We start from the raw sequence: 390513 nt of genomic DNA, 5'->3' as shown, positions 1-390513 counted from the left end.
ACATACGCGAACGAGCCGGACGCGAGTCGTGACGATGGTGATGTCGGCCACGTGCAAGCGTCCAGGAGCCTCGGTGGTGAACTGCCTGTTCACCAGGTCCGGCCTGCCGCCCGTGCCTCTGGCGGGTCGCGTGGTGATCGGGTTCCGTCCCCGACGCACCCCCTGGATCGTGAGGGAGCGCATGACGTGCAGCACCTGGTCACGCCCGATCCCACGCCATCCCCGGCGGATCAGCCGACGATGGACTTTCCGATACCCGTACACCGCCATGAACCGGTGCGCGTGGATCACCATGATGTCACGGGCCGGCGTCTCGTGACGAGCACGCATCCTGCTGGCGGCACGGGCTTTGACCTGCCGGTATGCTCTGGCGGTGAGAAACCCGCCAGCCAGCGCAGCCCGCGGGACCGTGCGGATCGGCCCGACCCCGAACCGGTGGCGATGAGTGTCGATGTACTCGACCATCAACGTCGTGTCGGGTCGAGCCGTGAGGCGAAAAAAGCCGACGCGCTCGACAGGATCTCGTTCGCCCGACGCAGCTGCGCATTCTCCCGACGCAGCCGCCTGAGCTCGCCGGACTCCTCGGGACCCGCCGTGCCTGCCGTATCAGCCTTGGCCTGCCAGCGGCGCAATGATTCCGCCGCCACACCCAGATCCTTCGCCACGCCCTGCAACGCCTTCGTCTCCGACGCGTAATTCTCCCGGGACTCGGCCAACAGCCTGACGGCCCGGTCCCTGAACTCCTTGGCATATCTCGTACTCATAATTCCATCATTCCTTATCTGGGGGAAATCAGGAACAAAACCCAGTCCATATCAAATGCTGCTGCCACTGTTGCGCGGTTGCTTGTATTGCATCCCATGGTGCGGCGAGTGGTGGGGTGTAGGCGAGGTCGAGATCGCTGAGCTGCGGGATGGTGAGGCCGGTGAAGATGGCGGTGGTGAGTATGTCGGATCGTTTGGCGATTTCCGTGCCGTAGGTGCCGACAATCTGAGCTCCGAGCAGTTGGCCGGTGGTGGGGTTCCCGGTGAGCCGGATGGTGATCGGATGGGATCCTGGGTAATAGGCCTTGTGGTCGTCGGTGGTGTAGGTTATCGAACGGGCAGGGATGTCGGCGTTATGGGCTTCGGTCTCGCGCAGACCGGTCCGGGCGGCAACGAGGCTGAAGACTTTGACGGCCTGTGTGCCAAGAACGCCTGCGAAGGTGGCGTTGCCGCCGACAGCGTTCTCGCCGGCGATGCGGCCTTGCTTGTGTGCGGTGGTGCCCAGGGGAAGCCAGGTGTCGCCAAGCAGGCGGTGCTTGGTGGTGACACCGTCGCCGGCCGCATAGATGTCGGGCAGGCTGGTGCGCATCTGGTCGTCGACTTCGATCGCTGCGCCTGGCCCTGTCGTGGCTCCGGCCATCGTGAGCAGGCTCGTGTTGGGGCGTATTCCGGTGACGGCGATGACGAGATCGGTGCTGATTTTCTGGGTGCCGGTGGGGTCGTCACTGATGACGACCGGGCCGCGTTCGCCGCGTTGGATGCTGCGTACACTGGTATTGAGGTGTAGGTGGACACCGTGGTGGACGAGCTCGCTGTGGACGAGGGATGCGAGGTCAGTGTCGAGGGTGGAGAGGACTTCGGGGCCGTGTTGCAGCATGGTTACGTCCAGGCCACGCCGGGTGAGGGCTTCTGCCATTTCGAGGCCGATGTAGCCGGCGCCGATGATGACGGCGCGGCGGGGATGCCGGGTGACGAGGGTGCGCTGGACTGCGTGCATCTGGTCGATGGTGTGAAGCTGATGCACGCAGTCTGCCGGGCCGAGAGCATCGGGACCGGTCAAGCCCGTGATGCCGGTGGCGGTGGGTCTTGCTCCGGTAGCTACGACGAGCCGGTCGTAGCTGATCGTTTCCTGATTTCCGTCGGGCTTGGTCACCGTGACCGTGTGCGCATCGGCGTTGATGCTGGTGGCAAGGGTGCCCAGTCGCAGGGAGAGTCCGGCTGCTTCGAGGTCGGTCTGGGTGCGGTGGGCGAGGTCGTGCCAGTCGGGCACGTCGCCGGAGAGGTGGTAGGGGATGCCGCAGATGGAGTAGTTCGGATACTGGTCTGCGACCACGAGGGTGACGTCGGTCTGAGGTTCGAGTTGTCGGGCGCGCAGGCCGGCCATGATGCCGGCGTCCGAGCCGCCGATGATGAGTAGTCGCATGGCGTGGTGTCCTTTGATGTCGTGGTTAGCGGGTGGAGGCGGAGCGCGCCAAGGGGGCGCTCTGGCTGAGACTGTGCAGACTGTCCTGCCCGATAGGGGGTGTGGGCAGCAGGGGAACGACGGCCATGCGTTCGGTGAGGTGCTGGACGTGTTTGATCTGGGGGATTTCCCCGTCTGCGACGGTGTGAAGGAATTCGGAGGTGGGGTGAGCGGCGGCAACGGAGCGGTTGACGATCCATGCCCAGGGGGTGATGGATGCTCGTTGGAGGTCGCGTTGCAGTTGCTCGGCTTCGAGGATTGGTGTCGTCTCGGGCAGGGTGACGATGATCATCTTCGTGTAATTGGGGTCCTGGAGCCGTGTCAACGGGGTGGCAACGAGATTGTCCCCCATCTGGCGGAGCATCTCGCGATGGTCAGAGCCGGTGGCGTCGAGCAGCAGGAGCGTGTGTCCGCTGGGTGCGGTGTCGATGACGACGATGCGATCATGTGCTTCGCGGATGGCTTCGGAGAACTTGCGGAAGACGGCGACCTCCTGGGTGCAGGGGGATTGCAGGTCTTCCATGAGTTGGGCGCGGCCCGTCGCGTCAAGGCGGGTTCCTTTGGTGGCCAGGACTTCGTCTTGATACTCGCGCAGAGCCTGATCGGGATCGATCTTCGCGATGGTGAGGTTCGCGACGGTGCCATTGAGCGTCTCGGTGAGGTTTCCCGCGGGATCGGTCGTGGTGAGCAGAACTTCGCGGCCGCGCTCGGCAAGGGCCACGGCGATCGCCGTGGCGACGGTCGTTTTGCCGACTCCGCCCTTGCCCAGCGTCATGAATAGGCCGTGGGTCTGCGCCGCCAGCTGGTCCACGAGGTCCGTCAGGGGCGGATAGTCCCTGGGGGGTTCGTGGGTGGGGTCGGCGGAATGTACGGGATGCGTGGGAGTGGTCGCGAAGAATTCGCGGAGCTGGTCGACTCCTACGATGTTGCGCGCGTGCAGCGTGGTCGTGGTGCGGGGCAGGTGGGCGAGGCGGCTGGGGAGTGTGGCGAGTTCCTTGTGCTCTTGGTCGCGGATCGCGGCGGCCAAGGGATCGTCGTCGAGATCGGGCATGAGGGCATTGATGAGTAGATGCTGGTTGCTCATACCGAGAGCGGTGAGTTCCCGGCTGGTGCGCTCAGCTTCGTGGATGGCCGAGTGTTGGGCGCGGGCGACGAGCACGAGCACGGTGCGGGTTGGGTCGGAGAGCGCATTGACCGTGGCGCGGTAGACGGTGCGGCGTGATTCGAGGCCAGCCATGGGGCCCAGGCAGGAGGTGTCGCCCTTGCCTTCGTCGATGAACTGGCTCCAGTCGCCGGGTAGCTCCAGGAGTCGGATGGTGTGGCCTGTGGGGGCCGTGTCGAAAAGCACGTGGTCGTAGCCGCTGGTGCGGTCGGGATCGGCGATGAGGTCGGCGAATTCGTTGAAGGATGCGATCTCGGTTGTGCAGGACCCGGACAATTGTTCGGTCATCGTTTGAATCTCACGCTCTGGGAGCAGGCCGCGTACCGGGCTGATGATCGATTCGCGGTATGTGGCGGCGGCGGTCTCCGGGTCGATCTCCAGGGCGTCGACACCGGGGGTGGTGTTCAGGGGCGTGATTCGGCTGCCGATTGGCTGGCCGAAGACCTGTCCGATGTTCGAGGCGGGGTCCGTGCTCACGAGCAGCACCGTTTCGCCTCGATCGGCCAGGGTCAGTGCTGTCGCGCAGGCCGCAGACGTCTTGCCGACGCCGCCCTTGCCGGTGAAGAACGCGAACTTGGGCAGCTGATCAAGAAATGCGGGATGAGTCATGGTCGGGTGTCTCCTTGTCGCGGCGCGGTTCAGCAGCAACCGGTGGCCCCTCCGCAGCATCCGGACTGTCCGGGAGTGACGTCAATGACGGGGAAGGTCGAGTTCTTGGTGATCCCGGCCATACGGAGCAACTGGTCGCGGGTCGGGTATGTTCCGGTGAGGACTGTCTGCCCGTCGACTTGGACGATGGGCAGGGCCTCGGAGCCGGTCGTGTCGAGGGCATTGCGGACCTGGAGGTTCGCGACGAAGTTTTCCGGATCCCTGGCGAGGTTGTGACGCGTGATCGAGATACCGGTGTCCGTGATGGCCGCGCAGTCGGCGGTGAAGGTAATGAGTGTGGCATCTGGTTCACTGCCACAGACCCCGGTGTTGCAACACATCGCCGATTCGTAGATGTCGATGCGAGGGGTCCGAGCCGTCTGAGGTGAAGTTGTATCCTGCATGAGTTTGTGATCATTTTCTTGTTCTCTGGTGTATCGATTGCTTGTCATGCTCATTTGACCTTGAACAGTTCCGAGTCTTCGTTGCTTTTCACGTGTGTTGGGAACAGGTGTGGTCGCAGCCATAGGGCGACGTAGACGAGGCCGAGCAGGGCGGGGACTTCGATGAGGGGTCCGACGGTGCCGGCCAGGGCCTGGCCCGAGACGACGCCGAAGGTGCCCACGCACACGGCGATGGCGAGTTCGAAGTTGTTGCCGGCTCCGGTGAACGCGAGGGTGGTGGTTTTCTCGTAGCCAAGGCGCAGGGCGTGACCAAGGATGAAACCGAGAGTGAACATGGTCGCGAAATAGATGACGAGCGGCGCCGCGATGCGGGCGACGTCCCACGGTTCACGCGAGATGCGTCCGCCTTGCATGGCGAAGAGCACGACCACGGTGAACAGCAGTCCCCAGGTGGCCAGTGGACTGATCCGCGGAAGGAACCGGCGCTCATACCATGCACGACCCTTAGCATGCTCCCCAAGCACTCGACTGGCCCAGCCGGCCAGCAGTGGCACGCCGAGGAACACGAGCACGGATTCGACGATCGCCCAGAATGAGAAACCGGCCGATGTTGTGGGCAGGCCGAGCCAGCCGGGCAGTATCTGGAGATAGAACCAGCCGAGACCGGCGAACGCGAGAATCTGGAAGATCGCGTTGAGGGCGACGAGAACGGCAGCGGCCTCACGATCCCCGCAGGCCAGGTCGTTCCAGATGAGTACCATCGCGATGCAGCGAGCCAGTCCAACGATGATGATGCCGGTACGGTATTCGGGCAGGTCGGGCATCAGCAGCCAGGCCAGTGTGAACATGAGGGCCGGGCCAACCACCCAATTGAGGGCAAGGGATGCGATGAGCAGCCTACGGTCGTGGCTCACCCGGCCCAGCCGGTTGTAGCGGACCTTTGCCAACGGCGGGTACATCATCAGCAGGAGGCCCACGGCGATCGGCAGGCTCGTGGAACCGAGTTTCACCGAGTCGATGAGCCCTGCCAGCCCCGGCCACACCCGGCCCAGGCTCACGCCCACGGCCATCGCCGTCAGAATCCAGACCGGCAGCAGCCGATCGGCTGCCCCGAGTCGTGCAGGGTTTCGTGGACGCGCGTCCACTGCGGGCGTACCCAATCCGGTCTCATGCATCGCACCCTCCTAACATAGACAATCATCTATATGACTAATCCTGACTCAACGTATGGACGTTTGTCGATATGAGTGGGAGACTGGAAGACATGACCGCCACGCAACAGAACCCTACGAACTGTCAGCAGGATGCCTGCTGCACGCCGACACCGACAGTGCTGCCTTGCCCTGCCAGGAGCCGCGACCTCGCGCGCATAATGAAAGCGCTCTCAGACCCTACTCGCTTGCAGCTCTTGCAGCTCGTTGCCGCTCATCCAGGGGGAAGGGCCTGCATCTGCGACCTCACTACACCGCTCGGCGTGACCCAGCCCACCGTTTCCCACCACATGAAGCTCCTGGCTGAATCCGGCTTCGTGACCCGAGAGCGGCAAGGAAAATGGACCTACTACACCATGAGGCCCGAGGCGCTCGATGACCTCGGGCAGCGCCTCGCCAACCTGAACCACCCATGCAGCTGAGACTTTCCAGACTGCCTATCCGCGCACTGTCCCAGCGAAGGCAGGAAACGATGGACAGATGCAACTAGCTAGTTATTTGGTCTTGGCTATTGTCAGCTCATTCCATTGTGGGTGTCCAATAGCCGAGCCGCTCTTGTTCATATTTGCTGTAGTGTTGGGTGTCTTTGGGTCTGGTTGGATATGTTGGTCCGGCCGGGAAGGAGCCAATGATGGCGATGACGTATTGTGACGAGTTCAGAGCCGATGTGGTGGCGTTGGTCAGGACGGCATGACGTGGGCGACAGGGCAGGCAGGATCTGGGTGTCTCGAAGTCCTCGCTGGGCAAGTGAGTGCAGGATGTCGAGCTTGTCGAGCGTGGCCTGTCGGGCATTCCGGAGGAGGGTCGGGCGTTGAAACGTATCCGTGAGTTGGAGATGGAGAACGAGATCCTCCCGCAAGGCAGCGGCGTATCTGTCGAAGGCGAATCTCGACCGCCCAAGATGATCCACCCGCTCGTCAGACGGCTGGCGGAGCGTCCCGAAGCTGGTCGCCCTGCCATGCCGGTCGTGCTGGCCGGGCGGGTGCCGGGTTTCTCGAAGCAGGCGTATTCCACATGGCGGGCCAGTCCCGTGTCCATGTCATAGCGTGAGGAGGAGAAGCTGCTCGCGCCGGTTCGTGCGATTCACGAGGACGATCCGTGAGTATTGGGTATCGGTTGATCGGTGACGGACTGTATGCCCGGGGCGTCGCGTGTGGCGCATCTGTTCGAAGCATCGGATCTGCTCCACGATCCCGCGCCGCTACCGCACGAGCAAGCCCGCCGGCCGGCCCGCGTCGGATGACCTCGTGCGCCGCCACTTCCATGCCAATGCTGCCAACGTCGTGTGGCTGACCGATATCACCGAGCACTGGACGGGCCGGGGCAAGCTGTATCTGTGCGCGGTCAAGAACGTGTGGAGCAACCGGATTGTAGGATGGTCCGTGAACTCCAGGATGCGTGCTTCCCTGACCGTCGATGCGCTCGAGGATGTCTGGCGGCGGAGTGGCAGGCCCTGTGACGTGATCTCGTGAGTATCGGTTCACGACCATTCGTTGGATTGAGAGCATCTACAGCCGTAGCCGACGACAACGCTCCTCAGGCAGGCTCACCCCGTGGAATACGAAACCATCTTCGCCAACGGCAACCAGCCAGCGGCATGACAACAACACAAGGAAAACTGTCAACCTATACTGCAACAAACCCACTACTATCGGGTAAGTATCGTTGCTGTTGGGCTGAATGACCTGTGCCAAGCTGTTGCATTGTAGCTCGTAATGTGTGCTCACATCTCTGGCGGCTGCGTCCTTGGCCCAGGGAGCAGAAACATACGCGAGCAACTGCGTTTCTGCTTCATCTTTGTACTGAGTGAAACTATCGTCGGTGTCCTCTGTCTCGTCATTGAAGGAGGCCATGCGGTCAAGATCCGACGATGGATAATTCACGGTGTGTTCGTGCGATGCCTGACCGTTGTTCAGATAAAAAACCTGCTGCACTCCCATCGATACGTCCGTGCCTTAGCGCAAGACGGTTTGAGCCTCCGGATATGTGTCATTCGTGAAATCATTCTCTGAGGCCTTATGGCAAGACCGACAGCAGAACTGTCATCGGTGAATGTGACTGGTTGAGAAGAATTCTGTGGAATACTCAGTTGCATCTGCCTGGATTTTGCCTGATAGCTTCCATTCAAGTAGTGCAACGATTTAGTGCTTTCGCGTGTGCTGGGCGATAGATTCTCTACAAGGTCTGAATCGTACTGAGTTTGTGGAGATGGCTCTGCTGCATTTGCAGTGATTGCCGATAACATGAGGGACACGGTGAGCGTAGTGACTCGCAGTAACCATTTTTGTGGGTTTTATCATTATTTCTCTCTCAAATAATTTAGGTACCCCTGTCTTGAGCGCACTCTTGGTGTTTTCGGAAATCGTATGCGGTTTAAAAAAGAGAAACCAATGATGCTTGCTCAAGACATTTCCAGCATATTCTCAAAATGTAGATGTGGTCAAATTTCTATGCGATTGTATGATTCGGATATCTAAAAAAGTAGTGCATACTCATGCGTCCAGAATTACGGACCACCCCGAGAGCGGGGGTGGATTGATGCCCGTCGATCCAGGGTCCTTGGCCCTGCCTCTCTTAAATGGTTAGAGGTGGGGTTTTCCTGCCACCTTCCACTCTGGCACAACCCGCTGCGGGTCAAACCGGATGCGTCCCGGCCCACGCCTCGCTTTCGCACCGGGGATCCAACAGCGTATCCCCGCCACTTCGCTCCCCGTGTTCCGATCCACACACGGCTTGACTCTCCGCTTCCTGTTGTGCCGCCATTCCAGGCGTCAGGAAAACAGTTGGGCAGTGAAAGGAACAGATAACGATGACGAACACGTTCTACGACGACTTCAAATCAATGACCGCCGAGAAGATGGCAGGGTCGATGGAGGACATGACCTACGTCTACAAGCAGACCAGAGTCCCCAAGGCACACTACGAGGAAAATGCTCTCTACCGGCGTGGAGCAGGTGATGGAGGCCAGCGTCGAAATCAATCTCATACAGCCCTACATCAGCATCATCAAGCAGATGATGAACGACAACCCCAAGAGCTTCTACAAGGCGCTGCTGTGCATCGACGCGAAAGTGACCATAACCAATATCCGTACCAGCGAATGGGAGGCACTGGAAGACATGTGGCAGGCGCACCAGTCGAAGGACGACCCCAACCACGGCGGTCACCTGCCCAAGCAGACCATCGACACGTTCAAGGACATAGCCAAGCACGGCCTCGACCGGCTCGGCAACGAGCTTGACGATGAACAGGAATAGCCAATCGTCACGTCAATCAATTGGAACAAACCAAGGAGGAATCATCATGGCAAGCACCTATTACCACGCTCAAGGTGTGGCAGACCAGTCGAGGAAAACGAAGCATGTGACGAACATTTCACATGCGAATGTCGCCGCTTAGAATCACCACAAGCCAGCAGCTCAGCACACACTGTGGGCGTAAGTCTTGGTAAGCCTGACGCAAACGAAACGGAGGGACTGTATTCGATGCGCCTTGATATCGAGGCGCGGAAAGCGCCGGTCGCCGCATTCTACAGTGACGTGAGGCTGAACCCCGAACAGGTTCCACACGGCTACTACAGGTATTCGATTCGTGAGACGGACGGGGGCAGCGGGGAGCCGGCCACCATCGAACGGCATGTGCTGGTGAACCATCTGATGGACATTCTCACCACGGAGAATCTGGACAGCCTCATCGAAAAAAACGACGGCTATCTGAACATCAGCGACTACGACTACGACGATTCACATTGCGTATCATTCCCCAAATCGATTCTTTCGCCACGATACTTCCACGACTGAGCGTCACACCCGCCGCACAACAACGGCGGGCACACCCCCACCGTCGCCATCGCGCGATGCAGGGGGAATGGAGCAGCCCACGGCTGCACTGACCATCGAAAGGAGCATCCGCCAAACGCGGACGCAGACACATGAAGGCGGCCGAACAACGTGGCCGCGTCCTCGATGCCTCAGAGAAGAGGCGAGGCATCGAGCAGGAGACGGAGCAGCCTTACGGCTGCGCTTTTCTGTTTTCTTTTTGACCGGTCGGCCATCGCCTTGGATCATATCGAAGTCGCGGAACCCGTCAACGCGACGCACGCGAGCAAGCTCGGAGCGTCGCTTATGACGGAACCCGCTTTGTTCGATAACGCTTCGCTTGACCAACCGGCCAAAAAGAAAAACAGGGGGGTAGAACTCATGAGCCGCACACTAAGAATCAGCATCGAGCAGCCATCAGAGAGCAACCATACATGGAACAAATGTGACACCTATGTGCATAGCGAGGGCATCGGCAACGATGACGCAGACCAAATTATCTCATCGATGGACACGATTGCGCCCGACGTGTGGCATCTGGAAAACGATTGCGGCGACGAGTGGGAAATCAGCACGGAACAATACGAACGACTGCAATCAGAGCATGAGAAATGCAGTCCATCACGGTTCACCCTTCCCGACTTGCCACAGACTTTCACCACCGATTACGTCACCGTTAGCATCAACTAAGGAGCAGCACATCATGACTACCATCATCAAAGCGAACAGTTTGGAACAGGCGAAGAGCAGACTCGAACGTGTCAGAAGCGAACGGGAATCGACCGAACAGGCGGCACGCGACGAGGCGCATGCGATACCGTTCGGACAGCCGAACATCGAGGGACGCGGCAACATCTACAAGCATGTGCAGCAGCAGTGGGACAGGACGCGCCGCCTCGCTGACGAGGAAGAGCGTGCAGCCGACCGCGTGGACATGCTCGAAATGGTCGAGAAGTTCAAGGAAGATAACGACCAGTTGCAGGATGTTCGCGTGGTGGGACGCACAGGCTGGGCAAGCGTGGGAGCCGCCACGAGCGTCAACAACCTTGACTATTTCAAAGGCAGGCTAGCTCAGATGATAGCCGACAACGAGGCAGTGAAAGCATGGAACAAGAACCACAGGGATGCGAAGCGTTGCACGTTCGGCAGCAAGATAACCGCCCTGAGAAAAAAGGTCGCCTATCTCGAAGCAGTGAAAAGCAAGGCCGACAGCACGCCCGTCAGCGAGCACAGCCAGCAGCTCATCGACAGTGGCAAGGTAAGCCAGTGGAAGAAGAAACCAATCTACTATTTCGTGGACGGGCTGCGCAAAGTCGCGTTGACCCTTGATGATAACGGTGACTTCCAGGAATCGAAACGCTACCCAGCATACGAGGACAGCGACCGCGAGACCGTGCAAAAACTCCTGGCACACTGAACCAGCCGGGCACTCCACAGTCAGCGTGGAGTGCCCAAGGCTCGCGTCCCGTGCGTTTCTCGCGCGCCACAGACAACGTGGCGCACTCCAAGCCGCTCTCGCCTACCGGCGGCAAGTGGAGCGGGTTCCACCCGCGCATTGGTGAGAGGAACGACCGTCAAAGGGGCGGTCGCATTAGTGTCTTCATGATCGTGGCTGCGCTTCGCTGCGCGTCTTTTTCGTCCCTTCTTGACTCATTCCACTGTAGCGCCGGTGCTGCCTCATGCAACCCGGATGCGTCGGCAAAGCCGGCCGCCGCGCACGGGCCTTCGGGCCTTCTCGCCACTCCGGTCACACGCCGCAGGCGTGTTCTCTCGTGCCGCTGCGGCTTGCATTCGTGCGCTCCACCGCATCCGTGGAAATCGTTCAAGAAGTTCCAAAAAAATGATTGGAACCACACAAAGAAAGAAGAAAACAATGCAATATCTCAACGACAGCCAAGGACACGCACTGACCGGCACCAACGGGTTCGACGAACCGATAACCTACACAGTCTGCCGGTTCCAAGCAGACAGTTCACTGGCACTGATGACAGTGTACAGAGACGAGATGGGCAACATGGGAGCCGACCCGGTAAGCGTCAACCTCATGGCATACGGCTACATTCCCATGCGCGGGCACACGTACATCAACGAAGAATACCTTCAACTCGTGCAACCCCTCATCGACGCCGAACAGGCAAGAATATGCGGCCACATTCATTACGGCCCCTACAATGCATCCGCAATGGACATGGAAATACTCATCGACAACATCGAGGAAATCGCAGACCAAAACAGTCAAGAAGAATAGAAGCACAAGCCAATACCAGCATGAAAACAGTGCAGGTCTTCACCCGTACTGAATAAGTAATGCCCCGCAAATGCGGGGCATTACTATTTGCCAATGAAGAACAAATCACGCATCATTATGCTCAAAAACAGGAGCATCCTCGTGCGAAGTCTGTGGACGCGTCGTATCGTCATCCCTGGCCTTTGGTATGGACTTGATGAAGCGTTGCACGTTTTTCGGCACGTCTGCCGACTCGAATATCTGTGATTCGCTGAGGTTGGGGTTTGATTTGAGTTGTTCCAGGAGTTGGTGTGCCTCTTCTGCGCGTTGCTTGATCTCACCAGTGATTTTGCTGAACCGGTCGAGACTTTTCTTCGTCGCATTCAGTTCGTTGTAAAGTTCCTTGATGGTTTCTTCCGCTGTTTTCGATGTCATCTCGGGCTCTCTTCTTATGGTGGGGATACTGCTTTCGGTGGTGTCGTCCTACCGACCCCACACGCGGATTTCAGTGGTGCTTTGAGTGTCAGTATAGCCGATAATGACCATAATGGGCACATTTATGATATTATTGGGCAGTAGCAAGCTAAGGTGAATGTGTACACATTCACGCTTGATCGCACTGTGGTGCGTGGCGATGGGATCCTGTCGGATCATCCACGGGCTTTGCCTGTGGTCGCTGCGCTGGCTCTTAAGGGGATGGTGATTGGCATGAGTGATGAACCGGAGGACGATCTTGCCGAGGCCATCACCGGCGCTGGTGGCGACGGGGCCAAAGAACGTGGACTGGACTTTCATATCCGGCTCAACGAGGTCGAGAAGGTCCGTCTCGTCGAGCATGCTGCGGCTTGGGCTTTGAGGTCCGGTCTCTCGGGTGGTCCGCAGCGGTTGAATCTTTCCATGTATGCGCGTGAAACGTTGTTGGCTCCCCATGTCGAGGAACAGGCTGTGACCAAGGGCGAGCTGGTCGACTTTCGGGACAAGGTGACAAGGCTTGCGACCCAGATCGCGAAGGTGGGCACGAACATCAACCAGGTCGCCCGGGTGGCGAACAGCCGGGGCGTCGTGCTGGACAGGCAGGTGCTGCGCCTGGTCGAGGAGATGCGCCCCTTACTGCGTGACTCCCAGAGGCTGGTCGACTTGATGATCGGGAAGTGCCTATGATCCCGAACATCACGCGCGGCAGTCGCATGCAGGGATTGATCCGGTATCTGGCCGGCAGTGGCCGGCATAACGAGCATGTGGATCAGCATGTCGTCGCCGGCGACGATTGGAGCGAGCTGTCCTTCACCGGTGTCGAACTGGACGCGTCCACAGTGAGCGAGCTTGGCTCGTATTTGGATAATGCGTCACGCCGGTTCGGTGAGCGGATGCGTGGCGGGAACGTGTGGCATTGCTCCCTGGCTATCAGCCGGGAGGATGGTGTGCTGTCCGATACGGAATGGCAGGCCATCGCCCACGAGTTCGTGGAGCGTATGGGATTCGGTGACGCGGACGGCACGAAGGGTGTGTGCCGTTGGGCCGCGATCCGTCACGGACGTTCGGGTGAGCATGGGGAGGGCAACGACCACATCCACATCGCGTTGAACCAGATTCGTTCCGACGGCACGAAGGCATGGGTGTGGCACGACTACCAGAAGGCGCAGGACGTGTGCCGTCAGCTCGAACGCGAACACGGCCTGGAGGAACTCGGTATCGACAAGACGAAGAGCGCCACCAGGGGATGGCAGCCGGGGGAGCGTGAGGCGCAGGCGCGCCGTCGAGCCCGTGCGAAGCTGCACGCCGAATCCCCGGAGACATCCTGGGGTGCGCTGCCCGTGCAGGAGCGCCAACGGTTGACGGCGATGCAGCTGACTGCCGACCAGCCGCGCCATGATCTGGCCAATCGGATCCGTGCCGCCGCCCAGACCTCACGTGACGAGGCGGGTTTTGTGCGTCGCCTGCGCGGTCAGGGCATCCTGGTCAGGCCACGGTTCGCGCAGGGCGGGAACGATGTGGTCACCGGCTATTCGGTCGCCTTGAAACCTCTGTACGGTGAGCGTCCAGTCTGGTATGGGGGAGGCACGCTCGCCCGCGATCTGAGGCTGCCCCGGCTGCGCGAGACGTGGACCGCCGATTCCTTCACCGCAGCCAGTGAGGCCGGTGACGAGTGGATGGCCGCGTTCAAGGGCAGGCGTGTGGCTCACCCACAACCTGGAGAGGTGCCACTCACCCCGCAGCGTGTGGCCGATGACATCGCGCGAATGAACCGCGCCCTGACGAGCATCGACCCCAACGACCGTGATACCTGGTCGCAGGTCGCCAGGAGCACGGCTGGGGCGTTCGCGTCCTGGTCCAGGGCGGTCGAGGCGACGCCCGGACCCATCGCGGAGGCGGCGCGGCAGATATCCAGGAGCGCGCAGACCTACCGGCCGGAGCAAACGCCCGCCAGGGTGCCGAGGACCGTCATGATGCACGCCGCACTGGCGTTGTCCACGCTGCAATCGAACGGCAACCCTGTCATGGCGCAGGCCATCATGTACCGGCAGTTGTTCTCCACGGTCCTGGCGATCCAACAGGCCATGCAAGCCAGGGGCGACGCCTATCATGCGCGCATCACCAAGGACGCCCTGCTCGGCGAATTGAGTGTCATAGCGAGCGGCTTGCCCATCCCCGACCAGACATCCCAGCCCCAGGCGCAGCAGCAGGTCGAACCCCATGCGTCCGCCGCCCGCACCGGCAAGGGCACGTTCAGCGAGGCGCAGTTGCAGGACCTCGTGCGCATCACGCACCCGGAAACCTCGGTGGCGGCCGGCGCGCTTACCGGCATCAGGACCAACCCACGTCCGCAACAGTCAGGAACCGACCGGGAACAGTCACACGGACGCTGAGACACAGCATAGGAAAGGACACGATCATGGACATGATGGAGAACGGCACCTCGGATGCGGAGATCGTCCAGGGGTCCACGGCACCGGTTCGCAGTACGGCGACGCTGGCTGGCATCGCACTGGAGGCCATGAGTGCCATGCGGAGTCAACATGACGAGCAGGCCGCAGACAGTGACGGCAGGGACAGCCGGGAGATCACCCAGAGGATCGAGGCGCTGCGCGCTTCAAGCCTAAGCGAGGTCGAGGCCGCGACGCCCGAAGGCTGGATCGACCAGGCATCACCGGAACGGATCGCGGACCTGGTGCAGATCACTGACACCTGGAAGGGCCGGGACGAACGGATGGAGGCGGCACGCCAGAGGATCGAGCAGGATGTGCTCGAACGCTACGGGGTGAGGATCGCGGATCATCCCGACAGGGCGTCGATCATCGACGCGATCAGCAAAAGCGACTCACTCAACGTGACGGCGGCCCTCCGTGACGGTCAGGCGGAGCAGCGGCGTGACGAGGCCGGGCAGAGCATGGCGCGCGTGGACGAGCTGGAATCGACGCTTGACACCGAACAATCCGACAAGCCTGGCGACGCGGTGCTGCGCGAACGTGACGAGAACGAGCGCGGGCAGGCCCAGGACGATGCAGGCATGGTCTTCGACAGTGCCGACCGGATCCAGGGTGAGGCCGACCGGATGCGCGCCGAGGGTGTTGGCGAGGATGAGATACAGGGGCGGATGCTGGTCGAGGTGTCGCACGGCCAGTCCGCCAGCCAGGCGCCGGTGGCCGGCAGGAACGCCGCCGCGAGGAAGGGAGGCAAGACGGCGTCCAAAGCCCGGGGTGTCAGGAAAGGGCGCGGGAACGTGCGTCAACAGGGTCTGTCCCGGTGAGTTTGGTTGGTGGCATCCTCCCGTCGGCGCGTTCGTCCCTGAACATGCCTTCGGGTGCTGGCGCGCAGGCCAGGGGTTCCTTCCCGTTGCTGCGGTCGCGGTCCTCGTCCCAGGTCGCTTTGAAGGGGCCGTCCTCGCTGAGGAGGATGCTCATGGTCGGGTCGCAGAAGTCCCGCCACCAGAAGGCCATGCCGATGGGGTCCTGCCGGTAGTATTCCCAGGTGCGCCAGAGTTCCGTGAGCCGTGATTCGGCTTCCTGGCTGTTCCACCAGGTGGCGTTCCAGTACGCGGATTTGCCGTTCACGTTGCGCCGGTACATGAACCGGAGCCATTGGGAGACGAATTCGTACACGTTGGCGTACACGAGCCGCGCCTCTGGCGCTTCGGGCGTCTCCTCCTGGGGTTCTGGCCCTTCGAACGCCGCGTCGAGCAGGTTGGCCGTCTCCTCACCCAAGCCCATGCTGCCGCTCCTTCTCCTGCTGTTCGATGACTTCCTTGGCGTCGGGCCTGTCCATCCAGGGTATGGTCCTCATGAGGACGGGGCGGTTGCCCGACGACATGAGCAGTGCGCGGCCCCTGGGCAGGGCGGCGAGGTCGTCGATGTCGAGGATGTGGTCGCGGGTGATGCTCATGGTCGAGCTGCCCTCGCCACGGCTGTAGCCGACCTGGCGGGACACGTACTCGTATTCGCCGAGCAGGCCGCTCATGGATCTGAGGAACGGTTCCTCCTTGACGCCGCCGATGTAGACGGCCATGTTGGCCGCGCTGTACATCTTCTCCATGCCCTTGTCCCCCCATGCCTGCTCGCCCTGGGACCAGGATTGCAGGAAGGTGAGGATGATGATGCCACGGCTGCCGTAGTGCGAGTACAGGTCGGGCAGTTCGCGCCACCGGCAGATGTTGGCCGCCTCGTCGAGCACCATGACCAGGGGGACGTGCAGCCGGCCGCCCTCGCGCCGTGCGCGTTCCTCGCCGGCCTCGGCGACGGCGGCCGTGATCGCGAGGGTGAGCGCACCGGCCGTTCCCACGCCCTCGCGGCTCATGAGGCACAGGGTGTCGTTCGATCCGACGAAGTCCTGCACGTCCAGGCAGGGCAGTCCTTCGCCGGTGTCGGTCACCAAGGCGGTGATCGTGGGGCTGGTGAGCACGCGGCAGAGGTTCTGTGCGGAGCCGTAGACGCCTTGTTTCTGCTTGTCGGGGTATTCGATGACGGCTTCCAGGCTGTCGGCGAGCAGCGGATAGCCGCCCTGGCGCAGGATGTCGACGGGACTGGTGTCGTTGGTGTTGGTCAGCCAATGCCATACCTGGGTGATCGGCTGGTCGGAGAGCGCGCAGGCGAGCAGCAGGTAGGAGAGCAGGCTTTCGGCCGCCGTGTCGAAGAACGCGTCCCTCTTCGCATTGGGGTCGGTGGTGGCGGCCGCGAAGTATCCGGCCATCTGCAAGGCCTTCGTGTCGTCGGTGACGTAGCTGAGGGGATTCCACCACCAGGTGCGCGCCTCGTCGCTGATATGCTGCGGGTCGAACGCCCATACCGTGCCCTTCACGGATCGTGGCGCGCGGATCGCCTGGATCACGTCGGGTTTGTTCGACGTGGCGACCACCGCGCCGGGGGCGTCGAGTATGGAGGGGATGACCAGGCAGGTGGTCTTGCCGGTCCTGGGGCCGGCGACCGTGAGCAGCGTGTCCTCCCAGGTCATGTACAGGGTCTTGCCGGAGGGGATGTGCCGGCCGAGCGTCAGGCCCACCGTATCGCCGGTCACGCCGAGGCGCTTGGCGACCCGGGCGACCTGTTTCCCGGTGAGGCTGGCGATGTCCCTGCCACGGCCGAGATACCTGGCCTTGTCGTCGATGCGGGTACGGCCGCCTGTGTGTGCTGCCCGGATCATCAGGAACAGGGCGATCAGGGCGGTGTACACCGCGATCTGCACGGCGACCATGATCCATCCGGCGACGCCCGGCCAGGCGATGGTCCCGTGGAACAGGCCCGACAGGAGCGTGCCCATGCCCACGTGCGGCATGTGGCGGTCTTGTATCAGCATGCCCAGATGCCATGCCACCCAGATGGTCCAGGCGGCGGCCGCCGCGACGCCGATGCCGCCCACTATGAGGATTGTGGTGTCGCTGCACGCCTGTGGCTGCGATCTGCGGTTATTCGATGCCATGTTCCGCCTCCCGGCCGTTCGTTCGCCGTGGCGCGTGCCACAGCAGGTTGGTGTCGTTCGGGTCGAGTTCCTGGCCGGTGAGCTTCAGGTGGAAGGGGATGCCGGGACGGCCGCCGACCTTGACGAGGAACTTGCCACGCCCGGGAGGATCGGACTCGACGCCTGAGCGTTCGTCCCAGGCGCCCGGGTCGCTCCATGATTTCAGAAGGTCCATCTCCACGCGGGACACGCTGATCGCCTGGTTCAGCAAGGGCAGCTCACCTTCGGGAAGGCCGCCGCACAGCACCATGCCGGAGCGTTCCACGAAGCCCTTGGCCTTCATCCGGTCCTGTGGCTCGGCCAGGGATTCGAGGTCGCTCATGGTGTGGGTGATCAGTGCCTGGCCGACGCCGAAGGTGCGGTTGAGCCTGGTTACCTGGTCCACGCGGTCCACCATGCCCGACCCGGAGCGCAGCGCGCTCCACAGCTCGTCGAGCACCAGGAAATAGTGGCGCAGCGGGGCCACGCCTTGCCTGGCGAGGTAGTGGTTCGCGTCCACGGCCGCGAACCCGGCGTCCCAGCAGGCCATGAGCGCGGCCGCGCGCAGGCTCTGGTCCACCTCGTTGATGGCGTGGATGTCGAACACCACGGGTCGTGTCGGGTCGATCTGCACGCTGGTGTGGTTGGAGAACATGTCGCCCATGTCGCCGCTGCCGGACAGGTCGATGAGCGAGGATTCCAGGTTCTCGGTGATGTTCCGGTATCTGGCGTCGTCGCCACGGTCCAACGCCACGGCGCGCACCTCCTGGGGGGCTTCGCGGATGATGCCGAGCAGGTCGCTCATGAGCGGCGAGCGGGTGGCGAACCGGTCGTCCAGCACGCGCAGCGCACGGTCCATGATGGTGCCCTCGCGCTGGGTGGGGCTGGTGCCGCGGCTGATGGTGATCAGGGCGCGCAGCATGTTGCGCCGTCGCGTGTGGATCGCGTTGTGCAGCTCCTCGCGCAGCGTGCCGGTCAGACTGTCCAGCGCGTGCAGCGCCCCGCCGGGGTCGAGCACGTTGATGGAGCCGATGCCGGGTCCCAGGGTGATGACCTGGCCGCCGAGCGCCTTGATGATGGGCACGTGCTCGCTCTTGACGTCGCCCAGGAACATGGTGATGACGCCCTGGTGGGCGTAGCCCACGGCCCAGCGGCGGATCACGGTCGATTTGCCCAGTCCCGGCTTGCCCAGGACGAACGCCGAGGGGTTGGAGATCAGATGGGCGCGCATGAACCAGTTGATCGGATCGCAGCACAGCGTCGAGCCGGTGAACAGCTGCTGTCCCATCGGCACGCCGATCATGGGCGTGCCCGCCCCGACGGAGAAGGGCCACAGGCCGCATGACTGCGCGGTGCTGGCCCTCCACTCGTTGGGGGCCTGCACCACCGTGCTCCATCCGCCTGCCGGCCCCTTGAATCCCTTGAACCGTGCGGGTGCGTGCATGTCTGCCATGATGCCCTCCTTAGAGCATGTCCGAATATTTGGCCGGCACCGCCTGGTACTGCCTGAGCGACAGGCCCAGGGGCAGGGCGGCGGCGAACGCGGAGTCCTGCGAGCCGTACACCGGTCGCAGTCGCAGCCTGGCCGTGGCCCCCAGGTTCTCTATCGCCGAGGCCACGTCGGCCCGGTCCTCGCCCTGGGCGTGACCGTTCAGGGTGACGGTGACCAGGCATGAGAAGTTCTCCAGGCCGGCCCCGCTGGATTCCTCCTCGGCGGTCTGGTTGACGGCCCTGGCGCGACGCCGGTCGCGCGCCTTCGCCTTCTTGGCGCTGTTGATCGCGTAGTCGGCCTGGTTGACGTCACGGTCCACGATGTCCGGCTTCCTCTCCGCCGGGATGGGTCGGAATATCCAGGTGACGCGTTTGCGCATGAGGTCCTGCCGTGCGGACAGGAGCCGTTTGAGGATGGTGGCCTGGACCACGCCCTTGGGGGTCATGGTCATTTCCCAGGTCTCGGAGACGCCGCTGTCGTGCCGGTAGGAGTCCCAGGACGCCTGGGTGGCCATCGGCCCGCAGTTTCTCCAGGCGAGATCCACGTCGATGCCCTGCATGTCGGCGAGGTCGAACTGCTGGGCCTGTTCGGGATCGTAGGCGATGCGCACGTAGCGGCACAGTTCCGCCGGTCCCATCGGTGTGCACGCCCCCGCCCCGGTCGCCTGGAGCTTGTGGATCAGGTAGGGCAGTCGCGAGGACAGCTCCGTGAGCATGACGTCCCTGCCGCGCCGGCGTCCGCCGGCCCTGCGGTCGGAATAGGTGTACGCCACGTATGCGTTCGCCTGGCTGGATCCCTGCGGGTAGGTGTCCACGATGCTGGTCATGACCGACGCCGCGAAATCGGGTTCGTTCACGTCCGCTTGGCCGGTGACCTCCTGGCGCAGTTGCAGGGGGTTCGCCGGGGAGGTCTCCACGGTGACCGTGTACTGCAACAGGCCCTGCTCGTCGGCCATGTCGGCCTTGCTTTGCGCCCATTCGGCCACCCACCGGTCCATCTGCCCGGGATCGACGAGATCCTCGCCGTTCGGCGAGGTGCGGATCACCAGCGTGTAGGTGTGCTGCCTGGGGCAGTGGATCACGCCGAAATCGCCGTTGGCCGACGTGGCGTGCAGCAGTTGGGTCCTGGCCAGCAGGCCGGGAAGGATCATGGACCCTTCGGGTCCGTATCCGAGTATTCCACCTCTGAACATGTGCTCTCTTTTCCATGTGGCCATCCACCAGCCGCATTTGACGATGATCTTCGTGGCGATGCTCTTGCCGTGCACGTCCTTCCTGCTGATCAGATACGCGAACACGCAGGTCAGCAGGAATATCGTGATCGCCGGCACATACAGGTTGAGCATCATGAACGGCAGGGCGAGGAAGATGCCGGCGAACACCAGGGCGCTGCCGAGCAGGCCGAGTCCGGGGATGATGCCCGGCGTCCTGGGTTCGATCCAGTTGCCGTAGGTGCGTGGCTTGTGGATGGGATTGTCGTGTGCGCTCATGCCTGGTCACCTCCCGTGGTCCTGTCGGGCACGCTGGCGGCACCGGACGCCTGGGGTGCGGCCGCCGGGGCGGCCGGCTGGGCCGCGCTGCCCGATGGTGTGGCCGCGCCCGCCGGGGCCTGGGAAGTCCCGCCGGAAGGTGCGGGAGCGGCACCGGACGGGGAGGATCCCCCCGTTTCGCCGCCGGCCTCCGATTCGATGGCACCCTTGGCCTTCTTGACGGCACCCGCAGCAGCGGAGACGCCCGCGCCGACGGGGCCCGCCGCAGCGCCGGCGCCAGCGGCCGCACCGGAAGCGGCGCCTGCACCAGTGGAAGCGGCACCGCCAGTGGCCGCACCGGAGGAGGATCCGCCGGCCGTCGACGCACCCGAAGGCGCGGACGTCGCGCCGGATGCCGGGGCTGGCGACGAGGAGGAGGATCCGGAGGACGCGGAGCCGCGGGCGAGCATCATCGCCCCGGTCGGGGCTGCCGCGGCTGCACCGCCGCCCCCCGAACCGGAACCCATCGCACTGACGGCGGGCACGGCGAACTTCATCAATGCGGGAAGGGCCACTATCGAGCAGACCATGAACACGAACCCCACCATCGGCCCGGCGATGGTGCCCGACTGGTCGCCGAATGCGCCGCCGCTGATCATCCAGAAGCAGGTCGCGTAGATGATCGACGCTACCGGCTTGTACAGGACGAACGCCACGAGCCATCCCAGGCTCTTGTGATACCAGTTCATGCCCCATTCCGTGTTGGTGTTGGCCGAAGCGAGCGGCAGGATCCCGACCAGCACGACCAGCAACCCCGAGCGCAGGATCATCAGCGCGATCTGCACCAGGCAGGCGATCAGGGACAGCAGGCCCAGGATGATGATGAGCAGCGCCCCTCCGGGCATCAGGCCGCTGATCTGCAGATCCTTGGTGATCGCCGCGTTGAAGTCGTGGTCGGTTGCCTCGTTGAGCAGCCATGTGGAGAACGCGTCGCCGGCGTTCAGGGCCAGTTGCACCAGGGTGGTGCCGGCACCGGCCACCACGATGAGCCGCACCAGCGATTTCAACGTGTCATCGGCCGGCTGCGTGTCCCTGGCCATCATGAGCCGGACCATGCCGACCATGACGCTGATGGCGGCCGCCACCAGCATGTAGAACCACAGGTGCGCCTGCAACTTGCCGACCACGCCGCCGACCCTGCTCGGCCCGGTCTGCAACACCATAGTGACCAGGGCGGTCGCCGTGCAGATGCCGATGACGGCGGCGAGGATCACGCCGAGCCGTCCGAACGCGTTCTCACCATCGCCCCTCCTCGCCTTCATGGCCCAGCGGGCGGCGAGCAGGATGATGGCGAACACCGCCATGACCAGGCTGATCCACTTCACGTATCCCACCGCCTGCATGATGCCGGCGGTGTCGCTGGGGTTCACGGCCTTCGTATCGCCGCCGGATATGGTCGGCGTGGGCACCTTCATCCACAGCGTGGCGAACGAGCTGACCGCGCCGCCGACCGCGTCGCTGACCAGGCCGGCGATGATGCTGAAGATGCCGCTGACGAGTTTCCCGATCGCCGTGCCGGCGATGTTCAACGGGTTGATGGCGGAGGCGACCTCGCCGATCTGATCGAGCCAATCCATCAGCCGCTCACCTTCCACTCCGTGTAGCCGGTGAACGAGGGGATCACGGCCGACGTGATGGGGATGTCCTTCTCACAGCGCAGCTTCCAGTCCCCGTCGGACCAGACGAGATGGTAGACGATGCTCAGATCCACGGACTGGCCGGCCGACGTGCCCACGAATCCCAGGTCCACGGTCGCCTCGCTGTCCGTGAAGTCCAGAATCCGGAAGCCTGCCGGCGTGCCACGCGAATCTGAGGCGCTGCCGACCGGGAAGGATCCGAGCTGGCGGATCTTCGCGGCCATACGGTCATACTGCGAGCCTTTCCCGAACAGGCTGATCGCATGCTCCGGGTCGCTCATGAGGTTCTGGTCCGTGGTCATGGCCGCGATGTTGGCCGCCGCGAACAACGCGCCCTGCGGGTCATGGGAGAAGCAGCTGCGCATGCCATCGTCCTTGACGACGCCGGGACCGTAGCTCTTCGCATACGGGTACGGCCACAGGGTCTGGTTCTCGTAACGCCATTCATCCACATGCGGTGTCGTAGTGAGGGTGGTGGAGTCGCCGGAACCCGGCAGACCGCAGACGCTGGGCTGCACGCTCGTGGCACCCGTCGACGTCGAGGACGGTGACACGGTGGATGACGATCCGGTGGAAGATGCCGCCGGCTGCCCTCCCCAGCCGCACCCGGAGGTCAGGGCGAGCGGGGCGAGCAGCAGCAGCGCCGTGATGGTATGCCGTCTCATTTAGAAGCCCCCCAGCCAGCCGACGACACTCGCGGCGAACGAGATGATGATGACCGCGATCAGGGCGATGCCCACCTTGTTGATGCCGTCGCTGTCCTCGCCACGCCTGGCGTGGATGGCCCACAGGGCCGCGCCCAGGATGATGGCGAACACGCAGATGATCAGGGCGATCCACTTGCCCAGGCCGATCAGCGTCATGAACTTCTCGCTTCCCGGAGGGGCCTGCGGCGCGGGATTCTGGAGGGCGAGAATACGCACCCCGGTCTGTGCCTCGGTCTGCGCCGTCCAATGGATCACATGATCCGTGATGGTCTGTGTTACCTGCATGATGATGCTCCTTGCTGATTGATTGCTGCTGTCCGTATGGTGTCGTGTGCCGCCGTGGCGGCCGGCTGTCGGCCGTATGCCTCTACACCGCTTCACCTCCTTTCACTGGGTGGATCCGTCGCGCCGTTCACAGTCCCGGATCCGAGCCGCCGATGTTGCCTTCATCACTGCCCGCTCCGGGCACGCTCCATGAAGGTGCCCCGCCCGACGAACCGGAGGAACCCGATCCCGTGGAGCCGGAGGTTCCGCGACGCGTCGAGGAACCCGAGGACGAGGACCCGGATCCCGATGTCTGGGAACGACGCTTCGACGGGGACGAACTTGAGGATCCGGACGAAGAAGGGGCCTGCGCCTGTGCGGCAGCCGCGTCGGCGGCCGCTTTATCAGCCGCAGTCTTGTCGGCCGCAGCCTTAGCGGCCACGCTGTCGTTCACGCCCTTGACCGGACCGGCAAGCGACGATTGCGCATCCTGGTACCGCTTCGCAGTCTTCACGCCCTTGTCGTCAAGTACCTTGTTCGCCGCGTCGATGGCCTGCTGCAACTTCACACGCGTCGCGTTGTCCGCGACCTTGCCATGCGACGAATCAAGCGTGCCCTGGGCCGCCTTCACCGCATTTGCAAGCGACGTCTTCGCATCCGCCAACGCCTTCGCATCACGCGACGCCACCACCGCATCGACAGCCACACCGATCGCCGATGTCCGGCCGTCGGCCGTGGCGGCCAGTGCGGTGAGCTTGCCTGCCAAAGCGGTGAGTTGTGCGGTGTCCATCCGCGTGGCACACTCGGGGGCTCCGCCGAGATCCGCCTGGCTGCGCGCCTGGCGCAGTGCGGTTACGGTGGCCGGGTCCCTGACCTGGCCCGTGTCGATGCGTGAGGCTGCTGCACTGTCCGTGAGGCTCCGTCGCAACGCATTCCGGGAGGCGGCGAGATCCTTGGACGCTCTCTGGCACGAGGTGAATGCCGCATCGTGCCTGCCGGAGACATACCAGCGGGAGGCCAAGACGCCCGCAGCCGTGAGCAGCAGCGTGCCGGCGGCGATGAAGGCCACGATGACCCGGCGTCGGCCGAACCGTCGTGTCGCGGCCTCGGGCCTCACCGCCGGTGCATCCGCGCCGGTGGGGGCCGCCGTGTCGGCTATGGCGTCGAGAAGATCATCGGTATCGTCGTCTGGTGCCGTTTCCTGGATGGCAGTGTCCGCTGGCGTCTCTTCGACCGGGGTGGTGTCGGTGACGACGCCCTGCCGGTCGATGTCCAGCATGGTGGTGTCACCGCTGCCGCTGATGGTCACCGTGAACGCGGTGCGTTGCAGCCTGGCGAGCAGGCGCAGTCTCGACACCGCCTGCTCGCGCTGCGCGTCCATGCCGGGGGCGTCGAGCGGGGAGTGCGTGCCGTTGATGCACAGATCGCCTTCCCGCTCGTCGATGCTCACCGTCACCGGGGTGGCCTGTTGGGTTGGCGTGCTCATTGCACGTCCTGTCTGGTCGAGGAGCCTTGCACCTGCCAGCGGCCCTCGGCGGTCCTGTACAGCAGCACGTCATCGGTGCCGCTCAGGGCCTGCGCCCTAGTGTTGTCCCGCCGGTGCGGGGTCATCGTCCAGTTGACGGTGATGGCATCCTGGTCGGATGTGGAGGGCACCCCGTCACGGCCCGTCGAGGTGATCGCGGTGCTGGTCCAGGAGCGGTGGATCGCCTCCTGGTTGAAGTACGCCTGCCCCTTGGCCTGGTCGGCGTCGTATGCGGCCTGCTCCTCTTGCAGTTGGCGCGTACCCCACAGCGCGGCCCGCTGTCCGGCATACGCGTCGGTCAGGTCCCGCGTGGCGTCCCAGGTGTGGACGGCTATCGTGTAGTCCCTGGCCACGGCCGTCGAATCATCCCATGCCGTGGCGTTCGGATCCGGAAGGATGCTCAGCCATTTCGCCTTGCCGCCGGGGATGGTCAGGCCTGCCGGTGCGGGCACCACCGTCGGCGCCGCCACCCCCTTGGGAGAGGCCGTGGCCGTTGAGGGACTGGCCGAGGGTTGCGTGAACCCGCATCCCGACAGGGCGAGCAGCAGGGTGAGTGCCGTGGCGGTGCGAGTGGTGGCGTGTTTCATCGAAGCTCCTTTAGTAGATGAACCAGACGCTGGACGAGGCGGCCTGGAGTTGCTGCGCGGTGAAGGTCCGCAATTGGGGGGCGCTCATGGACGACCCCGATTCGGACACCACGATGCCGCCGTCAGCGTTGATCTGCTCGACCAGCGCCACATGCCCGTAGATGCCCGACGAGCCGAACACCCCGGGCGCTATCGACATCGCCGCACCGAGCTTCGGCGAACGGCCGGTCGAATACCCCAGGGCGCGCGCCCTGCTGATCCAGAAGCCGCCGTTGCCCATATGCGCATCCACGGGCCGGCCGATGCTGGCGCGACGGTTCGCCACCCACCAGGTGCACTGCCTGGGCGGGTAGCCGCTCGGCCCGCCGTAATACGTGTCGGTGATGCCCATAGAGGCGATGTTGACGTGCCGTCCGTCGGCTTTCATGCTCAGCGCCGGCTTCAACTGGCCGGCGGCCGCACCTCCCGCATCGCCGGTCGCGCCAGACGTATCGGTGTACTTCGCCATCAGCGCGAGGATCTTCTGCACATACGCCTGCGTCTCCTGGAAGGCGGGTATGCCCTTGGCCCGCTGCACGGCACCGATCCCCGCGTTATAGGCCGCCAGGGCGAGTTGCAGGGTGTCGCCGGAGAACAGGCCCTTGGCCTTCATGCCGTCGATCTGCGCGGCCAGGCCGCACATGTAGTTGCCCTGGGTCCATATCGCGTCATGCGCGTTGAGGATGTCCGCCTTGCCGTCACCGTCGCCGTCCTTGCCGACGGACGCCCAGGTCGCGGGCATGAACTGGGCGATGCCCCTGGCCCCGGCGGGACTGCCCGCACCGGGATTCCAGTTGCTTTCGGTCTCGATCTGCGCCGCGATCACAGGGGCGGTGACCGTCTGGCAGACACTCCCCGCCTTGCGCACATCGGCCAAATACTGGTCCGGCACGTTGGATACCGAATCGCCGGTCTGCGTCATACCACCGCCCATAAGCAGCGAGACCATCAGCAGAGGCATCAGGATCAGCACCGGGACGGCCAGAACCGACACGATGGCGACGACGGCCGCATGTGCGCCGTGCCCATCACTGGTATCCATGAGATCCTCGATTCTCTGCTTGTCCTAATTCTTGAAGATGAAGGATGCCCCGCCCACTGGGGAAAGCAGACAGGGCAAAATATGGCCGGCTGTAACGATGCGCCAGCCTTCGTAATGACGGATGGGGAATCCGTCAGTCCTCCGCGTGGGAGGAAGTGCGATGATGTTGCCTTGCGGCTATGGCGTCAAGCTGCCGGTCTCCCAGGGCAGCAGCCCTGCATAGCGAGAGGACCATGAGCAGCATGAATGAGATTCCCACGGCGATAACGATCCACACCATGTTTCGTCTCCTTTCACAGGAAATTGTTGAGGATTGAGGATGGGATGCCTCGCCCGACAGAGCATCAGGCGAGGCAAGCGCCTGATCACCGGGCGTTACGAGGATCCTCATGCTTGCCGGTATCAGCCATGCGGCGGCGGGAGACGATGATTCCCGCGCCTGCGCCGGCGAACAGGATCACGGCCACAACCACCCAGAGCATGTCGGCACCGGTCTTCGCCAGGGACTTGGACGCGGCGGCCTTGACGTAGCCGTTCCAATCGTCCTTCGCGCTGATCGCAGTGTCATAGCACACCTTGTCCGGGTCGGCCGTTGGGTTCTTGCCGTCGAATGGGTCGGTGTCGATGACCGGGCAGTCGATGATCGGCTGCGCGGTGACCTTCGCACGATCCGTGTGATGGTCGTTGCTCCTGATGCCCTTCAACGTGCCGGTGACGTCCACCGACGCTCCGGGCTTCAACACGAGCGTGTTCCAGTTGGCCGGATACGTGAAGTCCACGACCGTGCCGGAACCTGTGATGGTCGCGTCCTTCAAGTCGATCTTCGAGAGACTGGCCTTGCCGGTGTTGGTGATATGGAACACGATCTCGGTGTCACCCGTCACATTCAAGGCATCGCTTGGCGTATTGCGATCCCCGGCCTTCATGCCGCTCTTCGCATCGTATTTCTCGATGCTGATGGAAGGCGTCTGATCAGGAGTATGGGTGACCACCACGTTCGACGGCCTGTCCTGGCCGTTGAGCGTTTCAACAAACTGGTTCTTCACGTCACCGGTCTTGATACGTTCCATCTGCACGTAGGCACGCCACCCCTGCTCACTGGTGTCGTTGGACGAGGCGATGGCGAGGTATCGAGCCGTGACGGTCACCGTGAGTACACCGTCCTTATCGGATGCGGTGAACAGGTCTCCACCGAACTTCGTGGAGTCCACGCCACTGCCGGCGATGCGACCGCCCTTCTCGGCCAAAGTCACGGCCTTGCCGTCCTGGTATTCGACCACATCCTTGGTGGCGTACACCGCCCACTGGCCGGTGTACCGGTCGTGCGACTGGTCGTAGTCATCCGTGATCCTCCAATCAGTGATCTCCTTGTACGCACGATTCGTATGCAGCGTAGAGCTGTCCAACTGGTAGAGGAACAGGTGGTTCAGGTAGATGCTCTGACCGTCGGCCGAAGCGCCTCCCACGTTGACCGTCACATCCTTGGAGGGGTTGATCTCTTTCAACGGGTTGCTTACGGTGTTGGTGAGCTTCTGCTCGTTGTTGGTGACCTGGATCGCAGTGTTCTTCACCGTGTAACCGTCCTTGACGGCCTTCACCGTCATCGGCAGCACGATCTGGTAGGTCTGTCCAAGCACCTTCTGGTCGATGGCGGGAGAGGCGAGCGGATCCAGCTTCTCGGTCGAATACGCCTTCAGGTCCGACGACTGCGGGTCGCCCAGCACGGTCTCGCCCGTGGCGGGAATGGTCGTGTCCACCGTCTTGAAGAAGGCGTACAGCACACCATCCTTCTCCTGGATGTTGAACTTGCCGGTCACGTCACTGCCCTGGGCGTCAAGCACCTGGATCGCCGTCGTGTCGAGCTTCAAATACTCCTGGTCATAATCATCGACCATGCCCAGACGCTGCACCACATACGCGGTGTTATCCAGCTTCGAGGCATCGAGGTTGACCCGATAGTAGATCCGGTCGCCCAGCACGGCGGTCTTGCCGTCGATGTTGATCTTCGCATCCTTCTGCGTGTCCTGCTTGGATGGATTGTCGTCGGGAGGCGTGTTCTCCACGATGTTCGACGGAGTGATGCTGTTGTTCAGCGTCAACTTCCACTGGTTGTCCACCTTCATGTTCGCCGGAGCATCCTTGGAGACCGTGCCCTCGAAGCGCACGATGATACGAGGATTCGAGCCGGCCTTCCAGTTGGCCTTCACCCAGGCGTCGGAGAATGCGATGCGAACCGTGTGCGCGGTGCCGTCCCAGGTGCCGGTGTACTGGCTCTTGGGGATGATATTGCCCGTGTTCAGGTCGGTGACCTCCAAGGTCTGCTTGTCCACGTTCAGATACTGGTCGTAACTGTCCGTCACACCCACGTTCGTCACCTGATAGGCGAGGTTCGCGGGAAGTTTCGGCGTGGTCTCAAGCTTGTATTCGACCTTCTGGCCGGGGAACACGGTCTTGCCGTCCACGCTGGACTGGTCGCCGCCCTGTGAGGACTCGGCAAGCACATCCTTCGTGACCGGTGGCACATAGCAGCAGATCTCAGGCTCGTTCGTATCCTCGGTCTGCGTGTTCACCGTTTCGGAACCTGCATTCGTCAAACCCGCGCCAGCGGTACCAGTCGATAGCGAGGAATACGTCACTGGCGATTCATCGCTGGGTGGATTGGTGCAGAACGTCAGCTCGTCGCCGGCGTTCTTGCCGAAGTCGGAGCGCACCTGCTTGGCACCCCCGCCATTGGCGAAATTGATGGTTCCTGGGATCAGCAGGGTAATCTGCTGAGCCTTCGCCAGACCCTTCAACGAAGCAAGGTAATCTGCCTTAGCTGTTGCAGTGGCAGTCGTACCGTTCACGGTGATGGTGAACTGGTCGGTCACGTCCGTGCCCGTGTTGGCGATGTCCGCGACACTGGACTGCTTCTCACTGCTCGCGTCAGCCGCATAAACTCGAATTTTCGAGGCGTCGGCCGCATCGAAGATGTAGTCAGCCTTCGCCCAATCATCCGTCAGAGTCAACTTCGTAGGAGCCTGGATCAGGTTCGCGGCAACCGTGCCGTTGACCACGGAACCGACCGTATCGCCGTCAAGGAAGGTCTCGGTGTCGGCACCGGTCTGGTTGCTTCTGGACGGGTCGATCACGGCCTGCCACTTGCCATCCACGTATTTGATCCAGGACTTGTCGGGGTTGGGACGCCAGGTCGGGAACGACTTGTCATCCGTGTTCACGCTCGGCTCCTGATTCCACTTGACCGAAGCCACATCATCGACCTTGGAGAAGTCAGGCTTGGCAACCGTCACATCGAAGCTGAACGCATAGGTGCGGTCCAACGGCATCTCGCCCCTGGACGCCGTACGCGCGGCGGTCACCGTGTTCGCGCTCTTATCCCAGGTGATCGTGAAATCGCCGGAAACGTCGGCACCACTCGTGGTATCCACCAGCTTGCAGTTGTCGATGGAATAGTTCACGCCATTAGGCGTGATCTTGTCCTGGATGGTCATCTCGTAGCCGCCGCGACCGGTACCGGTCGTGATCGTCGTGCGGTTCACCATCCGGTCGGCGGACGTGCCGTCCTCGATGCTCTTCGAAGGCTTCACGGGAGGCACCGCAGCCACGGGGAACGATTCGGCAGCCTCACGATCCGTGGTATCCACGGCAGCCTGCATCTTCCCCTGCCTGGCAACCTGCACGTCAAACCAGTACGTGCCTTCCTGCCAATGCGACACGCCAAAGTCGGAAGGCGTGAAATCGGGCGAGTTCTTCGAACCATCATTACTGATGGCCATGCTCTTCGTCACGCTTCTCGCGGCCACGTACCCGTTCCTCTGCCCGTCATAGTGCATGATGACCTTCGCCGTAAGGTTCTCGCTCAGCGAGGAACCACCATTAGACGTGGTGATCACGTCATGCACGGCAGCGGTGGAACCCACCTTCATCGAGGCGGCAGACGCCTGCTTGGTGGACACGGAAAGCTTGTATGCAACCGGTGGTTCGTCGCTGGAAAGGACGATGACAATGATTCCTGGTGTCTTCGCGGCCTCGCGTGCCACCAGAGCATTGATGGTGGTCACACCATCGGAGAATGGTGTGGTGGTCTGATAGGCCACGCCTTCATGTGAGTAGCTTTTACCCTGTGTCTCGGCATTCCAGGCAGAAGCCCATTGCGATGTAGTGAAGCCGCCTGTGCTGCCGGTGTACTTTCCGTCAGTGGAAACCGCACCAACGCTCACCAATCTGCAACCGGCATTCGTGTCACCGTTATGCTTGGTAGCATAACGAGACTGGCATTCACTGACCGCACTATTCAACGCTGTATTCGCTGACGCATCCGCAGGATGTGAAGCGTCGTTATAGGAAGTCAATCCCATCGCGGCCAACGCTATATCCACATTCCCTAGTGTGGGAGCACCATAACTGTCTTGGTAAGTGAAACTGATCTGACCGTTACCACCGGAACCTGTGCCGCCGCCACCTGATCCGCCGCCACCGTCAGCATACGCGGCAAGCGGTGAAACCGATGTGGAAAGTGCAGCGACCAAGGCAGCCGCTACGGTCGCTCCCTTCTTCCAATTCCTCATATTCTTCCCTTATCATTAAGGGGCAGCCCCTTATGGGTTGCCCTAACAGGCCCCTGCTATCGCGTTCATCCGGCAAAAGAGAACCGCGGTAGCGGGGACGCACTTGGTGTTCGCCGTGCGTGCGGACACGTCACGGCGTGGACAGGTCATCGTCGGTCGGCAAACCCAACCGTTGCAGTGCCTGGATGCCGGTGATGCCCATGTTCAACAGTTTGGCCAGGGTGACCGCGAGACCGTCGGGAGTGGCGTTCTCCTCGTCCCTGCGCAGCAAGGCGAGCACGTGCGTGCATTTCCAGGTGTGCGTGTGAACATGGCCGGATGGGTGGCGGGCCTTGACCGTGAGGTTGAGTTCAAGGCCGCGTCTGAGCCAGTTGCGGAAACTGGCATCCCAGTCGGCACTGACCTGTGCCGAGGAGAGGCAACGATCACGGAATTTCGCAAACTCCGCATCACAGTCCAGACCAAGGGTGGTGGCGAGAGCGTGGTGCGCACTATCAGGCCGCCAGTCGCCGATTCCGCTCATCGTGGGTCGGCGTCGACGGTGGGGAAGTTTCTCACCCGGGTTATTGGTCGGGTTATATGGTTCGTGCGCACCGTGTTGCATGTCTACGGGGCTGTGATTGCACCCCTGGACAGCGCTTGCTGCATCCCTGTGAACATCCACGGGTGCAGGATCTGCACCCGTAACGGTCGTGTCCTCCGCCCGGTGTCTCGTTGTTCGCAGGTTCAGGTCCCATACCGTGGGGCGATGATTGCCGGGCAGGTACGAGGCGAGCCGCTGGTCGCCGTGCCGTATCGCTCCGGACCGTTCCAGCAGGCGCAGCTTGTACTGCACCGTGCGGCGTGACACCTCGGCGATCCGGGACAGCGTCGCCAGGCTGGGGTAGGCGCCGGTGCCGTCGGGATTGGCGTAATCACCCAAGGCGATCAGGATCACCTTCGCGGTCGCGTCCTTGCCCGTGGGCGCCTCGTTCAACGCCCACAGCATGCTGCGCAGACTCATGAGCGTCGCCTGCGATGGATCCTCGTGGTGCTGCGCACCTCGACGAGCCGTTCGTCCAGATGCTCGATGCTGTCCGTAGATACCCGATACTGGCGTGAGGGCTGGCATACGCGCAGCACACCCTCCCTGCCGAGCTTGAGGATCTGGCGACGATCCATGCCCAGCATGAGCGACGCCTCACTCAGATTCACCCACTTCGGCACGAACCCGCCACCGCTACTCATGATCGGCCCCTTCTCCCGCAACCCCATGATGCGTGTCCGGCACCGGTGTGTCCGTCTCTTCGTCGGGGCTCACCAGTGTCTCGATGTCGACATGGAAGGCTCGCGCCAGCATCTCCAGCTCATGCACATCGAACGGTGACGTGGAGGGGAAGCGCAGCCGACGGATCAAAGTCACCCGAGGGATCCCCGTCAGCTGCGAGGCACGCAGCACGGAAGCGCCCGACCGGGTGATGACCGCCGCGACATGGTGCGCGACGAGTGTCGCGAAACTTGAACTGTCCATGAAAGACATGGTAATGCCCAAACAGGCAGCATGTCAATATCGGAAGTGCCCATATAGGACTTGATAATGACTGTTCAGTGTTATAGAGTGTCCATATGGACATGAACGAAGCTACAGCGAAGACCATAGCATCCGAACGATCGGCTGCGGGGCTGACGATCAAACGGCTCGCGGAACGCTCGGGCGTCCCCGAACGCACTTTGATCCGCATCCTCAAGAACGAGCGTGACATCAAGGTCACCCAACTCGCCCAACTCGCCGAAGTGTTCGGCGTCTACCCCCACGAACTCATCCAATCCGCCGAAGCGTTCATCGAACGCGACCAGCGCGGACCCGTCACCCTTGGGGAGCCGCAGCCCAGCGAACTGTCCGAAGCGGACAAGACAGCGTACGTGCTCAACAAGATAGGCAACCATGACGTCAGGCTCGCGGCATCGCACGACCCCAACAAATGGGCTGAGGCGGCAGGCGGCGATGGACGATAACAGGCGCATCCTCCCCGATTTCCTGCACCGGACATACACGCAGATCATCAACGACACCGAGCACCTCGACGTGAGCGTCGTCAACACCCTGCTTCCGGGGGATCTCACCGGAATATACGATGAAGCAACGAAGCTCATCCTCATAGACCAGCGGCTCATCAGCGCCCAGCAACGCTGCACCCTGGCACACGAACTCGTGCACTGGGAGCACGCCGATGAAACCTGTTCGGGAACCCTGGGCTCGAAGATCGAGCGGCACACCCGCATGGAAACCGCATCCAAGCTCATACGGCCGTGCGAATACGCCCTCGCCGAGAACGAATACGACGGCGACACCTACGCCATCGCCTGCGAACTGGACGTCACCGTGCAAGTCATCGAAGACTTCCGCAACTACCTCGCAATGGTCCCTGCCATGACAGACCGTCGGCAACAGGCATTTTGCCAAAGCCGAAGATCGACGGGTGGCATCTGACAGCCAGGGGAGGAATCAGCCTTGCTTCTTCGCTTGTTTGCCCGTTTCATGCCGCATCATGGCGGTGGAGAGTTGTGATGACAGCTGTTCGTTCTGCTTTCTGAGTTCCTGTATGCGCTGATCATTATCCTCTATACGGGAGCGCAGCGACTCGACGGTATCATCACCGGGAATGAGCGAGCCTACCTGGCGGGCGAGGTACCTTGACCGCGACTGGACACTGTGCTGATACCGCATCGCGGTCTGCGGATCCGAATGACCGGCCGCATCCATGATCTCACGCACCGTTGCACCCTGCTGGGCCAGCAACGTCAACGCCGTATGACGCAAATCATGGAAACGAAGATCCTTGCGCCCTGCCTGGATTCTGGCCTTGTCATACCAGCCTCTGAGCGTGTTGGGGTGCAACGGGGCTGAACTGTCAGTGACACCGGGGAAAATAAAAGCACCAGCTTCGGGACCGGTAAGGTCGACCAGCGTCTCCATCATTGGTTTCAATTGTGGGGGTATGCTCTCATCGCGTTCACTGTGCTCGGTTTTGGTGCTGCCAATAAGCTCCGGTCCAATGGTCTTGCGGCTCGTACGAATATGAAGCACCATATGGTCCAGATCGATGCTGCTTCTGGTGAGCGCGCAGATCTCGCCGATGCGAGGGCCGTTGCAGAATACGGCGATGTACACCGCCGCGCGATACCGTTCGGGCATGGCCTCGTAGATCATGCGTACCTGTGCGATCGTGGCGGGCACCGTCTCGGTGTTGCGACGCTGTGATGGTGTCATGATGGTGCAGGGATTCCTGGGAATCAGGGGGCTTTCCCCATCAGGTCCGGGACTGCTGGCGGATGCCAACACGCTCTTGAGCACTTTGAGTGCATTGATGCACATGCTGCGCTGCGAGTGATCCAACCCGTCCCACCACCGATCCACATCACGGCTCGTAATCTCGGCCAATCGGCGTTTGCCGAAAAACGGGAGGATATGGTTCGTCGCGTCCTTGCGTATCCTGTAGACCGTGCCTGCCTGGAGTTGGTCGCCCGACCGGGTACGCCGCAGACCCAGCCATTGTTCAAAGTATTGCGCGAAGGTCAACGAGCGACGCTGCTGTTCCCGAAGGATCTCCCTTTCAGGCTGCCATGAATGGGCGTCGATACGAAGCTTGGCGTCCCTGAGCCACACCAGTGCACCGGCCTCGTCTTCGATGTCGAAGCTGGCATACTGACGCTCCCTCAATCCAGGCCACTTATCAAAAGCCCAGAAGGGCGTCAGATAACTCGCCTCTATCCACGCGCTCGTCCGATTGCTCTTGTGCCGAAGCGTACCGAATCTCCGAGTCATAACATCCTCCTGCACCCGTGAACCATGCTGCTTTTACCACATGAATTACCACGCCAAACAGGAAACAGCAAGCGAAAACACGGCATTGCACGTCAAGACAGACCAACCGGGAAACCATGGAAGCACAAGGGGAAAACACTGAAATGGCAACAAAAAAGGCCGGTCACGACGGACCGGCCCTTTGATAACCGTGGAGCTAGGGAGAGTCGAACTCCCGACCTCTTCGATGCGAACGAAGCGCTCTACCAACTGAGCTATAGCCCCAAGTGGATGTTGTCTTGCTCGGCAGGACAACGGATGCTACTTTAGCGCAGGGGGTGCCCTTTCGCAATTCGGGTGGACGTCATCCTTCAGTTCTTTGCAGCATCGTCATCTGCCGGAGTGGTGGCGGATACCTCGTCCAAGCTTGGAAGTTCCTTGCTTTCCTCGGCTTCTTCGGCGGACTTGTTGTGCCCGAACTTGACCTTGAGCAGGCCGATGATCGTCGGTAGCAGGGAAACAACCAGAATGAGGATGATAACGACCTCAAAATGTTTCTGAACCACGGGAATGCCGCCGAAGAAGTACCCCAACAGTGTGAACAGCGTTGACCAAATCACTCCGCCGAGCACGCTGAAGGGCGTGAACCGGGCCCAGCGCATGCCGGATATGCCTGATATGAAGGGCATGAAAGTACGGATGAAGGGGAAGAAGCGGCCGAGGAACACGGCGATTGGTCCCCATTTCTCAATCATCTTCTCGGTTTTCGCGATGCGTTCGGGCGTCATGGCTTTGACTTTGCCGGACTGGATGATGCGTCGTCCGAAGAAGTGGCCTATGAAGTAGTTGCACTGGTCGCCGATGACGGGGGCCAGCCATACCACGGGCAGCAGAATCGAGAGCTGCAGTCCGCTGTTCGGGTCGTGTGCGAACACGCCCGCTGCGAACAACAAGGAATCTCCTGGGAGGAAAGGCATGAATACCACGCCGGTTTCGATGAAGATAATCAGGAAAATGAACGCATAGGTGGGTACCAACCCCAGTGATATCCATCCGGCAATCGCACCACGCGGGTCCTTGAGCAGTTCGAGCAGCCAGTTGATAAACCCCATATGAATATCCCATCAAACGAATTCGTGTGCTTCCGCACTCCAACAGCAAGGCCACAATACCAGCAAATGTATGAGGTTCCCTTCCTAATGCACACTAAATCCTGTTGCTTCTCCGCTTGTGTAGGGATTCCAAAGTAGGAACGGCTCTATACGCTCACAGAATGGCAGAACGACGGTAAGGGCACTTGCATGGAACTGTTGTGCCACCATCAATCCCTACACAAACGAAGCGAGCTGCCGGTAACCGACATTCAAGTGTGGAGCGCAGTGCTGAGCCGTTAATGGTACAGCACGGTGTGCTGTACGTAGACTCGGTGAGTAGCCGAACCGTTAAGGCCGAAGCGCTGTGCGCTTTGGCTAGGTGAGGTGAGCAGCCGCAAAGGCTGCGAAGGTAATCGCTTTGACGATTGCTCAGGCTGCGAAGTCAATCTCGTAGCGATGGTAAGAATAGCGTAGCGATTGCCATACGTCGCAACGCGAAACGCAACCTTTGAAAAGTCAGACGCGAGGGTACATGTGTGGTTTTCTGGCTGGTCTATATCCAGCTAGGGAACCATATGCTGAGCCGTGAAGCGTACAGCCCGGTGGGCTGTACGTAGGCGAAGTGAGCGTCTTTGCAGACGCGAGGGTACATGTGTGGTTTTCTAGCTGGTCTATATCCAGCTAGAAAACCACATATGTACCAGCCAGAATTCGTATGGCACGGGCATTGCGGTCCATATCGGGTAGAAGAACAGCGACACCAACGCGAGCGTTCCCAGGGCGGAACCGACTATCCAGTGATACGTGGAGGTTTTCACATTCTGTCGCAGCCAGTCGGCCATATAGCAGATGGCGAGCACGATCCATGGCAGGATTACGATCGAGTAGAAGGTGAAGGTGGTGCGGTGCAGATATTGAGCCCAGGGAAGCCACCCGCCGATGAAGCCGATGAGCACAGCCCAGATGCGCCAGTCGCCTTGGCGTACCCATGCTGCCACGACTATGCCGATCAGCACGCAAGCCGAGCCCAGCCACCACAGCAAGGGGTTGCCTAGGGATGTGACCGCACTGATGCATTTCGAGCCGGGGGCTATGGAGCACAGTCCTGGATGGTTGTTGAGCTCTTCCCAGTAGAAGCTTGTCGGGCGGGTTTGCAGCGGCCAGGTCAGCGGATTCGCCATGTAGCTGTGGGGTGTTGCCAATGTGGTGTGGAAGTCCCACATCTGTCGATGATATTCGACGAATGATCGCAATGTTTCGGGCAGCCAGGTGATGCCTTCGCCAGGATTCTCCGCCGCCCAACTGTGCAGATAGCTGTCTGAATGCATGAACCAGCCGGTCCACGAAGCCAGATAGGTGCCAGCCCATATCGGCAGCATCATCAGTCCTGTGGGGATGCCGTCTTTCCATAGTCCGGAGAGCAGCCACGAACGGTAGCCCGCCTTGCGTCTCTCCCAAGCGTCCCAGAGTACGGAGAGTACGGCGAAAGCCGCGAAAAAGTAGATTCCCGACCATTTCGTGCCTGTGGCGAGACCTAGCAGCACTGCTGCGGCGACGCGCCACCATGAGAAGAATATGGTGGGCCCGGTTTCGTTGAGGACGAATCGCATACCGCCCTTATGTCGTCCCCACTTGCTGGTGACGGGTATGAATTTCGCCGACCGTTTTTGCGAGTCGCTGCGATACGCCGCCTGCAGTTTGGCTACGCTGCGGTCTCTGTGTATCAGCAGGCACGCGAATGCGCATAGCGCGAAAATCATGATGAAGTTATCCAACAGCCCGGTCCGGCTCATGGTGATGCCCAGACCGTCTATGGAGAGCAGGAACCCCGCCATCAGTGCTACGGGGAGGTTATGGAACAGCCGCAGCGCAACACGGCACAACACGAGAATGGCAATGGTGCCGACCAATGCCGTCGAGAAGCGCCATGCGAAAGCGCTGTCTGCACCGCCGAAGAATTTCAGACCGATGGCTATCATCCATTTGCCTATCGGGGGATGGACCACGTATTCGGCTGTGGAAAGCCAACGGTCGGTGTCGCCTTGAGCGAACAACGTATCTATCGGGATATTCGCCGGACCGAGTGTTTTGGGCCAGTTTCTGGCCTCTCCGGTCATCAGCATGGTCCAGGCGTCCTTGACGTAATACGTTTCGTCGAACACCACGGAATGCGGCGATCCCAAGCGTATGAAGCGCAATGCGCCTCCGAACGTCGCCATCAGTATCGGCAGCAGCCAGCCCATCAGGCGCGGCCCTATCCAGCTCGGGTGTCGCAGAAGTCGCCATGCGTACGCCGGAGTTCTTTGTGAATTAGTATTTGCAAAGCCCATCACCATCAAGATTAGGGGATACTGGAGCTATGCAAACCGAGTCTGCCCAATCCACACAACAATTTGTACAAAACGATGCATCGTCGCGCGCGGGGGAAGCGTCGTCGGGTGCCGGAAATCATGGAGAAGCCGTCGCAGCGCAGTCGTCCTCGTCTCAATCTTCCTCCGGGCTGGTTTCTTCCGGGCTTGCCTCCTCAGTGTCGGCTTCTTCGGATGCGGTTACCTCGGAGTCGGAGGAATTCGGCAACGAGGCCGCCTCGGCTACGCCGTCGGCTTCACGGGCTCTGGTGCCGCAAGGAACGGTGGTGCTTGCCGCGACGCCGATCGGCAATGTCCATGACGCGTCGGCACGTCTTGTCGCGCTGCTCCAGGAAGCCGATATCGTGGCCGCTGAAGATACCCGTAGACTGTACGATCTGGCGAATCGTCTGGGTGTGCATGTCGGCGGCAGGGTGATTGCCTACCATGACCACAATGAGCGGGAGAAATCCGACGGGCTTCTCGATCAGGTCGAGCGTGGTGCATGCGTGCTGGTGGTGTCGGATGCCGGAATGCCCACCATCAATGATCCGGGACTGGCGATAGTCCGGCGTGCCATCGAGCGCGGCATACCTGTGACCTGCGCTCCGGGGCCGAGTGCTGTGCTCGATGCGCTCGCGCTTTCCGGTCTGCCGACGGACCGCTTCTGTTACGAGGGTTTTCTTCCTAGAAAGCATTCCGAACGTATGCAATATCTGAGAACCATGCAGGCGGAGCAGCGCACCATGGTGTTCTATGAAACGCTGCATCGTATCGGTGATTCGATGAAGGATCTGCAGGATGCCTTCGGTCCCAACCGTGCAATGGCGTTATGTCGCGAATTGACCAAGGACTATGAGGAGATTCGTCGTTCGACGATTTCGGGCATCGTGAAATCCATCGAGGAGAATCCGCCGCGAGGCGAGATGGTGCTTGTGGTCGCCGGGGCGTCTGAAGGTGAGGCCATGGCTGCCGCACCGGCTTCCTTGCCTGTGGAGGATCTCGCGGTGCTGTCCATCGACAGAGCGTTGGAGAACGGTCTGCGCATCAAGGAGGCCATAGCCCAGGTGGTCGCGGAGCATCCTCTTCCCGATGGTTCTTTGCCCAACAGAAAGGACATCTACTCGGCGGTGCTCGCGTTGAAGCATTAGTCGGTTTTCGTCATGCTGCCGTATTCGAGGGAATCCAGCAGCACCGACAGTGCGTGCGCCACCCCAGGTCCTCCCTGCTGTGAGAGGTATTCCATCAACTCGGGCGGCGCTGCAGGATTCGCCACGATCCACATTCTGAGCTGAGGGTGCAGGCGTGCGAATTCCCAAAGCGTTGCTATGGGCGTCTCGGGATTGCAAGCGGTGGATGGTATCGCCTGCAAGGGCGGTGTGGGCGGTGACAGTTGAGCGGGGTGGCCGTCGTCGGGTCGTCTTTGGCCGGGGGCTGCGTCGTGTCGCCGGTCTTCGATGCCGGGGCGGTCTATGCGTTCCGCGGCACAGTCGGCTGTGTCCTTGTTGCAGAGTTGTTTGAGTCGATTCGTCTGACGAGATGCCTGACTGTGTTCCGCTCCCGGTCCGAGAGGATTCCCGAGCCGTTCCCCGAGCCGCTGACCGAAGCCGCGCCCAAGCCATTGGCTTGGCCGCCGTTGCGCATCGTGTGGTGAACGGTGCTTAGTCATGGTCGTTCCATGTATCAAAGGTCGCTTTCATATCGGTGAAGATGGCTACACCTATGGCATGGCCGGGCCAGCGGGGGTTATCGTCCAGCATTTTGAGGCAAAAAGATGGCGTCAGCTTGTTGCGGTGGAGCAGCTTGAGGATGGTGCTTCGGATGTCGGCATCCTGGTCAGAGGGCTCGTCGCATGCCAGATCGCAGGCTGTGCGCAGGGGCGAGGTGACGAGCAGTCTGCCCATGCGTCTGAGGTGATCCGGCGGGGCGGCGCGGTTATACACGCGGATGAGCCGTCCATATATCGGTGCCCGATAATGCGAGCGGGAGATGACGTCGATGGTGTCGGGGAAGGTCCCGCCGTTCCATATCCATGCGGCGAGTGATGCGCATGCGGCCGAACCGGTAGGTACCAGTGCCGAGGCGATAGCTGCCCTGCCGAACAGCGTTCTCGCATCGGAGCTGAGAAAGGCGCTCTCATGACCGAGAGGGATGAGTATGCCCATGTCGCATAAGCGACGCATGCTCATCGGACCGGGGAGATCCCTGGTGAAGATCAGTGGGGACTTTGTCGGCGTCCCACTGCGAATTCGTGTGGTGCGAATCGGTGCGTTTGCGCTTCGGCGTGATGTTGTCTCCATGAAGGGAAGATACGTCAAAAAACGGTCGAGCATCGAAAATCCATGTTGATATGTGGAAATGTGGACAAGTTGTTCGTATTTATCGGCGTTGCCTGGCGGCAAAACCCATCCATGGGCCGGATGCAAAGCAGGATATCGAGAAGGAACCGGCCTGGAATCTGAGGCTTGGTGCGCAGGCATCCACCCCCGAGCACCATGGAGGCTTGCCGAGTGAACTTTGCTGTCCTCGCCGCCGCCAATAATCAAGGATTATGAGTCATATCCTTGTTTCCGTCGCATGGCCTTACGCCAACGGACCACGTCATATCGGGCACGTCGCAGGTTTCGGCGTCCCATCGGATGTCTACGCGCGTTACGAACGCATGAAGGGCAACGACGTCCTCATGGTGTCGGGTACCGATGAACACGGCACGCCGATTCTGGTTCAGGCCGAAGCCGAGGGCGTCACTCCGCAACAGCTGGCTGACCGCTATAACCGTGTTATCGCCAAGGATCTGTGCGATTTGGGTCTGAGCTATGACCTGTTCACCAGAACCACCACGGCAAACCACGAGCATGTGGTACAGGAGATGTTTACCCAGTGCCTTGCCAACGGCTATATATACAAGGACAAGCAGCAGGTGGCCATCTCCCCGTCCACCGGCAGGACACTGCCCGACCGGTACATCGAGGGGACCTGCCCGATTTGCGGCGCATCCGGCGCTCGTGGCGATCAGTGCGACAACTGCGGCAATGAGCTCGATCCGGACGAACTCATCAATCCCGTGTCCAAGATCAACGGCGAAACCCCGATTTTCGAGGAAACCGAGCATTTCTTCCTGGATCTGCCAGCATTGGCGGAAGCGAATCTGAAGTGGCTGAAAAGTCGTGAGGGGTGGCGTACCAACGTCATCAACTTCTCTATCGGCCTGTTCAAGGAAGTCAAACCGCGTGCCATCACGAGGGATATCGATTGGGGCATTCCCGTTCCGGTCGATGGGTGGATCGATAACCCGAACAAGAAGCTGTACGTGTGGTTCGATGCGGTTATTGGCTATCTTTCGGCTTCCATCGAATGGGCGCGCAGGCAGGGCGATCCGGAGGCGTGGCGTAAGTGGTGGAATGATCCCGAGGCTCCCGGTTACTATTTCATGGGCAAGGACAACATCACCTTCCATTCCCAGATCTGGCCTTCAGAGCTGCTCGCCTATGACGGTGAAGGTTCGAAGGGCGGCCAGAACGGCGACTTCGGCAAGTTGAACCTCCCCGAGGAGGTCGTCGCCAGCGAGTTCCTGTCGATGGAAGGCAAGAAGTTCAGCTCTTCACGCGGCATCGTGATATACGTCAAGGATATTCTCGCCCGCTATCAGGTCGATGCGGTGAGATACTACATTTCCATTGCAGGGCCTGAAAACTCCGACGCCGATTTCACCTGGGCCGAATTCGTCCGTCACAACAATGAAGAGCTTGCTGCCAGCTGGGGCAACCTGGTCAACAGGGTCGCCAATCTGCTGAACAAGGATTTCGGTCGAATCCCCGAAGTGGATTCTTCCACATTGCAGGATGAGGATAGAGCTTTGCTCGAGGTCACAGGCAAGGCTTTCGATACGGTGGGCGATCTTATCGAGCATCATCGTCAGAAAGCGGCGCTTAGCGAGGCGATGACGACCGTGGGGGCGATCAACCGGTACATCTCGGCCATGGAACCTTGGAAGATCAAGGATGACGAGCAGCGCCTGGCTGCCGTGCTGCATACCGCGGCGCAGGCGGTAGTCGATGCCAACACCCTTCTGGCGCCATTCCTTCCGCATTCGGCCCAGCGCGTGCATGAAACGATGGGCGGCACCGGAGTGTTCTCCCCATTGCCGCATATCGAGGAAGTCGAAGATCTGGATAAGCCCGGATTCCACTATCCGATCATCACGGGACGGTACCGCTTGGGTGAGAACGTGCATCCCTGGAAGCGCGAAGCGATAGTCGATGGAACGCCGATTGCCAAGCCCACGCCGATCTTCGCGAAAATCCCGAAAGAAGCCGTGCAGGAGGAGCTCGACCGTTTCCAGAGCGAGCTCGACGCCCGTCAGGCCAAGGAAGCCGAAAGGCTGGCGAAGGAACAAGCCAAACTGAAGGGCGGCGACAAGGATACGGTGAAGTAACCCTGTTTCATGCCGGGCGGCGGACGTGTTCTCCTGCCGCCCGGATGGGGCTGCCCGACCCTGCGTCGATGCGGACCGTGGCAGAGAACCATTACGCCATGATGGCCAGGATGCGCACATTGTGGTTACAAGATTCTCAGAGTTCTTTGAGGCTAACGCATCATATCTCCAAGAAAGCGTTGGTTATATAAGAGATGTCAGCAGATACCACGTTGGCGAGGTTCATCCCAGAACCCCATAATTGAACCCTTCTTCTCTCTTCTCTAAAGCCCGGTGGCTCCCTCCACCGGGCTTATCCTTTTTCTGACCCCGTTGTCTTTCCGCCCCATTGTGTTCCCGCACACGTCGTGCTTCTCCCAAAAGTTGTGCTGCTGCACCGTCCGTCCTGTACCTTGCGCCCCTGTATTCGACGTGCCCTCGCGCCGTGCGGAATGTGACGAAGACGTTTGGAATGCCTGACGACACGGCGTGGAAACACGCCGAAAGCCGAAGCGGTTGAAATGGATATTCACTCGCATAGAATGTTGCGAGCTTACGTATTCAACGGGGAATGTTTTGGGGATGATTCCAGCAGTTCCTTTGTGAAACGGGCGGGGAATCCCGGAGAGAACCGGGTAACGGAGAGCAACAAGGAACGCGAGGGTCCATCCCTGATGTACGTCGATCCCAATACCAATCAGCAGGCCGGCAACATGCGCTGGATACTGCCATACTGCAAGCCAGACCTTCCACGGATCGCCGCCGTGGTGGTGCTGTTCATCATCGACAAGGTGCTGGTGATGATCATGCCGCTGCTCGCGGGCATGATCGTTGACCAGGTCATCATTCAAGGTCATCATGACCGTCTGCCCCAACTGTGTTTCACGATGATCGCGGTGACGGCGGTACGTACGGCGGTCCGGTACGGATACCAGATGTTCATGGAACGTTTCGGCCAGAACGCCATCTACCGGCTGGTGTCCGATGAATACGAGAAGCTGCACAGCCTGGACTTCACCTACTTCAATCACACCAGAATCGGTGACATCATGAGCCGGATGACTTCGGACACCGATGCCATCCGCCACTTCCTGTCCTGGGTGACCTACAACGTCGCCGACTGCGTCATACTCTTCGTGGGTTCGCTCTGCGTCATGGTCACCATTGACTGGCGTCTGGCACTGGCTCTGGCCTGTGTGACGCCATTCCTGTTCTTCTTCACCCGGGCGCTGGCGAGCCACGCCCATCCGCTGTTCTTCGACATCCGCAACTCGCTCGCTCGTCTGAATTCGATGGTCGAGGAGAACATCGAAGGCAACCGTGTGGTCAAAGCCTTCGTCCGCGAGCCCTTCGAGACGGAAAAATTCGACGAGCACAACGACGACTACATGCAGCGCAATATGAAGCTTGCCTACAACAGCCGTCGATACATGCCGTGGCTCGACGGTTCCTCCTTCATGCTTCAGCTCATCATCCTGATTTTCGGAGGTTGGCTGGTCATCGAGAACATGATGACCCTCGGCGATCTGGTGGCCTTCGACAGCTTCCTGTGGATGATCGACGGGCCGGTACGTCAGTCCGGCTGGCTGATCAACGACATTCAGCGCTTCAACGCCTCATGCATCAAAATCCGTCGCCTCCTCACATCGCGTTCGCGTATCGTCGAGCGTCCGGACGCGGAGTCATCGGTGGAGCATGCCAACGCATTGCTGGCGAAAATCAGCCATTCCGACGTCAAAACCCCCGAACGCATCGGCGGCGAAATTCGTTTCGACCATGTCAGTTTCGCTTTCCCGGATGACCCCGAGACTCCGATTCTCAAGGATCTCGACTTCTTCGTCCCTGCAGGTTCGAAGCTGGGCATACTCGGCGAGACGGGTTCGGGAAAGTCCACCTTGGTGAGCATGATCTCGCGTTTCTACGATCCGACGGTCGGACATGTGCTGATCGACGGCATCGATGCCAGGGATTGGCCGCTGGCGACTCTGCGTTCCCAGGTCAGCATCGTCGCGCAGGATACCTTCCTGTTCTCGGACACCATCGGAGGCAACATCGCTTTCGGCGCCACCATCAGCGATGACGAGTATGTGAGCCGGGTTGCGGCCATCGCGGGTGCGGACGGCTTCATCCAGGGCATGCCCGAAGGGTACAACACCGTCGTCGGCGAACGCGGAGTGGGGCTTTCCGGTGGTCAGAAGCAACGTCTGAGCCTGGCTCGGGCACTTGCCGACGATCCCTCCATCCTGGTGATGGACGACACCACATCCGCCGTCGATATGGAGACGGAGGCCGAAATTCAGCGGCATCTCGGTGAGTTGGAAACCAAGAAGACCATCATCACCATCGCCCATAGAATTTCCTCCGTCAAGGATGCCGATCTGATCGTGGTGCTCGAGCACGGCGCAATCGTCGAGCAGGGGACGCATCAGGAACTCGTGGAAGCGCACGGGCGATATTGGGAGATCTACCGCAAGCAGCTTGGCTTGCAATCCGGTCAATCAGCAGGTTTCGAGGAGTAAGGCATGCAGATGGCACGACGACACAGTGCAAAAAGGCATGAGGCGGCCGCAGAGACCGCAGTGCACAACAATCAGCGCCGGAACACCTTCCGCGAGGATGAGGAGCTCGAAGAGCAGATCAATTTCCGCGACATCCTGCGCGTCGGGGTGTATCTGAAGCCATATCTCGGTCAGGTCGTCAGAATACTCGCCGTAGTGGTGCTGATGAGCAGCATCCTCGTCGCGGTCCCGTACCTGATCAAAATCATCATCGATACGGTCATTCCCAACAAGGACATTACCCAACTGCTGATTCTCGGCGGCGTTTTTCTTGCCGCCATAATCCTCTATGAGCTCTGCCTGAGGTATCGCACGGTTTCCATCACACGTGTGGGCCAGTTGATGCTCAAGGACATGAGGCGTGACCTGTTCTCGCATATCCAGACGCTCCCGTTCTCGTACTTCGACTCGCGTCCGCACGGCAAGATTCTCATCCGTGTGGTCAACTACGTGAACACCCTGTCGGATACCTTGAGCTCCGGTCTGATCAACGTCATCTCCGATGTGTTCACCTTCATCATCACGCTTGTGGTGATGGCGGTAATCGATTGGCGGTTGACGTTGTGGTCCCTGATACTCTTCCCCGTGCTCATCATCTGGGTCAGGGTGCTGCAGTATTTCCAACGGAAGGCCTACCAGAAGCTCTCCAACAAGCAGAGCAATCTCAACGCCTACATCCATGAGTCGATTGCCGGTGTGAAGACCACGCAGACCTTCGCCCGCGAACAGACCCAGTACGAGACCTTCCAGGAGCAGCAGGGAGAGGTTCGCAAATCCTGGATGACGGCCGTGCACATCCAGTTCCTGATGTGGCCGGGGGTGCAGAACATCTCCACGATGACCATCGCCTTCATCTACTATGTGGGCATTATGGGCTTCGGAGGGGTCAATGTCAGCACCGGCGTTCTGGTCGCTTTTGTCGGCTATGCGAACAACTTCTGGAATCCCGTCATCAACATCGGCAACTTCTACAACCAGCTCATCACCTGCTCCGCCTACCTTGAGCGCATCTTCGAGACCCTCGATGTGGTCCCCGAAATTCAGGACAAGCCGGGAGCGGCCACACTGCCGCAGATTCGCGGGAAGGTGGACTTCAACGATGTGGTGTTCAGGTACGAGGACGGCGGTCGCAACATCCTGAACCTGGTGGACTTCCATGTTGAGCCCGGTCGCACCGTCGCCTTGGTCGGCCCCACCGGTGCGGGGAAGACCACCATCATCAACCTGCTGTCGCGTTTCTATGACGTCTCGGAAGGTTCGGTGACCATCGACGGCTATGACGTGCGGGATGTCACTTTGGCGTCCTTGCGTCAGCAGATGGGCGTGATGCTGCAGGATACCTTCATCTTCTCGGGGAACATCCGCGACAATATCCGCTACGGCAAGCTGGACGCCACGGATGAGGAGATTCAGGCCGCGGCGAAGGCCGTGCACGCACACGAGTTCATCATGGAGATGCCCAACGGATACGACACCGTGGTCGAGGAACGCGGTGCCACGCTTTCCGCAGGGCAGCGTCAGCTCATCGCCTTCGCCAGAGTGCTGTTGGCCGATCCTCGTATTCTCATATTGGACGAGGCGACCAGCAATATCGACACGCGTACCGAAGAGGCGCTGCAAGCGGGATTGAATCATCTGCTGAAGGGCCGTACCTCCTTCATCATCGCTCACCGGCTTTCGACCATCGAGAACGCGGATGAAATTTTCTACATCGACCATGGGCAAATCGTCGAGCACGGTTCGCACGATGAGCTTCTCGCTCTGAAGCAGGCCTATTTCAGGCTCTACGAGTCGCAGTATTCGATGATTCGCGTGGCCAATGGTGGCGAGGAACTGCTCAAGGAGCGCTAGACACGGCATTCGTGGCCTTCTTGCCGTTAGTGCAAGGATGGCCACGGGTGTAGTGTGCGGGAAGTATGAGCAAGCATCATCGCAACCGCAGCTGGGCGCCTGCGCCTGAACCGTTGAACCCCGATATCGAGGTGGTGGACGATCACACCCATCTCGCCTCGGTCGTCCCCTTCGCGGAGTCAATGGCCAAGGAGGCTCGTGATAGGGGCCAGGCCGAGGTTCCGGTCCTGTCGGTCGACCGGATGCTCGAAGACGCCGCGACAGTGGGTGTCCGCAAAATCATCGACGTAGGGTGCGAGCTTCCCCATCTGCAAACCGCCGTTGACTTGGCGCTCGCCCATCCAGGGCAGGTTTGGACGGCGTTGGCTATTCATCCCAACGAAGCCGTGCTGCATGGACACCACGGTGCCGCCGGTCCGGATGGATTGCCGGTGCGATACCAGAGCTGGCACGATGTGGATATGGAACAGGCTGTGGCCGAAGTGCATCGACTGGCTCTCGCCTACCCTGAGCAGGTCGTGGCCATCGGTGAAACCGGCATGGACCTGTTCCGGACTGGTGAGGATGCCAAGGAGTTGCAGCGGCAGGCTTTCCGCGAGCATATCGCGTTGGCGAAGGAGCTCGACCTGCCGATGCAGATTCACGATCGAGATGCCCATCGCGAGGTGATGGAAACCCTGATACGCGATGGCGCCCCCAGGAAAACGGTGTTTCATTCATATTCAGGCGACGCGCAGATGGCCGAAGTGGCGAAAGAGCGAGGCTGGTATCTAAGCTTCTCCGGAACCGTGTCCTATAAGGGCAACGAAGGCATCAGGGAGTCGCTGGCAATCGTCGGGCTGGATCATGCCATGGTGGAGACGGATGCTCCATATCTGACGCCGATGCCGTATCGCGGGCGCACCAATGCGCCGTATATGATTCCCTACACCTTGAGAGCCATGGCGGATACGCTCGATATGCCCATAGACGCAGTTGCGGCGGCTACCAGGGAAACCACCCGTGAAGTGTACGGATTCTAGGCGTCAGCGGTGTCTCACCGTAGCTTTGTCAGCGAATCGTTCATAGTGATTCAGGCAGAGTGCCCCGGCATGACTTAGCCTGAGGGGAAATGCAAAAATCATTGGAATCCCAGTGCTTTGAGGCAACTGTGAAGTTTTCGGGTAGATAGTGTGCACCACTGGTGCTAACGTAATGCCGACGTGTGGAAAACATGTAGGCAGAGCGCTCGACCTGCCACTGGAGGAGTGTATGTCTAAGAAGAAGAACGAGGCACAGCCTTTTGACGGTGAGATTAGCACCGGAAATCAGGGGAATGCCGACGAATCCGACCACGACTTATCCCGTGAGGGCAAGGGGCCGTCTGGTGCACAGGGTGACGTGTCCAAGGCAACAGCCGGGGGCCATACGGCCACCGAGGATGCCGACGTTGCAGACGGTGCCGCTGTCGATGCCGACGTGAATCAATCCGCAGCGGCCGGAAAGACCGCTAAGCCGGTCGCCAAGCCAGTGGTGGAGGATTCCATCCTCCCCGCAGAGAGCATCACCAAAGCGCCGAAGGTCTCGCATCAGGCTCGTACCAGAGAAGAGCGCATCGCGCTAAAAGCCAAGCGCAAAGAGGCCATGAAGCTTGCCGCCCAGCGTAAGAAGGCTTCCAACAGGGGACCATTGGGACGTCTGTGGATCAAGATTCAGAGCTCGCCGGACAAGGTGAGCATTTCCATGGCCATCGTCGCTCTCGGTGTGGTGTATGGGGATATCGGTACCTCGCCGCTCTATATGTCCCAGACATTCCTGAGCGGTCAGGGCGGCATCGCCAATACCGACCGTCCTGCCGTGTTGGGCATGCTGTCCTTGGTGTTCTGGTCGATTACGCTGATCACCACGGTGAAATACGTGCTCATCGCGATGCGCATCGACAACAAGGGTGAAGGTGGCATTTTCGCTCTGTACAGCCTGGTGAGGCGTCATGCCAAATGGCTCGTCATACCCGCGATGCTTGGGGGAGCGGCCTTCCTGGCTGATTCCGTGCTGACTCCGGCGGTGTCCATATCCTCGGCAGTCGAAGGTCTGAAAACCCTCCCGGTGCTTGAACCGATCTTCAATGACAACGAGAATCTCACCCTGATGATTACCGTCGTGGTGATTCTGATTCTGTTCTCAGTGCAATCAAGGGGCACGGAGCGCATCGGCAAGGTATTCGGCACCGTCGTGATGATATGGTTCGCCTTCCTGGCCGTGGTCGGCATGGCGAATCTCGGGAACGACTGGACCGTGTTCGAGGCCCTCAATCCTCTCTATGGCATACGATTCCTCTTCAGCTCGGGTAACGTCGCAGGACTGGCCATTATGGGAACGGTGTTCCTTTCGACGACCGGAGCCGAGGCCTTGTACTCGGATATGGGTCATGTCGGACGTGGCAATATCTACATCACCTGGCCCTTCATCAAAATCGCCCTGGTGCTGAACTACTTCGGCCAGGGTGCCTGGATGCTCAACAACCGGAACAATCCGGACCTGAAAAACATTCAGAACCTCAATCCTTTCTTCCAGATGATGAATCCGAACGTCCGGTACGTCGCCGTGGTGCTTTCGGTGACGGCAGGCGTCATCGCTTCGCAGGCATTGATTACCGGTGCTTTCACGATGGTGTCCGAGGCCACCGGCCTGAATTGGATGCCGCATCTGCAGGTGCGATACCCTGCACGAACCCGAGGGCAGCTGTACATCCCCGTCGTCAACATGGTGCTATGCGCCGCGACCTTGACGGTTCTGGGAATCTTCAGGGATTCCGAACACATCGCCGCCGCATACGGTTTGGCGCTGACCATTACGATGATTACGACGACCGTGCTGCTTGGAGTGTACATATGGTTCAACGGCAGCAAGTTCTGGGCCGTGGTGTTCACCGTCGTCTTCATCGCGATACAGACGCTGTTCTTCCTCGCCTCCATGGCGAAGTTCCTGCACGGTGGCTGGTTCACCATGCTGCTCACCCTCGCCATATTGTTCATCATGTACACCTGGAACGAGGGCACCAAGGTCGAGCGCTCGCAGCGTCGGCATATGGCTCCCAAGGAGTGCCTGCCCGCTTTGGACATGCTGCACAACGATTTCAGAGTGCCCTATTATGCGGATAATCTCGTCTACCTGACTTCTGACACCGAGATGTGCCGACTCGACACCGACATCTTCTTCTCCATCTTCGCTGACCATCCCAAGCGCGCCAGAGCCTGGTGGGCGGTGTCCGTGCAGACCACGGACGATCCCTTCACACGGGATTATTCGGTGGAGAACTTCGGTACCAACTATCTGTACCGGGTGCGTATGCGTCTTGGATTCAAAGTCGACCAGAATGTGGCGACCTACCTGCACCAGATCATGCATGAGCTGATAGACAGCGGTGAGTTGCCGCCGCAGACCTCCGTGTACCCCAAGGTGGACGAGGACCCTCAGATCGGCACCATCAAGTACATTCTGATCCACAAGGCTCTTATGCCGGAATCAAAGATCACTACCGGCAGAACCATGGCTTTGCAGGTGAAATATGCGATTCGTCATGTGGCGGGGTCGCCGGTGAAATGGTTCGGTCTGGCTCCATACAATCCAATTGTCGAGGTTCAGCCGCTCTTCGTCACGACGCGGCGCGTTCCACGCCTGCAGCGGGTGGCGTTGCGCAGAACCAAACGCCAACAGGCCATGTTGCAGGAGGCCAAGAAAGAGGCCAAGGTCGATGCCGTGAAGGATCTGTCCAAGGTCTCCAAGGACGATGCGCAACAGCCGGCCAAAACCGAATAGGAACTCTTCGCCGAGAACGTGAGATATGACGACACGGCGAAAATTGATGCGTTAGAGTGAATTGATATGTGCAGATTATTGGGGTATGCCACCAACGGCATTAATCTGAGCCTGAAGGACATCATAGGCGAGACCGATGTGGCGCAGTTCCGCTCGGTTTCCAGAATTCACAACGACGGGTGGGGAGCATCCCTGTTGTCGCAGCCTCCGGAAGGGGCGCATCGACGCGATGGCGGGGCTCCCACGCCGGAGACCGCTTCGAATGTGTACCGTTCCACGGTCGCCGCACATTTCGATCCCACCTTCGATACGATGGTCGATTGCGGCGCTCGTGGAGGCCTCTATCATCTGCGACTGGCATCATCGAATCTGCCCCTGATACTGGAGAACCAGCAGCCGTTCTTCGCCAATGGTCTCAGCTTCATCCACAATGGGGATATCAGCGATGATGAGGGCCGCAACATCGTCGACAACAGGGATTTCGACATCGACGAGGACCTGCTGCTGGAAACAGGCGGCAAGAGCGATTCGGCGATATTCTTCTCGGTGGTCTTGCAGCACGTCGCGCAGGGATTGACCCTCGCGCAGTCGGTCGCCCAGGCGGTTGCGGACCTGCGAATCTTCTATCCGAAATCCTCGTACAACTGCATGGTGCAAAGTGCGGACGAACTGGTCTGCCTCAGAGCTTCGGGACGCACCGATACCCCGCCCCGCATCGCAGATATCTACGAACGCTATGATCAGTCCGACTATGTCGCCGACTACCGGGTGATCAGGTACAGGAACATTCGTGATGAGGCCGACGGCGCGTCCGGTGTGGTTGTCGCGTCGTCCGGCTTCGAGCAGCATTCCGAGGATGGCTGGCAGGAGTTGCACAACGATCAGATGCTTGTCGCATCCAATCAGACAGGCGAATATTCCTTGCGCGAATTGTGAACGCATCGGTGCCTGTTCCGTGTGGGCAATAGACTGTTTTTGAGTATGCGTTCGTGGATGCTGCCGTTGAGGGCTTCCCAAATGCGAGTACAACGAATGTCGTCGATTGAAAGGGTATGGCATGAGTGAAGAACTAGCGAATATCGGAGTTGTGGGTCTTGCGGCCATGGGCGCGAGCCTTTCGAGAAATCTGGCGCACCACGGCAATACCGTTGCCGTATACAATCGCCACTACTCACGTACCGAGGCGCTGATTGCTGAGCATGGTTCCGAAGGTAAGTTCATTCCTGCCGAGACGGTGAAGGACTTCGTCGCTTCACTGGCGAAACCCCGCACCGCCATCATCATGGTCAAGGCCGGTGCACCCACCGATGCGGTGATCAACGAATTGGCGGATGCCATGGAACCCGGCGATATCATCGTCGATGGCGGCAATGCCTATTTCGAGGACACCATCCGACGCGAGAAGGATATTCGCGCACGGGGTCTGCACTTTGTCGGGTGCGGCATTTCCGGTGGCGAGGAGGGCGCCCTCAAGGGACCTTCGATGATGCCAGGTGGAACCGATGAGTCGTGGAAGACTCTCGGACCGATTTTGAAGAGTATCGCAGCTGTCGCCGAAGGCGAACCGTGCGTGACCCATATCGGTACCGATGGTGCCGGTCATTTCGTCAAGATGGTGCATAACGGCATCGAGTATGCGGATATGCAGGTCATCGCCGAAAGCTATGACCTCTTGCGTCGCGGACTGGCCATGGAGCCTGCGCAAATCGCCGATGTCTTCGCCGAGTGGAACAAGGGCGACCTGAATTCGTATCTCATCGAGATTACCGCCGAGGTCCTTGGGCATACCGATGAGAAGACCGGCAAGCCGTTCATCGACATCGTCGTGGATCAGGCCGGGATGAAGGGCACGGGCACCTGGACGGTGCAGACCGCATTGGCATTGGGCACCCCCGTCACGGGTATCGGTGAAGCGGTGTTCGCTCGCGGTCTGTCCTCAGAGGCGGCACTCCGCGAGGAGGCGGCTGCCAAGGGTCTGGAAGGTCCTGATCCCGAGGGTGCATTCGCAGCGAAGTTCAAGGATGAGGACGCTCGAAAGGCCTTCATCGAGGATGTTCGTCAGGCGCTCTACGCTTCAAAGATCGTGGCGTATGCGCAGGGCTTCAACGAGATCGAGAAGGGTGCCAAGCAATACGGATGGAACATTGATCTTGGCGCGGTTGCGCGCATCTGGCGTGGCGGCTGCATCATCAGGGCGAAGTTCCTGAACCGTATCTCTGACGCCTATGATTCCTCCGAGACTTTCGGTTCCCTGCTCTTCGACCCCTTCTTCAAGAAGGCTGTGGCGAATGCGCAGGAATCATGGCGACGAGTGGTCGCCAGCGCCGCAGAAGCAGGCATTCCCGTACCTATGTTCTCCAGCTCGCTCGCGTATTACGACGGTCTGCGTTCCAAGCGTCTGCCCGCCGCCCTGATTCAGGGCCAGCGCGACCTCTTCGGTGCCCACACCTATGGTCGCGTAGACACCCCCGGTGCCTTCCATACCCTGTGGGCAGAACCGGGTCAGAAAGAGATTCAGGAAAACTGAAGTTCTTTCTGACGATGACAGCGCGGTGCGCTGTCCTCAGGTTCTGCGTGAGTGGCTTCCTGCGGAGCCGCGAGCAGTGATTGCGACCCCCGCATTTGCGGGGGTCTGTTGTTGCGGGGCCAGAACCGGGTCAGAAAGAGATTCAGCAAAGCAGCTGCGAAGAATCGCTGAAAGCGATTAATCAGCGAGGTACAAACGAAACTGTCATGTGAAACGTGGTAGGCGAAGTGAGCAGCCGCAAAGGTCGAGCCGTAAATGTATAGCACACTGTGCTGTGCGTAGACTCGGTGAGTCCCCAATAAGATAACTGCACTAAAAGGATAGCTTTGAGGGAGATTTCCGGGTCAAAAGCTATCCTTTTAGTGCAGTTAACGTGTTGGGTCTTTACACGCCACCATAAGAAGAGCCATTACAAGGACATTTCGAGAAATTCTTACTCCAGAGCTGTCCTTGTGATGCAGGTATCTATTTCACAGGCCGGTATCCGAGTTGGCTTCGTCGTCCAGAAGCCACAGCGTCTCTGTGCTGCCGTTGGCGAAGGAGCTGGGCACATGCGGGTTGTTCACCGATGACAGCGCGTTATGTACGGCTTCGGCCTTTCGCGATGACGATGCGAGAACCCATACCTTGCGACTGCTGTTAATCAGCGGCACGGTCAGGCTGATTCGCAGCGGCGGCATTTTGGGGGAGTCGGACACGCCGGTCACCAATACATCGGCGTCGTCGATGCATACCTGCGGGTGGTCCGGGAACAGGGAAGCAAAATGTCCGTCAGGTCCGACGCCGAACATGGCGACGTCGAAGTGCGGGCTGGCACCTAATTCCCTGATGATTTCCTCCTGATACGTCGCGGCGGCCGCATCCAGCAGACGGATATTTTCGGAGTCCCCGGCTACGGCGATCTCATGTTCGCTGCGCTGATCCGCGGGCATCTCGTGAATGTGTGATTCTGGAAGCAGCCCTTGAGCGACAAGGGTGCCGAACCAAGCCTCGCGTGCCTGTTTGGCGTTTCTGTCGTCGTGATCCGCAGGAACGAAGCGTTCGTCGCCCCACCACAGATGCACGCAACCCCAATCAACGGCCTCGTTCAGCGGGTTGCTGGCGATGTGCCTGAGTACGGCGTTGCCATCGGTGCCGCCCGTCAGTACGATGTCGGCACGATGCTGCGAAGCGATTCTGTCTCCGATTTCTATGAGCAGACGCGAAGCTGCAGCCGTGTGCAGCGATTCAGGATTGGGGTAGGTGACGGCCAGTCGTTGTGACATATGTTCAGATTTCTCCTGATTCCTGATTCCTGATGCGGTGATTGCATGATACGAAGCGCTTCATGGTCCCGTTGCGAATCATGAAGCGCTTCGTGCCGGAGCGGTTATTCGTGATCCACAAGTCCCCAGCCGCGGGTGATGACCTCGGCATAGACCTCGTCGGGGTCAAGCCTGCGCATTTCCTCGCTCAGGCATTCCTCAAGCGTTCTCATCGGCATGGCGACGTCCTGCTGTGATTCACCGGGCTGACAGATGGTGGCCTGATCTTCATAAGGCCGTTCCATGCTGAGCTCACCGTCCTCACGCTCGAAGAAGACGCCGGTGATGGCGTTCAGATCATCTTCACGCTCGATGGTGACCGGTACATCCAGTCGGACCGCGAGCCATGCGGCCAGCAGATCCAGTGGAATGTAGTGCGATTGCCCTTTGACCCGAACCGATTTGATAGGCAGATGCGGCGGCTGGTCGAGCATCGAGGCGAGCATCGCGCGCCATACGGTCAGGCGCGTCCACGACATATCGATGTCATGGCATGACCAGTGAGCTCTCAGCGCGGTGAAGGATGCATCCGGGTTGGAGGACCGTATCGCGTCGGTGATGCGGCTTCGGGCCATACGGCCTATCGGGTCCTTTGAGGGGTCCTCCGGGGCTTTTGAAGGCCACCATGCGACCACGGGTGCGTCAGGAACCAACAGCGGAATCACCAGGGTGTCAAGGTGTCGTTTCAATCCTCCGGTGGGTTTGAGAACGACGATTTCGCCTGCGCCCGCATCCGCGCCGAAGCGCACCTGCGCATCGAGCTTTGACTGTTGGCTTGAATCCGAACCGTCGGTGACGATGGCGATGACCCGGCAGGGATGCTCGCGGCTTGCGGCATTCGCCGTTTCCATCGACTCCTCGAGCTCATCCTCGGATGTGCTGATGAGCAGGGTGAGCACGCGGCCCAGGGCTGCCTCGCCGCGCTCCTCGTGCAGCGCGTCGATTTTCCGAGAGATTTCCGATGTTGCGGTATCGGGCATTTCGACAATCATGGCATCCTCCAGTGGTATCCATCACGAGCCAGCATCTCATCGGCCTGGGCCGGGCCCCAGGTTCCTGAACGGTAGGGTTCCGGCTGTCCGAGCGTGCTCCAGAAGTCTTCGATCGGGTCAAGGATGTTCCATGACAGGTTGACTTCCTCTGTGGTCGGGAAGAGGGGAGGGTCGCCGAGCAGCACGTCGAGGATGAGTCGTTCGTATGCTTCCGGCGAGGCTTCGGTGAATGAGCGACCGTAGCTGAAGTCCATGCTCACGTCACGGACCTCCATCGCGGTACCGGGTACTTTGGCACCGAATCGTATGGTCACGCCTTCGTCCGGCTGTACACGGATAACCACTGCGTTGGCGCCGAGTTCGCGCGTCGCCGTGGTCTCGAACGGGAGGTGCGGTGCCGGTTTGAAGGCGACCGCAATCTCGGTGACCCGCTTGCCCAGACGTTTGCCCGTCCGCAGGTAGAAGGGAACTCCCGCCCATCTGCGTGTATCGACGTCGAGGCGAATCGCGGCATAGGTTTCGGTTGTGGAGTCGCGGCTGATGCCTTTTTCATCGAGGTATCCCACGACCTTGTCCGACCCCTGCCATCCGGCGGAGTATTGGCCGCGAGCGGTGTGATCCGCGAGGTTCTTGGGCAGCCGCACCGCAGAAAGCACCTTGCGCTTTTCTGCGGTCAGGTCGGCGGCGGAGAAGGATACGGGTTCCTCCATCGCGGTGAGGGCCATGAGCTGCAGCAGGTGGTTCTGAATGACGTCGCGGGCGGCGCCGATGCCGTCGTAGTATCCGGCTCTGCCGCCGATGCCGATGTCCTCGGCCATGGTGATCTGCACGTGGCTGACGTAGTTCGCGTTCCATACCGGTTCGAACATGGTGTTGGCGAAACGCAGGGCCAGGAGGTTCTGTACGGTTTCCTTGCCGAGGTAGTGGTCGATGCGGAACACGGAATCGGGTTCGAAGACTTCGGAAACCACGCGGTCCAGTTCTTTGGCGCTGGCGAGGTCATGACCGAAGGGTTTCTCGATGATGACGCGGCGCCATGCGCCTTCGGTCGAATGCGACAGGCCGGAGTCGGCGAGTTGCTTGGACACGAGGGGGAAGTCCCTTGGTGGCACGGACATGTAGAAAGCGTGGTTTCCGCGGGTGCCGCGGTCTCTGTCCAGTTCGGACACGGTGTCGGAAAGGCGGGTGAAGGCCTCGGCGTCATCGAAGGTGCCGGTGACGAAACGCAGACCGTCATGGAGATGTTCCCATGTCTTTTCATTGAAGGGCGTGCGGCAGTGGGCCTTCATGTTCTCTTTGGCGAAGTTGGCGAATTCTTCGTTGTCCCATTTTCTGCGGCCGAAGCCTATCAGGCCGAACCCCGCTGGCAGCAACCCTCGATTTGCGAGGTCGTATACGGCCGGCAATAGTTTCTTTTTCGCCAAATCTCCGGTTACTCCGAAAATCACCAGAGAACAGGGACCTGCGACGCGCGGCATGCGCAAATCCCTTGGATCGCGCAGTGGATTGGACCAGGCCGGATCCGCTTGCATGTCGGCTGCAGTGCTCCGCTGGGCGGAATATTGTTCGCTTTCCGAAGTCCCCATGTCACCCCTTTTGCTCGTTGTACGCTCCGATTCTACTGTCTATGTCGTTTCGTCCAACAGAAAAATCGCATAGAGCGAGTATGGATGTGCGCAAGATCATCCGGTCGGCACATCGTCCGCTCGTCGTCCCTATCATGTGGATATGAGTACAACGCTTCCAAGTATCGAGGAAATCACTCAACTTCATCATCGTCTGGCTCCCTCGCAGGCCGCCTTTGATGTGGTGCACAGGCACTGTGAGATAGTGGCGCGGCTGGCGCAGGATATTGCGCGGGGCAACACCACCCGAGTGCCTGACGACCCGGTGTCGTCCGAAAGCTCCGTGTCTTTCGCGCCTTTGGTCAGGAAGGGGGATGTCGATGAGGAGCTGCTCAGGGTCGGTGCGCTGCTTCATGACATCGGCACCTACCGCGTATTCGATGAATCAAGCGATGGCAGTGTTCCCGGTTCCATTCCTCGCTTCGATTCGAAGCGCTACATTCTCCATGGTCTTATCGGCTACCGCATCCTTCTGGATGAGGGATACGGTGAGGAGGTCGCCGCATTCTCCAGAAATCACACCGGCGTAGGCATCACTCGTCAGGAGGTGGTCGAGCAGCATCTGCCGTTGCCTCCGGCGGAGTATCTCCCCACTACCGTCGAACAGGAAATCGTCATGTATGCGGATAAATTCAACAGCAAGTCTCATCCTCCCGCATGTATTTCAGTGGAACGGCAGACGAGGCGTGCGGCTCGCTTCGGAGAGGGCAATCTGCTTCGGTGGCATGCGCTTGTCGCAAGGTATGGGGTGCCAGACATCGAGGCGGTTGCCCTGGAATACCATATGCCCATCAAATAGCCGTGGTTGTCGGGCCGCTGTAAGGCCCTAATACGATAACTGCACTACAAGGACAGCTTTTCGGAGAAAAAACACCACGTTGCTGTCCTTGTAGTGCAGTTATCGCCTCGCATGCAACTAAGGCGTTTAATCTGCCTTGATGGCCTGCAGAATCCAGGAGATCTGAATCTTCGCCACTTCCAGATAATCGAGTCCGTAGAACTTGGTGAGTTCGTCCTTGTTCTTGAAGGTGAAGGACATGGTTCCCAGGAAGGCGTAATAATACGACACCACGGTCTCATGCGGGTCGAGGTTGGCCTTCACGCTGCCGTCGTGAAAGTTCTCGGTGAACATCTTGATGCTCTTGCCGGGGCGCCAGTTCGAGATATTGTAGGGGCTTTCCCAGAAGTCATCGGGTTTCTGGCTTGCCGTCGCAAAGATGGTGTGGAAGAGGTCGAAGAAGATCGCGAAGCTGGCGTCTTCCTTGAAATACTCATAATTCGCCTCCGCGTATGCCTGGAGACGCTCGAAGGTGGTAGTGGTATCTTCGAGTTTCTTGTTCAGACGGAGCAGAAGACCATCCATCTTCTCGAAGAAGATGGCCCATAGGATGTCCTCTTTGCATGAGAAATAGTTGTATACCGTGGCTCGGGTGATTTCCGCGCCGTCGGCTATATCGCCGATGGTGAAACCTTCCATGCCTCGTTCCATATACAGTTTTTCGGTGATGCGGATGATTTTGTCAGCCTGCTTCTTCTGATGCTGCACGTAACCTTCGGCCATAATTCCCCCTAGATGTCTTGTCGAGACGTTCCTGCGCGCCGTGCCCCCACTGCACGGATACTTCGTTACCCAGTAGTCTACAGACTATTGTCGATTTGACCGACTTTGTACTTCCTGGTCAATGTCGGAGACATTAGCCAATATTCTTAAAATCTTACTAATGCTAAGTTTTTTGCGCTCATAGCAATATACCAACTTGGCAGACTTTGTCCTAATTGGCGAATCGTGAGGCGTAACAACGTTTCATCCATGAATCCGGCTGGAATACCTGACTATCCGTCTCATCTCCGCCGGCGGATGACCCGGCTGGGTTGAATTCGTCCGGCAAGGAACAATCGGCAATCGCCTGCAGCAATTGGCCGGTTGCCTGCGCGGGGTAGGCGTACAGGGGGGTGCACCAAGTCGGCAGGGCTTCAAGCACCAGCGCCCTCGAATCGGAGCGGAAGGCGATGTTCATGACGACGCTGTCGATGTCCAGTCGCTTCGCGCCAGCCTCCGCCAGTTGCATGGCATGCTCGATATTGTCCTCGGTGAATGCAGCCCCATCGAACACGGAGATGATGTTGCGGCTTCCGACGGGTTGATGAATGCAATAGCCTTGGGCTGCGATGGCGCGTCCGCGGTGCACCACGACCATCCATTCCTCCGCAATATCGGGTACATGCGTACTGACGAGAATGTGCGAGTCGGCGGGTGCATGCGCCAACGCCTGCTGCAATACCGGAAGGTCGCGTTGCGCGGCAGGAAAATCCGGTACCCGCCCGTTGACGAGCTGAGACCAGGGAGCGCATCCACCCGGTGCCGTACTGTCGGCGAGACCCGAATCATCGTATGACCCCCAGTTCAGCACCGCGCCGACCGTGCTTTCGACGGCAGAACGACCGAGTAGCTCCCTACCGAGTCTCGTGGGCCAGTCCTTCTGTGGAGTCAGCATACGCAGCGGCGTTAGTCCATGAGAGGACATCCTTGCGTTCTGCGCCGTCAGGAAATCGGGTGTGCACCAGAGCGCGTCGCCGCATCGCACATCATCCAGAGGCCATAAATCGATGTGACGGCTTAGACTCCACTCACACGCTCTATCACGGCTCTTGGTAGTGATGAATGCGACATGGGCCTCCGCGAAGGCGTTCCAAATCCATTCCTGGTGGCAGGAGATAGTCAATTCCGTGTTGTCTGTGGACGTCATGGAGGCAGTCATCACGCTTGCTGGCACGAACAGCAAGAAGGTCGTTGAGGCCGGATGAGGCCGCAGATGACTGCGTTCTTCAATATGCTGGACATACCCCTCCTCGGCGGAACAAGAGATTCCGATGAGTTCAGAGTAGTCCACGGCATGCCGGTTTCGGCCACACCGGATTTGAAGCGCCGAAGAACCGCAGCGGTGCCATGCCGCTTTAACCGGCAGTGTGCGTCATGCCTGCACGTACCCTTACAGCGAAGTGTGAGCTCGGTCTCTGGTAGCGCCGACCTTCGGGTGATACATTTCCCACAGTGGAAATCTTGGTGCCTGGTAAACGAACGATCCCTCCTGATGGCACCTGTCGACGCGGTCTCCGGTGCCGCCTTGACATCGAGATACCGTGACCGACAGGAAGGAACAGGACGATGGCCGAGTCGATGGAAGCGATTATTGAGGCGAATGCGCGCGCAACCCCGCCCGCACGCCCCGGGCCGATGGAATTCGGTGTCATGAGCGTTTCCGACGTCACCAAGGACCCGGTGACCGGACAGGTGCCTTCCGAAGCGGCACGTCTGAAAGACACCATGCGACAGGCCATCGGGGCCGAGCAGGCAGGCTTTGACGTGTTTGCGATAGGCGAGCACCACAATCCCCCTTTCTGGTCGTCATCCCCCACGACCTTCCTCGCCGCGGTTGCCGCGCAGACGGAACGCATCACGCTGTCGACATCGACGACCCTGATCACCACCAACGATCCCGTCAACCTTGCCGAGCAGTATGCGGTGCTGCAGCATGTGGCGGACGGTCGGGTCGATGTGATGCTCGGTCGCGGCAACACCGCGCCAGTCTATCCTTGGTTCGGCAAGGACATCAGGCAGGGATTGGCGCTGGCCCTGGAGAATTACAACCTGTTGCATCGTCTCTGGCATGAGGACGTCGTCGACTGGTCCGGCCAGTTTAGGACCGCCTTGCAGGGGTTCACGTCGATTCCTCGACCGTTGGACGACGTTCCTCCATTCGTGTGGCATGGTTCGATAAGGACTCCGGAAATAGCGGAGCAGGCCGCCTATTACGGGAACGGTTTCTTCGCCAACGGGATTTTCTGGCCTGTCGATCACTTCCGCAGGCTCGTGGCCTTGTACCGCAGCCGTTTCGTCCATTGGGGTCATGGCACTGCTGCTCAGGCTGTGGTAGGGCTCGGGGCGCAGGTGTTCATCGACCGGCGCTCGCAGGATGCTCTCGAGACCTTCCGTCCGTATTTCGACCATTCGCCGGTGTATCGCGGTGGCCCGAGCCTGGAGACGATGGTCGAGCAGACCCCGCTGATGGTCGGCTCGCCGCAGCAGGTCGTGGACCGGGTGCTCGCCCAGCATGAAGTGTATGGGGATTACGCCCGTCAGATGTTTCTGGTCGATCACGGTGGATTGCCCGCCGAGCTTGTGCAGCGGCAAATCGACATGCTGGGGGAGTATGTGCTCCCGGAGTTGCGCAAGGAGATCGCCGCGGTGCGTGATCCCGGTGCCGTCGCCACGCCCTCGCACGCCGACATGATGCTGGCGAAATATGGCGACGGACCGGCAAGGCAGCCGAAACCCAAGGAAAACCGCGGTGACAATGTGACGGGCACGAGTCCGTACACGGATTCCGATCCCGCTCAACGCGTTGAGTTGCCTAGGATATTTGAGTAGTTAGGACGAAGGAAGTTTCATGAACGGCACAAAGAGCAGCAGACGACATATCACCGTGGTGAGTGCAGGGGTCGGCGAACCATCCACCACCACCAAACTTGCGGAAGGCATCGCGGAGAAAACCGCGCAGCAGCTTCAGCATGATGGTCATGCGGCACAGGTGAATGTCATCGAACTCAAAAACCTGGCGAAGGATATCGCCATCGCCTCGGTCAGTTGGCGGATATCCCCCGAATTGCAGGCTGCGTTGGATATCGTCGTCAACAGCGATGCCTTGGTTGCGGCAAGCCCGGTGTTCAAAGCCACATATTCAGGTCTGTTCAAGAGCTTCTGGGACATAGCCGCGCAGGATGCCCTGCTGGGAATGCCCGTAGCTGTGGTCGCCACTGCCGGGAGCGAGCGTCATGCCCTGGTTCCCGATACCTCTATGCGTTCACTGTTCGCGTTCATGCGTGCCATCGTCGTGCCGACCGGCGTGATGGCGGCCACTGTGGATTGGGGTTCGGACGGTCTGCTCAGCCGACAGACTCGCGTGGCCGCCGAACTCGCCAGCATGGTCACCGCAGAAGTCAGGAAGAGCATGCTGGCTGCCGTGGGTGACAGGTATACCAGAAGCGCGGTGGACCTGAATGTGGAACCGGAGCGTGATGACAGCGATACCGCCAGCGCCGACTCCGGTGTCCCGAACGCTCCGTCATTGGATTTCGACAGCGAGCTGATGAAGCTCGCCGCCGGAGGGCGTTGAACGACTCGGTTCAGAGTCGGACCTCCACGCCCTCCAGGGTGTTCTCCTTCGGTTTCCTGGAGATACGTGCAGCAATGATGGCGCATGCCAGGCCGCAGGCGGCAAGAACGGATAACAGCAGAAAATCGCTCTGACCGCCGACCAGCACGGCCTGCGTGGTATTCGGATTGCGTGATTGCTCGTGAGTGATGACCGCGGAGAGTGCAGCTGTTCCGAATGACCCGGCGAATTGCTGGAGCGTGTTGAAAAGAGCGTTGATGTCGCCCTTCTCCTTGGCTGCTACATGCTTCGCCGCGTCGGACATCGTGTTGCCGAAACTGAAGTTGAACCCGAATCGCAGGAAGGCATACAGGCACATCAGACTGACGGCGGTCAGCGAATGCGTGAACCACCAGAGCAGCAGCGATCCGAGCAGCATCGATGCATTGCCGAGAATCAAGGGGAGCGTGGCGCCTCTGCGGTCATAGATACGGCCGGCGATGGGGGATACGAAGGAGCCGATGAGTGAGCCGGGGAGCACGATCAGACCTGCACTGAGAGCGTCCATATGCAGGGCGTTCTGTACGAATATCGGAATCAGGAACGACATGCCGATATTCGTGAATTGAAGCAGGAAGAAGTTGCCCGCACGCAAGCCGAGGAAGGGTCGCTTGAGCAGTCTGAAATCCAGTATCCGTCTGCTGCCGTGGCCCATATGCCTGATGAAGAGGGCGATGCCCAGAACGGATATGCCGAGTGCAATCCACAGGCCGGGATCGTTCAGGCTTGGAGAGCCGAGTCTGTTGCAGCTTTCAATGAGGGCGACCATCACCACGGCCAGGGTGACGAAACCGTAGAAGTCGAATTTCTTGCCCAATGCACGAATCGGCAGGTCAATGGTGACCATGCCCAGAATCAGAGAGCCAAGAACTATCGGCAGTATGCACCAGAAAATCATCCTCCAAGACAGCAGATGGGTGAGCATGCCGCCATATGTCGGGCCGAGTGCCGGGGCGAATGAGGTGACCATGCTGGCGATGCCTACATAGGTGCCGAGCTGACGAAGGGGGACGGTCTCGAACACGATGTGAAACATCAGCGGGGTCGAGATACCTGTTGCCACGGCCTGCAGCAGACGGCCTATCATCAAGGGCACGAAGGACGGTGCTATTGCGCAGATCAGACTACCTGCGATGCACACGATGGCTGCGAGGATGAACAAGGTCCTGGGGTTGAAACGTTGAATAAGATACGAGGTCAGACTCATGACGATAGTCACCGTCAGAAGGTATCCGGAGGTGAGCCACTGAATCGTGCTCAGGGGCTTGCCCAACTCGGTGATCAGTGTCGGGAAGGCCACCGTCAGGGAGGTCTCGGTCAATATCCCGATGAACGTCAATGCGCCCACTGAAAGAATCGCCAATTTGGTGCGTCCTGACACGGTTTCTGTGCTCATGAATTATCGTCACTTCCTTCTCGTTCCCCATACGGCATGCTTCGACCGAGGCTCGTACGTAGACAGAGCCTCATGCGTTGGTGCGGGGCCTTCTGGTATTGCTGAACCTGCCGGTTTCGCCTGGGACAGCTCCGCCCGTATCGGTGTATTTTCCGTACGCGCAACGTGTGTTCCAGCGGAGACTTATCGCTCCGGGCTCTCCTCATCTAGGGGGAGTTCACGAACCGCGTTGGCGATTGTACGCCGAATCAGCGATTCCGTGTGGGAGTCGATGTCGGTGATTGCATAGGCGACCGGCCATGAAGCGCCGTCATCCAATCCGGCGCTGTCCTCAAATCCCAACGTTGCGTAGCGCATATGGAACTTCCCGGCGGGAAGCACGTGCATCAGCACTTTTCCGTTCCTGGTGAACGCGGGCATGCCGTACCAGAGTCTGGTTTTCAAATCGGGTGCGACCTCGGCGACGATGCGCGATACCGCCTGACAGATCGCTTTGTCGCTGTCGCTCATTTTGGCGATGGAATCGAGAACATCATTGGCCTCGATGGCCTCTCGCTCCTGCTTGCTGAGACGTTTTTTGCTCAGACGCAGTTCCCGAGCGCGGTCCTTGACCGCCTGGCGTTCTTCCGCGCTCAGCCCCGAGGTCTTGCCGTCGTTATCTGCAGTGGCCATGATGTTCCCCCGATGCCCGTGCTGCGAATCGGGTAGCGCATCGCAGCTGATTACCTCAAGTATTGCAGCAGCTGGCCTACATCCTGGACCAGAAGCTGAATATTCAGCCCTGTAAGAAGTATCACGACGAACCACGCGATGACGGCAAGCCACCAGGGGTTGGCGTATTCCTTGCCCATGATTTTCTTTGAGGAGGTGAACCAGACCAATGGCACCATGGAGATGGGCAGGGCGATGCAGAGGAACACCTGTGAATAGACCAGCAGGTTATCCAGCGAGGACTCCTTGCCGCCGAATACCATCGTGCAAATCAGCACGGGAATGATGGATATGACGCGTGTGACCAGACGACGCAGCCACATCGGAATCCGCATGCGGATGAAGCCTTCCATGACGATCTGGCCGGTCAACGTGCCGGTGATCGTCGAATTCTGCCCGGAGGCGAGAAGAGCCACCGCGAACAGGGTGCTCAATGCTCCACTGGCCACAGGACCGGCGATTGACTGGTCGCCCAGTGCATTGTAGAGGGATGTGAAGGTGTCGAGACCGTCACCGTGACCGAAGAACAGCGCCGCTCCAAGAACGAGCAGCAGGCAATTCACCAGGAAGGCTGCGGTCAGCTGAATGTTTGAATCCCAGGTCGCGAAGCGCAGTGCGTGTCGTACCTGAGAATCGTCCGTTCGGTCGAATTTTCGTGTCTGCACAATCGAGGAATGCAGATACAGATTGTGAGGCATGACGGTCGCACCCACGATGCCGAGTGCCATGGTGAGCTGACCGTTGCCGAAAATCTGCGCGTCCGGGATGAAGCCCTTCATCACGCCTGCCATATCCGGTTGAGCGAGCGTGACCTCATAGATGAACACCGCCATGATGACCAGAATCAACGAAACCACAATAGCTTCGATGCGACGGAATCCCACCTGCATCAGAAGCAGCAGAATAAGCACGTCGAAAACCGTCAGTGCCACGCCCAATACCAGCGGAATGCCGAACAGCAGATTCAATGCTATGGCCCCGCCGATGACCTCCGCCACGTCGGTGGCCATGACCGCGAGCTCGGTGCATATCCATAAAGTGATGCCGAGTTTGCGTCCGGTGTGCTTTCTGGTGGCCTGTGCCAGGTCAAGCCCTGTGACGATGCCGAGTTTGGCGGACATGTACTGCAACATCATGGCGATGAGGCTGGAAAGCAGAATAACCGACATCAGCAGGTAGCCGTACTGGGCGCCTCCGCCTATCGAGGTTATCCAGTTGCCCGGATCCATGTAGCCCACTGCGACCAGAGCGCCCGGGCCGGAAAAGGCCAGAAGGCTTTTCCAGAAGCCCGAGGATTGCTTGGGTATGCTGATGGAGCTGTTGATCTCCTCCAATGACAGACCATTGGCGGTTTCCACCAGGCCATGGCTCCGGGACGCCAACCCCTCACTCGTATCTGACACTGCCCTTGCCTTCTCTTCCGTAATTCACCAGTGTTAATTCACCAGTGGTAAGTTCCCGGTGCTCATTCCCCGATGCTTGTGCATCCATAAACTTTGAGCCCTCGAACATTTAACTTGTACGCATAGAATTATAGAGGGCTTCATGTTACAAGTCACGGGAAAGTTGTTGCGAGTCGCCGATTTCGCCACTGAAGGCATGTGGTATGCCTCACATCGGTACCGTGGACTGAATACACTGGAGTCTATGACTTTTCAAAGCCTCTCCTCCAATTCCCAGGACTATCTCAAGGTGATCTGGGATTTACAGGAATGGACGCATGAGCCCATCCAGCCGGCCGCGATAGCCAAGCGAACCGGAATGAAGCCTTCCACGGTTTCCGGAGCCTTGGGAAGGCTTGTCAGCAGCGGGCTGGTGCAGCATGCACCATACGGTGCGGTGACATTGACGGATCGTGGCGAACGTTATGCGCTGAAAATGGTGCGTCGCCATCGCTTGCTGGAGCTGTTTCTGGTCGACGCGCTGGGGTATCGCTGGGATGAGGTTCATGACGAGGCGGATTCCCTGGAGCATGCCGTTTCGGACATGATGATCACCCGCATCGACGCGGCTCTGGGCCATCCGAGCAAGGACCCGCATGGAGACCCGATTCCAAGTGAGGCGGGGGATATTCCGGAGGTGTCGAGTGGCCTGCTGTCGGAAGCGACACCGGGGTCGATCGTCCGTATAGAACGGGTCAATGACGAGGACCCCGAGTTGCTCAGATATCTGGAAGACGAAGGCTTCGGCATCGGTAAGGAAGTGCGCATCAAGTCCCTAGCCAGATATGCCGATTCAGTGAGTTTCTCATTGGTCGGAGGGCTTGAGGAAAGCGCCCCCATCGCACTTGGACTCCAGGCCGCAAGGCAGATTCGCGTGGTCCCCGTCGCTCAGCAGGCCTCTAGGTAATCGTCGTGCGCAGTTGCTCATGGACTTATAGATGTGTGATGTCGTGATAAGTGTTCCGCTTGGGAGCGCAGGTGCTACATGAGGGCAATGGTATTTTTTCAAGTGTGCGTGCCACTTTGAGATGATAACTGCATCAAAAGGGCAGCAACGCGGTAAGAATTCTCGGGAAAGCCGTCCTTTTGATGCAGTTATCGTATTCGGTGTCCTCTCCATGCCAAAAGGCGAAGAGCCGTAATGCACGGAGGTACACCAGTGACGTGTTCTGTAGCTGTGTATTCGATTTTTCTGCCGTGTGGCACGGATGAGCCAACTCATTGACAAGTGAGTGCTTAATCCAGAGTGCGAGGTGGTTAACCTGGGGCTCAATTATGTAATATATATATGTATTACAATATTATGTGTGGGAGGGTTCCGTGCAAGATGAGAACGAAGTGATAGTGCATCCGCGGATACATGACCGGCACAACGAGATTGAGGATGCGGATGTGCTGTCTGCTTGGAGGTCGGCTTTGCTCTCCGCCTCTAGGGCGGACGGCACTGGTACCTGGATCACGGTGGGGGTAGACGGCCGTGGTCGACTCCTCGAGATGATGTCCGTCCGCAACAACGATGGGCAGTGGCTCATCTACCATGCGATGACGCCACCGTCGAGGAAGACCATGAACGAATTGAACTCTGCAGGGAGGAAATCATGAGACGTGAAGAAATTAACAAGTTGTTTGGTGTGACTGACCAGCAGCTTGAAGCTATGGCCGAAGAATACGAGAATGGCACCTGGAAGGGGCGCGTCGGTCCCGTCGCGCCGGGAAGGCCGAAAGTATTCAACGAGGAACTGGAAACCATTTCCTTCCGGATTCCCAAGTCGCGTGTGCAAGAGATCGATAATAGAGCGAAAGCTTGTGGTGAGTCACGCTCACAGTTTCTGCGTCGCGCCATTGACCAGGCGTTGCCAGTCTGACAGCTGGCTGGGTCCCAACACGACTGGGTCCTAACTACCTGTGACGGTGTTCAGAGGGTAGCTCGAAAAGCCGTGAAGTCATAACGTCATAACGGCTTCCGCAGCCTACATCGCACTGGCCACGATGACATCGGCTTCGATGGTGATGCGGTCGAGCTCGCTCAGTTCAAGCGCCTGCTGATCGATATGAAACATCACCGGCGTCATCGCCATGAAATCTCTGAGCAGGGCATCATCGACTGCTGTCGTTGCGCTCACCCGAGTGGTATTCAGTATGCGCATATGCGCGCTGATGCCCTGCAGCACATCGTCGTTCGAATACCGGAGCTCCTTGCGCAGCCCGGCATCGACGATGGTCTTGCGTAGCTCCGCGACATGGTGAGGGCCGGGGACGATTTTCACCAGCGTGCCGCCCGGACGCAGAATACGGGTGAATTCGGCGTAGTTCGCGGGGGAAAAGACGTTGGTGATACAGTCCACGCTGCCGTCGCGCAGCGGTATGTTCGCAAGGTCGGCAGCCAGCCATTCGACATCGCCGCCACCACGGGAAGCGAGAGCGACAGCCTCGCGTGAGATATCGAAGGCTATGAGGTCGGTGCTGTTCAGGGTCTGCTTCGAAGGTACGGATGCGAGCCGTGCCTCAAGTCTCCGCATGTAGTGGCCTTCTCCGCACCCGGCGTCGACGACTCTCGGGGCATCGAATGAATTGGCGGACTCGGGGAGAAGCGACCGTGTCTGAGGTGCGGTTGCGGGGGAATTCTCCACGCTGTCGCAGCACGCTCTGATGACATGGTCATACATGCCTGCAGAGAATACGGCTGAACGATGCTCGAAGAACGATCGGTCGTACAGATCGCTCTCGTTGTTGCCGCCGCGCAGCATGGAGACGAAACCCTTGGAAGATATGTCGAAGGTATGGCGATTTGCGCAGCGCAGACTCGAGCGATCGAGCGTCAGCGCTTCATGGCATAGCGGGCACCGGTAGAGTGCCGGGTCATGGTTGAACTTAGCGATGCCGTGTCTCACCGGTGTCCCGCTTTCCATATCAGTCGCGCGCTGCGGATGGGTGCTGTATCGAGCAAAGTCCCGGTATTCCCGCAAGTCGGGACGTTGCTGCGGCTGCTCCCCACGAAGTTGTCCGGTGCTCGACGCGCCGCATTCCCCGCGAGGCTAGGCCTCGTATATTGTCTCACCATATTGGGCGACGTCATCCTGTGAAGTCAGCACGACGACGCAACGATCCTGTTCCTGTGCAAGCGAGGTCAACAGCTTCATCACAGTGACCGCATCCTGATGTTCAAGGCCGCCGCTCGGCTCGTCCAATATGAGTACCGTGGCATCGCAGCACAGTGTTCTGGCTATTTCAGCGCGTCTTCTGTCGAGTGCCGCCAATGAGCGCACCGGCTCGTTGATGCGTGCTTCGGGGAAGTCGACGCGGGCAAGCCAACCCTTGGCGATCACCGGTATTGGTTTGAGGAAGTTCCGACCCGAAGCCTCCATCGTGAGTACGAGATTCTCCAACGCGCTCAGCTCGTCCCGTGAAGCAAAGCGTTGCAGCATCACTCCCACGAGATGCCCCCGATATTCCGAAGCCTCCATCTCCGAGAGATTCTTGCCCCTGAACTCAACCGAGCCGGAGGTGGGAAGGACCAGGCCGCTGAGCAGACCTGCGACCGCCATACGAGCGTCGTCGGCGTCGGTCAGCACCGTCTGCAGACTTCCACCGTAAAATGGCCAGTCCACATCGTCCAGAATGGCAAAGCCGCTCTTTTGGGGAAAATAGGTGACCTTGTTCAATGACAGAACGGGGTATTGGTCTATCCGCAGCGTGCTTCTGCGATGAATCTCCGCATTGATGCGTGACGAGACCTTCATCAGGGGGTCGGAAGACGATTCTTCGGGAACATCGACATCCTTCGAATTCTTCAGCGATGCTGCTGCGGGGGAGTCTTCGGCCTGTGATGCGAGTTGCGCTGAATCCGAAGAGAGGATGTCGTCGGAGGACTTCGCATCGTCTGCTCGGCGTGCAGTGCCGGGATGGGATGGAGCTGGATGCGTTTGCGAGTCTCCAGGCTCCGCCTCGTTGTCCGGGTCTGTCCCGACGGTCAGCGGTCTGTCCTGCACCTGTTCCGAGCCTTCATCCGGGTTCGCCGACGCCGGATCCGGCACGGTACCGTCATCTGCAGGATCATCATCTTCGAAGACGATGGTGAAACTCACGGAAGGTGCATCCTCCTTCTGCGAGGACTCATCGGACAACTTCTCATCGGACGGCTCCTTGTCAGCCGACTGCGTCTGCTCGGACAACTCCGAATCGCCTTGCCCATCGGACGAGGACGCTGAATCGGGATTCCGGCTTTCGGCTGCCGGCGCTTCGGTGGATTCGGTCTGTATGGAGGGTTTTCCCTGTTCCGTAGGAGGCTCCTGCGTCGACGATTCCTGAAGCTCATCCTTCGTGTGATCGGTCATGACGGAATCCTTCCCTGTTGTGGGCTCGCTGTGCTGTGGTGAAGGTCTATCTGTCCGCGCGTCGGTTGTCGATGACGGGAGGTCCTCATGGATACCATCTTCTGATTGGCGATTCTTCATGCCGTGGCCTCCTCGCGCTTCATCAGCAACGTGCGCTTTCTGAACACGGTGATTCGTGCTATCGCGGCCACGATGCACACTCCGCAAAGCCCTAGCGCCGCAAGTGTCAGGGTTTTCCACACGCTGCCATCGGCGGTCGCCCGAACGATCTCATGTGCCGGAATCCAGCGTGAGACGAGCAGATTGAGTGCGTAGCCTCCACCAAGACCGACGGCCAGGCTCGGTATCACGATAATCAGCATTTCCACGATAAAGCGCCATGAAATCCTGACCTTGCCGAGTCCGACGGTCATGAGCATGCCGATCTCCTGTTGGCGGTGGCGAAGGGTGAGAACGCCGCATGCCAGAAGAACAAGGCAGCCGAGGGCCGACAGCCCGATAAGCCCGTACCTCGTCCACGAGGCGAGCTCGCTCAGCGGGGCCACGGCGGCATCGTAGGCCTTGAGACTCGAGGAGACCACATCGTAATTCTTGCTCAGGCCCGCCTTGCGAATGTTCTTCGTGAAGGTATTGAAGTCTTTCGGCGTGCTGAAACCGAATACCATATTCAGCTCATGCCCGGCGGTGCCTGGTGCGGTTTCGCTATCCAGGCCCATGCTCATGAAGGTGTAGTAACTGGTGTAGATGGCGTTCTCAGGATTCGCCGCGTCAGCCGAGGATGATGCTTTCGTTTCGGTGTTCTTGTAGATTCCCGAGATCTTCAGGGCATGTGTGGTCGTCGGTGTCTTGACATCGGCCACGGTGATGGTGTCGCCGACTTTGAGACCGTTCTTCGTGGCCAACGCCTGAGACACGAGTACCGTATTGCCGGCCGAAGTCTCCGAATAGTTGACGGCCTTTCCGGATACGATCGTGAATGCGCCGTTCGCCGCGTCCTTTGCGGAGGCTGGGGAGGAGAAGCCCACCACGGAAAGCGTCCCGCGACCGTCTGCGGCCTTGCCGTCTGTGGATGTTCCTGAGTTGCCGCTGACGACCTTGAAGTCTCCGGTGCCTGCCACGTCGGCGGATTCGTTGTAATCCGCGCTGAACTGCACGCCTGCGGCCTGCGCGTAAGTGATGTAGTCCTCCCAGCCCAAGGCGTATTTGGACCAGTCGACGGTCTTTCCGGCGTTCTCTTTCTTGACGTTCTCGCGGTTCACCTTCAACACCGCCGTGACATCCTGGGAGTCGTAGCTGGTGGTCGTCGCCGTGTTCTCCGCTTTGAGAATGGACAGACCGGTCAGCGATGCCATGGAAACGATGACGATGGTCAATGCGGCGAGTGTGCTGCGCCCCCGATGATGGCTTATCGTTGCCCAAGCTTCTTTCAGAACGAACATACCGTGTCTTCTCCATTGTCCGTGCGCCTCGCACCACATGCATCCGTATGTGTCGCAATGACCGCTCTTGACCGGCCGCCATCCCGAATCGCTTTGGGGCAACGCCGACCACTATCGTCTCACCTTTGACTATGAGGGTGTCAAGTGTGAGTTTTCTTGTCTGCTGCTTCAATAATGATGCTAGCAAGCTGAACATTGCCTGATTGCCACATCTGAAAGGGCCCGCCGGAACTCTTGCCCGCCACGAAGCTCGATGATGCGCTCTGTGGCTCGGGTAAATACAGGGCAGGGCCCACGTCCGGGACGTGGGCCCTGCCGGTTGCGCACATCATGGGTTCACGGTGTGCGGCTGCATGCAATGCAGATGAGTGGCGTCGGGCTATTCCTTCGCCGCAGTTGCCTTCTGCGCGTTCTTGCGAGCGGCCTTCTCGGCTTTTTCCGCTGCCTTGATGTCGTTGATGAAGTTGGCGTGCTCCTGTGCGGGCATCCAACCCTTGTCGACGACCTTCACCTGCCATACCCAGGCACCGGCAAGCAGCACAGCCGCGAAGATCATCAGGCCGATCGCGCCCCCGACCGTGCCGAGGTGGGCGATATTCCCGACGATGGTGCCGAACCAACCGAAGTCGGCGTCACCGAATGTGGAGTTGGCGATACCGAAGCTGCCCATGACGGTCATCAGGGCTGCCGGAAGGAAAGTGATCAGCATGCCGTTGATGAAACCGCCGACCACCGAGCCGATGCGTCCACCTGTTGCATTACCGAATACGCCTGCACCGCCGCCATCGAAGAAGTGAGGAACCATGCCGGGCAGAATCAACGCGATGCCCCACACGGGTCCAAGCCAGACCGCGATGATGACCAATGCCACCAGACCGCCGGCGAAGGAGGAAAGGAATCCGATCAGGGATGCGTTGGCTCCGAAGGGGAATACGATCGGGACGTCAAGGGCGGGCTTGGCGCCGGGGACGACCTTGTTCGCGATACCCTGGAATGCAGGAACCAGCTCGCCCAGAATGATGCGTACACCGTAGAGGATGATGCTGACGCCGATGCCGAACTGCAGGGCCTGAGCGAATGCGGCCATGAAGAACGCACCGTAGTTCGCCGGGTGCGACGGGAATATCGCGAATGCGGTCTTGGCTGGCAGAACGATGGCTCCCCAGATGGAGAACACCAGATAGAGCACGATCATCAATACGGTCGTGGAGACCATCGAGTCACGCAGGAAGTTGAGACCCTTGGGGAAGTTGATGTCTTCCGTGGAGCGCGACTTCTTGCCGACCTTGGTGCCGACGGCACCGGAGATGATGTAGCCCAGCGTGTTGAAGTGACCGATGGCGAGCTTGTCGTTTCCCGTCACGCGGTTCATGAAGGGTTGCGCGAAGGCGGGAAGCACGACCATCACCACCGCCATCAGCGCGGCGCCGACCAGAATGACGAGCAGCTGGTTGTCGGAGCCGAGACCGACGGAAAGCACGACCGCCAACAGCGTGGACATGAATACCATGTGATGTCCGGTCAGGAACACGTATTTCAAGGGTGTGAATCGTGCGAAGAGCAGCATAACGAGGAAGCTCAGCACGATGATGTATGCGGAGGTGGCACCGTACTGGCTCGAAGCCTGTGCGGTGATGACTTCGTTGGTGGGTACGACGCCCTGTGCACCTGTGGATTTGAGCACCAGGTCGCCGAAGGGCGACAGGGCACCGGTAACCACCGTGGCGCCTGCACCCAGGATGAGGTAGCCCATGGCCGCTTTGAGTCCGCCGGAGATGACCTGACCGGCGCTTCTCTTGAGCGCTATGAGTCCGATGACGGCGACGATGCCGATCAGATATGCAGGAACGTTAAGAATTTCCTGGCTGATAAAGTCCAGCACCTGTATGATTACGTTCATTTCTTTCCTTTTTCAGTTGTGGTCCGTGTCGTTGAGGGAGGGCCCGACGACGTGCAATTCCTTGCCCCCGCCGGGCCGACCGTGACCGCGTGCCCTTGCTAGTCGACGTATTTTTCGAGGATGTCCTTGACTTCCTGCTGGTCCATGAAGTTTTCGATGGTTTCAACAGGGACGTCGACGCCTTCAAGCTCGGCCGCGAGCTGTGGCGATGTCAGCACGAGATCGCTCTGATTGGCTGTGCCCTTGGCACTGCCGGCATCGGAGGTGGTGACATTGACATCAAGGTCCATATCGGCGGCGACCTGCTCGACGTTGATTTTCAGCAGCACCGATGTGCCGATGCCATTGCCGCATACGCATAGGATGTTCATGGTTTCTCTTTTCCTTGTTGGGTTTCAGCCGAGACGGACATCTCAGCCGTTGAGGATTGCTCGTATCTCGTCAGGTGTTCGGGCATCGCTGAGCGAGTTCTTGGATGCCGGGTTGGAGAGGGCCTTGGCGATTGCGGACATCACCTGAAGGTGCTCCTCCTCGTTTCTGCCTGCCAGACCGATCACCAGTGACACGGGGTCGTTGGCCTTGTTGCCGAACTCCACCGGCGTGCTGAGTCTCACCCAGCTCAGCCCGGTATGCAGCACGGCCTCTGAGGGCCGTGAGTGAGCCAGCGCGAGTCCGGGGGAGATCACGATGTACGGGCCCATCTTCTCCACGGTGGAGATCATTTCGTCCGTGTACGCGGCGGTTGTGAAGCCCGAGTCTTCAAGCCCTTTCCCGGCCAGCCGGATCGCGGCTTTCCAGTCCTCGGCGGGCTGGTCGAGCAGAAAAGCGGAATCGGGCAGAAAATCCTGCATTGTCGCTGTCATTGAATACCTCCTGAGTGTTCGTTGCACATGTGCTGATGTATGGGCGGAAGTGGTGCCGGCGGCGAATCAGTGCCGTGCCGTCGGATAGAATTCGCCGGAAAGCGCCCTGTTCGCCAGGTCTTGTGCTTCTTGCATGGTGTGGCCGGCAAGATTCGCCCTGACGTCGTCAAGGGCGAGAGGGGTCATCGACAGGGAGTTCACGCCGAGTCCGACCAGCGCAAGAGCCAGATCCGGGTCAGCGGCGGCCTCTCCGCAGACGCCCACCGGCATGCCGTGAGTGTTTCCGGCATCGGCTATCAGCTTGATGGCCCTCAGCACTGCCGGATGCCAGGCGGTTTGATACGATCCGACCGAAGCGAGCGTTCTGTCCGCGGCGAGAGTGTACTGGGTGAGATCGTTGGTGCCTATGCTGACGAAGTCGCTGGCCTGTGCGACCTCCTGTGCCATCAGCGCTATGGATGGTACCTCTGCCATCACGCCGACCTGCTTCAAGCYGCGTGCCTTGCCCAGAGTGACGAAATACTCGGCTTCGTGCTCGTCGGCGACCATTGGCGCCATGACCCAGAGGTCTGCATCCGTCTGGGCGTCCGCACGGGCAAGCGCCTCCAGCTGGTCATCGAGTATCTGACGATGGGTGCGCAGGGTGCGCAGACCGCGCAGGCCTAGCGCAGGGTTGGGCTCGTTCTCCGGAGTGAGGAAGTCGAGCGGTTTGTCCGCTCCGGCGTCCAGCATTCGAATTACTACTTTCCTGCCCGGAAAACGAGCGAGCAGTTTGGCGTATGCCTTCGTCTGGTCCTCCACCGAAGGTGCGGTCGAGGAAGCCATGAACATGAATTCCGTGCGGAACAGGCCTATCCCCTCGGCACCGTATTCCAGAGCGGCATCGGCATCCTCGGGTTTGGCGACATTGGCGAGTAAAGCGATGTGCCTGCCGTCTTTGGTGCTGCCCGGCTTTCCGCGAAGCAGGCGAGCATGCGCGGCATGCTGCTTATGGAGTTCTGCCTGCTGCAGTTCCTCATCGCTCGGGTCCACGGTTATCGTGCCCGTTGCGGCATTGACGATGACCCGGCTTCCGTTGGCCAAATTCGCCGCCTGCTCTGCACCTACGATGGCGACGATGCCCCTGGAACGTGCCAGAATCGCGGTGTGGCTCGTCGGACTGCCCTGAATGGTGATGATGCCGAGGGTTTTGTTCATGTCCAAGGCCGCCGTATCGGCAGGGGAGAGGTCGTCCGCCAGCAGGATAAACGGTGTGTCGCTTTGCGGAATTCCAGGCATCGGGGAGTTCGTCAACAGCGCTATCGCGCGCTGTCCCACGTCATGCAAATCGTTGGCACGCTCGGCCATGTATCCGCCAAGCGCGCGCAGTTTGTCCTCGAACTCGTTGAAGCCTTCGTAGACGGCGCGTTCAGGGCTCTTTCCCCCCTGCAATGCGGTATCTATCGATTGCCCGAGGGCCGGATCGGTCGCCATCTGCGAGAGCGCGGCGAGAATCGGTGCCGCATCGCTGCTTTCCTTGCTGTGTTGCGCCTGATCGGCCCGTTTCTGCAGATCCGCGCTGACCTCCTGCAAGACTCGTCTCACATCACTGCTTGCGCTTTCAAACTCTATGGTGGATGGACGAAGCTGGTCTGAAGGCACTTCCAATGCCGGTGCCATACGGAGAATATTCCCCACGGCCACCCCACGTCCAATTCCTGTACCGCTGATATTCATGCAAACCTCTTCTTCATGCCGGCAAGCACGTCGCCCAAATCTGCCGCGCTGCATCCGGACTGTCCCCAAACCTGTGTGTATATGGTCGCTGATGTCCTCGTTGCAAAGGTCACCTCAATGTATCTTTGAAACGTTGTAAATACTATGGTAAACGATTTCTGAAAAAGGTCAATCCGAGGTATCGTTTAGGCGTGTGCGAGCAAATCGCACGAATCGTTTCCTATACGAAGGAGTATTGATGACTACATCAAAGCGCATTATCACCATCGAGGATCCCGTCGGCATTCACGCCCGTCCCGCATCCGCATTCGCGCAAGCGGTGGCTGCGAGCGGATGTGAGGTGACGATTGCCAAACATGCGGGTGATCCCGGTGTGGACGCTGCCAGTGTGCTGATGGTGATGAGTCTCGGAATACAGCAGGGGGATGCCGTTGAGATAGTCGTTGAGGGGGACGACTCGGAGAAGGTGGCGGATGCTTTGGCCAAGACGCTGCTCGCAACAGAATAGGTATTAAGCTGTATGTGCCGCCATCAGATGGCATCGCAAGTAAATCCTTAGTTCTAATCCGGAGTGTGGCATGTCGCAGAGATCATCCAGCAGCGAGGCATCGATATCCAACGTTGCCGCGCTGGCTGGTGTCTCGACTGCCACGGTGTCCCGTGTGCTCTCCGGAAGGCGCAAAAAAGACGATGAGCTGAGTCGGAAGGTCAAAAGCGCCGCCGAACGCTTGAATTACTCGGTGAACTATGCGGCAAGTGCGTTGCGCAGCGATGTCACGAATATCATCGCCGTTGTGGTGCCCGATTTGAGCACGTCGATGTATTCGGGACTTGTACAGGCCGCGGAGGCGGTGATCAACGACAAGGGCAAGCAACTGGTTCTGGGCGTGGGCGAGAGCGCGCACGAACAGCGGCAGCGCCTGCACGATGTCGTCTCTCGTCATGTGGACGGCATTCTTATCGTTCCCCACGAGACGGAGTCGGTGGCAGGGCTGCTTGAGGAGATTGCCGAACACACGCCGGTGGTGCAGATGTTCGCCCAATCCTATTCGAACCACTTGGATTGGGTGGGGACCAGCAACAGTCTGATCATGCAGATGATTGCCGAGCATCTCAATGCTGCGGGAGCGCATTCGGTGGCGTATCTCGGCAACAGTACGGATTCGGTAGACGGCATGGGGCTGTTCACCGCCTTTCATATGCAAATGACGCTTTCGGGGCTGTCGACTCGTACGGAATGGATACGCTTCGGAGCAGGTGGCATGGATTACGGCTTTCAGGAGGCCAGCAGGATATTCTCCCAAGGAGACCAGTTTCCGGAATCCGTCATCTGTTCTGACGGTATGACGGCGCTCGGTGTGCTTGCTGCATGCCGAAGCTCCGGTATCACGGTTCCTGAACAGATAAAATTGGTGGTGCTTCAGGATTCCGAGCTCTGCGCCGAAAGTGGTCTAAGCAAACCCTCCTTCAGCGCGGTCGATATTCCCTGGCGGGATATAGCGCGGCATTCGATGGATTTGATTACCAAGGAGCACGAGAGCAAAGCCTGGCTGCCTACGCACTTGGAGGTCGAACCACGGCTGATTATCCGGGAATCCTCCCTCATCGCATCATGACACCGGTCGGGTCGTCCTCCCATGACACGATGGTGTTGCAAGGGACGTTTCATATGGGGGATTCACGTGATACTGGTCAGTTCATGTCTCGCAGGTTTCGCGGTGCGCTATGACGGGGCAGCTGCGAAAAACGACATCGCCGCATGGCTCGTCGAGCGCGGGCAGGCCATCGCCGCATGCCCCGAGGTTCTCGGAGGCTTCGGCATTCCGCGGCCTCCGGCGGAAATCGCTCCGTCCAAATCCTTTTCGTCAACCCGCAAGCATGTGGTGGAATGCACGGGCAAAGACGTCACCGAGGCATATGAGCTCGGTGCCGCAAGAGCATTGAAGATTATCCGGCGCAATAACATCACCGTCGCATTTCTGAAGGATCGCAGCCCGTCCTGCGGCGTCGACGTGATTTACGACGGGTCCTTTTCCGGAGTGAAAATACCCGGGATGGGTGTGGCTGCACGGATGTTCTCGGAAAACGGTGTCACGGTATTCCCCGACACCAGGCTCAGTGTGGACGCAGTGCTGCCCTACATCGATCCCGAACTGCGGGATGCTCTGAAGAGCGCATTTCCTCAGGGGAGCTGAATGCACGTGGTTGCGGAATCACGCGACCATGCCGTTTCAGAGTGGGTGGATGTGCGCCGGTCTACGGATGCCGGCCTTAGCTGTTGATCGTGACCTTGCCGACCATATGGCCGCTTTCGACCATGCGATGCGCTTGTCCGAGAGTTTGGGCGTCAATCGGGCTGAGCTGTTGGACCGATGTACTCCGTATGATGCCGCGGTCACACAGATTTGCCAGTTCATCGAGGATCTCATGCTGACGGATCATATCGGGCGCATGGTGTTTGGCCCTGGCGAACATGAACTCCCAATGCCACGACAGGGCCTTGTCCTTGAGCGAGTACCAGTCGAGACCGTGTTCGTCGTCGATGGCGACAATCTGCCCGAAAGGTCGCATCACGGCATTGAAGAGCGGAATATTGCCCTTGCTGTAGGCGCTGAACGTCCAGTCGACTCCGGCAGGTGCGATATCGCGGATAAGGGCGGCCGTATCGCCTCGGTGATAGTCGATCACGCTGTCGGCTCCCAAGGTCTTCGTCCACTGCTGCGATGCATCTTGGGACGCCATGGCGATGACATTGACCTTCGTCAATCGTTTGGCGAGCTGAATGACCATGGACCCGACGCCCCCGGCGGCGCCTACGACCAGTAGATTGCCGGTGCTCCGCTCATTCAGGCGCAGCTTGTCGAACAGCGCTTCCCATGCCGTCAGCCCCGTCAGAGGCAGTGCCGCCGCCGAAGCATCATCCAAGGTCTTGGGAGCATGGCCGACAATGCGTTCGTCCACCAGCTGATATTGTGCATAGGAACCGTCCCGTGTGATGTCTCCGGCGTACCACACTCTCTCGCCTGGATGGAAGATACTGGTCTCGGGTCCGGTCTCGAGAACCGTTCCGACCGCATCCCATCCGAGTATTCGTTGCTCCCCGCTGCGTAGACCCGATCGCATCTTCGTATCGACGGGATTGACGGAGATTGCCGAAACGGCAACCAGCACATCGTGATTCCGAGGATGACCCGGTGCGGGGACCGTGGCGTCGACGAGGGCGTCCGCGTTCCCCGCACTTCCGGTTGTTGCAAGCACCGCGTTCATGGTGTCGGGAATGTCATCAAGGCGATTGTTCATGTTGTTTCCCTTCTGTGGGGGCTGTTCGGATTTCGTTCTGCCGCTGAACTCGAATCATAGGTCGGTATGTCCGGTTACCTGCAAGGGGGCATGGCTACCCTGTGGTAACGGTGATGACATCCTGGTGGCCTGGCCGTTTCAAGCGTTCTGGGAGTCAGCGGATTCGAGTGCCAGTGCCTGGTCATAATGTGATTCCGCCCAGATGCGCAGTCCTTTCAAAGGTTCGACGGCGCTGCGGCCTTCGACTGTGAGCGAGTATTCGACTCGGGTGGGTACCTCGGCGAACACTTGTCTGTCGATGAGTCCCGCGTCCTGGAGTCTGCGGAGATTGGCCGATAGCACTTTGGAGGAGATGCCGTCCATACGACGTTTCAGTTCGCCGAATCTGAGTTCGCCGTCCTGAAGGCACTCGATCAGTAGGACGGCCCACTTTCCGGAAATCGCGTCCAGAAGCAAGCGGCATGGGCAGTTCCGTGAGTAGACGTTTCCGGATGTCTCGATATTTCCGGCTGCGCCTGGTGCCGAGCGCTTCTCGGCGCAATCCGATGCATGGTTCACGGTTCTCTCCTGTCATCCCTGTCATCGTGAATGGTAACTCATAGAAAGCAGATACCTATAGGTTACAGGGGTCGAAAGCATCAGAGCTGATCTGCTCACGGATAGGGAGATTCAATATGCATGCTGTTTGGTATTTGCTACCATTGCAGAGAATCAAGGGACGGTCACAGCGGCTTGCACAGGTGTGATCATTGGCCGAGGTTGTACCGTAATGGGGAAGAAGGGACAGCATGGCAGCAGCAAATCGACAGGATATCCTGCAATACCTGGCACAGCATGACATTCATGTGAATGCCGATATGCCGATGGTGTGGGCCGAAAAAGACACCCGTGGTCTCGGAGCTGCCCTGGGTGCTTTCGCGCAGCTTGCAGGCTCGCGCTACTTCGTCGCGGTATTCACTCCCGAACGCCTGATTCTGGTCAGAATGACCTTGGGCGGGAAGATCAACGCGGAAGAGCCCTTCATCGTATTCGACTCCGCAACGACGAAGGTCACGATGAAGAAGATGTTCCTGAATATGCAGTATCTCACGGTCCTTCGCACCGAAGACGGGCACAGGATGAAACTCTTGGCGTCCAATGCGAAAGGTGTGGAGAAGAGGGAGTTCAACAGATCATCCGAGGTCAAGGAGATGCTCGGCCTCCAAGACAGGCAGTAGAGTCGGCGGCATCTCGTGACCGTCGATGTTCGGGATACGCGATGCCGATGACAAGCATGTCCGGCATGTGGCTTCAGTAACACAGATGATTCGTGCTTTTCAGCCTGTCCATGTAAGCGGTGATTTCCGCATCGCTGAGTGAGGAATGCTCCTCGATGACCCTTCTGAGAGCCTGTTCGATGGAGCGCACCGCGGCTCTGCCATGGCCGCAAAGATAGATGAAGGCTCCTGATTGAATCAGTTGCCATAGCATGTCGCCTCGCGCGATCACCACGTCCTGGACATGCTCGGGTGCATTCCCGAAACGGGACCACGCGACGCTCAGTTCACGCAGCAGTCCGGAGTCGGCGTATTGCTCGAGTTCCGTGCGGTACAGATAATCCTCTTCGGGACTTTTGTTGCCGAGGATAAGCCAGTTTCGGCCGAATGATGCATGATGCAGCGAACGTTCCTGAAGAAATGCACGGTATGGTGCGATTGCCGAGCCCAATGCGATCATGACGATTTCGGCCGACTGGTTGGCAGGCAGACGGAAGCGCTCATTCGACAGCACCGCATAATCCATCGTGCTGCCCATGGGAGCTTTCGTCAGCATCCGTGAGCATTCACCGACCTGCCGCCTCCCATCGAAGGTGTATTCGACTTTTCTGACCGTGAGATCCACCAGACCGTCTGACGACTCTCTGATATTGGAGATCGAATACATCCTCCTGCATGGAGCCGAGAACACTTCCAGCACCGATTCGGGCGTGACGCGAATTAGTGCAGGGTAGTCCGTGAACAGGGCGTATGGCGGGTGACGTGCAGCGTATCCTCGTAGCCATTCATCGTCCCCGATTTCGGACTGCAGCTGTTCATTGCCGAACACCTCTGCATAGCGCAGAATAAGACGTGGCGTGGTTCTGGTAATGTCACGGGAGTTCTGCAGAGTGTGACGCAGTTCGGAGCTCACCTGCTCGCCGACGTCGGTGAAGACGTGCTCGATGAAGGATTTCACGGTGTCATCGGCGTTTCTGTAGGTGATGGCCAACAGGTCTCCGGGTAGATAGTCGGCATCATCAGACAGTCTGAGACGTACGCGGTACACATGTTTCCGCGCTTCAGGAGAACTGAGCAGCTCGCGCCCGACCAGCGTGGCTTTCGCACCTGTTTCATGAAGTGCGGCTTTCGCCGTGTGACCTTGTGAGGCGGCCGGTTCCCTGACGGCCACTGCCTCGTTCTTCTCCGCTCCCAACTCGTGGCGCAGCAGCGCTGTGACGGAGTCCACCCAGCCGGCCGCAGTCTCCTCATAATCGAAATCGCACTCGCCGTGGGCGAGCAATCGTGTGGCTCCAAGCTGCTCATAACGGGCGTCGAACTGGCGCGCCATAAGATTGTAATTCTCCGCATAGGCGCTGTCTCCGAGGCCGAGGACGGCGAAGGAGACCTGTCGCAGGGAGAATTCCCTCTTGCCCATGACCACGGCGTCGTAAAGGTCCTCGGCACCGTAAGGCGGTTCGCCCTCACCTTGCGTCGAGGTGACCATCAGCAGAATGTCTTCGCGTTCCAGTTCATCAAGGTCATAGTCGACAGCCTCGATCAATCGCAGCTGTGGGCAGAAAGCGGCTATGGAAGACTCCAAGGCTTCGCCGACATCCAGAGAGTTTCCCGTTTCGGAAGCTACCAGAATCGTAATGCGTCGTGTATCAACGACGGAATTCCCCATGACTCGACCTCTCAGTGTACGGATGCGCTGCCCTCGGCATCGCCCTTCTATGTCCCCTCATTACACGCAGAGGGATGCCGAATAATCAAGACTTGACATTCCGGCGAAGGGCTGTCCTGCCCGTATCCGACCGTTGCCGACGAGGTGGTCAGCCTGTCGGGACGCATGTTGTCTCAGGGTTTTAGGATGGCAGTATGAAATCGACGGCGAAGATGAATCACGACTCGAAAACCGCGGCGGACGTCCGCATCGAAACGCTGACCGCTCGGCGTTTCCCGCAGAAGGCCGAACTCCATGCCTTGACTTGGCGTGAAACATATCAGGGGATGATTCCTCAGGGTTTTGTGGATATGGTCACACCTGAATTCGCGCTCGCGGTGACGCGACGGCATGATCCTTCGCGCACGTTGCTGGCCTTGCAGGATGACAAGCCTATCGGTTTTGCCGAGTTCCTCGACGAAGCCGGTCCGGACATATCCACGCCCGAGGTCTCGGAACTTGGAGCGCTATATGTGCTTGGCGAGGTGCAGCACCAGGGCGTGGGAAAGATGCTGCTACAGGCTGCGCTTGATGCCATGCCCAGGCGGTATGCGGCCTTGAACGTCGTTCTCAAGAACACCAACGCCATCGCCTTCTACGAGCATATGGGTTTTCACTCGACCGGTCATATAAGCCTTGACGATTTCGATACTCCGATTCTCGAAATGACCAATGCCACGAACGCTGCACGTCAGTGAATTCCTCACTCCCACTCCGGGTTATGTCTCCCAACATCTCTCTGAGGAGCTAACTGCATCATAAGGCCAGCTTTTTCAGAGAATTACTGGCATATTGCTGCCCTTCTGATGCGGTTATCGCATTCTGCCCTGTTACGTCAGCACGTCGCTAACCTGAGAAACGCTGAGGGCTGGGACTGAATTTGTCTAGTCGACGAAGCTGTCATACAGTGTTGGTCAGCACGATACGCATGGTTGCGTATGCTGTGCACTATGCAACGGAAGATGTGGGTGGCGGAGCGGATTACGGATTCCCGCTGGCCTGCCACGTACGACTTCGCGGCGATGACGAGGAGGTGATGGCTGAGATGACTGTGACGGGTTTCATGAATGAGTGCGCCTTATGCGCCGTCCAGCTGCGTCATCATACCGAGCGTCTTGTCGGACGTTACCCTTCCATGTAGTTTGCTGTTGATTTTTCGGGAATAGACTGCCGCATCTCCGATATGCCGTCCTCCGATTGACGGTCGGGCGCTTTCCCTTTCTCTGTCTGTTGGCCCTGAGTGCCTTGCTTCCTCCAATCTGCGGAGGAAGGTAGAAGCATATCCCGGTTCGGACATTCCATGAGCGTACGCCTGTTTCTGGCGTGTATTCATCGTGCAGGTTCGACTGTTCTGTAAGTCGGGCCACCCCCTTTACATCATCGATGAGATATCGGTTTACCCAAATCGATGTATCGAAATCGGTGTACCCAAATCGATTTACCCAAAAATGGTGTGCATCATGTGAAGCGCACCATAACAAGCAAAAGAGCATTGCCATGAAAGCACCCGCATCATCGCGGAATCACGTCGCCGAAAACACTTCGGCGGCAACAACCCAACTGCCCGATGCCTCCCGGCACGGGGCCGGTTTGAACAGTACCGGTCTGAACACCAAATCGCCATTGTTCAAATTCACCATTCTCAGCATTTCACTCATCCTGGTGACCGGAACCTCGATTTCCCCGGCCTTGCCGTACATGGCAAAAACACTCGGGGTTCATTCGGACTCCTCCATAAACCTTCTGGCGACCGTCCCCCAGGTGTTCGTCCTGATATTTCTGGTGCTGTCACCGGCGATCTCGAAAAAAATCGGCATCAAGAAAGCCATTATTCTTGGTCTGTGCTGCATCGCCGCCTCCGGAATCGGGCCGATGCTCTCCAACAGCTACTGGCTGATTCTCGTCTCGAGAATGCTTCTCGGAGCAGGCATGGGCATGTTCAACTCCCTGGCCATCACCATCATCAACAGATTCTACGATGATGAGGAGGAATCCAGGATGCTCGGCTATCGAGGAGCCTGCGAGCAGGTAGGCGCCACGGTGGCGACTCTGCTTGTCGGATTCCTGCTCACCTTCGGATGGCATAGCGCATTCCTGATCTATATGCTCGCCATCCCGATCGCCCTGCTGTTCTGGAAAGTCATTCCCGAATTGCCGGAACCCGAAGAGCCGAAGAAGAGCGAACAGCGGCGCGACAATATCGCCACGTACTTCACTCCCGGCACGATGGCGCTGTTTTTCCTCGTATTCGTCATCGTGATGGTCAATATCATGGTGTTGCTGCAGATTCCACGTCTGGCGATCGCACAGCATATCATGAGCGCACAGGATTCGAGCATCGCGGTATCCATCGCCACGCTCGGTGGATTCCTCGGCGGCGTGGCATACGGCCGAATCTACGGCAAATTGCGTGGATACACCCTGCCCGCCTTCCTCGCTCTGTACGTGGTGGGGCTGGTGATGCTGTTCTTCGCCGCTAACAGCGCGATGCTGATTGCAGGAAGTCTCGTCGCAGGCTTCTGCGCCGCGACGACGATATGCGGTTTCAACATGATCGTGCTTCTGGTGCCTCCAAAAGCCCAGGCCGGTGCGAATACGCTGCTGCTGGTGGGATGCAATATCGGTTCCTTCCTCTCGACCTACGGCATCGCGCTCTCCCAGAAGGTGATGGGGTCCACGGCAACCGCACCTATCGCATTCTTCGCCATCGTTCTGGCCGTTATCGCTATGGTCAGCGTCGTGGCTGTCAACAGATCGAAAGTCAAGTTCTAATCAGGAAAGGAAGTCACCGCCATGGAGAATACGGTGCAAGGAAGCAACTACAGATTCACGCTATTGACGGAGCGTTTGATTCGTCTGGAATATTCGTCATCGGGAGTATTCGAGGATCGCAACACCCAATTGGTGGCGAACAGGGAATTCGGTCCCGTCGCTTTTGAGGTGCATCGCGACCGCAACGGCCATCAGGTCGAGATTGAAAGCAAGTATTTTCATCTGTATTACGATGGCGGCCCCTTCGCAGCCAGCAATCTGCACATCGATGCCAAATACCAGTACACGCTGCATGACAGTCGTTGGTATTTCGGCGAGCATGTGAGCGGCAACCTGGGCGGCACCAACCCCACATTGGACCTCGTCGATGGAGATACGCCGATACGTGACGGCATCATGAGCCGTGACGGTTATGCGTATCTGGATGACACGGACTCCTTCGCCCTCGAGGACAATCATTTCGTCCATCGCAATCCGGAGGAGGCCGACGGATATTTCTTCGCCTATGGTCGCAATTACCGGGAGGAGCTGTCGGATTACTATCGCCTGAGTGGCAAGACCCCTCTGATTCCGCGCTATGCGTTGGGAAATTGGTGGAGCAGATATTATCGGTACACCCAGCACGAGTATCTGGAACTCATGGAACGATTCGACGACGAGCAGGTGCCTATCAGCGTGGCGATGATAGACATGGACTGGCATCGCACGGACGATGTGCCAGCACGGTTCGGCAGCACCTGGACCGGGTATTCGTGGAACCGCAAACTCTTCCCCGATCCGTGGCGTTTCCTGCAGGAGCTGCGCAAACAGCACCGGCATGTTTCGCTCAACACCCATCCTGCCGGAGGCATCAGAGCTTTCGAGGATTGCTATCCTGCAGTGGCGAAAGAACTCGGTCTTGACGCGGCGAACGAGGAACCGGCCATGTTCGATCTGGATGACCCCTCGTTCCGCAAAGCCTATTTCGACCAGGTGCATCACCCGATGGAGAAGGAAGGCGTCGATTTCTGGTGGCTCGACTGGCAGCAGGGGTCCAGCCGCAGCAAGGACAAGGTCGAGCCGCTGTGGAATCTCAACCACTACCATTTCCTGGACAACGAGCGCTCGCATAATGGCGAGGGAATGATTCTTTCCCGTTTCGCAGGCCCGGGATCACACCGCTATCCCGTGGGCTTTTCCGGCGACACCGTCATCACCTGGGATTCGTTGAATTTCCAGCCGTATTTCACGTCAACCGCCACCAACATCGGATATACGTGGTGGAGCCATGACATCGGCGGACACATCTGGGGGAGCTTCGACCCTGCGTTGTCCCTGCGCTGGCTGCAGTTCGGAGTGTTCAGCCCTATCAACCGACTGCACAGCTCCGATAACCCCTTCTCCGGCAAGGAACCGTGGAAGTACCGTCAGGATGTGCGTGAATACATGGATGAGTATCTTCGTCTGCGCAATCGTCTGGTGCCGTATCTCGACAGCGCGAACGTGCGTACGCACAGCGAGGATCGCGCGCTCATCGAACCACTGTATTACCGTTACCCGGACAATGAGGAGAGCTACCTGTACAAGAACCAGTATTTCTTTGGCAGCGAGCTCATGGTCGCGCCGATCACCACGCCTCAGAACCCGAAGCTCAACGTGGGATTCGTCGATGCGTGGTTGCCCGAAGGACAGTGGATGGATATCTTCACCGACCTGGTGTATCAGGGTGACCACGAGGATGCGGATCGCACCCTCGTGTCGAGCACCAACCTCGAGGGACAGTTCACCACGGGGGAGACCGCCATACGGCTCGGACGAACGCTGCGAAACATTCCGGTGTTCGCGAAGCTCGGTGCGATAGTGCCAATGGCGGCGGATGCGATGCAGAATGCCGACCTGCTGCCGGAGCGTCTGGATGTGCATGTGTTCGGCAACAAGGACAACGAGTACACGATGTATGAGCATCTTGGACACAGCATCGCCACCACGACCATCAGCGTGCGTGGCGGAGTCGTCAGTGTGTCCGCCGAGGACCCGGACGGCATCATCCCTGACGGACGTCGTCTGACTTTCAAGCTGCATGCCTTCTCTCTCGACGGCAGCAACGAGTTCACCTTGTCTGCAGGGCAGAGTTTCGCCGGCAAAGCGGAGAACGATGACCGACAGCGCGACAGGGCGCGTGCACAGTTGCTGGAACAGTTGCAGGGGGCTGAAATCCCGTATGAGGAGAAGCGTGCAGTACTCAAGAAGATAGACGACGCCGAGTCGTCCCCACTGAATTTGGTGACCTACGCGCAGACGATCCCCGATGTCGACCTGCGCTCGATGGTCGTCGAATATGCTTCGCTGATCGCTTGAATACGTTGATGTAACTGGCTTATCAGGCAATGAAGGTGAGGGCGGACCGCTGGACGGCGGCCGCCCTCACTCGCTTTCGCCGAGCCGTGATTCGTGTGTGGAGGTTCGCTGTGACCGTGAGATATGTACCTGCACCAACAGGACAGCAATATGGTGGAAATTTCTCGAAATGCTGTCCTGTTGATGCAGGTATCCTATTGGTGCCTTGTATGCCGAACAAGCCAAACACAATACACGGGAATAATGCATTCGAGGGAGTAAACAAGAAAAGAAAACCCTGGAAAACGTTGGAATTGCAACGAAATCAAGGGTACTTGCGGAGGATACGAGATTCGAACTCGTGAGGCTGTTACACCAACACGCTTTCCAAGCGTGCGCCATAGACCACTAGGCGAATCCTCCATGCATGAGCCTTGGATGGAAGCGTGAACATCCATGCCGCGAACCATGCAACCTAAATAGGCTACCACGAGTCACGGATGAATGCTCAATGTGTCGGCGTGTGTGTGTCCAGGCGGCGATTCGTCGGCTAGTTCAGCGATGTTTTGAAATCGTAGGTCGAGCTGGCCGCGTCGAACACCGTGGGTGGATTGTACTTGGCGTCCGGAGTGTATCCCGTGCCTTTGGTGGCCTCGTCGAGGGCTTTTTTCCATGAGCCGTCGTCAACCATTTTCTTCAGTGCCGCATTGACTTTCTTCACGGTTTCGGTCTTTCCCTTGGGAATGCCCACGCCGTAACGTTCCTGTGAGAAGGGTTTGCCCACGACTTTCAGTTGTCCGTCACCTTTGGCGGCCGCGAGACCGGCAAGGATGATGTCATCGGTGGTCACGGCATCCACCGTTCCCGAAATCAGCGCCGTGGTGCACTCCGCGAAACCGCTTTGCTCCATCAGCTGCACCTTGTTGGCGTAATGATCCTTGATGACCTGGGCCGAAGTGGATCCGGTGACCGAGCACAGTTTCTTCCCGTCGAGTGAGTCCGGCCCGGTTATGGACTTGTCGTTTGAGCGAATCAGCAGATCCTGGCCGGCGACGAAGTAGGGGCCGCCGAAGTCGACGACCTTCTTTCTGTCGTCGGTGATGGAGTATGTGGCGAAGACCAGATCGACATCGCCGTTTTCGAGCAGGGTTTCGCGCTGTTTGGAAGGTGCTTCCTTCCATACGATCTCATTCGCGGAATATCCGAGTTCTTTGGCCACGTATTCGGCCACGCTGACATCGAAGCCGGTGTACTTGTCCCCGTCTTTGTATCCGAGGCCGGGTTGGTCAAACTTGATGCCGATGTTGATGGTGTGGTTCGAGGCGGTGCTTGAGGATGTGCTTCCGCAGCCGGCCAAGGGTGCAAGCATGAGTGCCGCTGCGGCCATGGCAATGATTTTGGTGCTGTTCTTCAATGGTGTCTCCCGATTCCCGTGTTCTGTGGCCGCATGGTGCGGTCTGAGCCTTCAGGCACGACCCTTATCTCGTTATCGCCCCGGTATGTGGAGCACGAGAACAATCGGTCCGAGCTGTGCGGCTTCGAAAAGTATAAAAATGAATTGTAAATAATGCATTAATGAATTTCTATGAATAAAAAAATGTGCAAAGTGGTGTATTGTGTGGAACGCATGCATCGTGCGCAAGTTAGGCTTCCCGGTACTTCGGAATGCGAAAGCCGCGGCGATGCACCTTTCAGGGCTACATAACGAGGGTGAGGATTCACATGGTTGCGAAATCGGCGACACTGGTAATGAATGAAATGATGCAGCGGGCCGTGGCGCAAGGGCGTTCCGTCATCAATCTCGGTTTCGGCGAGGCCGGGTTGCCGGTGCTTCCCGAGTTGCGAACAATACTGTCCCGGGACTCGGCAAAAAACGCCTATCCCGCCGTGCAAGGGTCGGCAGCGGTTCGCAACGCCATGTCCGGGTATTTCACCAGGCGAGGAATTCCCGCCGATGCCGCGCACTGCCTTATGGCTCCCGGTAGCAAGGCCTTACTTTTCGCGCTCCTGCAGGCCATCAAAGGCGATATCGTCTTGTCTCGGCCCTCATGGGTAACCTATGCCGCCCAAAGCCATATGCTCAACAAGCAGTGCATATGGGTGGATGCTCCTGATAGTGCGGGAGGGGTTCCCGATCCCGAGCTTCTGGTGTCGGCGCTTGAGACCGCTCGTAGAGACGGTCGCCACCCTACGGCGATGCTGCTGACCTCTCCCGATAACCCCAGTGGTACGGTTGCCGGCCTTGAGATCGTCGAAAGGCTGGTGGCGATAGCCAGAGAACAGGATCTGGCCATCATCTCCGACGAAATCTATCGCGATCTCGCCTATGACCAGATTCACTTCACCAGTCCGGCTGAACTGGCACCGGAACGGACATTCGTTACTACGGGGCTTTCCAAGTCGATGGCCCTCGGTGGTTGGAGAATCGGGGCGGCGCTTTTCCCTCGGAGCGTCTTGGGTGAGACGGTGATGGAAGAGGTAGTCGGCACTGCCTCGGAGATATGGTCCGGCATGCCGATATTCCTCGAAGGGGTGGCAGAGTATTGCTTCAGCGAGCCCTCCGACGTCCTCGATTGGGTACGGGCAAGTCGGCATCTGCACCAGCAGGTCTCCCAGGAGGTTCACGGCATCATGGTCGCTGCGGGAGCCGAATGTCGCGAGCCGTCGGGTGCCTTCTACCTGTATCCGACCTTCCAGGGTTCGCAATTCGCGCGAGAACTTGGCGTCGGCGATGATGATTCCCTCAGCCGCGCATTGTTCGAACGTTTCGGTATCGCAGTGCTGCCGGGCAGTGCCTTCGGTGACCTTCCCGAACGCATGGGTCTGCGTGTGGTGACTTCGATGATGTACGGCGCGGATGACGAAGCACGATTTGCGACATTAAGTATGGCCGATCCGCTGCAGGCGCCGAGCGTCAAAGCCGGATTGGAACGAGTCAGCGAGGTGTTTGTCGGCGTACCATCGAATAGATGAAGCAGAAGACACTCCACAAGGACACGCAGACAGGGTCGAATCCCGCCGCCGACTCTGTTGCCGGACCTCATCCAGATGCTTCGGCCGCGCGGCCGAGCAGCGCTGCGGAGGGCGGTCTCGAAGACAAAGGAGAGTGGACGGCCGCCGCTTTGGAAACCTTTGAAAGGAATCTGCGGCGTTTGCCGCTGACGCCATCTCAGCAGGCGCTCGCATCCGTGGTCCTGGACAATCCCGAAAGGGTCGCCATGTCGACTATTCATGCCTTGGCTGCCGACCTGAATGTCAATGAGTCCACAATCGCTCGATTCGCACTGGCGTTGGAACTCAAAGGATATGCGGAGCTCCGAAGCGTATGCAGGGCGTTGGCGCGCAATCATGCCGGCATGCTGTGGCGTTTCACCCACGCCGATGGCAAGGCATCCTCAGGAAACGCTGGTCTCGGTGGCGCCGGAGGGGAAAGAGATGGCGAATCCCAGTCCCGACGCGATGCCCTTGCCGCTCAGGACGGCGCGGCAATCGCCTCCAGCTTCGCGAGAATCGACGAGACTCTGTGGTGCAAGGCGGTGACGTTGCTCAGTTCCGCGGAGCATGTCTGTGTAATGGGTCTGAGACAGTCCCAGCCGGTGGCATCGATGATGGCGTATCTTCTCGCGCTGGTGCGCTCTGAAGTGCGCGAACTCTCTGCAGGCGGGGTCTCGCATGTCGACGCGCTGCGCGATCTCGGTTCCGGGGATTGCGTGGTCGCCATCGCGACGCGGCCCTGCAGCAATGACACGGTGAAGGTCGCCAGATGGGCCAGAGAACACAGTGTGCCGGTCATCGCCATCACCGATGAGGTGCTTGGTCCTCTGGGTGAGCTCGCCGATGATGTGTTGCTGGCGAACACCGACAGTGACGCCGTGCTTTCGTCCATGACAGCTCTGGTCTCGATTGTTCAGGCGCTGGCCAATGATGTGGCGGTTGTCGATATAGACAGCACCCGCGCTCATCTTGAGGAACAGGAACGTTTGCTGAACTTTTTCGAGGTCTACTCCAGGAAAAAATCATGACGCCGAGGTGACGTGCAATCGACGTGGGCGGCGACGGCTGTTCGTCCGGACTGCTCGGACGAACAGCCGTCGCCGGGACGCGAGTGTCGGCATGCGAGCGTCAGTTACAGCTTGCGCCCGAGCTCATCCGCTGCTCGCAGGGCGGAGGCGACATCGGCAGGCGTCACATCGAAGGGCATGTTTCCCATGGTGTCCGCGTCATCGCAGGCCAGCTCGCCGACTTTCAGCAGGTCCTCATCGCTGGCTTCGGCTACGCCGATATCCTCCAGGGAAACGGGAAGACCCACCTCGCGGAAGAATCCGTAGACTTCTCGAAGTTCCTCGACATCGCTGTTTTCCAGAACCATCTGAGCCAAAGTGCCAAAGGCCACTTTTTCGCCGTGCAGCATCGCATGGGTGCCTTCCAATGCCGTCAGACCGTTATGGATGGCGTGAGCGGCGGCAAGTCCGGAGCTTTCGAAGCCCAATCCGCTCAGCAGTGTGTTCGCTTCGATGATGTTCTCCAAAGCGGGGGTCCTGACGCCTTTCCGTGCGGCGGCAACGGCCTTCACGCCATCGGCGAGCAGAGTGTCGTGGCAGAGCTGCGCCAGAGTGAAGGCGGCGTTGGTCGCATGCCCGCCTGCCATGGTGAGCGCATTCGACTGCACGCAGGCCGCAGCCTCGTAATACGTGGCGAAAGCGTCTCCCAGGCCGGAAACGAGGAATCTCACCGGTGCCTTGGCGATGAGTTCGGTGTCCATGATGACCGCTTCGGGGTTCTTGGGCAGAGGCAGATAGTGGTCGAAGGTGCCATCCGGCGTGTAGACCACGGAAAGTCGCGAACAGGGAGCATCCGAAGAGGCGGCGGTCGGTACGATCATCACCGCTTTTCCGGCGAAGTGGGCCGAAGCCTTGGCCGTGTCCAGCGTCTTACCGCCGCCGATGCCGATAAGCGTGTCGTATCCCTCGGACTGGGTTTGGTGCTTGTCAATCTCTTCCGTGGAGCATTCCCCGCCGAATATCTCGATGCGGTAGTTCGTTCCTGAACGGTCGAAGCTGGAGACGATGTTCTCGTGATAGTGCTTGTCGATGAAGGGGTCAACGAGCAGATAGGCTCCGGTGCTGCCGATGCCCTCATATTCCCGTGCAAGCGTGGAGAGCGCATCCTCCTGCTGTATATAGCTTCCAGGTGAGCAGAGTACTTTTCGCATGTGTGATTCTCCTTTGAATCGTCGGGATGTTCGGGAGCGTTGCCTGCTGTCCTTCATGAGGGTGCCCCAACCGTCGTGGTACCAAGTATACCGAGGATTCTGCTGCCGAAACCCGGAGTGATTGGCGCCATCGTGGAATTCGGCTGGAGGGGACGATTCGCAGAGTCCATCGTGACCGTGGAGAAGGGGACGCCGCGGCAGTTCCCTAGAAACACTAGGAATTCTAGGATGAATGGCAGATGAATTCGGCGTGAAGAGGCACCAACATCAGATGAAATCTGTCATATCCGTGACGTGTGACCGCTGTGCTTCCCATATGGTGAATTCGGTTCATTGGGTTGAGTGTCTGCTGATCGGAAAACACCACAGGGTGAGGAAGCCGTTGTCCGAGAAATCGACGAGCCGATTACCCGGCTAGGTGAGTGTGCAGCAGGCAAGAGTCCCTTTGTGCCGAGGAGAATTTGCAGAGACGCGAAGGGAATCGCATGAATACGAAACTGGGAAGCATCATGGGTCGTGCGGCAGCCGTGCTGCTCACGGCGAGCATGACGATCGCAGTTGGATTGGTCACCGTCCAAGCTCAGGCCGCCACCAACGCTGATGCGGAAATTACAGGTGGAATGCCGGTGGTGATTACCGAGCTGGCTGTCAAAACGAGCAACGGAACGTACAAGGACGCAACCGACAAAGACGTACAGGTCAATATCGGCGAATACATCGAATTAAGCAATGTGAGTGACAAAGCCGTCAACATCAGCGATTTGAGCTTGCGTTACAACAATGTGGATTGGACCCCGGAAGCGTTTGACGCGGCCGCGCAGGATGCGGCAAAAGATGTGCAGATTCCGGCGCACGGCACGATCGTGCTTTGGGACAATTACTCTTTCGCCAGCATGGAGGGCATCACTCCACGTCTGACGACAGCCGAGGATTTCAGCAACTTCTGGCAGGCTAGGACCTCAAGCCTTCCTCATTTCACCATGGGGGCGAATCTCTTCACCATCGCCAAGGGCGCCGGCATGGCCAACGGTTCCGCGAGAAGTCTGGTACTCACTCAGAAATCGACGCAGGCAAGCAATACGGTGAAATACAACAGCAGCGGAGACACCGATACCACGCTGAACTATGCCTATGACGCACGAGGCGTGGGTACGCTGTCGAGCGGCAACGCCGCCACGCCGGGCACACTGCTGGCCGGTCAGATTCCCGCGAGCTGGCCGCAAGTCAGCAGTCGCACCGTCACGGTGACCGACGTGTCGGACGTCAACAGCGACGCGAAGGACAACCAGGTCATCAATCTCAAAGCCAAGGTAAGTTCCTCGGACGGACTGTCGAATATCGCCTCCGTGCGTCTCTTCACGAAAAGCAATGTGGATACCGACTTCAGCGATTCCTCATTCGACGGAACGCAGAACTCGGATGTGTGGTCCTTCGCCATTCCCGCCGGAACCCTCATCGGGAAAACCAGCGTGGAATATGAATTCGTGGCGACGGATACCGACGGGGTGCGCACCGTCGGCGCAGGTACGTCGATCGCCTTGACACCCCAGGAACAGAACAATTACGGTAAGGCGACCGTGCCGCTGGTCATCACGGAAATCATGCCGGACACGAAGAACGTGGGCGGTTCCGATGGCTTCGAGTTCATCGAGGTCACCAACATCTCCAACAAGAAGATCGACTACTCGGACAACTACACCCTCTACTACAACTACCCGGATCAAGGGGATTCCGGTGATGTGGAATGGCCGGCGAAACAAGGCGGCATCACCATCCCCGCAGGCAAATCCGTGGTGTTCTGGATCAAGAACGGGCCGAACGACGCGTTGACCGATACCGATTTCAACCAGGCTTTCGGTCTTGACGGCGACCATGCACTCACCATGGGCACCGACCTTTTTGAAATCCAGTCCGGTGGCATGGCGAACAACTCCGCTCGCGGGTTGAAAATCGAGACGAAGACGAAGACCTTGGTGTCGAGCGCGAACTACCCTGCGAACACCTCGAAGAATCTCACAGGCGATACGCACTCCCTGCAGTATGTGTATTCAGCCGGGGAAAGCGAAACGAAAATCGTCAGAAGCGACCAGGCGCCCACTCCGGGCTCCCTGCAAAGCGACGATATTCGCGCGACGGCCTACCTGTTCCCGTCCTCGGCATCGGTGGCGAGTGTGGTTGATAACACACCGACCAGCTTCACCACGGACCAGGACGTGAAGTACTCCTTTGAAATCACGTCATCGTCGGCTGTCAACCGGGTGACCTTGTACACCAGGCATGCGGGGGAGACGGAGTATGTCGCCCACAACCTCACGAAAACGGCCGGAAGTGACCTCTACGGATACACGGAGAACAACATCGACCTTATCCGTGTGAAGGCCATCGAATACTATCTTGAGTTTTCGGACGGCATCAACCCCGTGCAGAACAGCGGTCAGAAGACGATTGTCGGCGCCGATTACACGGATGCATCCGTACGTCTGAACGTCAAGGACGGCCAGTTCCTCCGTGGCAAAGTGACGCTGAGAGGTACCGGCACGAACAGCGAGAACAAGCCATCGCTCGCAGTGGACGGAACAACCGTGGAGAGCTCGCAGACGACGGACTCGCTCGAATCCGAACCCTATATCGCCGCAGAGATCACCCAGACTGACATATTCTTCTTCAACTCCTTCACCACCAAAACCACCATCTCGGGAACGCCGACGGAGGATGACTGGAAGAACAACGTCATCGGCAGTTTCGACGATGGAACTTACGGTGACACGCAAACCGTCTCCTTCCCGGTACCCCTCGAGCAGATTCATGACAACACTCTGTCGCTCTACATGAATGCCGGCACCAAATCGAGCGCCACCGACATTCTGGATGCCGCAGGGACCGTCAATTCCGAAAATGCGGACAACTACCTCGCTTCGAACATTCGTCTGGTTCTGCCTGACGGCACGCATCTTAAAGTCAGCAAGGCCGTTGCTGGGGTGAGTCCCGGTACCGAGGGCACGATCACCGAAAAGGATGTCACGGCTGAAGTCGCCGATTCGACGAAGCAGATCAAGATCGGTGACTCCTCAGGGCAGTACGAATACATCAGGCTCGATTTCACCATCGACAACTCCTCGGTGACCTCCAGGCAGTATCTCTGGGACACCACTACGGCACATGACGGCGAGCACACGGTCACCGCCAAATCGCAGGATGGCGATGCAACGGCGAAGGTCGTCGTGGACAACACCAAGCCCACGATAGAGCCCGCCATCACAGCCCAAGGCGGGGACAGCAACGTGCTGCGGGGCAGCATGGTCATCGATGCGACCGCGAAGGACGCCACATCGGGCATTCCGTCAGCCGGGGAGTCGGGCGCATTGAGCGCCACACTCAGTGATGGCGAAGGCGAGGCAAAAAACATCACCCTGCCGTACGACACTGCATCCGCGAAACTTTCCGCAGGGCTGCATACCGTGACCTTCAGCGTCGCGGACAAGGCGGGCAACCAGAGCACCAAGAAGGTCTCGTTCACCACATATGCAGAGAATCCGTCGATTCTTTCCCTGGACAGCACGGCCGGTACAAGTAAGCTCGACCCGACCCTGAGCGTCACCGCCAAGGGGAATCCGGACGATGCATTGAACGTCGAATTCTATGCCGGTGAGGAGTTCAAGCCCGGAAACCAGCAGCAGGTGAAGGTTGCCACGGGTACCACGACACAGTCCGGTCTGGCGGATGGCGCGAACTCGGAGCAGCTTGCGGACGGCGATGCCGCGAAACTTCAGGAATCGAATGACGGCAAGGTGGTGGAGACCACGGCCGCGAACAGCGGCTTCCCCTTCCAGTCCTTCACGGTGACGGTTCCTGCCCAGTACGAGCAGGATGCCGATGCCGCAACCACGCTTCGTTGGAACGGCAGTGCGCAGGCAGGTGCCGACATCTACGCCTTCGTGAAGAACACTGCCACAGGTGTCTGGGACCGGGTGGCCAGGGTGAGCGCGGATGGTGACGGCAACGCCAGCATCTCACAACGCGTGGCGAACGCCGACCATGTTCAGGACGGCAGGATGACCGTGGTCGTACAGAACGGTGCGGGATACGCCTCGGGAAACCTGACGGAGAACGATACGGAAAACACCAATCCAGAAGGGTTGCAAAGCCCCGTTTCGGATAGCACGTCAACAATTAACGGCGCCGACGGCAATCCTGTGGTGACCATGAATGACGATGCGATCTCTCAGGAAGACACCGCCCGCAGCGACTATGATTTCACCTTCGCTTGGGAATCGGATACCCAGTACTACAACGCCAACTATGACAACGACGGGTATTACCAGCATCAGGCGAACATCCACGATTGGCTGCTCAAGACCAGAAACGCCATGAACATTCAGTATCTCTTCCATACCGGAGACATCGTGGACAATGCCGAAATCCCGGAACAATGGGAGCGCGCGGATGAGCAGTACAAGAAACTGGATGATGCCAAGTTCCCCTACGGAGTGCTGGCAGGAAATCATGACGTGGACCACAAAAGCGAAGACTATGTCAACTACTCCAAGCACTTCGGGGCGAGCAGATACTCTTCGAATCCTTGGTACGGCGGCTCTTTGAAGGACAATCGCGGCCACTATGACTTGATTTCCGCCGGAGGTATCGACTTTATCGTCGTCTCCGTAGGCTGGGGAGTCGAGGACGACGAGATTGACTGGATGAATCAGGTGTTGGCGCAGTATCCGGATCGTGTGGCAATCCTGAACTTCCATGAGTATCTGCTCGCGTCAGGAGGCCTGGGACTCGTCCCGCAGGACATCTACAAGCGGGTCGTAGTGCCGAACGACAACGTCAAGATGGTGTTCTCGGGGCATTACCACAGTGCGCAGAAGACCGTATCCCGCATCGACTCGGACGGCGATGGCAAGGCCGACCGCAACGTGCTCAACCTGCTTTTCGACTACCAGGCCATGGACGAAGGCGGCATGGGATTCCTCAGACTGATGCATGTGAACACGAAAAACGCCACCATGGAGGTCAGGACGTATTCGCCTTCCATCCAGAAATATGGTTCGCAGACCGTTGCCTCCTCGTCATTCACACCCTCGGATGAGCAGTTCACCGTCGATCTGAAGGAATTGGGCGTGCAGCCGCAAACAGCGGACAGTTCGGCGAAGCGTCTGGCAACCGATGCCTTCGCGGCGGATCTGCAAGGCAGCACGCTCATAGCCTCAGCCAAGGCGGTTTCGGCAAGCGGCAGTGCCGAGCAGCAGCGTGTGGGCCTGGTCAGAGGTCTGAGCGATGGGGTGAAATCCTTGTCCGAAGGGAATGCCGATGCGCTCACCGCTACGGTGACCTGGAAGAATGCCTCCGCGGGCACTCACGGATGGTATGCGGTGGTGACCAACCAGTACGGTGGCTCGACGACCACTGCGGTGTCCTATGTCACTGCGGCAGGTAAGACCGCCGATGTCGAGCCCGGGGGAGGGGCCGGTGCAGGTGGCAACGGTGCAAACGGTGGTAATGGTACGAGCGGTGCTGATGGCATCAACGGTATTGACAACACAAGCGGAGCAGATGCACAGGAGAAAGCCCGCAAGTCCGTGACGGTGGTGAGGGGCGATCTGGCCCGGACCGGTGTGAACGCTGCGTTCCTGGCCATTGCCGTGGCCGTGCTGGCCGCACTCGGTGTCGGTCTGCGCTGGCTCAAAGCCGTGAAGCGGTAGCAAGCCTCAGCGGTTGTGACGCGGTGTTTCGTGTGTTGTCAATCGACGGGACACCGCATCACTGTATTTGGATCAGTGCTGCGCTGACGGAGTTTTCAGAAGATCAGGATTATCGACAGCTCGCATCCAGTCTGCTTTGCGGATTCCGCCCGTTCCGTTTGCTGCGGTTGTGTGAGTATTGTGGTGTGTGCAAGATTGTTGGACCGAATCGATGGCTGTCGGTGCAGACGGCGTACAGCGTATGGCGACAAGCTCATAGACAGGACGGATAAATGAAGATCGCAGTTGCTGGTACAGGATATGTTGGATTGTCGGTGGCATTGCTGCTGGCGCAACACAATGAAGTACATGCTTTGGACATCGTTCCTGAGAAAGTGGCCATGCTTAATGAAGGAATAAGTCCTATCGTTGATACGGAGATCACAGCTTTTCTCGACGGCAACAAAATCAGGAAAGAAGCCTCTTGGATTCTCAGCCACACTGGATGCGAAAGAGGCATACGAAGGTGCAGAGTTCGCGGTCGTCGCAACCCCGACGAACTATGATTCGCAGCAGAACTATTTTGATACGTCAAGTGTCGAGGCTGCGATCAGTGCTATCCGTGAGGTGAATGCAACCGCCTGGATTATCATCAAATCCACCATTCCTGTCGGGTACACCGAGCATTTACGTATTCGTCTGAGTGATGAACGTCTACTGTTTTCGCCCGAATTCCTTCGTGAAGGTCACGCTCTCTACGACAACTTGCATCCATCCCGCATCGTGCTGGGTGCTCCTGCCGACGATGGACAAGCTATCGAGGCAGCGCATGCTTTTGCAAATCTGTTGGAGCAAGGAGCCGATCCTGCTGAACTGTCGCGTCACAATGAGAATGGCAGTGTGGGTATACCGAAACTCGTCGTGGGCACCACCGAGGCTGAGGCAATCAAGCTTTTCGCCAATACGTATTTAGCGTTGAGGGTCGCATATTTTAACGAGCTGGATACCTATGCCGAAAGTCGAGGGCTTTCAACACGAGAGATCATCAACGGCGTATGCCTCGATCCGCGTATTCGTTCCGATTACAACAATCCAAGTTTCGGATACGGTGGGTATTGCCTGCCGAAAGACACCAAGCAACTGCTCGCCAACTACTCGGAAGTGCCGCAGAATTTGATTTCCGCGATTGTGGACGCCAACCGTACTCGTAAAGATTTCATTGCCTCCGAGATTGAAGATCGCATCCAAGGCATTGACAACCCGGTTGTCGGGGTCTATCGACTGACGATGAAATCCGGATCGGACAACTTCCGCCAATCCGCCATACAAGGAGTGATGAAGCGTGTCAAAGCTCGTGGCGTACAAGTCCTTGTATATGAACCAACCATGAAAGACAGCGAGTTCTTTGGCAGCGAGGTTACCAAAGATCTCGAAGATTTTAAGCGTCGCAGCTCCGTGATTGTGGCCAACCGATGGAATTCAGATCTTGCCGGAGCCGAAGCAAAGATATATACCAGGGATTTGTTCAAGAGGGACTGAGTGTGTCAGGGCGCTGATCGGATAACCGTTATTATGGTGAATGTCATTGGAGTAGAGAGAACGCTGCGTAGTTGATTGTTAAATGCGGTAGGGAGATAGTGGATGAGTGTTGTGCTGGGTGAATCACCTGACCTATATGATGGTAAACAGTTGGAGAAGTCAGACATAGCGGTGCTCATTCCCTGCTTCAATGAAGCAATAACGATAGGGAAAGTCGTCAAGGATTTTAGAACAGCATTGCCTCTCGCAACCGTTTATGTTTACGACAACAATTCATCAGACAACACAGCCGAAATCGCTGCAAAAGCTGGAGCTGTCGTGCGAAAAGAACCACGACAAGGCAAAGGGAACGTCGTACGCGCGATGTTCAACGAAATAGATGCTGACGCCTACATAATGGTCGATGGTGATGATACCTACCCTGCCGAGAGTGCACCTGAAATGGTGAAAAAAATCCTCGGAGGATACGACATGGTGATCGGTGATCGACTGAGTTCCACCTATTTCGAGCAGAATAAACGCGCATTTCATGGTTTTGGCAACAAGTTGGTGAGGTGGACAATCAATGCGATGTTCCACTCTGAAGTCCAGGACATCATGACGGGTTACCGGGCTTTCTCTAGGCAATTCGTAAAAACGTACCCCTGTCTCTCTAAGGGTTTTGAGATTGAGACAGAAATGACGATACATTCGTTAGATAAGAATGTGCGTATTTGTGAACTACCCGTGCAGTATCGGGATCGGCCTGAAGGTTCAGAAAGCAAACTCGATACCTTCGGTGATGGCATTAAGGTGCTTTCGACCATTTTCCATATGATTCGTGAATACAAGCCCCTTCCTTTCTTCGGTATCCTTGGCGTGATCTTCGGTGTTTGGGGTTTTGGCATATTCCTACCCGTGGTGTTTGAATTCTGGAGAAGCGGTTTGGTCCTGCGCTTTCCGACCTTGATCGTATCCGTGCTGCTTATGCTCCTCGGCATCATGATGGTGGTTACCGGTATTATTTTGGATGTGCTTGCTGAGCAGGATAGGAAGCGTTTTGTCATCGATAGCAATATGGCGGTTATCAACAAGAGGTACAGCGGTGAGTACTTATCCGCGAAGATGCATGAAATACCCAAGGTCTAAATCATAGGGATGAGGTGCGTGAGATGAATAAGAAGAAGCTCATTGTCACGGTCTCCTCGGTGCTGGCTGTTCTTGCCATCGCTGGTCTCATCTGGTGGTCTGAAAATGCTTGGTTTACTTTGCATTCCCAGACTGCGGGAAGCTCTGACTCCAGCTCGACGTCGTCAAGCGAACGCTCTTCTTCGGAGGATATCGGGGGCAGTGTCTCGCAGGGGCAGAGGTCAGAAGATACTGGAGTGCTTACAGAAGGTCCAGGCAGTGATCCCTCAAGCTCCGCAGAATCCAGTAAAACAAGTCCTGCTGGCAGTGACAGCAATGATCCCGATGATGGTGTTGCCAGAGATCCGGCTTCAGTGTCGGAATCCACGAATGCGGCTGGGGCAAAAGCTACTGCAGATGTAAGACTGAGTTGGGTGGATGTCGCTGACGGCTCTTTGACGGCTAACGGTTGGGTTAGCAATATCGTGCAGAACAATGGACAATGCACGTTGAGCGCTTCCAAGGACGGCGTGGTCAGACAGTCATCGGGGAATGGCCTTTCCAGCGGGACAACCACATCTTGCGGTACCCTGACCATTCCCCGCGATCAGCTCGGTACGGGAACATGGACCGTCACTCTGAGCTATGCATCTGATCAGGCTGCCGGGGCGTCGAAGGCGCAGTCGGTCAAAATATCATAAGATACGGTACAGCTGAGTAACTGGCACCGCAGAGACGTTGGATTTCACAAGGAGGCACCTTCGTGATAGCGCACCATAAACACTCTTTTCTGGCGGCTGGGATTGTAGCTGTCTTGAGTCTTATTATGCTAGGGCAATCCGTGTTTGGGGCGATTGTGAGCGCCAGAGCCGCTGACGCTAATGCGTTCGATCCTGGGTATATCATTTCGGATGCAAAGTTCTACGATTCGAATGCGATGACTGCTCAGGAGGTACAGTCTTTTCTAAACAAGAAAGTCCCGAGCTGCGAGGCATGGCGTGATTCGAATCCCTCCTCCATTGTGTGTCTCAAGAATTATCAGACGCAAACTGTCAGTAAATCTCGTGATCAGTATTGTTCAGGCTATTCTGGTGGGCAGAGTCAGACGGCAGCTCAGATTCTAGATGGTGTTGCACGGAGCTGTGGAGTGAGTCAGAAGGTGCTCCTAGTGCTTCTTGAGAAAGAAAACGCCCTTGTGACACATACCTGGCCCAGCCCTTGGAGGTATAAGACGGCTATGGGGTTCGCTTGTCCTGACAATGCCCAATGTGATGCAAACTATTACGGCTTTTTCAATCAAGTGTATGCTTCAGCCCGCCAATACAGACTTTATCAAGCGAAACCGGCCAATTACTCATACAGGATCGGCAGCAATACGATTTATTGGAGTCCGAAATCTTCGTGTGGGACTTCTTATGTCAATATAAGGAACCAAGCAACCGCAGGACTCTACAATTACACTCCGTATCGTCCGAATCAGGCGGCATTGAACGCAGGATACGGGGAAGGAGACGGATGCTCTTCTTATGGAAATCGAAACTTTTATCTGTATTACAGCGATTGGTTCGGAAATCCGGTTTCCACCACACCAGCAATCGACACGACTTCGATGGAAATGGTATATGTACCGAATGGGCGCTATTTCGTAAACTCGGCACTGGACTATCGCTATAGTCTCGATATTCCTGGAGGCAGCAAAACAAGTGGTGTAATGAGCCAGTTGTATCAAGGAAATCAGAGTTCAGCACAGCAGTTCCAGTTTATACGACAGTCAAATGGAAGCTATGTAATTACTAATGTCAATTCCGGTCTGGTGCTGGATGTCCGTTACGGGGTGAGGCAGAATGACACCCCGATTATTCAGCACGCGGCAAATGGAAGCTCTGCACAGCAATGGTTCATCCGGAAAAATTCTGACGGCATGTTGTATCTCCAATCGGCGCTCGGCAATGTTGTATTAGATGTGCGAGCAGGGCTGACGGTCAACGGTACATCGATAAATGTTCACGAACCCAATGGCACGAAAGCCCAAGGGGTGTTGCTGACTTCCGTAACCGCATTGCCGACTGCAAAACCTGTCAAGATTGCGTCCGCTATCGACAACAACTATGTTATGGATGTGCGAGGGGCTTCGACTGCTAATGGAGCGGCAGTACAGCTCTACGCATCGAACGGGTCAAAGGCTCAAAGTTTTATTCTGCAACAGGTTGCAAATGGAGTATTTACCATCACCAGCGCTCTATCCGATAAACAGGTCGAGGTGGCGGCAGGAGCAGTGTACAACGGAGCCCCGTTGCAGCAGTGGCAGACGAATGGCACACAAGCTCAGCAATGGTTCGTTAGAGATGCTGGCAATGGTGAGATCTCTTTTTATAATCTGGACTCTTCGAAGAACATTGATGTCTCCGCTGGAATAGCAAGCGATTCCAAACAACTATCCCTTTATTCGCAGAATGGTTCAGCAGCTCAGCGGTGGAAGGTCAGTGAAAGCGACACAGCGGTATTGAACGATGGGGTGTACTCCATCAGATCTGGCATCAATAGCAATGCCGTTATCGAGGTGGCTGCCGCCTCCGGCTCTGACAGTGCGCCAATTCAGCTCTACCACAGCAATTCCACCGCAGCCCAGTACTGGAGGGTCACTCACGACAGTGCGGGCTATGTCAGATTGCAGAACATAGCGACAGGGAAGATGCTGGAGGTGCCGGCGGCTGTTGCAGGGCAGAGCAAGGTCGTTGGTCAATATCAATCAAACAATAGCCTCGCCCAGTCTTGGGTAGTCAGAAGAAACGACCAAGGCAACTTTGTTCTGTCAACAGCACTCGATAACAGGTATGTTCTAGATGCCAGGTTTGGGTTGTACTCTGACGGTACCCGGTTACAACTTCAAACGATTAACGGGACGGGTGCGCAGCAGTGGGTATTCAAACTCCGTTGAGCCGCTTCACGCTTTTGATGAAACGGCTCAACGTGCACCGTTGGAATTGACCAAGGACTGTTGCCCGAGCAAGGGAAGTGGTTTGTGCAATTCGGTGTTCGCGGAACTTCCGTCATCAGTGGAAATTCCCCTGCGTTTGGATGATGCATCGAACTGGATGAACAGACTGCCCAAAGTCAATGGTGTCGTATACAACACCGCCACAAGATACCGAGGTATTGCTATGGGGCCTATCATCAGGGTGAGTAATGTCAATGCAGCAGGTGCAAGGCATGCCACCCCTAACCATCGTTTTTTTCGCAGGCAATAGCACAACGAGAACAGTGGTATCCAGGTGGTGAACAAAACCTTACTGAACAGGATCGGGAACGCGTGGCTGATTCTCAGAAACCAGAAGCTGAAGGTATCTGATACCGAGCTGATGGCAGGATCACGGGAAGCGCCGTTAGTGAGCTCCAAGATATCTGATCTGGTGGCTTTCCCACCTGAATAGGCAATTAGCGTGGAAATCAGATTCTCGTCCGTCGTGTCCTGCGACGTCACCTTATCGCCATAGAACAAGGTGCTTTCGTCTCCTTCTGTGGAGATGTCAGGGTAGTACACCGGCAGTGAGTTGGCAGCGAAAGCAAGAATAAATGATTTCGGATCATCTCTGAGACTATCCAGCCACCATGTAAGGAAAGCCTTCTTGTCCTCAGTCGTTGAAGATTCTTTCCAACGCCCTTTGGTGTTGTCTCCTCGGGCTGGCGTGTATATCTCTCCGAGACTCTGCGGATCCTCAAAAACCCTTGATAGGGTTGACCAATCCTTGGAGGTCATGCGGTCTTTATGCATCCTGATATACATTGCAGTCTGTTGTGAAGGCACGGCCAGCATCTCACGTTCGGGCCCCGGAGCCACGTTCCACATCGGAAGGAGGATGGACGTCCAGATTCCCAGGAATAACGCTGCAGGAATGATGAAGGAGGCGATGCAGCGTAATCTGTGCCGCTTTGCGCATAGAAATGTGACTGCAAATGCACCGAAGGTCAAGTAGATACCGGTCTTTTTGGTCAGCATGGTGAGCAATACGACGAACATCAGGGAAACAAGGAAGCCTCGATGTTTGAGGATACCGCCCCTGCTCCTGATTATTTCCATCAGGGAAATGACCAGGAGCACCCAAATCCAGCTAAAAAGCATGTCCTTGGCCATGGTCTGAGCGAATAGCGCCACTGTGGGATAGCATGCACTGAACAGCAGACATGCCCTGCGCAACCATCTAGGCATATTGATGAATTGCAGATAACACAGCGATAAGGATAGAACCAACGCAGTTACTGTCATCTGGATAATAACGAAAATCAGGAGTGACCAGAAATGGCTATGAAGCGCGTCTCCCAATTTCCAGAATGCGCCGAAAATCAAAGTGTCAAAATATGGATGCTGATCATTCGGCTGGACCAAGCCATAGATCTGTTCTAGCTGCCAATATGTATCAGAATCGATGTTTCCGGGAAACCGGATGAGCAGATAGGGCAACCAGCCTGTGAGTATGATGCCAGCGTAAGGCAGACCTTTTCTGCGAGTGATATCACGTAGTTGCGTGTATGATTGCCCGGCATTGGGCTCGTTGGCCTTGATATAGTTGTCAATTTTGCCGAATAAAAATTTTATACAAACGTATAGGGGGAAAGCCCCTGCGATACTTAGCGCAACTATGGTTGCATATCCGTATGTGCTCTGAATCTGCGGTTGTGGAGTGAATACATGGTCGAGGACCAGGATTCCGAATCCAAAAGAAGTGGATACCAGTATTGAGAATAATGCCACATAAGGGTCGGTATGTCTCAGGAAGGAACCCAGTCTCATGGCAACCCCGCTTGTGCGGGCGGCAGGTGAGGGAGGAGTATGGTGGGTTGATGTGGAGCGTTGCAACGGGTATCTCCTTCGATGCCGGATCTGTGAAGGTCTGTCTTCGCCCGGATGGTGTGCTGACTGGAGATAGATCAAACAGTGTTTGATCCGGATTATTTCCACGTGCTGTATCCCCTGATCCTGAGCAATGACAGTCTACACTGTATACTCGCTGTTATGACAGAACCAGTCACTCTAGCATCCGGCCACAGAAGGTTTGGGAAACATAGCAGAGTTCGTGGAATAACTGAGAACACTTCTTCAAGCCAATCGTTTTCAGGGAAAAAATTTCATGGAAGCCTCATCATGAGGATAATCTTTGTGGCGCTGACGTGTATTATCGCGGAGTTGTTCATTTTTAATGCCTCACATTGGTTATCAGCTTCCTATCAGCCTATTGCTGACGTGCAGGTGACATATGGTTCTGGTTTGAAGAGTGTCGGTGAGGGTGTCTATATCCTCGAGAACAGTGATGAGGCGACGATAACCCTCAGCCATATAGGCCAGCACGTTGATAATATCGACATTCCCATAACACGCGTAACCACGTCAAATGCGATCAAGGCGAACGATTACCCTGTTCCACGTGTAGAGACGTTCGTCGGGCGTTCGGACTCTTCGCTCCATGTCTCTCTTAGAGCGGATGACGCAGTTCACACATTGGGAATGGAACTTCCTCAACGGGTCATACACCGGTCTGTTCCGTCGTCGCAGGTGATCCGGCTTCATCTGGCCGGTAACACAAAAAGTATAGTCGTGAACATTCATGAGCACCCTGGTACAGAGCTGGAGTTCTCTGGTCCACCGAGAGTAAACGTGCGAGCGCCGTTGAGCATGAACCCCCTTCGGCTTGCTGTATATGTGCTGTTGCTGATCCTTGTAGGTGCATGGCCCATGGTCAACAAAGTATGGAGACGTGAGCAAGATCTGACACCTGTACAGAGAAAGACCATTTGGATAGGCGCTGCAACGCTTTCCGCGCTCCTCAGCGTTATGGTTACCATGCTGGTTCTGCCATGGGTGTACATGAGAATGACTCAGTGGCAAGCGGATTTCGAGTACCAAAGTGTTGCCAGGGCCTTGGCGTCAGGGCATTCCTGGATTGACTATCCTGTTGCTGATATGCTGACCTCGATGCAGAACCCATACCAGTCGGATCTGCGCGAGTTGATGAAAACACAGACACAACAGCCTATACTGTTTGATTATGTCTTCTATGACGGCAAGTACTTCTCGTATTTCGGTGTGCTCCCCGCACTGTTGTTCTTTCTCCCCTACCACGTGATTACGGGTGGGGACCTTGTTCCTTGGAAAGTCATTCTTATCCTTGGCGTCATCTTGGCGATGCTGTCGATGAGGTTTGTGTACCTCTGCTTTAAGCGTTTTTCCCCTAAAACACATGTATTAGTGCAAGCGGCGGTGGGCATAGCTTTCATGTGCGCGGTGCAACCTGTGTTTTACCTGTCCTTTCTTCCCACTACATATTCGGTACCCATTGCCACAGGATTATGTCTGGCGTTAGGAGCTGCCTGCTGCTGGTTCCGCGCATTGGATTATCGTGACAGTTCCCGCTTTCGTTATGGTCTGTACCTTGTCGCGGGCGGAGTCTTATGCGGACTGATTGTGGGATGCAGACCACAGCTCTGTGCGGTGGCGTTGTTGTTGCCGATGTTGTTAATCGTACAGAAGCTTAGTGAAGGTTCTAGAGTAAGTACGTCACTGAAAGCCGCACTTCCGGGGACACTTGTGGCTGCGTGCTCTGCCGTTCTCATAGGAATTCCGTTCCTTGTTTGGAACAAGATCCGTTTCGGAAGCCTGCTGGACTTTGGTGCCTCCTATCAGTTGACCGTCACAGACCAGCGTGCGCAGATCGATGGGTTGTCCAAGGTACCTTATGCTTTGTGGCAGGCTTTCATAGTGCCTGCATCCGTAACCGACCAATTCCCTTTCCTCACATCGCTCTCATCGGCCAATGAGCATGCCGGAGGATATCAAGGTTTTTTCTATTCCGAGCCGGCTCTTGGAGGAATCTTATTCTGGTTTCCGCTGGGGCTCTTGATGTTCCTGGTTCTCTCGGCAAAGGTTAGAAGGACGATAGGCGGTTCAAAGGTTGCTCTGATTGTAGCGCCTGTCGTATTATCCATGCTGACGATTATCGTTGATGCTTCTTCCTCGGCATACGCCGCACGATATCTTTGCGATTTCGGTTTGCTTATCGGAATTGCCTCGATGTTCACCATTGTGACAGTGTCGGGGAAGATGGATGTTCGAACACGAGGACATTTCAATATCGTGTTGCTGGTATTGGTAGGTATTACCCTAGCGTTGAACTTATGGTCCATTGTGATGTCAGGAAGGTTCGCTCAGCTTTCTGACAGCAATCCATCGCTTTACGTCATGCTTCAGCAGATGCTGTCATGGTGAATCCATGGAATACCCAAAAGATGCAGTGAGCAGTATGATGCCAGGTCATTGAACACTCACCGCACGTTATCACTAGGCAGAAGGGGCCACAGTCATGCAACGTGGACTGGTGTTGAATATAATCAGTAATCTGGTGTTCTTCCTCAGCAGCTACTGCATTCATTTCTTCCTAGGTTCGAGCATCCCGGCAGCAAGCTATGGAGTTGTCGGCACTGTTATCACGGTACTTGATTTCGAATATATGTTCGTCAGCAACGGGGCGAGACAATCGCTGTCGAGTCAGATATCCTCCATGAAATATGACGCCAGAGACCTTATTGGGAAAACCTTGTTGTTCCAACTGCTGCTGATCGCCGTTTTCTTCGCTATCAACTTCTTTGGGGCGCCGCTTTTCGCATATGTATTCAATGACGCTTCCCTGGATTTCTATTTCAAACTCGCGGCTTTCCTGATACCGGCCAACGGATTGTACGTTGTGGTGCTTGGCATTAACGATGGGTTGCAACGGTTCGGTAACAGCGCTTTTCTCAGCACGATCTATCCCATCGTTAAACTCGGCGTGATCCCGTTGATCATCGTCGTATTTCCCCATGACCCTGTCACCGGAGTCGAACTCGGGTATCTTTTCGCGATGCTGATTACGATTTTCGTAGGTATGGTTCTGCTGATTCCCGCCAGGAAATCTCTCGTAGGAGGATCACCCGAAAAAGTCCGTTTCAAAGAAGTTGCGAAGCACACACTGACGTTCTCGTTCTTCTTCATCATGGTTTCGCTTGTATTGAGCGTTGACACCTTGGTGGTGAAGGCAGTGGTACGACCAGCTGCGATGGCCGGGTACTACACAGGGGCGATGAATTTCGGCAAGACAAGTTATTATTTGCTGCAAGCCTTTGCGGTGATCATTCTGCCTGTGGTCTCCGGGTTGCTCAGTCAAGGAGAGAGGGGGCAGGCATTATCTAAGGCTCAGGAACTTGTGTTGGTAGCGTGTGCGGTCATTCTTCCTTTGGCGATTGTGATTTCATCTACCAGCGAGGATTTACTTGCGACCTTCTATCACCCTGAGTTTACCGTGGCAGCTCCTGCATTGACTTTCTTGGCGCTTTCTAGTTTTTGTATGGGTATGACGGTCATTTTCAATATGGTGCTCAATATCCGCAAAGGGAGTAGATTTTCAGATCTTCTGTCGATCGTTTCTCTGATCGTGGTCATACCGCTGTTCATTGTGGTTGCTAAATACTCAGGAATCACTGCCTTGGCGGCAGCCAGTCTCTGTTGCACCGCCGTCACGATGGTCATCTCATATATGGAGATCAAACGGCGTTTCGGCGATCCGCTCACGCGACAGACGTGGTGCGTGTTAGCGATCAATGCAGGACTGTGGATTGTTCTTCATGCGCTTATGCGGGTTCTCGTAATTGATAATCTTGTGATTCTGGCATTGATATATGCAGGTTCCTATGGGCTGTATCTATTGCTGCTGTTGAAAACAGGACTACTGAGACTCCGCGCTCTATCGGGTTTTGGGAGAAGCTGACAAGGCATGGTCCGACAGGAGAGCCGGGTCTGTCGTCTTCTTCGAATCCTCCCAGACGTTTAGCAGAGCAGTGTTGTACATGATTTCTTTGGTTCTTTGCAGCTGATCTTCCTGTAGTTTCCTACCTGTCCGCTGAACCTCGGAAATTATCAGCAGTGACAGACACATCACGGCTGTCATCAGTAGCAGCAATCCAAGGATGAGGGATTGGAGATGACCTCGTCCAAACCCCTGCGCGAACAGCGCCAGATACCTGATGAAGAATATGGAGCCTAGCGTTCCGAAAATGAGCGAAGCCCATTTGAATACGGATCGGGCTCTATACATCAGATAACACTGTATTATTGCGCTGGCCGACTTTGCCATGTGCTCGAAGATGTTGCTGAACAGGCGTGAATCCCGTGTTTTGGGATTCGTGGTGATCGGCACGGAGGTAATCGCTATACGTTTATTACCAGCCTGAATGATGGTCTCCATGCAGTAGCTGAAGTCGGTAACGATATTCAGACGCATCAATGACTCTCTGGAGTATGCGCGGAATCCGCTAGCGGCATCAGGTATATGGGTGCCGGCGGCCTTGTTGACGACCCATGAACCGAGATGCTGCATGCTCTTCTTGAAAGCCGAAAACTCTTTGATCTGAGCGGTCTGCCTGTCGCCGACTACGATTTCGGCCTCGCCTTTGACGATGGGGGCTACCAAATCCGGGATTCGGCCGCTTGGATACTGGTTGTCACCGTCGGTGTTGACCAGTATGTCGGCTCCATGCTTCAGTGCGTAATCTACTCCGTCGCGGAAGGCTCGGGCCAAACCTCTGGTCGTGGTATGTCTGACGATATGTTGCACGCCCAGTTCTTTGGCGACTTCAACAGTACGGTCGGTGCATCCGTCATCAACGATCATGATTTCGATCTCATCTATGCCCGGGATGGTTTGCGGAAGGTCTTTGAGCACCAGGGGGAGGGTGGTCTCTTCATTCAAACAAGGAATTTGTATGAATAATCGCATCGTTGCTCCGCTTCTCGATTGTGGCCGAATTTACATACCGATGATTCTTCATCAATATATGTAAACCATTGGTAGTATACAAGACGATATTTCTATAACAGTGTGTTTGAGTTTATTCGAGGGAGAATTCAGTATGCATGCCAGTTCAGTTGTTACGCACCGGCGTGAGATATTGAAGCCAAGATTGTTTCTGGCTTTGTGCTCTGCATTCCTTGGCACCATTGTGCTCCTGGCTTCATATGGTGATGTCTCCGTCTTCTCTTCAGGGTGGAAAGCCACCTTGGCGGAAGTCCTCGGTTATGTGGCCGTGCATGGACCGGTCGCCAGTACTGCGCTCTTTATAGTGCTTCTGCCGTATTGCTATGTGGGTATGCTAATTCTGAACCGGCTCGAAACTAAACATGTGATTTGGTCGTATGCAGTGGGCGGAATTCTCGCTCTTACCACGACATTTACCCCTTATGGGACCGGCGAATCCGAGGCCTCGACTATCTCGACATTTGGCTATGTGCCTCCGGTCGTGCCTGATGATATGCGCACGAAGTTCTATATCATGTACATGCTTATCAGATGGTGCGGGTACACATTGTTGTTTTCGTTCGCCGTTGCCATGATCGTTGCGTGTGTGCTCCGCAGAGCAGGCGCAAAGAGCGACATCGGGCACCGTGGTCTTCCACCCTTGCTGTCGTGTGAGGTGAAACAGGCGATCCGTGCACGGGTTCGAGGTTTCTGGTCAAGGATTTCAGCTCTGCGCTGGCTATTCGAGGCATTCACACCCATACGGTGCATTGCTGTAGCTGGGATTATCTTGTTGCTTTGGGTTCCTTGGATCATCATGTTGTCGCCGGCCAATATTGGTGCTGATACGGTCGCACAGCTGGTCTGGTACAGAACAGGCAAGGCCTGGGATCCCTCATTGCGGGTCGACTTGCCGGGTTATGCGATGAGTGATCATCATCCTTGGCTCGACACTTTGATATACGGATGGTTCGATTCAATAGGTCTGGCGATCGGCAACGAGACTTTCGGCATCTGGTTGCTGTCCTTCGCCCATTCCTTCGCGCTTGCTCTGGCTCTTGGCACATCGCTGTGCTACATCGGGGCAAGGCTCAAGATCAATTGGAAATGGTGCACTACCCTGACTGCTTTCTATGCCTTGGTGCCTCTGTTTGGGCGCTTGTCGATGACGGTCGTCAAGGACCTGACTTCGCTGCCATTCTTCATATTTTGGGTGGTGATGTTCATTGAATACGTAATCCGTGCACGTTCTCATCGACGGATCGGACCTGTGTTCTGGATTGGTTTCCTGCTCTTAGCGGTCATGTGTATGGAAACGCGGAAAATTGCCGTATACATTATTCTCGCCTCGTTGTTAGTCCTGCTGATTTTTGTCAGAAAGCGTCTGATGACTCTGAGTTTTATGGTGATCATCGTTGCATTGATGTCAATCATCCCCGCGGTGGTGTTTCCGGCGCTGCATGTTGCGCCGGGCGGAACTCAGGAAATGCTGTCGATACCTTTGCAGCAGACGTTTGCCGTTTATGAACAACATGGTGACACCATGTCCGCCGATGACAAAGCGATCATAGAGGATTCGCTTGAATGCTCGATCGATCAGATTCGTGAAGAATATGACGAATATCAGGCGAATCCAGTCAAAGATTGTTTTAAGCGGGATATCAGCAAGCAGCAAATCGCCAGATTACTATGGCTTTGGGTAAGACAGGGGGTTGCTCACCCGCTCACCTATATGAAATCAGTCGATTGGCTCAGGGATTATTTCGTCGTTGGGAGTGTCTATGACCAGGGCTTCTTTGTGCGATGGGGGTGGGAAGCCAATGGTGGCAACGACATCCTTCCACAATATGAGAGTTGGGAGATGTCGTCAGAACAAGAGTTCGGACAGGCGATTTACCAGACCGCCTCACAGTTGCCCGTTGTAGGCTTATTGATGACCGAGGCGGTGTATCTTTCCTGGATTCCTCTTATGTCCTTTGCATTATGCATCATCCTTGGAAGGAAAAAGAACATTCTGTATATGACTCCGTTGCTGTTCTCCATCGCGGCGGTGCTCACCACCCCGATTCATAACGTAAGGTACGGGTGGACTCTTCCATTCTGCGTAGCGTTGATGGTAGTTATCCCATTCATTGACCACAAGGTCGATTCAACAGGATTGCCAGAGGGCAAAAGGAACCATCAACAGAGCCGACTGCAAGACTCGATAGAGCGGAATCAACAGGCATGAGAGATCCCCGACGATCTCTCGTCGGTATGGGACTGCGTTCCGGTGTGCACCGCCGTTCTGTTATCATGCGGTGTTTGGCTCGCCTCGGCCATGCGCGAATACTGTGATGGATTGTGCGCGTAATTTCATCAAGGTATGACACTCAGGCTACTATGGCAATGTTTATCGCACGTATTACAGTCGAATGAGGTTTCTATGCCGATGTTTCGGTTTGCCAATGTGTTGTTGGAGACAAATCCCCGCTCTGTGGGTTATCCTGCACTATATTGCGTATCTGATCGTCCAGTTGTTCACGATGAAGACATTGATGAGTGGACGCTCAGAGGCCCGGGTGCCTTTGATTTCTCGACATACTTCAATGCCTTGTCGGTACAGAAACTCCTAAAGTACACCAATGCAAAGAGATTCCGCCTGCACATGGAGCTGCGTGGCGCCGCTTGCACCGTCACGCAGACCAAAGGTGATGCGTTCTCATCGCATCCCGAGCTCATTGATGAACAGAGTGTCTCTGCACCGGAAAGTTCGCAGTGGCAATCCTTTGAATTGGATTTGCAGGTACAGCCAAGCTGGGTGGTGGTGGGCTTCGTCATTTCCGCTGAAGGGTTCGTCTCGATTCGCAATGCCTATTATGAGGTCGAATACGAGGGTGATCTGAGGCCTGTCGAACTGGTTCTTTCCACGACTACTTTCAAGAAAGAACGTTTTATCGAACGTAACATTGATTTGATCAAGCAGAATATCGTCGACTCTGGTGAAGATATCGCTTCTCATTTCAACATGCTGGTCGTCGACAACGGCAGAACGCTTGATGTAGACAAGCTCAGCAGCGAACACATCACGGTCGTGCCGAACAACAATGTCGGAGGCGCGGGCGGGTTCACCCGAGGCATGATCACGGCAATGCATCAGCGGCCAGAGGCCACCAACGTCCTGTTGATGGATGATGATGTCGCTGTCTCGCCGGAGAGTATCAAACGCACATACAACCTTCTTCGTTTGCTTAATGACTCATACTCTGAGGCTTTCATAAGTGGGGCCATGCTCAATTTTGAGATTGGTGACGAGCAATGGGAGGACCTCGGCTTCATGACGCCGAAGGGGGCCTTTGCTCCTTTGAAGCCAGGACTTAGGCTGACCAAGTTCGAAGATGTAGTTTTCAACGAGGTGTTCCGTTCGCGTTCCTCCGTCAAGGGACAGATGTACGCGGCATGGTGGTACTGCTGCATTCCGGTTTCTGCAATCAAGAAAAACGGTTTGCCGCTGCCGGTATTCGTCCGCTGCGACGATGCAGAATACGGTGTACGTTGCAATCCGAAGTTCATCACGATGAACGGTCTATGTATCTGGCATATGCCTTTCCACATGAGATACAACCCAGCTGTGGAACGCTATCAGACCACCCGAAATACCTTGATCGCACAAGCTACTACGGGGTTTGCGAAAAAATCCGACTTCCTTTATGAGCTTCACAACAACATAAGGCTGGAACTCAAGAAATTCGGATATGACAATGCCGAGTTGTGTCTGGATGCCTTCGAGGACTTTCTGAAAGGGCCAGGTTTCATCAGCAAGCCCGTCGCCGAGGAATGCTTCATGAAAGCCAATAAACGCAAAGAGAAATTGGTTCCTTTTGATGCGCTTGCCAAACAGGCTGAACAGGCAGGACTCCAAGACTTCAACCTGTCGCAGATTGACCGGCAGTTGGTGGACGGGGATAAACCGAGGAACCACTTCGAGCGTTTGGAAGACTATCTTACCAACAATGGACAGCGATTCTTTGTGGGGGCCGGAAAAGGCTACGCGGTTATTCCCGTATACGGATGGTCCTACCCAGCAGGTGCAATAAGAGGCAAGCACAGTCTCGTAGTGATTGATTGGTGGAACCGGCAGGGTGCGATACGCACCAAGGATGTGAAGCGTTATCAGAACATTATCAAGCGATATCGCAAGGATATGGCATATTATCGTTCGCACATCAAACAACTAAACAACGAGTATGCAGATGCCAGGAAGACGATGACCTCTGAAGCATTCTGGCTGGATTATCTGGGCATGAACAATGGCTGAGTGTTAGCGCCGGTCAGAACTCTGTTGCGTGTTGATACGGATGGTTACTTGCGAGGAAGGCATAAAACGACTGTGGAGCAAAGGTATTTGAACCAGGAAGGGCCTTCAGGCGATGGATGCACAGCCTCGGCTCCTGGGGAACACGCATTGTGGAACGTGGTTTTCCCCACGGCAGAGATGGGTGTGCACCGTCATGGTTCGAAGAGTGCCAATATCCTGTATGGTACCGGGTACGATAGCCATGGACAAGCAGTCGATCCGCCGGAGTTGGATGTTTGGTTCGATGGCAGGCGCCGGGTGCGTATCCCCGCGTACAGACGGTTCAGCACTGCAGGGTATTTCAATGCTTTTCCTGCGGCCTACTGGTGCGACGCCACAAATGTGGACCGTGTGTCGTTAAGTGTCGCGATCAGCGCTGGTGCGACGCTCACTGTATGGAAAAGTGATCAGCATGCTCGAGCAGACCGTGTATTACAGCAAGAATTGTCTGCAGGGAGACATGACATTGAAGTTTCAATTACGGGAATGTCTGACGGCGGTTGGCTGTGGTTCGATATTGAGACCGGAGATGACCCGGTTACTCTTGAAAACTCCTCATGGAATACCGATATTGCCGTTGAACGAGACGGGAACGCATCGATTGCCATCACCACGATGAACAAACCCGAATGGTGCCTACGTCAGTTTGCCTTACTCGCCGAATTTGCCGATCTGAGCGTGATCGACGAGATTCTGGTTGTGGATCAGGGCAACAAGCGTGTTTCAGAGGCGGAGCAATTCGATGAGATGTCACATCGTCTCGGTGCTAAGCTTCGTGTAATCGACCAGAGGAACATCGGTGGATCCGGTGGATTCTCCAGAGGCATGCATGAAGTGGAAAGTCGTGGTTCCAGTGAATACGCCCTGCTACTGGACGACGACACCGTGTTGGAGCCTGAATCTGTTTCACGGGCAATCATGTTCGCAAATCATTGTGCGAAGCCGACGATAGTCGGTGGGAACATGCTTTTCCTGAGTGAACCGACACGACTGTGTTCGTTGGCAGAGGTATTCAACGTCAGAGGCATCTATTGGGAACAGACTCCCGGAACTCCAAAATTCCCTGATATGGCGGATGCTCGGTTCACCGATGAGACCTGGCTGCATAAGCGCGCTGATGCCGATTACAACGCATGGTGGATGTGTTTGATTCCTGTCGATATCATCAAGGAAATCGGGCTGTCATATCCATTTTTCATCAAGAACGACGATGTCGAATATGGAGTCAGAGCAAAACAGGCGGGTTTTAGAACCGTCACGGTACCTGGGGTGTGCCTATGGCATCAGTCATGGGTTGACAAGGACGATATTCTGGACTGGCAGGCGTACTTCCATGTCCGGAATAAACTCATCATGGGGTTGTTGTATTCGCCGTACCGTTGCGGGGGGAAGCTGTTCCGTAATATGTTCAGAGCCTCCGCATCGGCAGCCGTGAAGCTCAGATATTCGGCTGTTATGCTGCACCAGATGGCGGTAAAGGATGTGCTGAAGGGGCCAGAGTACATCGGAAGCGTGTTGGAGACCAAGCTGCCCGATGTGAGAAAGTTGCGTTCCGCACAGCCAGATGCTCAGATGCAGCCTTTGAAAGAGCTGCCACAGCAACTAATCATTCATAACCCGATTGATGCCGAGTCAATCGGCAGCAACAGTGTCGCCGCACTGTTCCATCAGATTGCACCATTGAGAAAAGATGCGCGCACTGTCGTTGACGGCTATGTCGAGCCGACGAAAGTGTTCAGTGCTGTAAGCATGAGCGTGGCGCAAGGACACGTCAGCTCCGGGAATGTTCCTTTTTCTGATAAAGCGCATCTGAGGGCAACGGCCTCGTCGCCGCATAATCATTGGAAAGCCATGTCTACCATGGATTCCGCGGTGGCTGTTTCGGTCGAAAAAGACGCCGGGATATTGCTGGTTCGCCACCCATGGAAGGCTTTGAGAGCGATGTGCTCGGTTACGGCGTTGTATGCACGCCTGGCGGTACGCTGGCCTGCGTATAGGAAGCGATACCGTGAGCAGTTCAAGGCCATGACTTCCCCGAATTGGTGGAACACGTATTTCGCTCCAGAGGAGGAGCGGTAGTACGAGGATATCGTCTTTTAAGGGCGGTGGAGAACCCCTTCGCATATTGACTTGGAATAAGCACTGATAGGATTGTATGCCGTGAAACAATTAATCCGGAAGATCGCCGACCGTTATCATTACGCTTGGGTCGTGCTTAGAGGTCTGGTAAAGACCGATTTCAAACTGAGGTATCAAGGGTCCTTCCTCGGTGTCGCATGGTCGGTTCTTCAGCCATTGATGCTTTTCTGCGTGATGTATCTCGTATTTGCGAGATTCTTGCGTATGACTGATGGAACTCCCACATATCCGGTAGTGCTGTTGCTTGGTATCAGCTCATGGCAGTTCTTCTCGGAAGCCACCAGTGTGGGGTTGAGATCAATTGTCGACAGAGGTGATTTGCTGCGCAAAATTCATTTTCCCAACTACATCGTTGTGGTCTCCGCAACCATGGGATCTCTGATTAGCTATGGCATCAATACCGTGGTGGTGCTGATATTCGCCTTCCTTAACAGGGTGCAGTTTACCTGGCGTGTATTGTTATTGCCAATTAACGTCATCCAACTATATATGCTGACTCTCGGTGTGACATTCCTGTTGTCATCGATGTATGTCTATTTCCGCGATGTGTTGCATATCTGGGATGTCGTTACTCAAGCCCTGTTCTATTCTGTGCCAATCGTGTACCCGCTGGTGATGGTTCTGAATTTCAACTCTTATGGTCCAACTGTCGCAAAGCTCATGATGCTGAATCCTGTCGCACAGGTCATACAGGACATACGCCACAACTTCATTGCGCCGGATTCTACGCCGACCGTCTGGAATCAGGTGGGTAACCCGTTGGTCCGTTTGATACCGGTGATTCTCACAGCCGTTATTTTTGCGCTGGGCGTTTACGTATTCAAGAAGAACAACAAGCGATTCGCGGAGATTATGTGATGTCACAAGAACAATTACAAGAATCGAAGATGTCAGGTCATCCAGCGGGTGCAGAAGCTTTTCGACCCGCAGAGGACGCGCCTGCGGTATTGACCGTCAACCATGTTGGCAAGGTCTTCAGGTTGCCTACCGAACAGGCTACCGGACTCAAGCAGGTGTTCATCAATTGGGCCAAAGGGATCAAAGGTTTCAAAGAGCAAAGGGTGCTCAAAAATATATCCTTCGAGGTTCAGCAGGGTGATTTTTTCGGCATTGTTGGAAGAAACGGCAGCGGGAAATCGACATTGCTCAAGTTGATCTCCGGAATTTACTCGCCTGATGAGGGAAGCATAGAAACAGTAGGGAAGCTTGTCCCTTTCATCGAGCTTGGTGTCGGATTCAACCCTGAATTGACCGGTCGGGAGAACGTATATCTCAATGGGTCCTTGCTTGGGTTTGATCGCCATGAAATCGACGATATGTACGACGACATCGTGGAATTCGCCGAGCTTGGCGAATTCATGGATCAGAAGCTGAAGAATTATTCCAGCGGAATGCAGGTCAGGCTTGCTTTTTCAGTAGCAATCAAAGCTCAGGGAGACATCCTTGTGCTGGATGAGGTGCTTGCCGTAGGTGATGAGGCATTCCAGCGGAAATGCGACGATTTCTTTACGGAAATCCGGAAAGACCCAACTAAAACCGTTATTCTGGTCACTCATGATATGGGCTCGATTAAAAAATACTGCACCAAGGCGATGATGATTAAGGATGGGGAAATCACTGCCATAGGTGATAAGGAGACCGTAGCCGAGCAATACACGCTGGCGAATCTCGAAGCGCAGCGAAAGGAGGAACAGCGCAGACAAGACCAGCTCGGTGTAAGTGGTGAATTCCCTAATGGGTTGAGTGAGCGATGCCCTGTACTACGAACATATGCAGAGTCTTCCGAACTGTGCAAGAGCTCTGATACATTTCGTTTCGCTGTGGAATATCAATATGATGAACCCGGTGATTTCTATCTGGCAATAGCGCTTCATGATATTCGGCGTGGGGGAATTACTTATGATACCGGCCCTAAGGTGTTGAAGATGGACAACCATGGGCATCATGTCGTTCATTTCAGTTTGCCGTTGAGAATATTCAACAATGGGGAGTTCAGATTGATTACTTCCCTCAGAACGCCGAATCCCCAGGATCCGAAGGCGACAGACGCCGTAGGTGTCGCCCTTGATGCAAATGCATGTAACTTCGTGATTCGAGATGCAAATAACGGTGATTACGCTTTGCTGAATGATTCAGCCATACGGATCACACAGCTAACTGACATTTTGGCCTGATAATAGCCATAAGAATTGACTAATCTCGGACGGAATGTGGTCGGGGTGCCTCTACACCCCGACCACATTCCGTTGCGGTAAATTCGTTCAGGAGAGTTCGGGTTCGATGGAGTTCTCGAATGCGATTAGCGCCGAGTTAATCACCTGATGCATGTCGTAGTATGCGTATGTTCCTAGCCGTCCTCCAAAGTGCACGCCAGGTTCCTTCGAGGCAAGCGCCTTGTATCGGGTGTACATGTCGCGGTCTTCGGCTGTGTTGACCGGATAATAAGGTTCATCGTCCCTATTGGCAAAGCGGCTATATTCTTCCCAGACAACGGTTTTGCCATGGTTCTGCTGGTCACGGCGTTCTGGATTGAAATTCTTGAATTCAATCGCACGGGTGTAGGGCACGTCTGCATCCGAAAAATTCATCACAGGGCAGCCGAAGTGATCGTCCTCATCATAGCGTCGCTCTTTGAAATCTACGGTGCGCCACTTCAATTCACCCAAGGAGTAGTCAAACCACCTATCAACCGGGCCTGTGTACACAATCGGGACCTTCCCGAGAAGAGCTTTCTTGTTCAATGGCTGTGATTCATCGAAGAAGTCAACGCCAAGGCGTACATCAATTCTGTCACTGTCAATCATGCGTTCGAACCATGCGGTGTAACCATCGCTTGGCAGCCCCTCCCAGCGATCCTTGAAATAACGGTTGTCATAGTTGAAGCGCACCGGAAGGCGTTTGATGATGCTCGCAGGAAGCTCTGCCGGGTCGGTCTGCCATTGTTTGGCCGTATAGTTCTTGATGAATGCTTCATACAACGGTCTGCCAATAAGGCTGATTCCCTGATCGTTGAGGTTGCTTGGATCTTCAGAGGTAATTTCCGCGGATTGCTCGCTGATCAGAGCCTGCGCCTCGGAGGGAGTGTAGTGGGCGCGGAAGAATTGATTGATCGTACCCAGATTGATGGGAAGTGGGTAGACTTCGTCATTATGAGTCGCATACACACGATGTACATAGTTGGTGAATGATGTGAAGCGGTTTACATAATCCCAGACACGTTGGTTGCTGGTATGGAACAGATGCGCCCCATATTTGTGGATCTCTGCGCCCGTCTCCTCATCTGTGTAGGAGTAGGCATTGCCTCCGATGTGGTCTCTGATATCGAGAATCAGCACCTTTGCATTCGTGTGTTCTACAGCTTGTTGGGCCACGGTGAGACCAAACAGGCCCGCCCCTACAATAACCAAGTCGGCATCCATTATTCCCTCGCTTTCAGCGGTTGTGCATTAACATACTACCCAATATGGTTCGGACACCGAAGGAGCTCTAACGGATGTGACGAAATCCGCAGTGTGATCGGTTTGATAATATTCAGTTTGCATCTTCAGCGGAATGGTGCGCTTTCCATATGCAATATGAGGCCAATGTGATGCCATCTGAAATGATGGACTTGGCGATCATCCGTTCGATGTCATCTGTGGAAAACCAATGTGAGGCATTGAGTTCCCAATCAAGTTCCGCACTGGCTGCAGATGTCGGTTCCGTTGATTTTGGTGTGATTTCGGTTACTGCTATCTGGTCGGCCAACAAACCGGTGTCGGCATGTATAAGCTGCAGCAACCTTGTGTTTCGAGCTTCCAGCCCGGTTTCCTCATGCAGTTCTCGGTTGGCGGTCTGCGTGGGCGTTTCGCCGGATTCCCCCATTCCACGTGGAAACTCCCATCCGAATTCGCCCGTTGCTACGCGCCAGTGACGGGCCAGGAGCAGTAAACCATCGTGGCATACCACGCATACCGCACCGGGTTGGCGATGCTTGACTGAAACATATCGAAGCGTGTATGGCGCGTTGTTTCGCCGTAATCGCGCTCTTATTCGTGTCACAGTCAACGATACGGAATCTCCAGAGTCATATACAACCTCTGGCATGTCGAGATCAAAAGGCGGCTCCTCGTTGTATACACCACACTCATCGTGCGCGTCCGCCATCTTTGATTCCTCCTTCATGCTGCGTCCAGATAGATTACGGTTTTATCGTTGGAATGAACGCCCCAGAGCCAAGCCAAACCATCCAGGATATTTGGTGCGATCTGAATCAAGCAGGCGATGATAATCACCAGCAGCCAGTTATTTCCGTCGGAAGGCAGTATGTTGTCACAGACGGATGAGACTACGGCGAGTATTGCGCTCACCAGAAGGCTGACCCCAAGTCGTTTGGCATCGCTTGACATGTTGTGTTGTTTGGTTATTTGGTTGACGGCATATGACATGTTGCGTGTGCGAACTCTTCTCACTGATTGTGGTGTTTCATGGCCGCAGGCGCGCCATTCTCTAACAGTTTTCTGGCAGGTATAGCACAATCTTGAAAATTGCGCATTAGGCATTTTTGCCAGAAGATTCGTCACGCTACCGGAAAGGGTCATGATGTCCTTACGGTCTTTCTCACTCAATATGTATTGAAATGAGTTGCGAGGGGCATTCACTGCGAGCAGGAAGGAATCGAGATGGGAGGCCATCGTTTTCTGGTAAACGAATTGATACCAGTCAATAAGCAGATGTGAGACGCTGCTTTCTTGGTCATTTTCAGGAGTGTCTGGATATCCGGCTTCATGTTTTGATTGGAACTTGTGAATACTGGCAAAGGCATTTGAGCGCTTCGGCTCCTTAGCTATTGTATTCAGTGTGTTACAGACATCGGCGATATCGGTGTCTGCGGGGAGTGGGAAAGAGCGTGATTGAATTACCGAAACAAGTGTTTCCTTGTATCTTGTAGCTAATTGTTCGAATCGATTGGCAAAAGTCTGTCGGGTGTTCGACTCTAGGGCCGTCTGTGCATCCTTGGCTTTCGGCAACTGTGCTTGCCGCACATATATTATGTCTCCTGTCTGCTCAGCTCTGATCCATCGCTTCCACTGCTCGCTGACAGCAGCAAGGCCGTTCGCGGGGGCTTGCTTGCTTTGTTCAAGAGCAGAGATGATGCCGTCGACAACGTTGTCCGTATCTGTCGGGTCTTCCAGCATTTCGGTGAGTTTGTCGTAGCAACTTGACTCAAGCCCAAGGGCATCCCCGGGGGTTATGTCTATACCCATCGCGCTGTACCGCTTGACTTGAAGTGTTTTCTGAGTTGGTTTGCCCGCGCAAGAGGAGATTGGAATCCCACATTCTTGCGGGTAATGGTCCCTGACGGATTGAATCGTTGTTGTGGTGAACTGGATCAGGCAATCGAGTAGATTGCGCCCTGTTCCGGAAATAATAAGCACCGGCTGATCAGCCTTAGCCAGACCTAGTTCCTCGCGAATCATTTCGGGGCCGAAAGCTAAGAAAAAAACTCCGTCGAGAATCGATGAATGGGTCAAGAGGATTTTGTCGCAATACAGGAATGCCGTTCTGAGTCTCCCGGTAAAACTCTCGCGCAATGCAGGGAATCTATTGGTTATGATCTTGCAAGGGGTAGGATTTTCATGACCCCACAGATCCGAAATGGGCATGTCCGTCATCGTGTCAGCTCTCGTGCTTTCAGTCATTTGCTTGCTGATGAGGGTTTGGATGGTCTGATCCCATTGCTGGCGCTGAATCGTGGAATCGAAATTAGTGATCATCACCGTTTCTAGATTCTCGGGGGATGACTTTTCCAGTTGCTTGTGCATAGGCCTAAGTATAGGAGCTGACTGTATTGAAGTATCATTGCAGCTATGGGTTCATATATCGTTCCCCGTCATGTACTTGTCACGGGTGGAGCCGGTTTTATAGGTTCCAATTTTGTCCGTTATGTCGCCGACTGTCATCCTGAGGTCCATATTACCGTGTTGGATGCCTTGACCTACGCAGCGAATACGGGCAACCTTGTAGACATTCCTGCTGAGCAATGTGATTTTGTGCATGGCGATATCCGTGATGCGGATCTCGTGGACGAGGTGGTCGCGTCGAGTGATGCAGTGGTTCATTTCGCCGCGGAGTCACATAACGATAATGCGATATCTGATCCAGCCGCATTCGTTTCCACGAACGTCGAGGGCACTTTTGTGTTGTTGGAGAGTGTGAGGCGGCATGACGTGAGATTCCATCATATCTCTACCGATGAGGTCTATGGCGATCTTGATTATGATGACAAACGCGCATTCACTGAGGAGAGCCCGTACCGTCCATCGAATCCATACTCCGCTAGTAAAGCCGCATCAGATCATCTAGTGAGAGCCTGGATACGTACCTATGGCATTCGTGCGACGATTTCGAATTCCTCGAATAATTTTGGCAGCTTCCAACATGTTGAGAAGTTCATTCCAAGGCAGATCACGAACATCCTCTGTGGTGAGCGGCCGAAGTTATATGGTGTTGGCAGGGAGGTGAGGGATTGGATTTCAGTATCCGATCACTGTTTGGCTGTTTGGGAGATTCTCACCAGAGGTGACATCGGTCAGACCTATCTGGTGAGTGCGGGCAATGAGCTCAGCAACGCTTTTGTTCTCGCTTCCATCCTTGATGCAATGGGAATGCCATCCGACTATTATGATACGGTCCCGAATCGGGTGGGGGTCGACAAGCGCTACGCGCTCGACAGCTCGAAGATACGCACTCTGCTTGGGTGGAGGCCGGCTGATGCCAGTTTCCATCAATCGTTGCTAGACACCATACAGTGGTACGCCAATCATAGGGATTGGTGGATGCCAAGCAAAACGAGTACGGAACAGCGTTATCGGAATATTGGGCGTTGAGCTTGCATGCTTGAATTAGAATGATATCTTCAACGATTTAGGCACACGGTGGTTTGGGGCGTATTCGTCGATGCGGTCTGTCTTTCTTGTCGTGTATCATGGAACAGTTGCCCTGCGACGGTATCCTCTCGGATTCTGCCGCACGCACGCGCTACACCCTCCTGTCGTGGAAAGTCCACGGCCGATAAGTCCGAAGGAGGTGGGTGATGTCTGCGCATAAGTATGAATTGATGTTCATTGCCGATCCGGAGCTCGACGAACGAAGCTTGAAAAAGCTGACCGAGCAGTATCTTGAGATCGTCACCAAGGAAGGTGGCTCAGTCGAGAAGACTGATTTCTGGGGCCGCCGCAAGCTCGCTTACGAGATCGATGGCAAGAAAGAGGGCAACTACACGGTTGTCAACTACAGTGCCGAACCAGCCACGAGTGACGAACTCGACCGTGTGCTGAATCTCAACGAGTCGGTTATCCGTACCAAGATCCTTCGTAAGGATGCCAAGTAAACTAGAACTCAGCTGAGGCTTCACAGCCGCTGGAATCATGTAGCAGTTTATCGCACCGAGGAGGGCAGAATCATGGCAGGAGAAACGGTTATCACCGTGGTGGGAAATCTCACCGCTGATCCGGAGGTTCGTACCACCGGTAACGGCGGCACGGTCGCCAACTTCACCATTGCCTCCACCGTGAGGCAGTTCAACCGCAACTCACAGCAGTGGGAAGACGGGGATGCTCTGTTCATGCGTTGTTCTGCATGGGATTCCAACTACAATCCGATGGCCTCCAACATTCAAGCCAGCTTGGCCAAGGGCATGCGCGTCATTGCCCAGGGCCGTTTGGTGCAGCGTTCCTATCAGGATCGTGAAGGCAATAACCGCACAATCGTGGAGATGAGGGTCGATGAAATCGGCCCGGCTCTTTCACGGAACACCGCTCAGGTGACCCGTAACTCGAATTCCGGGAACAGTGACGGTGGACGAGGCGGCTTTGCCGGAAACGCCAATGCAGGCGGCAACGGTGGATATCAGGGCGGTGCAGGGTATCAGTCGGGCGGATATCAGGGAGGGGCTTCCGCTGCTTCCCCGACGTCGGCACCTCGGCAGAATGCCGCACCCGCGGACCCGTGGAGTTCGGATCAGAACGGCAAAGGCGGATCGTTCGGGTCGTTCGGTTCATCCGACGATTTCGGCGGTTCGGGCGACGAGCCGGAGTTCTAGTATCCGGAAGTCCAATATGTTGAGTGTTCTCAACACGTTGAGTTTCCGATTGTCAAAGATGTAAACAGTATTCAAGGAGTACAAACAGATGTCACGCAAAAGGCCGCAACCACCGGTCAAACCGTTTAAGAAAAAGCCGAATCCACTCAAGGCCGCCAAGATCACGACCATCGATTACAAGGATGTTGCCTTGCTCCGCAAGTTCATCTCCGATCGTGGCAAGATTCGCTCGCGTCGTATCACCGGTGTGACCGTGCAGGAACAGCGCAAGATCGCCACCGCCATCAAGAATGCTCGCGAAATGGCTCTGCTGCCATACGCGACCACCGGCCGCTGAGGGGAGCGTTTATCATGGCTAAGGAAACCAAGGTTATTCTCACCACCAGCGTTGCGGATCTCGGTCACTCCGGTGACGTCGTAGAGGTCAAGTCCGGTTTTGCCCGCAACTACCTCATCCCTCAGGGATTGGCATTTGCATGGAGCAAGGGCGCCGCTGCACAGATCGAAACCATGCAGCGTGCACGCCGTGCTCAGGCACTCGCCACACGCGAGGATGCCATTGTCGCAAAGAACGCCATCGAAGGCACCACCGTGGAAATCTCCGCCAAGGTGTCCGAGTCGGGCAAACTCTTCGGCGGTATCTCCAATGATGTCATCGTCGAAGCGCTCAAGACGAAGGCAGCTGTCCAGGCCAAGGCCATTCACGTGGATCCTATCAAGACCACCGGTGACTTTGCCGCCACGGTTGCTCTGCATCCGGAAATCTCCGCCAACTTCACCGTCAAGGTTGTGGCTGAGTAGTCGCGCAGATTCATATACGCATAGGACGGGGTCGGAACCTCAAGCTATTGAGAGGTTCCGACCCCGTCCTATGCGTTTTCAGCTATTTTCCGACTGATACGACGGTTGTGTAGGGAAATGAAAGTAGAAGCGAGGAGAAACCCTTGAAACTCGCTGCGATACCGGGTCAGTTACTTGCAATCTACTTGGAAATCCCTACACAAACGGTGAATCCGCTGATATGCGTCAGAAATTGCCGCCGTTCCAGCCCCAATCAGTGGTCGCCGTATAACGAATGTACGTTCTGTCTTCCGGAATGCCCAATTCGGTGCTCAGCGCCTTCATGATGGACTTGGTGAGCTGCTCCCATGCAGAGCCGGGCACGCTGCTGCCGAAAACGTTGACTTCCACGTATGCCGCAGCTTTGCTGTCGTCGCCGCCGAAATAGATGGGCATATTGTCCTCGAAGGGGCACATCAGCCAACCTTCGGATTTACCCGGAACCGCGGTGATCGCCTGGCCATAAGCGCTTTTCAAGTGCTCACGCTGTTCCTGAGTGGTGGATGTGCTGACATGGGTGTGAATGACTGGCATGGTTCCTCCTGATACTGAGCTGCCGTGATGGGCTCAACACCTCAATTGGTGTTGAGCCCATGCTGCTTGCTTGAGTTCTCTATCGGATACTATCGCTTAATTCTGGCAGGGAGCAGATGCCGCTGCGTTTGCAGAGTCGGAGCTTCCGTTATTTGCCGGCCGTTCTTGCCGGGAACGGGTTGTGGTGAATCGACCACTGACCAAGACGGTGCGCGAAAGAACGGGTGTTGACGGTTTTGTCGGGCGACGGGGCGTCGAGCAGCCATTTGCGGATGATGAAGTTCCAGACAGCCACGATAACCGTGGCTACCAGCTTGGCGATATTGGTATACAGCACGTACTTCCCGTGCATCGTGTCAATGGCATCGGCCGGCAGGGATGCTGTTCCCATCCAAAGAATCACGTCGTTGATGAGTAGGCCGATGGCGGCTGAGATCAGGAAAATGACGATTTCCATCCACCGTGCCATGTCCTCACGGTGTTTGAACACCATGGACATGCTGAGCAGATAGTTCACCGCCAGCGACACCAGGAAGGAGATGGTTCCGGCGGGCACGTTGCCCATGTGGAGGTACCGGACCAGTAGGTTGAGGATGCCGATATCGATGATGAAGGCGATGACGCCGACGACACCGAATTTCGCGATCTGTGCGATGAGTTTTTTCACAGTTACCTATTGAAACATATCCAAGGGGCAACAGACTGAGAATCTCCGACCTTTACGCAAAGACATCGCATAGTGCAGGCTGTAGGGGAGCAGGGTGCAGGCTTAGATCGTCACCTGTGTCAGCGTGGGCTTTTCGGTGCTGCTGCGTATCTGTCGCAGTCCGATGAAGGCGATAAGGAGCGAGGCGAGCGCCAGGGCGGTGACCACGGCGAAACCGCCATGAGAGCCGCTGCTGTCAATAAACTGCCCCGCCACGGCCGACCCCACCGATGCGCCTATGGCGTTCATCGCCCCCATCCAGGCAACGCCTTCGGTGAATCTGGTTGGTGGGACCAGATGCAGGATAAGTTGGTTGCCGTTGATCCAGGTCGGTGCCTGGCAAACGCCGATGATGAGGTAGATGATCATGATTACCCACAGATGCTTGGCGAACAGGAAGGTACCAATGCCCAGATTTACCACCAGCAAACAGAAGTAGAAGCGTTTCCACAGCGGGATGATCCAGTTCTTCGCCCCATACATGATCGCGCCGAGGAGCGAACTCAACGAGAAGCACGCGAAGACGAAACCCGTGTACTGCTCCATATGCTGCTCGCGTGCAAAAGCCACAATGGAAATGGCGGCAGCGCTTTGGAATGCTCCGAGTCCGAACCATGTGACGCATACCGCCACAAGTCCCGGCCCCCAGATTGACTGTTTGCCGACTTCACCCTGAATCTCCGCCGCTATCGCCGCTTCCCTGGCACGATATTCCTTTCGTGTAAGACCGGATTCACGAGCCAGTCGAGACTGCGACGGAGGTTCCGTGCTGAGTTCGGTGAGCATCATCAGCGCCCCGACGATCACGCAGACGCCGGTGAACGAGAAGGCCAGCAGACCTGAAATCACCGCAAGAATCGAAGCCAGAGGATTGCCGATAACCCACATGCACTCGTCGAATACGCCCGACAACGACAGAGCACGGTCGGTACGAATTCTGTCGCCCTTCAGCAGATGGGTCCAGCGCCCGCGGCTCATGGCTCCCCATGGCGGTATTGCGGCAAGGAACGGCGTTATACAGTACAGGACCCACTCAGGTGCCTTAGCGGTGATGCAACTGATCAGAGCCGTCGATGCTATGATCCAGACGATGACGGTCGGGATGGAAACCTGGCGCTGACCGAATTTGTCGACCAGCTTGCCCAAGAGAGGACCGACAATCGCCAAGGCGACGGCCTGCACCGCGGTCAGCGCTCCGGCAAGTGCGTAACTACCGTAATAATGCTGTACGGAAATGGTGATGGTCATGCCGACCATCGGGAATGGCATCGAGGCGATGACCGAGCCGATGGCAAAACGCGCGGTGTGCGGCATGCGCAGGAGTTCCGCGTAACCTCCGAATACGCGATTGCCGATATCCCGCAAAGCGTGACCCATCTGATTGACCATGTGCCGTGGTTGCCTTTCCTTCTGAATTGGTGGACGTGGTGGTTGGTGTGTGGGTGTGTCTGTGGACAACGGAGCAGAACACAGCACTCCCGAATCCCATGTGTTGTGTTGTGCTGTCGCGCATACGAATGCGCCTCGGTTCCCAGATGCCGAGGGATGCGCTGCCCTGCGATGGTGCCCCATACCGATTGTGTTATATATCGATTGCGTTGTATGCAAGGCATACTCTATATGTCCTCTGTACACGACACGCTGTATATGGTGATGGCGAATTCGACTGTGCCATGACCCATGAGGATGTACTGTCCTCCTGACGATAACCGACTGTGTGAAGGGCTGGTCATATGACAACGACGACAGTGAGTTTGGTTCGGCATGGCGAGGTATTCAATCCCGAACATGTGCTCTACGAGCGTCTTCCCGGTTTCCACCTTTCTGCTCGTGGTCAGCGCATGGCACGTGCGACCGCACAATACATAGCCCGGCAACCGGCGCTCTGCGATGCGGTGGCGGTATTCTCCTCGCCTCTTGACCGCACACAGGAGACATCGCAGGCGATTCTGGAATCCCTGAACGAGGAAAGAGACAACAGAGGACAGGGTCCTTTGGCGCTCGCTCTCGATGAGCGCATCATCGAGGCAGGGAATGAATTCAGGGGCAAACGCATCGGACACGGTGACGGCGCCGTGTGGCGCAAAGGCAACATCGGTCTTCTGCACAATCTGTGGAAACCCAGTTGGGGGGAGAGTTACCGGCAGATTGCCCAGCGGATGGGAGACTTCGTGTACGAAAAGGTCGACGAATACCCGGGTGAGCATATTATCGCGGTGAGCCATGAATCCCCGATCTGGACTTTTCGACATCTTCTGGAAACGGGAAGGGCTGAGCATAATATGCTGCTGAGGCACACGGGCTTGGCCTCTATCACCACCATCACTTTCGACAACACCACGAAACTGCCTGTGTCCATTGAATATGCGGATCCCGCTGCCGCGGTCATCTGAGCCTGCTGTTCTCTGTTGCCCAAGAAGGCCGCTTCGGTGTCTATGATGGAGCAAGCCAAGCGCTGAGCGTCGATGATGATGGTGACACCATGCTGCGATGCATCGGCGAAGCGAAAACAAGGGGGTAAAGATGGCCACGGTAATCAAGACGAATGACATCGGACGTGTAGCGATGTTGCCTGCGTTGCGTGATGCGGCAGCTGCCGCTGCGGAACTGGTGAAGCTGTGGCCGCTCAGCGAGGCCCTGCAGATGGACAATGACGCGAAATACGCGGAAAACCTGCAGGTGCGTATTACGCAGACCATCGCACGGATTCTCACCGGAGAGGACGTTACGGTTCCCGATGCCGAATATGTCTATGAGGGAGCCGCGGAAATCCCCGGACGTCCGCAGACCGTCGTGGACGCACTGCTCCGTGCGAATGAGGCCTATGACGCCATCTCCGCATATTCCGAGAGTGGCGACGCCAAGTTGGTTATGGCCGCTTCGGCCATGCTGGGCGTTGATTGGGATCAGAATACCGTCAATACGGTTGCCGAAAGTCTCGAAAGCATAGGCTCATCCTTGGGTCTTTCCGATGACGGGCTGAAAGCCACACTGGACCCCGAAGGCATAGCCCAGCGTTTTGCCTTGTCGATTGTCTCTATCGACACTCTGTTGGATGCCATCGGCGTCGACGATCCAAACCAGCCGCAGCGGGCTCTACCGGCTCTGATTTTCTTTAACGAACTTCAGGAGCGTCTGGCTATTCCCAGGGTGTTCCTCAGCGATCATGACTTCACGGGAATGCTCAACGCGCGCACCGAAGGGTCGGTCAAGCTAATCAGCTTCGCAGAGTTCATTGCTCCGCTTGCGCAGAGGGAGTGGGAGAAACACCTCGAAGACGTGCTGTGGGACCCGAATGTCGCCAAGGAGCAGGCCAAGGCGGAGGACGAGCGCAAGAACAAGGAAGCGCTTGCCGCCAAATTCGCCCATGTGCAGAATAACGATGACGGCAAGGAACACGTCGAGCTATAGCTCTTCAAGTTTTGGCGTGTAAGGCCCCAATACGATAACTGCACTAAAAGGACAGCAGTGTGGTAATAATTCTTCCGAAAAGCTGTCCTTTTAGTGCAGTTATCGCCTCTCGGCTACTTCGCTATTCGGCTTGTCGAACCGTGCGCCTGAAGCGTTGCTGTTCAAACACATGAATATGATCCACAGTATCCCGCCTACGGCCGCCATGCACACCAGAATAAGGACAAGGGCAATCAGCGAATGCGTATCTCCCGGATACCCCTCGATGGTGCCGTTGGCAGCGACGTACTCCAGCAGATTCTGCAGCCGACCGGTAACGAACAGGTTCAGTCCGATGGATGCGGCATGGGTCAGCAGGGTGGGAAGCACGATCCACCAGCCGCTGAGGTTGGCATCGTGCAGACGTCGTACTCCGACGGCCAGCCACGGGATGAATAACGCCAGTTCCCATGCGTAGCCGGCCCAGGTGTTGACTGATGGTGAGATGAGTCTCAGCGGTGACAGCACCACGGTGGTGACGATGACGCTGAACAGCACCATCCACCAGACCTCGCCCCGTGAAGCGCGTCCGGAGAATATGGCGTATTTGGCGAAGAAACGCTGGATGGCCTTACCGAATCCGATACCGTACCAAGGGGAGTACAGCGGTGGTTCCTGCCCGAAGGCATTGCCGCTCGCGTCGTATTGCGGGGGTATCTGCGGCAGTGTGCTCGGCGCGGAGGCCTGCTGGGCGTACTGGGGAGTGCTTTGGGAAGTGTACTGGGGAATATACTCGGGAACGCGCTGCCCGTATTGTGGCGGGGCCTCATCGCTCGGAGCCTTCGGCGCCTGCTGCTGATCCGGGGCGTATTGCCCGAATTCAGGTAGTCGCTGGTCCTGCTCCCGTGGATCGGTATTGTCTGGATTCATGCGCTTCCTTCGCTCTCTCATTGATGACGTGTACTTCGGAAACCGACTTGTACGTCACGTCGGCGGTAAACGTCGGCGGTGGTGACACCGTTGTTGTGACACCGTGGTGCTGAAATCATGGTGTTTGTGGTTACGGATAATTGTAGATTACGGCAATGCTGCCGGAACGTGCATGCCAGCGATACTCATGAATCCTGGTTGTCGGCCCCGATCACCAGCAATTCAGCAAGGCTGATCAGCCCAAGCAGCAGGCCGGTGAGCACGACGATCACCAGGGTGGCGGAAAAAATCAGCGGAGTTCTGAAGGAATTGAAAGCCGCCTGCAGCCATATGCCAAGTCCGTTGCGTGCTCCGAGATATTCGGCGGTGGCTGCCGTAGCGAAGACATATGCCGCACTGACCCGCAAGCCGGTGAATATCTGTGGCGCGGCGACTCGCAACGTCACATGCCATAACGTCCATGAGCGAGTGGCACCGCAGGTCAAAGCCACATCGGAGAAGAACCGGGGGACGGCGCTCAAACCCCGAAGCGTCTGCACGGCAATGGGGAATATCGCGAAGACCGCAGTGATGACGATTTTTCCTGAAGGTTCGAAACCGAACCAGATGATGAATAGCGGAGCTATGGTGATCAGTGGGATGGTCTGGGCTCCGGCAAGAAGAGGATAGACGCTGGCTCGCAGACCTCTCCAGACATACATGGCCATGCCGATGCCGACACCGAGGACGACCGCTGCCGCGAAGCCCAGAATTCCTTCATAGGCGGTGACCGCGCTTGCCTCCATGAGCCCGGGCCAGGTTTCCACGGTCGCGGAGGCGATGGCGCTAGGTGCAGGAACCGTTCGGGGGGATATGCCGGAATATCGCACAGCCGCTTCCCATACGGCCAACAGTATGACTATCAGCAGGGATGACGGCAGCAGCCAGATTGCAAGGTGGCCGCTTTGTCGATGGCGTGCAGGTGATGCGTTCATACCAGGGCCATTATTGTTGCGCATGGGCGTTCGAGGCTGCGGTGTCCACGTAGCTGTTGGTGGACAGCTCGGAAGCCTGCGGAGCCTTGTCTATCTTGTTTCCGGACGCATCGGTATAGGTCCCGGCGGACTGCTGGAAATTCAGATAGTCCTGACTCTCCTGCACATTCAACTTCCCGGAAAGCGATGTGCCGTTCTCCTTGCCGGTCCAATACCCGCCCTTGACGATGTCCTCCATCGAGGTTTTGGCAAGCGTGGCGTCGAGATTGGCTTCCTTGGCTTGTTTTACCAGCAGGTCGGCAGCGGTATCCGGATGTGAGAGGGCATAATCATATCCCTTGATGGTGGCGGTGATGAAGGACTGCAGCTTCTTCTGATTCTTGGTGTTGTTGAGCCAGGAAGAGTTCACTGCGAAACCGAGTTGGTCGGGGTTGCCGGGGACTCCCCAATCCGAGGCGACGAAGCAGTTCAGGGCAGGGCCGTTGAGTTTGCTCTCCACGTTCTCCCATGTGACGTAGAAGCCTCCGAAGTCGCCTTTCCCGCTGCTCAGGGTCTGGAAGGTATTCGTGCCGGCCGTCGCCGTTTGGAAGTTGCCGTTTCCTCCGGCGGATTTGATCATCTGTCTGATTACCGCCGTCTGCTCGGCAGATCCGAAGCTCACGAAGGTCTTGCCGTCGAAATCCTTGGGAGTCTGTATATCCGTTCTTGAAGCAAGCGAGCACCAACGGGCCACAGGCTTCTGCGTGAGGTCGAATACATAGCGCAGGGATGCGCCTTGCGCATTGAATGCCGCCACATTGCTCAGAGTGGTGAAGCCGATGTCGGCGACACCGTTCTCAACCGAGGTCTCGGCGCCCGCCTGAGCAGTGGGCAGGATGTTGACGTTGATGCCCGCGTCTTTGTAATATCCGAGTGATTGGGCCGCGTATATCCCCACATGGTTCGTATTCGGAGTCCAGTCGAGCATGAAGGTCACCGGTTCATCTCCGCTACCGCTGTTCGTGCCTCCGCATGCCGCGGATGCCGCGACCAGCGCCAATCCGCATGCCGCTGCGACGACGCGTGCGATGCTCTTCCCTCGTGAACGTATTCCCAACTCTGTTTCACCTTGCCTTCTGCGCGTTCCGCGCGTTCAGGTCCGGTGAACCGCGACGGGAAGGTGAAAGAAGCCCGCGCGATGCACCAGACCTCCGCATTGCTCCTCTGAGAGGAGGGTGCGGTTGCTGATAAACCTCAAAGGCACGGCTGCTGCCACCAACCGCGCGAACATAGTCATTATAGGCGAAGCGCGAGGGGCTTGCCGAGCTGCTCGTCATTGAGTTGTGCTCGGCTGGTCACGTATGGTTGGAGTGTCGGCGTTGTTGTCAGCTAGGGGAGTGAACGTGAACACTAAGTTCGGCACCATGTACCGCACTGTCGTATCTTCGGATGAGCAGGATGGGCCATTGCCTTTGCTACTGACCATGCTGACTTTCGTGACCGGTCTGGTGGATGCCTTCAGCTATCTGCTCCTAGGCAGAGTGTTCGTGGCGAACATCACCGGCAGCCTCATGTTCCTGGGCTTTGCGCTCGGAGGTGCCCCCGGCTTTTTCTGGGAATCGTACGTTCTGGCGCTTGTGCCCTTTCTGATAGCCGCAGCATCCGGAGGGCTGCTCATCAAGGCCTTCGGCAGGCATCGTGGCCGGCATCTTCTCGCATCCCTGGTGTTGCAGGATGTGGTAGTTGCGGTGGCCCTGCTGATTGCCTTCATCATGCCTATCGAAGAGACCGTCACCATGCAGATTCTCACCGTATTGCTTGCAGCCTCCTTCGGTTTGCAGAATTCGACGGTTCGCGCATTGAAGGTACCGGATATGACGACTACGGTGCTGACCTTGACGATGACCGGAATCGCGTCGGATCTCAGTAAGGAGGGGTCCGGACGCGGGCAGTTGAGGCGCCGCTCTGCTTCCATCCTGAGCATGGTCTCCGGTGCGATTATCGGGACTCTGGTTATTCGATACCTTGAATATCGACTGGTTCTGGTCATCACTTTCGTCGTCATACTGGTATGCACCCTGCTTTCCCTCCGGCTGCGCAATTCGAAGGCGCCCTGGACTCAAAGCAGAACCCTCTAGCTTCGTAGCTCGCATGGCGGAGCGCTTTGTCGATGCCGGCGGGGAGGTGAAAGCGCATCCTGTCGACCGGCCCGTGCGGAATGTCCGGCGTGTCTTGTTCGGGGTGTGCCCGGAGGGGCATCATGGTGCGGTTTCTGCAATCTGGTTGATTGCGCTGTTCTCAGGAATTTCATAAAAACCCTACATATGGGGATTATTTGCATATTCATCCCTAGATATGGTGATGGCGGTGGTATCGTTTGGGTTGTTGGATAAATGACAGACATGTAGTTCCGTCAGTGTGAGGTGGAAGAGATTTATGGAGAGTCAGCTGCTGGATAACGCCGAGAGCGTTGTTGAAGAAGGTTCCGAAGACGGTCAGAAGACTGCGGGACTTCTTGTGGAGAAGAGGGACGGACGAATCGTCGATTTCGACCCCGTCAATATCGTCAGTGCCGTCGAATCGGCATATCAGGATGCCGGTGAGGAAGTAGGCCCTCAGGAGAGCCAGACCATTCACGCCATCGCCGAACAGGTCGAAGGCGAGGTTCGAGACAGGTACACCAAGCCAGTCAAGATCGAGGATATCCAGAACCTTGTCGAGCATGCGCTTATCAACGGTCACCACTATGAAATAGCGCGTTCCTACACGACATACCGTCTGAGCCGCGACATCGATCGCGCCAAGGCCACTGACGTCAACGAGGCAGTGAATCGACTGACCAGCAAGGATGAGACCCTCGTCCGCGAGAATGCCAACAAAGACAGCAACGTCTACGCCACTCAGCGAGATTTGCTGGCAGGTGCGGTGAGCAAGGCCTCCGCGCTCAATATGCTGCCGAAAGAGGTGGCCAATGCTCATCTCAAAGGCGATATACACTTCCACGACGCCGATTACTCGCCTTTCACGCCGATGACCAACTGCTCGCTGCCCGACTTCGGTGACATGCTGAAGCACGGTTTCGCGTTGGGCAACGCGATGATGGATTCTCCGAAGTCCATCGGCACCGCCTCGACGCAAATCACCCAGATCATCAAGGATATTGCCGGGTGCCAGTATGGCGGTCAGACCGTCAACCGTTGCGACGAGATGCTCGAACCATACGCCCGCTTGGATTATCGCAAGAATCTCGATATGGCACAGGCCGTTATCCCCGACAACGCTCCGATTGAGGTGGCGCGTCAAAGCGTCGAGAACCTCAAGGCCAAGGAACCGGGATGGCTGCATTTCGAGAATCGTGAGGCGCTGCCGGCGGATACCCCATTCGATAGCGACGTTTCCGAGCTTGAGCAGGTACGTCAGGAATATGCCAAGATTCTTACGCGTAAGAACATTTACGACGCTATGCAGACGATGGAATATCAGATCAATTCGAATCGCGTCAGCAACGGTCAGACGCCTTTCGTCACGGTAGGTTTCGGTTTGGGACAGTCCTGGTTCTCCAGGGAAATCCAACGTGCAATTCTGCTGATCAGAATTCGCGGTCTCGGCAAGGAACGTCATACGGCGATCTTCCCGAAGCTGGTGTTCACCATCAAACACGGCATCAACGCCGACGAGGGCGATCCGAACTACGATCTTAAGGAACTCGCGCTCGAATGCGCCACCAAGCGCATGTATCCGGACGTCGTGTTCTACGACAACATCGTGAAGATCACCGGTTCCTTCAAGGCTCCGATGGGATGCCGCAGCTTCCTGCAGGGCTGGATCGACCCGAAGACTGGCGAGGACGTCGAGGACGGCCGCATGAATCTGGGTGTGGTCACCGTCAACATCCCTCGTATCGCCTTGGAATCACGTGGTGACAAGGATCGTTTCTGGAAGATATTCGACCAGCGGATGGATGTGGCGCATCATGCGATGCAGTTCCGCATCATGCGATGCAAGCAGGCCACTCCGATCAATGCTCCCACGCTCTTCCAATACGGTGCCTTCGGCCGTCTTGATCCGAGTGAAAAAGTGGACTCGCTCTTCCGCGATGAGCGTTCGACCATTTCACTGGGCTACATCGGTCTGTATGAGGCGACCGCGGTGTTCTTCGGCAAGGATTGGATGAAGGACCATTCCTGGGACGAGGACGGCAAGGAATTCGCGCTCAGCATCGTGCGTAGGATGAACCAGCTCTGCGCGCAGTGGGCCAAGACCGAGCGGTATCATTACTCGGTGTACTCCACGCCGGCGGAAAGCCTGACGGATCGTTTCGCCCGTTTGGACAAGGAGAAGTTCGGCTCCGTGGAAGGCGTGACCGATCATGACTTCTACACCAACAGCTTCCACTATCCTGTCTGGCTGCGTCCGACACCTATGGAGAAGCTCACATATGAGCGTGACTTCCCGTATCTCGCCAGCGGTGGTTTCATCAACTACTGTGAGTTCCCGACCTTGCAACAGAACCCGAAGGCTCTTGAGGCCGTCTGGGACTTCGCCTACGGTATCGGCATAGGGTATCTGGGGACGAACACCCCGATAGACCACTGCTTCGAGTGTGGATTCGAAGGCGACTTCGAGCCCACCGAAGAAGGATTCAAATGCCCGGAGTGCGGCAACAGCGATCCCGCCAAATGCAATGTGACCAAGAGAACCTGCGGATACCTCGGCAATCCGGTTCAGCGCCCGATGGTGCATGGACGTCATGAGGAGATTGCCCATCGCGTCAAGCACATGGCCGGTGAGACGGGGCATGTGGTGCTCAAGGACGGATCCACCAGGGAATGGTGGGATGACGCCAAGTAAAGATGAGAACGGGGGTGAGCTGTGATGGGTGACGCATTCATCGCAACCGCCCCTGGGCGCCGTGATTTCGCCCACGGAGAGGCGGGACGTGGACCGGGAGTGCCATCCGGTCTGACGAACAATCCCAGGGCAGGACAGTGGGACGGACGCAAACTCAGCAGAGGTATCGTCGCCGATTACAAGCGCTTCGTGGTCACCGACGGCGAAGGCATCCGCTGTTCCATCTACGTCAGCGGCTGTCCGTTTCATTGCGAAGGCTGCTGGAATGCTTCGATATGGAATTTCCGTGCGGGGCATCCCTACACGCCTGAACTTGAGGAGCGGATATTGGCCGATATGGCTCTGCCCTATGTGCAGGGTCTGACCTTGCTCGGCGGTGAGCCGATGCTCAATACGCCGATGCTCAATCCGCTGGTGCATAAGATCCGTGAGCGCTTCGGGCAGAGCAAGGACATCTGGTGCTGGACGGGCTACACATGGGAGGAGTTGATGCGTTCCGGCGAGACTCCCGACAAGGCTGAGCTGCTGGCTGATGTCGATGTGCTGGTCGACGGACGCTATCTGGAGTCGGAGAAGAACAGCCTGCTGCAATTCAGAGGTTCCTCGAATCAGCGGGTGATTGATGTGAAACGTTCTCTCGCTGCGGGTGAGCCCGTAATCTGGGCCAAGCTGCACGATCAGGAGCGCTTTATCCCGGAACTCTATGGCAAAGACCGCGACGAAGAGCAGAAGGCGTAGCGGCTGATTCGATGTGAACTGTGCGTATGCACACGTGAGGATGCGCGATTTGTGCGCTTCACATGCGCACACGCACAGTTTCGTATGGTCGGGAAGTGCGGAGTTTTCGGGGGAGCGCCGGTGCCGAGAATAGGTGCGTTTGTGTAGGGATTATTGCTGAGATCTTGTTCTTCGAGGAAACCGCTTGACGGTATTCCGCCATTTTCAAGCTGTTCAGGGCCGTATGTATATGAAAATCCCTACACAAACGGCGAAGCGATGAAGGCGAGTGGGAATTTGCACGTTTTCTATGCCAAAGCCCGTGCCTGCAGGGGATGAGAACCCTTGCGTCAAGACTCCTCTTCGCCGTTGCGCCGTATCTCAGTGCCAATGACCGCCAGAATCACAACGATTGTGGTGCCGATAGGCGACATCTGCGGGTAGAGGAAACAACTCAGCGCGACAACACCCACACCGAGGGCGTACCAGATGTCTCCGGCGCGTCCGAGGCAATGGCGCAGCATTAACACCCACACGCCTGCAAGGAATATCAGTACAGGGAGTCCAAGAGCTGCAGGAGCCAATCTTGCGGCCATTCCCGAGCCTTCCAATGCGTCCACCAATAGTTCGATGCCTGCCGAGAAGGCTCCTGCAGCGGCGAAAATCAGATAATGCCCATAAGCGAAGAACATCGTGGAACGATTGCCCAATATCTGCCTGTTCTGGTCACGGGCGAAATACACCCACCACATGCCCGCCGCCATCAGAATCCCGCATGCTGCCAGTGTCAGCAACCGGGCTATATGCTCACCACGACCCAGAGCATCAACCAACACATTGGCTGCCGCCAGAATGGATTCACCGAGAACGATAAGAGTGAAGGCACCATAACGGTCGGTGATGTGGCCGGGATTCCAGGGTGTCGTTCGATGGGATTCCGCCAATAAGGGCACTGCGATTTCCGCAGCCGCCAATATGGCAAAGCTGACAATCGCCAGATTCGCGGGCAAGGCGAGTCGCAGCAGCCAGGCAATCTGCACAGCGACCACGCCGATGACATATCGGATTGCGGTTCCACGAAACTCCTCGCTGGAGGCGCTCGCTCGCAGCCACTGCCCGACCATCGCCAATCGCATCAGCACATAGCCCAGAGTGACGATGGTCAGATTGCCCTCGTCCATTCCCTCCGGCACTCCTGCGGCAAGCACCAGGGCGCCGACCATCTGGACTATGGTCATTACCCTGTACAGCCAATCGTCGGTGGCGAAGGACGTGGCGAACCAGGAGAAGTTCATCCACGCCCACCAGATGGCGAAGAATACCATCGCATACATCATCAGACTGTTGCCGATATGGCCTGTCGACTCGAGGTTGTGAAGTCGTTGCGAGGCGAAGGAAACGGCCACCACGAAGACCAGGTCGAAAAAGAGCTCCAAAGAGCTGGCCGAGCGATGCGTCTCTCGAGGATCTCGGGGCAGCATCGGGCGCAGACCAAAACGAGAAGACCCGTGTGGTTGTTGGTGCGACGTTGACATGTGCTCTCCCGCCTGCTTGTTCAGCCCCAGACTACACAATCCACGGGCGAATAAGAGACCATGCTGATGAACGCAGGTCCCGTAGCTCTCGGTAGGTCAGAGGAATGCCGTTACGTGCTGTTTCCTTCCGTCCCGTTGCCGCGGCACAATAGGGACATGACCCAAGAGACTTCTCAACAAGATTCAGCCGCAGCAGTTGCGGATATTGCATCGGATACCAAAGCCAAGCATTCACAGCACATCGCGTTGCCTGATAACGTTCGTGTGCGTTTCTGCCCGTCGCCGACCGGCACGCCGCATGTGGGGATGGTGCGCACCGCACTGTTCAACTGGGCCGAGGCCCGTCACACCAAAGGAACCTTCGTGTTCCGCATCGAGGACACCGACGCCGCTCGTGACTCGCAGGAGAGCTACGACCAGATCATCGAGGCCCTGCGCTGGCTCGGTCTGGACTGGGATGAAGGCATCGAAGTAGGTGGACCCGACGGCCCGTACCGCCAGTCCGAGCGCACCGACATCTATAAGGATGTGGCCGCGAAGCTCGTCAAGGCAGGGTATGCCTATGAGTCCTTCTCGACCTCCGAGGAGATCGAGGCACGTAACATCGCCGCAGGTCGTCCCAAAGCCTTTGGATACGACGGATACGACAGGACTCTCACCGAGGAGCAGAAACAGGCCTTCCGTGATGAGGGCAGGAAACCGGCCTTGCGCATTCGCATGCCCGAGGATGACGTGGCGTTCGATGATCTCATCCGTGGGGAGATTGTCTTCAAGGCCGGTTCGGTTCCCGACTACGTTATCGTGCGCCCTAACGGTGACCCGCTGTATACGCTGACCAACCCGGTTGATGACGCGCTGATGCGCATCAACGTGGTGTTGCGCGGCGAGGATCTGCTGAGCTCCACACCACGGCAAATCGTGTTGTACAGAGCATTGATCGAGCTGGGCATCGCCAAGGAGATGCCGCTCTTCGGCCATATGCCGTATGTGATGGGCGAAGGCAAGAAGAAGCTGTCCAAGCGTGACCCGGAATCCAATCTCTTCCTGCATAGGGAGCACGGTTTCATTCCCGAAGGGCTTCTGAACTATCTCGCCTTGCTCGGATGGTCAATCGGCCCTGACCGCGATGTGTTCAGCATGCAGGAGCTTGCAGACCATTTTGACATTCGCGATGTCAAGGCGAATCCTGCGCATTTCGACATCGACAAGGCCGTGGCCATCAATGCGGAGCATATTCGCATGCTCGATGAGGACGACTTCCTGCGCCGCTCGATTCCATACCTCTTCCGCGACGATGCGGTTTCCGCAGAAACATGGGATGACTTGACCGACCGTGAGCGGACGGTGCTGCAGACCGCTGCGCCCTTGATTCAGCCACGCGTGCGCTTGCTGAGCGAGGTTTCCGGTATGGCCGGCAGTCTGCTGAGCACTGCGGAGTATCTGGAGCCCGAGGCCGATGCCCGTAAGCAGCTGAAGGCCACCGCCGGTGAAGTGCTTGAGAAGGCCATAGCCGCGTTGGATGACGTGTCCGACGAGAATTGGCGTACGGACACCCTTCACGAACTGCTCAGCACGGTTCTTGTGGAGGAAGGTGGCTACAAGCCGCGTCTGGCTTTCGGGCCGATTCGCGTGGCGGTCTCCGGTCGGCGTGTTTCCCCGCCGTTGTTTGAATCCATGGAGATTATCGGCAAGCATGTGACACTCGCAAGACTGCGCGGCTTGCAAAACAACTTATAAGCATGTATATTCTGTATCCGCTGCGTTTTTTCTCCGGAAGCGACGCAACGGATAACAGAAGAAGGCCCCCATCGTCTAGCGGCCTAGGACATCGCCCTCTCACGGCGGTAACACCGGTTCAAATCCGGTTGGGGGTACGACGGACGCGGCAATCGTCTTTACGGTTGTTACGCCAGCCAATTGGGGTATGGTGTAATTGGCAACACGGCTGATTCTGGTTCAGTTGTTCTTGGTTCGAGTCCAGGTACCCCAGCCAATATGAAAGCCCTACAGCCACAACGACTGCAGGGCTTTTTCCGTGTTCAATTCATCCCGGTTTCGGTGAATCATGTGTGCCATAGGTGTGCCAAACATCAACGAGCCAAGCAGGAAAACAGCAAGCCCTGCCGAAGCGGGGCTTCTGCCGAGGACGCGGAGTTGGTCAGAGGGTGAAATTCCCCGATAAGTGTTGTGGAGTCACCGGGTCATACGCCGTTAAGGTGTTCTTGACCTTCGAGTTTGTCCCTATGGGCGACAATGGTGCTCAGTATGAATTTGAAAAAGTGGGAGTCGGCAACGGAGTGGCCGCTGACGGCCCTTTCATTGTTGTTCCTGGTGATATACGCGTGGCAGATACTTTCGGAACCCATAGGAATTTGGAATCGCGCTGCAGAGTTCTCCATGAATGCGCTTTGGGTGGTATTCGGGGTGGATTACGTGGTTTCACTGTTGTTGGCGGAGAGGAAATGGGAGTGGTTCAAACATCATGTGTTCGATCTATTGGTCGTTCTTCTGCCCATGGTGCGACCGTTGCGTGTGCTTCGTGTGTTGACCGCGTTGAATGCCTTGCATCGAACAAGCGGCATGGCTCTGCGAGGCCGTATCACCATGTATGTGGGAGCATCGGTTACGCTCATCGTGTTTATAGGGTCATTAGCCGTTCTGGACGCTGAACGCTCCGCACCTGGGGCTTCGATAAAGACTTTCGGCCAGGCTTTGTGGTGGACCTTCGTGACCATTACCACTGTCGGATATGGTGACTATGCGCCCGTCACATCGACCGGTAGGGTGATAGCTTTTGTGCTTATGCTCGGTGGCATAGCGCTGATAGGGGTTGTGACCGCCACTCTGGCTTCGTGGATTGTCGATGAGGTCAGTGCCGAAGAGCATAAGGAATCGAGCATCAACCACGAGGAAGTCGAAGAAATATCACATAGGTTGGAACGTATTGAAAGGAAACTAGATGATTCCGAGGGCCGAGGCGTTGCTATGGTCACAGGCAACCCAGTTGAACCGAAAACAGCAGGTCCCCATGCTATTGAGATGGACCCGCACATGATACCGATTCGGGACAGCAAGTAGGACTTGACCTCCTCGTCATAGTGTTGAAACGATCAGCTTGCGTCTGCGCGGATGTTGTTCGGACATCATAGGTTATCTGATTTAGCGCTGTGCTGTAGTCCAGGTAACGCCATTGGTCTCCTTCCCGACATTCCCTGAATGTATATCAGAAAAGAATCTTAACGCCGCCTGTGACATCCTGCAGGCGATGTAAACGATTCGCAGTTCGTTACTCAGGTATACCATTGTTGGACTGGCATCCGAAATAGGAGGAAGACTTGCAGGAGACAGAGCCGATATCGATTGATGCTGCTGAGACGGCATTGCAACAGGCCATGCGGAATAGCGATGTGGCAGCCTTGGACCGGATGATTTCAGATGACCTCGTGTTCGTCGGCATCGATGGGAAGAATCTGAGCAAACAGGATGACTTGGAGTCCCATAGAAACGGCACGACCAGATTCGAGCGTTTGGACGAGATTTCTCGACGCTGCTCCAGCGCCGGAGAAGGTAAGACCACGGGGTCAACCGAAGTCGTTGCGGATGTGGTGAATGTCATCAACGGCGAAAGGGTTAAAGGGCGGTTGCGCTGGCATCGTGAATGGAAGCTCACTGATGGGCGCTGGCAGGTGATTAGAGGCTCGGTGAGCATCGCCGGATGAGCGGTTGAATCACTGTTTTCGCCGCTCATGCCGGCGTATGCGGTTCCTTTGGGTCAGAGTGTGCTCCAGCCTCCGTCCGAGTTCACCACGGAGCCTGACACATTCGCCGAGTCATCGCTGAGCAGCCAGGTGATGGCGGCGGCCAATTGTTCTGCCGAGGCGGGTGCAGGGGCCATCGAGAAGGCCTGCCCCAAGACTTCCATCGCATATTCGGATTTGAAGGGAGCCTCGATATTCGTCACCACTCCTCCAGGTAGGACGGCATTGGTCCGGACCCCTTTGCGCGTGTAGAAAGCGGCGTTGTTTTTGGTGATGCCGATAACCGCATACTTCGTGGCGGTGTACGCCACACCAGCCGCCAGGCGTGTAGCGGCTTCGGACGATACGTTGACTATAGACCCTTTTCCTGCATCGAGCATGACCGGCAGCACGGCTCTGGAAAGCTTCATCACCGCGGTCATATTCACTGCGAGTACTCGGTCCCAGGTTGCATTGTCGACCTCGGCGTTGGGCAGAAACCCATCGGTTATTCCGGCATTGTTGACCAGGCCGTCGATGTGCGAGCCCGCCAGGTTCACGATGCCATCTATAACCGTCTCATCACAGATATCGCCGGCCAGTGTTTCCAGTTTTGCCCTTGGATGTGACGCCGTGAGGTCCTCAAGACGTTGCGCGCTGATATCGGTGGCGATAACCCTTCCGCCCTCGTCGAGCAACCTTTCAGCCGTGGCTTTGCCGATGCCTGATCCTGCTCCTGTGACGATGATCGTCTGATTGTCGAATCTTGTCCCCATTGACATTGTTCCTCCTTTGTACAAGGTAAGAACATCGTATAGGTTCTCGTGAAAAAACTCACCATATGCCATTGCCAGATGCACATCCTGAGAGCTGTGTGAAGCTCAGAGATGGAGTCGGGGCGATGATGCAATGCGAGAGGGCGGGGCGACATCGATAATCCATGCAATACGAACGAATCCCTCGCGCCGGCGTGTATTCCACAAGCGTCTGCCGCAATGAGTGCATATGGCAATAATGCCGACGGTTGCTATGCGGCGGCCATGTACAGGTGATAGAGCACCGGCACAAAAATCAGTAGCCCCACGATGAGAATCAGCATGCCCCAACGTAGCAGCGGCTTTGTCGCGCCGTCCCAGGCGGGGAGATTCCTGTAAGCCCTAAGTTTGAAAGATGCGCTGCCCAGGCTGAGGACGATGAAGCCCGTCACCGTAACGCCCAATCCAATCCAAAATCCTATCTGATACCAATCCATAGCCTAGAGAGTATAAGCAGCAAGGATTGCCCGGTATCCTTCGAAAGAGTGACATGCGTCGTCGTCCTGCAGGATGATTCTGATGCTGCTGCCCGGCAGTCTGGTGATAACACCGAACGCCCGCCGCGATCCGATGCCTTGGATGAGCATTGACGTCGGAATTTCAGCGGAGAAGCTCCATGACATGTTCGGCGATGATGCGCTGGTCAGGGTTGAGACCGGTGTTGGGCGTCACTGCGTAGAAGTGACGTATGAAGGCTTCGCCCGGATCGAAGGTCCGCACATTCGGAGGAACGCAGTTCTCCGACAGCACGGTGCACCCCACTCCCGAGGCGAGTACCGAACGAATTTTTTCGTTGCTGTCCAGCTCGACCATATGCGTTGGGCTGATGTCGAATGTTCGGAAGAACATATCGGTGAAATACCGCACGCCGGAGCCGGACTCTCGCAGCAGCCACAATGCGTCAGAAGAGATGTCGGGGAACGCGTTGAGTGACGTCGACGAATTGCCGTGATGGTGTGAGACGGAAGCCTGGGATGCGGATGCGGCAGATGCCGCCGTTTCGGCGCTCGTATTGAATGCCAGAACGAGTTTGTCCTCGCCCAGCACATCGAGCCTCACCATGTCCGTATCCACGGGTTTTTCGATGATGCCCATATGCGCTTGTTTTTTGATGATGCCGTCGATGATCTGGTCCGAGTTCATCGTGTGGGCCGAGAACTGCATGGTGTCCAGCAGGCCGTCCAAGCCTCGGATGACCTTGGGCAGCAGAGTGCTGGAAGCCGTATGGGAAAGCAGCAGGGAGAACGGTGTTTTTCGGAAGTTGTGGGGATTCATGTGATAGACCGTGTCCGACCACTGCCTGAGTACCTCCGCGGCACAGGAATACAGACGTTTCCCCGCCGGTGTCGGAAGAAGTTGACTCTTGGCCCGCCTGATGAACAGGCGGAGACCGAATGCCGATTCCAGGGCGGCGATTCGTTTGGACACGGTGGATTGGGCGATGCCGAGCTCGTCTGCCGCCGCGGTGAATTCCCCGTTTTCAAAAACCGCTATCAGTGTTACCAGATGAGTGAAGCTCAGATCGTCGACGGTTGACACCCTTGGTCCTTTCGACTCGTCTGCATATTAAATTCCATATAAGAATAGATACCATGTTTAATAGTAATTTGAAGAATGGATATATTGAGTGCACAGTGAGGGTGTGAGCACAGCATCGAATATTCTGAATGGTTCACAAAACGGGCTTGGCGGCACCGATGGGGATTCGCGGGCCGGGTTGACGGGTCCTTCGGCGGAACTGGCAGCCGAAGCCCCTGAATCACGGTTGCGAAGCTATCATCGTTCCGTTCCCTTGCCCAAAGGTGGCCTGACCCTCGGCATACTGGCGCTTGGCGCGCTGCTGGGCATGATGTTCCCCGATGACGCCAACTGGCTGCATGTGCTGTTTGCGCTCTTGTCTCTTCCCTTCTTCTCCACCATCGTCATCAAATGCCTGATTCACCCCAGCATCGTTCTTGGCGAGGATATGTCCAATCCGATGGTTGCTCCGGTGTCCGCCACCGTGCTGATGTCGATGATGCAATATGCGAGCTACCTCGCCCCGCTGCCGGGCACCTGGCATGTTCTGGCTGTCGCATTATGGTATTTTGCCGTGAGTTGCAACATCATCCTCATGGTGCATATCACCAGCCGCTTCGTTATCCGTCGTTTCGAGCTCTCTGCCGTATATCCCACATGGTTTGTAGGCTTCGTGGGCATCGTGGTCGCCTCGGTGACCTCGCAGTCGCTTGGACAGCAGGCCCTCGGACTGCTGATTTTCTGGTGCGGACTGTTGCTGTATGGCCTGAGTTTCATCGTGGTGACCATGAGAATGCTTCGTATGCCGCTGCCGCAGGCCGCGCGCCCCTCCTTCTGCATCTACGCGGCGCCGATGAGCCTGTGCATCGCCGGTTACACCACCGCCGAGAGTCGTCCGAACGTCTATATGGTGCTGGTGATGGTGATATGCGCCCAGCTGCTCTTCGCCGTCGTGCTCACGCAGATGCCCCGACTGCTGCGTATTCCCTTCGCCCCCTCCTATGCGGCGATGACCTTCCCCTTCGTCATCACCGCGACAGCACTGCTGAAATCCCTCAGACTTTTTTCGGGCGTGGGCTGGGCGGTGCCCTCATGGCTGTTCGCCCTGCAGCATGTGGAAACCGCGTTTGCCTTCGTCATGGTGATGTATGTGATGTTCCGCTTTGCAAAACAGGCGATTGACCAGTGGCGGCGGACTGGGCGAGTATCGGGCGTGTGATCCGCATTCGTCGGGTCTGAGCAACGGGTCGTGATGAATTCGGCTTGGACTCTTTACACCTCCCCATCCTTTCCATAGAATCATGAACATTCATGCCGGATGTGTCAGGAACCATCCCCGCCGAGGGAATTGCCTGCAGAAGAATCGTTGACGGGAGAATACTGTGGGCAGAGGAATCCAGGGGGCCGTTCTCGATTTGCTGGGCGCTGCAGTGCTCGATCTCGAGGTGGTGGGTATACGGGAAGTATGCAATGGGACGATGAGAAGAGTCACCTTTTCCGCCGACCAGACTTTACCTGAAACTCTGCAGGGCCCCGCCGCGTGGTTGCGCTTATGGTTTCCTTCGGCAGATGGCAGTGCGGTGCAACGTGGATATACGATTTCGGACCTTTCCCCGAACGCGGATGCCTGTGATGTCGACTTTTTCAAGCATGAGAACGGAGGGCCTGCATCGCAGTGGGCGAATACCGCCAAACAGGGCGACCGCCTGCAGGCACAGGTGATGGGTTCTCGGCCTTTTCAACCCGGTGAGGGGCTCAAGGGCGTCGTCCTCTATGGGGATGAAACGGCATTCCCTGCCGTGTGCTCCATCATACGTAGTCTGCCGGCCGGTGTTGATGCCTCGGTTGTTCTGGGCGGCACCCATGATCTGTCCGCATTTCTGCCGAAACGTGAGGGCCAGTGCATCACGGTGCGATTTACGGGACGCGAAACACCAGCCAGCTGTGTTGAAAGAGTGCTGGAGGATTTGCGACACGATGGTGAGGGATTCGACAACTGGCAGTTCTGGGCCGCAGGAGAACGCGCCGCGGTTCAGGCGATGCGCCCGCTGGTGAGCCGACGATATCGTTTTCCTCGAAAGTCAGCGCACATTCAGGCGTACTGGATAGCGGGACGCGCTTTCTAGAAGACGGAAGGCGCCTCAATCATGTCCTGATACGGCAGGTGTGGCGGGACGCTCACCAATCCATCAGCTGTGCGATGCGGTTCGAAAATTCCGTTTCGTCAATGACGCCCAATTCGAAGAGATCCCGCAGTTCAACCATCTCCTGCAGGGTTTCACGGTCGAAGTCCCCATCCAACATGTAATCGTCCATCCGGCGATTATGGCACGCCAAGCTGTTGATTGGCTCCACGGAGCGTATTCGCTGACAGCAATGGGCATATGGGAAACAGGTGTATAGTAATCACCGAATACAGAGAATATATGAGGCCGGAAGGACCGGTCATAGACGAGATGTGTTTAGAAATTACGAGAAATATTATGCATAAAGGCATGCGAATTCATTCTGATAAAAACCAGAAGTGGGATATGGCGCGAAACGTGAGCGCTGAAGACAGGAAACTGCGTTCGACAGGCAATGAGACGAAAGCTCATACTCTGCGGTCGGAAGCCATCAAGGGCTTTCGTTCCATCGGGGTTGATTTCGCCAAATCCGACTTGGACGAGTACGTGTCAAGTGTTCTTGACGGACGCGATTACCGTTTCGTGATCACCTTCTAACCGCACCGACACGAATGCGCGCTTCAAGTGCGCATTCCTGTGGTGCACATACCATCGATTGCCGTGTGGAATGACTGAATCTCAGTCATTCCACACGGCAATCGTCATATTGAGTCGCATCACGTACGGCTTCCCCGTCCCGGTGCCTTCACACGAGGCCAAGGGTCGCAGGAGGTATCAGGAGTTTGCCGAGGGCCGATCACTGGAACTGCATGCCACCGTCGATGATGAGGGTCTGACCGGTCATGTAATCGGAGTCATGACCTGCAAGGAACGACACTCCTGCCGCCACTTCCGAAGGCTCGCTCAGACGACCCAGCGTGATGTCCTTCGAGAAAGTCGACATGCCCCAGTCGTCGTCTTTCCCGGCGTTGACCGCAACCTGGTGCGCTATGTCCATCATCATCGGTGTCTTCACTATTCCGGGAGCGAAGGAGTTCGCAGTGATGCCGTCCTTCGCCAGATCCTTGGCGGCGACCTGTGTCAGGCCGCGAATGGCGAACTTCGTGGAGCTGTACAGCATCAGATTCGCGTTGCCGACGACACCGGCCTGACTGGCCGCATTGATGATCTTCCCGCCGTGCCCGAGCGACTTGAATGCACTGACCGCAGCCTGCATACCCCAGATGCACGAGGCCACATTGATGTGGTAGACCTTGTCGAACAGCTCGGGAGTGATGGTATCGATCGGTGTGGTCGGTGCGATTCCCGCATTGTTGACCAACACATTCATATCGCCTAGGGCGTCGACTGCATTGCTCATCGCCGATGCGAAGCCTTCCCGGTCCGAAACGTCAAGACGGACGGCTACGGCGGTTCCTCCATTCTCGGTGATGGAGGCTGCGACTTCCTCGGCGAGTGTCATGTTGAGATCGGCGATCGCCACCGCGAAACCGTCGGCAACCAACCTGCGTGCGATGGATTCCCCGATGCCTTGTGCCGCACCTGTAATAAACGCTACTTCTTTGGACATGATGCAAACCCCCTTGTTGCTTCATCCGTGATAGAGGTCTCACACCACGAGGGCGTGCGACTGCATTAAGTATAAGTGGCAATTGCGCGAGATGATGTCGACAGTCTGCATGCGGTCCGGAGAGTGGCTTGGGTGCGGCGATTGCCGCAAACACGGATGCGGGAATCCGTGGCGCCAGACATGTCATTGATTGAGATTTCACAGATGTGAGATTTCACAGATGCGTGAAGTACTGTTGAATCATGATTGAAGCTCGACCATCGCGCAGCGCCGTTGGGGAATCGGAACAGTTTTCGCAGAGAGACGCGGTCTCGGTCTCGGCACGTCTGGGACGTCTGCAGTTCCATCATTCGGGTAAGTTCCGAGTCCTGCAGCTCAGTGATGTGCAGGACGGCCCCAAGGTTTCCGCCGATACCATCAGCCTTATCGCAGCCGCGTGCGATGCCTCGCGTCCTGACCTGGTGGTGTTCACCGGGGATCAGATTGCCGGATATGATGCGGCATATGCCAAAACCTTCAGGAAACGTCGCTGGAGCACCGGATGGGATGGCGTGTACGCGGCAGGACGCAGTGTCAGCAATTGGGTGGGCAGTGCGCTTCAGGGAATCAACGGGGGGCAGGTCCAGACTGCAGGAACGGCCGATGCGGGCGGAGATGGCCCGGCTCCTTCCTTGGCCGAATATGAGTACGCCGATGAAGGGCGTGAGAAGGACCTTGAGCTGACCAAGGACATGGTCAGACGGAGCATCGCGCAATTCCTGTCTCCTCTCATCGAAAGGGGAATTCCCTTTGCGGTGACCTACGGCAATCATGATTTCCAGTGTGGTCTGGATACGGCGCAGATGGATGCGATCTATCGGGAGTTTCCCGGGTGCTTGAATCCCGAGGCCACTGCGGCCCGTCCGACTCAACCGAGGAAGCAGCCCGGCTCGGGCCTGCCGAATCAAACCGTGTATGCGTGCGAGCCCGGTACCTTCGCACTTCCGGTGAGCGATCTCAATGGCAGGCGGAACGTATTCGGGCTGGCCATCGTGGATTCGGGCGATTATGCGAAAACAGGAGGATACGGGGTTCCTTCCCGCGCCGCTCTGACGTTCCTCTCGCAGATTCCTGCGCTGCTGCGGACCAAGGCGATGGTATTCCAGCACATTCCCATTCCCCAGTTCTACGAGCTGCTTCGCCCAGTGCCGACGACCACGCCATATGCCATTCAGGGCTATCGTGCTTACGATTCTCAGTGCTTTGTTCTCGACGAGAACAAGACGCTTGCGGGAAGCTATCTGGGAGAGGGTATCAGCTGCCCTGATACCGATTGCGGAGAGTTCGAAATCATGCGAAGGAGCGAAGGATATTTCGGGTTGTTTGCCGGGCATGACCACCGCAACGGTTTCGTCGGCAATTATGAGGGCATGATGCTCGGAGCCACACCGACCTGCGGCTTCGGTTCATACGGGCCTGTTCCACGCAAGCGCGCGGCGCGATTGTTTGAGTTCGATATCAGACATCCTCACAATCCCCGCACGCAGCTCCTGGAGTTCGGCGACCTGGTCGGTAAGCCGCAAACACACAAGGCCTATACCTTCGCGTTGAGCCATATGCCCAGTTCGACCGGTGATGCGGTGAATCTCCTGCGCAAACCCGGAGTTCTTGCAGGAGGACTGGCGACTTTGGCAGCGCTGTTCGCATCTCTGAGGGCATCGCGGAGAAGACGGTGAGCGACGAATGCCGTTGACGCCGTGCCGAGCGGCAGGCCGTGCTTAGAGGTTTGCCCCGGACAGGGGCGCGGCTTTGGCAATCGCATCCGAAAGATATTTGCCCGCGGCCATGACCAAGGGGGCATAGTGACGTCCCGGTGCCGTGCCCATACGGTCAGTGGGTCCCGATATCGAGATTGCCGCTATGACGCTACCCGAAGCGTTTCGTATCGGCGCCGATATGGAGGAGACGCCCGCTTCGCGTTCGTTCGAGGATTCCGCCCAACCGCGTTTGCGGACGGCCGCGAGCTTGCTGGCCGTGAATTTCGCATGACGAAGCCCACGGTGCAGACGTTCCGAATCTTCCCATGCGAGCAGTATCTGTGCGGCGGAACCCGCCTCCATCGAGAGCATCGCACCGACCGGAATGGAGTCGCGCAGCCCGCTGCTGCGTTCGACCGAGGCTATGCATACCCGCTGATCGCCCTGGCGGCGAAATATCTGCGCGGACTCGCCTGTACGGTCGAGAAGGGTCTGGAGGATCGGTCCGGCCGCGGTGAGCAGTCTGTCCTCGCCCGCAGCCGCCGCGAGCTCGGCGAAGCGGGAACCGAGCACGAAGCGCCCGTGCGAGTCGCGAAGGACGAAACGGTGGCGCTCCAACGCGATGGCGAGACGATGTGCCGTTGGTCGGGCGAGGTTCGTCGCCGCGACGAGTTGGCCCAGTGTGGAAGGACCGGATTCGAGAGCATCCAGTATCTTTACGGTTTTGTCAAGAACCCCGACACCGGAATGAATCTCGGAGTCATCTACGGGGGTGATGGCAACGGGGGGTACTGCCACGGGATTTTCGGCGTCGTTCCGCCGATTCTCGGTCACTTCTGGGAGGGATTCGCTGAAGGTCATAACAGCGATTATGCCATCTCATATTGTGAAATGCAAAAGTCCAGAAATTGGCTGACGCTTCATACTCGATGTAAGGCACAACAACACTGACCGTTTCCCGAGGGGGAACGGAACGGATAACGAGGTGGATGATGGGAACAACGCTGGCCGAGAAGGTCTGGGCCGACCATTTGGTGCGTCAAGGTCAGGACGGCGCACCCGACTTAATCTATATCGACCTGCAGCTGATGCACGAAGTGACCAGCCCGCAGGCTTTCGAAGGTCTGCGTCTTGCCCACCGCCGCCTGCGTCGCACCGATCTGACCATTGCGACTGAAGACCACAACACTCCGACCGTGGATATCGACCGTCCGATAGCGGATAAGACCTCGGCCTTGCAGATTTCCACGCTGGAAAGCAACTGCAAGGAGTTCGGAGTCAGACTTCATGCGCTCGGCGATGCCGACCAAGGAATCGTGCATCAGGTCGGGCCGCAGCTCGGGCTCACCCAGCCGGGCATGACCGTGGTGTGCGGCGATTCGCATACATCGACCCACGGTGCGTTCGGAGCGCTCGCCTTCGGCATAGGGACGTCGGAGGTCGAGCATGTGATGGCGACTCAGACTCTGAGTCTCAAACCGTTCAAGACGATGGCCATCAACGTGGAGGGTGATTTGCCCGAAGGAGTCACCGCCAAAGACATCGTGCTGGCGATTATCGCCAAAATCGGCACCGGCGGCGGGCAGGGGCATGTACTGGAATACCGTGGCAAGGCGATTCATCAGCTTTCCATGGAAGCCCGAATGACCATATGTAATATGTCCATAGAAGCCGGTGCAAGGGCTGGAATGATTGCTCCGGACGAGATCACCTTCGAATACCTCAAGGGGCGTCCGCACGCACCGGAAGGTGAGATGTGGGATCAGGCGGTCGAATACTGGAAGACTCTGCAGACCGATGATGATGCGGTCTTCGACAAGGAAGTGACCTTGGATGCATCCGAACTCGCTCCCTTCGTGACGTGGGGGACCAATCCGGGGCAGGGTCTGCCGATCAACGCGGAGGTGCCCATTCCCGAACAGATCAACGACGAGACGCAGCGCCGCGCGGCGGCCAGCGCCATTGCGTATATGGGACTCGAACCGGGCATGTCCATCAAACAGATTCCGGTCGATACGGTGTTCATCGGTTCCTGTACCAATGGTCGTATCGAGGATTTGCGAGCTGCGGCTTCCGTGATGAAAGGTCGGCACAAGGCCAAGAACATTCATCGTGTGCTGGTGGTTCCGGCTTCCTCGCGGGTTCGTCTGCAGGCGGAGAGCGAGGGACTCGACAAGGTATTCGAGGATTTCGGGGCCGAATGGCGCAATGCCGGATGCTCGATGTGCCTGGGAATGAATCCGGACAAGATGGTTCCAGGTGAACGCGCGATCTCGACCTCCAACAGGAATTTCGAGGGACGTCAGGGCAAGGGCAGCCGTACTCATCTGGCATCTCCTCTGGTGGCTGCTGCGACCGCCGTTCGCGGAACGATCAGCAGCCCGGTAGATCTGTGAATCGCCTGAATCGATAGTGGCGTGGGAGTTTAGGAAGGTCCGTCACTGTCTGCCTGACGGATGCGCGTTGGGGTCATGGCCGGCAAATGTTTCGATGATGTTGAGAAGGTGCGGTGAATATGGAAAAGCTTAATGTGATAACCGGTGTTGGGGTGCCCCTTCGACGGTCGAATGTGGATACCGATCAGATCATTCCCGCCGTGTTCCTGAAGCGAGTCACGAAGTCGGGGTTCGAGGACGCCTTGTTTTATGCCTGGCGGAGAGACCCGTCCTTCGTGCTGAATCAGAAGGAGTATGCGGGCGGCCAGGTATTGGTCACAGGACCTGATTTCGGCATCGGTTCGTCACGAGAGCATGCCGTCTGGGCTTTGCACGATTACGGCTTTCGCGTGGTGATAGCCCCTCGCTTCGCCGATATCTTCTATGGCAATGCCGCGAAGAATGGGGTGCTTGCTGCGATCATGCCTCAGGAATCGATTGAATTGCTGTGGAAGATTCTTGAGGAGGAGCCGGGGCGAAGCGTCACGGTCAATCTGGAGGAGCGGACGGCCACCTGCGGTGATGTCACGCTGCCTTTCGAAGTGGACGACTATACGCGTTGGCGTCTGATGAACGGTTACGACGATATCGATTTGACCTTGCAGCACGAAGATGACATCACCGCCTATGAGCGTCGCCGCGCCGAACGTTTCCCGTTCAAGCCGAAGACCCTGCCCGCGAAGCATCTCCCCTCACAGCCCATATCCTCAGCCCGCGAAGAGCAGGACAATTGGCCCGGACCTCTGAGCGCAAGAGCGTAAAGCTCTTGCGGAGGTACGGGCAGCGATAACTGCACTAAAAGGACAGCTTTTCGAAGAAATCTTTACCGTATTGCTGTCCTTTTAGTGCAGTTATCGTATCGGGTCCTTGCACACCACAATGAGCAGAGCCGGCTCAGCATGCCTTGGCGCACAGTTTCGGATGCACAGTTTCGGGGGAGCGGTTACAGTGTTGACGAGAGCATAGCGCACACGACCGAAGACACCATTGAAGACACCATGCGGAGCAAGGTGCAGGGGAGAGAATATGAGCAGCGGAACTGTTGGAATCGACCGTCATGCTGACGAGGCCGCCGACCTGCAGTCGTTCTACGATGTGCGGCGCAGCTATGAGGACAACTATCGTGAGGGACCGTTCGGGGCTTTCGCTGATGTCGCGAATTTTGCGACGAAGCATCCCGCTGACGGTGCCGACGGTGCCGATAAGACCGCGCCGACCCCGTATGACTTTCTCGGCCAGCACTTGAGAACGCCCTTCGGCATTCCCGCCGGTCCTCTGCTCAACAGTGCCTTTACCGATGCCGCGTTCGACATGGGTTTCGATATATGCGTGTATAAGACCGTGCGCTCGAGGGCATGGGAGTGCAATCCATTCCCCAACGTGCTGGCTGTTCACCCGAAGTCTTCCAACGGTTTCCTCGAACCCGGAGGCCCGGAAAGCGAGGATGGTGTGCTCGCCGATGACCGTTATGAACGGCCGATTTCCATTTCGAATTCCTTCGGCGTGCCTTCGCGCGACCCGGATGTCTGGCAGCCCGACATGCAGCGAGCCATGTCGCACGCGGGTATCGGTCAGCTGCTCATCGGCAGTTTCCAAGGTTCACGGGTTTCCGGAATGGACACCAAGGGATATATCCAGGACCATGTGGATACGGCATCCCTGTTGGCGGAGACCGGCGTGAAGGTTATCGAGATGAATACGAGCTGCCCGAACGAAGGCAAGCACCGGCTGCTCTGCGACGATCCGGATCTGGTGGGACGAATATGCGAAGCGGTGAAAAATCGTATCGGCGACATACCGCTTATCGTCAAACTCGCCTACATTCCTGATGACCGTTTTCTTGATCGCCTGGTCGAAGCGACCGTGGCGCACGGTGTGGTGCAGGGTCTGGCAACGATCAACACGATTTCCGCCAAGCTGGTCGACTCGCATGGACGTCAGGCATTGCCCGGCGAAGGACGTGACCGCAGCGGCGTATGCGGCAATGCCATACGGCCTTCCGGTCTGGATATGGTCGCCAGACTGGATGCGATGCGTTCGCGACGGGACTTGGAGTTCTCCATCGTCGGGGTCGGCGGCGTGCTCGATGCCGAAGACTTCGCTGAATACCGAGGGGTCGGGGCCGATGCGGTAATGAGCGCGACCGGAGCGATGTGGGACCCGATGCTCGGCAGGCGAGTCGCGAATGCCTTGGGCCGGTGAGTCGGAAGGGTCTTAAGGTGTGGAGGCTGGGTTCGGCTTCCCGCACATTTCACGCTGTCCCCACATGGCATGTGGCAGACTGTTTGAAGTCGTAGAGAGAAGCAGTCTTGCGAGGACCGCATTCGGATAAAGAGGAGTCTGCCGTGGCCAGTGTTGAAGCCAAGAACGATGTGCTGCATGTTGTGGGAGGTAAACCTCTCGAAGGCACAATCAAGGTGCGTGGAGCCAAGAATTTCGTCAGCAAGGCCATGGTTGCGGCACTGTTGGCACCTGGTGTGTCAACACTGAAAAACGTTCCTGAAATCAGGGATGTGCAGGTGGTGTCCGATTTGCTGCGTCTGCACGGTGTGGGAGTGGACGTGCAATCCAAGGAGGGCGTTGTCACCATCGACGCCAGCCATGTGGAATTGGCCGATGTCGCGGATGTCGATACGCTTTCGGGCTCTTCGAGAATTCCCATCCTCTTCTCCGGACCGCTGCTGCATCGCCTGGGTGAGGCCTTCATCCCTGCTCTGGGCGGATGCCGCATAGGCAGCCGGCCGATTGACTTCCATCTTGAAACCCTTCGCAGACTCGGTGCCCAGGTCGACAAGGAACATGAGGCAGGAATTCATATCACCGCACCTGAAGGGTTGCACGGCGCGAAGATTCATCTTCCATACCCATCCGTCGGTGCCACTGAGCAGACCCTGCTCGCCGCCGTGCTGGCCGAGGGCAAGACCGAGCTTTCCGGTGCCGCCACAGAACCGGAGATCATGGATCTGGTGGCGGTGCTGCAGAAGATGGGCGCTCAGATTTCGGTGGATGTTGATCGCACGATCCGTATCGAAGGCGTCAAATCGCTCAAGGGCTATACCCATACCTCACTGCCTGATCGCATCGAGGGTGCAAGCTGGGCTTCGGCGGCACTCGCCACGCATGGCGACATTTTCGTGGAGGGCGCGGACCAGCCTTCGATGATGACCTTCCTCAACGTATTCAGGAAGATCGGCGGCGAATTCGACATCAGCGACCGCGGTATTCGTTTCTGGCATCCAGGCGGTGATTTGAAGCCGGTGGCCATCGAAACCGATGTGCATCCCGGATTCATGACCGACTGGCAGCAGCCGCTCGTCGTGGCGCTCACACAGGCCAAGGGCTTGAGCATCGTGCATGAGACGGTTTACGAGAATCGTTTCGGATTCACCAAGCCTTTGATTTCCATGGGGGCGACGATTCAGCTGTATCGTGAATGCCTCGGCTCCTTGCCCTGCCGTTTCCAACAGCAGAATTTCGAACATTCCGCAGTGATTTTCGGACCGACGCCTTTGACCGGACAGGATATCGACGTTCCTGACCTGCGTGGAGGATTCAGCCATCTGATTGCCGCGCTTACCGCGAAGGGTCCTTCGACCGTTCACGGCATATCCCTGATAGACCGCGGATACGAGGATTTCCGAGAGAAGCTCAGTGCTCTCGGAGCCGATATCTCCTGAAGCCCTTGAGGGGCCTCCCAATCAGAACTGGTCACGTCTCTCTGCCTCCATGTGAGGTGCAGAGAGACGAGGCACGCTCCGTGGTCAAGCGGAGACGTGTACAACGTTCTCGAGGCGGGATGGCGTGAAGCCGGAGAGGTCTGATCGCGGCTGAGATTTCCGAGGAGCACGGCGGCCCTTGCGCTGTCGGGTCCGGACATAGGGCACAATAGAGTTATGGTATCCAAAGGAAAACCTTCTCCGCGTTCTGCCGTGGAGCCTCTTTCTGATGTGCAGATGGATCGGCTTCGTGAGCGGCACGACCTCGTGGACCCGACTCGGTATTATCCCACTGGTGTGCATCGACCCAATGCCGCAGAAATCGCGGCGCAGAATCCCAAGGCCACGGACCGTCTGCTCGCCGGTGCCTCCTGGGTGGTGAGGAACCGTTGCAAGGTGAAGGCGTGGGGCCTCGAACACGTGCCGGAAACGGGAACGTTCATCACCGCAGCCACTCATGTGACGCAGTTCGACGTGTTCATACCGATGATGGCGCTGTTCCATATGGGGCGACGCCCGAGGTACATGGCCAAGGCCGAAATGGCCGGATGGCCGATTATCGGCAAATGGTTTCAGCTGGTAGGAATGCAGCCGGTGCCACGACGCAGTGGCAAGGCTCGCATCATCGAAGAGGAATCCATAGATATCCTCACCTCAGGAAGACCGTTGACGGTGTGGCCTGAAGGTACGGTTTCCCGCGATCCACTCAAATGGCCGATGACGCTGAAACCGGGCATCGGATTCATCGCCTTGGAGGCTTCAAGGCGTCACGGAGAAGAGATTCCCCTGCACGTTGCGGTGACTTGGGGAGCGGCATCGATTAATCATTGGTGGCCGTGGCCTCGCAAGAACGTCGTGATGTGCTATGACGGCGCACTGGATTATGGAGATCTTCTCGAGGATTCGGATCAGTGGGGCGATGAGCCTCCCGTCGCGGCAGTCAATGAGCTTTCCAGGCGTGTTCGTGCTCGGATGGAAGAGATCATGGTCGAAATCCGAGGAGAGGCACCGCCTGCTGAAGGACTGTGGGATTATCCTACGATGACCCGGAAAGCACGGTAAACTCGGCTAGTGCTCAAGTGCCGGTCGAGTCCGGGCCGTAATGGTCGGCTCGCATGGTGTGACAGCAAATCAATCAGTTGGGAAGTGCCGGAATACGACGCTTTCCGTTTGGAGCAGCAAGATGAACGTAAGTGTGTTGGGTGCAGGTGCATGGGGAACCACATTTGGTCAGGTGCTGGCCGATGCCGGGAATTCCGTCATGATGTGGGGGTTGGAACCCGATATCGTCGAAGACATCAATACCAATCATCGCAATAGTTCGCGTCTGCCGAGCGTCGACCGTCTTCCGGACGCGATGGTGGCCAGCACCGACCGCGCGGAGGCCGTGCGTGATGCCGAAATCGTCGTAGTGGCGATCGCCGCGCAGTTCGCACGTGGAGCGCTTGAGCAGTTCGCCCCTCTTATTCCTGCGAATGCCATCGTCGTCTCTTTGATGAAGGGTATAGAGCGCAGTACCGGTGCCAGAATGGATGAGGTCGTTCGTCAATCCCTGGATATTCCTGCTGAACGCTTCGCCGCCGTGTCAGGGCCGAATCTGAGCAAGGAGGTCGCCGCAAAGATGCCCAGCGCGACCGTGGTCGCTTCCGCCGACCCGGAGACCGCCAGGAAGGTTGCGCTCGCATGCACCACCGACTATTTCAAAGCGTATACATCACCGGATGTGGTCGGTCTTGAACTCTGCGGTTCACTGAAGAACGTCGTGGCGCTCGCCGTCGGCATGTGCAGGGGAGCGGGATATGGAGAGAACACCGCTGCATTGGTGCAGACCCGAGGTCTCGCGGAACTCATCGCCCTCGGCGTCGCATCCGGGGCCCAGGAGCATACCTTTGCCGGACTGGCCGGAGTGGGCGACCTTATCGCCACCTGCGGGTCTCCATTGAGCAGAAACTATACTTTCGGCTCCAACCTGGGCAAGGGCATGTCGCCCGAAGAGGCCACGAAGGCGAGCAACGGAGTCGCGGAAGGTGTGCCTACGACCGAGGCGATGGCCGCGCTCGGCGGCAGACTCGGTGTATCGACACCGCTTGCCAGCGCCATGAGCAAGGTGTTGAGCGAAGGTCTGACATGTGGGCAGATGCTCGCCGAGATTTTCGCGTCGGATGTTTCCGCGGAGTAGACGAACCCTTGCCATCATGCATCGTGGTGAAGTTGTGGATGAGAACGCCGAGACGGAACCGATAGCGGTGCCGGTAGTAGTCTTTCTATCAGTTGGGTGAAGTCTGCAGCGCTCGTGCGGATGTCGGGCGCAAGATCGGCGAGCATGCCCGCAGGTATCGGACCAGCGTGAATATCGCGGTTGTGAAATGGTGAATGAAGGAGTGTCATGCCAAAGAAGCGGATTGTGGTCTTGTACGGTGGCCGAGCGGATGAGCATCCGATTTCCTGCATATCGGCATCGGGCGTGCTCAACGCCATTGATACTGACCGTTTCGACGTGGTCACCGTAGGCATCACCCGCAGCGGGCAGTGGATCGTCGATGGCGATGATCCCCGTGCCTGGAGTCTCGGTGGCGACGGCCTGCCGAGCGTGGAGATCACCGAACAGGCCAGACCGGTGCTGTTGGACGTGGCTCGCGGGGCAGACGGATTCATGATCGGCGATCACGATGATCTGACCGACGCAAACGTCTCGGACGAGACGGTCGCCACGTCGCCGGGTTGCGGCGAAGTCACCTCGCTAGGACATGTCGACGCGGTGTTCCCGGTGTTGCATGGCCCATACGGCGAGGATGGAACCGTCCAGGGCCTGTTGGAAATGATGGATGTGCCTTATGTGGGCTGTGGCGTCTTCGCTTCTGCGGCCTGCATGGACAAGCATTTCACCAAGGTCCTGCTCCAGGCGTCGGGCATTCCGGTGGCACCGTGGATCACGGTGGATACCCGGACGATTCCCGAGGATGAAGAGGGCCGAAGGTCACGTGGCGACGAGATTCTTTCGAAGATACAGAACGCGCATCTGCGATACCCGTTGTTCGTCAAGCCCTCCAGAGCAGGTTCGAGTTTCGGGGTAACCAAAATCGAGCATGACGGCGACCGTGATGAGCTTCTTGCAGCGTTGCTCGAGGCATCGTCGCATGATTGGAAAGTGCTGGTCGAAGAGGGCATCCAGGCTCGGGAAATCGAGTGCGCGGTCCTGCGGGCATCGGAACGGGATCAGGTCGCAACGAGTCTGCCCGGTGAGGTTGTGCTCGACAGCCGTGAGCAGAACGATGAATCCTTCTATGACTTCGACAGCAAGTACATGGATGCGGAAGCATCCCATGTCGAGGTTCCTGCCCATATTCCCGAAAGCACCTTGCAGCGCGTTCGTGAAATCGCCGCCACCGCCTTTGCGGCCGTAGATGGCCAGGGGCTCAGCCGAGTCGACACCTTTGTCGGCGAGGACGGGGAAGTGATGGTGAACGAAATCAACACCATGCCGGGATTCACGCCTATATCCATGTATGCCAAGGCATGGGAGGCAAGCGGTGTCAGCTATACCGAGCTCATCACCAGACTTATCGAGGGTGTGCTGCGCTAAAAGACCGTCTATATGCGTTTGTGTAGGGATCGCTGGCGATATCGTGAGTATGGTCGATGCAGTTGTGGTGTAATTGCAGTCTTTTGACCTGCCTATGAACCTTGTTTACTGACGAATCCCTACACAACCGTCGACTGTTCTCAACGCACGGGTGCAGACGCGTCTCTCTTGCCGTGCGGAGTGTGTGGCGAGGTTGCCGGAGCGCCTGTGGCGGCAGTCGCATGCTGCATGACCGTGCGCTCCATCACACCGGTCCGCTTACCCCAATTCCGTGAGCTGTGTGACGCGCTGAATATTGTCGCCGGGATGGCTGACACGCATGCGCCCTACAGCCAGTCCGAGGCACAGGAACGCCACGCCGAACAACGCCACCAGACCAGCGGATTGGAACCATCCGTAGGCATTCGCGCCGGTTGACGATGCGGTGGAGATACCCAAGGCCTGATCTACGGAAATTGAGAACCACCACCCCGGTGTGAGCTTGCCGATAGCCACCATCACATCGGGCATAGCCGAAGGGTCGAAGGCCGCACCCGAAGTGAACATCAGCACAAGTCCCAATGCCACCGCAACGCCGTTCGCAGCCGAGGTCGATATTCCGAACTGCCCCAGCATGAACCCGAACGCTATGGATACCAGTGTGAATATCAGCAGCGTGAGAATGGGCAGACCGATGGATGGCGCGTCTACGACGGAGAAACCCGCGTTGTGAGGCATCACCAGGGCCAGCGCGATCACGCTGTAGCAGAGCCAGCAGAACAGGCCGATGATCAGGCAGGCGAGAAGCTGCTGAACGCTGAGAAACACCGATTTCAGCGGCGCTGCAAGCAGCCTCCTGCGGGTTTCGACGGTGTTGAAGATGCCGATGAGCAACGACACGCATACCGTCATCGCCGTGAACATCGGATAGATGGAGAGCTTCATCACCAGGCCGAAGCCATTCGCCAGTGACTTGCCGGATTCGTCTCCGGTCTTCACGGTGTCTATCGATGTGTTCCGGGGTGAGTCCTCGATATGCTTCGTGACGACATCGATGGCCTTCGACAACTCCTGCGATTGACCGGAACGCAGCACCGTCCGTACCTGGCTGAAATATCCGTCCACGTTGATTTTCGCCAGAGAACCGCTTCCTGAGGTGTAGCTCACGGTGGTGCGGACCGTGGGCGGGCGCTCACCTGCGGCGGCGGCACTCGTGAAGTCCTGGGAATAGCCGGAGGGTATGACGACGATGAGGTCGACGTAATTGCGTGCCACGGCATCCTGAAGGCTCTGCGCGTCATCGGACAACGGCAGGATATGTGAGGTCTGCGCCAGATAGTCGCTGAGCCCCTCGCCGAGTTTGCCGCCATCGGTGTTGATGACCGCTATGCGGGGACGGACCAATTCGAGACTGGCCGTGGAACCGCTCTGGCCGTCGGCGGAAGTGATGGCGGAGGAACCCATGACGAGCATGAGCGTGCCGAGGCCGAACATGTAGATGAACAGATAGAGCTTGTGACTCCACAGAATGCGCAGTGCCGCTTTACAGGTATTCATAGCGTTGTCTCCTCAGCAGTGCGACGGACGCGCCCAGGAAGAGGGCGCTCATGATGGCGATGATCCCGGTGGTGCGCAGGAAGGGCTGATAGCTGTCGTAGTACAGCAGGTCATAGAAAAGGTCGGATACCTGTTTCACCGGATTCAGCAGGTGCAGAGCCGGAGCCTTTTCGCTGATGCTGTCGCTGACATTCATGGCGAACTGCCCATACAACCCCGCGAACAGTGCGCCGATGCAGGAGATGCTGGTGCATAGTCCTATTTTCGCGCCCTGGGACAACCTTGGTACCACCCCGATGAGCAGACCTCCTGCCGTCGCGACGAAGGACGAGATGAGGACTGCGACGATGGCCATCGCCTCTCTGCCTCCGGCCGAGACGCCGCATACGAATCTGATGTATAGGAATGCCACGGTGAGGCTGATGAAGGATACCAGCCAGCAGGCGAGGAATGTGGCGGTCAGTTGTCGCCAACGAGAGAGAGGCGCTATCGAGCGCCGCGCTCCGAGCGGCGATAGATTCGCCTGCGACAGTGTTATCGAGACGGCGGCGAAGGTCATCGCCATCAGGCAGGTCATGCCCAGCAGCGCGTAATAGTAGCGTGCGAAGGGGTCGGGCGCGAAGTGGGTGAGTGTGCGGTCCGAGGTGTAGCTGTAAGTCGTGCCGTCAACGTCAGCGCCAGCCGGCGAACTGGTGCCGGCCGTCGTTGAGCTTTCTGACCGTTGCTGTTGCGCGGTTCCGGCCATGGATCGGGCGATCGAGACGCTCTGGTTGAATTGCCCGATCATGCTGTGCAGGGCGGTGATCGTTACGGACGAGCTCGTGGTGGATATAGGGTTGTTGGCGTTCGCGGCAACCGTGTCGGCGATGGCCATTGACAGTTTGCCGTCATCCGTGGCGTACAGGTAACCGTCAGACCTGTGCTGTCTGACGGAGGCCTCGGCGGCGCGGACTGATTCCACCGGAAGCGCCGAAATCAATGTCTGCCCGGGGCCGTTGCTGCCGCCGTCCCTGCCGGATATCGCGTCCACAAAGGATTGCGCCCCGTAGACCTTGCTCAAGTTGGAATCCTGAACGACGGCCATGCGCTGCGGCGCGATGTCGTCTCCGCCCAGACCGCTGAACATGCCGAAAAACAGGCTGGAAAGGATAAGCGGGAATGCGAAGAGCCAGAACACATTGCTCTTCTCCCGCAGATTGACCTTGATGGTGGTCTTCACAGTCGTCCACACGATAACCCCTCCAATGCCCCGATGCGTTGAGCCGATTCCTGACTAATCACGTAATGCCTTACCCGTCAATTCGAGGAATACGTCGTTGAGTGATGGAGGTCTGGATATGAGGTGTCCGATGTTGGTGCCGGTGCTGTTCAGCAGATCCAGCAGGTCCGCGAGATTGCGTTCGCCACGTCGGCACGCGACCTTGAGATCGGTGCCGTCGTATTCCGCTTTGACCACGAAGGGCAGTGCCTCCAGGGACCTCAAGGTTTCCACGCTGAGATCCAACGTGTTGATCGTGATGCGCTCGCCGAGGTCGATCATGTCCTTGAGCTCGTCCGCACTGCCGAGGGCGATGCGTCTGCCGTGATCCATAATCATGATTCTGCTGCAGATCTGCTCGACCTCCTCCATGTAGTGACTGGTGTAGACCACCGTGGCACCGGCATCGCGCAGGTGCATGATGCCTTCAAGAATCGCGTTGCGGCTTTGCGGGTCCACCGCCACCGTAGGCTCGTCGAAAAGAATTACATCGGGTCGATGTGCGATGCCGCACGCGATGTTCAACCGACGAATCAGCCCACCGGAGAGTTTGCCGGGCCTGAACTTGGTGAACTCCTCCAGCCCTACGAAGGCGATGGCCTGTTGAACTAGAGGGTCGCGTTCCCGGCGATCCGGCACGTAGAGCGAACAGAAGTAGTCGATGTTCTCTTGCACGGTGAGTTCGTTGAACACGGCGACATTCTGGGGAACGACCCCGATGCGGCGTTTCAGGCCGTATGACACTGGCGTCATTGCCTTACCGAACAGCGAGACGGTTCCGGCTTCGTAGGTCAGCAGCGCTAGGAGACAGTTGATTACCGTGGTCTTGCCCGAGCCGTTCGGTCCGAGCAGGCCGAAGATTTCACCTTGACGGACATGCATATCGAAATGGTCGAGGGCCAGCATGTCGCCGTAGTGTTTGACCAGCCCTGTGACCGCGACCACATCGTCATCGCTTGCTGGTTGCGGATGAGGGTCGGTGCGAGAAAGGGATGATTCGGGTGCGGCGAGGGTTGTGTCCGTCGTCGCGGTGTTCCCGCTGCCAGAGATTTCGGTGCTCATACTTGGTATGTTCGCATACCGTCGAGCAGGCGAACAGTGAGTGCCGTCACCGAATATCGTGACGTTTGTCATCTCATTCGTCGTCCCGGCGCTTTGCTCGGCGGATGGCGCCGGACGGTTCTGGATGGCGGCCAGGTGGGATACGCTTGCAGAACAGGCTTGTCGGAGGGATGGAGAGGCGATGTGGCGCGGTGCAGTCAAACTCTTGCTGTGGTCGCTCTGCATCACCTTGGGATTGATGGCTTCGGGCGGTGTGCTCGATGCATCCTTGATTGTGGCGCTGCTGATGTCGGTATCGGTCAGTGCGTTCAGCGAGTGGTGCACGCCACGTTGGTATGTGGCGTTGCCGACCATGGCTTTCTTGCTTGCCAGCATCATCTTTCCCGTGCTTGTTCCCTTTCTGCCGCTTTCCTCCTGCGATGTCGGCGCGGTGCTGGGTGATCGGCAGCGGCAGAACGATATGTACCGGGGTGCGGAGGCCATGCGGCGGATTCGATTCCTGCGCTGGCTGGTGTATTGCATGTGGATTGTCTCGGTGGCGGCGTGCCTGGTGCACGGGGATGGCAGCGATTTCGGATTACGTGCAGTCATCGCGTTATCGAGCGTCATCGCCTTCGGGCTGGGGCTGATGATGACGTCCATGCGCATTGCCTCGCTGCATCTCATCAGGGTTGACGATGCCAGGAAGGACGCGCTCAGACGCATCCACACAGACAAACTCGACAGGGAAGCCGAACGGAGTCGTTCGGTGCAGCATGCGACATTGCTCGAACGCACCAGAATCGCGCGGGAAATCCACGACAGCGTAGGGCACCTGCTGACGAGGGGAATCATGCAGGCGCACGCCGACCTGGTGATGGCCCGGTCCGCAGGCGATGTTTCGGGCGCCAAAGCATTCGAATCTCTTGAAGAGACGATTGCGGAAGCCATGACGATGCTGCGAGAATCGGTCCACGACCTGGATGAGCAGGGCAACGATTTCATCCACCAAATCGATGTGGCTGCGCACAGCCTTGACCTGGGCCGGGGGAACGCGGATATCACTGCGGAGGAAGCGCCGGATGCCTTGCGTGTGCACTTGGAAAATGGGATTGACGATGCGCCGGTCGCGGTAACACGGTGCTTTGCCATGTCGATTCGCGAAGCGTTGAACAATGCGCTGCGTCATAGTGCCGCCCACCGTGTCGACGTGGTGCTTCGTGACATGCCCGCCCTGTGGCAGCTGGTGGTGCAGGATGATGGCGGTGGGCATACGATGCATGGTCGAAGCGGGCGCGAGATGCTGCGGACGGTCGGTGCGGACGGATTGCGAAACGATCATCGCGGTATGGGGCTGGCCGATATCGATAGCCGTGCAAGGGAGCTTGGCGGCTCCTCGTTGTGCGGGCCTTACGCTGGAGGGTGGCGGGTGTTCGTTTCCATCCCCAAGCAGGCTTGGCAGGGCGGGGTTCGAGATGGCGTATCGTCGAAAGACGCGACGTCGTATGGTATTGCGGCGCCAAGCTTTGGTACGAGTAGAAGCTGATGACCGAGACCGGGAGGTGTGCGATGAGGGTCGCGATAGTCGATGACGATCCGATAGTCTGCTCGTCGCTGTCGACGATACTGATGCAAGGCGGCGGCGTGGAGGTGATATGGACGGCATACGACGGCGCGAATGCCGTGGACAGCTACAGGCGCATGCCGCCGGATGTGCTGCTCATGGATGTGCAGATGTCGGGTGGCAACGGGTTGGACGCCGCACGCAGCATTATCGGTGAGGATGACGGGGCGCGGATACTGTTCCTGACCACCTTCGCTGACAAATCCTACATCGAGCAGGCATTGAGCATAGGAGGCAAGGGGTATCTCATCAAGCAGGATGTGTCTTCCGTGCTTCCCGCCCTGCAGGCTGTCATGGCGGGACAGGTCGTTCTTGGTGCGCAGGCGCTTTCCCAGTTGCCGATCGAAGGCGTCCGCACATCAGCATCCGGGCATCATGAGGAGTCCGGACGGTTGTCGGCGTTGAGCTGCCGGGAACGGGAGATAGCGGCGCTGGTCGCTCAGGGATTGGATAACCACGATATCGCGGCACGCTTGTTCCTGAGCGAAGGCACCATCCGCAATCGCATCAGCGATATTCTGGCGAAACTGGGGATGTCCAACCGCACGCAATTGGCGATTTCCTGGATTCATGCGCATCGGGATGAGGCCTGACGTCGGGGTAGGCACGGTTGTGTAGGGATTTCCTGGCAGACTTGCTGTTCGGTTCTGAAGCAACCTTGGAATTGCACTGAGGCAAGGCCGTTTTCGCGTCACTGTACTTTGGAATCACTACACAAATGTCAATGAGCGAGAATTGGGTGCCTAAGCAGTCTGTTGCGAGGGGTCCTGGACCAGAAAATCCTGGCCTATGAGCGACCGCACGACCGCATCCTGCACCATCGCGGGCAGCACTTCCGGCTTGGCGAACAGCCATAGTTCGGCGCTGACGCCGTAGGGTGTGAATCCTTGGAATCGCACCACCGAGGGAATGGAGGACAGCGTCATGCCATTGGAGGCCTGCGACGCAAGAGCCAATATTTCACGGGCGGTGTTGTCCGGGTCGCTGTCGCCTCTGATGACCATCGGAATGCGAATCATCGTGTCTCCGTTCAGCGTGAGCTTTTCCAGAGACGCCGTGTTCAGCACGGAGTTGGGAATCCACATCTCATTGCCGGAGAGTTCGGTCACGATGGTATGCCGCCAAGTGACGTCCTTGACTGTGCCGTTGGTTCCGGCGATGGAGATGACGTCGCCCGGCTGAATGACTTTGCCCATCATCAGGCCGAATCCTCCGACGATGTTGGCGATGGTGTCCTTGAGACCAAAGGAGAGTGCAATGCCGCTGACGCCCAGTGCAGTGGCGAAGGTGGTGGGATTCACACCGAAAACCGGCTGCATGACCGTCATCGCCGCCATAATCCAGATGACTGCCAGAACGATGTTCACGAATATCGTGGCACTGGGTATCTGGGAACGGTCCAGCAATGTCTGCAACGCCTTGCCGACGATTTTGGTGATGACAACGGTGACGAGCAGCGTCACCGCGAAGATGATGATTCTGTCGGAATACTGCGCCAACCAGCGCGACACCGCTTCCCATAATGCTTCCATAGGGCTCCTTCAGCGTATGACGAGCGTCGGGTCATGACTTTCCGCAAACCACCATACGTGCCGTGAATCATGCTACGCATGAAGTGTCTCAAGCACTTACACAGCCTTCATGATTGCTCGGGCATTATTGGTGTTTCGTGATTACCAGGTGAAGGGTTCATAACAGATGTCGTCGGCGCGTACGCCTCGCGACACCAGCAGACGACGTGTGCTTCTCAGCATCCTGGCCGGGCCGCCGATGAGATAAACCGCATTCGGCATCATCGCGGCCCTCAGCTCTTCAGGTGTGAAACGGCCCGCCTGCATGTTGAGCTCACACCTATCCTCCGTCGCCCAACGCTCGAGTTCCTCGGCATACAGCAGCTGGTCGGTGTTCCTGGCTGAATACAGGAAACGAATCGGACGTCCGGAGCGTTCGTATGCCAGAGCAACAGGCAACAGCGGTGTCACGCCGATTCCACCGGCGAGGATTACCATCGGCCGTGCCGCATCGCGCTCATCGAGAAAACGTTGGTATCGACCGAAGGGCGGTAGCACTTCGACCGCTGCGCCCTCGGTGAGTTTCTCGGGCAGCGCGCGGGTGAAATCTCCGTCGCCGCGTATGGCGAAACGCAGTCGTGCGTTCCTGGATGGCACGTTGACGATGGAGAATGGATGGTATTCGCGAAGGCCTCGTATTCCGGGGAAGCGAATGAAGGCGAAATCGCCGGCTTCCCATGCAGCTTTGAGCCCGGGCAGATGAATGTCGATTTCCAGGACCCCGGGGGCGATGGTGTGAAAGGCCTCGACCTTGCCACGATGCGCGCCGAATCTCTGTACGAGCTTTGCTCGGATATAGAGGACGGCTGCCAGCGCGGAGAAGGCGTCGAAGGCTATCATGAAGGGCCTGATGGTGTTGACGATGGGAATCAGCTGGACGTGGATGAATATCAGCGTCACGGCCACCAGATTCAGGCGATGCAACCACACCGAGAATTCATGCTTGAACACCCGTTCCACGGCGTTCTTGACACGAGCGAGCAGCGGCACCCTTGTGGTCAGCCATCCGGCCATGAACACCATCGACCATACGGCCATAGAAATGAATATCCAGAAGGCTGCGTTGCCGGTGAGTGCAATGATGCCGCTCGAGGGCAGGGCGTTGCGGTGCAGCGCCGCCAACAGAATCGCACCGAGGCTGAGTATCCCATGAATCATATAGATGTTGGGCAGGCCGATGAGTCTGTCCAGCCAGTGCGGACGCGTGCTGAGTATCACCGCGGTCAGCATCCAGCAGTAGGCAATCATTCCGGATTGAATCGCCAGTGCGGAATCCGCATACAGCGGGGAGAGCCCGTTGGTGAGCAACACCAGAAGAGGCATCGGGATGACGAACATCACCGTCAGCCATGTCAGGGTCAGTGGTATGCGCAGTTTCCTCAGCATGTTGGCTCCTCATGTGGTCTCGTGTCGGGGTTGGCTGTGTGCCTTCGACTGATTTTCATGCCGTCCGTGAATTGCAGGATTTCGCCGTTCTCCCTGACGGCGATGGCGTTGAGCCCATGGTCACGGGCCATATGGGTCCACGAATCAAGACCGGAGGCGATTCCTGCGGTGGCCCACATGTCGGCGTCTTCCAGATTGTCGCTGATGACGGTAAGCTGCCTGAGCACTTCTCTATTGGTCGTATGCGTGATGTGTCGCCCGCGTTTGCTGAATCCCGATGTCGCCACGGCGCCGTTGTGCATGCTGCTTCTGGCAATTATCCGGCCCGTGTCCTCGGGGTTTTCGATGCCGATATTCCAGATGTGGTCGCTGTGCTGGGAAACGGCCACGCGGATGTCTCCGCCGCCGTTGAGCGCCACCGCTTCCACTGGTGATTTCTGGAATTCGTCTCCGGTCGTTCCGTGTGCCTCATCGTTGCAGGTTGTCACGAGGGGGGAGAGGAATCGGGTTGTGGCCTTATCGATGGCCCATCCCTTGACCAGGCCGGTAGGGTCGTAAGTACCTTGGTGAAACGCGTCGAAGGCGCCGTGGGTGAGTGTTTTCGCCAGTGCCGATTTGGCGTAGATCTCCTGAAAATCACCGTCATCGAGCAGCGCCGACCAATCGCCTCGTCGGGCTTGCGAAACGAGCGAGTCCGGCTTGAATGGCGAGAAGCGTCTGTCGACCTCGTGCAGGAAACCTTCGATTTCGCCCACCGCCAGTCGGGTCGTCTCGGCTGTGATACGTCGGTTACGGCGGAATTCGTATTCTGACTGTTTCCAAGGCTTGACCATGATGGTGAAGGGGATGTTCATCACGTCAAGAACGTGGACGAGCATGGTGGAATCCGTGAGCACGGTTGAATTCGTGTGCACGGTTGAGCTCGCGAGCACTGTGGAATCCGTCTGCACCTCCGGATTCTGCTGCACGGCGGGTCGGCGTTCGCCGGGAGAGCCTTTGCCGGTCATCACGACCCTCCGCTTTCCACAGCTCCGCTTTCCACATCTCCACTTTCCGCCTGGTTGATGGCATCCTGCAACGAGCCCGTGAAACCGGTGTATGTTTCCGTGGCGCCGCTCACCAGCTTGATATCGGCGCTTTGCGCCGTCACGGCCTCCTGCTCATAGGTGGGTATCACCCTTGCGCTGATGCTTCGCGATTGTTGGGTTTCACTCGGATAGGTGATGGCTGTCACTGTGCTGATGGTCCCGGCGGACACCGTAATCTGGACCTGCACATCTCCGCGATTGGTGCTGACCAATTCGCCGGTGTAGGTGCCGTCGGCCAGTCCGTTCGACGTGGCGGCGCTATCGCCGGATGCTGAGGCGGAATCGGAGGCTGAGTCTGATGCTGAGGCGGCGTCGGATGAGGAACCTTTGCTGGCGTTCGCCTGTGCTTCGGCGCTCTGGTCGCTCGCCGATGTGGCGTCCATACTGGGTTTGAAAAACAGCATGAACATATCCACGATGATGGCGCATATCGCCACAAGACCTATGGCTATGCCGGTCGCTCTGCGTCGCATCGTATCCCCCGGTGTGCGCGGGCAGACTTACCGCCTCGTCTGCGTTCTATGAGTGTTACTAACATTATTATAGGTAGCACAATCTGAACGTCGATAGCCCATATGCTGGGAGTATCCTGCAAGCCTTGGTCGCGGGGGAAGGAAGTCTGGAACCCGAGTACGGGTGACACCCCTTGTGCCGTGGAGTCAGTGCGGCAAAGCCCTGTGAAACGGCACCGGAGGGTTTATACGAGCAGGTCTTTGTGAGTCTGTGCCCAGAGCGAAAAGGCCTTCAGCATGCCGTCGCGCTCATCGTCGTCCACGAAGGCGGCGTGCAGGGAGTTTTCGGCCAATTGCGCCAACTGGGGGAGCGTGAAGCCTAATTCCGCCAGGGCGTCGTAATTGTCGGCGATGTATCCGCCGAAGTATGCCGGGTCGTCCGAATTGACGGTAATCGACACTCCGCTGTCAATCAGCCGTTGCAATGGCAGCTCATCCAGATCGTTGACCACCTTGAGTTTGAGATTCGACAGAGGACAGCAGGTCAAGGCGATGCCCCGCTCTTGTATCGTATTCAACAGTTCGGCGTCCTCAACGGAACGGATGCCGTGATCCACACGTTCCACCTTCAAGTCATGCACCGCCTGCGAGACATACTCCGCAGGGCCTTCCTCACCGGCGTGGGCGACCAGGTGCAAGCCTATTTCCCTGGCCCGCGCGAACACATCACCGAACAGTTCCGGTGGATATCCCACTTCCGCCGAGTCCAGCCCCAGCCCGAGCAGTTCCGAGGCTCGCGGGGCCAGAGCGTCGACGATTTCTTCTGCGGATTGAACAGGCATGTCCCTGACGATGCATGGAATCAGACCGCAGCTGATGCCGTATCGTTCGCGTCCGAGCAGGGTGCCGGCCAGCAGGCCGTCGAGCACGGTGTCGATGTCAATCCCGTTTTCGACATGGACCTGAGGGTCGAAGAATATCTCGCTGCGCACCACGCCTTGCTCGTGCGCCTTGGACAGGTACGCAAGGACGAGATCTTTGAAATCGTCGGCGGTGCGCAGCACGTTCATCAGTTCGTAGTAGAGGTCGAGAAAGGATTGCAGATTCGTGAAATGGTAGCGCTGGCGAAGGTCCTCGAGTCCGGCGAAAGGAAGCTCGACCTTGTTGCGCTCGGCGAGTTCATAAGCCAGTTCGGGTTCGAGCGTCCCCTCGATGTGCAGATGCAGTTCGGCCTTCGGCATCGTTCTGATGGCGTCGGAGATAATAGGTGAAACCATGAAACCCCGTTTTGTTGTTCTTCATCGGTCATGTGATGGGTCATAAGTGTAGTTCACCGTTTTGGCCGATTCGTAAAGAGCTCACACTGTTGCGGGTGTTGTATTCGAGGCCGTCGGGTCGTTCTGGAAGCCGAGAAGAATCAGGGCTCCGACCAGCAGTATGCCGATGGAGAGCACACCCAGACTGGGGTTGCCGGTGATGCTGGTGATGAGGGCGACAAGGAAGGTGCCCAGTACGCTGGCGAATTTCCCGAAGATGTCGAAGAAGCCGAAATACTCGTTCGCACGGTTCTTGGGAATCAATCTGCCGTAATAGGAGCGGCTCAATGCCTGTATGCCGCCCTGGAACAATCCCACGGCTATGGCCAGAATCCAGAAGGCGGTGGCGGTGCGCAGCAGGAAGGCCGCGAAGAACACGATGGCCATATATGCGATGACCGCTATGACGATCATGCGTTTGGCGCCGAATCTTCCCGAACATCTGCCGTAGATGATGGCGCTGGGGAACGCGACGAACTGCGTCGCCAGGAGAGCCATGACCATCTGGGTGGAATCGATGCCGAGCTGTGTGCCGTAGGACGTCGACATGGCGATAATCGTGTTGACCGCATCGATATAGAGGAAGAACGCCAGCATGAACAGCAGCAGTGATTTGTTGTGCGCGATACGCATCAGTGTGGTGCGTAGTTCACCGAAGCTCTGACGGATGCTGTTGCCCATCTGTGAGGCCGTGGCACGGAAATGTCGTTGGCGGTAGCTTCTCACCAACGGGACCGTAAACGCGGCCCACCACAACGCGGTGACGATGAAGGCAATGCGCGTGCATTCGGCCGTGGATATGCCGAACATCTGAGGACCGACGAAAATCAGGGCTATGCAGAGGATGAAGGGCACGGTCGAACCCACGTACCCCCATGCGAAGCCATGCGAGGAGACGCGGTCCATGCGTTCGTCGCTGGTGACATCGACGAGCATCGAATCATAGAAGGTGAGAGAACCGTTCAATCCTATCGAGGATATGATGCAGAGGATAAGAAAAGGCAGCCAAGACAACGGGAGCGCCAGCGCACAGCAGGCCAGCATGCCGGTTCCGCAGAACCCGAGGAAAAACTTGATTTTCATTCCTTGGATGTCCGCTATTGAGCCAAGCAGTGGCATCAGCAGCGCGATGACCAATGCGGCGGCTGTCTGGGCGTAACCCCACGTCGAAACGATGTTGCTCTCTCCGGCCTGTTTGAGCAGCGAATCCGCATAGATGGGGATGATGGCCGTGGACAGCAGCACGAAGGCGGAGTTGCCCACATCGTAGAGTATCCAGCGCTTCTCCTCGGGGGTCATCGTGGACCTGGCGGAATCGGCCTGCGATTCTGTCATCTGCGTGGGGTCGCCGTTCGGACTGATGTCGTGTGACTGTGCGTCGTTCTGCAACGCAGTCGGCAGACCGGATGCTTCTTGTGCGACTGGGTTCGTGCCCGCCATACCTGTCCTTTGCATACATGTGGTGCTGTGTTCGTCATTCGACGTCTCATCGGAAAACCGGTTCGACCACTGCTCGGCACGCTAACAACCGCGGGTGTCCGAGAGGCTGAAAAGGCGTGAACGGAGAATGAATAGTCCTTGAGAGATGGCTGAAAGCAGTCCTTCAATGCTTGCAATGATGCGGATGCAACCTGTGGTTGCGGACAACGTGCGGTTGCATTTTGCCCATGCAACCCGAAGCTGGTGGCGGCATGGTCCATATTCCGGGAGAATTGAATCATTACACAGCATTGGGTGGAGTGAATCGGGTGCAGCGCTCTGAAGAAAACAATCCGAACGAGCACTCCAGCCCAACGCTTTTAGGGAGAGGAACGACGATGGGGTTTAGTAACAATCTGCAGAGCCTGCGTTCGCAACGGAATATGACACAGGAACGGCTTGCCATGCTGCTCGGTGTCTCTCGGCAGGCGATATCCAAATGGGAATCGGAGAAGGCTTATCCGGAGATGGATAAGCTGTTGATGATTTGTGACCTCTTCGGATGCACGCTCGACGACCTGGTGCTCGGAGACGTGAACAATCCACAAGCCATTCGCGGCAGCGGACAGACGCATGAGGCAGACGCGGGGATGCGACCTGATGGAGAGCCATCGACCGGAACGGCAACCATGCTTGCGGCTTCGATGACCTCGATGGCGTCATCCGCCACGGGTCGTGCCCCTGCCACGGACATCACCGGTTACGATGCGCATCGAAAATCCTTCGCATTGCGAATCGCTTCGGGTGTTGCGGCGCTCATCGCGGGGACTGCGTTCATGCCGCTCTTCGATGAGGGAGGTTCGGAGGAAGGGACGGGGATGTTCTTTGCCGTGGCGATTATGTTCATCGCCATCGTGATTGGTCTGGCCTTGATTATCCCTGCGGGGATGAGCCATGCCGAGTTCAGGCGGAAGCATCCCTTTGTGGAAAACTTCTATACTGATGAGGACCATGCGCAGTCTGCCAGGCAGCTGGCGGTAGGCATAGTCATCGGCATTGCCTGCATTTTGGCAGGTGTCGCCGTGGTGGTGTTCTCGGATGCCGTGGATGGAGCCGGAAACACTGCGGTGGGGTGGTCGAATGCGGCGACAACCGTGTTGCTGCTTGCTGTGAGCATCGGTACCTTCTGCTTCATCCTCTTCGGTGTTCGTCATGGCATGCTGGATATCGATGAGTACAACCAGGAATCGGAGCAGGAACAGACATCACACACCTCACACGGCAAATACGGTCGGATAAGCGGTGCCGTCTGCAGTGTGATTATGATTGTCGCCACGATAGTGGGTCTGTTGGTGCTATTCGGGGGAGACCCCTCGAACATGGGCTTCTTCGGTTTGAGTCTTCCCTTCTGGATGGCCTGGGTTATCGGAGGGCTCTTGTGCGGTGTCACGAATGTTGTTTTCGAGGTGCTTGACGACGGCGAGAAGAAGAGGTCGTAGTCTCGACGGATAGACGCGATCGCTATTGGAATGGAGCAGGAGTTGCGCATCTGTGTAAGAGGCGCTATCCTAGTGAAGTTGTGTGTTCTGCCGGTCATGTGCCGGTAAGGTGAACACCAAAGACTTGAACGTTAACGATTCTAGGGAGTCAACATGGCAGCTCGTTGCGCAGTGTGCGGTAAGGGACCGCAGACCGGTTTTTCCGTTTCACATTCGCATATCCGCAATAAGCGCACCTTCCGTCCGAATCTTCAGGCGGTTCGTACCACTGTTGAAGGTCAGAACGTGCGCGTGCGCGTATGCGCAAAATGCCTCAAGGCAGGCAAGATTCAGCGCGTAGCAGCCTGATTCACCACCTCTGCTGAGCCGTACAGTGTGAAGTGCGGTGCGCTTCACACTGGCGAGGTGAGCGCCTGCAAACGGCGCGAAGGATTGCGTAGCAATCAAGAAGATGTGCGTATTACTTGGTATACCAATGCCCCTGTGATTATGTCACAGGGGCATTGGTATACCCATATTCCCGGATGCGGCCGGTTCTGTAGGGATTTGCAAACAGACCGCAGGGATCGGCTTTGCAAAAAGGCTGTTTTGCAGGATCAATACTCGGAGTATCGATGAAAATCCCTACACAAACGACGATGGTGCGCGATGTTGCGTGGTGTCGAGTTGGTTGGCGAGAATGGATGCCATGAGTATTTCCCTGGACACTACGGTTTCATCATTGATGACGAACCGACGTCGGGTGGGAGCGCTCAAATCGCTGGGCGTGCTGACCGTGCATGACGCCATCACCTACTACCCCTTCAGAGTGACGGACCCGGTTCCGCTGCTGCCGTTACGCAGCATCACCGTAGGCACAGCCGCGGCCTTCGCCGGAGTGGTTCGGGAACTCAGAGTCAGGCCGCTGGCCGCGCGCCGAGGATACAGACTTGAAGCTCTGGTGGATGATACGGAATTCGCCCTGGAACACTCCGTCAGACCGTCATCGGCAAATCTGGTGTTCTTCAGCTATAAAAAACACTTTGTGGATTGGCTCAGTTCACGACTCGGTCAGGGAAGCTCCATCGTCGTGCAAGGGGAATCGAGCTTCTTCAACGACCGTCTGCAGTTCACCCATCCCGAAACTCTGGTGATAGGCAAGGATGTCAGCACCGCCGATGAAGGCCTCGCCAGAGTTTCCCGGCCGCGGCCGGTGTATCACGCGAACTCGCGAATATCCTCCGAGCATATCCATGAATCCATCCTGACGATGTTGCAGGCTTTGGCCGAATCGGATGAAACGGTTGGAACCTCGACGTCCCCGAATCCCGATGCTCTCGCCGATGCGGACGAGAGGGGAGGCGATGACCGCAAGGTCTCCGCCGAGGAGCTTGGCAGAGCGATACCGGATATCGTCCCGGAAGATATCCGTCTGTCGAATGGTGCCATGCATCGTGCCGAGGCGATTGTCGCGATGCATGAGCCCACGGATGCCAAGGAATTCGCGAAGGCCATCGCGACCTTGCGCTACGAGGAGGCCTTCATCTCCCAGACCGCGCTGCTTCGCTCGCGTGAAGGGGTTCGTGCCACGCCCGGTTACGCTTGCCCGGTGGATGAAGAGCATAGGCTTCCGAAGGATTTCGTGGCCTCCCTGCCCTTCGACCTGACCGCAGGGCAGCATGAGGTTATCGATGCTATTCAGGAGGATATGGCGAAGCCTTATCCCATGCAACGCTTGTTGCAGGGCGAAGTGGGTTCGGGAAAAACCGTCGTGTGCGTTGCGGCCATGCTGCAGGCGGTCGATTCGGGCAATCAGGCGGTACTGGTCGCACCGACGCAGGTGCTTGCCGAACAGCATTATCAGACGATATCCGATATGGTGCAGAAGTTATCCGTCGGGCAGACTGCCGGAGCTGGGAGCGAGGCGAAGAATACCGTGCCTGTGGTGCTGCTTACGGGTGGCATGCGACTGGCGCAGCGTCGCAAAGTGCTGGCTTTGGCCGCGAGCGGAGAGCCGTGCATAGTCATAGCCACGCATGCCGCCTTTTCCACGACCTTCCAAGCCCCGAATCTTGCGTTGGTGGTCATCGACGAACAGCACCGATTCGGTGTGGAGCAGCGTGAGGCGCTGAGACGGAAGAACGAGATTGCGCCCCATCTGCTGATTATGACCGCAACTCCCATTCCGCGGACCGCCGCGCTGACATGGTTCGGTGATTTGGATATTTCGGAGCTCCGGGAGCTTCCTGGAGAACGCAAGCCTATTCGCACCATCGTCGTGCAAGAAGCCGATGGAAGCACGATGAGTCGTATGTTCCTGCATATCCGTCAGAGGGTGGAGGCAGGGGAGCGGGCGTATATCGTATGCCCGCGTATCGATGAGAGCAGTGAAGCCGAGGAGGACCCGGAGGGTGGCGCTCCGATGCCGCCCGAGGATTCTGAGCAGGAGAATGAGGCCGTTCCTCTGCACTCGGTCGAGGAGATTGAACGTCGTCTGCAGGCGTTGCCGCAGTTGAAGGGACTCCGCATAGCCACGCTGACCGGTCGCGATGATGATGAGACGAAGCAGCAGGTGATGAAGGATTTCGCGGCGGGGGAGAGTCCCGTGCTGGTGGCGACCACCGTTATCGAGGTCGGAGTGGACGTGCCGCAGGCCAGCTGCATCGTGGTTTTCGATGCCGACCGCTTCGGCCTTTCGCAGTTGCATCAGCTGCGCGGGCGCGTGGGCCGTGGCGGAACCAAGAGCTGGGCCTTCTTCATATCGCGCGCGGAGCAGGACTCTATCGCGGCGCAGCGTCTGGCGATCATCGAACATTCGAGCGACGGTACGGAAATCGCCCAGGCGGATCTGGAGCTGCGCGGTGCCGGTGACGTGTTCGGGGATGCACAGTCAGGTGGTCGTTCGTCATTGAAACTGCTGCGCGTGGTCAAAGACGCCGATGTGGTCGTGCATGCCCGCGAACAGGCTGCCGAACTTCTTGTCAGAGACCCGGAACTTTCGCATGAGACGATTCTCGCCGGAGCCGTGTTGGATTTCATACGCGGCAATGAGGCATTCCTCGCCACCACCTGAGGGTCGCACAGAGGTCGCTGGTGAAGATGTGACGGCGTTGCTGCAGCGCTTTCGCTCGAAGCGTCGGATAATGGGATTATGCGCATTGTTTCCGGAAGATTTAAAGGATTTCAGCTGACCGCTCCCAAGGCGGGTACCCGTCCGACGACCGATCGCGCCAAGGAAGGGATATTCTCGCACCTCGAATCGTATGGTGAGTTGGAGGGGGCGCGGGTTCTCGATCTTTACGCAGGTACCGGTGCTCTGGGGATAGAAGCCTTGTCCCGGGGTGCGAACGCGCTCGTGGCGGTCGAATCCTCCGCTCAGGCTGCGGCGTTGATTGCCGGGTCCTTGAAGGCATTGAAGCGCAACCCCTCGTGGCTCCAGCAGGACACGGCCAGAGTGGTGAGGGGAACTGTTGAGCGTTTTGTGCGTTCATCTGCCCCGACGCAGGAGGATGCGCCATCATCCGGGTTTGACGTGGTGTTCATGGATCCCCCGTGTGCCTTGGGTGACGATGAGATACGCGATGTGCTTGCTTCTCTTGTTACGAGGAAGGTCATCCGGGGGAATGGTGTCATGGTGGTTGAGCGTTCCACCCGTTCGCCCGAACCTGTGATTCCTGAAGGTTGGGATTTGCGGCAAAGCAAGCAATACGGTGAAACAGCCGTGTATTACATCGAGCGGCTCGAAAGCTGATGTTCAGCACCTCCAATCACCGATGGGATGCGGTAGACGCAGCCTCGATGAAGCGGGGATGGTTTTGTACATGATAACGCTCATACTGACAAAATGTTAGTGAAAACGATATTCTTGACCGTCTCTTCTTTGAAGGCTGAAAGGTCGGAAATATCCTTAATCTTAGACATGTAGTTACGTCAAGATATCGCTGACCGTCAATCACAAGGAGATTCACATGGCAGTTGAAAGCAGCATCGTCAAATCGCTGAGCACCCGGCATTCCGAGTATGCTCTGACCGAAACGTCACCGCTCGGCAACGAAGATGTCGCTGACCTGATCAAGCAGGTCACCGAGCAGGTTCCCAGCTCCTTCAACGGACAGTCGCAGCGCGTGGTGGTGCTCTTCGGTGATGCCAGCAAGAAGCTTTGGGACATCACGCTCAAGGCCCTGCGCGGTGTCGTTCCCGAAGACCAGCCCTTTGAATCGACCGAGCAGAAAATGGCTGGATTCGCATCGGGCCAGGGGACCGTGCTGTTCTTCGACAACTCCGAAGTGACGAACGCATTCGCAGAGAAATTCTCCGCCTATGCGGAAAACTTCCCCACATGGGCACAGCAGGCGAACGGGATGCTCCAGATTTCCGTGTGGACGGCACTGAGCGAGGCCGGTCTTGGCGGCAGCCTGCAGCATTACAATCCCCTGATTGACCTTGCGGTGGCTGAGGAGTTCGATATCCCCGGAACGTGGAGATTGATCGCTCAGATGCCCTTCGGTGGAGTGTCCACTCGCGCCCAGGCCAAAGACAAGCTGCCTATCGACGAGCGGGTCAAGGTCATCGGCCTCTGATTGGTCCTACCCACACGGCGTGTGTAGCCAGGACGAGACCTACCCGAGTCCTTGAGCACTGACTTGGGCAATGACTGGGGCACAGAGGAGTGGCATGTTGCCGGTTCTCAGCGCCCTGTGTGATTCCCCTGTGTGATTCCCCCGTGTGATTGCCCTGTGTAATTGACGCTGTGTAATTGCCTCGTGATATTACCTTGTCTCAAGTGCCCTGCGTAATTTGCCCTGTGTTATTTGCCCTGTGTTATTTACACAGGGCAATTGCTTTGTTCGTGGGCGCTACGCTCGCTGTTTCATGTGTGCGTCGGCGAGTGGCTTGGGGTGTGTCCCGCTGACTTCCCATCCAAGCGACATGAGCGTTTTGCGGTCGGCCTTGTCCAGCTCGGCGCAGTTCAGAGCTTCGATGAGGTCCGGTCTGATTTCGCTGGTCCTCGTCAGTGCATCGTCTCTCCGGAAGCGGTCCACCTTGGCGTGGTCACCGCTGAGCAGCACCGGTGGAGCCTCGTGCCCTCTCCAAAGAGCCGGTTTGGTGTATTGGCGATGCTCCAAAAGAGACTGTGCACCCGTATAGGATTCCTCGACGATGGAGTTCGGGTTTCCCATAAAACCAGGCAGCAGTCTGGTGATTGCCTCAAGCATGACGCATACGGCCACCTCGCCGCCATTAAGCACATAATCGCCTATCGAGTATTCACGCACATCGATGTGCTGGTCGCGGTAATACTCGGGCAGCCGGGCATCATAGCCCTCATACCGGCCGCAGCCGAAAATCAGGTGTTCGGCGTGGGAGAGTTCTGTCGCGTCGCGCTGCGTGAAGAGCGGCGCTGAAGGATTCGGGAGTATCAGCACTGGGGACGATGCCTGCTCGGCTTTGGTCGCTTCTGCGGCGTCATCCATCCCCAGGAGCTCGTCGAGGCATTCCGCCCAGACCTCGGGCTTCATCACCATGCCGGCCCCACCACCCACGGGTGTGTCGTCCACGGAGTGATGAATATCGTGAGTCCAATCGCGTAAATCATGCGCCTGCACCTGTAGCAATCCATGTTCCTGAGCCTTGCCGAGGAGACTCAAATCGAGGTTATGGAAGTATTCGGGGAATACGGAGACGATGTCGATACGCATAGTATTCACCATATCGGTTGCCGAGTCGCTGTTCTGCCGAAACTGTGCAATGACGCACGATAAGCTGCACATTCTCGGCGTGTCGAGTGTGATACCGCACAGTGTCGAATCTGTTGCACAGGGTTGCGGCAATGCGAGGCGCAACAGCGTGGCTTGCCGCTTTCAGATGGCGTGAGCCGCAGTCACCCGAGCGCCTGCGGGTCGGGAATGAGACCACCGGGAGGGTCCAGTGTGAGATATCCTTCGTCAAGAAACACTTCGGGAACGATTTCATCGACAAAGGGCACCAGCGATGTCAGGGCATCGCCATCCGCCGACTGCGATGTGATTTCAAGAATGGATTGTGCTGCACCCTCAAGAACGTCGCTGACGGTACCGACACTGGTGCCTTCAGGAAGTCCAAGTGCGTTGCCGTCGACCAATCGAGCCTGCAGACCAATCAGATCGGACGGGTACCATGCATCCTCGTCGGCCATGGTTTCGGCATCGTCCGCTTCGCAGAACAGTTCGAGACCGTTAAGAGCTTCGGCAGCATTGCGGTCCTCGACACCCTTGAACAGGACAATCCAACGCAGTTTGAAGCTTCGCGAGCGAATCACGGTGAATTCGCGGCCGTCCTCAGTGGAAAGCACGGAACCGGGTGCGAATCGTCGTTCAGCTTCATCGGTGAAGGCCATGACATTCACTTCGCCCTTGAGACCCTGTGCTCTGCCGATACGACAAACCCTCAGGAGCTCGCGCTGCTGAGGGTCGTCATTGCTGTTGTGCTCGTTCACGTCAGCCGTTCACCTACGTACATCCATGATGTCAACCCGTACCTTGTGGTCGGCCAAAGCCTGTGACACGGTACGAATCGCGTTGGCCGTGCGGCCGCTGCGGCCTATGACACGGCCGATATCCTCAGGGTTGACGCGCACACGAAGCAATTCGCCGCGGCTGTTCTCATTGGATTTGACGGAGACGTCATCAGGAAAATCAACGATGTTCTTGATGAGATGTTCGACTGCCTGGGCAAGCATGTTACTCAGCCTTATCTTCCGAAGGGGCGGTCTCGGTGGTGGCTTCCTCTGCGGGAGCCTCCTCAGCGGCCTTTGCGGCAGCTGCCTCGGCCTTGACCTTGGCGTCGGCCTCTGACTTCGCGGCCTTCAGCTTCTGTGCTTCCTTGTCGGCCTGCTCAACGCGGGTCTCGGCATCTGCACCGCTTTCAGGCGTCTTCAGCGTGCCTTCAGCTCCGGGCAGGCCCTTGAACTTCTGCCAGTCACCGGTAATCTTCAGCATGTTGAATACTGCGTCGCTCGGCTGTGCTCCAACACCGAGCCAGTACTGTGCTCGCTCGGAATCAATCTGGATCAGCGAAGGCTGCTTGTTGGGATCGTAGGTGCCGATCTCCTCGATGACCTTGCCGTCACGCTTCTTGCGTGAGTCAATGACCACGATGCGGTAGTAGGCATAGAACTTCTTGCCCAGACGCTTCAGACGAATCTTGGTTGCCAAAATGGCTCTCCTTGTTAACTTGGGTGCTTCGCGTAGTGAATGTGTGGGGCACAGACACCCGTTCGGCGTGTCCTCATGCGTACGGGTTTAGAGGGCGCCGCCCGCATGAATAACAATGGGTAATTATAGGCATAGCACCGGATTTTTCGCCACCTCGGTGTGGTGGTGGGCTTCGACCTTCCTCGTTGGCGGCCGAATGCACGAATCACTCTTCCAGAGGGATTCCCACAGCGGAATTCACATTCACAGTGTGCGGGTGCATTGGACGAGGGTTGATGGCAGATGTGTGCACGGCGGCTGCATCGCGAAAGGTGGGCTTGCCCTGTCCGGGCAGACCCACCTATGCGTCGAGACAATCAGATTGTCAGACCTTCGCTGTTACCGATTCAGGCCTTGCAAACGGGACCTTCTGGTAATTGCGCCGCCGATGATGGCCATCGCTCCTACCAGGTAGAGCACCAGGGCGATGTCTGCGCCGGTACGTGCAAGCTTCGTCGTGCTTGTTGCGACGGCGGCTTGAGCCTTGGCCTGCTGGAGCGCGGTTTGTTCTGCTGCGCTGAGTTTGGCCGCCGCATGGCCGAAGAGACTGAATGAGTGCGTGGTGAACTCCACGGCACTGCCGTCCGCGTTGGCCTTGGCGTCGAGCAATTCGATGCTGCCGTCTTCCAGCTGGTGTGCAATGACCATATTCCTGCGTTTGGCGAGTTCCGAATCATTGATGCTGACGGTTACGCTTTGACCGTCGGGCAGGCGGTATTCGTCGCCGGTCAGAGTATTGACCAGATGAATGTCGAAAAGCGCCGTCAGTTCCCTCTCTCCGATGGCATCGGAGAACAAGGCCCGTTTATCGTCATCAAGGTCTTGCTCATCGACTATCAGACGAACATACCAGGGCAGACCGGCAATGCCGATGGTGCCATGCGTGGAGTTCACCACACCGGATTCCTGTTGCAGACGGGCGAGCTTCTGCAGAAGGGACTGCGGAAGCTGTGCGCGCTCTTCTTGGCTGAGGGCCTCGAATAGTACGGTCACTTGAGCTACGAGGTCCGCTTGCTTGCGTGTGGTGACCTTGTCGGGCAGATTGTCTATTGCATCCGACACGTCACCGATGCTCTGGTTGTTCTTGATGGTGAAGGTGCCCTTGACGAAGGTGATGTCGTAGTTCGGATTGCTGAAGCCACCTTCGGGTTCAAGAATGTCGTAGGTGCCGACGTTCTCGCCCGCTGCCCTAGTGAGCGTTCCGGTGATGATGTCGGAGCCGAGAAGCGTGCCTTGAGTGATGGAATATCCAAAGGTGGGGTCGGTCTCTGCGAACTTCTTCGAAGCGTCGTGGGCGGTGATGGTGATGGAAGCCGGTGTGATGGTGAAGTTGACCTTGCCGATTGCCGTATCGCCGTTGTAGGTGGCCTGAACGAAAATCGTGTAGCTTCCTGCCTGGCTGAGCTGCAGCTCGGCTTGTGAAGCAACCCAGTCTCCTGCAGCGGCGCTGATGTCGGCGTTAGCTCCCGATGCCGCCTTGTAGGCGAGTGAATACTCGGATGCCTTCAGCTGCTTGGCATGCCCGTTATAGACCCGTTCGACCTTCGAGGTGCCGGTGACGGTGTTGAATGAGGTGCCGAGGTATTCGCGGTCGGCGCTTTGCGCCGTCCAGACCTGGAGATTGACGGTTGTGGGGCAGAGGGCGTCAACGCGTTCCTTCAGACTGTTCAGGCCATCGAGTAGAAGAGATGCAATCGCCGACAGGGAGGGCTTGCCCTCCGTGTCCAGAGCGGTGATTCTGTCGATGAGAACTCGGATTACGGCACTCGACATCGAGCAGTTGTTCGCGATGACGGCCTCTCCCTGCTTGAGCAGCTTCTCGATAAGTTCGCGGATGTCCTCACGGAAACCGTCGGATTGAACGTATGCGATGCCGTCTTGAATGTTCGACAGCAGCTGATTGACTGCGGCCTGGGCTTCGGCGACACTCATATCCTTGAAGTCGTTGACACCGGCAATAACCTTTCCGGCGATATTTCGAGCTTCGTCGGCAAGGGCATCGAGACGGCTCAAGAGTTCGGCATAACGCTGCTTTGCGGATTCGACCCCCTGCTCGACCTGGTCGGCGAGGTCCTGAAGCTCGGCCTGAATCTTCGCAATTTCGCTGCGAATCTCTTCAAGTTGCTTTTTGGCCTCTTGCGCGGCGGCATCCAATGCGGCGTTTACGGCATCGGCAATCTGCTTGGCGGCTTCTTCGATGGCATCGAAGAGCTGCTGCTTGACTGAATGCAATGCCGAGGTAACGGCCGATGCCACGGCTGTTGAGATGGCCTCGGCAGCGGTGCTCGCGGCGAGCTGCTGGGCTTGTTCTGCTGGCAATGCTGATGTCGTGTGGGTTAGCTGCCGAGCTCGCTCCTCGGCCGATAATTCTTTATTGTTCAAAGCCGCTTCAACTTCAGCGAGCGCTTGATAAAGACCTGTGGCTCCCGCACCTGTGCTTTGGTCGGCTGGTTGGCCAATTGTGGAGCGTATCTGGTCGATAACCGTGTTAGCGGTACTGGAAGCGGCGCTAACGCCGCTCGTCAGAGCATCATTAAGCGCGTTCTTTGCTGGGTCGGTGTACGTCGTACTGAGTGCAGTCTGGGCTGCTTTACGTGCCGCATTTTGTGACGAGAACGTGCCCCCTCCAACGCAGCTGAAAGTTCCCAACCCTAGTACCGTGTATGTGCTACCTTCCTTTTGGTTAACACAGTCGGTTGCCTTTTGCTTGCCGGTGTCGAAGTTTGTCAGTGCGTCTTTCGCACCCTGAAGAAGACCCAAGGCAATTTTCAAACCACCATCTGTAATGGAAACAATGCTCCCGCCTGAAGTAATTTTCCCGTTGCTGTAAGTTGCAGAACCATTAGCAATTTGTTCCAATATGGAGGGACTGCCGTTGACAAGGGATTGATATGTGTTGAGGGTGGATACATTCTTATCCAACTCTGCTTGTGCTGCCGCCACGGCTTGCTGAGCTATGGCGACTCCCTCTTCGTTTTGCATAAGAGCAAGATTGCTTGCATAAGCGGCATCGTAGGCTTGCCAATACTCGCTCGTATGATTGCTGCCATCGATTCCAGGTTTGCCGTCAACGATGTGCGAGGTGTACAGCTCTTCGTACACCATGCTCGAAACCGCGGTCTTGACCTGTTCGCCGGCTTCGTCGATGAGATTGTCGATGGTCTGCTTGATGTCGTCGTCGACATCCTCCAAGGCGAGGTCCCCTGCAAGGACCTTCTCGCTGATTTCCTGAGCGTAGGCGGCAACCGAAGATGCCACCTGCCGCATGACCAGCAGGGCGGTTTCACGGTCGATCTTGGTCAGGGCATCGTAGGTCTTGTCGACAATCTGCGCGCAGATGCTCTCGTAAAGAGGCTTTTGGGAATCGCTCGTCGCCAGTTGCGCCACGCATGTGCTGGTCAGGGAGGATTTCAGGTCATCGGACGTATCGGCGTATGCCGGTGTGACCGCGGTGCCGACAAGCAGCACGCAGGCGAGTCCTGCGCCCAGTGCCTTGGCACTTGCGGATTTCAACGCCGCAAGGCCCGGGAAGTGTTTTCGTACAGTGTTCTTGGCCATATTTACTCTCTAATGAAGTGGGTAAAATTACTATTGGTGTAATAATATTTACATAGAGTATTGATTAGGTTATGCTTGAGGTTGAATCACTGAGGAGGGGCTGCTGTTGGTCTTTCTGAAATACCGGAAACGTCCTCATCCACCGCAGAGGGGGATGAGGACGTTTCCGGTATTCGTACTGCTAACAGGGAGAAAGAAGGCTTTACGCGGTCAGGCCACGCGTATCGATGCGACCAGTGCACGATGGTCCGAGCCGGGTATCGGCAATGACTTCAGGGCGACCGGACGCAGACCCGGTGTGAGCAGAACATGGTCAATCTCTATCAAGGCCGGAATCCACCGCCAGGATGACGGGAATGTGTAGTGATAGCCTTTGCCGAGTTCATAGGATGCGTCGACGAAACTCGATGTGCGGAGCAAAGACCTGAAAACCGGATGGTAGAGGCTTGAATTGAGATCACCGAGCAGCACCGTTTCCACTGCGCTCGCTCTTCGAGTCTTTGCGGAAGCCGGAATCTGCTGGTCCGACCATGCGTCGGAAGGGGTGGGTTCCGAATCCCAATGAGACGGTGATCCTCCCAGTTCACCCAGAGACTGAATGCCCTGATGCCAGAATCTCCCGCCTCTGCCCGGTGATTTCGGATGCGCCGATGCGAAGCGGATGCCGGTTTCGCCGAGTGTCAGGGTCGCGGTCGGTATCGCTGCAGCAGGCAAGGTGATTGAGGATTCCTCACTGGAATTTGCTTCGACTCTCAGCAGTAGCGCATTGCTGCCGCCGTTGTCGTCGTCACGGGATGCTCCGGTGACGGTATACGGCAATTCAGTGTCTAATCCAGCTGTTTCCAAGGATTGCAGCAACTCCGGCGTCACTTCCTGAAGTGCGAGAACATCGATGTGGTTGTCCCGAACCGTGCGGATGACCGATACCGGGTCGGCCCGTCCGAAGCGGCAATTGAGCGTCATCACATGAAGAGCATCCCCGGAGTGCGCGCCATGTTCGGCAGTGCTCCGGCGTTCGGGCAGTCCTGTAAGTCTCAGCAAAGGTCCCGGCATATCCAGGATCATCGCCGCATGCCACAGCCCTTGCACGCAGAGCAACGCAGCGGCGGTGATGCCCTGGGGCACCGCTCCGGCGAGAACGCATGCCAACAGGATCAAGGCAGTGGGAATCCACAGCAATGGGATGAGCGCGATGAGTTCGGGCAAGGGCCGATACACATCCCATCGGGAGGGGATATGTCGCAATGCCATCCAAATGGCAATCACCGCGCAGATAAGCCACAGCAGCATAGAGGCTCTTAGTTGCCGAGCAAGCCGCCAAGACCGCCACCGAGATTTGGGGGCATGTCAGGCATGCCTGCGGGAGTCTGAGGCTTCTTGCTGAACGCCGATCCTGAGGACTTCGGACCGTTGCCGCTCAGCCTCTCGCGCAGCGCCTTCTCCTCGGCTTCGCGCTTCATCGGGTTGCCTGATTTGGAGTTGCGTTTCTTCGATTTCTTGCCGCCCTTTTTGCCGGCGCCTGCAGCCCCTCCCATGCCTGGCATTCCTGGCATGCCCGGCATTCCTCGTGAGCCGTTGCTCATACGGCGCATCATCTTGGCGGCTTGTTCGAAACGCTGCAGAAGACCGTTAACCGCCGAGACGGTGGTGCCTGCACCGTAGGCGATGCGGGCGCGGCGTGAGCCATTGATGATTTTCGGCTCGTGGCGTTCCTGTGGGGTCATCGAATTGATGATGGCTTCGGTACGGTCGATTTCTTTTTCATCGAACTGCTCGAGTTCCTTGCGGTGCTGCGCCATGCCCGGAATCATGCCAAGCAGGCTTTTCATCGAGCCGAGTTTGCGTACCTGCTGCAGTTGGGACATGAAATCATCGAGACCGAAACTGCCGTCGGAAAGTTTCGCGGCCGCTTCACGGGCCTCCTCCTCGTCGAACTGCTTCTGAGCCTGCTCGATGAGTGTGAGAATGTCGCCCATATCCAGGATGCGCGAGGCCATGCGGTCAGGGTGGAAGACCTCGAAGTCCTTGAGTCCTTCACCTGTCGAGGCGAACAGAATCGGCTTGCCGGTGACGCTGGCGACGGAAAGCGCGGCACCGCCACGGGCGTCACCATCGAGTTTGGAGAGCACCACGCCGGTGAAATCGACACCCTCGTCAAAGGCCTTGGCGGTCTGCACCGCGTCCTGGCCGATCATCGCGTCGATGACGAACAGAATCTCGTTGGGTTGCACGGCGTCACGGATATTGCGTGCCTGAGCCATCAGCTCCTGATCGACACCAAGGCGTCCGGCGGTATCGATGATGACGGTGTCATACAGCTTGTCCTGGGCGAGACGCACGGAATCGCGGGCGACCTTCACCGGGTCGCCGGTCGACTGACCGGGGGAGACCACGTCCGAGGAACCTGACTGCACGCCCGGTTCCGGTGCGTACACCGGTACGCCGGCACGTTCCCCCACCACCTGAAGCTGTGTGACGGCGTTCGGACGTTGCAGGTCGGCGGCGACGAGCAACGGCGTGTGCCCGGTGTCTTTCAGCCAATAGCCGAGCTTGCCCGCCAAGGTGGTTTTACCCGCACCCTGCAGACCGGCAAGCATAATGATGGTCGGTGGTTTCTTGGCGAAGTTGAGTGGCCTATCCACTCCTGAGCCAAGAACCTTCGTCAATTCCTCATTGACGATGCTGACAATCTGCTGCGCCGGATTCAGAGCCTTCGAGACTTCCTCGCCGAGTGCGCGTTCGCGGACCTGTGCTGTGAAGGAGCGCACCACGTCAAGTGCGACATCGGCGTCGAGCAGGGCGCGACGTATCTCACGAATGGTGGCGTCGATGTCCGCGGGCGTGAGTTTGCCCTTGGAACGCAGATGCTTGAAAGCCCCGGATAGTCTATCGGTCAATGAAGTGAAAGCAGCCATAGTGCTACAAGTCTAACGGTCAGGCGGGAGAATGTCGTGCCACTGGCGTGAAAGGACCGTGTTTGTCCGGAGCAAGTCGGGGAAAGTCGGGGAAAGTATGTCGTATGCGGCGTCCTTGCCGCCAGCACAGGCATCACCGTCATCGAAGGTCATGCCGATGCCGAGGAGATTGAGACATGTCACGGGCTTGCGCCGTCATGGATGTGATGAAGCTCATATGAATGGCGGGGCAATCTCCAATCAGTGAATGTTAGGGTGTCCATAACGGTGCAGGGGAGCGCTTGGGATACGGCGAAAGACACAGTGGCGGAAGACACAGTGTTGAGAAAGACAATGTAGTGACGCCGATTGAACACCATCGGGAAAGAGCTCATAGCTGCTCAACTGCACGGCAAGGAAGCTTCGCACTGATGTGCGGACGTAAGGGATGTACAGGACGCAAAGGAGCGATCATGGCCAAGAACGTCATTCAGTTTGGATTCGACAGCAGGACGGCGAACCAGCACAAGGAAGGAACCATCAAGGCGGCGGTGGCGACCGTCAAGGTTCTGGAATCCTGGGGGGTCAAGCATCTGTATGGCATTCCGGGCGGATCGATCAACTCGCTGATGGACGCCCTCTTCGTGGAACGCGAGAACATCGACTACATCCAGGTCCGACACGAGGAGGTCGGCGCGATGGCCGCCTCCATGCACGCCAAGTACACCGGCCATATCGGTGTATGCTTCGGGTCCGCCGGCCCCGGAGGCACGCATACGCTCAACGGCCTGTATGACGCACGCGAGGAGCATGTGCCGGTACTGGCTCTGATCGGTCAGTTCGGCACCGCGGGACTCAATATGGACACCTTCCAGGAGATGAACCAGAATCCCATCTATGCCGATGTCGCCGTATACAACCGACAGGTCTCCACAGCCGCTCAGATGCCTCACGTCATCGACGAGGCCATGCGTCAGGCGTACTCCAAGAACGGCGTGGCCGTCGTGCAGATTCCCGTGAACCTGGGATGGGAGGATATTCCCGCCGATGGCTGGTATTCCGCGGCGCATTCCTTCAGAAGGTATCCGAAGCCCCTGCTCGACACCGTCGACATCGCGGCCGCGGTCGAACTGCTCAACGCCGCTGAACGTCCGCTGGTCTTCGCAGGAGTCGGTACTCGTGGCGAGCATCAAATCGTGATGGACCTCTGCCGCAAGATCAAGGCTCCTTTGGCCAATACCGGCATCAGCTTCGACAACTTCCCTTCGGACTTCGAAGCGCTGCTGGGCAGTCCGAACCGAGTGTCGACGAAACCGTCCGTCGAAGTGTTCCCGGAAGCGGATACGGTGCTCTTCGTTGGCAGCAACTACCCCTTCGCCGAGGTATCCAACCTCTTCAAGAATGTGCGCAAGTTCATCCAGATAGATATCGACCCCGCGAAACTCGGCAAACGACACAATGCCGACGTCGCCATTCTGGGCGATGCGGGCGACGCCCTGCGTGCAATCACCGAGGATGTGGACGAGAAGGAGGAATCCGGCTGGTGGAGGGCGAATCTTGCCAACATCGCCAACTGGAACGCCTACGTGCATAAGTTGGAGAAGAAGCGCGACGGCGAGCTCCAGCTCTACCAGGTCTATGACGCCATCAACGAGCATGCCGACGAGGATGCCATCTTCTCGGTCGACGTCGGCGATGTGACCCAGACCTCGATTCGCCACCTGCATATGAATCCGAAGCAGATGTGGCGCACCTCGTCGCTGTTCGCCACGATGGGCATAGGCATTCCGGGCGCCCTGACGGCAAAGGTGGATTTCCCTGACCGGCAGGTATGGAATCTGGCCGGTGACGGCGGTTTCAACATGGTCATGCAGGATCTGGCGACGGAAGTGCAGTATCATCTGCCGATTATCAACGTCGTGTTCGCCAACAAGCAGTACGGGTTTATCAAGGACGAGCAGGAAGACACCAATCTGGGCTTCCTGGGCGTGCAGTTCATGGATATCGATTACGCGAAATTGGCCGAGTCGATGGGTGCCGTGGGATACACGATCACCACCATCGCCGAGGTTCAGGATGTGTTCGAGAAGGCGATGCAGGATATCGCCGCAGGTCGGACCGTGCTCATCGATGCCAAAATCAGTGGTGACAGGCCGTTGCCGGCAGAAATGCTCGAACTCGACCCACGCATCAGCACACCCGAGCAGATTGCCGAATTCCGCAGGCGTTACGAGGCCGAGGACCTGCAGCCTCTGAGCTATTACCTGGCCCAGGAAGGTCTCGATTCCACGGTTTCACGCATCGAACAGGGCGGGTTCTGAGCTGAAATCCACCGGATTGCCGGTTGTGTAGGGATATGAAAGGCGCTGAGACATATCGCTGGCGAGAATCGGCATCATTGCAATGGTGATGCCGATTCTCACGGTGAGACTTGACCGATAATCCCTACACAAAACACATACCCCACATGGTGCATCCGGCAAGGTACCTTCCCAAGCGGTGCATGCCGGTTCACCATATGCCGACTCACTGCATATGCCAGCATATGCGGTCAGAGACCTGGAACTCAGTGCTTGAGACTCCACGAAGAACCGCCTGGGGCGTCTTCGATAAGGACCCCGGCATTGTTCAGCGCATCTCGGATGGCGTCGGCCTTGGTGAAGTCACGGTCGGCACGAGCCTGAGCGCGAGCGTCGAGCTGTTCGCGAATCAAAGTGTCCAACACGGTTCCCCGTGCATCCTCAGCCTCGCTCGATGCGCCTGAAGCCCACTGAGCATCCAATGGGTCCAGTCCGAATACGTCAAGCATGGCGCGAAGCTGCAACAGCAGTTCTCGAAGAGCATCGAGCTGAGACTCGTCGCGGAGTCTGTCATCGAGCTGGGAAAGCAGCGTATTTCCGCTGCGAATGGCGGCGAACACGCATGCCATCGCTCCCGCAACGTTGATGTCCTCGTTCATCGCCGCAACGAAGTCATGTGGCAAGGCATCGGCATCCACATCCCTGACTTCGTCTCTTCCGGGCTGGGACCCCAAGGCGGCACCTGCCCTTTCGACGAAATTGGCGATACGGTCGAATGCGCTCGCAGCCTCGTTCAGTGTCTGATCGCTCCATTCCAGCATCGAACGATACTGCACGGAGGCCAAGGCATAGCGGACCACCCAGGCCGGATAGGCATCGAGCACAGTGGTGACGGCAAGGCCGTTTCCCAATGATTTGCTCATCTTCTCGCCCTTTTCGGTCACCCAGGCGGAATGCATCCAGTGCTTGGCGAAACCCCAGCCGGCGGCGTGGGACTGAGCCATCTCGTTCTCGTGATGCGGGAAGCGCAGGTCAAGACCCCCGCCGTGGATGTCAAAACTGTCACCCAGGTAGCGGTGGCTCATGGCAGAGCATTCGATATGCCAGCCCGGTCTGCCTGTTCCGAAGGGTGTCTGCCAGCGTGCGGTTTGCGGGTCACTCGCCTTGGGGGACTTCCACAGGGCGAAATCCCTGGGATCGTGCTTCTGCTCCGAGATGTCCGCGGCATCGCCGGGGTTGTATTTGTCTTCGCCCTCCGCATCTATGCTGGGGCCCATGCGGTCCGCCACGGCTGCGTTGTCGTCCGCGGCCAGGGTTCCGGACTCCTGATGCGTCAAAGCGCCATACTCCGGCCAGGAAGCCACATCGAAATAGACATCACCTGAAGGTTTGCCCTCGGCATCCTTCAACACGTATGCGTGCCCGTTGTCGATGATGCGCTGAATCAGGTCGACCATATCCAGAATATGGCCCGTCGCCCGTGGTTCGTATGTCGGGGGCAATACGCCGAGAGCGTCGTAGGCATGGGTGAACTCTCGTTCGTATATGTACGCACGTTCCCACCATTGCTGCCCGGCAGCCTCGGCCTTTGCGATGATCTTGTCGTCAACATCGGTGACGTTACGGATGAAAGTGACCTTGTAGCCAAGCCTCATCAGCCAGCGGCGAACCACATCGAAGGCCACGGCCGCTCGGATATGCCCCACATGCGGGGAGCTCTGCACGGTGGCCCCGCACACATAGATACCGACCTCGCCGGGTTTCAGAGGTGCGAAAGGCTCCACCTTGTGGCTTGCGGTATCGTACAAGCGCAGGTTCGAAGCCGCTGATGTGCTGGAATCATGCGATTTCTGGCGTGTGGTCATACCAACGAGAATATGCACGATGAACGACAACGGCAATATGCGAGGGTATCGAATCGTGTGGTCCTTGTGCACGTTTTACACAAGTGATGCCACAATGGAGGTATGGCAAAACCTCAGGTGCTCATCCTTCAGCATGCCGAATGGGAAAAACCCGGCAGGATACTGGAGTGTTTGGAAGACGTCGGTCTGCAGACCACGATGTTGAACATCACCAAGCAGACGAAGCCCGATCTTCCCGAATTTCAGGAAATCGCGGGCGTGGTGATTATGGGCGGTCCTATGGGGGCAACGGATTTCGAACACTATCCGGGGTTGAAAAAAGAGGCGAAACTCGCTCGTGCGGCGATCAGCGTCGGCAAACCGGTGATCGGCGTCTGCCTGGGGCAGCAGATCATAGCCACCGCGCTGGGGGCGAAACTCACTGCAGGAGCAGTGGATGAGGTCGGTTTCGGGCCTATCAAACGTCTGGCCCAGCATGATTACTTCTCGATGTGGAGCAGGCAGCTGAATGTACTGCACTGGCATCATGATGTGGTCGGACTGCCCGAGGGTGCGGAACCGCTGGCGCGTTCCGAGCAGACGAAGGTGCAGGCCTTCCGCATCGGTTCGGCGCTGGCCATGCAGTTCCATCTTGAAGTGAGCGGGCCCTTGCTGGAGGAGTGGCTTGAGGAACCGGCGATGGTAAAAGGCATGAAGAAATCTCAGATATCGCAGATTCGTGATGATTTCGCGGCTTTCAACACGCAGCTGCAACCTCTGGCTGATTCCGTGTTCTCCGGTTTCGCGGCACGCTGTTCCACATATGCGGCGTTTCTGGAGGATGAGCGCCGGTAGAGCGGCCATCACGCTGATTTCGGATTGCGGCTGCACAGGCGGTCGTCGTGCCGCCGAGGCTTCTGTGCAAGCATACGGCTATATTGGAGAATCATGCCGATATATGATTTGGGCCTTGAACATGTGGACCTCGCCTTCGCCACAACCACGATTTTCACCGATGTGACGCAGGGAGTGTTTGAAGGCGACCGCATCGGCATCGTCGGGCGTAACGGTGGAGGTAAATCCACCTTGCTGCAACTGCTGGCCGGAGTGCAGCAGCCGGATTCCGGACGAGTGACCAGACGCAACGGTCTTAGCTTCGGTATGCTCGATCAGCGCGATCCTCTGGACGACGCGATGACCGTCCGCGAGGCAGCTTTGGAGAACCGTGCGGACTATGAGTGGGCCGCAGACGCGACTTCCCGCGACATCGTCCAGGCCCTGCTCGGAGGAATCAGTCTCGATGCGAAGGTCGGGTCGCTTTCCGGAGGGCAGCGCAGACGTGCCGACCTCGCGAGATTGCTGCTGCATGACTGGGATATTCTGGCACTTGACGAGCCCACCAATCATTTGGACATCGTCACGATTCATTGGCTCGCCGAGCACTTGCAGTCTCGATGGTCGAAAGGCAGCGGCGCACTGCTGTTGGTCACCCACGATCGCTGGTTCCTTGATGAGGTATGCCAGAGCATGTGGGAGGTCCACGATGGCGTTATCGACCCCTTCGAAGGTGGATACAGCGCGTATATGCTGCAGCGCGTGGAACGCGATCGTCAGGCCGATGTGATGGAAAACAAGCGTCGCAATCTGGCGCGCAAGGAGCTGGCGTGGCTCACCCGAGGCGCTCGCGCCCGTGCCACGAAGCAGAAATTCCACGTCAAGGCGGCGAATGAGCTGATTGCCGACGTCCCACCGATGCGCAACGCATTGGAGCTGCGGCAGATGGCGACCTCGCGTCTGGGCAAGCAGGTGGTGGATCTGGTGGATGTGACCCAGATATACCAGCACAATGAAATCGAAGCCGCTCAGGCCGTCGATGTGGTCGAATCCCCCTATGCACAGCCTCCGCTGACGGGCTCGGTGGAGATACTGGTGGATGATGATTCGTCGAATGGACTGAGTGCACAGCATGGTTCCGATGGAAGCGAGGGCCAAGGCGGTGGAAACGATGACGGGCAGGACCAGACATCGGCGGCGAAGCATGTGACCATCAGCGGGCGCAAGGTACTGGACGATGTGACCTGGCTTATCGGACCGGGTGACCGTTTCGGCATCGTCGGTGCCAATGGGGCAGGAAAATCCACGCTGCTCAGCATCATAGACGGGACGCTGAAACCCACCGTCGGTCGTGTGAATATCGGTAAAACGGTGAAATTCGCCGTGCTGACACAGCGTTTGGATGAACTCGAAAAACTCGGCCCATACCGCATTCAGGAAGTGCTTGCACGCTACAAAAGCAGTTATATCGTCGAAGGCAAGGAAGTCACTCCCGGGCAGCTGATGGAGCGGCTCGGCTTCGAGTCGGCACAGCTGATGACGCGCATCCAGGACCTCTCAGGAGGGCAGAAACGCCGGATGCAACTGCTGCTCATCCTGCTTGACGAACCCAATGTGCTCATCATGGACGAGCCGGGGAACGACCTCGATACCGACATGCTCGCGGTGATGGAGGACCTGCTGGACACCTGGCCAGGTACCTTGATCGTGGTGTCCCACGATCGCTACCTTCTTGAACGCGTCACCGACCAACAGTATGCCTTGCTGGAAGGCAAAGTCCGTCATCTGCCGGGGGGAGTGGACGAATATCTCGGGTTGGTCGGCGTCGAGCACTCCGAGAATGGGTATGCGACATCTGACGATGAAGGTTCTGGAACGTCGTCCGCGGATGCCGGGGCCGATGCCGAGCAGGATGCCAAAGCCCAAAGAACCGCGAAGCGTGACGCGGGCAAACGAGCTAATGCGATAGAACGCAAGCTGGCGAAGTTGACGAAGTCGAAGGAAAGCCTGGAACAGCAGATGGCCCAGCATGACCCGGCCGATTTCGAAGGTCTCAATGCGCTGAACGAACAACTGCAAGCTGTGTCGCAGGAAGCTGATGCGCTTGAGGAAGAGTGGCTGGAACTCTCGGAACTCGCGGAGTCCTGAGCCGATTCGTATCGGGCTGATAAACGGAGCTGCGCGCAAAGTGGCTGGGTGTGCACGGGCCCGATACGATAACTGCACTACAAGGACAGCAATGCGGTAGAAATTCCGACCTATTGCTGTCCTTGTAGTGCAGTTATCTAACTCAAAGTAGTCATGTGCTTATGTGCACATGAAGCGTGTGTTGGGGGCAGCGAGCTAACGGCCGGTGACGGTTGAGCCCAATACCTTCTCGCTCAAAGCCTTCGGACCCCGGGTCACGGCGACCGAGCCGGAACGCACCAATTCGATGACCCCGTACTGTTCCAGAAGACCGAGCAGGGCATCAAGCTTGCCTTCCGCGCCGGTCGCCTCGATGGTCAGCGATTCCGGATGGACATCAACCACGCGGACGCGGAAGAGTTGGACGATTTCCAGAACATCGGAGCGGTTGTGCTCATTTGCTGCGACTTTAATCAGCACGAGTTCGCGTTCGACGGTGCTGTCAGGGTCGAGTTCAACGATTTTGAGCACATGCAGCAGTTTGTTCAGCTGCTTGATGATCTGTTCCAAGGGAACGGTCTCGACATCGGCGGTAACGGTGATGCGCGAGATATCAGGGCGTTCGGTAGGAGACACCGAAAGAGAGTTGATGTTGAAGGCGCGGCGAGCGAACAGGCCCGAAACGCGGGCCAGTACTCCCGGACGGTTCTCGACCAATACCGAAAGTGTGTGGCGTTCGGACCCCGGACGTGAAGCTGGATAGTTCACCATAATGCTCTGCACCTCTCCTAGTTCTTCTCGTCGTTTACGTCGGCGGCATCGGCCCCGGCGGTATCCACCCGTGAAGGTGCGGTGGTGGCATCACGCAGTGGTTCGACACCCGGCTTGTAGATCACCGAATCATTCGATGTGCCTGCGGGCACCATCGGCCATACCATCGCATCCTTCCAGACGCGGAAATCAATCAGCACGGGGCGGTCATTGGTCGCGTTCGCCACGTCGATGGCTGCTTCGGCCTCTTCTTTGGTAAATGCACGGATGCCGAGGCAACCGTAGGCTTCCGCGAGCTTCACGAAATCAGGAACGTCCACGATGTCCTTGTCCGGTGTGGCCGTCTGTTCACCGTCCTTGAGATTCGTAGCGGAATAGTGCTTGCCGTAGAACAAGGTCTGCCATTGGCGGACCATGCCGTAGACCGAATTGTTGAGTATCGCGATTTTGATAGGTGTGTGGTCGAGGAATGCGGTCGCCAGCTCCTCCGAGGTCATCTGGAAGCTGCCGTCACCGTCAATCAGCCAGACGGGCTTGTCTCCATCGAATTCGCGGGCGGAGCCGATGCTGGCTCCGATGGCCGCAGGAAGACCGTAACCCATGGTTCCCAGACCACCCGAGGAAATCCAGGACTGAGGATTTTCGAAATCGACCAGCTGGCTGGCCCACATCTGATGCTGCCCGACGCCAGCCACCCAGATGGTGCTTGGGTCGGCCTTCGCGGAAAGCCGCTGCACCACCCATTGAGGAGCCAAGGAGCCGTCCGAAGGCTCCTCGTATTCGACCGGGTAGTCCTTCCGCCAATCATTGATGACCTGCCACCACGCCTTGAGGCGCGGTTTGCCTTGAATGGCCTGAACCCGTTCGATTTCGGGGATGAGGTCATCGAGCACTTCCGAGACATCGCCGACTATCGGAACATCCGCCTGTCGATTCTTGCCGATTTCGGCGGGATCGATATCAATGTGGATTACGCGGGCCGACGGCGCGAAGTCATCCAGCTTGCCCGTGACCCTGTCGTCGAATCGTGCGCCGATGGCCACCAGGAGATCGGACCGCTGCACCGCGGCGGTTGCCGCGACGGTGCCGTGCATACCCAGCATGCCGAGAGTCGACGGGTCGGAATCAGGGACGATTCCACGCGATTGCAGGGTGGTCACAATCGGTGCTCCGGTCACATCCGCCAACTGCTTCACCTGCTTGGAGGCATGGGAACGCATCGCACCGCCACCCACGTACAGCACGGGACGGTAGGACTGGGCGAACATGTGCGCCGCATCGGAAAGCACATGGCCATGCGCCTTCGTCGTGGGGTTGTACCCGGGGAGAATCATGCGCTGCGGCCATGAATAGAACATGTCTTCGACCTGAGCGGTCTTCGTCAAATCCACCACGACAGGGCCGGGACGGCCTGACTGCGCGATATAGTAGGCCTCCGAGAGTACGCGTGGCACGTCCTGGGCACGGGTGACCAGGAAGGAATGCTTGGCGACGGGGTAGGTGATGCCGACGATGTCGGCTTCCTGGAAGGCGTCGGTGCCGATCGCTCCTACGCCTACCTGGCCCGTGATGACCACCAAGGGCACGGAATCCATCATCGCGTCCGCGATGGGAGTGACCATATTGGTGGCTCCCGGTCCTGAAGTGACGATGCATACGCCTACTCGACCCGTGGATATGGCGTAGCCCTCGGCAGCGTGCCCTGCCGCCTGTTCGTGACGGGTCAGGATGAAACGGAATTTCACATCATCCTGTATGGCATCGTATGTGGGAAGAATCTGTCCGCCCGGAATACCAAAGACATCTTCGACGCCCAGATCCTGCAGCGAGCGAACCAGCGCCTGCGCACCGGTCATCTTTTCGCCGTCGGTTATGGTTGTTTCTGATGTTTCGCGGGTTCTTGGAACTCCGCTGAATGCCTGCAATGGTGTGGGCAGTACCATGATTTCCTCTCACTTCGCACTGCTGCGAGTATCGGTGTCATGCACTTGCGATCTCGGTATGGCCACGGTCGGCAGGTCACCATGCGGTCATTCGGGATGCGATGCCGGTCCGCTTGTGGCAGGAGGCATGCTCTTGTGCGTATCTACATAGTCTAGGCATAAGAATGCCGCATGAGGGTTGCGTTTCAAATGACGGGATACTATTTGCCGTCTTTGGCGGTGTTTTCGTTGCTATCGACGGGATTATCGGTCCGTGGGGCTTGTTCGCTCAGAGAATGCCATGCCTTTTCCGCGGCAGCCAGCTGGGCTTTGCGCTTGCTTGAGCCTTTGCCCGAAGCGAGGGGCTGTTCCTCATCGCCGAGAAACACCGTTGCGGTGAAAATTTGCTGATATTCGGGACCGGAGACCTGCATGCGGTAACGCGGTTCATCTCTGCCGAGCCCATGAGCTTTGACGGTCAGCGAGGTCTTCCAGTCGAGAGCCGGGCCTTCGGTGGCGACTTCCGCAAGCGTGTCGTCGATAAGACGATGGACGGTGATGCGTGCACCCTCGATACCGTGCTCGAGGAACACCGCGCCAATCAGGGATTCGACGGTATCGCACAGAATCGAATCCTTGTCGTCGCCTCCGCTGTCCTTTTCTCCGTGGCCCAGAAGGATGTACGGACCGAGTTGAAGAATCTCCCTGGCGATTGCCGAAAGCGCCTCTTCGGAAACGGCCTTCGCCCGCATCTTCGCCAATTCCCCCTCGGACAGGTCAGGGTGAACGGAGAACAGCGTCTCGGTGGAGACCAGTTCCAGAACCGCGTCGCCGAGGAATTCGAGACGCTCGTTATTGGGCATCCCGGGGTGTTCATGTGCGAAAGACCGGTGGGTCAGCGCATGGACCAGCAGTTCGGGGCTGATGGAAGAACCGAGTCTGGACAGCAATTCATCGGCTGCGATATTGTGCAGCGCCGCTGGTGTGCCCGCATCATTACTGGACATTGCGTACCTCCCCGCACCACTGTGGTGCATTACCTGCCTGTATGCCGTGAGCCAAGGTCACGCGCATCGGCCGACATATTGAAAAACCCCGCCACCCGTCGATGGCAGGGTTTCCGTTACCGTTCCGGCAAGTCGATTCACTTGGTGAATACGGACTTGATGGCGTCCTTGTAGACGCGGCCACGGAATGAACCGCAGCTGGGGCATGCCACGTGGGGCAGCGAGGGTGCTCCGCAATTGGGGCACGTCACGGTCTTCGTGGCGGATGTTTTCCAGTTCGCGCGGCGCGAATGCGTATTGGCGCGCGAGGTCTTGTACTTTGGCAGTGCCATGTTATCCTCTGTTCGATCGAATGATTGAGCTTAAGCGTTCAGTATCTTAGCGCACCAACCGTACATTGTCACTTTGAGCTACAAGAAGCGCTGTGCTCTGCGACGTGCGGCCTTGGTGGCCGCACGGCTACGGACATTCTGGTGGACTGCCCGTTATGTTGAGATAAGAGCCAGTATGTGCTCCAACAAAGCAGGAGAAGACGATAGCTCAGAAAAACTCGTGGCAAATTGTGTAGCAAAACGAGACTGTATAGATGAGGATGGAACGTTTACGTCCAGTACTGTCAACAATCCTTCTTCCAGGAAATGTTTTGAAATAATCAATGTGACTTGACCGTCCTCGTATAACGAAAATTTGCACACGTAATCTTGTTTGTAGTACATATCTGGAGTACAATTTCTTCATGGTGAGAGAACGGGCATCGAGTGGGCCGAGTCGGCGGACAAGCACGGGTACACGCTCGATGACGTTGCCTACGCTGCGCGCCACATCACCGGACAGATTGACTACGAGCAGGACGGTGACGCCTATGTCCGGTTCACCGGGCTGCATCATGGGAATCCGTTGACGCCGAGCATCGAGGTCATTATGAAGCTCACCAGAACCGGCAAAGTTGTGGTGTTTCATGTCAATGCCGAGCAGTCCGGGTTTCTGGACAGACGTTAGGAAGGGAAGCAGTCATGGCGAATGACGATAACGTGTGGAGATGGGACGATTCCAAAGCGGTGCGAACCAGCGGGGCCGAGGCGCAGGCCAGAATGGATGCGCTGCTGATGAAGGCCGCCGGCACCGATGATCCCGATGATGCGGTGTCGGTGCTGCTGGGCCGGCCCCGTGTCGCCGAGGAACGCGAGGAGACGGTGAAAATCCAGGTGCGCGTACCGCGTTCCTGGCAGGAGGAGATTGACCGCAAGGCCGTGGGGGAGCGGTTGAGCCGTTCCGAGTACCTGCGGCGGATCATCGGCAGGGAGGCGCTGCAATCTGCCTGAGAGGGCAAGATGTAAGAGAAGAGCAGTGCTCTGCGCCGTACGGCCGCGGCAGGTGCAGGACTTAGCGCTCCTTCTGGCTGGCGTCGAGCTTCGCCTTGAAATCCTCCAGCGCCGCCCACCTGATATCGCTGATCTCATGGGTGTGCTCGGGATTGTCGTTGAGATTGATGCCGCATTGCGGGCACAGGCCGAGGCAGTCTTCCTTGCATACCGGCTGCAAGGGCATGGACTCGACCAGATTGTCCCTCAGCAGAGCCTCGAGATCGATTATCGCGCCACCCGCCTCGACGGGGTACACGTCTTCGGATTCATCCTCACCTGCGATGATGTCGGCATCCGCGTCGGCACTGCCGCTGGGATTCTGGTCTTTGGCGTCGAAGGCAAAGAAAGCGGTGGTGTCGACATCCCAATCCTTGCTCAAGGGTTTCAGGCAGCGAGTGCACTCGGCATGCACGGGGGCCGTAATCCGTCCTGTGAGGATAAGGCCGTCGACGATGGAATCCAGGTTTCCTGCAACGTGCACGGCATCGCCTTCACTGACGCCGATGATCTGATCGCCGATGCCGCTCGGTGCGGGAAAATCCGCATCGAGTTCGAGGCTCTGCCCTGGTCGTCCTGAAATGCTCAGCACGTTGACCGCCCATTTGGAATCTTCTGCTCTTGTCATATCCCCTCCGAGTCGTCGATTCTATACGTCGTCGTGATGACGTTGGTCGACCGCCTGCTTCTGGCGTTCCTGGAGAACGCTCATGCCGGCGTGTACATCATGTTGAAGCTTCTCCAGCTGCTGGTCCAGACCCTCCATCATTGACATGGAGTAGCGATCGGCGCCTTGCGCGAGGTGATCAGCCTTGTTTTGCGCATCCTCAAGAATATCGTGTGCCTTGCCTTGGGCGATGGCGACGACGTTCTCTTGTCCCGCCAGGAACTGAGCCTGTTCGTTCGCCTCTTTGACCATATCCGCCGCACGGCTTTGAGCGGCGGAAACGATGGCATTGGCCTGGGTTCTTGCAGCATCGAGTCTGCGCTCGGCCTCGCGCATCAACGCCGACGCGCGTTCCAGCTGAACCGGGAGCATTTTCTTGAGGTCCGCCATCTGCTCGGTAAGTGCCTCGCGATCAACTTTGACGACACCGGGCGTGAAGAGCACGGACTTGCCTTCATCGAGTGTCGTATCCATCGCATCGATGATGTCATAGACGGTGGTGAACTCTTCCTGTGAGGAGCCGTCGTCCTGCGAATCATCCTGCGAAGATGCGGAATGCTCTCTCAAATCCGGCATCGCGTCGCTTTCGAACAGGGGAGGTGTCGTCTGGGTCAGGGCCTCTTGCGGGTCCTGAGCTGCTATGGTCACTTTGCCGGTGTCATCCGAAGCCATGCCGTTCGGCTCCGCATCCTCCTGGCGCGGCTCGCCGGAGAGGCCATCCTTGTACGTATCATCCGCCATCATCGCTGACTCTTTTCGTGGTTGAGTGCTGTATTGAGCATGGGAACGACGCCGCTGGGAACCATGCCCGTCACGTCTCCTCCATGCCTGGCCACATCTTTGACTATAGAGCTGGAGATGTGTTCCCGCACCGGGTCAGCCGGGAGAAAAACGGTTTCAATGTCCGCAAGCTGCCTGTTGACCAAAGCCATACCCAGTTCGGCCTCGTAATCTCCGTTTTGTCTGAGACCTTTGACGATAACGGTCGCACCGATGCTTTTGCAGTAATCGGTAATCAGCCCGTCGGTGGAGTCCACATAGACATGCTCGTACCCTGATTCGTCGAGGGCTCGGCGAATCATCCGGACGCGTTCCGCCTCCGTAAACAGCGGTGTTTTGGCGGAGTTGACCGCGACGAGGACATGAACCTCTTTAAAAAAGCGTGCGCAACGCTCAATCACGTCGATATGTCCCGATGTGACAGGGTCATAGGACCCTGGGCATACTGCGATAGTCATGTACCCAAGAGTAACCCCACACTTGGAGTCTCAACCCTAACCTGCTGAGCCGTTATGCGGAGCGCAGTGCGCTCCGCATAGGCGAAGTGAGCAGACGATATCGTCTGCGAAGAAGCGCGAAGCGCTTGCCACACGTCGTAATACGTTCATCAACTGTCCCGGAAGTGAGGCGAAGTGAGCGCCCACTAAGGGCGCGAAGAAGCGCGAAGCGCTTGCCACACGTCGTAATACGTTCATCAACTGTCCCTGCATCGAGGCGAAGCGAGCGCCTGCTCCGTCTGGATGCCTCTGAGCTGGACCGCGCCAATCATCGTTCGCACTGTTGTCGGTTTAGCGGGCTGCTTGCTGAAACCGTCTTGCTCGCTCTTGGCGTGGCGGTATCGTGGTTTTCCATCGTTTCGCGAATGAAGGCGTGTAGCTCGGCATGCACCGCCAGTGTGCGGGAATAGGCTCACGGAGAACTGGAAGCGATGCTTTTGGGAAGACTGATTCCTATGATGGTAGATATGAGTGCCAATGGGCGCAGTGAGGAATCCATGATGATGAACTACAACGATGAGTCTGAGACTCCGCTTTCAAGTCCTGATGAGGGTGCGGGCACCGCGGTTCTGGAACGCCCGGAAACCAAGGAGCAGACGGAGCACAGCGATGGTGGGGACGCCGATCGCTTTGCTCACTATGTTTCCAAAGAGCGCATTGCGCAGTCTCGATTGACGGGACGGCCTGTGGTGGCCTTGTGCGGGAAGGTGTGGGTGCCTAAGCATGACCCCTCTCAATATCCGGTATGCCCCGATTGCAAACGGATTTATGAGGAAATGCAACGCGGAAATTAGTGATTGTTTCTTGGCGTTGCCGTTTGTGTAGGGATTGTTTGTGGTTCTTTCGTTGTTGCCTTGATTGGTGGCGAAAGGATTCCCGGTTTTCCGAGGTTGTTGGGACCCGCGTTCCGGACTCTGCTCTGGAATCCCTACACAAAAGTTATCATTGGTCGAATGATGCGTCACGAAGGCCTAAAGCTGTTGGTCGAGGCTGAGTTCGTCGATTCTTCGGAGTTCTTCATCCGAGAATGTGGTGTTGGTCAAGGCTCCAATATTGTCGAGAATCTGCTGTGGTTTTGAGGCTCCGATCAGAACGCTGGTTACGGAGGAATCACGAAGAATCCAGGCGAGGGACATTTCGGCAAGAGTCTGTCCTCGTTGTCCGGCGAGGTCGTTGAGTCCTCTCATGCTGTCCAGTCGCTCCTCGCTGATCTGGTTCTCCGACAGGAAGCGGCCGTCGGTTCTGATGCGGCTGTCTGCCGGTATGCCGTTGAGGTAGCGTCCGGTGAGCAGGCCTTGGGCGAGCGGACTGAAAGTGATGATGCCCTTGCCGAGTTTCTCGGCGCTCTCAAGCAGACCGTTGTTTTCGATGCTTCTGTCGTATATCGAGTAGCGGTTCTGGTTGATGACGAAGGGGCAGTGCAGTGATTCGAGTATCGTTGCGGCGCGTTCCATCGTAGGGCCGTCGTAGTTCGACAGACCTGCATACAGCGCTTTGCCGCTGGTCACTGCCTGAGACAGTGCTCCCATGGTTTCTTCCAGCGGTGTTTCGGGGTCGGGACGGTGATGGTAGAACACGTCCACATATTCGAGGCCGAGTCGCTCCAGGCTCTGGTCGAGGCTTGAGAGCAGGTATTTGCGACTGCCCCAGTCGCCGTATGGTCCCGGCCACATGTCGTATCCGGCTTTGGTGCTGACGATGAGTTCATCGCGATATCCCGACAGTTCCTCGCGGAGGATACGTCCGGCATTGCGTTCGGCGGCTCCTGCGGCGGGGCCGTAGTTGTTTGCCAGGTCGAAGTGTGTGATGCCGTTGTCGAAGGCGGTGAAGCATAGTGCCTTCATGTTGTCGTATGTGCCGTGATCGCCGAAGTTATGCCAGAATCCCAGGCTGACTGCGGGGAGTTTGAGGCCGCTTCTGCCTGAGCGCCGGTAGGTCATTTCGGCGTATCTTCTCTCGGATGGTGTGTAGTTGGCGGCATCGGTCATGCGTGACTCCCTTGTCGTTGATGGTGGGCCTTCGCGCCCAACCGGTATGGGCTATATAGTGGCACTTCAAGTATGCTTGAACGCAAATCGCTTTCAGGCGCGGTGCGCAGCATCGAGGGGGGAGAAGTATGACCGTGTACAGCATTCAAGACCTGTCGCGTCGTTATCAGATGCGCACCTCAGCCCTGAGATATTACGAGGAGCTTGGTCTGCTCGGTGATATCGAGCGCAACGCGAGCGGGCAACGAGTGTATCACCAGGCAGATGTGGAGCGGCTGGAATCCATACTCTGCTTCAAGGACGCCGGGATGACCATCAGCGAGATACGCAGTTTTTTCACGTACGAAGCTGATGAACGCGAGCATATTGCGGATATGCTCAAACTGCTCACCGACAGAAAACAGGCCATCGAAGCGCAGCGCGATGCCTTGGAACAGGCGTATCTCCATGTGTGCAGGAAGGTCGGATACTACTCGGCGGTGCAACGCAGCATCGAAGGCGGGCAACGGCATCCGGACTGGTCGGATTTCGCGGATTGAGCGCTGTTACAGGCTGAGCACTTCCGTCGGGATGACCGGATCGCCTTTCATCAGGCTTTGGGCGGTGATCGGAAGCTCGGACAATGCCTTCGCGCGGTACGCGTGCGCTGCGGTGATGGCTTCATGGCCTTGGTATCGAGCATCGGACTCTCCGCCATCCATGTATTGGACCAGCAGATTCTTCCAACCCTCGTCAGGTGCGAATGCCGCAAGTTGGTCCTCGGAGCCGGAGATCACATGCTCGCAGTCCGCAAGACCGTACTCGTAGGAGCGGTAGGCCAGTTTTCTGCCTGGTACGGTCGCCTTGTCGGGGGATTTCTTGGCCACGGGGACCATCACGCCATCGGAGCCCTCGCGTTCGGACAGTTTGTACACCATCGCACAGGTGGCGGCGCCGGAACCGGTGACCAGCATCGTGCCCACGCCGTAGGAATCCACCGGAGCCGTCTGCAGACTTGCCAGGGCGTATTCATCCAGATCGTTGGTGACGGTGATTTTCGTCGTCGTGGCGCCCAGGGCATCCAGCTGGTTGCGCACGCGCTGGGCGAGTGACGCCAGATCACCGGAGTCGATGCGCACCCCTCCGAGTTCAGGGCCGGCCACCTCGACCGCGGTTCGTACAGCCTGCTCGATGTCGTAGGTGTCGGTGAGCAGGGTCGTGTCGACGCCCAGGGCTTGGATCTGGGAAGTGAAGGCATCGCGCTCGGAATCGTGCAGCAAGGTGAAACAATGCGCTGCCGTCCCGATGGGCTTAAGACCGTAGAGCTTTGCCGCAAGCAGATTGGCGGTGCCTTGGAACCCCCCTACGACAGCGGCGCGTGATGCGGCGACGGCCGACCATTCGTTCGTCCGGCGTCCTCCCATATCCATGCAAGGGCGACCATTCGCGGCGGAAGCCATACGTGACGCCGCGGAGGCCACTGCCGAATCATAGTTGAGAATGGACAGTATCAGGGTCTCCAGCAGCGTGCATTCGGCGAAGCTGCCTTCAACCTGCAGAATCGGGGAATTCGGGAAGAACATCTCGCCCTCGCGATACCCACGGATGCTTCCCGAGAAGCTGAAACGTTCAAGCCATGAGATGGTGCCGGGGCTGACGATGCCCTGGTCGGACAGGAAGCGCAGGTCTTCCTCGCCGAGGTGGAATGATTCCAGCGCATCAAGTATGCGGCCCTGTCCGGCGGCCACGCCGTAGCGCCTGCCAGCCGGAAGATGGCGTGTGAACACCTCGAAGACGCACCGTCTCGACGCCGTGCCGTCCTGAAGCGCGGCATCGAGCATGGTGTACTCGTACATGTCGGTCATCAATGCGGTGGGGTATGAGTAGTCCTCGGAGGGGTAAGCCGATCCTCGTGCTGTGCCGTCACTCATGGTTTCCTCTTTTCACGAAGTCCGAAGCTCGGAACTTCATCCTGCCGGTCCGTCACTTGCTGCGTACAAGAGTACTCAACGGGTGTACTCAATGGCCAGAAGTGGCGGCTGCCCTTATGGGGTATCGGCCACTTCGCGGTTTGAGCATCAACACGTACGCTGTGCCGAAACGCGATGTCGTTGAACGCCAGGTGAGAGGCGGGCATTATGCTGTGCGTATGAGATTTATTGCAGCGCTGTATCGTTTCGTCATTGCATTCTTCTGTTTCGCAGGAACATATGAAGCATGGTTGTCGGGCATCGGCAACCGTTGGGTGTTTTTCACCGTGCAGACCAATGTGCTCTTGGGCGTCGTGATGCTCTGGGCAGGGGCGGCCACACTGCTGAAGGGAATTCAGCCCCCCGCGTGGATCAAGGGTGCCCTGACGTTGAACATCATCGTTACTGGTCTGGTCGCATGGTTCGTGCTCCCGCCCTCCGATCCGGCCACTACAGCCTTCGCCTTCGGAGTGATGACGACCACCATGGCGCATATCATCGTGCCGATTATGGCCTCCGTCGATTTCCTGGTCTTTGACCCGCATCGTCGTTTTCCGTGGCACTACACCTTGAGCTGGCTGATATATTTCCCCTTCTATCTGGCTTTCGTACTGATTCGTGCGCAGATATGGCCGCATTCGGGACCTGGTGCGTCAGGCAACCCCTATCCATACGGATTCATAGACCTTCAGGCCCTGGGATGGCAGAGGACCGCTCTGAATTGCGTGGAATATCTCGGCGCGTTCTTCGTGCTTGCGCTGGTGCTTTTCCTCATCGACCGCATCCTGCCGAAACGCACTCCGCTGACGGCCATGTGAGACCACAGCGCATGCACAGACGTCGGTTGTTGCAACTCGTGCTGCGAGGCAGAGCTTGCGAGGCAGCTGTGGGGCTCTGAGTTCTAAAAGATGGAAGCAGGTCTGCATGCCGGTATCTTCGGTGTGCGGCATGCGAGTTCGATGCGCTCGCTTGTCTTCTTTTGCGGTTAGCGTCGGGGATACGGATGAAAGGCTGTGATTGCATGGTGCAGATCAAAGACATGTTGGAAGGCGGAAAGACGATGCGTGCTGACGGTCGTGCGACGGACGAGCTGCGTCCGGTACGGATAACCCGCCATTGGACCGATGCCCCCGAGGGTTCGGTGCTTATCGAATGCGGCAATACCAGGGTGATGTGCACGGCTTCGTTCACCCCCACCTTGCCGAGGTGGCGCCGGGAATCCGGTCTTGGATGGGTCACCGCGGAATATGCCATGCTGCCACGTGCCACATCGCAGCGTACGGACAGGGAATCGGTGAAGGGCAAAATCGGCGGCAGGACGCATGAAATCAGTCGTCTGGTCGGTCGTTGCCTGCGCGGCGTCGTTGATATGAAGGCGCTGGGGGCGAATCAGATTCAAATCGATTGCGATGTGCTGCAGGCGGATGGAGGCACCCGTACCGCATCCATCACCGGTGCGTATGTGGCACTCGCGGATGCGTTGGACTGGGCGCAGCAGCATCACCACATCAAGGACAAGCACAAGGTGCTCAAAGAGGCCGTGTCGGCCGTGTCGGTCGGTGTGATTGATGGGACGCCCATGCTCGACCTGCCATATGTCGAGGACAGCAAAGCCATGACCGATATGAACGTCGCCATGACGGGCTCAGGCGCATTCATCGAGATTCAGGGGACCGCAGAGCACAGGCCCTTCAACCGCGAAGAGCTGAATATTCTGCTCGATCTGGCGACCAAGGGCAACAGGGAATTGCAGCAGGCCCAGCAGGAGGCGTTGGAACGGTCATGAACGATGCACAGGAAGTCCGACCCGAAGGGCTGACGCTTGTCGTAGCCACGCATAATGAAGGCAAACTGGCCGAGATTCAGCGTATTCTCGCGGATGACCTTGGCTCGAATGCCGAAGCCATCACTCTGGTGACGGCGGGTTCATTGGGGCTTCCTGACCCAGTGGAGACCGGTGTGACCTTCGAAGAGAACGCCCTGCTCAAGGCTCGTGACGTCGCCCGACGAACGAATCTGCCCGCCTTGGCGGATGATTCCGGGCTTATCGTGGATGTGCTCGGTGCCGCTCCGGGCATTCTCTCCGCACGGTGGGCCGGGGCACATGGGCATGATAAGGCCAATAACGCCCTCCTCCTGGCCCAGATCGAAGACATCCCGGATGACAGGCGCATCGCTCGTTTCGTGTGCGCGGCTGCGCTGGTGCTGCCTGATGACTACAGCGCCGGGCACAGTGACGACACAGCAGAGAAGGTCGCGGAGTTCGTACGCTTCGGAGAGATGAAGGGATCGATTATCCGCAAACCCAGAGGCGAACACGGATTCGGTTACGACCCCATTTTCGTCCCCGACGAGCAGCCGGACCGCACCGATGAGGACGGACTGCCGCTGACCTCGGCTCAGATGGATGCCGGCGAAAAGAACGCCATATCCCATCGTGGCAAGGCGCTCAAGGCGATGACCGAGGTCATTTCCGCCCACATAATCGGTCTCTAGAAGATAACTGCACTACAAGGACAGCAATTCGGTACTTTTTCTCGCAAAAGCTGTCCTTGTAGTGCAGTTATCTCAGTGTTTGCGGATTAGACCGGATTAAACCGGATTAAACGGAGATAAGCAGGTTGGCTGCGGTCATCAGAATCAATGACAGCAGGCCGGTGCTCGCCAAGGTGAACCCGGCGAGTTTGGCGTTGCCGAGCACCTTGTCGGTGAACAGCGTGCTGAATACCGCGGTGGGGGCCAGACAGACCAGAATGATGGCTTTGCTTACGGCTGGGCTGAAGGGCAGCAGATACCAGGCGGCAAGGCCGAAGAGCAGCGCGAATCCGAGCTTCCACCCGATGACGCCGAGCACCGCCTTCACATCCTTGCCGGATGCGGGCAGATCCATCAGCATGCCGACCATCAGCATCGAACAAAAGCCGTTCGCATTCGATATGGGTTCCATGAACTGGCTCACCCACAGGGGCAGGTGTGCGCCGACCAGCATCATCAGCACCATCACGATATAGGTGTCGAACGGCACTGAGACCACGAAGCTGCGCAGTATGCTCCGCAGCTGAGCACGTCTGTTCAGCCACCGTGCGTGCCTGTCGAACAGACGAACGGAAGGCAGCACCGTGGCCTCGCCCGCCATGCGGGCATCCAGTGGTTTGCCCTGAGGGATGTGCAGGAGTGCCGTGGTCAGCACATACATACCCGCGCAGGCCATAATCGAATTGCCGATGTCAAACATGATCACCGGCATGCTGGCTGATGCGCCCATCAGTGCGGTGACGACAGGCAGACAGAAGTTGCCCACATTCATTCCGCAGCCGTTGAGCATGGTGAAGACCCTGTCGCGAACCGGTGTGCGGCGGGTGGCGCAGAAGATCGTGAGCAGCGGAATCAGACTGGTGCACATGCCGAAGAGCGAGAGCCACAACATATTGAGTTCGTGATCGTTCGTGGCGAAAGAGTGGATAATCGCTGCGGGCAGCGTGAAATTGAATACCACGCCCTGCATCACGCGATAATCGCGCTGCTTGAAGATTCCGAGGCGTTTGAGGCCGTAACCGGCGATGATGACCGCCAGCAAGGTCAACGGCTGGATGACTCCCTGCACGACGACCCCCTCATGAGTGAATGCATGCCTGTCATCATTGTGCACCAGACCATGGAGCCGGGTACATGCATCGTGCCAGAAATAGGGGGAAGAACCCCGAACAACGAACCGCCCGTGCACTCGTACCCGGTCGAATAGACCGAAGTTTCGCGTGCACGGGCGGTTCGTGCCGAGGTGCCCATGAGCAGCTCGGTTTGTGGTCACAAGTTCGTTTCCTCACCGAAAATCAGAGCGGGGAACCAGAGCAGACCTGGGGACTGCCGAGAGTGTTCAGGCGATGGGCTTGCCTGCGCCTGCACCGGGAGCGAGGTTGTCGATACCCGTAATCTCCATCACGGGAACCGCGACCGGATGCTTGATGTCATGCTCGTCCGCATAGGCGATGGCCGCCTCGTGGACGTCGTCGTTCTGGTGAAGGGTTACCTCGCCGTGGAATCGATAGCCCTTCTTCTCCTTCGGATTGACGACCATGACGATCAGTCGTCCATTGTCCTGGAGGTTCCGGTAGTGCTGCCCCGCAGTCCTCTCGTAATAGCCGATATGGGTGTCGTCTATGACGTGCATGGACATCTTCGGGCCGATGTCAGGGTTTCCTTCATGGTCGACGGTCGCAATGTACGAAACCGAGTTGTCGATCATATCCTTCATTTCATCGTTAAGCGCTACCATCACAATCCTCCTGTATCTCGTATCGAACAGGCGATATATTAGTTCCCGATTATGGCTTGGGGGCGTCTTCATCTTGTAGGTAAACACCTTGCACTGTCTGCGGGTTATGCGTCATCAGAGACCGTGGGCTGCTAGGGTCGGGCTTGTTTGGTGGCGAATGGACGATGTGGGCTGAAGCGTTCATAATCTGCCTTGTCGTTTCGGGGGATATGCAATTTGGAGGAGGGCAACGGAGTGATCAAGTGGAAAACCATACGCAGGCTGCTGATTCGAATAGTCGCCGCATTGCTGTCGGTGTTGCTGCTTGGCGTCATCGCATGGAACGTGAGCCCCTGGCCGAGTGCACTGGTGTTTCGACGGGCTTTCGCCGATTCCGAGGTGACTGAGCCTCATGGTTTGGACGCCATGAAACGGAAGGTGAGCAAGCATGCCGATTTGAGCTACCCCTCGACTCACGCACGTCATGAATTCGATTTGTATATGCCCAAATCCGCAAGCGCCGGAGTTCCCGTGGTGGTGTGGGTGCATGGCGGGGGATTCATCGCAGGCGATAAATCAGGTGTCTCCACGTATGGGACGATGCTTGCGTCCGAGGGATACGCGGTCGTCGCGATGAATTACGACTATGCGCCCGACGCGCAATACCCTACTCCCGTAGTCCAGGTCGGGGAGATGATTACGCATGTCTATGCGATCGCGGAGCGTTACGGTCTGGACGCGGACCGCATCATCATCGGAGGGGACTCGGCCGGTGCGCAGATTGCCGCGCAGTTCGCCGCTCTGGAAAGCACTCCTGGCTATGCTCAGCAGGCGGGAATCAGCAAAATACCCCTCAGAAAGCCTCTTGAGGCTGCCGTCCTGTTCTGTGGCCCGTATGATGTTTCCCAATTGGGGAACATCGGCAATTCCTGGTTTGCCAAGCAGTTCGTGCAGAGTGTGGGCTGGTCGTACCTGGGGAGCAGAGATTGGGAGCAGACCAAGGCGGCTCGTATGGCTTCCGTGGTCGATCACCTGTCGGACGCATTCCCTCGTTCCTACATCGTCGATGGCAATTACTTCTCGTTCCCGAAGCATGCCCGTGCACTCATCAGTGGCCTCGAAGGGCAGGGCGTATCCGTAACGTCATCGTTGTATCCGGACAAGCCTGAACTGCCCCACGAATTCCAATTCGATTTTTCACATCCTGAATCCTACGAGGTATGGAAACAGACTCTGGCATTCCTGCGGCAATAGCGGTCATACGCCCGCAACCGTGGAGTGTTCCAAAGTCTGTGAAGTGCGGTGGAGTACAGGGTTTCGCGGGATTCGCTATTCCTGAAGTTCAAACCCCTGAGCGTCCTGATGCCACGGATTGCCCGGATGGGATACCAGAATCATGATGCCCTCGATGAGACCCCAGATGGCGGAGACCCAGGAGAGGAAACCGAAGCTCAGCAGTGTGATCAGCAGCTGAGCGATGGCCTTTCCCGTCTGGCCGAGGTAGAAGTTGTGTACGCCGAAGGCGCCGAGGAAGATGCCCAGCAGCCCCGCTGCGATTTTGGATTTCGACGAGACCACCTGCGGAGCGTAGGCGTATCCGGGTTGCGGGCCGTATCCGCCTGCCGGAGTGTACTGCTGCTGGTTCGGCTGCGCGTAGTTCTGGCCGTAGTTCTGCCCGTTGTAGGGGGCGTTGTACTGGCCCTGCGCCTGGGGCTGCTGCCCGTAAGGGTTCTGCGTGTATTGGGGTGCGGGCTGACCGTACTGGTTCTGCTGATTCTGGTAGTTCGGCTGGTTCGGCTGCGCGTAGTTCGGCTGGTTCTGACCTTGCGAAGTGTTCTGTTGATAGTCTGGCTGCTGCCCAGAGTAGTTGTTGGAATCCGTCATGGTGCCTCCTGGCAATAGGCGTATGTGATTTCAAGATACCACGGGGCGCATGGTTCCTCGTTCTGCCGAATCATCGCGCCGGAACGATTCCAATGATTGATAAAGCACCGTGCGCTGACGCTTGGTAACTGATAGCTTGGGAACTGAAGGCTTGGTAAGCATAGGTATCGGAGCAGCAGGGGAACGCTACGGCCTGGTGAGGGGGAAGTGATGCGAATCAGAACAATCAGAGCCCAGGACGATGCCGTGATGCGGAGGATTATCCGTGAAAGCTTGGCGGCGTTCGGATTGGATGTGCCCGGAACAGCCTATTTCGATCCTCAGCTCAACAGTCTTTCGGCCTTCTACGCATCGCCCGGATCGGAATATTTCGTGGTCATTGATGACAGCGGCCGCGTCGTCGGCGGCGCCGGATACGCCCCGGTTGACACCAATGCCGACAATGGCGAGGGCAGTGCGGTCGGCGTCGCCGAGTTGCAGAAGCTCTATGTCAGCGAGGAGTCCAGAGGCTCCGGCGCATCCTATGAGCTGATTCGGCATGTTGCCGCGGCTGCGAAAAACGATGGGTTCACCACGCTGTACCTCGAAACGCATCATCTGCTGAAAGCCGCCATGCACGTCTATGAACGCGAAGGCTTCCAGGAGATCGACGGACCGCTCGGCAATGCCCAGCACACCACCATGGATCGGTTCTTCGTCAAAAGCCTCGTCATGGACTGATGTCGTTGCGTGCTCGGCTGAACTTGTCCGCCCGCAGCGCTCTCGTCGACCTCCAAGCTGCTTTGCACCGGTTTTTCAGACTTTTCCCCGAAGCCTTTTCGCCAATACACCTAGGCTGACTCCCATAACACTTGATAACGCCTATCGAAGATGCCTGTCGGCAATACCGTTTCGATTCGCGGCACGTGGACACGGGAGACCTCAGGATATGCCGAAGAAGACAGACCGACACAGCACGGAAGACCGGAACGGCGTGACAGAACATGTTACTGCGGATTCGTCGGGGCATGACGCGCCGCCCGTCGACAACCCGGCAACGACGAATCAGACCACAAACGAGGCTGCCGAAGCCTCGCCTTGGTTCAGAATTCTTCGTGGAAGGGCCGGAAGATTGTCCTTGGCGGTGCTGACGCTGCTCATCGTCACCGGTGTGGTCATCGCATCCCAGGACCGTTTTGCGGCGGCGATAGAGTCGGCAAGGCAGAACAGACTGACTGCGCAGATAGAGCAGGTCTACACCAAAAGCTACCAGACGCAGGCCGCGGAGAATCTGCAGAAGGAACGAGACAACAGCTCGCATGACGAGGACAGCATCTTCGTCAAGAACAATCCCTACGGCACCAACACGACCGGACTGTATGTGTATTTCACCACCACCGATGCGGTGAAACTGTCATACACGGTTTCGGCGCAAGGGACCGATTACGCGGATTTCACCGCCACCCCCGACAAGGGCGACGAGTACACGACCACTCATGAGTTCCAGGCGCTCGGTCTGATTCCTGGAGTGACCAATACCATCACCTTCACCATGACCGCGAAAAACGGCAAGCAAACCACACGAAGCATAGAGCACAAGGGCGCGAAGCTGCTGAGCGATGTGGAGGTGCAGCTGACCAGCACCAAAAACAACACCTCCCAGAATCTGGGCAACGGACTGTATGCGATACTCGGCAATGACAGCGACGATCAGGACTTCATGTACTACTACGACGTACACGGCGTGATACGTGGCGAGATACCGATTCTGTTCTACAGAAGCCACCGTTTGCTATTCCGCGACAGCATCATGTATTTCAGCGTCTCCACCCGCGATATCGTCGGGATGAACAGCCTGGGCAGAATCGTGAAGTGGTACAACACGGGAAGCAACTACATCCTTCACCACGACTACGGCATGGATGCGGATGGCAATCTGATCGTGCTGGCGACCGATGTCAGAAAGGACACCATACAGGATGCGATCATCGGCATCGACGCCGATTCCGGGAAGGTCAGCACGCTGGTCGACATGAGCAAGCTGTATGCCTCGTACGAGCAGACGACAGAAGTCGCGTCAATGGGCTCGTCGTCGAAGACCACGGACAGTACCAGCAGCAGTTTCGACCCCGACACCTCCGACGTCAAGAAGGACTGGCTGCACCTGAACACGATACAGATTCTCGACGATGGCAGCGCCATCCTCAGCTCTCGTGAAACCTCGACGATCATCAAGTTGAACGACATCGAATCGAATCCCTCCATCGATTACATGATCGGTGAGAAGAATTTCTGGAAAGACACCGACTTCGCCAAGTATCTGCTCACTCAGGACGGAAGCTTCCCGAATGCCGGCGGACAGCACACGGTGACCTACGAGGCGGATTCGAGCCTGCCTTCCGGCCAGTACTACCTGTATATGTTCGACAACAACTACGGTGTGAGCAACACCAGACCCGACTACGATTGGGCGGCCAATACCGATGGCGTCAACACCACCTACGCCAGCAGCGGTAATTCGCGGTATCAACGTTATCTGGTCGACGAAAACACCAAGAGCTACAAACTGGTGTCCTCATTCAACGTGCCCTATTCTCCAATCGTCAGCAGCGCCCAGGAGCTGTCGAACGGCACCATCCTCATGGATTCCGGAGTGCCGGGGGTCTTCGGCGTGTACGACGGTGACGGAACGCTCATCAGTCAGTGGAAGATGACGCTGCGCAAGAACATCATCTACAGGGTCTACCAATACGACTTCCATAACTTCTACTTCGCTTAGAGGCTTCGGTGCACACTGCGTTCCTGCGCGGCGGGGCGTATCCTGCGGCTGATTTCGAAACGGCATCGGGGCGTCGCGGTGTTGACACGATGCCCCGATACGGTGGTGAATCACCGCTGACGCATGCGTGAATGCACCAGCGAGACACAGATGGCCGAGACCAGCAACATCGCGGCAGATACGGAAAGCCACAGGATCTGCGATCCGGTTGAAGCCAGATGACGCGGTTGAGCGGACGCGGAATCGGAAGCGTTCTGTGATGTCGCGGAGATGGCGCCTGAACCGAGTGCGTGCCCTGCGTGTGACTCCGGCGACGATTCAGGTTGCTCCTTCGGAGATGCAGGGGATTCGGCCGGCGCGCTCGCGGATATGACGGCAGCCCTCACCTCGGATGCAAGGCCCTTGGCGTCGTTGACGTACACTCCGCTGACGGTCTTGAGCTTGCCGTTGTCGACGTCCTGCGCGTTCAGGGTGATGGTCGTGCTCCGTCCCGGAATCGAGATACGCGTATTCGCCGCCACCTCTCCTGCCGGAATGCTCGTTCCCGCAACAGTGCCTCCTGCCGTCGTCATCGTGACGGCGCCGTCGCTACCCACCGAAACGGCTATGTCTTTCAGCGTCGTCTCAAGCGATGAACCGGGGTAGAGGGTCAGACTTCCCACTGTGGCCGTATACCGTTCGGTTGTTACCGATGAAGTCAGCGCGCTTGCCGATATCTGCCCCGCGTAACCGTCCGATGCGTCATCGGCGTTTGCCGCTGCAGGAAGCTTTGCATCATTGCCCTTGGGCCCTGAGGCCGCTACCGGTCCGAGGGACGAGGGACCCTGCGCGTATGCGCCATAGGCGTACAACGCCGGAAGTGTGCCTGTTTTGTTCGAGTTGTCGTCCGAAGGGTCCGGTGTCGGATTGGGCTCCGGGTCGACGGGTGTTTTGGCGGGTGACCACCGTGTTTGCCCGAGTATCACGGAAGGATATGCTCCGGTGAGATCCTGGTATCGAAGGGCGTTGATGGTGATGCTGCCGTCTGCATTGGTGATGCGTTCGTTGAAATACACATGCACTCGGGCGTTGCCGTTCGCATCCATTCCCGTATACAGGTCGGTTCCGCTGTTGATCCATACTCCGTTGACGAAAACACCTGAGGTGCCTCCGGCGAAGGATACGCTGGATGACCCGTCGGACTTTACATCCAAGGACAGCCCGTATACTCTCAGGGCGCTCCACATGTACATGCCGATATCCGAGGTGTCGGGTACCTGCTCGAAGGAGTCCAGAGACACATGTGCGCTGCCGTCGTCGGACCGCTTAACGCTGATGTTGCTCGCGGTGATGTGATGTTCTTTGGACTCGACCGTATCCGAGGATACTGAACCGGTGGTGTCGATGCGGGGCTGCTGGTCGATGATGGGCGTGCCGTCCTGTGCAGTCACGGTTATTCCCGATGCCGCCGCAGGTGTCTGCACCACAGGTGCGGCTGCGCAGCTCACGACGCCGAGCTGCACGCGCCAAATTTCGGATGCGCCAGCCTCTCCCTCGATGCGCAGAGCCGTTGCCGTGGTCCGCCCGTTGGCATCCGACGCACGCTCGGCGATATGCAGCGTGGTACTGCCGTATCTATCGGAATCCGGCAGGTTGTAGGTGTATCCGTTGGTGAGCTTGTCCTGATTCAGGATGTTCTTACCGTCTACGCTGAGAGAGCCGAAGGACACCTCGGTTCCGCCGTCTCGGGTGCATGTGGCTTTCAGGTCGGTGAATGCCACATCCGGCCGGTCTCGTAGCTGATAACTACCGCTTTCGATGGATGCGGATGCGCCGTCCGAAGCTGCCCGTGAACTCAGATGGTGGGATTGCGTAGTGTTCAGTTTGAAGAAGTCGTCGGTCGAATCGAGGCTGTTGGTCACTGTGGCGCCGCTGGACCATTCGCTCAGTGGTGCGGCGTTCTGTCTGACCTCTCCATCGGCGTCGAGGATGCGGACGCCGTAGGCGCTGGTCGCAGCCGTTTCGGCCGCTTGGGCGCTTCTTTCCGGTGCGATATGAAGGGCGAGGGCGCACAGGACGGCCAGTGCGGACAGGCCTGCCCCCAGGCGTCTGGTGATTATGGAAGTCGGTATATGACGTGTCATTGTTGTTCTCCGAAGTTCTTGAGGAATTCGCTGCCGTTCGGTACTCCGACGCCGGTCACGGGGTCCCATCCGGCCGAGGATTGCAGGCTCTGGGGCTTGGTGTCCCACATGTAGAGGGTCTCAAGCCATAGCTGGCCGGTCACGGCGCTTCGCCGATACCAGGTGGCTGCGGATGCGGGTTTCACATCACGCAAGGCTGCGGTACCTGCGAGTTTGTACAGGAAGGGCGCGGCCAAACCGATTTTCGTGCCGCTCTGAGCCTTTGCTAGATCGACGGTGGCTGCGACCATCGGCGTGGCCAGACTGGTCCCGCCGTGCGATTCATAGGTAGGTGTTCCGTCCGATGGCGAATAGACGGTGAATCCTGTGTTCGGGTCGGCCAGTGACGACACGTCAGGCAGCAGACGTCCGTTTCCCGAAGTGGAAAGTCCCTGTTGCCAGCTCGGACGTGCATAGTATTTGGACTGTCCGCCGCCCGCACCGTAGATAAAGCCCGGGGGAATGATGGCCCCGTTGTGGGCGAAACGTGTCTGGGTCTCCCATCCTGCCTCGACCTCGATGTTGCCGTTGGCATCCAGGCCGGTGCTTGTTCCTCCGACCGCCGTGACATATGGGCTGGAAGCGGGGGAAGCGACGTCGGCTCCATCCTGGTGGTCTCCTGAATTACTGTAATCTCCGTCATTCCCTGTTGATGCGAAAACCGAAATGTCCCTGGACGCCGCTTCGACGAGGATGCGGTTCAGCAGTGAGCGGTCGCCTGCGGTATCCAGTTCTTCCTGTGCTCCGAAAGATAGGGAAATCACGTCAGGGGTATTCGTGGCCTCAACGGCATCGAGTATGCGCATGTAGAGGCTGTTGGTCGAGCAGTCATTTGCTCCCCAGTATTCGATGTTCGCATCGGGCGCGATGGCGTGTGCAGCCTGCACGTCGAGATGCTGTTCGGTGGTCCAGGCGGCCGAGCCGCCGCAGCGCGATTCATCGGGTGAGGAGGGCGCATGGTGGACGTACTGGCCTGGCCTGAACACCTGGGCTCCTGCTTTGGCGAAGTAGGTATTGGTATTCGCCTCCACGGTCGGGTCGTCGTATGCGGCGACGATGCCGATGGTCGTGCCGCTGCCCGTAGCCGCTGCCGGAAGCTGATGAATCGACCGTAATTGTTGAGGACTGTACCCGCACAGGGCGTTCGAACGGTATTTCACCATGACATTGGCTGGCCAATCCTTGGTCAGCTTTTCGCCCCAATACGTTGCGCAGTCGTCGCTGACGGTGGAGGATGTGGATTCCGTGGGCGAGGAGAGGGTCGTCGGTGTTGCGGCATCCGTTTCGACCAGGCCTGTGACGGTCTCGACTGCCGAAAGATTTCCGGGTATGGAGAGATCCGTCCGTGGAGCGACAGCTCTGCGGCCGTCGATTTCGGTGGAGATGAAGGTGGTGCTGAAGGCCTTGCCGAATACCGCTCGCGTTCCTGAAACGCTCAGGGCAGATATGAAATCATGCCGTTGCGTAATCTGCAGCTGAGAGTCCCCAAGCCATTGTTCCAGCGCTTGTCGTTGTGCATGTCCCGCGTTGGGTTTCAACAGTATCGTCGCAGAGATTGTGCCCGATGCCACCCGTGTGGATGACGTTGCCGTGTTGTCTGCGGATGTCCAGTCGGGCGCGGTTCCTTTCAAACGAAGTCTGCCGTCGGCCAGTTTCACGGGCTTGGCGTATTCGGTGTATTGGGCGGTCGACTGTGCGAGGTGTGCAGGCTCTGTTGTTTGCCCGCTGTGAGCTATCGGTGCCGCAGTATTCGCCTGCATGGTTATCAGGGCGCCTGTTGCTGCGATGCACAGCAAACCGGCGGCGATGGAGCGCGAAAGGCGCATGGAATCTCCCTCTTCTTCAATGAGTGTGGATATCGGATGGTTCGTGCTGGCGGTGACCCCATATCATCCGTCAACAATCAGTAATGATAACCAATATCAAACAAATGCTCTAACAAACACGCTGAGGGGATACGGCGTTCCGTATGGATGCAAAGCGTGGCGCCCGGGTGCCTTCGTGCAGCACGGAGTGTTCCGGCTTCAACGCCTGGGTTTGGGCCTTGCAGGTGAAACGACCTGTGACGGGGTCGGCGCATCCGCCGCGTGCGACGGCAAATTGCTCATGTCGATGAGTGACAAATATTGCGTCGCGACCCCTGAAAGTATGCGAGATTGTGGTCCGGAAAGACGGTATCGAAAAATTGTGCTGAATGCCGAACTTTGCTAGTCTTTCGCAGGGGGGAAAAACTATATGACAAAACAACGATTATTTCGATACATAACTCTGCTTATTTCTGTTGCGGTATTGTTTGCCACATGCGTAACCTGGGTGACCTCGGCGAAGGCCGACGATCAACTGGGCTCGACCTTGGTGACCGAGGACTTCACCGGTTCAAGCGTCAATGACTCCAGATGGATTGCCTTGGGAGGCGCGTGCCTGACGTCCGCCACTGATCCTGCAACGGACGGCAGCAAATCCAATCTTGGTAAATGCACGAAGACCACTGATACCGATTATCTGAGCGGGAAGAGCAACGGCTTCCTGCAAATGACCGATAACTCACAGGGAGCCGCCAGCGACGTGCTCTTTGATCGCGCGATTCCTTCTCGTTCCGGGTTGGACATCAGTTTTTACCAATACCAGTTCCATACATCAGATTCAGGTATCGGAGCGGCGGATGGCATCGGCTTCTTCCTCACCGACGGTTCGTATACGCTGCAAAAGGCGGGCCCGACAGGCGCTGGGTATGGAGGTGCGCTAGGATATGCGAGCATCGAGCAGCAGCCCGGCATCGCTCATGGTGTACTCGGCCTTGGTCTTGATGTCTACGGCAATTATTCTGCGCAGCCTTATGTGGGTACCTCTTGCAAGAGTGTTCAGCATAGCAGGACTCCGAACAGCGTGGTGCTCCGAGGTGCAGGAGACGGCACCGAAGGGTACTGCATGGTGCAAAACGACGCCGGTGCATACACGTCAACAAGCAATGCTTTACAGACCTCGGCCCCCGAAGCCGGAGTGGCCGGTGCCAACAACGGCTCGCTGGTACGCGTGGTGATTTCACCTACCACTGATGCAGATCCGTATCCTTCCGTCAGCGTGTCGATTAACGGAGCTGTCGTTTCGACGTACAAACTGACTACTCAGCTCCCGTCAACCGTGAAATTCGGTTTCGCGTCCTCCACAGGATACGGACATGAGGCTCATCTCATTCGCACCGTGGCCGTTAAATCGGTCAACCCTCTGAACGCGTTGAGTTTGGTCAAGACAGTCAACCACAACAGCAGCCTTGGTGGAACCGACAAGACCGTCTTTGCCGCCGGAGATACGGTGCCATATTCCTTCCTGGTGACCAACACCGGTCAGGAAACGCTCAAGAACATTTCGGTTTCGGATGCGAAAATCAACGGTCAACCCAGTAATAACAACGTCACGTGTACCGAACCTGAGGGTGGACTTCAACCTGCTGATTCCATGACATGCACCGGAACGTATGGGCCGTTGAGCGCCGAGGAAGCCCAGAACGGGCATTTCGACAATACTGCCATTGCGCAAGGTTTCAATGACGGTGGCACGACCGTGAAGTCGAATGAATCAACGGCGACAATACCGCTGTACACCACAGCCGATTTCTCCGTGAAGAAGCAGGTCACCGGAGGGGCGTCGCAGGCGGTCAACGATTCTCAGACGTACACCGTGAAATATTCATACGAGTCAGGAAAATACCAGTACTGTGCAGCTGACGGAAGTCCGAATCCGACCGATACCACCGAGAGCTTCCCCGCAGCCGAGGGGACGCTTCAGGTCAAAGGCGACGGCTCCGCAGTGTCCAGTGGCCAGATTCCCACCGGTGCCGTGGTGACGTTGTCGGAACAGACACCTGCCGACACGGATGCGGTCTCTTGGGGTGCGGCAACCTTCTCGTCGAACAAGCTGACAGTCGGCTGCCAGGGTGTCACCACGGCGATAACCCTGACGAATACCGCGAATCAGAAGCCTGGTTCCGTCGAATGGTCAAAGAACGACTCGGGTACGAAAGCTCTGATCGCCGGTTCGCAATGGCAGCTGACGCTTCCTGATGGGAGCAAGCAGACCGTCGTCGATAACGGTGACCATGATGCCGATCCCGCCGAAGGAAAGCTGAAGGTCACGGGACTGGCATGGGGCAAGTATTCTCTTGAGGAAACCAAGGCTCCCAGTGGCTATCTGATAAAGTCCAAACCCATCACCTTCGAGGTTTCATCGGATCATCTGGTGGCGGAGCTGGGCCAAATCGAAAACGACAAGGGGAGTGCAGGCCTGGTCATCAAAAAGACCTCAGACCCTCAGTCAGGAGCCACGGTCGCCCCGGGTGCCACCGTCACCTACACGGTTACGGCAAGCAATACAGGCAATGTGGAATTGAAACCCGTGACGGTTGTCGACGACCTTTCCAAGGTGCTGAGCAACTCCACGTACGTCCAGGGTTCCCTGCGATCGACAATCGATGGCAAGGCTGCCGGTACTGCTCAAATCGAAGGGTCCTCGCTCAAGTGGGAGGGAACTCTGGGAGCAGGACAATCGGTTGACCTGGTATACAAGGTTGTGGTTTCGGAGCATGCCACGGATGGCACCACCCTGGTGAATGTCGTTTCGGGGACGGGTGTACCACCGGAGGGCGTTGATCCGCCAACCCCGAATTGCACGACGGAAAACCAGACCACCAACCCGGACTGCACCACGCAGACCAAGGTGGTGGTCCCTCCGACACCAGCGACTCCGACGACCCCGGCGGCACCGGGCAAACCGGGAACGCCAGGACAGCCCAGCGTCCCCTCGACGCATCTTGCTACCACCGGAGCATCGGTTGCCCCGATAGCAGGTGGTGTGGTGCTGTTGATGCTTGTCGGCTGCGCGACTCTGCTCCTTCGTCGGCGCGAGAACATGAAGTCCGAGCGTAGATAGAAGACGGATGTTTTTTTGGGGGGGTGCCTTGTCCTTGTCGGCAAGGCACCCCCCAAAGCATGCGGTGCTCATTGTCTGTATCGCTGCCGCCTCGATACTGCAGCGATACAGGCGTGTTCCCGCTCAGGGACGCTGGAGCGAGCGTCGTGCGATGAGCAGCACACAGCCGCCGAACGCTGCGGATACCGAAGCGATGAGTAGCGCCGAGCCGGTGTCGGTGCCTGTGGAAGCCAGGGTTTTGGTGCCACTGACCGTATTTGAGGCACCACCGACCTTGTCCGAGGCTTTGGAGGACTGGTTCGCGCTCGCGCCGTTGCCGGTGTTGCTGCCCGTTGCGCCCGAAGTGTCAGTGTCGGTCCTGCCAGTGCTCGAATCATTGCCGGTGTCGGCTGTGATAAGAGGGGACTCCTCCGTCGAGATTCCGGACAGGCAGCGCTTCAGCTCGCTTTCCTTGTACCATGTCGATTTGGCCGAGACGGGTGTGCAGGAGGAATTGAACTGGATTTCCTGCTCGTTGTAGAGCATGCGAACGATGGGCGTGTATGCCTTGGCTGTTACGGGGTCGATTCCGCTTTTGGTGTAGACGTCCCACTGCACGTTGGCCGCCATAGGCGTCACGCTCTCCCCGCGCCAATCGTTGCTGGCGTAGTTGAATACATCGCTTTCATTCTGTGGATTCTCCACAGCGGGCGCCTGGGTCGTTGATCCGGGTAATTTGAGCAATGCGGCGAAGGGCATGATAGTTTCCGCATGTGCGAAGCGGAATGTGGCAACCGTGCTGCCGCCCGAAAGCCGATTGTCGATGGTGGAGAAGAAGTCGTCGAGTAAAGGCTGTGCTATGGAATACGTGGAGCTCTGACCCGAGTAGCTTGGACCTTTTTCGTAGAAGTCCTCGGAGTCGAGGATATAGGCGAACCAGGAGGCATCATTCTCATGACCTTTGAAGTAGGTATTGAAATCGAATGAGTGGGCACTGTTGTTCTCATTGCTCATATCAACGGCGATGATATACAGATTGTACAGATCCATAGCGGCGTCAACCGGTGACTTGATGGATTTGCTCATCTCTCCGCAAGCATCCGCATCGACTGTGGGGTCTGCATTGGCTGCGCAGTTGAGATATTCGGTCTGTGTCGCGTCGTGCTTCTTGCCGTCGGTGGTGTTGTACCACTTATGGGAGCTATCGGTGCCGATGCTGTCGATGAAGTCCTGTGTGAAGATGCCGGAAAGCAGATTCTGTGCGGAGGTGGTGGATTGCGGAAGGCCTTTGATGTAATCCTCCGCATTGGCGATGGTTGCGTCGTTGTCGACGAAGTCGCCGTATTCCTGGGCTATCTGGGCGGCGACACCGGTCTTTTGGCTGCCGTCGGGATTGTCGACCTTGTGGAAGTACAGGGTGTTCGGCGTTTTGTCGAAGATGGAAGCGGCACCTGATCCGGCAGGCGCGAGTGGAGTGACGGTGCTGTTCGCCAGGCCGTTGGCTGAAGCCGCGTTGAATCCCTTGGCGAAGTTCTCTCCTGACTCCGTGGCCCGCGCCTCTCCTGACGACTGATAGGATATGGTTCCTCCATCGCTTGCGGCTTGTGAGAACAGGCTGGAGTTGCGCCGATAGGCGCGCTCGCCGATGCCGTAATGCTGATCGGCTCCCTGCCCTGTGAGCATGCCGTAGCCATTATCGACATTCGCTGCAACCAAGGCGTTGACGTTGCTTATGAAGGTGTCCCGGACGCTTTCGCTGACGAAGCCACCTTCCTCGGATGCCGTTCTCGCCATATTCAGCAGCAACGCGTCGTACTTGTAGCTGGACAGACCGCGCGAGCCGTGGCGTGCGACGGATTCGGTGTAGATGGGATGATAGCCGGCGGGCGCCGCTGAGTAGACGGTGCTGTCGGGTGTGACATATGGCTGTTTGCTGCTGTAATAATGTCCAGTTTCTGCGGCCTGGGCCGTGCCGACGAAGCTCGCAGCCGTGCCTGCGGCTATCAGAGCGATGGCGCATGTTCCCGTCAACAGACGTTTGCTGTGCATGTGTGTTTCTCCCCTTGTTTCGGCTTCCGCTGCAAGATGGCATGCTGTGTTCAGCCGCAAGCGCGAGTATTCCGCGCATACCGGCGGCAACGTGGATTCGGCGGATGGCTGATGCGTGCCTGTACTCGTCAGACGGAGATGTTCCATGGAACACAGTCGTTTTTACCGACGAGCAGTAGCCGGTCGGGGTATGCAACGTGTACGTGGGGTAAACAATCGGAAAATGCAGGATCTGTGATGGGGCTGGGCTTGAAATCGGATGCTGCCGGATGTTGCGATGGAGGGGTGTTCCGTTATCTAGACAGCGAAATGCGGGCTTGTCGGGTGCTCGAATCCTGCCGCCTGGATCTCAGGGCGACAAATGGCCAGAACATGGATTGCTGACCGAGGCTTCTGACGAGAGCAGCTCTCCGCTGTCTGCGCTGGGTGGATTTGAGTCTTAGGGTCGAGTCCACGGTCGGAGGTGACGGGCATGGTGAGGATGCCGGCATTCCGCCGTGTTTGCGGGTCATGCGATGCTCTGCTTTCGTGTGTAGGGAGGTCGCATCTGTTATCGTCAAGGCCCCGGAAATGCGTCGCAATGAAAGAACTTTTGTATTACATATCGTGCTTGTATTTTCTTACATTGTTTTACATTGCGGCACTCGGCGAAATGAACCATTATTGGCCTAAATAACGTTCATACTTGCATGATCCAACCAACGAAGGTTTGTTCAATGAAAACAATATGCAGAAAGCTTGTTGTGCTTGTGTCTCTCCTGTTCATACTTCCTCCGTTTCTCATCGCGTATACGGCTCAGGCAGATGAAGTTGCCCCGAGTGCGAACAGCACGGACTCAACAACGTTAGACATGCTGTTTAACAACAGTTATCAGGTTTTTAAGGATTTGAGAAACGACAAAGGCATTTATCGAGACAGTGTTCTACTCACCAATGCGACGCCTTATCACCCTTCCTCCGTAGCGGCATCGGGTATAGGTCTGTTCTCGGAAGCCATCGCCGCAAAAAAGGGCTGGGAACCAGATGCCCTTGCCAATGTGAAAAAAACAATATCCACCATGACTGGCAATACGTCAGGATTCAACGCCGAGAGAACCGCAAACGGGTATTACCGTCATTTCATCAATATGGACACCGGAGCACGAGAGTGGAATTCGGAGTTCAGCACCGTCGATACGGCGATTTTCGTGACCGGCTCACTATTCGCGGCGAAATACTTCAATGACCCCGAACTCAACGCCATGGTTTCGAAGCTTTACCACTCTATAGATTTTGGTGCAGCTATAGCTGACCCCGACACTGGTGGAATCTACATGGTCATGAACGCCGACGGTACCGGCGACGCCAAAGCTATAACGCTGCCATACAACGAGTATATCGTCGTGGCTTGGCTCGCATACAATCAGAACATTGACAACCCACAGAGCAAGGCGGTCCAACTGTGGAACAACAAGTTTGCTGACACGGATAATCTACTCACCGCGAAATACAAGGACATCGACCTGCTGACCGACAACTCCGACCATTACCTGTCCTCGTTCACGGTCCTGTTCCCATATTATATGGTGAACATGTTCTCCAAATCAGATGGTTACCGTAGCTATATGGCCAATGCCTATAAAGCCGACAAGCTCTGGAGCGAGGAGGAGGGCGCCGACACCTATGAATGGGGGAACGGTGCCGGTGCGGCACCAGCACCTGTCGGATATCATGCCGACTCGATCAATAACAACGAGTTTAGAATAATCTCCCCTCAGATCATTTCGGGCTTCCTTCCAATCAATCCCAGCGGCAAGCAAGATCTATTGGATCTATACTCACGAAATAAGGGTGTCTACAGCTTGCAGTCAGATCAATCAACAAAGATTCTTTGGCGGTACAGCTTGTCCCAACCTGAATGGCAGCCCGATTCCGTACAGGCAATTGATTATTCGACTATGCTTTTCGGTCTCGCCACCCAAGACAAGGACCTGGGAACCGCCTTCTTCCAGAACAACAACAATTTTTATACCACCGTCTCCTTTGATCTCAACGGGGGTGGTGGGGCTCCACCTGCGGCAAAGCACCTTGTTTCGACGGATACGCTCGAGGAGCCAACCAAGCCTTCACGCAGCGGATACAGTTTCGTCGGATGGAACACGGCGCCGGACGGATCAGGAACCCAGTGGGATTTCTCCGCAAACTCTCCTCGCAATAAGGATTTCACCCTCTTCGCGCAATGGAGAGCGGTCAACATCCATAGTGTCGCATTCGACTTGAATGGCGGGAGCGGCGAAGCTCCGGTTACGCAACGGGTTCCGGCGGGTGGCAGTGTACAAGAACCATCTCGGCAGCCTGTGCGCACCGGCTATCGGTTTGTTGGATGGAGCGAAGAACGGCATCAGGAAGGAGCGCGGAAATATTGGAATTTCGCCACCGATGTGCTGCCCGATAAAGACATGGTGCTCTATGCTCAATGGGTGCGCGACACGCTGCCCGAAACGGGGCAGAGCTCCGTGCCGTTGGTGCTCATGTGCTGTGTGCTCCTCTCGGGAGCCGCCCTGCTGCTTGGGCTAAAGAAGAAACACCGCAGCAGGTGATTTCAGAGCACTGCACCGCCGTGGACATCACTGTCGGCGCCCCTGTTGGAAGACATTGGGCATCGAATAGGTCGTTCATTGCGGTGCGGTGGTCGCTTTAGCTGGTCGTACGTCATCGTGAATGATCCGTATCGATGATGGTGTTGTGGATTGTAGAAGATCCTTCCCTGACATGGCGGGGCAACCACAGAAGCGAAGGACACCGACTCAAGACACACGATTCTGCATGCTCCCGTTCCGGAACCTGGCTTTTGCCCTCTTCTGTTGGACCACTCCAAGTTTGGTGCCCCATTCCGGCTGAATCAATAAGCCTGGTGCGAGCCTCGCATACATGCAGAATCCGGCCTGTGGCTTGATGTCCCATATGACCGACGGCAAGCGGCAGCCGGCGCATTGCCGTCAGTGCCGGTGCGAATGTCAAGGCATTGCAGAGGATGCTTGGGCACAAGAGCGCGGCCATGACCTCGGATACGTATGCGGACCTGTTCGATAGTGACCTGGACGGCGTTGCTCAGGGTATCAGCGACCGCATTCCTGATTTGAAGTGTGCCTGATTTGTGCCTGTTCGAATCATTCGAACACTTAGAACCGCTGTAATATCAAGGCTGAGTTGTGTGCGCGAGATGGGACTTGAACCCACACTCCCGAAGGAACAGGAACCTAAATCCTGCGCGGCTACCAATTACGCCACTCGCGCGATGCTTGCCGTGCACGCTCGCCGATTGCGGCAGGGCATCCACAGTGTGCCCATAGTACTTGGTGTTTTGGTATAGCACCACATTCGCTCGTGTTGTATCGACGAGAGCAAGTCCGAGCGTGACCTGATGGCGTTCCGAGAGCGTGCATCGCACGGTAGTGAAAAACTTGTCTATCTATAGATTTGATTAATTCAAATGTTTGAATTAGTCTTATAAGTATGAGTATTGATACCGTACCTGGCTGGGAGGAACGCCTGCGCTCCTCGCATATTCGCGTGACATCGCAGCGCCTCGCCGTCCTGACTACGCTCGATGCGCATCCTCACAGCACCGCGGCGGAAATAGCGGAGTACGTGGCGCATCAGGATTCCGCAGCTCTCACAGTGCAGGGCGCATACGCGATGCTGCAGCAGCTTGAGGCCTCCGGTGTGGTGCGACGCGTCAGCCTTCCGGATTCAAGCAGCATCCGTTGGGAGACGAGGGTCGGAGACAACCACCACCATGTGCAGTGCGTGGTGTGCGGTCGCATCGAGGATGTCGATTGCGTGATAGGCGAGGCTCCGTGTCTGACCCCGTCGGACACTCACGGCATGCGGATACTGGAGGCGCAGATAGTATTCCGCGGGCTGTGTTCCTCATGTGCCGAACAGGTGGCGCGGGAATCCGCACACCCCTGAGGTCTCGTGGGAGTTCCGGAGCAAGGTGCAGGTGCCGCATCGACTGTCGTGATTCATCGGCAGCCTGCACAGTCACCATCCACAGTCAGCATCCACACAATGAACTGTTATGGGCAACATCGAAACAGATAATATCCACACAACGAATAGGACAACAATATGAGTGAAGTGCACAAGGTCATCGTCGTAGGCTCGTCACACGGAGGGTATGAGGCGGTTCAGCAGATTCTGCTGGATGCTCCAGAAACCGAAATCCAATGGTATGAGAAGGGAAGTTTCCTCTCCTTCCTATCCTGCGGCATGCAGCTGTATCTGGAGGGTGTCGTCAAGGACGTCAATGCGGTGCGTTATGCCACTCCTGAAGGAGAAAGCGCCAAAGGCGTGCATGTTTTTGTGCAGCAGGAGATTACGGCCATTGATGCCGAGGCCCATAGCGTCCATGTCGTGAACCATGAGACGGGCGAGGAGCGCGATGAGTCCTATGACAAGCTGATCCTCAGCCCTGGTGCGGTTCCTGCTCAGATTCCCGTCGAAGGCAGAGACCTCAAGAACATCTACGCCATGCGTGGGCGTGATTGGGCCATCAAGCTGAAGGCTGCGACCGTCAACCCGGACATCAACGACGTGGTCGTTATCGGTGCGGGATATATCGGCATAGAGGCCGCTGAGGTATTCGCCAAAGCAGGCAAGCATGTGACCGTCATCGACCTCGCGGACCGCATATTGCCCCTGTACATTGACAGCGAGTTCACCGAGCCCCTCACCGCAAGCCTGGAACAGCACGGTCTTACCGTGGCAACAGGGCATTCGGTGCAACGTTTCGAAGGTCAAGACGGCACAATCAGCAAAGTGGTCACCGATAAAGGCACTTTTGACGCCGATCTGGTCATCGAATCAGCGGGCGTGCGCGCCAATACCGAATGGTTGAAGGATGTGGTGAAGCTTGGTGAGCACGGGCTTATCGAAGTCGATGACTATCAGGCGACAAGCGCTCCGGACATCTACGCGGTCGGTGATGCCACGCTGGTGAAATTCGCACCCACCGGCGGGTATGCCCACATCGCCCTAGCGACGAACTCGCGTCGTCAGGGAAGGATTGCGGCGCGTAATGCGCTCGGTGAGCTTATCGCCTTCCCTGCAGTATCCGGATCGTCGGCACTTTCCGTCTTCGACTACAAATTCGCTTCCACGGGCATCAAGGACAGCACCGCCGGCACATATGGAATCGAAACCAAGTCGGTTCTTGTCAAGGACACCTATCGTCCGCCTTTCGTGCCCGACGCGGCAGGGAATGCCGAAGTGCTGTTCAAGCTGACCTTCGCGCCGGAGGATGGACGTATTCTGGGTGCACAGATTATGTCGACACAGGATACGACCGCGAACATCAACGCGATTTCCCTGGCGATTCAGCAGCATGTGACCGTCGACCAGCTGGCATACGCCGATTTCTTCTTCCAGCCGGGATTCGACCGTCCGTGGAACATCATGAACGTAGCGGCTCAGCAGGCGGTGCGAGAGCTGGCTGCAGTGAAAGACTAGGTGACGGCATCACGCAAACCATAGTCAGATAATGACGAGGGCCACGGGGAATTCACCGTGGCCCTCGTCATTATCGCGGTCGCATGGATGAGACCGGTATCGGAGCCACTTGACAGAATCGAACTGTCGACCTTCTCATTACGAGTGAGACGCTCTACCAACTGAGCTAAAGTGGCAATCAATGCTTCACCTTCTGATGAAAGCGAGCACAATCTCTAGATTGTAGCGGAAACTGGGGATTTGTCGAATCTGGGGGTGTAGCGACTCGTCCCACACCTCCGGCAGACTGGTTGTGAGACAGGTATGGCATGTTTCCCAGCCGATATTCACAGTATGAGGCGAGTTATGAGCGAGAATAGAAACATGAGCAGCAATGATTTCTACGCGATAATCCCGGCCGGAGGGGTCGGCACGAGACTTTGGCCCTTGAGCCGCAGGAACCGGCCCAAGTTCCTGTACGATCTGCTGGGTTCGGGGCAGACTCTGATTCAGTCCACCTATGAGCGTCTCGCGCGGGTTTGTAGTGAGAAACATGTGGTCGTCAGCACCGGTGAGGCGCATGTCGATTCGGTACGTGAACAGCTTCCCTCATTGCGGGAAGATGGTATTTTCGCAGAGCCGGTGGCGCGTGATTCCACGGCGGCCATCGCATTGGCGACCGCGGTTCTTGCGCGTAGACACGGATCGCGGATTGTCGTGGGATCATTTGCGGCCGATCATGTCATCCGAGACAACGACGCCTTTGCCGAATGCGTCAGACAGGCTGCAGCGGCGGCCAGACACGGATACATCACCACAATAGGTATCGCCGCATCCCGGCCTTCCACGGCCTTCGGCTATATCCACCAGGGGCATTCCCTAGCCGGTGAGATTCCGGATGCACCAAGCGCCCGCATAGTGCGGTCCTTCGTGGAGAAACCGGATTCATCCACCGCCCAAGCCTATCTGCAGACGGGCGAATACCGTTGGAATGCCGGCATGTTCGTGATGCGAGCCGATGTGTTGCTCGACAGCCTCAAGCAATATCAGCCTGATCTCTTTTCGGCGATCTCCGCGATTGCCGATGCATGGGACCAGGGCGAGGAATGCAGGAAGCAGGCACTCAGGCAGCATTGGTACGGTCTGGAGAAAATCGCCTTCGATTACGCGATAGCCGAACCGTTGTCCGCCGACGGTGGCGTCGCCGTGGTCCCCGGAGGTTTCGGGTGGGACGATATCGGCGATTTCAACTCTTTGGCCGCGTTGCTGCCCAGTTACAACCGGCAGAACATCAAAATCCTCGGCAATCAGGACGATGTGGTCTTTCTTGACAGCGCCGGAGACATCGTCGCCGCCCAAGCGGGCCGAACGGTCGCTTTGCTGGGTGTTGACGACATGGTGGTTATCGACACGCCCGATGCCCTTCTGGTCGCACCTCGTGCGCGCAGCCAGGAAGTGAAGAACATGGTCACGAAACTGTCCGGCCTCGGACGCGACGCCGTCCTCTGACAAATCGCCTACTGGTCAGGTACTGCCCAGTAGGCGATTATTGGCGTGATTCAGGGAAACCCCACGTCTTGAAGCGTTGTTGTCTAGGCGGTGCGTTCGTGACATCGACAGATAAAATATGACAACGTATGTCGGCTGACAAGAAGCGCAGTTGCATACCAGTCAGGAGCAATTGACCTTATAGAGAATCGAATCCTGGTTGTCGCCAGTGATATCTCCATAATTTTTTGTCAATTGTAGAGCACCAGTGTCGAGATAGTGACTGATGAGCTGTCGGTCGTGGAAAACATCATACTGCGCTCTGAAAGGGAAGGACTGGAGGCTTTGCGCTTGAGGGCCAAGCGTGAGGAAATATGCATGGTGCTGAGGTGTGATGGAGCAGAAGGTTCGTATGAGCTTTTCGGGATCTCCTGATGCAAAAGATTGCTGAGCCTCAGTGAATATGGCCCCATTTCGAGTACTTTTGGCGTTCATAATCGGGTATAGCACATTTGCTCCGAACATTGTGCCGGCGTACATGGAGCCATTCATCGGATCCGATACGATGGCCGACTCAGTGCCGGTTTGTCTGACGACATCCTGCAGAACTTGGTATTTTTCGTTGGTGAGTTGTTCTGTCAGGTCGGCTTTATTCAGATTGGCGGATTCATCGATACGTGAACTCAGCGAATTGCGCGAGGCTGCGTTTATCTGAGCCCCACCGCAAACCGTGACAAGCAAGATAGCACTCACGACGACAAGAGCCACGCTGTGTGGCACGGGTCTGACACGCACGTCTTGGCTGTTCAGGTTCCGAGTTGGGTGATGATCTGGGACGACATTCCCTTCGTGTTTATACGCATCCGGCGCCTGGTGGTCGTGGGCTGCAATAGCAGCCGTCATCGCGTCGAATCCGGCAGCTATCACAGGAACCGTGACCAACGGAAGCATTGCGATTATACGGTTCTCATCACGGTACCAAGGCGCGGAAATCAGATTCGCCCAGGCTCCCGTAGCGACTACTGTGGCGACGTAAACCATGCTGAGAAAAGTCACATTCATGAGCAATGCGATGTTGTTTGCCTTATCTTTGCCTGAGGCTGACAGCATAAGTGCGCTGATCGCGCACACGACGAATAATAACGCGAAGCAAATACTCGCTGGTGTATCCATCGCATCGGAGAGAATGGTCCAGATAGCCTGCCAGAGGGTTTTGCTTGGGCGGTGACTGTGAAACCAAGAAGCCGGATCGCCGAGGCGACTGGAGGTTTCGGTCAACAGCACCAACGCGATATAAGCGGATGCGCCAGCCAAAATGGTGCCTACGCCTATGATGGCAATTTTTCTAGGGAGTCGGAACACCATAAAAGTCGCTATCAGCAGAGCAAAGCTGAATGCGATGCGGGGATGAGAAAGCAGTAGCAGGCAACCGACGGCAAGCAACTCGATTAGACGCGCACCGGTGTTAATGAACGAAGGTGTCCGTGCGCTTAGTGCATCGAAGAGTCTTAAGGTGAAGTACAGACCTAGTGGGAGCAGGGAAGTTCCTAGCCCGAAAGCAATTAGTGGTCCATTGGTGAGCATTCCGAAAGGATGGCTCGCAGAGGAAACGGAGAGAACCGGAATCGTCAGCAGCAGCAACCGGTAGAACCATGTCAGAGGATTACGGTGTAGTGCGGCAGATCGCAGATTTCTCATGAAGTAGTTGCACCACATCAACATACCCAGTGGAAATATGAATCCGGAAGTGAGTATCCAGACAATATTGAATGAGGCGAACACAGAGAGGGACAAGCCGAATACTGCGCATAATTGTTGTAACGTATAAGCGAATATGTGGAATAGAGGAGGATAGAAGTCTCCATTGGGCCACAGGCTCGTTACGCTTTTCCAGCCTTCTGAACCGAGTTTGTGTATGAAGTAGTAGTGGGCGGCGGAATCACTGCTCTCAATCGGCAAATGCCAGATGTTTTGAGGAAACCACGTGATGACTATGCACAATGCCAGAATAAGCCCGGCCGCGCCGAAGAGCGTGTTGTAGAGGTGAAATCCCCTGGAATGCGAACCGATTTCGATGGTCTGTTTATTCTGCGTGTGCTCTGTCCCGAGGGTGGTGGCTACTGGCTGTGTCATTACCTTCTCTTTCGTCCCCTGCTTCAGTGCTGTTATGTAGTCTCCGGTTCAGGTCATAGGAAAAAGCATATTGCATATTTCATGTGCGTGCTGTGGATACTGGACGAGACCTGATATCCAATCTATCGTCGCCAGTGAAGGCCGCATCAGGTCGTGAAGGTCTGGTTTCGCTGTTGGATTCGCGGCTGGCAGGAATTGTGTACATCTGTCCTCTTTTGTGAGTAACTTGATACTTGGTATTGGACGACGCGGGTCCTGACGCAACTATGGGGTTCGCACCGTTTTACACATGTAGTGACGAAAGGACCGCAAATGGCCATCAACCCTCCTATTGATGCGACGAAGACCCCTGCGTGGAGTGCGTTGCAGCAGCATTTCAATGATCTGCAGAGCGAAGGCATAGATCTGCGTGCGTGGTTCGCGCAGGATGCAGACCGTACGAACAAACTCACCTTCGAGGCGGGAGACCTGCATTTTGATCTGTCGAAGAACCTCATCAAGCCAGAGACGCTTGACCTCTTCGCTCAGCTTGCCAAGGACGTGAAGCTTGATGAGCGTATCAAGCAGATGTACAGCGGCGTCCACATCAACAACACCGAGGATCGCGCCGTGCTGCATACCGCACTGCGTCGTCCGGTCGAGGATGAAGGCAAGTACATCGTCGACGGTCAGGATGTCGTCAAGGATGTCCGCGAGACCCTGGACCGTATCTATGCGTTCGCCGACAAGGTCCGCTCCGGCGAGTGGACCGGCGTCACCGGCAAGAAGATCGAGACCGTCGTCAACATCGGTATCGGTGGTTCCGATTTGGGCCCGGTTATGGCGTATGAAGCATTGAAGCCGTATGCGGATGCCGGAATCAGCGCACGGTACATCTCCAACATCGACCCCAACGACCTGGCCGAGAAGACCAAGGGACTCGACCCTGAGACCACACTGTTCATCATCGTTTCCAAGACCTTCACGACTCTGGAGACCCTGACCAACGCACGCGAGGCCAAGGCATGGCTGCTCGAAGAGCTGCGCGCGCAGCACGCGATCGACGAATCCGACGAGAAGAGCGCGGAAGCAATCAAGAAGCACTTCATCGCCGTCTCCACCGCTTTGGACAAGGTCGAGGCCTTCGGCATCGATCCCCAGAACGCCTTCGGCTTCTGGAACTGGGTCGGCGGCCGCTATTCGGTCGAGTCCGCGGTGGGCACATCTCTGGTCATCGTTTTCGGACCCGCACGTTTCGAAGAGTTCCTGCACGGATTCCATGAAATCGACGAGTACTTCGCCAACACGCCTTTCGAGAAGAACGTCGTTGCACTGATGGGTCTGATGAACGTCTGGTATGTCAACTTCTTCGGTGCGCATTCCCACGCAGTGCTGCCGTACGACCAGTATCTGCATCGTTTTGCGGCATACCTGCAGCAGCTGACGATGGAATCGAACGGCAAGTCCGTTCGCTGGGACGGTACTCCCGTCACGACGCAGACCGGTGAGATTTTCTGGGGAGAGCCCGGAACCAACGGCCAGCATGCCTTCTACCAGCTCATCCATCAGGGCACTCGCCTGATTCCGGCGGATTTCATCGCATTCGCGAACACCCCGAATCCCGTCAAGGATGGCGATCAGGATGTGCATGAGCTCTTCCTCGCCAACTATTTCGCGCAGACCAAGGCCTTGGCATTCGGCAAGACCGCTGACGAGGTTCGTGCGGAAGGCACCGCCGAAGCTATCGTTCCGGCCCGTGTATTCACCGGCAACCGCCCCACCACGTCGATTCTCGGTGAGGCCTTGACGCCATTCGCCCTCGGTGAGCTGATTGCTCTCTACGAGCACATCACCTTCGTCGAAGGCACCGTCTGGGGCCTGGATTCATACGATCAGTGGGGGGTGGAGCTGGGCAAGGTGCTTGCCAAGCAGATCACCCCGGCCATCTCTCAGGATGACGCGGCTCTGGCTCAGCAGGATCAGTCCACCCAGGGACTGATCAACTTCTACAGGGCTCATCGCCTGTAGATCTGTGCATGGGCATTAGGAGATAACTGCTTCACAAGGGCGGTATTTGCGGGAGATTGTGACCCAATACCGTCCTTGTGAAGCAGTTTGCGCATATGCGGATACTCTGCTCCGGGCTTCTTCATGCTTGCGATGGCGAGATTTCTCAAGGAAGGAATGGGGTTGGCCGACGAATACCGCATAATGGTGTTCTTTTTGGGGATTGTGGAGTAGACTTGTGCGTTGCTGTGCCGGAATGTGCGTCGCCGCATAGATGCTCATTCCCAGTGTCCAGCCTGCCGGGGCTTCGATGTTCCCGATACAGGCGGATCGGTAGGCTCCCGATGGCAAACCGGAGGGAACAGATGTTGGGTGTGGCCGTCACATACGGTTCGCCCGCTTACACATGCCGGTATGCGGCGGTTATGGAGGAACAGCATGAGTGCTATTCAGAATTTTGAAGCGAAGCAGTTGAAGCCCGCGGAGTCGATTCCCGATTTCCGTCCTGGTGACACCGTTGAAGTCAACGTGAACATCAAGGAAGGCAACAACACCCGTATCCAGGCCTTCACCGGCGTGGTCATCGCCCGTTCGGGCGCAGGTCTTCGCGAGACCTTCGTCGTCCGCAAGGTGAGCTTCGGCGTCGGCATCGAGCGTCGGTTCCCGCTGCATTCCCCACAGATCGACTCCATCAAGTTGGTCCGCAAGGGTCGTGTACGCCGCGCCAAGCTGTACTACTTGCGTGATCTTCGCGGTAAGGCAGCACGTATCGCCGAGCGTCGCGACAACAAGGCCTGATGCAGATGATGGTGTGACTACTGCGTCGTTGAGTATGACCCGGAAGCTTTTCCAAGGCCTCCGGGTCATACTGTATCCGCTCCGTCATCCGCTCGTCTTCTGCTACCCTTATGTGCCGTAACCCTTGGCGCGCGAGATGCCGGTATCGTTCGACGATTGATTCTGGGCCCGGCGCACAGTCGTACACAGTAGCGACGAGTTGCCAGGCCTGGTAGGAACGTTGGATGCCGCTTTCCGTCTGGACTGCGGTATAGCGGTATTGAACACTTCAATGGCTGAAATGCAATTGATGAAAGGCAATGGCTGAAAAACAATTGCCGTAAGGCTTAGTAGAAATGCCATACCGAATGAGTGTGGAATATCGCAGTTGGTGTACCGTCGAAGGACGGATCGTCAGATTGCCGGTGCATAGTCCGGGCAAGGCAAAGGAGAGAGCATGCGTTCTGATGGCACTGGTGAGATCAGCACTGGGGAGAACAGCACTGGGGAGAGCCACACTGATGAGAACAGTGCATGGGCGAACGGTGCGGGGGAATATGGCACCCCGGTGAACAACACAGGACGGTACGGCTCGGATTCGACGGCGACGGTTAACGACAACGATGCCCGTATTTTCAGCGTCGCCGATTATGGTGTGAATCCTCAGCCCAAACCCGAGGAGGATTCCCGTCGGTCCGGGCGCAAGCGCAATCCGAATTCGATGCTGAGCTGGAGCGAAGTGTTGATCTGGTGCGGCATACCTATTCTCATCGTTCTTGTAGTCAGAACCTTCCTGTTCGGCTTCTACGTGATTCCTTCGGGCTCGATGCTCGACACGATACATGAGGGCGACCGCGTGGTCACCACACAGCTGATTCCGGGGATAGCCAAATTGCAGAGGGGGGATGTCATCGTATTCAAAGACCCCGCGCATTGGCTGAACAACGAGACGAAGACCTCCCTCGGTCAAAGCGAATATCTCATCAAAAGACTCATCGGTCTTCCTGGGGACACCGTGGCATGCGACGGTCCCGGATCGCCGGTCACCATCAACGGCGTGGCTGTTGACGAGAGCTCGTATATTCGTCCGGGCAGCGATCCGAGCATCATCTCCTTCAAAGTGAAAGTCAGTGCGGGCCATGTGTTCGTCCTGGGAGACAACCGAGGAAATTCCTCCGATTCGCGGTACCACCAGGACGACGGAGAGAGCGGCCTGGTTCCGACGAAGGATGTGGTGGGTGTAGGACTGGCGATCTATTGGCCGATCAAGAACATTTCCACCATGAGCGCCCACCATGAGGTATTCGCGTCCGTTCCTGACGAACAGACGCACACTGAGTGAAGGCGAACTGAGATTGTGACTCGCATAGTACCAACGTTGACGATGGAACAGGCGCTTGCCGCGCAGCACTATGACCTGATCGTGGGTTTGGACGAAGTGGGCAGGGGGGCCTTGGCCGGCCCTGTGATGGTCGGAGCCGTGGGCGTTCGCTCCACAAGGTTGGACAAGCTCGCAGTGACGCCGGGTGTGGCGGACTCGAAGTTGCTGAGCCCCAAGAAGCGCGAATCCATAGTCGAAGCGTTGGAAGCGTGGAGCGACGCCTGGGCTGTCGGAGAGGCGAGCAACGCTGAAATAGACGAATTCGGCATCATGCATGCCCTGGGAATGGCCGCGTTGAGAGGGGTCGCCAAACTGGAGTCGACATTGAGAGCAAATGACGAGGCGGACGGGCAACTGTCGATGTGCGCCATACTCGACGGCTCCTTTGACTACGTCTCCGCGGTCGTGGATTCCTTCGATGCCCCGGATCTGATGTATCCCATCGATGTCGTCACCATGGTCAAAGCCGACCAGCAGTGTGCAAGCGTGGCGTCCGCATCCGTAATCGCCAAAGTCACCAGGGACCGTGTGATGATGTCATTGGCGAAGCAGCCGTCATATGCGCCATATGGTTGGGAGAACAACAAGGGCTATGGTTCGGCGTCGCACCGTGAGACGATAGCCCGCATAGGGCCGAGCGACCTTCATCGTGTGAGCTGGCATCTCTGCTGACCTGCTATCCGCGATGCACCGTGTGCGCCGCGGAGGGCGGCTGATCCGATTCGGGACGTCTTTCCGGCGGCGCTCCGGTCATCTACCCTCACTCCCGGGTTCGCGGCAGGACCTATGTTTTTGAGTAGGCCGGCAGGCGTTGTGCGCCGGGGTTGACGGGCGAGGGTATGCTCGATGGTTGTCAGACTATGACGGGGGAGCGCGACGATGAGCGGCACGACGGGTGGCAACGGCAAGAAGCCGTCGATATTCGAAGTGGCCAAACGTGCCGGTGTGTCGCATCAGACTGTTTCAAGGGTGATCAACCACTCTCCCGATGTGGCCGCAGCCACACGCAGGAAGGTTCAGGAGGCCATTCGCAAGCTGGGATATCGTCCGAGCAGCTCGGCCCGTGCACTTGCCTCGCATCGTTCCCGCACTATCGGTCTCATCGCGGGCAATGGTCGTGACCCCGCCTCGATCACCATGCTGTCTGCTATTGAGGCTACGGCGAGAGCGAGAGGATTTTTCCTCAGCGTCACTTTCATCGATGAGGCAGGTGCGACCCGACGCGATTTTGATGAGGCCTGCGAGTGTCTGATATCGCAGAATGTGGAGGCCTGCATTATTCTGGCATCCACCGAGCTGCTGCTTGAATATGCCTGTGCCGTCAATATCTCTCCGCCAAGAGTCGTGGTGACCGCCACCCACGGTATCGGTGCGGCGGGGAAAAGCGCATTGCGCAGGCTTTCCGCCAGGAATGCCGCGGTGGTCGGCATCGACCAGTGGTCAGCCATCCATGAGGTCGCCGTCGCGGTGCACGGGATGGGGCACCGAAGCGCGTGGTACCTCGCCGGCCCGTCCCAGTGGCGTGATGCCGCCACGCGATTGCTGGCCTGGGAACGCTGCAGCGCCGAATACTCCATTGATTCGAGAACCATCAGGGCTCAGACCTGGAGTCCTATGGAGGCCTACGCTCGTATCAATCATTATCTGGAAGCGTATGGCGAGCGGGGAGGGAATCTGCCGACCGTCATCGTCACCGGAAACGACAACCAGGCGATTGGTGTCGCCAGGGCTTTGCACGAGCACAGCATTCGTATTCCGAAGGACGTCAGTCTGGTGGGCTTCGATGATATTCCGGCGGCGGACAGTCTGTATCCTCCTCTGTGCACCGTGAGGCCGCATCTCACCCAACTCGGCAGAGCCGCAGTGCAAGAGGCCCTGGCCTTGCTTGGGGTGATCATACGTCCTCCCGCACCGCGCAGCCATCATGGCGTGGATCTGATTCCGGCGACCTTCGTGCAGCGCAATTCATTGGGGCAGACGCCAAGGCGCTGAGAACGGCGGCGTTCATATTCGAGCCTTCGTGGGGCTGTGATACCGAGCAAACGGGTGGTGTGGATTCGTAAGATGTGTGAGATTACAGTGATGGCGATACAGTGGTGCTTTGAGATTGAGTCGAGTGCGAGGAGAGTGCGATGACATCCGTGTCGAAGACCGTTCTGGCTGATGGGACGAGTATTCCCCGGGTCGAGCTGCATCCGACGCGGCATCCACGAGTGGGCCGTGTTCCGATGACCTTCATCTACGCCTGAGGCGGGTACGAACATGGGAGTACGGAGAGGTCCAAGGAAGACGTCGCTTCGCTTCCGCGCAAGCTCGCCGATGGAGCGTGTGCTGGTCTTGGTGGTTGTCGCGGTCATCGTGGGCATCACCATCGGGGTGCTGCTTCCGGCGCTCAACGATGATGTCAAGACGGTCACCGGCGGGTACACCGCGACAGGCGACGCGGCGCAGACCCTGGAGACGCTGACCGTGAAGAACGACGACTATCGGAGCACGGGATATGACCGCAAACTGTTCGGATATCGGAGCACCGACACGGACGGCGATGGCTGTGATATTCGTGAGGATATTCTCGGCAGGGATCTCAAGGAGATTAGATTTTCGAGCAGCAAACCCTGTCAGGTGCAATCAGGTGTGCTGAACGACCCGTATACCGGCAAGACCATCTATTTCCTCCGTGGTGTGCAGACCAGCAGGGACGTGCAGATCGACCATGTGGTGGCATTGGAGAACGCCTGGAGGGCCGGGGCGAATACCTGGCCGAGCGCCAAACGCTACGAGTTCGGCAATGACCCTTACAACCTTCTGGCCGTGGACGGAGATGCGAACTCGGAGAAGGGGAGCTCATCGGCCGCGTATTGGCTGCCCGAACAGCATGGTTATCGCTGCGCCTATGTGTCAAGGCAGATAGGAGTGAAGGCCAAGTACTCCTTGAGCGTGACGACAGTGGAGAAGAAAGCCATGATAGCCGTGCTGCACTCCTGCCCTGGTCAGGCCGTGCCGAAGCAGTAGCGAAGGACCGTTGCGCCCTGCATTGGACGATGATGTCTGGCCAGAGTCAGATAACTGCATCACCAGGACAGCAACGTGGCAAGAATTCTCGGAAATGCTGTCCCTGTGATGCTGTTATCCGACCCAGATGATGTGATTCTGGCTTCAGTGCAGATGCATGGAGGGCATATGCACCGAGGGAATGTGCATGGAGGGTGCATGCACGATATGCATGCGACGCAATGCCCGTCGTGTCATATCCCTGCCGCTGCCTGCACCGTCGCCCTTCACCCCGAAGTATATGAGCAAGGCCATGATCAGACAGATTACGGCGGAAACACGCAGGGCCCACTGCACGCCGAACACGCTTGCCATGACCTGCGCGTCTTCAGCCTGACCCAGACTGTCGCGTCGCATGGTGGTGAACACTTCGAGGAGTATCACCAGAACGGGCGCACCGACGGCCCCGGCTATCTGACGTACCGTGTTGGTCACCGCCGAACCTGCGGACAGGTCCTTAGGCTCAAGACAGTTGAGCGACCATGTCGTGATGGGCATCAGCACGAAGCCCATGCCGACCTGACGCAGGAATTGGCATATCGAAATCCACCATATCCAGGTGTCCATGCTCACCAGACTCATGCCGATAGTTCCCAGCAGCAGGAGCCAGCTTCCCGTGATGGCGACGGGCCGTGCACCGAAACGGTCCAGAGCCCTGCCGCCAAAGAACTGTGCGATGGCCATACCGAAGGCACCAGGGAGCATGATCAGGCCGCTCATCGTCGCCGAGAAGCCGCGATCCGTCTGGATGTACAAGGGCATGATGACCATAATCGAGCTGAAGGCAAAGAAGGAGAGGGCCGCGCATATCGTACCGATGGTGAAGCGGGTGTTTTTCAGCACATCGAGATTCAGCAGCGGATTGCTCTTGTGAAACTGGCGGAAGACGAACCAGATGATGCCTATCAGACCAATGACCATCGGCAGCCAGGTTACGGGGCTCAATATGGAGTAGCTCTCGATATTCGTGAAACCGAACATCAGTCCGCCGAAACCGAAGATGGAGAGTGCGACGGAGAAGAAATCGGTGTTGGTGTTGGCATCGGTTTCGCTGAAATTGCGCAGGCCGAAAATCGAGGCCAGCAGGCAGAGCACGCCCAGAACGGCGAGCAGCAGGAAGATGGAACGCCAACCGGAGAAATCGGTCTGCCAACCACCCAGCGTCGGTCCTATGGCCGGGGCCACGCTCATGGCGATTCCGACCGTACCCATTGCCATTCCGCGTTTGGCAAGAGGGTAGATGGAGAATACGGTAATTTGCAGCACCGGCCACATCACGCCTGTGCCGACCGCTTCGAGCGTGCGCCCGGCGAGCACGAGCACGAAGGAATCGGACAACCAGCTGATGACGGACCCCAGAGTGAACACCACCATCGAGGTGATCACAATCTGCCTGGTCGAGAAGCGTTTGGTGAAGTATGCGGTGAGCGGGACCATGACGCCCATCACCAGCTGAAACACCGAGGTCAGCCATTGCCCGGTGGTGACCGATATGTGGAAATCCGAGATGATCGTCGGCAGTGCGCTGGTCAGCTGCAACTGGGTGAAGTTGCCCACGAAGGTAATCGTGGTGAGAATCGCTATGGACAGCAAGGCGGCATGTGAAAGTTTTCCGTTGACCATTGCCTCATCGCGACGTAATGCCGTTGTCCGTGCAACCAAAACGCTGCCCACCCGTCTTTCTGATATCCACCGTTGCCCATGAAAGCCCGTACCGGACAACCGAAACATTCTACGCCCACCTCTTTGCTCATAGATGATACCGAAGTCATGTGCACAGGAACAGCGCTAATTATCTGGTGATGCCGCGAAGCCGGCATGGCACGGGATGCACCGCCGATGTGTGGGGGATTTGTATGATGGTTGTGCACGACCGGTGAATGGTTCCAGGCATCTGATCCCAACAGCCCACATCCGGATGATGTCGAGGGGATGACGGCTGGCGTTTGTGGGCGGATTGCCGTGGTTCCGCCGTCGCCAAAGCCGTTACCGGATTCCGGTTCGATATGGAGAAGAGACGCCATGACCGTTGATATGACCTGGCTGCAGCTGGTGCTGCTGTGCGTAGTCCTTCTTGTGCTGGCGGCGACTCTGGGCAGAGTCTGCTTTCTTGCAGGGCGTCGCGGAGAACACCGCAGATTCGAGGAAATGCGACGCACCCAGCATTCGATATTCGACGATTCGGTGTCCGTCACCGAGGTCGAACAGGGGCTGATAGAGGTGATGCCCGACGCGGTGATGATCGTCAACGGCCGGGCGCAGATACGCTATTGCAGCCCTGGAGCAAAGGCTCTGGGCCTTGTCTCGGGGGAGTCGTTGAACTCGCCTGAAATCAGCGACATTCTGTCACGGTCGGTTTCCGACGGGCTGGTGAGGGAACGCGAGCTGGAGGTCCCTGTGCCCAAGGCCGCAGGCGTCGGACTCGCGCAGAGCGATGCCTACGGGCAGGCATCGGGTCGCGGGCTGAAGGCGGGGACCGCGCTGCCGAGCGGGAAGCTGTTTTTACGTGTGCGCTCGGGCATGATCGCCCGGAATCTGTATGCGGTTCTTATCCGAGATGTGAGCGAGCAGCGAAGTTTCGAGGAGATGCGCAGGGATTTCGTCACCAATGTCTCGCATGAACTGAAAACACCTGCAGGGGCGATATCGTTGCTCGCCGAGACCGTTCACGATGCGGCTGACGATCCTCAGGCTGTCCGGTATTTCAGCTCGAGGATATCCAAGGAATCCGAACGCTTGACGGAGCTTGTCGGCAGATTGATAGACCTGCAGAAGGCGCAGGACGAGGAACGACACCCGGATGACATCGAGAAGGTCAACGTGCCGGACCTCGTCAGAGAGGCGGCAGGGGAGAATCAGGTGCAGGCCGAGGCGAAGCACATCGAGCTGTATCTGTCCATCGATGGCAGGCAAATAGACTTGGGAGACCCGTGGCCGTCCGGTCTGACTCCCGAGCAGGTTCTTGTTTCCGTGAATCGTGATGCGCTGAAGACCGCGGTGAAGAACCTCATCGAGAACGCCGTCAGATATTCATCCGAGCACACCAGGGTGGTCATCGGAGTGTCGGTAGTCGATGAATCGGTGATTCTCCGCGTGGTGGACCAGGGCATCGGCATCCCCCAGGAGGCTCTTGGCAGGATTTTCGAGCGCTTCTATCGAGTTGACCCTGCAAGATCGCGGGCCACCGGGGGCACCGGTCTCGGACTGAGTATCGTGAAGCATTGCGTGGAGGAGTGCGGGGGCACCATTTCGGTGTGGTCGCGCGAAGGGGAAGGGTCCACGTTCACGATCACGTTGCCGCTTGCTCATTGATGCTTGGGTGTTGGGTATGGTAAAGAATTGCATAGGCGAATGTCACCGGTGCGTTGGGGGTCCTGAACCGGTGGTCCAGACAGGCAGTACAAACAGAAGGAATGAATCTGCATGACTCGCATTCTTATTGTCGAAGATGAAGAATCATATAGGGAACCCTTGGTGTATCAGCTCAATCGCGAGGGGTATGAGGTTTCCGCTGCTGCGACGGGGGAGGAAGGTCTCGATGTCTTCACGCGTGGCGGTGTGGACTTGGTGCTGCTGGACCTGATGCTTCCCGGTATCGACGGGACGGCCTTGTGCAGGCGTATTCGTGAACAGTCCCGCGTGCCGATCATCATGTTGACCGCGAAGGGCACCGAAATCGACAAAGTCGTCGGTTTGGAGCTGGGAGCGGATGATTACGTGACCAAACCCTATTCCTTCCGGGAACTGCTCGCTCGCATCAGAGCGGTGCTCAGACGCAACAAGGTCACGGAATCCGAAGACGGCGGCAATGCCTCGGACGACACTCCACTGGTATGTGGGAAGATATCGATGCTCGTCGGAGAGCACGCGGTCACGATAGACGGTGAAAGCGTGTTCTTCCCTCTCAAGGAATTCGAATTGCTTGAATACCTGATGCAGAACAAGGGCAGGGTGCTGACAAGACATCAGCTGATAGACCGCATATGGGGATCGGATTATGTGGGGGACACCAAAACCCTCGATGTTCACGTCAAACGTGTGCGTTCGAAGATCGAAGAGGACACCTCCCATCCGCGATATCTCACCACCGTGCGCGGCCTCGGCTACAAAATAGACGATCCCGTTCAGATTCGATAGGTGCTCCAGGTCCCCGATGTGCTTTCCGGCGCAATGCCGGCAGTCGCATCGGGGGCTTCGCATATCGCTTCCCGGAGCTTTCCTGTTTCGACAATCTCAAAGCGGGATCTCTTGGTGAGCTCTCGGCAAGCCCATGCCGGGTTCGCTGCCGTAGCCTCCGCACTGAGGGGCGTTGGAGAGGGAGAAGAAATCAATCCCTGTTCATCTTCCGTTCATCCTAGGGGGCTGTTTCGGCTCTCGGTTGACCATAGAGTAGAAGCTGTCATGAATAACAGTGTGCCGTGTTGATGACATGCGCCGCCTAGGGGCTGCGCGAACACCAAAGAGAAAGACACACAGGCGGATTGCCGCCTATGGATGATAGAGGAAAGAACTTATGCGCAAGAATGTGTTGATCCGTTCCGTTGCTGCGGTTTCCGGCCTGGTAATGATGGCTTCGCTCGCAGCATGCGGCGACAATACCAGCTCAACCGCAGAAGACACCAGCTCAAGCAGTGCCGCGGTGCAGATCTCGGGCGAATTCGCTGGAGCAGGCGCTTCGTCACAGCAGAGTGCCGTCGAAGCATGGCAGGCGGGCTTCGAAGCCAAGCAGCCGAATGCAAAAATCTCGTATGATCCTTCAGGTTCAGGAGCCGGTGTGAGCACCTTCCTGACCGGTTCAACCGCTTGGGCGGGATCAGACGCTTCACTTACCGCGGATCAGGTCGCACAGTCCAAGTCGGTCTGCGCCTCCGGAACCGCTTTCGATGTTCCCGTGTACATCTCCCCGATTGCAATCGTCTACAACCTCAAGTCCGCAGGACTGAACGGTGAAAGCAAGCACGTCAACCTTGATGGCGAAACCATCGCCAAGATCTTCGACGGCAAGATCACCAAGTGGGACGACGACGCGATCAAGACTCAGAACCCCAAGCTGGACCTTCCCGATCTCGCGATCACCGTCGTGCACCGTTCGGACAAGTCCGGTACCACGAAGAACTTCCTGAGCTATGTCAAGGACACCGCCGGAAGCGCATGGAACTACGATGTGGAAGAGACCTGGCCCAACCAGGTCGGTCAGGGCGCCAAGGGAACTTCGGGCGTCATCTCGACCGTCACCCAGGCAGAAGGCACCATCGGCTACGCCGACGCCTCGCAGGTCGGCTCGCTCGGAAGCGTTGCAGTCAAGGTCGGCGAGAAGTACGTCGCCTACTCGGCGGATGCAGCGGCTAAGGTCGTCGACGCTTCGCCTAAGGACAGCACTGCAACCGAGAAGAACCGCGTGGTCATCAAGCTCGACCACAACACCACGGAAGCAGGAGCCTACCCGGTGGTGCTCGTCTCCTACGACATCGCCTGCCCTGCATACAAGGACACCAAGAACGCCGAGTTCGCCAAGCAGTGGCTGACCTACGTGGTGAGCGAAGAAGGCCAGAAGACCGCAGCACAGACCGCGGGAAGCGCTCCTATGTCCGCCTCGCTGCGCGCTGAGGTCATGAAGTCCATCAACGCCATCTCCACCAAGTGAGCGTAAAGAACACCATCTGAGGCAACAAGGATGTCAGACAGAGCCCGCGTCGCAGACGACAAGCAACACATCGTCCGTGGCGCGGGTATTTGCCGAATCAGGGCGCATTCACGGAAATTCATCCGTTTGCCTATTAGAGTAGACGGCATGAGACGATTGCGTTCGGCATGACCCGAGTGAAGGAGAACGTGTGAGTTCGCAAACAGCAGTTGCCGAACACAGCAGTTCAGGCAAGACGACGGACAAGGTATTCAAAGGCATAGCCGTTGGGGCGGGTATTCTTATCCTCGTGGCTCTAGGGGCCGTGACATTATTCCTGCTGATGCGTGCGTTGCCGATGATTACCGGCGATCAGCAGGAGAATAAAGAGACCATAGCGTCCTTCACCGGTGGGCAGGCCACGAACTTCCTGCAGTATGTGGGTCCACTGGTATTCGGAACGGTATTGGTTTCGGCACTGGCATTGCTGCTCGCATTTCCGGTTTCGGTGGGTATAGCGCTGTTCATTTCTCACTACGCACCCAAGAAGCTTTCGACGGCGCTGAGCTATGTGGTGGACCTGCTCGCCGCCATCCCCTCCGTAGTCTACGGCCTGTGGGGTGGTCTGGTGCTGGTACCCCATATCACGGGGTTCTGGACGTGGGTCGCCAAGTATCTGGGTTGGATACCGCTGTTCAAAGGGCCGGTCGCCAATCCTTCGAGAACGGTGGCAACGGTGGCTGTGGTGCTTGCAGTGATGATTCTGCCGATCATCACATCGGTGTCCAGGGATATTTTCGTCCAGGCACCCAGGCTGCAGCAGGAGGCGGCCCTCGCGATGGGTGCCACCAAATGGGAGATGATTCGTCTCGCGGTAATCCCCTTTGGGCGATCCGGCATCGTATCCGCTTCGATGCTCGGCCTGGGACGGGCCTTGGGCGAGACGATGGCCGTGTTGATGATTCTCTCCCCGGGACTCGGCTACTCCTTCAACATTCTTCAAGCTTCCAAGAACCAGACGATTGCAGCGAATATCGCGGCTCAGTTCCCCGAAGCCAATGAATTGGGTGTCTCAACATTGATTGCCACAGGTCTGGTGCTCTTCCTCATCACCTTCCTGGTCAATTTCCTAGCCCGTAGAATCACCGAGAAAGCGTCAGCCTGATGTCAGATACCATCTCTTCAAATACTGCTGCGCCAGTCGACGACAATATGCCTTCGATTGATTTCGATAAGTTCAAACCGACCAGATCGTCGCTCGCCGCCAGAAAACGTAAAGACGTGGCGATGCGCGTGCTTATCGTTCTGGCCTTCTTCGTAGCGTTGATTCCGCTGATCTCTCTGCTCTGGACCACGATTTCCTCAGGTGTGGCAAGACTGAATCTGAATTTCCTGACGTACAACATGTCAGGAGTGGTCGGCGGCAATCCCACGCCGAGCGGCGGCTATGGCGGCATTCTGCATGCGATCATCGGCACGCTGCTGATCACCCTGGGCGCGATGGTGATTTCCATTCCGATTGGTCTGATGTGCGCGGTCTACCTGGTCGAATACTCCAACAACGGCAAACTCGCCAAATCCATTGCCCTGCTCGTCGATGTGATGAGCGGCATCCCCTCAATAGTCGCAGGCCTGTTCGCGTTCTCGCTCTTCGCGCTGCTTGGCGGACCCGGAACGGTGAACGGCTTCGTGGGTTCGGTGGCGGCTGTCGTTGCTGATGATTCCAACCGTCGTGAAAACCTCCGAGGAAATGCTCAAGATTGTTCCTGGAGATTTGCGAGAGGCTGCTTACGCGCTCGGTGTCACCAAGCAGAGGACCATTACCAAAATCGTGCTCCGCACGGCTTTGCCCGGCATCGTTTCCGGCGTCATCCTCTCGATAGCCAGGGTCATCGGCGAAACGGCACCTCTGCTCATCGCCTCGGGATTCATACCTTCGACGAACCTCAATCTCTTCAGCGGGCGTATGACCACCTTGCCTGTATACGTATACAACGAATACTCGCAGGGTCTGGCCACGTGTTCCGCCGCCGCGCTGAAGGCCAACCCCCCGTGCCTTCCGGGTATTCGCATGGAACGAGCCTGGGCAGCGGCGCTGATGCTGATTCTTATCGTGCTGGTGTTGAACCTCATCGGACGACTGGTGGCGAAGGTATTCGCGGTTAAGACACAAGACTGAAGGACCAAGGCGCAAGGCTTGGAAAGGAAATAATCACATGGGACAACGCATTGATGTCAACCACTTGAACGTGTACTACGGCGACTTCCTCGCTGTGGAGGACGTCAACATGGCGGTTGAACCAAACAAGGTGACTGCGTTCATCGGTCCGTCCGGTTGCGGAAAATCCACCGTGCTCAGGACCCTGGACCGTATGCACGAGATCATCCCCGGCGCATACGTCAAGGGAGAGGTGCTGCTTGAAGGGCAGAATCTCTACGCTTCGGATGTGGACCCGGTATCCGTGCGCAGGGATGTCGGCATGGTGTTTCAAAGGGCCAATCCATTCCCCACGATGTCCATCCGAGAGAACGTTCTCGCAGGTGTGCGTCTGAACAACAAGAAGATCAAGCAATCGGATGCTGACGATCTGGTCGAGTGGGCGCTGAGAGGCGCAAACCTCTGGGCCGAGGTCAAGGACCGTCTGGATAAGCCCGGTATCGGCCTTTCCGGTGGACAGCAGCAACGACTCTGCATAGCCAGAGCAGTCGCCGTCCATCCTCAGGTTCTGCTGATGGACGAGCCGTGCTCGGCACTCGACCCAATCTCGACGCTTGCCGTCGAGGACCTGATCAACGAGCTGAAGAAGGAATACACGATTGTCATCGTGACCCACAACATGCAACAGGCCGCACGTGTGTCCGACTACACGGCCTTCTTCAATCTGCGTGCGGTGGGGGAGCCCGGCCATCTGGTCGAGATGAACGACACGAACAAGATTTTCTCGAATCCTGATGAGGAAGACACCGAAAGGTACATCTCCGGCCGTTTCGGATGATCCCTCGGCAAGCGGCAGGCTGCAATTGGCATCGGGGCGTGGCTCACATCTGTTGTGTGTGCCACGCCCCGATTGCCGTTTACGGCAGTCAAATCCGGCCCTTATGCCAAACAATGACGTTTGTGTAGGGATTGCCGTGTTGCCACGATTATTAGCTGTTGCAATGTCGCCAAATACCTGGTGCCGCAACCGATGTTTCCCCGAAAATCCCTACACAATCGAGTGACACCAGACCTGTGACCTGATTCACATCCTGTGCAGAACACGAAACATACACAAGACCTATACGGGTGCTATGCTCTCCCTTGTTCAATCCATATCTAATCTGTGTCAAATTTTGTAAGGGGAAAGAAGAGTATGGAGAAGTTCTTCAAATTAAAGGAGAACGGCACAACTGTCTCTACCGAGGTTGTGGCTGGTATTACGACGTTCTTCGCGATGGCTTACATCATCGTGGTGAACCCGGGAGTGCTTTCGAGCACCGGAATGCCTTGGGGCGCTGTGTTCCTGGCAACCATCATCGCCGCCATCATCGGCACGCTCATCATGGGTCTGTTCGCCAACGTGCCATACGCTCTGGCTCCTGGCATGGGGCTGAACGCCTTCTTCACCTTCACCGTGGTGAAGGGTCTCGGCTTCAGCTGGCAAGAGACCTTGTGCATGGTGTTCATCTGCGGTCTCATCAATGTGGTCATCACGGCCACCAAGCTGCGGAAGATGATTATCCGCTCGATTCCTCCCATGCTGCAGCACGCCATCGGCGGCGGCATCGGTATCTTCATCGCCTACGTGGGTCTGCTCAACGTCGGCATCATCCAGTTCAGCCCTGACAAGACGGCCGCTGCCGGTGCGAATCCGGGTCTGGCAACCTTCAACAAGCCCGCTATCGTTCTGTTCCTCATCGGCTTGCTGATTTCCATCTTCTTCCTCGTGTTCAAGTTCAACGGCAAGCTGTCCTTCCTCAACAAGGGCGGTTTCGTGATCGCCATAGCGATCACCACCCTCATCGGCATCCCGCTGGGCGTTACTTCAATGGCTCATACAACAGGTCTTGGCGAGTCGTTCAGCCAGTTGCCTCAGACCGTTCTGGCGATATTCAGCGATCAGGGATTCCCCGCGCTGTTCTCCGATCCGGCCAAGCTGCCATTGGTGCTGGTCACGATTTTCGCCTTCTCGCTTTCTGATACCTTCGACACCATCGGTACCTTCGTGGGCACCGGGCGTCGTTCGGGCATCTTCTCCGAGCAGGATGAGAAGGAACTCGAATCAGGCAAGGGCTTCAGCTCCAAGATGGACAAGGCGCTGTTCGCCGATGCCACTGCGACGTCAATCGGTTCGCTGCTCGGCACGTCGAACACCACCACGTATGTGGAGTCCGCCGCAGGCATCGCCGCTGGTGGTCGTACCGGTCTGACCTCCGTTGTGGTGTCCATCTGCTTCGCCATCAGCGCCGTGCTGGCACCTGTGGTCTCCGCCATTCCTTCGGCGGCAACCGCTCCAGTGCTGGTGCTCGTGGGCTGCATGATGCTCAGCTCCTTCAGGGAAATCTCCTGGGAGGACATCACTGCCGCCATTCCAGCGTTCTTCGCTGCTGTGTTCATGGCCTTCTCGTACTCCATCTCCTATGGCATCGCCGCAGGTTTCATCACCTACTGCCTGACCATGACCTTCAAGCGCAAAGCCAAGGACGTGCATCCGATCATCTGGGGTGTATCCGCATTGTTCGTTCTCGACTTCGTTCTCCAAGCCGTGCTCTGACAGGAGCATAGGCCGGGTTACACTCGTCCCGTCACTGCAGGTCTGCTGTGGTGACGGGATTATTATGTTGCGGCTAGGTACACGTCCCCTTCAAAGGGAGGTTTGTCGCCCAAATGATGACTGCATCACCAGCGCAGATAACTGCACTACAAGGACAGCTGTTCGGAGAAATCATTACGATATTGCCGTCCTTGTAGTGCAATTATCGTATTCCGGCCTTACACGCCACAACGAGAAGAGCCGGGTATCTACACTTGCCCGGTAATACAATGGTGCGCCCCGCTTGGTAGCGAAGGCGCACCATTGTATTACCGGGTTCGAGTGGTATTTAGTACCAGCCTGAGCTTTGGGAATGTGCCCATGCACCGCACGGAGTGCTGTAGCGACCTGCGATGTACCCGAGTCCCCAACTGATTTGGGTAGCGGGGTTTGTCGCCCAGTCAGCGCCGGCCGAAGCCATCTTGCTGCCGGGGAGGGCCTGCGGAATACCGTATGCGCCGGATGGGTTGGCCGCGTTCGTGCGCCAACCGGATTCGCGGTTCCACAGCTGTACAAGACAGGTGAAGTCGCTCTCGCTCCAACCTCTCGAAAGCACCATCTGGTGGGCGATGCTTTGCGAGTCGCCCACAGGAGCGGTCGAAGTCGACGCCGTGGTCGTAGAGGCCGGAGCCGAGGATGATGATGAGGAGGAACCAGAAGTCGAAGTCGCGACCTTGCCGGTGCCTACCAGCACGACCTTGTTCACAGGAGCGGTTTTCACATATGAGGCGAAGACATTGCTGGAGGTGTTCTTGCCTCCTGCGACGGTGACGAGGCTTGTGGTCACCATTACCCCTGCCTGACCTTCGCTCTGGACCTTCTTGGTTCCGCTCGGGAGGCTGTCGGTCTGTTCCTCGATGGTGTTGAACGCTATCTCGGACTCTGAGGTCTCGATTTTGGAATCAGAGCTCGATATGGTGATGACCGTCGACTCGTTCACGGGAGTATCGAGGGCAGGAGTCACCGTGTCATCCGGGTTAAGAGTGATATCTCCTGCTTCCAGCACCGATTTGACGGTGGTGAAGTTGTCTCCGAGAACGATTTTGGATTTGCCGTTGACCTGAACCTTGATATATGAGGTGTTTGAAGTGCCGTCACCCTGACCCTGGTCGAGGGCCTTGCGCACGGTGTCACGCGAAACCGTGAGCCCCTGCGTCTGCGTGGCAGAATATTCGGTGACCTGACCCGCGCTTGCCTTCTGGGTTTCGCCGTAGAAATCTCGTGAGAACAGACCCACGCATATCAGCATCACCACTGAAAGGCTTCCCGCCACAAGTCTCGTCCATTGACGCTTCGTCAGAGCCGCGAACAGTGAAACGTGTTCTTTGCGGTGACTAGCCATCATGCTCCTCTATGTAGACCTACAGATCCTCAGCGGTTCGGATGCGCCTCTTTGCCTAGCGCAGTACTGTCCAGTTCCTCTCGGGTACCGCATACCCGCCGCCGGTAATTCACAACCCCTCCATGATAACGCATATGCCCAGGAAAGCTAGTTGGCTTCATTTCCCGTGCATATGCGTTATGCGTTTCGCCTTGCCTGCACCTCAGTGCTGTGCCGGAGGTACGTCGGCCTGCTTGGCCTGTTCGATGAGATTATCGAGATCGGAGGCTCGAAGGGCTCCCGCCTGTTTGAAGATGACCTGCCCGTTCTTGGTGACCATCAAGGTGGGCACAGCCTGGATATCCGCGGCTGCGGCGAGCTCCTGGTTCTGGTCGATATCGACCTTCCCGAAGACGATGTCGGCGTTCTTCTCGGATGCCTTGTCGTAAATCGGTCCGAAAGCCTTGCACGGGCCGCACCATGTCGCCCAGAAGTCGACGAATACGAGTTCGTTGTCGGCAACCGTGCTGTTGAACGTCTGCGAGGTTAATTCCTGAGTGGCCATCTGAGCTCCTTCAACCGAAGTCTGCGAGGTGGCGGAGCGTGGCACGCCCCACCGCATCACTACTGTGTTGTCAATGAACACTACAGCCATAAGTCAAGAATCGTGCCCGATTACCCTGCGGCTCAGCTATCGGCGCACACGTGCAGCCGTCCCATCCTGTGCGTACGGCCCGTGGCAGCAACAGCACTGTGAGAAATCTCATGCAGGATTCGTTACCTGCATATACACAGTTGTAGGCAATAATAGAAGGTATGCCAGTGCTGAATGATGAAGTGCCAGACGATGGGGATTTCGATGCCGGTCGCAGTCGGGGAGAATTCGACAACATCACCCCTGAGGATTTTGTGCGCGGATCGGGCAGCAACCCTCCGGGTTGGCTCGGACCTGCGGATATAGACCGGGCAAGGCATCAACTGCCGATAGCCTATGTCGAGATCGTGCCGGTCAGGAGCGACGAACTGGGGCGTATCGTCCAGGTCGGCTCTTTGCTCAGAATGTGCGAGGACGGCGCAATCGAGCGGACCTTGATTACGGGACGCGTGCTGTTCCATGAATCCTTGCGGGAGGCCATCGCCAGAAATGTGGCGAAGGATCTTGGCGAGCTTGCTTTGCCCATGATTCCCTCGAGTCTGCAGCCCTTCACCGTGGCGGAGTTCTTCCCCACCCCCGGCGTCTCGGAATTCCACGATGCACGACAGCATGCCATATCGCTGTGCTATGTGATTCCCGTGGCCGGGGACTGCAAACCGGAAGACGAGACCCTGGACGTCGAATGGGTGAGTCCGAACAGCCCGATACTTGAGGAATTCATCAAGCAGATGCCCGACGGGCACGGCAAACTGCTGCAGCGTGCGCTTTCATGGGCTGGTCTGTCGTGATCTCAGAACGGCTGCCGCACGGCCACGCGGGTAAGTCATATGGACGTCACACGCAGCATGCTGCATAAGCCAATGCTGGATACACCAACGTTGGATACAACATTGGCGGATTATCAATGTTGGATGAGCAATCTTGGGTTAACAATCTCGAATAGGCACTGTTGAACAACCCAATGCTGGATAAGCAAGGGATGAGGCAAGTAATGGACATCATTAATACCGTGTATGCGCAAGGAACCGGAACGCCCCTCGTGCTGCTGCACGCATTCCCCATCGATCACAGGATGTGGGAGGAAACGGCGGAGCTCGTCGGGCAGGGTGCTTCGGAGCAAGGCATGGAGCCGGTCACGATATATGCACCGGATATGCCGGGTGCCGGGGCCTGCCCCATTCCGGACGCACAGAGCACCGGTGAGCAGGCTGAAGACGGAGCCTACACGCAGGCGCTCGATCGTCTGGCGGACGCATACGTCGATATGCTGCGTGCCAAGGGTCATGACCGGGCTATCTGGGTCGGTCTGTCGATGGGCGGATACGTGGCCCTGGCCGTACAACGTCTGCACCCCGACGCGGTGGCAGGCATCGCTTTGTGCGACACCAAGGCCGATGCCGATTCGGATAAGGCCAGACGGCACCGTATCGACGTCGCCTCTCGGTGTGAAAGGGATGGCGATGTGGAGGCCGTGATGAATTTCGCACATCCTCAGCCGAATGATTCCACCATCAAGAAATCACCGCGATTCGTGAAGAACTTCGAGAATTGGATAGGGGAACAGACACCGGAAGGCATCGCCTGGAGGGAACGCATGGCGGCGGGCAGGGAAGACCAGAGTGACCAGCTTGGGCTAATCAGTACTCCTGCACTGGTGCTCAGCGGAGACCTCGACCCATCCAGTCCGCCCGAGGTGATGCGGCCGTTGGCGGCAGCCATGGTGAATGCCGATGTGGAGTTCGTGAAAATCGCAGACTCAGGCCATTTCAGTGCGGTGGAGCATCCGCAGGAGGTCTCGCAGGCGTTGCTGGCGCTGGTACGGAAAGTCAGGTCGGCACAGTGAACGACGCACAATCCCCACTCACCGCGTTCTCTCCTTTGGCACTGACGCAGGCGCTGCCATTCCTGCCCTTGTCCCAGTCCAGAGTCGATTACCAGGTCGACAGACGTTCCGAAGAGCATCTCATCGAAACACTGCTGGCAAAGGCATCCACCCGGGTGTTCCTGGTCAAGGAGGGTATGCTCGCGGTTCCGCGCGGTCAGGGAGAACTGGTGGATTACGAGTCCGTCCACATGAGGCTCGCCTATTTCCCGGGCGAATATCTCAGCAAGGCGCTGCGCGACAATCCTGGTATCCACGCGTACTTTCTCGGTAGCGACCCCGTGCCGAACGGGCAGGCTCACGACTATGTCGCATTGGACATCACCCGCGCGCATGAGGATTCATCCCTCCCGGACGCCGCCCATGTGGGTGCTGACGATGCGTTCGGTCCGGACGACGAAACCGCCGCACCTGCATCCGCGGATGCCTTGGAGAGGGCCGAACGGCAGCTCGATTGGGTTGGACTCAGAGGATTCGCACCTCACTGTTCCGCATTGGAGGCTGGTTTGGCGACCAGTGCGGCCACGCTGAGCATGTGGCATATCTCGCAGCGCTTCTGCCCAAGATGCGGTGCCGCCACAAGCCCGGCGTTGTCGGGTTGGGGTCAGCGTTGCAACAATCCGGAAGACGGCAAACGGCTGCTGTTCCCCAGGATTGAACCTGCCGCGATAACGGCGATTGTCGACGCGTCGAACCGTCTGCTGATACAGAGGAACGCCGCATGGTCAGAGAATTTCTATTCGGTGTCGGCGGGATTCGTTGAGGCCGGAGAAAATCTGGAACATGCGGCACGACGCGAATCGGCCGAGGAAACCGGCATTCCGGTGGGTGAATTGAAGTATCTCGGCTCCCAGCCCTGGCCCTTCCCGTCATCCCTGATGGTCGCCTTCAAAGGCCGGGCACTCGATACGCATATCCAGGTGGATGGTCATGAGACGCTTGACGCCATGTGGGTGACGAAAGACGACTATATGAGCAAGCTCACAGCCGGCGAAATCCTCGCTCCCGGCAGGGCCACCATCGCCCGGTACATGATAGAGGAATGGTTGGGGTATTCCCTGTAATCCCAAAGGAAGACCGCGATTGGCATATACGTGGAGCAACTGTGAAAACAGTGGTCGAATGTATTGCTCAAGCGCGAATTGTACGGCATGAAGGCACATTCTTCGCGTATAGTGTGGACGGTCAAGTGAGGAAAGGTTGCTTATGTCCGAAGGCAAGAATACGGATGATGAGACGTCGTTGCTGTTCCCGAACGGGGAATCAGGCGGGGAACAGCATCGTACCTCGGCGGCTCCGTATACGGATGCATCCAAAACCTCCGATGCGGGTGAAGCGACCGTCCGTTTCCTCCCATTGGATGTGCCGCAGCCCCCTGCTCAGGGTGGCGGGGATGCTCGCGTCGATGGCTCCGGCATGCAGGCGCTGACACAAGCTCCACGACACGGTCATAAGGGCCTCGTCATCGCGGCGATCGCACTGCTTCTTCTTGTTGCCGCAGTGGTCGGCGGATTTTTCGCAGCGCGTTCGTATTACAGCGGCAAGGCGGCGCCCGGGGTCTCACTCGGTGGACAGAATGTGACAGGGCAGGACGAAGCCGCATTGACTGCAACAGTCAAGAACGCTTTTGCAACGTCAACAGTGACCGTCAAGGACGACAGCGGCAAGACTCTGAACGCCAAACTCAGCGACCTCGGTGTGACGCTGGACGAGAAGACCACCGTTGCGAATCTGCTCAACGCGAAATCGTCCGAAGCTCTCGCTCAGGTCAATCCCTTCAGCTCGGCCTCAGTCCCGTTGACGGTCCACACGGATGACGCGAAGATGACCGATTTTCTGACCGGCAAACTCGTCGACGACGAGCATCAGGCGCATGCCGCCACGGTTGAATATGACACGGCGAGCAATTCCTTCGTGGCCAAAGCCGGTTCGGATGGTCGGACACCGGACATCGCCAACGTCAAGACGGCGGTGAACAAGCTGGTCAGCAACCCAGGCGATACATACGAAGCCAAGGTGACGTACAGCGAGGTCAAGTCGCCCATTTCGGAGCAGGTCGCCAAGGAGGCAGCGGACGCCGCCAACGGACGGCTGGCCAACGCCATAGTCATCGACAACGGCGAAGGCAAGACCTTCACCATACCGTCGAAGGAAATCGCTCAGTGGACGAGCTTCTCCAGCGATCTGAGCAAAGGCACGATATCCGTCACGTACAACCAGGATGCGATGAAGGCATATCTGAAGGAGCAGCTGCCTTCCGCCCTCAATCAGGACTCGGTCAACGAGGAGAACGTCAAGAACACGCAGGGCACGGTACTGACCGTGACCACGAAGGGCGTCAATGGCATCTCCGTCAAGGACACCGACGCCACAGCGCAGGAAGTGGCCAAGAATCTCGACGCCGGCCAGGCAGCGACGATCAAGGCCCAATCCGATGTGACGAAATACACCACGACCTCGAAGGTCGCGCAATACGATATTCCCAACGGCGACCTGTGGATTCAGGTGGACCGCTCCAAACAGAACGTCACCGTGTACCGGGGCACCACCGTGGTTAATACCTTCAATGTGGTCACCGGCAAGAACGGCGACCGTGAGTCGGACCCGGGCACGTTCTTCGTCAACATCAAATACGAGACGCAGGATATGCGAGGAGCCGACTACCTCAGCAAAGGCGTGAAGTGGATTAGCTACTACAACGGCGGAGAAGGTTTCCATGCGGCCCCGTGGAACGTCACCGGCATAGCCAAAGGCGATCCGGTCAACTACGGTTCCCACGGCTGCATCAACATGACTCCATCGGATGCGCAGTGGATTTACGAGAACGCTCCGGTCGGCACCATGGTCAAGGTCATAGGAGCTCAGCCTACTGCCGCTGTGCGCTGACAGCTTTCATCTGTAGCCTTGTGCCGGTATTCTGGTGGGCATGAGTGATAAAGACAGCAAGCAGGGCCCCAGCCTGGATGTGCCCGAGCATCTTCAGTATTCTCAGGATCATGTCTGGATCGACACGTCGTCGTCTCCTGCGGTGATAGGCATCACGGAGTATGCGGCGTCTGAGCTGGGAGATCTCGTCTTCGTGGATCTGCCCGAGACCGGCGGGAAGGTCGAGGCAGGCGATGAAGTCGTCGAACTGGAATCGTCCAAGGCGGTGGAACCCCTGGTGTCGCCCGTGTCCGGAACCATCAGCTATGTGAACCACGATGCGGCTGAGGACCCGAGCATCATCAACAACGACCCGTACGGCGAGGGTTGGATTCTGAAGGTCGAATTGGACGACGACGAGCCGGAACTGCTCGATGCAGAGGAATATGCGAAGGCTATCCACTGATTGACGAGAGCAGGACATTCATGGAGCAACCCGATAGGCCCGCCATACGCGCCCGCAGGGCAGCCACAACCTTCGACACCGCTCAACCGCATGAGCGTATCGAAAGCAAGCCCTTGCTGATTCGTTCGGCGAGAAGGGGCGTGACCGGTGCTTTCAACTTCTGGATTTTCGTCTCCACGTTGATAACCCATCACCTTCGGTGGTATCCAATCGTCGAACCCTATGTGGGTTACGGCACTCCCGATTATTCGCGTCTGATATGCCGTACCACTCTTTCACCGGAACGCGGGCGTTCGGGGCTTGCGGTCAGAGGCATCCGCAGCGCTTTCAAGGTTCCGGCGCCGGGCACTCAGGTCAAGATTCGCGTCGATGGGACGCGGCTGCACACCGTGCAGATAGGCAGTTCGGAAGTCTACGACCAGCCTGATCGTCAGCGTTCGCAAAGCGATGAGTTCGCCTTGTCGGATTCCAGCGGATACCTCGATCTGGTGGCTGAGCACAGGTTGAAACCCGGTCGTCACGAAGTGGCCTATCAGGTCAGCCGACGTGCTCCCGTCACCGCTCCGCTCTACACCTATCCGGCATCCACACCCTTGGGCGTGATTTCGGACATCGATGACACCATCATGGTGACCCAGGTGCCGTCATTGTGGCGTGCGGCCTACAACATGCTGCTGCTGAACCCGAAGAAACGCATTTCGGTTCCGGGTATGAGCGTGCTGTACAACAAGATTCGCGATCTGTACCCTCAGGCACCGTTCTTCTACCTGTCGACCTCGCCCTGGAACGTCGAGAGCTCCATACGGCATTTCATCAAGTACCACGGCTTCCCTGAAGGACCTCTGCTGCTTCGCGACCTCGATCCTCGTCCCAAGACCTTCATCCCCACAGGAGTGCAGCACAAACTCGAGTTCGTGGACCAGCTGATGGCGGACTTCCCCAAGATGAAGTTCCTGCTGATTGGAGACGACGGTCAGAAGGACCCCACCACGTATGCGACGGTCGCTCGCAGATATCCCGGTCGTATTCTGGCAATCGGTATACGCCAGCTCAGCCCACGTGAGTCGATTGGTGCGATGGCTGGCATCACGGCGACCCAGCCGATGCCGGTGACTGATGTGCCGGTGTTCTACGGAACCACAGGCTCCAATCTGATGAATACGATGCTGCCTTTCCTCGCACAGCAACGCGTCAGACGCTTCCGTCGCTGAAACCCTATCGGCAGCATGCTTTGCGGAGCCGTTGCCGATTGTGCGGGGGACTTGTACATGGAGTTATGCGGAGACGTGCGCAGGGATTTCGGACGGCTTACAGGCACAAGAGGATGTGCTTAGCTGCCGTATCGCGGAAATTCCGCCGATACCGGCCGCCATTGAATTCGGTATGGATGACGGCACTGCACAGCCGCGTCAGGACCGCGATTCATGCCATCATGTTGAGGAATGACCATATAATCTCATGCATGACAGAACGTAGCGACTCGCAAGACACGAGCAAGACATCCAGCGGTGACCATGAGGAGGCAACGGCCTTTACGGCCGCTCAATCCGTCCCCAGGGCGGAACGGATTCCCAAGCGCAGAGAGGCCGGGGGAGAGGTATTCACCGACCCTTACGAATGGATGCGGGACAAGGCCTCAGAGCGTACGCAACGCTATGTGTCCGGTCAGAACGCGTATTTCGAGAGCCGCACGAGTGAGTTGCACGCTTTCAGGGATGTGCTCTTCGAAGAGCTGAAATCCCATATCAAGGAAACCGATATGTCCGTCCCTGTAAGACTCCACGGATTCTGGCATTACACACGAATCATGGAGGGACAGCAATACGCGGTGCAGTGCCGTCTGCCCGTCGTCGACGAGCAGGACTGGAATCCTCCGAAGGTTGACAGCGCCGACAATACCCCTCTGCCCGGCGAAGAAATCGTATTCGATGCCAACAGGGAATCCGAGGGCCATGATTTCTTCCGTATCGGCGGAATGGACATGAGCACGGATGGCAGATGGCTGCTGTATGGTACCGACACCACCGGTAACGAACGCTATGACTTCCGTATCAGAGATATGCAGGCGACGGATGAGACCTTGTCGGCCGGGCAAGGCGGTGCTGCAGACCTGCCTGAGGTCATCGAGCAGGTCTCCGCCGGGGCGATGATCACGCCCGACGGCGGATGGGTGTTCTATGTCAAGGTCGACGATTCATGGAGGCCGTACAGCGTGTGGAGGCATCGCGTCGGCACTGACAGTTCGCATGATGTGGAGGTCTGGACCGAGCACGACGAGCGTTTCTGGGTCGGTGTCGGCATGAGCTTCGACGAATGCCGCATCGTCATCACCACAGGTTCGAAAACCACCACCGAGGTGCTTACCCTGCCTGTAAACAATCCGACCGGAGCTTTCGAGGTGTTCGTGTCCCGGCGCGAGGGCGTCGAATATGATGTGAGTTTTGCGCGTTTTGAGGGTGCCGGAGCGAATGGTGAGGATATTCCCCTCGCTTTGACCTATCACAACGTCCTGAATCCGAATTTCCAGGTGAACGTCATCGACATGAGGTCTCATAAGGCTCCGTACAGTCTCACCGAGGGTGTGTGCGTGGTCGCGGGGAGTTCTGCGGGGTGCGAGGCTTCCGATGCCGTTGACGCCGGTCTGCCCATAGACGCACCATGTCGACGTGACGGCAACCCGGAGATATTGCAGGGCGCCCGCGGTCTGGGCATCGAGGGTTTGTCGATGCACCGGCATTTCGTGACGCTCGCCTATCGCGCGGATAGTCTGCCCCATCTGGCGGTGATGACGAAGGAAGATGCCGCGAAGAACTTCCTGGCTGGCGAAGCGTGGGAATTCGCCGAGATGACTGCACCTTCATCAAGTGGCAGGACTTCCGGTGACGCGGCTTTCGGCGGCAATGCTTCGCAGGCCATGTTCTCCATCGGAGCCGGTGGCAATCCGTCATATCTGACGCCCCGGATGCGCTACAGCCTGAGCAGCTATACCAATCCTGCGCAATTGCGCGAATACGACCCCGTCACCGGTGAGGACGTGCTGCTGAAACAGGCCGAGGTGCCGGGTGATTTCAATGCCCGGCGATATGCGGAACGCAGGGTATGGGTTCGGGTGAGGGACGGTCAGCGTGTGCCGGTCTCCTTGGTGTGGAGGCAGGGCTTGGTGCCCAGTCTGGATGCGAGTGACGAACGCGGATTGACCGACACCACCTTCGTATCCGCAAGCGAGGGTGTAGGGGGCTGCGCTGACTTCCCCGCCGGCTCCGCGCTACTCGACCTGGGGAATCAGGGCGACACGGCGTCAGCGATGTTCATCACGGCGTATGGAGCCTACGAATGCAGCTCGGACCCCTTTTTCTCTCCCGCAAGGTTGAGCTTGCTCGACCGTGGAGTCATCTATGCGGTCGCCCATGTGCGCGGCGGCGGTGAAATGGGGAGAGCCTGGTATGAGCAGGGCCGCAGGTTGAACAAGAAGCATACCTTCGAGGATTTCGTGGATGTCACCGCTGCCTTGCAGGAGCATGGCATCGCGGATGCCAGGCGCACCGTCGCCAACGGAGGCTCGGCGGGCGGGCTGCTGATGGGAGCGATAGCCAACATGGCTCCGCATCTGTATGCGGGCATCGAAGCGGATGTTCCCTTCGTCGATGCGCTCACATCGATTCTGGACCCTGATTTGCCACTGACGGTCACCGAATGGGACGAGTGGGGAGACCCTCTGCACGACCGGCAGGTCTATGACTATATGAAGTCCTACTCGCCGTACGAGAACGTTCAGGATGCCGCGGAACGCCAGGAACGCTTCGGCACCACACAGTTCCCGAAGATTCTTGCCACGACCTCGATGAACGATACGCGAGTGCTCTACGTCGAGCCGCTCAAGTGGGTGGCCCGTCTGCAGGAGCCGCAGGTTGACGCGGATGCCATCGTGAAAATCGAGGTGGAGGCAGGTCACGGCGGTGCGAGCGGACGGTACAAGCAGTGGAAGGAGCTCGCTCTGGAAAACGCCTGGTGCCTTGCGGTGATGGGCTTCAAGGACTGATTGAACCTGTCCTGCATGGCTTTGCTCTCGGAACTGCTCCGTCATCGGTCCCGCGAATGAGATAACTGCACTAAAAGGACAGCAATGTGGTAATAATTTCTCAGAAAAGCTGTCCTTTTAGTGCAGTTATCTCATTCTGCCCTTACACGGCAAACGGAAGAGCCCATCTCATCCGACTAGCTTCGACCTGAGCTGTGACCATGAATCTGTCCAATTGACGGAATCGCTTGCATCGTGAAAGCGGGGGCTGCATATTCTCGGGTTTATGAGTGAGAACAGCACAGAGCAGGAATATCGCATCGCCGTCATCCCAGGAGACGGCATCGGCAAGGAAATCGTTCCCCACGCGCAGGCCGCGCTTGACAAAGCATCGGAAGGCTTCGCCAAGTTCGGCTATGAGCCCTTCGACCTTGGAGCGGAACGCTATCTGAGGGATGGCGCCATTTTGCCCGAAGACGATTTGGAGCGCATCAAGCATACGGACGCGATTCTTCTGGGTGCCGTCGGAGACCCGCGGGTGACGCCAGGCGTGCTCGAACGAGGTCTGCTGCTCAAACTGCGCTTCGCGTTGGACCAGTATGTGAATCTCAGGCCGTCCAAGCTTTTCAAGGGCGTGACTTCGCCGCTGGCCAACCCCGGAACCATCGACTTCGTCGTGGTGCGTGAAGGTACCGAGGGTCTGTATGTCGGTGCAGGTGGTGCGATACGTCGCGGGACCCCGCAGGAGGTGGCCACCGAGGTGTCGTTGAATACGGCCTTCGGCGCTGAGCGGGTCATTCGTTATGCTTTCGACCTCGCCATGAAACGCCGCAAGCATGTGACTCTGGTCCATAAGAAGAATGTGCTGACCAACGCGGGTGATATGTGGCAGCGTCTGGTGGACAAGGTGGCCGAAGAATACCCCGAGGTCACCCACGACTACCAGCACATCGATGCGGCCACCATCTTCATCGTCACCGATCCGGGCCGTTTCGACGTCATCCTCACCGATAACCTCTTCGGGGACATCCTTACCGATGAGGCGGGTGCGGTCGTGGGCGGAGTCGGATATTCGGCCTCGGGCAACATCAATGCGTCGAATGAGTATCCCTCCATGTTCGAACCCATCCATGGATCGGCGCCCGATATCGCGGGGAAGGGCATCGCCAACCCCACCGCAGCCATTCTGTCGGCGGGCATGCTGTTGAGGCATCTGGGCTTGGAAGAACCGGCTGCACGCATCGAACGCGCCGTTGAAGCCGACATCGAGCAGTCGGGTGACGCCAAGCGCACCACTGCAGAGGTCAGTGCGGATATCCTCGCCAGAATCTGATTATCCCACTCTGATTACCCGACGACCGAAGCGCACACTGTCGAGTGCGCACTGTTGAGACTCAGACTGTCGTACGATATGGGGAGCGTCGTGGAGAGAGGTGTCGGGAAGTATGGGTCAGGCTAGGAAGCAGCAGGGTCGCGGAGAGTGCAAGATGCGAGGCGGCAAGCTGATCGCCGCGAATGTCGTCGTGTGCGGCGACCGCATATCAAGCTGCACGCTAGATGGTGATTTCTTCGCAGAGGGCAGTCTTGACGCGCCCCGTGTCATCGACAGCATCGAAACGTCGCTCGGACGGGATGCGCTGCCATTCGACGCGGATGCCGCGACAGCACGTGTTCGCGGGATACTCGACGAGCAGAGCGACTCCCCGGTCATAGGGGCCACGCCGGAGACGATTGTTCTCGCGGTCCAGCGGGCACTGAAAACGGCGTCAGCGGACGGCGATTCCGTAGACGCGGCAACATACGAGGAAGCGTCTGAGGAGCATTCCGCCAAGACGGCACAGGTCCCGTTCCGGCAGGTGGCCGTGCCTGCAGAGTTGCTTGAGGAATTCCGCGGAAGATGGCAGGCGATGCCCCTTGCCGTGGTTCACGACAAGCCCCTGCAGCCCTCACGGCAGATGGCCACCGACCATGCGATTGCTCAGGCGGTCGCCAGAGGTGACTGTGGGCCGATGATTCGCATGTGGGAATGGGCCGCCTCCACGGTGGTCATCGGACGGTTCCAGTCATTGAGCCATCAGGTCGACCTGGAAGAGGCCCGCCGTGCAGGCGTCGGCGTTGTTCGCCGTGTCACCGGTGGCGGGGCGATGTTCGTCGAACCTGCCAATACGATTACATACTCGCTGTATGCACCGCTGTCCCTTGTGGAAGGCATGAGCATAGAACAGTCATATCGCTGCTGCGACGATTGGATTCTCGCCGCACTGAGGGAGATAGGAGTGGATGCACGGTACGAGCCGATCAACGACATCTCATCCTCCGCAGGGAAAATCGGCGGGGCTGCTCAGCGCCGCTACCTTCCCAAGGACGGTGGTCCGGGAGCCGTGCTGCATCATGTGACCATGTCCTATGACATCGATGCGGTCAAAATGTCTCGAATACTCAAGGTCTCCCGCGAGAAGATGCGGTACAAGGCCGTGCAGTCGGCGGTCCGGCGCGTGGACCCTCTGCGCTCGCAATCAGGGTTGGGACGCGAGGAGATCATCGACTCGTTCATCAGCTATCTGTTGCGGGCGATTCCGAGGGCTGTCAAGGCTTCGGTGAGTGACGGTATCGCACGGGAGGCCGCCGTTCTTGACGACGCCCGTTTCTCCAGGGAGTCTTGGACACGCGGCATCGCCTGAAAGCGAGTTACAATCGAGCAGAACCATGTGGTCGAGGACGACTGAAGGAGCGGAGGAAGGTGGAGTGATCATTCGCAAGCCCAATGAGATTCCAGAACCCGGCAACGCTTTACTCCAAACCGCCCTGTTCAACCAGGTTTCCGAACAGGAAGCCGATTTGTTGCTGCCGCACCTCAAATACTCATCCATAGGCAAGGGCGAGAGCATTTTTCGCGAAGGCGATACCGATCATCGCATGTATCTGCTGGAAGAAGGCAGGGTCAAACTGATTCGGCAGGCTTCCGACAGGCGTGTTCAGCTGCTGAGCATTCACGGTCGCGGCGAGGTGCTCGGGGAGATACCGGTTTTCGACCCGAACGGCGGTCCCAGGACGGCGACTGCGGTGGCCATGACCAACCACACCAAAGTCGCTGTTCTTGAGCATGAGGATCTGTTCACCTGGTTGAACGATCATCCCCGCGTCGCTGTGGATATGCTGCAGGTTCTGGCGAACCGTATGCGCAGCAACAACGAGCGAATATCCGACCTGGTCTTTATGGATGTCCCGGCCCGTCTGGCGAAGACCCTGCTGAGTCTCGCCATGCGTTTCGGGGAACCCATCGAGGCGGGACTGATGGTGCCTCACGACCTGACTCAGGAGGAGCTGGCTCAGCTGGTGGGTTCCTCGCGTGAAACCGTGAACAAGGCCTTGATGGATTTCTCGAACAGAGGCTGGATTTCGCGCAAGGGGCGATCCATCATCATCTTCCAGCCCGGGATGCTGATTCGTCGTTCGCGCAGGTAGTGTGCAAATTGCTCGCAGAAAGAGCATTCTCGGATACTTAGTAGGTAGCCGGTTTTAGAATGAACAGCATGCCGAAGAACCAGCCTATGACCGTTAGACGCTTTTTCACCCTTATCCTCGCCTTCTTGATTTTCTGTACGGCGGGCGGCGTCGTCGCTTCCGGCTTCCTGCTACCTGCAGTGTTCGGGCTGAATGGGGCAGCCAAGTCCCTGATGCCGTCGCTTCAGGCGCAGGGCATTGATTTCGATGTGACGGATCTGCCGCAGCAGTCGCGCATCTACGCTTCGGACGGTAAAACGGTTATTGCGACCTTCTACGCACAGAACCGCATCGTGGTTCCTCTCAACGAGGTCTCCGACTATATGCAGAAGGCCGTCGTCGCCCGTGAGGACAGGCGCTTCTTCGAACATGCCGGCGTCGATATCCAGGGTGTGTTCAGGGCTTTCGTGCAGACATACGTCAAGAAGGGCGATACCCAGGGTGGTTCGTCCCTGACGCAGCAGTATGTGAAGAATGTGCTGATGAGCGAGGCCGAGGAGGACAATGATCCGATTGCGGTCTACCACGCTCAGGAAGAGACCGTGGCACGCAAGATGCGAGAGATGCTCATCGCCGTGCAGATGGAAAAGAAATACACGAAGGCCGAAATCCTGCAGGGCTATCTGAACATAGCGCAGTTCGGCAACGGCATCTACGGTGTGGAAACCGCGGCCAGACGATTCTTCAACAAGAGCGCCAAGGATCTGAATATCGTAGAGTCCGCGACCATCGCCGCGATTACGAAGAACCCGACCGGTTACGATCCGACGGCCAACCCGGAGCAATCTCAGGAACAGCGCAACATCGTGCTTGACCTGATGTACCAGCAGGGTTATATCAACGCCAAGGATCGTGACGAAGCCAAAGCGACGCCAATCGCCTCGACGCTGAACGTGCAGAGCGTGGCGGCAGGCTGCCAGGCTGCAGGGGATGCGGCATATTTCTGCGACTACGTGACCAAGCAGATCCTGAACTCCTCGGAATTCGGCAAGACGCAGGAGGACCGTGACAAGCTGCTGAAGCAAGGTGGTTTGGAAATATACTCCACGATGGATGTAAATGCGAACAGCGATGCCATGAAGGCGGCGAGAGCCACGATTCCGGTGGAGGACCCGACAGGCTTCGAGGTGACGATCGCCGCCATCAAGCCAGGTACCGGAGAGGTTCTTGGCTTCGGCATCAACAGGACGTATGACGCTTCACAGGACTCCGGCGGAGGTACCAAAACCGCCATCAACTACGCCGTGGACGAGGCGGACGGAGGCGGTTGGGGATTCCAGGTCGGTTCGACGTGGAAGCCCATCAACCTTGCGGCATGGATGGGTGCAGGAAAGTCCATCAACCAGTCGCTGCGTACCTCGACTTCCTACAGTCTGAGCTCCTTCCCCGACTATTCGGGAACCGGCACATGGTCTGTGCAGAACTCCGGCGGTGGCACCACATCGCCCGAGACTCCGCTCCAGGGTCTGATTCGTTCTCATAACACGACTCAGGCGTCGATGGCACAGATCATCGGCCTCAAGCAAATAGCCAACACCGCCAAGGTCATGGGCTACCATAATTCGCCCGAGGGGCAGGAGGATATCTTCTCCGCCAACTCGTACAACCCTCCTATGGTGATCGGAACCGTTCAGGCGTCGCCGTTGACGATGGCGAATGTGTATGCGACCATCGCGGCGAACGGGGTCGCCTGCACGCCAATCGCCCTGAAGAAGGTTGTGGACAAGGACGGCAAGCAGTTGAAGGTGCCTTCCGCAAACTGTCACCAGGCCATCGAGCCGGGTATCGCCCAGACGGTTGCCTACGCGATGAACCAGGGTGTTGTGCAAAGCGGTGGTGAGGCTGCGGATACGCAACTGGACGGAGGTCGCAAGACCTTCGCGAAGACCGGAACGAACGAGGATACGTATATGCTTACGGGCGGTTTCGTACCTTCTGTGGCGGCGTATGTGGCGGTCGGCAACGCCGAGTCACAGGTGTCCTTCAACAACAAGACCATCAACGGTGTCTATCACGGCACATGGTACGGCGCTTATATCGCTACTCCTGCATGGAAGACCTTCATGAACAGCTACCTCGCGGACAGCAATACGCCGGCAGACAACAGCTACGGCAACCCCGACGCGAAGTACATGGGTGCTGCGATGACCAGTTCGGGAAGCAGCTCATCCAGCTCCACAACAGGTAACTAAGGCACGGCAGGGGAGCGGTCGACGCAATTGTCGATGTGCTTCGTCATGCAGCCCGTCCGCGCTTCCGGAGTGCGAGCGGGCTGTTGCATTTTCCTCTGAGCTTGGAGCGTTCCTTCCAAGGTGTGTGCAGCGCCGAATACCTCCGCTTGTCCTCCGAGATTCCGCCGTGGGCGTGCTTTGTCCTTTGAATACAGAGGGGCTCTCGAATGTAGAATGGCAGTGCATGTGCGTGCATCGAGCACAGCCCGGACAGAGGAAGGTCTGACATGGCACAACAGGACGATGAGGCTTTCGCGAAGGTCAATGATGAAAATGCGAAGTCGGAGGAGACGGAGATTTCCGAACAGCTCCAGGACGGCGCGGAAGAGTGGGATTCCTTGGATGCCGCTTCCGCTTTGGGCAAATCCAGTGACCCTTCAGTGAATGACGATGACGATGCAGACAAGGAACATGGCAAGACCGCGAAGGGGAAAGACAAGAAGCGGCGCAACAAGGACCGCAAGAGCCGCAAGGTCAAGTCCGGCAAAACCGGTGATTCGCTGAGCAGGGCATCCGCCGATGCCGTAGAGCCACCAAGCCTGTTGTCGCCGCTCAACTTGCGTGGCGTCACCACGCGCAACCGGATATGGATGCCCCCGATGGATATGTATTCGGCCTTCGACAGGGATGGGCGGCCGACGCGCTTCCACTATCAGCATTACGTATCCCGCGCGATGGGTGGATTCGGGATGGTTATCGTGGAGTCGACTGCCGTCAGTCCCGAGGGTCGTATTTCACCGTGCGATGTGGGCCTGTGGGATGACGGACAGATCGATGCGTGGCGCTGGATAGTCGATGATGTGAAGAAGGCGGGTGCCGTAGCTGCGGTTCAGCTCAATCATGCCGGTCGAAAGGCCTCCACCGGGTGCGTGCCCACCGGTCATATCAACGCCACCGTCCCCGAAAGCGAGGGTGGTTGGAAGACGGTCGCCCCCAGTCCGATTGCCTACGGACATTATGATGTGCCGCGCGAGCTGAGTGTGGACGAGATTCATGCCATCGTCGATCAGTTCAGGTATGCGGCCGGAAGGGCCGTGCGCACAGGCTTTCAGGCGATTGAGCTCCATGCGGCTCATGGCTATCTCATCTCCCAGTTCCTCGATCCTCTGAGCAACCAGAGGAGTGACGAATACGGTGGCTCGCTGGAGAATCGCATGCGTTTCCTCATCGACATCGTCGATGCGGTGCGTGGAGAGATTCCCGACGATATGCCGCTTCTGGTGCGTATCTCTGCAACCGATTGGGCTGCGGGCGGCTGGGATCTCGATCAGACCATCGAAACGGCCAAGGTCATGAAAAACCATGGTGTGGATTTGGTTGATGTCTCCACCGGAGGAATTATCTCCGGCGTGACGATTCCCGCCCAACCCAACTATCAGGTGCCTTTTGCGCACGAGATTCGTGAGAAGGCACTGATACCCACAACGGCGGTTGGACTGATTACCAAAGCCAAACAAGCGGCGCGCATCGTGCGCAAGGGGCAGGCCGATGCCGTTGAAATCGGTCGTGCGGCCTTGCGTGACCCGTACTGGCCGTTGCGCGCGTCCTACAAACTGGGGTTGAAGCCTTCCGAAATTCCTTATCCGGAGCAGTATGCGAGGGGTGCCTACGGTACCAAACGCTAGCGCCTGCGGGCGTGACGTAGGACGCACGCTGCGAGGGATTGAACAGGGAGGTTCAATCGGACTCGCAGCGGAGCGTCCCTCTTGCGTATTACAGTCCCGTTGAGTGTGTATGCATTCTCTGGATTCAACTCAGCAGGCTGTGTTCGACGACATTGTGGAGCTTTGTGAACGAACGCTTTCGGTGCCAGCGCATCGCCCTGTCGTAGCGCTTGTCCATGGTGTGGCCGGGACCGGGAAAAGTGCGCTTCTGGCTTCGTTGTTCCAGATGTTGTCCGAACGGAGCAGGCGAAGAGCGCTCGGCGACCCCCTTGCGGATTCCACGATACGCATGATGGTCAATCATGCGGAGATGTGGAGACGATACCGTGATTTCGCCGGTGATATGACCGTTCTGCGAAAATCCCAGGTATTGCGCCCGACGTCATATATCAATGCGGCTGACAAGCAGGGTGCCGGTGCCGATGTGGCTCTGGTGGACGAGGCGCATCTGCTGCTGACGCAGCCGAACCCGTATACGCATTTCATGGCTGACAACCAGCTGGCGGAAATCGTCCGACTCAGCCGCATTACGGTGCTCGCCTACGATGGGACGCAGGTCCTGAGGATGCGCAGCATGTGGGATGACACCGTCCTGAAACGCGCTCTCGGTGATGCCGAAATCGTCAATTTCAGTCTCGGCAACCAGCATCGCATGGGGGCCTCTGATGCCGTCCGAGATTGGATACGGCGCCTGCTGAACGGGGAGGGCAGGGTTACGCCTCCTCCTTGCGGGGATGAGCATTTTGATATGAAGGTGTTCTCCGATGCGGGAGCCATGCGAGATGCCGTGGTCGAGCATGCTGAACACGGTACGTCGCGGATGCTGAGCACCTATGACTATCCCTACCGTCTCGATGGCAAGGATTATTTCATCGAGGAGCCGGGTCTGCGCATCCGATGGGACCGCTATGAACCCCAAGCGGCCTTGTCATGGCCTGACAGGCCGGAAACGCTTGACGAGGTCGGTTCCGTGTATACGATTCAGGGTCTGGATCTTGATTGGGCAGGTGTGATTCTCGGGCCTTCCAATGTGCTGGGGGAGGACGGCAAACTGCACGTCAGGCCCGACCTGTACCAGGATCAGGCGGCGTTCGTAGGAGTCTCGCACCTCAGGCAGCAGGGGTATTCCCCGCAGGATATCGAGAGCATGCGCCAACGTCTGTTGCGCAATGCCTTGATGACGCTGCTGACCAGGGCGAGAAAAGGATTGTTCCTGTATGCCCATGACACGGGACTTCGTGAAGCGCTGATAGGAGCGTAAGCCCGCGGTGAGCTGTCTGTCTTGCGGACGATGGCGATTGCTGTGGTGTCTGACCTGTACGCTGCCGGACCTTCCATGATGTGCGACCCGTGCAGAACCGCGGTGCACGGGTCGGGACGGCTTTGGGTACCACGGTTCTGGCGTACCACGGCTCAGTTCATCACAGCCCGCTGCCGACCGCCTGCGCTACGTTGTCGAAACCGTCCCGATGCAGCAGCTCCACCAATCCGCGTTTGAACAGGCTGATCTGCTGCGGGCCTCTGAACATCAGCGAGGAGAGGAACATGACCAGACTGGACCCAAGGCGAATCTTTTCGTATGCCTGCTCCGGAGTGAACACGCCGCCTATTCCTGCAATGGCGAACCTTTCGCCGAATTCACGGCGGGTCTGGGCTATCAGAGCATTGCTTCCCTGGTAGCAGGGGCCGCCCGACAGGCCGCCCTCCCATTGCATCGGCACCGCAAGTCCGGTGCGGTCCTTCTGCAGATTGGCGATGGATACGCCCTGAACGTTGTGCTCCGCCAGCACGTCGAGCAAAGCCTTGAACTCGGCCCAGCTCTTGTTCAAGGGCATTTTGACGAGCAGCGGCTGCTCGTGCGCGACGGTGTCCAATGAGGCGAACAGCCTATCGAGGTTCTCGGGGCTTTCGTTGAAGGGTTCGCCTACATGGGTGTTGGGGCAGGAGATGTTGATTTCCACCATCGAGGATCGCCCGGCCGCGCGTTCCAACGATATGCGATAGTCCTCTATGCCTTCGTCGATGTCGCCGCAGAGCTCGTCATTGGTGCGGGCGATTGAAATCGACAGGGCCATGCTTCTGGCTTTGGTGTAGGCCTTTTCGACGCGTGGAATGACCTTCTGGGAGCCGTCGTTGGCAAGTCCGACGTGAACCATCATCGAGTCGTATTCGGGGAGTCTGTGGAACCAGGGACGCTCGTTGCCTGCGCAGGGGCGTGAAGTGGTCGACCCCACGGTCTCGAATCCGAACCCCGCGGCATCCAGAACGGTTGACAGATCGCAGTTCTTGTCCAATCCTGCGGAGAGTCCGAAGGGGTTGGCGAAGTGCAGTCCCATGACCTCGCACTCCAATGCCGGGTCGGTGTAGTCCAGCATCTGTCGAAGCATCCACATCAGCGGAGGAATGGTACCGGCGGTGCGACAGAATGAGATCATCTGGTCGTGTGCGGTGTCCGGTGGCTGGTTGAACACGATGGGTTTCACGGCATGCTTGTACACGAAGGAGAACAAGTCCGTACTTGCCTTATTCACTGCGTCTCTGGCAGTTGATTCTGATACGTACTGCATGAACCTATTCTCGCACATGACGGCTTTGGTGCTCAGATGTCGTCTTGCGGCGAAGCCGTCGAGGGGCGCGTGCGCCCGTTCTTGTTGGAGGCTCCTCGAAATCGACCATGTGAGGTGCAGGGCGGCGAAGCTGATGCCAGCGCCTGTCGCGCGGCGTCTCTGTCATATTCAGACTTCGGGGTATGTCAGGTACGTGGGTTGGATGGTCAGGGCGATCACCGGGACGTCCTGTGCTCTGACAAGTACCGAAACAGTGTTCGAATCTACATGAAACGCCGTGTCGCCTGGTATGAGAGCCACCCTGGAATCGACTACAAGATGCACTCGCTTGACGCGCTCGTCGCCATCGAGCAGGTCGAACATGGTGACCTGGCCTTTGGATGTGCCGAACACCGCCCCGAAGGTCTTCAGTGACGCGAAACTCAGGCGGGTGCATCCGAGATGTCGTGCCATGCCCTTGAGATCGACCCTGCCCATGCCCGGTGCGACAAGCAGATAGCATTCGCCGGTGGTGTCCGTGAGTAACAGGTTCTTCACCATGCTTCCGGTCGTCATTCCCAAATCGCTCAGCAGACCTGACTCCATGGCTTCCTGAATGGAGGTGATGGGCGCGTGATGCTCGACTCTGTACGCAAGCTTCAGCGAATCCAACAGATGCTCGACGTCGGCGATGGTGACTGACATGACCCTCCTCATGGTTACGTGTGCTGGTAACCGTCAATCGGCCGCCAGCACCCGGTATTGTAGTCGGGCATCCGAACACCGGCAGATGGGTGATCGCCAGCACTGCACGCGCAGAGGCACGGGGAGAGTCAGGAGCTTATCGACAAGGTGCTTTCTCCTTACGAGGCGGATGCGATCGAGTACTCGTGAATTGGCATGTGTCACCGTCGTTTCGTGCAATACCCTTATCCCTCTGCAGAAATTGCTCGAGGTGAACCTTTATCGGCATGTCCCTGTCTATGCGGCTGCCGATTTCATATCGAGAGTGCCGGAGAGCATCGCGATGTGCGTTTTCTCGGGCGGCTTCGAGCATTCCATGTGGATACTCGCGTTGCGCACAGTACTGTTGTAGTGAATACTGCAGGGGGTGCATGATGTCGGACAAGACTGTTCAGCATGTCGATGAGCTTTCGCCGTCACACAGCAAAGTGTTGGTGGTTATGCCCACATACAACGAGATCGACAATCTCAGGACTACGCTTTCGGGTATTTTCTCATCCACGCGTGATGCCGAGGTGCTTGTCGTCGATGACAATTCCCCTGACGGCACCGGGAGGATGGCGGATTTCATGGCTCAGGGGGAGCCGCGTCTGCATGTGCTGCATCGCCAAGCCAAGAATGGTCTGGGCCCGGCATATCTGGAAGGCTTCCATTGGGCCTTGGACCGTCGCTACGACGTGATTTGTGAAATGGACATGGATGGCTCCCATCGTCCATTGGACCTGGCTCGGATGCTTGATGTGATGGAGCGCAATCCGCACGTTGACCTGGTGATAGGTTCGCGCAGGGTCAAAGGAGGGCAGACGGTGAATTGGCCCTTGCTGAGAGATGTGATTTCCAGGTCCGGTTCCTGGTATGCAAGACGCATGCTCGGACTGCCCGTAAAGGATGTGACGGCAGGTTTCAGAGCCTATCGTGCGGATTTGCTGAGAGAGATTGATCTGGATGGCATCGAGGCGAACGGCTACGTGTTCCAGGTCGACATGACCAGACGGGCGCATCAGGTTGGTGCGAGGATTCTGGAAATACCGATTGCGTTCATAGAGCGGACACACGGCAATTCCAAAATGGGTTCGGGCATTGTGCTTGAGGCGATGATGCGTGTGACGGTCTGGGGCGCTGAGAGAATGGTGAAACGCTCATAATACTGAGTGAAACGCAAGAAACGTTACATCAGAAGTTGTAATCGTGCGCGAATGTGTGCGATAATGTTCGAATGATATCATCACAACGCCAGCATCTGATTCTCAGCAGGCTGCGCACCCGTGGAGCGGTGCGTATCACCGCGTTATCCAAGGAATTGGGCGTTTCCGCAATGACCATCCGACGCGACATCGCGGAGCTGGCCGACAAAGGGTTGCTCAAACGCGTTCACGGCGGTGCGGTGACCACAAGCACCTTGCTTGCAGAACCCCTGTTCTCCGTGAAGTCGCAGATGGACATCGGTCTGAAGGACGCCATCGCCAAAAAGGCCCTGACCTACGTGTCTCCCGGAGACGTGATTGCCATAGGCGGCGGCACGACGGCGTACGTGTTCGCCCAGCATCTGCTGGAAAGCCGACGTTCCGCGGGCATCACGATCCTCACCAACTCGATTCCGGTCGCTGAGCTCGTGCAGGCTCTGGAAAGCAAGGACGTCGAGGTCATCGTCACGGGCGGCGTCATCACCCGTTCCAATTCACTGGTGGGTCCCATAGCCGACAAGGTCGTCGCATCGCTGCGAGTCAACACGGTGTTCCTGGGCACGCATTCTGTGTCGATTCCCAGAGGATTCCTCATGCCGAACTCCCTGGAAGCCGCCACGGACATGGCGATGATGGACATTGCCGACAACACCATCATCCTTACCGATCACACGAAGTGGAGCAGCACATCGCTGTCCCTCTTCGCCAACTTCGAGCAGGTCAGCGCCGTCGTCACCGACGACGAGCTGGATGCAGAATCCATCGAGGCCACCCGAAAACTGGTCAAAGAACTCGTCCTGGCCCATCAGGCCGAGAACAGCGAAGGAAGCGAGCAGTAATAATGAGCAATGCCGTTGCTTATCAGTCCGCGCAGTATCAACCGGCGCAGTACGCATCAGAGCATATCCGCATCACACCGACGACTCTTGCCGACGGACGTGACTTCTTCTATCTTGATGACGATCCTGAATTCGTATCGGGCAAGCGCACCCGCGAACTCCACGATCCGCGTCCTCTGACCGACCGTTTCGCGCCGCATCTGGACGCCGAGGGTCGCGAGGTGCCCGTGCAGGCGCCCCAGATGCGCAAGGACCCTCTCACCGGAGAGTGGATACCTATGGCGACGGCCCGCATGAACCGTCCCATTACCGCAGGGCCGGGTGCGACCGCAAGCGGGAACCCCCTTGCCGCTCGCAAACCCGGCGACCCGTACCAGGATGGCGAGGTTCCCGATACCGACTACAACGTCGTCGTATTCGAAAACCGTTTCCCTTCGATGATGCAGGTTCCCGGCGTTCCGGCAGTCACCACGCAGGTCGACGGCAACGCCCTCTGGGAACAGCAGATAGCCAACGGTCGCTGCGAAGTCGTGTGCTTCGACCCGAAAGAAGACGCCCTTCCCGCTGACCTCCCCGTCGAGCGCATCCGCACGGTGGTCGAGGCATGGGCCTTCCGAACGGCGGAGATTTCGGCGCTTGACGGCATCGAGCAGATTTTCCCCTTCGAAAACCACGGTCAGGAGATAGGCGTCTCACTCGCTCATCCTCACGGACAGATCTACTGCTATCCTTTCGTGGCCCCCCGTATGGAGACCGAGCTTCAGCACACCGAGGAATACCATGAGCGCACCGGTGGGAATCTGCTCAAGGACATCCTCAAGGCCGAACTCGATGCCGAGGAACGCATCGTGTTCCGCAATCATGACTGGGTGGCCTACGTCCCCGCCGCAGCCCGATGGCCACTGGAGGTTCACGTGGCACCCGTCCGAGACGGTGTGCTCAGCATCGACCAGCTCGATGACGACGAACGCTGGGGACTGGCGCAGATGTACTCCACGCTCCTGAAGCGCGGCAACGCCTTCTTCGACACCGGTGACGGCAAAGGCATGGATCTGCCCTACATTTCGGCATGGCACCAGGCACCGCTGCATGATTCCAGGCGAGAAAACTATCGGTTGAACCTGCAGTTCTTCTCCTTCCGCAGGTCGCCCAACAAAATCAAATATCTGGCAGGTTCGGAATCAGGCATGGGTGCCTGGATTTCGGACACCACACCGGAGAAAATCGCTGCTCGCTTCCACGAGCTCGGTCCGGTCGATTTAGACGCATAGAGCAGGAAGGAACGCAGAGATGTCAACAGTGCAGTTCATCAAAGCCCTTACAGACGACGAAGGATCGGACAAAGCGTCCGAGCTGTTCCGCCACACCTTCGGCGAGGATGAGAGCGGGGTGTGGAACGCTCCCGGCAGAGTCAACCTCATCGGAGAGCATACCGACTACAATGCGGGGCTCTGCCTGCCCATAGCCCTGCCGCACCGGACTTTCATAGCCCTCAAACCCAGGACGGACGGCATAGTGCGCGTCGTCTCGGATGTGGACCCCACCAGCTTTCAGGAAGTAGACCTCAATGGCCTCGAAGCTCGTGGAGTGGACGGGTGGGCGGCATATCCGGTGGGTGTGGCCTGGGCGCTGCGCAGCATGGGATTCTCGCAAGTCCAAGGCTTCGACGCCGCATTCGCCTCATGCGTGCCGCTCGGCTCGGGTCTGAGCTCTTCGGCGGCCATGACCTGCTCGACGGCGCTCGCATTGGACGACGTGTTCGCCCTCGGTTACGGCGCTTCGGACGCAGGACGCGTGATCCTGATTGAGTCGGCCATGAAATCCGAAAACGATATGGCAGGAGCGAGTACTGGTGGACTGGACCAGAACGCCTCGATGCGCTGCACGGCCGGCCACGCCTTGCTGCTGGATTGCCGTCCGGAACTCACGCCTCTGGAGAACACCTCGCAGCAGCCCTTTGACCTCAGTGCGCATGGGCTGGAACTGCTGGTCGTGGATACACAGGCTCCCCACCAGTTGAACGACGGGCAGTATGCCGAGCGCAGGGCCTGCTGCGAAGAGGCTGCCAAAGTGCTCAAGGTCGCCAATCTGCGTGTCACAGCCGACGGCATCGCCAAATCCGACGACCCCTTCCAATCCCTGAAGGAGACCCTGGATGCCTTGCCCGATGAGGTGATGAAGAAGCGTGTGCGTCATGTGGTCACCGAGATAGCACGCGTCCGCAGCTTCGTCAGGGCATTCGCCAACGGACAGGTCGAAGAGGCCGGACGCTTGTTCAACGCATCCCATGACTCGCTCAAGGCGGATTATGAGGTGACCGTGCCCGAACTCGATGTGGCTGTCGACGTGGCCCGCAAGAACGGGGCGTATGGGGCGAGAATGACCGGAGGCGGATTCGGCGGTTCGATTATCGCGCTGGTGAATTCTGGCGAGAGCGAGAAGCTGGCCCAGCTGATTGCGGACGAATTCGCTCGGCAGGGTTTCCATGCACCTCGTGCACTCGCAGCGGTCGCTTCTGACTCGGCGCGCAAGGTGCGCTAGATGATGTGAGGCCGGGCCGTCGAATCCGTTGACGGTGAGTTGCGGATTCGACGGCCCGTTCTTTTGCCCGGATGCTTTGGCGGCCTCGCACATATACTGGGGGAGTTCCCAAATCTCAGCAAGGCGTATCCAGGAGAACCCCCATGAACAAGGCAATCATCACCGTCGTCGGACAAGACACGGTAGGCATCATCGCGCGCGTATGCACCTATCTGTCCGAGCACAAGACCAACGTCCTCGATATATCACAGACCATCATCGATGGTTTCTTCAACATGATGATGATCGTTGACTACAGCTCCTCCGACAAGGAATTCGGGGACATCGTGGCGGATCTCGACGGTCTCGGAGAAGAGATCGGCGTTCGCATCCGTTGCCAGCGAGAAGAGATCTTCACCGGAATGCATCGTGTCTGAGTCATCGGCCGATATGCATCCACAGCACAAGGAAAGGTGAAGACAGCCATGCTGAATATCATGGAGGTCCACGAGACCAATCAGATGATCGAGCAGGAGAAGCTCGACGTGCGCACCATCACGATGGGCATCAGCCTGTTGGATTGCGCCAGCGACGATCTGGCGACGTTGCGAACCAATATCTATCAGAAAATCACGAGCTATGCGAAGAATCTGGTTTCCACCGGTGAGGCCATCGAGCGTGAATACGGCATCCCCATCGTCAACAAGCGCATCACGGTAACCCCCATCTCACTGGTCGCGGCGAGCGCATGCAGCAGCGTGGACGATTATGTGCAGATCGCCCACACTCTCGACAAGGTCGCCAAGGAAGTCGGCGTGAACTTCATCGGCGGGTATTCCGCGCTGGTGAGCAAGTCCATGACTCCTACGGAACGGCTGCTGATCGAATCGCTGCCGCAGGCTCTTTCGGAGACCGAGCGCGTGTGTGCCAGCGTGAACGTCGGCTCGACCAAAACCGGCATCGATATGGATGCCGTGGCTCTGGTCGGACGCAAGATTCTCGAGGTCTCGCAGGCCACCGCCGATACCGACAGTTCGGGCAATTCGAAGCTGGTGATTTTCTGCAACGCTCCTGACGACAACCCCTTCATGGCAGGTGGCTTCCACGGCGTCACGGAGGGCGACGCCGTGATCAACGTCGGCGTATCCGGTCCCGGTGTGGTGCGGACGGCCTTGGAGTCTGCTCGAGGCAAGGATTTCGGTGTGCTGTGCGAGACCATCAAACGCACCGCATTCAAAATCACCCGTGTCGGGCAGTTGGTGGCCCAGGAAGCCAGCAAGCGCCTGGGTGTGCCCTTCGGCATCATCGACCTGTCTCTGGCTCCGACACCGGCAGTGGGGGATTCGGTCGGCGAAGTGCTCGAAGAGATGGGCTTGGAACAGGTCGGTGCTCCCGGAACGACCGCCGCGCTGGCCCTGCTCAACGATCAGGTCAAGAAGGGCGGCATCATGGCATCCAGCTATGTGGGCGGACTCTCCGGCGCCTTCATCCCTGTATCCGAGGACAAGAACATGATCGATGCCGCAGCATCGGGCTGCCTTACCATCGAGAAATTGGAAGCGATGACCTGTGTGTGCAGCGTCGGTCTCGACATGATCGCGATTCCGGGCGACACCACCGCCAGCACCATCTCAGGCATCATCGCCGATGAATCCGCCATCGGGATGATCAATCAGAAGACCACGGCAGTGCGCGTGATTCCGGTGATCGGCAAAGGTGTCGGCGATATGGCCGAATTCGGCGGACTCCTGGGCCGTGCTCCGATTATGCCGGTCAATCAGAAGAGCTGCGAGGCCTTCGTCAGCCGTGGCGGAAGAATCCCGGCCCCGATTCACAGCTTCAAAAACTGATACACAGCGATACTGAGAGATAACTGCAATACAAGGACAGTACATACACGGATATTCCTGTGAAAAACTGTCCTTGTATTGCAGTTATCTTTTTGCGGTGGAATGTGGCCGTGTTGCGTACCTGAAAACGGACGATGTGTATCCTTGCCATCATGACCGACAATCGCTATGAACTGAACAAAAACCTTGCCCAAATGCTCAAAGGCGGCGTCATCATGGACGTCACCACACCGGAGCAGGCGGAGATAGCCCAGGATGCCGGAGCCTGCGCGGTGATGGCGTTGGAGCGCATCCCCGCCGATATTCGTGCCGCGGGCGGAGTCTCGCGCATGAGTGACCCGAAGATGATTCGCGGCATCCAGAAGGCCGTGTCGATTCCGGTCATGGCGAAGGTCCGCATCGGGCATTTCGTTGAGGCGCAGGTTCTGCAGGCCCTTGACATCGATTACATCGACGAGTCCGAGGTGCTCACACCGGCGGATGACGTCTACCATATCGACAAAACCCAATTCAGCGTGCCGTTCGTCTGCGGCGCGAAGAATCTCGGAGAGGCGCTTCGCAGGATTGCGGAGGGTGCCTCGATGATTCGGACCAAAGGAGAACCGGGAACCGGCGACGTGGTGCAGGCCGTGCGTCATATGCGCGAGATGAACAGGCAGATTCGCGAGGTCGCCGGACTGCGCGACGACGAACTCTTCGAGAAGGCGAAGCAGCTTGAGGTCCCGGTCGAACTGCTGCGTTCGGTGCATGACCACGGCCGTTTGCCGGTGGTCAATTTCGCTGCAGGTGGTGTGGCCACGCCAGCCGATGCCTCGCTGATGATGCAGCTGGGTGCGGAAGGCGTATTCGTCGGTTCGGGAATCTTCAAATCGGGCGATCCTGCGCAAAGGGCCTCTGCAATCGTGCAGGCGACGACCAACTACCAGGACTGGGATCTGGTGGCAAGGGTCTCCGAAGGACTGGGCGAGGCGATGGTCGGCATCAACGAGAACGAAATCGCGGTGCTGATGGCGGAGCGTGGCAAGTGAGCGCAGAAACGCAGGCATTCGCACCTCGTATCGGTGTGCTCGCCCTGCAAGGGGCGTTCGCCGAACACCAGCGTATGCTGTCGCAGCTCGGGGCTTCGACCGTGCAGATACGTCAGCTCAGCGATCTTGATGAGGATATGGACGGTTTGGTGCTTCCCGGTGGAGAATCAACCGTGCAGGGCAAGCTGCTGCGCGACCTGGGGATGCTGGAGGCTTTGCGGGAGCGGCTTGTGGGCGGCCTGCCCGTGTTCGGGACATGTGCGGGCCTGCTGCTGCTGGCAAAGCAGGTGGAGGATGGCGAAAGTCATCTTGCGGTCATGGACATCGTCGCGAAGCGCAACGCATATGGACGTCAGCTAGGTTCGTTCGCGACCAGGGGAGCGATGGCGGATGTCGGGGAGATACCGATGACCTTCATCCGAGCACCGTATATCGACAGCGTGGGGGATGGCGTCGAGGTTCTGGCACGTGTGGACGGACATATCGTGGCCGCACGCCAGGACGCCATGCTGGTCACGTCCTTCCACCCTGAATTGAACGACGACCTGTCAACGCACCGATATTTCCTGGACAATCTGGTGCGGGGGCGCCGCGCAGCGCGCTAGACACCAGCTCATTCCGCTTGCGCACGCCTTGTCCGGGTGCCCGCGCCGTGCATGCTGCCACCCGGCTCGCGGGCTTAGTTGCCGCCGCTGAAATCGAGCTGACGCCAGGCTTCGTATATGGCGATTGACGCGCAATTGGTCAGGTTCAGGCTTCGCAGGGAGGGACGCATCGGCAGCCGCACCTGCTCCGCCACATGAGGGCCGCCCATAATATCCATCGGATCGGGAATATCGCCCGGTTCGGGGCCGAACAGCAGAATATCCGTGGGGCGGTATTGCACTTCGGTATAGAGTTTCGTGGCGTTCGCGGTGAAGGCGATGATGCGTGATCCCGGCATGGAGTCGACCAGGCTCTGGAAGTTCGGGTGCAGCACCACATGTGCCATATCGTGATAGTCCAGACCGGCGCGACGGAGTTTGGTGTCGTGCAGATTGAAGCCCAGGGGTTCCACCAAGTGCAGAATCGTTCCGGTCACGGCGCACAGGCGGATGGCAGAACCCGTATTGCCCGGAATGCGAGGCGAGTAATAGCACAGGTGAGGGGTGATTGTCGTGGATTTCGCGGCGTCCTCGGCCTTGAGCATCGCATCCACAACGCTGATCGGATTGCCATGGGCATCGGTGACGAGTTCGTCGGTACGGACTGTGGATTTGCGGTAACCGTACTCGTACATGCTTTCCACCGCGCCCTCGGCTGGGGATTCGTTGCCGGTACGTGGTGCCGCCGAGGTGTCGTTCCGCTCTGCGCTGCTGGATGCTGTCTGTTCCTGATTGCTCACAGGGGCAAGAATAGAAGCGAAGAACGACAGCACACGATGTTCTGGCGTCCGTCGACTTTCATATATCGCTCGAAGCGTCCTGGAAGCGGTGAAGCTGTGGGAATCGGCTAGGCTGGTCAATCGTGATGGGCATATGACCGGTAGGTATGACGACCGACAGACACGTGGTGAAGAGGCGGGCGGTTCCGCGACGGATGCCGTGCTGGTTCGGCAGGACCTTTTCCCCTGGTGGGATGCGAATGCACGAGATCTGCCGTGGCGTTTCGGCAGAACCACGCCTTGGGGTGTTCTGGTTTCCGAGGTCATGAGCCAGCAGACCCAGATGAGCCGAGTCGTGCCCTATTGGCAGGCGTGGATGGCGGTGTGGCCGGATGCCCGCGCGTTGGCGGAAGCCAGCCCGGCCGAGGTCATTACGGCGTGGGGAAAACTGGGGTACCCGCGGCGCGCTCTCAGGCTGCAATCATGCGCCCGCGTGGTCGGCGAAGACTATGACGATGCGTTGCCGTCCACGTACGAGCGCCTCACCGGGTTGCCCGGAGTGGGGGATTACACGGCGAGCGCGGTGATGAGCTTCGCCTTCGGCGAACGGATTGCGGTGGTGGACACCAATATCCGTCGCGTACTGTCACGGGTGTTTCTCGGGGTGGAGTCCCAGGGCGGAGCGTCAACGGTGGAGGAGCGCAGTCTGGCCAACACGGTGCTGCCCGATGACGCGCGTGAGTCCGTGCTGTGGAACCAATCCGTGATGGAGTTGGGCGCCCTGGTCTGTACGGCTCGAAAGCCGCTGTGCGAGAGCTGCCCGTTGGCTGGACTGTGCGCTTTCAATGCGGCCGGTAAGCCCGGTCTGGGTGATCGTCCGACAAGGCCGCGTCAGCGCTTCAAGGGAACGGACCGACAGGTCAGAGGGATTATTCTCGACGCCTTGCGCAGTCGTCCTGCAGATGCCCGGGTGAGCAGGGACGAACTCGACGCGTTGTGGTCCGTTACCGGGCAGTTGGATGCTTGCCTGGCTTCTTTGGATGATGACGGGCTGATAGTTATTCATCATGATTCCTCGATTTCCTTCCCCTGATGGGGCGTTGAAGAGGGGTCTGTCACGGCTCTCGTCGTAGACTCGGGACTATGGCCAAGCGAAGGATCAGTGCAAAACAGCGTCGCATCTACCGACGTCGCAGGATTGTCGCAGCTGTGCTCGCGGTTGTGGCCGTGGTGTTGTGCTGGGGAATCGTGTGGCTTCTGGTCAAGGGTGTCGGCGCGGTGAACTACGCAATCAACAAGGACGACATCAATGCCATATCACGGCAGGCGGCTCCCAGTCCGAAAGAGGTTTCGGGCGTGAAGAACTGCACCGCCAATGATCTCGATCTCGATCTCAGCGCAAGCTCGCCTACGTTGTCGCTCGGCGGTTCGGTCAAGTTCACGGCGACCATCAAGCACCACGGTTCGGTGAGCTGCCTGATCGACGGTTCGGACGCTTCTCGTGTGCTGACCATCACATCCGGCAACGAAACAGTCTGGCACTCGGATTCCTGCCCGGCGAACAGCCGCATGCTGCTGATGACCGGCAACGACAAGGACATCCAGACGTTGACCTGGAATGCCAACTCGACCGGTGAGCAGTGCCAGCAGGATTCTGCCTTGCCCAATGTGGAGCGCGGCACCTATGTGGCGAAGCTGTCCTTGAAGGGCGACGACAAAGTCCAGTCCGATCCCGTTTCCGTGGTGGTGCAATAGCCGCTGCTCCGCTGCTTCCGCGCCTCAACATAGATAACTGCACTAAAAGGACAGCTTTTTCGGAGTTTTCTGGGCAAAAAGCTGTCCTTTTAGTGCAGTTATCCCGTGGGGTTCCATGAATAGCTAGATGCGACACTTCGCACTTGTGAGGTGTGGTATGGTGTGCTATTCTTGTGACTCTGCGTGAAGTGTGTCATATAGCGGGCATGCATCATTGGGGAAATGCCCGCGAATCGGCATATGGTGGCCATGAGGCGTTTTCCAGGCAAGCAACGATCCATCGAACATAGCGAGCGATAAGGAAAGTCTACTTTGGCTGCCAACAAAGCTGCAAGAAATACCACACAAACATACGCACGCGCTGATGAAGAAGACATCAGGCTTCACAAGGCACCTAACCGCGTGAACTTCGGTTCCATCAAAGAACCCATCGACGTCCCATATCTGTTGGGCGTCCAGACCGACAGCTTCGACTGGCTGATCGGCAACGAGCGCTGGAAGCAGCGCGTCGAAGAAGACAAGCAGGCCGGCACGAACACCGTAGCCCACACCTCAGGCCTCGACGAGGTATTCCAGGAGATCTCACCGATCGAGAACTTCGCCCAGACCATGAGTCTGGCCTTCTCCGACCCGTACTTCGAAGAGCCGCGCCACACCGTGCTTGAGTGCAAGGAGAAGGACTACACATACTCGGCACCGCTGTACGTGAACGCCGAATTCGAGAACGGCGACACCGGCGAGATCAAGTCTCAGACCGTCTTCATGGGCGACTTCCCGCTGCAGACGCCTCACGGCACCTTCATCATCGGAGGCACCGAGCGCGTCATCGTCTCGCAGCTGGTGCGTTCCCCGGGTGTGTACTTCGACCGCAACCGCGACCGCACGACCGACAAGGAAGTATTCGGCGCGAAGATCATTCCAAGCCGCGGCGCATGGCTCGAGTTCGAAATCGACAAGCGTGACGTCCTCGGCGTGCGCGTCGACCGCAAGCGCAAGCAGTCGGCCATCGTCTTCCTCGAGGCCATCGGTATGACCAAGTCGGAGATCAAGGAGTCCTTCCAGGGATATCCGCTGGTGCTTGACGCTCTGGAGAAGGAATCCATCGACAACCAGGATGCCGCACTGACCGATCTGTACCGCAAGATCCGCCCTTCGGACACGGCGACCCCGGAAGCCGGGCGAAACCTGCTCGACTCCTTCTACTTCAACACGAAGCGCTACGACCTCGCACGCGTGGGCCGCTACAAGATCAACCGCAAGCTTGGTCTCGAAGCGGACTTCGACGACCGCAGCCTGAATCGTGACGACATCATCGCCACCATCAAGTATCTGGTGACCCTGCATGCAGGCGATAAGACCTTCCCGGGTTCGCGCAATGGCGAGGCCGTGGACCTGCGCGTCGATGTGGACGATATCGACCACTTCGGCAACCGTCGTATCCGTCAGGTGGGCGAGCTGATTCAGAATCAGCTGCGTACCGGTCTTTCCCGCATGGAGCGTGTGGTTCGCGAGCGTATGACGACGCAGGACGCCGAGGCCATCACGCCTCAGTCCCTGATCAACATCCGTCCTGTCAACGCGACGATCAAGGAGTTCTTCGGAACCTCCCAGCTTTCGCAGTTCATGGACCAGAACAACCCGCTCGCCGGTGTGACCAACAAGCGTCGTCTGTCCGCACTGGGCCCCGGCGGTCTTTCCCGTGACCGTGCGTCGATGGAAGTGCGAGACGTGCACCCCTCCCACTTCGGACGTATGTGCCCGATCGAGTCCCCTGAAGGTCCGAACATCGGTCTTATCGGATCGTTGGCGACTTTCGGTCGCATCAACCCCTTCGGCTTCATCGAAACGCCGTACCGCAAGGTCGACAACGGTCAGCTGACCGACGAGATCACCTATATGACCGCTGATCAGGAAGCCGATCACGTGATCGCCCAGGCCAACCAGATCATCGACGACAAGGGTCATCTGGTCGAGTCCACGGCTCTTGTGCGAGACAGCGAGGGCGAGGCGGAGGATGTGCCGGTCGACCAGGTCGACTACATGGACGTCTCTCCACGTCAGATGGTGTCGCTTGGCGCTTCGCTCATTCCCTTCCTTGAGCACGACGAGGGCCACCGAGCGCTGATGGGTACCAACATGCAGCGTCAGGCCGTCCCGCTGATCAAGTCCGAGCGTCCGCTTGTGGGCACCGGTTCGGAATGGCGTGCGGCCGTCGATTCAGGCGATGTGATTCTTGCCGACAAGCCAGGTGTGGTCACCTACGTGTCCGGCGACATCATTCGCGTGCTCAACGACGATGGCACCCAGTCCAGCTACAAGCTCTCCAAGTTCCAGCGTTCGAATCAGACCACCTGCTACAACCAGGTGCCCACCATCAAGGACGGCGAACGTGTCGAGGCCGGTTCCGTGCTGGCCGACGGCCCCGCCACCCAGAACGGCGAGATGGCGCTCGGCAAGAACCTTCTGGTTGCCTTCATGCCTTGGAACGGCTACAACTACGAGGACGCGGTGATCATCTCCCAGCGTCTGGTCCAGGACGACACCCTGAGCTCCATCCACATCGAGGAATACGAAATCGATGCCCGCGAGACCAAGCTCGGTTCCGAGGAGATCACCCGCGACCTGCCGAATGTCGGTGAGGACGCGGTGGCCAACCTTGACGAGCGCGGCGTTATCCGCATCGGTGCCGAGGTCGAGGCCGGAGACATCCTCGTCGGCAAGGTCACGCCTAAGGGCGAGACCGAGCTGACCCCCGAGGAGCGTCTGCTTCGTGCCATCTTCGGCGAGAAGAGCCGCGAGGTCCGCGACACCTCCCTGCGGGTTCCTCACGGCGAGACCGGTACGGTCATCGCTGTCAAGGAGATTTCACGCGAGGATGCCGAGGAGGACGGCGACGAGCTGCCCAACGGCGTGAACCAGATGATTCGCGTCTACATCGCCCAGCATCGCAAGATCACGCAGGGCGACAAGCTCTCGGGTCGTCACGGCAACAAGGGTGTTATCTCGCGCATCCTGCCCGAAGAGGACATGCCGTTCCTTCCGGACGGCACCCCGATCGACATCATGCTCAACCCCTTGGGCGTGCCTAGCCGAATGAACCTCGGACAGGTGCTCGAGCTGCATCTCGGGTGGATCGCCCACGCAGGCTGGGACATCAACATCGATCCCGATCTCGAAGCCGAATGGAAGAAGCACATTCCTGCTGGCGCGGAGAAGGCCGACCCCGATACCCCGGTCGCTTCGCCGGTATTCGACGGTGTCCGTCAGGATGCTCTGCATGGTCTGCTCAAGACCACGCTGCCGAACCGTGACGGCGAGCATCTCGTGGGAGACCACGGCAAGGCCGTGCTGTATGACGGTCGCACCGGTGAACCGTTCACCAAGCCGATTTCCGTGGGCTACATGTACATGCTCAAGCTCCACCACCTCGTGGACGACAAGATCCACGCACGCTCCACCGGTCCGTACTCGATGATCACCCAGCAGCCCCTCGGTGGCAAGGCGCAGTTCGGCGGACAGCGCTTCGGCGAGATGGAGGTCTGGGCCCTCGAGGCTTACGGTGCCGCCTACACGCTGCACGAGATGATGACCACGAAGTCCGATGACGTCGACGGTCGTGTGCGCGTCTACGGAGCCATCGTGAAGGGCGACAACCTGCCTCCTGCAGGCATCCCCGAATCCTTCAAGGTGCTGCTCAAGGAAATGCAGTCGCTGTCCCTGAACGTCGAGGTGCTGAACGCCGAAGGCGTGGCCATCGATATGAAGGACGAGGATGACGATCCGGCCTCCGCGTCGAATGATCTCGGTTTCAACATCGGTGCAAGGCCTGATGCGGGAGCCGCAATGTCGTCGAACGATTCCGAACCGGAATACCGCTGAACGCAGGTCATTACGGCTGTGCGGGCGCAGGAATGAACGCCCGCCCGCACGGCCCCTCAAGAACGTACAAGCAGTAACAAGCGAAAGACAGGACATAGAGTGCTGGACGTCAACGCATTTGACAAACTGAGAATCGGCCTGGCTACGGCAGAGGACATCCGCAGCTGGAGCTTCGGTGAGGTTAAGAAGCCTGAAACCATCAACTACCGTACTTTGAAGCCAGAGAAGGACGGCCTGTTCGGCGAGCAGATCTTCGGACCTACCCGCGATTGGGAGTGCGCCTGCGGTAAATACAAGCGCGTGCGCTTCAAGGGCATCGTCTGCGAACGCTGCGGTGTGGAGGTCACTCGTTCACGCGTGCGACGTGAGCGCATGGGACATATCGAGCTCGCAGCTCCCGTGACCCACATCTGGTTCTTCAAAGGTGTGCCTTCACGCCTGGGATACCTTCTGGACATCGCTCCGAAGGATCTCGAGAAGGTCATCTACTTCGCCGCCTACATGGTGACGAAGGTCGACGAGGATCAGCGTCACCAGGATCTGCCTGATCTGCAGGACGAGTTCGATACCGAGATCAACCACCTCGAAAAGGCCCGCGACAACGAAATCGAGAAGCGCGCCAAGAAGATCGAAGAGGACCTCGCCGAGCTCGAGGCTTCGGGAGAAGCCAAGGGAGCCGTCAAGTCCAAGCTGCGCAACGGCGCGGAACGCGACATGGCAGCCATCCGTCAGCGCTACGACGACCAGATTCAGCGTCTGAGCGCCGTCTTCGACCGTTTCAAGAGCCTCAAGCCCGGAGACATGGAAGGTGATGTGGACCTGTGGCGTGAGATGGAGGATCGCTACGGCGATTACTTTGAAGGCTGCATGGGCGCCGAGGCCATCAAGAAGCGTCTGCAGGATTTCGATCTGGAAGCTTCCTCGAAGCAGCTGCGCGAGGAGATCGAGACCGGAACAGGTCAGCGCAAGGCTCGCGCCTTGAAGCGTCTGAAGGTCGTCAACGCCTTCCTCTCCACGGGCAACAGCCCTGTGGCGATGGTGCTGGACGTCGTTCCCGTCATCCCTCCGGATCTGCGTCCTATGGTGCAGCTCGACGGCGGTCGTTTTGCGACTTCGGATCTCAACGATCTCTATCGTCGCGTCATCAACCGCAACAACCGTCTGAAGCGCCTCATCGAGCTCGGTGCTCCTGAGATTATGCTCAACAACGAGAAGCGCATGCTGCAGGAAGCTGTGGATTCGCTCTTCGACAACGGTCGTCGTGGTCGCCCGGTGACCGGAGCCTCCAACCGTCCTCTGAAGTCGCTTTCCGACATGCTCAAGGGCAAGCAGGGACGTTTCCGTCAGAACCTGCTCGGCAAGCGTGTGGATTACTCGGGCCGTTCAGTGATCGTGGTCGGACCGAGCCTGCGTATGCACCAGTGCGGTCTGCCGAAGCCGATGGCTTTGGAGCTGTTCAAGCCCTTCGTCATCAAGCGTCTGGTCGATCTGAACTATGCGCAGAACATGAAGAGCGCGAAGCGTCTGGTCGATCGCGGCGACGCCGAGGTCTGGGGTGTGCTTGAAGAGGTCATCTCCGAGCATCCAGTGCTCCTGAACCGTGCACCTACCCTGCATCGTCTGGGCATTCAGGCTTTCGAGCCGATTCTGGTCGAGGGCAAGGCCATCCATCTTCCACCGCTGGCCTGCGCTGCATTCAACGCCGACTTCGACGGCGACCAGATGGCCGTCCATCTTCCGCTGAGTGCCGAGGCACAGGCCGAGGCGCGTGCCCTGATGATGGCTTCCGACAACATTCTGAAGCCAGCCGACGGACACACCGTAACCATGCCTTCGCAGGATATGATTCTGGGTCTGTACTACTTGACCACAGGCAAGGAAGGCGCCAAGGGGCAGGGACGTATCTTCAGCACTCTGGCCGAAGCTCGTATGGCCCTCGACCTGGGCGACATTGAAATGCAGTCCAAGGTGCTCATCCGCGTGGCCTCCGATTTCGTGCCGCCGAAGCACTGGGAGCCGAGCGAGCTCAAGGTCGTCGACCCTGAACCCGGCAGTCCCGATGTGGTGAAGGAGGAGCGTCTGAGCGACGGTTCCTATCTCTTCGCCACCAGCTACGGCCGCATTCTCTTCAACGAGACTCTGCCCACCGACTATCCCTTCATCAACGAGCAGGTCGCCAAGGGCAAGCTTGCCGGCATCGTCGATGACATCGCCACCCGCTATTCCACGGCTCAGGTTGCCGTGACCCTGGATGCCTTGAAGGATCTCGGATTCACCCGAGCCCCGTGGTCCGGCGTCACGATGGCCTTCTCCGATATCGTCGCTCCTCCCGAGCGTGACGAAATCGTGCAGGGCTACGAGAAGCAGGCCGACAAGGTGAACGCGCAGTTCGACATGGGTCTGCTGACCGATGAAGAGCGCCGCCAGGAGCTCATCAATCTGTGGACCGAATGCACCGACAAGGTTGCGGACGCGATGCAGGAGCATTTCACCTCGGACAACAACGTGAACATCATGGTGCAGTCCGGAGCCCGTGGAAACTGGATGCAGATTCGCCAGATCGCCGGTATGCGTGGACTTGTGGCAAACCCGAAGGGCGAGATTATTCCTCGTCCTGTGAAGTCCAACTATCGCGACGGCCTTTCGGTGCTGGAGTACTTCATCTCCCAGCACGGTGCCCGCAAGGGTCTGGCAGATACCGCATTGCGTACCGCAGAGTCGGGATACCTGACTCGTCGTCTGGTCGATGTGTCGCAGGATGTCATCGTGCGCGAAGACGATTGCGGAACCAAGCGTGGTCTGCCCATGAAGGTCGCAGAGCGCGATGAGGCAGGCAATCTGGTGCTCGTCAAGAACGCCGACGGTGGCCCGTACTCACGTCTGCTGTCATCGGATGTCATCGATCCTCAGGACGGCAAGACCGTACTGTACAAGAGCGGTGACGCCCTGTCGATGGATGTGCTTCACGATCTCGTCGCCCACGGCGTCGAAGAAGTCAAGGCCCGTTCGGTGCTGACCTGCGAGTCGAAGCGCGGCGTGTGCGCCAAGTGCTACGGCTGGTCGTTGGCCACCAACAAGCTGGTGGACGTCGGCGAGGCCGTCGGTATCGTCGCCGCACAGTCCATCGGTGAGCCCGGTACTCAGTTGACTCTGCGTTCCTTCCACTCCGGTGGTGTGGCTTCGGCTTCCGATATCACCCAGGGTCTGCCTCGTGTCACCGAGCTTTTCGAGGCACGTACGCCTAAGGGCGAGGCGCCTATCGCCGAGTTCCCCGGAACCATCAAGATCGAGGACACCGACCGTGGCCGTCAGGTCACGCTGAGCCCCGACGACTCATCCGTGGAGCCTATCGCCTACACGGTCACTCGTCGCGCTCCGCTGCTGATCAAGGACGGCGACCATGTGGAAGCCGGCACCCAGCTGATCGAAGGTTCAATGGACCCGAAGAAGATTCTGAGAATCCTCGGACCTCGTGCAGCACAGGTGAACATCGTGGAGGAAGTCCACAATGTGTACCGTTCGCAGGGTGTGGATATCCACGACAAGCACATCGAGGTCATCGTCCATCAGATGCTCCGTCGCGTGACGGTGATCGATTCCGGTGACACCGAGTTGCTTCCCGGCGAGCTTGCCGATCAGGCTCGTTTCAAGGCCGCGAACATCAAGGCCGTGAAGAACGGCGGACGTCCTGCCGCTGGTCGTCCGGAGCTGATGGGCATCACCAAGGCTTCCTTGGCAACGGATTCATGGCTGTCCGCAGCATCCTTCCAGGAGACCACCCGCGTGCTCACAGAGGCTTCCTTGAGCCAGAAGGTCGATGACCTGAAGGGTCTGAAGGAGAACGTCATCATCGGTAAGCTCATCCCGGCCGGAACCGGACTTGCCCGTTACCACAACGCCGTTGTGGAGCCGGACAAGGCCATCCGCGACACCATCTACCCGAACTTCGGTCTGGGTGGGGATGGCACTGATGTCGATCTCAGCGATGCTGATCTCAGCGATGTCGATTTCTCGAATATCGATTTCGGTGATCTCAAGCTCGGTGATGATTTCAACCCTGATGATTTCCTCAACGATCAGGGTGGTCAGAGCGGACTGGGCGGCAGCGACGACACTGCGCCGAGTGATACCACTCTCTAAGTGACAGTGTGATTCGGTTCGTCGACAGGCGAGCCGAACCACCATGGCTTGGTGATGCTATGGGGCCTGACCGTGCATGTGCACGGTCAGGCCCCTTAGTATTGTCCGCAGCCACGTTGCTGCAGGAATTTCGGTCGGAAATCGACAGCTAGCCGGTTGTGTAGGGATTCTGAAGGTGCCCGGTGGTTTCGGCTCGGATGACCGGCGTGATTGCAGCGAGGCGGTCCGCAACGGTGCGCCGTGTTCTCTATAATTCCTGCACAACGGCGCGCATTCCTCGGCAAGCCGATCGGCGCCGTAGCGGGACGGGTCAACGATGGTCGATTTCCATGCATGTCGTGAGTTGACAAAGAGTGCGGGGAATGGCTATGTTTAGGCCGTCGACAGGGCGCGGGGATTGAAGCGCATGGGGATTGTCGGCAGATTGTGGCGGATACAGCACTCACCGTTATGGGGGTTGAACGCCGAACCACCAATCTGAGGGAGGTGCACGTCATGGACAGTGACAGTCCGAAACAACTAGACGACCATCACCAACCTATTCCACTCACGTCCGACACCGATGCATCATGCACCCGTCAAAGCTATTTCATTCGTTGAAGCATATGTCGACTGCGCTCCATCAGGCGCTGTCTGCCTCTCCGTGTTCTTAAAGAGTGCTCGTCTCGCAGAATCGCGGCACCGCAAGTCTGCTGCGATGTTCACGGCATGTGACACCGCTGTAAGGGTTTCGACGACGTGGCAACGACATGGCAATGACTTGGACATGGCGCTGATGTGCGCGCGTGCAGTGGGTAGCTGTCATCCATCGAGAAGAGGCACATCATGCCAACATTGTTTCAACTCATGCCGGAGCGCTGACCCAGGGCGGTCCGGTCGCTTCCACTCAGGGTCGCCTGCGCCGTTCCGTCATATCCGATGTGATCGTTGTCGCGGGAATCCTCGCGGTACTCGGTGCCGTCGCCGCGTTGCTGCCGCAGGTGAATGCCGCCATCGGCCCTCAGGGCATACCGGCAAGCATCTCCACCGACCCGCACTTGCTCCCGTATTATGCCTTGCGTTCCGTGTTCAGAATGTTCATAGCGCTGGGGTTCTCACTGCTCTTCACCGTCGTGTACGGTCTGGCGGCGGCAAGAAGTAGAAGACTCGGAGCCATTCTGATACCGCTGCTGGATATTCTTCAGTCGGTACCGGTCCTTGGCTTCCTGTCCGCCACGATATCCATCTGGCTGGTGCTGTTTCCGGGGTCCATACTCGGTGTGGAGGCGGCGTCCATTTTCGCCATCTTCACCAGCCAGGCGTGGAACATGACCTTCTCATTCCACCGCTCCCTGATGAGCGAACCGAGTGAATTGGATGAGGCCGCCAGACTGCTCGGATTGAGTCATTGGCAGAGGTTCTGGAAGCTGGACGTTCCCAACTCGATGATTCCGCTGCTGTGGAACTGCATGATGAGTGTGGGCGGCGGCTGGTTCTTCCTGACGGCATCCGAGATGATTTCCGTCAATAACCACACCTACGCCTTGCCGGGCATCGGCAGCTATGTCGCCGAGGCATCGAAGCACCAGCAGCTTGGCAACATCGGCTGGGCGATACTGACGATGGTGGTCGTGGTGGTGCTCATCGACTTCTGCCTGTGGAAGCCGTTGACGGCGTGGGCCGAGAAATTCCGCATCACCTCGAGCAGCTCCGTATCTCAGAAGCGCAGCATGGTGCTGAGTGTCATCAGGCAGTCGCATGTGAACGATGTGCTGGCAACCATCGGACGCCCAATCGCCGATGTCCTGGACCGGATAACGATGCCATTCGGTAAAACAGGATCGCGCTGGCATGTGAGAACCGCAGGCAGCAGGATCGGTGATGTGCTGTTTGCTCTCGTCGCAGGGCTCGCAGGGATAGCCGGTGTGTTCCTGTGGATCGACTACATCCGCGAAGGTGCCGGAATCGCAGAGATCTGGCATGTATTCGGACTGGGTTTTCTGACTTTCTTGCGTGTGATGCTGCTCACCTTGATTTGCTCGATCATCTGGGTGTCTATCGGGGCCTCGATAGGCATGAATCCCAAGCTGGCACGGTTTTTCCAGCCGGTGATACAGATTCTGTCCAGCTTTCCGGCGAACTTCACCTTCCCCATGGTGACTCTCTGGTTCATCGCCTGGCATATCGACATCAACTGGGGCAATATGCTGCTGATGTCGTTGGGTACGCAGTGGTACATCCTGTTCAACGTAATCGCTGGAGCCAGCAGCATACCCGATGATCTGCGGGAAATGTCGCGCAGTCTGGGGATGGGTACGTGGCAACGGTGGAAGACCTTGATTCTTCCGGCGGTGTTCGGAGCCTGGTGTACGGGCGGAATCACTGCTGCAGGAGGGGCGTGGAACGCCTCGATTGTCTCCGAAACCGTGAGCTACGGCCACACCACATTGACCGCTACCGGGCTTGGTTCGTACATCGCCCAATCTACCGCCGAAGGCAATATGCCGCGCACGCTGCTTGGGGTGACCCTGATGAGCCTCTTCGTCGTCGTGGTCAACCGTGTGTTCTGGCATCCACTGGAGAAACTGGCAGATCGTCGTTTCTCGCTGACCGTATGACTTCGCACAACGCAACCGTGCATTCCGATTTGCCCCAAGGAGAACTTATGAAGAACACTGTGAATGAGAACACTGTGGAGAAGAACATCACTGTCGGGAACGCCGCGCTTCCGGTCATCACCGCAACGCATGTGAGCAAGAACTATCTGACCGACAACGGCGAAGACCTCACCGTTCTGAAGGATCTGTCGTTGACGCTGCACGAAGGTGAAATCGTGGCGATTCTGGGCCGTTCAGGAGCCGGAAAATCAACATTTCTCCGGATTCTGGCAGGTTTGGTTCCGCCGAGCGAAGGCAAGGTCGAATACCGGGGAACCCCGCTTTCAGGGCCAAATCCCGGAGTGGCGATGGTGTTCCAGACATTCGCCCTGATGCCGTGGCTCACCGTGGAATCCAATGTGGAGCTTGGATTGCAGGCCAGGGGAGTGGGGCGTAAGGCACGTAAGGAAGCCGCATTGCAGGCCATCGATTCCATCGGTCTGGACGGTTTCGAATCGGCGTATCCGAAGGAACTGTCCGGAGGTATGCGCCAACGTGTCGGCATCGCACGCGCCTTGGTGCTCAAGCCGGATGCGCTCTTCATGGACGAGCCCTTCTCCGCCCTGGATGTGCTCACTGCGGAGAACCTGCGTCAGGAGGTGCTGAAGCTGTGGTCCGATGGCAGCGGATCGCTGCGGTCAATTTTGATTGTGACCCACAATATCGAAGAGGCCGTGCAGATGGCCGACCGTGTGGTGGTCCTCGGTTCTCATCCGGGGCATGTCATCGCGGATGTGCCGATTACCCTTCCCAGGCCGAGAGACAAGCACGCCGCGGCATTCGAGTCCACAGTGGATTCACTGTATGCGATTCTCACAGGGAAAGCCGGTGCCTCGCAGGGTGAGCAGCAGAAGCAGGCGCTTTCGGGATTGCAGCAGATGTTCGCGGATTCCTCCCAGGGCAACCGCACTCTGCCCGATGCCACTCCAGGCGGCTTGGCTGGTTTGCTGGAGATTGTGGCCGAATACCCCGATGGCGTCGATCTTGCGGATCTGGCGTCCGCGCTGACCTTTGAAGTCGACGATTTGTTCCCGCTGCTCGATGCCGGCGCCCTTCTGGGAATGTTGGACGTCAAGGAGGGGCATGTCCGGCTCACTTCGCTCGGTCGTGAGTGGAATGCTGCGGATATCCTCGACAGTAAAACGATTTTCGCCAGAATCGCGATGAGCCATGTTCCACTGGTTCGTTCCATCGACAGGACCCTGCGCCAATCCAAGAACGGCAAGGTCAGAGGAGACCTGATCGTGGATCTGTTGCGTGGCAAGCACACCGACGAGGTGGCTCAACAGCAGTTCCGCATAGCCGTCGAATGGGGACGGTACGGCGAGCTCTTCGATTACGATTCCGACGATGACACCCTCAGCCTGGACGAGGGCGGGCAGTGATCCGACCGTCTATGACGGCCCGCGATGAAGGATTATGGGATGCGGTGTGCAATGAATCGAGTGTTGAACGGCCCTGCACCTGATTCGTTGCCACGATTGCTTCGAAAACTGCCATGAACTCCGTTTGTGTAGGGATTCTCAAATAGTCGGGTTGATTCGGCTCAGATGAATGGCGTGATTGCAGCAAGAAGGTCCGTAACTGTGTGCCTTCTACTTGAAAATCCCTACACAACCGTGTTTGAGGGTGGAAAATCGGTGCTGATAGGCTGGTTTTTGGAGAAATTGCGACGGAACACGCGAAAACGTGTGCCCAGGCACGAAGGGTTGGGGTAGTGCAGCAGGATTGGCGTGATGAAGGACAATGGACCAGACTTCCCGGCAGAGTGAAACGTGTCTGGTATCTTTCCTCGGCTATCGGCGACGTGGCGGTTTTGCTGATATGCGCCGTGGCCGTCGTGGTGCTGATGCATCTGGGATGGTGGGGTTTCTGGCAGCGTGCCGTGGTGGTCACCGCGGCGGTGCTGTCCGTACTCGATCTGATGCTGCGACCCTTGGTCTCACGCTACGAATATGCGGTGAACCGATTCATTCTCGGGCAGCATGAGGTCTCGATTCGCAAGGGATGGTTCCTGCGCAAACTGACGGTGATTCCTTATAACCGCGTGCAGCATGTGGAGACCGAACAAGGTCCGCTGCTCCGGGCCTTTTCCCTGATGTCCGTTGAGATTCACACGGCCGTGGGCGCTCACACCATAGATGCGCTTGAAGTCGAGGACGCCATGGGTGTGGTGAGTCAGATCACCGCGAAAGTCCGCACGGAGAAGGAAGACCTGTGACCGCTCCCACCATGCAATTTACACACAGCGAGCAGTCAGGCCAGGGCAATCCGGCTGATGAGGACAGTCGGGAACATCAATCTCAGGTGCAGTGGCGACTGCTGCACCCCTTGGTGCTGGTGGAAGACGCGATAAGTGGCGTCAAGAGCAGCGTATCGTTGATTATCGCTGCAGGGGTGGTGGTGTTTCGCTTCGATTTGCCGAGCTGGGCCATATGGGCTCTTGGCGTCGCCATAGTGGTCTGTGCCTGCGTCATCGCGCCTTTGCTGGGGTATTTCAGCACCAGATACCGGCTTACCGGCGAATCGGTGGAATATCATACCGGCATCCTCGTGCGCAAGCGCAACATCATCGCCTACTCGCATATTCATACCGTCAGCAGTGACGAGCCCTTCTACTACAAGCCTTTTTCCGTGGTGAAACTTACCGTCGCCAGTGCGGGGAATGTCGCCGCCGATATGGTGCTCAAAGCCGTGCCGTCGGATGTGCAATATGAGTTGGAACGTTTGAGGAGCATCCCGGGGCCGTCTGGACCGGGACCCGCAACGGCGCAAGGGCGTCCTGCCGGTGAAGGTGCAAGCGCTCTAGATACGGCTTCACACGAAGGCGCAGGAACGGTTGAACCTGCATGGGAGCAGGGAACGAGACTGTACAGGGCCTCGACATCGGACATCCTGTTGTATGCCCTCACCGATCTGCGTTTTCTTGCCGCCGTTCTTGCCCTGCTCGGTCTGCTGGACAGAGTCAGGGACCTGCTTTCGGACCGACTGTTCGATGAGGCGGCTAGCAAAGTGACCGGCTTCCTCAGCGGCGGAGCGTTTGTGGTCATCGTGCTCGGGTTGTTGCTGGTGCTTGCGCTCATGCTGGCGAGTGTGGTCAACAGCATGATGCAGTTTTACGGCTTTGAGGTGTGGCGTCGGCAGGATGACCTGGTGATAGAGCGAGGTCTGCTCACCAGACGGAAGGTCACCATTCCGATGGGCAGAATCCAGAGTGTCGGCATTCATCAATCCGTGATGCGGAGAATATTGCATCTGAGTTCGGTCACCCTGTCGTTGAGCGCGTCGCACGGCGAAGATGATGACGGTGATAACACCAGTATCAATCTGCTGCCGGTTATCAAACAGCGGGCGGTGATTGCCGCACTGGCCGGGATTCTGCCGCAATGGGACATTCCCGAAGCAGAGGTCGAACGGACGGGACGGGGGTTGATGCGATTTCTGCTCGTCGTGCCGGTCTCGTGCACGGTCATAGGCACGCTTGCGACATCGGCCGTCGCCATAGTCACCCGTGAACGCATGATGTTGCTGTGGATGCTCCTGCCGTTGGCCGCGGGCTTGCTCTGGTGCTTCTTCCGTTGGATGAAGGGCCGCAACGAGGGCTTCCAACTGCTGGACGAACAGAGAATCATCGTGTCGGGTGCCCGTGGGTTCGCTCTCTTCTGGGTGGTTACCCGACGTTCGAGAATTCAAAGTGTGGAACGTCGGACCACCGTTCTTCGCCAGCGCAGGGGAGTGGAAGGGATGACCATGCCCTTGTTCGTATTCGCGGGTGAGTCCGAGCTGCGATTCTCGGCGATACGCGAGGATCGGGCTGCGCAATTGCAGGAGTGGGCGATGCGCATCCCCGATTGACCGCTACTCGGATGTTGCCTCATGGGCAGCAAGTACTCAAGCTCAGGTAGCGTATCGCCGTAAAAGACGCGTTCCTGTGCTCAGTCGCCCTCGACTGCCCGTGCGATGAGTTCCGCCAGTGCGTCTGACTCGGAGAACATCGGCCAGTGACCTGTGGGCAAGTCCACGAAGGTCACATCGCTCAGATCGTTGATGGGCGCAAACATCGGATTTCCTTCAGTGGCCAGGCTGCGCACGGTCTGGCTGGAGGCCGAGCAGCAAATCATCGTGGCCGGGACGCTATTGCGCTGTGGGTTACGCAGTTCGATTGCTTCGCATATGGCTCCGACGGGATGAGGCACTGCACGCTTGGCGATGTGCTGCTTGTCTTCCAGGCTCAGCCCCCGAGAGCTGGCTCCCATGGTCGTCAACGTCTCGAATCCGGGAAAGGGCAGTTCGACATCTGTCAATGACAGGTCCGGTCGGGGAATCGTGCGATTCGATACGGGCCCCGAATCGACGTAGATGATGCGTCTGAGCGCTTCCGGCATGGTGTCTGCCACCGCCGAGGCTATGGCACCGGCTCCGCTATGCGCCACCACAATCGCCTGTGTGGAACTGTTCCGCAGCAGCTCGGTCACGTAAGTCACATGGTCCGCGAATCGTATCAATTCCCTGGGGGTATGTTGCGAAGCCAGGCCGGGCAGGGTGACTCCCTGCGCCTGAAGGCCTTTCGCTCCGAGTTTCCGGGTAACGTCATCCCATGCCCATGAGCCCAGCCAATAACCGGGTATCAGCAGAATCGGGATGTTGCCATGTGTTGGTGAAATAGTCATACTGCCACGCTATCAAGCAAGAATGTCACCGTTATGTCACTATTTACCGTATGAATCGTACAGATCGCATCTATGCCATTCGTGAGGAGCTTCGGCTTGCTGGCGAGCGCGGACGCACGGCGGAGCAGCTATCCGACACCTTCGGGGTCAGTGTCCGCACCGTCAAACGGGATATTCGGTCACTGCAGCTCGGTGGCTTTCCCGTATGGGCCGTTCCGGGGCCCGGGGGAGGTTATGTCGTTGATGCACAGGCCACGCTTCCACCGGTCAATCTCAATGCGACGGAAGTGGCGGGTCTTTGCGCGGCGATCGCTCTTCTGGGCGGACAGCCCTTCGCCATGGACGCTCGAGCTGCGCTGAGTAAAATCCTGGCCGTGGCCACACCCGAAGTGCGTCGTCACGCGCAACGTGTGGCCGGAAGGGTGTGGGTGAATCACGCCGAGGAAGTCCCGGGGGCCGATGAGCGGGTGCAGCGGACGCTGGAGGAGGCCCTGTCGCAGCGGCGCACGCTATCCGTGCGGTATGTGGATAGGGATGGCAATGCCACGCAGCGTCGCGTGGACCCGCAGCTGCTGGCCAGAACATCGGGCGCATGGTATCTCGTGGCTTACTGCCATATGCGCGAGGGCATCAGATGGTTCCGTCTCGACAGGATCGATGGAGCATACCTCACTGCACAGGCCTCTCGGGACCATGACATAGCCGAAATCGGCACTCCGCCCGATACGTCTGAGGCCGTGTGGAGAGGCGGGGAATAGCGCTTTGCTCAACGTGCGGCGACACGCCATGACGGATGTCGCCGCGTCGCCGCAATTCGTGGGGCGTGGATGCCGGTATCGCAGGGGATAACGATTTCTTGTTGCGACAGTGCCCGTCAGGCTTGTCTGGGAGCGGCGTTAGCGTCGAAAACAATGATAATGATTACCGTTTAAAGATATGTCGACTGTGGTGAATCAAGCCCCTCTGAGCTTGGAATGCCGACATGTTGATATAGCAGAGGATGAGGTTATGGCATCAGGTGATGCATCAACAGTGAAGAACGCAAGGTCTCTGACCGATGAAGGCGGCAGCGACGTTGAAAACGCAATACCCCGGGATGAGGGGAGAACGACGGAAGAGAAAGGAAGCACCAGACTCCGCGACCTGGGCATGCTCATGCACCCGGTTCGAGGACCTTTGGTGGTGGTGGGGCTAATCAATGTGTTCTCCGCATTGATCGCCCTGGTGCCATACGTCGCCGTGGCCTGGCTGGTGCAACGATTGCTTGACGGCACGTTGCACAGAGACGCCATGATCGTCGCGGTCGCCTCGATTCTGATTTCCCTGGTGCTCAGGCAGCTGATGTACATGGGCAGTCTCGGATATGCCCACATCGTCGACGCCAAGCTTCGCCGATCCGTCAGACAGCGCATATTGGACCATATGGGCGAAGTGCCTTTGGGAAACATCGTGTCGCGCAGCAGTGGCGAGCTTCGGCACTTGGTCGTCGACGATGCGGCGGCGATACATACCATCGTCGCCCATGTCGTCGCCGAAGGATCGAGCGCCATCAGCGGCATCGTCGCATCAACGGTGTTGCTCTTCGTCGCAAGCTGGCAACTGGCGGTCGGCTATGCGCTCATGTTCCTGCTGGTGGCTGCCATATCCAAATTGCTGGCTCCGCGCCATGATGCCCATACTCGCGAGGACTACGCCCACGCACAGTCGGAGCTCGCCGCCGATGCTGTCGAACTGACCGAGGGCATAGCGGAGCTCAAGGGATACGGGATGACCGGCGGTTTCATGCAGAGATTCCATAGAAGTCTGGACCGATTCTCGGATGCCAGCTACCGTGGTACGGTCGCGGTCGCACGACCCATGTCCCTGCTGACGACGGTGGTGCTGCCGGGAATACTGCTCGGGCCGATGCTGCTGCTGTGCTGGTGCTCCTTTACCATGCAATGGTCGTCCATCTTCGGGATTGCCGTGTTCCTGTTCGTGGGTCTTGGAGTCCCGCAGACCTTCTTCGGTTCGCTCAGTCTCGTCCAGAACGTCACGCTTGGCATGGAGGCCGCCGGACGAATCGTAGCCTTCCTCGACGAAGACGCATTGCGCGAACCTGCGAATGCAAGCCCGTTCGGCGCATCGGATGCCAGGTCCGACATCATCTTCGACCATGTGAGTTTCGGATATGATCGCTCGCACGACGTGTTGCACGATGTGTCGCTACGTGTGCCGGCTGGAAGCAGAACCGCCCTGGTAGGGCCTTCCGGTTCCGGAAAGACCACCGTCACGCGGCTGCTCGCCAGATTCTGGGAGGTGCAGAGAGGGCATATCCGTATCGGCTCACGCGATATCTCAACGATTTCCAGCAAGGACCTGCTGGCTCAGGTCGGATTCGTGTTCCAGGATATGATGCTCGCCAGTGTCTCCATACGTGAGAACATTCGCTTTGCCTGCCCGGAAGCCAGCGATGAGGCAGTTGTGGAGGCGGCCAAAAAGGCCCATATCCACCAGCGCATCATGTCTCTGGCTCACGGATACGACACCATCATCGGTTCTCCCGAAGCTCAGCTGTCGGGAGGCGAGCGTCAACGTCTGTGCATAGCCAGGGTCTTTCTGCAGAATGCGCCGATTCTGGTGATGGACGAACCGACCGCATCGCTGGATGCCGAAAACGAGGCCCTGCTCGACGAGTCATTCACCGAGTTCTCGTGGCAGCGGACCACCATCACGGTGGCGCACAGACTCTCCACGATTGTCGATTCGGACCTTATCGTCGTGCTCTGCGACGGGAAGGTGACTCAGCAGGGAAGCCACCAGGAGCTGGTCTCCCAGGTCGGAGAATATCGGTCCTTGTGGCAGGCGCAGATGGTCAAGGAGGTGCGCTGATGATTACGGATACTCAGACGGGAACCCGGCATCGCGGGAATGTGTTGAGAGGTATCGAGAAGGCTGCCGGGACGAGCACCGGCATCACGGGCCTGGTTGCGCTCTATCTGGCATCGGCGGTGCTGCAGGGGATGGCATTCGTGCTGTCCATACCGATTTTCCGCTTCATCCTCGAAGGCCGGAGCATCGACGCCTGGCAGGTGATGCTGTTCGTCGCCAGCATCGTTCTGGCATTTGCGGCCCATATGACCGGTCTGCTCAGATCATCCAGAATCTCGGTGTATGCGATGTGCGACCGTATCGTGCGTCGCATCGGTAGCAAGGTCACTCGTCTGCCGTTGGGATGGTTCGATTCGACCAGCGCATCCAAGGTCTCCAATGCGATGAGCGAGGATGTGCAGACCTTGTCGCATCTGGGGCCTGTGGTGCTGCCCGGCTTGATTTCGGGCATCGTCACACCGCTCACGGTAGCGGTGGCGGTGCTGTTCATACAACCGCTGGTGGGAGTCCTGCTGCTGATCGTGGTGCCGCTTGCCGCGATCTGTATGTACTGGTCGGTTCGTGTGCTGCAGAGGGTGCACCCCTTGGAGCGCGCCGCAGACCTGCGCTTCTCCCAGGCGGTGCTGGAGGATGCCGCCCTCCAGCCGGTGCTGCGATCATCGGGGCAATCCGGCATGGCATGGGAGCACATGCGTCAGGCGGTCGATGACGACACGAGGATGGGCATTTCGCGGCTGAAGGCGGAAGGGCGGCCAAGCATGTTCTTCCAACTGGGCACCCAGCTCTGTTTTGCCGGAGCCCTCATCGTCACCACCGTTGCGGCTTACGGGCAGAGTGTGGACGCCGCGTTGTTCGCCGTCCTGTGTTTGCTGGCCATTCGCTGCGTGGAGCCGCTGACCCTGGCCGTGCAGTATTCGGACGAGCTCTACCGTGACAATGCCGCCATCGACGCGGTCCAGCAGATTCTCGAGGTTCCGGAACTTCCGGAACCAGACAGTCCTCAACTCCCGGAATCCTATGACATCGAACTGCAGGACGTCGGTTTCGGATACCGCAGGAACGAAGCGATTCTCTCCCATGTCGATGCGGTTATCAGTCCCGGTGGAATCACCGTGCTGGAAGGTCCCTCCGGTGCGGGCAAATCCACGCTCGCCAGACTGATGTCGAGATTCTGGGATGTCGACACCGGTCGCGTGAACATCGGTGGTGTGGATGTTCGCGATATCGGCAGTACTGCGGTTATGGCAATGAGTTCCTTCGTATTCCAGGATGTGTTCCTCTTCGACACGACGGTGCTGGAAAACATTCGTATCGGACGCCCCGACGCCACCAGGCAGGAAATTCTTGACGCCGCTCACTCGGCCAGACTCGACGAGGTGATCGAGCGTCTCCCTCTCGGGTGGGACAGCCCGGTGGGACCGCGAGGCGCGCTGTTGTCAGGCGGAGAGCGACAGCGGGTGGCCATTGCGCGGGCGTTGCTCAAGGATGCGCCGATACTTGTGCTCGATGAGGTGACCTCCGCGCTTGACAATACCAATGAGGCGGCGATTCTCTCGGTGCTCCGGCAATACGCTCAAGACAAGACGGTCATCATGATCGCTCATAGGACCAAGGCCATCGCCGCGGCTTCGAAGGTGCTCCACGTCGAATCGGGGAGTGTGAGGTCAGTTGACATCTCAGACGCCGTTGACCCGGAATGACGGGCATAGGCGTGTGAGGCCATATTTCGTCCGACTTCGTGTGTGAATCAGCTGCTGGCGGTAAAGGAAAACGACTATACAATCTATGGGATTACGCAGGACGGGAACAAACGTGAGGGGGAGCGCAGAGATGACTGTTGCATTACGTGAGGATATGGTGTTGCACGCAGGGGACGATGGCTATCAGGACGCGGTGACCACGGTGACCGGGGTGGGGACCCCCGATATTGTCGTCCGTCCCCGCACCACTGCCGATGTGGTTGATGCGCTGCGCTACGCCAGGCAGAAGCATATGCCGTTGACCGTCAGAAGCGGAGGCCATAACCTCGCGGGGCTGACGCAGGTATCGGATGGCATGCTCATCGACATGCGGAGAATGAATGCGGTTGAGCGTGTTGGTGTTTCGTCGCGTGTGCGTATCGGAGGCGGAGCGACCTGGGGAGAGGTTGCCAAGGCCCTGTCATCCGAGGGCCTGGCTCTCACTGCCGGTGATACGGCGGATGTGGGTGTTGTAGGTCTTACGCTCGGTGGAGGCATCGGCTGGATGGTACGCGAATACGGCCTGTCCATCGACAGTCTGGTGTCCGTGGAGCTGGTCACCGCCGATGGCGAGGTGCTTGAAGTGTCGGACAGCGAGCATCCTGACCTCTTCTGGGCAGTGCGCGGCGGAGGCGGAAATTTCGGCGTGCTGACACGCTTGGAATTCGAAGCCCATCCCGTTGACAAGGTGGTGTTCGGCACGGTGCTGTTTGCTTTGGATTCGCTCGCCGAGGCCCGCCCTGTGGTGAGCGACTGGGAACGATGCCAGCGCGATGCCGACCGGCGTCTGACGAGCGTGCTCGCATTGATGCCCGCGATGCAGGACAGTCCGGCGATGGCGATGCTTCAATACTGTTTCGATGGGGACGAAGATGAGGCCGCCCCGCACGTCGAAGCTCTGTCGGCTTTGGGAACGGTGATGCACAAGGATATTCAATACAGGCCTTATGCGTCGATTCTGGTGCAGGACGACCCCTTCCCCGCGCCTGCGGCAGCGCAGCGAAATGTTCTGCTCTCGGACTTCGGGAAGGCCGAGCAATCCGCGGTATGCGATGCCTTCGAGACCGGTCAGCTCATGATGGCCATACGGGCACTGGGCGGCGCGATGGCGGATGTGCCTTCGTCTGCGACGGCTTTCAGCGCAAGGAACGCCGCGGTCATGGTCATCGGGACGCAGCTGCTCGCACCTGGCGACGACCGACATCAGCCTATGCCGGGCTGGGAAGGCATAGAACACCGCGGTGGCGAATCATACGTGAACTGGCTTGATTCCGCCGACGCTACAGCCTCGAGAAGAGCATATTCGGAAGATGCCCTGCTGCGCTTGGCTCGTGTCAAGGCGCAATGCGACCCCAACGATGTGTTCTCGAAAGCCGTGCCCGTGGTATCTGAATAGCACCGCTATGGCATATGATCGCGACCGGTGCGCATATGGGCGAGTATCAGACGAAGAAGCCGCCTGAGGCACTGTGTCCGCGGTCTATCTGGCGACGTATCTCCTGATAGGCCTGACGCAGTTCAGGATTCTCCTCATCCCGCGACTTCTTGTCCAAACGTCTTTTGACGCTGAAAAAGACCGATGCGACTATGCACAGCACCGCTATCACGATGATGGTGATGATCGTTGCCCAAGACATAGGTCCTCCAATCACTCAACGATTGCCTCTTCCGGCAAGTGTGCTCGCCGGTCAGGACCGTGACGCCTGCGGTTGCCGGCGCGCGAACCAGAGTCCGCAGCCGAGTGCCAGTACGGTCAGCGCGATGCCATAGACCAGGAAGGGTGATTGCAGTTCTTCGGAGGAGATGAGCATGGCGGCGAGCTTGAGCATGTACGGTGCGGTGAAAATGCTGAGGTTGCAGCCGACCAGTACCACCGAGGTGCACAGGTTCAGTGAATGCGGAGGACAGACCTCGTTGATTTTGTTGAAGCAGTAGGCAATCATCGTCGGGTAGGCCAGGCCTGCCAGCAATGCGCCGACGCACAGCACGGGGAAGTTCGGGGCGAAATAGATCAGGAAGCATGCTGCGGTGAGGAAGACCACGCCGAGCGTCAGGGTCTGGCGCTTGAGCAGACGGTGGACCTTGCCGAATACGAAGCCCATCAGCATCCCGCAGAACACCATCACGCTGAGCAGAGTGCTGGCCTGCTGCATGGTGCCGAATCCGGAGGCGGTGATCACCGAGGACAGCCGCACCGTGACGCCGCTGTACATCGTGACGGTGAAGAACAGAAATGCCGTGATGGCCAGAACAGGGGCGTTGACGCGCTGTTTGTCACCGGGGTCCGAAACCGCGTCCGATGTCCGTTCAACAGGCTCCTTGGGGACGAATACGACGAAGAGTATCAACACGGGAATCGCAAGGATGTAGAGCAGGAAGGGCCCGTGCCATCCGAAATTCAACAGGAAACCGGATATAAGCGTCAGCGTCGCCTGTCCGAGCGCGACGAAGGCAGAACGGAAACCCATGAGAGTGGCACGTTCCTCGCCTGAGAAGTACTTGCCGATAAGGCTGACGGCCAGTGAGTTGATGAGTCCGAGCCCTATGCCCAGCCCGATGCGCGAGGCCATGATCAGCCAGAAGTTATTGGTCAGGAAGAAGGGAATGATGCCGAACACCGTCGCGATGGAGATGCCGGTGACCACAAGAGTGCGGTCGCTGACAGACTTGGCGAGCAGTCCCGAGACGATGATCATGACGATCATCGCGCATGTCGGGGCCGTGGTGAGCAGCTCGACGTTCGTGCGGGACTGTTCGGGGAATTGCTTGATCAGCGCGGGCATGGCGCCGGCGATGGCATTGTACGAGGTCAACAGCATGGATATCGAAAGAAGAGAGAACTTCATCGCCCAGCCATAATGTGATGTCTTCATAATCTCCCGTGTCGTTCAAGGGTGTTGTCTCACACCGATCTGCGGTACGCAAGGAATACCGATAGTGCAGGGGCGAGCGGAAGGTTCAGCCTGTCCGTCGTCCTAAGACATCCTCGCCGCGTCGCGACGTCGAGAACAGCCTTTGACAAAGTTGTACACACTATCCGCCAAAACGAATAGTGCTTCGTTTTAAGACTTCCTTGCCTGCGAATGTGCATCCTCCCGGCAACAAACTCCGCTTCCTGGAGTGTGGTTTTGGGGCGTCATCTCGGCAGGTCATGATGGGATTCGCACACTGCCGTATGACCTTCCTTGCTTGCGATGCTGTCGGTGAACGTCACTGCCGCTCCACGGGCAGTGCAGCTGCGTGGCAGCTGCCGACAAGACGAGCGACCAGACCAGGTCATATTCTGAGAGGTATGACTGATTACGGGGACGATGGCAGCGAGCAGGCTCGGTATGCGGTGCGTGATCTGCTGAACGGTGAACTGCTTAACGATGAGCATGAAGCCACGTCCACCTTGGTGGTTACCGGCCCGCCGTGCAGTGGGAAAACCGCTTTCGCGCTCGCGGCACTACTCGATGGCATCGAGGCATTCGGTGTCGAAGACGCCGTGATGGTCGTGTTGGGACGTCAGGCCGCCGCAGACATGAGTCGCAAGGTAATCGAGGCTCGAGGGGTGGTCGACGAGTCGCGTCCCGTGGGTACCTTGTCGGCCCTGGCGTTCCGCCTGTTGTCCGAGGACCATCGAGCCAGGCATCTGCCTGCGCCCAAGCTGCTCAACGGCGCCGAGCAGGAGGCCTTGCTGAGAAAGGTGTTGGCTGAGCATGTCGGTCATGTGCTCAGGGGTGATTCATGTGAAACTTGCGGTTTGCTGCGCAGATATTACGGGGGACTGCCCTCATGGATCAGCATGCTCACCGGAAGGGATATGAATCCGGTGATTCGACGTCAGGGTGAAGGTCACGACAGGCTACGGGATGACGAGTCACGCGACGACCAGCCTCGGCAAGATGTCGGCGGTGTGTTCCGCAGGGGTCTGGTGCATGAGGACCTTGCCACGTTGGCGGAAGCCATCAGAGCCGACTTTGTGGCGCAGCTCAGGGACACGATTGCCCGCGTCAACGAACTCGGGCTTGAATTCGGCGACGAGGATGACGTGGTGGAGGCCCTGGCATCCACCGCCCTGCCCGACCAGGAGCGTGCATCGCTCGAATTGCAGTGGCGTCTGTCATTCCGGCTTTGGCGTGAGTATGCCGAGCATATCGAGGTGGCCTATAGCGGCGAAGCGCGTTTGGATTCGTCGCGTTTGCTTGTGGAAGCCGCGGATGCGGTGCGGCGGGCTGCGCAGGGAAGCGATGGGCGGTCAACCGCCGAGCGCCTGCGCATACCCCGATTGTTGGTGATGGATGACTGGCAGGATGTCACGTTGGCGGGAATGTCGCTATTGCAGGCCTTGTCCGCCATGCAATGCCGTCTGCTGCTGGTCGGCAACAGCGATGAGGCGGTGCAGATTTTCAGGGGTTCCTATCCCGAATATCTCGATAGGCGGGTCACCACAGGCATTCGAGCAGCAGGCGTACCCCTTCCGGGTGGGCATTTCGTCAATCATGATCGGCTGACGGGGCTGACGGGAGAAAGCCCTCTTCTGACGAATGCGGCCATGCTCGGACGTCTTGACGCCAAAAGAGTCGTGCTGCCCTCCAGACCTTTGGTGCCGGTATCGGCGGAGATGCCGCCCGAGGCTCTGCGCAACGCCGGCAGCTATCTGGACGTGGTCGCCGCGAGAGTGTCGCTGGGAATACCGAGCGAGGAGGAAGAATCAGTCGGCATACCGAGGAGGCCGGGCAAACTGCCGCAGTGGGAAGGCAGTCTGCCGATTCGTCCTCTGAACCCGAACAACCCCCTGCTCGGCGACGGCAGCGTCGAACAGCATCTCTTCCATGGTCCTGAGGAAGAACTCGCGCATGTGGTCTGGCAAATCAAACACGAATGCCTGTCCAACGGCCGAGACTGGAACGATATGGCGGTTATCGCCCACGACAATGCGACCATCGAATCCTACGGGCGACGGCTGCGCGAAGAGGGCGTGCCCGTCCGGTTCTCCTCGGTCACCAAACCGCTCAAGGAAGAGCCCACCGTCCAAGGACTGTTTGCGCTCATCGAACTGGCCGAAGGTCGTCACGACCCCTCCAAGCTTGATAATGAATTCGGCACGAGGTCCACGTTCGGGGCCGTGTCCGCAACTACCACGGGCTCCTTCAACACCTTGCCCGTCCCCGACGCTGACACCCAGGCGCAGCGGATTCGAGCATTGGTAAGGTCCGTGCTCTCCAGTCCTCTGATCACGACGAATTTCTCCGATGCCTCCGGTGAACGGCCGGTGCGTCTGGAACGTTTGGATATGCTGATGGATTCCTGTGTGGCGCTGGCCAAACTGGAAGGCTCAGAGTACGAGACTCCGCGTTCCTTGCAGGACGTTCAGCCCTCCGACCCGTCGAATGCGCTGGCACTGCGTCACGCCTGGGACGCGTGGTGTCAGGCAATCGACGAACGCAGACAACGGCGTTTCGCCGGCAGCGGCATCATCGTGGACGATTCACTGACGGCAGACGGTCATACCGGAAGCGATGCGCCTGGTGCCATGAGCAGATCATCCCTGTACGTTCTGCTGGTGCTTTCGAATAGTGAGGTGCAGAGCCGTCTGCTGAGCATGATGGCTGCCATAGCGTCGAATTCCGGACATGACCCGGATGTCGCAGCTCTGGGCCGCTTATGTGAAATTCTGAACACCATCGACGGAGGGCTCGCCACCCTGGATGTGCCGGAACCGCAATACGTGCTGTGGCAGGCTTGGGATGCCTGCGGTGTCGCCTCGCAGTGGCAACGTGAATCGCTGGCCGCCACCCATAGGGGGGAACTGGCCAACGATCGACTCGATGCGGTGATGCGACTGTTCCAATTCGCTTCCGGTAGCCAAAGCTTCGATGACGTCGATGCATTCATCGCGCAGGTCCGAGGGATGCAGATAGAAGCGGACTCGCTGGCCCATATCGGTCCGGTGGAACAGGCGGTCACGCTGACCACTCCTGCCGGTGCGGCGGCCGAAGCGAGACGGTGGCCTCTGGTGTGGCTGCCCGCATTGCAGGAAGGTGTATGGCCGAACGTCACGCAACGAGACACCCTGTTCAGCACGGAGGACCTGGCCGACCTGGTGATGCGATTCCATGATGCGTCGAAGGATTTTGCGTTCTCATCGACAGGCCGACGGCTTCGCAGCACCTTGCATGCGGAAAAGAAGAATCTCCTGATGGCGGTGACCAGAGCGTCACAACGGGTGGTATGGAGCGCCGTGTGGAATGACGATATGGTTCCATCCGACTTCATGTTCGGCTATCTGCCCGAACTGTGCCCGCGTGTCAAGGACCCCATGGAGGCACGCTTCACGGCGGTGGGCGCACTTGACGGGAAGGATTCGGCGTTCGGAGGGTTGGAACTCAGCCCTCGCGGACTGATTACTCTGGCCCGTGGCGTGCTGATTCGGGAATCAAGCCGGCGTATTGCGACACAAGCCGATGAAGCTTCCGACGGCTCTGCAAGCGTGAACGGGCGGCTTGACAACATTGCTCATGACCACATTGCTCATGACGCCACTGTGCAGGACGCCGTAAGGACCCTGCACTTGTTGGAGGGCTTGGGATATGAGTCGGCCGACCCCGGGGCGTGGGCGTTTATCGATGGTGATGCCGATGGCACGGTCGACGGCAAGGCCGAAGCGGCCGTGGCCGTTCCCTCGACCACGGTGACGCTGTCGCCGTCGGCGGTGGACAGCATCTGGGAATGCCCGCTCGAATGGGTTGTCGGCAGACAGCTCAGTGGCCCGCAGCCGGGGTCTATCTACATGAGTTTCGGTTCTCTGGTGCATCATGTGGCTCAGTTGGCCAGCGAACAAGGCCTGGACGATGCCCAGACAATTCAGGAGAGGGTCCGGCGCGAAGGCCAGCAAGCGGTGATTGTCTCCACCGCCGATGCCATGATGGAGCTGTACAGGCAGTGCTCAGGAGAGTTGAGCAGTCCGCCCGACTACCAGCAGAGCTACGATTTGCGGCGCCGCGAAGCCAACGCCCGAACAATCATGGGCAACATCGCCTCATACTTCGTGCGCAGCGTGCACAAGGAGTACGCCCAAACAGGTAAATACCCTATCGATGTCGGGAGCCTGGAGAGTGTGGAATGCGAGCTGCCCTTCACTGCGAAGCTGACCGTCGCGGACATACTGCCGATATGGAATGCGAGCTATGGCGACGAATGTCCGCTCGGACTGTCCGAATGCTTCGCGGTGATGTCGGCTCTCGTAGGCGGTTTTCCCACTGCAATGGACGAAGGGGTGAGCGTGAAGCTGTCCGGACGAATCGACCGTCTTGAGCATCGCATCCTCGGTGGCCGTCCGGTCACGCGTCTGGTGGATTACAAAACCGGAAGCAAGGCGCATCCGCGCAAGGAGGTCTTCTCCGACCTCCAGCTGGCGTGCTACCAGTTGGGGCAGTATTTCGGTGCAGTCGAGAATCAGCCACCCACCATCTCCCAAGCGGTGCTGTTCGATGTGGCCGTCGCTCAAGCACCTGCCACATCAACATATGAGGAAGCGAGCTACCAGCCTGCCCTGCTGCTCGATGGGAGGCTCAACACCGTGTTCGAGCCGAGGTCGGCGTCTGCGAAGATTGAGAGACTGTATGTGCCCGAAGGGTTGCCGACGGGATTATCCGAGAAGACTCCGCACGGGGTCAGTGACGAGACATGGAATTTCGTGAAGCAGCGGTCCGGGCAACAGGGTATCTGGGCCATGACGATGATTTCCCGAGTGTTCTATGCGGCGGGTGTCAAGCTTTCTCTGGGCAGTGAACTGTCGCAGTTCGATGCCGACCGATGCCACAACGGCGGAGCCGATGGATGCCCTGCGTGGAAGGCTTTACACGGCAGCGTGATGGAGGATGAGGGATGAGAGGCACCAAGGAACAGCGAGAGGTCATCGAAGCGCCGGTCAACGGCGATGTGCTTGTGGTCGCAGGCGCAGGCTCCGGCAAAACGATGACGATGACGCAGCGCATCATCAATCTCATCCGTCAGGGGGTCGCGCCGGAGAGAATTCTGGGGCTGACGTTCACCAGGAAGGCCGCTTCTGAACTGCTGTCGCGTGTTTCCGCCGCGGTGCTTGCCCGGGACGAGGCGATTGAGGGTTCCGTACCCCAGGCATCCGCCCAGCCGGTCGATGCCGACAGTGGTTTCCTGAAACCGGAGGTCTACACCTACGACGCCTTCTTCCAATCGATTGTGCGCAGGTACGGGCTGTTGGTCGGTATGGACCAGCAGACGCAGCCTTTGAGTGATGCCGGTGCCTATCAACTCGCCTCCACGGTGGTGCACGAGCATAGCGAGGCCATTTTCGAGGCATTCAGACAAGAGCGGGTCGAGCAGGCGGAGTCGTCATCAGATGATGTGGCGGGTGTGCCCTCGCTGGCTTTCGGCACGATTGTGGACCAGGTGCTGGCGCTCGCCCATGCGTGCACCAGCGCGATGATCAGCGAGGATTGTCCGAGCTTCGACGATGCCGCCGATCGTGTGAGCGCCTGGGACACCGCTTTCCTGGAAGCACTTGAACGGGGCCTCGCAGGCGAGACGGTCCCCGAAAAAGCGATGACGGATGCCAAACTCAAAGCACCCAAGAGGGCTAAGAAGGATTCGGACGCGGATTATGCCGAAAAGCTGCGTCAGATGAGTTACCGGCATCATCTGCAGAACTTGTTCAACGCCAACGAACTCCTCGGCGTCACCCGTCAACGCGAGTTGCTGCTCGGTCTTGCAAGGCAATACCAGCGAGCCAAGCGCGAGGCGAACATGGCGGAATTCAGCGATTTCACCCTGGCCGCATTTCAGCTCCTGACCAGATTTCCCTCGATAGGGGCCCAATACCGCAAACGCTTCTCGCATGTGTTTCTGGACGAGTATCAGGACACCTCCACCACGCAGGCGATGCTGCTGGCGGCCCTGTTCCATACTGATGCCGCAGCCGCCCCCGCGCCCACGTCGGTGACCGCCGTCGGCGACCCCTTCCAATCCATCTATGCCTGGAGAGGTGCCAGCCCCGGAGCCTTCCGCACCTTTCAACGGCAATTCGGCGTTCAGGGCAGCCCGAACGCTCTGTCCATCACCTTCCGCAATCCGCGAATCGTGCTTGAGGCGGCAAACGCCCTGACCCGAAATCTTCGTGAACATGACGGTCCGGCATCCAGCGCGACGATGCGTGAGGTGGATGTACTCGAACTTCGGCCTCGTGATGATGCGGACGAAGGCACGCTGGGTCTGCTGGGGTATCGAACCGTCGCTCAGGAGATCGACGGGGTGATTCGTTTCGCCAGGCATGCCATATCGCGATTCGGCAAGAAGCCGGGCAAGGGGAGCGACGTCGACCTTGCCGCACCGCATGTGGCAGTGCTGTTCCGCTCCAAATCCGCCATGCCCCAATATCGTGAGGCGATGCAGGCGGCGGGACTGAGCTGCGAAGTGGTGGGTTACTCGGCGTTGCTGGAGAAACCCGAAATCATGGATGTGCTGGCGCTGCTCCACGTCATCAGCAACCATACGGACTCCGCATCGCTGATGCGTCTGCTCGCCTCGACAAGGTACCGGATTGCTCCGCGTGATCTCGATGCCTTGGCGCGCTGGTGCGAGGATCTCAACAACGAGCACCGGTACAGGGCGCTTGTGGAGGCTGGCGTAGTGCCTGGCGGTCTGCATGGCTCCGAAATGGCTCAGGCGGTGAGGCAGCATCGAGATTTGGTGCCGGATGGCGTGTTTCTCATCGATGTGCTGATGGATGAGCAGTATTTCGCACCTGCATCCAACGGCAAGGTGCGGCAGCGTTTCAGCGCCGAGGGATGGCGCATGCTGTGCAAGGCATCCAAAGTGTTGCGCCAGGCGCAGGCGCAAAGTCTGCTGGGGGTGAAGCAGGCGGTTCGTGGCGCAGTGCAGGCCTTGGATCTCGACATCGATCTGGTGCTGTCTCGTATGATTCGACGGCCGAACGACCCTCTTCACGCAAGCGAGGCGACCGCTACGCTCGGCGCGCTTGACGGCCTGGTGGACGCCTTCGTGGCCGATCTGCCCTCGGACAGGGTCGCCAGCTTGTACGGCTTCATGTCATGGGTGGATTCCATCAGGAAAAGCCCGGACGAACCTTCATCGGCACAGCAGAGTCATGCCGATGTGGTGCTGATGACCATACATCAGGCCAAAGGTCTCGAATGGGACGCGGTGGCTTTGGTGGGGCTGAAATCGGGGAGCTTCCCCAGCAAACAAGGTGACCAGCTGAAGATCACGCGTATCGAGCAAAGTCAGGGCGTTGGGCTGACAGCACCCAGATACGAGCAGACGGCGAACAGCTGGCTCAGTGATCCCACGGCGGTGCCGGTCCCTGTTCGTGCCGACGCACTGATTCTGCCGCGCTTCCCCCATGACGTCTCACTCGAAGTCGATCCGGTGCAGAGTCTCAAGACCCTGAAACTCGAAGACATCGTGGACGAGGCTTTCGGGGCGTTGCGCGAATACAAATCGGCGCAGGAAATCGAAGAGGGACTGCAGGCTTCGGCTCCGACATTCCTCACGCAGCTGCAGGAATACGGAGCCAGGCAGCACGACGATGAACGGCGTCTGGCGTATGTTGCGCTGACCCGTGCGAAGCACGACATTCTGCTGACCTTCGCCCAGACACCTGGTGATCCGCTGGCGGCTTTGGACGACCAGCAGGTCGATATGGCCGATGTGGCATCCAATTTCTGGCTGGAGCTGCATGATCTGTTCCAGCATCACGACGGTTGCGTGCCTTCGGGCGGTGGTCGTCCAGTGGCTGAAGGCGAGGCCCTGCCACCGGTCGGACTGTTCGTCGGAGCTGATGCACAGGAGTACGAATCGGCTGTCGTGCTGTCCGCCCAGCGTGAGGCGCCGTCGATCAGCGTCACCGAACGCCCGTCGGCCATATGGCCGGTGGAGTTGAGCCCCGCGGTATCACGGGTGCTTCAGGATTCGCTTCGGCTGATTCATGACGAGCCTGATCTGCCGAATGCCGAGGATGCGGATGAGTCTTCGCTTTTCGTGCAGGCGGAGCGAGTCGTGCAGGCTGTGGCAGGACGTTTCGGCGGCCCTTCGATAGATCCTCGAAACGTCGAGGGACTTCGCGAAATCGGCAGCAGGATTCTCCGGCATGGCACACAGAACGTGACAGCCATCCAGGCGCGTTCGGGTGCGCTCACATCAGCACGCGAACAGGAATACTGGCAGGGCATAGTCAGACCGATTCCACGGGTGTCCTCCCCGTCCGCACAGGCGGGAACGGTGTTCCACGAGTGGGCGAGCAGATTCATGATGCCTTCTGCGGACGATGCCGTGGCCCTAGGGGACGAGGGGCTTGGGGATGGGTATATCCAAGGTGGGCATCTCGCCTTGGTGGATACCGCGCAGGTACGCGAGAACATGATGCATGAACTCGATGATGATGATGCTCAGGCTCAGGCTCAGGCTCAGGCTCTGGCTCAGGGGCAGGCATCGACGACCGACACTGGAGGGCAGCTCCTGCTGTGGAAGCGGCGTTTGGCGGCATCGCCTTGGGCTCGAAGAACGCCGTTGTGGGTGGAGCGACCGATTGTCGCGTATTTGGAGGGTTCCGTGGTCAACGGCAAACTGGATGCCGTGTTCAAAGGAGGCCTCGATGAGAGTGATCCCACCAAGGCTTTCACGATTGTCGATTGGAAGACCGGGCATCGTCCGAGGAATGCTGCGGAGCGAGACAGGAAGCTGATGCAGCTCGAAATATACCGTCTTCTGCTCTCCGTGATCGAAGACGTGGAATTGGACAGCATTGATGCTTGCCTCTACTATCTGAGTGAGGAAACAGCGGACAGCGCTGAAATACCGGTACACGGGAACACTCGCAAAGAGATTATGGACAGCGTCAGACTTGGTGTCCCCGAGACATCCGACAACGATTGATTCATCGTTTCCGGCGTGCGCTTCCCATGTCACGCTGCGTGGGCTAACCTGTGGCGTGCGGCTTTGGCAGTGCGAGAGCCGAGCCGTTACACGCGAAGCGTCGTGTGCTTGCACAGGTGAGGTGATTGCACCTGCGGGCGCGAAGGTGATGGCATAAGCGATTATGCAAGCGTTGTGGGGGAATGTCGTCCGTCATGCTCGGCCTGGCCTGGAAACAGCGCCAGGGACATGAGAAGTGGCGGTATACAGGTAGTGCATAACAAGGAGATTCAGATAACCATGCAGGATTCAATGGACGCTTCACTTGAGCAGACCAGCTCGGCATCGGCGCAGGCCCAGGTGACATACCGTGAGCTTGCCTGGTCGGATCTGGATGAGATTTGCGGACTTTTCGAGGACATGTGGTTCCGCATCGAGCCGCATATAGGTACGCCCATCGCTGCATTGAGCGCGCGCAGGAGCGTGCTTCGCTATATGTGCGAAAGTACCGACGGCGAGGTCGCGGTGCTGGACGGGCATATCGCGGGTGTGGTGTTGCTTAAGGTCGAAGGCCGTCCGGTGCTGTTTAAGGAGGCGGTTACGAAGCTCAACTTCGTGGATGCGCAGATGTCGGCCAATTCCGAAGGCTGCCGCGCGCTTTCCGATCTGATGCACTGGCATGGTATCGAGGTATGCATGGACAAGGATGCCGATGTGCAGGAGCGCAGCCAGGCCGAGTTGCAGCTGTTCCTGGTGTCATCGCAATCCCGTGGGCATGGTGTTGGAGGCACCCTGTTCCGCCGCATGAAACAGCGCCTTCGCGATTACGGCGTCGAGCATTTCTTCCTGCATACCGACACCAGCTGCAACTACAGCTTCTACGATCATCAGCAGCTCGAGCGTATCGCCGAGCTTCCCGCTTCCGACGACTGCGTGGTCGCAGGCGATGACGAAAACCCCTTCTGGCCTGCTGACGACACCCGTTACATCTACCTCGGAGCAGCCTGATCTTGTCCGCATTCCCGCCGAGGTTTCGATAACTGCACTAAAAGGATAGCTTTTTCGCCAACAATATGCCGAATTGCTGTCCTTTTATTGCAGTTATCTCTGTTTCGGGGGCTGTATGGTGGAATTTGGTCATGGTTGTCGAGTGGATGGAGCTTTGGAATGATACGTGTGTCGGTGGTCGGTGCGCATGGACGTATGGGCGGCAATGTGGTGAAGACGGTGCAGGGCACCGAGGGCATGGAATTCGCGAAAGGCGTGGATGCCGGTGACGACCTGGCGGCTATCACTCCGGAGAACACCGATGTCGCGGTCGATTTCACCGTTCCCTCGGTGACCTTAGATAATGTGCTGGCGTTGATAAGCCAAGGCGTCAATACCGTGGTCGGGACCACTGGTTGGACGGACGACAAACTCGACAAGGTACGCAGGGCGCTCGACGAACACCCTGAGGTCAGCGTGTTCATCGCACCGAACTTCGCCATATCGGCGGTGCTTGCCGATCATTTCGCCGGTATCGCCGCGAAGTATTTTGAATCCGCCGAGGTCATCGAACTGCACCACCCCGACAAGGTCGACGCTCCTTCAGGAACCGCCATTCACACAGCCGAAGGCATCGCCGCGGCCCGTCGCAGAGCTGGGCTCGGCGAAGTCCCTGACAACACGCAAAGCGACGGGGGTTCACGCGGTCAGGTCATTGATGGGGTGCATGTTCACGCGGTGCGGCTGCGCGGATTGAACGCCCATGAGGAGGTGCTGTTCGGCAATGCCGGTGAGCAGCTGGTCATCCGTGCCGACAGTTTCGACAGATCCTCCTTCATGCCTGGCGTGATGCTGGCCGTGCGGGAGGTGGCCTCCGGCAAGCATGCCGGTCTGACGATAGGTCTGGACTCCTTCCTGGATCTATGAAGCTCCGATACGGCGATTGTCCAATAATCCTCGGATGACTTGCTCTGGTCTCAGCCCAGAAGTACCTTGAGATATATGAGTGACGGTGAGATGCAACTGCTGGACGCGGCTCCTTTCGGACGCGTCCTTCCTGCTATGGCTACTCCGATGAGGGCCGACGGCTCGGTGGATTTCGATGCCGCGGCATCCCTGGCCCAACATTTGGTCGCCGACGGGGCCGATGGCATCGTGGTGAACGGCACCACGGGCGAGTCCCCGGTGACGCATCTTGATGAGAAGGTCGACTTGGTCAGGGCCGTGAAGGCTGCGGTGGATGTGCCGGTGATTTCAGGCGCGGGTTCCAATGACACCGCCCATACCGTGCGCATGGCCGAAATGACTCAGGAAGCCGGTGCCGATGGCCTGTTGATCGTGATGCCATACTATTCACGACCTTCTGCCAACGGCGTGGTGGAGCATTACAAGCAGGTCAATGCGGTCGCCGAGAAGCCCATCGTGATATACGACGTTCCCGGACGTACTGGTCTGCACGTGAGCCTCGATACCTATCGCAGGTTGGCCGACTTGGAGCGTGTTTGCGCTGTCAAGGATGCCACAGGCAATTTGACGGCGGCCATCGAGAAAAGGAAGGTGACCGGACTGTCCTGGTATTCGGGTGATGACGGTTTGTTCCTGCCCTTCCTGTCCATCGGAGCGGTAGGCATCATTTCGGTTACGGCGCATGTGGCGGCAAAGCCCATGCAAGAGCTGGTGCAGGCCTTCAACCGTGGCGATATCCGCAAGGCTCAGGAGTTGGCCGAACGCCTCAGTCCGATCGTCGAGGCGTTGAACGGTGACGGATATCAGGCGGTTATGGCCAAGGCCGCACTCAAAATCAAAGGGTATATCCCTACGGCTGCAATGCGTTTGCCGAATGTCGAGCCGGGTCCGAAGGAACTCGACAAGGCAGAGGAAGGCATGCTTCAGGCGGGTCTGCTCTAGGCGGCACCTCTGACGCACTTCGCGTTCGCCGAATGTCGAACGTCGCTTCCGTACAGGCGGAGGCACCATAACAGAAAATCAAGTGAGAATGGCAAAAGAACAAGAAACGAAGACACGTAGCAACAATCGTCAATCCGCGGGGAAGGGTCGCTCGAAGGGAGCCGGCCGTGGTCGTTCGCGGCAGGGGAACACCCGCAATTCGAGAGACAAGGTAGAGCAGCAGGAAGTCGTGCTGGTCCCGCCGCCCAAGTATCGCAAGGGCTCCATGCGCATCGTGCCGCTGGGTGGTCTGGGCGAAATCGGCCGCAACATGAATGTGATCGAATACAACGGTCATATTCTGCTCATTGACTGCGGTGTGCTGTTCCCCGAAGAGGAGCAGCCGGGTGTCGATCTGATTCTGCCCGATTTCAGCTATATCAAGGATCGGCTCGATGAGGTCGATGCCTTGGTGCTCACCCACGGCCACGAGGACCACATCGGTGGCGTGCCCTATCTGTTGAAGCTGCGACCTGATATCCCTCTGATCGGCTCCAAGCTGACCCTCGCTTTCGTCGATGCGAAGTGCAAAGAGCATCGTCTGAACCCGACCAAGGTCGAGGTCGAGGGGCGAGACAAGCTGAAGGTCGGTCCCTTCACACTTGAATTCATCACCGTGACGCATTCGATTCCCGATGCTCTGGCCGTGTCGGTCAAAACCCCGGCAGGCCATATCATCGACACCGGCGACATGAAGCTGGATCAGCTGCCTTTGGACCATAAGATCACCGATCTTCGCGAGTTCAGCCGTCTGGGCGAGCAGGGTGTCGATCTGCTGATGGTGGACTCCACCAACGCCGAGGTTCCGGGATTCGTCAAGCCCGAGACCACGATCGGCCCTGCACTGGATCGTGCCTTTGCCGAGGCCACGCGCAAGATCATCGTCGCCAGCTTCTCCAGCCACGTGCACCGTGTGCAGCAGGTTGTGGATGCCGCGCACAAGAACGGTCGCAAGGTGGTCTTCGTCGGACGCTCGATGGTTCGTAACATGGGCATCGCCTCTGATCTGGGTTATTTGCATCTTCCTGAGAACACGGTTGTGGACCTCAAGCAGGCGCATGACATCCAGGACGACAAAATCGTGTATATGTGCACCGGTTCGCAGGGTGAGCCCATGGCCGCACTGGGTCGTATCGCGGATGGCACGCATCGTGACATCACCGTGAACGAGTTCGATACCGTGGTGCTGGCCAGCTCGCTGATTCCGGGTAACGAGCATGGCGTGTACCGCGTCATCAACAAGCTCATTCGTATGGGCGCCCGCGTTATCAACAAGGACAATGCCGCCATCCACGTTTCCGGACATGCCGACGAGGGTGAGCTGCTGTACTTCTACAACATCGTTCAGCCTAAGTGCGCGATGCCTATCCACGGCGAGAACCGTCACCTGGTGGCTAATGGTCTGATTGCGGTCAAGACGGGAGTCGATCCGCAGAATGTGGTGCTTGCCGAGGATGGCGATGTGGTGGATCTGTACCACGGCCAGGCTGCAGTGGTGGGTTCGGTACCTTGTGGATACGTGTATGTCGATGGCGATTCGGTCGGTGAGCTGACCGATGACGAACTCGAGAAGCGTCGTATTCTCGGTTCCGAAGGTTTCGTTTCCGCCTTCGCCGTGGTAGATACGGAGTCCTCCGACGTGGTTTCCGGGCCGAAGATCTTCCTGAATGCCGTCGCCGAGGATGAGAGCGAATTCGTCAAGGTTCGCGAGCAGATAACCCAGCAGTTGCAGGATGCGATGATGCAGGGCACTCGCAGCACCTATCAGCTGCAGCAGATCATGCGCCGCACGCTCGGTGGATGGGTGTCGCGCAAGCTGCACCGTCGCCCGATGATCGTGCCGGTCGTTGCGGATCTCGCTCAGGATGTTCAGAAGCAGGACTGAATATAACCGATAGCGGGTCCTTTCAGGAACGCATGTCCATTGATTCGGGCATGCGTTCCTGTTGTTTCACACCTTCAGATGCGCCGGCGGGCGGTGCGTGCTCTTGGTGCTCTGTGCCTGGTGCGTAGAATACCCGAAGCTGTGCCGATGGGGACGGAGAAGGCCGCAAGTGCGCATCGGATCATTCGTCGGAACAGACATTTGTTTGAGAACGCGATAGGCTAGCTGACGAATATGTTTGACCGGCCAGAGTCGGGGGAAGCGGTCAGAAGCCGCACATGTATGCAAAAGGAGTGCAATGCCAGGAGCAAATCTCACCAGAGTTGAAGCGCAGGAACGCAGTGCCGTCGTGTCCGATCCGCACTATGCGGTGGAGCTCGATCTCACCGTCGGCCCCAGGAACTTCATCTCTGACACCACTGTCACTTTTGACGCCGAGCAGGGGTCGAACAGCTTTTTGGACCTTATCGCGAACACCGTCGAGAAGATCACGCTGAACGGCGAGGAACTCGACGCGTCCAAGGTGTTTGTCGACAGCAGAATCGAACTATCCGGTCTCGCCGAGCACAATACCGTGCGTGTGGTGGCCAGCTGCCAGTATTCGAATACGGGTGAAGGCCTGCATCGCAGCGTCGACCCGTCGGATGGCAACGTCTATCTGTACAGCCAATTCGAGGTGCCGGACGCTCGCCGTGTCTATGCGGTATTCGACCAGCCCGATCTCAAGGCCGTGTTCGATTTCACCGTCCAGGCCCCGCAAAGCTGGGAAGTCGTGTCGAATATGCCGGTTGCCAAGGTCGACAACGTCGATCGTCTCACGCAGGACGGCACGCTGGGAGAAGGCCGTCAGGCCGAGGGCATACGGCGCTGGGTGTTCGAGTCCACGCCCAGGATGAGCTCATACCTGACCTCATTCGCCGTAGGGCCGTACGCCAAGTGGACGAGCGAATACGCCAACGAGGACGGTCGCACCGTGCCGATGGCGCTCTACTGCCGTCAGGCGCTCAAGGATGCGATGGACAAGGATGCCGAGTACCTCTTCGACATCACCAAGAAGGGTTTCGCCTTCTACGCCAACATCTGGGGCGTGCCGTACCCATACGCGAAATACGACCAGGTCTTCGTGCCGGAATACAACGCGGGTGCGATGGAGAACATCGGCATGGTCACCTTCCGTGATTCGTACATCTTCGAATCGAAGGTCACCGATGCCGTGGCAAACCGTCGTGTCGAAACCGTGCTGCATGAGCTGGCGCATATGTGGTTCGGCGATTATGTGACGATGAAATGGTGGAACGATCTGTGGCTCAACGAGTCCTTCGCCGAATTCATGTCCACCTTGGCGACCGCAGAGGCCACCGAATGGTCGGGAGACTGGGCCACATTCTGCTCCGGCGAGAAAAGCTGGGCCCTGCGCGAGGACCAGCTCTCGACGACGCACCCCATCGTCGCGCCGATCAACGATTTGAACGACACCTACGTCAATTTCGATGGCATCACCTACGCCAAGGGCGCTTCCGTGCTCAAACAGCTGGTCGCCTACGTCGGGCGTGAGGATTTCTTCAAGGGCATCCACAACTATCTGGAGAAGTACGCCTACGCGAACGCGACGCTGAACGACCTGCTGGCCGAACTCGCCGCGGCTTCGGGGCGAGACCTGAATTCCTGGTCGAAGCTCTGGCTGGAGCAGTCGGGCATCAACACGATCAGTTCGGATGTGCAGACCGACGATCAGGGCGTCATCACCTCGATGACCTTGACGCAGAGCGCACCGGAAGAATACCCGGTGCTGCGTCCTCACCGTTTGGCGGTAGGCTTCTACGATCTGAACGAGGAGGGTTCGGTCGTACGCACCGAACGGTTCGAGCTGGATGTCGACGGTGAAAGCACTCAGGTGGATGCCGTCGTAGGCAAGAAGCGCCCCGCCTGCGTGGTAATCAACGACGACGACTTGACCTACACGAAGATTCGTCTCGATGAGGAGTCGGTGAAGTTCGCCGAAGAAAACCTCTACCGTTTCGAGGATTCACTGGCCCGGGCATTGGTGTGGCTGAGCTTCTGGGATGTCACGCGTGACGGCGAATACCCTGCAGAACGTTTCATCGGGCTGTCCTTGAAGGCTCTGTCGACCGAAAAGCATTCGACCACCTTCCGCTACGCCATCGGACAGCTGTCGACCGCTGCCCACAGCTATGTGGCCGGACGTCGCCGCGAGACCGTGCTCTCATTCGTCGCGCAGCAGCTCTGGGATCTGGCGCTTCGGAGCGAAGCCGGTTCCGACGAGCAATTCCAGCTGGTGCGTTCATACCTCGGATATGGCGTTGACCCTGATTTCGAGGACCATGCTCGCGGTCTGCTCTCGGGCGACCTCAAGCTTGAAGGTCTGACTGTTGACAACAACCTGCGTTGGGCGATTATCACGGCGCTCGCAGCTCAGGACCTTCTGGCTGACGGTGAGATCGATGCCGAACTGTCCAAGAAGGACACCACGGAAAACAGGGAATTCGCCATCGGTGCGAAGGCCTCCGTGCCTACCGACAAGGTGAAGGCATGGGCTTGGGATGCCGCCCTGCACGATGAGAAGCTCACGAACTCGCAGATCGAGGAGGTCGCCGGAGGATTCTCGGATAACGCGATCCCGGCTTTGTACGTCGATTACGTGCAGCGCTATTTCGACAGCGTCGACTGGATTTGGAAGAACAAGTCCTTCCACGTCGCCGAAAGCCTCATCGACCCGCTTTCCGGACGTGGTCTCTACCCGCGTTACGCCGACCCGACCAAGCTGGTCAAGGCAGGGGAGCAGTGGCTTGAATCCCACCAGGATGCAGACCGTGCGCTCAGAGGCATGATCATCAAGAACACCGAGGAATCACGCCGTACTCTCAAGGTCCGCAGCTTCAACGAGCAGCTCGCCTGAGCATCGGTGACGACGGCCGGGAACGGTTGACGGGACTGCCCTGCATGGTTCATCCTTGCAGGGCGGTGCCGTTTTTTCGGAGCTTTTCGCGGCGGTTACAAGCAGTGATGGTTCGATTCGTGCCAAATGCGAAGAGTTCCGGTCGATTGCACGACTGCATGCAGCAATATGCATCGTGACGGTTACCATATATCGTGGTGATAAGCGCAGAGACGAGGAGCAAGATGCCAAGGCTATTTGGAACTGACGGCGTGCGAGGATTGGCCAATAGGAAGCTGACGGCGCAGTTGGCTTTGGATTTGGGTGATGCGGCCGTTCGGGTGTTGGGGAGCAGCGACCAGAACGGTGGGCGTCGACGTGCGCTGATAGGTCGCGACACCCGTGTTTCAGGCGATTTTCTGGCGTCCGCCCTTGCTGCGGGCATGAGCTCGGGCGGCTTCGATGTCATCGATGTCGGCATCATCCCTACGCCCGGCATCGCCTATCTGACGTCGGTGCTGAACGTCGAGATGGGTGCGGTTATCTCCGCATCGCATAATCCCATGCCCGACAACGGCATCAAATTCTTCGCCCGGGGCGGGTTCAAGCTCGCCGACACCAAAGAGGACGAAATCGAGAAGGTTCTCGGAGCCGAGTGGGAACGGCCGACCGGCGAGGGCGTCGGACGTGTGTCCCACGACACGGTCACCGCGACGAATATGTACATCGACCACCTGGTGAGTGCCGTTGCGCCGACAGGCGCGGATAAGACCAGACCGAAGCCTTTGGCGGGCCTTCGCATCGTCGCCGACTGCGCGAACGGCGCCACATCGGTGGTGGCACCGGAGGCCCTTCGCCAGGCGGGTGCCGATGTGGTGGTCATCAATGCTTCGCCTGACGGATACAACATCAACAAGCATGCGGGTTCCACGCATCCGGAGCAGCTGCAGGCCATGGTGAAGGCTTCCGACGCCGTGATGGGAGTGGCCTTCGACGGGGATGCCGACAGGTGCCTTGCGGTCGACGAGGATGGCACAATGGTCAACGGCGACCAGATCATGGGGATTCTGGCCCACGCCAAGCAGCGCGAGGGCAAGCTGGCCAACAACACTTTGGTGGTCACCGTCATGAGCAATCTCGGGTTGAAGCTCGCGCTGAAGGATATGGGCATCGCCACGGTGCAGACCGGTGTGGGTGATCGCTATGTGTTGGAGGAAATGCTGCGTGGAGGGTTCACCCTCGGCGGTGAACAGTCCGGCCATGTCATCAACCGCGAGTTCGCCACCACCGGTGACGGTACTCTGACCGCGCTGACACTCGCCAATGAGGTGGTTCGTACCGGGCGCAGCCTCAAGGAATTGGCCGCCGACTTCCCGCAATTGCCGCAGCAGCTGATCAACGTTCCCAATGTCGATAAACTCGCCGCACCGACCAACGCGAAGGTGCAGGCTGCGGTGGAACGCGAAGAGGCCTTGTTGGGCGAGACCGGCAGGGTGCTGTTGCGTCCGAGCGGCACCGAGCCACTGGTCCGTGTTATGGCTGAGGCGGAGACCCAGCAGCAGGCTGACGAGGTCTGCCATCGTTTGGCGCAGGTCGTGGCCGACGAATTGAGTCTGTAGGAATTTGGAGATGACGGTGCGAAACGCCACAACGTGGAATCAGGAAGTCGAGCAGTTGCTGCACGATGCCGGAAGGAAGCATCTGCTGCCGATTGTTCAGGCAGGCGAGGTGGTGCTGCGTCAGCAAACCGAACGCGTGGACGGACAGCTGTCCAGAAGGACCCTGGCCCGGCTTATCAATGCCATGCGCATCACGATGCTCGAGGCTCCTGGTGTGGGGCTTGCGGGTCCTCAGATTGGTGTGGGTCTCGCCATAGCCGTCGTCGAGGACCATGTGCGTGCCGACGATGAGAGCGGCGACGATTATGATGCGGGCATCGTGGACACGGCAGAGGATGAGGAATACGACGATCCGCGTGAAATAGCGGAATTGCCCTTCCACGAGATCATCAATCCCAGTTATGAGCCGATAGGCGATGCCACGCGCAGCTTCTATGAAGGATGTCTCTCCTTCGATGGCTATCAGGCGGTCCGTCGGCGTTGGCTGGACATCACCGCACGGTGGGAGGACGCCAAAGGCAAGCAGCACGAAGAGCATCTGCATGGCTGGCCTGCCCGCATTTTCCAGCACGAGACCGACCATCTCTCCGGCGAACTCTACATCGACAAGGCGGAGATTCGCAGTCTGACGACCAACGAGAATCTCGAGGAACTGTGGTCGTATGACCCTACCCCCAGCGATGCCGCGAAGGAACTGGGTTTTGTGCTCTGAATTCGACGATTACGCCACATGGCTGAGGAATGAAGGCCGCCTTACGGCGATGGTGCTTGCTACAGTCGAGAATCATGGCTAAACATCGTTCGGATACCACCCGTTTGGGAGTGCTCGATATAGGCTCCAATACGATTCATATGCTCATTGTTGATGCGGCACCCGGTTCCAGGCCCGACCCCGAGGCTTCGACCAAGTCCACAGTGCGGCTGATGCAGTATCTCAAAGAGGACGGCTGCATCAAGAAAGCCGGTATCGAGGCGATTCTGGCAGGCGTCGACCAGGGGATGAAGCTTGCCGAGGAATACAATGTCACGCAATTGCTGCCGATGGCGACCTCGGCCATCCGTGAGGCGCCGAACGGTTCGAAGATCTTGCAGCAGATCGAGCAGCACATCGGGCAGGGTGTCGTGGTGCTGTCGGGCAATGACGAGGCCCGTCTGACCTTCCTTGCGGCGAGACGCTGGTACGGCTGGGATGCGGGGCGTCTTCTCGTGCTGGACATCGGCGGAGGCTCGTTGGAGGTCGCGTTGGGAGCCGATGAAGACCCTTCACTTGCCCTGTCCGTGCCCGCAGGGGCCGGTCGCATCACGCGTGAGCTTCTTCCCGAAGGCATGGCGAGTGCCAAGGAACTGGAATCGGTGCGAGAAAAGGTGCGGGACATCATGGCGCCTATCGCCAAGGCCTTCGACTCTGAGAAGAGCCCGGATCACGCCGTGGCGACTTCCAAGACCTTCCGGTCATTGGCGCGTCTCGCGGGCAATATCGTGCAGACTCCTTCCGGTGACAGCTGGATTATGACCAGGGCGCAGCTGGACGATTGGATTCCCCGTCTCGCCGCCATCTCCCCGGAACAGCGCGTGGCGTTGCCGGGTATCACGGTGGAACGGACCGTCCAGATCGTGGGAGGCGGCATCGTGGCCTCCGAAATCATGTGCATGCTGGATGTGGAACAGGTTGAGATATGCCCGTGGGCGCTGAGGGAAGGTTCGATCCTTCGCTGGCTTGACCAGTTCGGCCGCACCCGTCTCGGCTTCTGACCACTCACCTCGAAGCTCCGGTGGCGTTCACCGCAGGAGCGTCTCCGGTGTCGCCCTCATCATTCCTCGCAGACCGTGAAATGACCGAGAAATGTTCATGTCGAAGAATCAAGCCATCCGATAAGAATCATGCACATCGGCATACGGTGACTGAGATGGTGAGGAGCGCACAATGGGACATGAATTTCCTGAGGATTCGGCGATTTGGGATGACGCTGTGGCTTTGGACAGAGCCCATGTGTTCCATTCCTGGAGCGCGCAGAAGAAGATACATCCGTTCGAAATCGTGACGGGCCACGGGTCCACGCTGGTGGATGCTGAAGGCAAGGAATATCTCGACTTCACCAGCCAGTTGGTGAATGTGAACATAGGCTACCAGCATCCGAAAGTGCTCGCGGGCATCGCTGAGCAGTCACAGCTGATGTGCACCCTGGGGCCGGGGTATGCCAACCTTGCGCGTGGCCGTGCCGCGAACCTGGTGGCCAAGCGTGCCCCCGAAGGCTTTTCCAAGGTGTTCTTCACCAACGCAGGTGCGGACGCGAATGAAAACGCCATACGGGCGGCCAGGCAGTTCACCGGCCGAGACAAAATCATCTCCTCCTACCGCAGCTACCACGGCAACACGGGAGCAGCCATCTCCGCCACCGGCGATTGGCGTAGGAAGCCGAACGACTTCTCGCGCGGACATGTGCACATCATGACGCCGTATCTGTATCGCTCCCCGTTCTTCGCGCAGACCGAAGATGAGGAATGCGCCCGCGCCTTGGAGCATTTCGAGCAGGTGGTTCGTTTCGAAGGTCCCGACACCATCGCCGCTGTGCTGCTGGAATCCATTCCGGGGACTGCGGGTGTCATGGTGCCGCCAAAGGACTATTTCAAGGGTATTCGTGAGATTACCAGGAAATACGGCATCCTGATGATTACCGACGAGGTTATGGCAGGTTTCGGGCGCACCGGTGAATGGTTCGCACTGGATGCCTTCGATTATGTTCCCGACCTCATCTCCTTCGCCAAGGGATGCAACTCCGGATACGTGCCCGCAGGCGGAGTGATTTTCTCCGACGAGATTGCCCACAGCTTCGATGAACGGGTGTTCCCCGGTGGTCTCACCTACTCGGGCCATCCTCTGGCCATGGCTTCCATCGTCGCGGCGCAGGAGGCGATGGAGGCGGAAGATATCGTCGGCAATGCTCATCGCGTCGGAGAGGACGTCATTTCCGCCGGACTCAACGACCTCAAAAGCAAGCACGAGCATATCGGTGACGTCCGAGGCAAGGGCGTGATGTGGGTGGCTGAAATGGTCGCTGACCGTAAAAGCAAGGACATGCTTGACGGTGAGACGATGTCGGCGATTCACAGCAAGGCGATGGATGCCGGTCTGCTGGTCGATGTGCATGACAATCGCATCCATGTGGTGCCGCCTTGCGTGATTACCCCGGAGGAAGCCAAGAGGGGCATTGATATCCTCGACGGCGTGCTTTCGGAATTGGGCTTATAGCAGTAGGGTGCCCGTGACGGCATACGGCGGTGTACCAATGAAGTGAACAGAGAGGAAACAATATGGCTGAGACGTCAGCAACAACACGGTCGTCATCATCGAGCGTCAAGCGTGCGGTGGTGACGGGAGCATCGAGCGGCATCGGCGCCGAAACGGCAAGGGTCCTCGCCAAAGACGGATGGCATGTCGTGCTTCTTGCCCGACGGGAGGAAAAGCTCCAGGCGCTCGCGAAAGAGATTGAAGCGGCAGGTGGCAGCACCAGCTATCAGGTGTGCGACATCACCGATGAAGCCTCGACCGATGCGGCCGTCGCGGCAATCGTCGCCGAGGGGCCGGTCAAGGCTCTGATCAATTGCGCAGGCGGAGCCATCGGCAAGGATCCTGTAGCGACGGCTGATCTCGATGATTGGCGCGGCATGTATGAGCTCAATGTCATCGGCACGTTGCGGATTACGCAGAAACTGCTGCCGACGCTCAAGGAGTCCGAGGGGACGGTGCTTATCGTTTCTTCCACGGCTGGAATCGAACCGTACGAAGGGGGCGCAGGCTACTGCGCATCCAAGTTCGCCGAGCGAGTGATGGCGCGCGTGCTGCGGCTTGAACAGATCGGCGAACCGGTCCGCATCATCGACGTATCGCCGGGCATGGTCAAAACCGAGGAATTCTCGCTCAAACGTTTCGGCGGGGATGCCAGCAAGGCCGCAGGCGTGTATGACGGTGTGCCCGACCCCTTGGATGCCGGGGATGTCGCCGAGTCAATCCGATGGGCGATTGACCTGCCGGATACCGTGGATGTCGATTCGCTGGTCATCCGCCCCCGCGCCGAAGGCTCATATACGAAGGTCTATCGCCAATAATCGAGCTTGATCGAGATAACTGCACTAAAAGGACAGCAATTCGGTAATAATTCTTCTGAAAAGCTGTCCTTTTAGTGCAGTTATCTTCTGGACGACCGTTTTCAGAAGGCGTTCCACGCCGCCAGTGCAATGATGGCGCACCCGCCGAACACGCCGGTGGCGAATTGGGCGTAACGTCCCTTCAGCACCATGCCGATCGCCACACCGGCGAGTGACAACAGCAGCATCCAGCATAAGGAGGGCAGCAGCACGCCCAAGCAGAACATGACGCCGTTCTGCGGGTTGTTGATACCCGGTGGCAGGGAAAGCACCAGCGTGGCGAAGTACACGATGGCGACGGGATTGGCCAGAGTCGCGGTGACCAGAACCGCGAAGGCCTTCCATGGATTGTTCAAGGCTCCGCCGGACGTATCGTCGGACTCGACCTCCGCGCCGCTGTTCGCGGTCTTCAGTGCTTTGATGGCGCCCAACAGCATGAAGACGCCCATAGTCAGCAGGATAGCGAAGCTCACCCACTGCAGGACGGGTGCTATCCGCTGAATGACAGGTGACACCAGTTTGCCCAGGAATACAGCCAGGAATGCGAAGACACCCAGCACCAGGCCCGACCCTGCTCCTGCCGCCAGTCCTGATTTCCAGCCGTAGCGTGCCCCGATGGTCATGGTCAGCGCGGAGCTCGAACCGACAGGTATGGCGATGGCCAGTCCAGCGATGGCACCTTGTAAGAAGAACGTCAGCATGTCGATATTGAAACATGGCTGTGTTTCCGAAGCGTTCGGCAATGTCCTGACGATGTTTCCGATGTCCGCGGCAGCTCCTCTGAGGTCTTGCCGGTGGTGTCGGTGCTTCTCACGCAATTCTTGCGTCCTGCCGGTGACCGGCAAACATATGGAATTCAGATATTTGCTCGAATGGTGGAAAGCCGTTCAGTATATGGCAGCGTGGTGGTAGTATCGCTCTCCAGCGGGTTCCCACAAGGACGAAGCGCCTGAGCAGAGAGTACATCATGACAGTTGGGTCATGGTTCTTGTTTTTACACGAGCAGAAGGGTTATCGTGTCTTCATCGTCCTCGCAGGCCAGTGAGTCTGCATCCGTGTCCAAACCATTGAATTCTCCCGCAAGGGTGATTGCAGCGAGCCTGGTCGGCACCACCGTGGAGTTCTATGACTTCTACGTCTATGCCACCGCAGCCGTGCTGGTTTTCCCCAAGCTGTTCTTCCCTGTCGCCAATGACACGGCCTCGCTGCTGGCCTCCTTCGCCGTCTTCGGCGCTGCGATGGTCGCACGCCCGATCGGTGCGGTCTTCTACGGTCACATGGGGGACAAGCGCGGACGTAAAGCCACTCTGGTTGCTTCCTTGCTGACGATGGGCATTGCGACATTCGTGATCGGACTCTTGCCGACATACAACCATATCGGCATCATCGCACCGATTCTGCTGCTTCTGCTTCGTTTGACGCAAGGTTTCGCCATCGGTGGCGAATGGTCCGGAGCTGCTCTGGTAGCCACGGAGAACGCTCCCGCAGACAAGCGTGCCTGGTATGGCACCTTCCCGCAGCTCGGCGCTCCGATCGGTTTCATCATTGCCAACGGTCTGTTCCTGATTATCAATTTCCTGCTCCCGCATCCCACCAGTAGCCTGATGCAGTCCGAGGCTTTCCTGTCCTGGGGTTGGCGCATTCCCTTCATATTCTCCTCGGTGATGGTCGCCATCGGCCTGTGGGTGCGATTCAAGCTTGTCGAGTCCGACGCCTTCAAAAAGGCGCAGAAGCAGGGCGCCATCGTCAAGGTACCCTTCGTGGATACCATGAAGCATCATTTCAAGGCTGTGGTGCTCGGCACCTTCGCCATGCTCGCCACCTATGTGCTCTTCTATCTGATGACGACCTTCAGCCTGTCGTATGGAACGAAACCGACCACCGCCACCCCTGCGGGTCTGGGCATCACCTATACCGATTTCGTCATCATGCAGATCATCGGCGTGGTGTTCTTCGGCGTGTTCACCTTGCTGTCGGGTCCGATGGCCGATTCGATGGGGCGCAGGAAGCTGCTGCTGATCATCACCAGCATCATCATCGTCTTTGCGCTGGCCTTCCCGCTGTTCCTCGATCATAAGAGCGGCACGCCGGTCAACACCGTGTTGGTCGAAGTGTTCCTCATCATCGGCTTCTCGCTGATGGGCGTTACCTTCGGTCCCATGGGGGCGTTGCTTCCCGAAATGTTCCCCACCAATGTGCGCTACACCGGTTCGGCCATCGCCTACAATGTCAGTTCGATACTCGGGGCCGCTCTGGCGCCTATCATCGCCACGGCACTCTGGAGCCTTGCGGGCGGCAGCACCTGGCTCGTGGGCGTGTACCTGGCGGTGGCGTCGGTACTGACCCTGATTTCCCTGCTGCTGATGAAGGAGACCAAGGGCGTGGACTATACCGGCGTTGCCGGCGTGGAGAACGACGCGGTCGCCTGACTCTCCGACTGAACACAGATAACTGCATCACCAGGACGGGTTCTTGTGCCACTTTGGCCGGAATTGCCGTCCCGGTGATGCAGTTATCTGTGTTAGCTGGCGAGAGCCCGGCACCTTCCGCTGCAACAGGTCGCAGCGATGTCAGATACGGGTGATTTCAATCACGCGTGCTGTTTCCGGCCGGCAGCGTGGAATCCATACGCCTATCCTTGACAGGAACGCTCCGCTTACCGGCTGCCCGTTGGTGGGTCCGGCTGGGTTGAGCTCCTCCAACGAAGCTGATGCCGGTTCGGGCCCGGTCCAGTTCAACGCGAAGGTACCCACTGGGTCCAGACCCGGTATACGAAGCCACATGCCGCGATTGGATGCCGATTCCTCGTATTGCACATGGGCGATCAGGGCGCCCTTTCCATTGGTGGCAACCGAACCGTATGCGAGAACCGACGGATCGGCCACATCGATACGTACATGACGGCCGCTGTGCAAAGCTGTGCGATGAGTCTTGTACCAGTCGATCCACTTGGCGAGTTCGTCGAGATCGTCCGATGAGGCCTCGCCGAGATTCCACTCGATGCCGAAACCGTAGAATACCGCGGTCGCGGCACGGAAAGCGAGGCTGTAGCTTCGTCCGCTCTGATGCGAGGTCGGTGCGGAGATGTGCGCCCCCAAATACTCCGGCGCGACATTCTGGACCAGCCACTCCTGGATTTGCTGTCTGCTGAGGGCATCGGTCATGTCCGAAGACCAGAAACGCGACACGCGTTCGATGACTCCCAGGTCTATGCGCCCGCCTCCGCTTGCACAGGACTCCCATGCGATATCGGGGAAGCGCTGATGCAGGTCCTCCAGCAGCTTCCAATAGGCGAGTGTCTGGTCATGGACCGCCGGGCGGAATCCGGCTGAGGGTGAGCCTCCTTCGAGCAGATCCCGGTTGTGATCCCATTTCACATAGTCGACGGGGTTCTCCTCGAGTACTCTGCTGATTTGCGTGAGAATGTGCTCGTAGGCTTGAGGATTGCTCAGATCGAGTACGAACTGATGTCGGTGCAGCATCGGCTCTCTGTTGGCGGCTTTCATCACCCAATCAGGGTGAGCACGGTACAGGTCCGAATCAGGATTGACCATTTCCGGTTCAAACCACAGGCCGAACTGCATGCCGTATCCATGCACAAGATCGATAAGGGGGCGCAGCCCATCCGGCCAGACCGCCGGATCGACCCACCAGTCACCTAGACCAGCGTGATCATCACGCCTGGAATGGAACCATCCATCATCCAGCACAAATCGTTCGACACCAATGCACGACGCTTTCTTCGCCAGGCTTGCCAAGTGATCGAAGTCATGGTCGAAGTACACGGCTTCCCAGACGTTCAGGGTTACCGGCTGTTGCTGGGGGTGCAAGGGCAGACTGCGTTGCCATGTGTGCAACGATTGGGCGATGCCGTCCAATCCATGGTCGGAGGCCGTGACGATGACCCACGGGGTGGTATAGCTCTCACCTTCGGCCAATTGCATTTCACCGGGAAGAAGCAGCTCTCCGGCGTTCAGACTGGCGACGTCTTCACTCGAGCGATCGACGGCGAGGATGGAGTTGCCGCTCCATGCAGGTTGCATGGCAACGACCTGTCCGCTTGAGAAATCGAATCCGGGTGTTCCGGCGATCAGCATATTGCCTTCGTATCCGGGTTTTCCTCTGCGTTGCTCACGCAGCCACGTGCCATCCTTGATGTCGTGACGTTGCGGGCTGCGTTCCTTTTCGTGTCGACCTGTAAAATCCATGCATTCGGTCTGAGCGTCACTTAGGGGAATGCGGATCTCCAATGATTCAAGAGCGTATATCCCCGGTTGTTCATTCGTCAGGATGTGGCGCATGCGCAACGAACCACCCGGCAGCCCTTCGATTTCGGTCTTCAACCGCAAACCGGATTCGGTGTCGGTGGCCTCGATGGACAGTCGTCCGCCCTGCTCCCGGATATCCTTGTTGAGAATGAAATGCGGACTCCAACAGCTGCTTGCCGTAACGGTTTCACCGTTTGCGCTTGACGTGGTGACGATGCGATGGCCGCGGATGCTGGGGCGGGCCAGTGAGCCGTCCGATTCCTCGTTGAGCAGGCGCGGGACTCTCAACGATGGTGATGCCGAGGTTAGTGAGAGCGGCTTGGCAGAGGAGACATGTCTGAACGCCTCCGGTGAGCTTGCGGGCAGGACGGCGATGATCTCGGGGAGCAGGTCCCCTTGGTGTGCGTCTGCCAGAATGATTCGGGTTGTTTCTGTGTTGTCTTCGGTGTTTGGGAATAGCACGTGGTGTTTCCTTTGAGAATTGATGCGCGGGTCGGCCAGCGTTCTTGGACGACCCGCGCGGTGTGGTGAGAGCTGTGGTTATTTCTCGGCTCCTGCGGCCATTCCTGCGATGAAGTATCGCTGGAGGAACAGGTACACAATCACAATCGGCAGCGCCGCAATAAGCGCGGACGCCGCGCCCACGCCGAGATTGCTGCTTTGCATGGCAAAGAACGATGCGACGCGGGGCGCGACCAGCTGTTTGCTTGGATCGCTGATCAGGTAGTTCGAAAGCGCGTATTCATTCCAGACGCCCACGCTGGTCATGATGACGACCGTGGCGGTCACGGGTTTGAGCATGGGCAGGATGAGTTTGAAGAAGATCGTCAGCCTGTTCGCCCCGTCGATCATGCCTGCCTCGTCGATGGATTCGGGAACGGCTTTGATGAATGCCGTGTAGAGGAAGATCGCCAGGGGAAGATTCCCCGCAACGGTGACCAGGACCACACCCCATCTGGTGTTGACCCCGCCGGTATTGACCATCAGCGTGTACAGCGGAACGAGGATGCTGAGTGGCGGAACCATCATCAGCGACATGATTCCGGCCGACACCAGCTTGTTGCCGCGCGTTTTGCGCCGCGCCAGAGGATACGCCGCGGCGGCGCCGCAAATACATACCAGTATGGTCGAGCACAGGGTCACGATGGCGCTGTTGCCTACGGCAGAGAGAATCCCTCCCTGGGTGATGGCCGTGGCGAAGTTGTCCCAGGCGATGTCATGCAGGCGCGGCACCAACGTCGATGACATATCGGTCGATGGTTTGCTGGCTGCGCACAAGGCGAGCCAGAATGGCAGCAACTGCACCAGAATCATGATGCCGAGGAAGATGTAGGTGAGCGTCCGTCCTACTCGGCGACCTGCCGCACCTCGTGCACGTGGTCCAGAAGCGCTCGATGTTGACGATGTCATGTCATGACTCCCATCCAAGGCGGTCAAGGCCTTTGTTGAGCAGTGTCGTCGCGATGGCGATGATGATGAAGAGGACGACTCCCATCGCCGAGGCATAACCGGCGTTCTGATTGCTGAAATATGTCAGTCCGATGTATGTGGATACCGAATTGGTCGAGTAGCCTGGACCGCCGCCGGTCAGCACCTGAATCACATCGAAGAGTTTGAGACCGCCGATGAGGTTGAGAACCACGCTGGTCGAGAATGCCGGCATCAGCAGGGGCAGGGTGATGCTCTTGAATTTCTTCCACCCGTAGGCGCCATCAAGGTCGGCCGCTTCGACCACCGATTGATCCATACCCTGAAGTCCCGCAAGATAGATGATCATGGAGACACCCACATATTGCAGGGAATTGACGATGACGATGATTGCCACGGAAACAGCAGGCTTGTCGAACCATACGACGCGGGGGAGTCCCAGGGCGACCATCATGGTATTGAGCGCACCTTGCTGGTATTGGAACACGAAGTAGTACATGGTGCCCATGATGACCGCGGAAACAAGTGCGGGGAGGTAGATGACGGCCCTCATGATGTTGCGGCCCTTGATCTTGGTATTGAGCAGCAACGCCAACGCGAGACCGATCACCTGCTGGACGATGGTGCTGCCCACGCCGTAGATCAGGGTGTTCACCAGTACGGTGGCGAAGTTATGGTCCTTGAACATCGTCACGTAGTTGCTGAGTCCGACGAAGAGCTTGGTCGGTGAGTACCCGTCCCAGTTGGTGAAGGACAGCTGGATTCCGGACAGTAACGGCCATACCGTGAACAGAATCAGAATCAGTAGTGCCGGTACATAGAAGAGGTTGATACCTGCCCCATGAAGGGGCCGCCGCCCGGATTTACGGGCGGCGGGGTTGCGTGTGCTATTCATTGTTGGGTCTTCCGCTGTGCATTGTCGGCGTCGTCATCAGGACTGGCCGTACAAGCTCTCGAAGGATGTCTTCATTTGCGCTGCCGCATTGCCGGGGTCGCTCTGGCCTGTCAGGAGTCCGTCCGTGGTGGTGCACAGGGTGTTCCACATGCCATTCGGCAGATATACGCGGTCGAAGATCGGGTAGGTTTGGGTCTTCTTCTCTTCGACCCAGTAGTTGTAGGTGTCCGCCAACTGTCCGATGTTGGCTTCCACCCCGGATATTGCAGGAGCGTTGCCGGTGGTATCCGAAAGCGTCTTCATGTTCTCGGGCTCGGCCATGAAATCGATGAGTTTGAGGGCTGTCTCCTTGTTCTTCCCTGTTTTGGAGGCTCCGATGGCATAATCCTCGCCTGTGACCAGATACGGATCTCCGACAGCTGAAGGAATCGGCATCACACCCAGCTTGGCATCGGCGCTGTATGATTCCACGCTTTGCACGAAGCTGTTGGGCTGGATGACGAAGCCGACTTTGTCTGTTGCGGCGAGCTTGGCGACGTCATCGGCGGTGGCGGAGGTGTAGTCGACGTTGAAGTACTTGTTTCTCGCCCACTGATAGATCGGGGTTACGGCTTTCTCATAGGCGGCGGAATCAAAGCTCCCGCTCTTGAGTTCCTTGAGCTGTGCTTCGGTGTACATGCCCGAAGCGGTGTAGTCGGCGATATTGCCCACGGTCCAGTTGTCCTTGCCCGAGGCTGCGAGACAGTTCGCTCCTGTGGCGACGACCTTCTGGCAGGCGGCATCGAAATCATCCCACGAGGTGATGGTTTTCGGGTCGACGCCTGCTTTGTCGAGGACGGTGGTGTTGTAGATGATGCCGGTGACGGCCACGTCGAGCGGGAGTGCGTAGAAGGATTTGTCGTCCTTGCGGATGGCGGTGTCGATGACGCTGCTCATGTTCTTGGCCCATGAACGACCCTGCAGCGGCTCGAGGAAGTCGGCATACCGGTCGCGGCTCCATCCGTGGGTGTTCCACAGGTCGGGGGCGTTCCTGCCAGCGAGGCGGACCTTGAGATCCGATTCATATGAACTGGTGCCTGGCACCAGTGTGACTTTGACCGTCGGGTTCTCCTTTTCGAAGGCGTTGACCACTGTGGTCATCGCCTTGAGCTGTGCGGAACCCGTCGCCATGCCGGTCAGAAATTCCAGTTTTACCTCTCCGGACGAGCTGTCGCTTCCGCCACAGGCGGCCATGCCGAACAACATGGATGCGCAGCATGCGGCACTGATAATCTTCCCTACCTTGTTCATCTATGCTCCTTTGCGAAGATGCTCCGGGGACTGTGTCCCCTGACGCGGATGAAGTTCCTTCTGCATCCGATAGCCATAGCTTACACGAGTAACCAATATGCTGCAAATTGCAATGAGGGAGGATGAATTTGTTGAAATACCAATAAATGAACACTTTAATTGTTCATTTCCCCTATGGTTATACGTAAAAGTAAAAGACTGGAGTTATATCCTTGGGTGATTGGAATGCTGCGGGAAGGCGGATACGGTATGAGTGCTGAGGGAGGGCGTCCGGCAGGAAGTGCTAAAAGCGGACGTGTCACGCGCGAAGATGTCGCGCGATTGGCGAATGTTTCCACGGCATCCGTGAGCTACGTTCTGAACCATGTGCCCAACAAAGTCTCGGAGTCGACCGCACAACGCATCTATGATGCCGTGGAAAAGCTCAATTACCGCCCCAGTTCACTTGGGAGAGCGCTGAAACGCGGATCGCCGAGAATGCTCGGCATCATTATTCCGGATTTTTCCAACACCTATTTTGCGGCGATGGCCGATGCCCTGGAGGATGAAGCCTCGGGTGAGGGGTATTCGACGATATTCCTCTGTTCCCACGGCGACCCCGACAAGGAAAAGGAATGCATAGCAAAACTCGTGTCCAGGGATGTGGATGCCATTCTCGCCTCATTTGCCATGAAGGCCATTGATTTGGCGACGATGAGGAGGCCAAGCGTCAATTTCGTGTTTCTTGACCATCCGGAGCCTGTTCCGGGTTTCAAATCCGTGGGTTCTGATTTTGAGGCGGCGGCGCAGATGGCTACCGAACATCTGATCGCACACGGCCATCGGCGAATGGCGATGCTGTTCGGAGGTGACGGTTCTCAGTACGGAGACGCTCGAATACAGGGTTGGTCGACGGCCCATCAACGTGCCGGGCTGGCTACGGGACCGATATATCAGACCTCATTCACCAGAAGTGGCGGATATGAACAAACGCTCCGGTTGCTTGACTTGCCGGATGACCAACGACCCACCGCCCTGTTTGCTGGCTCCGATCTGGAAGCGGTAGGGGCGCTCCGCGCTTTGCATGAGCGTGGATTGTGCGTTCCCGATGACATGGCGCTGATCTCTTTCGACGGAACGGTGGACACGCTCTATGCGTGGCCGCAGATTACGACGATTCAACAGGACCCGGTGATGATAGCCAAGCTTGCAGTGGCCGCCGCGCTGCATCCTGACGACTGTGACGATGCGCAGATTGCTCCATTCGGCTTTGTGATTCGCCAATCCTGCGGTTGTCATGAAGCCGGTGAAGCAAAAGCCGCTTAATGCGAGATTGTCCGTTGTTCCTCTGTGGGGACTGCACGTTACGGCGGTCGCCTTGTCCCTCTGTGGCGACTGGTGTCGGATTTGTCGGAGTCGAACAGATGCGATTCAGGCAGGGTGATTTTTCGCGGTAGCCTTCACCCGGTGGTTTCCGTACCGTGGTCGTGCACCGTGTTTTCGGCACAGTGACACTCGCGCCGTGATTCCTGCACAACCGTTTTCCGAGTTGTTGCTGGACAACAATGAGAAATGCTGCGTAATATATGCGTATGTTCGCAGATATGCATATAGTCGATTACGGGGAGGACAACGGTTATGTCGATCTTGCCGCCACCATCTTCTCTCTGCTGTCAGATCCGACCAGACTGAGAATCGTCCTCGCCCTCAAGGATGGAGAGCTCCCCGTCGGGCAAATCGCCGACCGTCTGTGCAGACGACTGACCGTGATATCGCAACATCTGGCGAAAATGCGGACCGGACAACTCGTGACGACAAGGCATGAGGGCACACGGGTGTTCTACCGTCTGGCCGATGAGCATGTGAGTGCCTTGGTGGATCAGGCAATCTACCAAGCGGAGCACATTGTCGATGCCTTCCCTGAGCATCATCGCGCCCCGGCGGGGAACGGTGGTGCGGCGGATGGCCGTGATGACGCCGCTCCATCTGGTGCTCCGTCTCAGACGCTTAAGGCCTCCGACACACCTGACAGCGAGGACCATCATGACTGAGCATGCGCAGACGGCAAATAGCGCAGCGGCGCATTCCACGGCTTCGGGGGATGCTGATTCCGCCTTCGCCGCGTCCACACTGTTTCGGCGTATAGAACGCGCTGACCTGTTTCGCGTGGCGGCGGTCCTGGCGCTGACCGTGACGGTCGCCATCATTCAGCTCGCCGTGGCGAACCCGACATGGACATTGCGTTTGACGGTGTCGTGCACGGTCGTCGGCTTGGTCATTGGATGCTGGCCGATCGTGAAGGGGTCCTGGGAGGATCTTCGTGCCAGAAAAATGAGCATGGACCTCTCGATGCTCATCGCCATCGTTGCGGCCGCGGCGATTGGTCAGTGGCTGACATCCCTGGTGATCGTGGTGTTCGTGCTGCTGGCAGAGATACTCGAAGATCTGTGTATGTGGCAAGGCAAGGACGCATTGTCCGATTTGATGTCATTCCTCCCTGATCGGGTACGGGTGAGGATTGACGAATCGAAGACCGGAAACGTGCCGCTTTCCCGGATACATCCCGGTCAAGTCGTCGTTGTGGCGCCAGGTGGGCGGATTCCTGTCGACGGCATCGTCATTGCAGGCGCATCCAATGTGGACGAGTCGAGAATCACCGGTGAGTCCATGCCGGTCTACCATGATGTGGGCAGTGCGGTGTATTCCGGGTCTGTCAATCAGGACGGAGCGCTCGAAATAGAGGTTTTGCAAGTCGGTGAGGATTCCTCATACGGTCGTATCGTCCGAGCGCTAGCCGATGCGCAATCCTCGTCGGCTCCCGTGCAGAGACTTGCAGACACGCTGGCAACGGCATTGGTGCTCATCGCCGTCGTCGGAGCTGTCGTCACATGGTTCTTGACCGGTGATGTGCGTAGCGCCATATCGGTCATCATCGTCGCCGGATCGTGCGGAGTGGTAGCGGGCACTCCTTTGGCGATGCTGGCATCCATGGCACGTGTGGCGAGAAGAGGCGCATTCGTCAAAGACGGTCTGCATATGGAAAGCCTGTCCAAGGTTGATACGGTGATCTTCGATAAAACGGGGACGCTCACATCCGGCGCACCCGAGGTCACGCGGGTTATCGCTGCAACAGGTGTCGATGAGTCTGAGCTGCTCGCGGTGGCTGCATCGGCGGAGTCCTACTCCGAACATCCTCTGGGCAAGGCCATCGTTCGGTACGCGGCTGCGCACAAGGTCGGCATCCATGCAGTGGAGCACTTCGAGAGCGTTGCCGGACGTGGAGTTCGCTGCACGGTCGAAGGGATGGCAATCGTTGCGGGGACGAGAAGCTTCATGCCGCAAATTGATGAGGAAGGGGTTGGTGGCGCGGCGACCGTATCGGATATGCAAAACCCCTCGGCCTGGTCAAGCGATTCAATGAGCGATGCTCTTGACGCGCAGAGCAGCGTCTATATTTCCCGGAACGGACGATACATAGGTCGCATCCTGTTGGCTGACGCTCTACGAGAGCATGCGGCCGATGCGATTGCTTCGCTGCACAGCCACGGTGTTCGAGTCATCATGCTGACCGGGGACCGTGAGGAGGTCGCGGTTGCCGCGGCCCGGCAGCTGGGCATCCGGCATGCCCACGCGGAGCTGCTGCCTGAAGACAAGGCGGCTTTGCTGAAACAGGAGAAGGGGGCCGGTCATCGCGTGGCAATGGTCGGGGATGGGGTTAATGACGCCCCGGTTCTTGCGCTCGCCGACGTGGGTATAGCTATGGGCAGCGGTACCGACATAGCCCGGGAGAGTGCCGATGTGATTCTCATAAGCTCCGACATCAACGACGTGACCTCGCTGCTGTTCACTGCACGTCGGGCTCGTGGAATCATCATGTTCAACTTCGCCGGCACCATCATCGTCGACGTGCTTGGCATGATATTGGCGGCATTCGGTATTCTGACGCCGTTGCTTTCCGCAATCGTGCATGTCGGGAGCGAGTCTGCCTTCATACTGAACTCCGCGCGACTCATACCCGGACGAGAGAAACGGTTGAATCATCCTCGAAAGTGAGATAACTGCATCACAAGTACAGCTTTTCATATCGTATTGGCCGGAATTGCCGTCCTGGTGAAGTAGCTATCTGTGTTAGCGGGCGAGAGCTCCGGCTCGATGCCAGGCCGCCGGAAAGGACTGCGTTTGCGGACGGCAAAGGGGCTTCTTGAAGGTCTCCTCGGGCTATGAAAATCTAGTAAGCTTTTGGATTTTGAGATTGCGTTGTGTAAAGTTGCCTGAACGTAGTTGGGGAAAACAAGGAGAAGAACGTGAAGAAAAATGTCATTAGCATGGTTGGGGCAGGTGTGCTGTCATTGTGCCTGACGCTGTCGCTGGCGGCTTGCGGGTCGTCGAACAGCGCGGAGGAGAGCACGCCGAAGCAGAGCTCGTCACAGACCACAAAGACCGCCACTCCGCAGACCAGTTCGAGCGACAAGAAGAGCTCGACCGCTTCGAGCGGCAAATATGCGTCGATTGATGAGTACGTGCAGTCGAGCGAAGTGCAGAGTCAGCTCGCCAGCGTCAAGTCCCAGGCGGAATCCGGCGGCATGACTCTGGATGTCAGAGGCGAGGATAATGCCTTGGTGTATGACTTCACGCTCCCTGCCGGCATGTCGGCTTCGACTGCAGGGCTTGCGGACAAGCTGAATTCAGGTCTGGATGGACAGGCATCCACCTTCCAGTCGATTGCCACCATGATGAAAAGCGCTGTGGAGGTCGACAATCCCGTGGTTCGCGTGATTTACCGTGATTCCGCAGGCACCACCATCACCAGCAGGGACTTCGCCTCGCAGTGAGCTGTCGGTGCCCTTTTCTGTGCCACCATCCCGGATTTCAATGTGGATGGTGGCATTCGTGTATGTGTGGGGGGGGGCAGGCCCCGGCGCTTCGTCGAGAGGGTACTTACCGACACTGCCGTTTCCGGGTTCCTTTCGAGGCGACGGTGTTGTATATTGTACGGATGTACAATAACTGACGCCTCGGTTTTCGTGCCGAGCATCGAAGCTTCACGGGAGGACCATGGACATCACCGACGACATGACGGCAACCGGGAAAGAAGAGTGGGCTCGCATGATTGCGGGGGAGGTCTATCAGGACACGCACCCGGACATCGATGCGGCAAGGTTGCGTTCGGAGCGACTGTTCACCGAATACAATCGGCTCGGCTACGATCACCCCGAACAGCAGCAGCGGATTCTCAGAGAACTGCTGCAGCATGTCGGTGACGGTGTCGTCATCAAGCCGAATTTCCGGTGCGAGCTGGGCTGCAACATCTCCATCGGGTCCAATGTGCATATCAACTACGATTGCGCGATTCTTGACAACGCACCGGTAACCCTCGGCGACAACGTCTGGATTGAGCCGAAGGTCGGTCTGTTCGCCACCAACCATGCGCTTGACATGAAAGAACGCATCAATGGCGCATGCCGTGCACAACCAATCGAAATCGGCGATGGCGTATGGCTGGGCGGACATGTGATCGTGCTCGAAGGAGTGCGTATCGGCAGCGGTTCGGTTGTGGGAGCGGGGTCGGTGGTGACCAGGGATATTCCGGAAAACGCCGTTGCGGTGGGCAACCCGGCCCGCGTGATCAAACGGATTGATGAGTCGGAGAAGACCGGTTACCTGGAGCGCATCGGCGCTCGCGATGCCACTGCATGAGAGGGCGCATACACAACAGCGATGGGTGTTTTCGAAGATGTGCGAATGCGCTAAATGAGTCAGGAATTTGAACGAGATGAAAGAAGGACGGCAGATGGAAGATAGACAAGGGTCGGATACTGCAGAGCGCAGTCAGCTTGAACGCATGATTGCGGGGGAGGTATACGACCCGTCCGACCCCGAGGTGGCCGGTATGCTGGCGAAAGCCCATCAGCTGAGCCGTGATTACAACGCTTGCGCCGAGTCCGAGGGCGAACGCAGAAACGAGATCCTCAGCAGACTGCTCCCGCATCGGGGCAAGGGTGTCTGGCTGACCGGCCCGATATTCTTTGATTACGGAGCATTCACCACTCTCGGAGACAATGTCTACGCGAATTTCAACATCACGGTCCTGGATGTCTGCCCCGTGACAGTGGGCGACAACGTGATGTTCGGGCCGAATGTATCGCTGCTCACACCCTTGCATCCGCTGAGATGGCAGGAACGGAATCTTCGTCCTCACCGTGACGGCAGCATGTTCGACTTTGAATACGGCGCTCCGATAACCATCGGTTCGAACTGCTGGCTGGCCGGCAATGTCACGGTGACGGGCGGAGTGACCATTGGCGAGGGGTCGGTTATCGGAGCCGGTGCCGTGGTGACGCATGATATTCCGGCCAATGTTCTGGCCGCAGGGGTGCCGTGCAGGGTGATTCGTGACATCACCGAGGCCGACCGTCTGGAATTGCCCGCCGTGTCGTGATGCGTGCACATCGCAAACAGATAATTGCATCACCAGGACGGCAAACGACGATAATCTCGTCGCAGAGCCGTCCTGGTGATGCAATTATCTCGGTATCATGCCGGAATCAGGCGGCCAGAGCCTGCGACAGTTCCTTGAGGTCGTTGAGGATCTCCTGGTGCGATGCCTCGTCGCTGTCGAAAGCCAGATGGCAGAATGCGCAATCATGGTGCTCGTTGTTCTCGCGGCATGCCTCGTGGCAATCCTTGGCTCCGCATTCCTTGCCTTTCACACAGTCCTCGTCACCGCAGCAGTCGCCGGTGAAGCAGCATCCGCAGCATCCGCACGCAGCTGTTCCGTGCTGGTGGTCGGAAAGGTCGAAGTGCTTCAGGGTCTCCATGTCGACCGCAAGCTTGCCTGCAGATTCGGTGTCGATTTCGTATGCGTGCTCGTCGTACTGTTTGATGTCGGTCATCGTGTGACAGCTCCTCGTCATGGTCCATGCGGCATATGCCGCGCTTATGCTTCATGACCATAAGGCAGAGCTCGAGAAGATGGAAAACTGCTGAGAGTGAGTATCAATCCGATAGCTGGTGGTGAGTGGATTCATGTGACCGCCTGCATCGGGCGCAGATGCCGAAAATCTCCAGGGAATGGCTGACTTCGCTGAAACCGAGTGATTCCGCCCGTGCCTGAATCCAGGATTCCAGGCCTGGAATCTCCAGTTCGACGGCTCTTCCGCATTGACGACAGACCAGATGATGGTGGTGATGGCGGTCTTTGCACAGCCTGTAGAAGGTCTCACCATGGTCCTGGACGGTGTCGACTTCATGGTGCTCGGCCATGCTTTGGAGATTGCGGTAGACGGTGGCGATGCCGACTCTCTTCCCGCGCTTGCTCAGGTTGGTGAAAATCGTTTGTGCCGTCGAGAAGGCGTCCGAGCGTTTGAGCTCTTCGGTAATCAGCGTCCGTGGACGTGTCACTCTTCTGGCGGTCGGCATGGTCAACTTCCCACAGTCCGCAAGCCATCCGCATGGTGTGATGCGCGTCAGACCGTGGACCGGTCCCTTCTAATAGTAATAACAATTATCATTACTATATATCATGTGGGAAAGGAGCTGGAAAAGGAAGGATTCCGGGTGCTGTGCTGCGTTACTTGATGGCAATGGTCGACAGCAATGCCGCGTGGTCGGAGCCGGGAAGCTTGATGACCTCCGTATCGCCTGCTGAGATGCCTCGGTCAAGCACGATATGGTCTATGGACACCAGGCGGGGAATATGGTTCCGGTTTGCAGGCCATGTCAAGGTGAGCCCGTCGCCGGATATCCTGGCGGCGTCGCTGAACCTGCTGCCGAGAAAATTCCGGAACGGCGCATGGTCGTATGTGGCATTGAAATCACCCATAAATACGTACTTGGTGTTCGTGTCTGCCGTTTGCGCAAACTGCTGAAGTTCGGTGAGGCTGCGCTTCCATGCCGTCCAGGTCCCTGCGGTGGGTGACGTGGTGTGGACCGAAACGAAGCGTATCGAGGCAGCTCCGCCAGAGAACGCCACACTACCTGCGGGCATGTAGGAAGAGCTGGAATTGACCTGGTCCTTGACCGCGCTCGTCAGCTGCGTCGCCGACCAGATGCCGTTGCCGTAATGATTATCGGATGACGAGACCTTGGAAAAGGGCAGATAATCAGAGATGCCCGCCTGTTCCAGACTGCGGACGAAATCATCAGTGGTCTCCTGCAGAGCAAGCACCTCAACGCGCTCGTCCCTCACGGTATTCACGATGCTCTGAGCATCCGCCCTGCCCTTGTACACATTGAAGGTCATGACTCGGGCGGCGTTGTCCGCAGTGTTGGGGGCACTCGAAGTCGCCGAACTCGATGTGCTGTTCGTTCCCTCCGATGAGGTGAAGAAGGGGTACTGCCACCACACCTGAGCGCAAAGGCACAGCAAGGCGATAAGTGCGGTCGTCCATCTGCGCGAAAGCAATCCCAGTACGAGCGCCAAGGCTGCTGCGAGCCCGAACCACGGCGTGAGCGACACCACGACCGGCAGGTAGGGAATATCCGAGAACTGCGCAGGGATCAAACGTGCGAGTGTGCCCAACAATGCGACGAGCATCAGCAGCCGTGCCGGTACCGTTACTGCCATTCTGATTAACGATGAGTGGGAGCCTCGCTGTGCGGTCATAAACGATTTCCTTTCCATGCATTCACTAGGGTAGTGGCTGAGGCACGGTGTCGGCTGTCAGAGAGACCGGGAGTCCGATGAAGTGCATTGTTTCGGTGGTCGTGGACATTCACTCAGCGTAGGGATGCTTCATGACTGTGGACGAAGACCGCGGGCCGACTGCATGTTCGTCCATCAACATGCCCTGTGCATTCACGTATCCGTTCCGGCATCAATGGTGTGTGCCACAACCGGCAGGCGTTTTCTCCGAATGCGTGTACGATAGAACATCGTTGCCCCGGTAGCTCAGGGGATAGAGCACTTCTCTCCTAAAGAAGGTGTCGTGCGTTCGAATCGCATCCGGGGCACAATCACGGGGCTTCATGACCCCGAAAGGCTTATATCAAGCCAATATTCAAGATTGTCAGAGGGTAACAGCACGGGGTCGGATTGATTACACACGACTGCACAACGTGACGCACTCAGTGGAAGAGCCTTACCAAACTCGTCACTTGCCGTCAGAAGATATGGGAGACTCCTTCGCCTGTGTGTTTTATGATGAGGAGTATTGAGGTTCGGAAGTACTGAAGTGCGGGGAGGTGGTGCATGGTGACTGGTGTCAGAGATTTTCGTAGCTTGGAAGAGTATCGGCAGTGGTTGCGTATGCGCCGCTTGTTCGACGATTACCCCTTGGACGTGATACGGCAAAAGGGACTTGAACGAATTCCCCGTGTGATGAGCAAAGTCAGCGGCTCGTACTACCGGCAGCAGGTAGAGCAGTGGCATCAGGCGTTGCTTGATCCCGATTCCACACGCTTGTGTGAGATTGCGTTGGACACTTCGCAGTATGGTGTGACCATGCGTCAGATTAATCCTTTGTATGGGATTATGAAGCCCGAGGATGTGCGACGAGTGATTAAGGATTCGCGGGATGAACAGAGAAGAGTTCTATCATCTGCTCAGAGCGTCATCGAGCATCATTGAAGATGAGCGTGCGCGACACGGTATAGATACCGTTCGGTCGCCTGCACGGATTCTTGTGCTTGGATCGCAGTCCATCCTGGGTTCGATGCACGAGGAGTATCTTCCTGAGGAGACCACGTATTCCGCTGAGATTGACCTTGCGGTGATGCCTACCCGAGAGGATGTGCTGATAATCCAGCCGAGGAGTTCGCCGATCTTATTGACGCTAGTATCGGAGAGGATACCGCGTTCCAGGATGCTTTCGACGTGTATGCGCAAGGAGTGGAAGAGCACACGGCTGTGCTTCCTGACGGGTGGCAGTCTCGTCTGATCGAGGTACACGCGACTGAGCATCAGATTCGTTCTGTGGTTCTGTGCTTGGATCCGTATGATTTGTGTGCGGCCAAGCTCGCCCGTCTGGCTCCTAATGATCGAAGCTACATTTCCTCGTTGATAGATTCGGGTGATATTAGCGTCAACATTCTTGCCAACCGTTTGAACGAGGTACGTGATCCCAGAATGAGCGACGGAATCAGAATACAAGCAAAAGACTTCCTCGATGCATTCGACACCAAGACAATTAATGCGTCTGCGAAGATTGCTCCCGAATCTGTAAAAGCTGCCTTCCGTTCACGATTGGATGCTGCGACACCTGACGCCACAAGTAAGCAGGCATCAACAACAGAAAACAAGAACAAGGCGAGCAGACCGCGACATTCGTTGTAACAAAGAGACAGCAACGCCTAGTTGATTATTTGTGTATGGCCGCTACGAGAAGAGGCGCATTGTGCAAGAGAGGCGAATCAAATTCCGCGAGGTGAAACCATATTACGCACCGGAGTCATTGGATGAGTTGCACGGCCCGTACTCAGGCACAATTGTGCTGGATCATTCAGTACGTTGGACACCAGGTAACCGAGTTGCCGACCTCGATACTCTCGGCGGCAGGCTGATGGCATATCAGGCACTGCTTGCCGAAGGTCAGGTCAGCGACCAAGTGGCTAGCATCAATCCGCGTCGCTTAATTGAAACTTGGCCCGCTCTGAACTTGGACCCATGTGTTCGTGAGTTGTGGGAATCACGCTTCCCACAACTACGACGCGTGTAGCAATCATCAATAACAACTATGGCAACAAAGTCAACCACCACCGCGAACCCATTGATCTGGCTGAACGGTCCAATCAAGGATTCGACCGGGACATATTTTACGATGTGCTTTTGCGTGTCAAGTGCTGGCTCGCAAAGAGATTGAGCCATACGACATAAATATCTCAAAGTTATGAAGTGGACGACATTGGTATGGGTACCATCTCCGTGATCAAACGGCGCAGTACCAATGTGCGTAACACGCGCTCTTAATTATCGAAAATCTTGGATGAGCGGGCATTAGCTAAGTTCGATGACAGCAGACAAATTCCTTGCGCATCTCAACCTCGTGGTGAGCGCAGATAGCTGGAGGTCTGAAAGGTTATTGGATTTTGTCTCTTTAAGAAATATTGAATATGACGAACCATCTGTTCTGACATTGTATTGCGCTTGATCAATAAGACGAAGGACTAGTGTATTGACTAGCATGTAGGGTTTTAAGAATCGGAAGGTCATGATTTCACCAGCTTCGGCAGCAAAGTACTACCTTGAACAGGCTCGATCCGTGCTACTGGAGCGCGATGATGGGCAAGGTTCATCAGCGATATTGGTATCAAATATACTTGGCTCTTTCCCTGACCAGCTCCCCGTTTCAGAACTGCTGGCAACTTGTCAGGCAACGTTGTCGCTGCTCACTGAGGGATTTAACTCACGAATTGGTGCCCATTATTGGGCCGATGACAGTCGCCAGATGATTCGCACTATCACAATCTTGAACGACTTTTCTGAAGCACTGGGTGCCTCTGCTCTGACACTCCGTTCTCAACCTGCAACATTGCGTGCTCAACTCAGTTCGTATTTGCAATTTCTTGAATCTAGCGGTGGTAGCGAGATTCCGAATGAAACTCCACGGTTGAATGCTCTGATTCTGGAATCGAGCATGGCATTTTATGTAGATGGAATCGGTGATTCTCAAGATTTCGATCTGCTGAAGCGTGAGGATATGCACCTTGACAACATTGGTGCGGGTGCATACGCAACAGTATTCGAGGTTCGATTCGAAGGCGACGCGATGCCATTTGCATTGAAGAGAGCGAAGCCGGATATTTCTGAAGAGGACCTTGTGAGATTCAAAAACGAGTATAAGACTATGAGAGCGCTAGATTCGCCATTTATTACCAGCGTCTACAGGTATTACGAGGCTCGGAATGAATATCTCATGGAATTCATTCCTCAGACACTCTCCGATTTCATGCGCAGAAAAAATGCGCAACTCAAGTTCAATGACCGGAAAAAACTGGTTCTTCAGTTCCTTCGTGCACTGCATTACATACATTCAAAACACTTATTACACAGAGATCTCAGTTATACCAATGTGCTGATAAAGGAGTTTGGGGACGGGGTTCGACAGATAAAGATCAGTGATTTTGGATTGGTTAAAAACAGTGATTTGAACTTAACCAGAACAATGGAATCCATGAAAGGGTCATTGCTCGATCCTGCTCTAAGTGCATATAAGGATTACAGTTTAGTGAATGAAATTTATTCCATTGGTATGATCATGAATAAGATATTTACTGGAAAAAATTCACAAGATAATGCCAATCCCGCGTCTCCAATTATCAGGAGAGCAACTACTCAGAATTTGGATGAGCGTTACGATTCCTTGATTCCGATTTTTCAAGCTGTGCAACAGTTGCATGTTGAGTAGAGCGTGTTCTGACTTCGCTAAGCATTTGCGGAGGAACCCGAATCTGAGTATCCTCCAGCGTTTTCGAGAGATTTCATGCACAGCTATCTAATTGTATTCGTGTGTGTCTCGCAATAATATGCCGTGCGTCTAATGGCGTGTGTTTTCGATTGTCGCTAGATGTTCGTGTAATCCATCGACGAAGTCTTGCATTTTGAGTATTTCTTCTTCGGTTTCGCGTACCACTGTTTTCAGGAGTTCCGGGTCGCCCATTGATGGGATGTACTCGAAGGCGAGCAGATTGGCTACGCGTTTCTGATGATCGGGGACAACGCGCTGGTAATGTTTGACCGCCACTGTCACAGAGTTATGGCCAAGGCTGTTCATGACCTCGCGAAGTGTGCCGCCGTTAAGGATGAGTTTTGTAGCGTGTGTTGCTCGGAGGGAATGGAAAACGATGTCGTCTCTGCCTATATGGTGTCGTGCTTTCCTGAATTGCTGTTGGAATGTGGCCGGTGAGATGATTCCCGACTTGCTTCGTTTCGATGTGAACAGCATGTGTTGCACACGTCTTCGAAGATTGCGCCGAATTCGTTACCTTGGTCATGGGTGTTTGTGATTCTCCGGATGGAGCACGGTAAATCAGGCATCCATTCCAGACATCTGACGATTCCATATTCTGAGACTCCAGGTCTTGAATTTGGATGACGGAGCTTAGACAGAGGAAGCCGCCCACGCACTCGACAATGGCAGTGATAATCGCCTATCAATTATGGGTATAGCTTCCGCCTTGCTGGCGGTGTCTCGTGGTCAATACACTGGGCGACCAACACAGAAATCCAGCGGAATGCAAGGATACCCACATGACTTTCACCTACTATTCACCGAGCGAATTGGTATTCGGCGTCGGTGCCGAACGGCAGCTCGAACGATTGCTCAAAGAGCGCCATGCCACTTCGATTCTGCTGATATACAGCGGTGATTACGTCTTCGACCTCGGCATCCATGACGTCGTGCAGGCCGCCGCCGCATCCGTGCATGCCCATCTCATAGAGAACGGTGATGTGGAGCCCAATCCCCGCATAGACCTGGTCCGTTCGCTGATTGAACGTGCACGAGAGCATCAAGTGGATTTCGTGCTTGCGGCAGGCGGTGCAAGCGCCTTCGACACGGCCAAGGCGGTCGGCGTGGGCGTGCCCTATCACGGCGATGTCTGGGAGCTGTTCGACGGCAGCGCCCTTCCGGAAACCACGCTGCCTGTCGGTGTGATTTCGACCATACCGGGTAGCGGGTCGGAGCTTTCCGATTGCGCGGTCCTGCAACAGGGGCAGGACAAGCGCGCCCTGGAAACACGCGTCGTCATCCCGAAATTCGCCATAGTCAACCCGGAGTACTCGCGAACCGCACCATACCACTATCAGGCGGCGGCGGTTGCCGATCTGGCCGTGGGATTTCTCGAACCGTATTTCACCGCCGAAGACCATCTGGAAGCCGCCGACCGTCTGCTGGAGGGGGGATTCATAGCCGCGCTGACCCAGGGCGAACGTTTTGCACACGATCCCGCCGATATCAAGACCCGGACGGAACTGCACTGGCTTTCCGCCACGATGTTCAATCATTGTTTCCTGGCGACCGGTTCCACGAACGACTGGACGACGCATCGCCTGGAACATGCCCTGGGCGGTCGCTTCGATCTGATTCATGGCGAAGGCATCGCCGCGATATTGCCCTCAATCATCCGGTACGTAGCCGGGAGGCAACCTGAACGTTATGCGCAACTTGCCGTCAGGACCCTGGGCGCGGACCCCTACGATCTGACACCCGAACATGCGGCGAATCTGCTGGCGGACAGGCTGGAAGCGTATTTCAGCGAATTGGACCTGGCCACCAGGCTCCGCGACCTCGACATCACCGATGAGGATTTCGAGGATATCGCGGAGGAGCTTACCCACGGGGATACGCAGACGGTCGGCAACTATTCGCCGTTGAACAAAGCGGATGTGCTCGCGGTACTGGAGCTCGCGCTGTGAACAGGGGATATACCAGGAAGGGGTCGGCATGGCACAGGCCATAGCGGTGAAACAACTCACCAAGCGATACCACGGCGATGACGTCGATACCACGGCGCTGCACGATGTGAATCTCTCCATAGAGGATGGCGATATCTACGGCATCATCGGTCTTTCGGGTGCCGGCAAAAGCACGCTGGTGAGGTGCATCAACGGGCTTGAACGATACAACGAGGGCTCTCTCAGCGTTCACGGTCAGGAAGTCGGCAGTTTGTCGCGAAAGAATCTGCGTCTGCTCAGGCGTGGTGTCGGGATGATTTTCCAGTCCTTCAACCTCATGCCGTCACGAACCGTCGCAGGGAACGTCGAGCTCGCCTTTCGTGACCCCGCTGACAAGGCCGCTCGAAAAGCGCGGGTCGCTGAACTGCTTGAGCTGGTGGGATTGACCGATAAGGCCGACGACTATCCGAGCGAGCTGTCCGGCGGGCAGAAGCAGCGCGTGGCCATCGCCCGTGCACTGGTGAATCGGCCAAGCATCCTGCTCAGCGATGAGGCCACCAGCGCGCTTGATCCGAACACCACCAAGTCCATCCTCGCGCTGCTGCGGAATCTGCACGACACCCTGGGACTGACCATCGTCATCATCACGCATCAGATGGCCGTCATCAAGCAGATATGCAACAAGGTTGCGGTGATCGATCAGGGTTCGATAGTCGAGGAAGGCAAGGTGTTCGATATTTTCGTCAACCCTCAGGCCGAGTTGACCAGGTCCTTCGTGGCCACGACCTCGAATCTCGACAAGATTCATGACCTGCTCGAGAGTGATTCGCCGCTCGTCGCTCTGGACGATGGGGAGGTGCTGCTGCGCATGCAGTATGTGTCGAAAGAGGCCTCCGAAGCCCTGATATCCAGAATCTCGCGCGACTTCGATATCGATGCCAACATCATCTTCGGAGATATCGACCTCATTGAGAACGCCCCTCTCGGTGGCCTTGTGGTGGTTCTCAAGGGCGGCGAATCCAACATCGCGGGTGCCATCGACTATCTGCGCAACCGTCATATAGGAATTGAGGTGCTTAAGCATGCCTGATATTTTGCAGTTGTGGTTTCCCAATGTCGTGGCGCGATTCCCGGAATTCTTCGACAGTTTCGTGCAAACGCTCATCATGGTCGGCATTTCGGGCTTGGCCTCTTTCGTGCTGGCCACATTCCTGGCGGTGGTGCTGACCGTCACCAAAACGGGAGGTCTTGCCCCCAATCCCATCGTTTTCAACATCATCGACAAGATCATCAACCTCTTTCGTTCGATACCCTTCATCATCCTGGCCGCCGCCCTGGTTTCGGTGACGAGGGCACTGGTGGGTACCGCCATCGGCACCAAGGGTGCGATTTTCCCCCTGATCGTCGGTATCACGCCTTTCTTCACCAGGCAGATCGAATCGTCGCTGGCTGGTCTGGACCCAGGCTTCATCGAAGCAGCGGAGGCGATGGGCATGGGCAACGGGGAGATCATATTCCGCATCTATCTTCGTGAGGCGATTCCTTCGATCATCAGGGTCACCATCATCACTCTTGTCAGTCTGATAGGTCTGACCGCCATCGTCGGCATCGTCGGAGGCGGAGGGCTGGGTGATTTCGCCATCCGCTACGGGTATCAGCGATTCATGCCGGATGCCACCTATGCGACCATCATCGTGCTGGTGTTGCTGATCGGACTGATCGAATTCATCGGCAGGCTGCTGGTGGAGATCACCGAACACTGATTGTGACGGGGCGCTGCATGATATCGGCGCGTAGCGTTCCCTAACGGCCTGCATCGTTCGCGATGCTGCGTCCCAAATCGAACTTCCCAACCGGATCTTCCGAACCGTATTTTCCCAACCGAACATCCCAATACGCAATACGCAATATGCAATGAAGAGAAAGAGTAAGAACCATGGCAACAACAAACAGGGCGAAGGCCAAGCGAACCCTCATCATCCTACTGGCGGCGATTGCGGTCGTCATCGTCGTCATCGCTGGCTTCGTCATCAGGCAGAACGCCCAGTCAGCCGGTGAAACGGTGGTGAAGGTAGGTCTGGTCGGCAACTCCGACGACAACGTCTGGAAAGCCGTCCAAGCCCAGCTCGACAAGGACAACGCGAATATCAAACTCGAATACAAGACCTTCCAGGACGGCATATACACCAATCAGGCGCTATCCAACAACGAGCTCGACATCACCGCATTCCAGCACTACGCCTTCCTGAACCAGGAAATCAAGGACAAGGGCTACAAGTTCACCGTGATAGGGGACAGCTACATATCCCCGTTCAACCTCTACTCGGACAAATACAAGAATGTCAGCGAATTCAAGTCTGGGGACAAGGTCGCGATTCCGAACAATGCGACGAATCTCGGCAGGGCACTGAAAGTACTGGACTCCGCAGGTCTGATTACCCTCAAAGACAGTTCGGCGGCCAATCCGACGGTCGACGACATCGCCGGAAACCCGAGCGGCATCGACATCGTCCCCAACGACGCTGCCTCCATCATCAATCTTCTGCCGGACTATGCGGGTGGAATCACCAACACCAACTTCATCATCGATGCGGGGAAAAGCCCTGACGATGCGATCTACGCGCCGAAGATAGACGCCGACAGCACCAGCTTCAAGCCCTATGTGAACGTGATCGTGGCCAATACCAGCCAGAAGGACAACGAGACCTACAAGAAGGTCGTGGCGGCATATCACACCGATGCGGTGGCCACGCAGATCAAGAAGAACCACAACATCCCCTTCTTCGACTGAGCGAAGGCATCGGCAGCAGGCCGGCACCATCTTCGATATTCAGCAGCATCGCACAGAAAGTCAGGAAACAATATGAGCAGTACAGTCCGGGATGCCGTCACCGTCGACCCGTATGTCCAGCAATGGCACATCTGGCGGGCGCAACGATTGGAAGAACTCAAGGCGCCGCACGGTTATCTCGCTCCGGTGTCCATTACATGGATAGCCAATGGGGAATCGGCCACGATCGAAGGCGTACCCGGCTCGTGGAACGCTCGGAATGATGTATTGACCTATGTTCCGGATGCCGACGCATCGTTGTCTGTGAGCAACGCAGGAAGCGAAGTCTCTCAAGCGCTGGCCTTCGTGCCCACGGCATTCGGCGAACAGGCGCTCGGCTATCTGCAGGTGGGAGATCTGCGCGTCGAAGTCAACTCGCAGACCGACCTGCTGAGACAGGAGCTGCATCGTTTCTGGATACGCGTCAAAGACCCGCAGGCTCCAAGTCGACAGCAGTTCCAAGGCATCGAGCATTTCCCGATAGGCAGAGAGTGGAGCATTCCCGCCACGTTCCGCAGGGCGAAGGACGAGGAGCTGGATATTCATGATTCGGTCGTCAAGACCGTGCTGCAGTCATATCCGGTGCTGGGTTTCGTGGACTTCGATTATCAGGGGGAGAGGTACTCTCTGGTGGTGTCGAACGTCTTCGGTCATGCCAGCATCTTCTTCTCCGATGGCACCACGGGGAAGGAGACCTATGGCATCGGTCGGGTGCTACAACTGGATGCATTGAGCTTGGATGGCCTTGACACGATAGATTTCAATTACGCCTTCAATTATCCGTGCGCCTTTTCCGTCTACTGCACCTGCCCGATTCCATCCAAGCGCAACCACCTTCCTTTCGATGTCGCCGCGGGGGAGAAGGCCCCGGCGCAGCAGGCCATCTATGAGTGAGCAGAAGACCGCCCAGCGTACTCGTGAGCTGTCTGGTGACGGGTCAGAAAGTGGTGCGGCTGATAATCCGGAATCTTGGTGGGCATCGGACGCGCACGTTTCGTCGATGGTTGCACACAATGTGCGATTCTTGCCGAACAACGTGTTCTCTGTGATGGATGCCCGTGTGGACGATGCGAAGGCACGCGGAATCGATGTCATTGACCTGAGCAAGGCCAACCCTGACCTGCCTACGCCGGAGTTCATCGTCGAGGCGGGTCAGCAGGCACTGGAACGAATCGAAAACCACCGCTACTCGCAATTCGACGGTAAACCTGCGCTGCTTCAGGCGGCGCAGGAATGGTATCGCCGTGAGCAGGGGGTGGAACTCGACTGGAACAGTCAGTTGCTGGCGACCTGCGGGGCGGGCGTGGCTCTGACCGCATTGACTCAGACGGTGCTCGAGCCGGGCGATGTCCTGGCTGTCGTCGATCCGTACTATCCGCCCTATGCGGCGCTCGCCCAGGCGGCAGGCGCTGAATTGCTGGCCATTCCCTGCACGCGAGAGCAGGGATTTCTCCCGGATTTCGAGACGGTCAGCGACGAACAATGGTCGCGCACCAAACTGCTGCTGCTGAATTACCCGAATAATCCGACGGGTGCCGTGGCCTCGGAGCAGCTGTTCAGACAGGCGATTGATTTGGCGCACCGTCACGGTTTTCTGCTTGCGAACGATTTCGCCTATGCGTCGTTGGGGGAAACGCCTTCGGGGTCCACTGCACGCGGTCCGGCCGGATTGTTGTCGTATGCGGGTTCGCAGGATGTGGCGGTGGAGGCGGTGAGTCTGTCGAAGATGTATGGCATGGCAGGTTGGCGCTTGGGCTTTATCGCTGGTCCTTCCTGGCTGATGCGCTATATCCGCGAGTATCACCACCAGATGTGTTCCAGCCCGACAGGCGCCGTCCAGGATGCCGGAGCCGCGGCATTGCTCAGCGACCAGTCTTCGGTCGAAGGTCTCTCGGCCCGATATGCCAAACGACGCAGCATACTCAGCAAGGGGCTGGAGGGGGCCGGTATCGAGGTGTTCCATACCGATGGCGCGTTATTCGTATGGGCAAAGGCTCCGCACGGGATGCGTGGCGCCGATTTTGCCGAGCTGCTGCTGGATGACGCCCGAGTGGCGGTGATGCCGGGCGATTGCTTCGGAGCAGCTGGAGAGGACTTCGTGCGTTTCAGCCTGTTGGATGACGAGCTTCGACTCGAGGAATGCGTGCGGCGTATCCGAGCACTTGAACTTTGAGTTCGACCGGAGTCCGGTGCCATATTGGTGATGTTCGTTTGCGGCCGGTTTGAAACGCCATGCGAAAAGCTGCGGGTGAGGGCTACCTGCAATGAGGGGTATGAGTGACGGGGGTTTGACAATGAAGGGCATACGACGAATTCGATGAGTACGGCACATGACAGTGATATTCGTAGCGGACCTGACCGCTATGTCAGTGAGCCAGGTATCTCCGGACGACTGGGAGAGTATCTGCAGGCATACCGCAATCCGGTGATCGTCACCGGTCGACGGTCCTCGTCCGCGTATCTGCGGCACACCGGGCTGGCGCGATTTCCCGCGCCCGTCTGGTATTACGACGGCAGCGCAACCCTGCGCAATGCGGAAGAGCTGGCCACACAGGCCGCCGATGCCGGGGCGATTGTCGGCATCGGCGGTGGGAAACTCTCGGACACGGTCAAGAACATCGCGGACATCCTTGCTGTACCTTGCGTGATGGTGCCGACCCTTGCCGCAACCTGTGCCGCATATTCGGCGCTTTCCGTCAACTATGACGAGCAACACCGATATGTGGATGCGCCGATGCATGCGCATAACAGTGATCTGGTGCTCGTCGATGCAGAACTGGTGTCCGCCGGACCCATCGAGTATCTCATCGGCGGTATAGGGGACACCCTGGCCAAATGGTATGAATCCGCACCGGTGTTTGCTCGGAGCGCTTCGCTGGGTGCCTTCGACCGTCTGGCCCAAGGCTCCGCCGGTCTGATACGTGACATCCTGCTGGAGGACAGTGTCCCTGCGCTCGCGTCATTCAGAGCTGGTCGTATCGACGAACATGCGCTCAGGGTGGTGGATACCATCATCGGACTTGGCGGAACGGTCGGAGGCTTCGGGGGAGTGCGGGCAAGGGCTTCCGGAGCCCATGCGATGCATGATGCTCTGACGCTGCTTCCCGAATCGACGGCCATCGTGCATGGTGCGAAGGTCGCCTACGGCATCATCGTGCAACTTCTTGCAGAAGGGCAAGAGGAAGAGGCCCGACGCCTGCTGCCTTTCTACGGCTCTGTGGGATTGCCGCGTTCCTTCGCCGACATGCGACTGGAGGCTTCACCCGAGAATTTCCGGACTGTCGCCCGATTCGCAGCAGGTCCTCGGTCGTCATTCAGTCGCGCTCTGCCTGATATCACCGCATCTCAAATCCAGCAGGCCATGATTCAAGCCGAAAATCTATAAACATTCGGACCATGCGAGAATAACTGCATCATAAGGACGGTTTTCCGATGAAATTTGGATGGCTGAGCCGTTAAGCACACAGCCCAGTGGGCTGTGTGTAGGCGAAGTGAGCGCCCGCAAAGGGCGCGAAGAATCGCTGAAAGCGATTAATCAGCGAGGTTCAGGCGAAACCGTCATGTTATACGTTGCAGGCGAAGTGAGCGCCCGCAAAGGGCGCGAAGAATCGCGTAGCGCTTGCCACACGTCGTAATACGCAACGCAACCTTCCCGGAAGTCAGGCGAGGTGAGCGCCCTTGCGGGCGCGAAGGGTACTCAGTCCAATTTATTCCAAATTGGACTGAGTACCCGCACTGGCTCCGGCGCTGGATTGTGCGGCCTGGGCACCGTCCAGTTTGGCGCGAACCTGGTCCAGTAGTTCCTGGGCGCGTTTGGAGAGGGCCTCTCCGATTTCCCATTGGCGCATGGAGGCATCGAGATCGAGGCCTCCGGCTTCGAGCGCTTGAACGGCCTGGATGAGCTGGTCGCGGGCCTGTTCATACGGCAGTTTCGCGATGGCTTCGCGTTCCTTGTCGCTGAGACTGCTGGCGATGGCTGGTTGCGCTGTGCCGTCTACCTCTGTGCCGTCTACCGCTGTGTTATCTGCAGCTGTCTTGTCCGATGTTTCCTTGTTCATTGTTTCATTATCGGTCATGATTCCGTCCCTCGATGTCTTTCCTTGTTGCAGCACTCGTATTGTGCTGAATTACTGCCCTTGCCTTGCTGGCGTTGTCTCTTCCACGGCTGATTCGGCGGTTGCGACGACCGTTCCGTGCCTGAGCGTGATGGTCAGTCCGTCTCCTTCGTGCACACTGCTCGAGTCATCCACGACGTGCCCGTCCGAAGCCTGAACGACTGCATAGCCGCGGTTCAGCGTGGATTGCGGGCTGAGCGCGGTGAGTGAGGCATGAAGCTTTTCGACGGTCAGTCCAGCGTCGTCCACGATGCGCCGCAAAGCGATGTCAAGTCGCTGCCCTGCCTCGTCGACCAGACGTTGCGGTCGCTCCAGCATCAACAGCGGTTGGGTGAGGCTTGGCCGGTTTGCGTAGCCTTCGATGAGCCGTGACTCGTTGCCGACCATGTTGGTGATGCGGTCGCGAATGCGACGACGTCCTTCCGCAACTAGCTGGAGCTGTTCGTTGACGTCTGGAACGGCGCGTTTCGCGGCATCCGTGGGAGTGGATGCACGCAGGTCGGCGGCGAGATCGATGAGCGTCCAATCGTCCTCGTGCCCGACGGCGGATACCAATGGTGTCTGGCATGACGCGGCTGCCCGCACAAGGCCTTCATCGGAAAATCCGAGCAGGTCCTCGAAACTGCCTCCTCCGCGGGCGACGATGATGACATCTACAGTGGGGTCTGTGTCGAGGCGCTGGATTGCCGCGATCACATCGGGAGGGCATTGCGGTCCTTGGACGTGTGCGTGAACGACCGTGAATTCGATGGTCGGCCACCTCAGGCGGGCGTTGGTGATGACGTCGCCCTCGGCTCGTGCCTGTGGTGCGCACACCAGGCCGATTCTCGTCGGGAATTCGGGCAAGGGTACTTTGCGTTCAAGGTCGAAGAGCCCTTCGCCTTTGAGCTTCTTGCGGAGTTCCTCGATCTGCTGTTTCAGGTCGCCTGTGCCTACGCGGCGGATATCGTCCGCCATGAAACTCAGTCGTGTCTGCTTGACCCAGAGGTCGGGATGTCCGTGGATGACCACGCGGTCGCCCTGATGGAAATCGCGTGCCATGACGGCGAACTGTCTGAAGCCCATCACCGATATGGAGATGTCCTCGAAGTTGTCTCTGACCGTCAGGTAGGCCGATCCGCTGCGTCTGGTGTTGATTTCGACGATCTGGCCTTCGATCCAAGCGCCCGGCCATTTCGAGACCGCGTCATGGAATTTCTGGCTCAATACGCTTACGGGCCATGGTTGTTCTGCTGTGGTGTCTCGTGCTAGCCGTGGTATTTCTGCCGGAGCAGTTGGATTGACGTCGCCGCCAAGTTCCCGGCCCGATCCTGATGAACGGTATCCGGGCTGTGACGATGTTGGGAAAAGCGTTTCGCTCATGGTCTCCACTTTCCGACACCACACGGACATAAACACATGTAAAATATTCTATACAGATGTTTATCCTAGGGAAACCTACTCCGGCAAGGGATTCGTTCTTGTTATTGCGAACCAGGACCCCAAACATATGTGTGGATACGGAATTTTGGGGCTAGCATTCACTACGGTAGAGGGTGTGTCAACACCATGCATGCGTGTGAACACCGTGCGAGCTGCGATGTGCCTGTTGCATCCGGTGAAACATGTGAACGCACGCGTTGTGGAGGTTGGTGAGAGGGGGAGCATATGGCTGATGAGGATATAGAGGTGAAAGCCGGTGCCGATGAAAACCCGGGGCTCCGCCCCCTGCGCATCGGTCTGGACGTGGGGTCCACGACCGTCAAGGCCGTGGTGCTCGGTGACTCGAATAGTTTGCAGGACGCGCTGTTCACTGACTACCGCAGACACCACGCCAATGTCCGACGTTGCGTCGCCGAATTGCTCAGTGACATCCTTCACGAGATGTCCCGCATAGGAGAGGACGAGCATCCTGTTCGTGTGGTCATCACCGGATCAGGTGGTCTCGGTCTGGCGAATCAGCTCGGAGTCGAATTCGCACAGGAGGTGATCGCCGAAACCGAAGCCATCAACACCACGAATCCCGAAGCGGATGTCATCATCGAGCTCGGTGGAGAAGATGCCAAAATCACCTACCTCAAACCCACTCCCGAGCAACGGATGAACGGTTCATGCGCCGGGGGGACCGGTGCCTTCATCGATCAGATGGCGACGCTGCTCAATGTGGATGCGCAAGGACTGAACGAGCTCGCCTCACAGCACAAGACCATTTATCCGATTGCCTCCAGATGCGGGGTGTTCGCCAAATCCGATCTTCAACCACTGATCAATGACGGTGCGGCAAAGCCGGATCTCGCGGCATCCATTTTTTCTGCGGTCGCCACGCAGACGATATCCGGTCTTGCATGCGGCAGACCGATACAGGGCAACGTCGTGTTCCTCGGAGGGCCGTTGTTCTTCATGCCGGAGCTTCGCAACGCCTTCGCCGCGCTGCTCGACGGCAAGGCTCAGCGATACATCGTGCCGAAGGATGCGCATCTTTTCGTCGCCTATGGGGCGGCGCTGATGTCCAAGAACCCTGACAATCCGTCGGCGGATGAGCACGGGCAGACCCCGTTCGCGCTGGAAGACATGCACTCGCTACGTGGCATCATCGCAGCGCTGCATATGCTCGAATCCTTGCCATCGCAGGCGAGGACCCTACGTCCGTTCTTCGCTGACGAAGAGGAGCGCGAAGCGTTCACCAGGCGGCATGCACAGTCCAGCATTCCGGTCGGCGATATCTCGCAGGCGCACGGGCCTTTGTTCCTCGGTATCGATGCCGGGAGCACCACCATCAAGGCGACTCTGGTGGATGACGACAAAACCATCGTCTGGTCCACATATGCCACGCATCAGGAGAATCCCCTGCTGGCAGCCGCCGACATCGTCCGCAGCATTCAGCAGGTGCTCCCGGCGGACTGCACCATCGCCAGAGCCTGCGCGACAGGTTACGGCGAAGGGCTCATCACCGCAGGCCTGCATGTGGACGAAGGCGTGGTGGAAACCATGGCACACTACAGGGCCGCAGAGGAGATCAGCCCGGGAGTGACCTCGGTAATCGACATCGGCGGGCAGGATATGAAATACATGTCGGTGACCTCGGGTGTTATCGACTCCATATGCGTGAACGAAGCATGTTCCTCAGGATGCGGGTCTTTCCTGCAGACTTTCGCGCAATCCCTGGGCATCAGCATCCAGGAATTCACCAAGCAGGCACTCGCCTCGAAAGCCCCGGTGGATCTGGGATCACGGTGCACGGTGTTCATGAATTCCTCCGTCAAGCAGGCGCAGAAGGAAGGGGCGACTCCGGAGGATATCGCAGCCGGTCTGTGTTATTCGGTCGTGCGCAACGCCCTGTACAAGGTCATCAAACTGCGCGATCCGCAATCCCTGGGTTCCACCGTGGTGGTGCAAGGAGGAACCTTCCTCAATGATGCCGTGCTCAGAGCCTTCGAGTTGCTTACCGGACGCGAGGTCACCAGACCGAATATCGCAGGTCTTATGGGAGCGTACGGCGCGGCGCTTACGGCGCGTATCCACTGTGTAGATGAGGACTGTGTAGATGAAAACGGTGTGGATGAAGACTGTGTAGATGAAGACAGTCTCGATGAAAACGGCGCTGGTAAAGACCCTGCACTCCGGCGGCCAATGCGCAGTTCCATGCTGATGGGGAGCGACCTTGATGGTCTGTCGATGGACACCACCCATGACGTCTGCAATCTATGCCAGAACCACTGCAAACTGACGGTCACGGAGTTCCAGGACGGTTCGCGTTTCGTGACCGGCAACCGCTGTGAACGCGGAGGTGACAGAAACAAGCAGCGTTCGGACAGGCCGAATCTCTACGATTTCAAATACAAGCGCGCATTCGCCTATCGTCGCTTGACGCCTGCAAAGGCGACGCGTGGAGATATCGGCATCCCACGAGCCCTGAATATGTATGAGGATTATCCCTTCTGGTTCACTCTGCTCACTTCGCTCGGATTCAGAGTGATGATTTCGGGGCGCTCGAACCATCAGGTGTTTGAACGCGGCATGGATTCCATTGCCTCGGAGAACATCTGCTATCCGGCAAAACTGGTGCACGGTCATATCGAATCGCTGCTCGACAAGGGCATCAGTACGATTTTCTACCCATGCGTGACCTACGAACAGGAGCTTGCCCCCGACACCGACAATAAATACAACTGCCCGGTGGTGGCACACTATCCGGTGGTGATCGAGGCGAATCTGACCGATTTGCAACAGCCCGGCATCCGCTTTCTCAGGCCGTACATCAATCTTTCCGACCGGAAAAAACTTGTCGAGCGGATAATCGACATCTTCTCCTGGGCAGAGGTGAGTGAAGAGGAGGCTCGTATTGCCGTTGCGGCTGCCTATCGTGAGGACGCCGTGTTCAAGAACGACATCCGCCAGGAAGGGCTGCGGGCTTTGGCCTACATGCGCGAACACCATACTCGAGGTGTCGTTCTTGCAGGGCGTCCTTATCATATCGACCCCGAAATCAATCACGGCATTCCCGAAACCATCTGCTCATTGGGTATGGCGGTGCTCTCCGAGGATTCGATATGCGAGCTGAATCCGAAACGTATGCCGGATTTCAGCGCCTTCGTGGATGACAAGGGTCAGCGAGCAATCGAATCGAATAGGAACGCCGATGGTTTTCGTAAAACCGTTCCGGCCTTCGAAGGGCATCAGCGCCTGCCGTTGCGCGTCGAGAACCAGTGGGCGTATCACTCGCGTCTGTACGAAGCGGCGCGTTTCGTCGGAGGGTATGAGAATCTGCAGCTGGTGCAGATGGTCAGCTTCGGTTGCGGCATCGACGCGATCACCACGGACCAGGTGCAGGAGATTCTCGCCGACAAGAACGATGTCTACACTCAGCTCAAAATCGACGAGGTATCGAATCTTGGAGCCGCGAAGATCAGACTCCGCTCGTTGAAAGCCGCTATGGAGGAACGCGACCGAGCGGCACAGCGCGTGCGGTCCGGCGAGGAGGCCGCACTCAAACGCGAAGGCCTCCCGGCACAATCCTTGGCAAAGGCGTTGCAATCTTCGGAGACTGTCGAAGGTGATCCCGCGTCGAAGCGCAAACAGTCGGCATTGGCCAGATATGCCAGACTCCGTCCCTTCAGCAAGGAGATGGGGCATAGTTATACGGTTCTTGCGCCCCAGATGTCACCGGTGCATTTCTCCCTGTTGGAATCGGTGTTCCGCAGCGGCGGTTACGACTTCAGACTGTTGGAAAAAGCAACTCAGGACGACATCAATACCGGTACCAAGTTCGTCAACAACGACGCCTGCTTCCCCGCGATCATCGTCGTCGGGCAACTGGTCAACGCCTTCCTTACCGGACGCTACGATCCACACAAATGTGCGGTGATCGTCACTCAGACCGGAGGCATGTGCAGGGCGACGAATTATTTCGGTTTGCTGCGCAAGGCGATGGAGGACGCCGGATTCGGATATGTGCCGATCATCACGCTCAGCGTGAAGGGGCTGAATGCGAATCCCGGTCTGAAGGCGACACCGGCGTTGCTGCATCGCGCCGTCAAGGCCTTCTATCTGGGTGATGCCTTGATGGAATGCCTGTTGCGTGTGCGGCCTTACGAGCTGGAGGAAGGTTCTGCGAACCAGCTCTACGGCCGATGGAACACCATCATCCGGGAAAGTCTCGAACACCACGGGCATTCGCAAACAGCGAAGAAGACATACGGATTCGGGAGGATGCACTACTCCACCTTGATGCGACGCATGGTCGAAGCCTTCGACGGCATGCCGTTGAAGAATATCCCACGGAAGCCGAGAGTCGGTGTGGTCGGTGAGATTCTGGTCAAATACCACCCCGATGCCAACAACCATGTGATCGATGTGATTGAGGCTCAGGATTGTGAAGCGGTTCTGCCGGGTATATGCGATTTCATGATCAACGGCATATCCAACGCCGAATGGAACGAGGAACATCTAGGTACCGGCGGCAACACATGGGCCAAGAGGATGGCCCTGCGCATCGCCGAACAGTACCGTCGTCCGATGCTCAAAGCCCTACGCCAAAGCCACGGAAAATTCGATGTGCCGGTATCCATCAACGAGCTCAGGCAAAAGGCGGGTACCGTCACATCCCTGGGCGTGCAGGCGGGCGAGGGATGGTTGCTCACCGGCGAAATCGTCGATCTGGTGCAGTCGGGAACCCCAAACATCATCTGCGCCCAGCCGTTCGCATGTCTGCCCAACCATGTGACGGGTCGTGGCATGTTCGGGAAGATACGCAGGGAATATCCCGAAGCGAACATCGTCTCCATCGATTACGACCCCGGTGCCTCCGAGGCGAATCAGCTCAACAGAATCAAGCTCATGATCGCCGCAGCGAAGAAACACGAGACGAACGACGTTGCCGACGGGTGCTGTGCGTGAGTGTCGCGAATCCGATGCCGACGCGCGAATCTGCAATTCGTCATCGATTATTCGTATAGGTGATTTGCATGGTATCTGCGCGCTGCATCCGACGCGTGCAATACCATCGGAGCATGAACACCACACGTGTCAATTTCGCTCATATGCTCGCCACGGCCAACCCGAAGCATGTGGAGAGTCTGGTCAAACTCTTCGAGAGTGGTGCGAAGCCGGACGGTCCCTTCGGCTTCGGTATCGAAATCGAGCATCTTCCGGTGCACAACGGTTCGGATACGGCGGTCACCTACTTTGAGCCCAATGGCATTGAAACGCTGTTGAAGCGTTTGGCTCCGTACTACGATGCCGATAAGGAATACTGGGAGAACGGGCATCTCGTGGGTCTGGCGCGTAAGGGTGTGGCCATTTCCCTGGAACCGGGCGGTCAGTTCGAGTGCTCCTTGGATGTTCTGCATGACCCGCGCGACATCAACGCAGTCTATCGTGCGTTCAGGCGTGAAGTTGACGACATCATCGAGGAATTGGGATTCCGGCTGGTCGAATACGGATACCAGCCGGTCTCATCTTTCGCCGATGTGCCCTTGAATCCGAAAAGCCGGTATACGGCGATGAATGCCTATCTGGGCAGAATCGGCGAATGCGGGCCGATGATGATGCGCTGTTCCTCGGCCACACAGGTCAGCATAGATTTCACCGACGAAGGCGATGCCATCGCGAAAATGCGTATCGCTTCCGCCATAGGGCCGATTCTGGCCTGGTTCTTCCGCAACTCACCGTACTGCGAGGGCGACATCAATCCCTTCCCGCTGTTGAGGCAGCGCATGTGGGACTGGATGGACCCGCAGCGAACCGGTCTGACCCCCGGACTGTTCAATCCTCGTTTCGGTTGGGAGGATTATGCCGTTGATGTGCTGAGCACACCCTTGATGTTCGCGGACCTCACGCACACGCCGGAATTGCGGGACACCGTCGACGACCCTCACGTCATTGCATGGCATGAGAACGCCTCCGAGATATATCCCGACCGTCCTCTCAACGAATACGAGATGAATCATATTCTGTCCACGCATTTCAACGATGTGCGTTTGAAGAACTTCATAGAACTACGGCACTGGGATTCTCTGCCTATCGAACGTGTGGAACGGCTGACCGAAATCATCGGAGAACTGTTCTATGACAAACGACGTTTCGAGCGGCTTCAAGCCTATTTCGACGGACTGACGGAAGAGGATGTGCTGGAGGCCAAGGCGAACCTGCAGGCCCAGGGGCGCAATGCCGGCCCATACGGCCAGCCCCTCGGATTCTGGCAGGAATTCCTCGGACTCGAAGGCATCATGCCCGAAATTCCCGGTGACCCGGCCCATCCGGACGTTTTCCAGGAGTAATCGAGCAGCAAGAAGAGATAACTGCACTAAAAGGACAGCTTTTTGTGGAATTTCTGGGTGAAAAGCTGTCCTTTTAGTGCAGTTATCCTCTGCGCGGAGCCGGGTGTTATGATTGGCTTCGTTGTGGCGATGATCCGTTATCAGCGGGGAGTCTTCGGAAGAACGGTGTCGGTGGTCAAGCCCAGGCTTGTGGCCGATTCCCAGTAGAACCGGCGGGTGGGCCCGAGATAGCCTGTCTCAAGCGGCTTCGGGCGCATGCACATGTGCATCTCACGGGGCAAGCGGGGTGGTACCGCGGTGAATCGCACCACAAGGTGCGGAGCATCGTCCTCGTCAAGTGACTGTTGTTACAGAAGCGACGAACGAGGAGATTGCAGTGAGTGATACCACAGCTTCCCAGGGTATGAATCAGAGCAATGTGTATCCGAAAGCTTCAACGGATGCGAAAGCTCAGGCTGTTACGCCAAATCCCGACTTCCCTCAGATGGAAGTGGACACCCTCAAATACTGGGACAGGGATGATACCTTCCAGAAGTCCATTGACGAGCATGATTCCGGCGAACATTACAATAACGAGTTCGTGTTCTTCGACGGCCCCCCGTTCGCCAACGGGCTCCCTCACTATGGTCATTTGCTGACCGGTTATGCCAAGGACGTGATTCCCCGCTATCAGACGATGAAGGGGCACAAGGTCAACCGGGTCTTCGGCTGGGATACGCACGGCCTGCCCGCAGAGCTTGAGGCGCAGCGTGAGCTCGGCATCGAAAGCGTCGATGAAATCGAAAAGATGGGCATAGCGAAGTTCAACGACGCATGCCGTACCTCCGTGTTGAAGTACACGGAGGAGTGGAAGGACTATGTTCATCGTCAGGCCCGCTGGGTCGATTTCGAGCATGGGTACAAGACCCTCAACGTGCCGTACATGGAGTCCGTCATCTGGGCGTTCAAGCAGTTGTATGACAAGGGTCTGGCCTATCAGGGATATCGTGTGCTGCCGTATTGCTGGAAGGACCAGACGCCTCTGAGCAACCATGAGCTGCGCATGGATGCCGACGTGTATCAGGACCGTCAGGACACCACGGTTTCCGTGGCCGTGCGTCTGAAGGACGAAGACGACGCCTATGCGGTTTTCTGGACCACCACGCCTTGGACCGTGCCGACCAACTTCGCCATCGTCGTCGGTGCGGACATCGAGTACAGCGAAGTCGAAGCCGTGAACGGGCCGAATGCAGGCAAGAAATTCTATATCGCCTCACCGCGCGTCGAGGATTTCGCGAAGGAGCTGGGCGAGGACTATACGGTTGTCCGTACTCTCAAAGGTGCCGAGATGGAAGGCTGGCGCTATTGGCCGGTGTTCCCGTATTTCTCGGACGAGAAGTCGCTGGCCGAAGGCGGCATGCCAGGCGCGAATGCCTACCAGATTTTCACCGCCGACTACGTCGACACCGTGGAGGGAACCGGTTTGGTTCACCAGGCTCCCTACGGCGAGGACGATATGAACACGTTGAACGCCAAGGGCATCCGCAGTGTCGATGTACTCGATGACGGTGCGGTGTTCACCTCGCAATGCCCGGATTACGAAGGCATGCAGGCTTTTGACGCGAATATGCCCATCATCCGCAATCTGCGTGCCGGCGACGGTCCTCTGGCTGATATTCCTGCGGATCGCAAAGCCATCCTCTTCCAGGAGAAGAGCTACGTGCACAGCTATCCGCATTGCTGGCGTTGCGGTTCACCGCTGATATACAAGCCCGTTTCGAGCTGGTTCGTCAGCGTGACCAAGTTCAAGGACAGGCTGCTGGCCCACAATCAGGAGATCAACTGGATTCCCGAGAATGTGAAGGACGGACAGTTCGGCAAGTGGCTGGCGAATGCCCGCGACTGGTCAATCAGCCGCAATCGTTTCTGGGGTTCGCCTATTCCGGTGTGGGTGTCCGACGACCCGAAGTATCCGCGCGTGGATGTCTATGGCTCGCTGGATGAGCTGAAGGCCGACTTCGGCAGCTATCCGGTTGACGACAAGGGTGAGGTGAATCTGCACCGTCCCTGGATTGACAACCTCACGCGGCCGAATCCCGATGATCCGACCGGCAGGTCCCAGATGCACCGCATCAGCGATGTGCTCGACTGCTGGTTCGATTCCGGTTCGATGCCCTTCGCGCAGTTCCATTATCCCTTCGAGAACAAGGAATACTTCGAACAGCACTTCCCCTGCGATTACATCGTGGAATACATCGGTCAGACCCGCGGCTGGTTCTATCTGCTGCATGTGATGGCGACCGCGCTGTTCGATAAGCCCGCCTTCAAGAACGTCATCTGCCACGGCATCGTGCTCGGCTCCGACGGTCAGAAGATGAGCAAGCATCTGCGCAACTATCCTGATGTGAATGGTGTATTCGACAAGTATGGCTCCGATGCGATGCGCTGGTTCCTGATGAGTTCGCCGATTCTGCGTGGCGGCAATCTGATCGTCACGGCGGAGGGCATCCGCAACACGGTGCGTCAGGTGATGCTGCCGGTGTGGAGTTCGTACTATTTCTTCACGCTGTATGCGAATGCCGCGAACAATGGCAAGGGCTACGATGCGCGATGCCTGAAACCGGAAGAAATCGACGGCCTGCCCGAGATGGACCGCTATCTGCTGGCCAGGACGCGTCGCTTGGTGGATAAGGCCCAGCAGTCACTTGACGCCTTTGCGATTGCCGATGCCTGCGAAGCGGCGAGCGACTTCATCGATGTGCTGACCAACTGGTACATCCGCAATACCCGTGACCGTTTCTGGAAGGAAGACGAGCAGGCATTCAACACCCTCTACACGGTGTTGGAGGTCTTCATGCGTACCATTGCCTCGCTCGCGCCTATGGAAGCCGAGGAAATCTGGCGTGGTCTGACCGGCGGTGAATCCGTGCATCTTGCGGATTGGCCGTACACCACGGACGCCAAGACCGGTGCCGAAACCGAGCTGGGACAAGTCTTGCGTGACGACCCGTCATTGGTGTCGGCCATGGAGCAGGTGCGCGAAATCGTTTCCGGAACGCTGTCGCTGCGTAAGGCCGAACAGATTCGTGTGCGCCAGCCGCTCAGCAAGCTCACGGTGATCGTCGAAGACGTGGAAGCCATCGAGCCGTATACCGCGCTGCTGGAGTCCGAACTCAACGTTAAGGATGTGGCGTTCTCCACAATCGAGAACGCTTCCGAACAGGGCTTGGACATCGTTCACGAACTGAGAGTCAATGCCCGTGCGGCAGGACCGCGTCTCGGCAAGCAGGTGCAGTTCGCCATCAAGGCTTCCAAGACCGGTGCCTGGCATGTTGACGGTGCCGGTACGGTGCTGGTCGAGACTCCGTCGGGTGAGATTGCTCTGGAGTCGTCGGAGTATGAGCTCAATAACAGCGTCAAGGAGCGCGACGCGGAGTTGGCCGCCAATTCCGTCTCGGCTTCGTTGGCTTACGGCGGTTTCGTGATTCTCGACACCGAGCTGAACGACGACCTGCTGGCCGAAGGCTACGCCCGCGATGCCATCCGCGTGGTGCAGGACGCACGTAAGGATGCGGGACTGGATATCGCGGACCGCATCACCTTGAAGCTTAACGTGCCCGCAGCTGATGTGAGCAAGATCGAGCAGTTCAAGGAACTGATCGCAGGGGAGACCCTGGCCACGGAAGTCGCAGTCGAGAGTGACGAGGCCGCGCAGGAGTTGAGCGTGGTCGTCACGAAGGCTTAGCTCATCGGCTGAAGAGTTTGCGAAAGAGGAAAGCGCCCTTGTAAGTTGAAGGGCGCTTTCTGTGTAATGCAAGTGGTGTGGGAATTGGACGGTTGATGATATTCAAGCGTGCAGTGTGCCCTGCTAGGCTTCCTTCGCACGGCACTCGAGAAAATGATTCGGTTCTTCACTCTCAGAGTGGACAAATACATGCATGACACGCCGAAAATTGAGTTCCTCATGTAGGCGAATGTGTACTCTCCATACGTGCAGAATCGAAGTACTTCTGATGCGATGACATAATGCAGTATGAACAATATACAGTCAATATTTATTTATGTTCCTCTCGAAAGCCTCTGCTCTGATTGTGAGACTAACCCATTGAACCGTCAGCGGTCCATACGGTTTTGCGACATTCCCCGCAGTGATTTCAGCATTCATTGACAGCATTGTGCTGTGGCGGCTCTGCGCATTGATGGGTGCGTCGGCAGTTTCTCCGATTGCTTTGAATATTTGGTGTTTGCGAGGCTTTCGCTTGTCGCATTGTTGCCGCTGATAGTAATTCACCTTTTGCAGTTGCGAATGGGACGTATGCAGGCGGAATCAATGTCTTTTATCGTGTGGTGTGCATGGCGGTTTCGGTCGTGATATTCACTCTGTTCTATCCCGATGAGAGAAAGAGTTCCAAGTCTGGTGATTGCGAAGATGAGGGTGGGGTAGATATCCAATCGCGAAAAGTCGCTAGCGCACACGCCAATAGACGATGGCAATCTTGTATATGGGGCATGGAGAAGATTCGGACACTAGGGTGTCCGCTGTGAGTAATAATGACGGCGTGCAGAAAGGCTCTAGCATTTTTTCTGCGTAGAAGAACGTTCTACTTAGCAGAATACTGCTGCACCATTGTCGATATTCTGGTCACGGTAATGCAGATATATACGGAGAGTATGATGCTTTTCAGTTGGTCCGTTAAACGATTGATGCGAATCAGTCACCACAATGGAGGATGGCCATGTCACAGCTGTATGCTCGGAAGAATGACGCAGGGGCAGTCCAGACTTTGTTCGATCACCTGCACAACACCGCGCACATTGCGGGAGAATTTGAAGATGAATTCGTTGAGACTTCCGAGGCTGCCGGAATCCATCATGATGGCGGAAAAGCAAAGCGTGATTTCCAGAAGTATCTATTTGACGATAACGCTAAACGAGGAACGGTAATTCACGCTTATCAAGGGGCTTTTACAATTTCTGAGATTCAGACCTCTCATTTGATAGAGCGGTTCACTCAGGAGGTTTTGGAACTTGTTATTGCCAGCCATCATGGTGATCTCCCAGATTGCATATTACCGAGTGGCGACTCGTCATTTTTCGATAAGATGTCCGAAACGAACAAATCGCAGGAGAAATACCATTATCAAGAGGTAAAGGAGAATCTGCCTCGTCTTGATTTGGACACGGACGCTCGTTTCAGACGAAGTGTTTCAGAAAGCGTTGCTTTGCTGGATTCACTGAGGCGCGCAGGGTATGCCAAACGACCGTCTTGCGATTTCGCGCTTGGTCAGTATGTAAAATATATTTTTTCGCGGCTTATAGATGCAGACCGCTTGGATGCCGGGTATTTCGGTTCCCAACAACAGTTTGCTCCATGTAAGCCTGACTGGCGTCGGCTGGTCGATTGCTTTGAGAAAAATATCAGTGATTTTGATAATACGACGTCAATTAATCAGTTACGGTTTGAAATATCGGAGACGTGTAGGAGTGCCAGTAGCAGACCTACTGGTATATACAAGTTGGCAGTGCCTACAGGTGGTGGAAAGACTTTGGCCTCCTTGCGTTTTGCACTCCACCATGTGGTGCAAACGAAGAAGAACCGTATCATCTATGTCATCCCATATTTGACGATAACCAGCCAAACCACCAAGTCTTTTCGAGAAATTCTTGACCTTTCCAAGGACAGTGACATCATCCTGGAGCATTATTCGAGCGTCATGGGTTCAATGGGACAAGATAGGGACGATGATGGTGGCGATGATAAAGATGAAATAGACGGCTCGAAGGTGAATCGTCAGAAACTGGCCGCTGAACGCTGGGACAGTCCTATTATCGTGACAACGATGGTGCAGTTTCTAGAGACAGTGATCTCATCTCATGGTACAAAACTCCGAAAATTCCATAATATGGCCAATAGTGTCATCGTATTTGATGAAATACAGTCCATTCCAGTCAATGCAATCAACCTGTTCAATGAGGTTGTGAGCTTCCTGTCAACAATACTGAACTGCACAGTACTGCTCTGTTCGGCGACTGTGCCACAGCTCGAAAGAATTGGACGTTCCAACCTGTTGTTGTCAGAAAACCCCGACATTATCGAAGATTCGGAAAAATATGCCGCTGCTTTAAAAAGAACCAATATTGTCCCAGTGGAGCAAGAGCAAAACCTTGATGAACTGGCGGGTTTCGTGCTGGACAAAGCTCAAGAAAATGGTAACTGTCTCGCTATCGTCAATCTAAAATCAGAGGCTAGGAAGCTGTACCAGTATCTGAAGCAGCTCAGTGTCGATAATACATTCGCTCTGGTGCATTTAAGTACATCGATGTGTGGCATACACAGATCTGAAGCACTGCAAACTGTCGTGGATGCATTGGATGAAAAGAAACCTATCATCTGTGTAAGTACCCAGTTGATAGAAGCTGGAGTAGATATATCTTTTGCATGTGTGATCAGAGCCACGGCGGGTCTTGACAGCATTCTGCAATCGGCGGGCAGATGTAATCGCAATGGAGAATCCCGAGAACCCAAAGATGTCTACGTCGTCTCGATCAAGAATGAACGAGGTTTGGAAGTGCTCTCAGATATCAAGCACGGCAAAGAGATAACGAGTCGCCTCATGCGTGATTATCCGGACAGAGATTTGTTATCGGATGATATGCTGCATGAATTTTACGAACACTATTTTGCATCTTCGGTAATGCAAAAGAGGATGGATTACCAAACCAAGGCTCCTGACAGCAGTGTTTATGAAATGTTATCCACAAATAGTTATGACAGAAGAAGATTTAATGATCGCACTTCTGAGAAATATGGCCATAAGCTTGCTCAAGCATTCAAAACGGCAAGTGATCAATTCCACGTGATACCTCATCTCGCGCAAGATGTTATCGTCGAGTACGGGGATTCAATAGCGCTTCTGGAAAAATTCAAAGAAGAGAAGAACAAACGCAACAATATGGGCACGGTGATTAGACTGCTGCACCGGTTGCAGGACTATTCGGTTTCCTTATTCGACTATGAGATCAAGAAGCTGTCGGGGACGCGTGCGATAAGCGTCATTGATTCAGAATTTGGCATACTGCTGTTGAACAAGCAGTATTACAACGAAGAATATGGTGTGGATTTGGACTCAGAAATGACCGGCATTTTCGATGATGAATAGGAGATATGTATGCTGAAAAAACGCAATTCCATCGAGTATGAGGTGTATGCTCCGTACGCCCTTTTTTCGGAAGTGGCCACAAGAATAGGAGGGGAGAAGTTTTCCTATCAAGTCCCAACCTATCAAGCCTTGAAGGGTGTCACTGAAAGTATCTACTGGAAGCCGACAATCATCTGGGTGGTTGATAGTGTGCGCGTGATGAACAAGATACAAACAGAAGGAAAAGGAATCCGGCCAATCAAGATGAATGGCGGAAACGATCTCTCTTACTATATGTATCTCAAGGATGTGCGGTATCAGGTGCGTGCGCATTTTGAATGGAATGAGCAGCGCCAGGATCTGGCACAGGATCGCAATGAAAACAAGCATCATAATATTGCGAAACGTTCGTTGACGCAGGGAGGCAGAAGGGATATTTTTCTGGGTGCCCGCGAATGTCAGGGATACGTTGAGCCTTGTGAATTTGGCTCAGGCGTAGGTTTCTACGACGATTACGGCGAGATAAGCCTTGGATATATGTTTTTTGGATTTTCATACCCTGACGAAAACATCCAGCATGATTTCATCTCCAAGTTTTGGCGCCCAGTGATGAACAATGGCGTCATTGCCTTCGACAAACCGGATGCGCCATCACTGGATTGCACAGTGATTCGTGAACACCAGTCAGTAAAGGAATTTCTCGTAGACGAAAACTTCAGTTTGGCACAGGAGTAAAGATATGAGTTTATGGTCGAGTCTGCTTGAGACTTACGAGGAAGTACAGAACGTTGCCGGTATAATTCCCCTCGACAACAGAGGTGAAAAACCTGATGTCAGCAGGGCATTGCTGCCATTGCATCACACGACTTTGAAAACACAACTTTGCGTTACGCTTGACGGTAACGGTGTTCTGAGAAGAATTGAAAAAGATTCGAAGGACGTCACGATTGTTATTCCGTGCACCGAAAAATCAATGGGACGCTCAGGTACTAAACCAGTTCCTCATCCGCTATGCGACCAGTTGCAGTATGTTGACAAAGCTTACGGTGCGAACAGGTTTGATTCCTATATAAAGCAACTTGGTGATTGGAAGAGTGACAACAATAAGCTCAACGCTATCTATCGTTACCTTTCCGAACATAGTATTTCAGTTGATGCCCAACAATATGGTGTAGATCTATGCAGCTCAGTCGATGTGAATGAGAAGACAACATATGAGAAGGACAGGAAGCTGGGAGTTCGATTCTCCGTAGAAATTCCAGGAGACCACACACCATACGTATGGGAGGACAAGACAATACGTGATTTGTGGATCGCTCATCAAAATAACATGGGAGATCAGATCGGAATTGATAATCTAGGCGAAGCTCTGTACGAACTCACCGATAGTTTTCCTAAAAAGATTGTCAGTGTAGATGGTAATGCCAAGCTCATTTCTGCCAACGACAAAACCAATTTCACGTTCCGAGGCCGATTCTCCGCTAAACAAGAGAGCTTAAGAATCGACAAACTGGCTTCGCAGAAGGTTCATTCTACCTTGACCTGGATTGTTAATAACAACGGTAGAACCACAGATACGCAGGATGTCGTGATTTGGGCCGTGGGCGGCGACCCTGCGGATATAATCAATCCTGAGGGAGATTCAGAGGATCTGTTCGCCCAATTCGATATGTCTGATGCGATTACTGAGTCCGATCAGCAGCTAGAGGCGATGCATCAAATTGACACCGACTATGCTCATCAATTTGCAAAAATTCTGCGTGGTTATGGAAATCATCAGATATTGAAAAAGCACAATAGAAAAGTTGTGCTGGTGATTTTCGATGCTGCCACATCAGGAAGGTTGAGCGTAACCTTTTATCGAGAGTTTGATAGCGGAGAATATCTCGAAAACATATTGCAATGGCATATTGATTCCTCTTGGCCATTAACGAGATTCGCTAAGGATGCGGGGGGCAAGGCAACTCTGGTTTATTATATCGGGGCTCCATCATTCGAAGAAATAGTGAGATGCGCCTATGCGGTTGACGAACATTCGAGTGAAAGCTACAAGCGCTTCTTGAAAAACGTCAATAAAACATTGTTTGAATCTGTGTTCGGTACGCACAGTCTCCCAGATTCCATACTCTGGTCGGCATTCCATCGTGTTACCAGACCAATGAGTTATAGCAGTATTCCTGCATGGTCAAGAAATTTTGAGATTGCATGCAGCCTTTGGAAAAAACAGTTCATACAAGAAAGGAAACCCATCACCATGGAACTGGATGAGAAGCGTGATGACAGAGATTATCTCTATGGGCGCCTGTTGGCACTGGCGGATAATTTCGAATCCGGGGTGTTGTATCAGAGGAATATTTCTAGACCGACAAACGCTGTAAAACTCATGAGCAACTTCGTGGCCAAACCCTTTTCAACTTGGGGTAACCTGTGGAAGCAGATCGATCCTTATATGAAGTCTTCTGATCCGAAGTTATTAGGCAGAGCTAAAGCATTTCAAAATCACATTGATGATGTCATGCATCTTTTCAAAGATGGGGAATACGAGCATGGTGGTTCGCTCTCACCTCTGTTCCTTCTCGGATACTCTCACCAACGGAGAGCGAATAAACAACAAAAAACCGCGGCGGCGGCATCGACAACTGATAACGACTAAAGGAGAACAACTATTATGAGTTTGCACAAAAAGATTGATTTCGCACTTGTCATCGCGGCTGAGAACGCGAACCCCAATGGGGACCCGCTTAATGGCAATCGGCCTAGAATCACTTCTGAATCGCTTGGAGAGATTTCGGATGTGGCGATAAAACGCAAAGTGCGTAACAGGCTTCAAGACGGTGGGGAGCGAATATTTGTTCAGATGGAAGAGCGTTCCGATGATGGTGCACGGTCATTGACCGATCGTATGAATACTTTTTTGAAAACTCTGAACGATGCAGATCGAAAACAGAAGAATATTGTTTTTGACGAAGTGTGCTCACAGTGGCTAGACGTGAGAGCCTTCGGACAGGTCTTCGCTTTTAAAAAAGGAGGGGATGTCGATTCCGTCTCCTTAGGAGTGAGAGGACCAGTGTCAATCCAGCCAGCATTCTCATTGCAACCCATCGCCATTGATGATGTGCAGATTACGAAATCAGTGAATAGCGAAACAACGGAGACAGATAAAAAGTCTCCTGACACGATGGGAATGAAATATCGAGTCTCGGGACGTGCAGTGTACCGAACATCCGGCAGTATCAGCACGCAGCTGGCTGAAAAAACTGGTTTCAATGATGAAGATGCCGAAAAGATCAAGGATGCGCTGCTCACTCTTTTTGAAAATGACGAAAGTTCGGCACGGCCGGCGGGGTCTATGGAAGTACTCAAAGTTGTATGGTTCACACATAACAACCTTCATGGTCAATATTCTTCAGCAAAGGTGCATCGTTCAGTGCTAGTAGATGCTGAAGGCAACGTCAACGTTGATGATGCGAGTATTCCAGGGTTGAAGTATGAAGTGTTTGAAGGCCGTTGATTGTTGAATTTCAGATACAGCCTTTGACGGTATGACGTTTCAATGTTGCGATGTGCTGCGCGGTGACGCCTTGGAGCGTTACTGATATGGGCTATTGGAATCAATAAGTAGCAAGGAGAAGGCATGGAAGAGCTAGGTGAATATCCAGAGGATGATTGGCTGTCTCTTTCGGGCCTGCAGCACTATTCCTTCTGCAAACGTCAATGGGCTTTGATCCATATCGAGCAGCTGTGGTCAGAGAATACAAGAACCACAGCTGGCTCGCTGGAGCATCAACGGACAGATGACTACAATCAATCAGAAACTCGTGGAGATCTGCTGATTCTTCGAAGTCTCCGTGTCTTCTCTAGGCAATTAGGCATTACTGGCATATGTGATGTTGTTGAGTTCAGAAAATCACCGTTCGGTGTGGAACTTCAACACCGAGAGGGTAATTGGTCTCCTTATCCGGTCGAATACAAGCATGGTGCCGCCAAGAAAGTGGGCGCTGACCGACTGCAGTTGTGTGCCCAAGCTGTGTGCCTTGAAGAGATGTTGGCTTGTGACATTTCAGAAGGTGCGTTGTTCTATCACGAAACTAGACGCAGAGAAGTTGTCCCTTTGAACGAGTCACTGCGGTCTGAAGTGAAGAATCTGTTGTCCGATATGCATGAAATGTATTCCAGAGGGCACACGCCGAAAGCCAAGCGGAAGCGTGCCTGCAACGCTTGCTCTTTAAAAAATGTGTGTCTTCCAGAGCTGAGTAAGACGAAGTCAGCGAAAGCATATATCGTGCAATGTATTGGTGATGATGAATCGGAGATGGTGCGTCAGTAATTGTAGATATTTCAGGTAGGGGAGAACGGATGAGAAAATTATTGAACACGCTTTTCGTAGTTAGAGAAGACTCGTATCTAGCTCTTGAGAACGACAATGTCGTTGTTCATCAAGATGAAAAGAAGATAGCATCGGTACCACTGCGTTCCATTGAGCAAATCCTGTGTTTCAGCTACAAAGGAGCTTCCCCAGCTTTGATGGGAAAATGTTCCGAGTTTGAGGTCGGGATTTCATTTTTCTCTCCACGAGGAAGATATTATTGCTCGGTATTGGGGGAGAGGAATCGTAATGTCTTGCTGCGTCGTGAACAGTTCAGGATGGCTGACGATGAGCAATATAGTCTTCCCATTGCTCGTTCGTTTATTGCGGGGAAACTGTTCAACTGCAGGTGGGTGCTAGAACGCACCAAGCGGGATCACGCAATGCGTGTCAATGTTGAACGTATTTCGTCCAAAAGTATGGTCCTCCATGAAGCGATTAAGACACTTAGCGGATGCGTTTCAGTAGATGGTCTTCGAGGAGTGGAGGGGAACGCTGCTAAAGAATATTTTTATGTATTCGACGATCTGATCCTGCGCGATAAAGAGTCTTTCTTCTTCGAAACGAGAAGCAGAAGGCCACCATTGGACAGAATGAATGCTTTGCTTTCTTTCGTTTATTCGCTACTTACCAGCGACTGTGTGGCTGCTTTGCAGGGTGTTGGTTTGGACCCATATGTGGGTTTCTTGCATGTTGATCGTCCAGGTAGGGCATCGTTGGCGTTGGATTTGATGGAGGAATTTCGACCTACTGTGGCTGACAGATTTGTTTTGAGCCTCGTGAATACTGGGGCTATCAAAGCTTCACATTTTGAAGAACAGGAAAATGGTGGTATTTTCCTCAACGAGCAGGGGAGAAAAATTGTTCTTACTGCATGGCAGCATCATAAGACTCAGATAATTACGCATCCGTATTTGGGTGAGAAAATATCGTGGGGCTTGGTTCCGTATGTTCAGGCTTTACTGTTAACGCGAATGATAAGAGGAGATATTGATGCATATCCGCCATTCATGTGGAAGTGATACGCCATGCTTGTTATAGTCGCTTATGACGTCAATGTCGGAACTCCGCAGGGAAGACGAAGGCTGCGGTTGGTTGCCAAAATGTGCAAAAAGTATGGCCAACGTGTGCAAAATAGTGTATTTGAGTGTTCAGTAACTCCATCGGACTATCTAGTTTTAAAGCACAACCTGCAACAATTGATAGATACGGAATCAGATAGCCTGCGGTACTACAACTTGGGAGCGAACTATTCAAACCGGATTGAGCACATTGGAGCGCAGCGGCATTTGCCAACTGATGACGTCATGATGGTGTGATTACTTTTTCGAATGAACTATGTGCAGTCGGGTTAGGAGCGAGCGGGTGTGGGCAAAGTGCTGTGCGAGAACAAAACACTCATGAATATGCCAGGGGTTCGCACCTGAGGTCACTGACCCTTCTGTAAAGAACTGTGGATTATTGGTGTGTTGCTGGTGCAGCAAGCCGCAAATGAAAATATTTCATCGCAAATGTGTATTCAAACGTCATTCTCCAAGAATGTCCCTATTGCTTAATACATTGTTAACCGCATATTGGAAGAGTAGATTCCATTTCTGCAGTCGCTCCCTCACGGGAGCGTGGATTGAAATTGCTGGGTGTTGCGGCTGGTGCAACCGCTGGACGTCGCTCCCTCACGGGAGCGTGGATTGAAATCACGGACGCCACTGGTGGACGTTATCAGCGTAGTGTCGCTCCCTCACGGGAGCGTGGATTGAAATCGTCGAGCGACTGAAACCACGAGTCCCTATCCTGGTCGCTCCCTCACGGGAGCGTGGATTGAAATCACTTCCTCGGCGCTCGGCTGGTAGTCGAGCCAGGTCGCTCCCTCACGGGAGCGTGGATTGAAATGATTTCAAGGGTACCCCAGTAAGAACAGTGACAGTCGCTCCCTCACGGGAGCGTGGATTGAAATCACATTAGTTGCGATAACTCCAAAAAAAATGACCGTCGCTCCCTCACGGGAGCGTGGATTGAAATGTCGGGTCGGCCCTGTTGTTGGACGGGTATTGCACGGTCGCTCCCCTCACGGGAGCGTGGATTGAAATAGTTGGCGCAGCATCGACGTCACCAACGCCAACGTCGCTCCCTCACGGGAGCGTGGATTGAAATAAAGATACTGTGAGGAATGGCTACCGTGAAGCGGGTCGCTCCCTCACGGGAGCGTGGATTGAAATAGATTATGTGCAGTGTTTGAACTCACAAACAGGGTCGCTCCCTCACGGGAGCGTGGATTGAAATTCGTCACGGAGCCCCCACCCAACCTCAACCGGCGGTCGCTCCCTCACGGGAGCGTGGATTGAAATCGCTGTGGCTGCCCGGACGCAACTACGAATGCGTCGCTCCCTCACGGGAGCGTGGATTGAAATGAAGAGATCGTCTCCTATCGCGCCCACCAGCAAGTCGCTCCCTCACGGGAGCGTGGATTGAAATTCACCCTGAGCTTGCAGAGATTGAATCGCCTGATGTCGCTCCCTCACGGGAGCGTGGATTGAAATAAGTAGTACATGGTTATCTCCCCTCTAAATATCGTCGCTCCCTCACGGGAGCGTGGATTGAAATACGGACGCACGTTCACCCAGAACGCTCGGACTGGTCGCTCCCTCACGGGAGCGTGGATTGAAATTGTGAGTTGTCGGTAGCTGAGGGCTTGACCACGGTCGCTCCCTCACGGGAGCGTGGATTGAAATTCTTCGGTTCGCTTGGTGAATCCTGCGAATATGGGTCGCTCCCTCACGGGAGCGTGGATTGAAATTGGATTAGAGGCCGACTGGTCGGGTGAGACCGTGGTCGCTCCCTCACGGGAACGTGGATTGAAATCTGATGAATACGTGATGATCCTATGATAACCAGGTCGCTCCCTCACGGGAGCGTGGATTGAAATGCTGACTGGTTGGCTTCGCATTATGAGCAGGTGGTCGCTCCCTCACGGGAGCGTGGATTGAAATATGACAGGACTACGGGCGGCTTTCAGCTTCAATGTCGCTCCCTCACGGGAGCGTGGATTGAAATACCGACGTGGTGACCATCAGCACCCGATTTACGGGTCGCTCCCTCACGGGAGCGTGGATTGAAATTGGTTGCGATACGGGTACTATGTACAGCGATTCAGTCGCTCCCTCACGGGAGCGTGGATTGAAATAGGAAGTACTATTTCAAACCGTTGAGACTGATAGTCGCTCCCTCACGGGAGCGTGGATTGAAATTCCGGACTGTTCCATTCAGGAGTGGCGCTCATGGTCGCTCCCTCACGGGAGCGTGGATTGAAATCTCGGTCTGAACGATGACGCTTTCGGCGGCGGCGGGTCGCTCCCTCACGGGAGCGTGGATTGAAATAACAAGACCCACAAGGACGCGAAGAAAGAAACCGTCGCTCCCTCACGGGAGCGTGGATTGAAATCCTGACCGACGTGGGCACCATCTTCGGTAGCGTCGGCGCTCCCTCACGGGAGCGTGGATTGAAATTGATATGGAACGGAATACTGACCATCGACATACCGTCGCTCCCTCACGGGAGCGTGGATTGAAATTGCGACGGACATAACCACTACATCATCCAACACCGTCGCTCCCTCACGGGAGCGTGGATTGAAATCACAAGTGGAAGCAGAAGCAGAGTCTCAAGAAGGTCGCTCCTTCACGGGAGCGTGGATTGAAATATGCGTTGCACCGCGTGGAATGACCTAGCCGAACAGTCGCTCCTTCACGGGAGCGTGGATTGAAATTCCCATACCCGTAGTTGACGGCGCTGAGGAATTTGTCGCTCCCTCACGGGAGCGTGGATTGAAATTGGCTGTGGTTGCTGGCTCGGTGTACGGCTACGGTCGCTCCCTCACGGGAGCGTGGATTGAAATACCGTGCCCGCGATGGCGGCGTACTCCTATAGCTGGTTGCTCCATAGCAGAGTATGGATGGAAATCTTGACAAGAGGATAAACCGGGAATGCGCTTGCATAGTTCACTGCCGAAAGAATCAGATGAGATATCGAGAGCGTGCAGAGAATTCCCTACATTGTCATTTGCCGCGCATGCGTGGGGATGATGCAGACTGAACAGGATTGAACCGTTCAAAGCCGGAAGCACTTCCTCGACTCATCTTCCAGTCCTAAGGCTGACTGCGTGGTGCCTTTGACATCATCAATTTATTGGTTTTGGGCGAGTATGCCTAAGTGAATGAAGGATGTCATACCTGTCACCGCCTGTGTCGTGGACGATATTAACAGGTGTTGCCTTCTACCGCTGCGACACCCACCACGGCACCGACGCAAGGCGCTTCATCTCGAAGGGCGCAACGCATCAACATCGTGATGCAGAGGGTATTGTAAGGCGGGATAGCCGCGCACGATCGGGGGGTGCTTGATGAGTACATTATTTCTGTCGTCTTCGTTCGAGGACGTCGCACAGTTCTTTCCTGATGTCGTCGGTAAGGATGTCGAAGGCAAGACGGCGTGCCTGATTCCTACGGCGAGCAACAAGGACAAGATTAATTTCTTTGTGAACTCGGACCGCAACGCTCTGAACGGCATGGGCATCAAGGTATCGGACCTGGACATCGCCGAGGCGTCCGAGCAGGAGATCGGCGGCAAACTTGATGAGGCCGATTTCATTTTCGTCTCGGGCGGCAACACCTTCTACCTCTTGGAGGAGATGCGCCGTTCGGGGGCGGGGCGCATGATCGTCGAACAGATCAACGCCGGCAAGCCGTATATCGGTGCTTCGGCCGGTTCGGTGATTCTCTCGCACGACATCACGTACATTTCCCCGATGGATTCAAGCGATGTGGCGCCGAGTCTTGACGGCGATTTCGCCGCTCTCGGGGTTACGGACTTCTCGGTACTGCCGCACGTGGGGAACATTCCCTTCAGGAAGGCCGCGAACACCATTCTGAAAACCTACGGTGACCAATACGATTTGCGCCCCATCAGCAACAACCAGGTCATTACGGTCATCGACGGCCAGACACAGATTCTCACAGCCTGACATTCATGACATTCCCGGCATCCCTAAGGTCCCAGAGGCAAGACACGTCAGCAACATCGTAGGGATTTCATACCGGTGTATTGCTGTGGAATCCCCACTTCTGGAACCGCTGTCGAAGGATTATGCCTGACCGAGCTTGTCATCCGAATGGGGGACAGCATCCTGTCCTTGTGGATGACAGCTGGGACAGGGGACTTGCCATACCGTCTTACATGGTGAATGAGGCGACCGCCTCATCCGTGTAAGGAAGGTCCTCAAGGTGCCCATAAATAATTTGACACAACCTGGCGATGCCGGGTATGCAAGTGCATCACATGCTGCGCTCATTCAGGGGAAGAAGCGCAGCATGCCGCTGATTCTCCTAGGTCTTATCGTCGCCGTCTCCATGAGCTCCATCGACCAGACCATCGTCTCGCTCTCCTATAGCGCCATTCAATCAGGGCTGGGTCTCGATTCCGCGGGCGTCGCAAGGATAGTGAATTCCTATCTGCTTGCTGCCGCCGCGTTTTTCCCATTGGCGGGCAGACTGTCCGATGCCATCGGTTACAAGCGCATGATGCTGCTCGGCATCGTGGCGTTCGGCGCAGGAAGTCTGCTCTGCGGTCTGGGACCGCAAAGCGGCATCGCCCTGACGTGGATGATTGCATCACGGGTGATTCAGGGCATTGGTCTGGCCTGCATGTTTCCTTCGGCGGTCGGCATCATCTTCACGTATTCTCCGGTGGAGAAACGGGCGAAATCCATGGCCTTGTTCTTTGCCATCACCGGCGCCATGACCTCCGTGGGGCCAATCGCAGGCTCGTATCTGATTACCTTCTCATGGCGCTACGTGTTCTTCATCAACGTTCCGCTCGCGGTGGCCGCATTGTTGCTTACCGCGTGGCTGACTCCCGGTGACGATGTGCTGGTCGACAACCGCACCAAGAGCCACCTGGATTGGCCCGGAGCGATTCTGGCCGCCCTGGCAATGATCGCACTGATCGTGCCTTTGCAACAGGGTGCTTCGGTCGGGTGGACGGATTTGCGAATCATAGGGAGTCTAATCATCTCGGTTGGCCTGATTATCACCTTCGTCGCGGTAGAGCTGCGTAGCACCCATCCGATCATGAATGTCAACGTTTTCAGAAATCTTCGCTTCTCGCTCTCCGCGCTAGCATCCCTGATAGCATCCGTGGTGTTCATCCCCGTGATGTTCTTCCTAAGCGTCTACGGGCAGTTGAGCCTGAATCTCAGTGTGGCCAATGCCAGCCTGCTGATTCTGTATTTCTTCATAGGTTTCATGATTGCCGCCCAGTTGGGAGCCAAACGTTTCGGTCACAGGGGCATCCGCAGCGTATTCGTCGTCAGCGGCATCCTGACGATCATCGGTTTCTCGGGAATCGCCAGCGCCGTCACCGCAGTGCAATCCGGCGTCCCGGTACACGCGGGCAGTCTCAATGTGATGATCGGCCTGGCCGGTGCCGGTGTCGGGTATATGTTCAGCCCGGCAGCGACGGATATGGTGAACAGGGCCATCAATGCCTCGTACGGTGAGGTCACCGCCTTGTCTCAGTTGCTCAAGAACTTCGGTGGCGCTTTGGGTATGGCCGTGCTCTCCGCAGTGTCCTCTTCCATGTTCGCCGACAAGCTCTTTTCGGGACTTCACGGCTACGGCATCAGCAGAAGCGATGCTCAGAATATCGCCAATTCGGTAGGTTCGGGCAGTGGAAGCCATTCATCCACCCAACTGTCGAGTTTGCCAGAGCAGATACAGACGCAAATCATGAACATCGTCCGGGCGTCCTATGCGACAGCGGCCGGTCGCGTCTTTACGGTGATGGCCTGCGCCGGAGTGCTGTTCATTATCATTGCGCTGCTGTACCCTCGCGAGAGCAATGTGGAGGATGTTCCGGAGAATGTTGAAGACCTTGCCATCAACGATCGTTCGCTGCAGGATGCCGCTGATACCGGGAATGCCACTGATACCGGGAATATCATGAGCACACAGCGTGGAAGAGGCTAGTCTGGGTATCCAGCAGGAGTCGAAGCGGAAGGAGATGCTGCCTATGGGAGGATCCGGTGTGGAGCGTATGCGAGTTTCCACCAGTACCGTGCACAGTCGGTGGAATATGTATTTCGCTATCGCCACCCCCTTGCTGATCGTGTCGATAGTGCTGCTCTCCCGGATACCTTGGTATGAGCGTGCGGCTCTGGTCGTACTGCTCGGCTTGCCGACGGCGGTCTTCCTTATCTTCGTGGACCCCTACTCCAGCGACGAGGTGCGGACTCCAAGCAAAAGCGGGTTTCGAGGTTGGTGTTTTGCCGCGCTGAGTGTCGCCTGTCTGGTGGCGGCTGCCGTAATCAATCCCTCCGTGATGTTCGTGCAGTTCATCGTGGTTCCTCAGCTGTTCATCGCCTTCACGTATTGGCCGGCTCTTGGCATCGTCGCATTCATGAATTGCGGTTTCATCATGGCGGCGTGGATACAGACAGCCGGGTTGTACGGGAGCAACTTCACGGATACGATCGTCGAATCCCTGGCTTCGGTGTTCTTCAGCGGCATGATCGGGATTGCGAACGATCATCTTGCCGAGGTCAATACGCATAACCTCCAGCTCATAGAACGGCTTCAGAGCCAGCAGGAGATTATCGGGCATCTGAGCCATGAGGAGGGCATCGCCGCGGAACGGCAGCGGATGGCTGGTGAAATGCACGACACCATCGCCCAATCGCTTACCTCGATGCTGGCCTTGTCCCGCGCGGCTCTGGGGGAGATGGGTGATGAACAGGACCGTGATTTGGCTCTGAAGCATCTGCGTATGATCAGCGTGATCGCCAAGGAAAGCCTTGACGACACTCGCGCCTTGATTGCCAACAGCACGCCGGTGGCTTTGCAGAAAAGCGGCTTGCGTGATGCCTTGGCACGCACGCTGAGCAATGGCAACGATGGCAGCGGCAAGAGCTTCGAGCTCCATGTGGATGAGGATCTGCCGGTGTTGCCGCTCGCATTGCAGGTTGCGGTGCTGCGCATCGTGCAGGAGGCGGTGACCAATATCCAGAAGCATTCCGACGCCCGAAGCTTCACGGTGAATCTGGAGAGGAACAAGGATGTCCAAGGTATTCAGGGTATTCAGGGCGCTCAGCGAGGGCGGGACGAGCTATGCCTTCGTATCGAGGACGACGGCATCGGTTTTGAGGCTTCCTCGATTTCGGAGGAGCAGACGAGCGTGACCGGGCACGGATATGGGTTCATCGACATGCGCAGAAGGGTCGAGGAACTCTCGGGCAGCTTCGCTTTCAGCTCGGCACCAGGGAAGGGCACTCGCATCACGGCCTTGTTTCCCCTGGAAGGCAAGGCTCAGGTCCAGGTGAATGGAGGCTCTTCATCATGATTCGCATCGTCATCGTCGATGACCATCCCATGGTTCGTGAGGGTATTCGCAGCATGCTCGAACGGCATGCGGATATGGCAATAGTTGCCGAGGCTTCAGGAGGCCGGCAGGCTCTTGAACTGGTCAGGCAAACCGCGCCTGACCTGCTGCTGCTCGATCTGAGGATGCCTGATATGAACGGCCCCGAGGTCACGCGCAAGGCCCTGCATATTCAACCGAATCTCAAGATACTTATCCTCACCACCTATGACACGGACGGCGATATTCTGACGGCCATCGAGGCGGGTGCGCATGGTTATCTGCTCAAGGACGTGGAGCCGGAGTTTCTGGCCGAGTCCATCCGGAACACGGTTGCCGGAAGAACGGTGATGGCGCCACGCGCAGCACAGGCGATGGCCGATCATCTTCATCCGCAGCGGCAGCGGCCTCAGCTTTCGGAACAGGAGAGGGCGGTGTTGGAGTTGGCGGCCGCGGGGCATACCAATCGTCAGATAGCGTCGCAGCTGTATCTGAGCGAGGCCACGGTGAAGACATATTTCAGTAGGATTTTCGCCAAGCTCGGCGTCAATGACCGCACCGCTGCGGTGGCGGTCATGCTGGGCGAGTACGGTTCGGATTTCTGAGTCCGCTTGCTCCTTATTGAGTGTCGATGCTTCGCACGCTTGTCGGCTGGTCGGTGACGTCCGGGACGATGGTTACAGCATCGCTTCGCTTGTGGCGGGAGATTTCTCCGAGAGTGTGTAGTCGCCTGGTGGGCTACGATGGTGCGAAAGGGGGATGAGCATATGGTAAACGAACATGATTACAACGACGATGACGTGCAGTCCGATGAGACCCGGGCCGAAGACGGCGGCGAGTTTCAGGAGTCGCAGGACTCCTATGGCTGGGATGATGAAGGGAAGGACAAGAAGTGTTCACACGGCAAGCTGTGGTTGGCGATTGCCGTGATCGCCGCAATCGCGGGATACTTCTTCTTCAAATACCGTTGCGCCTCGGGCCAGTGCTCATCGGATCTGTGCGGAACGCTGGATCGTAAGCAGAGGCAGGCTCAGAAGATACTCGCGAAAACCGTGCAGAATGCTGGTTCAGCGGTCGATGACACAACCGACAAGATTCGGGAGTCGGTCCAGCAGCTTCTCGCCTGATTCAGCCTTCGACAAGGGTAAGTGCATCATCGGTACGGTTACGTGGCATCTTATGCCACGGTACGTGTATCGGCGGTGCACTTATGCATTTCCGGCATGTTCTCGGCAGGGCATTATCAATTCGGGCGATACCCCCTCATAGAAGTTCTCTAGAACGTCGCGGCAGTGTCGCCGCGCCATGACACATACTGTTGCTGGTAGTGCCGACCACCCCCACGATTCCGCTTTCTCGGTGATTGTCGTGGTGTGGGGATGGACAGGGCTCGAACGCGAGGAGAACAGCAATGACGACCGGTCTGCCATATCGTCTTGGAATCATCGGTGCAGGCAACATGGGTCTGGCTATCTTGGCGGGTGCGCTCGACGGTGGAGTGCTGCAAGCCGGCGAGGTCGCCGTATACGACATCGATGCTCGTGCCAGACAACGGGCAGGTGCGTCGGGAGTGGCAGTCCTGTCGGATGATGCCGAGGTCTGTGCGCGCAGTGCGATGGTCCTGTTCGCCGTAAAACCCCAGCAGATTGCAGAGGCTTTACGGCAAAGCGGCACGTCCATTGAGAACAAGGCCGTGATGTCGATTGTGGCCGGGGTCGATTCGACCCGATTCAGGAGCATGGCTTCGGGTGACATCAGATTGCTACGCGTACTGCCCAATACTCCGGCCTTGGTGCGTGAAGGAGTATTCGCATTGGCTTCGGATACGGATTTTACTGCCGAAGAGCTTGATTGGGCTGTATCCTTGTACACATCATTAGGCATTGTCGAGCGGCTTCCTGAAGCGCAATTGGATGCGGTGTGCGGATTGTCCGGTGGTGCTCCGGCTTATGTGGCCATGTTCGTCGAGGCTTTGGCGGATGGAGGCGTGAAGCAAGGGCTGTCACGCGAAGTTGCGTTGCGTCTCGCGATGCAGAGTTGTCTCGGTTCGGCGAAGATGCTGATTGATACGGCGATGCATCCTGCACTGTTGAAAGACATGGTCGCCTCTCCTGCGGGAACGACGATTGAGGCTTGTTCGATTCTGGAGAAAGGGGCTTTCAGAGGGACTCTCATCGCCGCGGTTGCCGCCGCGAGTGAGCGATCCGAGCAGCTGGGAGCACCGGCTTCTAATTCATAGGGGTTTGCATTCTTAAGGTTGTGCATCTGAAAACAATCACACATCGATAGCGAAAGGGAACACATCATGAGCGAGAATCTTGCTTGGGACCATACGATGATCAACGTTCTGGACATAGACAGTCAGATTCGACGATTCGCCGATTTGGGAATCGACTTCGTACGGGGCGGCAGCCATAAGGTCTGGGGTACTCAAAACGCTCTCGGCTATTTCGGTCTGAACTACATCGAGCTGATTTCCGTCGGGGACAGGCAAACGGCATGGTCCTTCCCCAGAAAGAACGCTTCCGCCGTCTACGACGCGACCCATGATTACCAGGAGGGCGTGGAACGCATCAACACCATCGCCATTCGCACGCATGACATCGAGAGCACCCATCAACGCCTGAAAAAGGCGGGCATCCCTGTGGGTGACGTGGTTGACGGCAGACGCCTCGACGAATCGGGTCATGAGATACGCTGGTCGATTTTCTTCGTGAACGACACCATCAATGGGCTGCCGTACCCATTCTTCCTGGAATGGCCGGGAACCGACCAGACACGTGAGGAACAACTGGTGCAACAAGGGCTGATCGTCGACCATCCGGCGGGAAATCTGCGTGTCAAACGAGTGATTTTCGAGGTTCCCGATGTGCTGGCGACCGCGGAGGTGTGGTCCTTGATTACCGGAAGCGATGCGGAGAGCATCGAGCATGACGGAGCCATCGTGCATTTGTGCGACCGTGAGCTGGTATTCCGGACAGGTCCGGCCAATCACATCACGTCCCTGGAATTCACCGGAGCGGGGGAGAGCCTTGCCGGTAAATCGTTCGGCATCGGCGAATCGTCGCTCAACTTTCTGTGAACGCGAAGCGCTATTGCGGATGCAGTATGCGCACTGCCCGGCCACTGCACATCGCAGAGACCGGGCAGTTGCCGAACGGAGCGCATACCGTGGGCTGCAGGCTTTGGCGCGTCGGCGTGGGCTAGTTCAGCAGAGCGTAAGCGGCATGGGTGTAGTAATCGATGGCGTAGGGCAGCGCCGCGTCCTTCGCTATGAAGTTCGGTGTGTGCCAGCCCAAAGCATCGGGGTCGCCGTTCGAACCGATGAAGCTGAACACTCCGGGTATGCCAGAATGCTGGAAGTCGGCGAAATCATCTGAGCCCAGGCTTGGCACCGGTTCGATGACCTTCTGTGCATAGTGCACTGCTTCGCGCCTGAGTGTTGCCGCGATGTCGGGATCGTTTTCTATGGGAACGGCTCGGACGCTCCAATCGAGGTGCGAGGTCACACCATGTGCCTCGCTCACTCCTTGAACGATTCTCGTCAATCGTTCCTGAATCAGTTCCGCTGTCTGACGGTTGAACGCTCGTGCCGTGCCCTGGAATTCCAGTACGGAGGGGATGATGTTCCAAGCCTGCCCTGCCCGAATCTGCGTGATGCTGACCACGGCGGGTTCGAGTGGCGCGATGTTGCGGCTGACAATCGTCTGAATCTCCGAGGACATCGCGGTGAACGCGGTGATGGGGTCGGCGGAGTCCTCAGGTCTGCTGCCGTGCGCGCCTCGACCGTGAATCGTCACATCGAAACGATAGTTTCCGCCCATGATGGGGTTCGCGCTGATACCCACGGTGCCCACGGGCAGGCCCGGATGATTGTGATACCCCACGATGAGGTCGACACCGTTGAGCCAGCCAGCCGCCAGCACCTTCTGAGCGCCCAGCTCCGCCTCTTCCGCAGGCTGGAAGAGCAGCCGAACGGTTCCACGGAATCGGTCACGATGCTCCTGCAGTTCGCGTGCGGCACCAAGCAACGAGGCCATATGAAGATCGTGACCGCATGCGTGCATCATCCCGGGATTCAGGGAGGC

At 57.4% G+C, this 390513-nt stretch carries 308 protein-coding genes, 7 tRNA genes, 4 pseudogenes and 1 CRISPR repeat array (1 of these 320 only partly in view); of the genes and pseudogenes, 196 read left to right on the top strand and 123 right to left on the bottom strand.

The features are described 5' to 3' along the window. The 5 genes and pseudogenes from DB51_RS10480 to arsB all read right to left on the bottom strand — a co-directional run. Positions 1-764, bottom strand: a pseudogene (locus tag DB51_RS10480) (transposase); the annotation flags it as partial. 28 nt (positions 765-792) lie between these two features. Continuing rightward, entirely contained in the window at positions 793-2187 is a 1395-nt protein-coding gene (locus DB51_RS09270) for an FAD-dependent oxidoreductase (RefSeq protein WP_034253394.1), read from the bottom strand. Between the two features lie 25 nt (positions 2188-2212). Next, positions 2213-3997, bottom strand: coding sequence for an arsenical pump-driving ATPase (gene arsA, locus DB51_RS09265; protein ID WP_034253392.1), 1785 nt, complete (start codon positions 3995-3997; stop codon positions 2213-2215). A gap of 29 nt (positions 3998-4026) precedes the next feature. After that, positions 4027-4440, bottom strand: coding sequence for an arsenite efflux transporter metallochaperone ArsD (gene arsD, locus DB51_RS09260; protein WP_051867539.1), 414 nt, complete (start codon positions 4438-4440; stop codon positions 4027-4029). Positions 4441-4490: 50 nt separating this feature from the next. Further along, a complete protein-coding gene (gene arsB, locus DB51_RS09255) occupies positions 4491-5615 on the bottom strand; it encodes an ACR3 family arsenite efflux transporter (protein WP_051867439.1) in 1125 nt (374 codons plus the stop codon). Between the two features lie 68 nt (positions 5616-5683). Between arsB and DB51_RS09250 the strand changes: the two genes are divergently transcribed. The 3 genes from DB51_RS09250 to DB51_RS09890 all read left to right on the top strand — a co-directional run bounded on the left by DB51_RS09250 (position 5684) and on the right by DB51_RS09890 (position 7123). Continuing rightward, complete coding sequence (locus DB51_RS09250) at positions 5684-6073, top strand: ArsR/SmtB family transcription factor (protein ID WP_051867438.1); 390 nt, start codon at positions 5684-5686, stop codon at positions 6071-6073. 329 nt (positions 6074-6402) lie between these two features. Continuing rightward, positions 6403-6696, top strand: coding sequence for a hypothetical protein (locus DB51_RS09895; protein ID WP_051867437.1), 294 nt, complete (start codon positions 6403-6405; stop codon positions 6694-6696). Between the two features lie 106 nt (positions 6697-6802). After that, a complete protein-coding gene (locus tag DB51_RS09890) occupies positions 6803-7123 on the top strand; it encodes a DDE-type integrase/transposase/recombinase (RefSeq protein ID WP_084674677.1) in 321 nt (106 codons plus the stop codon). A gap of 36 nt (positions 7124-7159) precedes the next feature. Here the strand turns inward: DB51_RS09890 and DB51_RS09240 are convergent, their stop codons facing one another. Then, complete coding sequence (locus DB51_RS09240; RefSeq protein WP_034253388.1) at positions 7160-7591, bottom strand: hypothetical protein; 432 nt, start codon at positions 7589-7591, stop codon at positions 7160-7162. A gap of 1017 nt (positions 7592-8608) precedes the next feature. Here DB51_RS09240 and DB51_RS10310 point away from each other — a divergent pair. From DB51_RS10310 to DB51_RS10305, 5 genes are all read left to right on the top strand, one after another. Beyond that, on the top strand, positions 8609-8908 hold the full coding sequence (locus tag DB51_RS10310; RefSeq protein ID WP_162174606.1) for a hypothetical protein: 300 nt from the start codon (positions 8609-8611) through the stop codon (positions 8906-8908). A 228-nt stretch (positions 8909-9136) separates the two neighbouring features. After that, positions 9137-9451: an LPD28 domain-containing protein gene (locus DB51_RS09230; RefSeq protein WP_051867434.1), complete on the top strand. Its 315-nt coding sequence runs from the start codon at positions 9137-9139 to the stop codon at positions 9449-9451. A gap of 324 nt (positions 9452-9775) precedes the next feature. After that, positions 9776-10159 carry a hypothetical protein gene (locus tag DB51_RS09225; protein WP_156958306.1) on the top strand — a complete coding sequence of 128 codons (384 nt, stop codon included), beginning with the start codon at positions 9776-9778 and terminating at the stop codon, positions 10157-10159. A 13-nt stretch (positions 10160-10172) separates the two neighbouring features. Further along, positions 10173-10886: a hypothetical protein gene (locus DB51_RS09220; RefSeq protein WP_034253383.1), complete on the top strand. Its 714-nt coding sequence runs from the start codon at positions 10173-10175 to the stop codon at positions 10884-10886. Positions 10887-11309: 423 nt separating this feature from the next. Then, positions 11310-11717 (top strand): hypothetical protein, encoded by a 408-nt coding sequence (locus DB51_RS10305; RefSeq protein ID WP_238548346.1) that lies wholly within the window; start codon positions 11310-11312, stop codon positions 11715-11717. A gap of 105 nt (positions 11718-11822) precedes the next feature. Here DB51_RS10305 and DB51_RS09210 read toward each other — a convergent pair whose 3' ends face one another. Next, on the bottom strand, positions 11823-12131 hold the full coding sequence (locus tag DB51_RS09210; RefSeq protein ID WP_034253377.1) for a hypothetical protein: 309 nt from the start codon (positions 12129-12131) through the stop codon (positions 11823-11825). Between the two features lie 273 nt (positions 12132-12404). Here DB51_RS09210 and mobC point away from each other — a divergent pair, with 273 nt between their 5' ends. The 3 genes from mobC to DB51_RS09195 are packed head-to-tail and all read left to right on the top strand — an operon-like array spanning position 12405 to position 15444. Further along, positions 12405-12857, top strand: a complete 453-nt coding sequence (gene mobC, locus DB51_RS09205) for a plasmid mobilization relaxosome protein MobC (protein WP_162174643.1) — start codon at positions 12405-12407, stop codon at positions 12855-12857. Between the two features lie 26 nt (positions 12858-12883). Next, complete coding sequence (locus DB51_RS09200; protein ID WP_162174642.1) at positions 12884-14563, top strand: relaxase/mobilization nuclease domain-containing protein; 1680 nt, start codon at positions 12884-12886, stop codon at positions 14561-14563. A 26-nt stretch (positions 14564-14589) separates the two neighbouring features. Next, entirely contained in the window at positions 14590-15444 is an 855-nt protein-coding gene (locus DB51_RS09195; RefSeq protein WP_034253373.1) for a hypothetical protein, read from the top strand. On the opposite strand, the gene DB51_RS09880 is transcribed toward DB51_RS09195, so the two are convergent. From DB51_RS09880 to DB51_RS09120, 15 genes are all read right to left on the bottom strand, one after another. Next, positions 15398-15904 carry a DUF4913 domain-containing protein gene (locus DB51_RS09880; RefSeq protein WP_051867432.1) on the bottom strand — a complete coding sequence of 169 codons (507 nt, stop codon included), beginning with the start codon at positions 15902-15904 and terminating at the stop codon, positions 15398-15400. The two genes, DB51_RS09195 and DB51_RS09880, sit on opposite strands and share 47 nt — an antisense overlap. Continuing rightward, the gene (locus DB51_RS09185) at positions 15891-17606 is read right to left on the bottom strand and encodes a type IV secretory system conjugative DNA transfer family protein (RefSeq protein ID WP_034253371.1); all 1716 of its coding nucleotides are present in this window, start codon (positions 17604-17606) and stop codon (positions 15891-15893) included. Before DB51_RS09185 ends, DB51_RS09880 begins: the two co-directional genes overlap by 14 nt. Then, the gene (locus DB51_RS09180) at positions 17593-19077 is read right to left on the bottom strand and encodes an ATPase (RefSeq protein ID WP_202962003.1); all 1485 of its coding nucleotides are present in this window, start codon (positions 19075-19077) and stop codon (positions 17593-17595) included. The genes DB51_RS09185 and DB51_RS09180 overlap by 14 nt, the downstream gene beginning before the upstream one ends. A gap of 10 nt (positions 19078-19087) precedes the next feature. Beyond that, positions 19088-20605, bottom strand: coding sequence for an SCO6880 family protein (locus tag DB51_RS09175; protein ID WP_051867431.1), 1518 nt, complete (start codon positions 20603-20605; stop codon positions 19088-19090). After that, the gene (locus DB51_RS09170) at positions 20602-22221 is read right to left on the bottom strand and encodes a TrbL/VirB6 family protein (protein ID WP_051867430.1); all 1620 of its coding nucleotides are present in this window, start codon (positions 22219-22221) and stop codon (positions 20602-20604) included. Before DB51_RS09170 ends, DB51_RS09175 begins: the two co-directional genes overlap by 4 nt. Continuing rightward, on the bottom strand, positions 22221-22946 hold the full coding sequence (locus DB51_RS09875) for a DUF8175 domain-containg protein (RefSeq protein WP_051867429.1): 726 nt from the start codon (positions 22944-22946) through the stop codon (positions 22221-22223). The genes DB51_RS09170 and DB51_RS09875 overlap by 1 nt, the downstream gene beginning before the upstream one ends. Beyond that, positions 22947-23273, bottom strand: coding sequence for a hypothetical protein (locus DB51_RS09160; RefSeq protein ID WP_051867428.1), 327 nt, complete (start codon positions 23271-23273; stop codon positions 22947-22949). A 127-nt stretch (positions 23274-23400) separates the two neighbouring features. Next, positions 23401-24738, bottom strand: a complete 1338-nt coding sequence (locus DB51_RS09870; protein WP_051867427.1) for a hypothetical protein — start codon at positions 24736-24738, stop codon at positions 23401-23403. Then, on the bottom strand, positions 24735-25364 hold the full coding sequence (locus tag DB51_RS09150; protein ID WP_034253370.1) for a hypothetical protein: 630 nt from the start codon (positions 25362-25364) through the stop codon (positions 24735-24737). Before DB51_RS09150 ends, DB51_RS09870 begins: the two co-directional genes overlap by 4 nt. Positions 25365-25374: 10 nt before the next feature. Further along, positions 25375-26445: a lytic transglycosylase domain-containing protein gene (locus DB51_RS09865; protein ID WP_051867426.1), complete on the bottom strand. Its 1071-nt coding sequence runs from the start codon at positions 26443-26445 to the stop codon at positions 25375-25377. Positions 26446-26578: 133 nt separating this feature from the next. Further along, complete coding sequence (locus tag DB51_RS10255; RefSeq protein ID WP_156958303.1) at positions 26579-26725, bottom strand: hypothetical protein; 147 nt, start codon at positions 26723-26725, stop codon at positions 26579-26581. Positions 26726-26810: 85 nt separating this feature from the next. Beyond that, positions 26811-31013, bottom strand: a complete 4203-nt coding sequence (locus tag DB51_RS09140; protein ID WP_051867425.1) for an LPXTG cell wall anchor domain-containing protein — start codon at positions 31011-31013, stop codon at positions 26811-26813. 130 nt (positions 31014-31143) lie between these two features. Next, positions 31144-32016: a helix-turn-helix domain-containing protein gene (locus DB51_RS09860; RefSeq protein ID WP_051867424.1), complete on the bottom strand. Its 873-nt coding sequence runs from the start codon at positions 32014-32016 to the stop codon at positions 31144-31146. Further along, the gene (locus DB51_RS10250) at positions 32013-32240 is read right to left on the bottom strand and encodes a hypothetical protein (protein WP_034253369.1); all 228 of its coding nucleotides are present in this window, start codon (positions 32238-32240) and stop codon (positions 32013-32015) included. Before DB51_RS10250 ends, DB51_RS09860 begins: the two co-directional genes overlap by 4 nt. Further along, positions 32233-32523 (bottom strand): hypothetical protein, encoded by a 291-nt coding sequence (locus DB51_RS09120; RefSeq protein WP_156958302.1) that lies wholly within the window; start codon positions 32521-32523, stop codon positions 32233-32235. Before DB51_RS09120 ends, DB51_RS10250 begins: the two co-directional genes overlap by 8 nt. A 101-nt stretch (positions 32524-32624) precedes the next feature. On the opposite strand from DB51_RS09120, the gene DB51_RS09115 reads away from it, so the two are divergent. Together DB51_RS09115 and DB51_RS09110 are read left to right on the top strand one after the other, a co-directional pair. Next, positions 32625-33008 carry a helix-turn-helix transcriptional regulator gene (locus DB51_RS09115; RefSeq protein WP_162174641.1) on the top strand — a complete coding sequence of 128 codons (384 nt, stop codon included), beginning with the start codon at positions 32625-32627 and terminating at the stop codon, positions 33006-33008. Then, positions 32998-33483, top strand: coding sequence for an ImmA/IrrE family metallo-endopeptidase (locus DB51_RS09110; protein ID WP_051867423.1), 486 nt, complete (start codon positions 32998-33000; stop codon positions 33481-33483). Before DB51_RS09115 ends, DB51_RS09110 begins: the two co-directional genes overlap by 11 nt. A gap of 15 nt (positions 33484-33498) precedes the next feature. Here DB51_RS09110 and DB51_RS09105 read toward each other — a convergent pair whose 3' ends face one another. The 4 genes from DB51_RS09105 to DB51_RS09090 all read right to left on the bottom strand — a co-directional run bounded on the left by DB51_RS09105 (position 33499) and on the right by DB51_RS09090 (position 38134). Next, positions 33499-34818 carry a tyrosine-type recombinase/integrase gene (locus DB51_RS09105; RefSeq protein WP_034253361.1) on the bottom strand — a complete coding sequence of 440 codons (1320 nt, stop codon included), beginning with the start codon at positions 34816-34818 and terminating at the stop codon, positions 33499-33501. 191 nt (positions 34819-35009) lie between these two features. Beyond that, positions 35010-35082: transfer RNA gene (locus DB51_RS09100), tRNA-Ala, on the bottom strand. Between the two features lie 86 nt (positions 35083-35168). After that, positions 35169-35909: a DedA family protein gene (locus tag DB51_RS09095; RefSeq protein WP_084674672.1), complete on the bottom strand. Its 741-nt coding sequence runs from the start codon at positions 35907-35909 to the stop codon at positions 35169-35171. A 653-nt stretch (positions 35910-36562) separates the two neighbouring features. Continuing rightward, complete coding sequence (locus DB51_RS09090; protein ID WP_432762351.1) at positions 36563-38134, bottom strand: dolichyl-phosphate-mannose--protein mannosyltransferase; 1572 nt, start codon at positions 38132-38134, stop codon at positions 36563-36565. A gap of 116 nt (positions 38135-38250) precedes the next feature. Here DB51_RS09090 and rsmI point away from each other — a divergent pair, with 116 nt between their 5' ends. Beyond that, positions 38251-39390 (top strand): 16S rRNA (cytidine(1402)-2'-O)-methyltransferase, encoded by a 1140-nt coding sequence (rsmI, locus tag DB51_RS09085; RefSeq protein WP_238548345.1) that lies wholly within the window; start codon positions 38251-38253, stop codon positions 39388-39390. Here the strand turns inward: rsmI and DB51_RS10475 are convergent. After that, entirely contained in the window at positions 39387-39908 is a 522-nt protein-coding gene (locus DB51_RS10475) for a variant leucine-rich repeat-containing protein (protein ID WP_238548344.1), read from the bottom strand. The two genes, rsmI and DB51_RS10475, sit on opposite strands and share 4 nt — an antisense overlap. Then, positions 39901-40539, bottom strand: a complete 639-nt coding sequence (locus tag DB51_RS09075; protein ID WP_156958300.1) for a hypothetical protein — start codon at positions 40537-40539, stop codon at positions 39901-39903. Before DB51_RS09075 ends, DB51_RS10475 begins: the two co-directional genes overlap by 8 nt. A 251-nt stretch (positions 40540-40790) precedes the next feature. On the opposite strand from DB51_RS09075, the gene metG reads away from it, so the two are divergent. The 7 genes from metG (at position 40791) to gnd (ending at position 53387) form a co-directional block, all read left to right on the top strand. Beyond that, entirely contained in the window at positions 40791-42674 is a 1884-nt protein-coding gene (gene metG / locus DB51_RS09070; RefSeq protein ID WP_034253358.1) for a methionine--tRNA ligase, read from the top strand. Positions 42675-43327: 653 nt separating this feature from the next. Further along, on the top strand, positions 43328-45172 hold the full coding sequence (locus DB51_RS09065; protein ID WP_034254497.1) for an ABC transporter ATP-binding protein: 1845 nt from the start codon (positions 43328-43330) through the stop codon (positions 45170-45172). A gap of 3 nt (positions 45173-45175) precedes the next feature. Then, a complete protein-coding gene (locus tag DB51_RS09060) occupies positions 45176-47062 on the top strand; it encodes an ABC transporter ATP-binding protein (protein WP_238548343.1) in 1887 nt (628 codons plus the stop codon). Between the two features lie 65 nt (positions 47063-47127). Next, positions 47128-48084 carry a TatD family hydrolase gene (locus DB51_RS09055; RefSeq protein WP_034253355.1) on the top strand — a complete coding sequence of 319 codons (957 nt, stop codon included), beginning with the start codon at positions 47128-47130 and terminating at the stop codon, positions 48082-48084. Positions 48085-48313: 229 nt separating this feature from the next. Next, on the top strand, positions 48314-50860 hold the full coding sequence (locus DB51_RS09050; protein WP_238548342.1) for a KUP/HAK/KT family potassium transporter: 2547 nt from the start codon (positions 48314-48316) through the stop codon (positions 50858-50860). 66 nt (positions 50861-50926) lie between these two features. Continuing rightward, positions 50927-51796: a class II glutamine amidotransferase domain-containing protein gene (locus DB51_RS09045; RefSeq protein ID WP_034253353.1), complete on the top strand. Its 870-nt coding sequence runs from the start codon at positions 50927-50929 to the stop codon at positions 51794-51796. A gap of 121 nt (positions 51797-51917) precedes the next feature. Further along, a complete protein-coding gene (gene gnd / locus DB51_RS09040; RefSeq protein ID WP_034253351.1) occupies positions 51918-53387 on the top strand; it encodes an NADP-dependent phosphogluconate dehydrogenase in 1470 nt (489 codons plus the stop codon). A 470-nt stretch (positions 53388-53857) separates the two neighbouring features. Here the strand turns inward: gnd and pgl are convergent, their stop codons facing one another. From pgl to zwf, 3 genes are all read right to left on the bottom strand, one after another. Further along, positions 53858-54652, bottom strand: a complete 795-nt coding sequence (gene pgl, locus DB51_RS09035) for a 6-phosphogluconolactonase (RefSeq protein WP_034253350.1) — start codon at positions 54650-54652, stop codon at positions 53858-53860. Between the two features lie 104 nt (positions 54653-54756). After that, positions 54757-55683 carry a glucose-6-phosphate dehydrogenase assembly protein OpcA gene (locus DB51_RS09030; protein WP_034253348.1) on the bottom strand — a complete coding sequence of 309 codons (927 nt, stop codon included), beginning with the start codon at positions 55681-55683 and terminating at the stop codon, positions 54757-54759. Next, positions 55680-57215 (bottom strand): glucose-6-phosphate dehydrogenase, encoded by a 1536-nt coding sequence (zwf, locus tag DB51_RS09025; RefSeq protein ID WP_034254488.1) that lies wholly within the window; start codon positions 57213-57215, stop codon positions 55680-55682. The genes DB51_RS09030 and zwf overlap by 4 nt, the downstream gene beginning before the upstream one ends. 196 nt (positions 57216-57411) lie before the next feature. Here zwf and DB51_RS09020 point away from each other — a divergent pair, with 196 nt between their 5' ends. Then, positions 57412-58107, top strand: a complete 696-nt coding sequence (locus DB51_RS09020) for an HD domain-containing protein (protein ID WP_034253346.1) — start codon at positions 57412-57414, stop codon at positions 58105-58107. A gap of 126 nt (positions 58108-58233) precedes the next feature. Here the strand turns inward: DB51_RS09020 and DB51_RS09015 are convergent, their stop codons facing one another. After that, positions 58234-58869 (bottom strand): TetR/AcrR family transcriptional regulator, encoded by a 636-nt coding sequence (locus DB51_RS09015; protein ID WP_034253344.1) that lies wholly within the window; start codon positions 58867-58869, stop codon positions 58234-58236. A gap of 211 nt (positions 58870-59080) precedes the next feature. Further along, positions 59081-59833: a hypothetical protein gene (locus tag DB51_RS09010; protein WP_238548341.1), complete on the bottom strand. Its 753-nt coding sequence runs from the start codon at positions 59831-59833 to the stop codon at positions 59081-59083. Positions 59834-59966: 133 nt separating this feature from the next. Here DB51_RS09010 and DB51_RS10245 point away from each other — a divergent pair, with 133 nt between their 5' ends. The 3 genes from DB51_RS10245 to DB51_RS09000 all read left to right on the top strand — a co-directional run bounded on the left by DB51_RS10245 (position 59967) and on the right by DB51_RS09000 (position 62482). Continuing rightward, complete coding sequence (locus DB51_RS10245) at positions 59967-60113, top strand: hypothetical protein (RefSeq protein ID WP_156958299.1); 147 nt, start codon at positions 59967-59969, stop codon at positions 60111-60113. A gap of 361 nt (positions 60114-60474) precedes the next feature. After that, the gene (locus DB51_RS09005; protein WP_238548340.1) at positions 60475-61737 is read left to right on the top strand and encodes a CE1758 family FMN-dependent luciferase-like monooxygenase; all 1263 of its coding nucleotides are present in this window, start codon (positions 60475-60477) and stop codon (positions 61735-61737) included. 19 nt (positions 61738-61756) lie between these two features. Next, the gene (locus DB51_RS09000) at positions 61757-62482 is read left to right on the top strand and encodes a CE1759 family FMN reductase (RefSeq protein WP_034253341.1); all 726 of its coding nucleotides are present in this window, start codon (positions 61757-61759) and stop codon (positions 62480-62482) included. A gap of 10 nt (positions 62483-62492) precedes the next feature. Here DB51_RS09000 and DB51_RS08995 read toward each other — a convergent pair whose 3' ends face one another. The 3 genes from DB51_RS08995 to DB51_RS08985 all read right to left on the bottom strand — a co-directional run bounded on the left by DB51_RS08995 (position 62493) and on the right by DB51_RS08985 (position 66031). After that, a complete protein-coding gene (locus DB51_RS08995; protein WP_034253340.1) occupies positions 62493-63917 on the bottom strand; it encodes an MFS transporter in 1425 nt (474 codons plus the stop codon). Positions 63918-64100: 183 nt separating this feature from the next. Further along, positions 64101-64589 (bottom strand): iron chaperone, encoded by a 489-nt coding sequence (locus tag DB51_RS08990; protein ID WP_193786473.1) that lies wholly within the window; start codon positions 64587-64589, stop codon positions 64101-64103. A 50-nt stretch (positions 64590-64639) separates the two neighbouring features. Next, a complete protein-coding gene (locus DB51_RS08985) occupies positions 64640-66031 on the bottom strand; it encodes an Nramp family divalent metal transporter (RefSeq protein WP_238548339.1) in 1392 nt (463 codons plus the stop codon). Between the two features lie 244 nt (positions 66032-66275). Here DB51_RS08985 and DB51_RS08980 point away from each other — a divergent pair, with 244 nt between their 5' ends. From DB51_RS08980 to DB51_RS08970, 3 genes are all read left to right on the top strand, one after another. Further along, on the top strand, positions 66276-66977 hold the full coding sequence (locus DB51_RS08980; protein WP_034254480.1) for a metal-dependent transcriptional regulator: 702 nt from the start codon (positions 66276-66278) through the stop codon (positions 66975-66977). A gap of 413 nt (positions 66978-67390) precedes the next feature. After that, entirely contained in the window at positions 67391-67672 is a 282-nt protein-coding gene (locus DB51_RS08975; RefSeq protein WP_034253336.1) for a hypothetical protein, read from the top strand. Continuing rightward, positions 67669-67935, top strand: a complete 267-nt coding sequence (locus DB51_RS08970) for a ribbon-helix-helix protein, CopG family (RefSeq protein WP_034253334.1) — start codon at positions 67669-67671, stop codon at positions 67933-67935. The genes DB51_RS08975 and DB51_RS08970 overlap by 4 nt, the downstream gene beginning before the upstream one ends. 105 nt (positions 67936-68040) lie before the next feature. On the opposite strand, the gene DB51_RS08965 is transcribed toward DB51_RS08970, so the two are convergent. The 7 genes from DB51_RS08965 to ptsP form a co-directional block, all read right to left on the bottom strand. Continuing rightward, entirely contained in the window at positions 68041-68979 is a 939-nt protein-coding gene (locus tag DB51_RS08965; protein ID WP_034253332.1) for a putative RNA methyltransferase, read from the bottom strand. A gap of 126 nt (positions 68980-69105) precedes the next feature. Further along, positions 69106-70404 carry an ATP-binding cassette domain-containing protein gene (locus DB51_RS09850; protein WP_051867419.1) on the bottom strand — a complete coding sequence of 433 codons (1299 nt, stop codon included), beginning with the start codon at positions 70402-70404 and terminating at the stop codon, positions 69106-69108. A 116-nt stretch (positions 70405-70520) separates the two neighbouring features. Then, positions 70521-71843: an ABC transporter permease gene (locus tag DB51_RS08955; RefSeq protein ID WP_034253331.1), complete on the bottom strand. Its 1323-nt coding sequence runs from the start codon at positions 71841-71843 to the stop codon at positions 70521-70523. A 379-nt stretch (positions 71844-72222) separates the two neighbouring features. After that, entirely contained in the window at positions 72223-73743 is a 1521-nt protein-coding gene (gene ulaA / locus DB51_RS08950) for a PTS ascorbate transporter subunit IIC (protein WP_034253330.1), read from the bottom strand. A 98-nt stretch (positions 73744-73841) separates the two neighbouring features. Next, a complete protein-coding gene (locus DB51_RS08945; RefSeq protein ID WP_033495970.1) occupies positions 73842-74114 on the bottom strand; it encodes a PTS sugar transporter subunit IIB in 273 nt (90 codons plus the stop codon). Positions 74115-74156: 42 nt separating this feature from the next. After that, positions 74157-74606 carry a PTS sugar transporter subunit IIA gene (locus DB51_RS08940; protein WP_034253329.1) on the bottom strand — a complete coding sequence of 150 codons (450 nt, stop codon included), beginning with the start codon at positions 74604-74606 and terminating at the stop codon, positions 74157-74159. A gap of 66 nt (positions 74607-74672) precedes the next feature. Beyond that, positions 74673-76322 (bottom strand): phosphoenolpyruvate--protein phosphotransferase, encoded by a 1650-nt coding sequence (gene ptsP / locus DB51_RS08935; protein WP_034253327.1) that lies wholly within the window; start codon positions 76320-76322, stop codon positions 74673-74675. Between the two features lie 238 nt (positions 76323-76560). Between ptsP and DB51_RS08930 the strand changes: the two genes are divergently transcribed. From DB51_RS08930 to DB51_RS08920, 3 genes are all read left to right on the top strand, one after another. After that, a complete protein-coding gene (locus DB51_RS08930) occupies positions 76561-76830 on the top strand; it encodes an HPr family phosphocarrier protein (protein ID WP_034253325.1) in 270 nt (89 codons plus the stop codon). Between the two features lie 70 nt (positions 76831-76900). Next, positions 76901-77938 carry a LacI family DNA-binding transcriptional regulator gene (locus DB51_RS08925; RefSeq protein WP_034253322.1) on the top strand — a complete coding sequence of 346 codons (1038 nt, stop codon included), beginning with the start codon at positions 76901-76903 and terminating at the stop codon, positions 77936-77938. Between the two features lie 66 nt (positions 77939-78004). Next, a complete protein-coding gene (locus DB51_RS08920; protein WP_034254474.1) occupies positions 78005-78517 on the top strand; it encodes a 2-thiouracil desulfurase family protein in 513 nt (170 codons plus the stop codon). Between the two features lie 76 nt (positions 78518-78593). Here DB51_RS08920 and DB51_RS08915 read toward each other — a convergent pair whose 3' ends face one another. Together DB51_RS08915 and DB51_RS08910 are read right to left on the bottom strand one after the other, a co-directional pair. Next, positions 78594-79622 (bottom strand): zinc-binding alcohol dehydrogenase family protein, encoded by a 1029-nt coding sequence (locus DB51_RS08915; protein ID WP_034253320.1) that lies wholly within the window; start codon positions 79620-79622, stop codon positions 78594-78596. Between the two features lie 138 nt (positions 79623-79760). After that, positions 79761-80180 carry a winged helix-turn-helix transcriptional regulator gene (locus tag DB51_RS08910; RefSeq protein ID WP_202962002.1) on the bottom strand — a complete coding sequence of 140 codons (420 nt, stop codon included), beginning with the start codon at positions 80178-80180 and terminating at the stop codon, positions 79761-79763. A gap of 230 nt (positions 80181-80410) precedes the next feature. On the opposite strand from DB51_RS08910, the gene DB51_RS08905 reads away from it, so the two are divergent. Then, complete coding sequence (locus DB51_RS08905) at positions 80411-80839, top strand: hypothetical protein (RefSeq protein ID WP_034253318.1); 429 nt, start codon at positions 80411-80413, stop codon at positions 80837-80839. 73 nt (positions 80840-80912) lie between these two features. Here the strand turns inward: DB51_RS08905 and DB51_RS08900 are convergent, their stop codons facing one another. Beyond that, positions 80913-82544: a flavodoxin domain-containing protein gene (locus tag DB51_RS08900; RefSeq protein ID WP_034253315.1), complete on the bottom strand. Its 1632-nt coding sequence runs from the start codon at positions 82542-82544 to the stop codon at positions 80913-80915. Positions 82545-82738: 194 nt separating this feature from the next. Here DB51_RS08900 and DB51_RS08895 point away from each other — a divergent pair, with 194 nt between their 5' ends. The 4 genes from DB51_RS08895 to DB51_RS08880 all read left to right on the top strand — a co-directional run bounded on the left by DB51_RS08895 (position 82739) and on the right by DB51_RS08880 (position 87692). Further along, positions 82739-83281 (top strand): GNAT family N-acetyltransferase, encoded by a 543-nt coding sequence (locus DB51_RS08895; RefSeq protein WP_051867418.1) that lies wholly within the window; start codon positions 82739-82741, stop codon positions 83279-83281. A 230-nt stretch (positions 83282-83511) separates the two neighbouring features. Beyond that, entirely contained in the window at positions 83512-83724 is a 213-nt protein-coding gene (locus tag DB51_RS08890) for a hypothetical protein (protein ID WP_156958298.1), read from the top strand. Positions 83725-84080: 356 nt separating this feature from the next. Then, the gene (locus tag DB51_RS08885) at positions 84081-85355 is read left to right on the top strand and encodes an MFS transporter (protein ID WP_051867417.1); all 1275 of its coding nucleotides are present in this window, start codon (positions 84081-84083) and stop codon (positions 85353-85355) included. A gap of 21 nt (positions 85356-85376) precedes the next feature. Beyond that, positions 85377-87692, top strand: a complete 2316-nt coding sequence (locus tag DB51_RS08880; protein ID WP_034253311.1) for a glycoside hydrolase family 31 protein — start codon at positions 85377-85379, stop codon at positions 87690-87692. A 317-nt stretch (positions 87693-88009) separates the two neighbouring features. Here DB51_RS08880 and DB51_RS08875 read toward each other — a convergent pair. Together DB51_RS08875 and DB51_RS08870 are read right to left on the bottom strand one after the other, a co-directional pair. Beyond that, positions 88010-88094: transfer RNA gene (locus DB51_RS08875), tRNA-Ser, on the bottom strand. A 127-nt stretch (positions 88095-88221) separates the two neighbouring features. Further along, positions 88222-89058 (bottom strand): glutamate ABC transporter substrate-binding protein, encoded by an 837-nt coding sequence (locus DB51_RS08870; RefSeq protein WP_051867535.1) that lies wholly within the window; start codon positions 89056-89058, stop codon positions 88222-88224. Between the two features lie 335 nt (positions 89059-89393). On the opposite strand from DB51_RS08870, the gene DB51_RS08865 reads away from it, so the two are divergent. Then, entirely contained in the window at positions 89394-90644 is a 1251-nt protein-coding gene (locus DB51_RS08865) for a pyridoxal phosphate-dependent aminotransferase (protein ID WP_034253309.1), read from the top strand. Next, positions 90641-91693 (top strand): MurR/RpiR family transcriptional regulator, encoded by a 1053-nt coding sequence (locus DB51_RS08860; RefSeq protein WP_034253307.1) that lies wholly within the window; start codon positions 90641-90643, stop codon positions 91691-91693. The genes DB51_RS08865 and DB51_RS08860 overlap by 4 nt, the downstream gene beginning before the upstream one ends. A gap of 104 nt (positions 91694-91797) precedes the next feature. Here DB51_RS08860 and DB51_RS08855 read toward each other — a convergent pair whose 3' ends face one another. Then, positions 91798-92883 carry a glycerol dehydrogenase gene (locus DB51_RS08855; RefSeq protein ID WP_034253305.1) on the bottom strand — a complete coding sequence of 362 codons (1086 nt, stop codon included), beginning with the start codon at positions 92881-92883 and terminating at the stop codon, positions 91798-91800. 485 nt (positions 92884-93368) lie between these two features. Between DB51_RS08855 and DB51_RS08850 the strand changes: the two genes are divergently transcribed. The 5 genes and pseudogenes from DB51_RS08850 to DB51_RS08830 all read left to right on the top strand — a co-directional run bounded on the left by DB51_RS08850 (position 93369) and on the right by DB51_RS08830 (position 104151). Continuing rightward, positions 93369-98588 (top strand): metallophosphoesterase, encoded by a 5220-nt coding sequence (locus DB51_RS08850; protein ID WP_034253304.1) that lies wholly within the window; start codon positions 93369-93371, stop codon positions 98586-98588. Between the two features lie 272 nt (positions 98589-98860). Continuing rightward, positions 98861-100106: pseudogene (locus DB51_RS08845) on the top strand (nucleotide sugar dehydrogenase). Positions 100107-100208: 102 nt separating this feature from the next. Further along, a complete protein-coding gene (locus tag DB51_RS08840; RefSeq protein ID WP_084674666.1) occupies positions 100209-101234 on the top strand; it encodes a glycosyltransferase family 2 protein in 1026 nt (341 codons plus the stop codon). A gap of 23 nt (positions 101235-101257) precedes the next feature. Continuing rightward, complete coding sequence (locus DB51_RS08835; RefSeq protein WP_034253302.1) at positions 101258-101914, top strand: hypothetical protein; 657 nt, start codon at positions 101258-101260, stop codon at positions 101912-101914. Positions 101915-101976: 62 nt separating this feature from the next. Next, complete coding sequence (locus tag DB51_RS08830; protein ID WP_051867416.1) at positions 101977-104151, top strand: RICIN domain-containing protein; 2175 nt, start codon at positions 101977-101979, stop codon at positions 104149-104151. A 27-nt stretch (positions 104152-104178) separates the two neighbouring features. Here DB51_RS08830 and DB51_RS08825 read toward each other — a convergent pair whose 3' ends face one another. Then, positions 104179-106068, bottom strand: a complete 1890-nt coding sequence (locus tag DB51_RS08825) for a DUF6020 family protein (protein ID WP_156958297.1) — start codon at positions 106066-106068, stop codon at positions 104179-104181. A 156-nt stretch (positions 106069-106224) separates the two neighbouring features. Here DB51_RS08825 and DB51_RS08820 point away from each other — a divergent pair, with 156 nt between their 5' ends. Together DB51_RS08820 and DB51_RS08815 are read left to right on the top strand one after the other, a co-directional pair. Further along, positions 106225-108471 (top strand): hypothetical protein, encoded by a 2247-nt coding sequence (locus DB51_RS08820; protein ID WP_156958296.1) that lies wholly within the window; start codon positions 106225-106227, stop codon positions 108469-108471. Between the two features lie 94 nt (positions 108472-108565). After that, positions 108566-110005 (top strand): lipopolysaccharide biosynthesis protein, encoded by a 1440-nt coding sequence (locus DB51_RS08815; protein WP_034253298.1) that lies wholly within the window; start codon positions 108566-108568, stop codon positions 110003-110005. On the opposite strand, the gene DB51_RS08810 is transcribed toward DB51_RS08815, so the two are convergent. Continuing rightward, positions 109982-110986 carry a glycosyltransferase family 2 protein gene (locus tag DB51_RS08810; RefSeq protein ID WP_202962001.1) on the bottom strand — a complete coding sequence of 335 codons (1005 nt, stop codon included), beginning with the start codon at positions 110984-110986 and terminating at the stop codon, positions 109982-109984. The genes DB51_RS08815 and DB51_RS08810 overlap by 24 nt on opposite strands. A gap of 133 nt (positions 110987-111119) precedes the next feature. On the opposite strand from DB51_RS08810, the gene DB51_RS08805 reads away from it, so the two are divergent. From DB51_RS08805 to DB51_RS08785, 5 genes are all read left to right on the top strand, one after another. Next, positions 111120-113261, top strand: coding sequence for a DUF6020 family protein (locus tag DB51_RS08805; RefSeq protein WP_156958295.1), 2142 nt, complete (start codon positions 111120-111122; stop codon positions 113259-113261). 195 nt (positions 113262-113456) lie between these two features. Beyond that, on the top strand, positions 113457-115328 hold the full coding sequence (locus DB51_RS08800; RefSeq protein WP_034253296.1) for a glycosyltransferase family protein: 1872 nt from the start codon (positions 113457-113459) through the stop codon (positions 115326-115328). A 177-nt stretch (positions 115329-115505) separates the two neighbouring features. Continuing rightward, entirely contained in the window at positions 115506-117446 is a 1941-nt protein-coding gene (locus tag DB51_RS08795; RefSeq protein ID WP_084674663.1) for a glycosyltransferase, read from the top strand. A gap of 81 nt (positions 117447-117527) precedes the next feature. Then, entirely contained in the window at positions 117528-118364 is an 837-nt protein-coding gene (locus tag DB51_RS08790; RefSeq protein WP_034254454.1) for an ABC transporter permease, read from the top strand. A 29-nt stretch (positions 118365-118393) separates the two neighbouring features. Then, entirely contained in the window at positions 118394-119680 is a 1287-nt protein-coding gene (locus DB51_RS08785; protein WP_034253294.1) for an ABC transporter ATP-binding protein, read from the top strand. Between the two features lie 87 nt (positions 119681-119767). Here the strand turns inward: DB51_RS08785 and glf are convergent, their stop codons facing one another. From glf to DB51_RS08770, 3 genes are all read right to left on the bottom strand, one after another. Continuing rightward, on the bottom strand, positions 119768-120925 hold the full coding sequence (glf, locus tag DB51_RS08780) for a UDP-galactopyranose mutase (RefSeq protein ID WP_034253292.1): 1158 nt from the start codon (positions 120923-120925) through the stop codon (positions 119768-119770). A 112-nt stretch (positions 120926-121037) separates the two neighbouring features. Then, on the bottom strand, positions 121038-121670 hold the full coding sequence (locus DB51_RS10085; protein WP_084674662.1) for an NUDIX hydrolase: 633 nt from the start codon (positions 121668-121670) through the stop codon (positions 121038-121040). Beyond that, entirely contained in the window at positions 121667-123310 is a 1644-nt protein-coding gene (locus tag DB51_RS08770) for a hypothetical protein (protein ID WP_034253289.1), read from the bottom strand. Before DB51_RS08770 ends, DB51_RS10085 begins: the two co-directional genes overlap by 4 nt. Before the next feature lie 45 nt (positions 123311-123355). Here DB51_RS08770 and rfbB point away from each other — a divergent pair, with 45 nt between their 5' ends. The 5 genes from rfbB (at position 123356) to rplI (ending at position 126390) form a co-directional block, all read left to right on the top strand. After that, on the top strand, positions 123356-124375 hold the full coding sequence (rfbB, locus tag DB51_RS08765; RefSeq protein WP_034253287.1) for a dTDP-glucose 4,6-dehydratase: 1020 nt from the start codon (positions 123356-123358) through the stop codon (positions 124373-124375). A gap of 206 nt (positions 124376-124581) precedes the next feature. Then, the gene (gene rpsF, locus DB51_RS08760) at positions 124582-124878 is read left to right on the top strand and encodes a 30S ribosomal protein S6 (protein WP_034253284.1); all 297 of its coding nucleotides are present in this window, start codon (positions 124582-124584) and stop codon (positions 124876-124878) included. A gap of 72 nt (positions 124879-124950) precedes the next feature. Beyond that, the gene (locus DB51_RS08755; RefSeq protein ID WP_034253282.1) at positions 124951-125589 is read left to right on the top strand and encodes a single-stranded DNA-binding protein; all 639 of its coding nucleotides are present in this window, start codon (positions 124951-124953) and stop codon (positions 125587-125589) included. 88 nt (positions 125590-125677) lie between these two features. Then, positions 125678-125926, top strand: coding sequence for a 30S ribosomal protein S18 (rpsR, locus tag DB51_RS08750; RefSeq protein ID WP_034253280.1), 249 nt, complete (start codon positions 125678-125680; stop codon positions 125924-125926). A gap of 14 nt (positions 125927-125940) precedes the next feature. Then, positions 125941-126390 carry a 50S ribosomal protein L9 gene (gene rplI / locus DB51_RS08745; RefSeq protein ID WP_034253278.1) on the top strand — a complete coding sequence of 150 codons (450 nt, stop codon included), beginning with the start codon at positions 125941-125943 and terminating at the stop codon, positions 126388-126390. Between the two features lie 225 nt (positions 126391-126615). Here rplI and DB51_RS08740 read toward each other — a convergent pair whose 3' ends face one another. From DB51_RS08740 to DB51_RS08730, 3 genes are all read right to left on the bottom strand, one after another. Further along, positions 126616-126963: a phenylpyruvate tautomerase MIF-related protein gene (locus DB51_RS08740; RefSeq protein WP_034253276.1), complete on the bottom strand. Its 348-nt coding sequence runs from the start codon at positions 126961-126963 to the stop codon at positions 126616-126618. 148 nt (positions 126964-127111) lie between these two features. Continuing rightward, positions 127112-127630 (bottom strand): GtrA family protein, encoded by a 519-nt coding sequence (locus DB51_RS08735; RefSeq protein ID WP_034253274.1) that lies wholly within the window; start codon positions 127628-127630, stop codon positions 127112-127114. A 102-nt stretch (positions 127631-127732) separates the two neighbouring features. Then, complete coding sequence (locus tag DB51_RS08730) at positions 127733-129058, bottom strand: MFS transporter (RefSeq protein WP_034253272.1); 1326 nt, start codon at positions 129056-129058, stop codon at positions 127733-127735. A gap of 344 nt (positions 129059-129402) precedes the next feature. Between DB51_RS08730 and DB51_RS08725 the strand changes: the two genes are divergently transcribed. Together DB51_RS08725 and DB51_RS08720 are read left to right on the top strand one after the other, a co-directional pair. Beyond that, complete coding sequence (locus tag DB51_RS08725) at positions 129403-130062, top strand: histidine phosphatase family protein (RefSeq protein WP_034253270.1); 660 nt, start codon at positions 129403-129405, stop codon at positions 130060-130062. Between the two features lie 130 nt (positions 130063-130192). Further along, the gene (locus DB51_RS08720; protein WP_034253269.1) at positions 130193-131080 is read left to right on the top strand and encodes a hypothetical protein; all 888 of its coding nucleotides are present in this window, start codon (positions 130193-130195) and stop codon (positions 131078-131080) included. Between the two features lie 99 nt (positions 131081-131179). Here DB51_RS08720 and DB51_RS08715 read toward each other — a convergent pair whose 3' ends face one another. The 3 genes from DB51_RS08715 to DB51_RS08705 form a co-directional block, all read right to left on the bottom strand. Then, positions 131180-131989 carry a DUF805 domain-containing protein gene (locus tag DB51_RS08715; protein ID WP_034253267.1) on the bottom strand — a complete coding sequence of 270 codons (810 nt, stop codon included), beginning with the start codon at positions 131987-131989 and terminating at the stop codon, positions 131180-131182. Positions 131990-132174: 185 nt separating this feature from the next. Further along, positions 132175-132963, bottom strand: coding sequence for an ABC transporter permease (locus DB51_RS08710; protein WP_034253265.1), 789 nt, complete (start codon positions 132961-132963; stop codon positions 132175-132177). Between the two features lie 10 nt (positions 132964-132973). Continuing rightward, entirely contained in the window at positions 132974-134059 is a 1086-nt protein-coding gene (locus DB51_RS08705) for an ABC transporter substrate-binding protein (RefSeq protein ID WP_034253263.1), read from the bottom strand. A 286-nt stretch (positions 134060-134345) separates the two neighbouring features. On the opposite strand from DB51_RS08705, the gene DB51_RS08700 reads away from it, so the two are divergent. From DB51_RS08700 to nrdG, 3 genes are all read left to right on the top strand, one after another. Next, positions 134346-135080, top strand: coding sequence for a YoaK family protein (locus tag DB51_RS08700; RefSeq protein ID WP_162174639.1), 735 nt, complete (start codon positions 134346-134348; stop codon positions 135078-135080). A 298-nt stretch (positions 135081-135378) separates the two neighbouring features. Further along, positions 135379-137793, top strand: a complete 2415-nt coding sequence (nrdD, locus tag DB51_RS08695) for an anaerobic ribonucleoside-triphosphate reductase (protein ID WP_034253261.1) — start codon at positions 135379-135381, stop codon at positions 137791-137793. 24 nt (positions 137794-137817) lie between these two features. Then, positions 137818-138531, top strand: coding sequence for an anaerobic ribonucleoside-triphosphate reductase activating protein (gene nrdG, locus DB51_RS08690; RefSeq protein WP_084674657.1), 714 nt, complete (start codon positions 137818-137820; stop codon positions 138529-138531). A gap of 329 nt (positions 138532-138860) precedes the next feature. Here the strand turns inward: nrdG and DB51_RS08685 are convergent, their stop codons facing one another. Further along, on the bottom strand, positions 138861-140045 hold the full coding sequence (locus DB51_RS08685) for a low temperature requirement protein A (protein ID WP_051867412.1): 1185 nt from the start codon (positions 140043-140045) through the stop codon (positions 138861-138863). Between the two features lie 156 nt (positions 140046-140201). Between DB51_RS08685 and gltX the strand changes: the two genes are divergently transcribed. The 5 genes from gltX to DB51_RS08660 all read left to right on the top strand — a co-directional run bounded on the left by gltX (position 140202) and on the right by DB51_RS08660 (position 143764). Further along, positions 140202-141782, top strand: coding sequence for a glutamate--tRNA ligase (gltX, locus tag DB51_RS08680; protein ID WP_051867411.1), 1581 nt, complete (start codon positions 140202-140204; stop codon positions 141780-141782). A 64-nt stretch (positions 141783-141846) separates the two neighbouring features. Then, a tRNA-Glu gene (locus tag DB51_RS08675) sits at positions 141847-141919 on the top strand. 44 nt (positions 141920-141963) lie between these two features. Next, positions 141964-142038: transfer RNA gene (locus tag DB51_RS08670), tRNA-Gln, on the top strand. Positions 142039-142310: 272 nt separating this feature from the next. After that, the gene (locus DB51_RS08665; protein ID WP_238548338.1) at positions 142311-143123 is read left to right on the top strand and encodes a potassium channel family protein; all 813 of its coding nucleotides are present in this window, start codon (positions 142311-142313) and stop codon (positions 143121-143123) included. Between the two features lie 257 nt (positions 143124-143380). Further along, positions 143381-143764 (top strand): nuclear transport factor 2 family protein, encoded by a 384-nt coding sequence (locus DB51_RS08660; protein WP_051867410.1) that lies wholly within the window; start codon positions 143381-143383, stop codon positions 143762-143764. A gap of 53 nt (positions 143765-143817) precedes the next feature. On the opposite strand, the gene DB51_RS08655 is transcribed toward DB51_RS08660, so the two are convergent. From DB51_RS08655 to DB51_RS08640, 3 genes are all read right to left on the bottom strand, one after another. Beyond that, positions 143818-144564 carry an SDR family NAD(P)-dependent oxidoreductase gene (locus DB51_RS08655; protein WP_034253260.1) on the bottom strand — a complete coding sequence of 249 codons (747 nt, stop codon included), beginning with the start codon at positions 144562-144564 and terminating at the stop codon, positions 143818-143820. A 245-nt stretch (positions 144565-144809) separates the two neighbouring features. Continuing rightward, complete coding sequence (locus DB51_RS08650) at positions 144810-145034, bottom strand: hypothetical protein (RefSeq protein ID WP_034253259.1); 225 nt, start codon at positions 145032-145034, stop codon at positions 144810-144812. Positions 145035-145197: 163 nt separating this feature from the next. Next, entirely contained in the window at positions 145198-146136 is a 939-nt protein-coding gene (locus DB51_RS08640) for a LysR family transcriptional regulator (protein ID WP_034253256.1), read from the bottom strand. A gap of 103 nt (positions 146137-146239) precedes the next feature. Here DB51_RS08640 and DB51_RS08635 point away from each other — a divergent pair, with 103 nt between their 5' ends. Further along, positions 146240-147334 (top strand): TDT family transporter, encoded by a 1095-nt coding sequence (locus DB51_RS08635; protein WP_156958294.1) that lies wholly within the window; start codon positions 146240-146242, stop codon positions 147332-147334. A 163-nt stretch (positions 147335-147497) separates the two neighbouring features. Next, positions 147498-148241, top strand: a complete 744-nt coding sequence (locus tag DB51_RS08630; RefSeq protein ID WP_034253254.1) for a siderophore-interacting protein — start codon at positions 147498-147500, stop codon at positions 148239-148241. A gap of 52 nt (positions 148242-148293) precedes the next feature. Here the strand turns inward: DB51_RS08630 and DB51_RS10240 are convergent, their stop codons facing one another. Then, the gene (locus tag DB51_RS10240; RefSeq protein ID WP_156958293.1) at positions 148294-148431 is read right to left on the bottom strand and encodes a hypothetical protein; all 138 of its coding nucleotides are present in this window, start codon (positions 148429-148431) and stop codon (positions 148294-148296) included. Between the two features lie 227 nt (positions 148432-148658). On the opposite strand from DB51_RS10240, the gene DB51_RS08625 reads away from it, so the two are divergent. Then, positions 148659-148838 carry a hypothetical protein gene (locus tag DB51_RS08625; RefSeq protein ID WP_156958292.1) on the top strand — a complete coding sequence of 60 codons (180 nt, stop codon included), beginning with the start codon at positions 148659-148661 and terminating at the stop codon, positions 148836-148838. Positions 148839-149037: 199 nt separating this feature from the next. On the opposite strand, the gene DB51_RS08620 is transcribed toward DB51_RS08625, so the two are convergent. After that, complete coding sequence (locus tag DB51_RS08620; RefSeq protein WP_034253250.1) at positions 149038-149811, bottom strand: (S)-acetoin forming diacetyl reductase; 774 nt, start codon at positions 149809-149811, stop codon at positions 149038-149040. A gap of 242 nt (positions 149812-150053) precedes the next feature. Here DB51_RS08620 and DB51_RS10470 point away from each other — a divergent pair, with 242 nt between their 5' ends. Beyond that, complete coding sequence (locus DB51_RS10470; RefSeq protein WP_051867408.1) at positions 150054-151526, top strand: metallophosphoesterase family protein; 1473 nt, start codon at positions 150054-150056, stop codon at positions 151524-151526. Positions 151527-151568: 42 nt separating this feature from the next. On the opposite strand, the gene DB51_RS08610 is transcribed toward DB51_RS10470, so the two are convergent. Next, positions 151569-152408, bottom strand: a complete 840-nt coding sequence (locus DB51_RS08610; RefSeq protein WP_034253248.1) for an IclR family transcriptional regulator — start codon at positions 152406-152408, stop codon at positions 151569-151571. A 131-nt stretch (positions 152409-152539) separates the two neighbouring features. Here DB51_RS08610 and leuC point away from each other — a divergent pair, with 131 nt between their 5' ends. From leuC to DB51_RS08575, 7 genes are all read left to right on the top strand, one after another. Next, entirely contained in the window at positions 152540-153943 is a 1404-nt protein-coding gene (gene leuC, locus DB51_RS08605) for a 3-isopropylmalate dehydratase large subunit (protein WP_034253247.1), read from the top strand. 119 nt (positions 153944-154062) lie between these two features. Then, on the top strand, positions 154063-154743 hold the full coding sequence (leuD, locus tag DB51_RS08600) for a 3-isopropylmalate dehydratase small subunit (protein WP_034253246.1): 681 nt from the start codon (positions 154063-154065) through the stop codon (positions 154741-154743). 265 nt (positions 154744-155008) lie between these two features. Next, positions 155009-156184 carry a beta/alpha barrel domain-containing protein gene (locus tag DB51_RS08595; RefSeq protein ID WP_051867407.1) on the top strand — a complete coding sequence of 392 codons (1176 nt, stop codon included), beginning with the start codon at positions 155009-155011 and terminating at the stop codon, positions 156182-156184. Positions 156185-156327: 143 nt separating this feature from the next. Then, positions 156328-157659, top strand: coding sequence for a UDP-N-acetylglucosamine 1-carboxyvinyltransferase (murA, locus tag DB51_RS08590; RefSeq protein WP_034253245.1), 1332 nt, complete (start codon positions 156328-156330; stop codon positions 157657-157659). 216 nt (positions 157660-157875) lie between these two features. Next, the gene (locus DB51_RS08585) at positions 157876-158760 is read left to right on the top strand and encodes a lysophospholipid acyltransferase family protein (protein WP_034253243.1); all 885 of its coding nucleotides are present in this window, start codon (positions 157876-157878) and stop codon (positions 158758-158760) included. A gap of 121 nt (positions 158761-158881) precedes the next feature. After that, on the top strand, positions 158882-159877 hold the full coding sequence (locus DB51_RS08580; protein WP_034253241.1) for an NAD(P)H-dependent glycerol-3-phosphate dehydrogenase: 996 nt from the start codon (positions 158882-158884) through the stop codon (positions 159875-159877). A 207-nt stretch (positions 159878-160084) separates the two neighbouring features. Further along, complete coding sequence (locus DB51_RS08575) at positions 160085-161281, top strand: D-alanine--D-alanine ligase family protein (RefSeq protein ID WP_034253239.1); 1197 nt, start codon at positions 160085-160087, stop codon at positions 161279-161281. 258 nt (positions 161282-161539) lie between these two features. Here the strand turns inward: DB51_RS08575 and DB51_RS08570 are convergent, their stop codons facing one another. Genes DB51_RS08570 through DB51_RS08560 form a run of 3 tightly spaced genes read right to left on the bottom strand, consistent with a single transcriptional unit; the run spans position 161540 to position 165137 of the window. Further along, positions 161540-162817, bottom strand: a complete 1278-nt coding sequence (locus tag DB51_RS08570) for an ABC transporter permease (RefSeq protein WP_051867406.1) — start codon at positions 162815-162817, stop codon at positions 161540-161542. Further along, the gene (locus DB51_RS08565; protein WP_034253237.1) at positions 162804-164048 is read right to left on the bottom strand and encodes an ABC transporter permease; all 1245 of its coding nucleotides are present in this window, start codon (positions 164046-164048) and stop codon (positions 162804-162806) included. The genes DB51_RS08570 and DB51_RS08565 overlap by 14 nt, the downstream gene beginning before the upstream one ends. Positions 164049-164090: 42 nt before the next feature. Continuing rightward, positions 164091-165137 carry an ABC transporter ATP-binding protein gene (locus DB51_RS08560; protein ID WP_238548337.1) on the bottom strand — a complete coding sequence of 349 codons (1047 nt, stop codon included), beginning with the start codon at positions 165135-165137 and terminating at the stop codon, positions 164091-164093. Positions 165138-165318: 181 nt separating this feature from the next. On the opposite strand from DB51_RS08560, the gene DB51_RS08555 reads away from it, so the two are divergent. Both DB51_RS08555 and DB51_RS08550 read left to right on the top strand, forming a co-directional pair. Continuing rightward, a complete protein-coding gene (locus DB51_RS08555; RefSeq protein WP_238548336.1) occupies positions 165319-166662 on the top strand; it encodes a sensor histidine kinase in 1344 nt (447 codons plus the stop codon). A 23-nt stretch (positions 166663-166685) separates the two neighbouring features. Then, positions 166686-167333, top strand: a complete 648-nt coding sequence (locus tag DB51_RS08550) for a response regulator transcription factor (protein ID WP_034253235.1) — start codon at positions 166686-166688, stop codon at positions 167331-167333. 150 nt (positions 167334-167483) lie between these two features. On the opposite strand, the gene DB51_RS08545 is transcribed toward DB51_RS08550, so the two are convergent. From DB51_RS08545 to DB51_RS08520, 6 genes are all read right to left on the bottom strand, one after another. Then, positions 167484-168272: a mechanosensitive ion channel family protein gene (locus DB51_RS08545; RefSeq protein ID WP_034253233.1), complete on the bottom strand. Its 789-nt coding sequence runs from the start codon at positions 168270-168272 to the stop codon at positions 167484-167486. A gap of 141 nt (positions 168273-168413) precedes the next feature. After that, positions 168414-169697 (bottom strand): ferric reductase-like transmembrane domain-containing protein, encoded by a 1284-nt coding sequence (locus DB51_RS08540; RefSeq protein ID WP_034253231.1) that lies wholly within the window; start codon positions 169695-169697, stop codon positions 168414-168416. After that, positions 169691-170704 carry an FAD:protein FMN transferase gene (locus DB51_RS08535; RefSeq protein WP_051867404.1) on the bottom strand — a complete coding sequence of 338 codons (1014 nt, stop codon included), beginning with the start codon at positions 170702-170704 and terminating at the stop codon, positions 169691-169693. Before DB51_RS08535 ends, DB51_RS08540 begins: the two co-directional genes overlap by 7 nt. Next, positions 170704-171258, bottom strand: a complete 555-nt coding sequence (locus tag DB51_RS08530; RefSeq protein WP_051867403.1) for an FMN-binding protein — start codon at positions 171256-171258, stop codon at positions 170704-170706. Before DB51_RS08530 ends, DB51_RS08535 begins: the two co-directional genes overlap by 1 nt. Before the next feature lie 224 nt (positions 171259-171482). After that, positions 171483-172514 carry an adenosine deaminase gene (locus tag DB51_RS08525; RefSeq protein WP_051867402.1) on the bottom strand — a complete coding sequence of 344 codons (1032 nt, stop codon included), beginning with the start codon at positions 172512-172514 and terminating at the stop codon, positions 171483-171485. An 81-nt stretch (positions 172515-172595) separates the two neighbouring features. Continuing rightward, a complete protein-coding gene (locus DB51_RS08520; RefSeq protein WP_034254421.1) occupies positions 172596-173888 on the bottom strand; it encodes an MFS transporter in 1293 nt (430 codons plus the stop codon). A 482-nt stretch (positions 173889-174370) separates the two neighbouring features. Between DB51_RS08520 and DB51_RS08515 the strand changes: the two genes are divergently transcribed. From DB51_RS08515 to DB51_RS08495, 5 genes are all read left to right on the top strand, one after another. After that, positions 174371-175471, top strand: a complete 1101-nt coding sequence (locus DB51_RS08515) for a helix-turn-helix transcriptional regulator (protein ID WP_034253229.1) — start codon at positions 174371-174373, stop codon at positions 175469-175471. Between the two features lie 153 nt (positions 175472-175624). Continuing rightward, the gene (gene rpmB, locus DB51_RS08510; protein WP_034253227.1) at positions 175625-175819 is read left to right on the top strand and encodes a 50S ribosomal protein L28; all 195 of its coding nucleotides are present in this window, start codon (positions 175625-175627) and stop codon (positions 175817-175819) included. Between the two features lie 340 nt (positions 175820-176159). After that, positions 176160-178523, top strand: a complete 2364-nt coding sequence (locus DB51_RS08505; RefSeq protein WP_034253225.1) for an ATP-dependent DNA helicase RecG — start codon at positions 176160-176162, stop codon at positions 178521-178523. A 78-nt stretch (positions 178524-178601) separates the two neighbouring features. Next, positions 178602-179201, top strand: a complete 600-nt coding sequence (gene rsmD / locus DB51_RS08500) for a 16S rRNA (guanine(966)-N(2))-methyltransferase RsmD (RefSeq protein WP_034253223.1) — start codon at positions 178602-178604, stop codon at positions 179199-179201. A gap of 217 nt (positions 179202-179418) precedes the next feature. After that, positions 179419-180030 carry a nitroreductase family protein gene (locus DB51_RS08495; protein WP_034253221.1) on the top strand — a complete coding sequence of 204 codons (612 nt, stop codon included), beginning with the start codon at positions 179419-179421 and terminating at the stop codon, positions 180028-180030. A 276-nt stretch (positions 180031-180306) separates the two neighbouring features. Here the strand turns inward: DB51_RS08495 and trmD are convergent, their stop codons facing one another. The 7 genes from trmD to ffh form a co-directional block, all read right to left on the bottom strand. Continuing rightward, entirely contained in the window at positions 180307-181149 is an 843-nt protein-coding gene (gene trmD / locus DB51_RS08490) for a tRNA (guanosine(37)-N1)-methyltransferase TrmD (protein WP_034254418.1), read from the bottom strand. Between the two features lie 182 nt (positions 181150-181331). Next, positions 181332-181925 (bottom strand): ribosome maturation factor RimM, encoded by a 594-nt coding sequence (gene rimM / locus DB51_RS08485; protein ID WP_034253220.1) that lies wholly within the window; start codon positions 181923-181925, stop codon positions 181332-181334. Positions 181926-181934: 9 nt separating this feature from the next. Next, the gene (locus DB51_RS08480; RefSeq protein ID WP_034253218.1) at positions 181935-182168 is read right to left on the bottom strand and encodes an RNA-binding protein; all 234 of its coding nucleotides are present in this window, start codon (positions 182166-182168) and stop codon (positions 181935-181937) included. A 1-nt stretch (position 182169) separates the two neighbouring features. Then, a complete protein-coding gene (rpsP, locus tag DB51_RS08475; RefSeq protein ID WP_034253216.1) occupies positions 182170-182643 on the bottom strand; it encodes a 30S ribosomal protein S16 in 474 nt (157 codons plus the stop codon). A 378-nt stretch (positions 182644-183021) separates the two neighbouring features. Further along, on the bottom strand, positions 183022-186240 hold the full coding sequence (locus DB51_RS08470) for an MBG domain-containing protein (protein WP_034253215.1): 3219 nt from the start codon (positions 186238-186240) through the stop codon (positions 183022-183024). Between the two features lie 210 nt (positions 186241-186450). Then, entirely contained in the window at positions 186451-187491 is a 1041-nt protein-coding gene (locus tag DB51_RS08465) for an endonuclease/exonuclease/phosphatase family protein (protein WP_162174637.1), read from the bottom strand. Between the two features lie 47 nt (positions 187492-187538). After that, positions 187539-189155: a signal recognition particle protein gene (gene ffh / locus DB51_RS08460; RefSeq protein WP_034253213.1), complete on the bottom strand. Its 1617-nt coding sequence runs from the start codon at positions 189153-189155 to the stop codon at positions 187539-187541. A 452-nt stretch (positions 189156-189607) separates the two neighbouring features. On the opposite strand from ffh, the gene spxB reads away from it, so the two are divergent. Then, on the top strand, positions 189608-191455 hold the full coding sequence (gene spxB, locus DB51_RS08455) for a pyruvate oxidase (protein ID WP_084674650.1): 1848 nt from the start codon (positions 189608-189610) through the stop codon (positions 191453-191455). 245 nt (positions 191456-191700) lie between these two features. On the opposite strand, the gene cysS is transcribed toward spxB, so the two are convergent. Then, positions 191701-193299, bottom strand: a complete 1599-nt coding sequence (gene cysS, locus DB51_RS08450; protein WP_034254410.1) for a cysteine--tRNA ligase — start codon at positions 193297-193299, stop codon at positions 191701-191703. Between the two features lie 102 nt (positions 193300-193401). On the opposite strand from cysS, the gene DB51_RS08445 reads away from it, so the two are divergent. Both DB51_RS08445 and DB51_RS08440 read left to right on the top strand, forming a co-directional pair. After that, positions 193402-194133 carry a type 1 glutamine amidotransferase gene (locus tag DB51_RS08445; protein ID WP_034253212.1) on the top strand — a complete coding sequence of 244 codons (732 nt, stop codon included), beginning with the start codon at positions 193402-193404 and terminating at the stop codon, positions 194131-194133. A 93-nt stretch (positions 194134-194226) separates the two neighbouring features. Then, positions 194227-196260: an ABC-F family ATP-binding cassette domain-containing protein gene (locus DB51_RS08440; RefSeq protein WP_034253211.1), complete on the top strand. Its 2034-nt coding sequence runs from the start codon at positions 194227-194229 to the stop codon at positions 196258-196260. 195 nt (positions 196261-196455) lie between these two features. Here DB51_RS08440 and ilvN read toward each other — a convergent pair whose 3' ends face one another. The 4 genes from ilvN to rpmF form a co-directional block, all read right to left on the bottom strand. Continuing rightward, positions 196456-197010, bottom strand: coding sequence for an acetolactate synthase small subunit (gene ilvN / locus DB51_RS08435; RefSeq protein WP_034253210.1), 555 nt, complete (start codon positions 197008-197010; stop codon positions 196456-196458). Between the two features lie 17 nt (positions 197011-197027). Further along, positions 197028-198953 carry an acetolactate synthase large subunit gene (locus DB51_RS08430; protein ID WP_051867399.1) on the bottom strand — a complete coding sequence of 642 codons (1926 nt, stop codon included), beginning with the start codon at positions 198951-198953 and terminating at the stop codon, positions 197028-197030. A 200-nt stretch (positions 198954-199153) separates the two neighbouring features. Further along, positions 199154-199939, bottom strand: coding sequence for a ribonuclease III (gene rnc, locus DB51_RS08425; RefSeq protein WP_051867398.1), 786 nt, complete (start codon positions 199937-199939; stop codon positions 199154-199156). Between the two features lie 137 nt (positions 199940-200076). Further along, on the bottom strand, positions 200077-200271 hold the full coding sequence (gene rpmF / locus DB51_RS08420) for a 50S ribosomal protein L32 (protein ID WP_034253208.1): 195 nt from the start codon (positions 200269-200271) through the stop codon (positions 200077-200079). 681 nt (positions 200272-200952) lie between these two features. On the opposite strand from rpmF, the gene DB51_RS08415 reads away from it, so the two are divergent. Then, entirely contained in the window at positions 200953-201261 is a 309-nt protein-coding gene (locus tag DB51_RS08415; RefSeq protein ID WP_034253206.1) for a hypothetical protein, read from the top strand. A 61-nt stretch (positions 201262-201322) separates the two neighbouring features. On the opposite strand, the gene DB51_RS08410 is transcribed toward DB51_RS08415, so the two are convergent. Genes DB51_RS08410 through coaD form a run of 3 tightly spaced genes read right to left on the bottom strand, consistent with a single transcriptional unit; the run spans position 201323 to position 203205 of the window. Then, positions 201323-201928 (bottom strand): YceD family protein, encoded by a 606-nt coding sequence (locus DB51_RS08410; RefSeq protein WP_034253204.1) that lies wholly within the window; start codon positions 201926-201928, stop codon positions 201323-201325. Positions 201929-201949: 21 nt separating this feature from the next. Beyond that, positions 201950-202711 carry an ATP synthase subunit B family protein gene (locus tag DB51_RS08405; RefSeq protein ID WP_238548335.1) on the bottom strand — a complete coding sequence of 254 codons (762 nt, stop codon included), beginning with the start codon at positions 202709-202711 and terminating at the stop codon, positions 201950-201952. After that, on the bottom strand, positions 202708-203205 hold the full coding sequence (gene coaD, locus DB51_RS08400) for a pantetheine-phosphate adenylyltransferase (RefSeq protein ID WP_034253202.1): 498 nt from the start codon (positions 203203-203205) through the stop codon (positions 202708-202710). Before coaD ends, DB51_RS08405 begins: the two co-directional genes overlap by 4 nt. A gap of 536 nt (positions 203206-203741) precedes the next feature. On the opposite strand from coaD, the gene DB51_RS08395 reads away from it, so the two are divergent. Further along, positions 203742-204038, top strand: coding sequence for a DUF3039 domain-containing protein (locus DB51_RS08395; RefSeq protein WP_414627040.1), 297 nt, complete (start codon positions 203742-203744; stop codon positions 204036-204038). A gap of 177 nt (positions 204039-204215) precedes the next feature. Here DB51_RS08395 and DB51_RS08390 read toward each other — a convergent pair whose 3' ends face one another. Next, positions 204216-205232 (bottom strand): aldo/keto reductase, encoded by a 1017-nt coding sequence (locus DB51_RS08390; RefSeq protein ID WP_034253201.1) that lies wholly within the window; start codon positions 205230-205232, stop codon positions 204216-204218. 128 nt (positions 205233-205360) lie between these two features. Here DB51_RS08390 and DB51_RS08385 point away from each other — a divergent pair, with 128 nt between their 5' ends. Then, positions 205361-205771, top strand: coding sequence for a MerR family transcriptional regulator (locus DB51_RS08385; RefSeq protein ID WP_034253199.1), 411 nt, complete (start codon positions 205361-205363; stop codon positions 205769-205771). 6 nt (positions 205772-205777) lie between these two features. Here the strand turns inward: DB51_RS08385 and DB51_RS08380 are convergent, their stop codons facing one another. Beyond that, positions 205778-207142 carry a nicotinate phosphoribosyltransferase gene (locus DB51_RS08380; protein ID WP_051867397.1) on the bottom strand — a complete coding sequence of 455 codons (1365 nt, stop codon included), beginning with the start codon at positions 207140-207142 and terminating at the stop codon, positions 205778-205780. A 218-nt stretch (positions 207143-207360) separates the two neighbouring features. Between DB51_RS08380 and DB51_RS08375 the strand changes: the two genes are divergently transcribed. The 3 genes from DB51_RS08375 (at position 207361) to DB51_RS08365 (ending at position 209677) form a co-directional block, all read left to right on the top strand. Further along, positions 207361-207999 (top strand): Pr6Pr family membrane protein, encoded by a 639-nt coding sequence (locus DB51_RS08375; RefSeq protein WP_034254395.1) that lies wholly within the window; start codon positions 207361-207363, stop codon positions 207997-207999. Between the two features lie 203 nt (positions 208000-208202). Continuing rightward, a complete protein-coding gene (gene rph, locus DB51_RS08370; protein ID WP_034253197.1) occupies positions 208203-208967 on the top strand; it encodes a ribonuclease PH in 765 nt (254 codons plus the stop codon). A gap of 29 nt (positions 208968-208996) precedes the next feature. After that, positions 208997-209677, top strand: a complete 681-nt coding sequence (locus DB51_RS08365) for a non-canonical purine NTP pyrophosphatase (protein WP_034254392.1) — start codon at positions 208997-208999, stop codon at positions 209675-209677. A gap of 106 nt (positions 209678-209783) precedes the next feature. On the opposite strand, the gene DB51_RS08360 is transcribed toward DB51_RS08365, so the two are convergent. Both DB51_RS08360 and DB51_RS08355 read right to left on the bottom strand, forming a co-directional pair. After that, positions 209784-210785: an AEC family transporter gene (locus tag DB51_RS08360; protein ID WP_034254389.1), complete on the bottom strand. Its 1002-nt coding sequence runs from the start codon at positions 210783-210785 to the stop codon at positions 209784-209786. Between the two features lie 270 nt (positions 210786-211055). Continuing rightward, positions 211056-211454, bottom strand: a complete 399-nt coding sequence (locus DB51_RS08355; protein ID WP_034253195.1) for a pyridoxamine 5'-phosphate oxidase family protein — start codon at positions 211452-211454, stop codon at positions 211056-211058. Between the two features lie 234 nt (positions 211455-211688). Between DB51_RS08355 and DB51_RS08350 the strand changes: the two genes are divergently transcribed. Beyond that, entirely contained in the window at positions 211689-212687 is a 999-nt protein-coding gene (locus DB51_RS08350) for an alpha/beta hydrolase (protein ID WP_084674648.1), read from the top strand. A 75-nt stretch (positions 212688-212762) separates the two neighbouring features. On the opposite strand, the gene DB51_RS08345 is transcribed toward DB51_RS08350, so the two are convergent. Then, a complete protein-coding gene (locus DB51_RS08345; RefSeq protein ID WP_034253193.1) occupies positions 212763-213317 on the bottom strand; it encodes a TM2 domain-containing protein in 555 nt (184 codons plus the stop codon). A 210-nt stretch (positions 213318-213527) separates the two neighbouring features. Between DB51_RS08345 and DB51_RS08340 the strand changes: the two genes are divergently transcribed. After that, the gene (locus DB51_RS08340; RefSeq protein WP_034253191.1) at positions 213528-214037 is read left to right on the top strand and encodes a GNAT family N-acetyltransferase; all 510 of its coding nucleotides are present in this window, start codon (positions 213528-213530) and stop codon (positions 214035-214037) included. 253 nt (positions 214038-214290) lie between these two features. Beyond that, entirely contained in the window at positions 214291-216075 is a 1785-nt protein-coding gene (locus tag DB51_RS08335; RefSeq protein ID WP_238548334.1) for an aryl-sulfate sulfotransferase, read from the top strand. A 110-nt stretch (positions 216076-216185) separates the two neighbouring features. Here DB51_RS08335 and DB51_RS08330 read toward each other — a convergent pair whose 3' ends face one another. Both DB51_RS08330 and DB51_RS08325 read right to left on the bottom strand, forming a co-directional pair. Beyond that, the gene (locus DB51_RS08330; protein ID WP_034253189.1) at positions 216186-218198 is read right to left on the bottom strand and encodes a hypothetical protein; all 2013 of its coding nucleotides are present in this window, start codon (positions 218196-218198) and stop codon (positions 216186-216188) included. Further along, positions 218195-220063, bottom strand: coding sequence for a S53 family peptidase (locus DB51_RS08325; RefSeq protein WP_051867396.1), 1869 nt, complete (start codon positions 220061-220063; stop codon positions 218195-218197). Before DB51_RS08325 ends, DB51_RS08330 begins: the two co-directional genes overlap by 4 nt. On the opposite strand from DB51_RS08325, the gene DB51_RS10230 reads away from it, so the two are divergent. Together DB51_RS10230 and DB51_RS08320 are read left to right on the top strand one after the other, a co-directional pair. Further along, complete coding sequence (locus DB51_RS10230; RefSeq protein ID WP_156958289.1) at positions 220062-220448, top strand: hypothetical protein; 387 nt, start codon at positions 220062-220064, stop codon at positions 220446-220448. The two genes, DB51_RS08325 and DB51_RS10230, sit on opposite strands and share 2 nt — an antisense overlap. Positions 220449-220550: 102 nt before the next feature. Then, positions 220551-223163, top strand: coding sequence for a DUF7927 domain-containing protein (locus DB51_RS08320; RefSeq protein WP_034253187.1), 2613 nt, complete (start codon positions 220551-220553; stop codon positions 223161-223163). Positions 223164-223286: 123 nt separating this feature from the next. On the opposite strand, the gene DB51_RS08315 is transcribed toward DB51_RS08320, so the two are convergent. Continuing rightward, positions 223287-225191, bottom strand: a complete 1905-nt coding sequence (locus DB51_RS08315; protein WP_051867395.1) for a histidine-type phosphatase — start codon at positions 225189-225191, stop codon at positions 223287-223289. An 851-nt stretch (positions 225192-226042) separates the two neighbouring features. Between DB51_RS08315 and DB51_RS08310 the strand changes: the two genes are divergently transcribed. Both DB51_RS08310 and DB51_RS10080 read left to right on the top strand, forming a co-directional pair. Continuing rightward, complete coding sequence (locus tag DB51_RS08310) at positions 226043-227770, top strand: InlB B-repeat-containing protein (protein WP_162174636.1); 1728 nt, start codon at positions 226043-226045, stop codon at positions 227768-227770. A gap of 392 nt (positions 227771-228162) precedes the next feature. Next, a pseudogene (locus tag DB51_RS10080) lies at positions 228163-228324 on the top strand (site-specific integrase); the annotation flags it as partial. A 61-nt stretch (positions 228325-228385) separates the two neighbouring features. On the opposite strand, the gene DB51_RS08300 reads toward DB51_RS10080, so the two are convergent. Next, positions 228386-228467: transfer RNA gene (locus tag DB51_RS08300), tRNA-Leu, on the bottom strand. Positions 228468-228686: 219 nt separating this feature from the next. On the opposite strand from DB51_RS08300, the gene DB51_RS08295 reads away from it, so the two are divergent. Together DB51_RS08295 and DB51_RS08290 are read left to right on the top strand one after the other, a co-directional pair. Continuing rightward, a complete protein-coding gene (locus tag DB51_RS08295; RefSeq protein WP_034253183.1) occupies positions 228687-229145 on the top strand; it encodes a Fur family transcriptional regulator in 459 nt (152 codons plus the stop codon). 159 nt (positions 229146-229304) lie between these two features. After that, positions 229305-230684, top strand: coding sequence for an FAD-dependent oxidoreductase (locus DB51_RS08290; protein WP_034253181.1), 1380 nt, complete (start codon positions 229305-229307; stop codon positions 230682-230684). Positions 230685-230787: 103 nt separating this feature from the next. Here DB51_RS08290 and DB51_RS08285 read toward each other — a convergent pair. Beyond that, a tRNA-Thr gene (locus tag DB51_RS08285) sits at positions 230788-230860 on the bottom strand. A 187-nt stretch (positions 230861-231047) separates the two neighbouring features. On the opposite strand from DB51_RS08285, the gene DB51_RS08280 reads away from it, so the two are divergent. After that, complete coding sequence (locus DB51_RS08280; RefSeq protein WP_034253180.1) at positions 231048-232172, top strand: mannose-1-phosphate guanylyltransferase; 1125 nt, start codon at positions 231048-231050, stop codon at positions 232170-232172. Positions 232173-232334: 162 nt separating this feature from the next. On the opposite strand, the gene DB51_RS08275 is transcribed toward DB51_RS08280, so the two are convergent. After that, positions 232335-234284 (bottom strand): DUF6541 family protein, encoded by a 1950-nt coding sequence (locus DB51_RS08275; RefSeq protein ID WP_034253179.1) that lies wholly within the window; start codon positions 234282-234284, stop codon positions 232335-232337. 312 nt (positions 234285-234596) lie between these two features. On the opposite strand from DB51_RS08275, the gene pgi reads away from it, so the two are divergent. The 6 genes from pgi to DB51_RS08245 all read left to right on the top strand — a co-directional run bounded on the left by pgi (position 234597) and on the right by DB51_RS08245 (position 241440). Further along, the gene (pgi, locus tag DB51_RS08270) at positions 234597-236291 is read left to right on the top strand and encodes a glucose-6-phosphate isomerase (protein WP_034253178.1); all 1695 of its coding nucleotides are present in this window, start codon (positions 234597-234599) and stop codon (positions 236289-236291) included. Between the two features lie 417 nt (positions 236292-236708). Then, entirely contained in the window at positions 236709-237068 is a 360-nt protein-coding gene (gene rplS / locus DB51_RS08265) for a 50S ribosomal protein L19 (protein ID WP_034253176.1), read from the top strand. A gap of 700 nt (positions 237069-237768) precedes the next feature. Next, positions 237769-238389, top strand: coding sequence for a signal peptidase I (gene lepB / locus DB51_RS08260; protein WP_034254376.1), 621 nt, complete (start codon positions 237769-237771; stop codon positions 238387-238389). 12 nt (positions 238390-238401) lie between these two features. Beyond that, the gene (gene rnhB, locus DB51_RS08255; RefSeq protein WP_238548364.1) at positions 238402-239100 is read left to right on the top strand and encodes a ribonuclease HII; all 699 of its coding nucleotides are present in this window, start codon (positions 238402-238404) and stop codon (positions 239098-239100) included. A gap of 207 nt (positions 239101-239307) precedes the next feature. Beyond that, a complete protein-coding gene (locus tag DB51_RS08250) occupies positions 239308-240420 on the top strand; it encodes a LacI family DNA-binding transcriptional regulator (RefSeq protein WP_034253172.1) in 1113 nt (370 codons plus the stop codon). Between the two features lie 270 nt (positions 240421-240690). Further along, complete coding sequence (locus tag DB51_RS08245; RefSeq protein WP_034253170.1) at positions 240691-241440, top strand: HNH endonuclease family protein; 750 nt, start codon at positions 240691-240693, stop codon at positions 241438-241440. Between the two features lie 144 nt (positions 241441-241584). Here DB51_RS08245 and DB51_RS08240 read toward each other — a convergent pair whose 3' ends face one another. Continuing rightward, positions 241585-243102 carry an MDR family MFS transporter gene (locus tag DB51_RS08240; RefSeq protein ID WP_051867394.1) on the bottom strand — a complete coding sequence of 506 codons (1518 nt, stop codon included), beginning with the start codon at positions 243100-243102 and terminating at the stop codon, positions 241585-241587. A gap of 399 nt (positions 243103-243501) precedes the next feature. On the opposite strand from DB51_RS08240, the gene DB51_RS08235 reads away from it, so the two are divergent. The 7 genes and pseudogenes from DB51_RS08235 to DB51_RS08205 all read left to right on the top strand — a co-directional run bounded on the left by DB51_RS08235 (position 243502) and on the right by DB51_RS08205 (position 251856). Further along, positions 243502-244791 (top strand): sensor histidine kinase, encoded by a 1290-nt coding sequence (locus tag DB51_RS08235; protein WP_156958288.1) that lies wholly within the window; start codon positions 243502-243504, stop codon positions 244789-244791. Between the two features lie 111 nt (positions 244792-244902). Further along, positions 244903-245616 (top strand): response regulator transcription factor, encoded by a 714-nt coding sequence (locus DB51_RS08230; protein ID WP_034253166.1) that lies wholly within the window; start codon positions 244903-244905, stop codon positions 245614-245616. Between the two features lie 376 nt (positions 245617-245992). Then, positions 245993-247123, top strand: a complete 1131-nt coding sequence (locus tag DB51_RS08225) for a phosphate ABC transporter substrate-binding protein PstS (protein ID WP_034253164.1) — start codon at positions 245993-245995, stop codon at positions 247121-247123. A gap of 190 nt (positions 247124-247313) precedes the next feature. Beyond that, positions 247314-248267, top strand: a complete 954-nt coding sequence (pstC, locus tag DB51_RS08220; RefSeq protein ID WP_034253162.1) for a phosphate ABC transporter permease subunit PstC — start codon at positions 247314-247316, stop codon at positions 248265-248267. Beyond that, a pseudogene (gene pstA / locus DB51_RS08215) lies at positions 248267-249281 on the top strand (phosphate ABC transporter permease PstA). The gene pstC and the pseudogene pstA overlap by 1 nt, the downstream one beginning before the upstream one ends. Before the next feature lie 37 nt (positions 249282-249318). Then, positions 249319-250098, top strand: a complete 780-nt coding sequence (pstB, locus tag DB51_RS08210) for a phosphate ABC transporter ATP-binding protein PstB (protein WP_034253159.1) — start codon at positions 249319-249321, stop codon at positions 250096-250098. 357 nt (positions 250099-250455) lie between these two features. Then, positions 250456-251856, top strand: a complete 1401-nt coding sequence (locus DB51_RS08205; protein WP_034253157.1) for an NCS2 family permease — start codon at positions 250456-250458, stop codon at positions 251854-251856. Positions 251857-252184: 328 nt separating this feature from the next. On the opposite strand, the gene DB51_RS08200 is transcribed toward DB51_RS08205, so the two are convergent. Both DB51_RS08200 and trxA read right to left on the bottom strand, forming a co-directional pair. Beyond that, positions 252185-253237 (bottom strand): resuscitation-promoting factor, encoded by a 1053-nt coding sequence (locus DB51_RS08200; RefSeq protein ID WP_156958330.1) that lies wholly within the window; start codon positions 253235-253237, stop codon positions 252185-252187. 202 nt (positions 253238-253439) lie between these two features. Beyond that, complete coding sequence (gene trxA / locus DB51_RS08195) at positions 253440-253781, bottom strand: thioredoxin (RefSeq protein ID WP_034253154.1); 342 nt, start codon at positions 253779-253781, stop codon at positions 253440-253442. Between the two features lie 251 nt (positions 253782-254032). Between trxA and DB51_RS08190 the strand changes: the two genes are divergently transcribed. From DB51_RS08190 to DB51_RS08130, 13 genes are all read left to right on the top strand, one after another. Then, entirely contained in the window at positions 254033-254659 is a 627-nt protein-coding gene (locus DB51_RS08190) for an NUDIX hydrolase family protein (protein ID WP_034253153.1), read from the top strand. 203 nt (positions 254660-254862) lie between these two features. After that, the gene (locus DB51_RS08185; protein WP_051867393.1) at positions 254863-255714 is read left to right on the top strand and encodes an alpha/beta fold hydrolase; all 852 of its coding nucleotides are present in this window, start codon (positions 254863-254865) and stop codon (positions 255712-255714) included. Continuing rightward, positions 255711-256817, top strand: a complete 1107-nt coding sequence (gene nudC / locus DB51_RS08180) for an NAD(+) diphosphatase (protein WP_034253150.1) — start codon at positions 255711-255713, stop codon at positions 256815-256817. Before DB51_RS08185 ends, nudC begins: the two co-directional genes overlap by 4 nt. A gap of 142 nt (positions 256818-256959) precedes the next feature. Next, a complete protein-coding gene (locus tag DB51_RS08175) occupies positions 256960-258639 on the top strand; it encodes a L,D-transpeptidase family protein (RefSeq protein WP_051867392.1) in 1680 nt (559 codons plus the stop codon). A 40-nt stretch (positions 258640-258679) separates the two neighbouring features. Next, positions 258680-259084, top strand: a complete 405-nt coding sequence (gene gcvH / locus DB51_RS08170) for a glycine cleavage system protein GcvH (RefSeq protein ID WP_034253148.1) — start codon at positions 258680-258682, stop codon at positions 259082-259084. Between the two features lie 20 nt (positions 259085-259104). Next, a complete protein-coding gene (locus tag DB51_RS08165) occupies positions 259105-260295 on the top strand; it encodes an App1 family protein phosphatidate phosphatase (protein WP_034253146.1) in 1191 nt (396 codons plus the stop codon). Between the two features lie 251 nt (positions 260296-260546). Continuing rightward, positions 260547-263123, top strand: a complete 2577-nt coding sequence (locus DB51_RS08160) for a S9 family peptidase (protein ID WP_084674742.1) — start codon at positions 260547-260549, stop codon at positions 263121-263123. A 265-nt stretch (positions 263124-263388) separates the two neighbouring features. Next, positions 263389-264435: a 3-isopropylmalate dehydrogenase gene (locus tag DB51_RS08155; protein WP_034253144.1), complete on the top strand. Its 1047-nt coding sequence runs from the start codon at positions 263389-263391 to the stop codon at positions 264433-264435. Positions 264436-264547: 112 nt separating this feature from the next. Further along, a complete protein-coding gene (locus tag DB51_RS08150) occupies positions 264548-265783 on the top strand; it encodes a lipoate--protein ligase family protein (protein ID WP_156958287.1) in 1236 nt (411 codons plus the stop codon). 25 nt (positions 265784-265808) lie between these two features. After that, on the top strand, positions 265809-266567 hold the full coding sequence (locus tag DB51_RS08145; RefSeq protein ID WP_084674640.1) for a Crp/Fnr family transcriptional regulator: 759 nt from the start codon (positions 265809-265811) through the stop codon (positions 266565-266567). A 68-nt stretch (positions 266568-266635) separates the two neighbouring features. After that, the gene (locus DB51_RS08140) at positions 266636-268798 is read left to right on the top strand and encodes a transglycosylase domain-containing protein (protein ID WP_034254359.1); all 2163 of its coding nucleotides are present in this window, start codon (positions 266636-266638) and stop codon (positions 268796-268798) included. 266 nt (positions 268799-269064) lie between these two features. Further along, positions 269065-270462: an NADH:flavin oxidoreductase/NADH oxidase gene (locus DB51_RS08135; protein ID WP_084674639.1), complete on the top strand. Its 1398-nt coding sequence runs from the start codon at positions 269065-269067 to the stop codon at positions 270460-270462. Between the two features lie 181 nt (positions 270463-270643). Continuing rightward, positions 270644-271762 (top strand): DUF2075 domain-containing protein, encoded by a 1119-nt coding sequence (locus DB51_RS08130; protein ID WP_162174635.1) that lies wholly within the window; start codon positions 270644-270646, stop codon positions 271760-271762. A 160-nt stretch (positions 271763-271922) separates the two neighbouring features. Here DB51_RS08130 and DB51_RS08125 read toward each other — a convergent pair whose 3' ends face one another. Together DB51_RS08125 and DB51_RS08120 are read right to left on the bottom strand one after the other, a co-directional pair. Continuing rightward, on the bottom strand, positions 271923-273068 hold the full coding sequence (locus DB51_RS08125) for a quinone-dependent dihydroorotate dehydrogenase (RefSeq protein WP_034254350.1): 1146 nt from the start codon (positions 273066-273068) through the stop codon (positions 271923-271925). A 168-nt stretch (positions 273069-273236) separates the two neighbouring features. Continuing rightward, positions 273237-273752: a YbaK/EbsC family protein gene (locus DB51_RS08120; protein ID WP_051867389.1), complete on the bottom strand. Its 516-nt coding sequence runs from the start codon at positions 273750-273752 to the stop codon at positions 273237-273239. 410 nt (positions 273753-274162) lie between these two features. Here DB51_RS08120 and DB51_RS08110 point away from each other — a divergent pair, with 410 nt between their 5' ends. The 8 genes from DB51_RS08110 (at position 274163) to pdxT (ending at position 281817) form a co-directional block, all read left to right on the top strand. Continuing rightward, entirely contained in the window at positions 274163-274936 is a 774-nt protein-coding gene (locus tag DB51_RS08110) for a polyprenol monophosphomannose synthase (protein WP_238548333.1), read from the top strand. 71 nt (positions 274937-275007) lie between these two features. Next, positions 275008-275814: a DeoR/GlpR family DNA-binding transcription regulator gene (locus tag DB51_RS08105; protein ID WP_034253140.1), complete on the top strand. Its 807-nt coding sequence runs from the start codon at positions 275008-275010 to the stop codon at positions 275812-275814. Positions 275815-275816: 2 nt separating this feature from the next. Next, positions 275817-277085, top strand: coding sequence for a galactose-1-phosphate uridylyltransferase (galT, locus tag DB51_RS08100; RefSeq protein ID WP_034253138.1), 1269 nt, complete (start codon positions 275817-275819; stop codon positions 277083-277085). 19 nt (positions 277086-277104) lie between these two features. Further along, positions 277105-278355 carry a galactokinase gene (gene galK / locus DB51_RS08095; RefSeq protein WP_034253135.1) on the top strand — a complete coding sequence of 417 codons (1251 nt, stop codon included), beginning with the start codon at positions 277105-277107 and terminating at the stop codon, positions 278353-278355. Positions 278356-278498: 143 nt separating this feature from the next. Further along, positions 278499-278771 (top strand): ACT domain-containing protein, encoded by a 273-nt coding sequence (locus DB51_RS08090; protein WP_034253133.1) that lies wholly within the window; start codon positions 278499-278501, stop codon positions 278769-278771. Between the two features lie 48 nt (positions 278772-278819). Beyond that, entirely contained in the window at positions 278820-280184 is a 1365-nt protein-coding gene (locus DB51_RS08085) for a PFL family protein (protein ID WP_034253130.1), read from the top strand. A 152-nt stretch (positions 280185-280336) separates the two neighbouring features. Further along, the gene (gene pdxS, locus DB51_RS08080; RefSeq protein WP_034254343.1) at positions 280337-281212 is read left to right on the top strand and encodes a pyridoxal 5'-phosphate synthase lyase subunit PdxS; all 876 of its coding nucleotides are present in this window, start codon (positions 280337-280339) and stop codon (positions 281210-281212) included. Beyond that, entirely contained in the window at positions 281209-281817 is a 609-nt protein-coding gene (gene pdxT, locus DB51_RS08075) for a pyridoxal 5'-phosphate synthase glutaminase subunit PdxT (RefSeq protein ID WP_034253127.1), read from the top strand. The genes pdxS and pdxT overlap by 4 nt, the downstream gene beginning before the upstream one ends. Before the next feature lie 74 nt (positions 281818-281891). Here the strand turns inward: pdxT and DB51_RS08070 are convergent, their stop codons facing one another. Then, positions 281892-282491: a tRNA (cytidine(34)-2'-O)-methyltransferase gene (locus DB51_RS08070; RefSeq protein ID WP_156958329.1), complete on the bottom strand. Its 600-nt coding sequence runs from the start codon at positions 282489-282491 to the stop codon at positions 281892-281894. Between the two features lie 238 nt (positions 282492-282729). On the opposite strand from DB51_RS08070, the gene DB51_RS08065 reads away from it, so the two are divergent. The 8 genes from DB51_RS08065 to DB51_RS08030 all read left to right on the top strand — a co-directional run bounded on the left by DB51_RS08065 (position 282730) and on the right by DB51_RS08030 (position 298840). Continuing rightward, positions 282730-283668: an HhH-GPD family protein gene (locus tag DB51_RS08065; RefSeq protein WP_084674637.1), complete on the top strand. Its 939-nt coding sequence runs from the start codon at positions 282730-282732 to the stop codon at positions 283666-283668. Between the two features lie 50 nt (positions 283669-283718). Beyond that, complete coding sequence (locus DB51_RS08060; protein WP_034253125.1) at positions 283719-284330, top strand: hypothetical protein; 612 nt, start codon at positions 283719-283721, stop codon at positions 284328-284330. Positions 284331-284642: 312 nt separating this feature from the next. Continuing rightward, positions 284643-288209: a DNA-directed RNA polymerase subunit beta gene (gene rpoB / locus DB51_RS08055; protein ID WP_034253123.1), complete on the top strand. Its 3567-nt coding sequence runs from the start codon at positions 284643-284645 to the stop codon at positions 288207-288209. Positions 288210-288308: 99 nt separating this feature from the next. Beyond that, a complete protein-coding gene (locus tag DB51_RS08050) occupies positions 288309-292349 on the top strand; it encodes a DNA-directed RNA polymerase subunit beta' (protein WP_034253122.1) in 4041 nt (1346 codons plus the stop codon). 857 nt (positions 292350-293206) lie between these two features. Next, complete coding sequence (locus tag DB51_RS08045) at positions 293207-294946, top strand: ABC transporter permease (RefSeq protein ID WP_034254334.1); 1740 nt, start codon at positions 293207-293209, stop codon at positions 294944-294946. 47 nt (positions 294947-294993) lie between these two features. Continuing rightward, a complete protein-coding gene (locus tag DB51_RS08040; protein ID WP_051867387.1) occupies positions 294994-296370 on the top strand; it encodes an ABC transporter ATP-binding protein in 1377 nt (458 codons plus the stop codon). A 332-nt stretch (positions 296371-296702) separates the two neighbouring features. Then, positions 296703-297206 carry a PH domain-containing protein gene (locus tag DB51_RS08035; protein WP_034253120.1) on the top strand — a complete coding sequence of 168 codons (504 nt, stop codon included), beginning with the start codon at positions 296703-296705 and terminating at the stop codon, positions 297204-297206. After that, a complete protein-coding gene (locus tag DB51_RS08030) occupies positions 297203-298840 on the top strand; it encodes a PH domain-containing protein (RefSeq protein ID WP_034253119.1) in 1638 nt (545 codons plus the stop codon). The genes DB51_RS08035 and DB51_RS08030 overlap by 4 nt, the downstream gene beginning before the upstream one ends. 80 nt (positions 298841-298920) lie before the next feature. Here DB51_RS08030 and DB51_RS08025 read toward each other — a convergent pair whose 3' ends face one another. Next, positions 298921-299655, bottom strand: coding sequence for an alpha/beta fold hydrolase (locus tag DB51_RS08025; protein ID WP_034253118.1), 735 nt, complete (start codon positions 299653-299655; stop codon positions 298921-298923). A 50-nt stretch (positions 299656-299705) separates the two neighbouring features. Here DB51_RS08025 and DB51_RS08020 point away from each other — a divergent pair, with 50 nt between their 5' ends. The 4 genes from DB51_RS08020 (at position 299706) to DB51_RS08005 (ending at position 305661) form a co-directional block, all read left to right on the top strand. Continuing rightward, complete coding sequence (locus tag DB51_RS08020; protein WP_034253117.1) at positions 299706-300413, top strand: helix-turn-helix transcriptional regulator; 708 nt, start codon at positions 299706-299708, stop codon at positions 300411-300413. 250 nt (positions 300414-300663) lie between these two features. Next, entirely contained in the window at positions 300664-302526 is a 1863-nt protein-coding gene (locus DB51_RS08015) for an ABC transporter ATP-binding protein (protein ID WP_162174634.1), read from the top strand. Beyond that, positions 302526-304226 (top strand): ABC transporter ATP-binding protein, encoded by a 1701-nt coding sequence (locus DB51_RS08010; protein ID WP_051867386.1) that lies wholly within the window; start codon positions 302526-302528, stop codon positions 304224-304226. Before DB51_RS08015 ends, DB51_RS08010 begins: the two co-directional genes overlap by 1 nt. 130 nt (positions 304227-304356) lie before the next feature. Continuing rightward, complete coding sequence (locus tag DB51_RS08005; RefSeq protein WP_051867385.1) at positions 304357-305661, top strand: FAD-binding oxidoreductase; 1305 nt, start codon at positions 304357-304359, stop codon at positions 305659-305661. 46 nt (positions 305662-305707) lie between these two features. Here the strand turns inward: DB51_RS08005 and DB51_RS08000 are convergent, their stop codons facing one another. Together DB51_RS08000 and DB51_RS07995 are read right to left on the bottom strand one after the other, a co-directional pair. Further along, positions 305708-305902 carry a hypothetical protein gene (locus DB51_RS08000; protein WP_034253113.1) on the bottom strand — a complete coding sequence of 65 codons (195 nt, stop codon included), beginning with the start codon at positions 305900-305902 and terminating at the stop codon, positions 305708-305710. Between the two features lie 51 nt (positions 305903-305953). After that, positions 305954-307138, bottom strand: coding sequence for an MFS transporter (locus DB51_RS07995; RefSeq protein ID WP_034253110.1), 1185 nt, complete (start codon positions 307136-307138; stop codon positions 305954-305956). Between the two features lie 419 nt (positions 307139-307557). Between DB51_RS07995 and DB51_RS07990 the strand changes: the two genes are divergently transcribed. From DB51_RS07990 to DB51_RS07935, 12 genes are all read left to right on the top strand, one after another. Further along, positions 307558-312141, top strand: a complete 4584-nt coding sequence (locus tag DB51_RS07990) for a PD-(D/E)XK nuclease family protein (protein WP_162174633.1) — start codon at positions 307558-307560, stop codon at positions 312139-312141. After that, the gene (locus DB51_RS07985; RefSeq protein WP_034253105.1) at positions 312138-316181 is read left to right on the top strand and encodes an ATP-dependent helicase; all 4044 of its coding nucleotides are present in this window, start codon (positions 312138-312140) and stop codon (positions 316179-316181) included. Before DB51_RS07990 ends, DB51_RS07985 begins: the two co-directional genes overlap by 4 nt. 279 nt (positions 316182-316460) lie before the next feature. Beyond that, complete coding sequence (locus DB51_RS07980) at positions 316461-317168, top strand: GNAT family N-acetyltransferase (RefSeq protein WP_156958286.1); 708 nt, start codon at positions 316461-316463, stop codon at positions 317166-317168. Positions 317169-317327: 159 nt separating this feature from the next. Beyond that, positions 317328-318074, top strand: coding sequence for a 4-hydroxy-tetrahydrodipicolinate reductase (gene dapB / locus DB51_RS07975; RefSeq protein WP_034253101.1), 747 nt, complete (start codon positions 317328-317330; stop codon positions 318072-318074). A gap of 75 nt (positions 318075-318149) precedes the next feature. After that, positions 318150-319055: a 4-hydroxy-tetrahydrodipicolinate synthase gene (dapA, locus tag DB51_RS07970; protein ID WP_034253099.1), complete on the top strand. Its 906-nt coding sequence runs from the start codon at positions 318150-318152 to the stop codon at positions 319053-319055. Between the two features lie 88 nt (positions 319056-319143). After that, positions 319144-320979, top strand: coding sequence for a ribonuclease J (locus DB51_RS07965; protein ID WP_034253097.1), 1836 nt, complete (start codon positions 319144-319146; stop codon positions 320977-320979). Positions 320980-321277: 298 nt separating this feature from the next. Further along, entirely contained in the window at positions 321278-323896 is a 2619-nt protein-coding gene (pepN, locus tag DB51_RS07960; protein ID WP_034253095.1) for an aminopeptidase N, read from the top strand. 224 nt (positions 323897-324120) lie between these two features. Next, entirely contained in the window at positions 324121-325494 is a 1374-nt protein-coding gene (glmM, locus tag DB51_RS07955) for a phosphoglucosamine mutase (RefSeq protein ID WP_034253093.1), read from the top strand. Between the two features lie 10 nt (positions 325495-325504). After that, the gene (locus DB51_RS07950) at positions 325505-326206 is read left to right on the top strand and encodes a peptide deformylase (RefSeq protein WP_034253091.1); all 702 of its coding nucleotides are present in this window, start codon (positions 325505-325507) and stop codon (positions 326204-326206) included. 74 nt (positions 326207-326280) lie between these two features. Next, on the top strand, positions 326281-327246 hold the full coding sequence (locus DB51_RS07945) for a Ppx/GppA phosphatase family protein (protein WP_034253090.1): 966 nt from the start codon (positions 326281-326283) through the stop codon (positions 327244-327246). A gap of 172 nt (positions 327247-327418) precedes the next feature. Further along, positions 327419-328744, top strand: a complete 1326-nt coding sequence (locus DB51_RS07940) for an aminotransferase class III-fold pyridoxal phosphate-dependent enzyme (protein WP_034253089.1) — start codon at positions 327419-327421, stop codon at positions 328742-328744. A gap of 62 nt (positions 328745-328806) precedes the next feature. Next, positions 328807-329601, top strand: a complete 795-nt coding sequence (locus DB51_RS07935) for an SDR family oxidoreductase (RefSeq protein ID WP_034253088.1) — start codon at positions 328807-328809, stop codon at positions 329599-329601. Between the two features lie 101 nt (positions 329602-329702). On the opposite strand, the gene DB51_RS07930 is transcribed toward DB51_RS07935, so the two are convergent. Next, entirely contained in the window at positions 329703-330341 is a 639-nt protein-coding gene (locus tag DB51_RS07930; protein WP_156958285.1) for a LysE family translocator, read from the bottom strand. 315 nt (positions 330342-330656) lie between these two features. Between DB51_RS07930 and DB51_RS07925 the strand changes: the two genes are divergently transcribed. After that, positions 330657-332069, top strand: a complete 1413-nt coding sequence (locus DB51_RS07925) for an MFS transporter (RefSeq protein WP_034253085.1) — start codon at positions 330657-330659, stop codon at positions 332067-332069. A 141-nt stretch (positions 332070-332210) separates the two neighbouring features. Here the strand turns inward: DB51_RS07925 and DB51_RS07920 are convergent, their stop codons facing one another. The 4 genes from DB51_RS07920 to DB51_RS07905 all read right to left on the bottom strand — a co-directional run bounded on the left by DB51_RS07920 (position 332211) and on the right by DB51_RS07905 (position 337521). After that, positions 332211-334370: an alpha-galactosidase gene (locus DB51_RS07920; RefSeq protein ID WP_034253083.1), complete on the bottom strand. Its 2160-nt coding sequence runs from the start codon at positions 334368-334370 to the stop codon at positions 332211-332213. Between the two features lie 78 nt (positions 334371-334448). After that, positions 334449-335318 carry a carbohydrate ABC transporter permease gene (locus tag DB51_RS07915; RefSeq protein WP_051867384.1) on the bottom strand — a complete coding sequence of 290 codons (870 nt, stop codon included), beginning with the start codon at positions 335316-335318 and terminating at the stop codon, positions 334449-334451. A gap of 1 nt (position 335319) precedes the next feature. Continuing rightward, positions 335320-336231, bottom strand: coding sequence for a carbohydrate ABC transporter permease (locus DB51_RS07910; protein ID WP_051867383.1), 912 nt, complete (start codon positions 336229-336231; stop codon positions 335320-335322). Positions 336232-336267: 36 nt separating this feature from the next. Beyond that, the gene (locus DB51_RS07905) at positions 336268-337521 is read right to left on the bottom strand and encodes an ABC transporter substrate-binding protein (protein ID WP_034253081.1); all 1254 of its coding nucleotides are present in this window, start codon (positions 337519-337521) and stop codon (positions 336268-336270) included. 249 nt (positions 337522-337770) lie between these two features. On the opposite strand from DB51_RS07905, the gene DB51_RS07900 reads away from it, so the two are divergent. From DB51_RS07900 to DB51_RS10550, 6 genes are all read left to right on the top strand, one after another. Continuing rightward, complete coding sequence (locus tag DB51_RS07900) at positions 337771-338826, top strand: LacI family DNA-binding transcriptional regulator (RefSeq protein WP_034254317.1); 1056 nt, start codon at positions 337771-337773, stop codon at positions 338824-338826. A 278-nt stretch (positions 338827-339104) separates the two neighbouring features. Next, positions 339105-339551, top strand: coding sequence for an ArsR/SmtB family transcription factor (locus tag DB51_RS07895; protein WP_202962000.1), 447 nt, complete (start codon positions 339105-339107; stop codon positions 339549-339551). After that, positions 339544-341553, top strand: a complete 2010-nt coding sequence (locus DB51_RS07890) for a heavy metal translocating P-type ATPase (RefSeq protein ID WP_084674633.1) — start codon at positions 339544-339546, stop codon at positions 341551-341553. The genes DB51_RS07895 and DB51_RS07890 overlap by 8 nt, the downstream gene beginning before the upstream one ends. Positions 341554-341804: 251 nt before the next feature. Next, positions 341805-342332 carry a DUF4854 domain-containing protein gene (locus DB51_RS07885; protein WP_156958284.1) on the top strand — a complete coding sequence of 176 codons (528 nt, stop codon included), beginning with the start codon at positions 341805-341807 and terminating at the stop codon, positions 342330-342332. 223 nt (positions 342333-342555) lie between these two features. Beyond that, positions 342556-343197 (top strand): sugar O-acetyltransferase, encoded by a 642-nt coding sequence (locus DB51_RS07880; protein WP_051867381.1) that lies wholly within the window; start codon positions 342556-342558, stop codon positions 343195-343197. A gap of 94 nt (positions 343198-343291) precedes the next feature. Further along, positions 343292-343939, top strand: coding sequence for a sugar O-acetyltransferase (locus DB51_RS10550; RefSeq protein ID WP_051867380.1), 648 nt, complete (start codon positions 343292-343294; stop codon positions 343937-343939). A 106-nt stretch (positions 343940-344045) separates the two neighbouring features. Here DB51_RS10550 and DB51_RS07870 read toward each other — a convergent pair whose 3' ends face one another. From DB51_RS07870 to DB51_RS07860, 3 genes are all read right to left on the bottom strand, one after another. Next, a complete protein-coding gene (locus tag DB51_RS07870; protein WP_034253077.1) occupies positions 344046-344393 on the bottom strand; it encodes a hypothetical protein in 348 nt (115 codons plus the stop codon). A 103-nt stretch (positions 344394-344496) separates the two neighbouring features. Continuing rightward, positions 344497-344919 (bottom strand): Fur family transcriptional regulator, encoded by a 423-nt coding sequence (locus DB51_RS07865; protein ID WP_034253075.1) that lies wholly within the window; start codon positions 344917-344919, stop codon positions 344497-344499. A 151-nt stretch (positions 344920-345070) separates the two neighbouring features. Beyond that, the gene (locus tag DB51_RS07860) at positions 345071-346066 is read right to left on the bottom strand and encodes an endonuclease/exonuclease/phosphatase family protein (protein WP_034253073.1); all 996 of its coding nucleotides are present in this window, start codon (positions 346064-346066) and stop codon (positions 345071-345073) included. 313 nt (positions 346067-346379) lie between these two features. Between DB51_RS07860 and DB51_RS07855 the strand changes: the two genes are divergently transcribed. The 5 genes from DB51_RS07855 (at position 346380) to DB51_RS09845 (ending at position 349844) form a co-directional block, all read left to right on the top strand. Beyond that, positions 346380-346452: transfer RNA gene (locus DB51_RS07855), tRNA-Arg, on the top strand. Positions 346453-346720: 268 nt separating this feature from the next. Further along, the gene (locus DB51_RS07850; protein WP_162174632.1) at positions 346721-347068 is read left to right on the top strand and encodes a hypothetical protein; all 348 of its coding nucleotides are present in this window, start codon (positions 346721-346723) and stop codon (positions 347066-347068) included. Next, entirely contained in the window at positions 347016-347378 is a 363-nt protein-coding gene (locus DB51_RS10225) for a hypothetical protein (RefSeq protein WP_156958282.1), read from the top strand. The genes DB51_RS07850 and DB51_RS10225 overlap by 53 nt, the downstream gene beginning before the upstream one ends. Then, a complete protein-coding gene (locus DB51_RS10570; protein WP_034253069.1) occupies positions 347315-347773 on the top strand; it encodes a DUF6036 family nucleotidyltransferase in 459 nt (152 codons plus the stop codon). The genes DB51_RS10225 and DB51_RS10570 overlap by 64 nt, the downstream gene beginning before the upstream one ends. A gap of 874 nt (positions 347774-348647) precedes the next feature. Then, a complete protein-coding gene (locus tag DB51_RS09845; RefSeq protein WP_051867378.1) occupies positions 348648-349844 on the top strand; it encodes a protein kinase family protein in 1197 nt (398 codons plus the stop codon). A 129-nt stretch (positions 349845-349973) separates the two neighbouring features. Here the strand turns inward: DB51_RS09845 and DB51_RS10545 are convergent, their stop codons facing one another. Continuing rightward, positions 349974-350390 carry a tyrosine-type recombinase/integrase gene (locus DB51_RS10545; RefSeq protein WP_272866986.1) on the bottom strand — a complete coding sequence of 139 codons (417 nt, stop codon included), beginning with the start codon at positions 350388-350390 and terminating at the stop codon, positions 349974-349976. A gap of 296 nt (positions 350391-350686) precedes the next feature. On the opposite strand from DB51_RS10545, the gene DB51_RS07830 reads away from it, so the two are divergent. The 7 genes from DB51_RS07830 to DB51_RS07800 all read left to right on the top strand — a co-directional run bounded on the left by DB51_RS07830 (position 350687) and on the right by DB51_RS07800 (position 358047). Beyond that, positions 350687-351853: an iron-containing alcohol dehydrogenase gene (locus DB51_RS07830; RefSeq protein ID WP_034253064.1), complete on the top strand. Its 1167-nt coding sequence runs from the start codon at positions 350687-350689 to the stop codon at positions 351851-351853. Positions 351854-351881: 28 nt separating this feature from the next. Further along, entirely contained in the window at positions 351882-352922 is a 1041-nt protein-coding gene (locus DB51_RS07825) for a methionine ABC transporter ATP-binding protein (RefSeq protein ID WP_034253061.1), read from the top strand. Beyond that, positions 352915-353595, top strand: coding sequence for a methionine ABC transporter permease (locus tag DB51_RS07820; RefSeq protein WP_034253058.1), 681 nt, complete (start codon positions 352915-352917; stop codon positions 353593-353595). The genes DB51_RS07825 and DB51_RS07820 overlap by 8 nt, the downstream gene beginning before the upstream one ends. A gap of 173 nt (positions 353596-353768) precedes the next feature. Beyond that, positions 353769-354623: a MetQ/NlpA family ABC transporter substrate-binding protein gene (locus DB51_RS07815; protein WP_034253055.1), complete on the top strand. Its 855-nt coding sequence runs from the start codon at positions 353769-353771 to the stop codon at positions 354621-354623. 72 nt (positions 354624-354695) lie between these two features. Further along, positions 354696-355556: a DUF1684 domain-containing protein gene (locus tag DB51_RS07810; protein ID WP_034253052.1), complete on the top strand. Its 861-nt coding sequence runs from the start codon at positions 354696-354698 to the stop codon at positions 355554-355556. Beyond that, positions 355549-356835 carry a pyridoxal phosphate-dependent aminotransferase gene (locus DB51_RS07805; protein WP_051867377.1) on the top strand — a complete coding sequence of 429 codons (1287 nt, stop codon included), beginning with the start codon at positions 355549-355551 and terminating at the stop codon, positions 356833-356835. The genes DB51_RS07810 and DB51_RS07805 overlap by 8 nt, the downstream gene beginning before the upstream one ends. A 144-nt stretch (positions 356836-356979) precedes the next feature. Beyond that, entirely contained in the window at positions 356980-358047 is a 1068-nt protein-coding gene (locus tag DB51_RS07800; protein WP_084674632.1) for an iron-containing alcohol dehydrogenase family protein, read from the top strand. A gap of 322 nt (positions 358048-358369) precedes the next feature. Here DB51_RS07800 and DB51_RS07795 read toward each other — a convergent pair whose 3' ends face one another. Beyond that, complete coding sequence (locus DB51_RS07795) at positions 358370-358720, bottom strand: exodeoxyribonuclease VII small subunit (RefSeq protein WP_084674735.1); 351 nt, start codon at positions 358718-358720, stop codon at positions 358370-358372. 69 nt (positions 358721-358789) lie between these two features. Next, a complete protein-coding gene (gene xseA / locus DB51_RS07790) occupies positions 358790-360139 on the bottom strand; it encodes an exodeoxyribonuclease VII large subunit (RefSeq protein WP_084674631.1) in 1350 nt (449 codons plus the stop codon). Between the two features lie 285 nt (positions 360140-360424). On the opposite strand from xseA, the gene DB51_RS07785 reads away from it, so the two are divergent. The 17 genes from DB51_RS07785 (at position 360425) to DB51_RS07710 (ending at position 389507) form a co-directional block, all read left to right on the top strand. Further along, a complete protein-coding gene (locus DB51_RS07785) occupies positions 360425-365152 on the top strand; it encodes an acyl-CoA dehydratase activase-related protein (RefSeq protein ID WP_034253050.1) in 4728 nt (1575 codons plus the stop codon). A gap of 113 nt (positions 365153-365265) precedes the next feature. Then, the gene (locus DB51_RS07780) at positions 365266-366534 is read left to right on the top strand and encodes a glutamate-cysteine ligase family protein (RefSeq protein ID WP_034253048.1); all 1269 of its coding nucleotides are present in this window, start codon (positions 365266-365268) and stop codon (positions 366532-366534) included. A gap of 403 nt (positions 366535-366937) precedes the next feature. Further along, positions 366938-370258, top strand: a complete 3321-nt coding sequence (ileS, locus tag DB51_RS07775) for an isoleucine--tRNA ligase (protein ID WP_034253046.1) — start codon at positions 366938-366940, stop codon at positions 370256-370258. A gap of 991 nt (positions 370259-371249) precedes the next feature. Further along, a complete protein-coding gene (cas3, locus tag DB51_RS07770; RefSeq protein WP_338023799.1) occupies positions 371250-373673 on the top strand; it encodes a CRISPR-associated helicase Cas3' in 2424 nt (807 codons plus the stop codon). A gap of 9 nt (positions 373674-373682) precedes the next feature. Beyond that, a complete protein-coding gene (gene cas5c / locus DB51_RS07765; RefSeq protein WP_034253044.1) occupies positions 373683-374387 on the top strand; it encodes a type I-C CRISPR-associated protein Cas5c in 705 nt (234 codons plus the stop codon). A gap of 4 nt (positions 374388-374391) precedes the next feature. After that, positions 374392-376305, top strand: coding sequence for a type I-C CRISPR-associated protein Cas8c/Csd1 (gene cas8c / locus DB51_RS07760; RefSeq protein ID WP_034253042.1), 1914 nt, complete (start codon positions 374392-374394; stop codon positions 376303-376305). Positions 376306-376320: 15 nt separating this feature from the next. Next, a complete protein-coding gene (cas7c, locus tag DB51_RS07755) occupies positions 376321-377163 on the top strand; it encodes a type I-C CRISPR-associated protein Cas7/Csd2 (protein WP_274955198.1) in 843 nt (280 codons plus the stop codon). Between the two features lie 123 nt (positions 377164-377286). Then, on the top strand, positions 377287-377979 hold the full coding sequence (cas4, locus tag DB51_RS07750; RefSeq protein ID WP_034253040.1) for a CRISPR-associated protein Cas4: 693 nt from the start codon (positions 377287-377289) through the stop codon (positions 377977-377979). A gap of 29 nt (positions 377980-378008) precedes the next feature. Beyond that, the gene (gene cas1c / locus DB51_RS07745; RefSeq protein WP_034253039.1) at positions 378009-379040 is read left to right on the top strand and encodes a type I-C CRISPR-associated endonuclease Cas1c; all 1032 of its coding nucleotides are present in this window, start codon (positions 378009-378011) and stop codon (positions 379038-379040) included. A 6-nt stretch (positions 379041-379046) separates the two neighbouring features. After that, the gene (gene cas2, locus DB51_RS10070) at positions 379047-379337 is read left to right on the top strand and encodes a CRISPR-associated endonuclease Cas2 (protein WP_084674630.1); all 291 of its coding nucleotides are present in this window, start codon (positions 379047-379049) and stop codon (positions 379335-379337) included. 281 nt (positions 379338-379618) lie between these two features. After that, positions 379619-381911: a CRISPR direct-repeat array (repeat unit 31 nt; unit sequence GTCGCTCCCTCACGGGAGCGTGGATTGAAAT). Positions 381912-382415: 504 nt separating this feature from the next. Beyond that, positions 382416-383036 (top strand): Type 1 glutamine amidotransferase-like domain-containing protein, encoded by a 621-nt coding sequence (locus tag DB51_RS07740; protein WP_034253036.1) that lies wholly within the window; start codon positions 382416-382418, stop codon positions 383034-383036. A gap of 274 nt (positions 383037-383310) precedes the next feature. After that, positions 383311-385038 carry an MFS transporter gene (locus DB51_RS07735; protein WP_156958280.1) on the top strand — a complete coding sequence of 576 codons (1728 nt, stop codon included), beginning with the start codon at positions 383311-383313 and terminating at the stop codon, positions 385036-385038. Then, positions 385025-386407, top strand: a complete 1383-nt coding sequence (locus DB51_RS07730; protein ID WP_156958279.1) for a sensor histidine kinase — start codon at positions 385025-385027, stop codon at positions 386405-386407. Before DB51_RS07735 ends, DB51_RS07730 begins: the two co-directional genes overlap by 14 nt. Continuing rightward, entirely contained in the window at positions 386404-387030 is a 627-nt protein-coding gene (locus DB51_RS07725) for a response regulator (protein ID WP_034253031.1), read from the top strand. Before DB51_RS07730 ends, DB51_RS07725 begins: the two co-directional genes overlap by 4 nt. 162 nt (positions 387031-387192) lie before the next feature. Beyond that, entirely contained in the window at positions 387193-387552 is a 360-nt protein-coding gene (locus tag DB51_RS07720) for a hypothetical protein (protein WP_034253029.1), read from the top strand. Positions 387553-387836: 284 nt separating this feature from the next. Next, entirely contained in the window at positions 387837-388664 is an 828-nt protein-coding gene (gene proC, locus DB51_RS07715; RefSeq protein ID WP_034253027.1) for a pyrroline-5-carboxylate reductase, read from the top strand. Between the two features lie 66 nt (positions 388665-388730). Next, entirely contained in the window at positions 388731-389507 is a 777-nt protein-coding gene (locus DB51_RS07710) for a VOC family protein (protein ID WP_034253025.1), read from the top strand. A 121-nt stretch (positions 389508-389628) separates the two neighbouring features. Here the strand turns inward: DB51_RS07710 and DB51_RS07705 are convergent, their stop codons facing one another. Continuing rightward, positions 389629-390513 carry the 3' portion of a M20 metallopeptidase family protein gene (locus DB51_RS07705; RefSeq protein ID WP_034253023.1) on the bottom strand. The gene runs 345 nt beyond the window's last position, so the window shows 885 of its 1230 coding nt (coding positions 346-1230); its start codon lies off the right edge, out of view; its stop codon occupies positions 389629-389631.

This window comes from Bifidobacterium crudilactis (genome assembly GCF_000738005.1).
Lineage (GTDB): Bacteria > Actinomycetota > Actinomycetes > Actinomycetales > Bifidobacteriaceae > Bombiscardovia > Bombiscardovia crudilactis.
Note: the sequence above shows the minus strand (reverse complement) of the source record. Positions and strands in the feature narration are given on the sequence as shown.

Excerpts from the sequence above, each read along its gene's own strand:
- DB51_RS07965 (WP_034253097.1), top strand. The coding sequence starts at position 319,144 with ATGGCAAAAGAACAAGAAACGAAGACACGTAGCAACAATCGTCAATCC.
- DB51_RS07890 (WP_084674633.1), top strand. The coding sequence starts at position 339,544 with ATGACTGAGCATGCGCAGACGGCAAATAGCGCAGCGGCGCATTCCACG.
- DB51_RS08310 (WP_162174636.1), top strand. The coding sequence starts at position 226,043 with ATGCTGTTTAACAACAGTTATCAGGTTTTTAAGGATTTGAGAAACGAC.
- DB51_RS09045 (WP_034253353.1), top strand. The coding sequence starts at position 50,927 with ATGTGCAGATTATTGGGGTATGCCACCAACGGCATTAATCTGAGCCTG.
- DB51_RS08445 (WP_034253212.1), top strand. The coding sequence starts at position 193,402 with ATGGCAAAACCTCAGGTGCTCATCCTTCAGCATGCCGAATGGGAAAAA.
- DB51_RS08330 (WP_034253189.1), bottom strand. The coding sequence starts at position 218,198 with ATGACACGTCATATACCGACTTCCATAATCACCAGACGCCTGGGGGCA.
- DB51_RS08145 (WP_084674640.1), top strand. The coding sequence starts at position 265,809 with ATGTGGTCGAGGACGACTGAAGGAGCGGAGGAAGGTGGAGTGATCATT.
- proC (WP_034253027.1), top strand. The coding sequence starts at position 387,837 with ATGACGACCGGTCTGCCATATCGTCTTGGAATCATCGGTGCAGGCAAC.
- gltX (WP_051867411.1), top strand. The coding sequence starts at position 140,202 with ATGACCCAAGAGACTTCTCAACAAGATTCAGCCGCAGCAGTTGCGGAT.
- DB51_RS08895 (WP_051867418.1), top strand. The coding sequence starts at position 82,739 with ATGAAATCGACGGCGAAGATGAATCACGACTCGAAAACCGCGGCGGAC.
- ilvN (WP_034253210.1), bottom strand. The coding sequence starts at position 197,010 with ATGGTGAACTATCCAGCTTCACGTCCGGGGTCCGAACGCCACACACTT.
- spxB (WP_084674650.1), top strand. The coding sequence starts at position 189,608 with ATGGCCAAGAACGTCATTCAGTTTGGATTCGACAGCAGGACGGCGAAC.
- DB51_RS07935 (WP_034253088.1), top strand. The coding sequence starts at position 328,807 with ATGGCTGAGACGTCAGCAACAACACGGTCGTCATCATCGAGCGTCAAG.
- DB51_RS08480 (WP_034253218.1), bottom strand. The coding sequence starts at position 182,168 with ATGCTTGCCCAGGCAGTCGAACATCTCATCAAGAACATCGTTGATTTT.
- DB51_RS07945 (WP_034253090.1), top strand. The coding sequence starts at position 326,281 with ATGGCTAAACATCGTTCGGATACCACCCGTTTGGGAGTGCTCGATATA.
- DB51_RS08740 (WP_034253276.1), bottom strand. The coding sequence starts at position 126,963 with ATGCCAGTCATTCACACCCATGTCAGCACATCCACCACTCAGGAACAG.
- galT (WP_034253138.1), top strand. The coding sequence starts at position 275,817 with ATGAGCAATGCCGTTGCTTATCAGTCCGCGCAGTATCAACCGGCGCAG.
- DB51_RS09075 (WP_156958300.1), bottom strand. The coding sequence starts at position 40,539 with ATGGAGACAACATCACGCCGAAGCGCAAACGCACCGATTCGCACCACA.
- DB51_RS07785 (WP_034253050.1), top strand. The coding sequence starts at position 360,425 with ATGGCTGATGAGGATATAGAGGTGAAAGCCGGTGCCGATGAAAACCCG.
- DB51_RS08070 (WP_156958329.1), bottom strand. The coding sequence starts at position 282,491 with ATGTACGAGTACGGTTACCGCAAATCCACAGTCCGTACCGACGAACTC.
- glf (WP_034253292.1), bottom strand. The coding sequence starts at position 120,925 with ATGGATGCCGACTTGGTTATTGTAGGGGCGGGCCTGTTTGGTCTCACC.
- DB51_RS07865 (WP_034253075.1), bottom strand. The coding sequence starts at position 344,919 with ATGCCGACCGCCAGAAGAGTGACACGTCCACGGACGCTGATTACCGAA.
- xseA (WP_084674631.1), bottom strand. The coding sequence starts at position 360,139 with ATGAGCGAAACGCTTTTCCCAACATCGTCACAGCCCGGATACCGTTCA.
- DB51_RS08530 (WP_051867403.1), bottom strand. The coding sequence starts at position 171,258 with ATGCGACGCAGAGCGACCGGCATAGCCATAGGTCTTGTGGCGATATGC.
- DB51_RS07815 (WP_034253055.1), top strand. The coding sequence starts at position 353,769 with ATGGCAACAACAAACAGGGCGAAGGCCAAGCGAACCCTCATCATCCTA.
- cas2 (WP_084674630.1), top strand. The coding sequence starts at position 379,047 with ATGCTTGTTATAGTCGCTTATGACGTCAATGTCGGAACTCCGCAGGGA.
- DB51_RS09000 (WP_034253341.1), top strand. The coding sequence starts at position 61,757 with ATGAACGGCACAAAGAGCAGCAGACGACATATCACCGTGGTGAGTGCA.
- DB51_RS08575 (WP_034253239.1), top strand. The coding sequence starts at position 160,085 with ATGCCAAAGAAGCGGATTGTGGTCTTGTACGGTGGCCGAGCGGATGAG.
- DB51_RS08545 (WP_034253233.1), bottom strand. The coding sequence starts at position 168,272 with ATGGAAGCATTATGGGAAGCGGTGTCGCGCTGGTTGGCGCAGTATTCC.
- DB51_RS08125 (WP_034254350.1), bottom strand. The coding sequence starts at position 273,068 with ATGCAGTACGTATCAGAATCAACTGCCAGAGACGCAGTGAATAAGGCA.
- DB51_RS08955 (WP_034253331.1), bottom strand. The coding sequence starts at position 71,843 with ATGTTCGTTCTGAAAGAAGCTTGGGCAACGATAAGCCATCATCGGGGG.
- DB51_RS08325 (WP_051867396.1), bottom strand. The coding sequence starts at position 220,063 with ATGCGCCTTTCGCGCTCCATCGCCGCCGGTTTGCTGTGCATCGCAGCA.
- DB51_RS08340 (WP_034253191.1), top strand. The coding sequence starts at position 213,528 with ATGCGAATCAGAACAATCAGAGCCCAGGACGATGCCGTGATGCGGAGG.
- DB51_RS08925 (WP_034253322.1), top strand. The coding sequence starts at position 76,901 with ATGTCGCAGAGATCATCCAGCAGCGAGGCATCGATATCCAACGTTGCC.
- DB51_RS09105 (WP_034253361.1), bottom strand. The coding sequence starts at position 34,818 with ATGACTCGGAGATTCGGTACGCTTCGGCACAAGAGCAATCGGACGAGC.
- DB51_RS08595 (WP_051867407.1), top strand. The coding sequence starts at position 155,009 with ATGAGCAGCGGAACTGTTGGAATCGACCGTCATGCTGACGAGGCCGCC.
- DB51_RS09120 (WP_156958302.1), bottom strand. The coding sequence starts at position 32,523 with ATGGACAGTTCAAGTTTCGCGACACTCGTCGCGCACCATGTCGCGGCG.
- DB51_RS09110 (WP_051867423.1), top strand. The coding sequence starts at position 32,998 with ATGGACGATAACAGGCGCATCCTCCCCGATTTCCTGCACCGGACATAC.
- DB51_RS08980 (WP_034254480.1), top strand. The coding sequence starts at position 66,276 with ATGACTTTTCAAAGCCTCTCCTCCAATTCCCAGGACTATCTCAAGGTG.
- DB51_RS08225 (WP_034253164.1), top strand. The coding sequence starts at position 245,993 with ATGCGCAAGAATGTGTTGATCCGTTCCGTTGCTGCGGTTTCCGGCCTG.
- DB51_RS07800 (WP_084674632.1), top strand. The coding sequence starts at position 356,980 with ATGAGTACGGCACATGACAGTGATATTCGTAGCGGACCTGACCGCTAT.
- DB51_RS10245 (WP_156958299.1), top strand. The coding sequence starts at position 59,967 with ATGAATGCGACATGGGCCTCCGCGAAGGCGTTCCAAATCCATTCCTGG.
- pgl (WP_034253350.1), bottom strand. The coding sequence starts at position 54,652 with ATGTCACAACGACTGGCCGTCACCTACCCCAATCCTGAATCGCTGCAC.
- DB51_RS09055 (WP_034253355.1), top strand. The coding sequence starts at position 47,128 with ATGAGCAAGCATCATCGCAACCGCAGCTGGGCGCCTGCGCCTGAACCG.
- cas1c (WP_034253039.1), top strand. The coding sequence starts at position 378,009 with ATGAGAAAATTATTGAACACGCTTTTCGTAGTTAGAGAAGACTCGTAT.
- DB51_RS09870 (WP_051867427.1), bottom strand. The coding sequence starts at position 24,738 with ATGAGCACGCCAACCCAACAGGCCACCCCGGTGACGGTGAGCATCGAC.
- DB51_RS08250 (WP_034253172.1), top strand. The coding sequence starts at position 239,308 with ATGAGCGGCACGACGGGTGGCAACGGCAAGAAGCCGTCGATATTCGAA.
- DB51_RS08890 (WP_156958298.1), top strand. The coding sequence starts at position 83,512 with ATGGTTGCGTATGCTGTGCACTATGCAACGGAAGATGTGGGTGGCGGA.
- dapB (WP_034253101.1), top strand. The coding sequence starts at position 317,328 with ATGATACGTGTGTCGGTGGTCGGTGCGCATGGACGTATGGGCGGCAAT.
- rpsR (WP_034253280.1), top strand. The coding sequence starts at position 125,678 with ATGTCACGCAAAAGGCCGCAACCACCGGTCAAACCGTTTAAGAAAAAG.
- DB51_RS08150 (WP_156958287.1), top strand. The coding sequence starts at position 264,548 with ATGGGTCAGGCTAGGAAGCAGCAGGGTCGCGGAGAGTGCAAGATGCGA.
- DB51_RS07985 (WP_034253105.1), top strand. The coding sequence starts at position 312,138 with ATGAGAGGCACCAAGGAACAGCGAGAGGTCATCGAAGCGCCGGTCAAC.
- DB51_RS08395 (WP_414627040.1), top strand. The coding sequence starts at position 203,742 with ATGATGATGAACTACAACGATGAGTCTGAGACTCCGCTTTCAAGTCCT.
- rnc (WP_051867398.1), bottom strand. The coding sequence starts at position 199,939 with ATGTCCAGTAATGATGCGGGCACACCAGCGGCGCTGCACAATATCGCA.
- DB51_RS08685 (WP_051867412.1), bottom strand. The coding sequence starts at position 140,045 with ATGTCAACGTCGCACCAACAACCACACGGGTCTTCTCGTTTTGGTCTG.
- DB51_RS08570 (WP_051867406.1), bottom strand. The coding sequence starts at position 162,817 with ATGAATACCTGTAAAGCGGCACTGCGCATTCTGTGGAGTCACAAGCTC.
- DB51_RS07795 (WP_084674735.1), bottom strand. The coding sequence starts at position 358,720 with ATGAACAAGGAAACATCGGACAAGACAGCTGCAGATAACACAGCGGTA.
- DB51_RS08160 (WP_084674742.1), top strand. The coding sequence starts at position 260,547 with ATGACAGAACGTAGCGACTCGCAAGACACGAGCAAGACATCCAGCGGT.
- DB51_RS08755 (WP_034253282.1), top strand. The coding sequence starts at position 124,951 with ATGGCAGGAGAAACGGTTATCACCGTGGTGGGAAATCTCACCGCTGAT.
- pepN (WP_034253095.1), top strand. The coding sequence starts at position 321,278 with ATGCCAGGAGCAAATCTCACCAGAGTTGAAGCGCAGGAACGCAGTGCC.
- DB51_RS08525 (WP_051867402.1), bottom strand. The coding sequence starts at position 172,514 with ATGGTTTCACCTATTATCTCCGACGCCATCAGAACGATGCCGAAGGCC.
- DB51_RS08995 (WP_034253340.1), bottom strand. The coding sequence starts at position 63,917 with ATGAGCACAGAAACCGTGTCAGGACGCACCAAATTGGCGATTCTTTCA.
- DB51_RS08280 (WP_034253180.1), top strand. The coding sequence starts at position 231,048 with ATGAGCAGCAATGATTTCTACGCGATAATCCCGGCCGGAGGGGTCGGC.
- rplI (WP_034253278.1), top strand. The coding sequence starts at position 125,941 with ATGGCTAAGGAAACCAAGGTTATTCTCACCACCAGCGTTGCGGATCTC.
- cas5c (WP_034253044.1), top strand. The coding sequence starts at position 373,683 with ATGCTGAAAAAACGCAATTCCATCGAGTATGAGGTGTATGCTCCGTAC.
- DB51_RS08535 (WP_051867404.1), bottom strand. The coding sequence starts at position 170,704 with ATGACCGGCAAAGGCTCTCCCGGCGAACGCCGACCCGCCGTGCAGCAG.
- DB51_RS09140 (WP_051867425.1), bottom strand. The coding sequence starts at position 31,013 with ATGAGGAATTGGAAGAAGGGAGCGACCGTAGCGGCTGCCTTGGTCGCT.
- coaD (WP_034253202.1), bottom strand. The coding sequence starts at position 203,205 with ATGACTATCGCAGTATGCCCAGGGTCCTATGACCCTGTCACATCGGGA.
- DB51_RS10475 (WP_238548344.1), bottom strand. The coding sequence starts at position 39,908 with ATGACTAAGCACCGTTCACCACACGATGCGCAACGGCGGCCAAGCCAA.
- DB51_RS07915 (WP_051867384.1), bottom strand. The coding sequence starts at position 335,318 with ATGACATCGTCAACATCGAGCGCTTCTGGACCACGTGCACGAGGTGCG.
- DB51_RS09115 (WP_162174641.1), top strand. The coding sequence starts at position 32,625 with ATGAACGAAGCTACAGCGAAGACCATAGCATCCGAACGATCGGCTGCG.
- rsmD (WP_034253223.1), top strand. The coding sequence starts at position 178,602 with ATGCGCATTGTTTCCGGAAGATTTAAAGGATTTCAGCTGACCGCTCCC.
- DB51_RS08235 (WP_156958288.1), top strand. The coding sequence starts at position 243,502 with ATGACCGTTGATATGACCTGGCTGCAGCTGGTGCTGCTGTGCGTAGTC.
- DB51_RS08090 (WP_034253133.1), top strand. The coding sequence starts at position 278,499 with ATGAACAAGGCAATCATCACCGTCGTCGGACAAGACACGGTAGGCATC.
- DB51_RS09050 (WP_238548342.1), top strand. The coding sequence starts at position 48,314 with ATGTCTAAGAAGAAGAACGAGGCACAGCCTTTTGACGGTGAGATTAGC.
- DB51_RS08870 (WP_051867535.1), bottom strand. The coding sequence starts at position 89,058 with ATGGCCGCAGCGGCACTCATGCTTGCACCCTTGGCCGGCTGCGGAAGC.
- DB51_RS07830 (WP_034253064.1), top strand. The coding sequence starts at position 350,687 with ATGACTTTCACCTACTATTCACCGAGCGAATTGGTATTCGGCGTCGGT.
- DB51_RS08315 (WP_051867395.1), bottom strand. The coding sequence starts at position 225,191 with ATGCACAGCAAACGTCTGTTGACGGGAACATGCGCCATCGCTCTGATA.
- DB51_RS10250 (WP_034253369.1), bottom strand. The coding sequence starts at position 32,240 with ATGAGTAGCGGTGGCGGGTTCGTGCCGAAGTGGGTGAATCTGAGTGAG.
- DB51_RS08470 (WP_034253215.1), bottom strand. The coding sequence starts at position 186,240 with ATGGCCAAGAACACTGTACGAAAACACTTCCCGGGCCTTGCGGCGTTG.
- leuC (WP_034253247.1), top strand. The coding sequence starts at position 152,540 with ATGGGAACAACGCTGGCCGAGAAGGTCTGGGCCGACCATTTGGTGCGT.
- DB51_RS07870 (WP_034253077.1), bottom strand. The coding sequence starts at position 344,393 with ATGACCGACATCAAACAGTACGACGAGCACGCATACGAAATCGACACC.
- DB51_RS08065 (WP_084674637.1), top strand. The coding sequence starts at position 282,730 with ATGACCGGTAGGTATGACGACCGACAGACACGTGGTGAAGAGGCGGGC.
- DB51_RS08585 (WP_034253243.1), top strand. The coding sequence starts at position 157,876 with ATGGTATCCAAAGGAAAACCTTCTCCGCGTTCTGCCGTGGAGCCTCTT.
- pstB (WP_034253159.1), top strand. The coding sequence starts at position 249,319 with ATGGGACAACGCATTGATGTCAACCACTTGAACGTGTACTACGGCGAC.
- DB51_RS08850 (WP_034253304.1), top strand. The coding sequence starts at position 93,369 with ATGAATACGAAACTGGGAAGCATCATGGGTCGTGCGGCAGCCGTGCTG.
- DB51_RS08390 (WP_034253201.1), bottom strand. The coding sequence starts at position 205,232 with ATGACCGATGCCGCCAACTACACACCATCCGAGAGAAGATACGCCGAA.
- DB51_RS09015 (WP_034253344.1), bottom strand. The coding sequence starts at position 58,869 with ATGGCCGAAGGTTACGTGCAGCATCAGAAGAAGCAGGCTGACAAAATC.
- DB51_RS08015 (WP_162174634.1), top strand. The coding sequence starts at position 300,664 with ATGGCATCAGGTGATGCATCAACAGTGAAGAACGCAAGGTCTCTGACC.
- DB51_RS09185 (WP_034253371.1), bottom strand. The coding sequence starts at position 17,606 with ATGGCATCGAATAACCGCAGATCGCAGCCACAGGCGTGCAGCGACACC.
- DB51_RS07860 (WP_034253073.1), bottom strand. The coding sequence starts at position 346,066 with ATGGCAGTAACGGTACCGGCACGGCTGCTGATGCTCGTCGCATTGTTG.
- DB51_RS07940 (WP_034253089.1), top strand. The coding sequence starts at position 327,419 with ATGGGACATGAATTTCCTGAGGATTCGGCGATTTGGGATGACGCTGTG.
- DB51_RS07820 (WP_034253058.1), top strand. The coding sequence starts at position 352,915 with ATGCCTGATATTTTGCAGTTGTGGTTTCCCAATGTCGTGGCGCGATTC.
- DB51_RS07720 (WP_034253029.1), top strand. The coding sequence starts at position 387,193 with ATGGTAAACGAACATGATTACAACGACGATGACGTGCAGTCCGATGAG.
- DB51_RS09195 (WP_034253373.1), top strand. The coding sequence starts at position 14,590 with ATGGACATGATGGAGAACGGCACCTCGGATGCGGAGATCGTCCAGGGG.
- DB51_RS08965 (WP_034253332.1), bottom strand. The coding sequence starts at position 68,979 with ATGGAAAGCGGGACACCGGTGAGACACGGCATCGCTAAGTTCAACCAT.
- DB51_RS08550 (WP_034253235.1), top strand. The coding sequence starts at position 166,686 with ATGAGGGTCGCGATAGTCGATGACGATCCGATAGTCTGCTCGTCGCTG.
- mobC (WP_162174643.1), top strand. The coding sequence starts at position 12,405 with ATGAGTGATGAACCGGAGGACGATCTTGCCGAGGCCATCACCGGCGCT.
- DB51_RS08880 (WP_034253311.1), top strand. The coding sequence starts at position 85,377 with ATGGAGAATACGGTGCAAGGAAGCAACTACAGATTCACGCTATTGACG.
- DB51_RS08555 (WP_238548336.1), top strand. The coding sequence starts at position 165,319 with ATGTGGCGCGGTGCAGTCAAACTCTTGCTGTGGTCGCTCTGCATCACC.
- DB51_RS07995 (WP_034253110.1), bottom strand. The coding sequence starts at position 307,138 with ATGAAGACATCACATTATGGCTGGGCGATGAAGTTCTCTCTTCTTTCG.
- DB51_RS08010 (WP_051867386.1), top strand. The coding sequence starts at position 302,526 with ATGATTACGGATACTCAGACGGGAACCCGGCATCGCGGGAATGTGTTG.
- DB51_RS08520 (WP_034254421.1), bottom strand. The coding sequence starts at position 173,888 with ATGACAGAATCGCAGGCCGATTCCGCCAGGTCCACGATGACCCCCGAG.
- DB51_RS08240 (WP_051867394.1), bottom strand. The coding sequence starts at position 243,102 with ATGGTCAACGGAAAACTTTCACATGCCGCCTTGCTGTCCATAGCGATT.
- gnd (WP_034253351.1), top strand. The coding sequence starts at position 51,918 with ATGAGTGAAGAACTAGCGAATATCGGAGTTGTGGGTCTTGCGGCCATG.
- DB51_RS09220 (WP_034253383.1), top strand. The coding sequence starts at position 10,173 with ATGACTACCATCATCAAAGCGAACAGTTTGGAACAGGCGAAGAGCAGA.
- DB51_RS08465 (WP_162174637.1), bottom strand. The coding sequence starts at position 187,491 with ATGGCATTGCGACATATCCCCTCCCGATGGGATGTGTATCGGCCCTTG.
- DB51_RS09210 (WP_034253377.1), bottom strand. The coding sequence starts at position 12,131 with ATGACATCGAAAACAGCGGAAGAAACCATCAAGGAACTTTACAACGAA.
- DB51_RS09030 (WP_034253348.1), bottom strand. The coding sequence starts at position 55,683 with ATGATTGTCGAAATGCCCGATACCGCAACATCGGAAATCTCTCGGAAA.
- DB51_RS07780 (WP_034253048.1), top strand. The coding sequence starts at position 365,266 with ATGAACACCACACGTGTCAATTTCGCTCATATGCTCGCCACGGCCAAC.
- DB51_RS07880 (WP_051867381.1), top strand. The coding sequence starts at position 342,556 with ATGGACATCACCGACGACATGACGGCAACCGGGAAAGAAGAGTGGGCT.
- DB51_RS08120 (WP_051867389.1), bottom strand. The coding sequence starts at position 273,752 with ATGTCAGTCACCATCGCCGACGTCGAGCATCTGTTGGATTCGCTGAAG.
- DB51_RS07810 (WP_034253052.1), top strand. The coding sequence starts at position 354,696 with ATGAGCAGTACAGTCCGGGATGCCGTCACCGTCGACCCGTATGTCCAG.
- cysS (WP_034254410.1), bottom strand. The coding sequence starts at position 193,299 with ATGACCACACGCCAGAAATCGCATGATTCCAGCACATCAGCGGCTTCG.
- DB51_RS08345 (WP_034253193.1), bottom strand. The coding sequence starts at position 213,317 with ATGACGGATTCCAACAACTACTCTGGGCAGCAGCCAGACTATCAACAG.
- rpsF (WP_034253284.1), top strand. The coding sequence starts at position 124,582 with ATGTCTGCGCATAAGTATGAATTGATGTTCATTGCCGATCCGGAGCTC.
- DB51_RS08990 (WP_193786473.1), bottom strand. The coding sequence starts at position 64,589 with ATGGCCACTGCAGATAACGACGGCAAGACCTCGGGGCTGAGCGCGGAA.
- DB51_RS09200 (WP_162174642.1), top strand. The coding sequence starts at position 12,884 with ATGCAGGGATTGATCCGGTATCTGGCCGGCAGTGGCCGGCATAACGAG.
- DB51_RS09010 (WP_238548341.1), bottom strand. The coding sequence starts at position 59,833 with ATGTCCTCTCATGGACTAACGCCGCTGCGTATGCTGACTCCACAGAAG.
- DB51_RS08915 (WP_034253320.1), bottom strand. The coding sequence starts at position 79,622 with ATGAACAATCGCCTTGATGACATTCCCGACACCATGAACGCGGTGCTT.
- DB51_RS07950 (WP_034253091.1), top strand. The coding sequence starts at position 325,505 with ATGACGGTGCGAAACGCCACAACGTGGAATCAGGAAGTCGAGCAGTTG.
- trmD (WP_034254418.1), bottom strand. The coding sequence starts at position 181,149 with ATGCGTATCGACATCGTCTCCGTATTCCCCGAATACTTCCATAACCTC.
- DB51_RS10255 (WP_156958303.1), bottom strand. The coding sequence starts at position 26,725 with ATGGTGTGGATCGTTATCGCCGTGGGAATCTCATTCATGCTGCTCATG.
- DB51_RS09150 (WP_034253370.1), bottom strand. The coding sequence starts at position 25,364 with ATGAAACACGCCACCACTCGCACCGCCACGGCACTCACCCTGCTGCTC.
- DB51_RS08655 (WP_034253260.1), bottom strand. The coding sequence starts at position 144,564 with ATGTCAATGGGGACAAGATTCGACAATCAGACGATCATCGTCACAGGA.
- lepB (WP_034254376.1), top strand. The coding sequence starts at position 237,769 with ATGCTGAGCTGGAGCGAAGTGTTGATCTGGTGCGGCATACCTATTCTC.
- DB51_RS09005 (WP_238548340.1), top strand. The coding sequence starts at position 60,475 with ATGGCCGAGTCGATGGAAGCGATTATTGAGGCGAATGCGCGCGCAACC.
- DB51_RS08230 (WP_034253166.1), top strand. The coding sequence starts at position 244,903 with ATGACTCGCATTCTTATTGTCGAAGATGAAGAATCATATAGGGAACCC.
- DB51_RS09065 (WP_034254497.1), top strand. The coding sequence starts at position 43,328 with ATGTACGTCGATCCCAATACCAATCAGCAGGCCGGCAACATGCGCTGG.
- DB51_RS08060 (WP_034253125.1), top strand. The coding sequence starts at position 283,719 with ATGGCCAAGCGAAGGATCAGTGCAAAACAGCGTCGCATCTACCGACGT.
- DB51_RS08940 (WP_034253329.1), bottom strand. The coding sequence starts at position 74,606 with ATGACAGCGACAATGCAGGATTTTCTGCCCGATTCCGCTTTTCTGCTC.
- pgi (WP_034253178.1), top strand. The coding sequence starts at position 234,597 with ATGGCCATCAACCCTCCTATTGATGCGACGAAGACCCCTGCGTGGAGT.
- DB51_RS08835 (WP_034253302.1), top strand. The coding sequence starts at position 101,258 with ATGAATAAGAAGAAGCTCATTGTCACGGTCTCCTCGGTGCTGGCTGTT.
- DB51_RS09860 (WP_051867424.1), bottom strand. The coding sequence starts at position 32,016 with ATGAGTCTGCGCAGCATGCTGTGGGCGTTGAACGAGGCGCCCACGGGC.
- trxA (WP_034253154.1), bottom strand. The coding sequence starts at position 253,781 with ATGGCCACTCAGGAATTAACCTCGCAGACGTTCAACAGCACGGTTGCC.
- DB51_RS07740 (WP_034253036.1), top strand. The coding sequence starts at position 382,416 with ATGAGTACATTATTTCTGTCGTCTTCGTTCGAGGACGTCGCACAGTTC.
- DB51_RS07725 (WP_034253031.1), top strand. The coding sequence starts at position 386,404 with ATGATTCGCATCGTCATCGTCGATGACCATCCCATGGTTCGTGAGGGT.
- DB51_RS10225 (WP_156958282.1), top strand. The coding sequence starts at position 347,016 with ATGAACAGAGAAGAGTTCTATCATCTGCTCAGAGCGTCATCGAGCATC.
- DB51_RS08355 (WP_034253195.1), bottom strand. The coding sequence starts at position 211,454 with ATGGTAGCGCTTAACGATGAAATGAAGGATATGATCGACAACTCGGTT.
- DB51_RS09865 (WP_051867426.1), bottom strand. The coding sequence starts at position 26,445 with ATGGATACCAGTGATGGGCACGGCGCACATGCGGCCGTCGTCGCCATC.
- arsA (WP_034253392.1), bottom strand. The coding sequence starts at position 3,997 with ATGACTCATCCCGCATTTCTTGATCAGCTGCCCAAGTTCGCGTTCTTC.
- DB51_RS10470 (WP_051867408.1), top strand. The coding sequence starts at position 150,054 with ATGATTGAAGCTCGACCATCGCGCAGCGCCGTTGGGGAATCGGAACAG.
- DB51_RS08900 (WP_034253315.1), bottom strand. The coding sequence starts at position 82,544 with ATGGGGAATTCCGTCGTTGATACACGACGCATTACGATTCTGGTAGCT.
- DB51_RS08040 (WP_051867387.1), top strand. The coding sequence starts at position 294,994 with ATGAAGAACACTGTGAATGAGAACACTGTGGAGAAGAACATCACTGTC.
- arsB (WP_051867439.1), bottom strand. The coding sequence starts at position 5,615 with ATGCATGAGACCGGATTGGGTACGCCCGCAGTGGACGCGCGTCCACGA.
- DB51_RS08020 (WP_034253117.1), top strand. The coding sequence starts at position 299,706 with ATGAATCGTACAGATCGCATCTATGCCATTCGTGAGGAGCTTCGGCTT.
- DB51_RS08105 (WP_034253140.1), top strand. The coding sequence starts at position 275,008 with ATGATATCATCACAACGCCAGCATCTGATTCTCAGCAGGCTGCGCACC.
- DB51_RS09175 (WP_051867431.1), bottom strand. The coding sequence starts at position 20,605 with ATGAGCGCACACGACAATCCCATCCACAAGCCACGCACCTACGGCAAC.
- DB51_RS08730 (WP_034253272.1), bottom strand. The coding sequence starts at position 129,058 with ATGGTCAATCAGATGGGTCACGCTTTGCGGGATATCGGCAATCGCGTA.
- DB51_RS08205 (WP_034253157.1), top strand. The coding sequence starts at position 250,456 with ATGGAGAAGTTCTTCAAATTAAAGGAGAACGGCACAACTGTCTCTACC.
- DB51_RS08715 (WP_034253267.1), bottom strand. The coding sequence starts at position 131,989 with ATGAATCCAGACAATACCGATCCACGGGAGCAGGACCAGCGACTACCT.
- rplS (WP_034253176.1), top strand. The coding sequence starts at position 236,709 with ATGAGTGCTATTCAGAATTTTGAAGCGAAGCAGTTGAAGCCCGCGGAG.
- DB51_RS08540 (WP_034253231.1), bottom strand. The coding sequence starts at position 169,697 with ATGCTGAGGAAACTGCGCATACCACTGACCCTGACATGGCTGACGGTG.
- DB51_RS10305 (WP_238548346.1), top strand. The coding sequence starts at position 11,310 with ATGATTGGAACCACACAAAGAAAGAAGAAAACAATGCAATATCTCAAC.
- DB51_RS09270 (WP_034253394.1), bottom strand. The coding sequence starts at position 2,187 with ATGCGACTACTCATCATCGGCGGCTCGGACGCCGGCATCATGGCCGGC.
- DB51_RS08385 (WP_034253199.1), top strand. The coding sequence starts at position 205,361 with ATGACCGTGTACAGCATTCAAGACCTGTCGCGTCGTTATCAGATGCGC.
- DB51_RS08505 (WP_034253225.1), top strand. The coding sequence starts at position 176,160 with ATGAGTATTTCCCTGGACACTACGGTTTCATCATTGATGACGAACCGA.
- arsD (WP_051867539.1), bottom strand. The coding sequence starts at position 4,440 with ATGCAGGATACAACTTCACCTCAGACGGCTCGGACCCCTCGCATCGAC.
- rpmB (WP_034253227.1), top strand. The coding sequence starts at position 175,625 with ATGGCAGCTCGTTGCGCAGTGTGCGGTAAGGGACCGCAGACCGGTTTT.
- DB51_RS08430 (WP_051867399.1), bottom strand. The coding sequence starts at position 198,953 with ATGGTACTGCCCACACCATTGCAGGCATTCAGCGGAGTTCCAAGAACC.
- DB51_RS08175 (WP_051867392.1), top strand. The coding sequence starts at position 256,960 with ATGTCCGAAGGCAAGAATACGGATGATGAGACGTCGTTGCTGTTCCCG.
- DB51_RS08610 (WP_034253248.1), bottom strand. The coding sequence starts at position 152,408 with ATGACCTTCAGCGAATCCCTCCCAGAAGTGACCGAGAATCGGCGGAAC.
- DB51_RS08855 (WP_034253305.1), bottom strand. The coding sequence starts at position 92,883 with ATGCGAAAAGTACTCTGCTCACCTGGAAGCTATATACAGCAGGAGGAT.
- DB51_RS08970 (WP_034253334.1), top strand. The coding sequence starts at position 67,669 with ATGAGACGTGAAGAAATTAACAAGTTGTTTGGTGTGACTGACCAGCAG.
- DB51_RS08580 (WP_034253241.1), top strand. The coding sequence starts at position 158,882 with ATGAACGTAAGTGTGTTGGGTGCAGGTGCATGGGGAACCACATTTGGT.
- DB51_RS08620 (WP_034253250.1), bottom strand. The coding sequence starts at position 149,811 with ATGTCCAAAGAAGTAGCGTTTATTACAGGTGCGGCACAAGGCATCGGG.
- DB51_RS08245 (WP_034253170.1), top strand. The coding sequence starts at position 240,691 with ATGGGAGTACGGAGAGGTCCAAGGAAGACGTCGCTTCGCTTCCGCGCA.
- DB51_RS09845 (WP_051867378.1), top strand. The coding sequence starts at position 348,648 with ATGATTTCACCAGCTTCGGCAGCAAAGTACTACCTTGAACAGGCTCGA.
- DB51_RS08495 (WP_034253221.1), top strand. The coding sequence starts at position 179,419 with ATGGCAGTTGAAAGCAGCATCGTCAAATCGCTGAGCACCCGGCATTCC.
- DB51_RS09850 (WP_051867419.1), bottom strand. The coding sequence starts at position 70,404 with ATGACCGATCACACGAAGGATGAGCTTCAGGAATCGTCGACGCAGGAG.
- leuD (WP_034253246.1), top strand. The coding sequence starts at position 154,063 with ATGGAAAAGCTTAATGTGATAACCGGTGTTGGGGTGCCCCTTCGACGG.
- DB51_RS10310 (WP_162174606.1), top strand. The coding sequence starts at position 8,609 with ATGGAGGCCAGCGTCGAAATCAATCTCATACAGCCCTACATCAGCATC.
- DB51_RS08885 (WP_051867417.1), top strand. The coding sequence starts at position 84,081 with ATGAAAGCACCCGCATCATCGCGGAATCACGTCGCCGAAAACACTTCG.
- DB51_RS08800 (WP_034253296.1), top strand. The coding sequence starts at position 113,457 with ATGCCGATGTTTCGGTTTGCCAATGTGTTGTTGGAGACAAATCCCCGC.
- DB51_RS07805 (WP_051867377.1), top strand. The coding sequence starts at position 355,549 with ATGAGTGAGCAGAAGACCGCCCAGCGTACTCGTGAGCTGTCTGGTGAC.
- DB51_RS07910 (WP_051867383.1), bottom strand. The coding sequence starts at position 336,231 with ATGAATAGCACACGCAACCCCGCCGCCCGTAAATCCGGGCGGCGGCCC.
- DB51_RS08185 (WP_051867393.1), top strand. The coding sequence starts at position 254,863 with ATGGACATCATTAATACCGTGTATGCGCAAGGAACCGGAACGCCCCTC.
- DB51_RS08840 (WP_084674666.1), top strand. The coding sequence starts at position 100,209 with ATGAGTGTTGTGCTGGGTGAATCACCTGACCTATATGATGGTAAACAG.
- DB51_RS10085 (WP_084674662.1), bottom strand. The coding sequence starts at position 121,670 with ATGAAGGAGGAATCAAAGATGGCGGACGCGCACGATGAGTGTGGTGTA.
- DB51_RS08860 (WP_034253307.1), top strand. The coding sequence starts at position 90,641 with ATGAAGCAGAAGACACTCCACAAGGACACGCAGACAGGGTCGAATCCC.
- DB51_RS07990 (WP_162174633.1), top strand. The coding sequence starts at position 307,558 with ATGACTGATTACGGGGACGATGGCAGCGAGCAGGCTCGGTATGCGGTG.
- DB51_RS08025 (WP_034253118.1), bottom strand. The coding sequence starts at position 299,655 with ATGACTATTTCACCAACACATGGCAACATCCCGATTCTGCTGATACCC.
- nrdD (WP_034253261.1), top strand. The coding sequence starts at position 135,379 with ATGGAGAGTCAGCTGCTGGATAACGCCGAGAGCGTTGTTGAAGAAGGT.
- DB51_RS08930 (WP_034253325.1), top strand. The coding sequence starts at position 76,561 with ATGACTACATCAAAGCGCATTATCACCATCGAGGATCCCGTCGGCATT.
- rfbB (WP_034253287.1), top strand. The coding sequence starts at position 123,356 with ATGGGTTCATATATCGTTCCCCGTCATGTACTTGTCACGGGTGGAGCC.
- DB51_RS08140 (WP_034254359.1), top strand. The coding sequence starts at position 266,636 with ATGCCGAAGAACCAGCCTATGACCGTTAGACGCTTTTTCACCCTTATC.
- cas7c (WP_274955198.1), top strand. The coding sequence starts at position 376,321 with ATGAGTTTGCACAAAAAGATTGATTTCGCACTTGTCATCGCGGCTGAG.
- DB51_RS07980 (WP_156958286.1), top strand. The coding sequence starts at position 316,461 with ATGCAGGATTCAATGGACGCTTCACTTGAGCAGACCAGCTCGGCATCG.
- cas8c (WP_034253042.1), top strand. The coding sequence starts at position 374,392 with ATGAGTTTATGGTCGAGTCTGCTTGAGACTTACGAGGAAGTACAGAAC.
- glmM (WP_034253093.1), top strand. The coding sequence starts at position 324,121 with ATGCCAAGGCTATTTGGAACTGACGGCGTGCGAGGATTGGCCAATAGG.
- DB51_RS08165 (WP_034253146.1), top strand. The coding sequence starts at position 259,105 with ATGGAGCAACCCGATAGGCCCGCCATACGCGCCCGCAGGGCAGCCACA.
- metG (WP_034253358.1), top strand. The coding sequence starts at position 40,791 with ATGAGTCATATCCTTGTTTCCGTCGCATGGCCTTACGCCAACGGACCA.
- DB51_RS09020 (WP_034253346.1), top strand. The coding sequence starts at position 57,412 with ATGAGTACAACGCTTCCAAGTATCGAGGAAATCACTCAACTTCATCAT.
- DB51_RS08725 (WP_034253270.1), top strand. The coding sequence starts at position 129,403 with ATGACAACGACGACAGTGAGTTTGGTTCGGCATGGCGAGGTATTCAAT.
- DB51_RS08865 (WP_034253309.1), top strand. The coding sequence starts at position 89,394 with ATGGTTGCGAAATCGGCGACACTGGTAATGAATGAAATGATGCAGCGG.
- DB51_RS09880 (WP_051867432.1), bottom strand. The coding sequence starts at position 15,904 with ATGGGCTTGGGTGAGGAGACGGCCAACCTGCTCGACGCGGCGTTCGAA.
- DB51_RS08710 (WP_034253265.1), bottom strand. The coding sequence starts at position 132,963 with ATGAACGCATCACCTGCACGCCATCGACAAAGCGGCCACCTTGCAATC.
- ulaA (WP_034253330.1), bottom strand. The coding sequence starts at position 73,743 with ATGAACGTAATCATACAGGTGCTGGACTTTATCAGCCAGGAAATTCTT.
- DB51_RS09095 (WP_084674672.1), bottom strand. The coding sequence starts at position 35,909 with ATGGGGTTTATCAACTGGCTGCTCGAACTGCTCAAGGACCCGCGTGGT.
- DB51_RS07825 (WP_034253061.1), top strand. The coding sequence starts at position 351,882 with ATGGCACAGGCCATAGCGGTGAAACAACTCACCAAGCGATACCACGGC.
- DB51_RS08405 (WP_238548335.1), bottom strand. The coding sequence starts at position 202,711 with ATGATGGCGGATGATACGTACAAGGATGGCCTCTCCGGCGAGCCGCGC.
- DB51_RS08945 (WP_033495970.1), bottom strand. The coding sequence starts at position 74,114 with ATGAACATCCTATGCGTATGCGGCAATGGCATCGGCACATCGGTGCTG.
- DB51_RS07900 (WP_034254317.1), top strand. The coding sequence starts at position 337,771 with ATGAGTGCTGAGGGAGGGCGTCCGGCAGGAAGTGCTAAAAGCGGACGT.
- DB51_RS08135 (WP_084674639.1), top strand. The coding sequence starts at position 269,065 with ATGGCACAACAGGACGATGAGGCTTTCGCGAAGGTCAATGATGAAAAT.
- DB51_RS08085 (WP_034253130.1), top strand. The coding sequence starts at position 278,820 with ATGCTGAATATCATGGAGGTCCACGAGACCAATCAGATGATCGAGCAG.
- DB51_RS08155 (WP_034253144.1), top strand. The coding sequence starts at position 263,389 with ATGAGTGAGAACAGCACAGAGCAGGAATATCGCATCGCCGTCATCCCA.
- galK (WP_034253135.1), top strand. The coding sequence starts at position 277,105 with ATGTCAACAGTGCAGTTCATCAAAGCCCTTACAGACGACGAAGGATCG.
- DB51_RS09170 (WP_051867430.1), bottom strand. The coding sequence starts at position 22,221 with ATGGATTGGCTCGATCAGATCGGCGAGGTCGCCTCCGCCATCAACCCG.
- DB51_RS08295 (WP_034253183.1), top strand. The coding sequence starts at position 228,687 with ATGAGTATTGATACCGTACCTGGCTGGGAGGAACGCCTGCGCTCCTCG.
- DB51_RS07710 (WP_034253025.1), top strand. The coding sequence starts at position 388,731 with ATGAGCGAGAATCTTGCTTGGGACCATACGATGATCAACGTTCTGGAC.
- DB51_RS08000 (WP_034253113.1), bottom strand. The coding sequence starts at position 305,902 with ATGTCTTGGGCAACGATCATCACCATCATCGTGATAGCGGTGCTGTGC.
- DB51_RS10240 (WP_156958293.1), bottom strand. The coding sequence starts at position 148,431 with ATGGACGATTACATGTTGGATGGGGACTTCGACCGTGAAACCCTGCAG.
- pdxS (WP_034254343.1), top strand. The coding sequence starts at position 280,337 with ATGACCGACAATCGCTATGAACTGAACAAAAACCTTGCCCAAATGCTC.
- zwf (WP_034254488.1), bottom strand. The coding sequence starts at position 57,215 with ATGCAAGCGGATCCGGCCTGGTCCAATCCACTGCGCGATCCAAGGGAT.
- DB51_RS10230 (WP_156958289.1), top strand. The coding sequence starts at position 220,062 with ATGGAATCTCCCTCTTCTTCAATGAGTGTGGATATCGGATGGTTCGTG.
- DB51_RS07905 (WP_034253081.1), bottom strand. The coding sequence starts at position 337,521 with ATGAACAAGGTAGGGAAGATTATCAGTGCCGCATGCTGCGCATCCATG.
- DB51_RS08410 (WP_034253204.1), bottom strand. The coding sequence starts at position 201,928 with ATGACAAGAGCAGAAGATTCCAAATGGGCGGTCAACGTGCTGAGCATT.
- DB51_RS09090 (WP_432762351.1), bottom strand. The coding sequence starts at position 38,134 with ATGGGCTGGCTGCTGCCGATACTGATGGCGACGTTCGGAGGCGCATTG.
- rph (WP_034253197.1), top strand. The coding sequence starts at position 208,203 with ATGGTGCAGATCAAAGACATGTTGGAAGGCGGAAAGACGATGCGTGCT.
- DB51_RS09160 (WP_051867428.1), bottom strand. The coding sequence starts at position 23,273 with ATGCAGGTAACACAGACCATCACGGATCATGTGATCCATTGGACGGCG.
- DB51_RS08110 (WP_238548333.1), top strand. The coding sequence starts at position 274,163 with ATGATGTCGGACAAGACTGTTCAGCATGTCGATGAGCTTTCGCCGTCA.
- DB51_RS09230 (WP_051867434.1), top strand. The coding sequence starts at position 9,137 with ATGCGCCTTGATATCGAGGCGCGGAAAGCGCCGGTCGCCGCATTCTAC.
- DB51_RS09225 (WP_156958306.1), top strand. The coding sequence starts at position 9,776 with ATGACGGAACCCGCTTTGTTCGATAACGCTTCGCTTGACCAACCGGCC.
- DB51_RS08770 (WP_034253289.1), bottom strand. The coding sequence starts at position 123,310 with ATGCACAAGCAACTGGAAAAGTCATCCCCCGAGAATCTAGAAACGGTG.
- DB51_RS08795 (WP_084674663.1), top strand. The coding sequence starts at position 115,506 with ATGGGTGTGCACCGTCATGGTTCGAAGAGTGCCAATATCCTGTATGGT.
- DB51_RS07930 (WP_156958285.1), bottom strand. The coding sequence starts at position 330,341 with ATGCTGACGTTCTTCTTACAAGGTGCCATCGCTGGACTGGCCATCGCC.
- dapA (WP_034253099.1), top strand. The coding sequence starts at position 318,150 with ATGAGTGACGGTGAGATGCAACTGCTGGACGCGGCTCCTTTCGGACGC.
- DB51_RS08190 (WP_034253153.1), top strand. The coding sequence starts at position 254,033 with ATGCCAGTGCTGAATGATGAAGTGCCAGACGATGGGGATTTCGATGCC.
- gcvH (WP_034253148.1), top strand. The coding sequence starts at position 258,680 with ATGAGTGATAAAGACAGCAAGCAGGGCCCCAGCCTGGATGTGCCCGAG.
- DB51_RS08665 (WP_238548338.1), top strand. The coding sequence starts at position 142,311 with ATGAATTTGAAAAAGTGGGAGTCGGCAACGGAGTGGCCGCTGACGGCC.
- DB51_RS09240 (WP_034253388.1), bottom strand. The coding sequence starts at position 7,591 with ATGGGAGTGCAGCAGGTTTTTTATCTGAACAACGGTCAGGCATCGCAC.
- DB51_RS08005 (WP_051867385.1), top strand. The coding sequence starts at position 304,357 with ATGACTGTTGCATTACGTGAGGATATGGTGTTGCACGCAGGGGACGAT.
- DB51_RS08515 (WP_034253229.1), top strand. The coding sequence starts at position 174,371 with ATGGGGTTTAGTAACAATCTGCAGAGCCTGCGTTCGCAACGGAATATG.
- DB51_RS08820 (WP_156958296.1), top strand. The coding sequence starts at position 106,225 with ATGACAGAACCAGTCACTCTAGCATCCGGCCACAGAAGGTTTGGGAAA.
- nrdG (WP_084674657.1), top strand. The coding sequence starts at position 137,818 with ATGGGTGACGCATTCATCGCAACCGCCCCTGGGCGCCGTGATTTCGCC.
- DB51_RS09180 (WP_202962003.1), bottom strand. The coding sequence starts at position 19,077 with ATGGCAGACATGCACGCACCCGCACGGTTCAAGGGATTCAAGGGGCCG.
- DB51_RS08720 (WP_034253269.1), top strand. The coding sequence starts at position 130,193 with ATGGCCACGGTAATCAAGACGAATGACATCGGACGTGTAGCGATGTTG.
- DB51_RS09250 (WP_051867438.1), top strand. The coding sequence starts at position 5,684 with ATGAGTGGGAGACTGGAAGACATGACCGCCACGCAACAGAACCCTACG.
- ileS (WP_034253046.1), top strand. The coding sequence starts at position 366,938 with ATGAATCAGAGCAATGTGTATCCGAAAGCTTCAACGGATGCGAAAGCT.
- DB51_RS08440 (WP_034253211.1), top strand. The coding sequence starts at position 194,227 with ATGCCGATATATGATTTGGGCCTTGAACATGTGGACCTCGCCTTCGCC.
- DB51_RS07895 (WP_202962000.1), top strand. The coding sequence starts at position 339,105 with ATGCATATAGTCGATTACGGGGAGGACAACGGTTATGTCGATCTTGCC.
- rsmI (WP_238548345.1), top strand. The coding sequence starts at position 38,251 with ATGCAAACCGAGTCTGCCCAATCCACACAACAATTTGTACAAAACGAT.
- DB51_RS08380 (WP_051867397.1), bottom strand. The coding sequence starts at position 207,142 with ATGAGTGACGGCACAGCACGAGGATCGGCTTACCCCTCCGAGGACTAC.
- DB51_RS09875 (WP_051867429.1), bottom strand. The coding sequence starts at position 22,946 with ATGAGACGGCATACCATCACGGCGCTGCTGCTGCTCGCCCCGCTCGCC.
- DB51_RS08290 (WP_034253181.1), top strand. The coding sequence starts at position 229,305 with ATGAGTGAAGTGCACAAGGTCATCGTCGTAGGCTCGTCACACGGAGGG.
- ffh (WP_034253213.1), bottom strand. The coding sequence starts at position 189,155 with ATGGCTGCTTTCACTTCATTGACCGATAGACTATCCGGGGCTTTCAAG.
- DB51_RS10550 (WP_051867380.1), top strand. The coding sequence starts at position 343,292 with ATGGAAGATAGACAAGGGTCGGATACTGCAGAGCGCAGTCAGCTTGAA.
- DB51_RS08375 (WP_034254395.1), top strand. The coding sequence starts at position 207,361 with ATGAGATTTATTGCAGCGCTGTATCGTTTCGTCATTGCATTCTTCTGT.
- DB51_RS08560 (WP_238548337.1), bottom strand. The coding sequence starts at position 165,137 with ATGAGCACCGAAATCTCTGGCAGCGGGAACACCGCGACGACGGACACA.
- DB51_RS08650 (WP_034253259.1), bottom strand. The coding sequence starts at position 145,034 with ATGGATTGGTATCAGATAGGATTTTGGATTGGATTGGGCGTTACGGTG.
- DB51_RS08785 (WP_034253294.1), top strand. The coding sequence starts at position 118,394 with ATGTCAGGTCATCCAGCGGGTGCAGAAGCTTTTCGACCCGCAGAGGAC.
- rpmF (WP_034253208.1), bottom strand. The coding sequence starts at position 200,271 with ATGGCACTGCCAAAGTACAAGACCTCGCGCGCCAATACGCATTCGCGC.
- DB51_RS09060 (WP_238548343.1), top strand. The coding sequence starts at position 45,176 with ATGCAGATGGCACGACGACACAGTGCAAAAAGGCATGAGGCGGCCGCA.
- cas4 (WP_034253040.1), top strand. The coding sequence starts at position 377,287 with ATGGAAGAGCTAGGTGAATATCCAGAGGATGATTGGCTGTCTCTTTCG.
- cas3 (WP_338023799.1), top strand. The coding sequence starts at position 371,250 with ATGTCACAGCTGTATGCTCGGAAGAATGACGCAGGGGCAGTCCAGACT.
- DB51_RS08200 (WP_156958330.1), bottom strand. The coding sequence starts at position 253,237 with ATGGCTAGTCACCGCAAAGAACACGTTTCACTGTTCGCGGCTCTGACG.
- DB51_RS08815 (WP_034253298.1), top strand. The coding sequence starts at position 108,566 with ATGCAACGTGGACTGGTGTTGAATATAATCAGTAATCTGGTGTTCTTC.
- DB51_RS08275 (WP_034253179.1), bottom strand. The coding sequence starts at position 234,284 with ATGACACAGCCAGTAGCCACCACCCTCGGGACAGAGCACACGCAGAAT.
- DB51_RS08905 (WP_034253318.1), top strand. The coding sequence starts at position 80,411 with ATGGCAGCAGCAAATCGACAGGATATCCTGCAATACCTGGCACAGCAT.
- DB51_RS08415 (WP_034253206.1), top strand. The coding sequence starts at position 200,953 with ATGGCGAATGACGATAACGTGTGGAGATGGGACGATTCCAAAGCGGTG.